This window comes from Shimia fortis (assembly GCF_040225985.1).
Lineage (GTDB): Bacteria > Pseudomonadota > Alphaproteobacteria > Rhodobacterales > Rhodobacteraceae > Shimia.
Genome location: NZ_JBBPEU010000002.1, coordinates 167959 through 614537, shown reverse-complemented (window position 1 = coordinate 614537; position 446579 = coordinate 167959). Strand labels below are relative to the sequence as shown.

Below are 446579 nucleotides of genomic sequence, written 5' to 3'. Positions count from 1 at the left end.
TTCTGGACCCGCGTGTTCAGAAACACCTGACCGAGACCTATTACCCCGTGCAGCTTGACCTGCATGGCGCAAACGAGATGGTCGACACCGATGGCGAGGCCATGGAAGAGCGCGCGGCGGCCCGCAAATGGGGGGTGATGTTCACCCCGACCATGATCTTCATGCCGCCCGAGGTCGATTTCGACACCCCGGCCATCCGTCAGGCTGTGGGGGTGATGCCGGGTGCGTTCATGCCGGGCACGACCTATGACCTGATGACGTGGATCGCGGAAGAACGGTATCTTGACCAGTCTGAAGAAGACTTTCAGCGTTATCACGCCCGCATGATTCGCGAGCGGTCGGACGGAAAAACCGATTAAGTGATTCGAGTAAGGCGGCTTGAACAATTGTTGCGCAGGGCTTTTCCTTTGGAAAATAAGTGAAAAGCCCTGCGGCCTGCGGCAAAACATACTCAATCATTCATGTTAATGAATTTGATGTTGCGTTCTGCCCCTGCGGTAGCCTACGGTATACCGAGCTTACCCAGGAAGAGATGGTAGCCAAGGGAGGAAACATGAAGCTTTCGACACTGACACTGGCGGCAACACTGGCTGCCGGCGCTGCAATCGCCGGGCCCGTCGCGCCTGCGGACGTGGTATATACCGAAGATGGCGCCGTTGAGGCGTCGCTGTCCGGTGCACCGGGGGACGCGGCCAACGGCGCCAAGGTCATGACGACCAAATCGCTTGGCAACTGCGTCGCCTGTCACCAGATCACTGCCCTCAGCGAAGCCCCGTTCCACGGCAATGTCGGCCCGTCGCTTGACGGCGTCGCGGATCGCTGGAACGAAGCCGAGCTGCGTGGTATCCTGTCCAACGCCAAGGCCACTTACGAGGGCACCGTCATGCCGGCCTATTATGTCGTGGACGGGTTCACCCGCCCGGGCAACGCCTATACCGGCAAAGCCGCAGAAGGTCCGTTGGATCCGCTTCTGAGCGCACAACAAATCGAAGACGTGGTCGCTTTCCTGTCTACTCTGAAAGAAGAGTAACAGGGGCGCGCAAGTAAATTATCAAGGAGAACAGAGATGGACTTCACGAGACGTGAAACTCTGGCACTCGGGGCAGGGGCAGCGGCGCTGACCGTACTTCCCTTCCGCGTGCTGGCTGCCGCCGACGAGGCGATCGCAGCATTTACCGGTGGTGCCGACATGGCCGAGGGCGGCATCGAGCTGACCGCACCGGAAATCGCCGAAAACGGCAACACCGTTCCGATTGGTGTCTCGGCACCCGGCGCCGTGTCGATCCTGCTGCTGGCAGCGGGTAACCCGACCCCCGGTGTGGCACAGTTCAACTTTGGTGAACTGGCCGCCACCCAAGCCGCATCGACCCGTATCCGCCTGGCTGGTACGCAAGATGTCGTTGCCATCGCCAAAATGGCAGATGGTTCCTTCGCAAAAGCATCGTCGACCGTCAAAGTGACCATCGGCGGCTGCGGCGGCTAATCAGAGGAGAACAGAAACATGGCATCTGGTGTAAAACCCCGCGTCAAGGTCCCGAAAACAGCTGCTGCTGGTGAGGCCATCGTCATCAAGACCCTGATTTCGCACAAAATGGAATCCGGTCAGCGCAAGGACAAAGAGGGCAACCTCATCCCGCGTTCGATCATCAACCGCTTCACTTGTGAATTCAACGGCGCCTCTGTTGTTGACGTCACCCTGGAGCCGGCGATCTCGACCAACCCCTATATCGAATTCGAGGCCACCGTGCCCGAAGCCGGTGAGTTCAAGTTCACCTGGTACGATGACGACGGGTCGGTCTACGACACTGCCAAGAAAGTCGCAATCGGCTGATAGGCCGGTGCACCCACCAAAAAATCTGCCTTGTCCCTGTCGCGGGGGCAAGGTGGTTACAAGGGAGGAAACGCGATGAAATTCAAGGCAATGACTGCGATTGCCGCACTGGCGATCTCGGCCCCGATGTTCGCAATGGCCGATGCGGATGACGATGTTCTGATCGTTAACGGCGAGATCGAAATGGTCACCAAAGCACCGGCACCCGAGCATCTTTCTGATGCGCTCGACGAAGTCATCTCGGGCTGGCACATGCGTTCGGACGAAACCCAGATCATGCAGGCCGACGATTTCGACAACCCGGCCATGATCTTTGTAGAACAGGCCATGGACGACTGGACCACCGAGATGGGCACCAAGGGCAAATCCTGCCAGAGCTGCCACGGCGATGTCGAGGAAAGCATGGTTGGTGTGCGCGCTGTCTATCCCAAGTGGAACGACAGCAAGGAAAAAGTCTATACCATGGAAATGCAGATCAACGACTGCCTGACCGATGGCATGGGCGCCGAGCCGTGGAAGAAATCCGGTGCGCAAATGGCGCGCATGGAAGCTCTGATCTCGGTTCCTTCGCGCGGTATGCCGGTCAACGTGGCCATTGATGGCCCTGCACAAGCGACCTGGGAACTGGGTAAAGAGCTTTACTATACCCGCACCGGTCAGCTGGATCTGAGCTGTGCGTCCTGCCACGAAGAAAACTATGGCAACAACATCCGGTCGGACCATCTTAGCCAAGGCCACATCAATGGCTTCCCGGTCTACCGACTGAAAAACGCCAAGCTGACGACCGCGCATGGTCGCTTCAAAGGCTGTGTGCGTGACACTCGCGCCGAAACCTACAAACCGGGTTCGGACGAGTTCATCGCGCTGGAACTTTATGTCGCTTCGCGCGGCAACGGTCTGTCGGTCGAAGCACCGTCCGTCCGCAACTAACCTGACAAGGCCCGCTTCGGTTTACCGGGGCGGGCTTTTATATGATTAAATAAATTCACACATGCGAATATAAAGTGTGTGTGAAAAACATGTTAGAAAGGCGTCTCGTCTATGATCTCTCGTCGCGATTTCCTCCAGGTCTCCATGGCTGCATCGGCCATGGTTGGCGCTTCGGGTTTCGGCAACTGGGCCCGTCTGGCCGCTCAGCAATCGCTGACCCAGGATGACCTGCTGCAATTCGACACCTACGGCAATGTCTCGTTGATCCACATCACCGACATTCACGCGCAGCTCAAGCCGATCTATTTCCGCGAGCCTGAGATCAACCTGGGCGTAGGCGACGCCTATGGCCAAGTGCCCCACATCACCGGCGCCGATTTCCGCAAGCTGTACGGCATCGCCGATGGCAGCCCGTCTGCCTATGCGCTGACCTATAACGACTTTACGTCGCTGGCCAAAACCTATGGCCGCGTCGGGGGGATGGACCGTGTCGCCACAGTGATCGACGCAATCCGCGCCGACCGCCCGGATGCGCTGCTGCTGGATGGCGGCGACACCTGGCACGGCTCTTACACCTGCTATCACACAGAAGGGCAGGACGTGGTCAACGTCATGAACGCGCTGAAACCCGACGCCATGACCTTTCACTGGGAATTCACGCTGGGCACCGACCGCATCAACGAGTTGGTCGAGAACCTGCCGTTTGCGGCGCTGGGCCAGAACATCTTTGACGCCGAGTGGGACGAACCCGCCGAGCTGTTCAAGCCGTACAAATTCTTCGAGCGTGGTGGCGTGAACGTCGCCGTGATCGGGCAGGCCTTCCCCTATATGCCGATTGCGAACCCGCGCTGGATGTTCCCCGAGTACTCCTTCGGCATCCGTGACGAGAACATGCAGGCCATGGTCGATGAAGTCCGCAGCATGGGGGCGGAATGCGTTGTCGTGTTGTCGCATAACGGCTTCGACGTGGACAAGAAAATGGCCGGCCGCGTCAGGGGCATCGACGTGATCCTGTCGGGTCACACCCATGACGCGCTGCCCGAGCCGGTTCTGGTGGGTGAAACCATCGTGGTCGCCTCGGGCTCGAACGGCAAGTTCGTCAGCCGCGTCGATCTGGACATCCGCGACGGCAAGATGATGGGCTTCCGTCACAAGCTTATCCCGATCTTCTCGGACGTGATTGCGCCCAAGGCGGAAATCACCCAACTGATCGACGAGCAGCGCGCGCCTTATAAGGACAAGCTGGAAGAAGTGATCGGCCAGACCGACAGCCTGCTCTATCGTCGCGGCAACTTTAACGGCACTTGGGACGACCTGATCTGTCAGGCCCTGATCGAAGAGCGCGAAGCCGACATTTCGATGTCGCCGGGCGTGCGTTGGGGTCCGTCGATCCTGCCGGGTCAGAACATCACTCGCGAGGATATCTGGAACGTGACGTCGATGACCTATGGTCAGGCGTACCGCACTGAAATGACGGGTGAATTCATCCATGTCATCCTCGAAGACGTGGGCGATAACCTGTTCAACACCGACCCCTATTACCAGCAGGGCGGCGACATGGTCCGCATTGGCGGCATGGGCTATCGCATCGACGTTTCGAAGCCGCAGGGCGAACGCATCAGCGACATGACCCTGCTCAAAACGGGCGAAGCCATCGACCCGGCCAAAACCTACATGGTCGCGGGCTGGGCGTCGGTCAACGAAGGCACCGAAGGGCCGCAGATCTGGGATGTGGTCGAAGACTATATCCGCCGCAAGGGTACGGTTTCGGTGGAACCCCATGAGAATGTGAAAGTCGACGGCGCATAAGCCAGAGGCCTGAAGTTAAACGGAATTCCGGCTGGCGGGCGCCAGCCGGGCAAGAGGATCAAGAGGAGGCATAGCCAGATGACAATGAGCTTCAACGGCAAACCCTCGCGCCGCGCGTTCCTGAAGGGCGCAGTTGCGGCCGGAGGCACGGTTGCCGGCGCCAGCGTAGCCAAAGCAGCGGGAGACCCGCTGATCACCGAAGTCCAGGAATGGGCGTCTGCAACCGGAGAGGGCGTTGATGCGACCCCCTATGGTCTGCCGATCGAATTTGAATCGGATGTGGTGCGTCGCAACGTGGAATGGCTGACCGCCGACACGATTTCGTCGATCAACTTTACGCCGATCCACGCGCTGGATGGTACGATCACCCCGCAGGGCTGTGCGTTTGAACGCCATCACTCGGGCGCGATCGAACTGCGCAAGGAAGACTATCGCCTGATGATCAATGGTCTGGTCGACACCCCGCTGGTGTTCACCTACGAAGATCTCGAGCGGTTCCCGCGTGAAAACCACGTGTATTTCTGCGAATGCGCGGCGAACACGGGTATGGAATGGGCCGGTGCGCAGCTGAACGGCGCCCAGTTCACCCATGGCATGATCCACAACATGGAATACTCGGGCGTCAGCCTGCGCACCCTGCTGGAAGAGGCAGGTCTGGACGCGGCGGGCGACCTCAAGGACAAGTGGGTCTATGTCGAAGGCGCGGATGCGTCCTCGAACGGCCGTTCGATCCCGATGGAAAAGGCGCTGGACGATGTTCTGGTGGCGTTCAAGGCCAACGGCGAAGCTCTGCGCAAAGAGCACGGCTATCCTGTGCGCCTTGTGGTTCCGGGTTGGGAAGGCAACATGTGGGTCAAGTGGCTGCGTCGCATCGAAGTGACCAACCAAGCCATTGAATCGCGTGAGGAAACCTCGAAGTACACTGACACGCTGGAAGATGGCACATCGCGCAAGTGGACGTGGGTCATGGACGCCAAATCGGTCGTCACCTCGCCCAGCCCGCAGTCGCCGATCAAGCACGGCCCCGGCCCGCTGGTCGTGACTGGTCTGGCATGGTCCGGTCGGGGGTCGATCACCGGTGTCGACGTGTCGCTGGATGGCGGGATCACCTGGCAAGAGGCCCGTCTGGGCGCGCCGGGCACGGACAAGGCGCTGACGCGCTTCTACCTGGACATCAACTGGAACGGTGAAGAGATGTTCCTGCAGTCACGTGCGCGCGACTCGAGCGGATATGTCCAGCCGACCAAGGCGGAACTGCGTGAAGTGCGCGGTCTGAATTCGATCTATCACAACAACTGCATCCAGACCTGGTGGGTCAAGGCAAACGGGGAGGCAGAAAATGTCGAAGTTTCTTAATCTTATCGCGGGCACCGCGCTGGCTTCGACCCTGATCGCAGCCCCAGCCCTGGCCGAAAAATACGGTCTCGGCCGTCCGGCCACCCCCGACGAGGTCGCGGCCTGGGATTTGGACGTGGCGCCGGATGGCACGGGTCTGCCCGTGGGGTCGGGTGACGTGTTTACCGGCGAAGAAGTCTTTGCCGAACACTGTGCCATCTGCCACGGCGACTTTGCCGAAGGTGTCGACAACTGGCCGAAACTGGCCGGTGGCATGGACACGCTGGACCACGAAGACCCGCTCAAGACCGTGGGCTCTTACTGGCCTTACCTGTCGACCACTTGGGACTATGTGAACCGCTCGATGCCGTTTGGCGCGGCTCAAACCCTGTCGCCGGATGATGTCTATGCAATCGTAGCGTATATCCTGTACTCGAACGATCTTGTGGATGACGAATTCGTCTTGTCGAACGAGAACTTTCTAGAAGTGGAACTGCCGAACGCGGGCGGGTTCATCATTGATGACCGCGACACCGCCGAAGCGCATTTCTGGAAGGCCGAGCCCTGCATGTCCAACTGTAAGGACAAGGTGGAAATCACCATGCGCGCCGCGGTTCTGGATGTGACACCGGAAGAGGAAGGGGCCGAGGAAGCCGCCGCGCCTGCAGAAGAAGCAGCCGCACCGGTTGAAGAGGCAGCCGCCCCCGCCGAGGAAGCGCCGGTTGAAGAAACCGTCGTCGCCATGGTCATCGACGAAGAGCTGGCCAAGAAAGGCGAAAAGGTCTTTAAGAAGTGCAAGGCCTGCCACCAGGTAGGTGATGGCGCCCAGAACAAGACCGGTCCGGTCCTCAATGGGATCGTCGGCGCATCGGTGGGTGCCGTCGAAGGTTTCAAATATTCCAAGGCCATGAAAGAGCTGGGTGAAACCGGCGCAACCTGGACACCGGAAGAAATGGCAGCCTTCCTGACCAAGCCCAAGGCATATTTGAAGAAAACCAAGATGTCCTTTGCCGGTCTGAAAAAGGAAAAAGACATCGCCGCCGTCACCGAATACCTGAAAACCTTTCAGAATTAAGTGACCGTGGTCGCGAAGAAATAATTGCCGGAGGCGGCCCTGAAAAGGGTCGCCTTTTGTGCAAACTATCATAGGATTGCATTGTCGCGCAGCGGGGGGGAGTTTTGCTGTGCGCACTCGGGAGGAGTGATATGTCGAAACCCAATAGCCTTGTCATGCCCCTCGTGGGTGCGGTGGGTCTGGTCTTGGGCGTGACTTATGGCTGGACAGCACGGGACTATCGCGATGGCGAATTCGAAGCCCTGACCGCCAAGGTGGCCCAGCTACAGGAAAACAGTGACCTTGCCGAAGCGCAGGTTGACGAGATCCGCACGCTTGGCGAGGAAAAGACCGCCGAGATTGCCGCCTTGCAGGACAAGATTGCCGCGTTAGAGGCGGAACTGGCAGCGAAACCCGAGGTCGAGGTCGCCGCAGCGGCACCTGAAACTGCACCCGCACCCGAAAATGCTGGTGGGGCCTTGATTGCCTCGAACGAGGCGTTTGGCGATGCCAAGAAGGGTGCGCAAGTGTTCAAGAAATGTCAGGCCTGTCACCAGGTCGGACAGGGCGCCGAAGACCGTGTAGGCCCGCATCTGAACGGGATTTTCGGGCGGCGCGCGGGTCTGCATGACGGGTTCCGCTATTCGCAAGACATGGCCATGATGGGCAATGACGGCCTGACATGGACGCTGGAAACGCTGAACGCCTATCTGGAAAACCCCAAGGCGCTGGTGTCGCGCACACGAATGAACTTTGCCGGTCTGAAAGACCCGCAGGACCGCGCGGACATTCTGGCCTATTTGCGGATCTTCTCGGACAACCCGCAGAACATCCCCGAAGCCGCGCCCACGGCGACCCCGGAAGTGGTGTTGTCGCAGGCCGTGTTGAATATCGAGGGCGATCCCGATTACGGCGAATACCTGTCTTCGGAATGTACCACCTGTCACCAGACCGACGGTGGCGACGATGGCATTCCGTCCATCACGTCATGGCCGCAAGAGGATTTTGTGATCGCCATGCATGCCTATAAATCGAAACTGCGTCCCCATCCGGTGATGCAGATGATGGCGGGCCGCCTCTCGGATGAGGAGATCGCGGCACTTGCAGCATATTTTGAAGGATTGGAGTGAGGGCTCTTATCTTGGATCAAGGGAGGAAGATCTATGAAATTGAATAGACGAGGCTTTATCGGGGCAGGGGCCGCAGTCGCGGCATCGCTGTCGGCACCGATGGTCATGGGCGCGGGCAAACCGCGTGTGGTCGTCATCGGTGGCGGGGCCGGCGGGGCCACCGCTGCGCGCTATATCGCCAACGGGTCGAAAGGCGCAATTGATGTGACCTTGGTCGAGCCGAGCCGCACCTATTATACCTGTTTCTTCTCGAACCTTTACATCGGTGGCTTCCGCGACATCCAGAGCCTCGCGCACAGCTATGGCGGGTTGGCGACGCAGGGTGTGAACGTGGTGCATGACTGGGCCATCGGGATTGATCGCGACGCCAAGACCGTATCGCTGGCAGGCGGCGCAACGCTGCCCTATGACAAGCTGGTCCTGTCGCCAGGTATTGATTTCGTGGATGGTGCCGTGTCCGGCTGGGATGTCAGCGCACAGAACAAGATGCCCCACGCCTATAAGGCGGGCTCGCAGACCGAACTGCTTAAGGCGCAGATCGAATCCATGCCCGAAGGCGGCACCTTTGCCATGGTTGCCCCACCGAACCCCTATCGCTGCCCTCCCGGACCCTATGAGCGTGTCTCGATGGTGGCGCACCTGCTCAAGGAAAAGAACCCGACGGCCAAGATCATCGTGGCAGATCCCAAGCCGAAATTCTCTAAGATGGCGCTGTTCCAGGAAGGCTGGGCCACCCATTATGACGGCATGATCGACTGGATCGGCCCGGAATTCGGGGGCGGCAATGTCGAGGTGAATGCCGACGAGATGACCGTGACCATCGACGGCGAAGTCACCAAGGTCGACGCCTGTAACGTGATCCCCGCCATGAAAGCGGGCAAGATCTGTGAAATGGCAGGCATCACCGAAGGTAACTGGGCGCCGGTTTCGGGCCACACCATGGAGTCGCGGATCGATCCGGACATCCACGTGCTGGGCGACGCCACCAACCAGGGCGATATGCCCAAGTCGGGCTTCTCGGCGAACAGTCAGGCCAAGGTTGCCGCCATGGCGATCCGTGGCGCGCTGACCGGATCCAAAGTGTTCCCGGCCAAGTTCTCGAACACCTGCTGGTCGCTGATCGACACCAATGACGGCATCAAGGTGGGCGCGACCTATCAGGCCACGGACGAGAAGATCGCCAAGGTGGATGGGTTCATCTCGCAAACCGGGGAAGGCGCGGACCTGCGCAAAGCGACTTATGAAGAGTCGATCGGTTGGTATGCGGGCATCACCAGCGACATGTTCGGCTGAACCCGTCCGGGATTGACACCCAGCCCCTGAGTTTGGGGCCGCCTTTCGGGGCGGCCCTTTTTTGTCGGTGAAGTCGGAGCAACGCCCGGCCCCTGCAGAATTGGGGGCGCTGCCCCCAAACCCCCGAGGTACTTTTCCCAAGAAAAAGACAGGGCGTGTGGTCGCTGGCGGGCGCTGGTCACCCGAAATTTACCGCCTGCCCTTGCAGCCCCCACGGGGCGGCACTAAGACTCTTGATGTGGGCCGTGGACCCGCACCGACGCGAACAACAGGCAGGCGGATATGAAAGACCCTTTCGAGACATATATGAACACTCTGGTTCCCATGGTGGTCGAACAGACCAGCCGAGGCGAACGCGCATACGACATTTTCTCGCGCCTTCTGAAAGAGCGCATCATTTTCCTGAACGGCCCGGTACATGACGGCATGTCGAGCCTGATCGTGGCGCAGCTTCTGCACCTCGAGGCCGAGAACCCGTCGAAAGAAATTTCGATGTATATCAACAGCCCCGGCGGGGTGGTGACCTCGGGTCTGTCGATCTATGACACGATGCAATATATCCGGCCCAAGGTATCGACCCTTGTGATCGGTCAGGCGGCGTCGATGGGATCGTTGTTGCTGACCGCGGGCGAGGCCGGGATGCGGTTCTCGCTGCCCAACAGCCGCGTCATGGTGCACCAGCCTTCGGGTGGGTATCAGGGGCAGGCGACGGATATAATGATCCACGCCGAAGAGACCCTGAAGCTCAAAAAGCGGTTGAACGAGATTTATGTCAAGCACACCGGCCGGACCTATGAAGAGGTCGAGAGCGGTCTTGAACGCGACAATTTCATGTCGCCGGAAGAGGCCAAGGACTGGGGCCTGATCGACGAGATCGTGGAAGCCCGCAGCAAGCCGGACGCGGACGAGAGCTAAGACATGAGGCGCTCCGGGGCATCCGCAACGGGGCGTTTTTCGACATTGTACTCGGATTGTGGCTGGCCTAAGCTGAGTCGCGAACGGGGCTTTGACGGACATTTTTCCCCCGAAAACGCATTCGGGGCCTGAAAGGTAGGATATGGCGAGCAATTCTGGCGACAGCAAAAACACCCTTTACTGCAGCTTCTGTGGCAAAAGCCAGCACGAGGTGCGGAAACTGATTGCTGGCCCGACCGTGTTCATTTGCGACGAATGTGTCGAACTGTGCATGGATATCATCCGGGAAGAGACCAAGGCATCGGGGCTGAAAGCTTCGGAAGGGGTGCCGACGCCGCAGGAAATCTGCAACGTGCTGGACGATTACGTGATCGGACAGGCTGTGGCTAAGCGCGTGCTGTCGGTGGCGGTGCACAACCACTACAAACGCCTGAACCATGCCCAGAAAGCCGGCGATATCGAGTTGGCGAAATCCAACATCCTGCTGATCGGGCCGACCGGCTGTGGCAAGACCCTGCTGGCGCAGACGCTGGCGCGCATCCTGGATGTGCCCTTTACCATGGCCGATGCCACCACGCTGACCGAGGCGGGGTATGTGGGCGAAGATGTTGAGAACATCATTCTCAAGCTGTTGCAGGCGTCGGAATACAATGTCGAACGCGCGCAGCGTGGCATCGTCTATATCGACGAGGTCGACAAGATCACCCGCAAGTCCGAGAATCCCTCGATCACCCGCGACGTGTCGGGCGAGGGCGTGCAGCAGGCGTTGCTGAAACTTATGGAAGGCACCGTGGCATCGGTGCCGCCGCAGGGCGGGCGGAAGCATCCCCAGCAGGAATTCCTGCAGGTGGACACCACGAATATCCTGTTCATTTGTGGCGGGGCCTTTGCCGGTCTGGATCGCATCATCGCGCAACGTGGCAAGGGCTCGGCAATGGGCTTTGGCGCGGATGTACGCGACAATGATGACCGTGGTGTCGGCGAGATCTTCAAGGATCTGGAGCCTGAAGACCTGTTGAAGTTCGGGCTGATCCCGGAATTCGTGGGTCGACTGCCGGTTCTGGCGACGCTCGAGGATCTGGACGAGGACGCGCTGGTGACGATCCTGACCCAGCCGAAGAACGCTTTGGTCAAGCAATACCAGCGTCTGTTCGAACTGGAGGACACCAAGCTGACCTTCACCGACGATGCGCTGAGTGCCATTGCGAAACGCGCTATCGAACGCAAGACCGGTGCGCGTGGCTTGCGCTCGATCTTGGAAGACATTTTGCTGGACACGATGTTCGAGTTGCCGGGGCTGGACAGTGTCACCGAAGTTGTCGTGAACGAAGAGGCCGTGACATCGGAAGCGAACCCGCTGATGATCCACGGCGAAGCCGAGGCCGAGCCGGCCAATGTCGGCTAGGGGCATCCCTGTTTCGTGATTTTGGCAAGCCTGCGGCCCCGGTCGCAGGTTTTCTTTTTGGGGCGCGTCGGCAGGAAATGCTCCTGCGCGCGGATGCCGCCATTGCGCCACTGGACCTTTGTCACAGGGTAGGGCATATAATTCGCAGCAATTGCGGAGGCACCCATGGGTATTCTGAGCGGAATCAACAGCTTTTTCACCTGGTGGAATGGCGCCACCCTGAACACGCGGCTCTATACCCGCCGCAAGGGCATCAAGGTGGGCGAGGATGAACAGGGCAACGTCTATTACCACAACAAGGACGACAGCAAACGCTGGGTCATGTTCAATGGTGAGGCCGAGGCCAGTCGGATTTCTGCAGACTGGCACGGGTGGCTGCACCGCACCTTTGACGAGATTCCTTCGCAGAAGCCCTTGGTCCACAAAGATTGGGAAAAACCCCATCAGGAGAACCTGACCGGCACGGTCATGGCCTATGCCCCCTCGGGATCGTTGCGCAAGGGCGATGTTAAAGAACGCCAGGATTATGAAGCCTGGGTGCCCGAATAAACGCGGAGTTGCATCATGTCGGCGGTTAAGACCGAAGTTGCCGTTGGCGCGGGCGTGGTTGCCGTCGCCATTGGGTTTCTTGTTTATGCAGGGCAGGTCGCGGGCCTGTCGAGCGGGTCGGATGGCTATCCGCTGACCGCGTCTTTCCGGTCGCTTGAAGGGGTTTCGGTGGGCACGGATGTGCGCCTTGCCGGGGTCAAGATCGGAACGGTCACGGATATTTCGCTGAACCCCCAGACCTTTCGCGCAGACACCGAGTTTTCGGTGCTGAACGGGATTGAACTGCCCGATGACAGCGCCGTGGTGATCTCGTCCGAGGGGCTGTTGGGGGGTAATTTTGTCGAAATCCTGCCCGGTGGATCGCCGTTCAACCTTGAGGCGGGGGCCGAGATCGAAGACACGCAAAGCTCGGTCAGTCTGGTCGGTCTGCTGATGAAATTCGTCACCAGCGGGGGTGAGGAATAATGTTTCGCGCCGCTTGTCTGGTGGGGATGTTGGCCGCGCCAGCGGCGGCGCAGACCATCACGGTTGAAACGTTGGATCCCGAGTCGGATCCACAGATCGTGATTGTTCCCCCCGATCAGGAGATCGAACTCTTTTCGTTGCAGCAGGAGCTGGGCACGGTTCAGTCCGAAGTCTATGAACCGGCGGTGACCGGGACGGGCGCGCAACTGCGCGGTCTGGACAAGCTGACCGGCGATGTCGTCGATTTCGAACTGGATAACGGTTATAGCATCATGTTCGGGTCGTTGCGGGTTGATCTCGGGCAGTGCCGCCACCCCGAGGACAACGCCACCGGTGAGGCCTATGCCTTTCTGACCATTCAGGAGGGCCGTGAGAGCACGCTGGACCCTGTGTTCCAAGGGTGGATGGTCGCCTCGTCACCCGCGCTGAACGCGCTGGACCATGCGCGCTATGATATTTGGGTGCTGCGCTGCAAGGCGGCGTCTTCTGCCGAAGGCAACTGACAGGCGCTGAAATCCGCATTCTTCCGGGTCGCATCCGCCAAGAGCGTGTGATAGGCCGCGCGGCTGATTTCCTGCGCCCCCAGCGATGCCAGATGCGGCGTGATGAATTGCGTGTCGAACAGGGTAAATCCGCAGTTGCGCAGATGCGTAATGAGATAGGCCAGCGCGATCTTTGACGCGTTGGTGCGACGCGAAAACATGCTTTCCCCGAAAAATGCCGCGCCCAGCGTCACGCCATAGACCCCGCCGACCAGTCTATCCTGATCCCAGAGTTCGATGGCATGGGCGTGGCCCAGTTCGTGAAGCCGTTGATAAAGGTCACGAATTTCCGCATTGATCCAGGTTTCGTCGCGGTCGGCACAGCCCGCGACCACATCGGCAAACGCGGTGTTCAGCGTGATCCGGAACGGTTGCCTGCGGATGGCCTTGGCAAGGGATCGCGATACGTGAAAGCGATCAAGCGGGAAGATGCCCCGCCGATGCGGGTCGACCCAGAAAATTTCCGGGTCGTCGCGATGTTCGGACATTGGGAAAACCCCAACGGAATAGGCGTGCATCAGAAGGGCGGGGGTCAGCGCCCCCGTTTCAGATGACATGCCCTGCGGCATCAGCCATTGGCCATGTTGGTTTCCAACCAGTGTTCCAGCCAGTGGATGTTGTAATCCCCTGTATGGATGTCTTCCTCGCCCAGAAGCGCATGGAACAGAGGTACGGTGGTGTCGATACCATCCACGATCAGCTCCCCCAGTGCGCGTTGCAGACGGGACAGAGCCTCGGGGCGGTCACGGCCGTGTACGATCAGCTTGCCAATCAGCGAGTCGTAGAAAGGCGGGATCGAATACCCCTGATACAGCGCCGAATCCATCCGCACACCCAGACCACCGGGCGCGTGATAGGCCGTGATCTTGCCCGGGCAGGGCGAGAAGTTGGGCAGGCGCTCGGCGTTGATGCGCACTTCAATGGCGTGGCCGTTGATCTGTAGGTCGTCCTGCGTGAAGGACAGGGGCTGACCTGCTGCGACGCGGATCTGTTCGCGCACGAGGTCGACGCCAAAGATCGATTCGGTCACCGGATGTTCCACCTGAAGACGGGTGTTCATCTCGATGAAATAGAACTCGCCGTTTTCATAAAGGAACTCGATCGTGCCCGCGCCGATATAGTTGATATCGGCCATGGCATCGGCACAGATCTTGCCGATCCGGGCGCGTTCTTCGGGGGTGATCGAGGGGCCGGGGGCCTCTTCGAACACTTTCTGGTGGCGACGTTGCAGCGAACAATCACGTTCGCCCAGATGCACCGCGTTGCCCTTGCCGTCGCCAAAGACCTGGATCTCGATATGGCGCGGCGTGGTCAGGTATTTCTCGATATAGACCTCGTCGTTGCCGAAGTTGGCCTTGCCTTCGGCCCGCGCGGTCATGAACGCTTTTTCCATGTCGGCTGCGGTTTCGGCCACTTTCATGCCTTTGCCGCCGCCACCCGCCGTGGCCTTGATTATGACGGGATAGCCCATCTCATCGCCAAGTTTCTTGGCGGTCTCAAGGTCTGGCACACCCCCGTCCGAACCGGGCACGCACGGCACGCCCAGTTTGATCATCGTGTCCTTTGCGGTGATCTTGTCGCCCATGATGCGGATATGTTCGGCAGTCGGGCCGATGAAGGTCAGGCCGTGGTCTTCGATGATCTGCACGAAGTTGGCATTTTCTGACAGGAACCCATAGCCGGGGTGGATGGCCTGTGCGCCAGTGATTTCACAGGCCGCAATAATCGCAGCCATGTTGAGATAGCTGTCCGTGCCGGGGGGCGGGCCGATGCAGACCGCCTCGTCCGCCATGCGCACATGCATGGCGTCGGCGTCTGCGGTCGAGTGCACCGCGACCGATGGAATGCCCATCTCGCGGCACGCACGGATCACGCGCAGGGCGATTTCTCCGCGGTTGGCGATGAGGATTTTATCAAACATGTCAGCGCCTTATTCGATGATGACCAAGGGTGCACCAAACTCGACAGTATCGCCGTCGCCCACCAGAATACGCTTTACGGTGCCGGGCTTGGGCGCGGGGATGTGGTTCATTGTTTTCATCGCTTCCACGATCAAGAGCGTGTCGCCTTCCGAAACGGTGGCCCCGACCGACACAAAGGACGGCGCGCCGGGTTCGGCTTGCAGATAAACGGTGCCGACCATGGGCGATGTCACCGCGCCCGGATGGCTCGCGGGATCGTCGGTGGCAGCGGGTGCGGCGGCCGGTGCGGCGGCAGCAGGGGCCGCGGCGGGCGCAGCGGCAACCGGCTCTGCGGCGGGGGCCACGACCGTGGTGGCGACCTGCATCTGGCGGCTCACGCGGACGTTCAGACTGTTGTCCTTGGCAAATTCCCGGCTGACCTCAAGCTCGGTCAGGTCGTTTTCACGCAGAAGTTCTGCCAATGCCTTGATGAAGGCAACGTTGTTGTCGTGGTCATTGTGGCTCATGTTTTTACCCTCTGCGGCGCGAGTGTCGCGCGGTTTGAGTCTTTATTGGTTTCCCCTGCGTCGCCTTATAGGTCAAACAATCTGCGGTGAAAAGCGCAGGGATGACAGGGAATTTGGGTATTGTTAGCGCAAAATGCGCGGGGAAAAAACGGGCTTTGCCCGCCTTTTTTGTCACAACGGCATACCGGACAGTTTCGCAACAAGTTCAGCCAGCTTGCGTGCCCCGAATTTGCGCAACAGACGGGCGCGGTATTCTTCGACGGTGCGATAGGATAGCGAGAGTTCCAGCCCGATTTCCTTGCTGGTCAGCCCCCGGCAGGTCAGGATGGCCACCTCGCGTTCGCGCTGGGTCAGTTCCACGATCGGGCGTTCGTCGGACAGGTCCGCAAAGGACCAGATCCCGCGTTGGAACGGGTTTTCGGGCGTCAAGGACTGGCCCCGCACACGACACCAGAACAGCGATCCGTCACGGCGTTTCATGACGCGTTCGTCGTTGTAGCGTCCTGTTTCCCGCATCGCGGCAAGGCCGCGTTCTCCGATGGAATGAAAATCCTCTTCCGAGGCATAAAACTCCCCAAGCGATACTCCGGCGCATTTCAGGGGGTCTTCGTGAAACATTTCGCCAAAGGCGTTGTTGCAACGGCGGATGATCCGGTTTTCCAACACGGCCAATCCGATTGGCGCATGTTCAAAGGCGATAGCGTCAAGTTCCATGCGCCCAACATGCACCGCGCCGCGCCAAAGGCCAAGACCCCCGAGTATTTCTACGAATTGTCAAATTGCAGGACGGAGGATTACTTCGAGGCCAGCAAAGACATGAGGGGGGACGCCATGAATCTGGCATTGTGGTTAGAGCGGGTGGCTGCTGTGACACCGGAACGGGACGCGATTTTTCTGGGCAAGGAACGCACCGCCACTTATGGCGCGTTCCATGAACGGGCTTTGCGCGTGGCTGCTTGGCTCGTCGGGCAGGGGATCGGCCCCGGCGACCGGGTCGGGCTGTTCATGAAAAACGTGCCGGAATATCTTGTGGCGCAATACGGGGTCTGGGCCGCGGGCGGCGTGGTTGTGCCGATCAACGCCAAACTGCACGGGCGCGAGGCCGCATGGATTCTCGACAACGCCGGCGCCAGCTTGTGTTTTACCTCAAAAGGGCTGCATGAGGGGCTGTCCGCCGTCAGTGAGGTGCCGTGTCTGGATGTGACCTCTGAGGGGTGGCAGGGGATATTGGCGACCCCGCCTGCGCACGGGATTGTCCCACGCAGCGCCGATGACCTCAGTTGGCTGTTCTACACCTCGGGCACGACTGGACGGCCCAAAGGGGTCATGATCACCAACCGGATGCTGCACGCCATGGCGCTCAGCTATTTTGCGGATGTGGACGAGGTCACGCCGGACGATACCGCGCTTTATGCCGCCCCGATGAGTCACGGGGCCGGAATCTATAACCTGATGCATGTTTTGAAGGGCGCGCGCCACGTCCTGCCCGCGTCGGGTGGGTTTGACGAGGCCGAGATCTTTGACCTCGCCCGCCATCACGGGCGCGTGCATATGTTCTGTGCACCGACCATGGTCAAACGTATGACCGAGGTGGCCAAGCAGACCGGACAGGACGGCGCCGGACTGCGCACCATCGTTTATGGCGGTGGTCCGATGTATGTGGCCGATATCACCGAGGCGGTCGCGCATTTCGGACCCATTTTCGTGCAAATCTACGGGCAGGGCGAATGCCCGATGTGCATCACCGCGTTGTCGCGCGGGGATGTGGCGGATCGAAACCATCCCGACTGGCAGGCGCGGCTGGCTTCGGTCGGGCGGGCGCAGTCGGTGGTCGAACTGGCCATCGGCGACGAAAACGGCGTTCCGCAACCGGCGGGAACCGTGGGCGAGATTATGGCGCGCGGCGATGCCGTGATGCCGGGCTACTGGAACAACCCCGAGGCCAGCGCCAAGACGATCCGCGATGGCTGGCTGATGACGGGCGACATGGGCACACTGAGCGCGGACGGATACCTGACCCTCAAGGACCGCTCGAAAGACCTGATTATTTCCGGCGGAACCAATATCTATCCCCGCGAGGTGGAAGAGGCGCTGTTGCTACATCCGGACGTTGTCGAGGTGTCGGTCGTGGGCCGCCCGCATCTGGAATGGGGCGAGGATGTGGTCGCCTTTGTCGTCTGTCGCGGCACTTTGGATCCGGCGGCTCTGGATGCCCATTGCCTTGACCATATTGCCCGCTTCAAGCGGCCCAAGGCCTATTTCGCCCTGCACGAACTGCCCAAGAACAACTATGGCAAGGTTCTGAAAACCGAGCTGCGTAAGACACTGGAGGAGATGTAAATGACGGACTTGACAGGAAAAACCGCCCTTGTCACGGGATCGGTGCAGGGGATTGGCCTCGCCATCGCCAAAGAGCTGGCCAAGGCCGGGGCACGTATCGCAGTGCATGGCCTTGCCACCGAAGAGGAAGCCGCCGCGACCTGCCGGCATCTGGAAGAGGTCGGGGCCCCCGAGGCGCGGTTCTTTGCCGGAGATCTGCGCGATCCGGTGGCGATTGACACGATGATGTCCGAAATCGAGGGTTGGGGCGGCGCGGATATCCTTGTCAACAATGCGGGCATCCAGCACACGGCATCCTTGGCCGAGATGCCGGCTGAGAAATGGGACGCGATCCTTGCGATCAACCTGTCGGCGGCGTTTCACACCATGCAGAAATCCATGCCCGCCATGGCCGAGCGGGGCTATGGCCGCGTCATAAATATCGCCTCGGTGCACGGGCTTGTCGCGTCCAAGGAAAAGGCCCCCTATTGCGCGGCCAAGTTCGGGCTTGTGGGCCTCAGCCGCGTCGCCGCGTTGGAATACGCCAACAAGGGCAGCAAATCTGCGGGCGGTGTCACCGTCAACTGTATCTGCCCCGGCTGGACGGAAACCGCGATCATCGAACCCCAGATCGAAGCCCGCGCTGCCGCACACGGTGGCGATCGCGATGCAGGCATTGCCGAACTTCTGTCTGAGAAACAGCCCTCGCAACGTACCTCGGACCCGTCCGAGATTGGCGCGCTGGCGCTGTGGCTGTGCAATCCCGTGGCCCACAACATCACAGGCACGTCGATCCCCGTCGACGGGGGCTGGACGGCGCAGTAAATCCCGCCGCGTAGCAAGGTAAGAAGCGGGCCAGACCGGCCGGATTTGTCGGATTGGCCCGAACATGCGAGACTTCCCCTGCACATGCAGGAGGGATTGGGCATGAAGGACGCTTTCGGACTGGACCTGAGCACAACATCTGATTCGGCCAAAGAGGCTTATGTTCAGGCGGTGAATGCGTTTCTGGCCTATGACGGCGGGGTAACTGAGGCGTTTCAGACGGTGACTGAACTGGATGATGGGTTGGCTCTCGGGCATGTGGGGCTGGCGCGATACCATCAGGTGTGCGGCAACAAGGACGGGGCTGTCGCGGCGCTGGCGCAGGCTCGCGACCGGGTCGCCCACCATTCGGCGCGTGAACGCAGCCAAGTGCATTTCTTTGACCTGATGTTGTCCGGCAAAGGGGCTGCGGCCCTTGAAGCCGCCCGCGCGCATCTGCGCCAATGGCCAAGGGATGCCATGGTGGCGCAATCCTGTTGTGGCGTCTTTGGCCTGATCGGGTTCAGCGGGGCCCCCGGTCGCGAGGCCGAACAACTGGCCTTTACCACCGGGCTTTTGCCCTATTGCGCCGATGACTGGTGGTTCCAGACCCAGCACGGGTTTGCGCAACTGGAAGTCGGGCAATTGGGCCCTGCGGAACAGAGCCTTGAAAAGGCGCGCGCAGGCAATCCGCGTAGCGCGAATACGTCCCATATTCTGGCACATCTTTATTACGAGAACGGGGAAACCGGCGCGGGTCGCGCCTATCTGGATGAGTGGATGAAGACCTATCCCGAGGACGGTCTGATGTATTGCCACAACTCCTGGCATCAGGCGCTATGGGCACTGGAGGCAGGTGATCTGGGGGCCATGTGGGCGCAGGTCGACAACAATATCGCCTCGGGCACCAAGGGTCCGCCCTTGAACGTGATGACAGATACGGCGGCGATCCTGTTCCGCGCAGAACTGGCCGGGGTCGAGGTTTCGGCAGAGCGCTGGCACGCGGTCAGCCGCTATGCGCTGGAGTATTTTCCGGCGCCGGGGCTGGGCTTTGCCGATGCACACGCGGCGCTGGCCCATGCCATGGCGGGCGATACCGCAGCATTGCACCGGATTGCCGAGGCCGCCGCTGGACCGGCGGGCGACATTGTGCAGGATCTTGCCCTGGCCTTTGGCGATCTGGCGAACCGCCGCTGGGCCGAGGCGGAAAACAGGTTGGTGTCGGTGATGCAGGACCATGCCCGCCTCGGCGGCAGCAAGGCGCAGCGGGATCTCGTGGAACTGGCACTGGCCGCCGCGATGATCCGGCAGGGCAAGGGGCAGACGGCGCGCAGCCTGCTCAGGATGCACCGGCCGCAACTGCACCCAGATACGGCCTTGGCAGGCGTCATGTGAGCCGCAACGCGCCAAGCAAAAGGGCGCGAAGAAATCTCCGCGCCCTCTGCCATGTTCTTCGCAAAACTGGCTTAGACCAAGGTCGCCTCGGTTGCGGCGCGGAACTCTTCCTCGGTCACGCCATCGGCCAGTTCGACCAATTTCAGGCCACCTTCAACCACGTCCATCACACCAAGGTTGGTGATGATGCGATCGACAACGCCCTTGCCGGTCAACGGCAGGGTGCATTCCTTGAGCACCTTCGAGTCGCCGTGCTTGTTGGTGTGATCCATGACGACCACCACGCGGCCCACACCGGCGACAAGATCCATCGCGCCGCCCATGCCCTTGACCAGCTTGCCCGGGATCATCCAGTTGGCAAGGTCGCCGTTCTCGGCCACTTCCATCGCACCCAGAATCGCCATGGCGATTTTGCCACCGCGGATCATTGCGAAGGATTGCGCGCTGTCGAAATAGGCGGTCTGGGGCAGTTCGGTGATGGTCTGCTTGCCCGCGTTGATCAGGTCGGCATCTTCTTCGCCCTCATAAGGGAAGGGGCCCATGCCCAGCATGCCGTTTTCCGATTGCAGGGTCACTTCGACGCCCTCGGGGATATAGTTCGACACAAGGGTCGGAATCCCGATCCCGAGGTTCACATACCAGCCGTCCTGAAGTTCCTGTGCCGCGCGTGCGGCCATTTGGTTACGATCCCAAGGCATTATGCTTCCTCCTTCTTGCGGACGGTGCGCTGTTCGATGCGCTTTTCGTGGTCGCCCTGGATGATGCGGTGCACATAGATGCCCGGCAGGTGGATCGAGTCGGGGTCCAGCGACCCGGTCGGCACGATCTCTTCGACTTCGGCCACGCAGATCTTGCCACAGGTTGCGGCAGGTGCATTGAAGTTGCGCGCGGTCTTGCGGAACACGAGGTTACCGGTCGCGTCGGCCTTCCAGGCCTTGACGATGGCGAGGTCGGCAAAGATGCCTTCCTCCATGATATAGTCTTCCATGGCGCCGTCCGGGCCGGTGGGGAACTGCTTTTCCATCTTGCCTTCGGCAATCACGGTGCCCACGCCAGTCTTGGTGAAGAAACCGGGGATACCTGCACCGCCGGCGCGCATACGCTCGGCCAGAGTGCCCTGGGGGTTGAATTCCAGTTCCAGCTCACCCGACAGGTACTGGCGCATGAATTCCGCGTTTTCGCCCACATAGGACGAAATCATCTTCTTCACCTGCTTGGTTTGCAGCAGGATACCGATGCCGAAATCGTCAACGCCCGCGTTGTTCGAGGCAAAGGTCAGATCCTTTACACCCGATTGCTTGATCGCTTCGAGAAGCAACTCGGGGATGCCGCACAGACCGAAACCGCCCGAGGCGATGAACAATCCATCCTTCAGCAGCCCGTCGAGTGCCTCGGTGGCATTCGCATAGACTTTGTTCATGGAACTCTCCCTAGAATCCAAATTCGGACCTGTTTTGACGGTGCGTCACCAAGGAGTCAATGAACACGGGCCCGGGCCGTAGTTCTACGGGAGACCATACGTAGCCACGGTCCCCCGGCCGGTCAGATCAAGCGCACCTGCGTTCCGATCGGGGTGATCTCGTACAGTTCGGCAATCGCTTCGTTATAAAGCCCGATACAGCCATCCGAACTGCGTCGTCCGATCTTGCGCGTGTCATGGGTGCCGTGGATCAGGTAGGCGGGCCAACTCAGATACATGGCATGGGTGCCCAGCGGGTTGTCGGGGCCGGGGGGCATGTATTTCAGGTCGGGATTGCGTTCGATCATGCTGGGGGTCGGCGTCCAGTCCGGGCCAACGCGCTTGCGCACGATCTTGGTATAGCCGCGCTTGGTCAGGTCTTCGGAGATCGGCACGGAACTCGGGAAAATCCGGTAATCGCTGCCGTCGCCGCTCCAGAAATGCAGCGCGCGCGAGGTGGTGTCGGCCACGATGGTAGCAAGGCCCAGATCATCGAAATGGTCGCGCCAGTCCTGCGCCCGGAACGAAGACAGGTTGCGCGGCGCGGTTTCGCGGTCTTCGGCTGGGGGGGCCGTTTCCGCCGCTACGGTCAGCGGTGACAGCGCGAGGGCGGGCATGGCCAGCAAGATATTGCGTCGATGAAGCTTTTTGAGGGTCATTTTTTGCTCCTGTTCTGCTCGTTCGGCCGGACCATGATCTGTCTTGCGGCGGGCTTCAAATCACGACTGCTTGATGAGGTGTGTCCCAGCAAAAAAGCGCCGGGCTTTCGTCCGGCGCTTCTAGTAATTGGCGGTGATCGGCGACCTACTTCTTGGCGGCAGGCTTTTTCTTGGCCGCCGGTTTCTTCTTGGCTGGCGCCTTGCGTTTGGGGCTTTTCTTGGCGGCCTTTTCGGCTATCCATTCCACCGCCTGTTCCATGGTCACATCTTCGGCCTTGATGTCCTTGGGGATGGTGGCGTTCACCTTTTCCCATTTGACATAAGGGCCATAGCGCCCGTCCATCACGTTGATCGCGCCACCGCTTTCGGGATGCTCTCCCAGTTCCTTGAGTGGCTTTGCCGCCGCACGACCACCCCGGCGCCCCGGATTGTTGCGCTTTTCCGTCAGTAGTTCGACCGCGTGGTTCATGCCGATTTCGAACACGTCGTTGGGGTCTTTGAGGTTGGCATAGACGGGCTTTGCCTCGTCGGGCAGTTGGTGCATCACATAAGGTCCAAAGCGCCCGAAATTCGAGGAAATCATGCCGCCTTCGGGGTGTTCGCCGATCTCGCGCGGCAGGCTGAGCAGGGTCAGGGCCTTATCAAGGTCCATGTCATCCTTGTTCCAGCCGCGCGGCAGCGACGCGCGAGGCGGTTTCTTGTTCTCGGGCGTGGGTTCACCACGCTGAACATAAGGTCCAAACCGGCCCGCCTTGAGCCAGATTTCGTCGCCCTGATCCTCGCCCAGCACACGTTCGTCGCCATCGGCGCCTTCACCCGCGATGGGACGGGTATAGGTGCATTCGGGATAATTGCCGCAGCCGACAAAGCCACCGGTGCGCGAGGTTTTCAGATGCAACTGCCCGGTGCCGCATTTCGGGCAGACGCGCGGATCGCTGCCGTCGTCGCGCGGGGGGTACAGCTGTGGGGCAAGGGCTTCGTCCAGTACATCCAGTACCTCGGTGATGCGCAGCTCCGAGGTCTCCGAGATGGCCTTGGAAAAGTCCTTCCAGAACCGTGCCAGCACGTTCTTGTAATCGCGGTTGCCTGCCGACACGTCGTCAAGCTCTTCCTCAAGATTGGCGGTGAACTCATAGCCGACATACTGGCGGAAGAAATTCAGCAGGAAGATCGTGACGATCCGGCCCTTGTCCTCGGGGAACAGGCGGTTTTTCTCTTTCCGCACATATTCGCGGTCCTGGATGGTAGTGATCACGCTGGCATAGGTCGAGGGCCGCCCGATGCCCAGTTCTTCCATCTTCTTGACCAACGTTGCTTCGGTATACCGCGGCGGGGGCTGGGTGAAGTGCTGCTCGGGTGTGATCGTGCGCTTGTCTGCCTTTTCGCCTTCCATGATCTGGGGCAGGCGCTTGTCATCGTCGTCCACGACATCGTCGCGGCCTTCCTCGTAGACTCGCATAAACCCGTCAAACAGAACGACCTGGCCGGTGGCGCGCAGCCCGACCTGTCCGTCATCACTGCTGATGTCAACGGTGGTGCGCTCCATCCGGGCGCCTTCCATCTGACAGGCTAGCGTACGTTTCCAGATCAGGTCATAAAGCTTGCGCTGATCGGATTCGGTGACTTTCAGATCTTCAGCCGCCAGCTTCATATCGGTCGGGCGGATACATTCGTGCGCTTCCTGAGCGTTCTTTGCCTTGTTCTTGTAAATACGGGGTTTTTCGGGAACGTATTCCGCGCCGTATCGGTCAGCGATCGCGTCGCGCGCAGCCGCCACAGCCTCGGGGGCCATGTCGATCCCGTCGGTCCGCATATAGGTGATGTAGCCCGCCTCATACAGGCGCTGTGCCGTGCTCATGCACTGGCGTGCGCCCATGCCGAATTTGCGGCTGGCCTCCTGTTGCAGTGTCGAGGTCATGAAGGGCGCGGCGGGGTTGCGGCTGGCCGGCTTGGCCTCGACCTTGGCGATCTTGAGGTCGCGCGAGGTGATGGCTTGCACGGCCAATTCTGCGGCGGTGCTGTTGGCAAGATCGTACTTGTCGAGTTTTTGCCCGCCCAGCACCGTCAGGCGCGCCTCGTATTCCTGACCACGCGGGGTCGCCAAGAGCGCTTTGACGCTCCAGTATTCGCGGGCGTTAAACGCCTCGATTTCCATCTCGCGTTCGACGATCAGGCGCAGGCAGACCGATTGAACCCGTCCGGCCGAGCGTGCACCGGGCAGTTTGCGCCACAGCACCGGCGACAGGTTGAAGCCCACCAGATAGTCCAGCGCCCGGCGCGCCAGATAGGCGTCGACCAGCGGCTGGTCGATATCGCGCGGGTTCTGCATCGCCTCGGTCACGGCGGATTTGGTGATCGCATTGAACACGACACGCGACACGGGCGTGTCTTTCTTGATCGCGCGGCGTTTGCGCAGCGCCTCTTCAAGGTGCCAGCTGATCGCCTCGCCTTCGCGGTCGGGGTCGGTTGCGAGGATCAGGTTGTTGTCTTCTTTCAGCGCGTCGGCAATCGCTTTGACATGTTTGCGCGAGTCCGTGCCGACCTCCCATTTCATTTCGAAATCCTGGTCGGTGTCGACGCTGCCATCCTTGGGGGGCAGGTCGCGCACATGTCCGTAAGAAGCCAGAACGGTATAGTCCGATCCCAGGTATTTATTGATTGTTTTTGCTTTGGCTGGGGACTCGACAACGACTACTGGCATCCATTTTCCTCTCGACTCGCAGGCCCGTATATGGCGGCGAAAGATGTGGTTTGAAAGAGGTCAATGTCAATGCGTGCCCATTGGTCACGCGAATACCACGGTTGTCGCGGGCGTTTGCGTTGGAGCGAATGCGGGCGTTTATGGGAAAAATCTAGTGAGTGCGCTTTATAGATCCGGGCCAGGAAAAACAGGGCACGTGTCACGACGGATTACTCGGCGCGGCTATAGCAGAATGTCCCCGATTGGGCGCGCGGATCAGATTTTTGACAAAAGGCCGCCAGCCTGCCGCTGGATCCGGCCTTCAAGCTCAAGATCAACCAAAACAGGTGTCACACGATTCGCAGGGGCAGACAGATCTCGGATCAACTGATCCTCTGCCAGAGGGGCCGGACCAAGCCGGTTCAGGATCTGCATGTGTAGGTCCGAAGTTTCGCGCAATGTCCGCTGCGGTTGGTGTGGTTCCTGCGCGGGCAGGGGCATTTCAACCTGTTCCGTGACCGGCGGGTCCTGCACCACCAGAGCCTCGGCTGCGCCCATCACTTCGATCACGTCTTCGGCACCACGCACCAGCGTGGCGCCATCGCGGATCAGCATGTTGCAACCCGAAGCGCGGGCATCGAACGGGTGGCCAGGCACGGCCAGAACCTCGCGTCCCTGGTCCAGCGCGTCGCGCGCGGTGATCAGGCTGCCGGACCGCGCCGCGGCCTCGACCACGATCACGGCGCGTGACAAGCCGGAAATGATGCGATTACGGGCGGGGAAGTGCCGGGCTTGCGGCACGGTGCCAATGGGCTGTTCCGAGAGGATCACGCCGGTTTCCGCAATCTTGCAGGCGAGCGTTGTGTTTTCGGCTGGATAGGTGACGTCAACCCCTCCGCCGAACACGGCAATCGTGCCCGTTTTCATTGCCGCGCCATGGGCGGCGGTGTCCACGCCACGGGCAAGGCCGGAGACGACGACGAACCCTGCTTCACCAAGGTCGCGCGCCAGACCACGCGCCATGCGGGTACCCAGCGAAGACGCATTTCGTGCGCCCACCATGGCCAGCGCGGGCCGCGCGAACAGGTCGGGATTGCCCAAAGCCCAAATCAGGGGCGGGGCGTCTGCAATATCTTTGAGCGCTTTGGGATAGTCGGGATCAGACATGGCGATCAACTGTGCGCCTTGCGCGCGCCCGGCCTTGAGTTCGGCAGCAACAACGCCTTCGGGACATACAGTATAGTTGTCAACTCCGGCGGCCTTGGCGATCTCTGGCAGAGCCTCGAGCGCGCGTTCAGCGCAGCCGTGTTCGCCCATCAACCTGAAAAAGGTCGAAACCCCGACCCGACGAGAGCGCAAAAGACGGAGCCACGAAACCCGTTGTTCTTCCGTGGTGGGTGGGAGTTGGGGGTGAGTGGAAGAAATGTTGACTTCGGTCATCCGTGGCTCCGCCTGCTTGCAGGACAAGCTTTACCCGTCAAAGCGTTAACAAGCGGTGAACTTGCTCAAATCATTTTCAATAGTTCTTAAAATGCGAAAGACGCCCGGATGTCCCGCGCGCCCCTCCGCTCTAATACCATGCAAGCTGACTTAAGTGGCCGATCCGCCCACGGTCAGCCCGTCCATAAGAACATGAGGCTGGCCCACGCCAACGGGCACCCACTGGCCCGCCTTGCCGCAATTGCCCATGCCGGGATCCAACGCCATGTCATTGCCCAATCCCCGGATCTGCTTCATCGCCGTGGCGCCGTCGCCGATCAGGGTTGCGCCTTTGACCGGCGCGCCGATCTTCCCGTTCTGGACGCGGTAAGCCTCGGTGCAGGAAAAGACGAATTTGCCGTTGGTGATGTCGACCTGCCCACCGCCGAAACCCACCGCATAGATTCCGTCCTTGAGCGAGGAGATCAGGTCTTCGGGGGTGGCGTCGCCACCTTCCATGTAGGTGTTGGTCATGCGGGGCATCGGCGGGTGGGCATAACTCTCGCGGCGCCCGTTACCAGTGGGGGCCACGCCCATCAGGCGGGCATTCTGCCGGTCCTGCATGTATCCCACCAATATCCCGTCTTCGATCAGCACATTGCGCCCTGATGGCGTGCCTTCATCATCCACGGTGATCGAGCCGCGCCGGTCGGGGATTGTGCCATCATCCACCACGGTGACGCCCCTTGAGGCGACTTGCTGCCCGATATGGCCCGAGAATTTGGAACTGCCCTTGCGGTTGAAGTCCCCTTCCAGCCCGTGGCCCACGGCCTCGTGCAGTAGAATACCGGGCCAGCCGGGGCCAAGCACGACCTCCATGGCGCCCGCCGGGGCGGGGACAGCGTCGAGGTTGACAAGGGCAATGCGCAGCGCCTCGCGGGTTTTGGCCTGCCAGTCGGCAGAATCAAGCAGCCCGCCAAGGCCGATCCGCCCGCCGCCACCCGCGCTACCGGATTCGCGGCGGCCATTCTGTTCAACGATGACCGACACATTAACCCGCGTCATAGGCCGGGTGTCCGCGACCTGAACGCCGTCGGGCCGCAGAATCACCACCTCTTGATGCGAGGCTGCCAGCGTGGCCGAGACCTGCACGACCCGTGAGTCGAGATCGCGCGCGAAATTGTCGATCTGGCGCAACGTATCGATCTTGACGGGAAAAGCGGCACCGGCAATCGGGTCGGCATCTGTATAAAGACGCCGGTTCGTGGGAGTGGGGGGCGCGGCCAGGGTGCCGCCGCCGTCGCCCACGGCCAGACGCGTTGTTTCCATGGCGCGGCGCAGGGCCGCTTCGGAAATCTCGGTGGCATGGGCATAGCCCGACACCTCGCCGCGCACGGCCCGCAGCCCGAACCCTTCCGACGCATCATAAGAGGCGGTTTTGAGTCGCCCGTCATCATAAACCAACGCTTCGGACCGGCGCCTTTCGAGGAAAAGTTCCCCGTCATCAGCCCCGTCCGTCGCCTCGCGCAACAGGGACAGCGCCTTTTCGGGGTCAAGTGACGTCTCGAAAGGCGAGAATTTGATATGAGTCATATGGATTTTCCCTTCCGAATTTGATCTAAGTCAAAAAAAGCGTCCGTTTGACGCGGGCTGACTTCTTTATTTGGCAGATAGAATATGCATTCTAGCTGTAGCACAACAGCGGGATTCCGGTGCTATGCCGGTTTTTCGCATGAAACGAGACACAAAACGCAACCTATCAGGGTGAACTATGAGAATTCTTTCGAAAGTCCTGGCGCTCATGGCCACATTCACAGCCCTTCCGGCGCTGGCCCAAGATGTCGAGACCGTGGGCAAGCCGGTCGACGGCTTGATGGGCTTCCAGCCGCCCGCAACCGAGCTGGCCCGCCAGCTTCAGAACCTGGATCAGATGATTCTGATCATCATCACCGCCATCGTTCTGTTCGTAATGGCCCTGATGGCGATCATCATCGTGCGCTATAACCGTCGCGCGAACCCGGAACCCGCTACCTTTACCCATAACACACCGATCGAGATCGCATGGACCGTTGTCCCGATCATCATCCTGGTGTTCATCGGTGCATTCTCGCTGCCGGTTCTGTTCAACCAGCAGGAAATCCCCGAGGGCGACATCCACATCAAGGTCACCGGCTATCAGTGGTACTGGGGTTATGAATATTCGGATCACGAATTCGAGTTCGAGAGCTTCATGCTCGCCAAGGACGAACTGGCCGACTACGGCTATGCCAGCGATGAATACCTGTTGGCAACCGATACGCAGGTTGTCGTGCCGGTGGGCAAGACCGTTGTCATGAACGTCACCGCCGCCGACGTGATCCATTCTTGGACCATTCCGGCCTTTGGCGTGAAACAGGACGCCGTGCCCGGCCGTATCGCACAACTGTGGTTCAACGCCGAGCGTGAAGGTATTTACTTCGGCCAGTGTTCCGAGCTTTGCGGCAAGGACCACGCCTACATGCCGATCACCGTCAAGGTTGTCTCGCAAGAGGCCTATGACGAATGGCTGAAGGGCGCGATCGAAGAGTACGCAGGCGATCCTTCGACCCTGCCGGCGCATTTGCAACTGGCTTCGGCCGAATAAGAACTGACGGGCAGGGGCGTTCTGCGGGGCGCCCCCGACCAAGGGGAAAAGCATGAGCGACGCAAGCATCAATACGCAGTTCAAGACGCAGGAAGCCGGCTTCGGTGACTATTTCGCGCTGCTGAAACCGCGCGTCATGTCGCTGGTTGTGTTCACGGCCATGGTCGGCCTTCTGGCCGCGCCCGTAGACGTGCACCCGATGGTGGCATTTGCGTCGATCCTGTTCATTGCCGTGGGCGGTGGTGCCTCTGGCGCGCTGAACATGTGGTACGACGCGGATATCGACGCGGTTATGAAACGGACGCAAGCGCGCCCGATCCCCGCTGGCAAGGTCACGCGGGACGAGGCCTTTGCGGTCGGTATTACGCTTTCGGTCTTCTCCTGTGTCATGCTGGCGCTGGCCGCGAATATCTTTGCGGGGCTGCTGCTGGCGTTCACCATTTTCTTCTACGTGGTGATCTACACGATGTGGCTGAAACGCTGGACCCCGCAGAACATCGTGATCGGTGGCGCAGCGGGCGCGTTTCCTCCGATGATCGGCTGGGCCGTCGCCACGGGCGGTGTGTCGATTGAATCGATCCTGATGTTCACGCTGACGTTCATGTGGACACCCCCGCATTTCTGGGCGCTGTGCCTGTTCATGAAGTCGGATTACAAGGACGCGGGCGTGCCGATGCTGCACGTGACCAACGGGCGTCGTTCGACCCGCAATCACATTCTTGTTTACACGCTTCTTCTGGCGGCCGTGGCGATTGGCATGGCTTTCACGGGTGTCGGCGGACCGATCTATCTGACCGTGGCGCTGATCCTGAACGCCCTGTTCGTAGCTGGGGCCATCTCGATCTGGCGCCGCGATGAAGAGGTATCCGAGGCAGATGGTTACAAGCGCGAGAAATCCTTCTTTGCGCTCTCGCTTATGTATCTGTTCCTGCACTATGGCGCGATCCTGGCCGAGGCCACGCTGGCCCGCTATGGCCTAGGAGGGTGGTAAGATGAGCTTTCGCGAAGATCACGAACTTCATGGACGCCGGTTCGGCCGCAATCTGGGCGTGGCGCTGACGCTGGTTGTCTTTATCGGTATCGTGTTTGGCCTGACGGTGGTCAAGGTCACGCGCGGTGATTACGAACCTGAAAATGCGAGGATTCAGAACTGATGGCGATGGACCCTAAGACCAAGACCGTAGCACAAACCGTGGGCGTCGTCCTCATGATGGGCGCTCTGGCTTGGGCATCGGTTCCTTTCTATGACTGGTTCTGCCGGGTGACCGGTTTCAGCGGAATCACCAACGTGGCAGAAGAAAGCTCGGACGTGATCCTGGATCAGACGATCAAGGTCCGCTTTGACGCCAGCAAAGAACGTGATTTCCCGTGGCAGTTCAAACCGATGCAGCGTGAGATGGAGTTGCGCATCGGCGAAACCGGCCTTGCCTTTTATGAAGCCTATAACCCGACCGACCGCCCCGTGGCCGGTTCGGCCAGCTATAACGTAGCCCCCTACGAGGCGGGCGGCTTCTTCTCCAAGATCGACTGTTTCTGCTTTGAAGAGCAGATCCTGCAACCCGGTGAGCGGGTCACGATGCCCGTGACCTTCTTTGTCGACCCCGAAATCGTGTCGGACCGTGACGCCAAGTTCGTCAAGGTGATCACCCTGTCTTACACGTTCCATGAAATCGACCTGCCCGAGGAAACGGCCTCATTGGTGCAGGAAACAGAAACCGAAGTGAACTAAGTAGCGTTCCAACGAGGGATAAAGAACAAAATGGCGCACGCTAAAAACCACGATTACCACATTCTGCCGCCCTCTCTGTGGCCCTTTCTGGGTTCGGTCGGCGCATTCATCATGCTGTTCGGCGCCGTGCTCTGGATGCACGACAGCGGCCCATGGATGTTCCTGATTGGCCTTGTGCTGGTCCTGTATGTCATGTTCGGCTGGTGGGCCGACGTCGTTGCCGAAGGCAACAATGGCGTGGATCACACCCCCGTGGTGCAGATCGGCCTGCGCTATGGCTTTATCCTGTTCATCATGTCCGAGGTCATGTTCTTCGCGGCCTGGTTCTGGAGCTTCTTCAAGCACGCCATGTACCCGATGGGCCCCGAAAGCCCGATGGTGGACGGTGTCTGGCCGCCCGCTGGTATCGAGACTTTTGACCCGTGGCACCTGCCGCTGATCAACACGCTGATCCTGCTGTGTTCGGGGATGGCAGCCACCTGGGCGCACCACGCCCTTGTGCACGAAAACAACCGCGAAGACATGAAATGGGGCCTGATCATCGCGATTGCCCTTGGCGTGATCTTCACCGGTTTCCAAGCCTATGAATACTCCCACGCCTCGTTCGGCTTCTCGGGCAACATCTACGGCGCCAACTTCTTCATGGCGACCGGTTTCCACGGCTTCCATGTGATTGTCGGCACCATCTTCCTGCTGGTCTGCCTGATCCGCCTGCAACGCGGTCATTTCACACAGCAGAACCATGTCGGTTTTGAAGCGGCAGCTTGGTACTGGCACTTTGTGGACGTTGTCTGGCTGTTCCTGTTTGCAGCCGTCTATATCTGGGGCGCCTAGATCTTTCGCGGTTGAACAGCGGCAACGCTGATGCGTAAAACATGTCGCGGGGGATTTCCCCCGCGATTTTCTTTTGAGAGGATCTGACCCTTGTCGCGTTACATTTTGCCTTTGGTGTTCGGGATTGTCGGCACGGCGATCCTCGTGTCTCTGGGCAATTGGCAGGTGCGTCGTCTGGCCGAGAAAGAAGCCTATCTCGCGGCCATCGACGCCCGCATCTCGGATGCCCCCGTGGCATTGCCCGCCGATCCGGACCCGGTGGCAGACAGGTTCCTGCCGGTCGAGGTGAGCGGCACCCTTACCTCAGACGAGGTGCATCTGCTGGTCTCTGTCAAAAAGGTAGGCGCGGGCTATCGCATCGTGTCGGCCTTCGACACCGACGAAGGACGCCGCATCATGGTTGATCGCGGGTTTGTCCCGATCCCGGACAAGGACGCGGTGCGTTATGTCGGCCCGGTCACGATCACGGGCAACCTGCACTGGCCCGATGAGGTCGACAGCTATACTCCGGAAAATGATGTGGACGGAAATATCTGGTTCGCCCGCGACGTGCCGACCATGGCAGCGGCGCTCGGGTCCGAACCTGTTCTGGTGATCCTGCGCGAGATGTCAGAAAACGACACCAGTGTGACGCCCTTGCCCGTCGACTCATCGGGGATTCCGAACGACCATCTTGAATATATCGTCACATGGTACGGTCTGGCGATTGTCTGGGTGGCGATGACGCTCTATTACCTGCGCCGACTGCGCAAAACCAAAAAGGCCTGAGACCTGTGAAATACATCTCGACCCGCGGCAACGCTCCGGAACTCATCTTTGAAGAGGCCATGCTGACCGGCCTTGCCCGCGATGGCGGCCTCTACGTCCCTGAAACGATCCCGACCATGTCACAGGACGAGATTGCCGCACTGGCGGGCCTGTCCTACGAAGAGGCGGCGTTCCGCGTGATGAAGCCTTTTGTCGGCGAAGCGTTCACGGACGAGGAATTCAAAGGCATCATCGCACGCGCCTATGCGGGGTTCCGCCATGATGCGCGCGCGCCGCTGGTGCAGCTTGGGCCGAACCATTTCCTGATGGAGCTTTTCCACGGGCCGACGCTGGCCTTCAAGGATTTTGCGATGCAGCTGATCGGGCAGCTGTTCCAGTTCTCGCTGGCCCGCCGCGGAGACCGCGTCACCATCGTTGGCGCCACTTCGGGTGACACCGGGTCCGCCGCGATCGAGGCGTTTCGTGGACTTGATAATGTGGACGTGTTCATCCTGTTCCCCGATGGCCGCGTGTCGGACATCCAACGCAAACAGATGACCACGCCGGCGGATGCCAATGTGCACGCTTTGGCGCTGGACGGCGACTTTGACGATTGCCAGGCCAAGCTCAAGGACATGTTCAACGATTTCGACTTCCGTGATGGAGTGAAACTCGCGGGCGTGAACTCGATCAACTGGGCGCGGGTCTTGGCGCAGGTTGTATATTATTTCACGACCGCGGTCAGCCTTGGCGCGCCGACGCGCAAGATCAGCTTCACCGTGCCCACCGGCAACTTTGGCGACATCTTCGCGGGCTATATCGCCAAGAAGATGGGCCTGCCGATCGACCGTCTGGTGATTGCAACCAACCAAAACGATATCCTGCACCGCACGATGGAAACCGCCGCCTACACCAAGGAAGGCGTGACGCCGTCAATAAGCCCGTCGATGGACATCCAAGTGTCGTCGAACTTTGAGCGCGCGCTGTTCGATGCCTATGGCCGTGACGGCAATGCCGTGGCACAGCTCATGGACGAGTTGAAAGATGGGTCCTTCGCAATCAGTCAGGGCGCCATGGAAAGCCTGAGAGAACACTTCGACTCGGGCCGCACTTCTGAGGACGAAACCGTTGCCACGATCCAGTGGGGCTTTGCCCATACCGGAGAAGTCCTTTGCCCTCATTCCGCTTGTGGGGTAAAGGTGGCCAACGAAAATCTGAACGAAACCCCCATGATCACTCTGGCCACGGCCCATCCGGCAAAATTCCCCGACGCAGTAGAGGCCGCCATCGGCCAGCGTCCGGGCCTGCCGCCGCATATGCAGGACATGATGGACAAACCAGAGCGCGTCACCAAGGTGCCCAATGACCTTGAGCACCTGAAAGCACTGATCAAAGACCGGATTGCCGCACGTTGACAACAAAACAGCACACGCTCTCCAATGGCTTCCGCATCGTGACCGAGCATATGCCCGGTCTCGAGTCGGCAGCCCTTGGTATCTGGGTTGATGCAGGGGGGCGCCATGAACGCCCCGCGCAGAACGGCATCGCCCATTTTCTGGAACACATGGCCTTCAAGGGTACGACCCGTCGCAGCGCGTTGCAGATCGCCGAGGCGATTGAAGATGTGGGCGGTTATATCAACGCCTATACCAGCCGCGAAGTCACCGCGTTCTATGCGCGTGTGCTTAAAGGCGACGTGTCCCTTGCGATGGATGTGATTGCCGATATCGTGCTGAATCCTGTCTTTGACCCTGCCGAGATCGAGGTCGAACGCGGCGTGATCCTTCAGGAAATCGGTCAGGCGCTGGACACACCCGATGACGTGATCTTTGACTGGTTGCAGGAACGCGCTTATCCCGATCAGCCGATCGGGCGCACAATCCTTGGGGCCGAAGACCGCGTGCGCGGGTTCAGCCGTGAAGATCTGGCAGGGTTCGTAGCCGAACACTATCGTCCGGAGCAGATGATCCTGTCGGCTGCCGGCGGCATCGACCACGACGAGATCATTCGCCTTGCCGAAGACCTGTTTGGCCATATGGCCGGCGGGCAGGACATTGCCTATGAGCCGGCGCGGTTCCAGGGTGGTGAATACCGGACGGTGAAGACCCTTGAGCAGGCGCATTTTGCGCTGGGGTTCGAAAGCCCGTCCTATGCAGACCCCGAGATTTATACCGCGCAGATCTACACTTCCGCCTTGGGTGGGGGTATGTCCTCGCGCCTGTTTCAGGAGGTGCGCGAAAAACGCGGCCTGTGCTATACGATCTATGCCCAGACCGGTGCCTATGCCGACACCGGCATGACCACGATTTATGCCGGTACGTCCGGCAGCCAGATCGGCGAATTGGCCGCGATCACGATTGACGAGTTGAAACGCGCCGCCGAAGACATGACCGCCGAGGAAATCGCACGGGCCCGTATGCAGATGAAGGCCGGATTGCTGATGGGGCTGGAAAGCCCGTCGAACCGTGCCGAACGTCAGGCGCGCATGTTGTCGATCTGGGGCCGCATCCCCGATCTTGGCGAAACGGTTGAACGCATTGACGCAGTCACCGATGCAGATGTGCGCAAGTTTGCCGAACACATGGCCGCCACGGCGCGCTCGGCGCTCGCGCTTTATGGGCCGGTGCAGGAGGCGCCCACGCTTGAGGCGCTGCAAGAGCGGCGCGCCGCCTGATGCTGCTGACGCGGCGCAAGGTCCGGATTGAAACCGAACGTCTGACACTCAGGCCGCCGGTTCATTCGGATTTCAACGAATGGTCTTATCTGCGCAGCGCCAGTGCCGATTTTCTGGTGCCTTGGGAACCTGCATGGTCCAAGGATCACCTGACCCGCAAAAGCTTTACCAACCGGGTCTACTGGGCGCAGAGGTCGATTGCAGGCGGCACCGCCATGCCCCTGTTCATGATCCGGCGCGCCGACAACGTACTGTTGGGGGCAATCACGCTGGACAATATCCGGCGCGGCCCGTCACAGTCGGGTACGCTGGGCTATTGGGTCGGGAAGGCGTTCACCCGCCAGGGCTATATGCGCGAAACCATCGAAGCGGTTGTGCATCACGCCTTTGCCAAGATGGACCTCAGCCGGATCGAGGCGGCCTGCCTGCCCGAAAACGCCGCCTCGCGGGGCGTGCTCGAAAAATCGGGCTTCAAATACGAAGGCGTTGCCCAAAGCTATCTTCAGATCAACGGGCGCTGGCGCACGCATGTTCTTTATGCTGCCCTGCGCAATGACCGGCGCGGGCGCACCCTGGCAGGGCAAGCTTAAAATCTCTGCACGGCCCCCCGGTTCGCAGCAAAGTGATGAGGGGCAGACCGACGCACCACACGGCACGCTTGGTGGGCTTGGGGGGTAACGCTATACTTTCTTGGTATTGAGGGAGGTGCACATGCTGAGATGGTTGTTCGTTCTGGTCCTTGCTGCTGGGCCGCTCTGGGCGCAGGACCGTCGCCCAAGCCATTGTATCGCGCTGGCTCAGGCGCCCGGGATGCAATACTTGCACCAGGCATCGTTCCGCGATCCGATCGAGAAACACCATGTGCGCATCCATTATATCGCGCATGCGTCCTTCCTGATCCAGAGTCATGACGGGCTGTCCGCCGTGACCGATTTCACGGGGTTTGTCGGCAATGTGGATTTCGTGCCCGATGTCGTAACCATGAACCACGCCCATGCCACCCACTGGACCGAGTTTCCCGATCCCGCCATCCCCCACGTTCTGCGCGGGTGGGATGAGTTTGGCGGGGCCGCAGACCACCATCTTGATCTGGGCAGCATGCTTGTGCGCAACGTGCCCACGGATATCCGCCGGTTCGGCGGTGTCGAGGAAAACGGAAACTCGATCTTTGTGTTCGAGGTGGCTGGCCTTTGCATTGCCCATCTGGGCCATCTGCACCACGAACCCAACCCTGCGCAATATGCCGCCCTCGGGCGCATGGACGTGGTCATGGCAGCAGTGGACGGGGGTATGACACTGGACCTGCCGACCATGATGCGCATCCTGCGCAAGGTTGAGGCGAGGATCGTGATCCCGATGCACTGGTTTGAAGGCTGGACCCTGCAGGCCTTCGTAAACGGCATGTCCGATGTGTATGAGGTCGTGAACAACGGCAACAGCGACATGATCGTGTCACTGCGCACCTTGCCCGACCGGCCCACGATCCATGTCCTTGCCCCGCGTTTCCTGCGTGACCCGCAATAGCGGCGCTGGACAGACCCGGCGGGCATGATAGGACTGTGACCATGACTTTGAACAGTGCTTCACCTGCCTTCCTCGCCGATCTTCAAGCCCGCTTGCCAGAGGGGCGTTTGCGCCCGTCAGAGCCTCGTTATCTGGAAGAACCGCGCGGACGCTTTCAAGGTTCTGCCGCGGCGCATGTGGCCATGCCGCGCGCCACGTCCGAGGTGTCCACCATCCTGCGCGCCTGCCACGCGGCCCGCGTCGGCGTGGTGCCGTTTGGCGGCGGCACCGGCCTTGTTGGCGGGCAAGTGATGCCGGACGGGCCGACACCGCTGATCCTGTCCTTGGAAAAGATGAATCATGTGCGGGCCGTCTACCCGTTGGAAAACGTGATCGAGGTCGAGGCTGGTACCATTCTGGCCGATGTGCAGGCCGCCGCAGAAGAGGTCGGCCGGCTGTTTCCACTGTCGCTGGCCTCGGAAGGGTCGGCCCAGATCGGCGGAAACCTGGCCAGCAATGCAGGCGGCGTGAACGTGCTGCGATATGGAAATACGCGCAACCTGTGTCTCGGGCTGGAAGCGGTATTGCCCAATGGCGAGGTCTGGAATGGCCTGACCCGCCTGCACAAGGACAATACCGGTTATGACCTGCGGGGGCTGATGATTGGCGCCGAGGGCACTTTGGGCATCATCACGGCTGCGGCACTCAAACTGTCGCCGCGTCCGGCCTCTCTCGGGACGGCGTTGATAGTCGTCGACAGCCCCGAGGCGGCGTTGCGCCTGCTTGCACTGGCGCGCGCGCAGGTCGGCGAGGCGGTCAGCGTCTTTGAACTGATCCATCGGCAGGGGCTTGATTTCGTCGCCGAGACCTTGCCCGATATCCGCCAACCCTTTGCCCAGCACCCCGAATGGATGGTTCTGATCGAACTGGGCATGTCCCGCAACGCGGAAGAGGCACTGGAAGCGATCTTCGCCAGCGCATTGGAAGACGGGCTGGTCAGCGATGGCCTGATTGCCCAAAGCGCCCAGCAGCGCGCCGATTTCTGGGCCCTGCGCGAACACATCCCCGTGGCGAACAAGCGGATCGGCTCGGTCAGCAGCCACGATATCGCGCTGCCCCTGCAATCCGTGCCCGAGTTTATCCGACAGGCGGGGCGCGCGATTGCCGCCCTTGGCGATTACCGCATCAACTGTTTCGGACATCTCGGGGATGGCAACCTGCATTATAATGTTTTTCCGGCACAGGGGCGTGACCGGTCAGAGTATGACAACCAGCGCGACGCGGTGAAACGCGCCGTGCATGACCTCGTAGCGGAATATGACGGGTCGTTCAGCGCCGAGCACGGGGTGGGGCGTCTGAAAACCGGCGATCTGGCACGCTATGGCGATCCGGGCAAGCTGACCGCGATGCGCGCGATCAAGGCAGCGCTGGATCCGCACGGGATCATGAATCCGGGCGTCCTGTTTCCGGTGTCGTGACCACTACACACCGACAGACATGAAACCGCCCCGTCCGGCGGGCGGACAGGGCGGTGATCCTGTGGATCATGCAAGCAGCGCCGGTCCCAAACGGCAGTGTCTGGATGCCATGCCAAGGTTACCAACCGGTTTACGCGTGAGGAAAAATTTACAGACCCTCGAATTCACACAGAACCGAGACGTTCATGCCCATTTCTTCCAGCTTCTTGCGGCCACCCAGTTCCGGCAGGTCCACGATAAACGAACAGGCAATAATCTCACCACCCAGACGTTCGATCAGCTTGATCCCTGCTTCGGCGGTGCCACCGGTCGCCAGCAGATCGTCGACGACAAGAATTTTCTCGCCCGGCTGAATCGCGTCATCGTGGATTTCCACGATCGCCTCGCCATATTCCAGCTTGTAGTCTTGTGAAATCGTGGTGCCGGGCAGCTTGCCCTTCTTGCGGATAGGCACAAACCCCAGCGACAGCTGGTGTGCAATCGCGCCCCCAAGGATAAAGCCGCGCGCCTCGAGACCGACCACCTTGTCGATCTGTTCGCCGGCAAAGGGATGCAGCATCTGGTCTATCGCCATACGAAACCCGCGCGGGTCGGCAAACAGTGTTGTCACATCCCGAAACAGAATCCCTTCGTGAGGGAAGTCCACGATGGTGCGGATGTAATCCTTGACGTCCTTGCGCTTGATCATGACGGGATCCTTTCGAAAAACACGGATCCCGTTTGACGAAATTTCCGCCCCGGCGCAAGCCCTCGCGCAGGGGCCTGATCATCGTGGGTTATTGGCTGCGACGGCGGCGGAAACGGTACATTGCGGCCGACATCCAGTTCAGATGCGGCTTGTGCCAATCCATCCGGTCACGCACAAGCATTGTTTTTGCGGTCAGCAGATTCATTTTCTCATTCCTTTCCCTGTATGCCTCGTTTATGGTTGTGTATCTTTTGTATATGTCATGTATATACATTAGCTGCACAAAAAATCAACCACTCACGTCTAGACGGAACAGAATGAACAAGAAGGACAAGAAAAAGTCCGCAAAGAAAGACAGCCAACTGGTGCTGCGGCTGGACAAGGCCGAACGCGATGCGTTCGTCGATTTATGCAAGGATATGGACACCAGCGCGGCCCGGGAAATCCGACGCTTTATCCGCGACTTCATGAAAGAAAACGGCACCGATTAGGTGCCGTTTTTTTGTGTCAGGTCGCCCGCCGCAGGGTTGCCGTGAAAACCCCCATGCCAATCAGGGTCAGGCCTCCGGCCCGTGTCATTGCCCGCAGGACCGCAGGACGGGAAATCTGCGCCCGCAGCCTGTCTGCCGCCAGCGCGTAGATCAGCACATTCAGGGTCGCCAGCCCGACGAAGGTCGCAATCATGACCGCGAATTGCGGCAGCACGGCGCGGGCGGGATCGACGAACTGGGGCACGAAGGCGATGAAAAAGCCGATGCTTTTGGGGTTGAGTGCCGTCACCGCCGCGGCATGGCCAAACACGCCGCGCGCGGGCAGGGCGCGGGCCTCAAGCAGATCGGGAGTGTCGCACTGGGCTGCGCTGCGAAACATCCGGACCCCGAGCCAGACCAGATAGACTGCACCCGCCCATTTGAGCACGCTGAAGGCGGTGGCAGAGGCCAGCACCAAGGCCCCCAGCCCAAGCAGCGAGGCCGTCATGGCTACGAAATCCCCCAAAGCCACGCCCGCCGCCGTGGCCAGCGCCACGGACCGGCCCTGTGTCAGGGCATAGGACAGCACCAAAAGGATCGTTGGTCCGGGGATCATCAAAAGAACGGTCGAGGCCGCGATAAAAGCGAGCCAGAGATCAAGGCTCATCCCAGCACGCGACCGGCGATGCCCGACAGTTTTTCCACCATCTCGGGCGCACGTTTGTCAGGGGCTGTCAGGATGGCGTGCTCCAAGGCCCGGTCACAGCCAAAGGGGCAGGGGGCACGGTCCGATCCCAGAAGGGCCGGCAACCGGCGTACCAGGTCGCGGCCCTTTTCGGCATTGCCCATCAGCACCTTGATGATTTCGGCCACATCCACCTCGCCGTGGTCGGGGTGCCAGCTGTCATAATCGGTGACCATCGCAACCGAGGCGTAACACAGCTCGGCCTCGCGGGCGAGCTTGGCCTCGGGCATGTTGGTCATGCCGATCACGTCGCAGCCCCAGCTGTCGCGATACATCTTGGATTCCGCGAGGGTCGAGAATTGCGGTCCTTCCATAGCCAGATAGGTGCCGCCCCGGTGGAATGTGATCCCTGCATCCGTGGCCGCCTTTGCAACGGCGTCGGACAGCCGCTCGCAGGTCGGATGCGCGACGCTGACATGGGCGACGAGGCCTGGGCCGAAAAAGGATTTCTCTCGTGCAAATGTGCGGTCAATGAACTGGTCCACGATGACGAAATCCCCCGGCGCCATTTCTTCGCGGAAGGAACCCGTCGCAGACACTGAGATCACGTCGGTCACCCCGATCTGTTTCAGCGCTGCGATATTGGCCTGATAGGGTACGGTGGTCGGGGTGTGCACGTGTCCGCGCCCGTGGCGGGGCAGGAAGGCCATCTTCACGCCGTCCAAAGCCCCTGTGAGGATCTGGTCCGACGGGGTGCCCCACGGGGTGTCAACATCGATCCAGCGGGCGTCTTCCAACCCGTCAATCTCGTAAATGCCAGAGCCGCCAATCACGGCAATCATGGTTTCGGTCATGTCAGTCTCCGTCTGTGGTTGCCCGCACTAAGCCACAGCGATACCGCACCTTCAATGTGTGAATGGCCCTATGCGCGGGACAGGGCGCGTGCCCGTGGCTGTCCGCCGCCGGACCGCAACACTGTTGTTGCAGTGCAGCAATATTGGGCAACACCCGGCGCCAATCCCCGCAGATCCGTCCGGGGGCATTGTGTCATAGGGCCATATCCGGTAGGGGCGGGGACAAGAAATGACACCTCCAAACACAGGTTGACTTCATGAGACGCGCAGCTTTGGCCCTGCTGGCCAAGAATATTTCCCCGCCCAACCTGTCCGTGATGCAGGACGAAGGCTTTACGGCGGGACGTATCAAAACCGAAATCCTGTCCGGTCTGACCGTGGCGCTGGCCCTTGTGCCCGAGGCGGTGGCCTTTGCCTTTGTCGCGGGTGTGCACCCGCTGGTCGGGCTTTACGCGGCGTTTCTGGTCGGGCTTATCACTGCCCTGATCGGGGGACGTCCCGGCATGATCTCGGGCGCGACCGGCGCGCTGGCCGTGGTCATGGTGGCGCTGGTGGCAGAACACGGGGTTGAATACCTGTTTGCCACGGTGATCCTGATGGGGATTTTGCAGATTTTTGCCGGGGTCATGCATTGGGGCAAATTCATACGTCTTGTGCCGCACCCTGTGATGCTGGGCTTTGTGAACGGTCTGGCGATCGTGATCTTCCTGGCGCAGCTCACCCAGTTCAAGGATCCCGCCAATCCCGAGGCCTGGCTGGCCGGAACCCAGCTTGCCATGATGCTGGGTCTTGTGGGGCTGACCATGCTGGTGATCTGGGGCCTGCCCAAACTGACCAACATCGTACCAGCGCCGTTGGCGGGCATTGCGATCACCGCTTTTGTGGTGATCGGGTTTGGCATCAATGTGCCGACTGTGGGCGACATGGCCTCGATCAAGGGTGGTCTGCCGTCCTTCCATATCCCGTTCGGTGAAGGCGAAGGCATCTATCCGCCTGCATTGCTCGCACCGTTCAACCTTGAGACGCTGTATATCATTCTGCCCTATGCGGTCATTCTGGCGGCCATTGGTCTGATTGAATCGCTGCTGACCCTCAACCTTGTCAGCGAAATGACCGGCAAACGGGGCGGGGCCTCGCAGGAATGTATCGCGCAAGGCACGGCCAATGTGGTCACCGGTTTCTTCGGGGGCATGGGCGGCTGTGCCATGATCGGCCAGTCGATGATCAACGTGAAATCGGGCGGGCGCACGCGGATCGCTGGGATTGCCGCCGCGCTGTTTTTGCTGATCTTTATCGTCGCCGCGTCGCCCCTGATTGAACAGATCCCGCTGGCCGCGCTGGTGGGCGTGATGTTCATGGTGGTGATCGGCACTTTCGCGTGGAACTCGTTCAAAATCATGCGCAAGGTTCCGCGACTGGACGCGTTTGTGATTGTGCTGGTGACCGTGGTCACGGTGCTGGAAGACCTGGCGGTCGCGGTGGTCGTGGGTGTGATTGTCTCGGCGCTGGCCTATGCGTGGCAGAACGCCCGCCGGATCCACGCCATCACCCGAGATTCGGCCAGCGATCCCGGTGCCAAGGTGTACGAGATCGAGGGGCCATTGTTCTTTGGCTCTGCCGAAGGCTTCACCGAACTGTTCGACGTCGCCAATGATCCCGATCACGTGATCGTGGACTTCCAGCGCAGCCGCGTCGCCGACCAGTCTGCCCTGCAGGCGATCGAGGCCGTGGCCGCGAAATACGAGGCTGCGGGCAAGACATTGATCCTGCGCCACCTCAGCCGGGATTGTCACCAGTTGCTGAGCCGCGCCGGACACCTGATGGTCGACAGTGATGATGATCCCGAATACGAGATCGCGGTCGACTATTCGGTCCGTACCGGCATCCTTGGCGGACACTGATAAAGGAAAAGGGCCCTCCAAACGGAAGGCCCTTTTTCATTCTGGGGGTCTGCGGCGGGGTCTAGGCTTTCATCCGCATCTTGAGGTCGGCAACAAGAGCCGAGTGGTCCTCGCCACTGTCGATCGAGAGTTTCCTTAGTCCGAAATGCACATGGGACATTTCGCGGTAATAGCTGACATAGGCATAGTTGATGGCGGCCCCAGCCACGGCGCCGAACACCGGTACTGATTGCGCGGCCAGCTTCTTGCCCAGCACCACCGACAGTTTGGGAACGATCTTGGCGATCAGGGCCTGCATGGACCCGCTGGCAAGCGCCATGCGCGCACCAACAAAGGACATGTCCGTGCCATCATCGCGGGCTAGCGGCCCAGCAGAGCCAAAGACCTGAATACAGTCGAACTGCACGTTTTCAGAGGCGGGATCGAACCCAAGGCGCACGGCCTCGCTCTGGATTTCGCGCAAAAGGATCATGGTCGTTACCGGCAATTCGGCCAGTGCGGTCGGGATGCCGCCCAGACCGCCCGCAGCACCCAGCGCGCCCGCCATGGCGCTGTTCAGCCAACCGACGCGGTCGCCGATGACGGACTGCGATTCATGGGCGGCTTTCATCGCCTGACGCAGGGATTGATCCGTCACGCGATCGATATGCATCCGTGTCTGTTGGGGCAGCCTCTCGAACAGATTCTCCGCTTGGTTGCCAAGCAGGCCCAGCAGTTCGATGCCTACGCCCCCCGCCGCGCGATATCGGGCTGCAAGCCGCGCCAGTTCGGTGTCGGTATCGTGGGGCAGGTGGTCGTCGGACCAGATCAGTTCGGCATGTGTCATGCCCTAAGAGATTGGGATTGGGACGCGCCGGATCAAGACCCGGCGCAGGAAACCACGTCGCCGCTCACGCCCGTCCATGCGCCTTCGATCAAATCCTGGCCTAACACCCGATCCGGGTTGGTCGGCGGGGGCATGTGCACATCTTCCAGCTTTTCAAACCCGAAACGGGCATAATAGGGCGCGTCGCCGACAAGCAAGACCCGCTCCCATCCAAGGGTCCGGGCCACCTCAAGGCTTTCGCGGATCAGATACCCGCCCAGCCCTTCACCCTGGCGGGTGGGGTGCACGGCGACAGGCCCCAGCAACAGCGCATCCTGTCCGCCCACCTTGACCGGCCAATAGCGGATGGCCCCGGCCAGAATACCCGCGCCGTCCCGGGCGACCAGCGACAGCCCTTCCACCGGCGGCACACCTTCGCGCAGGCGATAGGACGACAAGGCCTCGCGGCCCGGCGCAAAGCACAGGTCATAGAGCGCCTCGACCTCCCACCAATCCGCGTCCGTTTCCACAGTCAGCTGGAACACCCGCCTGCCTCATCCGTCTTTTTTTCGTGGAAACCGCCCTAGCACGGCGTTACCTCTGGGGCAAACCTATAGGAGAGCAGGATGTTCTATCGCCCCGAAGACGGCCACGGGTTGCCGCATAACCCGTTCAATGCGCTGATCACGCCGCGCCCGATTGCGTGGGTGTCGACGAGGGATCGCAAGGGGGTGGCGAATCTTGCGCCCTATTCGTTTTTCAATGGCACGGCCTATGTCCCGCCGCAGGTGATGTTCGCCTCGACCGGCGTGAAACCTGATCAGGACGGCACCAAGGACAGTGTCGCCAATATTCGCGAGTCGGGGGTGTTCTGCATCAACGTGGTGGAAGAGGCCGCCAAGGATGCCATGAACGTCTCGACCACTGGTTTTGACAAGGACGTGGATGAATTTGAACGTGCGGGCCTGACAAAGGCCGAGTGCGAGGTCATTGACTGCCCCCGTGTCGCGGGCGCACCGGCCAGCATGGAATGCAAGGTCACGCAAATCCTTCAGATCGAGGGCGAGGCCAATTTCGTGGTGCATGGTCAGGTGGTCGGCATCCATATGCGCGACGACTGTATCCGGGACGGTATTTTTGATGTCACCACTTTCCGGCCTCTGGCACGGCTGGGGTATCGTGACTACTCGGTGGTCGACAACATCTTCTCGCTGGCCCGCCCGGATGACTGAATGCGCATCGGTTTGCCCTTTCCGGCGGGATGCGTAAGGTGACAGCAGAACTTAAGAGGGCCAACTGATGCCGGTTTACGTGATTGACCACGCGTTTCTGCTTTTCTCGCATATTCCGAAATGCGGCGGCACCAGCGTGGAAAAAACACTGCGGCGGCACGGGCAGGAGTTCCTGTTTGACCGTGGTTTTCATGGCGACCCGCTTGGGTTCACGCGCTGTTCGGTACAGCATTTGCACCGGTCGGCCATAGACAGGATCTTTCCGGCAGACATGTTCCGCTATGAATTCGCCATTGTCCGCGATCCGTTCCGACGGATCGAGAGTGAGTTCAAATTCCGCATGGGGCTCAAGGAACGCTCGCGTCGCAACACGCGCCCGCCGGAACTGGACAGCGAACCATCGGTATTCGCCGACTGGCTGCGCTTTGCCTTTGACCACTATGCCGCGCATCCGTTCCTGTTCGACAACCACCTGCGGCCCCAACAGGAGTTCATCGGTGAAAAGACCCAAGTCTTCCGCCTCGAGGACGGTCTGGGGTCAGTCTTTGCACGCCTCTCCGAGGTGACGGGTCGTAAAATTGCCGAACCGGCGCTGCGTTTCCAGAAATCAAAAGATCTTGTGGTTGCATGGACGGATCAGGACCGCGCCCTCGTGCGGGATTTCTATGCGGGTGACTTTGAACAGTTCGGCTACTCCGGCTGATTTACCACGCCTTGCCATCGCGTGCCTTGCGCAGCGCGCGCAGCCAGTCGCGGCGTTCCTGACGGTTCAGCAGTTTTTCACCCGGTTCAAGCCCAGCTTCCATCGACTGTTTCTCGTCTTCGAAACTGGGCAGGTGCCAGGGCGTGTCGGTGTCGATGAACCCTTCCGCAGCAAGCTGGTCGCGTAGTTTGCGAAAATCCAAGAGGGAAATCGACAAATGGTCGCTGCGCAGCGGCGGCCAGAAAATCCGGCGCAGTGTATGCAGTTCCGTGACCGGCGTGCCCGGACGGTCGTTCATCTGGGTCTGGATCAGCACCGGCAATTCCTCTCGGCGCTTGATGACAGCCGCTTTCTGGTCGGGGCGGCGCACCATGCTGTAAAGGTGCAGAGCCGAGCTTTCAGAGAACACAAGCTGTTCCGCGTCCTGATAGAGCGAAATCTGGTCGCGAAGCCCCAAGGACTCTGGCGCAACGATCTCATAGCCTTGCGCAGCCAGCAGGGTTTGGAGATGGGCTTCGCAGGCAAAGCGACCGGCCTTGTCGCCCAATCCCGTGCGAGTAAGATAGACCTTGCGCCCCTCTGTGACGGGACCAGTGGGGGGCAGGCGTTGATCAAGCCAGTCGAAATAGGCAGGCGCGCCGCGCCCCAGATAGCGTTCTCCGAACAGGTCGCTGGCGGTGTATACCTCGGTAAGGCGTATCGGCCCCTTTGTGATGACGAATTTGTTTGGAATGCCCAGCATATCCAGCACCATCCGTAAAAACGGGTAATTGCGCGGGGCCGGACGGCGTTTTGGCACAAAAACCAGCGTGACATCTTCGGGCAGACGGTCCACCGCCCAAAGTCGTCCAAGAGAATTCATCAGGACATGCCCGAACTGCTCCAGAACCAGACCTGCAAACAAGGTTGGCCCCTCGATCGTATGGATGTCCGATGGCAGGTCCGGGTTTTCGGCGGGAAAGGTGCTTAGCTCCTGACCGCCGATATCGCTGTCGGGCAGGGCGCTGCCGGTGGCATCGTAAATGCCGAATTCGCGTAGAAAGCGGGTTTTGTTCTCGCCTGTCATCAGGACACCGTCAAACGGCCCCTGCACACGCGGCTCAGCAAAAGAAGGGGAGGTGTCGCTCATTTCGGGTAAACGGACTCTTGTTATCGTACTGCCTGCCCGCATTGTGCGGCCAACCAGCGGCGATTACCAGAGCCAAGCAGCCTACTGGTCCTGCGTGCGCAAGAATTCCATGACGGCCGGGCGCACCGATTGATCGCCACGTTCGCGGGCCTCAACGATCACCTGTCGCAGGGCGGTCAGGTTGGTGCGCCGGATCAGGCTTTTGACCGGCCCGATCGACGCCGGGCGCATCGACAAGCTGCGCAACCCCATCGCCGCCAGACAGATCGCCTCGATCGGGCGGCCCGCGTCTTCGCCGCAGAAACTCAGCGGTGTTCTGGTGCTGTTACAGCGGTTCACAATGCCTTCAAGGAAGGTCAGGAAGCTGATATTCAAGGTGTCATACCGGCGGCGCACGCGTTCATTTTCGCGATCTGCGGCAAAGAAGAACTGCTTGAGGTCATTGCCGCCAATCGACAGGAACCCGACCTCTTCAAAGAATTTCTGCGGTGCAAACCCAAGCGAGGGCGTTTCCAGCATCGCGCCCAACTCCAGCGTTTCGGGCAAGGGATGGCCCAGAACGCGTTCGCGTTCCTTGGCTTTCTCCATTTCCGCCACGGCGCGGGTGTATTCTTCGTATTGCGCGACAAAGGGGAACATGACCGACAGGGGGCGCCCGTTGGCCCCACGCAGCAGCGCCTGCAACTGCATCCGCATCACGCCAGGCTTGTCCAGCCCGACCCGTATCGCCCGCCAACCAAGCGCCGGGTTCGGTTCGTCCTCGGGCGTCATGTAAGGCAGCACTTTGTCCGATCCGATATCCAGCGTGCGGAACACGACCCGCTTGCCTTTGGCCGCGTCCATGACCCGCGCATAAAGCGCCGACAGTTCAGACCGTTTGGGCATCTGATTGCGCACGAGAAACTGCAACTCGGTCCGGAACAGTCCGACCCCTTCCGCGCCAGAATTTTCAAGGCTGGGCAAGTCGGCCATCAGGCCCGCATTCATGTGCAGCGAAATGGTGATCCCGTCGCGCGAAGTCGCGCTCTTGTCGCGGATCGAGGCATAGCGTTCCTGCGCCTGTGCCTGCATGGCGATCTTGTCGCGGAAGGCTGTCACGACCGTTTCATCCGGGCGCAGGTGGACAATCCCCTGATCCCCGTCAACCATGATATGATCGCCGTTCAGGGCCTCGGTGGTGATCCGGTCGGCATGGATCACCAGAGGAATAGCCAGCGCCCGCGCCACGATTGCGGCGTGCGATCCGACCGAACCTTCTTCGAGAATGATCCCCTTGAGGCCCCGCCCGTATTCCAGCAGTTCGGCCGGTCCGATATTGCGGGCGATCAGGATCGGGTCCGTCGGCATTTCCGCACCGGTTTCGTGGCCTTGTCCGGTCAGGATGCGCAGCAGACGATTGGACAGGTCGTCCAGATCATGCAGCCGTTCCCGCAGGTAGGCATCAGTTACCTGTTCCATACGGGCGCGTGCGGTGCTTTGTTCCTTTTCCACGGCAGCTTCCGCAGACAGGCCCTGTGCGATGTCCTGTTCCATGCGCCGCATCCAGCCTTTGGAATTGGCAAACATCCGGTAGGCCTCGAGGACCTTCAGCTGTTCCTTGTCGCCGCCCGCGGCCCCGTCCAGCATCTTGTCTACGCCGACACGCAATTGATCCACAGCCTCGGTCAGGCGTTTCAGTTCGACATCCGGATCATCGGCCACAAGGTTGGTCACCACCACGCGGGGTTCATGCAGCCAGACGTGGCCCTCGGCGGCGCCTTCCTGCGCGCTGGACCCTCGGAACAGTACCGACTGGTGATGCCGCGCCTGCATGGCCGCGTTGTCACCGACAAAGGCGCCAAGTTCGGTCATTTCGGCCAGCACCATTGCCACCACTTCGAGGGCATAGGTCTCGTCTGCCGAGAAATTCCGCGCCTCTTTCGACTGGACAACCAGAACCCCCAGCTTTTCGCCGAGACGCTGGATCGGGATGCCACAGAACGAAGAATAAATCTCTTCGCCCGTTTCCGGCATATAGCGGAACCCGCGTTCCGACGGAGCATCGGCGGTGTTCACGATCTGCGAGGTGCGGGCGACCCGCCCCACGAGACCTTCGCCAATGCGCAGGCGTGTCTGGTGGACCGACGCGGCCTTGAGACCCTCGGTCGCACAAAGTTCAAGCGTGTCCTCATCGCGGAACAGGTAGATCGAACAGACCTCGGTCCCCATCGACGATGCGATCAGATGGGTGATGCGGTCCAGCCGCGCCTGACCGGCCGAGTCATCGGCCAGCGTGTCGCGCAGGCGACCGAGCAGTTTGCGGCTTTCGAATTGCGTGTCCTGCACCATGTTTCGGGGCATCCTCAAAATTCTTCGGACTTGGAATAGACCACAGTCCGGTCAAAATCAAAACTGTATTGTTGCACACCTCTGGATTGAGTCGCGAAAAGTCTCTCAAAAATAACGCGAGTGGTGCTGAATATACGACATTTTGTGTCGCAAAGGCGACGTTGCGCCTGCGCCGCGTCGATTATCCGGACAGGTCAACACGAAGCTTCATGTCTCTCCAGACGCTGGCGTAGGGAAGGGGAGTAAGAAAGGTCCGGTGTCCGCAAAAAAAGTGCCCGAAATATGGGCATCGGTCACGCCATCCCCGGTGATGATGGCAGGGCGGCCTGTGTCCGCCGCCCCCGCCGGCAACATATCAGGCGGATTTTTCCAGTTCGAACGCGTCGTGGAGGGCCTGCACCGCCAGTTCCATGTATTTACGGTCGATCAGGACCGAGATCTTGATCTCGGAGGTGGTGATCACCTTGATGTTGATGCCTTCGTCTGACAGTACCTTGAACATCTTGGCAGCCACACCTGACTGCGAGCGCATGCCGATGCCAACCACCGACACCTTGGCGACTTCCATCTCGGTGTCGAGCTCGGCAAAGTTCAACCCGCCCGAAGTTTTCAACTCGTCCAGCGCTTTCTCGGCGCGGCCCACCTGATCGGTCGGCAGCGAGAAGGTCATGTCGGTGCGCCCCTCTTCCGAGATGTTCTGCACGATCATGTCGACATTTACGCCCGCATCCGACAGGCATCCAAAGATGATTGAGGCAATGCCCGGACGGTCAGCGACCGAAATGAGGGTCATCTTGGCTTCGTCGCGGCTGAAGGCGACACCGGCAACAACATTGGATTCCATGATTTCCTCCTCATCGCAAACGAGCGTGCCTGCCTCGTCGGATTGTTCTTCGAAAGAGCTGAGCACCCGAAGGCGCACCTTGTAGCGCATCGCCAGTTCGACCGAGCGCGTTTGCAGAACCTTGGCCCCGAGAGAGGCCAGTTCCAGCATCTCTTCAAAGGCGATCTTGTCCAGTTTGCGCGCCTTTTCCGAGACGCGCGGGTCGGTGGTATAGACGCCGTCCACATCTGTGTAGATGTCACAGCGTTCCGCGCCAAAGGCGGCTGCAAAGGCCACGGCGGTGGTGTCCGACCCCCCCCGGCCAAGCGTGGTGATACGGCCTTCGGGGCTGATCCCCTGAAACCCGGCCACCACGGCAACGCGCATGCCTTCGCCGAATTTCTCCATGATATTGTCGGTCGGGATCTCTTCGATCCGCGCCGAAGCATGGGACGAGGTCGTCTTGACCGGAACCTGCCAGCCCTGCCAGCTGCGCGCCGGCACGTCCATTTCTTGCAATGTCAGTGCCATCAGACCGGCGGTGACATTCTCGCCTGACGAAACCACTGCGTCGTATTCGCGGGCATCGAACAGCGGCGAGGTTTCATTTACCCAGCCGACCAACTCATTGGTCTTGCCCGACATGGCAGACACAATGACGATCACGTCATAGCCCTTGGCCACTTCGACGCCAATCCGTTTGGCAGCGCGCTTGATCCGGTCCAGGTTGGCGACCGATGTGCCGCCGAATTTCATCACGAGAACGGGCATGGATTTTCCCTTGGCCTTTGATTGACAGGCGGTTTACGCGGATGCGGCGCGACTGGCAAGCGGGCTTGGCGCGAAAGCAGCCTCGGGGACACGAAATGTCGCGGTTGTCCCACCTGCTGCAAAAGCGGGTCCTGCATGGCGGGGCCTGGCGCCTGGCCCCTGACTTTTTCTTGCTGCAATTCCCTATGCCCCGCGCTGCGCGGCCCGGCCCGAAAGGGGGCGTGGGCGTCAGGCTGCGCTGCCGGGCGGGAGGGCTAGAACGGGTGCGTGCGCCCGTCCCAGGTTTTGAAACATCCGGTCGAGGCCATATCCAGTTCTGCAAACCGCGCGACCAATCCGTCGGCGCTGGAGTCGACGGTGATTTCGGCGGCGTCCGTGCCCATGTCGGTCTGCACCCAGCCGGGATGATAGATGCCGACCGCGATGCCGATATGGGCTAGATCCGTGGCGAGGTTGCGCCCCAGATTAAGCACGGCCGCCTTGGAAGCGCGATAGATGTAAGACCCGCCCGGCGCCCGTTCCTGTGACGCCATTTGCGACGAGATAATCGCGATCTTCGGGGCTTTGGCCATTTGCAGGTTTGGCAACAGCGCCTGGATCGTCATGAAAACACCAGTCACATTGGTGGCCATCGTCTCAGCCCACATCTCGGCCGGATACCCGTCCGCAAGGCTCTGGTGTTTGTCAAGATAGACGCCGGCATTGCAAATCAAAAGATCCACGGCGCGGCTGTCCAGCGCATGGGCCAGTGCGGTGTGGTCTTCGGGGCGGGTCACATCCAGCGCCAAGAACTCTCCGCCCGCACGGGCGGTGCCAGTGACCTCATGCCCCGCACTGCGATAGCGGGCATCCAGCGCCTGTCCGATGCCACGGTTTGCACCTGTAATGACCACATGCATGGGACTTGTCCATATTTCGGGGGATCAGTTCGATTTGCGTCCGGGGCGGAAGGGCAGGGGCGAGACGGGAATGCCATCGTCGATCAAGGCCTTGGCCTCGTCGAGTTTCGCCTCGCCATAGATCGCGCGCTCCGGGGCGTCGCCGACATGCATGGCGCGCGCCTCGCGGGCAAAGTTTTCGCCCACATAATCGGAATGTGCTTCAACCTGTTTCCTGAGTTCGGCGACGGCCTTCTCCAACTCGGAATTCGGCGCGCTCAGCGCTGCCGGAACAGGTTGATCGGTCTGGGGTGCAGGCATTTTGGCGGCGCTGCGGGCTGGGCGCACGCGCGGCGCCATGATTGCCTTTTCCACATGCGTATCACCGCAAACCGAACAGACAATCATGCCTGCGGCTTTCAACTTGTCATAGGCTTCGCCGGACTGGAACCAGCTGTCAAAGCGGTGGTCATTGGCGCATTTCAACGTGTACTGAATCATGTGGCTATGAACATCAGAAGGTTTCGGGTCAGTCCACCAAAGATAGGTCTGTCGCCCCTTCCGATCAAGCGTGATCGCCTATCGCAGGTGGCGGGCGTCGAAATTGCGCAGCAGATAGGCAAGTTCCGGTTCTCGCACTTTCAGCGCCGCTTTCTTGGGGCTGAACCATTTGCGACGGCGCTGCCCTTCCTCGGGGAATTTGGCCGACAACTTCCGCGCCTGCACGGGGTAGACGATAGTCATCACAGGCATCGGCATGACGCCGCCGCGGGTTTTGATCTTCTTGCTGTAAGAAAAAGAGCCGATCGCGATGTCATGGGTGATACCTTTGACGCCGGCTTCCTCCCAGGCCTCGCGCGCGGCGGCCTGTGCAGGGGTCAGCCCAGACATCGGCCAGCCTTTCGGGATGATCCAGCGGCGGGTCTTGCGGCTTGTGATCAGCAGGATCTGGGTCTTGCCGTTCTGGATGCGATAAACCAGCGCCCCGAATTGCGTGCGCAAATCGGTCTTGCGTGCGCTCTGCATCATGATGGGGCGTGGTTTCATGATGTGCAAGGTCATCCGCCTCTCCGGCCTGCTTTGGGCTGTCGTGATTGCCCGCTGCCCCAGACCATAGGCAAGCGCGCCGCCAGCGCAAATGGATTCTGCCCAGAACCCCCAAAATGTGGTGTATCGTAACGCAGAGACCGCAGGATGAGCGGGCAATGGCGCGTTATTTCAGCTCGACCTCGACAAAGGCCATCGGTGCGGTGCCCGCATTGATGACATTGTGCTCGGTGCCCTTGACCCGTTGATAGGCCGTGCCGGCTGGCACCAGCGTGTCACTGACCGTGCCATCCGGCAATTCGATGCGTAGGTGGCACTCGGTCACCGTGGTGATGACGTAATCAAAGGGATGCACATGCCATCCGGTGTCTTCGCCCGGCTGGAAATCAAACCGCGTGACACGGACGCGGTCATCCTCAAGCAGCTGCGTCGCCTGACAGTTACACATGGCGCATCTCCCTTTCGGTTCTGAACCCGTCCAGACTGTCGAAATTTGGCAGAAGCGCAAGGGCCAGCGCGCCGAATTTCGCAGGCGCGGCACCAAAACGTTTGTGCGGCCCGCATGGGAAACGTGATCTGTGCTTGACGCAGGCCAGCGATCCTGTTTGCCATCGTGTTTGAACGGTTCAACACACGAGGCGCCTTATGAAAGCTGCGGTTCTGACATCCTATGACACCCCCCTGAGCGTCGAAGAGGTGCCCGCGCCGGAGTGTCCGCAAGATGGCGTAGTGGTGGCGGTGCGCGCCTGTGGGGTCTGTCGGTCGGATCACCACGCCTGGAAAGGGGCCGATCCGGATGTCGTGTTGCCGCATGTCATGGGGCACGAGTTTGCCGGTGAGGTGATTGAGGTTGGCCCCGAGTGTCGTGGTTTCAAGGTGGGGGACAGGGTGACGGCGCCCTTTATCCTTGGTTGCGGACATTGCCCTGATTGCCGGGCCGGCGAGGCCACGATCTGCAACAGCCAGCAGGTGATCGGGTTTACGTTCTGGGGCGCCTTTGCCGAGGCCGTCGCCATTCCACATGCTGATTTCAACCTTGTCGCACTGCCCGAGCCTCTGAGCTTTGAAGAGGCCGCGGGCATGGGGTGTCGCGTCACGACAGCGTGGCGCGCGCTGACCGATCGCGCGGCGCTGCGCCCCGGAGAATGGGTCGTGGTGCATGGGGCAGGGGGTGTGGGTCTCTCGGCCGTGATGATCGCGGCCGCGCTGGGCGCGCGGGTGCTGGCCGTGGATATCAGCGATGCTGCCCTTGTGCAGGCCCGCGCGATGGGTGCCAACGCCACGCTGAACGCATCCGGTCTGGACCATGTGGGCGACGCGGTGCGCGACATCACCGGCGGCGGCGCGCATGTGTCGGTGGATGCGCTGGGCATTACGGCCACCTTCGGGAACTCGCTGCGGTCTTTGCGCAAGCTCGGGCGGCACGTACAGGTGGGGATGCCTGTCGGGACTCATGCTATGGTCGACCTTCCACTGCTCGACCTTGTCTATGGGCGCCAGTTGACCGTTTTGGGAATGCGCGGGCTGGGGGCGACCGGATTTCCGGCGTTGTTCGACATGATCTCGGCCGGGCGGCTTGACCTGAGCACGCTGGTGACCCGCACCATCCCTCTCTCGCAGGCGGGCGCGGCCTTGCGTGAAATGGACGGGGCGCAGCCCGCCGGTGTCACCGTTATCAACCGGATGGAAGCCTGATGCCGGAATATACACTGTATTACTGGCCGATCCCGTTCAGAGGGCATCTGGTACGCTATGTGTTGGCCTATGTCGGGGCGACATGGCAGGAGCCGCCGATCGAGGACCTTGTGGACCTAAAGGTTGCGCCGCTGTCGGAACAGCCCGTGCCGTTCATGGCGCCTCCGATCCTGCACGACCACGGGGCAGATCTCTGGGTGGCGCAGGCCCCTGCGGTGCTGGCCTATCTGGGCCAGAAATACGCCCTGATCCCGCAAGACCCGCAAAAGGCGGCCCTGACGCTAAAACTGCTGGGCGATAGTATCGACGTGCTTGAGGGGATCACCCGCGCCTGTGGTGCGCAAATGTGGGACAAACCCAGCTGGGCGGATTTCGCGGCGCATCGCCTGCCGCGCTGGATGGCGATCTACGAGGAAACCGCCCGGCGTTATCAGGCGAAGGGCACGGATACCCTGCTCGGCACCGAAGCGCCGGGGCTGGCCGATCTGGTGTCTGCAGCGTTATGGTTCACGATGACGGACAAACTGCCCCAACTGGCCCCGCTTTTGAAACTCCACGCCCCTCGGGTCGCCGAACAGGCCGACCTGATCGCGCACTCTTCGCAGATTGCCGCCATGCGCGCCGCGTTCGAGCGGGACGACATGGGCACCTATTGCAGTGGCCAGATCGAAGCCTCTTTGAAAGAGGTTCTGGCCGACTGGACCCCGGACAAAGCATAACCAACGGAGACCCGAGACATGAGCCTATTTGACGAAGACCTGTTCCTGAAGGGGTTGGAACAGCGAAAGGGAACCCTCGGCGCGGAATACGTGGAAAAGAACCTCGCCGCGGCGGATGAGCTCACCCGCCCGTTTCAAGAGGCCATGACCGCCTGGTGCTGGGGGTTCGGCTGGGGCGATGACGTGATCGACGCCAAGACCCGATCGATGATGAACCTCGCCATGATCGGCGCGCTGGGCAAGATGCACGAATGGGAAATCCACTGCAAAGGGGCGTTGAACAACGGTGTCACCAAGGAAGAGATCCGCGCCATAATCCATGTGGTTGGCATTTATTGTGGCGTTCCGCAGTCGCTGGAATGCTTCCGCGTGGCCCGCAAGGTTCTGGAAGAGCGCGGGATGCTCTGACCTTACACCGAGACGTCGTTTCCAAGGGGCCGCTTCCGCAGCGGCCTTTTTTGTGCGGGCGGGGTTGGGATTTGATGGGTCTGATGGGAAATCATGGGCTCGCTGGGAATTTATGGGACGTTTTGTGCGGAAAGGCGCCGAATCACGGGGGAGAGAGGGAGACTCCCCTTGAAATCCGACCAGAACTCCCAGGTTGATGACCGGATTGTCGCAAAAAATCACTCTTCAGGTGCCACCTCTGGGATTTCGGGGGAATTTTTTTGGCGCGCCAATGGCTACTATATGTCGGTGCGATGTCGGTTTGAATTCCAACATGTTGGGTATTGATCCCGCTATTTACCCACTTTATCTTGTTTTTCAGAAGGTGATTAAACAACATATTGTTGGATTTCCCAAAAAATTCTGTTGCTTCCCATGAATTCCCATGTCATTCCTAATTCACACGATGAGGACGGGAAAGACTAAAGGGGCAACAAAGACCCCACAGAAAATCCCAAGTCAGGTTTCATACAGGCCCCGCTTTCATCGAACCAAGAGATCCGGCGCGCGGGCGAGCAGACATCCCCCCAGGTGGCGCGCGCAGCTGGACACCCCGCACAGTCGGGACGAGGGCGGCGGTTTGATCAGTGGCAGCAGATCAAACCGCCGTTTCCCGTCTGAGGGGATCTGAAACAGACAAGGGGACAGGTAAGAAGGACCGGGCTGGCAGTGGCACGCAGGTTCAGAGGCGAAAGCGACCACAAGGTCGATACGAAGGGCAGGGTGTCCATCCCCGCCTCCTTTCGTCGTGTGATCCAGGACTGCGACCCCGAGTGGACCGAGGGTTTGCCGCCACGTCTGATCCTTGTTTATGGCGGGGCGACCCGCGATTATATCGAAGGCTTTACCATCGAAGCGATGGACGAGGTTGACGAGAAAATTTCCAAATTCCCCCGCGGTTCGGCCAAGCGTAAAGCGATGGAACGCCTCTATTCGGCGCAATCGGTCGAAATCGTCGTGGATGACACGGGCCGGATCGTTCTACCGGCCAAGCTTCGTGAAAAGATCGGCCTGGACGGTATGGCGCGCTTTGTCGCCTCGGGCGACACGTTCGAGATCTGGCAACCCGAAGCCTATGACGCCTCGATTGAGGCGCTTGACGAAGACGGGTTCGACCCGGACGCCGACCCCTCGATCTATCTAGACGGGGATCTGGATTAAGATGGCCGCAGATCAGCCTCATATCCCGGTGCTGATTGATGCCATCCTGAAAACCTGCGCACCAATCAAGGGCACATGGCTGGACGGCACTTTCGGGGCGGGCGGCTATACCCGTGCGCTGCTGGATGCAGGTGCGGACGAGGTGATTGGCGTCGACCGTGATCCGCTGGCCTTCAAAATGGCCGAAGGCTGGGTCGGAGAGTATGGCAACCGCATCCGCATGGTGCAAGGCGTGTTTTCCCGCATGGACGAATTCGCCGAGGATCTGGACGGGGTGGTTCTGGATCTCGGGGTCAGTTCGATGCAGTTGGACCTTGCCGAGCGCGGGTTCTCTTTCCTCCGCGACGGGCCGCTGGACATGCGCATGTCGCAGGACGGGATGAGCGCGGCCGACATCGTCAACACCGCGACCGAAGCCGAGATTGCCGATATCCTGTTTCATTATGGCGAGGAACGCGCCAGCCGCCGTATCGCCAAGGCCATCCTGCGCAAGCGCAGCGAGGCCCCGATTACGACCACGCTGGAACTGGCAGGCCTGATAGAGGATTGTCTGCCGCGCCCCAAACCAGGCCAATCACATCCGGCGACCCGCAGCTTTCAGGCGTTGCGGATTGCGGTGAATGATGAATATGGCGAACTATTCCGGGGTTTGCAGGCGGCGGAACGTGCCTTGAAGCCGGGCGGCCTTTTGGCCGTGGTCACGTTTCATTCGATCGAGGACCGCATGGTCAAGCGGTTCATGCAGGCCCGCGCGGGCAAGACGGGCAACGTCAACCGCTATGCACCCGAGATCGCACAGGAAAAACCCGCATTCGAACTGATCACCCGCAAGGCGGTCGGACCGGAAGAGGACGAACTGGCGCTTAATCCGCGCTCCCGATCAGCCAAGCTGCGTGTCGCGCGGCGCACCGATGCGCCTGCGGGGGAAATTGAAGGGAAACAATTGGGTATGCCGATGGCCGGGGGGCGGCGCTGATGCGTAGTATTGTTCTGTTGATGACGGCGATTGTTGTGATCGGGCTGGCGGTCTGGGCTTACCGCGAAAACTATCGGACCCAGAACATGATTTCGGAAACGGCCGATTTGCAGCGCCAGATCGGAGCCGCGCATGAACGTCTGTCGGTGCTGCGTGCCGAATGGGCCTATCTGAACCGGCCCGACCGTCTGCGCGATCTGGCCGAGCTGAATTTCGATCGGTTGCAACTTTTGCCGCTGCGCCCCGACCAGTTTGGCAAGGTCGACCAGGTGGCTTTTCCGCCGCGCCAGACCGAGTTTGACCTGAACGAGATTGTCGACGTGGCCAATACGGAGGCGCGCCCATGATCCGCACGCCCCTGCGTCCCTTGGCCCGCATCCTGCCCGCCCGCGACTCGGGACAGAATCCCGACGTGATCGAGCGCGAGAATATTCGCCGCCGGCACGAAGAAATGCGGGATAAGGCCCGCGCCCGCGCCGAAAGCCGCTTGTTTTTCATGGCGGTGGTGTTCCTTGGCCTGTTCGTAACTGTAGGCGCGCGCATGGCGTTGTTGGCGGTGTCTGAACCCATGGAACCCCGCGCCGCAACCAGCGGATCGTCGATTACGGCCCAGCGTGCCGACATCGTGGACCGTCGTGGCCGGATCCTTGCCACCAACCTTGAAACCCATTCCCTTTATGCGCAGCCGCCGCTGATGATCGACAAGGAACGCGTCGCCAAGGAACTGGCCACGATTTTCCCCGATCTGGACGAGGAACGTCTGGTCAAGGATTTCACGGGCAAGCGCAAGTTCCTGTGGGTCAAGAAGAAAATCAGCCCCGAGCAGCGTCAGGCCGTGCATGATATCGGCGATCCGGGCTTGTTGTTCGGCCCGCGCGATATGCGGCTTTATCCCAATGGCCGCCTTGCCGCGCATGTTCTGGGTGGAGCAAGTTTTGGCAAGGAAGATGTACATGCGGCCGAGCTGATCGGGGTGGCCGGGGTCGAAAAGTATTTCGACGACGTGCTGCGCGATCCGGCCAATGGCGGCAAGGCACTGACCCTGTCGCTGGACCTGACCGTTCAGGATGCCACGGAGCGCGTGCTTTATGGCGGCATGAAGCTGCTCAACGCCAAGGGCGCTGCGGCTGTTCTAATGGATGTGCACACCGGCGAAATCCTCGCCCTTGCCAGCCTGCCGGATTTCGATCCGAACGACCGTCCGCGCCCGCCGACCAAGGGCAATCCGTCGGACAGCCCGTTGTTCAATCGCGCGGTGCAGGGGGTTTACGAGCTGGGCTCGACCTTCAAGATTTTCACGGCGGCACAGGCGATGGATCTTGGCCTGGCCAACCCGTCCACGCTGATCAAGACCGCCGGGCCGCTGCGCTGGGGCAAGTTCAAGATCCGCGATTTTCGCAACTATGGCGCGCAGCTGACCCTGACCAAGGTGATCGTGAAGTCCTCGAATATCGGGACGGCGCGCCTTGCCCAGATCATCGGTGCGAAACGCCAGCAGGATTTCCTGCGCGATCTCGGTTTCTTCGATCCCACACCGGTGGAAATCGTCGAGGCCAAGGGCGGCACGCCGTTGTTGCCCAAGAACTGGTCCGAACTGTCGACCATGACCGTGTCCTATGGCCATGGCTTGTCAAGCAGCCCGATGCATCTGGCCGCCGGCTATGCCGCGATTGCCAATGGCGGCACGCGCGTTGTGCCGACCCTGTTGAAACGTGACACGCCCCAGAAAGGCGCCCGCGTCATGTCGGAAGAGGCAGCCCGCGAGTCGCGCTACATGCTGCGGCAGGTGGTGACGGATGGCACGGCCAGTTTTGGCGAAGTGCCCGGATATGCCGTCGGCGGCAAAACCGGAACGGCAGACAAGCCCAAGGAGCGCGGTGGCGGGTATTACGAGGACAAGGTGATTGCTACCTTCGCCTCGATGTTCCCGGCGCATGATCCGAAATATGTGCTGATTGTCACCCTGGACGAACCTGTCGAGACTTCGGGTGAAAAGCCGCGCCGCACGGCGGGCTGGACGGCGGTGCCTGTTGCGGCGGAAATGATCGAACGGATCGCCCCGCTTCTGGGCCTGCGGCCAGACGTTGAACCCGGACGCCTTGCTGATATAACGCTGACCTCGAACTAACGCCAGAAAAGGGCAGGGCAGATGGCAGCACCGAACCGACCGCTTCATGAATTGGGACTGACCGCTGCCGGAGGCAAGGACCCCGAGATCACGGGTCTTGCGGTAGACAGTCGCGAGGTCAAGGACGGGTTCCTGTTCGCGGCTCTGCCGGGCACGCGGGTGCATGGCGGCGAATTCATCCAATACGCCCTGCGCATGGGGGCCGCCGCCATCCTGACCGATGCCGAAGGGGCCGAGATCGCCAAGGCCGAACTGGCCGCGTCCGACGCGGCCCTAATCATCGCAGAAGACCCGCGGCAGGCGTTGGCCTATACCGCTGCACTTTGGTTCGGCGAACAACCGGGGCTGGTGGCGGCGGTGACAGGCACCAATGGCAAAACCTCGGTCTCGACCTTTCTGCGCATGATCTGGCAGGAACTGGGGCTGAAGGCCGTGAACCTTGGCACCACCGGTGTCGAGGGTGATTTCACCGCCCCTCTGAACCACACCACGCCCGAACCCATCACACTGCACCGCACGCTGGCCGCCGCCGCCGGGGCGGGGATCGAATGCGCCGCGATGGAGGCCTCGTCCCATGGGTTGGCACAGCGGCGTCTCGACGGCGTCCAACTGCGCGCGGCGGGGTTTACGAACTTCACGCAGGACCATTTGGACTACCACGAAAGCTTTGAAGATTATTTCGATGCGAAGGCGGGGTTGTTTGCCCGCGTCTTGCCCGAGGACGGAACAGCTGTCATCAACATCGACGATGCCCGTGGCGTGGACATGATGGCGATTGCCCGCGCGCGTGGCCAAGAGGTTCTGAGTGTCGGACGCACCGGCGCCGATCTCCTGCTCGAGGCCCAGAGGTTCGACGCGACCGGTCAGGACATCCGGTTCGCGTTTCGGGGCAAGACCTACATGGCGCGCCTGAATCTCATCGGGGGCTTTCAGGCCGAAAACGTGTTGCTGGCCGCCGGCATGGCGATTGCCTGTGGCGCGGAACCCGAACGCGTGTTCGAGGTGCTGCGGGAACTCAAAACGGTGCGGGGGCGGATGCAACTGGCCGCGACCCGCGCCAACGGGGCCGCCGTCTTCGTCGATTACGCGCACACGCCGGATGCCGTCAAAACCGCGCTTCAGGCGATGCGTCCGCATGTGATGGGCCGCCTGATCGCCATTGTCGGTGCGGGGGGCGACCGTGACGCGGGCAAGCGCCCCCTGATGGGGCAAGCCGCCGCCGAGAATGCCGATGTGGTCTTCGTGACCGATGACAACCCGCGCAGCGAAGATCCGGCCTCGATCCGGGCGGCCGTCATGGACGGAGCGCCCGACGCGACCGAGGTTGGCGACCGCGCCGAGGCGATCCTGCGCGCCGTGGATGCGCTGCAACCGGGCGATGCGCTGCTGATCGCGGGCAAAGGGCACGAAACCGGACAGATCGTCGGCGATGACGTTCTGCCCTTTGATGACTGCGAACAGGCCAGCGTGGCCGTGGCCGCTCTGGACGGAGGAATGGCATGACGCTTTGGACCGCGAGTGAAGCCGCTGCCGCTACCGGCGGGCGCGCCACGAGGGATTGGCAGGTGACCGGCGTCAGCATCGACACCCGCACGCTGGAAACGGGTGATCTGTTTGTCGCCCTGTCCGCCGCTCGGGATGGGCACGATTTCGTGGCGCAGGCGCTGGAAAAAGGGGCTGGGGCCGCGCTTGTGTCCCACATCCCCGACGGCGTGCCCGAGGATGCGCCGCTGTTGCTGGTCGATGACGTGCTGCCTGCACTGGAAAAGCTGGGTATGGCCGCGCGCGCCCGCACGCGGGCGCGTGTGGTGGCCGTGACCGGATCGGTGGGCAAGACTTCGACCAAGGAAATGCTGCGCGCGATGCTGGGCGGGCAGGGCAAGACCCATGCCAGCGTCGCCAGCTATAACAATCACTGGGGCGTACCCTTGACGCTGGCGCGGATGCCCTCAGACACCGAATTTGCCGTGATCGAGATCGGCATGAACCATCCCGGCGAAATTGCCCCGCTCGCGCGGATGGCGCGGCCGCATGTGGCCATGATCACCACAGTGGCCGCCGTGCACCTCGAAGCTTTCGAGAACGTGGCAGGGATCGCGGTCGAGAAAGCCTCGATCCTTGAAGGGCTGGAACCGGGCGGCGTCGCCGTGCTGCCTGCCGATGTCGAAACCGCCGATATCCTGCGGGCCAAGGCCGCCGAGACAGCCGCCGAGACCATCACCTTTGGCACAAGTGCACCGAACTGGACCCTCGGGCAGGTCACTCTGACTGGCAATACCACGGTGGCCCGTGCCACGGTGGATGCAGAGCCCCTCGTGTTCAAGATCAACAGTGCTGGACGCCACTTTGCAATGAACGCCCTCGGGGCGCTGGCCGCGGTGCAGGCGCTGGGTGCGGATCTGGCCATTGCCACAGGCGATCTGGGGCGCTGGGTGCCCTTTACCGGGCGCGGCGCGCGCGAGACCATTTACCTTGACCCGGTCGAAGTCGAGATGACGCTCGACCTCATTGACGACGCTTACAATGCCAACCCGACCTCGCTGTGGGCGGCACTCGAAGTGCTGGCCGCCGCGCGTCCCGTAGACGGGATCGGGCGGCACGGGCGGGGGCGACGCATCGCCTTTGTCGGGGACATGAAGGAACTCGGGGCCCAAGAAGCCGAGATGCACGCGGCCCTTGCCACGCATCCCGCGCTCGACGCGATCGACACGGTGCATTGTATCGGCCCGCTCATGCAGAGCCTTTATGCGGCGCTGCCACCGGAAAAACGCGGACGATGGGTGAAGACCAGTGATGAAATCGCGTCAAACGTGCATGGATTGGTCGATGCCGGCGATTGTGTGCTTGCCAAGGGCAGTTTGTCGATGGGTTTAGCAAAGGTTGTTGACGCCATCCGCAAACTGGGCCATCCCGCCCCGCAATCAAAAGACGAGGACGCATAAATGCTCTATTGGCTGACCGAGCTGTCGGATGGCGGGGACTTTTTCAACCTGTTTCGCTATATCACGTTCCGCGCCGGAGGGGCCTTTCTGACCGCGCTGGTGTTCGGCTTCCTGTTCGGCCGCCCACTGATCGACGTGCTGCGCCGCCGTCAGGGCAAAGGCCAACCGATCCGTGAAGATGGCCCCGAGGGCCATTTCGTCAAGGCCGGCACCCCGACCATGGGCGGGTTGCTCATCGTGGGGGCGTTGCTGACCTCGACCCTGCTCTGGGCGCGGCTGGACAATGGGTTTGTGTGGCTGGTGTTGTTCGTGACCATGACCTACGGGGTGATCGGGTTCGCGGATGATTATGCCAAGGTGTCGAAACAGAATACCGCCGGGGTATCAAGCAAGATGCGCCTGCTTCTGGGCTTTATCATTGCTGGTATCGCCGCGTGGTGGGCCAGTTACCTTCAGCCCGAGTCCATGCAGATGCAACTTGCGCTGCCGTTCTTCAAGGATGTGCTGCTGAACCTCGGATTCTTCTATGTTCCCTTTGCCATGATCGTGATTGTGGGCGCAGCTAATGCGGTCAACCTGACCGACGGGCTGGACGGGCTGGCGATCATGCCAGTGATGATCGCGGCCGGAACGCTTGGCATCATCGCCTATGCTGTGGGGCGAGTCGACTTTACCGATTACCTTGACCTGCATTATGTGCCGGGCACCGGTGAAATCCTTGTTTTCATAGCCGGAATCGCGGGTGGGGGTCTTGGGTTCCTGTGGTACAACGCACCGCCCGCCGCCGTGTTCATGGGCGATACCGGGTCGCTTGCTCTGGGTGGCGCGCTGGGGGCGATCGCGGTCTCGACCAAGCACGAACTGGTGCTGGGCATCGTGGGTGGGCTGTTCGTGGTCGAAGCCCTGTCGGTGATCATCCAGGTGCTGTATTTCAAGCGGACGGGTAAACGCGTGTTCCTGATGGCACCGATCCATCACCACTATGAAAAGAAGGGCTGGTCCGAACCGCAGATCGTGATCCGGTTCTGGATCATCTCGCTGATCCTCGCGATGATCGGACTGGCGACACTGAAAGTCCGTTAATCCCGCATTCACCTTTGCGACAGGGCCGTGCCGGAAGGTGCGGCTTTGTCTGTTTTGTACAAGATTTTTCGGGGCATTGTATGCTTTGTGCGGGCGTATGCGCGGCGCTTTCCAATCCCGCATTAATCCTTTAGCCATAATCTCAGCGTAACAAGGGGGCAGGCGGATGATCCCGGTCAGAGGATTTGACAAACACAAGGTGGCGGTATTGGGGCTGGGGCGCTCGGGGCTGGCCACGGCGCGGGCACTGCGTGCAGGCGGGGCCGAGGCCATCTGCTGGGACGACAATCCGGCGGCGCGCGCAAAAGCTGAGACCGAAGGGTTTACCTGTGCCGATCTGACCCGGCAGAGGGCGTTTGACGGCATAGCGACCCTGATCGTCAGCCCTGGCATTCCGCATCTGTACCCGGTGCCCAACCTCGTGGTGGCGGCGGCGTTAGAGGCGGGTGTGCCGATCGACAACGACATCGGGCTGTTCTTCCGGTCGTTTTCGACCCGCGATTGGGACAACTTCGAAACCCTGCCCAAGGTCGTGGCGGTCACCGGATCGAACGGGAAATCCACGACCTCGGCTCTGATCCATCACGTGCTGGATCAGGCGGGGCGGCGCACGCAACTTGCAGGCAATATCGGCCGCGGGGTGTTGGACCTTGATCCGGCCGAGGACGGGGATGTCGTGGTGCTTGAACTGTCGAGCTATCAGACCGAGCTTGCCCGCAGCCTGACGCCGGATATCGCGGTGTTCACCAACCTGTCGCCCGACCATCTGGACCGGCACGGTGGCATGGGGGGCTATTTCGCGGCCAAGCGCCGGTTGTTTTCCGAAGGCGGGCCTGACCGGGCCGTGATCGGCATTGACGAGGTGGAGGGCGCGTTTCTGGCCAACCAACTGTCGATGGGCCCGGCGGATGATCGGGTGATGCATATTTCCGTGGCGCGCAAACTGACCGGACCGGGCTGGAACGTGTTCGCGAAGAAAGGGTTTCTTGCGGAATACCGCAAGGGGCGGCAGGCGGGGTCAATTGACCTGCGCGCGATCAAGGGGCTGCCGGGTGCGCACAACCACCAGAACGCCTGTGCCGCTTATGCGGTGTGCCGCGCGCTGGGGCTGGCGCCGCGGGTGATCGAACAGGGGTTCCAGAGTTTCGCAGGTCTGCCGCACCGCTCGCAAATCATCGCTGAATCCGACGGCGTGACCTTTGTGAATGACAGCAAGGCCACCAACGTGGACGCGGCACAAAAGGCCCTGTCGGCGTTCAAGCGTATCCGCTGGATCTGTGGTGGGCTGGAAAAAGAGGGCGGGCTGGGCGACCTTGCGGCCAATGCGGGCGACGTCATCAAAGCCTATGTCATCGGGCGCGAGGCGGCCAATTTCGCGATGCAGCTGAAAGGGGTCGAAGCCGAGGTGTGCACCACGATGGCCGAGGCCGTGGCCAAAGCCGCCGCCGAGGCAGCGGAAGGCGAGACTGTCCTTCTGGCCCCCGCCGCGGCGAGCTTTGACCAGTATGACAGCTTTGAACGGCGCGGCGAGGATTTTGCCGCACAGGTCATGGCGGTGCTGGGCCAGTAGGGGCGGCTGGCCTGTGTGGCGCAGATTTTCGACGGGCGCGGCGGGTTGCATCTGATCCGCCGTGTGCCCGCGTTGTCACGCATCTGTGTTTCAATTTCAGAAGGTTTCTCGTGTCACGCCTCTCGGAAACGGGGCGCGATGTGCTAGGCTATTGAGAACCCCGAGAGAGGGGAGTGCCATCATCGCAAGGGAGATCTGACATGTCTAAGCTTTCTCTGACCCGCCGTCACCTGATCCTGTCGGGTGCCTCAGTGGCAGCCGTCGGCCTGTCGGGATTGCCGGTGCCTGCCCGCGCCAAGGGCGTTGCGCCGACGCGCTCGATGCGTGGGGGATCGAACAACTATCTGCCCGATGCGCCGATTGTCGACCGGATTGGCAGGGGTGGGTTCTGGATGACCGGCACGGTCCGGCGCGCAGGAGATGGTCAGCCGCTGTCGGGCCAGCGCATCCAGATCTGGGCCCATACTACAGAGGGCCATGAACGCGACCCGCACAGCCACGGCGCGACCCTGACCGATGCCAACGGGCAATTCCGGCTGGAAATGCCGCAGATCGTGCCCGCCTTTGGCCAACCCCACGGGCATCTGGCCTATGACAGCGGCACGTTCAAAACCGTGTTCCTGCGCCCCGTGATGGCCAGCGCGCAGGACAAGACGCTTGAGGCGCATTTCGTCCTAGAACCGGCCTGAGCGGTTTGTCGGCGGTGGCATTCCGCAAGTTTTTGATGTCGGCGGCTGTCTTCGTGACGGCGGGCGTGGCACTGTGGTTTGCCTTGCAAAGTCCGCTGCTGGCTTGGCGCAGGCCGGTCTATATCCTTGCCGGTGTGGCGGGGGTGGTGGCGTTGGTGCTGCTTGTGGTGCAGCCTCTGCTGATCGGGGGCCATCTTTCCGGCATTGGCAGGGTGCGCGGGCGCAATCTGCATCGCTGGCTGGGGCTTGGGCTGGTTGGTGCGGTGCTGGTGCACGTGATTGCGCTCTGGATCACCAGCCCGCCTGATGTGGTGGATGCGCTGTTGTTCCGGTCGCCAACGCCATTCTCGGTCTGGGGCGTGTTGGCAATGTGGGCGTTGTTTGCAGCGGCGGCCGTGGCCCTGTTGCAGCGGCGCGGATCGGGTTCCCCGCGCGGGTGGCGGCGCTGGCATGGCGGGTTGGTCACGGTGGTAGTGGCGGGCAGCGTGCTGCATGCCCTGCAGATCGAGGGCACGATGGAGCCTGTCTCCAAGGCCCTTCTGTGTGGTCTGGCAGTGCTGGCCCTTGTCCGGGTGATGGTTGACCTGCGCCACTGGCGGCTTTGGTGCCGGTCTTAGAGCCCGGCGGCGATGGCGGTGCCTGCGGCCCAGCCCGAACTCCACGCCCATTGGAAATTGTACCCGCCCAGCCAGCCGGTGACGTCGACCGCTTCGCCGATAGCATAAAGGCCGGGCACGGTTTTCGCCTCCATCGTTTTCGACGACAGGCCATCGGTGTCAATCCCGCCCAGCGTGACCTCGGCGGTGCGATAGCCTTCGGTCCCTGCGGGCGTCATCTGCCATGCGGTGAGGCGCGCGGCAAGGTCTTGCAGCGCCTTGTCGGACTGGTCGGCCAGGTTGCCGGAAAGGGCCCAGTCTGCGGTCAGGAAATCGGCCAGCCGCGACGGCAGAAGCTGACCCAGAACCGTGCCGATCTGGCGGCGGCCATCGGTCTTGCGCTTGGCCTTGAGCGTGTCGAACGGATTGCTGTCGGGCAGGAGATTGACCGAAATGGGCTGGCTTTCTTCCCAGTAAGAACTGATCTGCAGCATGGCGGGGCCAGAAAGGCCGCGATGGGTGAAAAGCAGCGCCTCGTCAAAATGGGTGTCACCGGTGCTGGCGCGGACGGGCAGGGCGGTGCCCGCAAGCGGTTTGAACCGGCCCTCGGGAAAGGTGAAGGGCACAAGGCCCGCGCGTGTTGGCAGAATGGCAAGGCCGAACTGTCGGGCGATGTCATAGGACAGCCCGGTCGCGCCCATCTTGGGGATGGATTTGCCGCCGGTGGCCAGAACGAGGTTTTGCGCGGTGACCGTGCGGCGCTTGCCGTGGGATTCGGTTTCGACGCTGAAGGCGTGGCCGTTATGGGAGACGTGCAGGATCGCGGTCTCAAGCCGAAGCTCGGCGCCTGCGCGCGTCATCTCGGCGCGCAACAGGGCGATGATGTCCCGAGCCGAGTGGTCGCAGAACAACTGTCCCAGCGTTTTCTCGTGATAGGCGATGCCGTGGCGCGCAACGAGGTCGATGAAATCCCACTGGGTATAGCGTTTGAGCGCCGATTTGCAGAAATGGGGGTTCTGCGACAGGAAGTTTTCAGGCGCCGCATAGAGGTTGGTGAAATTGCAACGCCCGCCGCCGGAAATGCGGATTTTCTCGCCCGGTGCCTTGGCATGGTCGAGCACGAGGGTGCGCCCGCCAGAATGGGCGGCGCACATCATGCCGGCGGCCCCGGCGCCAAGGATGATCGTGTCATAGCGCATGGGGGCGGGGTGCCCCATGTCGGGCGTCGGGTCAAGGGGCGAGGGCGCGTGCGGGGCGCTGCCCCTCTTGGCCTGCGGCCAATTCACCCCGGAGGTATTTTTGGCAAGATGAAGGGCAGGGGCGGATTGTTGCCACCGCGCATGTCATGCTTTGCAAGAGTCGGGCTTCGTGTTAGTGTTTCTTCCAGACCCGGAAAACGGGCGTATTGAGGCAGAGATCGGCGGTTTCCGATGACAGAGATGGTGTATGGCTCGGTCCCCGTGCGGGACGGCGAGCCGGTTCTTCCAAAGTGGTGGCGGACGCTGGACAAGTGGTCGATGGCCGCTGTCCTGAGCCTGTTCGGGGTGGGCATTTTGCTTGGGCTTGCGGCCTCGCCGCCACTGGCCGAGAAAAACGGGTTTCCCGCCTTTCACTACGTGCAGCGCCAGGCGGTGTTCGGCGGCATGGCGCTGGTGGCGATGCTGATCACTTCGATGATGAGCCCCCAAACGGTGCGCCGCCTTGCGGTGCTGGCCTTTGTGGCCGCATTCGTCGCACTGATCGGCTTGCCGGTGCTGGGTACGGACTTCGGCAAGGGGGCAACGCGCTGGTACTCGCTGGGCTTTGCCTCGGTCCAGCCGTCAGAGTTTCTCAAACCGGTGTTTATCGTGACGGCGGCCTGGCTGATGGCGGCCAATGAAGAGATCAACGGCCCGCCGGGGCGGATGTGGTCCTTCCTTTTGATGATCACCATCGTGTTCATTCTGGCGATGCAGCCCGATTTCGGACAGGCCAGCCTGATCCTGTTTGCCTGGTGCGTGATGTATTTCGTGTCGGGCGCGCCGATGATGCTGATCGGGGGGATTTTCCTGTCGATCATTCCCATCGCCAAGTTTGCCTATGCCAATTCCGAACACTTCGCCCGCCGCATCGACGGGTTTCTGGACCGATCCATCGACCCGACCACGCAGCTTGGCTATGCCACCAACGCGATCCAGAGCGGCGGTCTGTATGGTGTCGGGGTCGGCGAGGGGCAGGTCAAATGGTCTTTGCCGGATGCGCATACCGATTTCATCATCGCGGTCGCGGCCGAGGAATACGGTCTGATTCTCGTGCTGGTCGTGATCGCGCTTTATGCCACCGTGGTGCTGCGGTCTTTCTTCCGGCTGATGCGGGAACGTGATCCGTTCATCCGGCTGGCCGGCACCGGTCTTGCCGCGATTTTCGGCGTTCAGGCGATCATCAATATGGGCGTGGCCGTGCGTCTGTTGCCTGCCAAGGGCATGACCCTGCCATTTGTCAGCTATGGCGGGTCGTCTTTGATCGCAGGTGGTATTGCAGTCGGCATGCTTTTGGCGTTTACCCGCACCCGGCCCCAGGGCGATATCCGGGACATTCTGCGGGGACACGTGAGATGACATACAAACCATTGCTGGTGATTGCGGCAGGTGGCACCGGGGGACACATGTTTCCGGCGCAGGCGCTGGCCGAGGCGATGTTGCGTAAGGGGTGGCGGGTCAAGCTGACCACTGATGCGCGCGGCGCGCGCTATACCGGCGGGTTTCCCCATACGGTCGAGATCGAACAGGTCAGCAGTGCGACCTTTGCGCGGGGCGGGGCCCTGGCCAAGATGGGTGTGCCGTTCAAGATTCTGGGCGGTGTTCTGGCCACGATGCGCGGATTTCGCAAGGACCGTCCCGAGGTGGTGGTCGGCTTTGGCGGTTATCCCAGCATTCCGGCGGTGGGCGCGGCGTGGCTGATGAAGCTGCCGCGCATGATCCATGAACAGAACGGTATTCTGGGTCGCGTGAACGAGAGATTCGCAAGCCGCGTCGATGTTGTGGCCTGCGGTACATGGCCGACCACCCTGCCCGAGGGGATCGAGGGCGTGCATACGGGCAACCCGGTGCGCGGCGCGGTTCTGGAACGGGCCGCGTCAGGCTATATCGCGCCGGGGGATTACCCGATGTCGATCCTCGTGATCGGTGGCTCGCAAGGGGCGCGCATCCTGTCGGACACGGTGCCGGGCGCGATTGCCGCGCTGCCGCCCGAGATCCTGCGCAATGTGCGTGTCAGCCATCAGGCGCGCGACGAGGATTTCGACCGCGTCACGGCGTTTTATGCCGAGCACGGGATCAACGCCGATGTGCAGCCTTTTTTCCATGATGTGCCTGCCCGGATGAGCGAGGCGCAGCTGGTGATTTCGCGGTCGGGGGCGTCTTCGGTCGCCGATATCAGCGTGATTGGGCGCCCGTCGATCCTGATCCCCTATGCGGCGGCCACGGGCGATCACCAGACAGCCAATGCGCGCGTTCTTGTCGATGCGGGCGCGGCAATCCTGATCCCGGAACGCAAACTGACCGTCGAGACCCTGTCAGAGCAGATCGCGATGGTGATACAAAACCCAGATGGCGCGAGCCAGATGGTTCAGGCCGCGCTGTCCGTGGCCAAGCCGGACGCCACGGAAGAGCTGGTTGGGCTGGTCGAATGGCTGGCCAGCAAGGAAGAATAAGGAACAAGACCCATGAGTGCAGCAACCAAACTTCCCGGTGACGTGGGGCCCATCCATTTTGTCGGCATCGGCGGGATCGGCATGTCGGGGATTGCCGAGGTGCTGCTGAACCATGGGTATGTGGTGCAGGGGTCGGATCTCAAGGAATCCAAGATCACCGAACGGCTGGTGGCGCAGGGCGCGACCCTGTTCGTCGGGCAGAAGGCCGAGAACCTTGCCGATGCCGAGGTTGTCGTGATCTCGTCCGCGATCAAGCCCGGCAATCCCGAGCTGGACGAGGCGCGGCGGAGGGGCCTGCCGGTGGTGCGGCGCGCCGAGATGCTGGCCGAACTGATGCGGCTTAAGTCGAACATCGCGGTCGCGGGTACGCATGGTAAGACGACCACGACCACGATGGTCGCGGCGCTGCTGGATCACGGGCGCTTTGATCCGACCGTTGTGAATGGCGGGATCATCCATGCATACGGGTCGAACGCGCGCGTGGGCGGGGGCGAATGGATGGTGGTTGAGGCCGATGAAAGCGACGGCACCTTCAACCGTCTGCCCGCCACCATTGCGATTGTGACCAATATCGACCCCGAGCATATGGAACATTGGGGCACCGAGGAAAACCTGCATCGCGGGTTTCTGGATTTCGTGTCGAACATCCCGTTTTACGGGCTGGCCGTGTGCTGTACCGATGATCCTGACGTGCAGACCCTTGTCGGCCGGATCACCGACCGGCGCGTCGTGACCTTTGGCTTCAACACGCAGGCCGATGTGCGTGCGGTCAACCTCAGCTACAAGGCAGGGATCGCGCATTTCGACATCCTGTTGCAGAACGAAGGCACGCGGATCGACGGTTGTACCCTGCCAATGCCGGGGGACCATAACGTCTCGAATGCGCTGTCGGCGGTGGCCGTGGCGCGGCATCTGGGGATGAAGCGCTCCGAAATCCGCGAGGCGCTGGCCGCCTTTGGCGGGGTGAACCGGCGCTTTACCAAGGTCGGCGAATGGCAGGGCGTGCCGGTCATCGACGATTACGGGCACCATCCGGTCGAGATCGCCGCGGTGCTGAAGGCGGCGCGGCAGGCCTGTGACGGGCGCGTGATTGCCGTGCACCAGCCGCACCGCTATACCCGTCTCTCGTCGCTGTTCGAGGATTTCTGTTCCTGCTTCAACGAGGCCGATGTCGTGGGCATTGCCGAGGTGTTTGCCGCCGGTGAGGCCCCTATTCCGGGCGCGTCGCGGGATGATCTGGTCGCGGGTCTTGTCGCGCACGGGCACCGGCGCGCCGTGGCCGTGGATACCGAGGATGACGTTGTCGCGCTTGTCCGCGCCGAGGCGCAACCGGGCGATATCGTGGTCTGTCTGGGGGCGGGCACCATCAGCACGTGGGCCAATAATCTGCCGAAACGCTTGCAGTAGGCGTAGAATTTTCTAGAAAATTCTACATGGGGAAAATTCTTCCAGAAAAATTTAGGTGCGGGTCCAGATGGCGGAACACCTGAAACGGCGGATCGGCTTGGGTCTTTTGACGGCCTATGGCGTCGGCGTGATGGTTGGGGCCGGGATCTATGTGCTGGTCGGGGCCGTCGCCGGAGAGGCCGGTATCTGGGCGCCGGTGGCCTTTCTGCTGGCCGGCCTGGTCGCCGCGCCCACGGCGCTGAGCTATTCCGAATTTGCCACCCGCATTCCCGAAGCTGCGGGCGAGGCGGCTTATGTGGGCACCGCGCTGCGCAGGCAGGCGCTGGCCGTTCTGGTTGGGTTGGCCATCGTGGCGGCGGGCACGGTGTCGGCGGCAGCGGTGCTGCGTGGCGGGGTTGGATACCTGACCGTGGTGCTGGACGTGCCGGCTATCTGGGCCATAATCGGCATTGGTGCGATACTGACCGGTGTGGCGGTGTTCGGCGTCATGGAAAGCCTCGCGTTGGCGGCGGTCTTTACCGTGATTGAATTGCTGGGGCTTGCGCTGGTGATCTGGGCCGGCACGCGGGCACCCGTGTCTGTGGACTGGACCGCGATGGCGCCACCGCTCTGGGCGGGGATCGGGGCCGGGGCGACGCTGGCATTCTTTGCCTTTATCGGGTTCGAGGACATCGTAAACATGGCCGAAGAGGTGTCCGAGCCGGAACGCACCTTGCCGCGCGCGATCCTGATTTCGCTGGTGATCACCACGCTGATCTATGCGCTGGTGACATGGGCCACCGTGCGCGCCGTGCCCCTTTCGGCGCTGGCCCAGAGCGAAAAGCCGCTGGCACTGGTTTGGCAGGCGGGCATGGGCGGGCAGGGCCGGTTCCTATCAACCATCGCCGTCTTTGCCGCGCTGAACGGGGTTCTGGCGCAGATCGTCATGGCGAGCCGGGTTCTTTATGGTCTGGGCAAACGCAGCCCCGCTTTGCAGGTGTTTCACCATGCCCATCCCCGCACAGGTACGCCGGTTCTGGCCACTTTGCTGGTCGGCGGAGCCGTGGTGGCGGGGGCGTTGTTGCTGAATGTCGGTCTCTTGGCCGGGGTGACCTCGACCATTCTGCTGGGCGTGTTCGTGATCGTGAACCTGTCGCTGATCGTGTTGAAACGCCGTGAGCCTGACGCCCCGTTCCGCGTGCCCATGGTGGTGCCGGTCTTGGGTCTGTGCCTGGCACTGATGGCGCTGGCCTTGAACATCGGGGTGCATCCATGAGCCTGTCCCTGATCCTTGGTTGTCTCTGGGTGCTGGCCTCGGCCATTGTGGCGATGCTGCCGATGCGGCACCAATATGTGCCGGGTATTGCCCTGTTGCTGGCTGCGCCCTGCCTGATCGGGGTGATCTGGTGGGAACACGGTGTGTGGTACGGGGCGGCTGCGCTGTTCGCTTTCTTGTCGATGTTCCGCAACCCCCTGCGCTATTTCTACAAGCGCGCCCGTGGCGAAAAACCGGAGATCCCGAAATGAGCCTTTCGGTCACGCTGGCATTGATCTGGCTGGTGGCGGTGAACCTGCGCGGCATGTTTCCGTCCAAGGACAACCACTGGCGCTTTGCCTATGTCATGATCGCGCTCGGCGTGCCCTTGATCGGGGTGATCTGGTACGAACACGGGGTCTGGCTGGCACTGGTGTTTCTGTTGATGGCAATGTGGGTGATGCGTTGGCCGGTGATCTACCTTTGGCGCTGGGTGCGCCGCACACTGGGCCGCCGCGCCGATTAGAGCCTGCTTGTGTTTCGGGGCGGCTTTGCGCAAAAGGGGCCAAAGACCACCAGCCGAGCGGACAAGACCGATGAATGACATGCCCCAAGTGCGCGGAAAACTGACCCCGAACCGGGATCTTTCGGGCCTGACCTGGTTGCGCGTCGGGGGGGCGGCGGACTGGCTGTTCCAGCCGGCGGATGTAGAAGACCTTGCCGATTTCCTGCGTGATCTGGATCCGGGGATGACCGTGTTTCCGATGGGGGTGGGCAGCAACCTGATCGTGCGCGATGGCGGGCTGCGGGCGGTGGTGATCCGCATGGGACGCGGCTTCAACGGAATAGAGGTGGACGGCAGTCGTGTTACGGCAGGGGTTGCGGCGCTGGATGCCCATGTCGCGCGCAAGGCCGCCGAGGCCGGTGTCGACCTGACTTTTCTGCGCACAATTCCGGGTGCGATTGGCGGTGCGGTGCGGATGAATGCCGGCTGCTACGGGTCTTATGTGGCGGATGTGTTCGTCAGCGCCAAGGCGGTGACCCGCACAGGCGAGATTGTCGATATCACGGCAGAGGATCTGAATTTCCGGTATCGCCAGACCGATTTGCCCGAGGGCTGGGTGATTGTCGAGGCTACGTTCGAGGGGCCATCGGGTGATCCCGCGATGTTGATGCGGCGCATGGAAGACCAACTGGCCAAACGTGACGCGACCCAACCGACCAAGGACCGCACCGCAGGCAGCACCTTCCGCAATCCAGCCGGGTTTTCAAGCACCGGACAGGCGGATGACGTGCATGATCTCAAGGCGTGGAAGCTGATTGATGACGCGGGGATGCGTGGCGCACGCGTTGGCGGCGCGCAGATGAGCGAGAAGCACTCGAATTTCATGATCAACACGGGTGATGCCACTGCGGCCGATCTGGAAAATCTGGGTGAAGAAGTCAGAAAAAGGGTTTTCCAAAACAGCGGAATAACGCTAGAATGGGAAATCATGCGCGTCGGAGAACCGACGGCAGACTGACTTCTGGCTTGCAGGCACATATCACGGGCCGGAAAACCTAATAAAAACAGGACCAAAACGGTCCGGGACATTGAGGCACAAAGGGTATGTCGAGCAGGGCAAACCCCAAAGTGGCGGTATTGATGGGCGGGGCCTCGGCAGAGCGCGAGGTGTCTCTGACGTCGGGGCGTGAATGCGCTGCCGCGCTGCGGGAAGCAGGGTATGACGTGGTCGAGGTCGATGCAGGGCCTGACCTTGTTGCGCGCCTGAACGAAATCAAACCAGATGTGTGTTTTAACGCCTTGCATGGTCGCTGGGGTGAAGATGGCTGTGTGCAGGGCATTCTGGAATGGCTGGGCCTGCCCTATACCCATTCCGGTGTGCTGGCCTCGGCGCTGGCCATGGACAAGCAGCGGTCGAAGGAAGTGTACAGGGCTGCGGGGCTGCCCGTGGTCGAGAGTGTCATCCGCTGCAAGGCCGAGGTGATGGGCCGGCACGTGATGGCGCCGCCCTATGTTGTCAAACCCAACAATGAAGGTTCGTCCGTCGGTATCTATATCGTGCAAGAGGTTGCCAACGGCCCGCCGCAACTGTCGGACGACATGCCCGAACAAGTCATGGTCGAGACCTATGCGCCGGGGCGCGAGCTGACGACCACGGTGATGGGGGACCGGGCGCTGAACGTGACCGATATCCTGACCGATGGCTGGTATGACTACGATGCCAAGTACAAGGAAGGTGGATCACGCCACGTGATCCCCGCAGAGGTTCCGCAAGAGATCACCGAGGCCTGCCTCGACTATGCGCTGCGTGCGCATCAGGCGCTGGGGTGCCGCGGTGTGAGTCGGACCGATTTCCGCTGGGATGACACTCGCGGACTGGATGGTCTGATCCTCTTGGAAACCAACACCCAGCCCGGCATGACGCCGACGTCGCTGGCACCGGAGCAGGCAGCCCATGCGGGGCTGTCCTTTCCTGAGTTCTGTGCATGGATGGTGGAGGACGCCTCGTGCAACAGGTAGACGGCAAATGCGATCCGGCCCCGTCGAAATGGGCCTATCGGTTCGAGCGCCTGATGTTGACGCCGTTGTTCCGGCTGATGCTGCGGGTGTTCCTGCCCTTTGCGATTGTCCTTGCTATCGCGGGGATCTGGTTTTCCGACCAAGACCGACGCGATCAGGTCTCTGCCGCCTATAACGACTTGAAATCGAGTATCCAGACGCGCCCGGAGTTCATGGTCAACGTCATGGCCATTGACGGGGCCAGCGCGGGTATCGCCGAAGATATCCGCGAAATCGTGCCGATTGATTTCCCGATCAGCTCTTTTGACCTTGATCTGAACCTCATCCGCGAGCGGGTGGTCGAATTGCCCGCTGTGGCCGGTGCTACGGTGCGCATCCGCCCTGGTGGCATCATGCAGATCGCCGTGACCGAGCGCGATCCGGTGGTGCTGTGGCGCACGCGCGAGGGGCTGATGCTGGTCGACCGAGAAGGCTTTGTGGTGGCCACGGCGCAGACGCGCCAGTTGCATGCGGAATTGCCGCTGATTGCAGGGCAGGGCGCAGAAGAGCGCGTGGACGAGGCGCTGGCGCTTTATGCGGCGGCTGGGCCGCTTTTGCCGCGCATCCGTGGGCTTGTACGTATGGGCGAACGCCGGTGGGACGTGGTGCTGAACCGCGACCAGCGCATCCTGCTGCCCGAGACAGGCGCGGTGCAGGCGCTTGAGCGGGTGATCGCCCTGAACCAGGCGCAAGAGATGTTGGCGCGGGATCTGGCGGTGGTGGATATGCGGCTCGACAGCCGCCCGACCATCCGCATTGCAGAACGCGCAGTAGAAGAGTGGTGGCGTATCCGACAGCTGCCTTACGGAGAGACGAGGGACTGATGATCGAGCTTTACGAGTCACAGCGTGCCATGCGCAACATGCGCAAAGCCGCCATGCAGCGGGGTGTTGTTGCGGTCCTTGATGTGGGGACGTTCAAGATTTCCTGCCTCGTGCTGCGCTTTGACGGCAGCGAGGCGCAGATCGACATGGAGGGTGTCGGCTCTATGGCGGGGCAGACCGGGTTCCGTGTCATCGGGGCGGCCACCACACGGTCGCGCGGTGTGCGCTTTGGCGAGATCGAAGCCATGCAGGAAACAGAACGCGCGATCCGTACCGCAATTCAGGCGGCGCAGAAGATGGCGAAAATCCGTGTCGATCACGTGATTGCCTGTTTCTCGGGGGCGGCGCCGCGCTCTTATGGGTTGGACGGCAAGATCGAACTGGAAGGCCACGTTGTCACCGAAAACGACGTGGCCCGGGTGCTGGCGGAATGCGAGGTGCCCGACTATGGCATGGGGCGCGAAGTCCTGCATGCCCAGCCGGTGAACTTTGCGCTGGACCATCGTTCCGGCCTCAGCGATCCGCGCGGCCAGATGGGGCAGGAACTGTCGACAGATATGCATATGCTGACCGTGGATGCGACCGCGGTACAGAACCTGGCCTATTGCGTGAAACGCTGTGACCTCGAACTGGCAGGGATTGCCTCGTCCGCCTATGTGTCGGGGATGGCGTCTCTGGTCGAGGATGAACAGGAACTGGGTGCGGCCTGTATCGACATCGGGGGTGGGGCCACTGGCATTTCGATCTTCATGAAGAAACACATGATCTATGCCGACACGGTGCGCATGGGGGGCGATCACGTCACCAGCGACATTTCCATGGGCCTGCAGGTGCCGGCCGCAGTGGCGGAACGGATCAAGACACGCAATGGCGGGGTCGTGGCCACGGGCATGGATGACCGCGACATGATCGAGCTTGAGGGCGAGACCGGCGACTGGGAACACGATCGCCGCACGGTCAGCCGGGCCGAACTGATCGGGATCATGCGCCCACGCGTCGAAGAAATTCTGGAAGAGGTGCGCGCCCGTCTGGACGCGGCAGGGTTTGACAGCCTGCCCAGCCAGCAAATTGTCCTGACCGGCGGCAGCAGCCAGATTCCCGGGCTGGATGGACTGGCGTCAAAGATTCTGGGCCAGCAGGTCCGGCTGGGCCGCCCGATGCGGGTGCATGGCCTGCCGCAGGCCGCCACCGGCCCCGGTTTTTCCAGCGCGGTCGGCATGTGTCTTTACGCCACCCATCCGCAAGACGAATGGTGGGACTTTGACTTGCCGGTCGAGCGGTCCTCGGTCCGGTCGATCAAGCGCGCGGTGCGCTGGTTGCGGGACAACTGGTAAGGCACGCGCAGACGCATTTTGAGGGGTGACGCCGGAATGGGGATGCTTTAAACTTATCCACAAGGACCTGTGGAAAGGTCTGCGGACAGGCCGGGCAGTGGTCTTCCGAGGAAAACAATACCGGCGCTTTCGGGCTTTGGCTTTCGGGGGCGCTTTTCGTGCGTTTGTGGCACGCACTGCCAAATCCGCAATATCTGCGCAAATCGGCAAAATCTCGCGGGTTTTACCCAATCAAATCGCCATATTTCGTGGTGATTTGTGCTTTTTGTGGTGACGGTTGCCCTTGCTTTCGGTAAGAATAGAGGGGAATAAGCAGAAAAAGCGCCCGTAATAGCGGGGAAAAGACAGGCGGATCTTATGACTTTGAATCTTACTATGCCCGATCAATCGGACCTGAAACCCAGCATCACCGTTTTCGGTGTCGGCGGCGCCGGTGGCAACGCGGTCAACAACATGATTGCCAAGGCCCTTGAGGGGGTCGAGTTCGTTGTGGCCAATACGGATGCCCAGGCCCTGCAGCAAAGCGATGCGAAACAACGTATCCAGCTTGGTGTGAAAGTCACCGAAGGTCTGGGTGCCGGGGCACGGGCCAGCGTGGGCGCGGCGGCTGCCGAGGAAAGCATTGAACAGATCGTCGATCAACTGGCGGGATCGCACATGTGCTTTATCACCGCCGGAATGGGCGGAGGCACCGGCACGGGCGCAGCCCCGATCATCGCGCAGGCCGCCCGGGAGCTGGGGGTTCTCACCGTGGGTGTTGTCACCAAGCCGTTCCAGTTCGAAGGCGCCAAGCGGATGCGCCAGGCAGAAGATGGCGTTGAAGCCCTGCAAAAGGTTGTGGACACGCTGATCATCATTCCGAACCAGAACCTGTTCCGTCTGGCCAACGAGAAGACGACCTTCACCGAGGCGTTCTCGATGGCGGATGACGTGCTGTATCAAGGTGTGAAGGGCGTGACCGATCTGATGGTCCGGCCAGGCCTGATCAACCTCGACTTTGCCGATGTGCGCGCCGTGATGGACGAGATGGGCAAGGCGATGATGGGCACCGGTGAATCCGAGGGCGAAGATCGCGCCACGCAGGCCGCCGAGAAGGCGATTGCCAACCCGCTGCTGGACGAGATTTCGCTGCGCGGCGCCAAGGGCGTTCTGATCAACATCACTGGCGGGCATGACCTGACCCTGTTCGAACTGGACGAAGCCGCCAACCGCATCCGCGAAGAGGTGGATCCGGACGCGAATATCATCGTAGGCTCGACCCTGGACGAAAGCCTGCAAGGCGCGATGCGCGTGTCTGTCGTGGCCACTGGCATCGACGCACTGGCCGTGGACAACGAAATTCCGATCCCGCGCCGCCCGATGGCGCGTCCACTGGCACCGACGGTCGAAGCCGATCCGGTCGACGAGGACATGATGGAAACACCGGTCGAAATGCCGGCCGTTGCTGCCGAAACTTCGCCCGAGCCGTCCCTGTTTGGGGCACTGGACGCGGAACGCGCCGCGGCCTCGGAGCAGATGGAAGACATCTTCGAGGAAGAAGTGGCCGAGGATGACCTGCCCGCGCCGGTCTATCAGGCGCCGGTTCAAGAGTTCGCCCCGCAGCAGATCGACGAGGAGGACGAGGTCGAGGCGTTTGTCGCACCCAAGGCACCTGCACCGGGCACCCCGTCGCAAGAAGCCTTGGGCCGTCTGCAAGCCGCGGTGGCCAAAGCACCGGCCGCGCCGCCGCAGCGCCCCGCCGCAGCAGCTCCGGCGCAGGCTCCTGCAGCCCAGCCGCAGGCCCATGGCGAGGAACGCGGGGGGCGTTTCGGTCTGAATTCGCTGATCGGGCGCATGACCGGCGGCCATGGCACCGAGCAACCGGCCGCTCGTCCGGCTGCTGCGCCGCAACAGGCGCGCCAGCAGCCCAGCATGCAGGCTGTCCAGCCGGAACCGGAAATGGACGAAGATCAGGAACGGATCGAGATTCCTGCATTCCTGCGCCGCCAAGCCAATTAAATTTGTCATAATCCGTCACTTGAAAGGCCGCTTTAATAGCGGCCTTTTCTTTTGTTTTCAGGCGCTTGTACGATTCTAAGCGGTATTTTGCCAAACCGTTACATAGATGTTTCATACCGTTACAATGTTTGAATTGTGATGCGCGACCGAAGCGTCTACCTCATGCTTGCGGAAACCTAAGAGGGCCGCGCCATTTGGGGACCATCGTGCAAAATACTCTGCGTACATCCGTTCGTTTCTTGGGACAGGGCCTGCATTCGGGCAAACCTGTTCGCATGACCATTCACCCCGCGTCGGCGGATTACGGTATCTGGTTCAAGCGTACGGACATCCTTCTTGGAGACCGCATGGTGCCGGCGCGTTGGGACGTGGTGGAACAAACCGCGCTGTGCACGCGAATCGTGAACGGGGCGGGGGTGTCAGTATCGACCATCGAGCACGTGATGGCGGCACTTGCGGGCACCGGGGTGCACAATGCCCTGATCGAGATCGACGGCCCCGAAGTGCCGATTCTCGATGGTAGCTCGGCCGAGTTCGTGCGCGGTATCCTGCGGGCGGGTCTGGTGAAACAGCATGCCCCTGTGCGCGCCATAGAAATTCTGAAACCAGTGACTGTCACGCGCGGCGAAGCCAGCGCGACATTGTTGCCGTCGGCGCATATGCAGATTGATTTCCATATCGATTTTGCCGATCGCGCGATCGGCGTGCAGGACAAATCTCTAGTGATGTCCAACGGCAGCTTCGTGCGCGAACTGTGCGACAGCCGTACCTTCTGCCGTCAGGCCGATGTAGATGCGATGCATGCACAGGGTCTGGCCCTTGGCGGCACGCTGGAAAACGCGGTTGTCGTAGACGGAGACAAGGTGCTGAGCCCCGGTGGCCTGCGCCACAAGGACGAAGCCGTGCGTCACAAGATGCTGGATGCGCTTGGCGATTTGTATCTTGCAGGGGGGCCGATCTTGGGCCGCTATGTCGGTGCGCGGGCAGGTCATTCGCTGACCAATGAACTTCTGCGGCAGGTTTTTGCCACGCCGGGTGCCTTCCGCGTGGTGGAATGCAACGCGGAAACCGCCGCGATCCTGCCCGGTGCAGGCGTGCATTGGGCGGAAATCCCCGAAGTCGCATGAAACCTTTTCCCGAAAATGCCTAAAGGCGTTTTGCACGGGAAATTTCTGTGCTAACAGCTTGTGATAAGAAAGGGCATGTCCCTGAAAAGTCGAACAAGAGGTTATGCAGCATGACGGGCAGCGGATCGCGATTCAAGCTGATCGGTGCAGTGGTTTTGGTTGCATTGCTCGGGGGATGCGCGTCGAGCACGGCTGACAAGGCGCGTCGTGGCGATATCGCCATGGAACAGTTCACCGCAAAGCAGATCTTCGAGCGTGGCGAATATGAACTGTCTCGCAACAAGGGCGAAGACGCGGCCTATTACTTTGGCGAGATTGAACGCCTGTATCCCTATTCGGAGTGGGCGCAGCGCGCGCTGATCATGCAGGCTTATGCCTTCCACTCGGACGAGATGTATCCCGAAAGCCGTGCCGCAGCGCAACGCTATATCGACTTCTATCCGGCGGATGATGATGCGGCTTATGCCCAATACCTTCTGGCGCTGAGTTATTACGACCAGATCGACGAGGTTGGCCGCGACCAAGGGCTGACCTTCCAGGCGCTGCAATCGCTGCGCGGGGTGATCGAGAACTATCCCGACAGTGAATATGCCAACGCGGCGATGCTGAAATTCGATCTGGCTTTTGACCATCTGGCAGGCAAAGAGATGGAAGTCGGTCGGTACTACCTGCGCCGTGACCACTATGCAGCCGCGATCAGCCGCTTCCGCGTCGTGGTTGAGGATTTCCAGACCACGACCCATACGCCCGAGGCGCTGCACCGTCTGGTCGAGGCCTACCTGTCGCTGGGTCTGACCGCTGAGGCGCAGACTGCCGGCGCGATTCTGGGGTATAACTATCAGTCGACCGAATGGTACGAGGACAGCTACAAGCTGTTGACCGGACGGGGGCTTGAACTTGAAGCGGCCAGCGACGGCTGGCTGAAACAGGTTTATCGTCAAACCGTACAGGGCAAGTGGCTGTAAGGGCCCCGGTGGTGGTGTTCTTCGCTTCAGTCTCCGACCATGCTGCGCAGTCTTGATATCCGCGACATGCTGATCATTGACCGGTTGGAACTTGGGTTCCAGCCGGGTTTGAACGTACTGACCGGGGAAACCGGCGCTGGCAAGTCGATCCTTCTGGATTCGCTGGGCTTTGTGCTGGGGTGGCGGGGCCGCGCCGAACTGGTGCGCAGCGGTGCCGATCAGGGCGAAGTGGTCGCCGTGTTCGATCTGCCTGACGGGCATCCTGCCCATGCCATCCTTGAAGAGGCGGGTTTGCCTGGCGGCGAGGAGTTGTTCCTGCGTCGGGTCAACGGGCGCGATGGGCGCAAGACGGCCTGGGTCAATGACCGGCGTTGCTCGGGCGAGGTGCTGCGCCGACTGTCCGAAACATTGGTGGAACTGCACGGACAACATGACGATCGGGGTCTGCTGAACCCCAAGGGGCACCGCGATCTTCTGGATGCGTTTGGGGCGCTATCGGACAGGCGGGCCAAGGTGCGAGGCGCCTGGCAGGCGCTGGCCGCGCGCCGCAAGGACCTGACCGCCGCCGAGGCGGCCCTGGCCGAGGTGCAGGCCGAAGAAGACTTCCTGCGCCATGCGGTCGGCGAACTGGACAAGCTGGACCCGCAATCGGGCGAAGAGGCCGAATTGGACCAGCGCCGCCGCCTGATGCAGAACGCCGAGAAGGTGCGCAGCGATATCGCGCGGGCCCATGCTGCCCTTGGGCTGGACGGGGCCGAGGGCGCGATGGGGGATGCGCTGCGCTGGCTGGAAGGCGCACTTGACGGCACCGAAGGGCGGCTGGAAGAGCCGATGGCCGCGCTTGAACGGGCGATGAATGATCTGGCCGAGGCGGCAGACGGGGTGGAACGCTGTCTGGCCGACCTCGATTTCAATCCGCATGACCTCGAAATGGTGGAAGAGCGCCTGTTTGCCATTCGTGGCCTTGCCCGCAAACACGGTGTGGCGCCGGACGATCTTGGGCCCTTTGCCGATGACCTGCGCGAAAAACTGGCTGCGCTGGATGCGGGCGCAGGCCACATTTCCGAACTTCAGGCCGCGCTCAAACAGGCCGAGTCTGATTATGCGGCGGCGGCTGACACCTTGACCACGGACCGGCGCGCGGCGGCAGAGCGTCTGGACGCGCAGGTCTCGGCCGAGCTTGCCCCGCTCAAGATGGAGCGCGCAGTGTTTGCTACGCGCATCAGCGAAACCGACCCCGGACCTGACGGGCAGGACATCGTGGAATTTACCGTGGCCACCAACCCCGGCGCACCGGCCGGGCCCTTGGGCAAGATCGCCTCGGGCGGTGAACTCAGCCGGTTCCTGCTGGCGCTCAAGGTTTGCCTGACGGCGGATGTCAGCGGGCTGACCATGATCTTTGACGAAATCGACCGGGGTGTCGGCGGTGCCACGGCGGATGCGGTGGGGCGGCGACTGGCCGCGCTGGCTGCCGAGGGGCAGGTTCTTGTGGTGACCCATTCCCCGCAGGTCGCGGCCCTTGGCGCGCATCACTGGCGCGTTGCAAAGCAGGTTGTGCAGGAACAAACCCTGTCAACGGTCACGCCACTGGATGCCGAAGACCGCGTGGATGAAATTGCGCGCATGCTGTCGGGCGATACCATCACCGATGCCGCCCGCGCCGCCGCCAAGGCGCTTTTGGATAGTTAGCCGCCCGATTTCCGCACCGAACGGTGAAAATGTCGATTTCCTGATGCAGTCTGCGGTCAATTCGGTCTAAGTCTGGAAGCAGAGCAATCTGGCGACCCCGTACTAATGAACAATTCGTTCCGCACCTTTATTGCCGACAGCCTGCGACAGGCGGTCTATACCTGCAAGGGCGGCTGGAAGGTGCTGGTCGAAAAGGGGCCAAGCCAGTTCCAGTTCTGGCTGATCAGTCTTGTGATCGGCATCGCGGCGGGCTTTGCCGCGCTGTTTTTCCGCAAAGGTATCATGTGGCTGCAATCCACGCTCTATGGCACCGATGACCTGTCAACGCTGCACAGCTTTGCCGGAACGCTGCCTTGGTACATGCTTTTAGTGATCCCGATCGTAGGCGGGCTGGTCGTGGGTCTGATCCTGCACAAGTTTACGCCGGATGGCCGCGTCCGCTCGGTCGCGGACGTGATCGAGGGGGCGGCGCTGTATGAAGGCCGGGTCGAGAAACGCGCCGGTGTGGCATCGGCCTTTGCCTCGCTGATTACGCTTAGTTCCGGGGGGTCGTCGGGGCGCGAGGGGCCGGTGGTACACATGGCCGCCGTGATTTCGAGCTGGGTCAGCAACCGGATCAAGGCCGATGGCATCACGGGGCGCGACCTGTTGGGATGCGCGGTCGCGGCGGCGGTGTCGGCCTCGTTCAATGCGCCCATTGCAGGGGCGCTGTTCGCGCTCGAGGTGGTGTTGCGGCATTTCGCGGTACATGCCTTTGCGCCCATCACCATTGCCAGCGTGGCGGGTACGGTCATCAACCGGTTGGAATTCGGGGATGTGACCGAGTTCCACCTGCCCACGTCAGGCGCCCTGCAATTCTATCAGGAACTTCCCGCTTTCCTGATGCTGGGCGGCGTCTGCGGCTTTGTTGCGGTGGCCCTGATGTGGACGATCTTCTGGGCCGAAGACATGGCCAATGTCATCCACGCGCGTTCCCGCATGCCGCGGTGGTTGCGGCCGGCGATTTCGGGCGCGATGCTCGGGGGGCTGGCGATTTGGTTCCCGCATATCATCGGGGTGGGATACGAAACCACCTCGGCGGCGCTGACAGGACAACTGGTCCTGCACGAGGCGATTGTCTTTGCCGTGCTCAAGGTCATTGCCGTGTCAATCACCATGGCAGGACGCATGGGTGGCGGCGTGTTTTCACCCGCGCTGATGGTCGGGGCGCTGACCGGTCTGGCTTTTGGCCTGATCGCGACCAGCGTCTTCCCCGAAGTGTCGGGAACCATCACGCTGTATGCCTTGGCCGGGATGGGCGCAGTGGCGGCGGCGGTGCTGGGCGCGCCGATTTCCACAACGCTGATCGTGTTCGAACTGACCGGCGACTGGCAGACGGGGCTTGCGGTGATGGTCAGCGTGTCGATCTCGACTGCGCTGGGATCGCGGCTGGTGGACCGGTCCTTCTTCCTGACCCAGCTTGAACGGCGCAACGTGCACCTTGCAGCGGGGCCGCAGGCCTATCTGCTGTCGATGTTCAACGTAGGCGCGGTGATGCGGGCCAAAGACCACAAACGCGCGGCATCGGAAGAAAAATGCTGGGAAATGATCAGTGACGGCATCTATGTCGATGGCAACGCGACTCTGGAAGCAGCGATGCCGATCTTTGACAAGGCCGGGGTCCAGTTCATCCCCGTGGTAACGCTGGCGGGCGAGGGGCAACCGCCGGAACTTTGGGGGGCGCTGTTCCATGTGGATGCGCTCAAGGCCTATAACAAGGCGCTTGCCGCCACAGCGGCCGAGGAACATTCCTGAAAAAAAGGGCGCGCCATCGGCACGCCCTGTTGACTGTTTCGTTTGGGACCGGTCGCTCAGACCCGTTCGACTGCCACTTCGTCACTGACATAGAACGCAATGTGATCCTTGATGCGCGCCACGTCTTCGATCGGCGCTTCATAGCTCCAGCCGGCGTTCTCGATGGTTTTCGATTTGGTCACGATCGAGAAATAGCTGGCATCGCCCTTGTGCGGGCAATGGGTACGGTGATCGCTTTCATCGAGAAAGGCCATGGCGATGTCTTCACGAGGAAAATAGATCACGGGCGGCAGATCGCCTTCGCTCAGTTCCAGTGCATTCGCGCTTTCACCCAAAGTCGCGCCGCCTGCGCGCACAACCCAATTGCCGTCCGCCTTGCGGATGGTGATCTTGCTGGTCATCGTCTAATCCCCCAATTTCAGGTCCGGCGTATCATATCTTGGATACATGTGACAGAGTCATGTCACAACTGCACCTGTTTGTAACATTACAATGGTGCCGTTGCGCGATCCAACCAGATTGCGACGTCTTTTTCCACCCTTGGTGCCAGAAGATGACGACACGTCGCATGGTAGGCGTCGATCCAGTCGCGCTCGGCCTGTGTCAGAAGCGCCGTGTCGATCAGGCGCCGATCAATCGGCACCCAGGTCAGCGTGCGGAACTGCAACATCACGCGGTGCGCATCTCCAGCGGGCAGAGCAGGAGCTTCTTCCACCAGCACAAGGTTTTCCAGACGGATCCCGAATGCGCCCGGCCGGTAATAGCCGGGTTCGTTGGAGAGGATCATGCCGGGCCGCAGCGGCACATCCGACAGGCGGCTCAGCCGTTGCGGGCCCTCATGTACACAAAGGTAAACCCCGACTCCGTGTCCCAGCCCGTGATCGAAATCCTGCCCGGCCGACCAAAGTGGCACACGCCCGATCGCCTCAAGGTGTTGTCCGGCGAGGCCCTGTGGCCACCGCAGTTGCGAGACCGCGATCATGCCCTGCAACACGCGGGTAAAGGCGGCCTTTTCCTCGGTCCCGACCGCGCCCACGGGCAGGGTGCGGGTGATGTCGGTGGTGCCGTCCCGGTACTGTCCGCCGCTGTCCAACACCAACAGATCGCCTGTGGCCAGTGTGCGGTTGGTGTCGTGGGTCACGCGGTAATGGATCACCGCGCCATGCGGTCCTGTGCCCGCGATTGTGTCAAAGCTGATATCCTGCAACTGGCCCGTCTCCCGGCGGCAGGTTTCCAGCTGCGTCACCACGTCGATCTCGGTGATCCCGCTCTCGGCGTTCTGGTCAAACCATGCAAGGAAGGTACACATTGCCGCGCCGTCGCGCAGATGTGCCTCGGTCGTGCCGGCAATTTCAGCGGCGTTCTTGCATGCCTTGGGCAGGGCGCAGGGGTCCGCGCCCTTGCGGATGTCCACGCTCGCGCCTTGAAGCGCCTCTGCGACGGCCACTGGCGCGCTGCCTGCATCGACCAGAACCGGGCCGGACAAACCCTGCAGGGTGGTCAGGAACAGATCCGGCACGTGTTCGCGGATCGCGGGGCCGAAATGATCCTCTTCCAGCGTTTCGAATTTCACCGGATCCATGAAAAGGTCCAGCGTGGCGTCAGCGTGCAGAATGGCAAAGCCATGTGTCACCGGATTGCGCGGAATGTCGGTGCCCCGGATGTTCAGCAGCCATGCCAGACTATCGGGCAGGGTGATCACGGCGGCGCTGTCCCCGGCGTCGCGAAGCCCCTTGGCCAAACGCGCCAGCTTGTCGGCATGAGGCTCGCCGGCAAGCGCAACGGGTTGCGCCGTGACCGGCGCGCGCGGCGGGTCGGGCTGGTCCTCCCAGATGCGGTCCACCTGGTTCGCGACCGGCACCAGCGCAATATCCTTGCCCTGCAGGGCGTGTGTCAGGCGATCGATCTCGTCAATCGTGTGCAGCCACGGGTCGAACCCAACCCGTGCCCCTGCCGCTGCATGATCCGCCAGCCACGCAGCCAGCGTGTTTTCAGGCCAGTCCACGGGGGTAAACACATCTGCGACCTGCAGTTTCACCTGCTCGCGATAGCGCCCGTCCACGAAGACACCGGCCACATCCGCCAGCACCGCGCAAAAACCGGCCGATCCGGTGAACCCCGTCAGCCATGCCAGCCGTTCGTCGCGGGGCGCCACATATTCGCCCTGATGGGCATCGGCGCGCGGCACGAGGAAACCGTCCAGCCCTGCGTGCGCCAGTTCCGCCCGCAAGGCGGCAAGGCGGGCAGGCCCCTGTTCCGGTTGCGACGCGGCGTTGAATTGCTGGAACATGGACTGCCTCCTACCTGCCTGATTGTCTTCACCTTGGGAAAAATACTCCGGGGGTTTGGGGGCAGCGCCCCCAATCGGCCCTAGCCAACCTTGCGCATGCCCAGAACCCTTGCCCGCTTGCGGGGATCGGCGTCAAACAGGCTGGCCAGTTGTTCTGTCATTGCCCCCGCCAGTTGTTCCACATCCGTGATCGTGACCGCTCGTTCGTAATAGCGCGTCACGTCGTGCCCGATCCCGATGGCCAGCAACTCGACCAGCTTGCGTTTTTCGACCATGGCGATCACGTCGCGCAAGTGCTTTTCAAGGTAATTGGCCGGGTTGACCGACAGGGTAGAGTCATCCACCGGCGCGCCGTCCGAAATTACCATCAGGATCTTGCGCTGTTCACGCCGCGCCAGCATCCGGCGGTGGGCCCATTCCAGCGCCTCACCGTCGATGTTTTCTTTCAACAGGCCCTCTTTCATCATCAGACCAAGGTTGAGATGGCTGCGTCGCCAAGGGGCATCGGCGGATTTATAGATGATGTGACGCAGGTCGTTCAGGCGTCCTGGTTGTTGTGGGCGGCCCTCGTTCAGCCAGTCTTCGCGGCTCAGCCCGCCTTTCCATGCGCGCGTGGTGAAGCCAAGGATCTCGACCTTGACGTTGCAGCGTTCCAACGTGCGCGCCAGAACATCGGCACAGATCGCGGCAATGGAGATCGGACGCCCCCGCATCGAGCCTGAATTGTCCAACAAAAGCGTGACCACCGTGTCGCGGAATTCGGTATCCTGTTCGACCTTGAACGACAGGGGCGTGGTCGGGTTGGCCACAACACGGGCCAGACGCCCGGCATCAAGAATGCCCTCTTCCTGGTCGAACGACCAGCTGCGGTTCTGTTGGGCCTGAAGGCGGCGCTGCAACTTGTTGGCAAGACGGCTGACGGCGCCTTTCAGCGGCTCAAGCTGTTGATCCAGATAGGCGCGCAACCGTTCCAGCTCGACAGGTTCGGCCAGATCTTCGGCGGCGATTTCTTCGTCATGGGCGGTGTTGAACGCCTTGTAGTCAGGATCAGCATCCGAGATCGGCTGGGGCGCGGGCGGCTCGAGAGGGGCCTCGCCCTCGGGCATCTCAACGTCTTCGCCCATTTCGTCTTCGGCCATCTCGTCCATCGAGACCTGCGCCTCGGACATGTCCTGCTGTTCGTCCTGCGACTGTTCTGGGCTGGCCTCGGACTCGTCATCCTGGCTGTCCTCGTTGCCGGATGAATCCGGATCGGGCTGTTCCTCGGCGTCGTCTTCGGCGTCATCCTCCTGATCGTCGTCCTGATCGGGATCGTCGCCCAGTTGGTCGCCATAGCCCAGATCCTCGATGATCTGGCGGGCAAACTTGGCAAAGCCCTGTTGGTCGGCCAAAAGGTCGTTCAGGTCGCCCAGCGTGTCACCGGCCTGCTGTTCGATATAGCCCTGCCAGAGTTCCATCACGTTGCGTGCGGCCGGGGGCAGGTCACGCCCCGTCGCCAGATGTCGGATCAGGTAACCGGCGGCGACGGCCAGCGGGGCCTCTGACGAACTGGTCAGACTGTCATAGCCGCGCCCGCGTGCCTCGTGTTCGATCTTGGCGTCGATGTTTCCGGCTGTGCCGGGCATGTCGCGCGCGCCCATCGCCTCGCAACGGGCGGTTTCCATCGCTTCATAAAGATCACGCGCCATGCCCTGCGGCGGCGCGTATTTTGCGTGGGTCGCGTTGTCGTGATATTTCAGGTTCAAGGCCAGCGCATCCGCCGTACCCCGCGCCAGCAGCACTTCGTCCCGCGTCATGCGTCGGCTGACCTGCGGCAGGCGCACCTGTTCCCCCGACACGCCCGCTGGATCGACCGTGTAAGTGACCGACAATTCCGGATTGTCGGCCATCACCTTGGTCGCTTCGGCCAATGCCTTTTTGAACGGATCGGCGGGGTTGTCGGATGGTTTTTTCATAGTGTCACCCTCTGCTACCCTCAGCGTTGCGTGTTCCGCCGGGAAAGTCCAGTGGCGGCCCCGTCAGAGCCGCCGCCTTATTGTGTGTCCTGCTCTTTCAGAAAAGAACGGCCCTGCTTACAGCAACGCCGCGCTCGCCGCGCTTTCCGGCAGTTCCTCGTCGAACAGGCGCTGATAGAACTCGGCCACGGTCTGGCGTTCCAGCTCGTCACATTTGTTGAGGAAGGTCAGGCGGAAGGCATAGCCCACGTTGCGGAAGATTTCCGCGTTTTCGGCCCAGGAAATCACGGTCCGCGGCGACATCACGGTCGACAGATCCCCGTTCATAAAGGCGGTGCGGGTCAGGTCGGCGACAGTGACCATCTGCTTGACGGTCTTGCGGCCTGCCTCGGTGTTGAAATGCGGGTTCTTGGCCAGAACGATGTTGGTTTCGGCGTCGATCGACAGGTAGTTCAGCGTCGCGACCAGCGACCAGCGGTCCATCTGCGCCTGGTTGATCTGCTGGGTGCCGTGATAGAGGCCCGTGGTATCGCCCAGACCAACCGTGTTGGCGGTGGCGAACAGGCGGAAATACTTGTGCGGGGTGATGATCTCGTTCTGGTCCAGAAGGGTCAGCTTGCCGTCGGTTTCCAGAACGCGCTGGATCACGAACATCACGTCAGCGCGGCCCGCGTCATATTCGTCGAACACGATTGCAACCGGGTTGCGCAGCGCCCAAGGCAGGATGCCTTCGTGGAATTCTGTGACCTGCTTGCCGTCTTTCAGCTTGATCGCGTCCTTGCCGATCAGGTCGATCCGGCTGATGTGGCTGTCGAGGTTCACGCGCACGGCGGGCCAGTTCAGGCGCGCGGCGACCTGTTCGATATGGGTCGATTTGCCCGTGCCGTGATAGCCCTGCACCATCACGCGGCGGTTGCGGGCAAAGCCAGCCAGAATGGCCAGCGTGGTGTCAGGGTCGAACTTGTAGGTGTGGTCGATCTCGGGCACGCGATCGCTGCGGTCGGCAAAGCCTTTGACCGTCATGTCCGTATCAATGCCGAACACTTCGCGTACCGAAATGTCCTCGGTCGGTTTTGCATTGATGTCTACCAGCCCGTCCGCCATTTTCTCGATCCTTCTTGCCGCCGGTCTTTGACCGGTGAATAAACTTTCGCAAACTCCTGCACCATATCGCCACCATCCACAAGGGAAAGAGCAAAAGACGTTGCGATGTCACAAACCTCGCGATGTCGTGCAGAGGGTTGAGTTGATGCGGTCGCCGGAAATGTCCAGTTTTTGACCAAGGATAAGGAGAAATATGATGCAACGACGTGTCTTTCTGACCGGGGCCACCGCTTTGATCGGGGGCGCTCTGTTGTCGGCGCGCCCGTCCGGGGCCACGCAAAAGGCGTTTGAAGTGACCCGCACCGAGGCGGAATGGCGCGCAATGCTGACCCCGTTGGAATACAAGGTGATGCGTAAGGAAGGGACCGAGCGCGCGGGATCTTCGCCGCTGGACAAGGTCTATGATCCCGGCATGTATCACTGCCGCGGTTGTGATCTTCCGCTCTATTCCAGCAAACACAAATACGACAGCGGCACCGGCTGGCCCAGCTTTTGGAAGGCACAGAAAAATGCCATCGGTACCAAGCCCGACCGTACGATCTGGGGCGTCCACACCGAATGCCATTGCCGCCGCTGCGGTAGCCATCTGGGCCATATCTTTGACGATGGGCCGAAACCGACCGGCAAACGCCATTGCATCAACGGCGTGTCCTTGGTGTTTCGGGCAGCATAACACGGCTGCGGGCCAAGGCGTCAGACCGTCAGAAAGATGTTCAGCGTGTCGACACCATCGCCCAAGGTGTCGACACCGTCGCCAAGGTTGTAAAACAACTGGTTCAAACCCGCCCCATCGACCAGCACAAAGGCATCGCGGATATCGCCAAGGTTTGTGCGAACGGAGATGACCAATTCATCGGTATTGGCGTCACCGGCCCCCAGATCCTGTAAATCAAAGAGTACGTCTCTCACGGCGCCCGAACGGAAGACCAGAACATCGCCTTCCATGTCGCTGTAGTCGGCGATCCAGTCGGTACCGTGGGACCAGTCGGAGCTGTCGCGCATCCGGGCCGCATGATAAAACTGGTCGGCCCCGTCGCCGCCATAGAGGATATCCGGCGCATAGCCGCCGTTTAGAAAATCGTCGCCGGCTCCACCGACCAACGTGTCGTTTCCATGCCCTCCGACCAGATTGTCATCACCTGCATGGCCAGCCAGAAGGTCATTGCCCCTGTCGCCGTTCAGGCGGTCATGGCCAAGCCCCCCGAAAAGCCCGTCATCGCCCTGACCGCCAAACAAAAGGTCTTCACCGCGTCCGGCAAACAGGCTGTCATTGCCATCGCCCCCCAGAAGCGTGTCATTGTTGGCCAGCGCGCTGAGCGTGTCATTGCCGTCGGTTCCGACCAGCGCCTCGCGCCCGTCGGTGCCTGCGTCACGCAGTTGGGCGACATGCAGGGTATAGAAATTCGCGGCATTTCCGGCCCGGTCGCTGACTTCGAGGATGAACGGGTCTGCCTCGGACACGACGGTCGCCGCGATGCCCCCGTAAGATTGTCCGTCCAGATCAAGCCGGCCCCCCCCGATGCGCAATTCCGGCTTGGCGCCGTGGGCGCGGTTGTATTCCACCATTATCAGGCTGTCGCCCTCCGGGGTCACCGAGAACCAGTCTTCGTCCTGATGGAACAGGTGGCTTCTGCGTTCGGTGTTGAGCGGCATCTCGGCGGCGGTCGCGACGCTCTGGCCGATATCGGTCACGGGATCAATGCGCAGGGTATAGGTCCCGCCCTGCCGGTCGAGCGACTGGATGCCCGCGAAGAAGTTGCCACCTTCGCCCGAAGCAAAGTAGATTGGACGAGCAGGTTCCCCCATTGAGGCGATCAACGGTTGTCCCGAAGCGTCGTTCAGCGACAGCCGCGTTTCCCGTGACTCGGACCTGCTATAGCTGAGCCGGTATGACGTGTCGGCGGCCAGCGACATGCCGAACCAGTCGGTATCGTTCGGAAACAGCTCTTCCGTCAGGGGGGTGCCAATGGTCAGCTGTTCTTCGGTCTGGGTATTGCCAGGAATGTCCGCGCCGAAACTGGCCGTGAGGGTAAAGGCGCCTTCAATCGGTCCGAAGTTCGAATTGGCAAATCCATAGCGCGCCTGGGGGGCGATATAGTAGGTGCCGTCGCTGTTCACGGATGTGGTCAGGCTGGTGTCACCACGTACCATAAGTTCCCCGTCTGGCCCCAGCAGATGCAACAACATCCCGAAATCTGAAATCAATTCAAAGTCATAGGGGACCCCGGCCAGCAGGTCTATCGCATAGGCATCAGTATCACTGGCACCGTCGAACCATCCCGTCTGGCTGTTCCCCACCGTGATGCTGGCAGAGGTGTCAGGGCCGCCGGACAGGTCGTCGCTCTCTCTTGAGGTCAGGGTGTAGGCGCCGGGGCTGCTGCCGCCCTGTAGCCGCAGAAAATACTCCCCGTCTTCGGGGGGCGTGACCAGCAACATGCGGTCGTGCGCGGTTTGAAAAGGTGTCTCGCCGACGATCCATTCCAGACCCGCGCCATCTCCAGACTCCCGGAAAAGCCGTATTTCGTTAAAAACCGAAACCCCGACCTCAGTCGCCTGGAATTCGTACCTTTGACCGCCCACGAGGGTGACGGCAAACATTTCCTCGTCAAAGTAAAAGTCGTTGCGCAGATTCAGGGTTTGTCCGATGGCAAGGGGCTGTGCATTGGTGGCAAAGGGGGATGGATCGCCCTGCACCTCTTGAATGGTGACGGTGTAGGGATGATCGCCGTTGCCGAGACCGTAGGATTCGACATTTACAAAGACGGTTCCGGTGCTGTCAGACGTGGCGTAGAGAACCTGATCTGCTTCCGGACCAAAAGGATTCTGCCGATCAATCAGACCGTCTCTGTCCCAGTTTTCGCGGAACAACGGATTGCGGCTTTGATCAAACGTGCCTGCATTGACGCGCAAGCGATAGGTCACACCGGCCTCGGCCTCGAACCCGATGGCATCACTGTCGATGGCGCCACTGCGGACCTCAAAGGTTCCACTGTAGGGCGTTCCAATGGCTACGCGGGCGGGGCTGGTAAAGTCGCGGGGCAGGTCCGGCATTAAAATATCCTTTTAAAAACATCTTTAATGCTAGAAGTGCCTGCAACGTCTGACAAGAAAAAAAGGGTGTCTTCGACTTCCCGCATGTCCGGGCACAAAGACCTGCCAAGAAAAAGGCCCCCGCGCGGGGGCCTTTCACATCACTTGAAGTTGCGGCTTTCCTTGATCTGGTCCCAGGCCCAGACAACCTCTTGCAGCTGTTCTTCCTGGCTGCGGTCGCCACCGTTCATGTCGGGGTGCAGCACCTTGATCAACTTTTTGTAGGCCTTGCGCACTTCGGCCTTGGTCCAGCTGTCCTTGGCCTCAAGGATTTCGATCGCGCGGCGCTCGGTCGGGGGCAGGCGTTTGGATGCGCCGCCGTTCTTGCCGGGGTTCTGCGTGGCGTTCGCGCCCAGAACCTGATGCGGGTCCTCGATGCCCAAGCGCGCCCAAGCACGGGCTTCGGGATCGGTGAAGGTCTTGGTTTCGCGCTCCCAGACCTTGTCCTTGGAATTCTGAGCGTTCATCTCCGCCTCGGTCTTGCCGTCGAAGAAGTTCCACTTCAGGTTATATTCCCGCACGTGGTCTTTGCAGAACCACTTGTATTCATCCAGAACGTCGGGTGCGCGGGGCGCGCGGTACTGGCCCGGTTCGTTGCAACCTTCATGTTCGCACACGCGGGTCGAGGTCTCGCTGGCCCCGGACATGCCCCGCCGGCCACGCGGATTTTTCTTCTTGGCCGACGACACGGACATATCAAAACCGAAGGGATCTGTTTTGCTCATGGTCTCACCTTTTCGAGTCGAGGCGCAGAGTTTAATCTAACCGTCAGCAGATTGAAGAGGCAGGAGCCAAAAAAATGTCAGTGACACAAGAAATTCATGATCGCCTGAGTGCGGCCTTCGCCCCAAGAGAGCTGAATGTCGAGGATGACAGTGAAAAACATCGCGGTCATGCCGGCTATCAGGAAGGGGGCGAAAGCCATTTCAATGTGCGGATTCGTGCCGATGCCTTTGCCGGGATGAACCGGATCGCCCGCCACCGCGCCGTGCACAAGGCGCTGGGGGCCGATCTGGTCGGGCGCATTCACGCGCTGGCGCTTGATATCGACGCCTGAGCCAGAGTTTCGCGCGTGGTCAGGGCGCGGGTTTGTCGCTCTGATCCCCGTCTGGCGTGGTTGCGTCATCCGGATCAGAAGGCCTTCCAACCTTCTGTGCCCGTTCCCTTAGGGCAAATGGCAAGGCGCTGGCCGGGCCGTGGTCGGTTTTATCTTCCGGGACGGCGCCATCCCCGGTCGGGGCTTTGGAGGTCAGCACCAAAGGGGCGGCCTCGTCTTCGGACTCTTTCGCGTTTGGGGTGGCGTCCTCAAAAGCCGCATCGACCTTATCCGGTGTGGGGGCATCCTGCTCTGGTTCAGATTCAGATGGGCTGTCCGCGGCAACAACAGGGTCCTCTGCCGATGCGTTTGCCGCGATCTGGTCCGGCGCTTCCAGTAGGCGCGGTTCAAAGGCACTGATGTCTTCCAGATTTGGGCGGCGGAAGACAAGCACCGTGCGGAAACTGGTCTGGCTGCCAGTCAGGCCGACCCGTTCCTCATTCGGCAGGGTTTCTGCGCGCAAGTATTCCCAACCTTCGGCTGCCATGTCGTTCATGGCCACTTCCAGCGCATGGGCAAATCGGCCCTCGGGACCCTTTACGCCGCGAGCCTTCTTGCCCTTCGACGGGGCCGGGATCACCTTGTAATCGTATCGCGTTGTCACGTTTTCCAAAACCTGTGTGTTTTCAAACTATTTGCCCCGCAATCTTTTGGGCAGCGCGCGCAGGCTGTCGGGGTATTCCGGCAGGTCCGCGCTTTCCTTGAACAGCGCCCATGAGGGGAACTTGTCCTGCGGATCGCGTTTTTTGGACAGGGCGGTGCGCATCACGGGCTGGCCCAGCGCGTCGGCAAAGGTATCCACTGAAATCTGCACCAGTGGCCATTTGCTGTGGTAATCATGCCCGGCAATCATGCCACCAGTTTTGACTTTGGCATACCAGTCATACATGGTTTTGCCCCGCTCTTCGCCGGTATGGGCGTAGCCGTCGATATAGACATAGTCGAAATACTCATCGGGAAAGGCATCCAGCGCGTCTTCAAAGCTCATCCGCAAGAGCCAGTAATTGGCGCCCATGCCGATATTCTTGAGCGCGCTGATATATTCCTTGGTGTCGTGGTGATCGCCGTAAAGGTCCACGCCGTAAAGCTCCGAGAACAGGCCGGTTTCCCGCAGGCGTTTGGAATACCAGCCACCCGCGACCCCCAGTTCAATGCCGATCAGGCCGTCCCTTTCCAGAAAGAGCGGAAGCTCTTTGCGTTCCTGAAGAATATCCACAATCTCGGTCATGGGGGCACGTTCTCATGGCCGGTGCGTCCGGTCCAGTGCCGACACGCCCCGACCCACCGCTTTTTCGCAACCGTGTCGGGCGCGCATCGACCGGCGCGGTCAGGTCTTGTGGCGAATGGCCATCTGGCGCCCAATGCGCGCGGGGCGGGGCAGGGTGCGATGCGACGCGAACAACGCCTCGACCCGTGCCATGATGTCGTCGGGCATGGCGGCGACGCGCGGGCCGGACATGTCGATATGCAGCCCCAGACCTTCGCCCGTGGCCGAGACCCATCCGTCCTCGTGAATCAGTTCCTGATAGAAATGAAAGCTGCGGTCGTTGTGGTCCAGCAACTGGAACGACGCACGCACCTTGGCACCCATATGCAGCTCGCGCAGATAACAGACATGGAATTCCGCCGAAAAGGTGGTGTGATTGGTGCGTGTCTTGTATCCGGGGCCAAATCCCAGCTGTTCCCAGATCTGGTCCACACCCCGATCAAACAGCACGTTGTAATAGGCCATGTTCAGGTGGCCGTTATAGTCCAGCCATTGTTCCTCAAGGTCCATGGGCGCAGACATGAATGGGGCGTCGAATTGCATTTAAAAATCCTGTCACAGCGTTGTTGTCTGTTTATGCACAGGCTCTTTGCGCGGGATCAAGGCACGCGGCGGCGTTTGCGATATCCAGAACGCAAAGAAAGGAGGACGACATGCGTATTCTGATCGTTCAGGGTCACCCTGATGCATCTGCCCCCCACCTTTGCCATGGGCTGGCCGAGGCTTATGCCAAGGGCGCGATCGGGGCCGGGCACGAGCTGCGCCGGATCGACGTGGCGACCTTGCCCATCACCTTTCTGCGGTCGCAGGCGGTTTGGGCGTCAGATGACGTGCCCGACTATGCACGCGCCGCGCAAGAGGCCGTTTTGTGGGCCGATCATATCGTGGTTCTGTTCCCGCTCTGGATGGGCGGAATGCCATCCCTGTTGCGGGCGTGGTTCGAACAAAGCTTTCGCGAAAATTTCGCCTTCGAGATGTCCGATCAGGGCATGGTTCGGCACCTCAAGGGGAAATCCGCGCGGCTGGTCGTGACCATGGGCATGCCGAGCGTGTTTTACCGGTGGTATTTCGGCCAACCGGGCACCAAGCTGTTGCGCCGGTCGATCCTTGGTTTTGCGGGCATCTCGCCGATCCGGCAAACACTGGTGGGGATGGTCGAAAAAGTGCCCGCCGAAAGGGCGGGCAAATTGTTTTCCGAGATGGAGGCGTTGGGCCGCGCGGGCCGTTAGCTGCCCAGTTTTTGCGCGACCAGTTGGTTCACCGCCTTGGGGTTGGCCTTGCCACCGGTGGCTTTCATCACCTGACCCACGAACCAGCCTGCCAGCTTCGGGTTCACCTTGGCCTTTTCGACCTGTGCCGGGTTGGCGGCGATGATCTCGTCCAGCGCGGCCTCGATCGCGCCGGTGTCAGTCACCTGCTTCATCCCGCGTTCTTCGACGATGGCTTCGGGATCGCCACCTTCGGTATAGACGATTTCGAACAGGTCCTTGGCAATCTTGCCAGAGATCGCATCCGACTTGATCAGTTTGATGATGCCTGCCAGCTGTTCAGGCGACACCGGCGTTTCGGTGATATCGTGGTCTTCCTTTTTCAGGCGACCGAACAATTCGTTGATGACCCAGTTCGCGGCCAATTTGCCGTCGCCTGCGTCACCGGCGACCGCCTCGAAATAGGCGGCACTTTCGGAATCCGCGGTCAGGACCGACGCGTCATAATCCGACAGGCCAAAGCTCTCGATAAAACGGGCCTTCTTGGCGTCGGGCAGTTCCGGCAGGTTGGCGGCGATATCGTCGACCCAGTCCTGTTCGATTTCCAGAGGCAGAAGATCGGGATCGGGGAAATAACGATAGTCATGCGCCTCTTCTTTGGAGCGCATCGAACGGGTTTCGTTCTTGTCTGGATCGTAGAGGCGCGTTTCCTGCTCGACCTCGCCGCCACCTTCGACGATGCGGATCTGGCGTTCGGCCTCGATCATGATCGACTGCTGGATAAAGCGCATCGAGTTCATGTTCTTGATCTCGCAGCGGGTGCCCAGATGGCCGAAATCACCGGTCTCGCGGTATTTCTCGTACGCGCCGGGGGTGCAGATCGACACGTTCACGTCAGCCCGCAGGTTGCCGTTCTGCATGTTGCCATCACAGGTGCCCAGATAGCGCATGATCTGGCGCAGCTTGGCGATATAGGCGGCCGCCTCTTCGGGGCCGCGAATGTCGGGGCGGCTGACGATCTCCATCAGCGCCACGCCGGTGCGGTTCAGGTCGACAAAGGACATATGCGGGTCCATATCATGGATCGACTTGCCCGCGTCCTGTTCCAAGTGGATGCGTTCGATCCGCACCATACGCGCAGTGCCGTCACCCATCTCTACCAGCACTTCGCCTTCGCCCACGATGGGGTGATAAAGCTGCGAAATCTGATAGCCCTGCGGCAGGTCGGGGTAGAAATAGTTCTTGCGGTCAAAGGCGCTGAACAGGTTGATTTCTGCCTTCAGGCCCAGACCCGTGCGCACCGCCTGTGCGACGCATTCTTCGTTGATGACGGGCAACATGCCGGGCATGCCCGCATCCACGAAGGCCACGTTCGAGTTCGGCTCGGCGCCGAATGTGGTCGAGGCCCCCGAGAACAGCTTGGCATTGGTGCTGACCTGGGCGTGCACCTCCATACCGATGACCAGTTCCCAGTCCTGTTTCGCGCCCGCGACGACTTTGGGCTTGGGGGCTTCATATGTCAGGTCGAGCATCTGCCGGTCTCCAATCTTACCGAGGTTGGATCGGGTTCTAGGACAGGCAGGGTGCAGGGGCAAGAGGGCAGGGCGTCAGGAATTGCTCTGGGTGATGCCTTCTGGGCCAAAAGAGACGGTCTGCCCCTGTTGCAAGCTGGTCAGGAAAGGCATCGCCACCGCGGCCAGGGCGGTTTCCTTGCCCTTTTCGGCCAGACGCTCGGTCGAGATGATCCGCGCGGTGTTCTCGAATCCGATTTCGGCGTGGCCCCAGATCAGCGGATGCACTTCACGCAGATGGTTAAAGACCAGTTCCTCGAACCCGCGGCGCAGGGCCGGGGGCAGGTCGGGGCGGGTGCCGTGGCTGTGATAGCGTTCGCGGGCCAGTTGCCAGCTTTGATAAAGATGCGCGGCGATGAGGTTGATCACGTGTTGGTCCTGACACCGGTTCAGGATATCGCGGATGCCATCCATGAAGTAATCCATTTCCAGCGCGTCAAACCCGTTCGGATCTACAAGGAGAGCGTCGAACCAGACCCAGCTATAGGCCCCAGCGCCCCACAAATCATAGGTGCGGGCGGCCGTGCGGCGAGCTTCGAGATCCAGCGCCTGATGGGTGCCATACCAGCGCGGCAACAGATAATTGCCCAGAGACCGCATATGGCGGGCATTGTGGGGATCAAGGTCGATCAGGGCCTCGAATTCGCGCACCAGATGCGCCGCCGGATTGGGGCGCCCGGGCAACAGGGCACAGCGCGCCGCCGACAGGGCGGGCGAGTGCAGTTCATGCGGATCGAATTCGGCAAGGATATCGCTGGCACGGTCGAAGTGGGCCTCGAACGCGTCGCGGTTCACGTCCTTGATCGCCTCGCTCGCGCGGGCCCCGCGCCAGGCCCAGCCGATGTCGATATGCATATGCGCCACGATCAGGGCGAGGGCATAATTTTTGGGGTCATCCATCAGCACCATCTCAAGCGCCTCGATCCCCGAGAAGAAATCGGCCCCCTTGGCCGGACGCCCATATAGCAGCCCGTGTTCCGCCGCGCGCACCACGTCCGAGCGCGCCCCAAAGGCCAGAAGATCGGCAAGCGGCATCCCCGAGCATGTCGTGTCGCGCGCTTGATCGTGGGCAATGATCATTTCCGAAAGCTCGTCCCAGCGTTCCTGCCGGGCAAGATACACGCCCTTTTCGCGGGCGGCGTCGCTTTCCACTTGGTCTGGGGTGGAAAGATTAACCGGAATATCAATGCGTTGGGTCAAATCGCGATAAGTAATGTTGCCGTCGATCTCTTCGATCGGTAAAGGGTCAGGTGCCTGTTCGCCGCGGGGAGGTTTCCGCGCGAAACGCTGCAACGAGGACGGCAATAGCCCTGCGAGTTGCTGTTTATGATTTAAAAAACGGCTCATTCGTACTTGTGCTCCTGTGAACAGTTGCACATTGCCCGCCCAATCGGGCCGAATGATGGCACCTTGTTGAAATCATCCAGACGAATTCAAGCCGAGACCGGTCCGCTCAGACCACCCGGAAATGGTGGCGTTCGGTCTTGATTTCACGCTCTTTTAAGGCGTTTTCCAGCGCCTGATGCGGCGGCATCGTGTCTTGTGGAATGCGCATCTTGCTCTGGTCGACAAGGGTCAGCGTCACCCGCACCGAGAAATCCCAGCGTGTATCAAACCGTGCGCCCTGCACCTGATGGAGGGGTACGCGGGCGTGCTGGGTGTTGCTTTTCCATTCGATATGAGTGTCGTCCAGCGTGAATGTCGCCCGCGGGTTGCGCAGCACGTCAAAGGCCGCGGGCACGGCGAACAGCCCCAACACCACCAGAACCCATGTCACTGTCCCGATGGAATAGAGAAAGGCCAGCACGGCCAGGGCCGCCCCCAGCGCAAGGAATGTGCGCGGGTTGCGGCCCTGTGTCTCGTGAGTGAGCGGGGCGGCCATCTGCGATCAGGTCCCGCGAATCCGGGTGATCATTTCATGGGTGTCGCGGCTGAGGTCCGGCTTGGCCGCAATCCGGTCAAGCTGGGCTGCGATCAGTGCCTGACGGTCCGGATCATACCGTTTCCATGTCTGGAAGGCGTTGCACATGCGCGCGGTGGTCTGCGGGTTGAGCGAATCCAGCTTGATTAGCCAGTCCGCCAACAACCTATAGGCCGCACCATCGGCGTGGTGGAAGCCGGCATGATGCATCGACAGGGCCCCCATGACAGCGCGGAAACGGTTCGGGTTCTTCATGTCGAAATCCGGATGTTCCGTCAGGCGCGTGGTGGTCGCGGCCACGTCTTCGGGTTTGGCCTGAATGATCTGCAGGCTGAACCATTTGTCCATCACCAACCGGTCATGTGTCCACTGAGCCTCGAACGCTGCCAGTTGATCCTGACCTGCACCCGCATCCAGAAGGCAGGACAGCGCGGCCAGTTGCAGGGTCATGTTGTCGGCCTTGTCATATTGCGCGGCTGCGAGCGCCCCACCGTCGGTGCGGCTGATCAGGGCCAGCGCGGCATTGGCCAGCGCGCGGTTTCCGGCCCCTTCTGCATCGGGGGCATAGGGGACTTCGACCTGATGATCGGCATAAAGCGCGGGCAGAAGATCGGCAAAGGCTGCGGCCTTTGCATCGCGAAGGGCCTCGCTGGCGCTATGGATCGCGTCGGGGTCGGGGGTGATACCCGCCTCGTGCAGCAGACCGGCCAGTTCAGATTGCGTCGGCTGGCCCAACATGAGCGCGCGGTAGGCTGGATCAAGGCTGTTGTCCCGCAACACCGCGCCCAGCCCTTCCAGATAGGCCGCGTCGGGGGCGGCGCCCGTCGTGATGGTCGCCATCAGGGAATCGCGGGCCAGCATACGCCCTGCTTCCCAGCGGTTGAACGGATCGGTGTCATGGGCCAGTAGGAAGGCGCGGCGGCTGTTGTCGATGTCCTGTTCCAGAATGACCGGTGCCGAGAAGTTGCGCAGGATCGACGGGATCGGGCGCGTGGCGTGGCCTTCAAATGTAAAGCTTTGTTCCGCCTCGGTCAGTTCAAGAATACGGGTCTCCATCACCTCGTCGCCATTGGGATTCAAAAGCCCGACGGCCACGGGGATGACCTGTGGCAGCTTCTCGTCCTGCCCCGGTGTGGGCGCGGTGGTTTGCGACAGGTGCAGGGTGAACCTGTCTCCGTCATAGTCTTCGCGCACGGTGACGCGCGGTGTGCCGGACTGGGAATACCAGCGTTTGAACTGCGTCAGGTCGCGCCCGGTGGCATCCTCGAACACCTGCAACCAGTCTTCGATCGTGGCGGCATCGCCGTCGTGACGTTCGAAATACAGGTCCAGCGCCTTGGCATAGGCCGCGTCCCCAACAAGGGTTTTCAGCATCCCGATCACTTCGGCGCCCTTTTCATAGACGGTCGCAGTGTAGAAGTTGTTGATCTCCTGAAAGCTCTCGGGGCGGACAGGGTGCGACAGCGGCCCCTGATCCTCGGGGAACTGGCGCCCCCGCAGGGCCAGCACGGTGGAAATCCGCGCCACCGGGGCCGAGCGCATGTCAGCCGTGAACTGTTGGTCGCGATAGACGGTCAGCCCCTCTTTGAGGCACAGCTGGAACCAGTCACGACAGGTGATCCGGTTGCCGGTCCAGTTGTGAAAATATTCATGGGCAATGATCGCCTCGATCCGTTCGAAATTGGCATCCGTGCTGGTTTCAGGGCTGGCCAGCACGCAGGACGAGTTGAAGATGTTCAGCCCCTTGTTCTCCATCGCGCCCATGTTGAAGTCATCCACCGCCACGATATTGAACAGGTCAAGGTCGTATTCGCGACCATAGACGTCCTCATCCCATTTCATCGAATCCTTGAGCGCCTGCATCCCGAAGGCGCATTTGTCCTCGTCACCGGGGCGGACCCAGATATTCAGGTCAACCTTGCGGCCCGACCGGGTGGTGAATGTGCCGGGATGATTGACAAGGTCTCCGGCCACCAGTGCAAAGAGATAGGCCGGTTTTGGCCAGGGGTCTTGCCATTTTGCAAAGCCTTCCCTCTGATCCACAGGGTTTCCGTTGGACAGCATCACCTTTTCCGGCCCTTCGATCGTGACGTCAAAGGTGGCCATCACATCGGGGCGGTCGGGGTAATAGGTGATCTTGCGGAACCCTTCGGCCTCGCACTGGGTGCAATACATTCCGTTGGACATATAAAGCCCCTCAAGGGCCGTGTTGGCCTGTGGGTCGATTTCAACTTCGGCCTCCCAGATAAAGGGTGCGTCGGGGGCGTCAGCCTCGATCCCGCCGTCCACATCGCGCACGTCTACATCCACACCGTCAATGCGGGTGGCGATCCGGGTCAGGTTTTCACCGTGCAGAAAAAACCGCCGGTCAGTGGCATCGGGATTGGGGCGGAAGCGGATGCGGCTGTGAACACGCGTTGTCGAGGGGGCAAGCCGGAATGTCAGTTCGACTCCGTCGATGACATAGCCAAAGGGCGTGTAATTCGAGAGGTAGATCGTCGTCGGGGCCGCGTCGCGCATCGTATTCTCCTGCAAAAGTCCGTCCAAGAAGATGTAGCTGATCCTGATTTGGTCGCAAGGAGGCTTTTCAATCGACGGGGCGCCGCTATCTCGGGCTGTATGACGGACACGGTGCTTCTCTGGTTCAAACGCGATCTGCGTATCTCTGACCATCCCGCGCTTGCGTGGGCGGCGCGGCTGGGGCGTGTCGTGCCGGTCTTCATTGTCGAGCCGGGTTATTGGCAATTGCCCGACAGCGCCGGACGCCAGTTCGAATTCGTACGGGAAAGCGTGGCAGATCTGGAACAGGCGCTGGCAGGGATCGGCTTGCCTATGTGTCTGAGGGTGGGCGCGGCGGTGCAGGTGCTTGAGGACCTGCGCGTCGAAACCGGCGCGACGCATCTGGTCAGTCACGAGGAGATCGGCAACGACTGGACTTTTCAGCGGGATCGCGCGGTTGCGGATTGGGCGCACGGGGCAGGGGTACGCTGGCACGAGCTGCCCCAAAGCGGCGTGGTCCGGCGCCTTTCGAATCGGGATGACTGGGCGAGACATCGCAACCGGTACATGGCGGCGAAGCCCATCCCTGTGCCGCGGGGGGATCACGGCCCGCAACTGCGGTCCGATGCATGGCCCAATCTTAGCCTGCATGATTACTGTCCGGATCGCCAGGCGGGCGGGCGGACCGCAGGTCTTGCGACGCTCGACAGTTTCCTGCACGTCCGTGGCCGCACTTATCGCAAGGCCATGTCCTCGCCCTTGGACGGGGCCGTGGCCTGTTCCCGTCTCAGCCCGCATCTGGCCTTTGGCACGCTTTCGGTGCGCGAGGTGGCCCAACGCACCAGTGTGCGCCAAAAAGCGGTACGCGCCGAAGGGCGCCGGGACGGGTGGAGCGGATCATTCAAATCCTTTCAATCCCGCCTCGCATGGCGGGACCATTTCATGCAGAAACTCGAAGACCAGCCCGCACTGGAATGGCAATGTCTGCATTCGGCCTATGAAGGGATGCGCCCCGAAATTCCCGACGCCGAGAGGCTGGATCGCTGGTGCGAAGGTGCGACCGGTGTGCCATTTGTCGATGCCTGTATGCGCAGCCTGCGGGCGACCGGATGGCTCAATTTCCGGATGCGCTCGATGCTTATGGCCTTTGCCTCGTATCATCTGTGGCTGGACTGGTGCCCGACCGGGCGGCATCTGGCCCGACAGTTCACCGATTATGAACCGGGCATCCACTGGCCACAGGTGCAGATGCAGTCGGGCACCACCGGCATGAACACGATCCGCATCTACAACCCCGTCAAGCAGGGGCAGGATCAGGACCCGACCGGTGTGTTCACGCGCCGCTGGGTGCCGGAACTTGAGGCCGTGCCAGACATGTTCCTGCAAACACCGTGGCTATGGCCGGGGTTTGATAAACTGCGCTATCCTGCACCAGTTGTCGATCTTGAGCAGGCGGCCCGCAAAGCGCGCGAAACCGTCTGGGCCAGACGTCGCGGCGCGGGCTTTCGCGAAGAGGCACAGGGCATCGTCAAGCGCCATGCCAGTCGCAAGACCCGCCTCCCGCGCAAGCGCCGCCGCAAGGACGACGCGGCGCAACTGGATTTTGGCTTCTGATGGCGCGTCACCGCAAGAAGGGCGACCTGCCCACTCGGATTTGCGCGACCTGTGGCCGCCCGTTCACGTGGCGGCGCAAATGGAAGGACTGTTGGGATCAGGTGCGCTATTGTTCCGACCGCTGTCGCCGCCATCGGTCGGAGAAGGCCCCAGAAGGCCGCGCAAAATCATTTACTTGATTTTCTGATATGTGATTTTGGTAAATCGAAATAACCAATTTAGTTGCCTATAGGAAACTTTTGTTCTAACTCGTTCCGGTATGCCGTTGTGTACTTGAGAGGGTGGAAAGCATGTCGGAACGTATCGAGAAATTCGGGTTGCAGGTCGACCCTGCGTTGGTTGCATTCATCGAGGACCAGGCGCTGCCGGGCACCGGTGTGAGTGTCGAGACCTACTGGCAGGGCCTGAGCCTTCTGGCGCACGAGTTGGGGCCGGAAAACCGCCGTCTTCTTGCCGTGCGTGAAGAGATGCAACAAAAGCTGGACGCATGGCACAGCGCCCGCAAGGGCCAGGCCCATGATTCAGCCGCCTATCGCGCCTATCTGCAAGAGATCGGCTATCTTCTGCCCGAGGGCGGGGATTTCGAGATCGAAACCGCCAATGTCGATCCCGAGATCGCGATGGTGCCGGGGCCCCAGTTGGTTGTACCGATCACCAATGCCCGCTTTGCCCTGAATGCGGCCAATGCCCGCTGGGGGTCACTGTATGACGCGCTTTATGGGACCGATGCCATGGGAGACCTGCCCACCGGCGGCGGATACGATGCCGCCCGTGGGGCCCGCGTGATTGCCTGGGGCCGCGATTTTCTGGATCGCAGCGTGCCGCTGGCGAACGGCTCATGGGCCGATATTTCGGGGCTGGCCGTGGAAAATGGCGCTTTGGTGCCCGCTCTGAAAGACCCTGCCCAGTTTGCCGGCCATGTCGGGGCGGCCGGCACGCCGTCGCGTGTTCTGCTGAAAAACAACGGCTTACATGTCATTCTCGAGATTGACCCGAACGGCAACATTGGCGCGACGGACGCGGCGGGGATCAACGATATCACGCTTGAATCCGCACTCTCGACCATCATGGATTGCGAGGACTCGGTTGCCTGTGTCGATGCCGAGGACAAAGTTCTGGCTTATGGCAATTGGCTGGGTCTGATGAAGGGCGATCTTGCCGAAGAGGTCAGCAAGGGTGGCAAAACCTTTACCCGTGTCCTGAACGAAGACGTGGCCTATACCGACGCAAGCGGCGCGGCTGCCACTCTGAAAGGGCGCTCGATGCTACTCGTGCGCAATGTCGGCCACCTGATGACCAACCCCGCCGCGCTGGACCGCGAGGGGCAAGAGATCGGCGAGGGTCTGATGGATGCGCTGACCACCGTGATGATCGCGATGCACGACCTGCAACGCGACAGCGGCAATTCGGTGCATGGCTCGGTCTATGTGGTGAAACCCAAGATGCATGGCCCCGAGGAAGTGGCCTTTACCGACCGGATTTTCGACACGGTCGAAGACATCCTTGGTCTGCCGCGTCACACCGTCAAGATCGGCATTATGGACGAGGAACGCCGCACCAGTGTCAACCTCAAGGAATGTATCCGTGCTGCGAAACACCGCGTCGCCTTTATCAATACCGGCTTCCTTGACCGCACCGGCGACGAGATCCACAGCTCGATGGAGGCGGGTGCCTTCCTGCGCAAGGGCGAGATGAAAACGACGCCATGGATCCTGTCCTACGAGGATCGCAACGTCGATATCGGGCTGGCCTGCGGATTGCAGGGCAAGGCCCAGATCGGCAAGGGCATGTGGGCCATGCCCGACCTGATGGGCGCGATGCTGGAGCAGAAGATCGGCCATCCGAAATCGGGCGCGAACTGTGCCTGGGTGCCGTCGCCGACCGCGGCGACCCTGCATGCCACGCATTATCATGCCGTCGACGTTCTGGCCCGCCAGAACGAGATCAAATCCGGCGGTGCGCGTGGCACGCTGGACGATCTGCTGACCATTCCGGTAATGAGCGGCGAGAACCTGTCAGAGGACGATATCCAGCAGGAAATCGAAAACAATGCGCAAGGCATTCTGGGTTATGTGGTGCGCTGGGTCGATCAGGGTGTGGGGTGTTCCAAGGTGCCGGACATTCATGACGTGGCCCTGATGGAAGACCGCGCCACGTGCCGCATTTCCTCGCAGGCGCTGGCCAACTGGCTGCATCACGGGGTGGTCAGCGAAGCGCAGGTCATGAGCGCAATGCAAAAGATGGCCGCCGTGGTCGACCGGCAGAACGCGGACGATCCGGCCTATCGCCCGATGGCGCCCGGTTTTGACGGGATCGCCTTTCAGGCGGCCTGTGATCTGGTGTTCAACGGGCGGATCCAGCCTTCGGGTTATACCGAACCCGTGCTGCATGCGCGGCGTCTGGAACTGAAGGCGTCATTGTGATCTGCCAGGGTGGGGCACTGAAGGGGCTGGTTGCCCCTTCAGGCTTCCCCGCGAGTATTTTGGAAAAGAAGAAAGGCTGGGTATGACGATTTCTCTGAGAAAAGCGCGCACGATCATTCGCAAGTCCCTTGAAAAGGGCCGCGAGATGGAACTCAAACCGCTGTCTGTCGTGGTGCTGGATGCGGGCGGCCACGTGCAGGCGTTCGAACGTGAAGACGGCGCGGCACCGGGGCGGTTTGCGATTGCACATGGCAAAGCCTACGGCGCGGTGATGCTGGGCATGGCGGGCAAGGCGCAGATGGCGCGTGCCGAACAGCAGGCCTATTTCATGGCGGCAGTGAATGGCGTTTACGGTGGTCAGGTGATCCCGGTGCCGGGCGGTGTGTTGCTGCGCGACAAGAAGGGCGCGGTGATCGGCGCGGTCGGGGTGACGGGGGACACGTCGGACAATGACGCCATTGCCGCGCTGGCCGGGATCGAGGCGGCAGGGCTGATCGGCGAATCCTGATCGTCCGTCCAGAATCAAAAGAAGCCCCGCACGGGTGAGCGCGCGGGGCTTCTGTATTGGATAAGCGGGTCTTTACGACTCGGGCAGCAGCACCTTGTCGATTACGTGGATCACGCCGTTCGAGGCGGTGATGTCCACGGCAGTGACCTTGGCGTCGTTCAGCATGACCTTGTCGCCTTTGACGGTGACGTCCACATCAGCGCCGTTCACGGTTTCGGCCATGTCGATGGTGACCACATCAGACGACATCACCTTGCCCGGCACCACGTGATACGTCAGCACGGCGATCAGTTGATCTTTGTTTTCCGGTTTGAGCAAGTTCTCCACGGTGCCCTCGGGCAGGGCGGCAAAGGCTGCGTCGGTCGGGGCAAACACGGTGAACGGGCCTTCGCCCTGCAGGGTCTCGACCAGGCCAGCGGCGGTCAGCGCGGCGGCGAGGGTTTCGAAGTTGCCAGCCGACACTGCGGTGTCAACGATGTTGGCCGAGCCCGCATAGGCGGTCGAAGCTGCGGTCAGGCCAAAGGCAAGGGCGAGCGGTTTCAGGAAAGTCGATTTCATGGGTCGTATCCTTTTGCTTGTCTGGGCGGCGCTGGCTGCGCGGCGTGGTGAACAAACTAGGGCGGGGATGGCCAACTCAACGCACATTGCTGTGAGTAACTTGTGTGTTGTCATTGCGAAAATCCGCCCCATATCGTCCTCCTGCTGTCCGTTTCCGCCCTCTCGGGTACAGGACAGGAGCTTGGGGTGTTTCCAATGGCGGCTTGGCGGTTTATCTAGAAGGAAACCAGAAGAGGAACGCGCATGGCCCGCCCTGTTGTTGGAATTATCGGCAACTCGTATCTGCTGAATGATCAGTATCCTGCCCATGCGGGCGGCACGATGAACTCCGAGGCGATCTCGGGCGTGTCAGGCTGTATGCCGCTGCTGGTGCCCGCAGATCCGCGGTTTCTTTCGGTCGAGGAACTCTTGACCCACTGTGACGGGTTTCTTCTGACCGGTGGGCGCCCGAACGTGCATCCCGAGCATTATGGTGAAGATGCCACCGACGCGCATGGCGATTTTGACCGGGCGCGCGATGCGATCACCCTGCCACTTGTGCGGGCCTGCGTGGAAAGCGGCCAGCCCTTTCTGGGGATCTGCCGCGGCTTTCAGGAAGTGAACGTTGCGATGGGGGGATCGCTCTATCCCGAAATCCGGGATCTGCCGGGGCGTGAAAACCACAGGATGCCGCCCGATGGCACGTTGGAAGAGAAGTTCGCCCTGCGCCATGTGGTTACTTTTGAAGAGGGCGGCGTTTTCCATGATCTTATGGGGTCGCAAAAGGTGATGACCAACACGCTGCATGGGCAGGGGATCAAGGCCGCCGGTGCGCGGGTGGTGATCGACGGGCATGCGCCCGATGGGACGCCCGAGGCGCTTTATATCAAGGATGCGCCGGGCTTTACCCTGTCGGTGCAGTGGCACCCCGAATGGGACGCGGCAAATGATCCGGTCTCACGCCCCCTGTTCAAGGCCTTTGGCGCGGCTGTACGGGCCTGGGCGGACGGGCGTCGGGCACTGCCAGTGCGCAAATCCGCCTGACACCCTGCGTGGCTCAGGCGCACATCGCCTGACGGGGAGAGATGTTGGCATTGATCGGCGCTTGGCGCAGCAACGCGACTTCGTGCTTGCGCAGGCAGCGGCGCGCCGTGTCGCCATAGGCGGCAAGATTGCCGCGCAGCTCGGGGAAGGCGCGGAACATCGCCTCGCGCGCCAAGGGCGACAGGGCCGAGACGCCCAGATCGCCTGCATGAAAGCTCTCGGTGGCGGCGCCTTCGGCATAAACAACCTGATGGCGGTCGAACATCATGTGGATATAGGTCACGCGTGCGCAGGGCATCCGGCGCACGAGATGTCCGTCCTCGAGATGGGTGGCCGCTGCAAAGACCTCGCGGTCATCGAACAGCAGTTCATTGTACCAGTCATCCATAACAAAACGGTGTTGAGGGGACACCAACAGGTCCTTGCGGGCCCCGGTCAGGACCTCTTTCGAGACCAGCACCGGCGCGAAGGTATCGGTCCCGTCGACCTCGCTTGATCCGATCCAGCGGATCGGTTGCAACCCGTCATCCTTGGTCAGGACAAGATCTCCTGCGCGCAAGGTTTCGATCGGGCGTTCGCCATTTTGGGTCAGGATCATCGTGCCGGGGGTAAAACAGGGTGGCAACAGGGTGTTTCCGTCTTCGTCAAAGACGTCTTCGATTTCGGTGAAATTGACCACCGTGCCGTCGAACAGCTGAAACGTGCCGCTGAAGCCGCCGTTATCGTCGTCAGTGTTGGTGAACACGAGCGTGGACGGGTCACCCACATCTTCCAGAAATAGGACATCGCCATCGGTTTCGTCACCTTCGCCACCAACGATATTGATCGTCCCGGTGTCAATTTCGCCAAGGTCTACCATGATAAAGACGTCGTCGCCGTCGCCGCCTTCGGCGGAATCGCCTTGGGCAACACGGAACGTGTCATTGCCGGCGCCGCCCACAAGGCTGTCGGCATCTTCGCCGCCATCAAGTGTGTCGTTGCCGTCGCTGCCGAACAGAGTATCCAGACCCTGTTGCCCATAAAGCAGGTCATCGCCGTCTTCGCCGTCGATGAAATCGTCGCCGCCCTGCACAAAACGCGCATCGAAATGCACGTTCGACACCCAGATCCCCTGCGTGCCACCAAGATCGTTGGCATAGTCGATTTCGATCCGTACCACCGGGCCGGCAATCGAGATCAGGGCCGAGCCGCCCGCGTCAGAAGCATCTTCGGCCACGTCACCGGCGGTGATCGTGTTCCCTGTGACCGAGTCGTTGGCCCCCGGAGTGATGTCGACGGCCACGGCGTTGCCATCTGCGTCGAAGGCATTGACCGTGACCACGTCGCGGTGGTTGCCGGACCCCCAGTCGATATCCGAAATACGGAAGGTGACATTTTCGACCGCATCCCCGGCATCGCTGTCGGTTGTCGCCGCAAACTCGATCGTGGTGCGGGACGTGTCGGCATCGCCATCGCCGAACAACAACAACGATGAGCTGTCGGAAAACGGATCAGCGGCGGTGCGGTGGATCGTGTCGGTCGTTTCAACCGTATATTCGGGACTGTTGTTGCCTAACGAGGTGAAGGAGACGGTGACGTCCATTTCACCCGTATTCTGGGTGAAGCCGCCCGTTAGATCGCCGCCGTCCGGCCCTTCCGCGCTCCAATCCAGAAACTCCGAGGTAGTGGCTTCCTGCCTGTCACCATAAAGTTCGTCGTTCCCGGTGCCGCCCAGAAGGCTGTCGTTGCCCTGATCTCCATAGACCAGATCATCGCCCAGCCCCGACAGCACGGTGTCGTCACCGGGTTCGGCAAGAACTGTATCATTGTTCCCATCCGGACCGCCGCCAAAGCCGTCGTCAATCGCATCGCCCTGGTTGTCGATATAGTTTTCGTCGATCAGTTCATCCTGGCCTGTGCCTCGGATGATTCCGTCGCGTGACGTGAAAGACGGTGCCCCCGTGACCGTGGCCGAGGTCAGCGTCGTGACCGCACCATAGTCCGGCACGAAATAGACCGCGCCATCGGTCGACAGGTAATACACCCCCGGTTCGGCTTCATTGGTGTAGGTGGTGCCGCGATAGGTGCCGCTCCATTCCCAAGTGCCATTGCCCAGCACTGTATCGGTCGTGAAAAAGGTATATCCGCCGCTGATCGCGTCGCTGTTGTCGAGCACGAAATCGCCCAGACTGACCAGATATCCCCTTGGCATCGCCGTTTCCCGTGTACGTCGGACACGTTCATGCAAACGGTCCGAAAGTGAAGGCGGACTCCCGCCGGATCAGCACAATGTGCAGGGCAGGTGGGGCTGTTTCAGGGTCGGATTGTGATCAATTGGGGATAAATTGCGGCGATTGTTTCGGGTTTGGGATCAGCGCCTTCAGCGGCAGTTTTGGTGAGTGTCCGGGTTAATATTTTATTAAAATCAGGGGCATAAAGAGTCTTGTACGATCCAAGTCGCGCTGCGCCGCGACGGCATGGCGTGATCCAATTGTGGCAAAGCTGGCACCTTATGGCGCCTAAATGCGGGTTTTGTTCCTGTTTTCGGAACAATGCGGCCCGCGTCCCCAGTTTCAGGAAGCAGCGTATCATCTGCCCCCTGAAACCAGGTGTGAATTCGGGTGGCCTTACATTTCCCCGCCGGAAATCTGGATGGTCTGCCCGTTCATGCTGCCCGAATTGGGGGCGCAGAGGAACATCGCGGCTTCAGCGACCTCTTCCGAAGTGATCAGGCGGCCATGTGGGTTGACGCCGACCATCATCTTGCGGGCTTCCGCCTCGCTCACGCCGGCGCGTTTCGAAATGCTGTCGACGTTGCGGGCGATAATGTCGGTGTCGACATAGGCGGGGCACAGCGAATTGAAGGTAAAGGGCGTGCCCGCATAATCGGCGGACAGCGCCTTGATCATGCCGTTCAATGCATGTTTCGACGCTGAATAACACGGCGCGCCTTTCAAACCCCGAAGCCCCGCAATCGAGGACACCCCGATTACGCGGCCCCAATCGGTCTTGACCATGCTGCGCAGGGATTCCCGGATGGTCAGGAAGGCCCCGTCGACATTGATACCCATCATGTGGCGCCATTCCTCGAGCGAGGATTTGTGCAACGCCCGCCCCTCGGCGACGCCCGCATTGGCGACGCAGATCTGGACCGGCCCCCGTGCCGCGACTGCAGCAGCGGTGCCGTCAACCACCGACGCTTCGTCGCTCACGTCCATTTGCAGCGCGTGCAACCCATTCCCGGCCACGCTTTCCAAAACCTCGGCGCGGCGTCCCGTGATGGTGACCTCGGCACCCGCGTCGGCCAATGCGCGCGCAATGGCCAGACCGATTCCGGTGCCACCACCGGTCACAAGTGCATGTTTTCCTTTAAGGTGCATGGTATCCTCCCTGTTTGGATACCACCCTACATACCGACGGGTATGTTTCAAGGTGCGCCGTTCCGTCACTTTATTACCCATTCACAATTGCGAATTTGTTGATTATTGCTTTTCCCAACACCTGTGAGGAGGACCTTTGATGACTCGATTTGCAACACTCGCGGCCGCTGCATTTCTCGCCGCAACCGGCATTGCACAAGCCAGTGAAGATATCGCGGACCAGTATCCGCAATCCGAACTTTACTCCAAACCGGTCGAGGTGATCCCGCATGTCTGGTCTGCGATCGGCGCCACCGCGCCGCCGACCTATGAAAACTCGGGCCACAATAACAACCTGTCCTTCATCGTCACCGACGAAGGTGTTGTCGTCATTAATGGCGGGGCGTCGGCCCGGCTGGCCAAGGCGCTGCATGACGAGATCAAGACTGTCACCGATCAACCCGTCGTGCTGGTGATCAACGAGAACGGGCAGGGGCATGCCATGCTCGGCAACTCCTATTGGGTCGATCAGGGGGTGGATATCCTGGCCCATGTCGATGCCATCGCCGCTTTTACCGAAGATGCGGATTTCATTTTCCAGGGGATGCAGCGCTATAACCGCGACAAGGCTGAGGGCACCCGTGTCGTGACCCCGAACCTGTCGTTTGAGGACGAATACAAGCTCACCCTCGGCGGCGTGGACATTCACGTGATGTATATGGGTCCCTCGCATGACCCGGGCGACGCACAGGTCTGGCTGCCGCAATGGGACATGCTGATTGCCGGGGACATCGCCTTTCACGAACGTATGCTGCCGATTTTCGAAGGCATCTGCACAAGCTGCTGGATCGAAACGTGGGAAGAAAAGATGGAACCCCTCAACCCGACCTATGTGATCCCGGGTCACGGGCATCCGACCAACCTCGCGCAGGTGCGCCGCTATACGGTGGACTACCTCAGAGACCTGCGAGAAAAGATCGGCGCGCATATCGACGAAGGCGGTGATCTGGCCGGGGCTTACTATGTCGATCAGGAACGCTGGCGCAATCTTGACACTTTTGAAGAGCTGGCCACCAAGAACGCGGGCCGCGTTTTTGAAGAGATGGAATGGGAATAACGTCGAAACACCGTTCCTGATTGTGGGATAGGGTAGACACTCTGTCCCTTTTTCCCCTCGTGGCAAAATGCGACGTTGCAGGATTTGAAAACGTCGCTAAAGGAGATTGCATGAAACGTCTCGTGCCTGTTCTGTTGGCTGCCTGTCTTGCGTCCCCCGTGGTCGCAGAGGAAGACGCCGTGGCAGATGCCATTGTCGGCTACATGGATTTTGCCACCGAGGCCGAGGGCATCATCCTGCCGCAACAGCTGACTGAAGACGTGTTCAACGATGTTTTCTTCGTGGACGTACGCAGCCCCGATAGCCATGCGACGGCCACCATCAAGGGCGCGGTCAATATCGACTGGCGCGAGGTGCCGGGGCGCCTTGCCGAGCTTCCCGAGGCCGGCATGGTGGTGCTGTTCTGTGACACCGGTGTGCGGTCCTCGCAGGCGGCCTTTGCGGCCCGCGTGATGGGGCGGACCAACGTTTTGGTGATGCAGTCCGGTTTTCAGGGTTGGCTGGTGGACGGGGCGTATCGACCGGAATGAAGAACGTGATTGATCTCCCCCCTGTATGGCTTGTCGCCGCGCTTGTAATTGCGCGGTTGCAGGTCACGTATTATCCGATGGGGCTGTCCTTTGGTCCTGTCTGGGCCGATCTGCTGGGGGGGCTTCTGGTCGGTGGTGGTCTCGTTCTGATGGCGCTGGCTGTCTACGAGATGCGCCGGATGAAAACCACCATCATGCCGCATCAGGAGGCCGACCATCTGGTGACCACCGGCATTTACACCCGCAGCCGGAACCCGATCTATGTCGGGGACGTGATGGTGCTGGCGGGGTTGATCCTGTTCTGGGATGCGGTGCTGGCTTTGCCGCTGGTGCCGATCTTTGTCTGGATCCTGGAAAAACGCTTTATCATTCCCGAGGAAAACCGGCTGCGGATCAAGTTTCGTGCCGATTTTGCTCGCTATTGCCAGAAAACACGGCGGTGGGTGTGATGACGTTGCGGCGTAGAACTACGGACGTTCTGTCCTTTTGCTTGTGCAGCATTAAGGACGGCGTTAAAACTTTTCGCAAGTGCAGCATGGCTTGCGTGAAATAATATTGCTCTTAGAACTAGGGGGATAGGAAAGGTGAAAATCGGAACGCCAAAAGAGGTGTTTGACGGCGAGAACCGGGTCGCGATGACTCCGGACTCGGCCAAACAACTTCAGAAACTGGGCTACGAATGTGCAATCGAGGCCGGCGCAGGCGCCAAGGCCGGGTTTGCAGACGCGGATTACGAAGCCGCCGGTGTCGAGGTCGTCAAGACCGCCGCTGCGCTGTGGAAAACCGCGGATATCATTGCCAAGGTGCGTCAGCCCAATGACGCGGAACTGAAGCGGCTTGCCAAAGGCAAGACCCTGATTTCGTTCTTCAATCCTGCAGGCAACGACGCCGGGATGGAGACTGCCAAGGCCAAGGGCGCGAACGTGATCGCCATGGAAATGGTGCCGCGTATTTCCCGTGCTCAGAAGATGGACGCGCTGTCTTCGATGGCAAACATCGCGGGTTATCGTGCCGTGATCGAGGCAGGCAACAACTTTGGCCGCTTCTTCACCGGTCAGATCACCGCGGCAGGTAAAGTACCCCCGGCGAAAGTTCTGGTTGTAGGTGCCGGTGTGGCCGGTCTGGCTGCGATCGGGACATCGACCTCGCTGGGTGCGATCACCTATGCGTTCGACGTGCGTCCCGAGGTGGCCGAACAGGTCGAATCGATGGGCGCCGAGTTCGTGTACCTCGATTTCGAAGAAGAACAGCAGGATGGTGCGGCGACCGGCGGTTATGCCTCGGTGCAGTCGGAAGAGTTCCGCAATGCACAGCTGGCCAAGTTCCGCGAACTGGCACCGGAAGTGGACATCGTGATCACCACTGCGCTGATCCCGAACCGTGAAGCGCCCGAGCTTTGGACCAAGGACATGGTCGAAGCGATGAAACCGGGCTCGGTCATCGTGGACCTCGCAGCCGAAAAGGGCGGCAACTGTAAGCTGACCGTGGCCGACGAGAAGATCGTGACCGAAAACGGCGTGACCATTATCGGTTATACAGACTTCCCGAGCCGCATGGCGGCACAGTCGTCGTCGCTCTATGCCACCAACATCCGTCACATGATGACCGACCTGACCCCTGAAAAGGACGGTCAGATCAATCACGACATGGAAGACGACGTCATCCGTGGCGCAACCGTGACGTTTGAAGGCGAGATCACCTTCCCGCCGCCGCCGCCGAAAGTGCAGGCCATCGCGGCGCAGAAGAAACCCGAGGTCAAGGAACTGACCCCGGAAGAGAAGAAGGCCCAAGAGGCCGCAGCGTTCAAGGCGCAGACCAAACAGCAGGTCACCCTGCTGGCCGTGGGCGGCGCGTTGTTGCTGGGGGTCGGGCTTGTCGCGCCTGCCAGCTTCATGCAGCACTTCATCGTGTTCGTTCTGGCGGTCTTTGTCGGCTTCCAGGTCATCTGGAACGTGTCGCACTCGCTGCACACCCCGCTGATGGCCGTGACCAACGCGATCTCGTCGATCATCATTCTGGGCGCGCTGATGCAGATCGGCTCGGGGTCGTTCCTTGTGATCCTCCTGGCCGCGCTTTCGGTCTTCATGGCTGGGATCAACATCTTTGGCGGCTTCCTCGTGACGCGGCGCATGCTCGCCATGTTCCAGAAATCTTAAGGAGTTAGGGGATTATGGAATACGGATTTACCACTGCCGCTTACGTTGTTGCGGCTGTCCTCTTCATCCTGTCGCTCGGCGGTCTGTCGGGTCAGGAAAGCGCGAAACGCGCTGTTTGGTATGGCATCGTCGGCATGGCGATTGCGGTTTTTGCAACCCTGATTGGCCCTGGTGCCGGTCTGTGGTGGCTGTCGATCCCGCTGATCCTTGCGGGTGGCGTAATCGGCTATCAGCTGGCTTCCAAGGTCGAAATGACCCAGATGCCGGAACTGGTTGCAGGGATGCACGCGCTGGTCGGTCTGGCGGCTGTGTTCGTAGGCTTCAATGCGCATTTCGAAATCGGCAACGCGGCAGCTGCCGTGGCGGCCGGTAGCGACGCCGTTAAGGAACTGGGCTCGTTTGGTCAACTGATTGCCAAGAAATCGGCGGTCGAGATCAATATCCTGTTGGTGGAACTGAGCTTGGGCGTTTGGATCGGGGCCGTGACCTTCACCGGGTCGGTCATCGCCTATGGCAAACTGTCGGGCAAAGTGACCTCGGCTGCGGAAAAGCTGCCGGGCGGTCACATGCTGAATGCCGGTGCGGCGGGCATCTCGCTGCTTTGCCTGATCTGGTACCTGAACACCGGTGGCTTCCTGCCGCTGCTGATCCTGACCATCGCTGCGCTGTTCATCGGCTATCACCTGATCATGGGCATCGGCGGCGCCGACATGCCGGTGGTTGTGTCGATGCTGAACTCGTATTCGGGTTGGGCCGCGGCCGCGATCGGCTTCTCGCTGGGCAACGATCTGCTGATCGTGGTTGGTGCGCTTGTGGGTTCGTCGGGTGCGATCCTGTCCTACATCATGTGTAAGGCGATGAACCGGTCGTTCATCAGTGTGATCCTGGGCGGCTTTGGCGGCACCACCGGTCCTGCCATGGAAGTTGAAGGCGAACAGATCGCCATCGACGCCGAGGGGGTGGCGACTGCGCTGGACGAAGCAGACAGCGTTATCATCATCCCGGGTTACGGTATGGCGGTTGCGCAGGCACAGCAGAACGTGGCCGAACTGACCCGCCGCCTGCGGGCCAAGGGCAAGAACGTGCGCTTTGCGATCCACCCCGTTGCGGGGCGTCTGCCGGGCCACATGAACGTGCTTCTGGCCGAAGCCAAGGTACCCTATGACATCGTGATGGAGATGGACGAGATCAATGACGACTTCCCGGAGACGGACGTCGCCATCGTGATCGGCTCGAACGACATCGTGAACCCGGCCGCACAGGAAGACCCCAACAGCCCCATCGCCGGAATGCCGGTTCTGGAGTGCTGGAAAGCCAAGCAGGTCTTCGTGTCGAAGCGTGGTCAGGGCACCGGGTATTCGGGCATCGAGAACCCGCTGTTCTTCAAGGACAACACGCGCATGTTCTATGGCGATGCGAAGCAATCGCTGGATACCCTGCTGACCATGGTTGACTGATCGTCGGTCAGAGCTGAAAAAACGAAAAGCCCCGCGTATCTGCGGGGCTTTTTGGATTCCGGTACACTGCCCTGTCGGCTGCTCCAGATCAGACAAACGTAAAGTCGGTGATGTCGAGCCTGTCGATCCCATGCAGCCGTGCAAGATGCTGCACGTCGACAACTCCGTTGGCAAAGGCGCCCGCGTCGGCATAGCTGACATGGAACAGGTTGCCCCTGTAAAAGGCAAAAGCCGCATCGGTTTCAGACGTCAGGCCCAGATCGGCCACGGAATTTGTGTTTTGCAGCGCCCCCAGGTAATCCAGCGCGAAGACCAGTGTGTCGCTGCCCCTTTGGAAGTCCATGATCAGGTCGCGGTCCAGGGTGATGTAGCTGGTCAGCGCGAGGTTTTCCGCGCCCTGCTGGGTCGTGTTTTCCGCGCGGGGGACAAAGACGAAACTGTCCGCACCATCCCCGCCGCGCAGCGTATCGGCCCCGGCCCCGCCTGCAAGGGTGTCATCGCCGTCATGCCCCGCCAACCTGTTCCCGAGCCGGTCGCCCGTCAAGCTGTCGTCAAAGGCTGATCCCGTGACGTTCTCGATCCAGCTGAGCGTGTCGCCTTCGGCGTGACCGCCACTGTTGCCACCGATCTGCATGTTGATCGTGACGCCCGCGTCCGATGTGATGTAAAGCGCGGTATCGTTGCCGTCGCCGCCGTGCAGGAAGTCACGTCCGGCCCCGCCGATCAGGGTGTCGTTGCCGTTGCCGGTGTCGATGAAATCATCCCCGTCCAGCCCGTGCACGCGATTGTCCTCGGACCCAAGAACAAAGCTGTCCGCGACATTTGTGCCGACAAAGTACTCGACCGAGGTAAAGCGATCGCCCTCGGCCACGCCGCTGGCGGTGCCGCTGCGCGTGTCGACGATGGCGCCAAAACGAAAAATGGTGGCCGAGCGATAGGTGACAAGGTCGATACCATTGCCCCCGTCCATGCTGTCGGCGCCCTGACCGCCGATAAAGGTATCATTGCCATCGCCCCCGACCAGCGTGTCATCCCCGTCTGCCCCGCTCAGGAAATTTGCCAGACCGTCGCCGCTCAGATGGTCGTCAAACTGCGACCCGCGCAGGTTCTCGAACTCTGAAATCACGTCCCCTGCGGCGTGACCGCCGGATGTGGCACCGGTGCCAAGATGCACTGTCACCGCGGCATCAGAAGTGGCATAGGTCAGCCAGTCGATGCCGACGCCCCCCGTCAGGGTGTCGGCCCCTTCGGCCCCGAACATCCGATTGTCGCCGGAGTCTCCGGTCAGGCGGTCATCGTGCTGCGAGCCACGCAGGTTCTCGAAATTGAGAAAGACATCGCCCTCGGCATCGCCGCCCGATGCCTGTCCGGTGGCAAGGTTGATGGTAACTCCGGCATTCGAGGCGTAATAGCTCAGCCAGTCGGGGCCAAGGCCGCCATCAAGGCTGTCCCTACCGCCACCACCGTCCAGCTTGTCGCGTCCATCCCGGCCCTGCAATGTGTCGTCACCCGCGCCGCCGATCAATTGGTTCTCGGCATTGTCGCCTAAAAGCATGTCATCAAAGTCACTGCCTCTGACCCGCTCGATCGAGATGACGCTGTCGCCTTCGGCGCTGCCCCCAAACAGACTGTTGTCCCGCAGGTCGATCTGCACGGGCGCGGTCGAAAAGGCGTAGCGGATCAGGTCGATCCCGTCACCTCCATCCAGAAGATCCTCCCCCATGCCACCTTGCAAAGTGTCATTGCCCGCCAGTCCTTCAATCGTGTCTGCGCGGTCTGTTCCTAAAATCCGGTCATCCGCGGATGACCCTGTAATGCGTGGCATGAGCACGCTCCTGTCTGAAATGCCAAACTCAATATGTCCGCTATTAGCATGAATTTGCCTGAAAAGGGAGAAAGTGGTGTTCCCATGTTCGTGATGTATACCGTTGTATTCACGTAACTTGCTGAAAAATAACATTTTCTTTACATACAAGCGGAAATGCGTACTCTGCGGGGAATGCAGGAGACCGCCCATGCCCCCGATCAGTGACCATCCGCTGCGCTATCAGCTGACCAATGAACTTCACGCGCGCCCTTTCCCGTCGCTCGAGGCGCCTTGCACGGCGGTGTTTCTTGCAGTGAAACAACCGGCAAATGCCGTCGCGCGGGATCGTGCGCAGGATCTGGCGCATCTGTGCGACCTTCTTGATCGGCATGGGGTCGCCCATCCCCAACCGGGCGCGACCCATTATTCGGGGCAGATCGGGCGGCACAGCCTGAAATGGGAACAGCACACCGAATTCGTGACCTATACTGTTTTCACGCCGGGGCTGAGCGCGCGCCCCTTTGATCCGGCCGAGTTCGAGGTTTTCCCCGAGGACTGGCTCGCGGCGTTGCCGGGGGTGCGTGTGACCTCGGCCCTGATCCGGATCGAGCCGCGCCCGGATGCGGCGCAACTGACCAGCAACCTGCGCGACTGGTTCGTCCCCGAAAGCCTGGCCGTGTCCGAGGTGTTGGATGGCTCGGCGGTGATCGGCACGGATTTCCGCATCAACCCGGCGGGTCATATGCGCATGGCGGCCTTTGTTACGCCGGGCACGGGCGCGCGCCGGATCGGGCGCATTGTCCAGCGCATGTGCGAGATCGAGACCTACAAGGCGATGTCCATGCTGGGCCTGAGCCGGGTCAAGGCCATGTCCGGCCCGCTGGGCGATCTGGAACGCGACCTGACCTCGCTGATGGGGCAGATCAGCCGCGGCGACGCGCCGCCCGAGGTGACGCTGGACCGCCTTTTGCAGATATCGGCCGAGTTGGAGAACATGATCGCGGAAACCGCGTTTCGTTTTGGGGCGACAGGGGCTTACGAGGCGATTGTGCACCAGCGCATCGAGGTCATGCGGGAAGAGCGGTTTGACGGGCGACAGACATTTTCCGAGTTCATGATGCGCCGCTATGATCCGGCGATGCGCACCGTAACCTCGACCCAGACCCGCCTGCGGGACCTGTCGCAAAGGGCCACCCGCGCGGGCGAGTTGTTGCGCACCAAGGTGGATGTGGCGCGCTCGGCCCAGAACCAGGCGTTGCTGGAAAGCATGGACCGCCGCGCCGATCTGGCGCTGCGGTTGCAGGAAACGGTCGAGGGGCTGTCGGTAGTCGCGATCAGCTATTACGCGGTGTCGCTGGTGGCCTATGCCGGATACCCGCTTGCCAAGGCGGCGGGCCTTGGCAAGGGCGAGTTGACGGCGTTGGTCACTCTGCCGGTTGTAGCGCTTGTGTGGTGGATGGTGCGGCGGATCCGGTCGCGGATGCATTAAGCAGGCGTTTGGTAGCCAGCGCCCCGCCTGCAATGGCGGCTACGGCCAGAATGGCCGAGATAGACAGGGTCGGCAGACCCGACAGGCCCGCACCCACGGTGCAGCCTCCGGCCAGCACGCCGCCAAATCCCATCAGGGCGGCCCCGGCAAGGTAACGGCCTGTCTGGGCCGGGCTTTCAAAGCTCTGCCAGCGGAAGCTGCGGAACAGAAGCGACGCCACCAGGCTGCCCGCCAGAACACCGCCGATCAGACCCACGCCGAAATTCGCGGTGACAGCGGTCGAGGCGGCAGTGAAGAACAGGGTGTCTGCGGCAGGCGCGGTGAAGGCGAGGCTTTCAAATGCCACCGGATCAAAGTCGTCATACAGCACGAAACCCGTGCCCACCCATGCCAGCGGCACCAGCGCACCGATCACGGCTGCGCCGAGCAGGCGGGCAGGGCGGTTGCCCGAGCGCAGCGCAAATACAAGTGCTGCCATCACGATCAAAGCGGTCCAAATGAGGGCCGACCCCGGCAAAGCGCCTTGGTCGAGCGATACCGTAAAGCCACCCAAAGCCCCCCGCAGCGGCGCCAGAACACCTTTCATCGCGGCATGGGCCACAAGGGCAAACACCACCATGACCAGCAGGGCGCGTAGATTTCCAGTGCCGCTGAGCACGGTCAGGCGCGAAGCACAGCCGCGTGTCAGCACCATTCCTGCGCCGAACAATGCGCCGCCGGTCAGGATCGCCAGAACCGGCAGGTCACTGGCCATGAAGCGATGGTCGTCAAACGAAATCAGCCCGGCCAGCACCGCACCCTGTGTTCCAAGCACGGCCACGGCCAGCGCCGTCAGCCACACGCCTGCGGCTGCACGCCGGTCTTCGCCCACGATGGCGCGGCGGAAACAAAACTGAGTACGTTCCGCGAAAAAGCCGAACACCACGCCAATGGCGAGCGCGAAGAACACCGTCACTTGCGGGGCGGTCAGATTTTCAAAGCCGAGCGTTTCAAACATGGGATTGTCCGGTTCAGAGGAATTTTTTCCCAAATGAATACAAATTCGGATTCTTTCAAGTGTGTGAAGCCAAGCCAGAAAGGGTTGGTGCAGAACGCTTGTTCCGGTTTGACGACAGAACGCGGTCGTTCATCCCAAACCCGACCCTTTCGCCGGAAAAGGTCGGCCCGGTTGCGTGCCCGCCTGCATGATTGTTCCTTTTTTCAGAAGAAGGGCCCGCGCAGGCAGGCCCTCTTTGCAGGTCGTTATCGGAGAGGCTAGTACGAGATCCCCACTGCCGCGCGCAGGTAGCGGGTGTCTTGCAACTGGCGCGCCAGAAATCCGGCCACATCCGCGCGGGGGATCTTAAGGCGCAGCTTACGCTCCTGCGAGGCAAAGCCTTCGCGGAAGGGGCCGCCCACGGGCGCGTCGGTAAAGGCGCTGGGGCGGACAAGGGTCCAGTCCAGCCCGCTGGCCCGCACGATTTGTTCCTGCAGCTCGTGGTCCTTGAACACGGGGCGCAGCAGCAGGCCGAACATGATGCGCTTCCAGAAAAAGTTTAGGTTGCCCCAGCTTTCATGTGCGCCCAACGTGGACTGGCAGATCAAACGGCGCACGCCGTGATCCTGCATGGCGCGGATGATGTTCATGGTCCCTTGCGATCGGATCCGGCTTTTTCGGGACGCCCCCGCGCCGAGCGCCACGACCACTGCATCCTGCCCGCGAATGGCCCGCGAGACATCCTCGAACTGAAGGGCGTCGCCCGCGTGCAAGTGCAGGCCGTCTTGGTCTTGGGGCAGCTTTTCGGGGTTGCGGGCAAAGGCGGTGACCTCGTGGCCCTGGTCCAGAAGGGTTTGAACGGTGATGCGCCCCACAGACCCGGTGGCGCCGAATATGATGACTTTCATGGCTGGTCTCCTATTGGCTGACTTGACATTGTGTAAAGTTGACATGATGTCAAATAGGTGTAGATTGACATCATGTCAAGTGAAGCTCTTTCGACCCGCACCCGAATTCTGAAATCCGCCTGGGACCTGCTCGAGTCCGGCGCGGGTAAAACCCGCATGTCCGATATCGCCAAGGCGGCCGGGATCAGCCGACAGGCGGTCTATCTGCATTTCCCCAATCGCGCCGAGCTGCTGATCGCGACCACGCGGTACATTGATGAGGTCAAGGATGTGGACGCGCGCCTTGCTGCCAGCCGGTCCGCGCCCTCGGGCGAGGCGCGGCTGGAGGCATTCATCGCAGCATGGGGCAATTATATTCCTGAGATTTATGGCGTGGCTTGCGCACTTATGGCGCTGGAGGACAGCGACCCCGAGGCGCGCCTGGCTTGGGACGGGCGCATGACGGCTGTGCGCGAGGGCTGCGCCGCGGCGGTGACGGCGTTGCAACGGGATGGGATGCTGCAAGAGGGGTTGTCCCCCGAAGAGGCCACCGATCTTTTGTGGGTGCAGCTATCCGTGCCGGTTTGGGAACAGCTGGTCAAAACATGTGGCTGGTCTCAGGCGCGTTATATCGAGCTCACAACGCAAACCGCCCGCCGGGCATTGTTGCCGGGCGGGCGGTAAGATGACGGCAGGGTAGGGGCCTTAGCGGCCGCGAATACGCGGGTCCAGCGCGTCGCGCAGGCCGTCGCCGAGGTAGTTCACACTCAGCACGGTCAGCGAAATCGCCATACCGGGCAGCACCACACGCTCAGGATACTGGTCCATACGCGGCACCGCGTCCGCCAGCATCTTGCCCCAGGTGGGGAAGTCCGGCGGGAAGCCGACGCCAAGGAAGGACAGCGCGCTTTCAGTGATGATCGCTGTGGCAAGACCCAGCGTTGCCGACACCATGATCGGAGAGATCACGTTGGGCAGCAGGTGGCGGCGGATGATCGAGCCGGGCGTGGTGCCGATGGATCGGGCGGCGAGGATGAATTCACGTTCCTTGAGCGCCAGAACCTCGGACCGCACGATCCGCGCGGTCTGCATCCAGCTTGTCACGCCGACGACCCCCACGATCAGGATAAACATCCCCGTTTCCGGCCCGAAACTGGACCGTAGCTGTTCGCGGAACAGGGTCACCGCCACCAAGAGCAGCGGCAGGATCGGCAGCGATAGCACCAGATCAGTGAACCGCATCAGCGGACCGTCCAGCTTGCGGAAATAACCGGCAAGTACGCCGATGGTGGTGCCGATGGACAGGGCGATGATCATCGCGACCCAGCCTACCGCCATCGAGGTGCGTCCGCCCACGATCATGTTGGCCAGAGCGTCGCGCCCCAGATTGTCGGTGCCCAGCGGGTGTGCCCACTGGACCTTGGCGTCGCTGTCCCAGATCACGGTATAGATCGGGCGAAGGTCCTTGTTGCGGATATCCAGCTTCTGCGGGTCGATCGTCCAGAGGTATTCGCCGAACAGCACGCCCAGCGTAATCAGCAACAGGAAGGTGCCGCCCATCAGGGCGCCTTTGTGTTTGCGGAACTGGTCCCAGACATCGCGCCACTGGCTGTGCGGGGGATCCTGCGGAACCGTATCTTGCAGGGCTTCGATCTTTTGCACGGGCTCAGTCATAGCGAATCCTCGGATCCAGAACGCCGTAAAGGACATCGGCGATCAGGTTGAAGGTCACGATCAGCACGGCGATCATGAAGGTCAGGGTCTGCACACTGGGCAGGTCATTGGCGAACAGGGCGTTCAGCAACTGGTCACCGATGCCGTTTACCTTGAACACCACCTCGGTGATGATCGCACCGCCAAAAATGCCGGGAATGCCAAGAGCAATCGCTGTCACCACGGGGATCATCGAATTGCGCAGCACGTGCACCATGACCACCATCTTTTCCGGCAAGCCCTTGGCGCGGGCGGTGCGGACGTAATCCTGATTGAGGTTATCCAGCATCGAGGCGCGCATGAAGCGGCTGATCTGGGCGGTGGTTTGCAGGGCCAGCACCATCACCGGCATGATCATCTGGCGCAGCTGCACCATGAAGCTGTCCCAGTCGTTGACCACATGTGTGGTGTCATAGACCGACGGGAACCAACCCAGTTGCACCGCGAAGATCATGATCAGCAGGGGGCCAGTGAAAAACGGCGGGATCGAAAAACCGATCATGGTCACGAAAGTACCGGCCTGATCAAAGATCGAATACTGGCGATAGGCCGAATAGATACCGATGGGCAGGGCGATCAAAACACCCACCACATAGGACATGCCCACCACCCACAGGGTTTGCGGCAGACGCTGGGCCACCATGTCCATCACCGGCGAGCGGGTCTGCCAGCTGAGGATGCGTTGTTTCCCCTCGGCAAAAGTTGTGCCGAAGATGTTGTCGATCATCACCTGCGGTTCGACCCAGAAGAACTGGACCAGCCATTTCCAATAACGGATGTGCAGGGGCTCACCCAGCCCCAGCGCCTCGCGCATTTTCTCTTTCACTTCCGGCGGCACGGTCAGCGGCACTTGGGCCATCGGGTCTCCGGGGGCCAGTTCCAGAAGCAGGAAAATCACAAGGCTGATGAACAAAAGCGTCGGGATCGCGAGGATCAGCCGTCGTATCGTAAATGTCAGCATGGAGAACGCCCTTGTTGATCAGTCTTTTTGATGAGGCGGGAAGGGGCCGCAATTTGCAAGCGGCGGCGTGCTTATAGCGGAAGGCGCCCCGATGCAATGCACGGGGGCGCCTCCTTTTGCGTCAAGTTACTTGATGCGATGCCAGTCGGCTGCGTTCCACAGTTCCGAATCCCAGGTGTTCAGAACCACACCGCCGAGGGTGTTGGAGTGCGCCGAGACACGACCACGGTCGACCAGCGGAAGGATGGTATAGCTTTCCTTGGTCAGCATGTCGTTCATCTTCTTGGCCAGCTCATAGCGCTTCTCGAGGTCAGAGGTGCGTGACAACTCGTCGATCAGGGCGTCATAGGCCGGATCACAGAAGCGGTTGATGTTCTCGCCCTGCCATTGCGAAGACGGCTTCGGCTCATTGCCGCAGCGGTACATCGACAGATAGGCCTGCGGATCGGTGCCATCAAAGTTGTTGGCATACATTTCCACGTCGGCATAGAACTTCTGGAAAGTGTCGGGCGAGCCGGGATCGCCACCGAAGAACACCGAAGCGTTCAGGTTGCGCAGTTCGGTTTCTACACCGATTTCGCTCCACCACTGCTTGATCAGGGCCTGAAAGTCCTGACGTACGGCGTTGGTCGAGGTCTGGTAGAGGATCGACAGGCGCACGCCGTCTTTCTCACGTACCCCATCCGAGCCACGGGCCCAGCCCGCTTCGTCCAGCAGTGCGTTGGCCCCTGCGATGTCTTGGGTCAGACAGTCGGTGTTGTCCGACGCATACACCGCCGGTCCGGGCACGAGGTTACAGGTCGGGCGACCGGCCTGACCATAGCCTACTTCAACCAGTAGGTTGCGGTCGATGGCCATCGACAGCGCCTTGCGCACGTTGATGTCCGACAGGAACGGGTGCGGATGCGCCACGGTCGACCGCTCGCCTTCCGGCAGGTCGGGCGACGGGTTGGTCATGTTCATTTCAAGACGCTCGACCAGCGAACCGAACGCTGCGATCGGCTTGCCCTTGCCGCCTTCGGCCATCTTGGCCAGCACGTCGGGCGCGAGTTGCAGGTTCCACGCATAGTCGAACTCACCGGTTTCCAGAACCGCGCGACCCGCTGCGGTGGCATCGCCGCCGCCCTTGAAGGTCAGGCTGGCAAAGGCCGGCTTGGCCGGATCACGGTAGTTCGGGTTGGCCGACATCGAGATCACGTCGTTCGGCTTGAACTCGTCCACGACAAACGGGCCAGTGCCGATGGGCGCAAAGTTCGCGTCGGTACATTCGGGGGCCTTGGCACCCATGCAATCCTTGAACTGTGCCATCTGGATGATCGGCGACTGGCCACCCATGAACGGGCCATAGGGGTTCGGCTTGGGTTCCGAGAAGTTCACCTTCACGGTCAGATCGTCGATGATCTCGACATTGTCGACACCGTCAAACTTGGCCAGCTGCGCACAGCCGCCCTCGGGATGCATACAGTAATCGGCGGTAAACTTGACGTCGGCCGAGGTCACGTCGCTGCCATCCGACCATTTCAGGCCCGACTTCAGCTTCCAGGTGATCGATTTCAGGTCTTCCGCTACGCCGCCGTTAGCGACGGTCGGTATTTCTTCGGCCAGATAGGGAACGAGGTTGCCGTTCGGGTCATAGCGGCCCAGCGGTTCGATCACCAGCGAGGCCGATTCGATGTCCTTGGTGCCGCCCGACAGGAACGGGTTCAGGATCGACGGCGCTTGCCAGTAGATGATGTTCACGTGGCCATCCGAGCCGCGTTCCGCCATGGCCGCCGGGGCCATCACGAACGCCGCTGCGGCGCCGAGCATGAGGGATTTCGCCTTCATTTTTCACTCCTTGTTGGGCACTTGCGTGCTAAATGCGGTGGCTTGCACGCCACTCGCGATTGATGTGCTTCAAGAGAACCAAACGACCTGCGGGCGCATGAAAACCATGCCTCCGGCCCGAACATCCCCTCTCAACTGATGCCATCACAGACCAAGGTTCAAAAAAAAGCAACCCTTCGTGACAGGGTGACCCGACGCCACGTCATGCGCAACGTCTCACCTGTTTGACAGTTGGGCGAACCTGTCGTTAGCGTCTTGGATGAGCGAACAGTTTAACAACGGGGTGTCATTGGCATGTTGGATAACGCGATTGCGTCCATCGAAAACCTGCGGGTCGAATTTGAAACCAAGAACGGCACCGTGGTCGGGGTCGAGGATGTTTCGTTCAAGGTCAACTCGGGTGAAACCGTTTGTATCGTTGGAGAATCCGGTTCGGGTAAATCGGTTTCGAGCCTCTCTTTGATGCGTCTGGTCGAATTCGGCGGCGGCAAGATCGCCGACGGGCGACTGATTTTTGATCGCAAGGGCGGAGAGGATCTCGACCTTGCCGGAACCGATCAGGATCTCATGCGCACGATTCGCGGCAACGAGATCGGCATGATCTTTCAAGAGCCGATGACCGCCCTCAATCCGGTGTTCACAGTCGGGCGCCAGTTGACCGAGGGACTGCGTTTGCACAAAAAAATGTCAAAGGACGACGCCGAGGCCCGCGCGCTGGAACTTTTGAAACAGGTCCGCATCCCCGAGCCTGAACGCCGCCTGAAACAATATCCCCATGAATTGTCCGGCGGGATGCGGCAGCGCGTGGTGATCGCCATGGCGATGGCCTGCGAACCGCGCCTGCTGATTGCCGATGAACCGACCACCGCGCTGGATGTGACGATCCAGGCGGAAATTCTGGCCCTGATGGACCGGCTGAAACGCGAAACCGGCACTGCGGTCATGTTCATCACCCATGACATGGCCGTGGTCGCGCAGATGGCCGACCGCGTTGTCGTAATGTTCCGCGGCAACAAGGTGGAAGAGGGCACTGTCGAAGACATTTTCGAGAACCCGCAGCACAACTATACCAAGGCGCTGCTCGCCGCCGTGCCGAAACTGGGAGAGATGACGGGCACCGATCTGCCCAGCCCGATGAAACTGTTCGGGCACGAGAACCAGAAGATCAAGCCCATTCCGGGCACGGATGAACCCATTCTGACCGTCAAGAACCTGACCACGCGCTTTCCGGTGCAGGGTGGGTTGTTGCGGCGCACCGTGGCCAATGTGCATGCGGTCGAGGACGTGTCCTTTACCGTGAACAAAGGGCAGACCCTTTCGCTGGTCGGGGAATCGGGTTGTGGCAAATCCACGGCGGGCCGGTCGATCCTGCGGCTTGTGGAGCCGCAGTCGGGGCATGTGGAATTTGACGGTTGTGATGTGTTGGGCTTGAACCAGAAAGACCTTCACAAGATCCGGCAGGACATGCAGATGATCTTTCAGGATCCCTTTGCATCGCTCAATCCCCAGATGGTTCTGATGGATCAGGTGTCGGAACCGATGCGCAACTATGGCACTCACAAGGGCAGCGAATTGCAGGACCGCGTGGCGATGCTGTTTGACCGCGTGGAACTGCCGCGCAGTTTCATGAAACGCTATCCGCATGAACTCTCGGGTGGGCAACGCCAGCGGATCGCGATTGCCCGCGCGCTTGCGCTGAACCCAAAGCTGATCGTCGCGGACGAGGCCGTCTCGGCGCTGGACGTATCGGTGCAGGCGCAGGTCCTGAACCTGATGATGGAGCTGCAGGCCGAGCTGGACCTGTCTTACCTGTTCATCAGCCATGACATGGCCGTGGTCGAACGTGTCAGCCACCATGTCGGGGTGATGTATCTGGGGCGGATCGTGGAAATCGGCCCCCGCCGCGAGGTGTTCGAGAACCCTCAGCACCCCTATACGCAAGCCCTGATGAAGGCCGTGCCCATCGCGGATCCGCGCCAGCGCAAATCCGAGAAGGATCTCAACTTCAAACCGATCCCGTCGCCGATCCATCCCATTGGCTATGAACCAGCCCCCAGCGAATACCGCGAAGTGTCGCCCGGGCACCGGATTCTCACCACCGACAGCGGATACTGACATGCCCGAAAAACTGAGCCCGAGGGCGATCCTCGACAAACTGGTGTCCTTTCCGACGGTCAGCCGGGACAGCAACCTGCCTCTGATCGACTGGGTCGAGTCCTATTTGAACGAGCACGGCATCACCGCGCACCGGCATTATGACGAAACCAACGACAAGGCAGCTCTGTTTGCCCATGTCGGACCGTGGGAAGAGGGCGGAGTGGTTCTGTCTGGGCACACCGATGTGGTGCCTGTCGACGGACAGCCCTGGGGTAGCGATCCTTTCGAAGTGGTTGAAAAGGATGGCAAACTCTACGGGCGCGGCACCTGTGACATGAAAGGATTCGACGCGCTGGCGATTTGGGCTCTGGTTCAGGGACAGTACAGCGACCTGAAACGCCCGCTGCAACTCGCGCTGAGCTATGACGAGGAAATCGGCTGTCTTGGCGCGCCACCCATGATCCGGGCGATGCAGCCTGTTCTGCCCAAGGCGTCGGCCGTGATCGTCGGCGAACCCTCGATGATGCAGGCGGTCAGCGGCCATAAGGGCGGCTTTGGATATCACCTGCACGTGCAGGGTTTCGAGGTGCATTCCTCGATCCTGCACACGGGCGTGAACGCCATTCTATACGGCGCCAAGATCATCGACTGGGTCAACCAGATGAACGCTGAAAGCATGGCCAAGACACCGGGCGAAGTGGCGGCCAAGTTCGATCCGCCTTTCACCACGGTGCATGTCGGCACAATCAAGGGCGGCACGGCCCATAACATCACCGCCAAGGATTGCTGGTTCGGGGTGGATTTCCGGGTCGTGCCCGGTGACGATCCCGAGGACTGGCGCGCGCGCTTCCTGACCAAGGTGGCCGAGGTCGAGGCCGAGATGCAGGCCGTGGTGCCGGAAACCAGGATTGCGCTGGAACAACGGTTCCAATTGCCCGGACTGGTCCCCGAGGAAAACGGCGAAGCAGAATCGATTGTGCGGCGCCTGACGGGTGACAATGGCAGCCATGTCGTGTCCTACGGCACCGAAGGTGGCCAGTTTCAGGAGGCAGGATATTCCGCCGTGATCTGTGGCCCAGGGGACATCGCGCAGGCCCACCAACCCAACGAATACCTTACGGTTCAGCAATTCGCTGCGGGCAAGTCGTTCATGGACCGATTGCTGACCATGTTGCAGGGATAGGACAAATGACGGCCTTTCCGATCACCATGGCCAACAGGCCCGAACACGCGGGGCCACTGCCCGACAGCGCGGACGTGGTGATCATCGGCGGGGGCGTGATCGGGGTGTTTGCGGCCTATTTCCTTGCCAAGAAAGGGCTTCGGCCGGTTGTGCTGGAAAAGGGGCGTATCGCGGGCGAACAGTCTTCGCGCAACTGGGGCTGGATCCGCCAGATGGGGCGCGATCTGGATGAGCTGCCGATCATGATCGAGGCGAACCGCCTCTGGCAGGAGATCGCCCCTGCGCTCGACCGGGATATCGGGCTGCAACGCTGCGGCCTGACCTATTTCGCCGAGACTGAAAGCGACACCCAACGCTATGAAGACTGGTTGGCCGAGGCGCGCCCGCATGGGGTGGACAGCGTGATCCTGTCCGCGCAAGAGGTAGCCGACAAGTTTCCCGGCATTTCGCGCCAGTACCGCGCCGCGCTGCACACGCCGTCGGACATGCGCGCCGAACCGTGGGTCACGGTGCCTGCTCTGGCACGGGCGGTGGTCGCCCTTGGGGGCGTAATCGTGGAAGACTGCGCCGCCCGTGTGCTCGACCGCAGCGGCGGCAAGGTCAGCGGGGTTGTCACGGCCAGGGGCGTGATCCGTACATCCGAGGTTATCGTCGCGGGGGGCGCATGGTCCTCTCTGTTCTTGCGCAACGAAGGCGTCTCGATCCCCCAGCTGTCGGTGCGCGCCACTGTGGTCGCAACCAACGCCTTGCCCGACATCCATCAGGGGGGCGCGACCGGATCGGACCTTGCCTTTCGCCGCAGACAGGATGGTGGGTACACGCTGGCCGCCTCCGGGTTTCACGAGACCTTCATCGGCCCCGACAGTTTTCGGCATTTCATGACCTATCTGCCGCAACTCGTCAGTCAGCCTTTTTCGCGTAATTACAAACCTTTCGCGCCCAAAGGTTATCCGGATGCATGGGGCACGCGCCGTCGCTGGCAGGGGGGGGACGTGACCCCGTTTGACCGGATGCCGATGCTGGACCCCGCGCCGAACCGGCGCAAGGTCGACCAGATCCGCGCCGCCTTTGAGGCGCTGTTTCCGGCCCTTGGCCGGGTCGAAGTGGCCGCCGCATGGGCCGGTATGATAGACGCGATGCCCGACGTGGTGCCGGTCGTGGACCGCGCCCCGCTTGCGGGCCTGTCGATTTGCACTGGCATGTGTGGGCACGGGTTCGGTATTGGCCCTGCCTTCGGGCGGATCATGGCCGATATGGTGACAGGGGGCGAGATCGGGCACGACCTGTCGCGTTTCCGCCTGTCGCGATTTACGGACGGGTCCAAACTGGTCATGGGACCGGATCTATAGAAACGCGAGGAGTAGGGGAAAGACATGCCGATCAAGAACAGCTTTGCCGAAATGCACGCCGAAATCACCGGCTGGCGCCGCCATTTGCACGCCAACCCCGAACTGATGTTCGACGTCGAACAGACAGCGGCTTTCGTGCAGGAACGCCTTGCGGAATTTGGCGTGGACGAGATCACGCCGGGCATCGGGCGCACGGGGGTCGTGGCGGTCATCAAGGGGCGCAGCAACCGCTCGGGCCGCGTCATCGGCTTGCGCGCCGATATGGATGCCCTGCCGATCACCGAGGCGACCGGTCTGGACTATGCCTCGACCGTGCCGGGCAAGATGCATGCCTGCGGCCATGACGGGCACACGTCGATGCTGCTTGGGGCGGCGAAATACCTTGCCGAAACCCGCAATTTCGATGGCACGGTCGTGTTGATCTTCCAGCCTGCCGAAGAAGGCGGCGGAGGTGGTCGCGAAATGTGCCGCGACGGGATGATGGACCGTTGGGGCATTCAGGAGGTTTATGGCCTGCATAACACGCCCGGCCTGCCGGTGGGGGAATTCGCCATTCGCCCCGGGCCTCTCATGGCGTCGGCGGACGAGTTCGAAATCGTCGTGACCGGGCGCGGGGGCCATGCCGCGGCCCCGCACGAGGCGGTTGATACAACCCTTGTTGCCGCTCAGATCGTGGTCTCCTTGCAAAGCATCGTGTCGCGCACCGTGAATCCGGTGAAACGGGTTGTCGTGACCGTGGGCACGTTCGAAACCGACAGCAACGCCTCGAATGTCATTGCCCACACGGTGCGGATGCGCGGTACGGTCCGTGTGCTTGACCCGGATTACCGTGCTGTCGCGGAAGAGCGCATTCGTGCGATTGCAGAACACACCGCGCTGGCCTTTGGAGCCCGCGCCGAGGTTACATGGGAAGAAGGCTATCCTGTAACAGTCAATTCCGAAGATCACACAGGGTACGCCGCCGACGCCGCGCGGGCCGTGGCCGGCACCGACAAGGTGATCGACGACACCGACCCGATCATGCCCGCCGAGGACTTTTCTTTCATGCTTGAAGAGCGTCCCGGTGCCTATATCTTCCTTGGGAATGGTGACACCGAGATGTGTCACCATCCCGCCTATCAGTTTGACGATAACGCGATTCCGGCCGGGTGTAGCTGGTTCGCGGAACTGGTCGAGCGGCGGATGCCGCTGGACTGACCCCCAACCAGAGAAGGAGCGAACCCCATGCCCGTCAAGAACCGCTTTGCAGAATTGCAGGCAGAAATCACCGAATGGCGCCGTGACATTCACGAAAACCCCGAAATTCTATTTGAAACCCACCGGACCTCGGCGCTGGTGGCGGAAAAGCTGCAGGCATTCGGCTGTGACGAGGTCGTGACCGGCATTGGACGCACCGGTGTTGTTGGTGTCATCAAGGGCAAGAGCGATACAAGCGGCAAAGTGATCGGTCTGCGCGCCGACATGGATGCGCTGCCGATTCTCGAGGCGACAGGGCTGGATTATGCCTCGAAGACGCCGGGCGCGATGCATGCCTGCGGCCATGACGGGCACACCGCCATGTTGCTGGGTGCTGCGAAATACCTTGCCGAAACCCGCAATTTCGACGGCACGGTCGTGGTGATCTTCCAGCCTGCCGAAGAAGGCGGCGGCGGCGGCAAGGAAATGTGCGATGACGGCATGATGGACCGCTGGAACATCCAGGAGGTTTACGGCATGCACAACTGGCCGGGCAAACCGGTGGGGTCTTTCGCGATCCGTCCGGGCGCATTCTTTGCCGCGACCGACACCTTCGACATCACGTTCGAGGGCAAGGGCGGCCACGCCGCCAAGCCGCAGGAAACCATCGACACCACCGTTATGACGGCGCAGGCGGTTCTGGCCCTACAGACCATTGCCAGCCGCAATGCCGACCCGGTGGACCAGGTCGTGGTGTCTGTCACGTCCTTCGAGACCTCGTCGCACGCCTTCAACGTGATCCCGCAGACCGTCGCGCTGAAAGGCACCGTGCGTACCATGAGCGCCGAAATGCGTGACCTTGCCGAGACACGCATCAAGGAAATCTGCGCTGGTGTGGCGGCGACCTATGGCGGCAGCGTAAACGTAGACTATCACCGCGGTTATCCTGTGATGGTGAATTCCGAGGAGCAGACCGCCTTTGCCGCGGATGTGGCACGCTCGGTTAGCGGCACCTGTGACGATGCTCCGCTGGTCATGGGCGGCGAGGATTTCGCCTTCATGCTGGAAGAGCGCCCCGGCGCCTATATCCTTGTCGGAAATGGCGATACGGCGATGGTGCACCATCCCGAATATAACTTTAACGATGAGGCCATTCCCGCCGGATGCAGCTGGTGGGCCGAGATCGTTGAACAGCGCATGCCTGCGGCGTGACCCGAGGGTGGGAGGAGGGGCGCTGCCCCTCTTGGCCCTGGCGGGCCAATTCACCCCGAGGTATTTGACCCAAGAAAAAGACCGGGGTGCGGCTGTGCCCCAGTCAGTTTTTGAGGGAAAGCAGCGTGTCCAGAATGCCCGCCCGGATATCGGTGGCGGCTTCGACAAAGCGTCTGGCTTTTTCCTGCAAGACCGGCAGTCGCGCGCTGTCGAACAGACCCGCCACCGTCAGGCCCAGGGCGGTGGCATCCTCGACCTCGATCGCAGCGTGCCGCGCGGCCATCGCGCCATAGGCCATGGCAAAATTGGCATAAAGCGGCCCATGCAGCACGGCACAGCCGAAATGGGCGGGCTCGTAAGGGTTGTGGCCGCCAACGGGTGTGAACGACCCGGCCACGCAGGCCATTGGCGCGAGATGATACCAGAGGCCCAGTTCGCCCAGAGTGTCCGCGAGGTAGATCTGGGTCGCGGGTGTGATCGGGGTACCTTGGCTGCGCCGCGCGACTGACCAGCCTTGACCCTGCAATAAGGTTTCCACTTCGTTACCGCGTTCAGGATGGCGTGGTACGAGGATCATCAGAGCGTCAGGGTGCTGGGCGGTGATGATCCCATGCGCCATGCTGGCGACCTCTTCTTCGCCGGGGTGGGTCGATGACATGACCCAGAGCGGGCGAGATCCCAGATTTTTTGTGAACAACGCCGCCTCTGCCGCATCAAACGCAAGCGGCGGGGCGGCGGCCTTCATATCCCCCGTGGTCGAGCAATGCGCGGGCGGGGCACCCAGTGGAATCAGTGCTGTGCGGGTGGTGTCGCTCTGGCACATGATCCGGTCAAAGCGTGTAAACAGCGCCATGGCCGTGCGTACCCGTTTGCCCCAGTTCTTCAAAGACTTTTCAGACAGGCGTGCATTCAATAGCACACGCGGAATGCCCCGCGTTTCGCAGGCGAGGATCTGGTTCGGCCAGATTTCGCTTTCGATAAAGACCGCCAGATCCGGCCGCCAATGATCCAGAAATCGTGCCGTAGCCTGCGGCGTATCGATGGGTGCGAATTGATGCAAGGCACCTTCAGGCAGGCGTTTCGCGGCCAGTTGCGCCGCTGTCGCGGTGGTGGTGGTCAACAGAACCGATTGTCCGGCGCGGACCATATCTTCGATCAGCCCCATCACCGACAGGGATTCCCCAACACTGACCGCATGCACCCAGATCAGGGGGCCGTCCGGACGGGGCTGCGCCGTGCGGCCCGCCCGTTCCGGCAAGCGCGCCATCGGCCCGCCTGTCGCCTCGAACCGCCGTCGCGCGGCGCGCAGGGCCAAGGGCGCGCCCACGGTTGTGAGCGCCTGATACAGGCGAATTGTCCACGTTAGGGGGGCAGGCGCCATCTCAGCCGCCGGTGTGGCTCATATGGCGGCTCATCTGGCCATCGACAGTCTGGCGGGAATAGTCGAAATCATGGCCCTTGGGTTTCAGGCGGATTGCGGCGCGGATTGCGTCTTCCAGCGCCCCGTCATCCTCGGACGCGCGCAGCGGCGCGCGCAGATCGGCCATGTCCTCTTGCCCAAGGCACATGAACAGTTGGCCGGTACAGGTCAGGCGCACGCGGTTGCAGCTTTCGCAGAAATTATGGGTAAGCGGCGTGATAAAGCCGATCTTCTGGCCCGTCTCTTCGAGGCGCACATAGCGCGCGGGGCCGCCTGTCCGCTCGGCCAGATCGGTCAGCGTATAATGCTCGCCAAGCCGCGCGCGCAGATCACTCAGCGCCCAATACTGGTCCAGACGGTCTTCGTTGCCCAGATCGCCCATCGGCATGACCTCGATCCAGGTCAGGTCCATGTCGCGGCTGGCGCACCACTGGGTCAGCGGAATGAGCTCGTCTTCGTTGAACCCTTTGAGCGCGACCGCGTTGATCTTGACCCGAAGCCCCGCTTTCTGAGCCGCGTCGATCCCCTTGAGCACCTGCGGCAGACGCCCCCAGCGGGTGATTTCGGCAAACTTGGCTTCGTCGATCGTGTCGAGCGAGATATTCACACGCCGCACACCCGCCGCGTAAAGCTGATCGGCGTATTTCTCAAGCTGCGAGCCATTGGTGGTGAGTGTCAGTTCCCTGAGTCGCCCGCTTTCAAGATGGCGGCTCATCGCGTTGAAAAAGGTCATGATCTCGCGGCGCACCAAGGGTTCCCCGCCGGTGATGCGCAGTTTTTGCACACCAAGATCGATGAACTTGGAACAGAGCCGATCCAGTTCTTCGAGCGTCAGAAGCTCTTTCTTGGGCAGAAAGGTCATGTTTTCCGCCATGCAATAAACACAGCGGAAATCGCAACGGTCGGTTACCGAGACGCGCAGGTAATTGACAGCGCGCTGGAAGGGGTCGATCAAGGGTGCAGTCATAAATGTATAGGTAGCCCCGGAAGGGCATGCGAGCAAGGGAGATTTGAAAATGAGCATTTCGAAAGCATGTTTTGGGCTGTCCCTTGCCTTGTGTCTCGCGGGCTGTGGGGCAGTGCCCAAGCTTGGCTCGGGCGCTGCGACCCCTGATACCACGGGTGCGAAGCCCTTGCCCGAAGGCACGGTCCGTCCTGTGGCACGCCCCGCCGAGGGTGACGCGGTGACGCCCGTCGCGGTTTCGGTGCCCAAAGGCGCCCTTGGGGTGACGGTGGCCTCTCTTGGCAATCCATCCGAAACGGGTCTCTGGCTGAAAACGCCCCTCGTGCCGGCAAAGACACGCGGGCGCCTGACCTATGGTGGACGCAGTCAGGAGGTGACGCTGATCCCGATCGAGGGCGAACGGTCCGCCGGATCCCGAATTTCGCTGGGGGCCATGCAGGCGCTGGGCATTCCGCTGACCGAACTTGCAGAAGTCGGCGTCGAGGCCCTGTAACGCGTCCCTTTCCTTCTTTCTTGGGAAAAATACCTCGGGGGAGTCGCGCAAATCCATTCGGATTTGGGCGGCGGGGGCAGCGCCCCCAAACACCTCATGCCTATCCGAGAAACTTTGACGACTCTTTGCGTGCAAACGGTTTCATCTTGGGGGCGTAGTCCTTGAGAAAGGCCTCGACCCGCGCCGGATCATGCTTGGAAAGGTCGCGCAGCCACCAGGCCACCGATTTCTGGATAAACCATTCAGGGTCCTCGACATAGCGCGCGGCCCAATCGAGCACGCGTTCACGCACGGCCAGTTCCTCGGGCTTGGGAAAGTTCTGCTTGGTCCAGGGCAGGGTGATGACCATGGCCGCGCGCCGGGTCCAGTGGCTGTCCGACCGGGTCCATGTCTCGACCTCGTCAATGCGCGACGGGTCGGCCACCAGCCGTTTTTGTCCTGCCATGCAGGCGTGATCGGCAATGGCCCAGCTATCAAAATCCGGCACCCAGGACACGATCAAATCCCAGGCGGCCTCGTCCGGGCGGATGCGTGCCTGCGTCAACAGCTTGGCGGCCGCGACCCGACCTTCGAAAATGTCTGTCTGCCACAGCTGCTCCGCCAGCGCGACGCGTTCGTCCACCGTCAGGGACTGCCGCCAGCCCTTGGTGATGTCGTTCAACGCGGGGTTCGGAATGCCAAGATAGCGGCGCGGCACCTTGTGATAGTCGAGCATGCCTTCTGCACGACCGGGTTCAATGAGGGCGTTCAGAGCCTCAAGCGCTTCATCAAGTGTCATCCGGGTCTCCGAGAATATCCGTGGGCAAGCCGTCAATCGTCCGCTGGTTCCGGTCCTGCCAATAGGTTGTGATGCCCTCGGTGCCGCGATCTTCGGTCCATTTGGCAAGGGTGTCGCGTTCCCCGACATGCTCGTAAAAGGGCACGGCATAGCCGCAAGAAGTCTGCACCATCTCGACGTGCACGTCATAGATCTGACGCGCACCGATGCTCTCGGGGAAAAGCCCATTCAGACCCTCAAACTCTGTATCGCGTGGATGCAGGGTGCGGGCGGTGCCATAGGCGCGCAGGATCATCGGGCGCTTTTCGAACCCGCACCACATCAGAGTGATCCGGTTGATCTGCTTCAGATGCCCTGCGGTCTCATTCCCGCTGCCGGTCAGGTTGCGCCAGACAATGCGGTTTGTGTCCAGCACCCTCAGGCTGTCCATGCCCTTGGGTGAGATATTGACCCGCCCGGATGATGCCGCAGTGCCCACGAAAAAGAGATGCTGGGCCTCGATGAAATCTCGATGCGCGTCCTCGATCCTGTCAAACTGTTTGGCCATTATTCCACAGTCACTGATTTGGCGAGGTTGCGCGGCTGGTCTACATCCGTGCCCTTGGCGACAGCGGTGTGATAGGCCAGAAGTTGTGCGGGGATCGCATAGAGGATGGGGGCAAGCACATCATCCACGGCGGGTAGGGTAACCACATCCCAGACGCCCTGCGCTCCCTCCGAAGCTCCGTCAGAATCCGTGATCAACAGCACCTTGCCATTGCGCGCCATGACCTCTTGCATATTGCTGACCGTCTTGTCGAACAGCCCGTCCTTGGGGGCCATCACCACCACGGGCACATGTTTGTCGATCAGGGCAATGGGACCGTGCTTCAGTTCGCCTGATGCATAAGCTTCGGCGTGTATATAGCTGATTTCTTTCAGTTTAAGGGCGCCTTCAAGAGCAAGTGGGTACATCAATCCGCGCCCTAGGAACAGGATGTCCCGCGCCTCGGCCAGTTTGCGGGCGGAAGCGCGCAACGCGCCTTCGCGTTCCAGTGCGGCGTTCAGAATACCCGGCAGCGTCTGCAATTCGCCCAGCGTCGCCGCGATCTCGCCTTCGGACATTTCCCCACGATCCGAGGCGGCCTTGAGCGCCAGCATCAACAGCACAGTCAGCTGGCAGGTAAATGCCTTGGTCGACGCGACGCCGATCTCGGTGCCCGCCAGGATGGGCAGGGCAAGGTCGCTTTCGCGTGCGATCGAGCTTTCGGGGACATTGACCACAGACACGATCTTGTCGGCCTTGCCTTCGCAATAGCGCAGCGCGGCCAGCGTGTCTGCAGTTTCGCCCGACTGGCTGACGAACAGAGCCAGCGTGCGCACCGGGATCGGCGGTTCGCGATAGCGGAACTCGGACGCGATGTCGATTTCAACCGGAATGCGGGCCAGTTGCTCGAACCAGTATTTCGCAGTCATGCAGGCGTAATAGGCGGTGCCGCAGGCCACCATGACAAGGCGGTCAATCCCCGCAAAGTCGATATCCGCGCCGGGCAGGGCTACCGATTTGCCGTCATTGGACAGATAATGCCGCACCGCTTCGCCGATCACGGTGGGCTGTTCCGCGATTTCCTTGGCCATGAAATGCTTGTGCCCGCCTTTGTCGATCTGGGCCTGGTCCATGTGGATTTGGCGCTTTTCGCGGTTGGCGATTTCTCCGGCCTCGTTGCGGATTTCCAGCGAATTGCGGGCCAGAACGGCGCTGTCGCCTTCCTCGAGATAGGTGATCTGATCGGTCATCTGGGCCAGCGCAATCGCATCAGACCCGACGAACATCTCGCCCTCGCCGTGGCCAATGGCCAGCGGTGATCCCTTGCGGGCGGCAAAGATCAGGTCTTCTTCGCCTTCGAACAGAAAGGCCAGTGCAAAGGCCCCTTCCAGACGCGACAGGGTTTTGCGTGCGGCGTCGACGGGGGCGAGCCCCTCGGACATATAGCGTTGCGTCATCAGCGCGACGGTTTCGGTGTCTGTCTCGGTCACAAAGCGGATGCCGGCCTCGGCCAGTTCGCTGCGCAGGTCGCGGAAGTTTTCGATGATGCCGTTATGGACCACGGCGACGGGGCCGGCCTGATGCGGGTGGGCGTTGTCGACCGACGGAGCGCCATGTGTGGCCCAGCGGGTATGGCCGATGCCGGATTTCCCCAGCAGCGGGTCATGCACCAGAAGGTCGGACAGGTTCACCAGCTTGCCGACGGCGCGGCGCCGGTCGAGGGTGCCGTTGTTGATCGTGGCGATCCCGGCGCTGTCATAGCCGCGATATTCCAGCCGTTTCAGTGCCTCGACAAGGATGGGTGCCGCTTCGTGGTTGCCAAGAACCCCTACAATTCCGCACATTATTCGACCCCCTTATCCCGTTTTTTCTTTTTAAGCTTTAACAATTCGAACATTTTGCTGGCCAGGCCCGGTTTGTTGACCTGTTTGGCCCGCGCTAGGGCCAGGGCATCGTCGGGTACGTTTGTCGTGATCACCGACCCGCTTGCCGTCATGGCCTTGTCACCGATGGTGACCGGTGCAACCAGCATGGTGTTCGACCCGATAAAGGCGTTCCGGCCAATCGTGGTTTTATGCTTCATCACGCCGTCATAGTTGCAGGTGATCGTACCCGCCCCGATATTGGTCTCTGCGCCGATGCTGGCGTCGCCGATATAGGTCAGGTGATTGACCTTGGCGCCTTCGTCCAGCACCGCGTTCTTGATTTCCACAAAGTTGCCGATGCGTACATCCTCGGCCAGTTCGGTGCCGGGGCGCAGGCGGGCATAGGGGCCGACCACGCCACCGCGCGACACATGGCATCCTTCAAGATGACTAAAAGCGCGAATGTGCGCGCCGCTTTCAACAGTCACACCGGGGCCGAAATAGACATTGGGTTCGATCACCGTGTCGCGTCCGATGACGGTATCGAAGCTGAGCATCACGGTTTCAGGCTGTTGTAAGGTGACGCCCATTTCCATCAGTTCGATGCGGGCGCGGGTCTGGAACACTGCCTCGGCCTGCGCGAGATGCAGGCGCGAATTGATGCCAAGGGTTTCGGCCTCGTCACAGGCGACCGCACTGACCGACAGACCCCGCGCACGGGCGATCCCGACAATGTCGGTGAGATAGTATTCGTCCTGTGCGTTGTTGGCCTCGATTTCGTCGATCAGCGCGTAAAGCGTTTTGCAATCCGCGAGCATTACGCCGCTATTACAGAAGGTTATGGTGCGCTGTTCATCTGTCGCATCGGCGTATTCCACGATCGATTCAAGCTGGTCTCCGTGCATGACAAGGCGGCCGTATTTGCCCGGGTCTGTCGCGTCAAAGCCCAGCACAACCACTGCGTTTTCACCGCGCGCGGCAACCATGCGTTCCAGCGTTTCGGGCTGCACGAAGGGCGTGTCGCCAAACAACACGATCACGTCCCCGTCGAAATCGGCCAGCGCGGCGCGTGCGGCATCCACCGCATGGGCGGTGCCCTTTTGTTCTGCCTGCAACACGACGGACGCATCGGGGTCATGGGCTTCGACTGCGGCCTTCACGTCGTCAAACCCGTGGCCTGCGACAATCACCGTGCGTGCAGGTGACAGCGGGGCGCCCGATTGCATCGCGTGGATCAGCATCGGTGCGTTGGCGATCTGATGCAGAACCTTGGGCATTTCCGAGTTCATCCGCGTGCCTTTGCCTGCGGCAAGGATGACGAGTGCAGTGCTCATGCGTGTTTTCTCTTTGTATTTGTTGTTGGCCCGTTTTATCCGTTCACGGCACCGGCGCAAGTCCGGGCCCCATCAAAAGGCGTTACGCAGTGTAACAGCGATGGGCGAATTTGTGCCATATCGGGCAGGAGGACAGCATGCGCACGGTCGTATTTGATCTGGACGGAACCCTCGCGGATACCAGCGGCGATCTTCTGGCGGCGGCCAATACCTGTTTTCGGGCAATGGGGCACGGGGATGTTTTGTCGGTCGCAACTGATGCAGGCACGGCACTGCGTGGGGGCAAGGCGATGCTGACGCTGGGGCTGACCCGGCTCGGGCGGATGGATGCCGCGGTGGTCGAGGCCTACTACCCGATGCTGCTTGAGGCCTATGGCGCGGCGCTGGATCATCACACGGTGCTGTATCCCGGCGCGATGGATGCAGTCGGGGCGCTGCGCGATCTTGGTTATGGGGTCGGCATTTGCACCAACAAGCCCGAGGCACTGGCGGAAAAGTTGATGGTATCGCTGGGCGCGCGCACGGCCTTTGGCGCGCTGGTGGGCGCGGACACCCTGCCTGTGCGCAAGCCTGATCCCGAACCCCTGTTCGAGACCGCGCGCCGCCTGGGGGGGGATCCTGCCAAGACCGTGCTGATCGGGGACAGCGACACCGACCGCAACACGGCACGCGCGGCGGGTGTGCCCTCGGTTCTGGTTACCTTCGGCCCCAGCGGCGAGGACATGGCGGCGCTGAAGCCTGAAGCCCTGCTGCATGATTATGCCGACCTGCCGGACATTGTTCAGGGTTTGATCGGCCGCAACAGCTGATCGGTGAGCGTGGAGAGGGGGGTTTGATCCAGTCCCCGCAGGCTATTTTCAAGCGCGGTGGCGCGGGTAATGCCCAGAACCGGATCGGCCAGCCCGTGAAACTTGGCCCGCAAGTCCCCTTCGCTTGGCGGGGCGGTGGCATCCCATCTTGGTTCACACCAGTCGCCTTCAAGGCGGGATCCGTCCTGCAAGGTCAGCGTGACGCGCGCATAGCGACGGGTCGGGAATGCGTCGTTGGCATGGGCATCCTCGACCATCTTGATGGCCTCCGAGAGGCGCAGCACCTCTGGATCTTCTAACGCCGCACCGGTCAGGTGCTCGGGGCGCACGTCGCCATGCACCAGCGCAACGGCCACAGGGAAAGAGGTCGAATATTGCGCCGCATCGCCCGCATCCGGGCGCCGGGTGGCAAGGCGGATGGATTCGTGGAAGGTGTGGATGTCGATCCCGGTAATGGCCGAGTGCGGCACGCTATGGGCCCGTTGCAGCGCCAGCGCGCCTTCGATCGGGGCCTGTGCCCAACGGCAGACCGGGTAGGGTTTGTAGTATTGTTCAAGAATATACCAGCGCGCGCCCAGATCGGCCCAGTGCTCGGGCGCCTGTTCCACGGTCAGGGCGGGCGCGCCGGTAAAGCCCCGCGCGGCAAGACGGGCTGCCGAAAGGCCGGTCATCGCGCCCCAACCCGCCCCGTCCTTGAGCATGGTGGGAAAGTCGATGCAGCGCATCATCTGGCTGCGGGGGCCGTGATACTCGGCGATCCCCAGTGCGTGGCGGGTGGTGTGGCGATCCAGTCCCATCAGGCGCGCCGACGCGGCCGCGGCGGCAACCGCGCCCCAACTGCCCGAGGTGTGATAGTCGGGGCAGGTGGCGTGCTGGGCCATGGCGGTACGCGCGCCGATCTCGTAACCGACGACGACTGCTTCGAGAAAGGCGCGCCCGCTTGCTCCGCCGTCGAGGGCTGCCATCAGCGCGGCGGGCACCATCGGGGCCGCGATATGGCCCTTGGCGGGATTGAACCCGTCATGCCCGTCCAGCGAGTCGATGACCATGCCTGCGGCCAGCGCGCCGCCAAGGGCGCTGGCGGGGCGTCCGTCAAACAAGAGCGGGATCGTGCCACCATAGTCGGCGTGGGCGTGGTCGCGGATGATCTGGGAGGTCGGGCTCCCGAACCCGCCTGCCGCGACGCCAAAAAGGTCCAGAAGGTTCAGCCCGGCCTGATGCCTGACTTCTGATGGCAGGCTGTCCCAGTTCAGCGCGTGCACGAAATCCAGTGCGTCTGTCATGTGTTTGTCCTCCGGCTGGGGGCAAGCCTAGCAGCAGGGCAGAGGGAATAAGGTCTGTTTGCGACATGATCCGCGCGCAGGACAGGGCGTTTTTGCGCCTGAAGCGTCGCCGGGGGCGTTGACCTGCCCGGGCGAAGCGGCCAAACCTTCCCTCATGACAGAGAGATTCACCGGCAGTTTCACACAGCAGGAACCCATCCCGGAAGAGGGCATCGAAGCCGCGCTGCGCGTGCTGCAAAGCGGGCGCCTACATCGCTATAACGTCGAGGCGGGCGAAGAGGGCGAGGTTGCGCTTCTGGAGCAGGAATTCGCAGCCCATGTGGGTGCGAAATACTGTCTGGCCGTTGCGTCAGGCGGCTATGCGCTGGCCACGGCACTGCGGGCGCTTGGGGTCGCGCCGGGGGACAGGGTGCTGACCAATGCTTTCACGCTGGCACCGGTGCCGGGCGCGATTTCCAGTGTTGGGGCGGTGCCGGTCTTCGTCGGTGTGACCGAAGGCCTTGTCATTGATCTTGAGGATCTTGAGGCCAAGCTGGACCAGTCGAATGTGCTGATGTTGTCGCATATGCGGGGGCATTTGTGTGACATGGACCGGCTGATGGAGATGTGCGACGCCCATGACGTGCATGTGATCGAGGATTGCGCCCATACGATGGGGGCGAAATGGGGCGACACCCCGTCGGGGCGGCACGGGGTTATGGCCTGTTATTCGACCCAGACCTATAAACATGTCAATTCGGGCGAGGGTGGGTTGCTGATCTCGGATGATGACGCGCTGATGGCGCGGGCGATCATGTTGTCGGGGTCCTATATGCTGTATGAACGCCACCTGGCGCGGCCGCCGGCCGAAGCATTCGAGGCGGTTAAATACCAGACGCCGAATATTTCAGGGCGGATGGATCATCTGCGCGCCGCGATCCTGCGCCCGCAATTGCGTGATCTTGACCGGCAGGTTGAGCGCTGGAATGACCGTTACCGGATTGTTGAAGAGGCTCTTCGCGGCACGCCCGGGTTGACGCTGGTCGAGCGGCCCGAACAGGAAACCTATGTGGGCTCGTCCATCCAGTTTTTGTTGCTGGATTGGGACCCTGCGCAGATCGGCGCGGTTCTGGAACGGTGCGCGGCGCGGGGGGTCGAGTTGAAATGGTTCGGCGGGCCCGAGCCGGTGGCCTTTACCTCGCGCTATGATTCCTGGCGCTATGCCCCCTCTGTGCCGATGCCCGCCACCGACCGCGTGCTGGCCGGGATCATCGACATGCGCCTGCCTTTGACCTTTTCGCTTGAGGATTGCGTCCTGATTGCACGGATTATCCGCACCGAGGTGGGGGCGGTCTGGCAAGGGGGGTAAGGGGCGCTGCCCCTCTTGACGCCTGTGGCGCCAATTCACCCCGAGGTATTTGACCCAAGAAAAAGCCGGGGCGGGGTTATGGCTTTTCAAGGCGGGTGTAGATCCATGCGCCGAGCGCCAGCAGGGCGTAAAGCAACAGGACAAAGCCCAGTTGTAGTGGAGCGTGATGGGCCTCGAACCAGAGGATCAGGGCCGCGCCGGTGGCGAGCCCTGCAATGGCGAGCAGGGTCATGGCCGGGTGGGCCTCGGTCTTGTGGCGATGTACATGGTTGGCCCAGGCCATCAGGATCGACACCAGCAGGAAGGTAATCGAGCCGAATTCGAGGATCAGGCGCAGGTCGCCGATCAGGATCAGCAGGCAGGCAAATCCGGCCATCGAGAGGACGGCTGCGCGCGGAATGCCGCGCGGGCGGGGCGCCATCCAGCGCGGGAAGAACCCGTCGCGGGCAATCACCGACATCAGGCGGGACGCGCCGAACAGGGTGCCGGAAATCGCGCTCATCGTGGCCAGCAGCGCGCCTGCGATCACCAGCTGGGTGCCGATGGGACCGAGGATGTTGCCCGCGCCTGCCGCAAGCGCGTGTTCCTGGTTGGCGATGATGTCTTCGAACGGGATTGCCAGCACCGCGCCGATGGCGATCACCACATAGACCAGCGTGGCCAGACCGACCGACGTATAAATCGCGCGCGGGATGTTGTGTTCGGGGCGGGCCATGTCGTCCATGGCGTGGATCACCAGCTGGAAGCCTTCGTAGGCGACAAAGGTCACTGCCGAGATTGTGAGGATACCCATCAGGGGCAGGCTGCCGCCCTCGGGCAAAAGGTCGGGCAGGCCGGACGAGGCGCTGCCCCAGAGCACGCCGGCCACGATCAGGAGAATCACGATCTTGCTATAGACCAGCAGATCCTCGATCCGGCCCATGCCCTTGGTGGACCAGATGTTGATCAGCGCAAAGGCCGCGATGATGCCCCAGGCCACCAGTTTGCGCAGCCAGGGGTCGTCTGAAAAGGGCGCGATGGCATAGGAGGCAAAGGTGAAGGCATAAAGGGCGATGGTTGAGATGTAGCCGAACACCACCCACCAGCCGATCAGGGCCGCCGAGAAGTCGTGGCCCGGGAAGCTGCGCTTGTAAAAGGCATAAGTGGCGCCTTCGTCACGGTAGAAAAGCGCAAGCTTTACATAGGAGTAGGCGGCCAAAGCCGCAATGCCACCGCCGAGTGCGATGGCCAGTGGAGTCCAGACGCCGATGGTGGCCACGCTGAGGCCGAGCACGGTAAAGATCCCGCCGCCCACCATCCCGCCAAGCGCGATGGCGATCAGTTCGGCAAGGCCGAGAGGCGGGGCATTGGCGGGGCGGTCAGGGCGCATCAGGGGGCCGTAGTTCTACGTGGGGCGGAATAAGTCTTGATCGGATTTGTGACATGACGTAGTTTAATGAACAAGCGTTCAATAATGGGAGTGTTTGAGCGATGTTCATGCACACGATGAATTTTGATCTTGGTGAAGACGTCAACGCAATGCGCGAAATGGTGCACCGTTTCGCACAGGAGCGAATCAAGCCTATGGCGGCTGAGGTCGACGAGAAAAACGAGTTTCCGAACGAGCTTTGGAAAGAGTTCGGCGATCTGGGGCTGCTGGGCATCACCACGCCCGAAGAATATGGCGGGGCGGGTATGTCCTATCTGGCGCATGTGATTGCGGTCGAGGAAATCGCCCGCGCATCGGCGTCGATCTCGCTGTCTTATGGCGCGCATTCGAACCTTTGCGTCAACCAGATCAAGCTTAACGGCAACGAAGAGCAAAAGCAGAAATACCTGCCCGGCCTGATTTCGGGCGAACATGTGGGTGCACTGGCCATGTCGGAACCCTCTGCCGGGTCGGACGTCGTGTCGATGAAACTGCGTGCCGAGAAGAAAAACGACCGGTTCATCCTGAACGGCAACAAGTACTGGATCACCAACGGTCCGGATGCCGACACTCTGGTGGTCTATGCCAAGACCGATCCCGATGCGGGCCCGCGTGGCATCACGGCGTTCATCATCGAGAAATCCATGGCCGGGTTCTCGACCAGCCCGCATTTCGACAAGCTGGGGATGCGCGGGTCGAACACGGCCGAACTGATCTTTGAAAATGTCGAGGTGCCCTACGAGAACATCCTTGGCGAAGAGGGCAAAGGCGTTGCGGTCCTGATGTCGGGTCTGGATTACGAGCGCGTCGTTCTGGCAGGGATCGGGACAGGTATCATGGCGGCCTGTCTGGATGAGGTCATGCCCTACATGGTCGAGCGCGAACAGTTCGGCAAACCGATCGGGTCGTTCCAGCTGATGCAGGGCAAGATCGCCGACATGTATACCAAGATGAACTCGGCCCGCGCCTATGTGTATGAGGCGGCCAAGGCCTGTGACCGGGGCGAGATCACCCGTCAGGACGCGGCGGCCTGCTGTCTATACGCGTCGGAGGAAGCGATGGTCGTGGCGCACCAGGCTGTGCAGGCCTTTGGTGGGGCCGGATACCTGAGCGACAACCCCGTGGGCCGGATCTTCCGCGATGCCAAGTTGATGGAAATCGGGGCGGGCACGTCGGAAATTCGCCGGATGTTGATCGGCCGCGAAATGATGGCCAAGCAGTCAGGCTAAACGAAAAGCCCGTGTGTCCGAGGGGCACACGGGCTTGCGCATGAATTCGGTCGGGCCATGTCGGCCCAACCGCAGGATCACGGGATCAGAAGCGGTGCACGTAGGATACGCCAACAACGATGGGATCAATGTCGGCTTTGCCGATATAGGCGCCGTTCAGGTAGGCTTTAGATTCGATGTCCATCCAGCGCAGGTCAAAGCGCAGCGATCCGTTGTCCGAAACCGCATAGTCGATACCGGCATGGGCCGCGATGCCCCAGCTGTCGTCAAGTTTCAGCGTCCCCAGTGGGCTGCTTTCCTCGAAGAAGGTGGTGTAGTTGATACCGAGGCCAACAAAAGGCTTCCACGCGGTTTTGGTTGCGAAGTGGTAGTTCACCGAAACCGTGGGCGGCAGGTGTTTGGTTTTGCCGGCATAGGCGCCACCAAGATACAGGTCGTGCGAGAACGGGGTCGCGGCCAGGATCTCGATGCCGATGTTGTCGCGGATGAAGTATTCGAAGGTCAGCGAAAGCTGGGTGTCGTCGCTGATGGTCAGCGGAGCACCAGCAAGGGTGCCGTTGTCCGATTTCGGCTCAACATAGGCCAGACCCAGACCAAAGGTCATATCGCCTTGGGATTGCGCGGCAAGAGGGCCGGCAAGGGCGATCAGGGCGGTGGTCAGGGCCAGTGCGGAGGTGGTACGTTTCATTGTTCTACCTATTTCAGAAGTTACCCGCAGACCCTGTGCCGAGTCGCGATACGGAAACCTGATCTGGATCAATTCCCTGCAACTGCTGCGGATTGTGTTGCGTTGAAACATCAAGAAAAATTGGGGGTCTGCGCATGAGGCATATCGGGTTTGCAAATATCGCATGGCTTGCATGTCTGGCGCTGGGCAGCGCGGCCCAGGCGCAGAATCTCGTATTTTCGCCGACCGAAACCGAAGCTTGTTTCGTGACCCTTTCGGATGATGCGGATCCCGCAACCTGTATCGGGGCCTCAGCCAATGCCTGCATGGCGGCCACATCCGATGGTGGCACGACCGTCGGTATGGGCGGCTGTCTCGAGCAAGAGCGCGCCTATTGGGATGCCCGCCTGAACACTGCCTATGGCACGGTGCGGTCTGCGGCCATGGCTTTGGATGCCGAAATGCAGGAGATCGGGTCTTCTGCGCCGTCACAGGCCGAAGCCCTGAAACAGATGCAGCGGGCGTGGATCACCTATCGCGACGCAACCTGTGACTACGAGCGGTCGCTGTGGGGCGGGGGCACCGGCGGTGGGCCGGCCACAGTGGCTTGTCACATGACCCTGACTGCAACGCAGGCGCTGTATCTTGAAGCGCAGGCGCGTGAGGACGCGCAATGATGACTCGCAGTCCTGAAGATTTGAAACGCAGACCGGGTGGCTTTGACGCTGCTCTGGACAGAAGCGCGCCGGTCGCGGCGCTGGATGACGATTGTCCTGGACGGCGGCGGGTCTTGTCCCCGCTCCCGGTCAAGGCACCAACTGGAATGGAGAACCGGCAATGAAACTGGACTCGAAATTTGTACCTACCAGCGAAGAGGCCCGCCAGAACCGCGCGGCGCACCTCGAGGCGCTGGGCGTTGTCGCCGAGGCGGCAGCCATGGCTGCACAGGGGGGCGGCGAACGCGCCCGTGACCGCCATGTTAGCCGGGGCAAGATGCTGCCGCGCGAACGGGTTGCGAACCTGCTGGACCCGGGCTCGCCTTTCCTCGAGGTAGGGGCGACGGCGGCGCATGACATGTATGACAACGCCGCCCCTGCGGCTGGTGTGATCGCCGGGATTGGCCGCGTGTCGGGGCAAGAGGTCATGGTGGTCTGCAATGACGCCACCGTGAAGGGCGGCACATATTTCCCGATGACCGTGAAAAAGCACCTGCGCGCGCAGGAAATCGCGGAACAATGCCATCTGCCCTGTATCTATCTGGTCGACTCGGGCGGGGCCAACCTGCCGCAACAGGACGAGGTGTTCCCGGATCGCGATCACTTTGGCCGTATCTTCTATAATCAGGCCAATATGTCGGCCAAGGGCATTCCGCAGATCGCCGTGGTCATGGGCTCCTGTACCGCGGGCGGTGCCTATGTGCCCGCCATGTCGGACGTGACCATCATCGTCAAAGAACAGGGCACGATCTTCCTGGCCGGACCGCCGCTGGTCAAGGCCGCTACGGGCGAAGTGGTCAGCGCCGAAGACCTCGGCGGTGGCGACGTGCACACCCGCCTGTCCGGGGTGGCAGACTATCTGGCCGAAGATGATGCCCACGCTCTGGCGCTGGCCCGTCGTGCGGTTGAACATCTCAACCGGGGCAAGCCGTCCACAGTGCAGTGGCAATCACCCGAAGAACCGGCCTATGACCCCGAGGAAATCCTTGGCGTGGTGCCCGCCGGCTTGCGCACGCCCTATGATATCCGCGAAGTGATTGCGCGCACCGTCGATGGCAGCCGCTTTGACGAGTTCAAGCCGCGCTTTGGCGAAACGCTGGTAACCGGCTTTGCACATGTCAAAGGCTGCCCGGTCGGGATCGTGGCCAACAATGGTGTGCTTTATTCGGAAAGCGCCGTAAAAGGTGCCCATTTCATCGAGCTTTGCGCCCAACGCGGCATACCGCTGGTGTTCCTGCAGAACATCACCGGCTTTATGGTGGGCCGCAAATATGAAAGCGAAGGTATCGCGCGCCACGGTGCCAAGATGGTGACTGCCGTCGCCACTGCCAAAGTTCCGAAGATCACCATGCTGGTCGGCGGCTCGTTTGGCGCGGGCAACTATGGCATGGCGGGCCGCGCCTATTCCCCGCGCTTCCTGTGGACCTGGCCCAACAGCAGGATCTCGGTCATGGGCGGCGAACAGGCGGCGGGCGTTCTGGCCACGGTCAAACGCGACGCCATCGAACGGCAGGGCGGGGAGTGGTCGACCGAGGAGGAAGCCGCCTTCAAACAGCCCACGCTGGACATGTTCGAGCACCAAAGCCATCCGCTCTATGCCTCGGCGCGTCTCTGGGATGACGGCGTCATCGACCCACGCAAAACCCGCGACGTGCTGGCCCTTTCACTCTCGGCGTCGCTCTGTGCGCCGATTGAAGAAACCAAGTTCGGCGTCTTCCGGATGTAAGGCGATGCAGGCCAGCCCCCACACGTCGAAATACGTGGGGGCCAGCCCCCACACCCCCGGAGTATTTCGGGCAAGATGAAGACCGGCATCTGGAGAATGACATGGAAAGCGAAAAGGCAGGCGCGCTATTAGAAGGGGCCGAGTGCTATCGTCCCGGCGACTGTGCGGAGATGAATGCCGAAATCCTGTCGCTGATGCGGTCAGGGGCCAAGACCATGACCTGCGAGGCATGGTCGGTCTACGAAGACGGGCTCGAGGCGCTGCCGGTTGTCGGGCGCGTGGATATTGCGCTGGATTGGCAGGGGCGTGCGGCGCTGGCGGTGCGGACCTTGCAGGTTGAAAAGCTGCGCTATGATGAGATGACCGCAGATCGCGTCGCCGCGCAGGGCGAGTTCCGCGATCTCGAGGACTGGAAACGGGGATACAAGGCCGTGCTGACCCGCGCCGGGCGGTTCGCGCCGGATGTGCCGCTGATGGTGGAAACCTTCGAAGTGGTGCAGGATTTAGGAGACCACACAGATGTTCAATAGGATCTTGATTGCAAACCGCGGTGAAATAGCCTGCCGTGTGATGGAAACCGCCCGTGACATGGGCGTGAAAACCGTGGCCGTCTATTCGGACGCGGATGCATTGTCGAAACATGTCGCCATGGCGGACGAGGCCGTGTATATCGGCGGATCGGCCCCGGCGGAAAGCTATCTCAAGGGGGATGTGATCATTGCCGCCGCGCAGCAAACCGGCGCGCAGGCGATCCATCCCGGCTATGGCTTCCTGTCGGAAAACCCCGACTTTGTGGAAGCGGTGGAAAAGGCCGGTCTGGTGTTTATCGGCCCTTCGGCAGACGCGATCCGCAAGATGGGTCTGAAAGATGCGGCCAAGGCATTGATGGAAGAGGCGGGCGTGCCCGTTGTGCCCGGCTATCACGGGGCCAATCAGGACGCCGATTTCCTTGCCGCCGAGGCGGAAAAGATCGGTTATCCGGTGCTGATCAAGGCGGTCGCCGGTGGCGGCGGCAAAGGCATGCGTCTGGTCGAGGATCCCAAGCATTTTGCCGACGCTCTGGCCAGCGCGCAGGGCGAAGCGACCACGGCCTTTGGCAACCCCGATGTGTTGATCGAGAAATACATCCAGCAGCCGCGCCACATTGAGGTGCAGGTCTTTGGCGACGGCACCCATGCGGTGCATCTGTTTGAACGGGATTGTTCGCTGCAACGTCGCCACCAGAAGGTGATCGAGGAAGCCCCAGCCCCGGGCATGACCGCCGATGTGCGCGAAGCGATGGGTATGGCGGGCGTGCGTGCGGCCGAGGCGATTGGCTATAAAGGCGCGGGTACGGTGGAATTCATTGTGGACGGCTCGGACGGGCTGCGTACCGACGGGTTCTGGTTCATGGAGATGAACACCCGCCTGCAGGTGGAACACCCCGTCACCGAAGCCATCACCGGCGTGGACCTTGTGGAGTGGCAATTGCGCGTCGCCGCGGGCGAAAGCCTGCCCGCGCGGCAGGACGACCTGACCATTTCGGGCCACAGTTTCGAGGTGCGCCTTTATGCCGAGGACGTGCCCAAGGGCTTCCTGCCTGCAACCGGCACCCTGTCGCATCTGCAATTCCCGCATTTCGCGCGCTCGGACAGCGGCGTGCGGGCAGGGGACACGATCAGCCCGTTCTACGATCCTATGATTGCCAAGATCATCACCTACGGTCCGACCCGCGCGGTGGCGCTTGCCAAGATGCGCACGGCGCTGGCCGAAACCGAGGTGGGCGGCACGGTGACCAACCTTGCCTTCCTCGGCGCGCTGTGCGCCCATGACGGGTTCTCGGCGGGTGAGGTCGATACAGGCCTGATCGCGCGGGATCTTGACATGCTGGTGCAGGACATCACGCCAACGCCTGCGCAGGTGGCCTGGGCCGGGATGGCGGCGCTGGGCCTTGATGGCGCGGCGGCGGGCGAAGTGGGTTTCAACCTCTGGGGGCCGCTGGCGCGCGCCGTGACCCTGCATCACGAGGATGAGTTGCACGAGGTCAAAGTGCTGATGGATGGCCCCAACGCGGCGACCGTCATGGTCGGCACAACCGAGGTCAAGGCCACGCGGATTGCAGGCGGCTGGCATTTCGACGGCAAACGCGCGGCACCGGTCGCCGTGGGGGCCGGCAAGGTCAGCGTCTTTGACAGCTACGGGCTTGAATTTGACATCAACGATCCGCTGATGGTGGCGGGCGACGCCGCAGCGGGGGGCAATGTGATCTCTGCTCCGATGCCCGGTCTGGTCAAGGCGATCTTCGCCGAGGCAGGCCAAGAGGTGAAAGAAGGGGATCGTCTGGCCATTCTCGAAGCCATGAAGATGGAACATTCGCTGCTCGCGGCCCGCGACGGCATTGTCGCCGAGGTTCTCGCGCAGGCTGGCGACCAGGTGCAGGAGGGTGCCGCCCTGATCCAGCTGGTCGAGGAAGAGGTAGAGGACGCAGCATGATCCGTCTGCACCACGTTCCGTTCTCGCGGTCTTTCCGTATTCTCTGGCTGCTGGAGGAGATGGGGCTGAGCGCCGACCTGACGCTGTACTCCATCACCGACGGCTCACTGCGGGCGGGTGAGTTCAAGGCGATCTCGCCTGCGGGCCGCGTGCCTGCGCTCGAGATTGACGGGATCACCATTTACGAAAGCGCGGCGATCGTCGAATACCTGACCGAAACGCGCCCGGAACACGGGCTGGGCCGGTTGCCCGGCGACCCCGAGCGGGTTCAGTTCCTCGAATGGCTTGGCTTTGCGGAAACGCAGGCGGCGGCGCTGCAATCGCTTAACATGCACCACCTTTTCATGGGGGATCCGACGCCGGCCTCACCGGTGACATTGAAACTTGAAGCTGCACGACTGGGCGCGACGCTGAAGGCGCTGGAAGGCAAGCTGGACCGGCAGGAATGGCTGTTGTCCTCGGGGTTTTCGGCGGCGGACACGATGCTGGGTTTCAACCTGTTTGCCGCACCTTATTATGTGCATCTGGACAGGTTCCCGAACGTACAGGCCTATATGAAACGGATCGAGGCCCGTCCGGCCTATCAGCGGGCGCGCGCGCTGGATGGCGAACAGGAATTCTACAAGAAAGACTTCTACGAGGTGCCCAATGGCTGAATTCGTCGAGATTTTCGAGATGGGGCCACGCGATGGCTTGCAGAACGAAAAACGCCTGATCCCTACCGCCGAAAAAATCGCGCTGGTCGATTGTCTGAGCCGGGCAGGGTTCAAACGCATTGAGGTGGCCAGTTTCGTCAGCCCCAAATGGGTGCCGCAGATGGCGGATTCAGGCGAGGTTCTGGCGGGTATCAGGCGCGCAGCGGGCGTGTCCTATGCGGCCCTGACCCCCAACATGAAAGGGTTTGAAGGCGCCGTCGCGGCCAAGGCCGACGAGATCGCCATTTTCGGCGCCGCCTCGGAAGGGTTCTCGAAGGCCAATATCAACGCCTCCATCGCCGAGTCGCTGGAACGCTTTGCGCCCGTGGCCGAGGCGGGTAAGGCGGCGGGCATTCCGGTGCGGGGGTACGTGTCTTGCGTGACAGATTGCCCCTATGACGGGCCAACGCCCCCGGCACAGGTCGCCAAGGTGGCCAAGGCCCTTTTGGATATGGGCTGTTACGAGATTTCTCTGGGCGACACGATCGGGCAGGGCACGCCCGAGACGATCTCGGCCATGCTGGATGCCGTGCTTCAAGAGGTGCCCGCCAACAAGGTGGCCGGGCATTATCATGACACGGCAGGGCGCGCGCTGCTGAATATCGAGGCGTCGCTGGCCAAGGGCGTGCGCGTGTTTGATGCGGCTGTGGGTGGTCTTGGCGGATGTCCCTATGCGCCCGGCGCGGCAGGCAATGTCGCCACCGAGGCCGTCAATGCCCGCCTTGTGGCGCTGGGCTATGAAACGGGGCTGGATGACACGGTTCTGGCCGAAGCCGCCGCAATGGCACGGGCCATGCGCAACGGGGATTGAAAAGTCTTCTAGAAGATTTTCAGGGCACAGATTTTCTTGAACATCTGGCCGCAAGAGGGAAGAGACATGTTTGAAACAGTGACCATTCAGAAAGACGACCGGGGTGTGGCGACGCTAACCCTCAACCGGCCTGAAAAGCACAACGCCATGTCGGGCGAGATGCTGACCGAGATCAAGACCGCTGCCGAGCAGCTGGCCGCGGATGAAACGGTGCGGGTGGTGATCCTGACCGGCGCGGGGAAATCCTTTTGTGCGGGCGGTGATCTGGGCTGGATGCAGAAACAGCGCGACATGGATCCGGTGACGCGCGGCAAGGAAGCCCGCAAGCTGGCCGAGATGCTGCAGGCGTTGAACACCCTGCCCAAGCCGCTGATCGGGCGCGTACAGGGCAATGCCTTTGGCGGCGGCGTCGGTATGGCCAGCGTCTGTGATGTGACCATCGGCGCCGACAGCGTACTGATGGGGCTGACCGAGACCAAGCTGGGCTTGATCCCCGCAACCATCGGCCCCTATGTCGTGTCACGCATGGGCGAAGCGATGGCGCGGCGCGTGTTCATGTCGGCGCGTCTGTTCAAGGCGGACGAGGCGGTTACGCTGGGCCTTCTGGCGCGGGCGGTGCCTGCGGAAGAGCTGGACGCCGCGGTCGAGGCCGAGGTCGCGCCCTATCTGAACTGTGCCCCCGGCGCGGTGGCTCGGGCCAAGGCGCTAACGCGTACTTTGGGGATGCCCATCGACGACGCGGTGATCGATCACACGATCGACCAGTTGCTGGCCTGCTGGGAAAGTCCGGAGAGCGAAGAGGGCATCTCGGCCTTCTTTGAAAAGCGCAAGGCCAATTGGGTGTCCTGACCCACCGGAAAAAAATTCGGAAAAATGGCGCAGGATGGCGCGCCTCGGGCAGAAGCGCATTCCGCGATCGAGGACGTCACCCCCGCGCCATCTTGCACCTATCTGGGGTGATTGAGGAGACAGGGAAAGGCCTGTGCTCCTTATGCGAAATGCGCCCCGAGCCGGTCAGGGATTTAATCATCAGTTTAAGAATTTTGGGTGTTCTGAGGTCAAAGACGGCGTCCCAACACCCCGGGTGCGGCTTTTTCGCGGAATCGGGCGGGGTGAAAGCCGCGCGATGTGGGTCGTTTTGTCCCTCACTTCAAGAAGCGGGCGAAAATAAACTTGCTGACTTATTGCCGCAGACGAACTGCCGATCCGCACATACCTTTGCCAGCAAAGGAAAAAGTGAATAAATTCACAAAGATGAATGTGGTGTGTCCGAGTTGACCCCCGCATGGGGCAAAGGTACATAAAGCCCGTACATCCAGCTATTTGACTGCCGGTATCGACCGCGCATGAAAGGAGCCACCCCGTGGAAGAGATGCTGAGAGAATACCTTCCCATCGTGATCTTTCTGGCCATCGCCATCGCTCTTGGCCTTGTCCTCATCCTTGCTGCCGTTGTTCTTGCTGTTCGAAATCCCGACCCTGAAAAGGTGAGCGCCTATGAATGCGGGTTCAACGCCTTTGATGACGCGCGGATGAAATTCGACGTGCGGTTCTATCTGGTCTCGATCCTGTTCATCATTTTCGACCTCGAAATTGCCTTCCTGTTCCCGTGGGCGGTGGCGTTCCAGGACCTGTCGATGGTGGGGTTCTGGTCGATGATGGTATTCCTGGCCGTTCTGACCGTCGGCTTTGCCTATGAATGGAAGAAGGGGGCCCTGGAATGGGAGTGATGACCGGAGCCAACACCGCTGGTGCGGACCGCGAAGTCGCAACACAGGCGCTCAATGCCGAGTTGCAGGACAAGGGGTTCATCCTGACCACGACCGAGGACATGATCAACTGGGCCCGCACGGGCTCGTTGCACTGGATGACCTTTGGTCTGGCCTGTTGCGCCGTGGAAATGATGCAGACCTCGATGCCGCGCTATGACCTTGAACGGTTTGGCACCGCGCCCCGCGCCTCTCCGCGCCAGTCGGACGTGATGATCGTTGCTGGTACGCTGACCAACAAAATGGCGCCTGCGCTGCGCAAGGTGTATGACCAGATGCCCGAGCCGCGTTATGTGATCTCGATGGGGTCCTGCGCCAATGGCGGCGGCTATTACCACTATTCCTATAGCGTTGTGCGTGGCTGTGACCGGATCGTTCCGGTCGATGTCTATGTGCCAGGTTGCCCTCCAACCGCCGAGGCGCTGCTTTATGGCATCCTGCAGTTGCAACGTAAAATCCGCCGGACCGGGACGATCGAACGATGAGCGACGACACCCTCAAGGAACTGGGCCTTCATATCGAATTGAAGCGGCCCGATTGCGTGCTGGCCTGGGATGTGACCCATGGCGAGTTGAACATTGACGTGGCGCCCGCCAATATCATGGGCTTCGTCGAGTTCCTGAAAACCGACCCGAACTGCAAGTTCACCCAGATGCTGGATATCACCGGCGTGGATTACCCCGAACGCCCCAAGCGGTTCGACGTGGTTTATCACATGCTGTCGATGACCCAGAACCAGCGCATCCGCCTGCGGGTCAGCCTGCGCGAGGACGAAACCGTGCCCTCTGTGGTCAGCGTCTTCCCGAGCGCCAACTGGTACGAGCGCGAAACCTTCGACATGTTCGGCATCATCTTTGCCGACCACCCCGACCTGCGCCGCCTGCTGACGGATTACGGGTTCCGCGGCCATCCGCTGCGCAAGGATTTCCCGACCACCGGATACACCGAAGTGCGCTATGACGAGGCCGAGAAACGCGTGGTTTACGAACCCGTGTCGCTGACCCAGGAATATCGCCAGTTCGACTTCATGAGCCCGTGGGAAGGGGCGGAATACATCCTTCCGGGCGACGAGAAAGAGGGGGCGAAATGATGGACGGCTCCAAGTTCGACGACGGCAGCCTCGACGCCCAGAGCGGCGAGCAGAAGATTCGTAACTTCAACATCAACTTCGGCCCGCAGCACCCTGCGGCGCACGGCGTACTGCGGCTGGTTCTGGAGCTGGACGGCGAGATCGTGGAACGCTGCGACCCGCATATTGGCCTGCTGCACCGTGGCACCGAAAAGCTGATGGAAAGCCGGACCTACCTGCAGAATCTGCCCTATTTCGACCGGTTGGATTACGTGGCCCCGATGAACCAGGAGCATTCCTGGTGTCTGGCCATCGAAAAGCTGACCGGCACCGAAGTGCCGCGCCGTGCCCAGTTGATCCGGGTGCTGTTCTCGGAAATCGGCCGTATCCTCAGCCACCTTCTGAACGTAACGACACAGGCCATGGATGTTGGCGCATTGACGCCGCCGCTGTGGGGCTTTGAAGAGCGTGAAAAGCTGATGGTGTTCTATGAACGCGCCTGTGGCGCGCGGATGCACGCCGCCTATTTCCGCCCGGGTGGCGTTCATCAGGACCTGCCCGACCAGTTGATCGACGATATCGAGGAATGGGCCATCGAATTCCCGGCCATGCTGGATGATATCGACGGGCTTCTGACCGAGAACCGTATCTTCAAGCAGCGCAACGTGGATATCGGTGTCGTTGATGTCGACACCGTGCTGCAATGGGGCTTTACCGGCGTCATGGCGCGTTCGGCGGGGCTGGCATGGGATTTGCGCCGCGCGCAGCCCTATGAATGCTATAACGAGTTTGAGTTCCAGATTCCTGTGGGCAAGAACGGCGACTGTTACGACCGCTACCTGATGCGCATGGAAGAGATGCGCCAATCGACCAGCATCATCCGTCAGGCCATCGTGAAACTGCGCGAGGCCACCGGTGACGTGCTGTCGCGTGGCAAGATCACCCCGCCAAAGCGCGGCGAGATGAAAACCTCGATGGAAAGCCTGATCCACCACTTCAAGCTTTACACCGAAGGGTTCCACGTGCCCGCGGGCGAGGTCTATGCCGCCGTCGAGGCCCCCAAAGGCGAATTCGGCGTTTACCTTGTTGCGGATGGCACCAACAAACCCTACCGCGCCAAGATCAGCTGCGCCGGCTATCGTCACCTGCAGGCGATGGATCACATCGCCACCGGGCACCAGCTGGCCGACGTCGCCGCCATCATCGGCACCATGGACATCGTATTCGGGGATATTGACCGCTAATGCTTCGCCGTCTTCACACCGAACAGCCCGAAAGCTTTGCTTTCACCCCGGCCAACCTGGCCTGGGCCGAGGCACAAGTCACCAAGTATCCCGAAGGCCGTCAGGCATCTGCGGTCATTCCGCTGTTGTGGCGGGCGCAGGAACAGGAAGGCTGGCTGTCCAAACCCGCGATCGAAGCCGTGGCCGACATGCTGGGCATGGCCTATATCCGCGTGCTGGAAGTCGCGTCGTTCTACTTCATGTTCCAGCTGCAGCCGGTCGGGTCCGTCGCGCATATCCAGATCTGCGGCACCACATCCTGCATGATCTGTGGCGCCGAAGACCTGATCGCGGTTTGTAAGGAAAAGATCGCGAACAAGCCGCATACTCTGTCGGCGGATGGCAAGTTCTCGTGGGAAGAGGTCGAATGCCTTGGCGCCTGCACCAACGCGCCCATGGCCCAGATCGGCAAGGATTATTACGAGGACATGACCGCAGAGGGCTTTGCCCAGTTGCTGGATGACCTCGCCGCCGGCAAGGTGCCGGCCCCCGGTCCGATGAACGGACGGTTTGCGTCGGAACCCAAGTCGGGCCTGACCACGCTGACCGAGTTCGACAGCGGCCACGCGAAATACAACGCCTCGGCGCAGTTGGCGACCGACATTGGCGACACGGTCAAACGGATTGACGGCACCGAAGTGCCTCTGGTGACTCCGTGGCTGGGGGAAGATGGCGCCGTAGCAGGTCGCGAGGCCGCCGAGCCGACCCCGAAAGCGCCTGCCGCTGCCAAACCTGCCGCGAAACAGGCGGAAGAGGCGAAAAAGGAAAAGGCGCCCGAGAAGTCCGCCGAAACGCCCGCCGAACAACCTAAAGCCGATGCCGAGCCCGGTGTGGTGCCCGTGTCTGACGCAGCTGACGCGTCACAGGACGCGGGGCCGGATGACCTCAAACGTCTGAAGGGCGTTGGTCCGAAGCTGGAAGAAAAGCTGAACGCCGCAGGCGTAACCACATTCGCCCAGATCGCGGCGTGGGGTGCCAAAGACATTGCCGAGATGGACGACAAGCTGTCCTTCAAGGGCCGGATCGAACGTGACGGATGGGTCGAACAGGCCAAGCTACTGGCGTCGGGCGGAGACACGGAATTCTCGAAACGCGTCGCCAAGGGTGACGTCTACGAGGACTAGAACATGACGGGTGGGCCGACAGAACAGCAACTGGCACGCAGGGGGCGAATCGTGGCCCTCGTGATTGCCGGGGCCATGCTGCTCTGGATTGCGGCCCAGATGATCGGCAAATCGGTCGGTCTGCCCGGACGCTACGCGCTGCTGTTTGATTTTGCCGCCATCGCGGCACTTGTCTGGGCGCTGGTGAACATAATTCAGATCTGGCGTGCGCGCCGGGAAACGCAAGGGTGAGAAGATGCTGAAAGATCAGGACCGTATCTTTACCAATCTTTATGGCATGCACGAACGCACACTCGCCGGTGCGCGGTCGCGTGGTCATTGGGACGGCACGGCAAAGATCATCCAGAACGGACGTGACTGGATCATCGACCAGATGAAGGCGTCCGGCCTGCGGGGGCGGGGCGGGGCGGGCTTTCCCACCGGTCTCAAATGGTCGTTCATGCCCAAGGAAAGCGACGGGCGTCCGGCCTATCTGGTTGTCAACGCGGATGAATCCGAACCCGGCACCTGTAAAGACCGCGAAATCATGCGCCATGATCCGCACACGCTGATCGAAGGCTGCCTGATCGCGTCTTTCGCGATGAACGCGCATACCTGCTATATCTACATCCGCGGCGAATATATCCGCGAGCGCGAGGCGCTGCAGGCCGCGATTGACGAAGCTTATGACGCGGGCCTTCTGGGCAAAAACGCCGCCGGCTCGGGTTGGGATTTCGACCTGTTTCTGCATCACGGGGCAGGGGCCTATATCTGCGGCGAGGAAACCGCGCTGTTGGAGAGCCTTGAGGGCAAGAAAGGCATGCCGCGCATGAAGCCGCCCTTCCCGGCTGGGGCGGGTCTTTATGGCTGCCCGACCACGGTGAACAACGTGGAATCGATTGCGGTTGTGCCGACCATCCTGCGGCGCGGGCCGGAGTGGTTCTCGTCCTTCGGGCGTCCGAACAACGCGGGCACCAAGATTTTCGGCATCTCGGGCCATGTGAACAACCCTTGTGTTGTGGAAGAGGCCATGTCGATCTCGTTCGAGGAACTGATCGAGAAACACTGCGGCGGCATCCGTGGCGGCTGGGACAATTTGCTGGCCGTGATTCCCGGTGGTTCGTCGGTGCCCTGTGTGCGTGGCGAAAACATGAAAGACGCGATCATGGATTTCGACGCTCTGCGCGAAGTCGGCTCGTCTCTTGGGACCGCCGCCGTGATCGTCATGGACAAGCAGACCGACATCATCAAGGCAATCTGGCGTCTGTCCAAATTCTACAAACACGAAAGCTGTGGCCAGTGTACGCCGTGTCGCGAAGGGACCGGCTGGATGATGCGCGTCATGGACCGCCTTGTGAAGGGCGAGGCCGAGTTGGAAGAGATCGACATGCTTTTCGATGTCACCAAACAGGTTGAGGGTCATACGATCTGCGCCCTTGGCGACGCGGCCGCGTGGCCAATCCAGGGCCTGATCCGCAACTTCCGCGAAGAGATCGAGGACCGTATCAAGGCCAACAAGACCGGCCGTATGGGGGCCATGGCGGCTGAGTGACGGCGATGCTGATGAACGGATCTCATAAAGGTTTTGCGGGCGTAGCCCGGCGTTCGGTCCTGTTCGTGGCCGCGCTTGGCGTGGTTGTGACCGTGGGGGCTTGTGAAAACCGGCGCAAGAAAAACGACATCGCCTTTGACGGGGTCTTTTTTACCACGAAGGCGTCTTACGTGACCAAGGAAAAGCGCCAGCATTTCACGGTTGAAGTCAACAAACCGTCGAAGTCGCTCGAAGGGGCGAAAGAGGCGGGGCGCTATCAGGGTACGCAATATTGCATCGAGAATTTCGGCACGTCCAAGATCGACTGGATCGCGGGCCCCGATGCCGAGCCACAGACCCTGCGGTTTGACAATGACCGGCTGGTTTTCGAGGGCATCTGCAAGACATGACGGGTTGTTATTGCATAACACAGGGCACAAGCCCCCTTGTTGCAGGGTCTGCGCGGGATGAGTCCGCGCATCCTGTAAGGAGTGCTGTTATGAATAAATCCCTGTTTGCCGCTGCCGTGGTGCTGGCCGGTCCGGTTCTGGCCGATGACAAACCGCCCATGAGCGATGTGCCCCAGATCGAAAACGTGCTCTATGCCGCAGCCGTGGCCTATGAGATCAGCGAGATCTGCGACAGCATCTCGGCCCGCCGCATGAAAGCCATCGGCGATGCGTGGCGGTTGCGGTCCGTGGCCAATGATCTTGGCTACACGGATGGCGAGATCAAAGCTTATGTCGAGTCCGACGCCCAAAAGGCGCGGATGCGCGCCAAGGGAGAGGCTTATCTCAAATCCAAGGGCGCCATCTATGGGCAACCTGAAACCTTCTGCGCGGTTGGCCGCGCGGAAATTGCAAAGAACAGCGCGATCGGCGCGCTTCTGAGGGCTAAGTAGACCATGTCTGACCTGCGCAAGATCATCATTGACGACACCGAAGTCGAGGTTGAGGGTGCGATGACGCTCATCCAGGCCTGTGAAGAGGCGGGCGTCGAGATTCCGCGTTTCTGCTATCACGAACGCCTGTCGATCGCCGGTAACTGCCGGATGTGTCTGGTTGAGGTCGTAGGCGGCCCACCCAAGCCCGCAGCCTCCTGCGCGATGCAGGTTCGCGACTTGCGCCCCGGACCCGAAGGTCAGCCACCGGTGGTGAAAACCAATTCGCCTATGGTCAAGAAGGCCCGCGAAGGCGTGATGGAGTTCATGCTCATCAACCACCCGTTGGACTGCCCGATCTGTGACCAGGGCGGCGAATGCGACCTTCAGGATCAGGCCATGGCCTATGGCATGGCAGGCACCCGCTTCAAGGAAGCCAAGCGCGCGGTCGACGATCTGGACCTTGGCCCCCTTGTTGCGACCACGATGACCCGCTGCATTTCCTGCACGCGCTGTGTGCGTTTCACGACCGAGATCGCGGGCATTGCCCAGATGGGCCAGACAGGGCGCGGCGAAGACGCCGAGATCACCAGCTACCTGAACCAGACGCTGGATTCGAACCTGCAGGGCAATATCATCGACCTGTGCCCGGTGGGTGCACTGACCTCGAAACCCTATGCCTTTACCGCCCGCCCGTGGGAGTTGACCAAGACCGAAACCATCGACGTGATGGACGCGCTGGGGTCGAACATCCGCGTGGATACCAAGGGCCGTGAAGTGATGCGCATCCTGCCGCGCAACCATGACGGCGTGAACGAGGAATGGATTTCCGACAAGACCCGCTTTGTCTGGGACGGGCTGCGCCGCCAGCGTCTGGACCGCCCCTATGTGCGGGTGGATGGCAAACTGAAACCCGCCAGCTGGCCCGAGGCCCTGTCGGCCGCGGCCAATGCCATGAAGGGCAAAAAGGTCTCCGCGCTGGTCGGTGACCTGGCCCCGACCGAGGCGGTGTTCGCGCTGAAGCAGATCGTGGATGGTCTCGAAGGCACCATCGAATGCCGCACCAACGGCGCGGTTCTGCCGGCCGGAAACCGGTCGGCCTATGTGGGTAACGCTTCGATCGAAGACATTGATAGCGCGAAGAAAATCATTCTCGTGGGCACCAACCCGCGCGACGAGGCACCGGTTCTGAACGCACGCATCCGCAAAGCCTGGGCCAAAGGGGCCGAGGTGGTGGTGTTCGGCCCGGCGGATATCGACCTGACCTATGACTATACGGTCGCGGGGCCGGGGCGTATCCCTCTCAACAACCATGCCGGACGCGCCACGCCCGAAGAAAACGTGGTCGTGATCGTGGGGCAGGGTGCCATCAGCGAAGGCGACGGTATTGCTGTGCTGGCCCGCTGCATGGAACTTGCCGCGCGCCATGAAGGCAAGATGATGGTGCTGCACACCGCCGCCAGCCGTGTCGGCGCGATGGATGTGGGTGCCGTGACCGAGGGCGGCATGGATGTCGCTCTGGAAGGCGCAGAGGTGGTGTTCAACCTTGGAGCGGACGAGATCGAAATCGCCGATGGTCCCTGCGTGATCTATCAGGGCAGCCATGGCGACCGTGGGGCACACCGCGCCGACGTGATCCTGCCGGCGGCGGCCTACACCGAGGAAAACGGGTTGTTCGTGAACACTGAGGGACGCCCGCAACTGGCGATGCGCGCCGGGTTTGCGCCGGGCGAGGCCAAGGAAAACTGGGCGATCCTGCGCGCGCTGAGCGCCGAGCTGGGCACGCCGCTGGCCTATGACTCGCTGGCGCAGCTGCGTCAGGCTCTGGTCAAGGAGGTACCGCACCTCGCCAAGATCGACCAGGTGATCGACAACGGCTGGGAGGCGCTGCCGGTGACCAAGCTGCAAAAGGGTCGCTTCCTGCCGGTGATTAGGGATTTCTACCTGACAAACCCGATCGCCCGCGCGAGCGAGCTGATGGCGGATCTCAGCGCACAGGCCAAGGCGCGTGCGAACGAAAAGATCGCGGCGGAATGAAACGAATGCTGACCCAAGCCCTCATACCCACAATGCTCCCGGCGACGATGCTGGGGCTGTCGGCCTGCGCGCCCGACTGTGGTGAGGGCATGGATTGCAGCAAGGAAGCCGAGGCCCCCGTCTATCTGGGGGTCGATACCAAGCTTCTGGAAGGGGATCTGGTGAATTTCCACGTGGCCATGCAGGCCGCACCGGACAATGCCGCCGCCCCCGAACAGGTGACACGCTATGCCGAATGTGCGGCGGCGCAATATGCGCTGATCCGCGGGTTTGGCTTTGCCCGCCACCTGCGTACCCATGTCGATTACGTCGACAATGCGTGGCGCGGGGATGCGGTTTACACGATCTCTTCGGCATTGCCGCGGGGGCTTAAGACCATTGATGCCGAGGTGATTGTCTCGGATTGCAAAGAAAACGGGATACCGACGGTGTGAGGACGCATGATTGAATTCTTTACCACCACCAATCTGGGAATCTTCCTGCTGATCGTAGGGCAGATTCTGCTGGTTGTCGTACCGCTGCTGGTTGCGCTTGCGTTCCTCATGTATGCGGACCGCAAAATCTGGGCGGCTGTGCAGATGCGCCGGGGGCCCAACGTCGTGGGCACGTTCGGCCTGCTGCAAAGTTTTGCGGACTTTTTGAAATATATTGTCAAGGAAGTGGTGTATCCTGCGGGCGCCGACAAGGTCGTGTTCCTGCTGGCCCCGATGATCAGCCTTGTGATGGCGCTGATTGCCTGGGCCGTGATCCCCTTCAATGACGGCTGGGTCCTGTCGGATATCAACGTCGCGATCCTCTATGTCTTCGCCATTTCCTCGCTCGAGGTCTATGGCGTGATCATGGGCGGCTGGGCGTCGAACTCGAAATACCCGTTCCTTGGCTCGCTCCGTTCTGCCGCGCAGATGATCTCTTACGAGGTGTCGATCGGCCTGATCATCATCGGTGTGATTATCTCGACCGGCTCGATGAACTTTGGCGATATCGTACGCGCACAAGAGGGCGCAGGCATCCTGAGCTGGTACTTCATCCCGCACTTCCCGATGCTGTTCCTGTTCTTCATCTCTGCGTTGGCCGAAACCAACCGCCCGCCGTTCGACCTTCCCGAAGCGGAATCCGAACTGGTGGCCGGGTATCAGGTGGAATACTCGTCGACCCCGTTCCTGTTGTTCATGATCGGTGAACTGGTGGCCGTGGTTCTGATGTGTGCGCTGGTCTCGCTGTTGTTCTTTGGCGGCTGGCTGTCCCCGATCCCGGGTCTGCCGGACGGGATCTTCTGGATGATCCTCAAGATGCTGCTGGCCTTCTTCGTCTTCTCGATGATCAAGGCGATCACGCCGCGCTACCGCTATGACCAGCTGATGCGGATCGGTTGGAAAGTGTTCCTGCCGATGTCGCTGGCCTGGGTCGTGATCGTGGCATTCCTTGCCAAATTCGAAGTGTTGGGCGGCTTCTGGGCCCGCTGGGCGATTGGAGGGTAATCATGGCCAATATCGACTATAAACGTGCGGCTGGCTATTTCCTGCTGACCGACTTTATCGCGGGCTTCAAACTGGGCATGAAGTACTTCTTCAAACCCAAGGCGACGCTGAACTATCCGCACGAAAAGGGGCCGCTGTCGCCCCGCTTCCGTGGCGAACACGCGCTGCGCCGCTATCCCAACGGGGAAGAGCGCTGCATCGCCTGTAAACTATGCGAGGCGATCTGCCCGGCACAGGCCATCGTGATTGACGCGGAACCGCGCGACGACGGCAGCCGCCGCACCACGCGCTATGACATCGACATGACCAAGTGCATCTATTGCGGCTTCTGCCAAGAAGCCTGCCCGGTGGACGCGATTGTCGAGGGGCCGAATTTTGAGTTCTCGACCGAAACCCGTGAAGAATTGTTCTATGACAAGGCAAAACTTCTGGAAAACGGCGAGCGTTGGGAAGCCGAGATCGCCCGCAACCTTGAACTGGACGCGCCGTACCGATGACTGACAAGACGAACCCTTTTGAGGCCATGATCGCGCAGTATCAGGAAATGGCAAAAGCCATGAACCCTGCGCTCGAGTCGTTCACCCCCAAGGGGTTCGAGGCGCTTTGGCCGACCATGCCCAAGGAAGTGATGGAGATGTGGTTCGGCAACACGCTTAACAAGGACGGGCTGGATGCCAAGACCCGCCTGTTGCTGGCGCTGGCCGCGTTGACCGTTCTGGGCGCGCAGGCCGATGCACAGATCCGCATGACCGTGCGCCACCTGATGGAAGCGGGCGCCACGAAACAAGAAATTATCGAGACCATCGGCCAGATGTCGATGTTCGCCGGAATTCCCGCCATGACCCGCGCGATGGAACTCGCGCAGGATGTCATGGCCGATAGTGAGGAAAGTGACACATGAGCGTTGCAGCACTGGCCTTTTACCTGTTTGGCGCCTGCGTGATCGTGGGCGGGCTGTTCACCGTGATCAGCCGCAACCCCGTGCACTCGGTGCTGTGGCTGATCCTGGCCTTCCTGTCGTCGGCGGGCCTGTTCGTGCTTCTGGGTGCGGAATTCGTCGCGATGCTGTTGATCATCGTCTACGTGGGGGCGGTCGCCGTGCTGTTCCTGTTCGTGGTGATGATGCTGGACATCGACTTTGCCGAGCTGAAGGCCGAAATGGCTAAATACATGCCATTGGCCCTGTTGATCGGTCTGGTTCTGCTGATGCAGATCGGTCTGGCCGCCGGCGCATGGCAGGCATCCGAGGTGGCCGAGGCCAATCGCGCTGCCGTGACACCCGACGGGGTCGAGAATACCGCGGCATTGGGCCTGCTGATCTATGACCAGTATTTCCTGCTGTTCCAACTGGCGGGCCTGATCCTGCTGGTTGCGATGATCGGTGCAATCGTGCTGACCCTGCGCCACCGCAAGGACATCAAGCGCCAGAACGTTTTGGAACAGATGTGGCGTGATCCGGCGGATGCGATGGAATTGAAAGATGTGAAACCCGGACAGGGTCTGTGACCCCGCACCGGCCAAAAGATAAGGCTGAAGTTTCAAAAAGAAACACGGCCAACGAAAGAACGATGGGACAGAAAACACATGATCGGACTTGAACATTATCTCACGCTGGCCTCGGCGCTGTTCGTGATCGGCATCTTTGGCCTGTTCCTGAACCGCAAGAACGTCATCATCCTGTTGATGTCGATCGAATTGATGCTGCTCTCGGTCAACATCAATCTCGTGGCGTTCTCGAGCTTCATGAATGACATGGTCGGGCAGGTCTTTACCCTGCTGGTCCTGACCGTCGCCGCCGCCGAGGCCGCGATTGGTCTGGCGATCCTTGTCTCGTTCTTCCGCAACCGCGGCACCATCGCGGTGGAAGATGTCAACGTGATGAAAGGCTGACGTTCGATGGAAAAGATCATCCTCTTTGCCCCGCTGGTCGGCAGCCTGATTGCCGGCTTCGGGTGGCGCCTCATTGGCGAGAAGGGCGCGCAGTACGTGACGACGGGGCTGCTGTTCCTGTCCTGTCTGCTGTCTTGGGTCGTGTTCCTGGGCCATGACGGCCAGACACAGTACATCCATATTCTCGACTATATCCAGTCCGGCACGCTCGACACGGCCTGGGCCATCCGCATGGATCGCCTGACGGCGATCATGCTGATCGTGGTCACGTCGGTGTCGGCCTTGGTGCACCTTTATTCGATGGGCTACATGGCCCATGACGACAACTGGGGCGAGGGCGAGAACTACAAGGCGCGCTTCTTTGCTTACCTGTCGTTCTTTACCTTTTCGATGCTGATGCTGGTGACCTCTGACAACCTTGTCCAGATGTTCTTTGGCTGGGAAGGCGTGGGCGTCGCCTCTTACCTGCTGATCGGGTTCTACTACAAGAAACCCTCGGCCAATGCCGCCGCGATCAAGGCCTTTGTGGTCAACCGTGTGGGCGACTTTGGCTTTGCGCTGGGGATCGCGGGCCTGTTCCTGCTGACCGACAGCATCAAGTTTGACGATATTTTCGCTGCCGCGCCTGCGCTGGCGGAAACGCAGATCACTTTCCTTTGGACGGAATGGAACGCGGCCAACACGCTGGCCTTCCTGCTGTTCGTCGGAGCGATGGGGAAATCGGCGCAGCTGTTTTTGCACACCTGGTTGCCCGACGCGATGGAAGGCCCGACGCCCGTGTCGGCGCTGATCCACGCCGCGACCATGGTGACCGCGGGTGTCTTCCTTGTCTGCCGCATGTCGCCCCTGATGGAATTCGCGCCCGAGGCGATGGCCTTTGTCACCTTCCTTGGGGCCACCACCGCCTTTGTGGCGGCCACGATTGGCCTTGTGCAGAACGACATCAAGCGTGTGATCGCCTATTCGACCATGTCGCAGCTGGGCTACATGTTCGTGGCGGCAGGCGTTGGGGTTTACTCGGTCGCGATGTTCCATCTGTTCACCCACGCCTTCTTCAAGGCGATGCTGTTCCTTGGCGCGGGTTCCGTGATCCACGGAATGCACCATGAACAGGACATGCGGAACTATGGCGGTCTGCGCAAGAAGCTGCCCTATACCTTCTGGGCGATGATGATCGGTACACTGGCCATCACCGGCGTCGGTATCCCGTTGACCGGCTGGATCGGCTTTGCCGGGTTCGCCTCGAAAGACGCCGTGATCGAAAGCGCTTATGCCGCGACCCACGGGGGCTATGCCTTCTGGATGCTGGTCATCGCGGCGCTGTTTACCTCGTTCTACTCGTGGCGCCTGATGTTCCTTACCTTCTATGGCGAGGCGCGCGGCAACAAGCACACCCACGACCACGCGCATGAAAGCCCGATGGTTATGCTGGTGCCCCTTGGGGTTCTGGCTCTTGGGGCGATCTTTGCCGGTGCGATCTGGTATTCCAGCTTCTTTGGCAAGACCAACGAAGTGGCCAAGTTCTTTGGCGTGCCCTATGCCGAGGCCAGCGCGGAAGAGGCCAAGGCCTTTGCCGAAGAGCATCCCGAGGCGTCCAAGCTGAAGTATGTCTTTGACGGGGCACCGGGCGAGGGTGCGATCTATACCGGAGCGGACAACCACGTGCTGCACACAGCGCATTACGTGCCGACCTGGTCCAAGTTGTCGCCCTTCATCGCAATGGTGATCGGCTTCCTCGTGGCGTTCTGGTTCTATATCGTGAACCCGGCCCTGCCGCGCAAAGTGGCCGAGACTAACTGGCCTCTGTACAACTTCCTGCTCAACAAATGGTATTTTGACGAGCTTTATGACGCGATCTTCGTGAAACCCGCGATGGCGATCGGCCGCTTCCTGTGGAAGAAGGGCGATGGCAACGTGATCGACGGGTTCCTGAACGGTGTGGCAATGGGCATCGTGCCCTTCTTCACCCGCCTCGCTGGTCGCGCCCAATCCGGCTACATCTTTACTTATGCCTTTGCCATGGTGATCGGTATCGTCGTGCTGATCACGTGGGTGACGCTCAACGGAGGAGCGCACTGATGAACGACAGCTTGCTCTCCATTGTCACTTTCATCCCGGCTTTGGCCGCGCTGATCCTGGCAATTTTCCTGCGCGGGGAAGAACCTGCCGCGCAGCGCAACGCCAAATGGGTCGCGATGATTTCGACCGTGATCACCTTCCTGGTGTCGCTGGCCATTCTCGTGGAATTCGACCCGTCGAATACGGGCTTCCAGTTCGTCGAGGAATATGACTGGCTTCTGGGTCTCAAATTCAAGCTGGGCGTGGACGGGATTTCGGTTCTGTTCGTAATGCTGACCACCTTCATGATGCCGCTGGTGATCGCGGCGTCGTGGAACGTCACGCACCGCGTCAAGGAATACATGATCGCCTTCCTTCTGCTGGAAACGCTTATGCTTGGCGTGTTCATGGCGCTGGACCTGGTACTGTTCTACCTGTTCTTCGAGGCAGGCCTGATCCCGATGTTCCTGATCATCGGCATCTGGGGCGGCGCGAACCGGATTTATGCCGCGTTCAAATTCTTCCTCTATACCTTCCTCGGCTCGGTCCTGATGCTGGTCGCGATGGTGGCGATGTTCGCGGATGCGGGCACCACCGATATCCCGATGCTGATGAATCACCAGTTCGGCACCGAGACCTTCTCGGTTCTGGGGATCCAGATCATCGGAGGGATGCAGACGCTGTTGTTTCTTGCGTTCTTTGCCTCGTTCGCGGTGAAGATGCCGATGTGGCCGGTCCACACCTGGTTGCCCGATGCGCACGTTCAGGCCCCGACAGCGGGTTCGGTCGTACTGGCCGCGATCCTGTTGAAGATGGGTGGCTATGGCTTCCTGCGGTTCAGCCTGCCGATGTTCCCTGTGGGCTCGGCGGTGATGACCGATCTGGTGCTGTGGATGTCGGCGATCGCGATTGTTTATACTTCGCTGGTTGCGCTGGTGCAGGAAGACATGAAAAAGCTGATCGCCTATTCGTCGGTCGCCCATATGGGTTATGTGACGATGGGGATCTTCGCCGCCAACCAGCAGGGTGTGGACGGCGCGATCTTCCAGATGCTGTCGCACGGGTTTATCTCGGGGGCGCTGTTCCTCTGCGTTGGCGTGATCTATGACCGGATGCACACCCGCGAGATCGACGCCTATGGCGGTCTGGTCAACCGGATGCCGGCCTATGCGCTGATCTTCATGTTCTTCACGATGGCCAATGTCGGCTTGCCGGGCACCTCGGGGTTTGTCGGGGAATTTCTGACCATCCTCGGCGTGTTCCAGGTCAACACATGGATCGCCCTGTTCGCCGCATCCGGCGTGATCTTCTCGGCCTCTTATGCGCTGTGGCTCTATCGCCGTGTCGTGTTCGGCCAGTTGATCAAGGAAAGCCTCAAGACCATCAGCGACATGACCGTGCGCGAACGCTGGATTTTCGCACCGCTCGTGGCGATGACCCTGATCCTTGGTGTCTATCCGCCGCTGATCACCGATATCATCGGCCCCTCGGTCGAGGCCCTGCTGAACGATTACCACACCGCCATTGCCGCGGTCGCCGAGGCGGCCACGGACACGGCATCGCACTAAGGAGAGCTTGAGAAAATGATCCAGGCTGATCTGAACATTATCCTGCCGGAAATCCTTCTGGCGCTCTATGCGATGCTGGCGCTTCTGGGCGCGGTATACACGGGCAAGGACCGGCTCGCGCCGCTGCTCACATGGGTGACAGCCGGGGTGCTGGTGATTGTGGCCGCGTGGATCGGTCTGGCCCGTGGTGGTGCCGAGGCCGTGGCCTTTAACGGGTTGTTCATCGATGATGGGTTTGCCCGCTTTGCCAAGGTAGCCATCCTGCTTGCAGCAGGGGCGGTACTGGCGATGGGGCAGGACTACATGTCGCGCAAGGGCATGTTGCGCTTTGAGTACCCGATCCTGATCGTTCTGTCGGTGATCGGCATGATGGTCATGGTGTCTTCGGGCGACCTCATGACCCTTTACATGGGCCTCGAATTGCAATCGCTCTCGCTCTATGTGGTGGCCTCGATGCGCCGCGACAGCCTCAAATCTTCGGAAGCGGGCCTGAAGTACTTTGTGCTGGGCGCGCTCAGCTCGGGCCTTCTGTTGTTCGGCTCGTCGCTGGTCTACGGGTTTGCGGGCACGACAACCTTCTCGGGCATTGTCGAGGCCGTGGGCGACGGTCATACGCCGCTTGGTCTGTTGTTCGGCCTGACCTTCGTGGCCTCGGGTCTGGCGTTCAAGATTTCCGCAGTCCCCTTCCACATGTGGACGCCCGACGTTTACGAAGGCGCACCAACCCCGATCACGGCTTTCTTTGCGACCGCGCCGAAGATGGCTGCCATGGGCCTGTTCGCCCGCGTTCTGCACGACGCCTTTGGCGGGGTGGTCGCGGACTGGCAGCAGATCATCGCGCTGCTCAGCGTGCTGTCCATGTTCCTTGGTGCCGTGGCCGCCATCGGGCAGACCAACATCAAACGCCTGATGGCCTATTCGTCGATCGCCCATATGGGCTATGCGATGATGGGTCTGGCCGCCGGCACCGCCTTTGGCGTGCAGGCCCTGCTGATCTACATGGCGATCTACGTGACTATGAATATCGGCACCTTCGCCTTCATCATGAGCCTGGAACGTGACGGCCAGCCCGTCGTGGATATCCGTGCGCTGAACATGTATTCCGCGCGTGAGCCGGGCAAGGCGCTTGCGGTTCTGCTGCTGATGTTCTCGCTGGCCGGTGTACCGCCGCTCGTTGGATTTTTCGGCAAGCTGTACGTGCTGCGCGCCGCTTATGAGGCCGGGCTTGTCTGGCTGGCGGTTCTGGGCGTGGTCGCCTCGGTGATCGGTGCCTTCTATTACCTGCGGATCGTCTACTACATGTACTTTGGCGACGAATCCGATGCGCTGGACAAGAACCGCTCGCCCGTTTTGTGGGTGGCCCTGATGGTGCCCGCCATCGCGATGCTGGTCGGGGTTGTGAACCTGTTCGGGATCGAAGGCGTGGCCCAGGCAGCCGCCGCGACACTGGTTCAGTAAACCCGACCGGGACCAAGTTGGAACGCGCCCTTTCGGGCGCGTTTCTTTTTTTGTATGTGCCTTCGGTAAGAGTATTTGACACAAAGAAGAAAAGGGCTGTCTCAGATGACCTGGCCGCAAGGATATGGCAAGCGGGTGCTTGCCGAGGTGGACAGCACCAATGCCGAGGCCGGGCGCATTGCCGCGACCCTGACAGGCCCGGAGTGGATCCTCGGCCTGCGACAGACGGCGGGGCGAGGACGGCGCGGGCGCCCTTGGGCCGACCCCGAAGGGAACTTTGCCGGCACGCTGGTACTGCGGCCGCAGGAAACGCCGGACCGGATTGCGCTGCGGTCTTTCGTGGCCTCGCTGGCGCTTTACGATGCCTTTGTGGCTGCCACGGGCAAACCGGATCTGTTTTCGCTGAAATGGCCGAATGACGTGTTGCTGAACGGGGCCAAGGTGGCAGGTATCCTTCTGGAAAGCGCTGGATTTGCGGGGGGCATGCCCAGCCACATTGCCATCGGCATCGGGGTGAACCTGAAACACGCGCCGGACGCAGCCCAACTCGAGGCGCGCGCGGTCGTGCCGGTATCGCTTTGGGCCGAAACAGGGATCGAAATCGCGCCCGAGGATTTTCTGGACCTCCTTGCCGCCGCCTATGCCCGGTGGGAGCACCAGTTTGTGACCTACGGGTTCGACCCCATCCGCATCGCGTGGCTGTCGCGGGCCGCCCGTCTGGGCGAGATCATCACCGCCCGCACCGCCCGCGAGGAAACCACGGGCATCTTCGAAACGGTGGACAGCGCGGGCAATCTGGTGTTGAACACCCCCGAGGGGCCTGTTGCCATCCCGGCGGCGGACATTTTCTTTTGACAGTTCAAGGGCGACGCCATGCTTCTGGCCATTGATTGCGGCAATACGAATACGGTTTTCTCGATCTGGGACGGCGAGAAGTTCCTGTGCACCCTGCGTACCTCGACCCACCATGCCCGCACGGCGGATGCCTATTTCACGTGGTTTTCGACGCTGATCAAACACTATGAAATCGACCTCGACATCACCGATGTCATCATCTCGTCGACCGTGCCGCGTGTCGTGTTCAACCTGCGTGTTTTCTCTGACCGGTTCTTCAACTGCCGCCCGATTGTTGTCGGCAAGCCCGAGTGCCTGTTGCCCGCCGAGTCGCGGGTGGACGAGGGCACTATCGTGGGGCCGGATCGGCTCGTGAATACGGCAGGGGCGTTTGACCGGCACGGCGGTGACCTGATCGTCGTGGATTTCGGCACGGCCACCACATTTGACGTGGTTGCCAAGGACGGGGCCTATATCGGGGGCGTGATCGCGCCGGGCGTGAACCTCAGCCTTGAGGCGCTGCATAATGCCGCCGCCGCGCTGCCGCATGTCGACATCGCCAAGCCGCAGAAAGTGATTGGCACCAATACCGTGGCCTGTATCCAGTCCGGCGTGTTCTGGGGCTATGTCGGGATGGTGCGCGAGGTCTGTGACCGGATCAAGGCCGAGCGGGACCGCCCCATGAAAATTATCGCAACCGGCGGGCTGGCGCCGTTGTTCCAGCAGTCTGTCGATCTATTTGACAACTTTGAAGAAGACCTGACCATGCACGGCCTGACCGTGATCCACAATTACAACAAGGAACACGGCAATTGAGCAGTGACCGTCTGATCTATCTGCCGCTTGGCGGCGCCGGTGAAATCGGCATGAATGCCTATGTCTATGGGTATGGTCCCGAGAACGAGGAACGCCTGATCCTCGTCGATCTGGGGGTGACCTTCTCGGATATGGACACCAGCCCGGGGGTCGACCTGATCTTTCCCGATCTCACCTGGCTGATCGAAAACAAGGATCGGCTTGAGGCTGTGTTCATCACGCATGGCCACGAAGACCATGTCGGCGCTGTTGGGCATTTCTGGGAAAAACTTGGGGTGCCGGTCTATGCGCGGGCTTTCACTGCCGCGCTGGCGCGCCACAAGATGACGGATCGTGGCCTGTCCGAACAGGATGTACACACGGTGTCGGCCTGGCCCGAGACGACCAAGGCCGGGCCATTTAATGTGGGGTTCCTTCCTGTCAGCCACTCAATCCCCGAAAGCGCCGCTTTGGTGATTGATACGCCCGAGGGGCGGGTGATCCATTCGGGCGACTTCAAGCTGGATGAAAACCCGGTGGTCGGCGAACCGTTCGACCCTGATCTCTGGGCCGAGGTCAGCAAGGACGGCGTCAAGGCATTGATCTGTGACTCGACCAACGTATTCTCGATGACCCCCGGCCGATCCGAGTCGAGCGTTGGGCCAGAGATCGAAAAGCTGATCGTTGATGCGCCGTACATGGTTGCGGCCACGACCTTTGCCTCGAACGTGGCCCGCGTGAAAACGCTGGCCGAGGCGGGCGAACGGGCAGGGCGGTCGATCTGCCTGATGGGGCGCGCCATGCGCCGCATGATCGAGGCCGCGATCCAGACCGGTGTTCTGAACAGCTTTCCCAAGGTGGTCAGTCCCGAAGACGCCCGCGCCATTCCGCGCGAAAATTTGATGCTGATCGTCACCGGATCGCAAGGCGAACGGCGCGCGGCCACGGCCCAGTTGGCCCGCGGGAAATACAACGGGATCACGATGAAAGAGGGCGACACCTTCCTGTTTTCGTCGAAAACCATTCCGGGCAACGAACGTGGCGTGATCCGCATCATGAACCAGTTTTCCGAGATGGGCGTGGATATCGTCGATGATGCGGGCGGACTTTATCACGTGTCGGGCCATGCCAACCGTCCAGATCTTGAAACCCTGCAGGACATCGTCAAGCCGCAGATGGTGATCCCCAACCACGGCGAACACCGACACCTGCGCGCCCATGCCAAGCTCTCGCAAGAGCGGGGGCGGGCGTCTATTGTCGCCGTGAACGGCACGATGGTCGACCTGAGCGGGGATGACCCTGTGGTCTGCGGGTTTGTGGAAACGGGCCGGACCTATCTGGACGGCGCAGTCAAGATCGGGGCGCTGGACGGCATCGTGCGTGACCGTATCCGCATGGCGCTGAACGGGCATCTGGTGGTGACCGTGATCCTGGACGAAGACGACGAACCGTTGGGCGAGGCGTGGTGCGAGATCAAGGGGCTACCGGAGCAGGGCCGAAGCTTCGCGCCGCTTCTGGATGTGCTGGAAGAAGACCTGACCCAGTTCCTGGGCCGCGCGTCGGAAAAAACACTGTCCAACGACGACAAACTGGAAGAGGAATTGCGCCGGATTGCCCGCAATACCTGCAATGACGAGATCGGCAAGAAACCCGAGGTGACGGTGATTGTGTCCCGGATGAGTTGATCGTCAACCTGACGTCTGAAATGCAAACAGCCGCGCCCGATCAAGGCGCGGCTGTTTTGTCATTTGCGGTCCTCTGCCGGATTATCCGGCGCGGCGTTCGTCAAAGCTGAGCGCGATAAAGCTGGGCAGGTGGTCGCCCATGCCCACAACCTTTTCGTCACGGTCGTTGCGGCCACGGCCACCCCGGTTGCGCTGGGATTTGCCCTGCTTGTCATCTTTCTGACGCTGGGGCTTTTCGGCCTGGCGCTGAGGCTTTTCGGACTTGGGCTCGGGGACGTCCTGCGCGGCTTCGACCTGCATGTCCTCGTCCCTTGATTTTTTCGACGATTTGCGCGGGGCCGGTTTGGACGGGTTTTCGACGCGGGGAATCTCTTTCTGGATCAGCGCTTCCACGGCGGCGAACGCCTTTTCATCGCGGGGTGTGCAGATGGTAAACGCCTTGCCCTCGCGTCCGGCGCGGCCGGTGCGCCCGATCCGGTGGACGTAATCCTCGGCATGGCCGGGCACGTCAAAATTGAACACATGGCTGACGCTGGGCACATCCAGACCACGCGCCGCCACATCCGAGGCCACAAGGATGCGCAATTCGCCGTTGCGGAAGGCATCAAGCGTGCGCGTGCGCTGTGACTGGTCCAGATCACCGTGGATCGGGGCCGCGTCATAGCCGTATTTCTTGAGCGACTTGGCACAGATATCCACGTCGGTCTTGCGGTTGCAGAAGATGATCGCGTTGGTGCACTTGTCGCCTTCACCATCAATCAGCGCGCGCAGCACGCGGCGCTTTTCGCTCCCTTCGCGGTCACGGCGCGAGGCCTTGAACATCACCACGCCCTGTTCAATCGTTTCCGAGGCGGTGGCCTGACGGGCCACTTCGACACGGGCCGGGGCCGATAGGAAGGTGTTGGTGATCCGCTCGATCTCGGGTGCCATGGTGGCCGAGAAGAACAGCGTCTGGCGGGTAAAGGGTGTCAGGCTGAAAATCCGCTCGATGTCGGGGATAAAACCCATGTCCAGCATCCGGTCGGCTTCGTCCACGACCATGATCTGTACGCCGGTCAGCAACAGCTTGCCGCGCTCGAAATGGTCCAGCAGACGGCCCGGCGTCGCAATCAGAACGTCGACGCCCCGGTCAATCAGCGCATCCTGTTCCTTGAATGAGACGCCGCCAATCAACAGCGCTTTGGTAAGCTTGAGATGTTTGGAATAAGTGTCAAAGTTCTCGGCCACCTGCGCGGCGAGTTCGCGCGTGGGGCACAGCACGAGGCTGCGCGGCATTCGTGCGCGGGCGCGTCCGCGGGCCAGCAGCGACAGCATCGGCAGGGTAAAGCTGGCGGTTTTGCCTGTGCCCGTTTGTGCAATGCCCAGCACGTCCTTGCCTTCCAGTGCCGAGGGAATCGCCCCTGCCTGAATGGGGGTGGGGGTTTCGTACCCGGCTTCGCTGATCGCTTTCAGCACCTTCGGGTTGAGGTTGAGATCGGAAAATTTCGTCATGTGTATCCGTGGTTTACGGACACTTGTTGCCCGTAGCAGCTTATGGGGTCAGGCCCGTTTGGCCCGGCGCTTGGTCGCCTGATCAACCCTCGCGCGGGTTTTAGCCCAATAGGGGCCTCGGGTCAATGAAGCGGTGGGCAGGCGCGATTTGCGGGGGTGTCAGCCATAGTCCGGGAAGTGTCGCGCGCGCTTTTCCTCAAGGTCCAAGGCGTAGGACCGCAACAGGCCGCGCGCCTCCAGCGCCTGCAACAGATCGGGCCGCGCGACGCAGACCTCGTCAAAAAAGGCGCGCAGCCCGTTTTTGCCGTTCTCTGCTTCCAGCATGGCGAAAAGCTGGTGCAGGGTCAGCCCGCCGTGATCTGTGGCAATCGCGGGTTTCAGCTCGGACCGGTAAGACCCCCGATTGTGCCGATACCGGTAATGTGCCTGCCAACTGTCCCAGTCCCTGACGTGCAGGTGACACAGGTCGACGCCAGAAAATTCAACTGTTTCAGACAGTTCAATCCCATTTTTGAACGCGTTGTGGATGCGTATTTCGATGTCTGACATCCCGGTTCGCACGAACACCTTGCCCTGCACGTGGCTGAGGAACCCGCCTTTGACATAGTTGCCGAAGGTTGGGAAAAGCGCCTGCGAAATTTCCTGACGTTTCCCGTGGGCGGGCACAAAGCCCTTGAAATGGGTCACGCCGCCTGCCGACGGTCCGTCGGGCGGGCTGAGCGCCTCAATCGGGCGCACGCGCGCGGCCTCGGCCTTGGCTGGAAGGGCTGCCAGCAGGTCAGAGAGAGGACGTTCAGCCCAAAGGAATTCGTCCACATCCATATGCATCAGCCAGTCGAGGTTTGTGGTGGTGGCCTGCGTATAGGCATGGGTGGCATTGCGGGTCTGGCGCGCCTGATGTTTGGCGGGGCGGTGTTTGCCGCCCGCCTTCCAGTAGGGCGTGTCGGTGCGTGTGACCGAGACTTGCGGATGTGCGTCCAGTGCCGCCTGGGCCTCTGGATTGTCGTCATCCAGATAAATGAACAAGTGATCGGCCCCGATCTCAAGGTGATGCGCGACGAAATTCAATACGTCGGCCACGGGCGCCTTGATGGTCGCCACAACGCCCCAACGCATCAGGCTTTCCCCTTGAGGCGGGCATAGACCTCTTTCATGCGGTTGAGGCGCCGGAACAGGGTGGCGGGGTCATGGTTCAGCATCTCGAAAAGGTGGTTTGCCAGCGGCGCAATGCCCGGATCGGTCATTGCCAGATTCCAGACCGGCGCGAGGATGTTCACATCGAGCCCGCCATGCAGCAGGGAATAGCTGTCCATCTCCATCGGCAGGGCGGCCTTGCTGCGCTTGGCAAAACCGAAGGGCACAGTCGGGTCAAAACCGCTGTACTGGCGTTCGAATTCGTAAAGTTTCATCAATCCGAACAACATGCGCATGGCCTGTCCGACCTGGCGTTGCACATCGGTGCCACCGTGGTCGGCAAATGTCATGATCGACGATACCTGCCAGCGCAGGTCAAGCTGTGAAATCAGGTGGTCGGGCTGTTCCTCCCAAAGCCGGAGGAACAGGGGGGCGGCGGCGTCAGGGGCGCTTGTCTTGCGCAGGTTGGAAATCAGCAGCCCGTTCAGAAAGGCCAGTTCCGATTTGCCGATGAACTCTTCCGCCATGGCGCGACGTTTGCGGGAAAACGATGAGGCACGGCGCGGCTCGCCCGGTTGTTTGCGGGTGGCATCCTCGGTTACAAAACGCTGGGTCAGCGGCGCGAGATCGATATCGGCGGGAGGCAGGGAATCGTGATCGAAAACAAAGGGTTCCCGCCGGACATTATAGCGTTGCATGAGGGCGTCACGCCCGCCGGGAAAGGTCTGGATCTTATCAGTCATGCCGCATGATTGCACGGGGGCATGCCCCGCGCAATCGCGCGATGGCCTAGACCATCATTTCCTTGGTCGCGGTCAGCGTGATGTCAGGATAGTCGCGTTCGACCCGGTCAATGTCCCATTGCAGACGGGTCAGGTACACCACATCGCCGTCATGGTCATAGCTGATGTGCTGCTTGTTCGCGTCGGCGAATTTCTCGACGGCCGCACGTTCACCATTGACCCAGCGGGCCGAGGTGAATTGCGACTGTTCAAAGCGTACGGGCAGGCCGTATTCCATTTCGATCCGGCTGGCCAGAACCTCGAATTGCAGCGCGCCGACGACGCCGACGATAAAGCCCGATCCGATCATCGGTTTGAAAACCTTCGCAGCGCCTTCCTCGGCAAACTGCATCAGCGCCTTTTCAAGGTGCTTGGCCTTCAAAGGATCACCAGCCCGGATGCCTTGCAGCAATTCCGGCGCAAAAGAAGGGATGCCGCTCACGCGCAGGGCCTCGCCTTCGGTCAGGGTGTCCCCGATGCGCAGCTGTCCGTGGTTGGGAATGCCGATGATGTCGCCTGCCCACGCCTCTTCGGCCAGTTCACGGTCCGAGGCAAGAAACAGCACGGGGTTCGAGATCGCCATGGGTTTCTTGGTGCGCACGTGTGTCAGTTTCATGCCGCGCTTGAAGTGCCCCGAGGCCAGCCGCACAAAGGCGACGCGGTCGCGGTGCTTGGGGTCCATGTTGGCCTGCACCTTGAACACGAAACCAGAAACCTTTTTCTCGTCTGGGGCAATCTGGCGGGGTTGTGCGGATTGTACCTGCGGTTCGGGGCCATAATTGGCAATGCCGTCCATCAGTTCCTTGACGCCGAAAGAGTTGATCGCCGAGCCGAACCAAATCGGTGTCATATGCCCTTCGAGCACGGCCTGCGGGTCCAGCGTGGGCAGAAGCTCGCGTGCCATTTCGACCTCTTCCTGCAGTTGTTCAAGCAGGTGAGCCGGGATGTGGTCGGCCAGTTTTGGGTCATCCAGCCCCTGAATCTGCACGGTTTCGGCAACGACGTTGCGGTCGGCGCGGTCCATCAGTTCAAGCCGGTCGTTCAGCAGGTCATAACAGCCCAGAAATTCCCGCCCCATGCCAATCGGCCAACTGGCAGGTGTCACGTCAATGGCAAGGTTTTCCTGAATCTCGTCGATGATATCGAACGTGTCGCGGCTCTCGCGGTCCATCTTGTTACAGAAGGTCAGGATCGGCAGGTCACGCAGGCGGCAGACCTCGAACAGTTTCTGGGTCTGGCTTTCGACCCCCTTGGCCCCGTCGATCACCATCACGGCGGCGTCCACGGCGGTCAAGGTGCGATAGGTATCCTCGGAAAAGTCCGAGTGGCCGGGCGTGTCGACCAGGTTGAAGCGGTATTTGCCGAAATCGAAGGACATGGCCGAGGCCGAAACCGAGATGCCGCGATCCTGTTCCATCTTCATGAAGTCCGACCGTGTGCGGCGGGCCTCGCCCTTGGCGCGCACCTGTCCGGCCATCTGGATGGCGCCCCCATAGAGAAGGAATTTCTCGGTCAGGGTCGTCTTGCCCGCATCCGGGTGCGAAATGATCGCAAAGGTGCGGCGGCGGCCGATTTCAGGCGGCAGATCGGGGCGGTTAGAAGATACATCCAGCATGGGCAGGCATATAGAAGGGGAACGGGGGCGGCGCAACTGTGCTGTTATGCCAAACGCGGCACGGCGTGATCCGCCGGGCGGACTATTGCGGGATGGGGCAGTTTATTTGCTTGATGCGCGGCGCAACAGGTCGACGGCGTCGGGACGATCCAGCAGGGTTTCATGCACCTCATATGCAATCTGCGGGCCGATGCCCCGGTTGGAGGTCGCGCGTTTCAGGCGCTGGGTCACGTCCTTGGGCAGGATCGGGCTGGTGCGTTGGTCGGCCTGCATGGTTTCAGCCGAGATGCCTTCGGCAAAGATAATCTGGTGGGTGTCGAACAACAGTTGGAAATAGTCGACAAAACCGCCTTCCTGAACGGTGACGGTCTCGCCGTTGACAAGGTGCCGTGCGCGAACCAGAAGTTCGGACCGGCCTGCGCCAATACGGTCGCGGCGCTGGTAGATGAACAGGCGGTGATCCGGGCTGACCTTGAGGTCGGCAGCATTGTTCAGCGTGCCCTTGGTGATGACGATCGGGGCAAATTCGCCCTGCGCGCGCACGGTCAGGTGCCCAATCCAGCGAATTTCCTGCGGGCCATCATCGCGGGTCAGGACACGATCCCCGATTGACAGGTCTTCGACACGGCGCTGTTCGCCGGTGGCCATGGTGATGTGCGTGCCGCGGGTAAAGCTGACACAGGCCATCTGTGCGGTGCGCAGGCGCGCGCTTTCGCGGTCGATCCCGACCAGCGTATAGGGCACCTTGAATTCCAGTGGTGACAGTGGGGCCGCATAGATCTGCGTAATGTGGCCCTCGGGGTCGACCTCGACCAGCACGAGGATTTCGATGGTTGCGCCGGTGGGGGGCATCACCGTGACAATGCAATCGGGATGCAGCGCCGCGCCGGGGCAGCCAAGGGCGCTGTCGGGGGCGATCTGGAACCGGTTGCCGTCGTTCACAAGGAAAGACAGGCTTTCGACGCTGTTGCCAAACCCCAGTTCATAAATGTCGTCAGGCACCAGTTCATCCGCATAAGACAAACCGTCCCCCAGATTGGCCCCATCGGTCACGCGAAGCTTTTCCGCGCGATACACCGGAAGGCTCTGGGCAGGAAAGACGGTTTTCGGGTCGCTGTGCGGCATGGAACTAGGATTGCTTTTTAATGGTTGTCACGCAAGTCATGCCCGGAAAATATGGCCGTTTCAGGTCTGGCGATCGGCAATTTGCTGGCACTCCTGTGAAAATGTGCATTAACTGGGGCGATTGCAAGCAAAGGGGAGAGTCTCATGGATTTGGGAATCAAAGGTAAACGCGCATTGGTGTGTGCATCGTCCAAGGGGTTGGGGCTGGGATGCGCCGAAGCCTTGGCCGGGGCCGGTGTCGATCTGGTCATGAACGCACGTGGGGCCGAGGCGCTGGAGACAGCCGCCGCCGACATCCGCGCGCGCTTTGGCGTGGATGTGGTCACGGTTGCCGCCGATGTTACGACGCCCGAAGGGCAGGCCGAGGTTCTGAAGGCTGCCGAAGGGGTGGATATTCTGGTGACGAATGCCGGAGGTCCGCCGCCGGGCCTGTGGTCCGACTGGGACCGCGAGGATTTCATCAAGGCACTGGACGCCAATATGCTGACGCCGATTGCGCTCATGAAGGCGCTTTTGCCTGGCATGATGGAAAAGGGCTGGGGCCGGGTGGTCAATATCACCTCGCAATCGGTCAAGGCACCGATTCCGGTTCTGGGCCTGTCGAATTCGGCACGTGCGGGCCTGACGGGCTATGTCGCGGGCACTTCGCGGCAGGTGGCGGGCAGCGGCGTCACGATCAACAACCTGCAACCGGGTATTCACGCCACCGACCGCGCCGTGTCGCTGGATACGGGCGTGGCTGATGCGCAGGGCATTTCCCTTGACGAAGCCAAGGCAAACCGCTGTGCGACCATTCCGGCGGGCCGATACGGCACCCGCGAAGAGTTTGGCGCGACCTGCGCCTTCCTGTGTTCGCAACATGCGGGGTTCATCGTCGGGCAGAACATCCTGCTGGATGGCGGGGCGACCAATTCGACCATGTGATCCATGGCCGAGCGGTTTTCTCTCAAAGACGCCTTGTTCAACGCCGACACACTGGGCGATCTGGCGGCAGAGTATTCTGCCGCCTTGCCTTTTTTCGACGGGCCCGGATTTCATGCCGAGGTCGTTGCAGGGTTGGACGGGCGCGAGCTGATGCAGCGCCTCGACTGGATCGCGGATTGCGTCGAACGCCGGCTGGCGCCGGACTTTCCGACCATGGCGGACCAGTTGCAGTCTGCCATGCCCGAACCGCTGGACCCCACGCGCAAGGACGACGATTTCGGCCGGTTCATCCATGCGGTGCCGGGCATTCTGGCAGTGCGGCACGGGTTGGAAACGCATCGCGACCGGGCGCTGGACCTGCTCTATGAGGCGACGCAGCGGTTTTCGATGGAGTTCTACATCCGCCCCTTCCTGAACCGCTGGCCGGCTGAGACGCTGGCGCGTTTGCACCTTTGGGCAGAGGACGGGAATTATCACGTCCGCAGGCTGGTCAGCGAAGGCACGCGCCCGAAACTGCCCTGGGCGCGGAAGATCGACCTTGATCCGAAGGACGTGCTGCCGCTTCTTGATCGGGTTCATGCCGACCCGACCCGATACGTGACAAGATCGATCGCCAACCATCTGAACGACATTGCCAAGATCGACGCAGGTCTGGTACGCGACAGGCTTGCGCGCTGGCACGCAGCGCAGGCGCAAGAGGCGGGCGAACTGGCCTGGATGACGCGCCATGCCCTGCGCACCTTGATCAAGCAGGGCGACAGGGGGGCGATGGAAATGCTGGGCTATGTGCCCGAGGCCCCGCTGCATGTCGCGGATTTTGATCTGGTCGACCCAAGCCCGCGTATCGGCGACCGTCTGTGCTTGTCTGTCCGGCTGGAAACCCAGTCAAAACAGGACGTTCCGGTTCTTGTCGACTATGTAATCCGGTTTCATCGGCCCGACGGCAAAGCGGGGCGCAAGGTGTTCAAGCTCAAACAGGCCACAGTGCCCGCAGAGGGGCATCTGACCCTTGCCAAAAAGCACCCCCTCAAGGGCAACGCGACCACCTTCACGCTGCATCCGGGGCCGCATGTGGTCGAGTTGCAGGTCAACGGAGTCAAACGCACCGAGATCGGCTTTGACCTTTTGCCCGAGGCGTGATGCGTCGCGCGGGCAGGCTTGCGAGGGGCGGTTGCGGCTGATAAGGGTCGGGAAATCTGAATCTTTTCGTCGGATAAACAGCTTGAGGCCCGCGTGACCCAATCCCCCCCCAGACTCGAGATCCGCAACATGTACCGCCGCTTTGGCGACCGCGATGTGGTCAAGGGGGTGTCGCTGAGCATCCAGCCGGGCAACGTGATGTGCCTCTTGGGGCCGTCAGGTTGTGGCAAGTCCACGACCCTGCGCATGATCGCCGGGGTGGAGATGCAGGATGCGGGCGAGATTTATGTCGATGGCAAACTGATCTGTGACACCGTGTTCCGCATCCCGCCGGAACGCCGCCAGATCGGGATGATGTTTCAGGACTTTGCCCTGTTCCCGCATATGTCGGTCGGGCATAACGTCGCCTTTGGCCTGAAAGGCAGCCGCGACGAGAAACGCGCCCGCGTCGAGGAATTGTTGACCAAGGTCGGGCTGCTGTGGGCGATTGACGATTTCCCGCATGTCCTGTCGGGCGGCGAACAGCAAAGGATCGCGCTGGCCCGTGCATTGGCGCCGCGCCCGCGCATCATGCTCATGGACGAGCCGTTCTCGGGGCTGGACAACCGTCTGCGCGATGGCATCCGCGACGAAACGCTGGCCGTGCTCAAGGAAGAGGACACGGCGGTACTTTTGGTGACGCATGAACCCGAGGAAGCCATGCGTATGGCCGATGAAATCGCGCTGATGCGGGACGGGGTGATCGTGCAGCAGGGTGCGCCCTATAACGTCTACAATTCGCCCCACGACAAGGAAGCCGTGGCTTTTTTCAGTGATATCAACGTGATCCGCGCCAAAAGCGAAGGCGCGCTTGCCCAGACACCGTTCGGGCCGTTCCTGACGCCGGGATTCGAGGATGGCGCTGATGTCGAGATCATCGTGCGCCCCCAGCACATCAAGCTGGATTTCGACCGGAACGGGCAGGGGCCCAGCCCGACCCCCAGCCGGGGCGAGGCCGCGCGCGGCTTTGTCACCCGCGCCCGTTTCATGGGCAACGAGAGCCTTGTCGAATTCCGCATGGAGCACGATGACACCACGCTCAAGACCACGGTGCCCAACGTTTTCCTGCCCGCCGAAGGCACGCCCTTCTGGCTGACCATTCGGCGCGACCGCTGTTTTGTCTTCAAGGCCTGAGCCCTAGCCGCCGGTCAGTGCCAGCTGGTAATCTTCAAGCCGCTTGCCCGGCTCGTCCACGAACAGACCCGGCAGGATAGCCAGCGTTTCGATCTGGTCCGCGCGCAGGGTTTCGAACTGGTCAGTGGTTTCATTCCAGACCAGGCAGGTCCAGACCCGCCCCCAATAGTCAAGCTTCAATGGGCGCACATCGCAGGCTGACCCGTCCTGCATCCCCAGCCGCAGTTTCTGGCGGTTGCGGATTGCCGCCCTGATCGGCGCGAGATAGCGAAACCCCTGCGCCGCATCGGCAAACGGATAGACTGCAAAGCCAAAGGACTTTGGCGCGCCGTGGCGGTCTTCGGGCAGCACGGCGTCGATCTTGGCCGAAAGGCTTTCGGCAGCGGCGCGCATGTCGCCGTCCACCGCGTTGCCCACGGCGGCAAGGCCCAGATGCAGCGCCTCCAACTCGTTCTCGGTCAGGTTCAGCGGGGGCAGGGTGATCGCCGCCCGCGCCGAATAGCCGACACCGCGCTCGCCCTCGACCGGTACGCCCGAGGCGGCCAGCGTGTCCATGTCGCGGTAAATCGTGCGGATCGACACGCCCAGATCCCGCGCCATGTCCTCGGCGCGGTGCAGCCGGCCGTCTTTCAGAATCTGGATCAGGGCATACAGCCGGTCAGACCGTTTCATCAGGTGATTCTCCTGTCGCTTTTCACGTATTACTGACAAAAACCTGACAACTGACAACCTGTTGACAAAACTCCCGCGGTTTTCCGCGCAAAAAGCCCCTGAACGGGCGGTTTTGGCGCTTTTCGTTCGCCGTTTCAGGATTTATCAAAGGCAGGTCATTTTCCGCGGGCCCGACCGGCCCGCCCCGTTCTAAGGAGACATCTCATGGGTATTGGAAATATCGGACTTCCCGGCCTGCTGCTGATCGCTGTTGTTGTGTTGGTTCTGTTTGGCCGTGGCAAGATCTCGGGCCTGATGGGCGAAGTGGGCAAGGGCATCACCTCGTTCAAGAAGGGCATCAAGGAAGGCGAAGACCAGCTTGAGCAGGACGCGGCCGAAACGGCCAAGGACGTCACCCCCGAAGACGAAAAAGACAAAGTCTGATCCGGGGCTGACACGTCATGTTTGATCTCGGTATGGCCGAGCTCCTGGTGATCGGCATCGTCGCGCTGATCGTTGTGGGGCCAAAAGATTTGCCGGTCCTGTTCCGGCGGGTGGGGCAGTTCGTGGGCAAGGCCAAGGGCATGGCCCGCGAGTTTTCCAGCGCCATGAACCAGGCGGCAGACCAGGCCGGTATCAAGGACGTGACGGATTCGCTCAAAAATGCCAGCGATGGTCTGAACACGGTCAGCAACCCGATGAAGGCGGCGACCGAGACTTTCAAGACCACCACAAAGAGCATGGTCGACATCGACCCCGACAGCGAGACCGGCAAGCTGGCGGCCAAACGGGCCGAGGACAGCAAGAAGGTCAAAGAGGCGATGACCAAGAAGGCGCAGGATCGGCTCGAGGCCGAGGCCAAGGCGGCTGAAGAGGCCGCCGCTGCGGCCCGCGCCCGCGCCGAGGCGGCCAAGGCAGCCACGCCCGAGACGCCCGAAAAGGACAAAGCATGAGCGGCACCGAAGACATAGACGACAGCTCCGCCCCGCTGATCGAGCATCTCGCCGAACTCAGAACCCGGCTGATCCGGTCTGTTCTAGCGCTGGTTGCCGGGATCACGATCTGTTTTATCCCGATCGGCGGTGATTTCATCGCGGTTCACATCCTGAACTTCCTGCTGGCCCCGATCGAGGCGTCGCTGCGCGCCTTGGGGGATCCGTCGCCGACGCTGCAATATACCTCGCCGCAGGAATACCTGTTCACGCTGTTCCGGATCTCGATGGTGTTTGGCTTTGCCATGGCTTTTCCGGTGATCGCGTTCCAGATGTGGCGTTTCGTGGCGCCTGGCCTGTACAAGAACGAAAAGGGTGCTTTCCTGCCCTTTCTCGTCGCATCGCCCTTCATGTTCTTCCTCGGGGCGACGTTTGCGCATTTCGTCGTGACCCCGCTTGCAATGTCATTCTTCCTTGGCTTTGCCGATGTCAGCTCGATCTTCGCCAACCTTCTGTCCGGTGCCGCGCCGGAGTTGCCCGCCGATGCCGCCGTGGTGCCCGAAACCCAGGAAGGCATCAAGGTCACGTTTTTTGGTAAGGTCAATGAAAGCCTTGATATCACACTGAAATTCATCCTCGCCTTTGGCCTTTGCTTTCAACTGCCCGTGCTGCTGACCCTGATGGGCAAGGCCGGTCTGGTCAGCGCGGATGGTCTGGGCAGCGTGCGCAAATACGCGATGGTGGGCATTCTGGTGCTTGCCGCGCTGGTGACACCGCCGGATGTGGTGACCCAGCTGATCCTGTTCACCGTGGTTTATGGCCTGTACGAGGTGTCCATTTTCCTCGTGCGCCGGGTCGAAACCAAACGTGAGGCCGAGTTGCGCGCGGATGGCTATTATGACGATGACGAGGAAGAGTTCGACGATCCTCTGATGAAAGAATTCGACGAGGACGAAGACGACGAGAAAGCTGCCAAGTAACGGTTTGCTACTTTCCCGAATATAGAAACGCGCCCCCTGTCAGGGCGCGTTTTTCATTTGCGATATCGGTCGTGACAGGCTTTGCAGGTGGTGCCCAGCCTTGCAAGGGCCGGCCCCAGATCCGACGCCGTCGTGATCGTGTCCGCCGTGTTTTGTGCAGCCTGCGTCAGCGCGCGCGCCTTTGACGAGAAATCCGCGAAATCGGTCCAGATCGCCGGCAAGGCTTCGGATTTCGGGTCGGTCTCGGGCGCCGTGAACAGCGGCACCGAACGCCGTGATTCAGCGGCGATGCGCTGAACGGCCGCGTCGGCCGTTTCTGCATCAAACGCGGTTTGGCCTTTGGCCATCTGGCTCAGGATCTTCATCTCGTCCCCGAGACGGCTCATGTTGTTCATCCGGTCCATCACGGCGGGGTTGGTCACCCCGTCATGTGCCAGCACGGCCGTGGCCAATACGGCGGGCAGAAGAAGGGCAGGGATCAGTTTGGGCATGGGACCTCCTGGTTTGCTGCGTTGCTCGCCCATCCTAGGTCATTCCGCGCCCGGAAGGTCAAGCGGTTATCCTGTCTCTTGCCGAGGCGCGGGAAAACTGGTTTGAAGCGGAACGGAAATGAATGGAGCCCCCGATGGACAAAGACGCCCTGATCCGCATCGCCGATGCTCTTGAACGCATGTCTCCGGCGCCCTGTGCCGCGCCAGATTTCGCGCAGGCCGACGCCTTTGTCTGGCATGTGACGCCCGACCGGCTTGAACCGGTCATCCGCGTCAACCGCGTGGATCTGTCCCTGCTGGTCGGGGTGAACCGCTCGCGGGATACGCTGCTTGAAAACACGCTCCAGTTCGCCCGTGGTCTGCCCGCCAATAACGCGCTGCTTTGGGGCGCGCGCGGCATGGGCAAGTCGTCTCTGGTCAAGGCCGTGCATGCCGAAGTCCTGCGTCAGGGCCTGGGCCTCAAGATCGTCGAACTGCAACGTGAAGACCTGCCCAGCGTCGCACGACTTCTGAACCTGTTGCGGGGTCGCAAGGAACGTTTCCTGCTGTTCTGTGATGACCTGTCCTTCAGCCATGATGACCAGCATTATAAGTCGCTCAAGGCAGTTCTGGATGGCGGTATCGAGGGGCGGCCAGACAATGTGGTCTTTTATGCCACATCGAACCGGCGCCACCTGATGCCGCGCGACATGATCGAGAACGAACGTTCCAGCGCCATCAACCCCTCCGAGGCAGTCGAGGAAAAGGTCTCGCTTTCCGATCGGTTCGGGCTTTGGCTGGGCTTCCACCCCTGTTCGCAGGATGAATATCTCGAAATGATCCGCGGCTATTGTGCGGCCTACGGGGTCGAGATCGCAGACGAAACCCTTTATGCCGAGGCCATCGAATGGCAGGCCACACGCGGGGCGCGCTCGGGACGCGTAGCGTGGCAGTTCTTCACCGATCTGGCGGGGCGCAAGGGTATCCCACTGGTCTGAGCCAGATCCCGACACCGCTCTTTTTCTTGGGAAAAATACCTCGGGGGGTACGGGGGGCTGGCCCCCCGTTTTCGTTTATTTGAGGTAAGGCGTCGGGTCGACGGAATCGAACCCCTTGCGCACTTCGAAATGCACAAAGCTTTCCTTGGCCGGCACCTCTGCGATGCCCTGGCCGCGCTTGACGCTGGCCCCCTTGGCCACCTTTACGCCATCGACATTGTAATAGACCGTCATCAGGTTGTCGGCATGGCGCAGCACGAGGATCTGGATGTTGTCCGCATCCGTGGTGATCGCGGCGACCTTGCCATCGGCGGCGGCCTTGACGGCGGTGCCGGCTGGGGCCGCGATGTCGATGCCGTTATTCTTGCCCTTGGAATAGGGACGGATGATCTTGCCATCTACGGGATAGCCCATCTTGCCGCCCGCCTTGGTCTGGGTCGCACCCAGGTCGGGGGCAGGCGGCGGTGTGACGGGTTTGTCGTCGATCTTGGGCATGGGTTTGGTCGAACTGGGCGGTGTGGGCGTTGCACTCCCCTGTCCGGGTTTGGTCACCACGGCAGCGGTCGCCCCCGCAGCTGCGGCCGTCGCCGCACCCGTCCCGCTGGCCGAGGCGGATTGACCCGCGCTTGGCGCTGCCTTTGGCGGGATCAGCAGGATCTGGTTTTCGCGGATGGTAAAGCTGCTGTCGAGTCCGTTCCATTCGGCCAGCGACCGCACGGATACGTCATAGAGACGCGAGATGGTAAAGGCGGTTTCGCCGCGCTGGACCTTGTGGCGGATCGGTTCGAGACCGGTTTCCCCCTTGGGTGCATCCTTGGGCGCGGGTTGCAGCGGTTCGGTCTGGACCTGCTGGGCCCCGGCATTGTTGATGGCGCTGTTGGCCAGCGACTCGATATCCACGTTGGACGGGGCCGTCACGACGCCCGCACCACCGGTAGCCGCCGAGGGTTCCGCCACGCGATAGGGCAGGGCGATGATCTCGCCCTGGCGCAAGGTGTCGTCCGGTTTCAAACCGTTATACTTGGCCAGATCGCCCACCGGCATGCCGATCCGCGTGGCCACATCGTTCAGGCTGTCACCCCGGCGTGCCACGGCGACCTGATAGTTGGGATAGGAAATGATTCCGCGCTGATCGGGGCGGGGGCGTTCTGCCGTGGCCGCCTGGGCCGCGGCGGTGGTGTCAAGCCCGGCGCCGAAGGTGCCACGCATATCCATGTCCAGACCGTCTTCGCAGGCCGCCACAAGGCCAAGGGTCAGGCCAGCCATGGCCATGCGAAGGGGAAAACGCGGGGATGTGTCCATCTCGATGTCCTCAATACGCGGTGCGATCCGAAAACGCGGTGCGCTGTGTTTACTCTTTAACCAGGGTATCGGGCCTTTGGGCCTCTTTTTGGTGTTCTACCGGTTCAACTGTCCGGCGCAAGCCCTTCGACCAGCGGAACAAACCGCACGGGGCGCAACTCGTCATAATCGAACCCCTGTTCCGTGCGCCGCACGCGGATCATGCTTTGCACCGTGTCGGACTGGCCAACAGGTACCACCATGATACCGCCGATCTTGAGTTGCGCCAAGAGGGGCCCCGGCGGGTCTTCGGCGGCGGCGGTCACGATGATGCGATCAAACGGCGCCTGTTCCGGCAGGCCGAAACTGCCATCGGCGGTGAACGCGGTGATATTGGCAAGGTCTAGCGCCTCGAACACCTGACGTGCTTCGCGCACCAGCCGCTTGTGGCGGTCCACCGTATAGACCCGGCGCGCCAGCAGGCTGAGGATGGCGGCCTGATAGCCGCTGCCGGTGCCCACTTCGAGCACCTTGTCACGCGGCTGGATGTCCAGCGCCTGTGTCATCAACCCCACCACTGACGGCTGGGAAATGGTCTGCCCGCAGGCGATGGGCAGGGGGGTGTCCTCATAAGCGCGCTCGGCGAACAGGCCACGCACGAACAGGCCCCGGTCGATCTTTTCCATGGCCGTCAGCACACGCATATCCGTCACGCCCTTGCTGCGCAGGGCGAATAGGAATTGCATCTTGCGTTCGGCAATGGAGTCTTCGGTCATTCGATCGCTTTCAGATGGTCCAGCGCGTCATGGGCGGTCAGGTCGGCGCGCATTGGCGTGACCGAGATATAGCCGTCCAGATTGGCCGCCGCGTCGGTGCCCGGCGCGGTCTGCACCTGCTGGTCGCCGCCCTTGATCCACAGGAACCGGCGCCCCGAGGGCGAACTGTGCGGCTCGACGCTGAAACAGGTGCCGGGGCGGAAGCCTTGCGTGGTGACACGCACGCCTTTGACATTCGCGGCCAGCTTGGGCGGGAAGTTGATATTGTAGAACAACCTGTAATCCGCTTGCTGGGCCGGTGCGGCGGCCAGAACCTTGCGGATTACGTCCGCGCCGTGTTGGGCGGCTGCCTCGAACGGGTTTTCGATCGTATAGTTTTCCGGCCCAAGATATTGCGACAAGGCAATAGCCGGCACCCCCTGCAACGCGGCCTCCATCGCGCCGCCCAGCGTGCCCGAATAGAGCGCGTTCTCGGCCGAGTTGTTGCCCCGGTTGACGCCCGAAAGAACCAGATCGGGCGGGGTGTCTTTCATCACGTCATGCAGACCCGCCAGCACGCAATCGGCCGGGCTGCCTTCGGCGGCATAGCGGCGCTCGCCCATCTTGGCGATCATGGTCGGGTGGGTATAGCTGATGCAATGCGCGACACCGGACTGTTCAAAGGCAGGGGCCACTGTCCAGACCTCGCCGTCGGGGCCCGCGATCTCGGTCGCGATATCTTGCAGCACCGCAAGGCCCGGTGCGTTGATGCCGTCGTCATTGGTGATGAGAATGCGCATGCCTGCCCCCTGATGCTCGTTCGTTTCTGTCTAAGCGAGCGAAGGGCGCGGGGCAAGCACTGGCATGGTGCGGATCTGCGTCATGCGGCCATTCGGGGCGGCATCTGCGGTTTTTTGGGGCCTAGAGGTTCAGTTCGGCCAGAAGGCGGGCGGCCTCGTCGCGCGGGTGCGCCAGTGGGGCGCGGTCCTCGCCCGGGAAAAAGCGCGCGCGGGTGCCGGTCGGCATGCCTTTGGGGGCAAGGATCGAAACGCGGGGGCCAGTGTTTTCGGTTTCGGCCTGCCAACTGCGTGCCAGCGCAGTTTGCGCGGCCTTGGTGGCACCGTACGAGCCAAAGAATTTCTGGCCGGTCTTGTCATCATCGGCAAAGAACACTGCGTGGCCCTCTTCACCCAGAAGCGGGGTGAGAAAGGGGATCAACTGGCCAGTGGCCGTGACATTGATCGAGACCGACTTGTCCCAGTCTTTCTGATCGATATGGCCTGCCGGTGTCAGAGGCGCGCCATGAATGGCTGCATGGACCCAAAGGTCGATCTTGCCCCAGCGATCATGAATCGACCGGCACAGTTGCGCCATGGCATCCACATTGGTGATGTCCATCGGGGCCAGCGTCGCGCTGCCGCCCCGCGCCTGGATGCGGTCGTCGAGTTCTTCCAGCGCACCGGTGGTGCGGGCCACGGCGACAACGTGGTAGTCGTTTGAGATGGCCTCGGCGATGGCGGCACCAAGACCGCGCGAGGCTCCGGTAACAAGAGCGATTTTCTGGGTCATGCTGCCCATGTGCGGCGTAACGCGGCGAAGGTCAAGACCCGAGACGGTTTGCGCCGGGATTTCCGGGGGCGGCGGTTAGCCCGGCATCTTCAGCGTAGTGGTCTGCCCCCCACGTTTGAGAACCACCGTATCCTCGCTGATGCCGACCACGGTGCCGACCGAACTGCGTTTGCCAAGCTCGGCGGTGACAACGCGTCCGGTCTGCGTCAGGATCAGGGCGCGCGGCGCGGTAGTGCTGCCAGCGATGCCGATCAGGGTCAGCGTGCCTTTCTTCAGCACGCCGGATTGCGTGGCCTGCGCAGCGACGCGGGCTGGGGTCTTGTTGGTCATGTTTTCAGGGTCCGTGAGTGGTGTTGCCCTGCATATGGGGCCGGATGCGGCAGCTAACAGGGGGGCTGGGGATTGAAAAGGCCCTGCCGTACGGGGCTCGGCAGAAAATTGCCGCAGCGCGGCAAAGGTTGGCTCATGCCGTCAGTCGGTGGTCAGATGCGGGCGGATATCCGTGCCAGAGGCCGCGTAGATATCAAGCAGGTGATCAAAAGAAATGCCGTCCTTCTGGGCGTCGGCCAACGGGCCGGATCGAACCGACAAGACCGGGCGCGCGCCAGCGTCGCCGGAGGACAGGGTGGCGGCAATGGGATCATCGCTTTCGAACAGGGGCAGGTCATTCATGATCCATGCCTCGGCCCCGTCAAAAGATGCACCGGTGCCATTGATCGCATCCAGATAGGCAAAGAAGACACCATCCCCGACCCGCGCCCAGACGCCGAAAAAGAACACCTCGTCGCTGCCACGGATGGGCAGGGGCAGAACACAGCGGATGAAACGGTCGCCGTCGATGCGGCATAGATCGGCAGTCAGGCGGTCCTCGCCCACACTCAGGTCATCCGTGCCGGTTTCGGCAAGGGGCGGGTGCGGCCAACTGTCGGGTTCGTCAAAGCCGATATCGAAGATGCCGGAAAAGGTCCGCCCGCAACAGGGGCAGGCGCGGTCCGGATCGTTGAAGCGTCGCCAACGGGCGTCGAGATCAAGAAGGTTCATCCCGCCGCCTCGCAGATGATCCTGGATGTCTGCTCAGGCCGCATTCCACGAGGCACCGGGGACAGGCATGTCCTTGATCTTTTCGCTGACCCGGTTCGAGTTTTCGAGCGCATCCAGATAATCCTCGCTCACCGAGCCGGTGACATAGTTGCCGTCGAAGCAGGAACAATCGAATTTCTGGATGTCTGGGTTGCCTTCCTGTGCGGCCCAGATCAGGTCGTCGAGGTCCTGGTAGAACAGCGCGTCCGCGCCAAGTTCCTCGCGGATTTCCTCGATCGTGCGGCCGCTGGCGATCAGCTCGTGTTTGGTCGGCATGTCGATGCCGTAAACGTTGGGATATTTCACAGGCGGTGACGCGCTGGCGATATAGACCTTATTGGCGCCGGCCTCGCGACACATCTCGACGATCTTCTTGATCGTATTGCCACGCACGATCGAATCGTCGATCAGCAGCACGTTCAGCCCGTCGAATTCCAGCGGAATGGCATTCAGCTTGCGGCGCACCGATTTCTTGCGCTCGGACTGACCCGGCATGATGAAAGTCCGACCCACATAGCGGTTCTTGACCAGCCCCTCGCGATAGGAGATGCCCGTGGCCTTGGCCACCTCAAGGGCGACGGGACGGGCACTGTCGGGGACCGGAATGATCCGGTCGATTTCGAGGCCAGAGTCCTCGATCTGTTTAGCCAGCGCCGTGCCCATGCGCATCTGGGTCTTGTAGACGGAAATGCCGTCCAGCATCGAATCCGGACGGGCCAGATAGACATATTCAAAGATACATGGGGTCAGTTCGCCCTCGACCGCCTGGAATTCATGCTTGTTGCCGTCAAGGTCGATAAGGATTGCCTCACCGGGGTTCAGGTCGCGGATTTTCTTGAACCCGTTGATGGCAAAGGCCACGTCTTCCGAGGCAAAGGCATAGTCGTCGCCCGCGCCGTCGGAGTCGCGCACGGCGACGGACAACGGGCGGATGCCATGCGGATCGCGGAAGGCCAGCATACCCACACCAGCAATCAGGCAGATCACGGAATAGGCACCCTGCACCCGTTCCATGGTCATCTTGACCCCGGCAAAGATATTGCGGATCGGTTCGGCGTTGCCGTTGACCTTGATCGCGTCCGACACCTTGTCGGCCAGCACGTTCAGCAGGATTTCCGAATCCGAGGTTGTGCGCAGGTGGCGCGAGTATTTCGCGGTGACTTTCTGGCGCTGTTCCTCGGTGTTGGTGATGTTGCCGTTATGGACCAGATAAATGCCATAGGGTGCGTTTACGAAAAACGGCTGCGCCTCCGAGGCGCTGAGCGATCCGGCTGTCGGATACCGGACGTGGCCCATACCCATGTTCCCGCGCAGGGTTTCTGCGTCGCTGGCTTGGAACACGTCCTTGACCAGGCCGTTTTCCTTGCGTTCGCGGAAGACTTCGCCGGTATATGTGACGATGCCCGACGCGTCCTGACCGCGGTGCTGAAGCATCAGCAACCCGTCATAAATCTCCGCAAAAACCTCTTCGTTCCGGTTTGCGATCCCCAAGATGCCGCACATAGAATGGCTCCAATTCCACGTTAGCGTTGCTGAATGTCTGTCGAAGGTCGGGGCGCGAGAAGGACCCTGTGTAGGGCGTTCAGTCGCTGGTCACACGCGGTGGAGATGGAATTGGCCTGCTTGACAACAACCGCCCCGAAAGCATCGGGTCCCTGGTCCTGTCTGGGCAGATGGCTGGTCAAAGCGGGTGGCTCCGAATCCGTGTGGCGTGTCTTTGGCCCCTCTTACGGGGTCTGGCACAGTATGTCACGAAAGGATCACAAATCGAAGAGGCCGCAGGTCGCATCCGTACAGTTTTTCCGGGCAGGGGCCACAAGAAATGGCTCTCACGTCGCTGAAGGCCCGTTTGCGCCGCTCGTTGTGTCCTTGAGGCGCGCTTGTAACTCCTTGATCCGCTTGTCGATCAGCTCGATATGCAACCGCGCGTCAAAGGCAATCTGGCGATAGGCAGGCGGCAGTTTCAACTGGGCGATCTTGTCGTCGATTTCATCCAGATTCGCGGCAAAACGTTCTAGCGCCTGCCAGTCCGTCTCGCTATTCACCTCTTCCTCGATCTGGCGGATTTGCGGGTAATGCTGCCAGACCTGCCAACCGCGGAAATAGGCATAAAGCGCGGGCACCGACCGCAACAGCGGCACGACCAGCAGAAGGATCGGCAGGATCAGCAGCAGGGCGCGGTTGACCTGCGCCGCCATCCAATAGGGCAAAAGGTTGTGCCACGCCGAGGGGCCGTTCTGGATCAGGTTGCGGGCGACGTTGTTGACGGCCATGCCCGCGCCCTCGACATTCGGGAAAAAGTCGCGGTTGGTGATGATGTCGCGCGCGGCGTGCAACTCCTTGGCCGCCATGGTCAGGCGGTTGATCAAGGCCGGATGCAGGTCCGGACGGATCACAAGCCGCCCCTGCAATGCAAGCGCGCTTTGCGCACGGAAGGGGCGCACGGGCGACAGGGAAATGGCCCCGCTTGGGATGGTGACCACATCGGCATATTCCAGATGGCGCGAAATGGTCTCGACATAGCTGAGATCGACAAAGGCGATCTTTTCAGAGGTATAAGCGCGCGCCAGATAGGGCGCATCGACGGTGGTGACAAAGACGCCAAGGTCGATGTCGCCCGCCTCGAGCGCGGAAATCGCGTCGGCATAAGAAAGGGGCACATGGGTGTTCAACGTCGGGTCCAGCCCGATCGCCTGTTGAAAGTCGCGGAAGGCCACGGCCGTGCCCGATCCGGGCAGGCCACTGGCAATGCGCAGGTCGCGCCACAACACGGCATTGTTGGGCACCGAGTTCGGATTGGGTGCCAGGAACAGCATAGGTTCAAAGAATACGGCACCAATCGCCTCGGCCACATCGGCGTTCAGCGGCAGCCCCGCCTGCATCAGCGCCACGTCGACCGCCCCTTCGGTGATAAGGTCGGCGTTTTCGGCGGATCCATCGGTATGCACGATCTCGACGGTGATGCCGTCGCGCGCAAGGATGCGGGCATAGTCCTTGGCGACCTTGGCATAGGCTCCGCTTTCCGGCCCGGCAGCGAAGACCAGCGTCTTGGGCGGCAACAACAGGGTCAGCACCAGCGCAAAGAACAGGGCAAAAAACAGACCCGTCAGGGCAATCCAGGCGCGCATCGGCAGGGTTCCATCAGAAAGGCGAGTGTCCCCCAAACGATGCAACGCCCCGCCTGTTCAGGCAAGCCTTATGGCCAAGCCTGCGCTGATTTGCGTGGCGGCCTGACACAAAAAGAAAACGCGCGGCCCGACGCAAAAAGACCGCGCGTGTCCCGATTGCAGCCCCCTTAGTCCAGATTCATGCAGCTCGCATAGTAGGTCACGGTCGCGGGCCAGTCCGAGAAAATGCCCTCGATCCCCACCTCGGTGTGCAGAGCATGCAGCATCGAGTAGTAATCCGCATCCGTGTCGATGGTGTCCTTGACCGACTGGAAGTACCAGCCGCCGCCGGTGGTCAGCGGCCCCGAACGTTCCAGCGTCCAGGTCACGATTTTCAGACCGGCCTCTTTGGCGGCCTTTGCATAGGGCGACGCGACGATCTTGTCTCTGTCGGTCGTGACCAGCATCCACATCGGCGGTGCGATATAGTTCACGCCCTTGTCGGCCAGTTCCTGCATCGAAGGCGCGAAGGTTTCAGGGTTCATATAGTCAAACCCTTCGACATCGTAGCGCCCGTCAAGATAGACCGCCTGTTTGCCGAACTCGGGTTCATTCTCGATCCAGTAAAGCACGTCTTCCAGATTGAAGGACTGCGGGAAGACGTCCTTGGCAGGAATGCCAGCGGCCTTGTATTCGTCGATCAGCTTCTGGGCGTACATCGCCTGTGTAAAGCCCTCGAACGGCATTTCAACCGATGGCGATTTCAGTTCGGGTGTGAACTTGGCGCCAAGTTTTTTGAACAGGGCGATCGACTCGGCATGGGTCATCAGCGTGCCGTCCTCGACCGAGTAGAGATCGGTGCGCCAGCCTGCGGTGCCGTCCATATAGCCCGCGACAGTGGTGGCCGATTTGTCTGCAGCGTCCATCTTGCCGCGCAGGGTTCTGAACTCGGCCAGCGTGATTTCCGAAGTGCGGCATTCGGCCTTGGCGCCCTTGTCGCCCGACGCCGGGGTGAAGGGGGTCACGCAGGTCTTGGCCAGATCGGTGGTCAGGATGTTGGTGGTGGTGTGCAGGTCATTTTGCGCGTGACGGCAGACCAGTTCCTTATCCTTGGTGAAGGTCACGTCGCATTCAAGGATTCCGGCGCCCATGCGCGCGGCGGCACGGTTCGATTCCACCGTGTGCTCGGGGAATTGCAGTGGCGCGCCACGGTGCCCGATCGAAAATTCCGTGCGCTTGAACGGGCCGTTCTCGCAGGCGGCCAGTTGCGCCTTGAGCGGGCCTTCTGGCATCCGGTCGATCAGATAGGCCGGGCGCGGGCCGACCTGGATGGTTTCGGCCATGGCGGTGGTGGCGGTGGTGGCCAGCAGGGCGCAGGCCATCAGGGAATAGGTGCGTTTCATCTCGCTCTCCGTTGTTGGATGCAGAACGCTTGGCGTGGAAATGAAACGGCTTGGTGACAGGTCGGTTAAGGCCATGCAAAACCTTTATGTCCCAAAAATAACGGGCCGATCGACACCGGCCCGCATCAGGGTTCAACGCGAGGATCACCCCTCGGGTGTGTACCAGATGGGCGAAGTATAGGCCCGCTCTTGTCCGGTCAGGACCGCATCCTCGGGCAGTTCCGCGCCAAGGCGCACCTTGTCATAGACCACCCAGCGCGGTGTCGGGATCTCGATCACGCGGGCATAGTAGAATGCTTGCTGGGCCGAGTCGAAATCGGGGTCGGTCCAGACCGTTGCCAGTTCCGCCGCGCCGATCGTGTTGGTCCAGCTGGCCGCTTCGAGGTCAACCGTGTTGCCGACAGGGGGCAGTTTACCATTGGCATCCGGTGTGCGGTTGTCGGACCAGCTCACGTCATAGACCTTTTCATTCAGCGCCCCGTCCGCGTCCCGCCAGCCCTTGATGATCTGGATCCGGTCAAGATTGGCCCCGATGGGATCGCGCAGGGCATAGACCATGAAGCTGGGTGCAGTCGCACCGTCAGGGGCCTTTTGCAGATCGCCGCCCATGGGCACGCCTTTTTCATAACCGGGGAAGGCGGGGTTGCGGGTGCGCAGGTCGGTCTCGGTATAGTCCCACCCGCCGAAGAACCGCACCATCATGCGCGGCCCCGTGGTGGCATAGACCTCTTTGCGGGCCATCGCATCCCAGATGGCATCGCGGGTGTTCTCGGTGGCCCAGACACCGGTATAGCCTGATGCGCTCAGCGACCAGCCCGGGAAGATGCCGTTCTCGGTTTCAGTGAACGGATGGAAGACACGCGTCAGGGACGGTTCTGCCGAAGTGGCCTTGCCGAAATAGTTGTCCTCGTCCCCAGTGGATAGCGAGGTGTGGCTGTCGGTCGACCCGACCATGCCGAACTTGTAAGGGTTGGTGCCCAGTTTCGCCTCAAGCAAGAGCCCCTGTTTCAGCGCCTCGCGAGCATATTCTCCGCTCAGCATGTCCTCGGTTTTGGCCGCGGACAAGTCAAGGTTGCCGGCATCCCAGGTTTCGTAATCGGCAAATTCATCTTCCGGGCTGAGATAGGGGTGGGTTTCGCCATCGCCCTTGATCTGGGTGACCTCGTAAAGTGGTTCCCACTTGTTGCGCGCCAGAACATAGGTTTCGTCGATTTCCTTGCCGGTATATTGCGCATCCACCGGGAACATCAGGCCGTTCGACAGGTTACCGTTATGCGCGATGGCAAGGGCATGGCCGCCGGTGCGGGCCTCGTAGTCTTCAAGCCATTTGTACAGGTCCAGCGGATCGGTCGATCCTACGGGCGGCTGTGTCACCATCGGCAGAACCTGTTCGGCCTTGGCGGCGTCGTCGCGCAAGATCACGTTGCGGTGCAGGTTGTTGCCCTTGACCAGCGACGTCCATTCATAGGCGATGAAGGCGGTGAAGTGACCTGGCTCGTTGTATTTTTCGGCGGCGTCGATGACCTGTTGCCACACACTGTTATAGGCGGGCGAGCCGGGAGAGTAGGCCTTGACCAGTTCGGGGTCCAGCGTCCCTTGGGCAAAGTTGGTGATCAGGTCCAGTGCGGCATTGGCAGATGCTTCACCGCCTTTCTGCATTTCTTCGTACCAGCCGCGTCCCTGATCGCTGGCCAGGATGGCAGGGGCCCCGTCAAACATGTCGGTGGCAAAGCCCATCATGTCCGAGTGATCGGTCAGCGCCATGAAGTCCAGCGGCCGGGCCAGCTTGACCGGCAGGCCGGTGGAGGACACGACCTCTTCGCCACGGGCAAAGCGCCACGCCTCGTCCAGTCCCAGCGTATTGCCGAACAACCCCGCATCGGGCGACAGCGCGGTATGAAGGTGGGTTTCGCCCCAGTAAACGCGGCTAGGGAACCCGCGCTGGGCATAGGGCGAATAGGTTTTGCCGGGATAAACTCCGGCTAGGGATTCCTTGGATGGCACAATCTGGGCCAGTGCCGGTAGGGCCGTCGCACCGGCCAAAGCCACGGCCAAAATGTGTTTGAGCATGTTACTTCTCCGCTGAAAATCGCTTGATTGGGAAAAGGGTAGCGCCAAAGGGCCTTTTCACAAAGTAAACTTTGCAACGCAAAACGCCCGCTATGGGGCGGGCGCTGTGCAGTCAATGATACAGGCTTACTGTTCGCAGACGCCGACCAGCTCTTCGTATTGCTGGGTGATCCAGCCAAGCGCCTGTTCCGGATCCCGCTCTTCGATGCGGTTGGTCATGCGGCTGAATACGGCAGCCGAACGGCTCTCATCCACCATGGTGATGGTCTGCGAGGTCACAACGGTTTCGTAAACAAAGAATGCGATCGCCACCAACAGGATGCCGCGCAGCACGCCGAACAGGAACCCGAGCCCCTGATCCACACCCCCAAGGGCAGAGCGTTGCACCAGCGACGAAAACAGCGGCGTGAACAGCGACACCACCACAAGGGCCAGAGCAAAGACGGCGGCAAAGGCGGCAATGATCGACAATTCGCAACTGTCGGCGAGGTATTCGCCCAGAACCGGCACTTCCTTGACCAGCGGCTCGACCTGCGGCGCAAAGATGAACGCCAGAACGGCGGCGGCTACCCATCCGGCAATCGCCATGACTTCGCGCACGACGCCGCGGCTATAGGCCAGCAGGGCCGAAATAATGATGACGCCCGCGACGACGCCGTCGATAATGGTGAAACCTTCCATGCGCTTTCCGTTCCCTCTGCCGCCGGTTTTGGCGGTTATCCTGCTCCGAAGACATCCCCGACAAAACCGGTCAGATCCCCGATCCGGTTCAGCGCGATGCCGTCCACCGTAAGGGATTTCCCGCCTTTCGGAGCGATTGCCGTTGTGAAACCAAGTTTTTGGGCTTCTTTCAACCTGTTTTCTGTCTGACCTACCGCCCGAAGGGCACCCGAGAGGCTGATTTCCCCGAAAACCACCGTATCGGCGGGCAGGGCGGCGTCTTCCCGCGCCGAGAGCAGCGCCGCCGCCACGGCAAGGTCGGCGGCCGGTTCATTGATCTTCATGCCGCCCGCGACATTGAGATAGACATCCAGACCCGTGAAGGGGATGCCGCAGCGCGCCTCGAGCACGGCAAGGATCATGGCCAGCCGCCCGCCATCCCATCCGACCACCGTGCGGCGGGGTTGTGAATGGGGCGAGGGGGCCACGAGCGCCTGCAATTCGATGAGAACGGGGCGGGTGCCCTCTATCCCGGCGAAAACCACGCTGCCCGGGCTGGGTTCACCCCGATCCGACAGGAACAGCGCCGAAGGGTTGATGACCTCGCTGAGGCCGGATCCGGTCATCTCGAACACGCCGATTTCGTCGGCGGGGCCGAAACGGTTCTTGACCGCGCGCAGGATGCGGAACTGGTGTCCGCGCTCGCCCTCGAAATAAAGCACGGTATCGACCATGTGTTCGACCACGCGCGGACCGGCGATCTGGCCTTCCTTGGTGACATGGCCGACGAGGATCACCGCCATGCCCTTGCGCTTGGCAAAGCTGGTCAGTTCATGCGCGGCGGCGCGCACCTGGCTAACGCTGCCGGGGGCGCTGCCGACGGTGTCGGACCACATGGTCTGGATCGAGTCGATGATGGCCAGTTGCGGTTTTTCCTGTTCCAGCGTGGTCAGAATGTCACGCAGATTGGTCTCGGCGGCGAGTTGCACCGGCGCGTCCGTCAGGTTCAGCCGCTGGGCCCGCATCCGCACCTGCGCGCTGGCCTCTTCGCCACTGACGTAGATGGTTTTCATGCCCTGCCGCGCAAACTGGGCCGCCGCCTGCAGCAACAGGGTGGATTTGCCGATACCCGGATCGCCGCCCACAAGGATCGCGCTGGCAGGCACAAGGCCACCGCCCAGCACGCGGTCCAGTTCGGCCATGCCGCTATGGGTGCGCGGCGGGGGCGTTTCCTCGGTACGCAGGTCGGTCAGGGGTACGCTGCGCCCCTTGGACGTGCCAAGGGTCGCCGAGGATGGACCGGTCGACAGGGGCGCGTCCTCGACAATTGTGTTCCATTCGCCGCATGCTTCGCAACGGCCCGACCATTTGGTGGTGATATTGCCGCATTCGGTGCAGGAAAACTGGGTTTTGCTTTTTGCCATGCCGGCGTTTTTGAACGCTTAACGGCGGCGGGTCAAATGGCTTATTGCGAGCGACGCCAAAACGCAGCCGGTAAACAGGTATAGCCCCCAGCCGGTTTCGACCGTGACATATCCCGCGCCTTTCACGATCACCACATAAAGCGCGATCAGGAACACATCCGCCATCGCCAGTTTGCCGAGGATTTCCAGAACCGGCAGCACCTTGCGCCGCATCAGTCCGAACTGGATGAGCGAAAGCCCGATGGTTTTCATGTAGGGGGCGAAAATCGCCAGAAACGTGACCAGCAGCGCGAGCGCCGGGTCCGTGCCCCAAAGGGATTGCAGCCCGGTGATGATCGAAATCTCGCTGAGACCGAATATCGGCAAAAGCCCCGCGTGCAAAAGAGGAGCAAACCACGCGATAGGGAACAGCAGGAACAGGGACAAGTTGGCAAGACGCAGGATCATGTGGCCTGACCTAGGGGCTGGAACGCAAGGCTGCAAGGGACGAGTTTTCCGGCAAAACTCGCGGCTAGCGCACCGCCTCGATCGGCCCCTCGGCGCTGCCCGAGATGAACTGGGTCAGGTAGGGGTCGCCCGAATTGTCCATCTCGCCCACAGGGCCGGTCCACTGGATTACGCCGTCATGCAGCATGGCAACCTTGTCGGCGATGGCGCGGACCGAAGTCATGTCGTGGGTGATCGTCATGGCCGTGGCGCCCATTTCCACGACGATCTCGCGGATCAGGTCATTGATGACACCAGCCATGATCGGGTCCAGACCGGTGGTCGGTTCGTCGAAGAAGATGATCTCGGGTTCGGCGGCGATGGCCCGGGCCAGGCCGACCCGTTTCTGCATCCCGCCGGAAAGTTCCGAGGGAAAGAGATCTGCCACATCCGGAGTCAGGCCAACCCGGCGCAGTTTCTCGATGGCGATGTCGCGCGCTTCCTGTTTGGGACGCTTGAGCGACCCGCGCAACAGCCGGAACGCCACGTTCTGCCAGACGGTGAGCGAGTCAAAAAGCGCGCCGCCCTGAAACAGCATCCCGAACCGGGCGAGGAACGCATCCCTGTCGCCCTTGGTCGCGTCCTTGCCATCCACCGTGATCGTGCCCTGATCCGGCGTGATCAGACCCAGCACGCATTTGAGCGTGACCGACTTGCCCGTGCCCGAGCCACCGATGATGACCATCGATTCCCCCTTGGGCACATGCAGGTTCACGCCCCGCAAAACATGCTTTGAGCCAAAGGTCTTATGAACGTTCTCGAATGTGATCATGACGTGAAAAACAACGATGTCAGCAGGAAGTTGGCAGCAAGGATCAGCACGGCGGCCGCCTGCACGCTGGCTTTGGTGGCGCGTCCCACGCCCTGGGCGCCACGACCCGAATTCATGCCGTAGTAACAGCCCATGATCGCGGCAATGCCACCAAACACCGATCCCTTGATCAGAGAGGACACGATATCGCTGCGTTCGAGGAAATCGACCGTGTTCTGGACATAGGTGGCCGGGTTAAAGCCCAGTTGCTGCGTACCGACGACAAAACCGCCATAGATGCCGATGATGTCCCCGATCCCCACCAGCACCGGCACCACGAGCAGCGCCGCCAGCAGGCGCGGCGCGGTCAGGTATTTCATCGGATGGGTCGACAGGGTGGTCAGCGCGTCGATCTGCTCGGTGACTTTCATGGTGGCGATTTCCGCCGCGATCGACGAGGTCACCCGTGCGGCCACCATCAGACCGACCAGCACTGGCCCCAGTTCCCGCACCATGCCGATGGCGACGATCTGGGGCACCACGGCCTCGGCGGAAAAGCGGCTGCCGCCGTCATAGATCTGCAAGGCTAGCGCGCCGCCGGTGAAGATCGCGGTCAGGCCCACTACCGGCAGCGACAGCCAGCCGATGTTGAACAGCGCCATCAGGAATTCGCGGCCATAGAAAGGCGGACGGAAGATATGGCTGACCGCCGACAGGGCAAACAGCGTGACCTGTCCGATCAGGGCGAAAAACGCCAGGGTCGCGCGGCCGATTGCCGCCAGGGGCGCGGTCAGGATCATCCCTTGTACCGGCGCCCATAGCGCGCGCCCATCGACGTCAGGATTTCATAGCCTATGGTGCCCGCAGCATCGGCCAGCGTATCGACAGACTGATGCCGTCCCAGAAGGTCCAGATGATCCGGCTCTTCCCCGAGATCGGTGATGTCGACGCCAATCAGATCCATCGAGATCCGCCCGATGATCTTGCAGGGCGTGTCCCCGGCATGGACCCAGGCCTCCGCGCCCATGGCCCGGATGATCCCGTCGGCATAGCCCGCCGCGATGGTGGCCACGCGGCTGGGTCTTTCGGCCATCCACGTATTCGAATAGCCCACGGTTTCGCCCTCTTCCACGTCGCGCACCTGGAGCACGGGGATCGACAGGGCGGCGACCGGGGTGGCGTCGACAAAGGGCATCCCGCCATAAAGACCGATACCGGGGCGGGTCAGTTCAAAATGATAGTCCTCTCCCAGAAGAATCCCGCCCGTTGCTGCCAGTGATCGGGGGGCGTCAAATCCGGCGGTCATCTCGTGAAACACGCGCAGCTGGGTGGGGTTCATAGGGTGTTCAGGATCATCGGCACAGGCCAGATGCGACATCACCAGCGTGGGGTTCTGGCTGGCCGCAATTTCGCGCACGGCGCCCCATTCGGCAGCCTCCATACCCAGACGGTTCATGCCGGTGTCCAGCTGAATGCCAAACGGCGCGCCGGGCAGGGCCTCGACATGACGCAGCATCTGGTCAATCGAGTTCAGCATCGGCACCAGCTGCATGTCTGAAATCATGTCGGTATCCCCCGACATGTGTCCCGAAAAGACATTGATCTCGGGGCCAGGCCCCAACGCCTGACGCAGGGCGACGCCTTCTTCTGCCACGGCCACGAAGAACTTGCGCGCACCGGCCCGCGCCAGGGCCCGCGCGACGCGATCCGCACCCAGCCCGTAACCATCCGCCTTGACAACCGCAGCGGTCTCGCAAGCGGTCATGGAATCCAGCGCCTTCCAATTCGAGATCAGCGCATCAAGGTCGATTGTCAGTTTACCGGTAGCCATGCGGTGTTTGTTGACGGCTCTCACGCCAAGGTCAAGAGGGAAAGGCGTAAACTGAGGATCAGAACGAAAGAACGCGCAAACCCCGCTTGCGGTTTGCGCGTCCCCTGTCTTCATCTTGCCAAAAATACTCGCGCCGCAGGCATCCTGCTGCAGCAGGGTTCAGAAACCCCCGTCATCCTGTTGCTGCCACGGTTTCACAAGGTTGCCAAACCGCGTGAACTGCGCCTCGAAGGACAGCTCGACGGTGCCAATCGGGCCGTGACGTTGTTTGCCCACGATCACCTCGGCCTTGCCGTGCAGTCGCTCCATCGCCTCTTTCCATTCTTCCAGCTTTTCCAGCTCGTGATCGCCCGGCTTTTCGCGTTCTTTGTAGTATTCTTCGCGGAACACGAACATCACCACGTCGGCGTCCTGCTCGATCGAGCCTGATTCCCGCAGGTCCGACAGTTGCGGCCGTTTGTCGTCGCGGCTTTCCACCTGACGCGACAGCTGCGACAGCGCAATCACGGGGATGTTCAACTCCTTTGCAATCGCCTTCATCCCCATCGAGATTTCCGCGATTTCGTTCACGCGGTTGTCCGACATGCCGCGACAGAGTTGCAGATAGTCGATGATCAGCACGTCCAGACCATGCGTCCGCTTCAACCGCCGTGCCCGCGCTGCCAGTTGGGAAATCGGCAGGGCAGGGGTGTCGTCAATGAACAGCGGGCAGGCTTCAAGCTCTTTCGCGGCATCCACAAAACGGCGGAATTCGGCTTCGGTCAGGTCGCCCTGACGGATCTTGTGCGAGGAAATCTCGGACGCCTCGGCCAGAATACGCCCTGCCAACTGTTCGGCGCTCATCTCGAGTGAGAAGAACCCGACCACGCCGCCATCAATCGCGCCTTCGGTGCCATCGCTGCGCTTGCCTTTCTTGTACGCCTTGGCGACGTTGAAGGCGATGTTGGTCGCAAGCGAGGTTTTCCCCATTGAGGGACGTCCGGCAAGGATCAGAAGGTCCGAGGGGTGCAGGCCCCCCAGTTGTTTGTCGAGATCCACAAGGCCGGTCGACACACCCGCCATGCCGCCGCCACGCTCATAGGCCTGGTTGGTCACGTTGACGGCCTCGGTCACCGCTTTCAGGAACGAGACAAAGCCGCTTTCGGTCTGTCCTTGCTCGGACAGCTGATAAAGCGCCTGTTCGGCCTCGACGATCTGTTCCTTCGGTTCCGAGGCAACATCGACCTTCTGGGCCTTGGTGGCGATATTGTTGCCAAGACCGATCAATTCGCGGCGGATCGCCATATCATAGATCATCTGCGCATAGTCACGCGCCGCAAACGCCGAGATCGCCGCCCCTGCGAGACGGGCCAGATAGGCCGGACCGCCCAGTTCCTTAAGGCCCTCGTCGTCTTCCAAAAACGCCTTGAGCGTTACGGGCGTCGCGAGGTTGTTTTTGGCAATACGGGCTGCTGCAACCTCGTAAATGCGGGCATGGACCGGATCATAAAAATGGCTCGAATTGATAATCGAGGCCACGCGGTCATAGATATCATTGTTTGTCAGGATCGCACCCAGAAGCTGCTGTTCAGCTTCGATGGAATGCGGCATCGGATCGGCGTCAGTGGTTTCGCCGGTCGGATTGATCGTTGCGATTTCGTTCATTTTTGCCTGTCTCCCCAGTAGGAGCGGTTCTAGAGGAAGCGCGGGCGCAATACCATCTGGGAAAACCTGTGGATAAGCCCCCGCAAAACCTGTGAGTCTTTTTCTGCCTTGCGCATGGATAGCACAAATTGTGCTATATATCGATGTCGATCGGGCAGCCGACTACAAGGGGTGGGGCTGCGGGCGTGATTCTGGCGACACTTATCCCCAGACTATCCCCAGCCGGATTTTACAGGCTGTGACGAAAAAACCACCGCGCGGGCGGTGGTTTCCATGACTTCAAGCACTTAGGCGGGAAAGCTCACGCTTTCTTGTTGGCTTCCTGCCATTCACGCGGAGATTTGAGGAACTTTTCAACCTCGGCCAGTGTCTCTTCGCTGAACGCCTGCTGGGCGCGGGCTTCGGCCAGAACGTCCCACCACGTGCAAAGGTAATGCAGGTCGACCCCGTGATCGCCCAGCGTCTTGGTCGTTTCCGGGAAAATGTCATAATAGAAGATCACCGCCGTGTGGCCGCAGGTTGCGCCAGTGTCGCGGATTGCATCGACAAAGGACAGTTTCGAGCCGCCATCGGTGGTCAGGTCCTCGACCAGCAACACGCGCTCGCCTTCGCTCATTGCGCCCTCGATGCGGGCGTTGCGGCCATAGCCCTTGGGTTTCTTGCGCACATAGGTCATGGGCAGCGCCATGCGTTCGGCCACCAGCGCGGCAAAGGGAATGCCCGCCGTTTCGCCGCCCGCGATATTGTCGAACGCTTCGAAGCCCGCGTTTCGCATCACGGTGACGGTCAGGAAATCCATCAGGGTCGCGCGGATGCGCGGAAACGAGATCAGCTTGCGGCAGTCGATATAGCTGGGCGACGGCAGGCCCGAGGCCAGTGTATAGGGTTCATCCGTGTTGAAGTTCACCGCGCCGATTTCCAGCAACATGCGGGCTGTTAGGCGGGCCATTTCCTCTTGCGAGGGATAGGAGGTGGGGATCATGGGATCATCCTCTGGTGTTGTCGGCGGTGGCGATGTCGGGGCGCCTCCGGTGGAAGTGTTTTGGCAAAGAAGAAGTTCAGGCGACGCGCCAATAAAGCGGGAAGCCGGGATCAAACACGGTGACGGTGTGATCGCCTGCGGGCAAGGTTTCGGGGAAAGCCACTTCCGCATCGCCCTTGGTCAAGGTGATCGTGTCGGTGTTGACGGGCAGTCCGTAAAACGCAGGGCCGTGCAGCGAAGTAAAGCCTTCCAGCTTGTCCAGCGCGCCGCCTTCCTCGAACGTTTGGGCGAGGATCGACAGGGCATTGGGGGCGGTGAAACACCCCGCCGCACAGCACTCGGCCTCTTTGGCGTGGGTCGGGTGCGGGGCGCTGTCGGTGCCTAGGAAGAACCGCTTGTCCCCTGAAAAGGCAGCAGCGCGCAGCGCCTCGCGATGTTCCCGGCGCTTCAGGATCGGCAGGCAGTAGTAATGCGGACGCATCCCGCCGACGAGCATGTCATTGCGGTCAAAGATCAGGTGCTGCACGGTGATTGTCGCGCCAAGATCCTTGTCGTTGGCGAGAACATAGTCGGCGCCGTTCTTGGTGGTGATATGCTCCATCACCACCCGCAGACCAGGGATCGAGCGGCGGATCGGGTCCAGCACGCGGTCGATGAACACCGCCTCGCGATCAAAGATATCGATGTCGCGATCTGTGACCTCGCCATGTACGCAGAGGGGGCAGCCGATTTCGGCCATTTTCTCAAGCACCGGGCGGACCTTGTCAAAGTCGCGCACACCGCTGGAGGAATTGGTCGTCGCCCCTGCAGGATAAAGCTTGACCGAGGTGATCAGACCGCTGGCATGGGCGGCGGCCACGTCTTCGGGATCGGTGTCTTCGGTCAGGTAAAGCGTCATCAGCGGCTCGAACGTCAAGTCGGCGGGCAGGGCGGCCATGATGCGCGTGCGATAGGCGGCGGCGTCCGCGCTGTTCACAACCGGCGGCACGAGGTTCGGCATGATGATCGCGCGGGCGAAATGGCGGGCGGTCTCTGGCAGCACGGTCTGCAACATCGCGCCGTCGCGCAGATGCAGGTGCCAGTCATCGGGGCGGGTGATCGTCAGGCTTTGGGTCATGCCTGCCGCTTACACAAAACCGTGCGCCCGCGCCAGTGGGGCGCGGCAGAAAATCGCGTCAACCGGCTTCGAGATCACCAAGCGCCTCGCGTTCCAGTGCTTCTAGGCGGTGCAGGAACTTGTGCGATTTCATCCGGCAGACCACGTTGGCGCAAAGTACCGCCTCAAGCACGGTGCGGTCGGCAAATTGAAGCGCTGTTGCCAGCCGTTCCAGATAGGGTGGATAGCTGCGTCGCGCGCGGGCCATGGCATAGAAGGCCGCCTCGTTAAAGGTCCCGCTGGCGACCTTGGCCAGAATGCGGAACAGAAGCTGCATTTCAAGCAGGTCATTTTCGATATTCGCGCCCATGAAAGGCATCCGCAGCGTAGTTACATTGGATCGCGTGAACATGCCGGCATGGATCGCGTCCAGCCGCTCATAGGGGTCGTGGATCACAAAGGCCTCGGCCGCCGCGTCCAGCATGTCGGGCGCATAGCCATAGCGGTCGGTGAAAGAGGTCCGGCGCATGTGCATGTGCCGGGTTTCCCACCCAGTGATGCGTGGATCGAGCGTCGCCTGCGGCTGGATCGCCACGACACGCGCGCCCGGAGCCGCGACCGAGAACGCCGCCGCTGCATAGGCACAGCCCGGTCCGGCGCCGTAAAAGACCACCTCTTTGAAATCCTCGAAAAACCCGTCATCCACCAGCCGGTCGAAATAGGCATAGACCGCCGGATCGCGGAACCATGTGTCACCATCGGACAAAAGACAGAGGTGTGACCATCCCAGCGCCTGCACCAGCTCGAACCCCAATGGTTGACCGGTGTCGCCCCGCGCCTGAATGCCCTGATATGTTTCGAACGTGACCAAAAGCGTCGGCTTGTCCTCGACAAAAGCGGCAACATGCCGTTGTCCAAGGGGTTGAAGATACCCGTCTTCGTCGACGATTTCCTCAAGCTTTTCAAGCCACTCGCCGATCTTTAAACCCAGCATCGGCACGTCAAAGCCGTTCACTGCATCCTGCATTGCCTGTTTATCCTTCTTGCCTGCCCTTGCCCCTTGGCGGCGGGGATTTTTTGTCGGGATACAGGCCAATCAAGGCAAAAATGTGGAAATTCGCCACGATCGGCGCAGGTTTCCTTGACGCGGGCCGCACGGCTCGTGCAGCTTCGGGTTGAAACGGGAGGGGCTTCATGAACATTTCATCAATTGACCAGGTGCAGGAGATGCTTGCAGACGAAGGCTATGTGTGCGGACGTGCGCTGGCCACGGTCGTTTTCCTCTCGTTGCGTCTGGGGCGCCCCCTGTTCCTGGAAGGCGAGGCCGGGGTCGGCAAAACCGAAATCGCCAAGGCCATTGCCGCCGCACTGGGCCGTCGCCTGATCCGGCTGCAATGTTACGAAGGGCTGGATGCCTCCAGCGCGGTGTATGAATGGAATTTTGCGGCGCAAATGGTCGCCATCCGCACCGCCGAGGCTTCGGGTACTGCGGATCGCGCGGCGCTCAACACGGAACTGTTCGGCCCAGATTACCTTGTCGAACGGCCCTTGTTGCAGGCGATGCGCGAGCACCCCGCAGGCCCGCCGGTGCTGCTGATTGACGAACTGGACCGCACGGATGAACCGTTCGAGGCCTTCCTGCTTGAGGCGCTCAGCGATTTTCAGGTCACGATCCCCGAGATCGGCACCATAAAGGCCCCCGAGCCGCCCATCGTGATCGTCACCTCGAACCGTACCCGCGAAGTACATGACGCCCTGAAACGCCGCTGCCTCTATCACTGGGTTGATTATCCCGATTTCGACCGCGAGATGGCAATTCTGCAATCCCGCGCGCCCGAGGCCGCCGAGGCGCTCAGCCGCGAAATCGTCGCCTTTGTCCAGAAACTGCGCACCGAGGATCTGTTCAAGAAACCGGGCGTGGCCGAAACCATCGACTGGGCGAAATGCCTGCTGGCGCTGGATGTGCTGACACTCAGCCCCGAGGTCATTGCCGACACGGTCGGTGCGATCCTGAAATATCAGGACGACATTGCCAAACTGCAAGGCTCTGAGGCCAAGCGCATTCTCGACGATGCCCGCAGCCAGATCGAAGCGTTGTGATGGCCGTGCGGATCTGCATCACGGCGCGTGGGGGGACATATGGCTGAACTCGCGCCGCTTGAGATCCCTGACAACCCAAGGCTCACGCAGAACCTGACCTATTTCGCGCGCGCCCTGCGCAAGGCGGGTTTGCCAATTGGACCGGGGCGGGTGATTGACGCGATCCGCGCGGTCGAGGCCGCGGGCTTTACCGACAAGCGTGATTTCTACTGGACCCTGCACGCCTGTTTCGTGTCGCGCCCCGAACACCGCGCCGTGTTTGCGCAGGTCTTTCGGCTTTACTGGCGTGATCCGCGCTATCTGGAACATATGATGGCGATGATGTTGCCGGCCATTCGGGGCGCGCAAGAGGACCGCACGGCGCAGGCAGCCGAAAAGCGCGCCGCCGAGGCGCTGCTGGACGGGGTCGACCGCGACCTGCCCGAGATCGAGCGCGAGGATGAAGGGAGCGAGATCGAAATCGACGCTTCGCTGACCATGTCCTCTGAGGAACGCCTGCGGTCGCTGGATTTCGAACAGATGAGCACCGCCGAAATTGCCCAGGCAAAGCGGATGCTGGCGCGGCTGGAACTGCCGGTGAAACCGATCCCGTCGCGACGGGGACGCGCGGATATCCATGGCGCGCGGGCCGACTGGAAACGAACCCTGCGCAGCGCGATGCGTCAGGGTGGCGATATCCGCACGCTGGCCCGCCAGAGCCCGCGCCCCCGCTGGCCAAACCTCGTGGTGATTTGCGATATTTCCGGTTCCATGAGCCAGTACAGCCGGATGGTTTTGCATTTTCTCCATGCCGTGGCGAATGAAAAGGGCGCAGGCTGGGCCAAGGTGCATGGCTTCACCTTTGGCACGCGCCTGACCAATATCACCCGCCATCTGGCCACGCGTGACGTCGATGCGGCGCTGGCCGCTGCCGGGGCCGAGGCGCAGGATTGGGAAGGTGGCACGCGGATCGGTGAGTGCCTGCACGCTTTCAACCGCGACTGGTCGCGCCGGGTGATGGGGCAGGGGGCTGTTGTCCTGCTGATCACCGACGGGTTGGATCGGGGAGATCCGCAGGCTCTGGCCCACGAGATGCAGCGCCTGCACCTCTCCGCACGGCGCCTGATCTGGCTCAACCCCCTGATGCGGTGGCAAGGGTTCGCCCCCAAAGCGCAGGGCATCCGAACCATGCTGCCCCATGTCGACAGTTTCAGGGCCGGCCACTCCATCGCATCGCTTGAAGAGCTGGCCGATGCCCTGTCGCGCCCCGACGATGTGGGCGAAAAGGCGCGCCTGATGGCCACGCTGACCTGATTTTTTCTTGGGTCAAATACCTCGGGGTGAATTGACGCCAGTGGCGTCAAGAGGGGCAGCGCCCCTTGACTTGATCCAGATCAATCAAATTCCACAAATTAAATATTATAAAAACAGAATGTTTAATTCTGGAGGAAACACATGCCATTGAATTGGAAAACCGGCGGGGTGCTTCTGGGCTTCGTCTTCTTTCTGGCGGTTCTGCTGGTCAAACCCATCGGCGTCTCGACCCAGTTCGTCATTCTGGATGCTATTGTCGCAGACACGGTGAACCCCGGTCTGATCACCCAGACCGATGATGGTGCTTACACATCGACCAATGCCTATCTGGCCAAATCCAACGGTAAATACGCCAAGAACGCGTCCAACCCGCTGAATTACAGCTTTGTCTTCGTGATCGCGATGATGATCGGGGCGTTTCTGTCCGCCAAGGCGCGCGGGGGTATCGGCGCGGATGAACGGAAACTGCCCGCCGTATGGTATGCCAATTTCGGCGATAGCCCGATGAAACGCTATGCCGTGGCCTTCCTTGGCGGGTTTGTCGTGCTTTATGGCGCGCGCCTGGCCGGGGGCTGCACCTCGGGGCACATGATGTCGGGCATGATGCAGACCTCGCTGTCGGGGTATATCTTTGCCGCCGGGGCTTTCGCCGCCGCCGTGCCCGTTGCCATGATTATGTATAAAAAGGAGGCCTGATCCATGAATATCGTTCTCGCCCTCGTAATCGGCGCCGCCTTTGGCGCAACCCTTGACCGGATCGGGGCCACCAACCCGAACTGGATCATCCGCATGCTGTCGCTGCGCAACCTGCACCTGATGAAAACCATTCTTCTGGCCATTGGCACCGGGTCGATCCTGATGTTCGGTGGTCAGATGCTGGGGCTTGTCGATGTCATGCACATGTCGGTGAAAACCGCCTATGTGGGTGTGTTCATCGGCGGGCTTCTTCTGGGTGGTGGTTGGGCCGCGTCGGGCTATTGCCCCGGCACAGGTGTCTGTGCCGCCGCATCGGGCCGCAAGGATGCGTGGTTCTTCATCGCCGGCGGTCTTCTTGGGGCTGCAGCCTATATGGTGACCTATCCCAACTGGAAATCGTCTGGCATGCTGGACAAGCTGGCGGGCGGCAAGGTGACACTCGGTACCGTGCCCGGTGCCAAGTATGACGGGCTGATGGCTATGTCGGGTGATGTGCTTGGCATCGTTCTGGGGCTGGTCTTTGTTCTGGTGGCCTTCGTACTGCCCGAACGCCTGGTCGGGGATGGACCCGCGCCCGTCGCGGCCGAATAAGGCGCAAATCCGTAAATGCACCCAGGCGGCCCCCTTTGCGGGGCCGTTTTTGGATGAGACCCCCCGCAACAAAAAAGAAACACCCCGGCGGGGATGCCGGGGTGTCTCGGGCCAAGTCGGCGACCATCGAAACCTGTACCACTCACTACATTAACGGTTGGAAATGGTCGCGCGGTCTGGCTGTAAAAAAGAAACAGGTACTCAAATAATCCCGCGAACAAACTCCGCAGACTTGCCCAGCATGCCGTTTTCGGGTCACAAAAGGCACTGTCACCCTGTGACCAGCAACTGCTGAGTAGCGGAGTACGAGTTTCTTTAATGCGCGATTACCTGCCTTCGAAAACGTCCAAGATCAGCACCTCCGTGCGGCCACGCGGGGATGTTCTCAGGCGTTTGCGGCTGGCTGCGGGACTGACGCAGGAAGCGTTGCTGGAAACCTGCCGCGCCCAGAACAGTTTTTTCAGCATCCAGAGCCTGCGCCGCGCCGAACACGGGGACCGCGTCGCGCGCACCACGGTCGAAGGCATTGCGCTGGCGCTTGAGGTGGAGGTCGGTGATCTGATCGCACTGGAAGCGGACGCCCTGCAGAACGATATTTGGGAATTCGCGGGTGACTGGCGTGCTCTTTCGATCGAGGATGACCGCCTGACCCGCGCCTACATTCTGGAAGAAGACATGCGCATCACGCGCAATGCAGCGGGCACCTATCATGTCGAATGCAATTCGCTGATGTTTCCCCGCACCGAGACCACGCAGAACGTGGTGCATATCGAGGATATGCTGATGGGCCAGTCCTTTATCGAGGGTTGGGTGCCCCCGAACGGGGTGGGGTCCTTCCAGTTGCAGATCCTCCGCGAGAATACCTATCTTGAGGGCTACGTGTCCTTCTATGATGCCGACAGCAAGCGGATTGAAATGTCGCGGCTGCTGGCCGTGCGCAAGAACATCCACGATTTCGAACGTTGCCTCGACTCGGCGCGTGAAAAGATGCGGCAAGAGTTGGCGCGCTATGCCGACCGGCCCTGAACGGCCCTGAACGGCCCTGACCGGCGCTTGCCAAGCCAACCCTCACGCGCCATCTTGGGGTGCGAGGGAGATACAACATGACATCACAGGCACTTGAAGGTGCGCCGGAACTGGCGCTTGCATGGCATCGCGCAGGGCGCGGGGCGGCGCTGGCGACGGTGGTTCAGACCTGGGGCTCGGCCCCGCGACGCGTCGGGGCGCAGATGGTGGTGTCCGGCGATGGCCAGATCGAGGGGTCAGTGTCCGGTGGCTGTGTCGAGGGCGCCGTGATGGTCGAGGCGCTTGAGGCGCTTGAGGATGGCACGGCCCGGTTGCTGGAATTCGGGGTCAGTGACGGGGATGCCTTTGCCGTAGGTCTGGCCTGTGGCGGCACGATCAAGGTCATGGTTGAACCCGTGGGCCGCGTTCTGTGCGAAGACACGCTGGCCGATCTGGTCGCGGCGCGCGCCGAACGCAGGCCCGTCGCTTATGTCTGCGATCCTGAACAGGGCGGTGGTGTTCTGGTTTTTGATGGTTTCGAGGACCGGTTCCGCATGGACCGTTCGGGGCAGGATGAGGACGGTCGTTTTGTTGCTGTCCACAATCCGCCTCTGCGGGTGGTGATTGTCGGGGCGGTGCATATTGCGCAGGCCTTTGTGCCCATGGCGCGGATTGCGGGATTCGATCCGATCCTTGTCGATCCGCGCAGCGCCTTCGGGTCCGAGGCGCGGTTCCCCGGTGAAACCATTCTGGATGACTGGCCGGACGACGCCCTTGCCGCGATTGGCATGGATGCGCGCACAGCGCTGGTTCTGTTGACACATGACCCCAAACTGGACGATCCGGCGCTGCATCTCGCGCTGGGCTCGGACACCTTTTATATCGGCGCGCTCGGGTCCAAGCGTACCCACGCGTCGCGGGTGGCGCGGCTGCAAGACGCCGGTTTCACGGCAGAGCAGATCGCCCGCATTCACGGCCCTGTAGGGCTGGATATCGGGGCGGCAAACCCGGCCGAGATCGCGGTTTCCATTCTGTCGGAAATGGTGCAGGTGCTGAGGCAGGGCGCATGAAGTTCGGCCCGGTACCTGTTGCCGAGGCGGAAGGCGGTATTCTGGCCCATTCGGTCAAGGCGGGTAATGTGCGCCTGCGCAAAGGCCAGACCCTTGGTCCCGATCATATCCACTCTCTGCAGGGGGCAGGGCTGTCCGAGGTCGTGATTGCCCGGCTTGGCCCTGAAGACCTGCACGAGGATGCTGCCGCATCGCAACTGGCACAGGCGCTTGTGCCCGATCCCGATGCGGCCAACCTGCGGTTGACCGATGCCTTCACGGGGCGGGTGAATATCACGGCGGCCTGTCCGGGGGTGGTCGAAATGGATGTGGCCGCGCTTGATGCCTTGAATGCAGTGCATCCGATGGTGACGCTGGCCACGGTGCCCCCGTGGCAGCAGATGGGCACGGGCAACATGGTCGGGACGGTCAAGATGATTTCCTATGGCGTCCCGGCGGCGGATGTGATGCGCGGGTGTGACTTGGCGCGCTGCGCGCTGCGGCTGCGGCCTGTCGTGTACAAAACGGTGTCGCTGATCATCACCGAGATCCCGGGCGGGGTCGGGGACAAGGGCAAGGATGCGGTCGAAGGGCGAGTCAGGGCGTTGGGTATGACACTCGCAGAAGTGCTGCGCGTGCCCCACCGCGAGGCGGAGTTGGCCGAGGCTATTGCTGGCGCGCACGGCGATCTCGTGTTGATCCTGACCGGCTCGGCCACTTCAGACGTGCAGGATGTGGCGCCGACCGCGCTCCGCGCCGCAGGCGGGCAGGTCACCCGCTTTGGGATGCCGGTCGATCCGGGCAACCTTTTGTTCTTGGGTGATAAAGGTGATGTACCCGTGATTGGTTTGCCTGGCTGTGCGCGCTCTCCTGCGCTGAACGGGGCGGATTGGGTACTCAGCCGTGTGGCCTGCGGGGTGTCCGTGACCTCGGCCGATATTGCCGTCATGGGCGTGGGCGGGCTGTTGAAGGAAATTCCCACACGCCCCATGCCACGGGAACGCCGACGTTAGGGCAAGGTTGGACAATCTGTCCTTGCTCCTCTTCGCGCGGGACATTCTGGCGAAAAACCGACCATACGGAAAAAAACGGTTCTCACAGTGGAAAACCCGTGTTTAAGTCTACCCTATAAAAAACACAAAACGACCAACACAACTCTGGGAGGAGCCAATGTCACAGGTCACCATGACCGTGAATGGCAAGACCGCGTCCGGCACTGTCGAAGGACGCACCTTGCTTAGCCAATTCTTGCGAGAAAACCTTAACCTGACGGGCACCCATGTCGGCTGTGACACCAGCCAATGCGGGGCCTGCGTGGTGCATGTGGACGGCAAGGCCGTGAAATCCTGCACGATGCTGGCGTCCGAGGCCGACGGGGCCAGCGTGGACACCATCGAGGGCCAGGCCAATGCCGACGGATCGCTGAACACGATCCAGCAGGCGTTTCAGGACCATCACGGCCTGCAATGCGGATTCTGTACGCCGGGCATGGTGATGTCGGCGGCAGCCCTTCTCAAGGATAACCCCAAGCCCTCCGAGGCCGAGATTCGGGACTATCTTGAAGGCAATATCTGCCGCTGCACCGGCTACCACAACATCGTCAAGGCAATCATGGCCGCATCCGGACAGGATGTGGAAGCAATTGCTGCGGAATAAGCCTGTCACGTGATGCCCGGTTTGCCGGTGCGGGTTTCGGGAGGAGACCTGCCCTTGGGCAGAACGGGATATCCAGACGGGGATTCAGGGAGGATTTGAGATGCCGAAAGATCATGGCATTGGCGCCAGCCCCAAGCGGCGCGAAGACGTCCGGTTTTTGACCGGAGAAGGCAACTATACTGACGACATGAACATCCATGGACAGGCCTATGTCCATTTCCTGCGCTCGGATGTGGCACATGCGACCATCACAGGGATCGACACCAGCGCCGCCGAGGCGATGCCGGGGGTGGTGCGGATATTCACCGGTGCCGATTTCGAAGGTGTCGGCGGTCTGCCCTGCGGCTGGCAGGTGACGGACAAGCATGGAGAGCCGATGCAGGAGCCGGCCCACCCGGTTCTTGCACAGGGCAAAGTACGCCATGTGGGCGACCCGATTGCGGCCGTGGTGGCCGACAGTCTTGAACAGGCGCGCGACGCCGCCGAGGCGATTGAGGTCGATCTTGAAGAACTACCCGCCGTAGTCGACATGAAGGCCGCTCTGGAAGAGGGCGCGACCAAGGTCCATGACGATCTGACGTCGAACCTGTGCTACGACTGGGGCTTCGTGGAAGAGGCCAAGCCCGAGGTGGACGCCGCGTTCGAACGCGCGGCGCATGTCACCACGCTGGAACTTGTGAACCAGCGTATGGTCGCCAACCCGATGGAACCGCGCGTTGCCATCGGCGACTATAACCGCGCCACGGACGAGCACACGCTGTATACCACCAGCCAGAACCCGCACGTGATCCGCCTGTTGATGGGGGCCTTCGTGCTGGGCATCCCCGAGCACAAGCTGCGCGTGGTCGCGCCGGATGTGGGCGGTGGTTTTGGCACCAAGATCTTCCACTATGCCGAAGAGGCGTTTTGCACCTTCGCGGCCAAGGCCTGTAACCGTCCGGTAAAGTGGACGTCCAGCCGGTCGGAAGCCTTCATGTCGGATGCGCATGGCCGTGACCACGTGACCAAGATCGAACTGGCGCTGGATGCGGATAACAACTTTATCGCGCTGCGCACGGACACGCTGGCCAATATGGGCGCCTACCTGTCAACCTTCGCGCCCAGCGTGCCGACATGGCTGCATGGCACCCTGATGGCGGGCAACTACAAGACCCCGCTGATCCATGTGAACGTGCGGGCCGTCTTCACCAACACGGTGCCGGTCGATGCCTATCGCGGGGCAGGGCGCCCCGAGGCGACGTTCCAGCTTGAGCGGGTGATCGACAAGGCCGCGCGCGAACTGGGCGTGGATCCCATCGCGCTGCGCCGCCAGAACTTTATCACCGAGTTCCCCTATGCCACGCCGGTGGCCGTCGAATATGACACCGGGGATTATCACGGGACCATGGATGCGCTTGAGCGGCTGATGGACCGTGACGGTTTTGCCGCCCGCCGTGCCGAGAGCGAGGCCCGCGGCAAACTGCGGGGTCTGGGCGTGAACTGCTATATCGAGGCTTGCGGCATCGCGCCGTCGAACCTTGTCGGGCAATTGGGCGCGCGGGCCGGTCTTTATGATGCGGCCACGGTGCGCGTGAACGCGACTGGCTCGATCAGCGTGATGGTCGGGGCCCACAGCCACGGGCAGGGGCACGAGACCTCGTTCCCGCAGGTGGTGGCCGACATGATCGGCATCGACGAAAGCCAGATCGACATCGTACATGGCGACAGCTCGAAAATCCCGTTCGGCATGGGCACCTATGGATCGCGCTCCATCGCGGTCTGCGGGTCGGCCATGGTGCGCGCTACCGAGAAGATCATCTCAAAGGCCAAGAAGATCGCGGCCCATCTTCTCGAAGCGTCCGACGCCGATATCGAGTTGAAGGACGGTCAGTTCACTGTGGCAGGGACGGACAAATCCGTGGCCTGGGGCGACGTGACACTGGCGGCCTATGTGCCACATAACTATCCGCTCGAAGACATCGAACCGGGCCTTGAAGAGACCGCGTTCTACGATCCGGCCAACTTTACCTATCCCTCGGGCGCCTATGCCTGCGAGGTTGAAGTGGATCCGGACACCGGCAAGGTCACGATCGAACGTTTTGCCGCAGCGGACGATTTCGGCAATATCATCAACCCGATGATTGTCGATGGTCAGGTGCATGGTGGCATCGGTCAGGGGATTGGTCAGGCGCTACTGGAAAACTGTGTCTATGACAGCGACGGTCAGCTCATGACCGGGTCGTACATGGACTATGCCATGCCGCGCGCCGATGATGTGCCGTTCTATGCAGTGGACCATTCGAGCCAGACGCCCTGTACCCACAACCCGCTGGGTGTAAAGGGCTGTGGCGAGGCCGGTGCCATTGGATCGCCGCCGTCGGTCATCAACGCGGTGGTAGATGCACTGCAATCCGGTGGCCACAACGTCACCCATATCGACATGCCTGCGTCGCCTGCGCGCGTCTGGGCCGCGATGAACCAGTAAGGAGGGTTTGACCCATGTATAATTTCGACTTCGTAAAGCCCTCGTCGATTGCGGATGCGGTCGCGGCGTTGGGGGAAGAGGACGCGCAGGCGCTGGGCGGGGGACAGACCCTGATCCCGACGCTGAAGCAACGTCTTGCCTCTCCCACCACACTGGTCAGCCTGTCGGGTATCCCCGAGATGAAAGGGTGTTGCCTTGACGGCAACACGCTCAGCATCGGTGGGGCGACCATTCACGCAGATGTGGCGGCGGATGGCACCATTCCGGCGCTGTCCGATCTGGCCGCCAATATCGGCGATCCGGCGGTGCGCAACCGTGGCACGATTGGCGGGTCGCTGGCCAACAATGACCCCTCGGCCTGCTATCCGGCAGCCGCGCTGGGTCTGGGGGCCACGATCGTCACCAACGCGCGCGAGATCGCGGCGGACGACTATTTCCAGGGCATGTTCACCACGGCGCTGGATGAAGGCGAGATCATCGTCAACGTCAAGTTCGACAAGCCCGAAGCGGCGAACTATCAGAAGTTCGAGCAACCCGCATCGCGTTTCGCGCTGGTCGGCGTGTTCGTGGCGAAGACGGCGGATGGTGTCCGTGTGGCGGTGACTGGCGCGTCAGAGGACGGGGTGTTCCGCTGGAGCGCCGCGGAAGACGCGCTCAACGGGAACTTCTCGGCAGATGCGCTGAACGGGATGGCCCCGGATGCGGATGGCATGATTTCGGACCTGCACGGCACGTCCGAGTATCGGGCCCATCTGGTCGGCGTGATGACCCGCCGCGCCGTTGCGGCCTGCGGCTGATCCCACGTTTAAGAAACATGGAAGGCCGCCCCGAAGGGCGGCCTTTTGCTATTGTTGGGTCTGCATGTTCCGGCCCAGGAACTCCAGTGTGCGCTGGCGGGCCAGATCGGCATAGGCCGCATCATAGGGGCCCGTGTCACCCGACAGGAACGCGGCTTGCCGGGTCGGATACTGATAGACCTTTGTATCAGGCTGGGGCGTTTCCGACGCTGCGCTGAACAGGCCAACCGGTTGCGCCGTGTCCTCCTTGCTGCTGATATGGGCCAGCACGGGCACACCGCTTTGGTCCAGCGAGGTGATCCCCGCCTTCTCAAGCAGTTCGGGCGACGGGTCATATGCCACCACCGCATCAAATCCGAGGCCTTCCTGACCGGCCTTCAGGGCCACCGCCGCGCCATAGTCATAGCCGACCAGCGCGATATTGCCCGCGTCCACACCGGGGCGCACCGACAGATATGTTAGCGCATCCGACAGGACACGGCTGAGCCGCAGGCGTTTCGCGTCCAGCCCTTCGTGCATGATCATGGCTTGCGCCGCGGCCGGGGTGGCGGGGCGCTTGCCTTCGAACAGGTCCGGCACCAGCACCACATAGCCGCGATCGGCAAAGCCTTGCGCCTCTTCCAGCATCGGGGCGGTCGGTCCGCGCCAGTCATGCAACAGCACGACAGCCGGCGCCCGTCCCGGCATTTCAGGCAACAGCATGTACCCGTTGTCGCCGTGCCCGAAGCGCACTTCGGTCGGCCCTGCCATTGCGGATACACCCGTCATGAGCAGCACGACGGCTGCCATCAAAACCTTTGTCATCGGTCTCACACTTTCGTTTCGGAATTGCTCTGCAGATATGCATCCAACGGCGGACATCAAGCACGCCGTCGTCACAGTTTTGTGCATCCGTGCAGCAAGACCTGTGCGAAAATGGATCAGGCCGGTTTGCGGGCGACGAAATCAATCAGGGCAGAGCGGCCGGAATGGCCCTTGCCCTCTTCAAGCTCGCGTTCATAGGCGCGGCATTCGAGGATTTCCCAGTCGGCAAAGGCGTCGCGCAGCATGTCTTCGGTATAAAGGTTTTCGACAAAGGGCGGACCACCCGTGCCGTATTCAAGCTGTTTGGGCGTGTAGCCATGCAAAAGTACCACGCCGCCGGGGGCGGTGGCCTGCTTTATCTGGGCGAACTGGTGGGCGCGGCCTTCGGGGCCCACAAACTGGATAAAGATACCGGCCACCACGTCAAATGTCGTTTCGGGCCACGGGTCGTTCAGGATATCGCATTGCAGGAACTGCACCTCGACGCCGTGTTCGGTGGCCAGCGCCCGGGCGCGTTCGATCGCGGTCGGGGCAAATTCCAGCGCGGTGACGGACATGCCCTGTGCCGCCATGAAGACCGAGTTGCGGCCTTCCCCGTCGGCCACGGCCAACGCGCTCGCCCCAGTCGAGAAATAGGGCAGGTGGGTTTCCATGAACTGTGCGGGAGCCGTTCCAAAGACATACTCCGTCGAGGCGGCAAAGCGTTCTTCCCACATAAGCGGCTCCTTCTGTGCAACACTTCTTAAAAAAGAACCCCCCGCCTGGGTGTCAAGCGGGGGGCATGAAATCTTCTGCGATCTGCGCTTACTTGGGAAGCGGGCCAATCATCATGATCATCTGGCGGCCTTCCATCTTGGGCATGCTTTCGACCTTGCCCAGGTCCTTGGTGTCTTCGGCGACCCGTTCAAGCAGCTCGCGGCCCAGGTTCTGGTGGGCCATTTCGCGACCGCGGAAGCGCAGCGTGACTTTGACCTTGTCGCCCTTTTCAAGGAATTTCACAACATTCCGCATTTTCACGTCATAGTCATGCGTATCCGTGTTGGGGCGGAACTTGACCTCTTTAACTTGAATCGTGGTCTGCTTTTTGCGGGCCTCGGATTCACGCTTCTGCTGTTCGTATTTGAACTTACCATAGTCCATGATCTTGCAGACGGGCGGGTTCGCGTTCGGCGAGATCTCGACAAGATCAAGCCCGGCGTCCTGCGCCATGCCAAGCGCCTCGTTCGGGTGAACGACACCAACGTTTTCGCCATCTGCGCCGATCAGCCGGATTTCGGGGGCGCGGATACGTTCGTTCACTCGGGGGCCGGTGTCGCGCTGCGGAGGCGCGTTGTGGGGTCTGCGTGCTATGGTATTGTTCCTTCAATAGCGAATATTACGTGGCGGGTAATCTAGTTTGGCGCGCCTGTTGTTACAAGCGGTTAATCGGCGCTCATGCAGCGAATTTCCCAAGTTTCCCCCTTGTTGTTGCGCTGCAGCATTGTCATTTGTCGACACGGGCAGCGCCCCCGTGCCGGGAGCGCAAGATAATGGAGACTGAGATGAAGAATTTGATTTGGGTGGTCATTCTGGCCGGCGTTGCAGCTGCGGGATATTTTTTCATGGCCAACCGCGCAGAAGAGCCGGTTGCCGAGACCGCACCTGCCGAGACGCAATCGCCGGCGGAAAGCGCCGTTGAGGCCCTTGAAGAGGCCGCAGACGACGCCGCCGCCACCGTGACCGAACAGGTCGAGGAAGCCGCTGCAGCCGCCGAAGAGGCCGTGGACGCGGCAGTGACCGCCGTGACCGAGCAAGCCGGTGAAGTCGCTGAAGCCGTAGAGAATGCCACTGAGGAAGCCATGGACGCCGCGAATGCAGCCGCGGAAGGTGCGGCAACGGCTGTCGAGGAAGGTCTCGAGCAGGCCGGTGAAGCGGCTGCCGCGGCAGAAGAGGCTGCCTCGGACGCGGTCACGTCGATGACCGAACAGGCCAGCGACGCCGCAAATGAGGTGCAGGAATCCGTTGAAGGCGCCATGGCGCCGGCCAGCGAAGAGGCCACCAGCGAAGCCGCCGCCGCGACCGGCGAAGCCGCGCCTGCCCCTGCGATGGCCGATCTCTTCACCGTGGACGGGTTCGACTATGGTAAGGCGGCCGAGATGATCGACGCGTCGGATCTGGACCCTCTGAAGAAAACCACGCTGAAATCTGCGCTGGAACAGGCCCAGAACAACCCCGAGATGCTCAAGCAAGCTCTGGAGACCGCCAAGTCTGCACTTGGAATGTAAAGTCTTGAAACCATTTGAAAAGGGCGGCTCGGACCGGGCCGCCCTTTTTTCGTGGCTCAGGTCAGGACACAACGGTATTTCTGTTCCAGAACCGGTTTGCCCCATTGGGTGCCTGCCTGCTCTTCCACGAGGTCAAACCCGTGCGCCAGATACAAGGCACGGGCGGTGTCCAGCCCTTTGAACGTCCACAGGTCCACCGTGTCAAATCCGTGAGCGCGGCAGTGGTCCATCGCGGCCCCGATCAGCGCCTTGCCCAGCCCGTGGCCCCGCAAGGACTCGTCCACATAGAACCATCGCAGATGCGCGGTGTTGTTGCCCAGATCCTCACCGTCAATACTGATCCCACCAAGGATTGCGCCGTTCTTGTTGACCCACCAGGTCTGGTTTACCGGTGCATCAAGACGGGGCAGGAAGTCGGCCATGCCGCTTGCAACCGCGCTTTCGAAGGTGCAGCCAAAGCCCACCAGTTTGCTATAGTACTGGGCGTGAAGTCCCGTGATCGCGGCAAGAAGACCGGGCGTATAGCCGGTTTCCACATGTGCCGGGGCAGGGGACGCGCCATGGCGAGCCTCTCGCAGCGCATCGGCATAAAGCCTTAACCCGTCCCGGATCGTCGTTGCGCCCTCTGCTGTGGTCTGCCCCAAGGCAGTACTTACCTGAGCAATGGCAAAGTGTTCGATTTCTGCCAGTTGTCTGCACCCTTCTGCTGTCAGAGACAGTTGCTTGGTGCGTGCATCGTCAGGGTCGCGGCTTTCTTGCAGCAGCCCTCGTTTCAACAAAGTTTGCACCAACCGTGAAACTGTTGATTTCTCGAGCAAAAGCTTCTCTTTCAGATCCTTGGCGGTCAGGGTCCGGGCAAGCCCCAGTTCGATCAGGGTATGCACGGCCGAGGACGATAAATCGGATCCGGCGACCGTGCGGCCCATGAACCCCAATTCCCGCACCAGATGGCGTGCATGGTGCCGGATATCGTTGACTAGAACGGGGTCGGGGCCTGTGTGTGTAACAGGTTGCATTATACAACTATAATGAACCTGTCTCGATTGGGAAAGACGGTTTCGTGATGTGCGATCGCGGTAGGGACTCCATGCAAAGCCACAACCACACTTGCAAGTAGCAATGTTATAACATATCAAATATTAGATCGCCGATAGCTGCGACGCTTCGGGGCGAAAGGCCCCTGTGCATTTTGAAACAGACACAACTTTTAGGAACATTCTCGATGCGCGACACCCAACTGCCCGTTACGGTTCTGTCCGGTTTTCTCGGGGCCGGAAAAACAACCCTGTTGAACCGTGTGCTGAACAATCGCGACGGCCGCCGTGTTGCGGTCATCGTCAATGACATGTCCGAGGTCAACATTGACGCCGATCTTGTGCGCGCGGATACCGAGCTGTCGCGCACCGATGAAACGCTGGTGGAGATGTCCAACGGCTGTATCTGCTGTACGTTGCGCGATGATCTTCTTGCCGAGGTGCGACGGCTGGCGGCGGAAGGGCGCTTTGATTACCTGCTGATCGAGTCGACAGGCATTTCCGAGCCCTTGCCCGTCGCCGCAACCTTTGAATTCCGCGACGAGGCAGGGGACAGCCTGTCGGACGTCGCCCGTCTGGACACCATGGTCACGGTTGTGGATGCCGTGAACCTGCTAAAGGATTATTCCAGCCACGATTTCCTGAGTGACCGGGGCGAAACGCTGGGCGAAGGGGACGAGCGTACCCTGGTGCACCTGCTGACTGATCAGATTGAGTTCGCCGACGTGGTAATCCTGAACAAGGTGAGCGATGCGGGCCCCGAGCGTACTGATGCTGCCTGCAAGATCATCCGCAGCCTGAATGCCGATGCCCGCATAATTGAAACCGATCACAGCGATGTGGCCGCAGACGAGGTCCTTGATACCGGCCTGTTTGATTTCGACAAGGCCCATGAACACCCGATGTGGGCCAAGGAGCTTTATGGGTTTGCCGATCACGTGCCGGAAACCGAAGAATACGGCGTGTCCAGCTTTGTCTACCGAGCCCGCCAACCCTTTATCCCCGAGAGAATTCTGTCGATCCTGAACGGAGACTTACCGGGCGTGATCCGGGCCAAGGGGCATTTCTGGATCGCGACGCGGCCCGATTGGGTAGCGGAATTTTCGCTGGCCGGGGCGTTGTCTTCGGTCAAGCCGCTGGGCACATGGTGGGCGTCGGTGCCACAGGAACGTTGGCCGGACCACGACAGCGCAGGTCAATACATGGCGGCCCACTGGCAGGAACCGTGGGGGGACCGGCGGCAGGAAATCGTCTTTATCGGCAGCGGCATTGACTGGCCCGCGCTCAAGGCGCGGCTGGACGCGGCGCTGGTGCCGGTGATGGTGGCCAGCGGCCCTGATCGTCTGCCCGATCTGCCCGACCCGTTCCCGGTCTGGCGCCGCCAGATGGAGGCGGCCGAGTGATGCTGGACCGCGACAATGTACAGGAACAGGACACCTGCGTGCGGGTGTCCACATCGCCGCATGTATTGGGCCAGATCGCTGAACCGGACTGCGCGGCCGCGGTTTGGCAACGCGACCTGATGCCCGCGTTTCAGGCGTGGATCGACAACCTGCCGCCCGAACACCTGCCCAAGGCCCGGGTGATCCTGCGCCCTGACGCGGTCGAAAGCGCCATGCAGCAGTCGTGCGAAATTGCCGGCACGCCCGAGGGGGAGGAACGGGATCAACTGGTGAATGACATGTCCCATCTGGCCCAGCATTTCGCAAAGGTCATCAAAGCCGGATGGTTGCGCCTGCGGCTGGATGTGGTGGACACCAACGCCTGCCGCAAATTCCACATGGACATGATCCGGGCGCGGCTGGTTTGTACCTATCGCGGCACGGGCACGCAGTATGGTGTAGTGCAGGGCGACGGCGATCCGACGCGGATCACAACCATCGGCGCCGGTTCACCGATGGTGATGCGCGGTACATTGTGGCCGACCGAACCGGATTCGGGCTTGCGGCACCGTTCGCCTCCGATCGAGGGGACGGGAGAGGTGCGGTTGTTGTTGGTTCTGGATCCGGTGGAGGGGCCGGACGCGGCATAGGGGAATTGCCGGTCGAACCTCTGTGTCCGACTGCCGGAAGTTCAGGTGAGTGCCTTAAAGTCGGTAGCAGGCCCCGTGCACAAGCTGCGGGTGCCGCGTTGATGTCTCTCGTGAAAGAAAATGACCCCGCCTGTCATGACGGGATCATACGGGCGACGCCCGAACCGAAAGGCTTATTATTCCGCCGGTTGCGCGTACTGCGCTGCTCTTGAAGGCTGATCTTTTAAGTCCTTGCCGACACCATACATCAGGACAACGAAGACAAACAAAGCCATTGTCAAAACAGCCAGCACCGAACCGATCTTGGCAGGAACCTCTGTCTGGCCGGTCATGGCAAGCACGATACCCGGTGTCAGAACCAGAACCGTCGCCAAGTTGAATGTGTAGTGGATGCCGGCAATCCGGCTGCGTCCGGCAACAGGTGTAAGGGCATAGTAGGTACCAAAGACAGACATCATGACAAACCCAATCAAGTTGAGATGTCCATGGGCCGGAGACAGCGTGTGATCTTGGGTAGCGGACATTTGGATGCCCCAGATCATACCGCAAAGTGCGAACAACGCAGCTGTGGTAAAGAATGTTTTAGGTGCGTTTCTCATTGATTTTCCTCCTCTGTCCCCGCGCCGAGCGGGGGGGTAAATATCAGGTGGTGATTTGCCCGACGTGCTCCATGTCTGCCGGAATACGAAACTGTCCTGCTACCATTTCAGCAAAGAAATGTTCGAACCCACCCGGCGTAAGGATGCTGAGGTGACGGGATGCGACATCGCGGATCACCCGGAATCTGTGTTCCTTGCCGCGCGGCACAAAAACTGTCTGGTCGAGTCCGCGCGCAAAGCGATCGCCCTTCAGCCAGAACACTGTATTGTCGGTCAACAGCACAAAGGTTTCGTCAGCATCGTGGTGGATATGAAGTGGGGGGCCTGAATTCGGTGGCGAAACCGTGTCGGTGATCGACATGGCCCCGCCGGACTCAGCGGTAGACAATATCGTTCGATAATGAACCCCGGGCCATTCACTTGCTCCGGGTCCCAAGAGAGCATCTTTCATCGATTCCTCCACAATTAGTTGGGAAACGAAGGCGCCTTCGATGTTCAGTTCCTAGCATAACGAATTTCATGTCAAAAATCGATTGATTGTATTACACCTATTTGCATGGCAAATTTGAAAACCTTCGACCTGAATCTGCTGCGTGTGCTTGATGCCCTGCTAAAGGAAAATTCCACTGTGCGGGCGGGGCAACATCTTGGCCTGTCCCAGCCAGCGGTATCCGCCGCGCTCGGGCGTCTGAGAGGCGCTCTTGGGGATGATCTGTTCTTTCGTCGTGGCAAAGGGTTGGAACCCACTGAATATGCGCTGACGCTGAAAGACGATCTGGCATTCCTACTTGAACGCATAGAAGGTCTCATACAGGGGCCCAATGCGTTTGAACCGGCGATTTCAGACGCGAGTTTTCGTATCTCGGGGAGTGACTTTTTCGCCGAGTTGCTGATGCCAAGACTTGCAGAGCGGCTTCAGGCGTTTGCGCCAAACTTGCGTGTACACCTCGTGGATCTTGTGCCTGACAGTTATGTGGAAACACTGGATCGCTACGACGTCGACCTTGCCATTATTCCGAACATGTCTCTGCCGGATTGGGTAGAAAGCCAGCCCGTCTTCAGGTCGAGCTTTTCGGTGATCGCGCGCAAGGATCACCCGCGCTTGCAACGTGAGGGTTTGCAAAGTGGGGATGCCATCCCGATCGACCTTTTCTGCGACATCGGTCACGTCCTTTTTTCCCCAGAGGGCAATAGCGCGGCCTTGGGCGACACGGCTCTTGCCAAGGTGGGCAGGGAAAGGCGGGTCATTATGACCATGCCGATCTTTTCAGGTGTTTATCGGGCTGTCGCGGGGTCGGACCTGATCGCGTTGCTCCCGACGGCATTGGCCCGTCATGTTGCGGAGACGGCAGGGCTTTGCGTATACCGTGCGCCAATGCATATGCCGACAGCGGAGTTATGCATGATCTGGCACCGGCGTTATTCCGCCAATGCCGCGCATATCTGGCTGCGCGGTCAGATTGCCGATTTGCTAGAACCTCTTGATGAGGGCGATTGACGGGCCCACGCATTTATCCTGTGTGGATAGCGAAACCCTAGAGTGACACGGACAAGGCATCCGGCAGTTCGCAACAAATGCAGGCTTGTGAGAAAATCAGAGATCCGCGCGCTGCTCAAAAGGAAAAGCCCAGACAAATAAGCCGAGGCTTTCCGCTTTTTTGGATGTGAGAAGCGATCAGTCCAAGAACGCCTTTTCCACCACGTACTGTGCGGGCTTGGAATTTGCGCCTTCCTCAAGACCTGCCGCTTCCAGCATGTCCTTGAGTTCGAGGTTGAACGCAAGGTTGCCGCAGATCATGGCGCGGTCGTTTTGCGGGCAGAGGGGGTCGACACCGAGATCCTTGTACGCTTCACCCGAGTTGATGAGGTCGGTGATCCGGCCCATCTTGGCGCTCTCTTCGCGGGTGGTGGTCGGGTAATACTTGATCTTCTTCCAGAAGCCTTCGCCGATCACCTCGTTCAGCAGCTCGTCCTCTTTCAGCGACTCGATGATGTTGCGGCCATAAGTCAACTCACCGGCCTCGCGGCAGGTGTGGGTGATGATCACTTCGTCGTAATCCTCGTAAGTCTGCGGTTCCCGCAGCAGCGAGGCAAAGGGCGCAAAACCGGTGCCTGTGGCAAAGAACCATATGCGTTTGCCGGGGATGAGCGCGTCATGCACCAAAGTGCCAACGGGTTTGGGGCGCAGGATAATCTGGTCGCCCGGCTTGATGTGCTGAAGTTTCGAAGTCAGCGGACCATCTTGTACCTTGATCGAATAGAATTCCAACTCTTCGTCCCACGATGGCGACGCGATGGAATAGGCCCTCAGCAGCGGCTTTTGCTTGCCGGTTTTGGGGTCGGGGTCGCCCATCAGGCCGATCATCACGAATTCGCCCGACCGGAAGCGCAGCGACGCGGGACGCGTGCATTTGAAGGAAAACAGCCGGTCGGTGTAATGCTGCACCTCGGTCACTGTCTGGGCGTCGGGCAGGGTGGGTACTTTGGGTACGGCGGTGGCTTGGGCGTCTGTCACGGGTTTTTGCTCGGTCATAGGGGTTCAGGCGGAAAACTCCGCCCCTCACTAACATTTCGTTGGGGTTTTTAAAGATGTATCTGGCTTGCTGCTTTGATCTGGCGCAAGTCACGTCACGTTATGAACCGGCGCGCGCCCGCATCCGCGACTGATAGTCATGCGCCCGCCAGTCGGCGCGGAAGACCCAGTCCTTCTCGGGTTGGCGTGCGGCCAGATCGTCGTCGATCTCGACCTCGTCAAAGCCACAGCGGCGCGCCATCGCGTATTGGTCCGAGATCACGTGCCCCTTGGCCCGCAGACGTCCCTTGTATCCAGCCAGCCGCAGCTGGCGCGCAATGGTAAAGCCGCGCCCGTCCGCAAAGGACGGAAAGTCCACGCGCACCATTTCCACGCCCGCAAGACGAGGGATCAGGTCGGCGGGATCCGTGTCGGATGCCACATCCAGCGAAACCGTATTGGCGGCGGCCTCTTCCAGCGCGACAAAGCCTTTATCCCAGCTGTCCGGCCTAAACCCGGCGTCGGTCACGAGTACAGTCATGTCTTTTCTCCTATCCGCACCATTTTGCCATCAACAAAATGGATGCCGCATTCTTCCTTGTTCTGGTCGCGCCAGCGTCCGGCGCGGGGGTCTTCGCCCTGTTTGACAGGGCTGGTGCAGGGCGCGCAGCCAATCGAGGGATATCCCTTGGCCACAAGCGGGTGGCGGGGCAGGCGGTTTTCCACCATGTAGGCCTGCACGTCCTCGGGGTGCCAATGCGCCAGCGGATTCACCTTGATCCGGCCCGTGCCGTCCTCGACCTCGAAAAAGTCGAGCGTGGCGCGGGTGCCGGACTGGAACCGCTTGCGACCCGTGATCCAGCCATCAAACCCACGCAGCGCACGTTGCAACGGGATCGTTTTGCGCAGGGTGCAGCAGGCATCGGTGTCGCGCAGGCGCAGGGCCCCCATTGGGTCGTCTCGCTTGATATCCTCGGCATCGGCGCGGATCACCTGCACATTGCGCAGGCCCAGCCGCTCTGCGACCTCGGCCTGATAGACCAGCGTCTCGGGAAACAGCATCTGCGTGTCTACGAACACAACCGGCGTGTCTTGATCGACCACCGCCGCCATGTGCAACAACACGACCGATTCCGCGCCGAAACTCGACACGAGCGCGATCTCGCCCCCATCCTGCAACGCCCCGCGAAACACGTCGGTGGCGCTGTGATGGCGATAGCGCGCATTCAGTTCGGCAACCTTTTCACTGAGGGCGCGGCGATCGGCCCCCAGCTCGGTCTGGATTTCGTCAAGCGGCATGGGCCTGTGCCTCGGGATAGAGCCACGCCTTGAAGGGGGCGAGGCCGACGCGACGATAGGTTTCGAGGAAGGTTTCCTCGGGGCTGTCGCGCATCTCGAGATAGCCTTCGATCAGACGCTCGATGGCGGGCACGATCTCGTCATAAGCAAAGCCGGGGCCTGCGCGTTCGCCGATGGCGGCGCTGTCGGTGGCATCCCCGCCCAGCGTGATCTGATAGTTTTCCACGCCAGCCCGGTCGAGACCCAGAATGCCGATATGGCCGACATGGTGGTGCCCGCAGGCGTTGATGCAGCCCGAGATCTTGATCTGCAGGTGCCCGATATCATGCTCCAGTTTCAACGCGTCAAAGCGGGTCGCGATCTGTTGCGCAACGGGGATCGAGCGGGCCGTGGCGAGCGCGCAATAGTCCATGCCCGGGCAGGCGATGATGTCCGAGATCAGGCCGATATTAGCGGTGTGCAGATCGGCCTCGCGCAGGGCGGCATAGATCGCGGGCAGGTCCGATTTGTGGACATGCGGCAGGATCACATTCTGTTCGTGGCTGATGCGCAGTTCGTCATGGCCGTATTGGCGGGCCAGGTCGGCCAGGGTGCGCATCTGCTCTGCGGTGGCATCGCCCGGCGTGGCGCCGTGTTTCTTGATCGAAACGGTCACGATGGCATAGCCCGGCGCGCGGTGTTCAGTCAGGTTGGTGTCGGCCCAGCTGCGGAACAGCGGGTCGGTGTCATAGGCCGCCTCGAACGGGGCCGTCGACGCGGTGCGGAAGGCGGGCGGGGCGAAATGGCCCTTGATCTCTTCGAACAGCTGTTGATCGAACCCTTCAAAGGTAGGACGGATCTGCGCGAACCGTGCGTCCACGCGGGCCCGGATGTCCTCAATGCCGTGCTCGTGCACAGTGATCTTGATGCGTGCCTTGTACTTGTTGTCGCGGCGGCCGATCTGGTTCCAGACCGACACGGTGGCCTCGATAAAGGGCAACAGGTCTTCGCGCGGCAGAAAGTCGTGCAACACCTTGCCGATCATCGGCGTGCGGCCCAGACCGCCGCCGACAAGGATCTGATATCCCACGTTGCCTGCCTCGTTTCGCACAACGCGCACGGCAAGGTCATGCGCCTTCAACACGGCGCGGTCCTTGGCACCGGCGGCCACAGCGATCTTGAACTTGCGGCCCATGAACTGGAATTCCGGATGGTCGGTCGACCACTGGCGGATCAACTCGGCAATCGGGCGCGGGTCTTCGATTTCATCCGCAGCGGCACCTGCGAAATGGTCCGCGGTCACATTGCGGATCGTGTTCCCCGAGGTCTGGATGGCGTGCATGTTCACGGTGGCCAGCGCGTCCAGCATATCGGGAATGTCCGACAGTTTCGGCCAGTTATACTGGATGTTCTGACGTGTGGTGAAATGGCCATAGCCCTTGTCCCACTTCTCGGCCAGCAGGGCGAGCGTGTCCATCTGGGCGCTGCTCAGGGTGCCATAGGGGATTGCCACGCGCAGCATATAGGCGTGCAGTTGCAGATACACCCCGTTCATCAGCCGCAGCGGCTTGAATTCATCCTCGGTCAGGGCGCCCGAGATGCGGCGCTCGACCTGTGCGCGGAACTGGCGGTTGCGTTCGGCAAGGAAGGCGCTGTCAAAGTCGTTATACTGATACATCTGTCTTGGACCTTTCTGGCAGGGCGGCGTTACAGCCCGGCTTGTTTGCCGTGGAAATAGTTGGAAGGCCCGGTGCGGCGGAATTCTTCGCGAAAATGGGTCGGCTCCGGGCCGGTTTCGCCTTCCTTGGCATCGGCCAGATAGACGCCGACAACTTCGGCCACACGGGCTTGTGCTTCGACAAGGCGCAGCTGGGCGTGCGCTTCATCGGTCAGCAATTCCGCCTCGGACAGGTCGCGCGACCACGTGTCCTGCGGGGTGAGATAAATCACGTCGCCCTCGATCAGGGCATTTGCGGTGATCACTTTGGGGGTAAAGGCGCGGGGCATCAAGCAAGCTCCTGTTCAAGCAATGAGGGAAGGGCGGCAGAGGCGGCGCGCGGGGACAGGCCCAGCAGCATCAGTGCGGGTCCGTCAAAGGCGGCCGCCGCCAGATCAGCGGGCAGGGAATGTAGCGGGGCGTTCAACACCCGCTGGTTCGCACGAGAGGCGTTTTCGATCACGGTTACCGGCGTGTCCGGCGCTGCGCCATGCATCAGCAACCGTCCCTGGATAAAACGCACGGCCCGTTTGCCCATGTAGATCGCTGCGACTTCGTTCCGGCGGGCCAGTTGGCGCCAGTCATGATCGGCAAAGCCCTTCATGTCGTGGCCGGTCAGAAACCGAACCGCGCCGTTGCGGTCGCGTTTGGTCAGGCTCTGGCCAATGGCTGCGACCGAGGCCGAGGCCGCGGTGATGCCGGGCACGATATGCCATGTGACCCCCGCCGCGTCGCAGGCGTCGATTTCTTCATCAAGACGTCCAAAGACCGTGGCGTCACCGGATTTCAGGCGCACCACCTGCGCGCCCTGACGGGCATGTTCCACGATCAGCGCATTGATATCGCCCTGCGGGGTGGAAGGGCCATACGCTTCTTTGCCGACGTCAATCATCGTGGCCTCGCGGCGGGCCAGTTCAAGAATTTCCGGCGTAATCAGGCGGTCATAAATCACCACATCCGCCGTATCCAGCGCCTTGCGCGCCTTGAGCGTCAGAAGCTCGGGGTCGCCGGGGCCCGCGCCGACAAATGCAACGTGACCGTCGCGAGTGTCCGCCTTGAGGTGTTTGTCCAGAAGCGTTTCAAGGGCTGCCTGTGCACCGTTTTCGTCGGCAATACGCGGGCCGGCCCCAAAATAGTAGTCCGACCAGAAGTCACGCCGCCGCCGCCCCATGGGCAGGGCATCCGCCGCCGCGCGAAAGGCTTTTCCAACGCGGGCCAGCAGGCCCAGACGCGGGGACAGGCGCTCTTCCAGGTCGGCCTTGATGGCGCGGGCCAGAACGGGTGCGGCGCCTTCGGTGCCGATGGCAATGGTGACAGGGTCGCGATCGACAATGGCCGGCGTGATAAAAGCGCTGTCTGCCAGATTGTCGACGATATTGGCCAGAACACCCGCTGCCTGCGCCTGTTGCGCGGTGTGCGCATCTTTGGCGTCATCTTCTTCGGCGGCATACACCAGAAGTGCGCCGCGAAAATCCGACGTCTCGGGCGTACGCAGGTGCAGACGCAGCTTGCCGTTCTCGGCCCAGTCGTGGATTTCAGGCGCCGCTTCGACGCTGAACACGTCGAGGGTGGCCTCGGTCTTGAGCAACAGGCGCAGCTTGGCCAGTGCGGCGTCTCCGCCGCCCACCAGCACGATACGTTGTCCAGTCATGGACAGATATACGGGAAAATGTTTCATGGTCTGTGCCAAATCCGCTGTGATTTCGGTTGCAATATAGGAAATTGTTCCGTAATTCGGCTAGGTGCTTAGAAAAATAGGAACGCTTGTTCTGCGCTGTTGGTGCTTCAAGAGGTTTGTTCCGCAATCAAGGAGAATACGGAATGGCTTTTCGGATCGACGAGATGGATCGGAAAATTCTTGAAGAGCTGCAAAGGGACTCCTCACAGTCTCTTGATGAAATTGCCAAGCGCGTGGGGTCGTCCAAGACGCCGGTATGGAATCGCATCCGCAAACTGCGCGAGGCGGGAATCATCAAGCAGCAGACCGTTCTTCTTGATGCCGAGGCGCTGGGGTTCGAGGCGTGTTTCTTTGTTCTGATCCGCACCAGCGAACATGACGCCGAGTGGCAGGCGGCGTTCCTCAAGGCGTTGCGGGATCGTCCCGAAGTGCAGGAAGCGCACCGCCTAGCGGGGGATATCGACTATATCCTCAAGGTGCGGGTCACCAATGCGCGGGCCTATGACGTGTTCTATCAGGCACTGATTTCCGAGGTAAAAGTGCACAACGTGACCGCGCTGTTGTCGATGGAAGAAATCAAATCCACCAGCCGCCTGCCTCTGGTCGACACGGCCTGATCAGCGGCGCACCATCAGGGTCTCCAGCCCGTGGAAATGGTAGAGATTTGCGTAATGAGGGGTCTTTGCAAGTGCCATGTCCGGACAGCGGTCAAACAGGATGGGCAGGGCAATGCGCAGTTCCAGCCGCGCGAGGGGCGCGCCAACGCAGAAATGCAAGCCCCCGCCAAAGGCCGTGTTTGTCAGGATTGGGCGGGTAGGATCAAACCTGTCTGGCGCGGCCCAGACCGCAGGATCACGGTTCGCCGCCCCCAAAAGCAACGCCACCTGATCCCCACGCCGAAACCTGTGGCCCGCAATCTCGGCCTCTTCATAGGCATAGCGCGTGAACATGTGTAGCGGCGGATCATAGCGCAGGATTTCCTCGACGGTGCGGTCTATGGCGCCGGGGTCATAGGCCGTATGGGGCGTGTTTTGTCCCAGCAGGGTTTTGACCCCGTTGCCCAGCGAATGCACCGTCGCCTCGTGCCCTGCGTTCAAAAGCAGAATACAGGTGGTGACCAACTCCTCGGTCGACAGTTTCTCGCCATCCTCTTCAGCGGCGATCAACTGGGTCAGAAGGTCGTCGCCTGCGTGTGTGCGGCGCCGGTCGATATAGCCCGTCACAAAGTGTGAAAACTCTGACGCCGCCTGTGCGGCGCGTTCCTCGATCTCGTGGGTGCGGCGGGCCTGGTACATGGCGACCATATCGTTGGACCAGCGCAAGAGCTCTGGACCCATTTCTTCGGGGAACCCCAGCAGGCGGCAGATCACAGTCACGGGCAGGGGCGCGGCATAAGAGGGGATAAGGTCGAAAGGCCCCTCGGGGAAACGATCGATCAGGTCATGACACAAGCGGGCGATGTCCTGTTCCATCGCCTGAATCCGGCGGCTGGTAAAGGCGCGCAACACCAGAGACCGCAGCCGTGTATGGCGGGGCGGTTCCAGTTCCAGCATGGAATGCGCCTCGATCCGGTAGAAAGGGTCAAGATGCGACGGATGGGGCTGTGCCATTTCGGCGGGCACCTCGCGCCCGAAGCGACGATCCTTGAAAAGGGCCATCACCAGGTCATGCGAGAGCGCGGCAGGCATCCCGTAATCCTCCCACCAGACCAGCGGCCCTGAGGCGCGGGCCTGTTCGTAGAACGAATAGGGGTTCTGGACAAACGCGGGGTCGGTCGGGGACTGGGCAAGGTGTTTCATGCCCGCCATTTTTCGCAAGCCGCTGGTCAAGGCAAGGGGGGGATTGATAGTCTGGCGGGCATGAGAACATGGATACGCCACAGGGGCGCGATTCTTCTGTTGTTTTTCCTGTCGCTTGCGGTGGTGACCGGAAGTGTCTGGCGCGTGGGCTACGGCCAGGCGCTGGACCAACTGGCCGAACGCGGCGAATCCGATCTGGCACTGGCGGCGGACCGGCTGACGGCGCAACTGCAAAGGTATCAGGAGCTTGCCGTTCTGATGTCCTCGCACCCGACCCTTGCCGGGGTACTGACAGGCGAAGCTTCCCGGTCCGAGGCCCGTGCCCTGTTGCAGGATGCCGCTGACAAGACGACGGCGGCAAACATGATCTATACCGACAGCAATGGCGCCATTCTGGCCACGGCCTTTCCAGTGGCGTCCGCAACATTGCGCGGTGCCCCCTATTTTGAACGCGCGCTTCATGGTGCGCTGGGCACCCATCACGGGCTGGACGCAGCAGGCAACCGGCTGTTCTATTTTGCCTCACCCAGTTTTGGCGCGGATGGGCGTGTCACCGGGGTTCTGACGGTCAGCGTTGATATCGCCTCGGTCGAGGAGAACTGGCGCGGTGACGGACCGGCGGTGTTCTTCGTGGATGAGGCCGGGCTTGTGTTCATTGCCAACCGGTCCGAGTTGATGTTCTGGCGTCGGGCTACGGCAGGGCGTGGGCTGGTGCCGCCACAGGGGGACGCGCCGCCGTTCCGGTCCTATGAAGAGGCGGGGCACGAGATCTGGCGTCTGGATTGGGGGCCCTATCTGCCCGAGCGCGGATTGCATCTGGTCAAGCCGCTACCGGTGATCTCAATGACTGCCGAGGCGGTCATTAACGCGGGGCCGGCCCGACGGTTGGCCGGATTGCAGGCCGCCGTTGTGGCGGTTCTGATATTTGCTTTCGGGCTTTTCCTGTATCAGGCGATGCAGCGTCGCCGTGTGCTGGCCGAGGCCAACGCCGTGCTTGAGGAACGGGTCGCGCTGCGTACCCGTGCCTTGTCGGAAACAAACGTGCAATTGCGTCGCGAGATTGCCGAACGACAAGAGGCAGAGGCCGCGCTGAAACAGGCGCAGGCCGATCTTGTGCAGGCGGGTAAGCTGAGCGCGCTGGGCCAGATGTCTGCCGGTATTAGCCACGAGTTGAACCAGCCCTTGATGGCTATTCAACAGTTTTCCGAAAATGGTGAACTGTTTCTGGAACGCGGGCGCACGGACGTGGCCGCCGACAACCTGTCGAAAATCTCAGCCCTGTCCAAACGTATGGCGCGGATCATACGAAACCTGCGTGCCTTTGCCCGCAACGAGAGTGAGCCTATGGGGCGGGTCGATATCGTTGCGGTGATCGAAACCGCATTGGAACTGACCGAGGCCCGACTGCGGCAGGACCGGATCACACTGGACTGGCAGGCCCCTGCGGGGCCGATCTGGGTGCGCGGCGGCGAGGTGCGTCTGGGACAGGTTCTGGTCAACCTCATCACCAATGCCGCCGACGCCATGGCCGAAAGCGACCCGCGGGTGATCCGACTCGAGGTTGCGCGCGGCAACCGCGTCACGATTTCGGTTACGGACAGCGGGCCGGGCATTCGCGAACCCGAAAAGATATTTGATCCCTTTTTCACGACCAAGGCGGTCGGCAGTTCCGAAGGCATGGGGCTGGGGCTTTCCATTTCTTACGGTCTGGTCCAAAGCTTTGGAGGCGAAATTCGCGGGGCCAACGCCCCCGGGGGCGGGGCGGTCTTTACCGTGGAGCTGGATGACTGGAGCGAGGAACAGGCGGCATGACGCGCAGGGTCTTGTTGGTAGATGATGACATCGCGGTGCGCGAGGCGCTGGGCCAGACGCTGGAACTGGCCGACCTCGAGGCGATCACGGCGGGATCTTTTGTCGAGGCCAAGGACCGTATCACGCCCGATTTTGACGGCATCATCGTGTCGGATATCCGGATGCCGGGGCGCGACGGGTTCCACCTGTTGACCTATACCCGCGCCATGGATGCCGATCTTCCGGTAATCCTGCTGACCGGCGAAGGGGATATCCCGATGGCGGTATCTGCTATGGGGCAGGGGGCGTTTGATTTCCTTGAAAAACCCTGTGCGCCCAAGGATCTGATCGCGGTGATCGAACGGGCGCTGAATACCCGCCGGTTGGTGCTTGAGAACCGGCGTCTGAAACTGCAATTGGAAACGGGTGACCCGGCGGCGCGGATGTTGTTCGGCACCTCGGATCTGGCGGAAGGTTTACGCGCGCGCGTGCGCAGCGTGGCTCGCACCCGCGCCGAGGTTCTGGTCACAGGTGCGCCCGGTGTCGGGATTTCCAAGGTGGCCGAGGTGGTGCATCTCTGCTCGCCGCTCAGCAAGGGGCCGTTCGGCAAACATGCGGCGGTTGGGATGGATGTGGCCCGTTTTGAGCAAGCCGTCGCACAGGCCAAGGGTGGCAGTCTGTTTCTTGACGAAATCACGGCGATGCCGATGGAAACCCAGTTCGCCTTGCTGGCCCTGATGGAACAGGGCGACCATCCGCGCCTGATTTTCGGCAGCACGGCCAATCTTTCCGATGCGGTGCAGAAGGGCGCGCTTCATGCCGATCTGTTCTATCGCCTTGACGCGATGCAGGTGCGTATTCCGTCCCTGTCCGAACGCCCAGAGGATATTCCGGTCCTGTTCCGCCACTATGTTGCCCAGGCGGCGGAACAGTCGGGGCTGACCGCACCAGAAATCGGCTCTGATCTTATGGCAGATCTGATGGCGCGGGACTGGCCCGGCAATGCACGCGCCCTGATGAGCGTGGCCATGCGGTTTGTTCTGGGCTTGCAGGACACCGACCATGACACGGTGGCGCCACTCGGGCTGGCTGAACAGATGGCACAGGTCGAACGGTCCCTGTTGCAAGAGGCGCTGCGCCGCGCCGGTGGCCGTGCCTCGGCCGCTGCCGAGGCGCTCAAACTGCCGCGCAAGACCTTTTACGACAAGCTGGCCAAGCACGGGTTGAAGCCCGAGGATTTCCGCTAGGGTCTTTGGCCGCGCAGCTTTTTACGCGTCCGCAATTTGTTGGCCGCAAAGTGGGCAAATTGGGGTATGATGGCAAAAAAGGATGCGCGAGCAGGAAAGGTCATCCGATGTTGTCGAAATTGTCCCGCCTCAGTGTCTTTGCCCTGATGTCTGCTGTGGTCATGGCCTTTCATCCGGCCAAGGCTGCCACGCAGACCCCGGCGGTTCCGGCATGGCTGGAGAAACACATCGGCACGGGAGAAGGGCAGATTGCGCCCGTGGTGTTGGAGAGGGCCCGCGCGCTTTATTACGAGAAACGGCGCAACGGGGATATCAAAAACGCCTGTTACCTCGCGATGGATGCCACGCGCCCCAGCACGCGGTCAAACGGGGCACCGTCGGGGCGGTTCTATTACATTTGTGAATCCAGCCGAGTGTTCCGGGCGGTGTCCTCCGGCTATGGCAACGGACGCAAGCTGCAAAAGGCGAAATTTTCAAACGGGCGGCAATGCGCACAACACTTTAGCAATGCCGAAGGGTCCAAGCTGACCATGGGCGGGGCTTATCTCACGGCTGAGTCCCGCACCTCGTTCAAAGGGTACTATACCGAGGCGGGCCGCAAGACACCGTTCTATCGCACGTTTCTACTGTTTGACGGGGAAGGGGAAACCAATAATGCCCGCGAACGCGCGATTGGCGGGCATGAAGCGGTTTTTCTGAGGTGGCAGTGCCGTATGAAGAAACCCGAAAGCCCCCACGCCGACAAAGAGGGGTTTGTCCCGTACGGGCGGCTGGTGAACTATACCGGTGGGCGCAGCAACGGCTGCACCACGTGGTCGCCAGAAGAATCGCGCGCGGTGCTGGCCCTGGTCGAGGGAAATCCGACATCGCTCTATATTTATCCCGAAGGGCGTGACATCAAGGCCGTGGCCAAATCCGCCCGCGGCGGGCGCTTGCCATCCAGTTCGGGTCTCTACTGGAACGCGTCGTGCCTGCAAGAGATCGGCGCCCCCAAGTTCTGGCCCAAGCGCAAACTCCAGCCGATCATCAATGAATGGCGGCGCTCTTTGCCCAAACAGCCGCCCATTGAACTGCCGATCTGCGACTGAGGGGCAGGATTACCTGGCCCATCCCTTTTCGCGCCCTTCGCAATGGGCACTTTGGTCATGTTCATGCAGTTTCAGGTCCCGGCTGGCGGTAAAGTCGCGCCGCACGTGATCCCACCAGCAGCCAAAATAGGATTTCTCGGCCTCTGCATGAAAAACCTCGGGCGCGCCGGTGTGCAGGGCGGACAGGCGGGTCCAGGGGACGTTGGGAAAGCTGTGATGCTCGTTGTGATAGCCGGTGTTGAACAACAGCCAGTTGATAGGTCCATAGGTTGACCTTGTGGGGTTGATGTCATCCGTGCCGGGGTGTTCGCTGAGTGACTGGCCAAGATTGGAGATGCCCATCTTGCCCAGAAAGAAAGACAGCGACCAGATGTGATACAAAAGCGCCCAAGGGCCCAGCAGCAGGAACAGGGTCAGGTTCGACAGGGCCGAAACAAGGATAAAGGGCGCCATGTCCGAGAGGCTTGGCGCGGTGCCGCCGAACCGTGGCACGGGGTCCTGCACGGGTCGGCCCGACGCCAATGCATAAAGGCGCGGCAGGATGTAATCGCCCAGCATGAACCCCAGCGGCAGGGAATGCAGGATCAGGGTCAGGATCGTCAGACCTCGTTGCAGCGCCGGATGGGTGCGCCGCACGTACTGGCGGGCCTGAAGGGCGCAGATGTCTTCGTGTTCGTAGTCACGCTCGTAATCGCCGACATAGGGGTGGTGGCTGGTCACGTGCTGGTGCTGATAGATCAGCTGTTTGCCATAGGATGTCAGGATGACCTCAAGCCCGAGGTCGAAGGCCAGCTTGGCCCTGTCGCCGCGAAACACCAGTTTGTGACAGGTTTCGTGTATCAGAGAGGCAGCCGAATGATAGACCAGTTGTCCGATCAGGAATGCGGTCAGCCCGACCACAAGGACTCCGCCATCGGAAACCAACCACGCCATGCCCCATTGCAAGGCCAGAAGCACCGGCAGCGCCAGCGCCGTGCGCGGCTCGGTGCCCGCGAGGGCGTGCAACTCTGGATGCGCGCGCAGGGCCTCTTTGCGCATTTCGTTGTGGCGCCGGGATTGTACCGAAATACCCTGTTTCGCCGATTTGGTCGGTTCCATGCTCATGCTGTGCCTCGCCAGTGAAGCCTGAACGGCAACTTAGCAGAGACCCGCGCCCTTTCCCAACAGGTTTGCGCAAAACGAGTCACGCTGCGTCACTTTGAAAATTTGTGCGAAAAACCGCACAGATGCAAAACCTGTTGTGTGAAAATCCGCACGTTACCTTTGGAGGGTCACGCAGGCGTGATGAGAAATGCCATCCAAAGCCATGAAAATAAACAGCTTTGCCTATTGCTGTGCAAAATTGAAACAAAAGCTTGAGCGGGTTTGCGCCGATTGTCACTGTTTTGTGGCACCGCCCGATCCGGGCGCAACCGACATAATTTTGGAATGAAAACCGGGAGGAGACCCAATGAAATTCCTGACCACCGCAGCCACCGCGCTGGCCCTGGCCGTCACCGCAGGCACCGCCGCACAGGCCGCCTGTGACGATGGCGAAATCGTTATCAAATTCAGCCATGTCACCAACACCGACAAGCACCCCAAAGGGATCGCCGCATCGCTTCTGGAACAGCGCGTGAATGACGAGATGAACGGCAAGGCTTGCATGGAAGTCTTCCCGAACTCGACCCTCTACAACGACAACAAAGTGCTTGAGGCGATGCTGCAAGGCGACGTTCAACTGGCCGCACCTTCGCTGTCGAAGTTCGAAAAATTTACCAAACAGTTCCGCATTTTCGACCTGCCTTTCATGTTCAAGGACGTGAACGCAGTCGATGCGTTCCAGGCATCAGACAACGGTCAGGCGCTTCTGGACTCGATGCAGCGCCGCGGCCTGCAGGGCCTGGCCTACTGGCACAACGGCATGAAGCAGATGTCGGCCAACAAACCGCTGGTTGATCCGTCGGATGCGAACGGTTTGAAATTCCGCGTACAATCGTCGGACGTTCTGGTCGCGCAAATGGAAGCCATCGGTGGCTCGCCCCAGAAAATGGCCTTCTCGGAAGTGTACGGCGCGCTGCAACAGGGCGTTGTGGACGGTCAGGAAAACACCTGGTCGAACATCTACGGCAAGAAGTTCTTCGAGGTGCAGGACGGCATCACCGAAACCAACCACGGCATCATCGACTATCTGGTCGTGACCTCGGTCGACTGGCTGGACAGCCTCGACGCGGACGTGCGTGACCAGTTCCTGACCATCCTGGCCGAGGTGACCGAGCTGCGCAACGCCGAGTCGACCGCGGTTAACAACGCCGCAAAACAGTCGATCGTGGACGCGGGCGGCACCATCCGCACCCTGACCGCAGAACAGCGCCAGAAATGGGTCGATACGATGAAGCCCGTCTGGGACAAGTTCGCCGATGACGTCGGACAGGAAAACATCGACGCGGCACAGGCCATCAACGCGTCCATGTAATCGCGCAGATGTGCCGGGGTCCGGCACATCTCACCTTTGGGCGGGCCAGCACATTTGGTCCGCCTTTTTTCAAGGTTCCGATGCGCGCGGGGGCAACATCCGCACATTGGAACATCCACAATAAAATGGGTTTCAGGCGCTTTTTGCTGTCGCTCCGGGTCGGAGGGCGGGGGAGGCGCATCTAGAAAACCCGGGGACGTGGGGACATGCAACAACCGCATAGCTTCGTCGACCGGATCGAGGAAACGCTGATTGCGATCCTCTTGGGCCTAATGACAGTGATCACTTTCGCCAATGTCATCGCCCGGTTCGGTTTCAATTCTAACATTCTCTGGGCGCTGGAACTGACCGTGTTCCTGTTCGGCTGGCTGGTGCTGCTGGGGGCGTCTTACGCCGTCAAGAAACACAGCCATCTTGGCGTGGATGCCGTGCTCAACATGGTGTCGAAACCAGTGGCGCGGGCCATGGGGCTTATTGCAGTCAGCGCCTGCATCCTGTTCTCGATCTTCATGGTCAAGGGCGCCTATGACTATTGGGCCGTGTTTGCCGACCTGCCGCCCACCTCTGGCCGCTGGTTCCCGACCGGCTTTGTCGACAAGTTCCGTTCGCAGTCTTTCTACGAAGTCCAGGACGTGCCGATGGTTGCGATCTTCGGCTTCCTCGAAGATCTGATCAACTACGGCGACAGTTACGAAAAACTGCCCAAGGTGGTGCCGTATCTGGTGTTGCCGGTGTCGATGCTGCTGTTGCTGTTCCGCTTTCTGCAAGCGGCCCTGCAGATCTGGCGCGGCGAAACCGACCGTCTGGTGGCGAGCCACGAGGTCGAAGATGAAATCGAAGAAGCCAAGGCGCTTCAAGGGGAGCATGACTGATGGAAGTAGCCCTTCTCTTTGCAATGGTGATCGGCCTTCTGCTGATCGGTGTTCCGATTGCCGTATCACTGGGTCTGTCGTCGATCCTGTTCCTGTTGTTCTTCTCGGACGCCACGCTGGCCTCGGTTGCGGGCACTTTGTTCGAGGCGTTCGAGGGCCACTATACCCTTCTGGCGATCCCGTTCTTCATCTTGGCGTCGTCCTTTATGACAACCGGGGGCGTGGCGCGCCGCATCATCCGGTTCTCGATTGCCTGTGTTGGCCACCTGCCGGGCGGTCTGGCGATTGCGGGCGTGTTTGCCTGTATGATGTTTGCGGCCCTGTCCGGGTCGTCGCCGGCCACCGTGGTGGCGATCGGATCGATCGTAATCGCAGGGATGCGCCAGGTAGGCTATTCCAAGGAATTCGCCGCCGGTGTGATCTGTAACGCGGGCACGCTGGGCATCCTGATCCCGCCCTCTATCGTGATGGTGGTCTATGCCGCCGCGGTTGAGGTATCGGTGGGCCGGATGTTCCTGGCCGGGGTGATCCCGGGCCTGATGGCAGGTCTGATGCTGATGGTCACGATCTATGTCATGGCCAAGGTCAAGAACCTGCCCAAGGGCGACTGGAAGGGCTGGGGCGAGGTCTTTGCCGCGGGCCGCGAGGCGGGCTGGGGCCTGTTCCTGATCGTCATCATCCTTGGCGGGATTTATGGCGGGATCTTTACCCCGACCGAAGCCGCCGCTGTGGCTGCCGTCTATTCCTTCCTGATCGCGTCCTTCATCTACAAGGATATGGGGCCGCTGGCCGGCGCTGCAGCCGGTGTTTCGGCGGGCAATCTCGAAGCGTCGACCGGTGAAAAGATCAGCCTGTTCAAGAAACCGCAGGCACTGATCACCGCGTTCTTCCACCCCGACACCAAGCACACGCTGTTCGAGGCGGGCAAGCTGACCGTGACCTTGCTGTTTGTGATCGCCAACGCACTGATCCTGAAGCATGTGCTGACCGAACAGCAGGTGCCGCAGCACATCGCCGGCGCGATGCTGTCGGCAGGCTTTGGTCCGGTGATGTTCCTGATCGTGGTGAACATCATCCTGCTCATCGGTGGTCAGTTCATGGAGCCCTCGGGCCTTCTGGTGATCGTCGCGCCGCTGGTGTTCCCGATCGCGATCGAGCTTGGCATCGACCCGATCCATCTGGGCATCATCATGGTGGTGAACATGGAAATCGGGATGATCACGCCACCGGTGGGGCTGAACCTGTTCGTGACCTCGGGCGTGGCCGGCATGCCGATGATGAGCGTCGTACGCGCCGCGCTGCCCTTCCTGGCTGTGCTGTTCGTCTTCCTGATCATGGTGACGTATATTCCCGCGATCTCGACCTTCCTGCCCAACACCTTCATGGGGCCGGAGATCATAACGAAGTAGCGGGTGTTACAGGCTGAAACTGGCGGCGCTCCGGAAAACCGGGGCGCCGTTTTCCTTTAGGAGGTTGTGACATGGTGCGCCCTGCGGGCGCGCAGGTTTAGCCGGCCCTATCGGGCCGGCGGGTTGCCTCCGGCGGGAGTATTTTTGCGAAGGTGAAGATCAGGCCGCGTCGAGCGCGTCGATGATGGCCTGAAAATCTGCGGCCTTGAGGCTTGCGCCACCGACAAGGGCGCCGTCCACGTTCGAGGTGGCGAAGATATCTGCGGCATTGTCGGGCTTGACCGAACCACCATATAGCAGACGCATGGCTTTGCCTTCGGTGGCGCCGAAGCGGGCGACAAGCTGGGCGCGCATGGCGTCGTGGACTTCGGCGATCTGGTCAAGGCTGGGCACGAGGCCGGTGCCGATGGCCCAGATCGGTTCATAGGCAATCACGGTGTTGGTACCCGTGGCACCGTCCGGGGTTGAAGCTTCAAGCTGCGCGGCGATCACGCTCAGGGTCTCTTCGGCTTCTCGCTGCGCGAGGCTTTCGCCCAGGCAGATGACAGCGGTCAGGCCCGCGGCCCATGCGGCCTCAGCCTTGGCGCGGATATCGGCGTCGGTTTCGTGATGGTCTGCACGGCGTTCCGAGTGGCCGACGATCACGGCCGTCGCCCCGGCATCGGCCAGCATCGCAGCCGAGACATCGCCGGTATGGGCGCCACTGGGCTGCGGGTGGCAATCCTGGCCTCCGATGGTGATCTCTCCGGCCACGTTCACCGCGCGGGCCAGCAGCGTGGCGGGCGGGCAGATCATGCGGTCCGTCTGGTGCGGGGCAGGGGCCTGTGCCAAGGTCTCAAGCTCGGCCAGAGAGGCCGCCAGCCCGTTCATTTTCCAGTTTCCTGCTGCCAGCTTGCGACGCATGGTCCACCCCTTGTTGATTGATCTGCGGCCCGTTTTGTGGCCAAAGCAAAGGCAGGTCAAGTGTGCCTTGCGTCGCGGCGCAAAGCTTGCCAGAAAGGCGCGCCCTGAAAGGAGACAGGTTCCATGGTCCCAAGACTGGATGCCCGAAAAATCGCCGCGCGTGATCCCGACACCATGGCGCGGCTGCGCCGTGGCGTGGAAGAGGCGGGGTTCCTGACCGTGGAGAACACGGCGCTGTCTCGCGCAGAGATCCTTGGGGTGATCGACGCCTATCGCAGGTTTTTTCGCCTGCCCGAGGACCGCAAGCAGGCGGTGAACATGGCCCGTACCGGTGCCAACCGTGGCTGGGGGGCGTCGGGGTCGGAACAGGTCGATCCGGATGCGAACCCCGATTACAAGCAGGTGTTTGATTGCGGCTTTGAACTGGCCGCCAATGATCCGCTGCGCGCACTGTCCCTGTCGGTCTATGCTGACAATCAATGGCCTGCGGACATGCCCGCCTTTCGCGACACGGTGCAGGCCTATTACGGGCAGGCCTGCACGGTGGCCATGACCGTGCTGCGCGGCATCGCCGCCGCCATTGGCCAGCCCGAGGACTATTTCGATGCGGCCTTTACCCGACCGATGGCGCTGTTGCGGGGGAATTATTATCCGCAGCGGCCTGATTGGGCCACGGATAAGGATTTCGGGATTGGGGCGCATACCGATTACGGCTGTGTGACCCTGCTGGCGACGGACGGAGTGCCGGGGCTTGAGGCGCAGGCGCGGGACGGCACATGGGTGTCGGTGCAGGCCGATCCGGGCGTATTCGTCATCAATTTCGGCGAGATGCTTGAAATGTGGACTGACGGTGCGGTGCGCGCCACCCCGCATCGCGTGAAAGGATCGTCGCAGGAACGGATTTCTGTGCCGCTGTTCTTCAACCCCAACCACGACACCAATGTGGGCCCGATCGGATCGGGTCGAGTCATTCTGGCCGGGGATCATCTGAAAAAGCGGTTCGACGAGACCTATCTGCACCTGAAGGCGGGATAGGGTCACGTTCGGCGAGGTCAGCTCAGTTTGGGCGGGCCATCGGCGGCCTGTTCGGCGCTCAGTTCCTCGACATCCTTGAACTTGATCGATTCCCCGCAGCCACAGGCATCCACCACGTTGGGGTTGTTGAACTTGAAACCGCTTTCCAGAAGCGACACTTCATAATCGATCTCGGTGCCGAAGAGGAACATCTGCGCCATTGGCGCGATCAGGATACGCGCGCCGTCCTGTTCCACAACCTCGTCATGGGGGTCAGCCTCGGTTACGTAATCCATCGTATATTCCATGCCTGCACAGCCGCCTTTCTTGACGCCGATGCGCAGGCCCGCGTGGCCATCTTTGGCCATCAGCTTGGCGATCTGCGCCGCAGCGGCGGGCGTCATTGTCAGTGCCTGTTTTCCTGGAATACCGAACATCTGTTATCTCCTGATCCGGTCAGTGGATCACAAAGGTCGTGTTACATGAAGCCCAATTCAAGGCGTGCTTCATCCGACATCATCTCCATGCCCCAAGGCGGCGACCACACCAGGGCCACCTCGACGTTGCGCACGCCGCCCACGCCCGAGACGGCCTCTTGCACCCAACCCGGCATTTCGCCGGCAACGGGACAGCCCGGCGCGGTCAGGGTCATGGTGATCATGACGTCATTCTCATCCGTGATCTCGATCGTGTAAATCAGGCCAAGATCATAGATATTCACGGGAATTTCCGGGTCGAACACGCTGCGGCAAGCCTCGACAATCGGTTCGTGCAGTGCGTGGTCGGTGCTCGACGGGGCGATCAGCGGTTCGCCCTCAACGGGATCTGGCGTGTGGGTCATGGTCGTTTCCTGCGTCATTGTCGAGAGATTATATAAGGATTGGTTCTGCCGAGGTCCAGTGGGGGAAGGCCCTCGGCTTTCACGGCCTTGTGAACAGGTCTTGTGGCTGTGTGACCTCAGCCTTCGGTCCGGGTGAGCTTGGTCTTGCGCACGGGTGCGGGGCGAATCCGTGTTTCGATCTGGTCATAAAGCGCACTGACAAGGTTCTTGCCCATCGCCTTTTCGATGCCTTCGAAGCCGGGGGACGAGTTCACCTCAAGGACTTTCGGGCCGGACTCAGAACGCAGCATGTCCACGCCAGCCATATGCAGCCCGAAGGCGCGTGTGGCGCGAATGGCGGTGTCGCGTTCTTCCTTGGTGATTTTCACCCTTTTGGCGGATCCGCCCAGATGCAGATTCGAACGGAAATCGCCATCCGCCCCGGTGCGCTTGATCGCACCCACAACTTTGCCGCCGATCACCATGCATCGGATATCTTCGCCCGCGGCCTCTTTGACGAAATGCTGTACGAGGAAGTTGGCCTTCAAGCCGCGAAAGGCGGTGATGACGGATTCGGCGGCCTTGCGGGTTTCGGCCAGAACCACGCCTTTGCCTTGCGTGCTTTCCAGCAGTTTCACGATCATCGGGGCGCCGCCCACGATGTCGATCAGGTTGGCGGTGTCCTTTGGCGACGCCGCAAAAGCGGTGGTCGGCATTCCGATCTTGTGTTGGGCCAAAATCTGGTGCGCGTGCAGCTTGTCTCGGCTGGCCGAAATGCCAGAGCTGCCATTGACGCAATAGGTGCCCAAAGTTTCGAACTGGCGCAACAGGGCGGTGCCATAGGGCGTGATCGACGCGCCGATCCGCGGGATCACGGCATCATAACGTGGCAGGCGCTTGCCGTCATAGTAGATATCCGGGGCCAGCGTATTGATCGACATATAGCAGCGCGTGGTGTCGATGACCTCGACGGTGTGGCCACGGCTTTCGCCTTCATCAACAAGGCGACGGGTCGAATAATTATCCTCGCGCGACAGAACAGCGATGCGAAGGGCGCGTTTGGGCGCGGCCTTGCGGATATGGGGCGAGGAATAGACCGAATAATCCAGTTCGGGCTGGCAGAACCGTTCGGCCGGAACCACGGCGACATCTTCGCCCAGGGCCTGACGCCCCAGCAGCATGTGCAGGGCCATGCCGCGCCGGTCGGTCAGGGTCAGCTCAACAGGCCAGCTTTTGCCGCCGATCGACAGAAGGCTTTCGATGACAAAGCGCATTTCGCTTTCGCCATTGGACGAGGTGATCTCGCGGCGGTCCTTGATCTCAGCCGAGCACGGGATGACCAGATCGTCATTGCCGGGGATCGGGTGCACAGTAAACCGCACGCGCGGTTTCCGCGCAGACCCGAAGGGTTCGATATCCGTGGCATGAAGGGAAGAGGTGCGCGCGCCCGTGTCGACCTTGGCCCGCATGGCCGGAAGGCCCAGATCGGGCAGGCTGATCCATTCTTCCCACCCGAGTTTGAGCGGCGATGAATTGGCGGACTGGGACATGGGCAGGGTTCCTTGACGGCTGCGACTCGCCCGCGTGCGGCGGGCGGTTCCCCCAACAATACCAAACCGCGCCCCAGTTCAATTGCGAAGATGGATTTTGGGGCCTTGGAGAAGGATCAGTCGTTGATGTCGTGGTCAAAGGTCTTTGGGGTGCTGCCGGGCAGAGTGAACACCCGTCGCAGTGCCAGCCACGCGATCAGGGACAGCGCCGCAAAGATCAGCATCAGCAGCGCAGGCGACAGCATGGCGGCGGGCCCCAGCAACATCAGGCCCATCGCCGCCGCCCCGATGGCAAAGCCAAGAAAAACAAAGCCTGGCACCAGAACCTCGAGAATGGCCAGCAGCAGGGCCGCCGCCAGCCAGACCCACCAGATTGCGATCAGCGCACTCATTTCGTGCCGCCCTTGAGCATCTTGAACGCATCCCCGAACGCCTCAAGCGCCTGCGCGGGCAGGACGATGGTCTGTTTGCCATCACCCGCCCCCAGCGCGTTCAGCGCCTCGACCTGTTTCAGGGCCACCTGGTATTGTGCGGCCTCAAGGCCGTTGTCCTTGATCGCCTGGGCCACGACGCCGGTGGCATAGGCTTCGGCGTCGGCCTGGATACGCCGCGCCTTGGCGGTTTGTTCTGCGGCGTAAAGCTCGGCATCGGCGGCCAGTTCCACCGCGCGTTTGGTGCCTTCGGCTTCGGTCACTTGGGCGCGGCGGGCGCGTTCGGCGTTGAGCTGTTGCAGCATGGCCTCGCGGGTCGCGGCATCAAGGTTCACGTCCAGGATCTCCGAGCGCGTGACCTCAATCCCCCAGGCATCGACCGCGTCTTCGACAGAGGCCTTGATCGCGGCGGTCAGCTGCGCGCGGTTCGATTGCACTTCGTCCAGTTCCATCTTGCCAATTTCGGCGCGCACGATCCCGGCCACGGTGGTGGCAATCGCGGCGTCCACGTCGCGGATGCGATAGACCGTCTTTTCTGGTTCGGTGATGCGATAGAACACCGAGGTGTCGACCTGCACCAGCACGTTGTCCGAGGTGATGGCGTCCTGACTCATGGTCGGCAGTTGGCGTTCAAGGATCGAGATTCGGTGGCGCACGATGTCCAGAAACGGCACGATGAAATTGATCCCCGGACCCAGCACCGAATGCAGGCGGCCGAACCGTTCCACCACGTATTTTTCGGATTGGGGCACGATCTTGATGCCCTTGAGAATGACGACGATCAGGAAGATCGCGGCCAGAATGAAAACGATATTGGTGCTCAGAAGGTCCAGAACCTGTTCTTCCATAAAGAGATTTCCCGTGTTGAATGCTTATCTTTGCAAGTGGGCTTTGATCACCTGTTTTACAAGGCGGCACATTTGTGGTTGGAGAAGAGAAAACCCGAGAAAGGTACAAGATGACAAGCCGGTTTTCATTCGAATTGCAGACCACCGACGGCTTGGCGCGCAAGGGGGTCATCAAGACTCCGCGCGGCGAGGTGAGGACGCCGGCCTTTATGCCGGTGGGAACGGCGGCCACCGTCAAGGCCATGATGCCCGAAAGTGTGCGCGCGACCGGGGCCGATATCCTGCTGGGTAATACCTATCACCTGATGCTGCGCCCCACGGCGGAGCGGATCGACCGGCTGGGTGGGCTGCACAAGTTCATGAACTGGGACCGTCCCATCTTGACGGACTCGGGCGGGTTTCAGGTGATGTCGCTTGCGGGGCTGCGCAAGCTGACGGAAAAGGGTGTGACCTTCAAATCGCATATCGACGGGTCCAAACACGAATTGACGCCGGAACGGTCGATGGAAATCCAGCGCCTGTTGGGGTCGGATATCGTGATGTGTTTCGATGAATGCCCCGCGCTGCCCGCAGATCGCGACCGCATTGCCGAGTCCATGCGCCTGTCGATGCGGTGGGCTGAACGGTCTCGCGCAGCCTTTGGAGACCGGCCCGGACATGCCCTGTTCGGCATCATGCAGGGCGGTCTGGAACAGGACCTGCGTGAAGAAAGCGCCGAGGCACTCAAGGCGATCGGCTTTGAGGGCTATGCCGTCGGCGGGCTGGCCGTGGGCGAGGGGCAGGAGGCGATGTTCGGCTGCCTTGACTATGCGCCGGGCCTTCTGCCCGAAGACAAGCCGCGCTATCTGATGGGCGTGGGCAAACCCGACGATATCGTCGGAGCCGTGAAGCGCGGCATCGACATGATGGATTGTGTTCTGCCATCGCGATCGGGGCGGACGGGGCAGGTGTTCACACGCCACGGGGTTGTGAACATCAAGAACGCCCGACATGCCGATGATCCGCGACCCCTTGATGAAAACTGCACCTGCCCGGCCTGTTCAAACTACAGCCGCGCCTATCTGCACCATGTTTTCCGATCGAACGAGATGATCTCGGGGATGCTGCTGACCTGGCATAACCTGCATTATTTTCAAGAAATCATGCAAGGCATGCGCGATGCCATTGATGCCGGCACCTTTGCGGCGTGGGAGGCCGAGTTCCATGCGCAGCGCGCCCAAGGGGACATCGAGCCGCTTTAACCCGACACACTGAAGGGTGCTTTTTCTTGAAAGCCACACCGCGTTGCGCCGCTTTCCATTTTCTTGTGGTGAAATCAGGATTGTAGGGTATCGTCAGGCTATCCGGATCCTAAGGCGGTGCGCGCCGCGATCCAAGACCCGAGCCAAGCGCGGAGACCTGACATGAAACACTTTTCCCTTCTGGCGGCATTGGCCGTGGGGCTTCTTGGCCAGCCCATGCAGGCGGCAGAGATCGAGGGGTGTGGCCTGAGCGAGGCTGATTTCACACTGGCCCTGAAAGAGCAACTGGAAGGGCGCTGGACGCTGCAAGCCGGACCCGGCGAACGGGTCTCCAAGATCGGCACGTCCCATCTGTCCTTGCCGCTGCCCGAAGGGGGCAGTGAAATCGTGCCTATTCTGGTCGAGGATGGCCGACTGGTCGCGCATTTCAGCTTGCTGGGCAATCAGGAGCTTGTGCCCTTGGGCGAAGATATCCGCCTGGAAGGTGTGCGCGGAGAACTGGCGCGGCGCCCCGATATTGCGGCGGACGCGCGCGTGATGCTGGATCATGCAGGATTGGGGCAGGTGCCTTCCTGCGATCCGGGCGACATGCTGCGTATCGGATTTCAACGCACGCTCAAATCTGTCAGTACAGGGTCGGATAACCAGTTCACTTATGAGATCTATATCCTGAACGAAAACCTGATGGGCGGGATGCTCAAGGTGGATGAAGGCGACGGGATCTATGCGCTGCGTCTTGTGACGTTCAAGAAAGAGTGATTTCGCAGGAAGCCAAGCGAAACACACAGGCGGGCGCAAGAAATGCGTCCGTTTTTTGTTCAATCCTGCGGAAAAGGCGCTTGTCCCCCGGCAAGGGCACAGGCATTGTGTCCGACACAAACACGCTCTGGAAACTTGAAACAGGCGGGGTGCTGCCCCAAATTTAGGTTCCAGGAAACGGAAATGGCCGATGGGTTGCCGCAGTTCGGGACCCGAGCCGTTTTGCCAAGAACAAGGACCGAGTATGCAAGAGCCTCTCAACACTTCCTATCCCGTCCTGCCGCTGCGCGACATCGTGGTTTTCCCCCATATGATCGTGCCGCTTTTTGTGGGTCGCGAGAAATCCGTGCGCGCCTTGGAAGAGGTGATGCAGGATGACAAACAAATTCTGCTCAGCAGCCAGATCGATCCGGCGGATGACGACCCGACCGCCGACGGCATCTATCGTGCCGGTGTGCTGGCAAATGTGCTACAACTGCTGAAACTGCCCGATGGCACCGTCAAGGTGCTGGTCGAAGGTGTCGCGCGCGTCGAGATTACTGAGTTCATCGAGAACGAGGATTTCTTTGAAGCAACAGCTGAGTACCTGACCGAAATTCCGGGCGACACTGCCACGATCGAGGCCCTGCTGCGCACTGTCACCGACGAGTTCGAGCGCTATGCCAAGGTCAAGAAAAACATCCCCGAAGAGGCGCTCTCTGCCGTTTCCGAAGCGGTCGAACCCGCCAAGCTGGCCGATCTTGTGGCCGGTCATCTGGGCATCGAGGTGAACCAGAAGCAAGAGCTTCTGGAAACGCTGTCGGTCAGCGAACGTCTTGAGAAGGTTTATGGCCTGATGCAGGGCGAGATGTCGGTTCTTCAAGTCGAGAAAAAGATCAAGACCCGAGTCAAGTCGCAGATGGAGAAAACCCAGCGCGAATACTATCTGAATGAGCAGATGAAGGCCATTCAGAAGGAACTTGGCGATGGCGAAGACGGCTCGAATGAAGTGGCCGAGCTTGAACAGAAGATCGCCGAGACCAAGCTGTCGAAAGAGGCCAAGGAAAAGGCTGATGCCGAGCTGAAAAAGCTCAAGAACATGTCGCCCATGTCAGCCGAAGCGACCGTTGTGCGTAACTATCTTGACTGGATGTTGGCGATCCCGTGGGGCAAGAAATCCCGCGTGAAAAAGGATCTGAACCGCGCGCAGGACATTCTTGATACCGACCACTATGGCCTTGAAAAGGTCAAGGAACGCATCGTCGAGTATCTGGCCGTGCAACAGCGTTCGGCCAAGCTCAAGGGCCCGATCCTGTGCCTTGTCGGCCCTCCGGGCGTGGGTAAAACCAGCCTTGGTAAATCCGTTGCCAAGGCCACGGGGCGTGAATTCATCCGCATCAGCCTTGGTGGTGTGCGTGACGAATCCGAGATCCGCGGTCACCGCCGGACCTATATCGGCTCGATGCCGGGCAAAATCATCCAGGCGCTGAAAAAGGCGAAAACCACCAACCCGCTCATCCTGCTCGATGAAATCGACAAGATGGGACAGGATTTCCGGGGCGATCCCGCATCGGCCATGCTGGAAGTGCTGGATCCGGAACAGAACGGCACCTTTGTGGACCACTACCTTGAGGTGGAATATGACCTGTCGAACGTGATGTTCCTGACTACCGCGAACAGCTACAACATGCCGGGCCCGCTTCTGGACCGGATGGAGATCATTTCGCTGGCTGGTTACACCGAGGACGAGAAGCGCGAGATCGCGAAACAGCACCTGATCGACAAGCAGATCAAGAACCACGGCCTGAAAAAGGGCGAGTTCGAGATCACCGACGAGGCGCTGACCGAGGTGATCCAGCGCTACACCCGCGAGGCGGGCGTGCGGAACCTTGAACGCGAGATTGCGAAACTGGCGCGTAAGGCCGTGACCAGCATCGTCAAGAAAGATGCCGATAAGATCACGGTCACGGCGGACAATGTCGATGATTACCTCGGCGTGAAGAAGTTCCGCTATGGTCTGGCCGAACAAGAAGATCAGGTGGGTGTCGTCACCGGTCTGGCCTATACGTCGGTTGGCGGGGACCTTCTGCATATCGAAGCGTTGAAACTGCCGGGCAAGGGTCGGATGAAGACCACCGGCAAGCTGGGTGACGTGATGAAGGAATCGATTGATGCCGCGTCAAGCTATGTGCGCTCGATCAGTCCGCAGATCGGGGTGAAACCGCCCGAGTTCGAGAAGTTCGACATTCACGTGCACGTGCCCGATGGCGCCACGCCCAAGGACGGCCCTTCTGCCGGTCTGGCAATGGTAACATCGATCGTGTCGGTGCTGACCGGAATTCCGGTGCGCAAGGACATCGCCATGACCGGCGAGGTTTCCCTGCGAGGCAATGCGATGCCCATCGGTGGTCTGAAGGAAAAACTGCTGGCGGCGCTGCGCGGTGGGATCAAGACCGTTCTCATTCCGGAGGAGAACGAAAAGGATCTGGCCGACATCCCCGACAACGTGAAAGAGGGGCTGGACATCATTCCGGTCACCCACGTGTCCGAAGTGCTCAAGCTGGCACTCACTGCCGAACCCGAGGCCGTGGAATGGGACGAGGCCGCCGAGGTGGCCGCCGCCCTTGCGCGCGAAAGTTCAGCGAGTGCGACCGCACATTGATCATTTGATCGCGAAGCAACAGGAAAAGGGCACCAATTGGTGCCCTTTTTTACGTGTTGCCGCATCGTAGGGCAGCTTCCCGATCTTCATAAAGATTTCAAAACAGCGTTTTGCCACCCCCCTAGTTTCAGAGGCCATGACCTGCTAGGTTGTTTCCATAACAGGAACAATAGGACCAAAAGGTTATGGCAAAAAGCACAGCCCGCAGCCGGGCAAAAACCACACCGAGCAAATCCACCGCGGTCGCAGCCAAGAAAGCGCCACCCGTCGTGGTGAAAGAAACCGCTCCGGTTGTCAGTGCGCCAGAAATGAAAAAAGTCGAGTTGATCGACCTCGTGGTTGAACGCTCGGGGATCAAGAAAAAATTCGCCAAGCCCGCAATCGAGGCGGCGCTGGCCATTCTGGGGGAAACCCTGGCTGAAGGTCGCGATCTCAACATGCGCCCGCTGGGCAAGGTCAAGGTGCAGCGCAGCAAGGAAGTCGCCAATGCGACGGTCCACACCGTTAGAATCCGGCGCCCGAACGCAGTTGTTGAAAAACCTGCCGAAGCTTCAGACGAGCAGGGGGTTGCAGACGCCGCCGAGTGAGGTTACATCGCCCGTCACAGGGTGATTAGCTCAGTGGTAGAGCGCTTCGTTCACATCGAAGATGTCAGGAGTTCGAATCTCTTATCACCCACCAGAATTCCATGGGCGCCAGCAAAGCTTGGCGCCCGTTTTCTTTTGCGGGTCAGCCGATAGCGTAACAGGCCGGTCCCATCCGCACCGTGCGCAGCGCAATATCTCTGTCATTGTAGGGTGTTATGTCCTTGCTTCCTGCGAGACCGCAGAAAAAACAGCATGCTGCAATGCCCGACAGGCCTTTTGCAAAAAGATGAAAAAAACCTATTGAACCCCTCCGCGCCACTCGCTAGAAGAGCGTCCATCGGGTCGTTAGCTCAGTTGGTAGAGCGCTTCGTTTACACCGAAGATGTCGGGAGTTCGAGCCTCTCACGACCCACCATTCCCCACTTGTATTATATTCTGCCGCGTACAGTGAGAGTATATTGGCACGGGCAGTTCAATCTGCCAGGCCAGGTTTTGTTTTGGGGGGTGTCTCTTGATGGTGGGCCATCAAGAGACCGTTCTTAGGAAAGGCGTGGAATCACCCTTCAACCGGCGCACAGACGGTGGCGCCAGCTTCGGTCATGGCGACCATCGTGCCATCCGGGCACATCGCATTGCCGGCTTTGTCGAAGGACGGTTGGATATAGACCGGCTCGGGTTCGGGCTGCGCACAGGCGGCGAGGGCGAGGGCAAGCCCCCCGAGGGCAAGCAACTTGAACTTCATGACTTCATTCCTTTCTGTTAATAAAATTTGCAGCGCCATTAGAGCACAAGACGGCTGAATCCCTAAGCCTGTTTTTGGGAAACACTGACTTGCGTTGGCTGCAGCCAAAAAAACTGCCACGGGCGGGCTTTTATCCGCTTGACGTGCCTGACCGGGCGGCATAAACCACGCCTCACGCTACGGGGCGACGCTCCATAGCAGGTAGTGAGCGGTTGTAGCTCAGTTGGTTAGAGTACCGGCCTGTCACGCCGGGGGTCGCGGGTTCGAGCCCCGTCAACCGCGCCACCACTACCCGCCCTGATCCGGGCGCCTTTGGGAACAGGATCGCGTCGAAAGACAAAATGCGCGGTTGTAGCTCAGTTGGTTAGAGTACCGGCCTGTCACGCCGGGGGTCGCGGGTTCGAGCCCCGTCAACCGCGCCACTTTCCCCCGAAAGGTTCCTGGATGAATGCCCTCGACAAAGTTTCGTGGACCCTTGTTCTGACGCTGATTCTGCTACTGGGATTCGCGCCTTTCGTGCCCGAGCCCCATGTCTGGGAAAAACTCAAGATGCTGGCTGCCGGCACATTGGTGCGTCCGATCGACTGGCTTGATCTTGTCTTTCACGGCGCGCCGTTTGTCCTATTGGTGTTGAAGGTGGCGCGCGAGTGGCGGAAAAACGCAGAGTAGGGGCAGGCGCCCTGGACCAGCAAGCCGCAACTCTCCGGTAGCTGTTTGCACACAAGTGCAACGGGTGAGCCCGATACCCACGCACCGCTTCTCAGGACAGCCCGTTCATTTTGGGCGGTCACTTCTGGAAATGACGAAACACCTGCCGGTCGACACTGGCCGCAGCGAGCAACCCGCCCCAAAGCGCGCCAGGGATGCCCGGGCTCGCCACGTCCTGACCGGCAAGGTAAAGCCCGGGGATTGGTGTCTCGGCACGAAGAGCGTCGCACATCACCCGTTCGGGTGTCACGTCCAGCCCGTAAAAGGCGCCTTTGCGATGTCCGGTAAAGCTGACGGTGGAGAGCGGGGTCGAGAGTTCCTTGTAGACAACCATTTTGGCAAGTTCAGGGAAGCAGGACGCGAAATGCGCCATAAGATTGTCCTCTGCACGTTGCTTGAATGCGGCGTAGTCCTCTCCCCGCTGGCCGGGTGTTGTGTCGGCCCATTTTTCGACCGTGGACCAGTCGGCCCAGAAAATGGCCTGCCCCATATGTTTCTGGCGCCGCCCCGGATCATGGGCCGTATTCTTGAGCGAGCCAAATGATACTGCCATGTGCGGCGGTGGTCCGTCCGGTGCATCCGTCCAGACAACATCGGTCTTTCCGGTTGGATAGAACCAGTGATTTGCCCGCGTGGCCCCGGCAGCCGCGATATCGCCTTCAAACCCGAGAAACAGGTTGAAATGGGCAATGCTCGGCGGCAGGGCGCGAATATCCGCGATCCAGTCTACGGGGCCGGACTCGTCTGGCAGAAAGGTGTCAATCGTTTCGCGGGCCCCGATGTCCGAAATCACGGCTTTTGCGCGAATCTCGGCGCCATCCTGTGTTCGAACGCCGACAACGGTGTCATCCTCGAACACGAGGCTTTCGACCCGCACGCCTGCGCGGGCTTCGCCGCCTTGTTTTGTGATGGTGGGCAGGATGTGTTTGGCATAAGCGCCCGCGCCGCCGACCGGATACCAGGCCCCGCTGGGCAGGTAGGCACCCGCGATCAGGGCATGCATTGCAAAGCTGGCCTTGCTGGGGCGTCCGCCATGGTCACCCCATTGTGCCGACATGACTGCGGCCAGCTCCGGATTGTCGGTGATGTCGTCTATCACCTCTTGTGTCGTCCGCGCGCACCATTTGGAAATGATGCTGCGGTTCCACCAATCGAGCATGTCACCCACGAATTCGGGCATCGCGCGTGTTGGAAAGATCTTGTACATCGCATCGTGACCCGCGCGCATGGCCTCTGTCCACGCTTCGATTGCTTTAGTCTCGTCCGGGAACCGGTCCTTGAGATCCCTTTCCTGCGCTTCATAAGGCCTCGAGAGCGCCAGAGGAGCGGCGGAACCGATGTGCAACATGTCATAGATCGACCCCATCGGCACAAATTCCATTGGCGTGTCGCAAAGCCAATCCAAAAGGGCGCGGGCGCGGTCTCCGGGCGCCATCTCGCTCAGGTAATGGACACCCACGTCCCAGGTGAACCCGTTGCGGGAAAAGCTGTGCGTCAACCCACCTAGGGTCTGGTGCTGTTCAAGTAGCAGCACCTTGTGCCCGACATGGCTCAGGGCCGCAGCGGCGGCCATGCCGCCCATGCCCGACCCGATTACTATGGCATCCCAGATACCGGTCTCAGTCTCTTGCATTATGAACCTCCGTCGGTTGTCCGGGCACAATGTCCCATACTTCTGTGATACGGCCCGCGACGATGCGCCAGACCACCACCACGTCCACGGTCACGTTACGCGCATCAAGGGTCAGCGTGTTGCGGGCTTGGACAACCACGAGTTCCGCGCCCACCGGAGTGACCGAGATCGGTTCGATCCGGAAAGTGCCGTGCGTTTTCCTAGCGAGCGTGGCAAAGAAAGCCCCGATACCAGCGCCCCCTACATAATCGCCCTCCAGCTCTGGCAGATTGGGGTTAGAATAGTGCCAAACGGCATCCTCGGTAAAAAGATGTGCCGAGGCTTCAATGTCACTTGGGTCGAATTGGCCAAGCACTGTGATGGCGGGATGTGTTTCGGACATGCCTACTCTCCCAGCAAACACGCGGCAAACTTGAATCCGCGCTTCCGCGTTTTATTCAGATATTCATTCGAAAAACTGGGGAAAGACTGGGGGCAGGGGCGGCGGGCCGCCATGACACAGATCAAGACCGCAGGCTTGAGGGCCCTTGTTCGGCAGGGGAACTGCAGTGCAACTGGCGGTCTGTCGACCTTGGTGGCATCTGTGAAAGCCCTGCTGCGCGGGAATCTTGCCAACAGGTGTAAAAAAGGCCGCGCGTGTCATGGCGCGGCCTTACGGGTTGTTCTTAACCAAGGATTGACCTTCTATTTGGTCAGTTCATCCAGAATGCGCGCCCAGCTGCGCATGCCCTTGTGAAAGCTCTTCACGTCGTATTTCTCGTTCGGGGAATGGATCGCGTCGTCATCGTTGGCAAAGCCGACCAGCATCGAATCCATGCCCAGAACCGTGTTGAAATACCCCACCACCGGAATCGACCCGCCCATACCGGCAAACACCGCTTCGCGGTCCCATTCGGCAGAAAGGGCGGCTTTCGCGGCCTCGAATTCAGGGCGGGTGATGTTCATCACCGACGCGGGCGATCCTTCAAGATCATTGTCCCACACGACCTTGGCATCGGGCGACAGGCGGTCTTCGACATGTTTGCGGATCTTGTCGCGCAGCGCATCGGGGTCCATGTCGCCCACAAGACGGCAGGTGATCTTGCAGTGGGCCTCGGACGGGATCACGGTTTTGGATCCGGCCCCGTTATACCCGCCCCAAAGGCCGTTCACCTCAAGCGTCGGGCGCGCCCATTGCTGTTCGAGAGTGGTGTACCCTTTTTCACCATGCGCCTGCGTATAGCCGACCGAGCCGAGGTAATCCGCCTCGTCAAATCCGCAGCCCTGCCACTGGCGTAACTGTTCTTCCGGTACCTCGTGCACGCCTTCATAAAAGCCTTCAACCGCGACCTTGCCGGTTTCGTCGTCATAGAACGAGGCGACGATTTTCGAAAGTTCGCGCAGCGGGTTCAGGCCCGGGCCGCCATAATGCCCCGAATGCAGGTCGATGCGCGGGCCGATGATCGTGAATTCGTCCTTCAACATGCCGCGCAATTGCGACGATATCGACGGCACGCCACGCGACACCATCGACGTGTCACAAACCAGCGCGAGGTCGGCTTTCAACTCGTCCTTGTGGGCCTCAAGGAAGGGCACAAGCGAGGGCGAGCCTGATTCTTCCTCACCTTCGAAGAAAAAGGTGATGCGGCAGGGCAGGGTGCCATGCACCGCTTTCCACGCGCGGCAGGCTTCGACAAAGGTCATCAGCTGGCCCTTGTCGTCCGAGGATCCGCGCCCGCGGATCACGGGGCCATGCGGTGTGTCTTCGATGGCAGGGTCGAACGGGTCGCGTGTCCACAGGTTCAGTGGATCGACCGGCTGCACGTCATAATGGCCATAGAACAGCACGTGCGGCACGTCCGGACCCAGTTCTTCGCCTACATGTCCGACCACCATCGGATGGCCCGGCGTGATACGCTTTTCCGCCTTGATTCCGATGCTTTTCAGATCTTCGACCAGCCAGTCCGCCGCGCGGTCCACATCGGCCTTGAAGGCCGGATCGGTCGAGATGGACGGGATGCGCAAAAACGTCATCAGCCGGTCCATCGCGGTGTCGAGATCCGAATCTATACGATCCAGTACGGTGTCGAGAGACATGGTCTCACTCCTGTTGTTTTGGTGTTGTGTTCGCGGTTGCTGGGGCGGACCCTAACAGGCCCATTCGTGCTGTCCAGTTTCCGATCGGAACCCTTGATTCAGGTCAAAGTGAAAAAAGCGGCAAAATGTATCCTGTTTTTCGGAAACGTCGCATATTACACCTTCCCAGAAGTTTGTATTCTTCATATGCAAACCGTGATACGTGTACGCGGATGACATGAGTAGCAACCCGTCCAGGAGGGCAGCCAGTGAACTATAGTGCAAAGCTCGATGAAGCGATTCAACGCCTGCATGATGAGGGACGGTACCGGACCTTTATCGATATCGAGCGGGAAAAAGGGAACTTCCCTCACGCCATGTGGAATCGGCCCGACGGCACCCAACAGCCGATCTCGGTCTGGTGTGGTAACGACTATCTTGGCATGGGTCAGCACCCTGTTGTTCTGGAAGCCATGCACGAGGCGCTGGACGCCACCGGGGCAGGTTCGGGCGGAACACGCAATATTTCCGGCACAACCGTATATCACAAGCGTCTTGAGGCCGAATTGGCCGACCTGCATGGCAAGGAAGCCGCGCTGTTGTTCACCAGCGCGTATATTGCCAATGACGCGACGCTCTCGACCCTGCCGAAACTGTTCCCGGGCCTGATCATCTATTCAGACGAACTGAACCACGCCTCTATGATCGAAGGTGTGCGCCGCAACGGCGGTGCCAAGCGCGTCTTCCGTCACAATGACGTGGCCCACCTGCGTGAGTTGCTGGCGGCGGATGATCCTGCGGCGCCCAAGCTGATCGCCTTCGAATCGGTCTATTCGATGGATGGCGATTTCGGCCCGATCGAGGAAATCTGCGACATTGCGGATGAATTCGGTGCGCTGACCTATATCGACGAAGTGCACGCCGTGGGCATGTATGGCCCGCGCGGGGGCGGGGTGACGGAACGTGACCGCCTGGCCCATCGCATCGACATCATCAACGGCACGCTGGCCAAGGCCTATGGCGTAATGGGCGGCTATATCGCCGCCTCGGCCAAGATGTGTGACGCGATCCGTTCCTACGCACCCGGTTTCATCTTCACCACGTCGCTGCCGCCTGCTGTGGCTGCGGGGGCTGCTGCATCGGTACGTCACCTGAAAACCGACCAAGCCCGTCGCGACAAGCATCAGGAACAGGCAAAAATCCTGAAACTGCGCCTCAAGGGCATGGGCCTGCCAATCATCGACCATGGGTCGCATATCGTGCCGGTAATCGTTGGCGATCCGGTCCACACCAAACAGCTTTCGGACATGTTGCTCGAAGACTTCGGGATTTACGTCCAGCCGATCAATTTCCCCACCGTGCCCCGCGGCACCGAGCGCCTGCGCTTTACGCCGTCGCCGGTGCACGGTCCCGAGGAAATGGACAAGCTGGTGCGCGCGATGGATCAGCTCTGGTCGCACTGTGCGCTGAATCGTGCCGAAATGGCGGGCTAGCCCACGGCCAAGGTGCAAATTCTGTTGCACTATGGTACCTTTGCCGAAACAAAAGGCACGAGCTCGAATCGGGGGATTGACGGGTTCGTCACAGGCAACGGGGCAGCAACACGATGATCAGGCGCAAAAATCAGCGCGAGGATACCGCAGAAGTCGAGGAACGCCCGAAGGGCTTTGACGACTATGATCTGCGTCTGGGCGACCAGATGCGGGGCGAGCGCGCGACGATGGGGAAATCCCTGCTCGACGTGCAGCGCGAATTGCGTATCCGTGCCGCTTATATTGCTGCCATCGAAAATTCCGACCCCTCGGTCTTTGAAACCCCCGGCTTCATCGCCGGGTATGTGCGGTCTTATGCCCGGTATCTGGGGATGGATCCGGATCAGGCCTTTGCCACCTTCTGTCAGGAAAGCGGGTTCTCGACCGCGCATGGCATGTCGGCTCAGGCTTCGACCATCCAGAAACCCGGCAAACGCCCCGAAACGACCGAGCGCGACAGCGCGAATGCGGCCCTGTCCATGCCGTTTACCCCCGCGCGGGAATCGATCCTGTCCCGGATCGAGCCGCAGGCACTGGGGTCGTCGCTTGTTCTGGTGACATTGATCGCGGCGCTTGGTTATGGCGGATGGTCGGTCCTGAACGAAATTCAACGGGTCAAGCTGGCCCCGGTGGATCAGACGCCGGTTGTGTTGTCTGACCTTGATCCGGTCAGCGCGGCGCCGACCCGCGCCGCGCCTGGCGTAACCCCGGAGACCGACCCGCAGGACACGGTGGCAAGTGTGTTCACCCCGCCCAGCGACACGCTGGACCGGCTGTACCGTCCGCAGGCGCTGGACGTGCCTGTGATGGTCGCGCGCGATGCTCCGATCTCGACCCTTGATCCGGCTTCGATCGGGGTGTTCACGCCCGAGGCACCGGTCCTGTCTTCGGCTGAACTGGCGCCTGAACAGCGTGTCGTGCCTCAGGTGGTCGAGGAAGACGCCCCCGAAGTGGTGCTGATGGCTGTGCGTCCGGCATGGGTGCGCGTGCGCGCCGCCGATGAAACGGTCGTCTTCGAAAAGATTCTTGATGCGGGTGAAGAATACGTTGTGCCCCAGACTGAAATCGCCCCGACGCTGCGCGCCGGCATGGGCGGGTCGGTCTATGTCAAGGTGAACGGCGTGCTGCATGGCCCGCTGGGCGAAGGAACCGGCACGATCCGCAACGTGGAACTTTCCGTGGCGTCGCTGGCCGAGGGCTATGCCCCTGCCGATCTTGAGGCCGACCCTGCGCTGAAAGAGGTGATCGCGGTCGCCGAGGCCCGCACCAACGCCGCCGCGACCGACGAATAGTGCCTGTCGCGCGGCCTCGTGCATTGCCCCTTTGATCTGAACGACATACATAGGCCCTGACCCCCGATGCGGGCAAAGGAGGCTTTTCATGTCGATGAATCACATCCGTCCCTGGCGCAATATCGAGCGGCGCAAATCCCGCCAGATACGCGTGGGCAATGTGCTGGTCGGGGGAGATGCCCCGATTGCCGTGCAGACCATGACCAATACCGACACATCCGACGTGGCGGCCACGGTGGGGCAGGTGTTGGCCGCGGCCGAGGCGGGCGCCGATATCGTGCGGGTGTCTACGCCGGATGCCGCGTCGACTGCGGCGCTGAAAGACATCGTGCGCGAAAGCCCGGTGCCGATCGTTGCCGATATCCATTTTCACTATAAGCGCGCGATTGAAGCCGCCGAGGCGGGAGCGGCCTGTCTGCGCATCAACCCCGGCAATATCGGAGATGAAAAGCGCGTCAAAGAGGTGATTCAGGCCGCCAAGGATCACGGCTGTTCGATCCGGATCGGCGTGAATGCTGGATCGCTGGAAAAGCATCTTCTCGACAAATATGGCGAACCCTGTCCCGACGCGATGGTCGAAAGCGGCCTCGAACATATCCGCATTCTCGAAGACAACGATTTTCACGAATACAAAATCAGCGTGAAGGCGTCTGACGTGTTCATGACCGCAGCCGCCTATCAGCAACTGGCCGAGGCCACCGATGCACCCATCCACCTTGGTGTGACCGAGGCGGGCGGATTTGTCAGCGGCACGATCAAATCCGCCATCGGACTGGGCCAGCTGCTGTGGATGGGGATCGGCGACACCCTGCGCGTCAGCCTGAGTGCCGATCCGGTGGAAGAGGTGAAGGTCGGGTTCGAGATCCTGAAATCCCTTGGTCTGCGCCATCGCGGCGTGAACATCATTTCCTGCCCGTCCTGCGCCCGTCAGGGGTTTGACGTGATAAAGACGGTGGAAGAACTGGAAAACCGGCTGGCCCATATCCACACCCCGATGAGCCTGTCTATCATCGGCTGTGTCGTGAATGGCCCGGGCGAGGCGCTGATGACCGATGTCGGGTTTACTGGCGGCGGTGCCGGATCGGGCATGGTCTATCTTGCGGGCAAGCAAAGCCACAAGATGAGCAATGACCAGATGATCGAAGAGATTGTCGCACAGGTCGAGAAAAAAGCGGCCGAGATCGAGGCCGCCGCTTCGGAAGACTGAGCCAAGTCAAGGGAGGGGCGTTGCCCCTCTTGGCCCCGGACGAGGTCCGGAGCCAATTCACCCCAAGGTATTTATCCCAAGAAAAAGAGTTGGGGGCGCGTCAGTTGCTGCGTTTCTCGTCGACCAGCGCCTTCATGTTGCGATAGGGCAGATAGCCGCGCAGCAACTGGTCCTGCATCACGAAGGTGGGCGTGCCCGAGATATTCAGTGCATTGGCCAATTGGCGGGTCTGGGTGATTTCCTCGGCCACGGCGGGTGTGTTCATATGCGCCAGAAGCGCGCCCGCGTCATAGCCCAGCGACTCGGCGAGGCGGGTCAGGGTGGTTTCGTTGATATCGCCCTTGAAGGTGATTAGGGCATCATGCACCTGTTTGTAGGCGTCGCTGCCGTTGAGTTGTTTGACGGCAATGGCGAATTGCGAAGACAGGGTCGACTGGTCGCCAAGGATTGGGAATTCTTTCATGATCAGGCGGATATTGCCGTCCTTTTCGACCAGTTGGGCCACTTCGTCATGGGCCCGGCGGCAATAGCCACAGCGGTAATCGACGAATTCGACCAGCGTGATGTCGCCTTCCGGATTGCCGCCCACCCAAGAGAACCCGTCGTTGAAGATCGGCTCGGCGTATTTCTCGACCAGCGAAAAATCATGCGCGGCTTCGGCCTCGGCCTGACGTTGTTCAAGGATTTGGACCGCTTCCATGATCACTTCGGGATTGTCCAGAAGGTAGGCGCGGACTTCTTCGCGAAAGGCGTTGCGCTCGGCATCGCTCATCTTGTCGAGATCCAACGCCATCGCGGGAAGGGCGACAAGACCGACTGCGGCGGCCGTGGCGAGTTTTCTGATCATCTGTGTCTCCATTATCTTTTATCTTTTGTGCGCCCGTTTGGCGGCAGTCACAATATCTTCTGCACGACGCCACGCGCCTGATCCAGTCGGCAACAGCGCGCTGGCCCGTTTGGCGTGGATTTCGGCATCTTTCAGCCGGCCTTGTAAGGCATAGCGTTCGGCGGTGGCCAGCGAGGCCATGCCATTCTGGCCATCCTTGGCATAGGCCGCCCCGAGATCGCGCAGCAAGCGCAGGTTGCGAAAATCGCGCGAGCGTGCCGACTCCAGAACCGGCAGGGCCTTTTTGTACTGCCCCGCGGTCAGCAGGGCGTGCCCGTATCCGGCAAGGATCAGGGCGTTGTTCGGGGCCAGTTCGGCCGCCCTTTCATAGGCGGGCACGGCCTGTTGGAACCTGCGGCTTTCTGACAGGATCTGGCCTTTCAGCTCGTAGAAATAGGGGTCATCGGGGCGCAGTTCGAGCGCCGCATTGATCTTGGCAAGCGCCTTGTCGCGGTCGGGCAGGCGGTGATAGGCTGCGGCTTCGGCCATCAGGCGCACGTCCTCATAGGGGATCGACTGGGATTTGCGCAGCGTCCAATTCGGGGCGCGGGTAAAAGCGCGCGCTTTCGAGCGCGCCCGCGTGAACCAGTAGTCGGCCTCGGGCTGCGGGCTGATCTTGCCCTTGTAGGATTTGGCATAGGCCTCCATCGCGCGAATCCGGTCGCGGGTCAATGGGTGTGACCGCATATAGGGATCCTGCCGGGTGATGTTCAGCAGTTCCTGCCCTTCGAACAGTTCGTGCACCCGGACCGCATAGAGGGGATCGATCTGGGCGCTGGTCATGAAGCGCACGCCGGACTTGTCGGCCGAGGTTTCTTCAGCGCGGGTATGTGCTAGAAACTGGCGTTGGGCCGAGGTTTGCGCGCCAAGCGCGATGCCAGCGGCGGCGGCATTGCCGGTGGCGGCGGCGACGGCAATGGCCAGCGCCGTGCCAAGACCCGCGGCACTCTGAGCGTTGCCGAGATTGGTGATGCGGCGGGCGATATGGCCATTACGGATATGCGCAGCCTCATGCGCGATCACGGCTTGCAACATGCCAGCTTCTTCCATCCGCATCAGCATCCCGAGGTGGATATAGATGTGGTGATGGTCGAGGACAAAGGCGTTCAGGCTGTCGTCATTGACAACAAGAATGCGCACCGTCCCCCCCAGGCCCGCGGCTGACAGGACCGGCTGGGCGACCTGCGCCAGCGCATATTCGATATCGGGATCGCGCACCAAGGATACGGCCCGGGCCGGTAAGGCCGTTAGGACCAGCATCACAGACATAGCGGCGGCCAGAAAAAGGCGAGGCAGATGCATTGACGGCGGTGCTGTTTCGCGGTGAAAGATCATGGCGACACTAGGGACGAAAAAAATGCGGAACTCAAGACGCGGGATGGTTGATCCCTTCATTGTGATGGATGTCATGGAAGCGGCACGTCAGGCCGAGGTGGATGGCCGCCATATCATCCACATGGAAGTGGGCCAACCCGGCACGCCCGCTCCGGAAGGCGCGCGGCAGGCACTGGCCAATGCGATGGCGCAAGACGCGATGGGATACACCGTGGCACTGGGGTTGCCCGCGCTGCGAGAGCGGATTTCGCGGCTCTATGGCGCGTGGTACAATGTCGATCTGGACCCTGCACGGGTGATTGTCACGCCGGGGTCATCCGGTGCGTTTCTTCTGGCGTTCACGGCGCTGTTTGATGCGGGCGACCGTGTGGCGATCGGGGCGCCGGGCTATCCGTCTTACCGGCAGATTCTCAAGGCGCTTTCGCTGACACCGGTGGATTTGCAAACGTCCGAGGCCAATCGCCTGCAACCCGTACCAGCAGATTTTGCAGATATGGATGTGCAGGGGCTTATGGTGGCGTCACCGGCGAATCCCACCGGCACGATGCTCGACAAGGGGTCGATGTCTGCGCTTGTCGAGGCCTGCGCGGCCAAGGGGGCGGCGTTTATCAGTGACGAGATTTATCATGGCATCGAATACGAGGCCAAGGCCGTGACCGCGCTGGAGATCGCCGATGACTGCTATGTCATCAATTCCTTCTCCAAATATTTTTCGATGACCGGCTGGCGGGTGGGCTGGATGGTCGTTCCCGAGGATCACGTGCGCACGGTCGAACGACTGGCGCAGAACATGTTCATCTGCGCGCCCCATGCCAGCCAGGTGGCGGCGCTGGCCGCGATGGATTGCCATGAAGAACTTGAAGCAAACATGCAGGTCTATCGCGCCAACCGGCAGATGATGATCGACGGGCTGCCCAAGGCCGGGTTCACAAGTTTTGCGCCGCCCGACGGGGCGTTCTACGTCTATGTCGATGTGAGTCAGTTCACCGAGGACAGCCGCGCCTTTGCCCGCGAAATCCTTGACGAGGCCGGGGTCGCTGTCACGCCGGGGCTGGATTTCGATCCGGTTCGGGGCGCAGGCACACTGCGGTTTTCCTATGCCCGTTCAACTGCGGATATCGCCGAGGGGCTGGCGCGTCTGAAACGGTTCATGGCCGCGCGCGGGTTTGTCTGACGGCGGCACTCTGCCGGTCCCTCGGTGTAACTGATAAAAAAGGCAACGCAGGGACGGTGGTTCTGCAGCGCGCTCTGCCTTAAGATACCGCCAAAAGAGGTAAGGGTATGGGCAGGATTCTTTTCCTTCTGGCAATGGTCTTCTGGGCCGGGCTTGCGACTGCGCAGGACTTTACCGGCCTCGCGCGGGTGGACAGCGCGGACAGCGCCCTGCGCGAGGAACGGCGCGGTGCGGTGGCCTTGAATCTTGGTCTGTCGCAAGGTGTGCCGTGGCGGGTGTTCCAGCTGGATGATCCGCGTCGTCTTGTACTGGATTTCCGCGAAATCGACTGGACCGGCTTCGAGGCCGAAAGCCTTGGGCAGGTGGACGGGGTGCAGGATGTGCGCTTTGGCCAGTTCCGGCCGGGCTGGAGCCGTATGGTGGTGCTTCTTGACGCGCCGCTGCGCGTTGACAAGGCCGGCATGACCCTTGACGCCGAAAGCGGGGCTGCGCGCCTCTCCGTGCTGATGCGCCCCGTCGCGCCCGAGGTGTTTGCCGAAGGCACGGGCGTGCCGCATGACCCGCGCTGGGACTTACCCGATCCGGCCCTGCCCGAGGGACAGGCGCGCGCGGAACGCCCGGCCTGGGCGCCGGTGGTTGTGGTGCTGGATCCGGGGCATGGCGGGATCGACCCCGGGGCACAGCGCGGCAACGCCGTGGAAAAAGAACTGATGCTGACCTTTGCCCGTGAAATCCGCGATACCCTGCGGCGGTCGGGCAATTTCGAGGTGATCCTGACCCGCGATGAAGACGTGTTCGTCTCGCTTGAGCGGCGGGTGTCCATCGCTCATGAAGTCGGGGCTGATCTGTTCATCTCGCTGCATGCCGATGCCTTGCAGCAGGGCGGCGCGTCGGGGGCTACGGTCTATACGCTTGCCAAGGACGCCAGCGACAAGGCCTCGGCCATTCTGGCGCAACGGCACGACCGGGCCGATATTCTTGCCGGGATCGACCTCACCGGGGCCGAGGACGAGGTGGCCGATGTGCTGCTTGACCTCGCGCGCCTGGAAACCGCGCCCCGCTCGCGGCTTCTGGCCTCATCTCTGGTTGATGCGATGGAGGCCGCGGCGGGCCCCTTGAACCGCAAACCCTTGCGGCAGGCGGGATTTTCCGTGCTCAAGGCGGCTGATGTGCCCTCGGTTCTGATCGAGGTGGGGTTCCTGTCGTCGAATCGCGATATGACCCGCTTGCAGGATCCGAACTGGCGGGCGGCCATGGCGGGCGGCCTGCGCGATGGCGTGCTGAAATGGGTGGCCGAAGACAAAGTCCTGCGAGATCTTGTGCGCCAGTAAAGACAGGCTCTGACGGCGAAAAGATGCCCATCGCGCGCGCGGTTGTGTTTTGACCCCTCGGACGCCTGACTGTATAGAGGCACAACACCCGATGACCCTAGTGCGATTGTGAGACCCCGGTGCTGAGAGCCATTCTTTCCTTTTTCGGAACCATCTTCACGTTTCTGACGATGGGTGCCGCCGTGATCGCCCTGTCGATCGGGGCGGTGTTTTGGATCTATGGGCGCGAGTTGCCAAGCCACGAAAGCCTTGCACAATACAAGCCCCCCACGATCAGCCGGATCTATTCGGGCGAGGGGCAGATCATCGACGAATTCGCCAAGGAACGTCGCCTGTTCGTGCCGGCTGACGAAATCCCCGACATGGTGAAAGAGGCGTTCATCTCGGCGGAAGACAAGAATTTCTACCACCATTCCGGCTATGACGCGCGCGGGATCGCTGCCGCCGCGGTCGAAGCGGTACAGTCGCGCGGGCGCGACGTGCGCGGGGCCTCGACCATCACCCAGCAGGTGATGAAGAACTTTCTTCTGAGTGGGGACCGCAAGATCGAACGTAAGATCAAGGAAATCATCCTTGCCACGCGGGTCGAGGAAACCCTGAGCAAGGACCAAATCCTTGAACTCTATCTGAACGAGATTTTCCTGGGGCAGAACTCTTACGGTGTGGCCGCTGCAGCGCAGACCTATTTCAACAAGTCCCTGACGGATCTTGAACCACACGAGGCCGCCACGCTCGCCGCGATGCCAAAGGCGCCGGGTCGCTTCCATCCGGTGCGCAACAAGGAACGGGTGCTGGAACGGCGCAACTACGTGCTGCGCGAGATGGCGGAAAACGGCTACATCACCACCGCCACCTATGAATCCGAAAGGGCCAAGCCGCTGCGCTCGGTCCAGAATGGCGATTTTGACAGCTTCAAATCGACCCTGCCGCCGCGTGACTATTTCACCGACGAAATCCGTCGGCAGGCCAGCGGCTATTTCGGCGAGGATGAATTTTTCTCGGGCGGTATGACAGTGCGTGCCACCGTGGACCCGGAAATGCAGAAAATCGCGGCCCACGCCCTGCAGCGCGCGCTTGAGAAATACGACCGCAGCCAAGGCCTGTGGCGTGGTACCGGCGCACGTTTGCCAGAAGATGTGCTGGGCGACGAGACCGCGTGGCGTGCGGCACTGGCCGAACTGGAAGTGCCCCGCGACATCGACCTTGAAGGGCAATGGCACCCCGCCGTGGTACTTGAGGTGGGCCGGAACGATGCGCGCATCGGGATCGAGGGCGTCGAGGACGATGCGGACGGCCATTTCATCCCCGCCAAGGATGTCCAGTGGGCCCGCAAGGTGAACGCAGATGGATCGCGTGGCAAGAAGGCAACCGTGGCCGGTGATCTTCTCGAACAGGGCGACGTCGTGCTGGTGCGGGCCATGACCAAGGATGATGACGGCAGCTTTGTGCGCTGGACCCTTCGGCAGGTGCCAGAGGTGCAGGGCGGGTTCATGGCGATGGACGTCAAGAACGGCCGTGTTCTGGCGATGCAGGGCGGTTTCAGCTATCAGGATTCGGTTTTCAACCGCGCCACACAGGCCAAACGCCAGCCCGGTTCTTCGTTCAAACCTTTTGTCTATGCCTCGGCGCTGGACAGTGGCTATAGCCCTGCGACCATCGTCATCGACGCCCCGATCGAAATCAACACACCGCAGGGTGTCTGGCGGCCTCGCAACTCGTCCAACAAGTTCTATGGGCCGACGCCGCTGCGCACCGGGATCGAATTTTCGCGGAACCTGATGACCATTCGTCTGGCTCAGGAAGTGGGGATGGATGTGGTCGCAGATTATGCCGAACGGTTCGGTGTCTATGACGACATGGGCAAGTTCCTGGCCAACTCCCTCGGGTCCGAGGAAACCACGCTTTACAAGATGGTCGCGGCTTATGCGATGTTTGCCAATGGCGGCGAACGGGTTGAGCCGACCCTGATCGACCGCGTGCAGGACCGTTATGGCAAGACGATCTATCGCCACGATCAGCGCGACTGTACCGATTGTGACAACCCTGCGATTGCCGAGGACCGCAGCCCGCGGATTGTCTCGAACCGCGAACGGGTCATGAACGCCATCACCGCCTATCAGCTCACCTCGATGATGCAGGGTGTGGTCAGCCGGGGCACCGCCTCGAGCGCGATCAACCTGCCGGTGCCGACCGCCGGTAAGACCGGCACGACCAACGATGCCAAGGATGTGTGGTTTGTCGGCTTCACCAACTCAATCGTGGCGGGGTGCTATATCGGCTATGACCGCCCGCGTCCGCTGGGTCGGGGCACATATGGGGGCAACACCTGTGGCCCTGTGTTCCAGGAATTCATGAAAGAGGCTGTCGAGAAATACGGCTCGGGCAAGTTCCGCGTGCCGCCGGGCGGGCATTTCATCAAGATCGACCGCTACACCGGCGCGCGTCTGGCGGATGACGCCAGTGGGCCGAATGTGGTGGCCGAGTATTTCCGTGACGGCGAAGAGCCTGTGTTCGGCATCACCTATGATGGCGGCTTTGCGATGGGGGCCAACCTGCCTTTGGTGAAAGAGGTGGAGTCCTATGGCGGGCGCGAGGTCACGACCTCAAGCGGACGCAAGGCTGTGGTCGGACCCAAGGCCGATTTTGGCACGCTCAGTTCGGGCGGGTTGTACTGATCCGTCATATCCGGCGCGGTCCTGTGCCAAGTCTGTAAAGTGCCCCGGATTCATGAGGTTCCCGCCGCGCATTGCCTTGCCCGTGCCCAAGAGGTGCGGTATCACCCTGATCTGACATCACAGAAACGGATCCCCCGATGCGCGCTGAAACCCAGAATATCGTTGCGGAAATCAGGAAATCGCTTGAGCTTTTGCGCCAGCGCATGGATTGGGAAACCGCCAAGTACCGGCTTGAGGAATTCAACGCGCGCGTCGAAGATCCCGACCTCTGGAACGACCCCGAAGGCGCGCAGAAACTGATGCGCGAACGCCAGAGCCTTGTCGATGCCTTCGACACGGTCAATGCGATCGAGACCGATCTGAACGACAATATCGAGCTTATTGAACTGGGCGAGATGGAAGAGGATGACGAGGTCGTCGCCGATGCCGAGGCCGCGCTCAAGGCGCTGGCCGAGAAGGCCGCCGAGAAAGAGCTTGAGGCGCTTCTGGATGGTGAGGCCGACAGCAACGACACCTTCCTCGAGATCAACTCGGGCGCGGGCGGCACCGAAAGCTGCGACTGGGCGTCGATGCTGGCGCGGATGTATGTCCGCTGGGCCGAGAAAAAGGGCTACAAGGTCGAGTTGCAGTCCGAGACTCCGGGCGAAGAGGCGGGCATCAAATCCGCTGCTTACAAAATTTCGGGGCACAACGCCTATGGCTGGCTTAAATCCGAATCCGGCGTGCACCGTCTGGTGCGGATTTCGCCCTATGACTCGGCCGCCAAGCGGCACACCTCGTTTTCCTCTGTCTGGGTCTATCCGGTGGTGGATGACAATATCGAGATCGAGGTCAACCCGGCCGACATCCGTATCGACACCTACCGGTCGTCCGGTGCGGGCGGGCAGCACGTGAACACGACGGACTCGGCTGTGCGGATCACCCACATTCCGACCGGGATCGTGACCACCAGTTCCGAGAAATCCCAGCACCAGAACCGTGATATCGCCATGAAGGCGCTGAAATCGCGCCTGTACCAGATGGAACTGGACCGCCGCAACGCCGCCATCAACGAGGCCCACGAGGCCAAGGGCGATGCCGGATGGGGCAACCAGATCCGGTCTTACGTGCTGCAGCCTTACCAGATGGTGAAGGACCTGCGCACCAACCATGAAACCTCGGACACAAAGGGTGTGCTGGACGGGGATCTGGACGGGTTCATGGCGGCCACGCTGGCGATGGACGTGGCGGGCAAGAGCCGCGCAGACGCGCAGGCCGAAGACTAGGGACCCTGGATGAGGGCAGGGGCGTTGCCCCTCTTGCCGCCTGCGGCGCCAATTCACCCCAAGGTATTTTTGACCAAGAAAAAGATGGGGCCTTGCAAGTCTTTGCAGGGCCTTTCATGTTTTGAGCAAAAGGGAGGGTGTGATGGATATTCTGGACAAGGACGCGGTGGATTTGCTGGCCGATCTGCGAGAAGGCCGGACCACCTGCGCGGCGGTCATGGCAGCGACGCTGGAGCGGATCGAGGCCGTAAACGGCGCCGTGAACGCAATCGTGGCTTTGCGCGACAGCGATACCCTGATGGCCGAGGCGCGGGCGGCAGATGCACGTGGTGCGCAGGGGGCGCTTTGGGGGCTGCCATTTGCGGTCAAGGATCTTGAGCCACTCGCCGGCGTGGTGCAAACCGACGGATCACCACTGTTCGCTGATCGCGTGGCAGAGGTCGACAGCCCCATGGTCGCGCATCTGCGCGCCGAGGGTGCGATTTTTGTCGGGAAGACCAATGTGCCGGAATTCGGGTTGGGATCACACAGCATCAACCCAGTTTATGGCGTGACAAGAAACCCCTACGACAGCAATCGCACGGCTGGCGGATCGTCTGGCGGTGCGGCGGCGGCCCTTGCGACGCGCATGGTGGCGCTGGCCGACGGGTCCGACATGATGGGCTCGCTGCGCAACCCGGCGGCCTTTTGTAATGTCTACGGGTTCCGGCCTGGCTGGGGCGTGGTGCCGCGGGCGCCAGGTGGCGAGACGTTCTTGCAGCAGCTTTCAACCAATGGGCCGATGGCGCGTAGCCCCCGTGATCTGGCGTTGCTGATGTCGGTGATGGCGCGCCCCAACCTTGCCGTTCCGCACAACGCGGCGGTGCAGGACTGGACCCTGAACGCACCTGAAAAGTTGGACGGCGTGCGGATCGGCTGGCTGGGCGACTGGGGCGGCGCCTATTCGATGGAAGAGGGTGTGCTGGCGCAATGTGAACAGGGCCTGTCAGTGTTCGAAGGGATCGGGGCCGAGCTTGAAACGGTTGCGCCTCCTTTCGCCGCAGAAGATCTGTGGCACAGTTGGACCGTGCTGCGGCATTGGGCCGTGGCCTCGGATCTGGCACCGCTTTACAGCGATCCGGCGACGCGCGCGCAGTTGAAACCGGCGGCGGTGTGGGAGATCGAGAACGGTCTGACCCTGACCGGTCAGCAGATTGCCAAGGCCGCAGCGTTGCGGTCGCGCTGGTTCACCCTGCTGGCAGGGTTGTTCGACACCTATGATTTTCTTGCCCTGCCATCGGCGCAGGTCTGGCCGTTCCCGGCCAAATGGGATTGGCCACAGAAGATTGCGGGTGCGCAGATGGACACCTATCATCGCTGGATGGAGGTGGTGGTTCCGGTCAGCCTGGCCGGGGTGCCTTGCATCTCGTTGCCATGTGGCTTTTCGGATCAGGGTCTGCCGATGGGGGTGCAGCTGTTCGCCAGAAAGGGCGCGGATCTGTCGTTGCTGAACGTGGCCCAGACCTATCACGAGGCCACCCTTTGGCCGCAAAAATCCCCACCTCATATTCATGACGGTTGATTTGTGCACGTTCTGCGGGTCTTATCGTAAGAACGACAGACATTTTGGGAGGGATGGATGCCGGAAACACCGAAACTGGGCGTGCCCGACCTGGGGGATGTGACCCCGGCCATGTTGAAAGAAGCCGTGGCGCGCGGGTGGCGGGATTTCCTGGCCAAGCCGGGTTTTGGCCTGATCTTTGCAAGCTTTTACATGATCGTGGGCTGGATTCTGGCGTGGATCACCATGAAGACGGGCCACAGCTATTGGCTGGTGTTTGCGGCGATCGGGTTTCCTCTGATCGGGCCGTTCGCGGCCGTGGGGTTATACGAGGTGTCGCGAAGGTTGGAACAGAAAAAGGCGATGGACGTCTACGCCATTTTCGGGGTGATCGGTCGGCAGACCAAACGGCAGATGCCGTCGATCTGTGCCGTGATCGTCATCGTGTTCCTGTTCTGGTTCTTTCTGGCGCATATGATTTTTGCGCTGTTCCTCGGGTTGTCGACCATGACGAATGTGTCGTCATCCTTCGAGGTGTACCTTACCGGAAACGGGCTGATGATGCTGGGGGTCGGCACGGTGGTGGGCGCGTTGTTTGCCCTGCTGCTTTATATGATCACGGTGCTCTCGCTGCCACTTCTGCTGGACCGCGAGGTGGATTTCGTCACGGCCATGATCACAAGCTTCCAATATGTGCAAAGTCATTTCGTGATCATGATTTTCTGGGCTGTGTTCATTTCTGTGACAACATTCGTCGCAATGGTGCCGGCTTTCCTGGGGCTGTTGATCGCATTGCCCGTGCTTGGGCATGCCACCTGGCATCTTTATGCGTTGATCAAGGCCGCAGGCAAGCAAGAGGCCGCCGAAGAGGTATTGCAGGTGGCCGAAGCCTGACCCTGACCCTTCGCAGGTTCAGGCAAAAGGCTGATCGAGGTTCAGCAATTTCCTGTGATAGGGCAAGAGGTTTTCGGCGTTGTAAAACCCGACCGAGCGTGCCGCAGACAGGACGGCGTGGGTGTCCTTGCCAAGATGTTCATAGACCAGCCGGGCCGCACGGCGCCCATCAACCGTTTCGCGTACGGTGCGCGTAGCATAGCCGATCCAGAAATGGTTCTGGAACGAGGACACACGGCTGAGATAGTTGAACGACGTGGCCATGGTCTGTTTGTGCGAGACAAGCGCGGCGACCCCGTCTTCCTGCGGAATGAAGACGCCACGAAACTCGCGGGTTTCCGGGTCGGTGGGCAGGCCGTGCTGGCGCATGGCGTCCTTGGCCTCGTAGCCGCGAATGAAGGTATGGCGGTCCTTTCGGAACACATAAACCAGGCCGACGACAATCAGGTCGGTTTCTGTGAAACTGCGCCGTGAAAAGCGATAGAATCCGTCTGGAAACACATCCTGCGGAATGTCGGTCATTCCGGTGCCGACATAGTCGGCGATCAGCGGGTGGTTCAAAACCGAACGCCCCTCGGACAGTTTGTCGATCGGCTCGAGCAGGATACGGGCATCCATGTCAAAGAAGGTGCAGATCCGGTGCAGCACATCGGGGCGGGGAAAGCTTTCGCCTGACAGGTAGCGATTGAACTGGGTGCGGTTGATTCCCAGCTCGCGACAAAGTTGGGACACGGACGGAAAGCTGTCCGCCAGAATACGGAGATTCGCGCCGAACATATTGCGCAGCTCAGCAGGGGAAACCTGTGTGTTTTGAGGGTTTTTCTTGACCGTCACGTCAATCTCCGCGGGCCTTTGGCGCCGAATACGTATCGTTGCGCGCATCTGATGCGCAGTCGTGGAATGTATTGATGCGGTATCGCATCAGCTTGATGCAGTTTTGCATCAAGTTTGGTCAATGTCGACACAATTCCGATGCAAGCGACGCGCAATTTTTCATGTCTTAGCGTCAAAACATTTGTGACACTCTGGAAAGAGGCAGAAAGGGGAATGATCTCAAATGCTTGGCGTGGTTCTTTGGAGTAACAATCAAGACAACAAAGCGGTCATCTGGTGCGAAGACCAGGGCGATCTGGCCTATTTCAACGGGGGGGACGAGGTGCCGTTGGAAATGTTGGATCTGGATGCCGGTGATCTCGTGCAGTTCGAGCTGCAGCAGGAACGGCATTTGCGATACGCCAAGAACCCGCGCCGGATCGAGCAGGGGGCTTATGCGGGCTTGCCTGATGATCTTCATGCAGCGGCCTCGGCGCCGAAAGCTGTCGAACCGGTCGCGCCCGCGCGGCGAAAGCGCACCGCCTGCGACGTCATTCCTTTCATGCGTCCGAAGCGGTCATCGCGGACATCAGATCTTGTCGTCGCGTGATTGCATTGTCATAGCAAATGGTGAGGGGCGCCCGGTTGGACGCCCCTTTAGTTTTGTACCGCAAGTATTGCTGCAGGGTTATTGCGCACCGCGCGACAGGGCCGCGACACCGGTGCGGGCTACTTCGACGAGGCCCAGCGGGCGCATCAATTCGGCAAAGGCGTCAATCTTTTCGGGCGCGCCGGTGATCTCGAACACAAAACTCTCAAGCGTTGAATCCACCACGTTGGCGCGGAATATTTCGGCCAGGCGCAGCGCCTCGATCCGTTTGTCGCCCACGCCCGAGACCTTGAACAGCCCCAGTTCGCGCTCGACCGCCGCGCCTTCCACTGTCAGGTCGTGCACCTCGTGCACCGGCACGATCCGGCCCAGCTGGGCCTTGATCTGTTCGATCACCTGTGGGGTGCCTTTGGTTACGATGGTGATCCGCGACATGTGTCCCAGATGGTCCACCTCGGCCACAGTCAGGCTTTCGATGTTATAGCCACGCCCCGAGAACAGCCCGATCACGCGGGCCAGAACGCCCGGTTCGTTGTCGACCAGCACGGCCAGAGTATGGGTTTCCTGCACGTCCGAGAAGTTCGGGCGCAGGTTATAGGCCGAATGCTTGGTCGAGCCTTTCTTGATTTTTAGAGCAGCCATCTTTTTTCTCCTTACACCAGAACCGCGCCGCCGGCCTCGATCGCGCCTTGCGTGCTGGCTTCGCCCAGAAGCATTTCGTTATGCGGCTTGCCCGACGGGATCATCGGGAAACAGTTCTCGTGTTTCTCCACCAGACAGTCAAAGATCACCGGGCCGTCATAGTTGATCATCTCCATGATCGCGTCGTCCAGATCGTCGGGGTTGTCGCAATAGATACCCTTCGCACCAAACGCCTCGGCGAGTTTCACGAAGTCTGGCAGCGCCTCGGACCAGGAATGCGAATAACGTTCGCCATGCAAGAGTTCCTGCCACTGGCGCACCATGCCCAGACGTTCGTTGTTCAGGATGAATTGCTTTACAGGCAGGCGGAACTGCACAGCGGTGCCCATTTCCTGCATGTTCATCAACCAAGATGCCTCGCCCGCGACATTAATGACCAGCGAGTCCTTATGCGCCATCTGCACCCCGATCGAGGCCGGCACGCCATAGCCCATGGTGCCCAAACCGCCCGATGTCATCCAGCGGTTCGGATCCTCGAACCCCAGATATTGCGCGGCCCACATCTGGTGCTGGCCCACCTCGGTGGTGATGTAACGGTCCATGTCCTTGGTCAGCGCCTCAAGGCGTTGCAGCGCGTATTGCGGCTTGATGATCTTGCCTTCCTGCTTGAAGCTCAGGCAGTCGACCTTCTTCCATTGCGTGATCTGGGCATGCCACTTGGCCAGACCTTCCTTGTTGGTCTTGCGGCCGCGGGCCTTCCAGACCTTCAGGATATCCTCAAGCACATGGCCCACATCGCCAACAATCGGAATGTCGGTCTTGATAACCTTGTTGATTGACGAGGGGTCGATGTCGATATGGGCTTTCTTGGATTTCGGCGAAAAGGCCGAGATCAGGCCGGTGATCCGGTCGTCGAACCGCGCGCCGACATTGATCATCAGGTCACAATCGTGCATCGCCATGTTGGCCTCGTAAAGACCATGCATCCCCAGCATACCCAGCCACTGCGCACCGCTGGCGGGATAGGCGCCCAGCCCCATCAGGGTCGAGGTGATTGGAATACCCGTAGCCTCTACCAATTCCCGCAGAAGCTGCGAGGCCGCGGGCCCCGAGTTGATGACGCCGCCCCCGGTATAGAACACGGGGCGCTCGGCTTTCTCGATGGCCTCGACCAGTTCGGTGATGGCTTCGATATCGCCTTTCATCTGCGGCTGGTAATGCGCGGTCTTGGCCGCCTGGGGCGGGGTGTAGTCCGCGCTGGCGAATTGCACATCTTTGGGGATGTCCACCAGGACCGGACCGGGACGACCCGAGCGTGCCACATGGAACGCCTGATGGATGGTCTCGGACAGGGTCTCGGTGTCCTTGGCCAGCCAGTTATGTTTGGTACAGGGTCGTGTGATGCCCACGGTGTCGGCTTCCTGGAACGCGTCCGAGCCGATCATGAAGGTCGGTACCTGACCCGAAAGCACGATGATAGGGATCGAGTCCAGCAAAGCGTCTGTCAGGCCGGTCACGGCATTGGTCGCGCCGGGCCCCGAGGTCACAAGCGCCACGCCCACCTTGCCGGTCGACCGGGCATAGCCTTCGGCGGCATGCACTGCACCCTGTTCGTGCCGCACGAGGACGTGGCGGATATCGTTCTGCTGAAAGATCTCGTCATAAATCGGTAGGACAGCCCCGCCGGGGTATCCGAATACCGTGTCCACGCCCTGGTCCTTGAGGGCTTGAACGACCATTCTTGCTCCGGTCATCTGACGTGTCATCTGTCTCTCCGTTTACAACGCCACAAAATCTTACGCATAAAAAAGCCCCCGATCGTCTGACGGGGGCGCATGGGGTTCCGTTATGGTGTCCGTTACCGGCCCATGCGCCTGTGTACCACGATGACGACTAGCGGTTGCACGTTGGGTGCTCCTTGGTTTGCGTGGGCGGACATTATGAGCCTGCTGCAGGGGCGTCAACCGCGAAATCCTTTCGCAACTGCAAAAAGATCGCAAAAAATGTCCTTGGGCCGTAAAAAACTTTGCGAAAGTTGCGCAAATCCACCGGCTTTCGGACATTTGCGGCAAAGGCCCGTGCGGATATGTCCCGATTGATTGGGATTCGGGCGCGTCTCCTCCCATCAATAAGGCTTCATCTTGCCCAAAATACTCCGGGGGTGCGGGGGCTGGCCCCCGTCCGGCACGCCGATGCGGCCAACATGATGACTCAGAGCCCGTTCACACCCGTGCCCTGCAAGACCCCATGTTCCATCGCATAGCGGGTCAGACCGGCGGTCGAACTGATCCCCAGCTTGCGCTTGATGTTCTTGCGATGGGTTTCGACCGTGCGCACCGAGATGTTCAGGGCCAGTGCCACTTCCTTGTTCGATTTTCCGGCGGCCAGTTGCAACAGCACTGTCTGTTCGCGGCTGGTCAACGGTTCGCGGTCATCGCTGCCCTGCGGTTCAAGCGATCCCTTGGCTCCGGTGCAGAGATACCGGCGGCCCTCCATCACCGCATCAATCGCGGTCTTGATTTCCTCGGTCGGCACGTCCTTGAGCACATAGCCCATCGCGCCATGGGACAGCGCGGTCGAGATATATTCGGGGCTGTCATGCATCGACAGGATCAGGATCCGGGTGTCCGGCTTGGCTTCAAGCAGCATTTCGGTTGCGGTCAACCCGCCGATCTCGGGCATGTTGAGGTCCATCAGCACCACGTCCGGGTTCAACGCTTGCATCCGGTCCACGGCCTCGCGTCCGTTTGACAATGTGGCAATCACCGCAATGTCGTCATAACTTTCGAGGATCGACTGGATGCCTTCGGCGACCATCGGGTGGTCATCGACGATCACGACACGGACGGGTTCAGCATTCATGCACTGGCCTTTCGGTTGCCCGGGGACTGTTCTTCGGGTTGCAACATGTGCGACAGCGGGACTTCGGCCACAATAATGGTTCCTGTCCGGCTGGAAAAGATGCGCAATGTCCCGTCCAGCTGTTCGACACGTTCCTGCATGTTGCGCAGGCCCAAACCGGCCCCACCGCTGCGGCGCGAACTGGTCTGGGGCATGCCCGTGCCGTTGTCGGCGATGCGCAGGGTCGCGCCTTTCTTGTGGCCACGGATGTCGATCGACACATGGGTCGCATTGGCGTGGCGTTCGATATTGGTCATGGCCTCTTGCGCAATCCGGTAGAGGGCGTTCTTGGCATCCTTGTCCAGCCGGTTTCGGAAGACGACCGTGTGGAAATCGGTCTCGATACCGGTGCGCTCGGCAAAGTCATCGGTCAGTGCCTTGAGGGCAGGGCCAAGACCGAGGTCGTCCAACACACCGGGGCGCAGGTCGCGGCTGATCCGGCGGACCTCCTGAATGGCGCCGGACAGGTGGTCGATCCCGCTCTCTAGCGTTTCAAGAGCGCGGTCGTCGCCCGACTTGAATCGGCGCAGCGCGCTGTCCAGCGCATAGCGCACCCCGACCAGAAGCTGGCTGATGCCGTCATGCAATTCGCGCGCCACGCGCCCGCGTTCTTCCTCCTGCGCGTCGAACACGCGCTGGGTCAGTTCCTTGAGCTTGGCATCGGCCAGTCTGCGTTCGCGGATATTGATAACAAGCCCCGACAGGAACACGACGAACAGGGCGGCCACTGTGATGACCACGATATAGATCGACGTCTGGCGCACGCGGTGTTCCACCTCGGCCCGCGCCGCCGCGACGGTCTCCAGCACGTCGTCAATGAAAATGCCGGTGCCGATCGCCCAACGCCAGTCCTGAAGGCCCACCACATAGGTCACCATACGCGCGGTTTCGCGGCTCGACGGTTTGGGCCAGTCATAAGAATGGTAGCCGCCGCCCTGGCGGGCTATGCGGATCAACTCGTCAGTGATGGCGGTGCCGTTCAGGTCCTCAAGCCCGGTCCAGTTCTTGCCGATCAGATAGGTTTGGCGCGGGCTGACAAGGTTGTTGCCCGCGTAGTCGAACACAAAGAAATATCCGTCCTGCCCGTAGATCATCGATGACAGGATCTGGGTCACGGCCAGCATAGCCTCTTCATCGTCCGGCGCCGCGCGGCCATAGATGTTCACAAATGCCGTGCGCGCAATCGAGATATAATTCTTCAGCTCGGCCTTCTTCGCTTCGATCAACTGGGTTTCCAGCGCCTTGATCTCGCGGTCGGCCAACTGCCGCGACTGGTTCGCCACGATGATCGAAATCGCGGCCACCGCGAGAATCAGCGGCACTGTGGCCAACAGGCCCAGCTTTTGCCCGTAGGACAGGCGCATATGCGAAAAAATCCGGCGCATGGTTGATTCGTAGCTTGGTTCGGGGGGCGAATCCTAGTGTTGATTCGCGGGAAATGGCCAGTGCGGCAGCGTTTCTGCGTAGTTTTACGGAGGCATTTGTTCAGAAAATTTACCACGCTGCCCCGTTTCTACGCAGTAATAGGTATTCCAACTTGCAGGCACCAAAGCTAGGCTCGCCCCACTTGCAACGATCCGTTCCCATGCCGGAAGAGCGTGGGGATGTACTAATTCTGGGAGGAAGAACTCTATGGATCGTCGTTCTTTTCTGAAAACTTCGGCACTTGGCGGCGCAGCTGCAGCCACCACTCTGGCGGCACCGGCGTATGCCCAAGGCAAGCGCACCCTGACCATGGTCACCACTTGGGGCCGCGGTCTGGCAGGCGTTTTTGACGCTGCACAGCGTACCGCCGACAGCATCACCGCGATGTCTGATGGTCAGCTGACCGTCGACGTAAAAGCCGCCGGTGAACTGGTTGGCGCTTTCGAAGTGTTCGACGCCGTGACCGCCGGTCAGGCCGACATGTATCACGCTGCCGACTACTACTTCGTGGGTCAGCACCCGGGCTATGCCTTCTTCACCGCTGTGCCCTTCGGTATGACCGCGCAGGAACTGGCCAACTGGTATTACCATGGCGACGGTATGGCGCTGCATGACGAGCTGGGCGAAATCTTCGGCCTGAAATCCTTCCTGGCCGGTAACACAGGTGCACAGGCGGGTGGCTGGTTCGCCAAGGAAATCAATGGTCCCGAAGACTTTAACGGTCTGAAGTTCCGTATGCCGGGTCTGGGCGGCAAAGCTCTGGGTAAACTGGGCGCATCGGTTCAGAACCTGCCGGGTTCGGAAGTGTACCAGGCACTGGCATCGGGCGCGATCGACGGCACCGAGTGGATCGGCCCCTGGGCGGACGAAAAAGCCGGCTTCCAGGAAATCACCAAGTTCTACTACACTGCGGGCTTCCACGAGCCGGGTGCGGGTCTGTCGGTTGCGACCAACCGCGAAGTCTTTGACTCGCTGTCGTCTGCACACCAGAAGATCATCGAGATCGCCTGTGCGGAAACCCACCAGTGGAACCTGGCGCAATTCCTGAACAACAACGGTGCGGCGCTGCAGCGTCTGCAGTCGGCCGGTGTGAAAACTCTGGAATTCCCCGACAGCGTCTGGGATGCCTTCGGCAAAGCGTCGATGGAAGTACACCAGGAGAACATGGGCGACGAGATCTACAAGAAGATCTACGACAGCTTCGCCGCGTCGATGTCCGCCTCGTCGGGCTGGATCCAGAAGTCGGAAAGCGCCTACCGCGCACAACGCGACCGCGTACTGGGTTAAGTACAGCCTTAGCCAAAAGAGAGGCCTCCCGAACTGTTTCGGGGGGCCTTTTCCAAAAAGTCGCACAGCGCACCTCATGAAAACAATAAGGGGATGAGGGGATATGCTGGACGCAATTGTCTGGTTTTTCACCAATATCGGCCAAGCCTTTGTCAACTTCGGATACGCGATCACGCATCCGGGGTCGTGGCTGGCCTGGATCGGCGGCCTTGAGACCGTAGAAGACAAGCAATCGCTGATGCGGTTCATCTACTATGGTGGTTCGGTCGAATTCTTTTTCGTGATCTTCACGACCTTCCTGATCTTCACAGCCATCGGATTGTGGCGCAACGGCTTCATGTGGGGCTGTGTGCGTGTGCTCGAAGGCTTTGCCAACACGGTCGGACGGTTCTTTGCCTGGGCGGGTCTGCTCATGGTGTTGCAACAGATCGTCATCGTGTTCATGCAGCGGATCTTTACCGTTGCCGAGATTTCGCTGATCTGGAATGTCGACTTCCTGACCCACGACGTCAGCTGGTGGGCGGAAGAACTGAAGCTCTATAATGCCATGATCGTCTGTCTTTGCGCGACCTATACCTTCGTGCAGGGCGGCCACGTGCGGGTGGACCTTGTTTATTCCGTGGTGTCTTACCGCGTGAAAAAGATCATCGACATGTTCGGGTCCATGGTCTTCATGATGCCCGCTGCGGTCCTGACATGGATGTATGGCTGGTACTTCATGTGGCGCCACCTGATCACGCCCAAGGTTTCGGCCAGTGACAAGGTCGAGCTGCTGATGAAGAAATCCCGCATCGTGAAATGGAATGTCGAGACCATCGGCTTCTCGCCCAACGGCTTCAACGCGTATTTCCTGTTCAAGGTACTTCTTGTGGCCTTTGCCGCAATGGTGTTCCTGCAGGCCATCGCCTTCTTCTACCGCTCGTATCTCGAGCTGAAGGAAGGCAAAGCCAGCGAAGGCAAATACCTCGACCGGGATAGTCTCGGCGAAGGCGAAGAAGCCTACGAAGGCACACACTGATCTAAGGGGCAGAACCAATGCTATTCGGACTTGATGGGGTCGAAATCGGCCTGATTGTCGTCTTTCTCTGCCTCTTCGGAGGCATCTTGTCGGGCTTCCCGGTGGCGTTCGCCATCGGCGGGGCAGGGGTGATCTCGTTCGCGATCATCGCTGCGCTGGACAGCGCCGGCATCCTTATCCACCAGGCCATCGACACGTCGTCGGCCATGTACGGGGACCTGATCTCGCAGGGGATCAAACCCGATGCCATCTCTATATTCCGCTACCCGGAACTTCCGCGCATAGAAGAAGCGGTGTTTCCCGGCGGTTGGGAACAGGCGATGGACCGCAACCTGTCGTTCATCGTGAACCGCATGAACGAACGCGTGATCGCGGGGGCCTCGATCGAGACCCTGCTGGCAGTGTTGATGTTCGTTCTGATGGGCATCACGCTGGAACGCTCGAAGATCGCAAACGAACTGCTGACCACCATGGCGCGCGTCTTTGGCCCGCTACCCGGCGGTCTGGCCGTGTCGGTTGTGGTTGTGGGCGCGTTCCTGGCGGCATCGACCGGCATCGTGGGCGCGACCGTTGTGACCATGGGGCTGCTGTCGCTACCAACCATGTTGCGCAACGGTTATTCGCCACAACTGGCCACGGGTGTGATCGCCGCATCGGGCACGCTGGGGCAGATCATCCCGCCCTCGATCGTGATCGTTCTCTTGGGCACGCTTGCAGGTGACCTCTATTCGACCGCACAGGAAGAACGCGCGCAGCTTGCCGGATGTTCGGATGCGCTGACCTTCCTCGGAGAACCGGCGGTGGTCTCGGTCGGGACGCTGTTCCAGGCGGCCCTGATCCCGGGCATCATGCTGGCGGTGTTGTATGCGCTTTATGCCTTTGGCTTTGCACTTCTGAACCCGAAAAAGGCTCCTGCGGTCGAACTGGGCGCAGCCAACAGCGAACCGATTGGCCGTAACCACGGTATCGTCTGGTTCCTTGGGGTTCCGGCGCTTCTGGTGGCGGGCCTGATCGGTCTGACCAATGTCGGCCTGATCGGGGATCAGGATGTCACGATCGAGAGCTTCTCGGACGCTGGGCAGACGGCAAGCCTGCGCACCAAGGTGGGCGAGCAGTGTCAGGCCTCGATGATCGAGCTGCACGGACAGGAAGCCTGGGATGCGGCGGTGGCCGAGCAGGCTGCAATCGACGCTGCGGGCGGTGTTCAGGAAGCGCGTGCGCTGACGGATGAAGAACGCGCCGCCGCCTATGTCGAGAAACTGGCCTCGGCTGCGCCGATCGGATCGGGCATTGCGATTGGTTTCCTGCTGCTGGCCTTTGTCCTGACCACGGCACGCGGGGTGGCGCCGTCTCGTGACACCACGCCATTGCTGATTGGTGGCGCGGGCATCGTGCTAGGTCTGGCGGTGGATGCGATTGTCATCACCCCGGAAACCACGCCGGGCTGGACGCTGATCTATCTGGCGATCCCGATCCTGATGACGCTTTATGGCTGTCGCTATGCGACCCGCCTGCTGGGCCAGAACGAACTGCTGCGCGTGGTCTTCCCGCCGCTGGTTCTGATCGTGGCTGTGCTCGGCTCTATCCTTGGCGGGATCACCAACCCGACGCCCGCTGCGGCGCTGGGGGCCGGTGGTGCGCTGTTGCTCGCGGCCTATCGCAAGCTGCACGACCAGGAGAAATCCGGCGCGATCATCATCTGGGCGACCTTCGCGATCATCATCATGATCCTGGTCGGCGTGAACTTTGACCTGCGTGTCAACGTGGATGATGTCAGCACCGAAAGCTGGATCGCCTTCGTCGTCGCCAAATGCGCCTATCTGTTCGCAATGTTCGGGATCCTGTATTCCTGCTGGGTTCTGTTCCGCGGCAAGGTACTGACGCCCATCGTGCGGGAAACGGCCAAGGTCACGTCGATGGTGTTCACCATCCTGATCGGCTCGCAGCTGTTGAACCTCGTGGTGATCTCGTTCGGTGGGGAACACTATATCCAGCAGTTCCTGAAGTCGTTCGACAATCCTGCCACGGCCTTCCTGATCGTGATGCTGGTGCTGTTCATCCTGGGCTTCGTGCTCGACTTCCTCGAGATCATTTACATCGTGATCCCGATTGTTGGGCCGGTGATCTATGGCTCTTATTTCGATCCGAAATGGGTGACCATCATGATCGCGGTGAACCTGCAGACCTCGTTCCTGACACCACCCTTCGGCTTTGCCCTGTTCTATCTCAGGGGCGTGGCGCCGAAAGAGGTTACGACGGGCCATATCTATCGCGGGATCATTCCCTTCGTCCTGATCCAGGTCGCGGGTCTGGCGATCCTGTGGTACTTCCCGTCGATCGTGACGATCCTGCCGGATCTGATCCCGAACTGATCTGACAGGAACAATTTAAAGACAGGGCCGCCCAGAAATTGGGCGGCCCTTTTTTTGTCGGACATCATTGATGGTCAGTCGGCCAGATTTTCAACCGTGAACGCCTCGGCATATGTCCGGACAAGAGCAAAACGTGACATCGTGCAAATGTTGAAAAATGGCCCAGAGCACGTAACTTGATATCATGTCCAAGATTGTGTCGCAGAAAACGGTTTTGCCTGCAGGTGGGGGAACGTTCGAGTTGCCCACTCTTTCGGTCGGGATCTTTTTGAATGACCAACCCTCGCACCGCTTTTCCCTTGGTGCATCGCGCACAACCGCCAAGCCGCTGGTCAGGCACCAGGGTTGGATGTTGCCCGCGGGCAGCAATGGGGTTTGCGAGTATGATGATGACCTCGACTTTGTCATGGTCTCGCTTGATCAGGCGCTGCTCGAAGAATTCGGGATTGACCGGTCCTTTGAGTTCGACGCCATCGTCGGCGACATAGACCCGCTTATCCTGAACCTGAGCCTGACGGCCAGCACGGCACTGGGGGGCGGGCGTCTATACCGCGAGACCCTGCAGCGGGCGTTGACGGCGCAGATCGTCGAAACCCTGAGCCCGACCCCGCAATGGCGTGTCGGGATCGAAGATGTTCGTCTGCGGCGCGTGCTGGATTACATCCACGACAATCTGGCCAACGACCTTTCGATTGAAACGATGGCCGGGATTGCAGCGATGAGCGGTACACATTTCTCCAAAGCGTTTAAGAAAGAAACTGGCCGCACGCCCCTGCAATACGTGATTTCAGAGCGGCTGGATATGGCGGCAACCCTGTTGAAAACCGGAACATTGACAGTGGCTGAGATCGCCAGTCGGGTGGGCTATGGTGACCTGAGCCGCTTCGGCCAGCACTTCAAGCGCAAGTTCGGAGTATCGCCTGCGGCCTATCGCAAGGATTGACCACAGGCGCAGCCGTTAATCCGCAGCAGCGCGCGCGCCCGCTATCGTGACAAGTGACCTGTCACCGGTCTCCCACAACGCAGTCATAGTCAATGACGTGATCGCCCAGTCAGCGCCCGTTTTCTCGAACCCATAGGAATAGCGGCCGCCGAGCACCCAGATTTCCGTGCCGATGCGATGCGTGGCGGTGAAATCCGCCTCGGCTGTGGCGGTATTGCCTTCTTTTGCGGTGATTGTGTGATTGGTCACCATGTGATGTGTGATGTCGAAACCCGGAAGAAAACCGGCCCATGCTGCGACAAGATCCTCGGCGGATTGTGTCAAAGGCATGCCGCCCCACAAGCTACTGTAGTCCACGGTGACGGTCTCGCCAAAGGCAGAACGAACCCTGGACCATTCGTGGCGGTCCGCCCCGGCGGCGATGTCCGTGATCAGGCGAGAAATGTCTGCGTGATCGGAAATGTCCTCCGCAGTGGCTGGTATAGCCAAGGCGGTGGCGGAGACGGTTGAGAAGAAGAGTTTGCGAAACATGAGAAATCCCCTGAATAGGGGCACCGCACGTGGCGGTCCCCCTACAAGGATCAGTTGTTCTTGAAATGTGCGGCGACGCTGTCGGCGGCGCGTGTCACGTCCTCGGGATTGTCGTAGAAGTCAAACTGGGTCACATCTTCCAGCCATTGTGTCGTCACGCTACCTCCGAAATCGCCTAAGAATTTCTGGAGTCCCTGCGGGATCGCTGCACTTTCCGAGTGCACGACGGCTAGCGGTTTGTCCAGCCGTTGCGGGTTGTCGGCAGGGTGATAGGTCAACCAGCTTTCCCAGCTCGCATTGTTCCATTTGTTGTCGTATTCGGGGATCCCGCCCCGATCGGCCTCGTAGTAATAGCCGCCGATTGGCATAAGGACGCCTTCGGCGCCCTCGGGGCCTGCTGCGGGGATGATCTGACCGCCGGACTCCTCTGCGCTGCGCGAAACCGAGATCAGGCCCGCGACCCCCTCTTTGCCGCCATAGACAGCTTCCACGATTGTTTCGTCCTGCAACCAAGGCGCGACGAGCCCGAGTTTCTGTACCAATGGGTTCCCGGACACCGCGTCGACCATGTAACCGGCAGAGGCGCAGATCCCGAGGCCGTTGATGCGGCTGGCATCCACTTCGGGCAGGGTGGCAACGGTTAACAGAGCAGCGCGAATATCAGAGGTTTTTGCTTCGGGGCTTTCCTTGAAGCGTACGCCATCGGGCAGGTCGCCCGATTTGCCCCAGCCGCGAAAGTCAAAGGTAAAGGCGGCAAAGCCCCGTGCCACCATTTCACGGGCATATGTAGCTGGCATCTGCTCTTCTACCGAAGTCCAAGCACCGGTGATCACAACCGCTGGCAGCGGCGTGCCATCGTGGTCTTTCGGAAAATAAAGCGTGCCTTGCAAGAGCGCGCCTTCGTTTTCAAAAGTCACGGCGCGGGTCTGGATATCAGCCAATGCGGTCGAGGCCATAAGAAGCGCAGAAGCGGTGACAGTTGGCAGTTTCATGGTGTTCTCCATCATGTTGGCATGTGCGTTGCGATGGAGAAAATATGCGTGTGTGAACGACGCTTGAGAGGCGCGAATCCTGTCAAGTATTATGCGATTTTTGTGTTTCCAACTTAGCCCTTGTGGGGAATGGCGTCGGGCAGCGTGATATTGGCCACCTGTTCCGCAATCGGTTCGCTTGCGAGCGGATGGTGAGTCACATCGAATTGCGACGGGTCGTTCATGGCTTGCCATTGACCGCCGCTATAGACCTCAAGCCCCGAGAAGCGCGCCTTGTAGCCCATCTTGGGGCTGCCGGGCACCCAATAGCCCAGATAGACATAGGGTAGGCCCGCCTCTTGGGCGACGGCGATATGGTCAAGGATCAGATAGGTGCCAAGGCTCTGGCGGGGCAGCGTCGGGTCGTAAAAAGAGTAGACCATGCTTAGCCCGTCTTCGAGCACATCAGTCAGCGATACCCCGATCAGATCCTGAGTCTCGGCATCTGAATATTCGATGATACGGCTGCGGATCGGGGTTTCCTCGACCATCGCGGCAAACTCGAACACGTCCATATCGGCCATGCCGCCGTCGGCATGGCGCGTATCCAGATAGCGGCGGAACAGGTCGTATTGTTCATCCGTGGCCCAGGGCGAAGACACCCGCCGGTGCAAATGGCTGTTGCGCTTGAGGATACGTTTCTGGGTTTTCGAAGGCTTGAACTTTGCCACGTCGATGCGGGCCGACAGGCAGGCGTTGCACTCGGCACAGGCCGGTCGATACAGCACGTTCTGGGATCGGCGGAACCCCTGATGCGACAGGGTGTCGTTCAGCGCGGTGGCATGGTCCCCTTGCAGCGCGGTGAACAGCTTGCGCTCCATCCGCCCCTCAAGATAGGGGCAGGGCTGCGGGGCCGTCACATAGAACTGGGGCGCAAGGGGCAGGGTGTGGCGCATGGGTTTCCGTTTGGTCTGTTCGCACGTGACGATAACAACGCTTCTCCAGCGCGCCAACCCCCCTTTGCCGGTTGCGGATCGGTCAGAACCGCGCAGCGCGGTTGATCGCCACCGACCCCATGAAATGGTCGGTCAGACCCTGTTTGCGCGACGAGGTCAGCATCAGGATGATCGAAACGATCTGCAACGGAAAGACCGAGATTGACACGTGATAGCCCAGCGTGTGCAGGAAGGCGCTGCCGAAGTCAAAGGCGCGGCCGGTGCGGTCGCGGAACTCGATCGAGAACAGGCGCATCCCCCAAGTGGCCGATTTCGTGGTCAGCGTGATGGTCCGATAGACGAACCCGACCACCAGCAACAGCGCCGGAAAGAACCACAGGGCGGTAAACGCAGTGAAGGGCACGATCAGCGCCGAGAACAGGGCGATCACCACAAAGTCTACCAGCCACGCCAAAAGCCGCTTTGTCGGCACATCGGCATAGAATTCGGACTGCATGTCAGGATCGGGCAGGGCGGAGGCGTCGGAATACATCAGGGTGTCCAGGTGTTGTGGGGTACTTGTCAAAGATGCGCAGGTTGGCGCGCCGGAAAGGGCCCCGCGCAGTGCGAGGCCCGGAGGTAAGGGAGGAAAAACAGGGATCAGGCGTCGATCGGCTCGTCGCGATCCTGCGAGGCCTTGCGGGCACGTTCGTCCATGAACTGGTCGAACTCGGCCTTGTCCTTGGCTTCGCGCAGACGCTCGAGAAAGTCTTCGAAAGACCGCTGTTCCTCTTCAAGGCGGCGCAGCGTGTCTTCGCGATAGGCGTCAAACGCGCTGTTGCCGGTCGGGGTCATGCCATGCATACGGGCCCGCGATGTGCGGCGGCTACAGGATTTGTTGAACATCTTGTTGCTCCAGCGGTTGGTGTAAGTGATGTAGAAAACAAGGGCCAGTCCGACCGGCCAGAAGAAGATAAAGCCAAGGACCATGGCAGCTATCCAGGCGCCTTTGCCTTTGCTGTCCAGCCAGGCTTCGCCGCGCGAAAACCACCCGGTCGGGCCGGTTGTGGCGGGGGCGGTGGCAGTAGGTGTCATCATCAGTCTCCGTGTGTTGGAATGTAAATCGCTTTCACATATCCTAGATTGGGCTTTGTGGGCGGCTTTGCAAGCGTTGATGTGAATCTTTTTTACATTTTCATATATCACGTTGATTTTGTGAACTTATTTATTTCACGTTTCATTCGGTTTTCGATGTATCCTACGCACGACCCCCCTGAAAAAAAGGAGCGCGACATGGGATATACACTCGACCGCTTGATGCCAGATGCCGATTTCGAAGCGGTGGATGCCCGCGTGCGCGCGGCGCTCAAGGCCGAAGGGTTCGGCGTGCTGACCGAGATTGACGTTCAGGCTACCATGAAGGCCAAGATCAACGCGGACATGGACAGCTATCGCATTCTCGGGGCCTGCAATCCGCACATGGCGTTTCAGGCCATCGGGATGGAGCCGCGCGTGGGCGCGATGCTGCCCTGCAACGTGATCCTGCGGAAGGTGCCGGGCGGGGTCGAGGTCAGCGCAGTGGATCCCGTGGCCTCGATGTCAGGCATCGACAATCCTGAATTGCACGCCGTCGCAGGCGAGGTCCGAGGGTTGCTACAAAAGGTGGTCGCGGCGATCTGACGGGGTCAGGCGGTGAACTCTGCCTGCTGCGCGCCGGTCAGGTCCACAAGCACGTCAGGAGCCACCGCGAAGACATGGTTCGGCGTCCCGGCGGCGGCCCATATCACGTCGAATGCCATCAGGCGCGGGTCGATAAAGGCGCGGATCGGCGACAAGTGCCCGACAGGCGACACACCCCCGATGGCAAAGCCCGTCTGCGCCCGCACCAGCGCCGCATCCGCCTTGCCAAGCGGTTCCCCGGCCAACGCACTGGCCTTGTCGGCGTCAACCTGATTGCCGCCTGCGGTCAGGAACAGGATCGCCTCTCCGCTGGTTTCGCCGCGAAAGATGATCGACTTGGCGATCTGGTCGACGGCGCAGCTCACCGCATCGGCTGCCATCTGCGCCGTGCGTGCGCCATGGGTTTCATGGATGTCGATCGGCACCCCTGCCGCATCCAGTGCTGCGCGCACCCGTTTCAGGCTCTTGCTCATGATCCGTTCCCTGCATCTTTGGTGCGCACTAGGGCACGGGGGCCGGAAAAGGTAAAGCCGCGATTGACCAGAAGGGCCGCACGGGCAATCCTGATCCCATGACCGAAATCCCTACACTCGACACCATCCTTGCTTTGGAAGAAACCGTCTGGAAGGCGCTTGTCGCAGGCGACCCGCAGGCAGACGGGGCCTTGCTCACCCCCGATTTTCTGGGCGTCTATCCCAGCGGGTTTTCGGACCGGGCCGGGCATATGGCCGAATTGGAGCATGGCCCCACCATGCAGGACTACCGGATCGAGCAGGCCCGCCTTGTGCCACTGGCGGCGGGTCTGGTGCTCTTGGCTTATCGCGCCAAGTATCTGTCCGTCGGAAATGCGGACTGGCAGAGCATGTATATTTCCTCGATCTGGCGGCAGACGCCCGATGGCTGGCGCAACAGCTTTTCTCAGGATACACCCGCCGCATGAGGCGCGGCGATTTGCTTGCGCCAGATCATTGACGATCAGCGCAGGGATTCGCATTTTCACGCCATGGATTTTCAAAGCCGCATCACCCGCCTTCCCACAGCCTTTGACCCTGAACGCGGGGACGACGCGCTGTCCGAACTGCCTTCTCTGACCGGGGATCTTGGCAAGCTGATACATGGCACCGCAGGGTGCAGCCCATACCTCAAATCTCTGATCGGAAAAGAGAAAGACTGGTTGCCCGGTGCCTTCGACGCACCCGAGGCGGCGCTTGAGATACTATTTGAGGATCTGAAAGAGGTGGCGCCGGACAAACTGGCCGATGCGCTGCGGCAGGGCAAACGGCGCGTGGCGCTGTTGACCGCGCTGGCCGACATCGCCGGCGTTTGGCAGCTGGAGCAGGTGACGGGTGCCCTGACCGATTATGCCGATCTGGCCAGCGATCTGGCCCTGAAGGCGGCGATTGCGAACGAAATCCGCCGCAAGAAACTGCCCGGCCAGACCGAAGACGACGTTGCCACCGCAGGAGGCATGGTCAGCATCGCGATGGGCAAGATGGGCGCGCACGAGTTGAACTATAGCTCGGATATCGACCTGATCTGCCTGTTTGACGAAACCCGTTTCGACCCCGATGATTTCCACGATGCCCGCGCGTCTTTCGTACGCGCAACCCGCAAGATGGCGGCGATGCTGAACGACCTGACGGGCGAGGGCTATGTATTTCGCACCGACCTGCGCCTGCGGCCTGATCCGTCGGTCACGCCGGTCTGTATGGCGATGGAAGCCGCCGAACGTTATTACGAAAGCCTGGGCCGCACATGGGAGCGCGCCGCCTATATCAAGGCGCGGCCCTCGGCGGGTGACCTTGACGCCGGCGCGCGGTTCCTCAAAACACTGACGCCCTTTGTCTGGCGCAAGCATCTGGATTTTGCCGCCATTCAGGATGCCCATGACATGCGCCTGCGCATCCGCGAACACAAAGGTCTCGGCGGCGAGATCGCCCTTGAGGGGCACAACATGAAACTGGGGCGCGGGGGGATCCGCGAGATCGAGTTCTTTACCCAGACCCGACAGTTGATCGCGGGCGGACGGGATCCCTATCTGCGTGACAACCGCACCGTGCCCGCATTGGGCAAGCTGGCCGAAAAGGGCTGGGTGCCCGAAGACGTGGCTGACACGCTGGCCCGGCACTATCGCGCCCACCGCGAGGTCGAACACCGCATCCAGATGATCAATGACGCCCAAACCCATAACCTACCCAAATCCGAGGACGGGTTGCAGCGGATCGCCTGCCTGATGGGGCAGGACCTGAACGCCCTGCGCGCAGAGATCACCGGGCGTCTGACCGAAGTGCATGAACTGACCGAAGGCTTTTTTGCCCCGGATGCCGCCAAGGCCGAAACCGATCACGCCTTTGACGAAGAGATCATCAACCGCTGGCAGACCTATCCGGCCCTGCGCAGCGAACGCGCGGTGGCGATTTTCAAAAGGCTGAAACCAGACCTCCTGCAGCGGCTGAACAAGACCGCGCATCCCGATCAGGCGCTGGTCGCGCTCGACGGTTTTCTGGCCGGTCTTCCGGCAGGGGTACAGCTGTTTTCGCTGTTCGAGGCCAATCCGCAACTGGTGGATCTGCTGGTCGATATCGTGGGCACCGCGCCCGCGCTGGCGCGCCATTTGTCGCGCAATTCCAGCGTGTTCGACGCGGTGATCGGCGGATCGTTCTTTACGCCCTGGCCCGATGCGGACGGTCTGCAACAGGAACTGTCCGCGATTCTTGCACGTGAAGGTGATGACTATGAACGCAAGCTCGATGCCTCACGCCGCTGGGCAAAGGAATGGCATTTCCGCGTAGGTGTGCACCATCTGCGCGGGCTGATTTCGGCGGCCGAGGCCGGGGCGCACTACGCCGATATTGCCGAGGCCAGCCTTGCTGCGCTCTGGCCCGAGGTGGTCGCCAAGTTCGCCGAGAAACATGGGCCCCCACCGGGTCGCGGTGCCGCCGTGCTGGGCATGGGATCACTTGGGGCAGGGCGGCTGAATGCCAATTCCGACCTTGACCTGATCGTGATCTATGACGCTGCGGGTGTGGATTATTCGGAGGGGCGCCGCCCGCTGGCCTCGCGCGCCTATTACGCGCGGCTGACGCAAGCCATGGTCACGGCGATGACCGCGCCGATGGCGCAGGGACGCCTTTACGAGGTCGACATGCGCCTGCGGCCGTCGGGCACGCAGGGTCCGGTGGCGACCTCGTTGGCGTCATTCATGGATTATCAGAAGACGCAGGCCTGGACGTGGGAACATCTGGCGCTCACCCGCGCCCGCCCCGTGGCCGGTGATGTTGCGGTCAAGGACGACATCGAAACCTTCCGGCGGGATTTGCTGGCCGAGCCGGGGGACGAGGCCAAGATCCGTACCGATGTGCAGGAGATGCGCGACCGCATCGCCGCCGCCAAACCCCCAAGCGGCATCTGGGACGCCAAGATCGGCAAGGGTCGCCTGCAGGATATCGAGCTTCTGTCACAGACCGGTGCCTTGTTGGCAGGCAGTCCGAAACGGTCCGTAGTGGACGGATTGCGCGACGGTGTCGCGATTGACTGGTTTGATGCCGCAGACTGTGCTGTGCTGGAACAGGCTTATGCGCTTTTCTGGCAGGTGCAGGTGGTGTCGAAATTGCTGAACGAACAGGACTTGTCCGAGAGTGTGATCGGTGTCGGCGGGGCGGCCTTTCTGTTGCGGGAAACCGGGATGGAGCGGCTGGACGATCTGGAACAGGCGCTGACCCGTCAAGGCGCGCAGGCCGCCGCAATCATCGACGCCGCATTGACGCGGGCACCGGGAAAAGGGGCGTGACATGGCTGTGGAAGAGGTCGATCCCAAGGGGCTGATCCGCGAAAGCTATCGGATCGAGGGGATCACGGCGGGCGAATGCAGGTCTATTTTCCTGGATTGGGCACTCTCGATCCCCGTGGACCACGACAACAAGTCCGCGATCGAAGCCCTTCTGGAACACTACGCGCCCGACCACGCAGACCACCCCATGACCGAGGTTTTGCGGCAGGGTCTGGTCACGCTGACCACGCCCCGGCGGCGTGGCGGATGGCGGTCACGCCCGCGCTGATCCGGCCTGATTTTCCTTGAAACACCGGGAAATTAGCCACATTTCCACTGAATCGAACCGCATTTGACGCAATCTTGCCTCAATTCAGGATCAAATTGTCTCTCGTGCTTAACGGACCTGGGGGTCCAAGGAGACCTGAGATGAAACGTGTTGGAATGATTTCGCTGATGACCGCTCTGGGGCTGAGCGTTGCTGCATGTGGTACCGTTGATACCGCAACCCGAAATGCGCCCCTTGAGAATATCCCGACCGAGATGGCGGTTCCGGCCCCGTCTTTCAAACTGGTCGCGATGGATGTGAACGTGCCCACCACGCTGAAAGTGTCCGAAGCCAACAGCTATTATCCGCTGGGCGATATTGTCTGGCGCGGCGATGCCTATGGCAACCGCTATGACCAGGTTGGCGCGATCTTTGAAAGCGCGATCCAGCTGGGGTCGGCCGATCTTGACGGCGCAATGCCCGTTGCGGTCGAGATCGAGGTCAAGCGTTTCCATTCATTGACCGAGAAAACCCGCTATAGCGTTGGCGGTGTGCATTCGATCGAATTCGTGATGACCATCCGCGACCCGAAAACCGGAGCCGTGATCCGTGGCCCGCGTGAGATCAAGGCCGATCTCGAAGGCTATGGCGGCTCGAAGGCGCTGCAGGCCGAGGCCCGTGGTCTAACCCAGAAATACCGCATCACCCAGCATCTGGCCCGCGTTATCCATGACGAGATGAGCCTGCCGCATGGTTGGATGGCGCCCAAGGGTGGCGTGACCGCGCGCATTACGCCGCTGTCTCCGGTCAAACCGATCTGACCTTTTCAGGCGCCCCGAAACACTTTAGGAGGACGGCATGATGCCGTCCTCTTTGCCTGTTGTCCGCCTGAAACCCAAAGCCAATGCCCGCGCCATCCGGCACGGCTTTCCCTGGGTCTATGATAATGAACTTGTGATCGACCGCCGTACGCGCAAGATCGACGCGGGCGCGCTTGCGCTGCTGGAAGATGGCGAGCGCCGCCCGATGGGCATTGTCGCGGTCAACCCGAATTCCAAGATTTTCTGCCGGATGCTGGACCGCAACCCCGAAGCCGTGATCGACGAGGCGTGGCTTTTTGCGAAATTTGCGCGGGCCGTCGAGATGCGCGACCGGCTGTTTCCGGCCCCGTTCTATCGCCTGATCCATGCCGAGGCCGATGGGTTGCCGGGCGTTGTGGTAGACCGGTTCGGCGACACTGCCGTGATCCAGCCCAACGCCGCCTGGGCCGAGGCCCTGATCGGCCCAATGGCGGATGCCTTGCAGCGCGCGACCGGCGTGACCACCGTGCTCAAGAACGGATCGGGCCGCGCCCGCACCCTTGAAGGGCTGGATGAGGAAAACGCCACTCTGATCGGCACCGCGCCCGACGCGCCCCTGCCGGTCGTGATGAATGGCGCGACCTATATGGCCGACCTGACCGGCGGGCAGAAGACCGGCCTTTTCTATGATCAACGTCCTAACCACGCATTTGCCGCCCGGCTTTGCAAAGATGCAAAGGTTCTGGACGTGTTCAGCCATGTGGGCGGCTTTGCACTGGCGTCGCTGGCCGGTGGCGCGGCCTCGGCCCTCTCGGTGGACGGGTCCGCAGCAGCGCTTGACCTGGCCGAGGCGGGGGCGCAGGCTTCGGGGTTTGCCGATCGGTTCGAGACCCGCAAGGGCGATGCGTTTGACGTGCTGGCCGCGCTTGGCGAAGAGGGCGCACAGTTCGATGTTGTGATCTGTGATCCGCCCGCTTTTGCACCATCGAAACCCGCAATGGAAAAAGGGCTGCGCGCTTATGAACGTGTGGCACGCCTTGCGGCGCCGCTGGTGGCCGAGGGTGGCTATCTGGTGCTCTGCTCCTGTTCCCACGCGGCAGACCTGACACGGTTCCGTGGGGCCTCGGTGCGCGGCATCGGGCGTGCGGGGCGCAATGCGCAACTGATCCACACGGGCTTTGCCGGACCGGACCATCCCCTGATGCCGCAACTGGCCGAGAGCGGTTATCTCAAGTCATTGTTCTTCCGCCTGTGAAACGCTACCTGCTCGACACTTGCGTGATCTATCCGACGGTTATGCGTGAAATGCTGCTGGGCGTGGCGGGGGCAGGGGCGTTCCAGCCGCTCTGGTCTGCGCGTATCCTTGAAGAATGGGCGCGGGCGGCGCGCAAGATCGGCCCGCAGGGCGAGGCGCAGGCGCGTGGAGAGATTGCCCTGACCCGTGCGGCCTGGCCCAAGGCCGAAGTAAGCTGGCCCTCGTCGCTGGAAAACCGGCTTTATTTGCCCGATGCGTCCGACACACATGTCCTGGCGGCGGCGATTGCCGGGTCTGCAGATGCGATTGTCACTGTGAACGCCAAGGATTTTCCCAAACACATCCTGTTCGAGGAAGGGCTGGACCGGATTGCGCCGGATGAACTGCTGTTTGGCATTTGGCAGGCCCAGCCCGATCTGGTGCAGGGCGTGGCCGAGGCGGTCCGGGGCGAGGCAGAGCGCCTGTCGGGCGAGGCGTGGGACATGCGGCGTTTGTTGAAGAAGGCGCGCCTGCCACGGCTGGCCAAGGCAGTCAGCGGGCAGGGTGGCAGATAGGGAGGGGCGTTGCCCCTCTTGACGCCGGTGGCGTCAATTCACCCCAAGGTATTTTACCCAAGAAAAAGTCAGGGCGCGATCGTGCCCCATTTGCGTTCAAGGTCCTCGATTGCCTTGATCCGCTGCGCTGTCTTGGGGTGGCTCAAGAGCCAGGCGGGAGTGGTGCCGCCCTTGGTCTTGGTTAGGTCTTCCAGCTTGTGGAACAGGGATTTTTGCGGAGCGGTGCCGATGCCGGATTTGGTCAGCAGGGCTGCGGCATAGGCGTCGGCCTCGTATTCGTCGCCGCGCGACAGGCGGGCCGCCAGGAGGGTGGTGGCAAAACCCGCAAGCAGCGGGCCGATCCCCGGAAGGAACCGGTTGAGCACCATCGCCATGGCCGTGCGCAGGGCATTCTGGCCGGAAAAGTCGATCATGCGGCGGCGCGAATGCCCCAGCGCCACATGGCCCAGTTCATGTGCGATCACGCTGGAGAGTTCTTCGGCGCTGACTTCGCCGGCGCGGTACCGGTTGTAGAACCCGCGCGTGATAAAGATGCGCCCGTCCGGCGCGGCCAGCCCGTTCACGGGGTCGATTTCGTAGATATGCACCCGAATGCGCGGCAGATCGAGCGCCTGCGCCATCTTGCGGATCAGGGGCACAAGGGTCGGATCGGCCAGTTCCGTGGACCGTTCGTCCAGTTCGCGCGCGGTGCGCCAGGCCGACATGCGGAACATCAGCCAGCCATACATCAGGGCCAGAAGGATCGGAGTAAATCGCAACATGGCCTAGATATGGGGCAGAGAGGGGCGCTCAGCAAGCAACATCACCAAAAGCTTTCGATTTGTTGACAGGATGCGTTCTCATATGCCTTCTGCGCATATATGATTGAATTGATTGGTGGAGTAATCCTGATGAATTTTGCGCTCTTTCTGGCAGCTGCGCTTGCGGGGCTTTGGGCCGCGGTCCATGCCGTAATGGGCGGGCGCGAATGCGCAAAACCCTTGTCCACGGACGAGCATGTTCTGCCAATCGTGCGCGAAACCATGCTGTTGTGCTGGCATCTGGTCACGGGGTTCCTGGTGCTGACCAGCCTGTTCCTGTTCTTCGGAGCACTTGGCAATGAAGGTCTGGGCGCCGCAGGCACGGCCATGGCGGGCTGTGTGGCCGTGATCGGGTTGCTCATCGTGCCGATCCGCAAGAATTCCTATGCGAAACTGCCGCAGGGCTGGCTGTTCGTGCCAGTGGCGTTCTTGGGACTTTGGGGGTTGATGGGTTAGCGGGTGAGTTCTTTCATGCCCGCTTCGATACCTTGCAAGGTCATCGGGACCATGCGGTCCTCAAAAATTTCGCGGATCATCTGGATCGAATGGGTGTGGCCCCAGTATTTCTCGGGGACAGGATTGATCCAGAGGTGAGACGCCCATTGGTCGCGGGCCCGTTCCAGCCAGACCTGCCCGGCCTCCTGATTCCAGTGTTCGTTGGCACCGCCGGGATAGGCGATCTCGTAAGGGGACATTGAGGCGTCGCCCACGAAAATACATTTGTAATCCGGCCCGTAGGTACGCAGAACCTCCCATGTCGGGGTCTGCTGGTCCCAGCGGCGGCGGTTGTCTTTCCACACGCCTTCATAGAGGCAGTTGTGGAAGTAGAAATGCTCCATGTGCTTGAATTCCGATCGCGCCGCCGAGAACAGTTCTTCGACCACGCGGATATGCGGATCCATCGAGCCGCCGATATCAAGGAACAGAAGCACCTTGACCGCGTTACGCCGCTCGGGGCGGGTTTTCACATCAAGATAGCCATGTTCGGCGGTGGCCCGGATGGTGCCGTCAAGGTCCAGCTCGTCATGGGCGCCGTCACGGGCCCAGCGGCGCAGGCGTTTCAGCGCCACCTTGATGTTGCGGGTGCCAAGCTCGATATTGTCGTCAAGGTTGCGGAATTCGCGCTTGTCCCAGACCTTGACCGCGCGCTGGTGGCGGCTTTCTTTCTGGCCGATGCGCACGCCTTCGGGGTTGTAGCCATAGGCGCCGAAGGGTGATGTGCCGGCAGTGCCGATCCATTTGTTGCCGCCCTGGTGACGGCCTTCCTGTTCCTTGAGCCGCTCTTTCAGCGTCTCCATCAGCTTGTCGAAACCGCCAAGCGATTCAATCTCGGCCATTTCCTCGGGCGACAGGTGCTTTTCGGCCATCTTCTCGAGCCAGTCGCCGGGGATGTCGACAGCGTTCAGAACGTCCTGCATGCTGATCTGTTCAAGCCCTTTGAAGGTCGCGGCAAAGGCGCGGTCGAACTTGTCGAGATTGCGTTCATCCTTGACCATGATCGTGCGCGCCAGAAAATAGAACGCCTCGATATCATAGGTCGCCAGCCCCGATTTCACCCCTTCCAGAAAACTCAGGTATTCGCGCAGGGATACCGGCACGCCACCGTTTCTGAGGTTTTCGAAGAAGGGCAGGAACATGGGATCAGACCGCCAGGCGATGTACGAAAATGGTCAAAAACAGACCGAGGATGGCAAAAGCAATCGCGTAGGCGGCTGCATATTGCAAGATATCAAGGCGTTTTCCCTTGCGTCGCTTCGCGATCAGGGTGCCCAGTAGCGCCCCGAATATGGTCGAAAAGATCACGATCATCTGGCTCAGTATCTCCCTTTGAGCGGGCTGAGCGCCGCGATTTCGCGCAGTTTGGCGCGCACCGCCCAGTCCGGGCCAAACCCGTATCTTGCCCAGCCCAGACTGTCCAGACGTACGGTTTCGGCTTCTTGAGCGCGGTTACTTAGCTCAAGCGACTCGGCCTGCAAGAGCATCAGCGTTGACAAAAGGGCCGCGTTTTCCGACCGGGCCGCTACGTCAAGCTGCGGCGTGATGATCGACAGGGCTTCGTTGCCGCGTCCGGCCGAGATTTTGTAGGCCGACAGCTGGGTTGCGACAAAGGCGCGGTGCAGCTCGGCATGCGGCGCGCGGCGCAGGGCCTGATCGGCATAAAGGAAATGCGTATGCGCCCGGTCTGCATCAACCGATTGCAACAGGCGGGCCAGCGCATAATGGCTGAACCCGAGGCGATGGTCGGACCAGCCTTCGCGGCGGGCGATGTTCAGGGCGTGCTGGGCGGCGGCGCGCCGTTCGGCGGCACCGGTGCCGGGTCCAAGGGCGCGCTGGATCGCGTTGATCCAGTCGCGCGGCGTTTCCTTGAGATAGACCGGCGACCGCCCCTGTCCGCGCGGGTTGATCCGCGCAAGGATCGTAGGCAGACGTGCCGCGACCTGTTCGCGGGTCATGCCATTGGCGAGCGACGGATCGTAATAAGCGCGCAGCACCAGCATATCGAACCCGGTCAGCACGGCATGCACGTTATCGTCATTGAAGACGCTGTCAGACAGACGATAGAGGTCGTTCAGGGGGCCAAGCGCCTGTGCCAGTTCCTCGTGCAGGCAATCGCGCACCTCTTGCGGGCTGGCATCGTTGGGCAGGAAAATCGCCAGCTTGCTGCGCCCTTGCAGCAGCGACCAGTTGGTTTTGGTCGAATTGCGGGCGCTGCGGTACTGCGTAATGGTCGAAACATTCGGGGCCACGAAACAGGCGGCATGCGGCAGACTGCGCTTGATCTGCTGGCGCGAGATCGCCTCGATCGTGATATTGGCGTCCTTGGCATTGCTGACGTTGATGTCGATCCGCGCCTCGTTGCGCAGCCGATAGATGAGGCGCGTCAGATCGGGTTGCAGGCTTGCAGGCGGGCGGCCGGTGACGCGCACGGTAATCGGGCCTTCGAACCGGGTGAGGATGGGCAGGGTGCGCCCGCTCTCCATCTTGAAGGACAGGTCCAGAAAATCGCGCGCGATGTCGCGGTTTGACCGCAGGGGCGGGGCCGGCTGAGGGCTTGCAAAGATCTTCATCGGCGGCAGGGTTGTGTCCGCCACCGCGGCCCGTGTGGGCGGCTCGCTCTGCGGGGCTGACATACAGGCACCCAGTAGCAGGCAAAGGGGAAGCGCGAAACGTTTCATAACGGCCGCTGGTACCGGATGAAGGGTGTCAGTTTGCCGATACGGTCATAGAGTTTGCGCGCGGTTTCGTTGAAATCCTGTGTCAGCCAATAGACCGAGGGGCTGCCCTGCGCATCGGCGGCGGCATAGACGGCCTCGATCAGGGCACGGCCAACGCCGGTGCCGCGCGCCTCGGGGGCGGCGTAAAGGTCTTGCAGGTAACAGGTGTTCTCGACCTTCCACGCATGGCGATGAAACAGGTAATGGGTCAGCCCGACAAGGGTGCCATCCCTTTCCGCGACAAAGCAGGAAAAGTCCTGCGGGTCGTCGCCGATCAGCCGCGCAAAAGTGCTTTCATAAACCTCTTCCGGCACGGTCGTGTTGTAAAAGTCGAGATATGCCGTCCAGAGACCACGCCACTGCGCTTGATCTTCGGCGCGTAACGCACGGATCACAATGGTGTTTTTCCCGTTCTGATCTGTCGGCATTCCGTTCTCCCGGCGCGGGCGATCCGCAGGTGGCATGCCCCATGGCTAGGGGGCTAGTTAGGCGACAATAGGGCGTGAACCAGAAATAATCACGCCCTTTCGCCCAGAATTATCCACGTTGTGATCGCGCCATGAAAGCCAGGCGTTCGAACAGGTGCACATCCTGTTCATTCTTGAGCAACGCGCCGTGCAATTTCGGCAGGGCATTGGCCCCGTCACGCTGCAGGTCTTCTGCATCAAGATCCTCGGCCAGAAGCAGTTTCAGCCAGTCCAGCACTTCCGAGGTCGACGGTTTTTTCTTGAGACCCGGCGTCTCGCGGATTTCATAGAACCGCGTCAGGGCCGTGGTCAGCAGCGACTCCTTGATTCCCGGGTGATGGACCTCGACGATCTGTTTCATCGTGTCATGCTCGGGGAAGCGGATATAATGGAAGAAACAGCGGCGCAGGAAGGCGTCGGGCAGTTCCTTTTCATTGTTCGAGGTGATGATGATGATCGGGCGCTGTCGCGCCTTGATGGTTTCGCCGGTCTCGTAGACGTGGAACTCCATCTTGTCGAGCTCCTGCAAAAGGTCGTTCGGAAACTCGATATCGGCCTTGTCGATCTCGTCGATCAGCAGCACAACCTTTTCATCCGCCTCGAAGGCTTCCCAAAGCTTGCCTTTCTTGATGTAGTTTTTCACATCATGCACGCGTTCTTCGCCAAGCTGGGAATCCCGCAGGCGGCTGACGGCGTCGTATTCATAAAGCCCCTGTTGTGCCTTGGTCGTGGATTTCACGTTCCATTCGATCATGCGCAGGCCAAGCCCGTTGGCCACCTGTTTGGCCAGCTCGGTCTTGCCGGTGCCCGGTTCACCCTTGACCAGCAGTGGGCGTTCCAGCGCCACCGCTGCGTTCACGGCCACGGTCAGGTCATCTGTCGCCACATAGCTGGCTGTCCCTTCAAAACGGTGCGTCATGTTCATCCCTTCCTGCAAGTCTTGCAAGCGCGCGTCAGTCCTTGATTTGTCAGACAACGAGGTAAAGGGGGCAGGGCGCTTTGGCAAGGCGGGCCGTGGCGTCGCGGCAGGGTGGATTCGTTGGAGGTGCGGAAAAGTGATGCAGGTTTCTCTGTGCCTGCCGCCTGCCGGAGGCCCGCTGACGTGGTACTGGCTTGTTTCCTATACGGAAACGGTGGATTGCTTTCTTTTGCATCGCATTTACGTGAAACCGGGCAAAACAGTGCTTTGACTAGTGACAATCCCTTGGGAACCCGCTATTGCCGTGCCCAGAGTTAAGGGGGGTCTGATGTCTGAGGAAGTCACGATGACGGACGTTAGCCACGACGAGGGAACTAGCATGAAAGCAGAAACTTTCCTGCCTGACGATTATCGTCCGGCAGAGGACGAACCGTTCATGAACGATCGTCAGATCGAGTATTTTCGCCGCAAGCTGATCGCGTGGCGGGATGAGCTTCTTGAAGACAGCCGCGACACCATCGAAGGGTTGCAGGAAAGCACGCGCAACATTCCGGACGTGGCCGATCGTGCCTCCGAGGAAACCGACCGCGCGCTTGAATTGCGCACCCGCGACCGCCAGCGCAAGCTGGTTGCCAAGATCGACTCGGCACTGCGCCGGATCGACGAAGGCGAATACGGCTATTGCGAAGTGACGGGTGAACCGATTTCGCTCAAGCGTCTGGATGCGCGTCCGATCGCCACCATGAGCCTTGAAGCGCAAGAGCGTCACGAACGCCGCGAGCGCGTGCACCGCGACGATTAAACCGTCGTGATTGCGAAAAATTTCGGGCGCCGGGGCTTTTGCCCCGGCGTTTTTCGTTTCAAAAGGAACGCATGAGTCTCGCAGGTCTTAAAATCAAGATTGTCGGCGCCGGTATCGGCGGCCTGACGGCGGCGCTTGCCCTGCGGGCGCGCGGTGCCGAGGTCACGGTTCTGGAACAGGCCGAGGCCATCACCGAGGTCGGCGCGGGACTTCAGGTCAGCCCGAACGGTTTTGTCGTGCTGCGCGCGTTGGGTCTGGAAGACGCCTTGCGTGCCCGCGCCGTGCAGGGGCAGGCGGTGGAACTGCGTGATTACAAAGCGGGCAGGCTGGTGTCGCGGCTGGACCTTGGTTTGCTGCCGGCCGATCAACCCTATTTCTTCCTGCACCGCGCCGACCTGATCGACCTTCTGGCAGAGGCCGTACGGGCGCAGGGGATCAAGATCCGCCTGTTGCAAAGGGTCGCGCGGATCGAGGCGACCGACACCCCCGTGATCCATCTGGCCAACGGGGCCGAGACGCGCGCCGATCTTGTAGTCGGGGCGGACGGGTTGCATTCGAAACTGCGCCCCGAGTTGAACGGCGTGACCGCGCCATTCTTTACACGGCAGGTGGCATGGCGGGCGACCGTGCCCAATACCATGAACCATCCGAACGTGGCCCGCGTGCACATGGGCCCGCACCGGCATGTGGTCAGCTATCCCCTGCGGGGCGGCGAAATCGTTAATATCGTGGCCGTGCAGGAACGGATGGGCTGGGCCGAAGAGGGCTGGACCCATCGCGACGATCCCGACAACCTGCGTAAGGCGTTTGGCGATTTCGGCGGCGACACTGCCCGGTTGCTTGGCGCGGTCGAGAACGTAGGCGTCTGGGGCCTGTTCCGGCATCCGGTGGCGCGCAGCTGGCACAAGGGGCATACCGCGATCCTGGGCGACGCGGCCCATCCGACGTTGCCCTTCATGGCGCAGGGGGCGGTCATGGCCATGGAGGACGCCTGGGTTCTGGCCGACGCGCTGGACAAGGCCGATAACCTTCCCGAGGGGCTGGCCGCTTATCAGGCGCGTCGTCATGCCCGCGCGTCCAAGGTGGTTGAAACCGCCAATGGCAACGCATGGAAATACCACCTGTCGCTACCACCGCTGCGTTTCGGGGCCCATCTTGGGTTGCGTGTGGCCTCGAGTCTGGCGCCCAAGAAACTGTTGCAGCAGTTCGACTGGATTTATCGCTACGACGTCACAGCGGAAGGCTAGGGCAGGGGGGGCTGCCGGTCCCCCCGACAGATTTCTCCTTTGCCCGCCTCGCGCGCGTGCTATCCTTTTCTCAACCGAACCTGAACGGGACTTTACCCATGCGCCACGTGATCCTTGCCGCTGTTGCGGCTGGCTTTCTTCCTCTGTCCCTGTCTGCCGAAAACCTATGGGAAAAGGTCAAAGAAGGCGCGAGCGAGGCCGGCGCGGCGGTCGGCAACACCGCCCAGGATGTGGGCAAGGTGGTCGACAAGGCCGCCACTGCCGTGGGCGACAGCCTCGATTCGGCGGTCGAAATGGCCTCGAACGAGGACACCCCCGAAGCCACCCGCACCCGCATGGACGCGGTGGCGGATGACACCCTTGCACAACTTCTGGCCGAAGACCCCGAGGCCGCCGCGCTTTTCCAGAAAAGTTATGGCTATGCTGCGTTTGACGCGCGGCAGATCACGCTGGCCGGGGCCGCGGCAGGCTATGGGCGGGGGGTCGCCGTCGCGCGCGAAAGTGGCGCGCGCACCTATATGAAAATGGGCACCGGCGGTGTCGGGATCGCCTTCGGCATTGGCGGCTTTGAACGCAAGCTGGTGATCCTGTTCGAAGAGGCCGCACTGTTTCAGGATTTTGTCGAAAACGGCTATGACGCCACCGCGCGCGCCAGCGCCATGTCGGGCGAGGATGCGCAGCGGCAAGAGGCCCAGTTCGTGGACGGGCGCAGGGTGTTTTATCTCTCGAAAAAGGGCTGGCGGGTTGCGACCTCGGCCACCGGCACGAAGTACTGGAAAGATCCCGACCTGAACTGACCTGCCTCTGCCCCTGACAGGTCAGGCCGCCAGATCGACCCAGACGGGCACGTGATCCGACGGTTTTTCGCGTCCGCGTACGTCCTTGTCGATCTGGCAATCCAGCAGCAAGTCCGCACATTGCGGGCTCAACAGGAAATGGTCGATCCGGATGCCGTCATCGCGGTTCCAGGCCCCTGCCTGGTAATCCCAGAAACTGTAATGGCCGCCGCCTTGGGTGGTGGCGCGAAACGCCTCTGTCAGGCCAAGATTCACGATCCGGCGAAAGGCGGCGCGGCTTTCAGGGCGAGCCAGTGCATCTTCCTGCCAGGCTTCGGGGCGGCGTGCGTCCTCGTCTTGCGGGATGATGTTGTAATCCCCGGCCATAAGGAACGGTTCCTCCAGCGCCAGCAACTCTTGCGCCCGTGCATATAGCCGTTCCATCCAGGCGAGCTTATAGGCATATTTGCCCCCTGCCACCGGCACGCCGTTTTCGATCTCGACGGGGTTGCCATTGGGCAAGTACAGGCCGCAGACACGGATTGGCACCTCTCCCATCACTGTGGCTTCGATCCAGCGCGCCTGTTCGTCGGCGTCATCACCGGGCAATCCGCGGGTGACATCCTCTAGGGGCAGTCGCGACAAGATCGCGACTCCGTTGAAACTCTTCTGGCCGTGGGTTTCCACCTGATAGCCGCGATCTTCAAAAATCTCGCGGGGGAAAGCCTCGTCCACGGATTTGATTTCCTGAAGCACCACCACATCCGCGTCGGCCTCGTCCAGCCATTGCGGCAGAGCCAGAATACGCGCCTTGATGCCGTTGATATTGAAGGTTGCGACTTTCATGGCGGCTCTCCCGTTGTCCTGCCTCTTTTGTATCCCGCAGGGGGGCGGGGCATGCAAGGGGGGATTCGCCCCTGCAAGTCATGGAGAGAGCACAGGCGTTCCCCCGAGGAATCACCCCTGCCGATTCTGCGAATTTTTCCGGTCGAACCGGTGCGAGAAACGCGTTTGGATCATGCCGTTTGGCCGAATGTGGCGCAAATGTGGCATAAATGCGGCATAAAAATGGCAAATAATTACACCGCAAAAAGTCACTATATTTCAGGTGTTTGGGGGTGATTTTTGATGTGTTTGGAGGGATAATAAACACCAAAAAGGGGAAAAATAGTTTTGCAAAACCCGTTTAACGTGCAAGCGTGAAGAGGCTCAAAACTTCAACACGAAACTACCACTGGAGGGTTTCCAAAATGCTCGCTCAAAAGTCTGCCCAAATGGTTAACGAAGTCTTTGCGAACCGTGCGCTGCACCGTTCAGGGACCAGTATGCATGATGGTCTCGAGACTGAAATGTTCACGTCCGGCCTGTCGCCCGACATGGCGCCTGATGCCCTGACCGGGGGCGGTGCCGAAATGTTCACCTCGGGCCTTGTCCAGATGTTTACCAGCGGCCTTGCTCCAACCGGGGCGGCGACCACGGCCTCTGGGGAAGGGCTCGAGATGTATACCTCGGGTCTGTCGGCCAGCGGCACCTCGTCCGGGACAGGCGAGGCGACCGAAATGTTCACCAGCGGTCTGGTACAGATGTTCACCTCGGGTCTGGCCCCCAAGGCGACGGCCAACGCCACCGCAGGTGAAGGCACCGAGATGTTCACCAGCGGTCTGTCGGCCAGCGGCACGTCGACCGATGCCGGAGACGCAACCGAGATGTTCACTTCGGGGCTGGTGCAGATGTTTACCAGCGGTCTGGCCCCCAAGGCCGATGCCACGGCCGAGGCGGGCGAAGGCGCCGAACTGTTCACCTCGGGTCTCTGATCCGACCTGCCAGCGGGAACGGGGCGCAGGGTTGCGCCCCTTCACACAGAAGAGGGAGATTTGACATGACCAATATCGTGCACCTTGACGTCCCGTCCCGTCGGTTGCCCCGTGCCGAGCGCGCCGCTGCCCTGATGCAAAGCTTTGCACGCCATCGCCGGTTCGGGGATGACGTGTTCTGGCTCAAGGAAAATGCCGAGCTTCTGAATATTCTGGAATGCACGGGCGCGCCCGTGTCCGAACAGGGGCTGGCCGCCTATCAGGGGTTTTACGACAAGGTGGAAAAACGACTTCAGTTTTTCCCGCAATATTACCGCTTCCTGCTGTCGATCTGTCTTGATCTCGAAGACCTTGGCATGTCGGGACAAAAGGGGCCCGCTTTGGCCGACTGGGTGGCCAGGCAGGGCTTTGCCCGCGCCGAACTATCCGATCTGCAACGCATGGAGGCCCGTCGCCTGATGACCCGCCGGGGGGTGGATCCGCTGGCCGAAGATGCAGGCCTCGAAGACCGGATGCGCGCCTTTATCGCGCGTTCCGCCACCTTTGCGATGCCCAACAAAAAAGCCGCCTACGAGCTGACCCACGCGGTGTTCTACCTGTCGGAATACGGGCGCAAAGACCCAATGCTTGATGCCGAAACCGGCACCTCGCTGGAATTCACAGGCCTTTTGGCGTTTCTGGAACAGAATGCCGACCTTCTGGCCGAGGTCTGTATTGCCATGCGCTATGGCGGGTTCGACGTGCCCGAGGTCTGGGCGCGCTGGCTGGATCGCCACACCCACCTGTTTGAGGTCGAGACCGGCGCGCCGGGCCTGCCGCAGGATGATTATCACGAATTTCTGGTCTGCAACTGGCGGTTGGCCGACACTGGCGACACCGCCTTTGCCAAGCCCGTCAGCGCCGAACGCATGGCCTTTTTCCGTCCCGAAGGCGGGCCGGGGCCCTTGCGCGAGTTGTCTGAATGCATGTTCCGCATGGATGACCGCAGCGACGACTGGGGCAAGATGCGCGCGACCGTTCTGGACAACCTGTCCGAAGATGCACAGGCCGTTGTCTCTTGGGCCGAAACCTCTTGTGACCGGTTTGGTGCCTTTTTCCAGGGGTTCGCGCGTGCGGATGCCGCCGTGGTCGGATTGTGAGGGCAGGGGTATGCACAAGGCAGCCCTGACCGGAACGGCGCTGGTGGTGATCTACACGCTGATGATTTCATCCGCGGATGCGATCACCAAATTCCTGTCCCATGGCTATGCCGCCCCGCAGCTCTTTGCGGTTTCGGGCCTGTTGGTGGCCGCGCTTTCGGTGCTGTCGGCCCGGTTCGGGCACCAACGGCAGACCCTGCGTACCACCTGTCCGCGCGCCATGGCGCTTCGGGCGGGGGTGACGATTGCGGGATCGGTCGCCTTTTTCCACGCCTTCCGCCTGCTGCCCTTTGCCGAGGTCTTTGTTTTCATCGGTATGATGCCTTTGTTCGCAGGGCTGTTTTCCGGCCTGTTCCTTGGCGAACATGTCCGCCCGCTGGCCTGGGGGGCGCTTGGGGCCGGGTTCATCGGTGTGTTGCGCCTGTTTCCGCAAGGGCTGGCGTCGGTTTCCACGGGGCACCTGATCGCTCTGGCGGCGTGCCTCTGTGGCACCCTGTCGATGGTGCTGGCGCGCTATATCGGCCGGTTTGAAACCAATGCGCTGGCGCAGGTGTTCTATCCGAACCTCGCGCTAGGTGCGGTTATGGCGGCGGCCCTGCCTTTTGTATATAAATCCATGCCACTCACAGACATGGTCTGGGTCGCCGCCTATGGGGGCGTGCTGTTCGTTGCGCGCTGGCTGTTGGTGGTGTCGCTGCGGATGTTGGCCGCTTATGCAGTGACCCCACTGATGAACCTGCAATTCGTCTGGATGGTGATCCTCGGGGCATGGGTTTTCGATTAAATCCCGGGCCCGCATATTTATCTGGGCGTCGCAATTGTCATCGGGTCGGGCATCTTCCTGATCTATGACCAGATGCAACCGCACAACGCTCCAGGCCCGCTGGCCCCGCGCCTGAAAACCCGCCTTTCAGGGTTTCATCTCAAGCTGAAGAAAGCCTGACAAAATTTTGTTTTACATAGAGAAACTGGTGCCGCACCCGCAGGACGACGTGGCATTCGGGTTCTCGATCACGAAACGCGCGCCGATCAGTTCTTCGGTAAAGTCGATCACGGCATTTGCCAGAAACGGCAGCGACACGGAATCCACGAGAACCTTTTCGCCGCCCCCTTCCAGAACAAGATCGTCGTCGGCCGGCGCGTCAAGCTTGATTTCATACTGAAACCCCGAACACCCGCCGCCTTCTACGGCCACGCGCAGGCCCTGGCCCTGCGACGCGGCACCGATTTCGGCCAAACGTTCAAAGGCCCGTTCCGTCACTTTCGGTGGCAGCTGCATTTTGTCACTCCTGACAGGTGCTTGTTAAGAAGGTCACGCCAATTTCGCCGGTTCATTTCCCGGTCATATGTGCAATATAGAAACCATAAGCACAGGCCACAAGGACCAGCAGACATGCGCGCGCCTTATGCATCCGATCCAAGCACCGCCCGGGGACGGCGCGTGCCGGAAGAGGAAAGCTCGTTTCGCACCTGTTTTCAACGGGATCGCGATCGCATCATCCATGCCAGCGCCTTTCGGCGGCTGAAACACAAGACCCAAGTGTTCGTCGAACATGAGGGCGATTATTTCCGCACCCGCCTGACCCATTCAATTGAGGTGGCGCAGGTGGCGCGGACGATTTCCGGTGCGCTGGGGTTGGATTATTCCCTGACCGAGGCAGTCGCGCTGGCTCATGACCTTGGCCATCCGCCCTTTGGCCATACGGGAGAAGATGCGCTGGATGAGTTGATGCAGCCCTACGGTGGCTTTGACCATAATGCGCAGGCGGTGAAAATTGTCACCTCGCTTGAACGGCATTATGCCGATTTCGACGGGTTGAACCTGACATGGGAGTGTCTGGAAGGCATTGCCAAACATAACGGGCCGGTGACCGGCACGCTGCCTTTCGCACTGGCGGATTATAACGCCAAACACGACCTTGAACTGCATACCTACGCCAGCGCCGAGGCGCAGGTGGCCGCTCTGGCCGATGACATTGCCTATAACAACCATGATCTGCTGGACGGGCTGCGGGCCGGGTTGTTCACCGAGGACGAGGTCGCGGAACTGCCGATCCTGTCAGAGGCTTACGCCGCCGTGGACCGCAAATACCCCGGCCTTGCGCGGGTGCGCCGCCGCCACGAGGCGCTGCGCCGGGTCTTTGGCGTGATGGTGGGCGATGTCATCGACACCTCACAGCATCTCATCAAGGAAAGCGGCGCCAGCTCTGTGGCGGATATCCGGGCAAACGGTGCGCCTGTGGTGCAGTTCTCGCCGACGCTCTGGGCCGATCTGAAACAGATCCGCGCCTTCCTGTTCACGCGCATGTACCGCGCGCCCACGGTCATGGTGAAACGGGCCGAGGTCACGCAGGTGCTGAAAAATCTGTTTCCCGCCTATATGGCCGACCGGTCGCTGCTGCCCGAGAACTGGCGCAGCGAGATCGACAGCGCCTGTGATGAAACCGCGCTGGCCCGGATCGTGGCCGACTATATCGCGGGCATGACAGACCGCTACGCGCTGCAGGAGCACGAGCGGTTGTTCGGCACCTACAAGGGGCGGACGGTGTGATCGGTTGACCTGACCGCCAGTGGTGGTAAACCCCGTCCAAACCTATCAAGGACGGCTCAGATGAACCTTTTCACCGAAATGCGCGGGCTGGTGATTGCCGCGCTGGAACAGATGCAAACCGAGGGCGCGTTGCCCGAGGGCCTGGATTTCGCCAATGTCGCGGTCGAGCCACCGCGCGATGCTGCGCATGGAGATATGGCCACCAACGCCGCGATGGTGCTGGCCAAACCCGCCAAGATGAAACCCCGCGACATCGCCGATGTGCTGGCAGGCAAGCTGGCCGAAGATGACCGCGTGACCAGCGCCGAAGTGGCTGGTCCGGGTTTTCTCAACCTGCGTCTGGCGCCGGTACTGTGGCAGGCACTGATCAAGGCGACACTGGACACCGGCGCCGGATTTGGCCGTTCGACCATGGGACTGGGCAAAAAGGTCAATGTTGAATACGTGTCGGCCAACCCCACCGGCCCGCTGCATGTGGGCCACACGCGCGGGGCCGTGTTTGGCGACGCGCTGGCCAGCCTGCTGGATTTCGTTGGCTATGACGTGACCCGCGAATATTACATCAATGACGGCGGGGCGCAGGTCGATGTGCTCGCGCGGTCGGTGTACTTGCGTTATCTTGAGGCACATGGTCAGGACGTCGCCTTCGAAGACGGCACCTATCCCGGCGACTATCTGATCCCGGTGGGTGAGGCGCTCAAGGACAAGGTGGGCGATGCCTATGTCAACCAGCCCGAGGATGTCTGGCTTGTCGAGGTGCGCGAGTTCGCAACCGAGGCGATGATGGATCTGATCCGCGCTGACCTCAAGGCGCTTGGCGTCGAGATGGACGAATTCTTCTCGGAAAAGTCGCTCTATGGCACGGGCCGGATCGAGGCTGCGCTCAATGCGCTGGACGAAAAGGGCCTGATCTATGAAGGCGTGCTCGAGCCGCCCAAGGGCAAGAAACCCGAAGATTGGGAACCGCGCGAACAGACCCTGTTCCGTTCGACCGACCATGGCGATGACGTGGATCGCCCGGTCAAGAAATCAGATGGGGCGTGGACCTATTTCGCGCCGGACATCGCCTATCATTATGATAAGGTTTCCAGAGGCTTCGACGAGCTTATTGATGTATTTGGCGCGGACCACGGAGGGTACGTCAAACGCATGAAAGCTGCCGTGTCGGCCCTGTCGGACGGCACCGTACCGCTGGACATCAAGCTGACCCAGCTGGTCAAGCTGTGGAAGAATGGCGAGCCGTTCAAGATGTCCAAACGGGCCGGCAATTTTGTCACCCTGCGCGACGTGGTCGATCAGGTCGGGTCGGACGTGACCCGTTTCGTGATGCTGACCCGCAAGAACGACGCGCCGCTGGATTTTGACTTTGACAAGGTGCTGGAACAGTCCAAGGACAACCCGGTTTTCTATGTGCAATACGCCCATGCGCGGGTGTGTTCGGTGCTGCGCAAGGCGGGCGAGGCGGGCATCGCCGCCGACGACGCCACGCTGGCGGCATCCGACCTGTCGAAACTGTCCCATCCGGCCGAGATCGCGGTGGCCAAAAAGATCGCCGAGTGGCCGCGCCTTGTGGAAATCGCGGGCCGCACCCACGAACCGCACCGCGTCGCCTTCTATCTCTATGAACTGGCCAGCGAATTGCACGCGTTCTGGAACAAGGGCAACGACGACGCGTCGCTGCGCTTTATCCAAGACGGCGATGTTGTGACGTCGCAGGCGAAAATCGCCCTCGCGCGCGCCGTAGCCGTTGTTATTTCTGCTGGTCTTGGTATTCTTGGGGTCAAGCCCGCGCAAGAGATGCGATAAAACTGCACGTCGCGCGGGGTTGAGGTTTAGGCAAGACAACCCCGGCGACACGGCTTCGCCGGTGGAGCGAGGCGAGCATGACAGATTTTCCAGCGGAATACGCAGCGGCAGAACAGGGGGAGTCTCCCCGGTCGGCCCGCTCGATGGGGATATTGGTCAACTGGGCCGGTGCGGCGGTTTCATTGGCGCTTGTGGCGGGCACCTGTGTCTGGGGCTACAAGTTGCTTGTGCGTGACGTGAGTGGCGTGCCGGTGGTGCGCGCGGTCGAAGGACCGATGCGCACCCGCCCCGAAGACCCCGGCGGACAACAGGCCGCGCATCAGGGCCTTGCCGTCAACGCGATTGCTGCCGATGGCGAAGCGGCCGGTCCGACGGATCGGGTGATCCTTGCGCCGCCCCCAATCAATCTGGGGCAGGACGACCTGACAGCGACGCCGGTCAAGGTGCCTGCAACTGAGGCCACCGTGACCGCCGACGCCCCACCCGCGACCGAGACAATTGACATCGAGGCCCCGGCACCGCTGGACCTGACCCAGCTTGAATCGATCGAAGCTTTGGCCGACAAGCTGGCCAGCAACGTGACCCCGCTGGCCCCGGCTACCGAGGCCGAAGAAACCCCTGTCAAGGTCTCGCTGAGCGATGTGGCGGTGGCGCCCGAAGACGAGGCGCCCACAGCAGCCCCAGAGGAAAAGCCCGAGATCATTGGCGGTCTGAAGCGGTCCCTGCGTCCGCAGGTCCGGCCTGCGGGTCTGGCTGCGGCGCCGGTTCAGGTGGCCTCGACCGATCCGATTGCCGCCGCCCCGACCGTGACCGACCCCGAGACCATTCCCGCGGGCACCCACATGGTACAGCTTGGCGCCTTTGCCAGCACCGAGATCGCCGCGGCGGAATGGAACAAGATGAACACTCGATACGAGGATTACCTTGGCGACAAGACCCGCGTGATCCAGAAGGCGCGCAGCGGCGGGCGTGATTTTTATCGCCTGCGCGCGATGGGCTTTGCTGATCTCAGCGATGCCCGCCGCCTGTGTTCCGCGCTCAAGGCCGAAGGGGCTGACTGTATTCCGGTGACCACACGGTGACGCGGTTCGGAGCGACCATTCTGGGCTGCGAAGGGCTGCGCCTGACGGCAGACGAAAAGGCGTTTTTTCGCGATGTGCGCCCGTTCGGGTTCATCCTGTTTGCACGCAATATCGACACCGCCGACCAGATCCGCGCCCTGTGTGACGAGTTGCGTGATTGCGTGGCCCACGATGCGCCGATCCTGATTGATCAGGAAGGTGGGCGGGTTCAACGGCTGCGCCAGCCGCTGGCCACCGAATGGACGCCGCCGCTTGAGTTTGTGGCGGCTGCGGGTGATGCCGCTGAACGTGCCATGTACCTGCGTTATTGCATCACGGCGCATGAACTGCGCGCGCTTGGGATTGATGCCAATTGTGCACCGCTGGTCGATGTGGCCTGCGCGGAAACGCACCCGTTCCTGAAAAACCGCTGTTATGGCATGTCGTCAGACTTGGTCGCATCCCTTGGCCGGGCCGTGGCCGAGGGCATGGCCGCCGGCGGCGTCTATTCCGTGTTGAAACACATTCCCGGTCACGGCCGCGCACAGGCCGACAGTCATCTGGACCTGCCACGCGTGTCGGCAGACCGCGCCGCGCTGGACCGCGACTTTGCCCCGTTCAAGGCGCTGAATGATCTGCCGATGGGCATGACCGCGCACCTGGTTTACGAGGCGCTGGACGAAGCCCCCGCAACGACCTCTCAGGTGATGATGGGCCTGATCCGGGACGAGATCGGGTTTGACGGGTTGATTATGACCGACGACATCTCGATGCAGGCCCTGTCAGGGCCACTTGCCACCCGGTCGCGCGACTCGATTGCCGCCGGATGTGACGTGGTGCTGCACTGCAACGGTGATTTTGCCGAGATGCAGGAGGTCGCCGCGGCAAGCGGCGAGATGACCGAGGCGGCGCAAACCCGTGCGCAGGCCGTGCTTGACCGCCGCCCACAACCCGAAACAGTTGACATTCCGGCCTTCACTGCCGAACTTGAAGCCCTCTTAGCAGGGTAGGCGTATGTCCGAAGAGACAGGTCAGGAAAACCTTCAGCTGTCCGTCGCCGACCGGCTCGCGGCAGAGGCGCTGATCGTGGATGTGGACGGGTTCGAGGGCCCGCTCGACCTGTTGCTGACCCTGTCCCGCACCCAGAAAGTGGACCTTCGGAAGATTTCCATCCTGCAATTGTCGCGTCAGTACCTGGCCTTTGTCGAGAAGGCCAAGCAGCTTCGGCTGGAACTGGCGGCGGATTATCTTGTAATGGCGGCATGGCTGGCCTTTCTCAAATCCCGCTTGCTTTTGCCGCCCGACCCGACAGAAGAGGGGCCTTCGGGCGAGGAGCTGGCCGCGCATCTCGCGTTTCAGCTGGAACGCTTGCAGGCCATGCGCGACGCTGCCGCCAAGCTGATGGCCCGCGACCGTCTGGGGCGCGATTTTTTTGCGCGCGGCGTGCCCGAGGACGTGACCCGCGTGCGGCGCGTGACCTATACGGCGACCCTGCTGGACCTCATGCAGGGCTATGCTCGCATCCGAACCCGCGACGACTTCCGCCCCTTCGTGCTTGACCGGGACTCGGTCTATACAATGGAAGAGGCGCTGGACCGGATGCGCGGGATGATCGGGTTTTCCGGCCAGTGGACCGATATCCTGAGCTATCTGCCCGTGGGGTGGGAAAACGACCCCAAGAAACGCCGGTCGGCCACGGCGGCGACCTTTGCGGCCTCGCTGGAACTGGTGAAGGAAGGCAAGGCCGAGATCCGCCAAACCGAGGTTTTCGCGCCGATCCAGCTACGGAAAAAAGATCAAGACCATGTCTGAAGAGATTGAAGAAAAAGAAGAAAGCCTGTTCGAGGCACCGCCCATCGCCGAGCAGGAACGTATGTGCGAGGCCATCCTGTTCGCCAGCGCCGAGCCGGTCACGGTCAAGGAACTAAACAGCCGGATGCCGCATGGGTGCGACGCCGCCGAGGCGCTGGTTCATCTGCGCAAACGCTATGAGGGGCGGGGCGTGCGGGTTGTGCGGGTGGGGGATGCCTGGGCCATGCGCACCGCGCCCGACCTTGGTTTTCTGATGCAGAAGGAAATGGTCGAGACCCGCAAACTGTCGCGGGCGGCCATCGAAACGCTGGCCATCATCGCCTATCACCAGCCAGTGACCCGCGCCGAGATCGAGGAAATCCGCGGTGTCAGCGTCAGCCGGGGCACGATCGACCAGTTGCTTGAAATGGAATGGATCCGCTTTGGCCGTCGCAAGATGACTCCGGGGCGGCCCGTGACCTTTGTCGTGACGGCTGAATTCCTTGACCATTTCGGGTTGGAAAACGCCCGCGACCTGCCCGGGCTGAAAGAGCTGCGCTCGGCTGGTCTGTTGGAAAACCGCCCGCCGCCGGGGACGATGCCCAAACTGGGCGGCGAGGACAGCGAAGAAGACGACACCGATGCCGAGGGCCAGTCGGAAATGTTCGAGGAATAGAAACAATCCCTTGAAATAACGAGGAGTTGATCGAAAACGCCCGCCTGTGCCTTAATCTCGGCACATTTGCTGCCTATCTGTCATGATGAGGCAGTAAATAAAGAGTTTAGGAGAGCGTGATGAACGCGAACCAGATTATCAACATGGTCATGCGCCAGTTGGTGCGCCGTTTTGTAAATTTCGGCGTGAATGCCGGTGTGGACGCGATGTCCAAAACCAAGGACAGCGCAGGCCGGGCCGAGCCACAGCAGAACCGCCAGCAGCGCAACGTGCCCCATAACGGCCAGCAGACTGCCAAGCAGGCCAAACAGGCCATGCGGATGGCGCGCCGGATGGGCCGTTTCTGACGACGCCATCAGGCCAGCCCATCTTCCCGGGTCCGGATCAGGCGGGCCCAAAGGGCCTCTGACGCCCCGAGTGCAGCCAATGTCGCCGACACCCAGAGGCAAAAGGTGATCCCCATTGTTTCAAAACCGGGACGGTAGAGCACCGTTGCGGCAAAAACACTTGCGTACATGGTGGTGGAGTTCAGCCCCATCACAGCCCCGCGTTGGCGCGGGTCAAGGCGACTGAGGCGGCTGACGGTCAGGTTCAGGCCCAGATGCTGCAAGACACCCCAGCCGAACATCAGCCCGACAATCATGGCGAAGGATCCCATCCAAGGGGTCATGGCCACGTAATATGCCGCAAGCCCCGCGAACACCGCCAGCAGACCCCGCCGCGGACCGACACGGTCCAGCCACGGATCGAACAGCATCGCCGCGCCAAAGCCCAGACCATAGGACAGCGTCAGCCAACCCGCCTCGCGTACGTCGCGCTGCAACGTGTCAGTCAGGTGCGCGCCGAGGTAATTGTAGATTCCGTAAAACCCCGTGCCCAACATCAGCACCGAGAACAGGGCAGGCAAGATGCCCGGCACGCGCAGCGCGCTCAGCGGTGACGTGACCTCTTTGGCCGGAATGTGGGGCGGAAAGGCGCGGCGACGCAGGATGACAAGGGCGATTACGATCCCCAACGCCAACACCGCAAAAACCGCGCGCCAATGCACAAGGTCGGCGATATAGGCTGACAGGGTCACGCCGCCCACCATAGAGAGCGTCCAGCCGGTCAGGACCATGCCCATCGTGCGCGATTCCTGCCCCTCGGGCGCAAGAATCGCGGCAAGGGAATAGATCGCGGGCAGGGACATGCCGACCCCCACGCCCGCAATCCCCTGGCCAAGGCTGAGCAGGGGCAGAGAGGGGGTCGCAGCACTCAGGGTCAGCCCCGCCACAACCAGCATTAACCCGGTCTGCATGGCGACATGCGGCCCCACCCGGTCGGCGCGCGGTGCGAGGAACAGTGCCGACAACGCCACCCCGACGCCATAGATGGCGGCGGCGGTCATCACGTCCGACGTGCGCGCGACACCCAATCCCGTGGCCACTTCTGCGGCGATGGGGGACAGCACCAGAGAATTGGCCCCGATGAGACCGACACAGATCATCAGCAAAAGAATCATAGGCCATCCCCTTGATGACATGAATAAGGTTCGGCTAGGCAGTATTCGACAAAACCATGTTCAGGGAAGTTCTAATGGCCAAGCGCGATGCAGAAACAGATAATCTTCAGTCATCCCGGCCACGGGCCAAGCCGCTGGATGGTCTGGATCGAAAAATATTAGGCGCCCTGACCGAGGATGCCACGCGATCTTATGCCGATCTCGGGCGCGAAGTGGGGCTGTCCGCACCTGCCGTGCATGAGCGGGTCAAACGTTTGCGGGCCAGTGGCGTGATCAAGCGCACCAGTGCTGATCTGCACGGGCCGTCTCTGGGCAAGGATTTCCTGGCTTTCGTGCATGTCGAGGCAGCAGGTTGGGGCAAGACCGAGGGCGTCATGCAAATGGCTGAACTGCCCGAAGTCGAAGAGGTGCACGCAGTCACCGGAGACACCGGCCTGATCCTCAAGGTGCGCATGGATTGCCCCGAGGCGATGGAGGGGTTTCTGTGGCGCATCTACGACATGCCGGGGGTGCGTTCGACGCGGACTTACGTGGTGTTGTCCACCCACCTTGAACGCGGGGTGCAAGCCGGAATCACGCCGGAACTTTCGCAGGGTGATCACCTGAAATAGAGGTTATACCGCCTTGAAATGCTTGGACAGTTTCAGACCCTGTCCCTGATAATTCGAGGCGATGCCCGCGCCGTAAAGCTGTTCGGGGACATCTGCCATACGTTCATAGACCAGACGCCCCACGACCTGCCCGTGTTCCAGCACAAAAGGTGCCTCGTGGCAGCGCACCTCGAGCACGCCGCGTGATCCGGACCCGCCAGCTGCGTCATGGCCAAATCCGGGATCGAAAAAGCCCGCATAATGCACCCGGAATTCACCGACCATGGCCAGATAGGGCGCCATTTCGGCGGCATAGGCGGGCGGGATATGCACCGCCTCGCGGCTGACCAGAATATAGAAGGCGCCCGGATCAAGGATGATCTTGCCATCGGTGGTGCGCACTTCTTCCCAGTATTCGGCGGGGTCGTAATGCCCGATATTGTCCAGATCAATCACCCCGGTATGGGGTTTTGCGCGATAGCCGACCAGATCGCCCGCGGCAGGTTTGAGATCGACAGAAAACCCGAGCCCGTCATCAATCACCGCCTCGCCATCCACAAGCGGGCTGCGTTCATGCAGGACGCCGAGATCGGCATCGGTAAGAATGCTCTGTCCCTTGCGGAACCGAATCTGGTTCAGGCGCATACCGGGCCGGACCAGTACCGAGAATGAGCGCGGGCAGATTTCGGCATAAAGCGGGCCGGAATAGCCTTGCGGGATGCGGTCGAACTCGGTCCCGCCATCGGTGATGGTGCGGGTCAAAAGGTCAAGCCGCCCTGTCGAGCTTTTGGCGTTTGCCACGGCCTGCACATCTTCCGGCAGGTCCAGAGATTCCATCAGGGGCACGACATAGACGCAGCCCTTTTCCAGAACCGCGCCATCGTTGAGATCAATCCGGTGCATTTCAAATTCGTCCAGCCGCTGCATCACGCTGCGGCCCTGACCGGCCAGGAATGAGGCGCGCACGCGATAGGCCACGGTGCCAAGGCGCAGATCAAGACTGGCGGGCTGGACTTGGCCTTCAACAGGGGCAGGGGAGGCCAGGATTTCGCCATCCCGCAGCATCGCTTCGATGGTCTGGCTGGGCAATACGCCGGTCATGAAATCCTCCCAAACTGTCGTGCCGGATACAAAAAACGCCCGGACCACGAAGGCCACGGGCGGTTTTGTATGGTCGGGCTAGCAGGACTCGAACCTGCGACCTTCCGTCCCCCAGACGGACGCGCTACCAGGCTGCGCCATAGCCCGACGATGGGGCGTTCATAACGTATTTGCGGACGGGGGCAAGTCAAAAAACGCAAACTTTGTTCAGGCATTTTCCTTTTCGGCCACCTGTGCCTGCCAGTCCCTGATCTTCTGCAAAAGGGCGGCGACATCCTCGCGGTGTTCGGGGCGAATGGCGCGCGCGCGGGCAAGGATCGGCAGGTAACTGACCGACAGGTCCATCTCGGTGGAGTCGCGCTCGGGCGCAGGGGGCGCCTCTGGTGCAGAGTCTGCAGCTTCCTCCATGGCGGCCGGGGCCACGTCTTCTTCGACACGGGCCTCTGGCTGCGGTTCTTCGGTGGGGGCCGCTGTTATGTCGGGCATCTCCGGGATGTCTTCCACCTCGGGTGTGTCGTCTTCTGCATCTGCCTCGGCCAGCGTTTGCGCAACGAGCGCCTCGGTGGGGTCAGCGTCGTTTTCCTCGGAAGTGGCCTCTTCCACGGGGGGCGTGGTGTCTTGTGCCACTGTTACAGGGGCGGGCTCGGAGGTAGTAGGGTCTGCCGCAGGCTCGACTGGTGTGTCCTGCTTGGCGGCAATGGCAAAGAGATCGCCCACCACTTCGTCCAGATCTTCGGGTGTGGTGTCGTCGTCAGCGGGCGCCGGTGCGGCGGGCTGCTGAAAGCTCAGGATCGTGCCCGCCTCTTCCGGCGGCTGTTCTTCAGCAATCGCGGGGGTGGCAGTTGCCGAGATGACCTCTTCATCTTCGTCATCAATCGGTTGCGACAGGCCCGAGACGTATTTGATGCCTTTGTCGCGTAGCAGTTTCTGCACGCCTTTGATGGTCATGCCGTCGTCATGCAGCAGTTTCTTGATCCCTCCCAAAAGGCGCATATCGGCCGGGCGGTAGTAACGGCGCCCGCCGGCGCGTTTGACAGGTTTGACCTGTGAAAACTTGCTTTCCCAGAAGCGCAGGACATGGGCCTGCGTGTCCAACCAATCCGCAACTTCGCTGATGGTGCGAAAGGCGTTGGGGGATTTGCTGCCCATTGCGACGGCCCTGCCTTATTTCTTGTTTCCGCTGGCGACCCGTTCCTTCATGAGATGGGACGGCCGGAAGGTCAGCACGCGGCGGGGGTTGATCGGAACCTCTTCGCCGGTCTTGGGGTTGCGGCCTACACGGGCGGCCTTGTCCCGTACGCTGAAGGTGCCAAAGGACGAGATCTTGACCTGTTCTCCATCCACCAGCGCGTCGGACATATGAGCCAGAACACTTTCGACAAGCTGCGCGGAATCATTGCGGGAGAGACCGACCTCTCGGAAGACGGCTTCGCTCAGATCCATACGCGTCAGTGTTTTCTCGCTCATTGCATTTCCCCCTCGTTGTCTGGACCAACTTTAGGGGGAAGGAATTTTCCGAGTCAATATCAACGACTTGGAAAGAGCAGTTTAGACGGAATAGTTCGGGGTTTCCGGCGTGAAAGGGCTAGTTACCAGCGCAGAACCACCGATCCCCATGCCAGACCGCCGCCGATTGCCTCGGTCACGAGCAGATCACCCTGCTTGATCTGGCCACGTTCCACCCCCACCGACAGCGCCAGCGGGATCGACGCGGCAGAGGTGTTGCCGTGGTCCTGAACGGTGACAATCACGCGATCCATCGGGACGCCCATTTTCTTGGCGGTGCCCTGGATGATGCGGATATTGGCCTGGTGCGGGACGATCCAGTCGACCGAGTCGTCGGTCAGCCCGATCTTTTCCAGCGCGGTATGTGCCGTCGAGGTCAGCTTTTCCACGGCCTGACGGAACAGGGCATTGCCCTGCATGCGCAGCTTGCCCGACGTGCCGGTGGTCGACACGCCGCCGTCTACGAACAGCATGTCACGGTATTGCCCGTCGGAGTTTAGGTCCGCGGACAGGATGCCGCGATCCTCGGTATTGCCATTGCCAACCTCGGCCTGCAGCACCAGAGCCCCGGCGCCATCGCCGAACAGCACACAGGTGGCCCGGTCTTCCCAATCCATGATGCGGCTGAAGGTTTCGGCCCCCACGACCAGCACGGTTTTGCACTGGCCCGACAGAATCAGCGCATTGGCATTGGTCAGGGCATAGATGAAGCCCGCACAGACCGCCTGAACGTCAAAGCCGAAGCCGCGCGTCATGCCCAGTTTTTGTTGCAGCATGGTTGCCACGGACGGGAAGGTCAGGTCGGGGGTCGAGGTGGCGACCACGATGCCGTCGATGTCGTCGGCCTGCATGCCAGCGTTTTCCAGCGCGTGACGGGCCGCCTCGAATGCAAGATCCGAAGTGGTTTGATCTTCGGCAGCAAAATGACGGCGTTCAATGCCCGAGCGCGAGCGAATCCATTCGTCTGATGTGTCGAGAGATTTTTCAAATTCCGAATTCGGAACAACCCGATCAGGAAGATAGTGCCCAACGCCTTTGACCACGGCGCGTAGTGTCATGATGTTGTTCCGTTATTGTCCGCTGACGTCGCGGCATCTTGGGGCAGGCTCACGGCGGATGCAACCCGTGCCGCGAGTTTTTCCGAGAAGCCGGACTGTGACAATTTGAACGCCAGTTTGACGGCGGCAGAGACCCCGGTGGCATCGGCGCCGCCGTGGGATTTCACGACCGTGCCGTTCAGGCCCAGAAAAACGCCGCCATTCACGCGGCGCGGGTCGATTCGCTTGTTCAGGCGGTTAAGCGAGGTATAGGCCAGCACCGCCGCCAGTCGCGACAGGGGCGAGAACTTGAACGCTTCGCGCAGCAGGCTGCCGATCAGGCTGGCCGTGCCTTCGCCGGTTTTGAGCGCCACGTTGCCGGTAAACCCGTCGGTCACGATTACGTCGGCCACATCGCCGGGGATGTCGCTGCCTTCAACGAATCCCACGAAATCGAAATGTGCGGCCTCGGCGTTCTGGGCGATCATTTCATGGGCGAGTTTCAGTTCAGCCCGGCCTTTGTGTTCCTCGGTGCCGACATTGAGCAGACCGACTCGAGGTCGGCTCAGCTCCATGCCGTTGCGGGCATAGGAGGCACCCATCAGAGCATATTGCAGAAGGTCTTGTTCATCCGCGCGGATATCGGCGCCGACATCCAGCATGATGTTGAACCCGTGTGCATTGCGCGAGGGCCACAGCACTGCGATGGCGGGGCGGTTGACACCCGGCAGCTTGCGCAGACGCACCACCGACAAAAGCATCAGCGCGCCGGTATTGCCACAGGACACGCAGACATCGGCCTCGCCATTGCGGACCGAGTCGAGCGCCGAGCGCATCGAGGTATCCTGACGCCGCATGACCTGGCTGGGCTTGTCATCCATCGACACGACGCCCAAGGCATCGCGAATCTCGACCCGCCCGGCCAAGGGCTTTTTCTTGGCCACAAGCGGTTCCAGCTGGTCTTTGGGACCATGCAGGATGAACCGGATATCTGGATTTTTCTTGGCCGAATGCGAAATGCCGGCAACAACTGCTGCCGGCCCGCGATCGCCACCCATGGCGTCTACCGAGATTGTGGTGCGCCCGGCACCCGACTTAGCGTTTTCGCTGAAAGCGGTCATGCAGGCGCAATCCCAGAGTGGTTATGCTGCGTCTTCGTCCAGATCGACGTCTTCAACCATGGCGACGACTTCGCGGTCGTCATAGTGGCCACAGGACGCACACACGTGGTGGGGACGCTTCAGTTCACCACAGTTGGGGCATTCATTCGGGTTTGCAGCAACCAGAGCGTCGTGGGCACGACGGTTGTTGCGGCGGGATTTCGAAACTTTGTTCTGCTGGACAGCCATGTCGCAACCTTCGATGTTCTAGGGGGCCAAAGACGACGCTGTGGGCCCGATTTCCTGAGTGTCCCGAGCCATTACGCGTAATGAACGCCCGAGTCCAACTCTAAATTCCAATGAGCGCGCGAAAATACTGCGATTTTCCCAAATCGCAAGGGCTATTTTTCGTCCTCATCCGCAAGTTTATCACGCAACCCCGCCAGACCGGCAAAAGGCCGCGCGTCTTCGTCCGTCATGGCCTTTTTTCCCGGTTCGGTAAAGACCTTTTCCGCAATCTCGGCCCCGTCGGCGCGCGGATATAGTGGCAGGTTCAGTGCCAGTGCTTCGGAAAGGATGGCGGAAATGTCTATTTCCGCGCCCAGCCGTTCGGCGTTTTCATCCTCGGGCATTTCGATTTCCTCGGCGTCTTCATCGACATATGGCAAATCCGCAAGGAAGCGGCGTTCGACCTCGGCCTCGATCCGCGTGGTGACGGGATCGAGGGACACGACGCAGGGCTGCACCACCGTAGCGCCCAGATGGGCGATCAGTTGCCAGTCGGATTTGCCATATGCGCTGATTTGCCCGATCAGCGCCACTTTGCGCAATCCGAGCAAGTCCAGACCGGCTGCCAGTTTATCGAGTTCCGCCTTGCCCGGACGCAGTTCGAAGGGCGTCTTTTGATTCTGCGGCAGGTCCGCCACGCGGAATTTGAGCGGTTTTTCGGGGGTCTCGACCATCGGCAGGGGTGCTTCCATTCTTGAACCAGAGGGATTCATTATGTAAGCGGGATAGAAGGCGACACAAGCCAAGACAAGAGGGCAGTCATGACAGCACGCAGCAATCGCACGAAACTCGCGTTTCTGGGCCTCGCGCTTTCTGTCTCGGTGGCCTGCACCACCCAGTACCGTAATCACGGATATGTCCCCCCGGCAGAAGATCTGTCGAATATCACCGTGGGCGTCGACACACGCGACTCGGTGGCCGAGTCGGTTGGCACGCCCACGGCGTCAGGTGTGACCAATGACGGGGGCTATTATTACGTCCGCACGCGGGTGCGTCATTACGGGGCGCGCGAGCCGCAAGTGGTCGAACGCCGGATGGTCGCGATCACCTTTGATACGCGCGGTGTGGTCAACAACATCTCGGAATACGCACTGGAAGACGGGCAGGCCGTACCGCTTGCACGCCGCGTGACCGACAACGGTGTCGAGGACCAATCGGTCCTGTCGCAGGTTCTCGCAAATATCGGCAACTTCGCTCCGGGCGCGCTCGGCTCCAACTGATCGCTGTAAGCCGGACGTGACAAGAGACTTGGCGCGGCGCGCCGGGGCTGTCATTCTGGTGTCACCTCTGGTGTCTTATACAGGCGGCGGATCAACCGGCGGGGCTTGGGATGGTAGCTTTGGTCAAAGGGCGCTATGTCGCCCGCGAAGCAGAAAACGCAGATGACGTTGCAGCGGCGCAGAAGCTGCGCCAAGTGGCGTTTCATGGCGACGACGGCGACCTTGATCAGGATTCGTTTGATCCGATCTGCACGCATATCCTTGTCGAAGACCGCTCGACGGGCACGCTTGTCTGCTGTTTCCGCTTTCTGCCGCTTGCAGGCGGCAGCGAGATCGATCGCAGCTACTCCGCACAGTTTTACGAACTCAGCGCGCTGCAGGCGTTTGAGGGCGCCATGGTCGAGATGGGGCGGTTCTGCGTGCATCCTGACTATTCGGATCCGGATATCCTGCGGGTGGCATGGGGGGCGATGACCACCTATGTGGACGAGAACGGGGTCGAACTGCTGTTCGGCTGTTCGTCTTTTTCCGGCACCGAGGCGGACGAGTATCTGGACGCTTTCGCGATGCTGCGCGACCGGCACCTTGCGCCGAAACGCTGGTTGCCCAAGGTCAAGGCCCCGAATGTGTTCCGGTTTGCTGCGCGGCTGCGGCGCAAGCCCGACCTGAAACAGGCCCAGTTGCGGATGCCGCCCCTCTTGCGCACCTATCTCTTGATGGGGGGATGGGTCAGCGACCATGCCGTCGTCGACCGCCAGATGAACACGCTGCATGTCTTCACGGGGCTGGAAATCGCCGCCATCCCGCCCGCGCGCAAACGTCTGTTGCGGGCCATCGGGGCCTGAGACTGGCCGGATAATCACCTGCGATCAAACGCGGCCTGTTGACGGCTCCTTGCGGGCGGTTTAGCCCCTCTGGCATGGCACGTATTCCTTTGTTGCAGATGAACGGCATTTCCCTGACCTTTGGCGGGGATCCGGTATTCGACGGGCTGGACCTTGTGGTGCAGCCGGGCGATCGCGTGGCGCTTGTGGGGCGCAACGGGTCGGGTAAATCCACGCTGATGAAGGTCATGGCCGGTCTGGTCGAACCCGATCACGGCGACATCGTGGTGCCGCCGGGGGTGACGGTTGGCTATATGGAGCAGGAACCGGACATGGCGGGGTTTGCCACGTTGGGCGATTTCGCCTCGGCAGCGCTGGACCCCGGCGAGCTTTACAAGGTCGAACGCGCGGGCGAGGGCCTGAAGTTCGATCCCGCCCGCTCGGTTCAAACCGCCTCGGGCGGCGAACGTCGCCGCGCTGCGCTGGCCCGGCTGATGGCCGAGGCGCCGGAACTGATGCTGTTGGACGAACCGACCAACCACCTTGATATCGAGGCGATCGGCTGGCTTGAATCCGAACTGTCTTCGACACGCGCGGCCTATGTGCTGATCTCGCACGACCGCGCCTTTCTACGTGCACTGACGCGTGCAACCCTCTGGATTGACAGGGGAATGGTGCGTCGGCAAGAAAAGGGGTTCGAGGCGTTCGAAGGCTGGCGCGACAAGGTCTGGGAAGAAGAGGACGTGGCCCGTCACAAGCTGGACCGCAAGATCAAGTCCGAGGCGCGCTGGGCCGTCGAAGGCATCAGCGCCCGGCGCAAACGTAATATGGGCCGCGTGCGCGCCCTTGGGGATTTACGGGCCGAACGTGCCGCACAGATCAAACGACAGGGCACCGCCGCCTTTGAGCTGGCTGCCGGTCCGAAGTCGGGCAAAAAGGTCATCGAGGCCAAGGATCTGGCCAAAGCGTTCGGTGACAAAGATATCGTGCGCAATTTCTCGTTGACGATCCAGCGGGGCGACCGCGTGGCCTTTGTCGGCCCGAACGGGGTGGGCAAGACCACGGTCATCAAGATGCTGATGGGGCAGGAATCGCCGGATGCGGGGCAGGTGACGCTGGGCACAAATCTGGTGCCGGCCATTTTTGACCAATCCCGTGCACAACTGGACCCGGAGATGAGCCTTTGGGACAGCCTGACCGGGGATCCCGACATGCGGGTGTCAGGCAAGGCCGATCAGGTCATGGTGCGGGGCAATCCGAAACACGTGGTGGGGTATCTCAAGGATTTCCTGTTTGATGAACGTCAGGCCCGCGCGCCGGTGCGGTCGCTCTCGGGCGGGGAAAAGGCGCGGCTCTTGCTGGCCAAGCTGATGGCGCGCGAAAGCAACCTGTTGGTGCTGGACGAACCGACCAACGATCTGGACGTGGAAACGCTCGACCTGTTGCAAGAGTTGCTGGATACCTATGACGGCACCGTGCTGCTGGTCAGCCACGACCGCGATTTCCTTGACCGTGTTGCCACCACGACCATCGCCATGGAGGGCAATGGCCGCGCGACCGTCTATGCCGGCGGCTGGAGTGATTATCAGGCCCAGAAGGGCGACGATGCCGCAGAAAAGAGCGCGAAATCAAAGCCCAAGGCGGAAAAGGTCAAGCAGGAGAAAACGCCGAAAGAGGGTTTGAGTTTTACCGAGAAACACCGGCTCGAGGCGCTGCCCGGCGTGATGGAACGGCTAGAGGCCGAGATCGCCAAGCTGGAAGAGTTCCTGATGGATCCGGACCTGTTTACCAAGGAACCAGTCAAATTCCAGAAAGCCACAGATGCGCTGGTCGAACGTCAAACCGCCCTGGCGGAGGCCGAGGAAGAATGGCTGATGCTCGAGGAGAAAGCCGAGAGCGGGTAAAGGGTTTTCTGGGAAAATTTGTGGGTTGGAAAGTCTTTAAGAGATTTTCACGTCTGGGCGATAGCCGTTTTTCAAAGCCGTCAGCGTGGGTTCCGGCGTGATAACGGTCACAATCCCGTTTTGGATGTTCTGCGCCGGACCATAGCCGCCGGGGACAAACGGGTGCAGCGCCCCTTGCCAGAGCAGGGCGGGGCAGGTGTCGGTCAGGATAAAGGCGCCGTCGGGCAGGGTGCCTGCCTCGGCGTGATGGCGACGCTGCCTGAACACACGCGGTACGGCGCGGGCAGTGTGCAAGGCCGTGTCAAAATTTTTGATCGGGCCGGAATGCCCCGCTGCGGCCAGAAAGGCGCGATAGTCGGCGCGGCGACACTCACCGCAGGGGCGGTGCCCCGCGGCCAGCGCCACGGCCTCGTCATGGAAAAACAACTCGGTATAGCGGTTGGGCGCCATCAGCCTGCGCTTGCGGCTTTTGAAGTCGGTCAGGCAACAGACCCACGCCTTGTGCCGCCAACGCGCCTTGGTCAGGCGTTGGCGTTCGTCATGCAAGATCCCGCGATTGCCCATGAAGCTGCCACGGGCGGGATGGGCAAGGATCTCTCCGGTGGGTTGGACGCGGTTTCGCAGGGGCATGGGGACATGCTTGCAGGGGATTGCCGTGCCGTGCAAGACCGCTTTGCGCAATCCCCAAACAGACCGGGCGTTATCCTGATCTGTTCTGCCCTCGCCAAGGGGCGGACCCAAAAAGAAACCCCCAGCACGAGCCGGGGGCAACTTTGTACGTAAGAGCAGACCTGTTTACTGCATCCGCAATGCGCCGTCGATGCGGATGACCTCGCCGTTGAGATAGCCGCTTTCGACGATGAATTTTGCCAGTTGCGCGTATTCTTCGGGGCGGCCGAGGCGTTTTGGACAGGTCACGTCCTGCGCCAGCTGGTCCTGCACCTCTTGTGGCAGGCCCATCAGCATCGGCGTGAGAAAAATGCCCGGCGCAATCGCCATGACGCGGATGCCCGCCTTGGCAAGATCGCGGGCCATGGGCAGCGACAGACCGACGATGCCGCCCTTGGAAGCCGCATAGGCCGCCTGTCCGCGCTGGCCGTCCATGGCGGCGATCGAGGCGGTATTGATGATGACACCGCGCGCGCCGTCTTCTTCGGGCTCGTTTTGCGAGATCACCTCGGCGGCCAGACGGGCGACGTTGAAGCTGCCCACCAGATTGATGTCGATGGTCTTCTGGAACATGTCCAAGGGGTGCGGGCCCTTTTTGCCGATGGTGGTCGCGGCAGGTGCGATCCCGGCACAGTTCACGGCGGCGGTGATGGTACCCATGGCGTCGCGCGCGGCGTTGATGCTGGCCTGAACCGACGCTTCGTCTGTCACGTCGGTCGTGTGGAACGTGCCGCCGATCTCGGCGGCAACGGCGTTGCCGCGCTCTTCGTTCAAGTCGAACAGAGCGACCTTGGCCCCGTTGGCGGCGAAATGGCGGGCGGTGGCCTCGCCCAGACCGGACGCGCCGCCGGTGATGACAGCACAGGTGTTTTCGATTTTCATGGGGGCTCTCCTCCGCACCTTATGAAATGAACATGTGTTCAAATAACAGGGGCGAGGCGTACGTGTCCAGTGTTTTGCATGTGGGGGCCAGCCCCCACGCCCCCGGAGTATTTTCGGCAAGATGAAGAAAAGGGCCCGCGAAGGGCCCTGAACTTGGATATATCTGTGTGAGGAGATTACCCCAGCTGCACCAATGCGTGCCGTTTTTTGCCGGCGCTGAGCTTGATCGGTGAGGCCAACGCGGCGGCGTCGATCATCAGGCCCGCGTCGGTCAGTGGCGCGTCGTCCAGTTTGGCGCCATTTTCCGAGATCAGGCGCTTGGCCTCTTTGCCGGATTTGGCGAGGCCGGATTTGACGATCAACTGCACGATCGAGGTGGGCAACTCGTCTGCGGACAGCGTCAGCGTGGGCAGGTCGTCGCCCACGCCGCCCTTTTCAAACACTTCGCGTGCGGTGGCTTCGGCGGCTGCAGCGGCGTCGGCACCGTGGCACAGGGTGGTCACCGCGTTGGCGAGGATGATCTTGGCGTCGTTGATCTCGGATCCCGCCAGCGCGCCGAGGCGATCGCATTCATCGAGCGGCATCTCGGTATAGAGCTTGAGGAAACGGCCCACATCCGCATCGGTGGTGTTGCGCCAGAACTGCCAGAACTCGTAAGGGCTGCGCATGTCGGCGTTCAGCCAGACCGCACCATCGGCGGATTTGCCCATCTTCTTGCCGTCCGAGGTGGTCAGCAGGGGCGAGGTCAGGCCAAAGATCTGCTGGTCGATAACGCGGCGCGTCAGGTCGATGCCGTTGACGATATTGCCCCACTGGTCGGAGCCGCCGAACTGCACCAGACAGCCATAGCGGCGGTTCAGTTCAAGGAAGTCATAGGCCTGCAGGATCATGTAGTTGAACTCGAGAAACGAGAGCGACTGTTCGCGGTCCAGACGCGATTTCACCGACTCGAACGACAGCATCCGGTTGACGGAGAAATGACGGCCAATGTCGCGCAGGAAGTCGAGATAGTTCAGCTCGTCCAGCCATTCGGCGTTGTTCAGCATCAGGGCTCCGGTTGGGCCATCATCGTAAGAGATGTACTTGGCGAACACCCGTTTGATGCCGTCGATATTGGCGTCGATCTGCTCCGGGGTCAGCAGGGGACGTTCATCGGCGCGGAACGAGGGGTCACCCACCTTGGTGGTGCCGCCGCCCATCAGGGTGATCGGCTTGTGTCCGGTCTTTTGCAGCCAGCGCAGCATCATGATCTGGATGAGCGAGCCCACATGCAGGGACTTGGCCGTCGCATCAAAGCCGATATAGCCCGGCACCACGCCCTTCACCAGCGCCTCGTCGAGGCCCTGGTAATCGGTGCAGTCCGCAAGGAAGCCGCGTTCGATCATGACCGACATGAAGTCGGATTTGGGGTGGTAGGTCATGGTGTTGGTCCCGTATTATGTGACGGGCCGTGTATAGGCGGCGACGGGGCAAAGGAAAAGCCATGTTTCGGGGCAAATCGGGCAAAGATCGGGTTACGGCGCTTGGGGCCATGTCGGGGACCTCGCTGGACGGGGTGGATGCGGCACTGGTCACGACGGACGGGCACGAGATTTTCGAGTTTGGGGAAACCGCCTACCGGACCTATGGGGCCGAAGAGCGGGCGGTATTGAAGGCCGCACTGGGCCAATGGGCGGGGTCGCAGGCCGAGGCGGCGGCGCAGGTGGTCGAGGCGGCGCATCTGGCGTTGTTGGGCGGGTTTGAAGGCGCGGATCTGGTCGGGTTTCATGGCCAGACGCTGGCGCATGAGCCCAAGGGGCGCGGCACCTGCCAGGTGGGCAACGGGCAGTGGCTGGCCGGTGAACTGGGGCTGCCGGTGGTCTGGGATTTCCGGTCTGCCGATGTGCAGCTTGGCGGTGAAGGCGCGCCGCTGGCGCCGTTTTTCCACTTTGCCTGTGCCCGCTGGATCGGCGCGGATAAGCCGTTATGCTTTCTCAACCTCGGCGGGGTGGGCAATCTGACATGGGTGGACCCCCGGAAACCCGCACCCGAGAGCGACGGGGCGCTTCTGGCCTTTGATACCGGGCCGGCCAATGCGCCGATCAATGATCTGATGTTCGAACGGTTGGGCCAGAGCCATGATGCGGATGGCGCGCTGGCGCGGCGCGGCACGGTGGAGACCGGCGCGCTCGAACTGTTTCTGGCCGAGCCCTATTTTGCAAAAATTCCGCCGAAATCATTGGATCGCAACGATTTCGCCGAGATGGTCGCGCTGGTGAAAGAATTGTCGGATGCGGATGCGGCGGCGACGCTGACGGCGATGTGTGCGGCCGGGGTGGCCTCGGGGATGCAGCATTGTCCAGTGCCGCCGGAGCGGGTGCTGGTCACGGGGGGCGGGCGGAACAACCCCGTGTTGATGGAGATGCTGGGCGTATCGCTGGATTGTCCGGTAGCGCCGGTGGAAGAGGTAGGGCTGGACGGCGACATGCTCGAGGCGCAGGCTTTTGCCTATCTCGCGGTGCGCGTGGCCAAGGGATTGCCGACCTCTTGTCCGGGCACGACCGGGGTGTCGGCCCTTGTCGGGGGCGGCACGGTAAGCTGGCCGGAGTAGGGCAGGGGCGTTACGGGTATTTTGCCCGGGAAAAAGCCTAGGGGATGTCGAAGTCGGGGGCGGCGAGGGTAAAACCCTCGAACCGGAAGGCGGGCGACACGGTACAGCCTACCAGGGTCCAGTCGCCGGTGCTGCGGGCGGATTGCCAGTGGTGTTCAGGCACGGTGATCTGCGGGGACTGACCGCCCATCAGGTCGGGGCCGAGGGTGTGGTCCTGTTTCGGACCCTGATCGGTGGCGCTTAGGGACAGGATCAGCGGCGCACCTGCGTAATAGTGCCAGATTTCGGTAGCATCGACCTTGTGCCAGTGGCTTTGTTCGCCTGCCTGAAGCAGGAAGAAGATCGCGGTCCCGGCCGGGCGGGCGCCATCGCCGCCTCCTATCCATGTCTGGCGGTAATGCCCGCCTTCGGGATGGGGGGAGAGGTTCAGATGGGCGATGATCTCGGTGGCGGTCATTGGAGTCTCACAGAATATATTGGTCAGGGAAGATCGTGACTTGGTCCTGTTTATGCCCTGTTCGTCGATAGGGGGCCATATGTCTGCGTGACCGGGTTCAGTTTGTTCCGAGAAGGTGTTGCCTGACGTTCAACTGGTCATCCTTCGCCACGGTCTTTTGCAACTTGCGAAGAAGGTTTAAGGAAACAGCTTTTTGAGCAAGGAACGGGGTTTTGTACAGATGCTTGCGTACCGGGGCTTCTGGGCCATTATAAATCAATTCAGCGCGCCGGTCCGCATAGTTCAGGAAGAGAACGATCAAATAGTCAGCGGTGACGCCTGAGGGGCGAAAATGGGCAGACCCTTTCGGTTTGCCTGTGGCTTTGATCTGCACGGATTTGCCTTGGGATGTTCTGGCATCCACGCCCGTGGCATTTCCACCGATCAGTTCAAGATCAAAGGCCTGGGCCGCGACCGCTTCACCAATGTCTCCGACCAGTTTGCCGTCCAGCGTGAATTGCAGATTGGTTCCGGCATATTGCCTTCGAAGTTGTGATTGTGCTTCGATCAGCGCTGCGACTGCGGGAGGTAATTCAAGATATACGGGCAATTTCGACTTCGAAAATAAGGGGAACCGGCTTTCACCGGTTCCCCTATCGGGGATTTAGTGGTCCTGACCTATTTCAGGATTGAGCGGCCTGCATATTCGGCTGTCTCGCCCAGCAGTTCCTCGATGCGGATCAGCTGATTGTACTTGGCGAGCCGGTCCGAACGCGCCAGCGAGCCGGTTTTGATCTGGCCGCAGTTGGTTGCGACGGCGAGGTCGGCGATGGTGGCGTCCTCGGTTTCGCCCGAGCGGTGCGACATCACGTTGGTGTAGCGCGCGCGGTGGGCCATATCGACGGCCTTCAGCGTTTCAGTCAGCGAGCCGATCTGGTTCACCTTGACAAGCATCGAGTTGGCGACGCCTTGCGCAATGCCATCGGCCAGACGGGTGGGGTTGGTCACGAACAGGTCGTCACCGACCAGCTGCACCTTGTCGCCGATCTTGTCGGTCAACAGTTTCCAGCCTTCCCAGTCGTCCTCGTCCATGCCGTCTTCGATCGAGATGATCGGGTAGTCGGCGCAGAGATCGGCGAGGTATTGGGCGTTTTCTTCCGAAGTCAGCGATTTGCCTTCGCCTTTCAGCTCGTATTTGCCGTCCTTGTAGTATTCCGAGGAGGCACAATCGAGGGCGAGGTAGATGTCTTCACCCAGCTTGTAGCCGGCTTTTTCCACCGAGGTTTTGATGAAGTCGAGCGCGTCGCGGGTCGAGCCGATATTGGGGGCAAAGCCGCCTTCGTCACCGATGCCGGTCGAGAGGCCCGCGGCGGAGAGTTCTTTTTTCAGGGTGTGGAACACCTCGGCGCCCATGCGGACGGCCTCTTTGATGTTGGCGGCCGACACAGGCATGATCATGAATTCCTGGATGTCGATCGGGTTGTCGGCATGTTCGCCGCCATTGATGATGTTCATCATCGGCACGGGCAGAACGCGGGCCGAGGTGCCGCCGACATAGCGGAACAGGGGCTGTGCGGTGAAATCTGCAGCGGCCTTGGCGCAGGCCAGCGACACGCCGAGGATGGCGTTGGCGCCAAGGCGGCCTTTGTTGGGGGTGCCGTCAAGTTCGATCATGGCAGCGTCGAGGGCGACCTGCTCGGTCACGTCCATGCCCACCAGTGCCTCGGCGATTTCGCCGTTCACGGCGGCGCAGGCTTCCAGCACGCCCTTGCCAAAGTAGCGGTCCTTGTTGCCGTCGCGTTTTTCCACGGCTTCATGTGCGCCGGTCGAGGCACCCGAAGGCACGGCGGCACGGCCCAGCGTGCCGTCTTCGAGGATCACGTCGACTTCGACGGTGGGGTTGCCGCGGCTGTCGAGAATCTCGCGGGCGTGGATGTCGATAATGGTGCTCATGAGGCGTGGTTCCTTCGGAAATATGGGCATTTGCCGCGTTCATAGCAGGGGCGCGGCGAATGTAAACACGGCGCGGGGCGCAAGGCGGAAAGGTTAGGGCTAACAGCGACAGGATCACGCAACGGGCTGCTCGCCATGGGCCGTTCAGGCGGCGGCAGGTTCCGCTAGCCTGCGTTCGCGCAGGAAGGTGTAAAGGCCAGATCCGATGATCAGCGCCGCCCCGGTCAGTGTCAGAAGGTCGGGACGTTCGCCAAAGACCAGCATCCCCGCAAGGATCGAGAAGATCAGGCGCGTATAGCGATAGGGTGCAACCACGGCGGGCTGGCCGACCCGCATGGCGGTGACGATGCCAAAATAGCCGATCGCCCCGAACAGGATGGCGCCTGCGAACATCAGGGGTTCGTTTCCCTGTGGTAGGACAAGAGCCTGTCCCGAGAACGGCAGCAGCAGCGCGCCACCCACCACCATAGATCCAAAGCCCTGGAACGATACGATGCTGGACGAAACCGAACTGTCGATGAAGCGGGTGACAAGGTCGCGCATGGCCACGGCCACAACGGTGACCAGAACCAGAAGGCTGGCCGGTTCGAACCCGTCAAGACCGGGCCGAATGATCAGCAGGACGCCGAAAAAGCCCAGCCCGATCGCGCTCCAGCGGCGCCAGCCCACCTGATCGCCCAGAAACAGCGCTGCGCCCATCGCGATGGCAAGCGGTGTCGCCTGGAACACGGCGGCCACGGTCGAGATATCCACACGTGCCAGCGCCGACATAAAAAAGATCGTGGCAACAGCCTCGGATGCGGCGCGCAGCAACAGAAGGGGGCGCCATGCGGCAGGGGCAAACAGGTTTTCACCATTGCGCAGCGCCAGACCCGCAAACAACAAAGCGCAGCCCAGCCCGATGCCGATCATGATCTGCCCCGTGGGCAAGGTGGCCGACAGGGACTTGATGAACATGTCCTCGATCGTGAACCCCGCCATGGCGAGGATGATCATCAAAATGCCCCGAAGATTGTTCACGTCCCGCCTCCTGTGCGCGCTTTCGAGAACATCAAAAGCGGCTTTCTCGCGACAGGATCAAGCAGGTTCGCGACAATTAACAAGTGAATTTTGTGGGGCGGGGCATCACGGGATGTGATGCGCCGCCGTCAAAGAGGACGAATCTTGAGCACGGTGATCCGGTTGGCCTCGCGTTCCATGACCTCGAAGCGGAAGCCGTGGAAAGAGAACACCTGCCCTACAGTGGGGATCATCTGGGCCTCGTGAATGACAAGCCCGGCCACGGTGTTCGCCTCGTCATCGGGCAGGGACCAGTCGGTGGCGCGGTTCAGGTCGCGGATGGTCATGGCCCCGTCGATCAGGAACTGGCCATCTTCGGCACGGGCGATTTCGGGCTGGTCGTCGATGTCGAACTCGTCAGTGATCTCGCCCACGATTTCCTCGAGAATATCCTCAAGCGTGATCAGCCCCTGAAGCGAGCCATATTCGTCCACCACCAGCGCAAAATGCGAATGGCGGCGCAGGAATTCGCGCATCTGGTCATCCAGCGACGTGGTTTCCGGTACGAAATAGGGTTCCTTGGCCACCTCTGCGATGGCAAAATCGGTCAGCCCTTCCAGAGGTCCGGTCGCGTTGGAGACCCTTTTATACAGCGCCCGGAACAGGTCTTTGGCGTGCACCACGCCGACGATGTTTTCGGGATCATCCTTGAAGACGGGCAGGCGGGTATAGTTGCTCTCAAGGCATTGGTTCAGGATGTCGGCCGGGGCGCTGTCGGCGTCGATCATCTCGATGCCCGAGCGGTGCAGCATGATTTCCTCGACCGCGCGTTCCGACAGGTCCAGCGCGCCTAGAATCCGGTCGCGGTCTTCTTTTTCAACGATGCCTTCCGAGTGGCCAAGCTGGATCGCGCCCGCGATTTCTTCGCGCACGGCAAGGATATGGCTGTCGGGGTCGGTCTGAACGCCGAAAATGCGCAGCACCAGCCGCACCAGCATCCGCACGGCGGACACGACCGGTGCAAAGACCGTGACCACGATACTGATCGGGCGCGCCACAAGAGAGGCCGCCGATTCCGGCGCGGTGATCGCATAGGTTTTGGGCAGGACCTCGGCAAAGATCAGCACCAACAGGGTCATGACCAGTGTGGCCAGCGCCACGCCGGATTCGCCAAACGCCTGCGTGAACAGGGCGGTGGCCAGCGACGCGGCAAGGATGTTCACGAGGTTGTTGCCCAGCAGAACAGATCCGATCAGACGTTCACTGTCTTCGGTGATGTCCAGTGCGCGTTGCGCGCCGCGGTTGCCCTTGTCGGCCTGCGTGCGCAGTTTCCCGCGCGAGGCCGCGGTTAGCGCGGTTTCGGAGCCCGAGAAAAACCCGGACAGGACCAGCAGGCCCAGAATGGCCCCCGCTGTCATCCAGAAGGCGGAATCGAAAGGGGTGGACGCGGCAAGGGTGACGGTATCGGTGACGGTTGTGCTCATGCAATGGGTTATGGGCATCCCATGGCGTGCAATCAAGCGGGCGCGCTGCTATTTTCCCGATTTTGCCAATGGATGATGCGTCTCGACCAGTTCGCGCAGGCGTTCGTCAAGAACATGGGTGTAAATTTCGGTTGTGGCCACGTCCGCATGGCCCAGCAATGTCTGGATCGTGCGCAGGTCGGCGCCGTTCGCCAGAAGATGCGTGGCAAAGGCATGGCGCAACGTGTGGGGCGTGACCTTGGCGGGCGACACCCCTGCCTGAACCGCGATGTCCTTGATCAACAGGTAGAACCGGTTGCGGGTCAGATGCCCCAGTTTGCCGCGCGAAGGAAACAGGAACCGCGAGGCGGGCTTGCCCTTTTCAAGGCGGGCCTTGTCCTCGGCTGTATCGCGCTGGGTCAGCCACGCGGCCAGCGCGTCGCGCGCGGGCGGGGACAGGGGCACCATGCGTTCCTTGTTGCCCTTGCCCCGGATCAGCAACATGCGCGGATCGCCACGCGTGGCCGAAACAGGCAGCGAGACAAGCTCGGTCACCCGCATACCCGTGGCGTAAAGCAGTTCCAGCAGACAGGTATTGCGCAGCCGGTCGGCTTCGTTCCGGCCGAACTGGCGGGCGGCCTGCAAGAGCGCGTCGACCTCGACCATGTCAAGCGTCTTGGGCAGGCGCTGATCGCGGCCCGGGCCCTTGATCTGGATGGCAGGGTTGTCCGCGCGCCAGCCTTCCTCAAACGCAAAGCGGTACAGCTGCTTGATCGCCGACAGACGCCGTGCCCGTGTCGATTTGGCCAGACCCTGTGCCTCGCAATGCACAAGGTAGGCTTCGATATCGGCGCGGGTCAGCGTGGCCAGTTCCCTGCCTTCGCGCGCGGTCCACTCGAACACATCGCGCAGGTCGCGGGCATAAGCCTCTTGCGTGTTGCGGGCCGCGCCATGTTCGGCGGCCTGGGCGTCCAGAAAGGTCGAAATCCAGCGCAGGTCACTCATGCTCAGCCCCGCGTGTCGATGATGGCCGCCTGCAGGGCTGCCTGCCGCGCCGTATCCTCAAGCCCCACGGCCCGGAAAATGGCCAGCGCATCGGTCAGCGAGGTCAGGTCGCCATTGGCACCGTCCTGCATCAGGGTCATCGCGTGCAGGATCGCTTCTCCCAACTGGCCGCGGGCCAGCATGGAGGATACCTCAATCGGCACCCGCGCGCCGTGGAACCCGTCGGAGATCGCACGATAAAGCGGGGTTTGCGGTTTCAGTGGCGGATTACCAAGCGCCAGCCCCGCAAGGAAATCGCGGGGGCCTTTGCGGGCCGCAGCCTCGTAGGCAGGCGACAAAAGGGCAATGTCGCGGGCCAGCTTGCCGACCACGCCGGTCAGGTTCAGGTTCAGAAGGTCTTCGCCGAACAGGCGGGCAAATGGCACCTCAAGATGCACGGATTGCACCGCCGACCATGCCTTGGGCAGGGTCTCGGCGACGGCGCGCGCATCCCCAGCGGCCAGTGCCGCGTCAAAGGCCTGAAGCGCGCCGACCCGATCCCAGATCATGCCCGAAGCCGACGGTTTGCCTTCGCTGTAGATGCCGATCAGCCGGTTTTCCGGCAGGGCCCCGGTACGGGCCAGCCGTTCGGCCGCTTCAAGGCGGGGCTTCCAGCCTGCCGTGCTGCGCAGGTCGGCATTGGCATAGGCCCGCGACAGCGCGGTGGTGGGCTGGGGTTCGCCAATTGCCTCATACAGGCGGAAAGTCAGCGGCGTCAGGTCGCGCGGCGTGAAGAACATCGCCTCGCCCTCGAACAGCTCGGGGTCAAGAAACCGCAGCAACAACGCGTCTTCTTCCTCGGTCAGCAAGTGCAGCGCATTGGCGGTATCCAGAGTGAGCGCGGCGGCGCTCCAGTCTCCGGCGCGCGCGGTACAGAAGATGCGCGCGGCATAGCCCGGCGCAAGATGCGGCGCGGCGGTCAGGGCCTCGCAGGCGGCGGCCTCTTGCCCCATCAAAAGCGAAATATCGAACCAGCGTGCGAACAGGGCAGGGGTCTCGGGACCGGCGCGCGCCACAAGGGCCGCAGCCTGTTCCAGCGCGCCCATTTCCATCAGCTTGTCGATCCGCGCCAGCAGGAAAATGTCGCCTTGCCCAGTGTCGCGGGGCGGGTTCGCCTCGGCCAGAAGCAGCGTATAAAGCAGCGCCTGCATGGCCGGCATCAACTCGGGGCGTTGCCGCGCGATCAGGTCGGCCAGACGCTCGGAGGAACTCGACTGCCAGAGCGTGTCCGGCAGGCCCGTGACCGAGGATGGCAGTAACCCGACCGCATCGCGTCCGGGGGCATCCAGCTGATCAACCGTGATCGGCGGCGAAACCGGGCCGGTTGAAACCGCGGGCGCGTCGTCGGGGGCGCCCATGTCGATGGTGACCGTAGGGGTCTGGTTCAGCCAGTCGATCGCCGACAGGGGCGCCGTGTCCGACAGCACCGCCGAGGCGAGACATACAAAACCAGAGGTCAGAAGAGGCCTAGCTGCCATCGCCGCCCTGCAGGATTACGGGCACGCGGATTTCTTCCTGCGGGGCCGAGAAATCTGCCCCGAGAATCGGGCCGAGATAGGCATATCCTACGAAAGCGATAGCCCCCAATACGATCAGCACAACAAGAAGGCGGATCAGTCTGCCCATGGTTTACCCCGATTATTCTCTGCCTGTTTTTTCCAGTTTATAACTGGCCTTTTCCGCAATATCACGTCATTCAGTGAGGAAAGATGAAATTTGGGCAAAGCTTGGCCGATTGCGGACGGTGACATGGGATTGAAGCTGAAAAAGACGGTGGTTCTGGTGGGCATGATGGGCGCCGGAAAAACCGCCGTGGGGCGTGCCCTTGCGGCCCGTCTTGGCGTTCCTTTCCTTGATTCGGACGCCGAGATCGAAAAAGCCGCCAACATGACCATTGCCGAGATTTTTGCCCGTGACGGCGAGCCGTTTTTCCGCCGCAAGGAAACGCAGGTGATCGAGCGCCTTCTCGACGAAGAGCGCGGCATTCTTTCGACCGGAGGCGGAGCTTACCTCAGTGATGAAAACCGCGCGATGATTTCCCAGAAAGGGGCGGCGGTATGGCTGGATGCCGACCTTGACCTTCTGTGGAACCGGGTCCGTCACAAGGACACGCGGCCCCTGTTGCGCACGCCCGATCCCAAGGCGACCCTGACCGAGATTTTCGAGGCCCGCGTGCCCGTTTACAAACAGGCGGAATTGTCGGTCAAAGCCGACCCGGCCTATACGATTGACGAGATGGCAGAGCGTGTCGCGGATGTGCTTCTGAGCCGTCCTGACGTTCTGGAGAAGACTTCCTGATGGAAACTGTACATGTCGGACTGGGCGAGCGCGCCTATGACATTCACATCGGTCCGGGCCTTCTGGCCCGCGCGGGCGCCCTGATTGCACCGCTGCTGAAGCGCAAGAAGCTGTGCGTGGTCACCGATGAAAACGTCGCTGCCCTGCATATCGAGACATTGCGCACGGGGCTGGCCGCCGAGGGCATCTCGATCGAGGTGCTTGTGCTGCCCGCGGGGGAAAGCACCAAGAGCTGGCCCCATTTCACCCGCACGGTTGAATGGCTGCTGGAGCAAAAGGTCGAGCGGCGCGATCTGGTCGTGGCTTTCGGCGGCGGCGTCATTGGCGACCTGACCGGGTTCGCGGCGGCCGTGCTGCGTCGGGGTGTGGGTTTTGTGCAGATCCCGACCTCGCTTCTGGCGCAGGTTGACAGTTCGGTAGGCGGCAAGACCGGCATCAACTCGGCGCAGGGCAAGAACCTGATTGGCGCGTTCCACCAGCCCGCGCTGGTGCTCGCCGATACCGAGGTTCTTGGCACGCTGACGCCGCGCGATTTTCTGGCCGGCTATGGCGAGGTCGTGAAATACGGGCTGCTGGGCGATGCGGCGTTTTTCGAATGGCTCGAAGGGCGGGGGCCAGCGTTGGCGTCTGGCGACATGGCCGCGCGGATCGCGGCGGTGAAACGGTCTTGCGAGATGAAAGCCGAGATCGTTGCCCGCGATGAGACCGAGCAGGGCGACCGTGCGCTGTTGAACCTTGGCCACACTTTCTGTCACGCGCTTGAGGCGGCGACGGGCTATGGGGACCGCCTGTTGCACGGCGAAGGCGTGGCGATCGGATGTGCATTGGCGTTCGAGCTGAGTTCCCGACTGGGGCTTTGCGCTCAGGAAGACCCGAGCCGCGTGCGCGCTCACCTGGCCGACATGGGCATGAAGGTGGACCTGCGCGACATTGACGGTGATCTGCCGGATGCTGACGGGCTGCTGGATCTGATGGCGCAGGACAAGAAGGTCGTGGATGGCCAGTTGCGGTTCATTCTCGCGCGTGGGATCGGTCAGGCCTTTGTGACGGCGGATGTGCCCCGCGACGTGGTGCATCAACTGCTGGTGGATGAACTGGCGCGGCGCTGACGCCGGCCTTTCCCCTGTCAGCAGCGACGCGCGGGGCGCAACGCGTTACCGCGTCAAAGTGACATCTCACTTTAGCGTAACAATTGGGCAATCGTCCGCTTCACGAAAAGTTGAAGGGAAACCGCATGTCCTCTTACCTGAAATCCCACCCCACCCGTGATGGCTTTTTCGGCGATTACGGTGGGGCGGAATTGCCCCCTGTTCTGGAACCGCATTTCAAAGAAATTGCAAAGGCTTACGACACGATTTCAAAGTCGGCCAAATTCATCCGCGACCTGCGGTATATCCGCAAGCATTTCCAGGGGCGCCCGACGCCCGTGTCGCATCTGAAAAACCTCAGCGTCAAATGCGGCGGGGCCCAGATCTACGCCAAGCGCGAGGACCTGAATCACACCGGCGCGCATAAGCTGAACCATTGCATGGCCGAGGCGTTGCTGGCCAAGCACATGGGCAAGACCAAGCTGATGGCCGAAACCGGCGCCGGGCAGCACGGCGTGGCACTGGCCACGGCGGCGGCCTATTTCGGCATGGAGTGTGAGATCCACATGGGCGAGATCGACATAGCCAAGGAAGCCCCCAACGTGACCCGCATGAAGTTGCTCGGGGCCGAGGTGGTGCCGGTGGGGTTTGGTGGGCGGTCCCTGAAAGAGGCCGTGGACAGCGCGTTCCAATCCTATGTGCCGCAGGCCGACACCGCGCTTTTTGCCATCGGCTCGGTCGTGGGGCCGCATCCGTTCCCGATGATGGTGCGGGATTTCCAGCACGTCGTGGGGATTGAATCGCGCGAACAGTTCCTTGAAATGACAGGCGACCTGCCGGATATGGTGGCGGCCTGTGTCGGCGGCGGATCAAACGCGATGGGCCTTTTTGCGGGCTTTATCGACGACGAGGACGTAGCGCTTTTTGGCGTGGAGCCGATGGGCACCTCGTCCAATCTCGGCGACCACGCCGCGACCATCACTTTTGGCGAGGATGGCGACATTCACGGCTTCCGCACGATGGTGCTCAAGGACGAGGCAGGCGAACCCGCACCGGTGCATACGGTAGCGTCGGGGCTGGATTATCCCGGGGTGGGGCCGGAACATGCCTATCTCTATCGTTCAGGACGCGCGAATTACACGGCGGCCAATGACAAAGAGGCGCTGCAGGCCTTCTATGATCTGTCGCGTCACGAAGGCATCATCCCGGCATTGGAAAGCGCCCATGCCGTGGCTTTTGCCATGCGCGAGGCTCCCAAAAATCCAGGCAAGTCGATCCTGATCAATCTGTCCGGGCGCGGGGACAAGGATATCGATTATGTGACCGAGACTTACGGGTTCAGCGTCGAGCGGTGAAAGAGCCCGCTTGAATAGAAGTGGCCCCGCCAAGGCGGGGCCGTTTTTTTGAGTATTTTTGGCAAGATGAAGACGGATGTCCGGGTTTAGCGGGCAGCGTTCTGCACCAGTTGCAGGCAGATGCGCGTGGCCAGCGCCATGTCCTGGACACTGATCCATTCCAGCGGTCCGTGGATTTCCTGCATGCCGGTGAACAGGTTCGGGCACGGCACGCCCAGCTCGGTCAGGCGTGAGCCGTCCGTGCCGCCGCGGATCGGGATCGACAGCGGCTCAAGCCCTTCGGCGCGATAGGCCGCGCGCGCCAGATCGACAGGGGTCATGTCGTTTTCCAGCCAATAGCGCATGTTGCGGTATTGCTTGGTGATCTCGCATGCCACCCGTGCCCCCGGAAAGGTGGCCTCGGCGTCGGCACAGACCCGTTGCAGGCGGGCGTGGTGCGCCTCGAGACCGTCCAGCTCAAAATCCCGCAGGATAAACTTGATCGTGGCCTCGGAGGAGCCGCCTTCCAGCCCATACACATGGATAAAGCCATCGCGCCCGTCCGTGGTTTCGGGGGTTTGGCCGTCCTGATCCAGATCGGCGACGATTTTTGCGGCCACATGCAAGGCATTGACCAGCTTGTCTTTGGCCCAGCCGGGATGCGCCGACACTCCGGTGATCGTCACCGTGGCGCCATCTGCCGAAAAGCTTTCAAACTCGATGCTGCCAGCCCGGCTGCCATCCAGCGTATAGGCAAAGTCTGCGCCGAAATCGGCGGGCAGGCGGGGGTCGACCCCGCGTCCGATTTCCTCGTCCGGGGTAAAGGCCAAACGGATCTTGCCATGGTTCAGGCCGGGCGTGGACAGCAGGTGTTCTGCCATTGTCATGATGATGGCAACGCCTGATTTGTCATCCGCGCCCAGAAGCGTGGCCCCCGAAGCGGTGATGATATCCTCGCCGACCTTGCCGGCCAGATAGTCGGACATGTCCGCCCCGAGGCGCAGTGCGGGCGCGTCGGGGAAGGCGATATCGCGGCCATCCCAAGCCCGGTGCACACGGGGTTTCACGCCGCTCGCATTGTATTGCGGGGCCGTATCGACATGGGCGCAGAACCCGATGGTCGGGGCGTTTTTGACCGTGGCGGGCACCGTGGCCAGCACCGCGCCATAGTCGGTCAGAGACACATCCGACGCGCCGATCCGGTCCAGCTCGGCCAGAAGATGGCGCTGCATGTCCAGCTGGATTGCCGTGCTGGGCTGGGTGGGCGAGGTTTCGTCGCTCTGGCTGTCGATGGCGCAATAGGTGACGAGGCGCGTTTCAAGCGCGCGATCGAAATCGGGAAGTGTCATCACAGCCTCACGAAAATCAGAACGGGATTTCGTCATCCAGATCTCGGGCCGGGGCACTGCCGCCGCCCGACGGACCGCCGGACGGGCCGCTGTCGTAACCGCCGCCATAGCCGCCCTGATCGCCATAGCCGCCGCCATAGCCTCCACCCTGACCGCCGCCGTAGTCACCGCCGCCGCCACCGCCGCTGCGGCCGTCCAGCATGATCAGCGTGCCGTCGAAGCCTTGAAGAACGACTTCGGTCGAATAACGATCCTGACCTGACTGGTCCTGCCATTTACGGGTCTGGAGTTTGCCCTCGATATACACTTTGGATCCCTTGCGCAGGTATTGTTCGCACACCCGCACGAGGCCTTCGGAAAAGATCGCGACCGTATGCCATTCGGTGCGTTCGCGGCGTTCGCCGGTGTTGCGGTCTTTCCAGGTTTCAGAGGTGGCAATGCGCAGGTTACAGACCTTGCCGCCGTTCTGGAAGGTGCGCACCTCTGGATCGCGCCCCAGATTGCCCACGATGATTACCTTGTTCACAGAACCGGCCATACGCCTTACTCCCCTCAGAATCTTGTTTGGTCCGCGCCAGCATAGATCATTCCAACAGGGTGAATAAAACCCTAATTCGTGTGAAATCCGCTTTGGTCCCCGGTTTGCCGCGTGGCAAAATCCGGCCACTTCCGGTGCGTCACAGAAGAAACTGGTGTTTGCATCGCAAAATCGTGTATCTTGCGCGCGATTGACCTTCGTGAGGCAGGTTACAGCAGATGTTGCGCAGCTTGATTGTTGCCGGAATATTGACCGGCTTGAGCGTCGCGCCCCTGGCGGCGGCGGATTACACATCGTCCAAATCCAGCAAGCGCCTGTTCAAGGCGCAGACCAAGGTGCTCGATACGCGGGCCAAACAGCAATACAAGAACTCGGTCCGTCTGAAACCGGCCCCGATCTACACGCCCAGCAAATGGGGCAATGGCAGTTTCAAGGGCAAATATAACGGGCCTTATCTGGCTATGGCCCGAGAGGCCGCGTTGCGGCACGGGATTCCCGTGGACCTGTTCCTGAAACTGGTGCAACAGGAATCGGGCTGGAACGCCAAGGCCAAGTCGCACAAGGGCGCGCTGGGGCTGGCACAGTTGATGCCGCAGACCGCGCAGATGCTGGGGGTGGATCCGCATGACCCCTATCAGAACCTGGATGGCGGCGCGCGCTACCTGTCGCGCCAGTACAAGGATTTCGGGTCGTGGCGTCTTGCGTTGGCGGCCTATAACGCCGGTCCCGAGGCCGTGCGTAAACATGGCGGGGTGCCGCCCTACAAAGAAACGCGCAATTACGTGCGGATCATCTGGGGTGGGTAAAAATACCCTAGTGTTTTGATCTGAATTAAGGTCTATGTCCCGCAGAGCCCCTATCAAGGGCACATTGACCTGCTCGGAGTTCCTCAGATGCGCCCTGTCCTGACTGCCTTTGCGGGTGGCCTGATCGCGATTTCAGCAAGCGGGGTCGCCATGGCCGAGCCTGCTTACCCAAGCATCGAAGCCCTTGGTGAAGCGCTGTTTTTTGACGTGAATCTGTCGCGCAATCGGACCCAGTCCTGCGCGACCTGTCATGATCCCGAGTATGGCTTTGCCGACCCGCGCGAGACCGAGGCAGGGCGCGCGGTCAGCCTTGGCGATGATGGCGAGTCGCTTGGCGATCGTTCGGCACCGACGGCGTCTTATGCGGCCTTTTCCCCGCGGTTTCATGTCGACAAGGATGGCCGGTATGTGGGGGGCATGTTCTGGGACGGACGCGAAGCCGATCTTGAGGGGCAGGCGGGTGGGCCACCGTTGAACCCGATCGAGATGGGCATGCCCGACAAGGCGAGCGTCGTCGCCCGTTTGCAGGAAAATCCCGACTATATCCAGTCGATGCAAGCCCTGTTCGGCGCCGATCTGTTCGCAGATGTCGAGGCCTCTTACGGGGCCATGACCCGCGCCATTGCCGCGTTCGAGCGCACGGACCTGTTCGCGCCGTTTGATTCAAAATACGACCGCTTCCTGCGCGGCGAGGTGGAATTGACGCGCGAGGAAGAACTGGGCCGTCTTTTGTTCTTTTCGCAGCAATTCACCAACTGCAACCTATGCCACCAGTTGAAGCGCAGCGCGATCGACCCCGAGGAAACCTTTACGAATTACGAATATCACAATATCGGCACGCCGGTGAATGCCCGCGTGCGTGGCCTGAACGGGATCGGGGCGGATTTCGTGGATGCCGGTTTGCTGGCCAACCGGGTGGTGACGGACAAGGCGCATGAGGGCAAGTTCAAGGTGCCGACCCTGCGCAACGTCGCCGTGACCGGCCCCTATATGCACAACGGCGTGTTCGAGGATCTGCGCACGGTGGTGTTGTTTTACAACCGCTATAACACCCGTGCGGCCGCGCGGCAGATCAACCCCGAAACCGGCCAGCCCTGGGCCCCGCCCGAGGTGGCACATTCGCTGTCTTTCGCGGAACTGACCGAAGGGCCCGCGCTGGACGACGCCCGGATTAATGCGCTCGTGGCTTTCATGAAAACCCTGACCGATGCCCGTTACGAGCATCTGCTAGAGGACTGACGCCGCCCTAGCGCCCTTCGGGCCCGTCATAGGCCCGTTCCACCCTGGCCACCCGCAGCGTGTAGTGCTGATACCAGCGTGTTTTGCCCAGCTTCTGCGCCAGCAGGTGTTGCGCCACCTCTTTCCACGCTTTGAGGCTGTCCTCATCCGCCCAGTAACTGACAGTGATGCCAAGGCCGCCTGCGTCGCGGGTGCTCTCGGCACCGATATAGCCGGGCTGATCCTCGGCCAGTGTCACCATCTGTGCGGCCATGGCGTCATAGCCGTGATCGCCTTCGGTGCGTTGCGCGGTGAAGATGACGGCATAATAGGGCGGATCGGGCAGGGGGGCAAAGCGGGACATACGGGCAGGATAGGTCGTGGCACGGGGTTTGAACAGGGGCGTTGCCCCTCTTGACGCCTGCGGCGTCAATTCACCCCAAGGTATTTTTCCCAAGAAAAAGCCGGCGCAGCACGAAGCCGCGCCGGAGGGTTGTCGTGAGTGGGGTTATTGCGAGAAACCGCCCTCGGACGAGGTCTGTTCCTGCACGTGGTCCTGGTTCTTGACCGCGGCCCCGCGGGGCGGGAAGGCGGCGAAGGTTTTCAGATGCGCCTGCACCAGACGGGCGGCGGGACCAAAGGCCCACATTTTGTTACCCATCCAGCGGGTATACATACCGGATTCTTCGGCGGCCTTTTCGTAGGGGTCACGTCGGAGATTGAACAGGAGGGGCGCATTCAGTTCCTCCTTGGGACCGGCCCAGCCCTTTTCCTGGATGACGAAATGCGCTTTCCAGTCCCGATAGCGTACGGCTTGCAGGTTGGTACCTTCGTAATAGATGATTTCGTCCCGGTTCGACCCTGTTTCACCGGTCAGGAAGGACATCTGGTTATAGCCATCCAGATGCACCTGGTATCCCTCGTAGCCTTCCTTCAAACGTGCCGGCAGATCCTCGGGGCCCCCGGCGGCGGCAACAAGGGTGGGCATCCAGTCCAACCCGTCGAAGACTCCGTTTGCGACGGTGCCTGCCGGAACGTGACCCGGCCAGCGGATGATCGCGGGTACACGGAAGCCGCCCTCCCAGGTGGTGCCCTTTTCACCGTGAAACGGCGTGGTGCCGCCATCGGGCCAGGTCATGGTTTCAGGGCCATTGTCCGAGGTGAAGACAACGATGGTGTTGTCAGAGATCCCCAACGTGTCCAAGTGCCCAAGCACCTTGCCGACATTATCGTCAAGTTCCTGCATCACCACATCCTGCAAGCCGCGTCCGTTGCCCAGCATGGCTTCGTATTTCGGGCTCAGATGAGTCCAGACATGAGCGCGTGCCGGGGCCATCCAGACAAAGAACGGCGTGTTGCTCTCCACCGCGCGGTCAATAAAGTCGAGCGTCTTGGCCGTGACTTCATCTTCGAGCGTTTTCTGGCGTTCCGGTGGGGCGGGGCCATCATCCACGATACGTTGCTTGCCCACCTTTCCCCAGCGCGGATCGACGGTTTCATCCTCTTCCTCGGTTGCCCAGGCATGGATGATATTGCGCGGTCCGAATTGATCGGAGAAAGCCGGATCGTCCGGCCAATCCGGGTCGGACGTGTATTCCATGGCATTCAGGTGATAGAGCCAGCCCCAGTATTCATCGAACCCCTTAACGGTGGGCAAAAACCGGTTCTGGTCGCCCAGATGGTTTTTGCCGAACTGGCCGGTGGTGTAGCCCATCAGTTTCAACATGTTGGCAAGGGTGGGGTCCTCTGGTGCCAGACCCACGGGATCGCCCGGCAACCCGACCGTGTGCATGCCTGTACGCACCGGGAACTGGCCGGTGATAAAGGCCGAACGTCCGGCGGTGCAAGAGGGCTGTGCGTAGTAATCGGTCAGGCGCAGACCTTCCGAGGCCAGTTGGTCAAGGTTCGGGGTCTGGATGCTTTTGACGCCCTGATGATAGCTGCCAAGGCTGGCCCAGCCGACGTCATCGGCCATGATGACAAGAATATTGGGTTTGGCGGTCTCGGCCGTAACCCCGAAGGCCGTGGCAAGCGCCAGCCCGACGCCTGCGATCACGGCGCGAGGCAGGTGGGAAAAAGTACTTTCGAACACTGATCTGGATTCCTGATGTTACCGGTCAATAAAGGAAAACCGCTACGAGCGGTTGGTCGGGGCAGGCTACATAGGGGATCCCGTGTCGAACAATTTAACTTTGAGTTGGTTTCAAAATGCGGAATAGTGAAAGAAAATTGTGAAATCAAAGAGTGCCAATGATCGACGAAACCCCACTCAGGGCCATTGTGAGCCTGTCCAAAACCAGCAGCTTTCAGGAAAGCGCCAAAGAACTGGCAGTGTCCAACGCGACCCTGACGCGCATTATCCAGCGCGCCGAAGAGCAATTGGGCATGGTCCTGTTCGAGCGCGGGCGCACCGGATCCGCCCTGACATCCGAGGGGCGCGCTTTCCTGCCGCTGGCCGAGCGCCTGTTGGGTGATCTGGCACGGTTTCACAAGACCAGCGCGGCTATCCGGTTCGGGGGAGAAACGACGCTTTCGGTTGGCTGCGGGCCGCTGACCACGCGCACGCTGGTGGCGCCGGTCTTGCAAGCCATGCTGGCCGAGACCCCGACCTTGCGGTGCCGGATCGATGTCAGCGCCGCGAATGAACCGATTGCCATGCTCGAACGCGGCGAGATCGACGTGTTCGTGGGCGACCTGACCCACACGCCACGCAGTGAACAGATAGAGATCCAGATACTGGAGCGGCGGCAGGTGATTTTCGTGATCCGACGGGGCCATCCGCTTCAATCGGGTGGCCCCCATCACCTGCGCGACGTACTGGACCGGTTCCCGATGGGATCGCCCTTTTTGCACAAACACTGGCAGGCCGCGCTGGCCATGGCCCTTGGCGGGGACGAGGCCGCAGCCGACCTCGCCGCGCAACTGCCTGCGATGCAATGTGATGACTATGCCCTGCTGGCCGATCTGTGTTGCAACAGCGACCTCGTGGTCGGGGGAATGCCCGAAACCTTTGCAGAGTTCTTGGTAAGCGGAGCGCTGCGACGCCTGCCCCTGACAGAAGAACTGCGCTGGAACATCTGCATCGCGCGGCGCCTCGGACGTCCCGCCCCGATGCAAGAGCGGTTCTGGAACGGGATCCTGGCCCAAAAGCAGGCCGCGCCGCCCGCCTCGCGGGGCTGACGGCGCGCACCAGTGGTCTATTCGGCGGCGATCTTGATGACCGGGGTCATGCGGGCCAGCACGTCTTCGGCGAGGTGGCATTTGACCTGATGGCCCTCGGCCAGGTGGCGCACCGGCGGCACCTCTTGTTCGCACAATCCGCCCGGCACCTCTGATTTCCAGCGACAGCGCGTCTGGAACGGACAGCCCGGCGGCGGGTTCATGGCCGAGGGAATATCGCCTTCCAGCACGATATGTTCCTTCTCGACCGAGGTGTCCGCAATCGGCACCGCCGAGAGCAGCGCCTCGGTATAGGGGTGATAGGGCGGGGCAAAGACCTGATCCGTGGTGCCCAGTTCGACGACATGGCCCAGATACATCACCATCACGCGGTCGCTGAGATAGCGTACGATCGACAGGTCGTGGCTGATGAATAACAGCGTGGTCTTATGCTCGCGCTGGATCTCCATCAACAGGTCGGTTACGGCCGCTTGCACCGATACGTCCAGCGCCGAAACAGGTTCGTCCGCCACCACGATACGGGCGTCGCCCGCAAAGGCACGGGCGATGCCAACGCGCTGTTTCTGCCCGCCCGACAACTGGCGCGGCATCCGGTCGGCAAAGGCCCGTGGCAGTTTCACCAGATCCAGCAGTTCCAGCATCCGTTTGCGCCGGTCTGCCTCGGTCTCGCCCACGCCAAAGATTTCCAGCGCGCGCATGATCTGGCGGCCCACGGTCATTGACGGGTTCAGCGTGTCAAACGGGTTCTGGAACACCATCTGCACATCGGCCACGGTCTGGGTGTTGCGCTTCTCGATCGGGATCTGTTCGATATTGCCCCCATCCAAAAGGATCTGGCCGTCAGTCGCCGTTTCCAACCCCATCAGCACCTTGGCAAAGGTGGATTTGCCGCAACCGGATTCACCCACGATGGCCAGCGTCTCGGATTCGCGCGCCTCGAAAGACAGGGTCTCGTTCGCCTTGACCACCTTCTTTTCGCCGCCGCCGAACAGGGCGTTGGCCGCGACCTCATAGTATTTCTTGAGGTTGTCCATCTTGAGGACAACATTGCCGACCTCGCCTTTTTCCTTTTGTTCGCCCACCTCGATCGGCGCGTTCCAGTCGATTTCCTCGAATTTCACGCAGCGCGTGCTGTGACGTTCATAACCCTGCACGTTGAACATCGGGATGTCCTGAGCGTCACAGCGCCCAGCCTCGAAATAGTCGCAGCGCGGGCCAAAGTTACAACCCGGCGGGCGTTCATGGGGCAGGGGAAAGTTGCCTGGGATCGCCACCAAGGGCCGCGCGTTCTTGTCGGCGCCGGGCAACGGGATCGAGCGGAACAGCGCTTGGGTGTAAGGGTGCTGCATGTGGTCGAACACGTCTTCAATGCTGCCGCGTTCCACGGCCTCGCCCGAATACATCACGCAAAGCCGGTCACAGGTTTCCAGCACAAGGCCAAGGTTGTGCGAGATGAACAGCATCGAGGTGCCGTATTTCTTGCCCAGATCCTTGACCAGTTCGACCACGGCCGCCTCGACCGTCACGTCCAGCGCGGTGGTCGGCTCATCCAGGATCAGAAGCGCCGGTTTCGACATCAGCGCCATCGCGATCACGATCCGCTGCTGCTGGCCGCCGGACAATTGGTGCGGGAAAGAGTTCAGCATCCGCTCGGGGTCGGGCAGGCGTACATCGGTCACCACCTCAAGCGCACGTTGATAGGCCTCTTTCTCGCCGATGCCTTCGTGGATCATCGGCACTTCCATCAACTGTTTGCCGATCTTCATGGCCGGGTTCAGCGATGCCATTGGCTCCTGATAAATCATGGCGATCTCGTTGCCGCGGATATCGCGCAGCTCTTCATCGCTCATCTCGGCAAGGTCACGGCCCTTGAACTTGATCGTGCCGCCGACAATGCGCCCGTTCTTGCCCAGGTCCTGCATGACCCCCAGTGCCACGGTGGATTTGCCACAGCCGGATTCCCCGACAAGGCCAACGGCTTCTCCGGGTTGCACCCTGACCGAAAAATCCATTACCGCGGGAATTTCACGCAGGCGGGTGAAAAAGGAAATCGACAGCTTGTCGATCTCGAGGATCGGGCCGTCATAGTCTTCCAGTTTACTCATATGTCAGTCTCCCTGTCTGGAGATGTGGGGCAGGGCCCCTGTTGTTCTTCATCTTGCCCAAAATACTCCGGGGGGACCGGGGGGCTGGCCCCCCGGCCTCCGGCCTTATCAGTCACGCAGGCTTTCTTCGCGCAGGCCATCGGCCAGCAGGTTCAGACCCAGGACAAGGCTCAGCAGCGAGAAGGCCGGCACCAGCGCGGGGTGCGGATAAAGTGCCAGCAACCTGCGCCCGTCGTTGATCGTGGTGCCCCAGTCCGGGCTTTCGGGCGGCAGGCCAAGGCCAAAGAAGCCCAAGGTCCCCAAGAGGATGGTCGTGTACCCGATGCGCAGACAGAAATCGACGATCAGCGGGCCGCGTGCGTTGGGCAGGATCTCCCACAGCATGATGTACCATGGGCCTTCACCGCGGGTTTGCGCCGCTGCCACGTAGTCGCGGGTCTGGATGTCCAGCGCGAGGCCACGCACGATGCGGAACACCGTGGGCGAGTTCACGAACACCACCGACACGAACACCACGAGGATGCCACCGGGGATGTTGAACAGGTCCAGCGATCCGGGCAGGACGTGGATCTTGGTGCCGGGCGCCGAGATCAGCGACAGGTACAGCCACCCCATGACCAGCAGAACCGCACTCAACAGCGGGGTGCGCAGGCGTGGGCGTGTGTAAAAGCGCGAGTTCAGCAACACGCCGACAAAGACCAGCGGGAAGATGAACAGCACTGTCGCCATATAGTTCGGAATGCCCGTCGCCACTATTTCCGGCGTGACCAGCAGGTAGAACAGCAGGATCACCGGGAAGGCGAGGATCAGGTTGGCGAGGAAGGACAGGAAGGTGTCCAGCTTGCCGCCGAAATACCCTGCTGGCAGGCCCAGCGTGATGCCGACCATGAAAGCGAACAGCGTCGCCAGCGGCGCGATCTGTACGACGATCCAGCTGCCATGTACCATGCGGCTGAAGACGTCACGCGCAAGGTTGTCGCCGCCCAGAAGATACCAGCAGGCATGACCGCAGGTTTCGGGATCGGCGCCGCGCACCGGTGTGCCGGGCAGTTTGTTTTTCATGCCGGCAACCTGCGTCAGCGGGTCATGGGTCGAAATCAGGTCAAACACGCCGGCAAACACCGCCATGTAGACCCAGAACATCACCAAGCCAAAGCCGATCATGCCGATCGTGCTGTCAAACAGCTTGCCATAAAGGCCAAGACGGCGCTTGTAGACAAAGGACAACACGAAGGTCACGAACAACGCGATCCATACCGGTGCCAGCCGCGCCGACACCGCGCCGATGATGCCAGCCTTGCCAAAGGGCATGAACAGCCCTGCGGCCAGATAGATCACCACCAGCACGATCAGGGCGAAGAACAGGTACTTCGCCAGCATGTCAGCGTATTCCTTGGGGCCGTTGGTGACGCCGCCGCTCATCACCGCGCCGACAGGGGCCGGACGGAACACGAAAGAGGCGACAATCTGCAAGGCGACCGCAATCACGAAGGCAATCCCGGCCCATGTAAAGATGGGGTTCAGAACGGGGCCAAGAGCGCCAGTCCAGGTCAATGGTTCCATAGGTCTGGCTCCTTCTTAAGAAATGCGGATACGCGGGTTGAGATAGACATAGCCGATATCCGAGATCAGCTGTGTCACGAGGACAACGACGACCGAGACGACCGATACGGCCAGCAACATCTCGATATCGTTGTTGCCCGCAGCGTTCACCAGTTGCCAGCCAAAGCCGTTATACGAGAATAGCGTCTCGACAATCACCACGCCGTTCAACAGCCACGGGAACTGCAGCATGATCACCGTAAAGGGCGCGATCAGCGCGTTGCGCAGCGCGTGTTTCATGACGATGTTGCGGAAGCTGACCCCTTTGAGGCGCGCTGTGCGGATATATTGCGCGGTCATGACTTCGGCCATCGACGCGCGTGTCATCCGCGCGATATAGCCCATGCCATACAGGGCCACGGTCAGAACGGGCAGGGTGAAGTTCTCGAAGGTGATATTGTCCATCGCCGTTCTGGCAGTGCCCTTGAACAGGGCCTTGCCTTCGATGATCCCCATTTCGTTCAGCCAAGGCCCAAGCCCGTGCCGGGTCGAAGCCAGCATGGCGATGAAGATCACGCCAGATACATATTCCGGCGTCGCCGTGGACAGGATCGACACGGTCGACAGCGACCGGTCGGTGCGACTGCCTTCGTTCATCCCGGCCAAAACCCCGATGATCAGCGCCGAGGGCACCATCACCATCATCACCCAGAACATCAGCTTGCCCGTATTGGCCAGCCGCGACCCCAGCACATCGGCGACGGGTGCCTTGGACACGGTGGAAAAGCCCCAATCGCCCTGCAGGATACCGCAATAGCGCGGCGTTTCCTCGGGCGACACACCGGGGCGCACGCATTTGCCAACGATGGTGCCGTCTTCTTTTTCGGACACAAAGCCGGGCATCAGGCCCAGCCACTGCGCGTATTTGATCGGCGTGGGTTGCAGATAGCCCCGTTCCCCGAGAAAGGTCTCGACGGCTTCGTCGCTCATGCGGAAGTTGCCTTGCGATTTGGCGAGCTTTTCAAGGTTGGGATAAAGGTTGGTCATGAAAAACACGATGAAAGTCAGGCAAAGCGCCGTGAAAATCATCATGCCGACCCGTCTGAGTATAAACAGTCCCATGTGGTCCCCTGTTGGTCTGTTCTTGTTGTGTCCGGTGGGCAAGGGCGGCTTTTGATGCCCAGGCCCAGACAAAAAAGCCGCCCATCATATGCCGGGCGGCCTGAAACGCATTACTCCTGGGGGGTGGTCTTGACCCGCACGGCGCGCGGTTGCGGCGTCGCTTGTGTGGCAAGCATCAGCATCAAGGCTGTCACAAGAATGGCGGCGCTGGCAATGGCTGGCGTCATGGTGTTCCCCTGGATGGTCCGGCACCCCGGCGGACCTTGATTTTGTTATTTTGGGTCCGGCGTGATCCGGTGGATCGCGCCGCAAGGGTGGCATGGACCCCATTCGGCACGAGAAACCGACGCAGGTCAATGTTCCGTATCGTCATTTGAAGGAATAAAAACGACATCGGGATCGTCATTTTCCGACATTTTCGAAGTTGGGCGTCGAATTACCCGCGGTTTGGCAGGGTGGCGGGCCCTTTGCGAATCTGGCTGGGGGTGGCCCCGAAATGTTGCTGGCTAAAGCGTGAAAAATAGGCGGCACTGCCAAATCCAAGCTCGCTGGCGATCTCGTTAATGGGCATGTCGCTCTGGCGCAAAAGGCAGCGCGCCTCGTGCTGGACCATCTGCGACAGCATATCCGCCGCCGTCATGCCGGCACATTGGCGGCAGACGCGCGTGAGATGGGTCGGGGTGATCTCCAACTCCTCGGCATAGGACGCCATGGCGCGGCCGGTGTGGAACGATTCGGCAAGAAGATCGCTATAGCGGCGCACCAGCCGTTCCGCAGCACTGGCGCGCGGGGCGGGGCCGTGCAACTGGATCTGGCGCCGTAGCCAGATCGACATCAAAGACGCCTGCGCCACCAGCGCCTCGGCCAGGAAGGGACGGTTTTCATGAATTTCGCGGCGCATGTCGTCAAACAGCCCGGTCAGTTCCGCCTGTGCCAGCCCGTCCTGCAAGCGCAGTTGCTGGGTCCGGTCGGGCAGTTGCACCCGCCCGTCCGCAGGCACGACAAGGGCCTGCCCCTGAATGTGCCGCCCTGTATCCATCGCAAACAGCTTGCCCGCAGGAATGTAAATCGCATTGTGTGCGCCGAATCCGCGCCGCAGCCCGTGCAGCAGCAGCCGTCCCTGTCCGCGCGTGATCCAAATCAGCAGGTGGTGGTCGCGCACATGCAACTGTTCCAGCTGCCACGCCCCGTCACGCGTCATCTGGGCCAGCGTCATGACCCGGATTGCAGTTGGGTCAGCGGGCGTTGCGGCTGGTTCGGAAGGGGTTACACGGTGGATTCCCTGCGTGCCCGCCGATTGCGGCGGTTTCGTCAGAAATGATGGAATTTGTACAGTTCTGTCGGCCATTGGGCCGTATTCGTGACAGAAACGTTCGATACGGGCAAGCGGGGAATCCTTTTAAACGGCGGAATCCGGCCGGTATTTGAACCAGGTTTTCATTTTCGACCGGAACCATGTCCGCTGTCGCTTGGCAAATTGCCGTGTGGCGATGGTGGCCCGTGTGCGGGCCTCGTCCAGTGGGATGTCGCCTTGCAAATGTGCGATCAATTCGGGCGCGCCGATGGCCTTGGAGGACAGCAGGGCCGGATCCCAGCGGTCCAGATTGGCGCGCGCCTCGTCCAGCGCACCCATGGCCAGCATCTGGTCAAAGCGATGGGCGATACGCGTGTTGAGCCAATCCTTGTCCACGTCGAACAGGATCGGCACGCAATCCGTTTCCGGCAAAAGCGGGGCCGGGGTGTCGTCCTGCCAAGCGGCCAGCGGGCGCCCCGTGGCGAGCAGCACCTCCCATGCGCGTTGCACCCGCATCGGGTTCTGCCGGTCGATTCGCGCCGCCGTGTCGGCGTCCAGCTCGGCCAGCAACGCCTGAAACCCGTCCCGCGCCACCCGTTCATCGGCCTCGGCGCGAATCTCTGGCGGGGTTGGCGGGATCTTGGCCAAGCCTTGTGTCAGTGCCGTGAAATAAAGGCCGGTGCCCCCCGTGATAATCGGGCGCGCGCCATCGGTCAGCAGCGGCTGCACCTCGCGCAGCCAGTGCCCCACCGAATAGTTGGCATCAAACGCCACATGACCATACAGCGCATGTGGCGCGCGGGCCTCGTCCTCGGGCGAAGGGCGGGCCGTCAGGATGCGCCAGTTCTCGTACACCTGAATCGCATCGGCATTCACGACCACGCCGCCCTGTGATTCTGCGATCTCAAGCGCCAGCGCGCTTTTGCCGCTGGCGGTGGGCCCTGCGATCAAAACGGGGCGGTCTGCGGGGATCAGGGGCAGGGAAGTCATAAGCGCCTTGGTGTTTTTTCGGTCCGTTTTCCGCAGACGGGGTATCTCGCCATTGAACCCGGACGTGTTTTCCGACATTTTGCGCGCGATCCTAAATCTTTGCGCAGATGGAGTGCAACATGGCCGAGGCAACCCCCGAACCCGAAACCACCTTCAAGCGCGTGATGCTCAAGATTTCGGGGGAGGCGTTGATGGGCGATCAGGGGTTTGGCCTGCATCCGCCCACGGTGCAGCGCATCGCCGAAGAGGTCAAACGCGTTCACGATCTGGGTGTGGAAATCTGCATGGTGATTGGCGGTGGCAACATTTTCCGCGGCCTGTCCGGCTCGGCACAGGGCATGGAACGCACCACCGCCGACTATATGGGCATGCTGGCCACCGTGATGAACGCGCTGGCGATGCAGTCGGCACTGGAAGGGCTGGGCGTATTCACCCGCGTGATCTCGGCGATCCGAATGGACGAGGTGGCCGAGCCTTACATCCGTCGCCGCGCCGTGCGCCACCTTGAAAAGAAACGCGTCTGCATCTTTGCCGCCGGCACCGGCAACCCCTATTTCACCACCGACACCGCCGCGACCCTGCGCGCCAATGAAATGGCCTGCGAGGCGATCTTCATGGGCAAGAACGGCGTCGATGGGGTCTATGACAAAGATCCCGCCGAGCATGACGACGCCGTGCGCTATGACCATGTCAGCTATGACGACGTGCTGGCCAAGCGCCTCAAGGTGATGGATGCAAGCGCGATCGCGCTTGCCCGCGACAACAACCTGCCCCTGATCGTGTTCTCGCTGGATGAACCCGGCGGGTTCCGCGGGATTCTGGCAGGACAGGGCACCTATACAAAGGTCGGCTGATCCCGTTAGAGTGAAACCTGAAACCGGCCCCGCGCAAAAGGGCCGGGCCACACAGAAAACAACAAGAGCAAAACAATGTCAGAAGATTTTGAACTCGACACCGACGATCTGACCCGCCGCATGGAAGGGGCAATGGGCGCCCTCAAGACCGAATTTGCCTCTCTGCGCACGGGCCGCGCCTCGGCCAATATGCTGGAACCCGTCATGGTCGAGGCATATGGCCAGAAAACGCCGGTCAACCAGGTTGGCACCGTGAACGTGCCTGAGCCGCGCATGGTCACGATCAATGTCTGGGACAAGTCTCTGGTCAGCGCCGTGGAAAAGGCGATCATGAACTCTGGTCTGGGCATCAACCCGCAAACCAACGGGACCATCGTGATGCTGCCGATCCCCGAACTGAACGAGGAACGCCGCGCCGAACTGGCCCGCGTGGCCGCGCAATATGCAGAACATGCCCGTGTCGCCATCCGCAACGTGCGGCGCGACGGGATGGACCAGATCAAGAAGGGCAAAAACGAAGGGCACATGTCCGAGGACGACCAGAAGCTTTGGGAGTCTGAGGTTCAGGATCTGACCGACCAGTATATCAAGAACGTGGACTCGGCGCTTGAGACCAAGCAGGCCGAGATCATGCAGGTCTGATTGGTCAGGACCCGAGAGGTGAGTTCCGACCCGACCCCCGCCGATGGACCGCGCCACGTCGCGATCATCATGGATGGCAATGGCCGCTGGGCGCAGGCGCGCGGGCGGCCACGTCTGTTCGGGCACCATGCCGGGGCACGCCGCGTGCGCGAAATCGTCGAGGCCTGCCCTGAGAACGGGGTCAAATACCTGACGATCTTTGCCTTTTCGACCGAGAACTGGAAACGCACCCAGATCGAGGTGGCCGGGCTGATGAGCCTGTTTCGCCGCTATATTCTCAAGGAAATGCAGGATTTCGTGAAAAAGAACGTGCGCGTGCGCTTTATCGGCGACCGCCCGCGTCTGGATGAAAAACTGCGCGGCCTGATGGACGAGGCCGAAGCCCTGACCGCACATTGCACCGGAACCAATCTGACCATCGCGCTGAACTATGGCGGCCGCGACGAGGTGGCCCGCGCCACCAAGCGTCTGGCGCAGGATGTGGCGGATGGCAAGCTGGATCCGGCGGATGTAGATGAAGAAACCCTGCCAAAGTATTTGGATACTTGTGTTTTGCCTGATCCGGACCTCGTGATCCGGACCAGCGGTGAAGCGCGGATTTCGAATTTCCTGCTGTGGCAATCGGCCTATGCGGAATACGAATTCATCGATACGCTCTGGCCGGATTTCAGCGCCGAGGAATTCCATCGCCTCGTGTCGTCCTATGGGGGACGCGACCGACGCTTTGGCGCGGTGCCTGCATGAGCGAGGCATCCGGCAAACCCGCAGGCAAGTGGGGGGATCTGCCCAAGCGGATCGTCTCGGCCCTTGTGCTGGCGGCGATCGGCATTGTCGAGGTCTGGCTAGGTGGCATGTGGTTCCACGGCTTCGTGGCGGTGATTGCCGGTCTGATGACCTGGGAACTGACCCGGATGCTGGGGCCGGACAAACCGGCGATGCCCGTGCCGATGGGCGTGCTGGCCTGTGCCGCGCTGTTTGTGGGGTCTTCCTTCCTGCCACCCCAGGCCATTCTGCCGGTGCTGCTTGCACCGGCGCTGGTCGGGGCAACGCAGCTGAGCAAAGACCGTTTGATTTTCGGGGCTTACATGGCGGCGTTGATGCTGGCCTGTTACGGCCTGATCGTGCTGCGTGACCTGCGCGGGATCGAATGGATCCTGTGGTTGGTGCTGGTGGTGATCGCCACTGATGTGGCAGGCTACTTTGTCGGGCGTCTGGTGGGGGGGGCGAAATTCTGGCCCAAGGTTTCGCCCAAGAAAACTTGGTCGGGCACCATGGGCGGCTGGATTGCCGCCGCCTGTGTCGGGGCCGCGTTCGGGGGCTGGCCGCTGGTGGTGATCAGCGTGCTGACCTCGTTCTTTTCCCAGATGGGCGACGCCGCCGAAAGCGCGATCAAACGTCATACCGGCGTCAAGGACAGTTCGAACCTGATCCCCGGCCATGGCGGGTTTCTTGACCGGTTCGATGCAATGATGGGGGCGGCCCTGTTCGTGTTGCTGGTCGGCACGTTTGTGGGCCTGCCTGCGGGACGCTGATGAGAAAAGTTTCCATTTTCGGGGCTACCGGGTCGATCGGGCAGAATACGATTGACCTGATTGCCCGCGACCCCGGCGCATATGACGTGGTGGCGCTGACCGGGGGGCAGAACATCGCGCAACTTGCAGAGGATGCCCGCCGCCTCAAGGCGGATGTGGCGGTCACGGCCAATCCCGCCCTGCTGGACGATCTGCGCGCTGCTCTGCAAGGCTCGGGCGTCGAGGCGGCCGCCGGACCGGAGGCTATTGACGAGGCCGCGTCGCGCCCCTCTGATTGGGTGATGAGCGCGATTGTCGGGGCTGCCGGGCTGAAGCCCGGCCTGCGGGCGCTGGAACAGGGCGCGACCCTTGCGCTGGCCAACAAGGAATCTCTGGTTACGGCGGGGCCGCTGATCATGGGGACGGCCAAAAAACATGAGGCCCGCATCCTGCCAGTGGACAGCGAACATTCCGCCGTATTCCAGGGATTGATCGGCGAAGACATGGGCGCGGTGGAACGCATCATCATCACCGCCAGCGGTGGCGCGTTCCGGGACTGGTCGCTTGAGGACATGGCCAAGGCCACCCCCGCGCAGGCGTCGTCGCACCCCAACTGGAATATGGGGCAACGGATCACCATCGACAGTGCCAGCATGTTCAATAAGGCGTTGGAAGTTATTGAAACAAAAGAGTTCTTTGGTTGTCCGCACGACATGATCGAGGTGCTGGTGCATCCCGAATCCATGATCCATGCCCTTGTCGGGTTCAACGACGGCGCGCTGATGGCCCATGTCGGCCCACCGGACATGCGCCATGCCATCGGCTTTGCGCTGCACTGGCCCGAACGGCGCACTTTGCCGGTCGAGCGGCTGGACCTGGCGCGGATCGGCACCTTCCATTTCCGCGATCCCGATCTGGTGCGCTATCCGGCGCTGCGTCTGGCGCATGAGGTGCTGGAAACTGGTGGTCTGAGCGGCGCCATTTTCAACGCCGCCAAGGAACGCGCGCTGGACGGGTTCATCTCGGGGCGGATCGGTTTTCTGCAAATGGCGGACACCGTGGAAGAGGTTTTAACGCGATTGTCAGTGGACACTTGCCTTATTAATGCCGAAATGACCCTTGATAGGGTCTCGCAAACCGACCATCTGGCACGCAAGACGGCTGACGAGGTCATGGCAGAGTGGCAAGCATAGGATAACACGTGGATATTTTTGGTCTGATCTCGGGGTTCGGAAACACGTTCTGGGTCATCATCGCATTTGTGATCGCCCTTTCGGTGATCGTCGCGATCCATGAATACGGGCATTACATCGTGGGGCGCTGGTCGGGGATCGGCGCGGATGTGTTCTCGGTCGGGTTCGGGCCGGTGCTGTGGTCGCGGTTCGACAAGCGTGGCACCAAGTGGCAGATCGCGGCGCTGCCGCTGGGCGGGTATGTCAAGTTCAAGGGCGATGCCAACGCCGCCAGCGGCAAGGACGCCGAGGCCATGAGTACGCTCAGCGACGAGGAACGCCGCCACACCATGCATGGCGCGCCGCTCTGGGCGCGGACCGCCACCGTGGCCGCCGGACCGGTGTTCAACTTTATCCTGTCGACCTTCATTTTCGCCGCCGTGTTCCTGAACCAGGGGCAGGTGGGCGAGCGCCTGATCGTGGGCGAACAGCGCGATCTGCCCGTGGTCAGCAACCTGATGGTCGGGGACGAGATCGTCGCCGTGGCCGGACAGCGGTTGAACCCCGAGGATGAGGCATCGACCCTGCGCGCCCTGTGGGACAGCCTGCCGGTGGAAAACCCGATGCGTTATGGCGTGATCCGTGACGGGCGCGACATCGAGGTGACGGGGCCTTATTTGTATCCGCCGCTGGTGGCACGGGTCGTGCCGCGCTCTGCGGCCTTTGACATCGGGCTGGAAGAGGGCGACGTCATCACCGCGATCAACGAAACCCCGATCGTGGCCTTCTCGGAATTGAAAGAGGCGGTCGAGACCGGCAATGGCGTGCCGCTGCGTCTGAATGTGTGGCGCGCTGGCGAAGAGCTTGAATTCGTGCTGGTGCCGCGCCGCGTTGACGAACCCCAACCCGATGGCGGGTTCAAGACCCATTGGCGCATCGGCATTGCCGGGGGCGAGGCATTTGTACCCGCCACCGAAAAGGTGCCGTTCTTTGATGCGGTCTGGGGCGGCATTGCCCAGACATGGGAAATTATTAAGGGGTCGGTTTCGGGACTCTATCATATCGTGACCGGTCAAATCTCGACCTGTAACCTTTCGGGTCCGGTGGGGATTGCCGAAACTTCGGGCGCAATGGCCAGCCAGGGCCTTGTGGAGTTCATCTATTTCATCGGCGTGCTTTCGGCGGCGATTGGCATGTTGAACCTGTTTCCGATCCCGATGCTGGATGGCGGGCACCTGATGTTCTACGCGTTCGAGGCCGTCGCCGGCCGTCCACCACGCGACAAGACCATGCAGCTGTTGATGACCATTGGTCTGTTCCTCGTGTTGTCGATGATGCTGTTTGGTCTGTTTAATGACACGATCGGCTGCCCGTAATCGGGTCAAGAGGGCAGGGGGGTCGCAGAGAGAGCACAAACCTGCCCAATTTCTGCCCGAATCCCGGATTAGCGTTCTGACAAGGACAAACGCAATCTGGGATTGGAACCATGCACACCATCGAACAAGGCTACCGCGCACTGGGACTGTTGATTGACATCAACTGGGACCGTCTGCTGTTTCCGATGGCCATTCTGGCTGGCCTGATGGGCGCGGCTTATCTGGGGTCGCTGGGTCTGTTCTGACCGCCAGCCTTGTCCGGGAACGGACAGTGTGAAACCACCCCCGCCGGGCTTGTGCCGTGCGGGGGTGTTGCATTTTGTGGATAAGCCTGTGGATAACTTTCACCCAACCGCGACCGCGTGTGATTTTGACAAGTGGCCGCTTTCCCGCTAGTGACGTCCCATCTGGGATGTCTTGCAGGATTTTGGGGTATGAAAACTCTTCCACGAGCAGAGACACAGACCAAGGTCGTAGAAAACTCTTGGCTGCGTCAGCACCTACTCGGCTTTTTGCTATTACTATCAACTGTTTTGTTGCTTCTGCCTGCCACTGCCATGGCACAGAACTACACGTTCAACGCGATCACGGTCGAGGGCAACCAACGGATCGAATCTAGTGCGATCGAGACGTACGCGGGAATCGCCCGCGGGCAGTCCGTGAACGCCGGTCAGTTGAATTCGGCCTATCAGCGCGTCTTGGGCAGCGGTCTTTTCGAAAGCGTCGAAATGACGCCTCGGGGCAATACGCTGGTCATCAAGGTGGTCGAATACCCCACCATCAACCTTGTGCGCTTTGAAGGGAACGAGCGACTGAAGGATGACGCGCTGTTCTCGATCGTGCAGTCCCAGCCGCGCCGCGTGTTGAACCCCACGGTGGCTGAACGTGACGCCGCCAACATCGCCGAAGCTTATTCCCAGTCGGGCCGGATGGCTGCCCGCGTGACACCGCGTGTCATCCGCCGCAGTGACAACCGTGCCGATCTTGTCTTCGAGATTTTCGAAGGTGGCGTTGTCGAGGTGGAACGCGTCAGCTTTGTCGGAAACGAAGAATTTTCGGACCGCCGCCTGCGCCGTGTGCTCGGCACTAAGCAGGCCGGTCTGCTGCGCCGCCTGATCCAGTCAGATACGTTCGTTGCCGACCGGATCGACTTTGACCAGCAGGTGCTGCGTGATTTCTACCTGTCGCGCGGATATGTCGATTTCCGCACCCTCGGGGTCAGCGCCGAGTTGGCCCGCGAGCGTGACGGCTATTTCATCACCTTCAATGTGCAGGAAGGTCAGCAATTCGCGTTTGGCAACATCACCACCACCAGCGAGATCGCCGAAGCCGATCCGGCCGAATATCTGGACGCGCTCAAGATCAAACCCGGTGTGATTTATTCACCGTCGCTGGTCGAAAACTCGATCGCACGGATGGAGAACCTTGCTCTGAAACAGGGGCTTGATTTCGTTCGTGTTGATCCGCGCATCACCCGCAACGAACGCGACCTGACGCTGGATGTGGAATTTGCCATTGTGCGCGGCCCCCGCATCTTCATCGAACGCATCGACATCGAGGGCAACACCGCCACGCTGGACCGTGTAATCCGTCACCAGTTCCGCGCCGTGGAAGGCGACCCGTTCAACCCGCGTGAAATCCGCGAAAGCGCCGAGCGTATCCGCGCGCTGGGGTTCTTTGAAACCGCCGAAGTGAATGCGCGCGAAGGGTCATCGCCCGATCAGGTCGTGGTCGATGTGGACGTCGTGGAACAGCCGACAGGGTCGCTGTCCTTCGGTGGTACCTATTCGACCAATGACGGTCTCGGGATCGTCGTGCGGTTCTCGGAATCCAACTTCCTTGGCCGTGGCCAGGCGCTGAGCCTGTCTTTTGCGACCGCGTCTGAAATCGCTGATTATGTGTTCAGCTTCACCGAGCCGGCATTCCTTGGGCGCAACCTCGCGGCCGGGTTCAACCTGAGCTATCAGGAAGCGGAACCCGATCAGGTGCGTTTTGCCAACACCGTGGGCGAATTCCGCCCGAGCCTGGCCTTCCCGGTCAGCGAGTTTGGCAATCTTGGCCTGCGCTATACCCTGCAGAATGTCGAGATGGTGGTCGATCCGGCCCAGACCATTCCCGGTTCGATCATCGACACCGAGGCTGCGCGCTCTGACATCTGGAAAAGCTCGATCGGCTATACCTACACCTACGACACGCGCCGCCGGGGGCTTGACCCGAACCGCGGCGTGCTTCTGGAACTGTCGCAGGATTTCGGTGGTCTTGGCGGGGATTATGACTTCATCCGCACCACCGCGAAAGCCATTGCCGAAACCAAGGTCTTCCACGAGGAGGTCACGCTGCGGGCCACATTCGAGGGCGGGGCGCTGTACTCTCCGAACAAGGACGGCCGCATCAACGATCGCTTCAACATCCGTCCGTCGCGGATGCGCGGTTTTGAACCCTTCGGGATCGGCCCGCGCGAGATTGGTGTGACCGCGACGCAGGACGACGCGCTCGGCGGCAACTACTTTGCCGTGGCCCGTTTCGAGGCTGAATTCCCGCTGGGTCTGCCCGAGGAATACGGCGTGGACGGCGGTGTCTTTTATGATGTGGGCTCGGTCTGGGGGCTTGATTCCTCGGCCACGACGGGCACCATCCTTTATGAGGGCTTCAGCCTGCGCCATGTGATCGGCTTCTCGGTCTTCTGGGAAACGCCGGTGGGTCCGATGCGCTTTAACTTCTCGAAGGCGCTCAAGAAAGAAGCCTTCGACAAGGAGCAGAATTTCGACTTCACCATCGAAGCGCGGTTCTGATCCGACATGAAACTGGCATATACTTATGTCCTGGCGGTTCTGGTCCTCGTGATCGGGACCGCTTTTGCATCTGCACAGCAGCCACAGAACGGCGTGCGGGTGATTACCCCGATCCTGACCATTGATTCCGAGCGTCTTTATGCCGAGTCGCAGTTTGGCAGCCGCGTTGCGAACGAGATCGAGGCAGAGCAATCCGTGCTGCTGGCCGAAAACCGCAAGATCGAGGCCGAGCTGGCCTCGGAAGAAAAGACCCTGACCGAAAAGCGCAAGGATATGACCTCCGAGAATTTCCGGGCCGTGGCCGATGCTTTTGACCAGCGCGTTCAAGAAATCCGCCGAATTCAGGATGCCAAGGCGCTTGCGATCAACGAACGCAGCGACCGCGAACAGTCGGTTTTCATCCAGGCGGCGCGCCCCATCCTTGTCGAACTGATGCGCGAGGCCGGGGCGTCGGTGATCCTCGAGCGGCGGTCGATCCTTGCCTCGAACGATGCCATCGACATTACGGATCAGGCGATTGCCCGCCTGAACGAGTCGATTGGCGACGGCGCCGAGTTGCGCCGCGACCCCTGATCCGCTTGCCCTGAAGGGCGGGTATTGCTAGGGCTATCGCCAAAGAACAAAAGCAAATTCCAGGAGGTCACCATGACCGAGTCCCTCAAGACAGCCGATATCGATCTGATCCAGCGGATCATCCCCCACCGCTATCCCTTCCTGCTGGTGGACAAGGTGGTGGATATCGACGGCTACCACTCGGCCACGGGCATCAAGAACGTCACCATGAACGAGCCCCATTTTCAGGGCCATTTCCCGGGCAAGCCGATCATGCCCGGCGTGACCATTGCCGAAGCCATGGCCCAGACCGCCGCCGTTATGGTGGGCGTGGCGCTGGACATGGCGGACAAGGAACTGCTGGTTTATTTCATGTCGATCGACAAATGCAAATTCCGTCGCATGGTGGTGCCGGGCGACCGTCTGGAAATGAAACTGACCACCGTGCGCGGCAAACCCGGCGGCAAGGTCTGGAAATTCCAGGGCGTGGCCACGGTGGATGGCGAAATGGCCTGTGAAACCGAATTCACCGCCATGATGGACCTGCCCAAGGAGTAAGCGCCAATGGCCATTTCCGAACAGGCGCAGGTGCATGCCTCAGCGGTGATCGAGGACGGCGCCACAATCGCCGCCGGTGCCATCGTCGGGCCGTTCTGCCATATCGGCCCCGAGGTGACCCTGCACGAGGGCGTCGAACTGAAATCCCACGTTGTCGTCAAGGGCAATACCGAGATCGGCGCCGACACGGTGGTGTTCTCGTTCGCAGTGATCGGCGAGATCCCGCAGGATCTGAAATTCAAGGGCGAAGCCTCGCGGCTTGTTATCGGCAAGCGCAACCGCATCCGTGAGCATGTGACCATGAACACCGGCACCGAGGGTGGTGGCGGCGTCACCAAGATCGGGGATGACGGGTTGTTCATGGCAGGCTGTCACATCGCCCATGACGCGATTATCGGCGACCGCGTGATCGTGGTGAATTCCTCGGCCGTGGCAGGGCACTGCATTATCGAGGATGACGTGATTATCGGCGGCCTTTCGGGCATTCATCAATGGGTGCGGATCGGGCGCGGGGCCATCATCGGCGCGGTGTCGATGGTGACCAATGACGTGATCCCCTATGGCCTTGTGCAGGGGCCGCGCGGCAAGCTGGACGGGCTGAACCTTGTCGGGCTGAAACGCCGGGGTGTGTCCCGGGCCGACATCACCGCGCTGCGGGCTGCGTTCCAGATGATGGCTCAAGGCGAAGGCGCGTTTCAGGATCGGGCCAAGCGTATGGGCACCGAGTTTGACAGCCCCTACGTGGACGAAATCGTGCAATTCATCACGGGCGACACGGACCGGTCGTTCCTGACGCCGGGCTGAGCCGATGAGCGATCTTGCGATCCTGTCCGGGGCGGGGGCTTTGCCCGTCATGCTGGCTGAGGCCGAACCTCAGGCCGTGCGGGTCGTGTTCAACGGGGTGGACCATGCCATGTCCGCGCCTTTGACGGAACATCGTTTTGAAAAACTGGGCAGCCTGTTCGAAGATCTGAAAGCACGCGGCGTGACGCGGGTTGTGCTGGCCGGGGCGATGGCGCGCCCGGCACTGGACCCGGCGCAGCTGGACCCTTTCATGATGCAACTGGCGCCGCGCCTGATGGCGGCGATGCAGGGCGGCGATGATGCCATCCTGCGCCTGATCATTGCCGTGTTCGAGGAACAGGGTTTTACCGTGATCGGCGCGCACGAGGTGCTGCCCCAGATCACCGCCGAGGAAGGCGTGATCGCGGGCCCACCCCCCAGTGACGCGCAACTGGCTGATGCCAGCCGCGCCACCGATATCCTGTTGGCGTTGTCGCCGCTGGATGTGGGGCAGGGCGCGGTTGTGGCAGGTGGGCTGTGTCTTGGGATCGAGACCTTGCAGGGTACGGATGCCCTTTTGCGGTTTGTGGGCGAGACGCCCGCGCATCTGCGGCGCGGCAAGGGCGGCGTTCTGGTCAAGGCCCCGAAACGGGGGCAGGACCTGCGCGTCGACATGCCGGCGATTGGCCCTAACACAGTGCAGAACGCGGCTGCGGCCGGGCTTGAGGGGATCGTGGTGTCCGCAGGCAAGGTTCTGGTGCTGAACCGCGCGGCGACCCTTGCTGCGCTGGAAGAGACCGGCCTGTTCCTGATGGCGCGGGTCCTGTGATGAAAGTCTTTCTTGTTGCCGGAGAACCGTCTGGCGACAGGCTGGGCGGGGCCCTCATGGCAGGGCTGAAAGAGCTGGTGCCGGATGTGACCTTTTCCGGCGTAGGTGGCCCCCTGATGCAGGCGCATGGCATGGACAGCCTGTTCCCCATGGAAGAACTCAGCGTTATGGGTATTGCCGAGGTGCTGCCCAAATACCGGCATCTGAAACGTCGGATGCACCAGACGGCCCAAGCCGTTCTAGCTGCTTGCCCGGATGTGCTCATCACCATCGACAGCCCTGATTTCTGCTTGCGTGTCGCGAAAGAGGTTAAAGCCAAAAGCGCCATTCGCACCGTGCATTACGTGGCCCCTTCGGTTTGGGCGTGGCGTCCGAAACGGGCGGCCAAGATGGCGCGGATGATTGATCAGGTGCTGGCGCTGCTGCCGTTCGAGCCGCCCTATATGGAAGCCGAGGGCATGCGCTGTGATTTTGTCGGGCATCCGGTCGTGTCCGAGCCTGTCGCAACCGAGGACGACGTGGCGCGGTTTCGGGCCAGCCATGGCATCGGTGATGCGCCGGTCCTTCTGGCCCTGCCGGGATCTCGGCGCAGCGAGGTGACGCGATTGACACCGGCCTTTGGCGACGTGGTCACACATATGGTGGCCGAACGCCCCGATCTGCGGGTTGTCCTGCCTGCGGCGGCCCCCGTGGCGGGGCTTGTGCGCGAGCTGGTGCAGGACTGGGACCAAGCACCCATCGTGCTGGACCCCAACGAAATGCCGGACGACGTGGCGCCGGCCACCAAGCGCGCGGCGTTTCGCGCGGCGGATGTGGCGCTGGCGGCCTCGGGCACGGTGTCGCTAGAACTGGCGGCCAGTGGCACGCCGATGGTGATTGCCTATGACATGAGCTGGCTCAGCTGGCAGATCATGAGCCGCGCCGCCCTGATTGATACGGTGACCTTGGTGAACCTTGTGTCCGAGACACGGGTCGTGCCGGAATTCCTTGGTCCGGCCTTCAAGCCGGTCGATATCGCGCCTGCGCTGCTTGACGTGCTGGATCACCCTTCGGTGCAGGCCGAGGCCATGGAGGTCACGATGCGGCGTCTGGGGCGCGGGGAAGATCCGCCCGGTTTGCGCGCGGCGCGCGCGGTGCTGGACGGTCTGGAGGGCTGATCATGCTGGCCCATCTGGGAATGGCACTGTCGGCGGCGCTGGCGCTTGTGGCGACCAATCTCGACAATCTGGCAGTCATGGTCGCGCTGTTGCTGACCACGCCGCGCCTGCGGGTCGTGGGCGGCTATGCAACGGCGCAGGCGTTGGTGCTCGGGCTTGCCCTGCTGGTGGCGGAAGGGGCAGACACCGCGATGCCCGGATGGACCGGATACCTTGGGGTGATCCCTCTGTCGCTGGGCTTGTGGGGCGTCTGGGGACAGTGGCGAGATAACGGGCCCGAGGACAAGCCCCGGACGACACGCGGCACGTTCCTGGCTTGTGTGGTTCTGTTTGCCAGTCTTTCGACCGACAGTTTCGCAGCCTTTGCGCCGCTTCTGGCCGACAGTGCCCCAGCCTTTCGTGTGTCGGCCCTGATCGGGGCCGCGTTGGCCGCGCTGGGGCTGGCGGCGGTGGGGCTGGCCCTGTCCGAGGGGGCGCGACAGGGTGGCGGCTGGGTGCGCCGGTTAGAACAGCTTGGCCCCTATGCCATGATCGCCGTTGGTCTTTACGTGCTGGCCAACAGCGGCACTGATATGGTTTGACGCCCGCGCCCTAACTTGGCAGTCTTTCCGACGCAGCATGAGAGGAGGGCGCAATGAAGCAGTTCTGGCTGATTGGGGCGGGGGCTTGCGCATCCCTGATCTCTCACGGTGCCGAGGCCAGTGTCGCCTGCACTGTTCTGAACAACTCCGTGACCGAAACCACCGTGACGCTTTACGCCGCCCCCGATGCCGCTGCCGCACCACTCCGGCAGGTGCCCTCAGGCGATCTGGTGCTCTATCCGCAAGCGGACCTTGCCCCCAAACAGGCCGCGGGCTGGGCGTGGGTGCGCCATGACAAGACCCAGCGGGACATTTGGCAAAGCGGCCTTTACGGCTGGATGCCGTTGGAAAACCTGACCGATTGCGGCTAGCGGCGCGCTAGTAGCCGCGCCAGATCCAGCCCCCGCCAAAGATGCGGCTGCCTTCGCTGGCGTAGAACACACAGGCCTGCCCCGGTGAGACACCTTCCTCGGGGGTCAGCAGTTCCACCTCGGCCGTGGTCGGGCCGGTGGGGCGGATGATGGCGTCGCGCGGCGGACGGGTCGAGCGGACCTTGACCTTGAGATGCCATTCGGGGCGGCTGCCAAAGGGCTCATCCCCAAGCCAGTTGATCTCGCGCACGGGGATCACCCGAGTGGCCAGCATTTCTTTCGGGCCGACCACCACCTGTTTCTTGTCCACGTCCAGTTTGACCACGTATAGGGGCTCGCTCAGGCCGCCGATGCCAAGGCCGCGCCTTTGTCCGATCGTGTAGTGGATCACGCCGTCATGCTGGCCCAGAACCTTGCCTTCTGGGTCGACGATCTCGCCCGGTTCGGCCGCGCCGGGGCGCAGCTTTTCGATCACCGACGCATAGTTGCCGTCGGGCACAAAACAGATGTCCTGGCTGTCGGGCTTGTCGGCCACGGCAAGGCCATATTCCGCCGCAAGGGCGCGGGTCGCATCCTTGTTGGGCAGGTGGCCCAGCGGGAAACGCAGGTAATCCAGCTGTTCCGGCGTGGTCGAGAACAAGAAATAGCTCTGATCGCGGCGCGCATCCTCGGCCGAGTGCAGTTCCGGCCCGTTCGGTCCCATCTTGCGCTGGATGTAATGCCCCGTCGCCATGCAGTCAGCCTCAAGATCCTTGGCCGTTTCCAGCAGATCCTTGAACTTTACCCGCTCGTTGCAGCGAATGCAGGGCACGGGCGTCGCCCCCGCGAGATAGCTTTCTGCGAACTCATCAATCACGGCGTCCTGAAAGATATTCTCGTAATCCAGCACGTAATGGGGAAAGCCCTTTTCCTCGGCCACGCGGCGTGCGTCGTGAATGTCGATCCCTGCACAGCACGCGCCTTTCTTGGCCAGCGCCGCGCCATGGTCATAGAGTTGCAGCGTCACGCCGACCACGTCATAGCCTTCGTCCGCCAGACGCGCAGCCACGACCGAACTGTCCACGCCGCCCGACATGGCCACCACGACACGGGTTTCCGACGGGGGTTTGGCAAAGCCAAGGGAATTCAGGTTTGTATCGCTGTCCAGCGCCATGTGAGTCGCTCCTGTAGGAAGTCGTCAAGAATATAGGAAAATCCTAACTACTCTCAAGAGGCAGTTTCACCGCTCGTTAAGCCGGATTGGGCAGCATCTTGGCGATGTTTCATGGGAATGGGTAAAGAGGGACCGGGTGATGTATCTCAAGAAAGTGGATGGGCCGCGCACAGTGACGACCAAAGGCGGTGAGGTGATGAGCCTTGCAGACCTGCCACCGGCCAACACGCGGCGCTGGGTGGCGTCCCGCAAGGCGGCGGTGGTGCGCGGGGTGGCCTATGGGTTGATTTCCAAGGAAGACGCCCTGCGCCGCTACAGTCTGAGCGAAGAAGAATTCCAGGAATGGGTCAGCGCGGTCAGCAACCATGGCGTTGATGCTCTCAAGGCCACGAATACGCAAAGGTATAGACAACTTTAGGTTGTTTTGATAATTCTGACCTAAAGTAACCGTGAATTAACTATTTTTGATCAGGGTTGATCGCAATCTGGACCTTTGAGCAAGGAGCTTTCCATGCGCGTATTGTTGGTAGAGGACGATCCGGCAACCTCGAAAAGCATTGAGATGATGCTGACCCATGCGAACCTGAACGTCTATGCGACCGATCTTGGGGAGGAAGGGATCGATCTGGCCAAGCTGTACGATTACGATCTGATCCTGCTTGATTTGGGTCTGCCCGATATGAATGGCCACGAGGTGCTGCGCCAGTTGCGCCTAGCGCGGATCGACACGCCAATCCTGATCCTGTCAGGGGATGACAATACTGACAGCAAAATCAAGGGGTTCGGGTTCGGAGCCGATGATTACCTGACCAAACCTTTCCACCGCGAAGAACTTGTGGCACGGATTCACGCGATCATCCGGCGCTCCAAGGGACATTCCCAGTCTGTCATTCACACCGGCAAGATTTCGGTCAACCTTGATGCCAAGACCGTGGATGTGGACGGCAAGCCCGTGCATCTGACCGGCAAGGAGTACCAGATGCTGGAACTTCTGTCTCTGCGCAAGGGGACAACCCTGACCAAGGAAATGTTCCTGAACCATCTTTATGGCGGTATGGATGAACCCGAACTTAAAATCATCGATGTGTTCATCTGCAAGTTGCGCAAGAAACTGTCCGAGGCGACAGGCGGTGACAACCATATCGAAACGGTGTGGGGGCGTGGATACGTGCTGCGCGATCCCCAACCTGTGATCCACGAGGATGAAGAACGGCTTGCCCTGAGGGCGTAATCCGCCCGCTTGTCGCTGGACCTTGGAGGCCTGCGCGCCTATCACTTGAGGAAAGCGACAGGAGGGGCCGGGCGTGAGCGGCGACAACGACATTTCCAAACTGACCAAGGCCGAGGCGCAACAGGAACTGGAGCGGCTCGCGCAGATCTTGGACGAGGCCAACACCGCCTATCATACGGCCGATGCGCCGGTCATGTCGGATGCCGAATTTGATGCGCTGAAACGGCGCAATGCGGCGATAGAGGCTGCCTTTCCTGACCTGAAACGCGCCGACAGCCCCTCGGATCAGGTGGGTGCCGCCCCGTCTGAGGGCTTTGGCAAGATCACCCATGCGATCCCGATGCTGTCGCTTGGCAATGCCTTTGCCGACGAGGACGTCACGGATTTTGACGACCGGATTCGCAAGTATCTTGGCTTCGGGCGGGACGATGACCTGACCTATACCGCCGAGCCCAAGATCGACGGGCTGAGCCTGTCGCTGCGCTATGAGAAGGGCGTTCTGAAATACGCGGCAACACGCGGAGACGGGACCACCGGCGAAAACGTCACCGAAAATGCCCGCACCATCGGGGACATCCCGCAAGAGATCGCGGATGCGCCAGAGATTCTCGAGGTGCGCGGCGAGGTCTATATGAGCCATGCCGATTTCGAGGCGCTGAACGACCGAATTGCACGGGAAAACGAAGCGCGGGAACAGGCGGGCAAACGCACCCTGTCGAAATTTGCCAACCCGCGCAATGCCGCGGCGGGCAGCCTGCGCCAGCTGGATCCCGCGATCACGCGGGACCGGCCCTTGCGCTTTTTCGCTTATGCCTGGGGCGCGCTCAGCGCGCCTTTGGCCGACACCCAATGGGACGCGATCCAGCGTCTGGCCAGTTTCGGGTTCGTGGTGAATGACCTCACGCGCGCCTGCGAAGGACCCGAGGCCCTGATCGCCCATTATCGTAGCATTGAATCCCAACGCGCGACCTTGGGCTATGACATCGACGGGGTGGTTTACAAGGTGAACCGGCTGGATCTTCAGGCGCGTCTGGGGTTCCGGGCCACAACGCCCCGCTGGGCCGTAGCGCATAAGTTCCCGGCGGAACTGGCCTGGACCCGGCTTGAAGGGATCGACATCCAAGTCGGACGCACCGGCGCGCTGAGCCCTGTGGCGCGGCTGACACCGGTGACGGTGGGTGGCGTGGTCGTGTCGAACGCGACCTTGCACAACGAAGATTACATCGAGGGGCGCGACAGCAAGGGGGCGTCGATCCGCGGGGGCAAGGACATCCGCGTGGGCGACTGGGTGCAGGTCTATCGGGCGGGCGACGTGATCCCGAAAGTGGCCGATGTGGACCTTTCCAAGCGCCCCGGTGATGCGGTGCCTTATGCTTTTCCGACCGTGTGTCCGGAATGCGGATCCGACGCGGTGCGCGAAGAGGGCGACGCGGTGCGCCGCTGTACCGGTGGTATGATTTGCCCCGCGCAGGCCATTGAAAAGTTGAAACATTTCGTGTCGCGCAAGGCATTTGACATTGAAGGCTTGGGCGCGAAACAGGTCGAACAGTTCTATGGCGACGGATGGATTCGCCAGCCCGCCGATATCTTCGATCTCGAGGACAGGTACGGTTCGGGATTGCAACAGTTGAAGAACCGCGAGGGCTGGGGGGAAACCTCGGCCAACAACCTGTTCCGCGCCATCGCGGACAAGCGTGAAATCGCTTTGGCGCGGCTCATCTTCGGGTTGGGCATCCGCCATGTGGGGGAGGTCGGCGCGCGGGATCTGGCGCTACATTTCCAGACATGGGAGGCCATGGCGACCTCGGTCGATGAGGCCCGTCCGGCGGCACTGGCCCATCGCGCGGCCGATATGGCCGAGGACGCGGAACGCCAGAAGGCGGCGGAGGAAGGCCGCCGTGCGCGCATTGCCGAAACCCGCGCCGCAGCGATGGCCGAGTGTGACGTCTCTGACGCGGCGATGGCGGCGTGGCAGGATCTCATCGGGGTGGACGGGATCGGCGCGACACTTGGCCTGTCGCTCTCGGACGCCTTTGCCAATGAAGATGAGCGCGCAGCCTTTGACCGGCTGGTGGAAAAACTGACGATCATCCCGCCCGAAGCCCCCGCTGCCGAAAGCCCCGTGGCTGGAAAAACGGTGGTCTTTACCGGTACGCTGGAAAAGATGACACGGGCCGAGGCCAAGGCGCGGGCGGAATCGCTCGGGGCCAAGGTTTCAGGGTCGGTGTCTGGCAAGACCGATCTACTGGTGGCGGGGCCGGGGGCGGGCTCGAAGGCCAAGAAGGCGGCGGAACTGGGAGTGGAAACCATTGACGAGGACGCCTGGCTGGCGTTGATCGAGGGGCTATGACCGGGCGGCCGGAACTCCTGTTTCCGCTTTTTGCCGACATCACCACGCTGGCGGGGGTGGGCCCGAAAGTGGCACAAAATCTTGCCCAGATTGACATTCAAAGGCCGCGTGACCTATTGTTTTCGCTGCCATATTCCGGCGTCGACCGACAAAGGCGTAGTTCGGTTCTGGATGCGGAACTGCCCAATACCGTGACGGTCGAAGTGTTGATCGGCGCGCACCGGCCTGCACGCAATCGTGGCGGTGCCTATCGCGTCACGGTCGAGGATTCACGCACGGCGTTTCAGTTGGTATTCTTCCATGCGCGGGGCGATTACCTCAAGAAAGTGCTGCCCGAAGGCGAACGCCGGATCGTGTCGGGCAAGGTCGAACTGTTCGACGGTGTGCCCCAGATGGTGCATCCCGACCACATCGTGACCGAGGCCGAAGCTGCCGAGATCCCGGCGTTTGAACCGGTCTATCCGCTGACGGCGGGGGTGACGCTGAAGACGATGCACAAGGCCACGCGCGCGGCGCTTGAAAAACTGCCCGTGCTTGAGGAATGGATTGACCCGAGCCAGAAATCGCAGGCCAAATGGCCCGACTGGCACGCCGCCATGGCCAAGGCGCACACCCCGACGCAGTTGGCTGATCTGGCGGCGACGGCCCCGGCGCGCGAACGGCTGGCCTATGACGAATTTTTTGCCCATCAGGTCACGCTTGCGCTGGCGCGGTCAAAACTGCAGCGGGCCAAGGGCATCATCAGCGAGGCCACCGGTGCGTTGCAGCGCAAGGTGTTGTCGGCGCTGCCTTATACCCCGACTGATGCGCAGGGGCGCGCGATTGCCGATGTGACGCGCGACATGGCCAAACCGCTGCGGATGAACAGGTTGTTGCAGGGCGATGTGGGCGCGGGCAAAACGCTGGTCGCGTTCATGTCGCTGCTGGTCGCGGTCGAGGCTGGCGGGCAGGGGGTGATGATGGCCCCGACCGAGATCTTGGCCCGTCAACATCTTGCCGGGTTGCGCCCCTTGGCCGAAAGCGCCGGTGTGGTGCTGGAACTGCTGACCGGGCGTGACAAGGGGAAAGAGCGCAAGGCCAAGCTTGATGCGCTGGCGCGGGGCGATATCCACATTCTTGTGGGTACCCATGCCGTGTTTCAGCCCGATGTGCATTTTGCCGATCTGCGGTTGGCAATCATTGACGAACAGCACCGGTTCGGCGTGCGCCAAAGGCTGGAGCTGGGCAAGAAAGGCGCGGGGGTCGATGTGCTGGTGATGACGGCGACGCCGATCCCGCGCTCGCTGGCGCTGGCGCAGTATGGGGATATGGATGTCTCGATCCTTGACGAGAAACCGCCGGGGCGCCAACCGATCAAGACCGCGCTGATTTCGACCGCCCGTATGCAAGAGGTGGTCGAGCACCTGCGCAAGGCCGTGTCCGAGGGCAAACAGGCCTATTGGGTCTGTCCGCTTGTGGATGAAAGCGAAAGCGTCGACCTGACCGCCGCGGAAGAGCGGTTCAAACACCTGCGCGCGGCCCTTGGCGAAGGGGTGGTGGGATTGGTGCATGGCCAGATGCCGCCGGCCGAAAAAGACGCGGCAATGGCGGCGTTCCAGCGCGGTGACACCAGTGTTTTGGTCGCGACCACGGTGATCGAGGTCGGTGTGGACGTGCCCAATGCCACGATCATGGTGATCGAACGGGCCGAGATTTTTGGTCTGGCCCAGCTGCACCAGCTGCGCGGCCGGGTGGGGCGGGGCGATCAGGCGTCGACCTGTCTGTTGATGTATCAGGCCCCGCTGAGCGAGAACGGCGAAAAACGCCTGACCACCCTGCGCGAAACCGAGGACGGGTTCCGCATTGCCGAGACCGATCTGGAAATGCGGGGCACGGGTGACCTGATCGGCACGGCCCAATCCGGTGTGCCGCGTTTCCGGATTGCAGACCTCGAATCGCAGACGGCGCTGATGGCGGTGGCCCAGAGCGACGCCAGAAAACTGCTCAATGACGACCCGTCGTTGGAAACCGCACGGGGACGGGCGGCGCGTGTTCTGTTGTGGCTGATGGAGCAGGACCAAGCCATTCGTTTGATATCAGTGGGTTAACAGCCTGCGTTCCACTTTGTTCGCAAATGTTCTCATAAAGTTCTTTACAGACCGTTAAAGATATGAGAACAAAGTAGCAACAAAGACGTTTCGAGCAGGAGACACCTGATGGTACAGCAAATCAAATCCGTTCTTCGCAATTCCCGCGACACACTGGTTCAGGATGCGATTGGCGCTGTGTCTCTGATCGTGATGATGGTGGTTGTCCTGCATCTGCCTGTCTTTGCCTGAGTTTCTGCCCGCATGATGGTGCCGGCGCTTTTCACGCATCCTGTCCCCAATTTGATGCTACGCGACTGACACTGCCTGTCTTACGGTCTTGGAAGGGACTGCCTCATCCCCCTTCGAAGAAACGCCTCCGGGTCCCACATCATCATGCACACCTTGCCCGCCGCCTGCCTGCCAGCAGTGCGGCGGTTTTTTTGTGTGATGCTCAAAAACGAGGGGGGTCAGGCGCAGTCGGCCTGTTCCGCCTGTTCCAGCGCCTCGACCGTTGCGTCGAGCGCCAGCATGATAGATGCATGCCGGTTCTTGTAGTCGCGGGCAGGGCGCAAAACTTCCAGTTCCTCAAACGGGGCGGGCGGTGTCGGGCCATCCTGCTTCAACATGGCCTTCAGCGCATCGCGCGCGGCCTCTAACTCGGCGCGGGTGCGCCCGATCACATGGCCCCCCACAACCGAGGCCGCCGCCTGCCCAAGAGCGCAGGCTTTGACGTCCTGTCCGAAATCCACGATTCGTCCGTCTTTCACATCGACGTCCACGGTCACAGTCGATCCGCACAGAGGCGAGCGTTTCTTGACCGTGGCATCCGGATCCGACAGGCGCGTGGTGTGCGGAATCTCTGCGGCCAGCGCCAGAATACGCCCTGAATACAGCTTGATAAGATCGTTTTCGGACATCCGATATTTCCTTTGCCACGTCTTTCCTAGATAGAGGGCACAGCCCAAGATGCAAAGGAATTCTGACATGTCATTTGACCCGGCGACCCTCACCTATAACGATGCGGGCCTGATCCCGGCCATTGCGCAGGATGCCGAAACCGGCGAGATCCTGATGATGGCCTGGATGAACGCCGAGGCCGTGCAACGCACGCTGGACACCGGCAAGGTAACCTACTGGTCGCGCTCGCGCCAGTCGTTCTGGGTCAAGGGGGAAAGCTCGGGGCATGTGCAGGCGCTGGTGGATTTCCGCGTGGATTGTGACCGCGACTGCATTCTCGTGACCGTGAACCAGACCGGTCCGGCCTGTCACACCAACCGGCGCAGCTGTTTCTATACTGCCGTGCGGAATGGTGAAGAAGTCGAACTGATGACGCCGATGGTCTGAGACCCAACAGGTCAGGGCGGGGGTCAGCCCGCCTTGATCTTGCTGTCTTTCATCAGGCGGTCCGCCTTTTTGCGCACCAGAACCGAACGCAGGTCATGCATGGCCAGCAGCAGCGCGTCGGTGACCTCTTCAAGCTGTTCCTCGGTCGCGCGGGATTGCGCCCATTGCGCGGTCAGATTCATGTGGTCGACCGCGCGCAGGATGTCGTCAATATCGCGATAGGCCAGCAATTCCTGCCGTTCCGTCATCCACTCGCGGATCACGTCCAGATCCTTGTCCGACAGGATGCGGTCGCCATGGGGTTTGATCTCGCCGTTGCGAATGTTCACAACGGCGATCTGGTCCATGTCGATGCGGCGCTGGCGGTTTTCTGTATCCACGCGATAGACCAGCGCCCCGTTTTCGCGGACACGGAAATAATACTCGGGCAGATCGGTCGACATGCAGTCCCCTTACGTCAGCGCAGCGCAGAAATCCTGAATCCGGCCACAGGCCGTTTTCAGCGCCTCGTCCGAGGTAGCGTAGCTGACGCGGAAGTTTGGCGAAAGCCCGAATGCCGCGCCGAACACCACCGCGACGTCCGCTTCTTCCAGAAGGGCGGTGGCAAAGGCCTCGTCACTGTCGATCACGGTGCCCGCCGGGGTGGTCTTGCCGATCAGGCCCGCGATGGAGGGATAGACGTAGAACGCCCCTTCCGGCACCGGGCAGGTGATGCCGTCGATCGCGGACAGCATCGACACGACAAGGTCGCGGCGGCGCTGGAAGATCACGTTGTTCTCGGGCAGGTAGTCCTGCGGTCCGTTCAGCGCCTCGACCGCCGCCCATTGCGACACCGAGCAGGGGTTCGAGGTCGATTGTGACTGAATCTTGCGCATGGCGGCAATCAGTTCAACCGGTCCCGCCGCATATCCAATACGCCAGCCGGTCATGGCATAGGCCTTGCTGACGCCGTTGCAGGTCAGGGTGCGTTCGTAAAGGGCGGGTTCAACCTCGGCCGGGGTGCAGAAGGTGAAATCGTCATAGGCCAGGTGTTCATACATGTCGTCGGTCATGACCCAGACATGGGGATGCCGCATCAGAACATCGGTCAGCGCCTTCAACTCGTCCCGGCTATAGCCTGCGCCGGTCGGGTTCGACGGAGAGTTGAAGATCAGCCACTTGGTTTTCGCCGTAATCGCCGCCTCAAGCTGGTCGGGCGTCAATTTGAAATTGTTCTCAAGCGTGGCGGGCGCGATCACCGGTTCCCCCCCGGCCAAAAGCACCATATCGGGGTAGCTGACCCAATAAGGGGCAGGGATCACCACCTCGTCGCCGGGGTTCAGGGTGGCCATCAGGGCGTTATACAGGATCTGCTTGCCGCCGGTGCCGACGCTGATCTGGTTCGGCGCATAGTCCAGACCGTTGTCACGTTTCAGTTTGGCGCAAATCGCCTGTTTCAGCTCTGGGATACCGTCTACAGGAGTGTATTTGGTCTTGCCCGCCGTGATGGCGGCGACGGCCGCGTCCTTGATGTTCTGGGGCGTGTCGAAATCGGGTTCGCCCGCGCCGAGGCCGATCACGTCGCGCCCTGCCGCCTTCAGCTCGGCCGCTTTGGTGGTCACGGCGATGGTGGGCGAAGGTTTGACGCGGGAAAGTGTCGCGGACAGGAAAGTCATGGCGGGCCTCGTTTGAATTTAATGCCGTCATGTCTTAGGTTGCCCGCAACGCCCATTCAAGCGCGAAGGCAGGAAAGGACACCGCATGGCCCAGGATTTCGACGCCGAAGACACGCAAGAGAATTGGTACGGCGAAGATGTCGCCACCTTTGGCGACCGGCTGGCCGCCGCGCGCCAGAAGGCAGGCATGACCAAGCGCCAGTTTGCCAAACGTCTTGGGGTGAAACTGTCCACCGTGCGCAGCTGGGAAGATGATTTCAGCGAACCCCGTGCCAACAAGCTGCAGATGATGGCCGGCCTTTTGAACGTGTCGGTGGTGTGGCTGCTCATGGGCGAGGGCGAAGGGCTGAACACAGATCCCGATCAGACCACCGAAGACGACGCCGACCTGTCTGGACTTCTGCGGGAAATCCGCGGTATCCGCATCCAGATGAAAAGCAACCTGGACCATCTGGCACGGCTGGAAAAACGTCTGCGCCAGAAAGTGAATGAAGGCACCCCGCATGAGTGAAACCCGCGAAAACCGTCTCAAGCGTATCTGGATGCGGTCGAAATATCGCGGCATTCGCGAAATGGACCTGATCCTGCAACAGTTTTGTCAGGACAATCTGGAACAGATGGACGAGGCGACGCTCGATCTCTATGACGCGCTGCTTTATGAAAACGATCAGGATCTTTACCAATGGGTGACCGGACAGGTGGAAACCCCCGAGAAATTCCGCGCATTGGTGCATGACATTTCGCTGACCTTCAACCGCGCGTAATTACTCGCATTTTAGACACCTGCGACCCACTTAACCGATTCTTGGGTTTTTCCCGTCAGTTTCCGATCAAAGCAAAGAGTGTCGGAGACGAATATGAGTATGCACGCGCCAGTTGGGGCGACCTCGGACAAGGGGTTCATGACCGGGTATCTGGATTCGCTGGCGTTGGTCGAACGCTTGCATCGTCTTTTGCTGGACGTCATCAAGGACGAATTCGAACGGGTCGGTATTCTGGACATCAACGCGGTGCAGGCGCTGCTCTTGTTCAATATCGGCGATAACGAGGTAACGGCGGGCGAGTTGAAATCGCGCGGTTACTATCAAGGCAGCAATGTCAGCTACAATCTGAAAAAGCTGGTCGAAATGGGCTATATGCACCACCAGCGGTGCGAGATTGACCGCCGGTCGGTGCGGGTGCGCCTGACACAGCGCGGGCGCGAGATTCGCGATATCGTGAACGCCTTGTTCGAACGCCACGCCGAAGGGTTGCAGAGCAAGGGCGTGCTGAGCTGTGAAGGCATCGACACGATCACCTTTGCCCTGAAACGGGTCGAACGGTATTGGACGGATCAGATCCGCTACATCTATTAGGGCGCGGCGGGCACCCGGGTCACGGCGCCCGGTTCAGGTTCACAAGTGTGGGTGCCCGTTTCTGAAAAACTGTGACAGGTTCAGACCCTGCAGTTCCCGCAACAGCTTGCGCCGCATCGCACGCTCATAATCCTTGAACCCGTCAGCGGCCTCGACAAAGGCGTCCACCCCATGCAGCACGTTGGCAGTGTAATAGGCGGTCAGTTCCGCCGCGTCGGGGGTCTGGCCCTGGTCTCTGGGGACCACCACAAGCCCGTTGATGGTGATCCAGTCGGGCAGGGGAATGTCCCTGGGACGCGGTCCGGTGTTCGACTTGCCATCACCCGAAATATCCAGCGTGCGTTTCGGGCACTCACTTTGCTGCTCCAGCAGGGACAGGCCAAAAGCCATCGCTGCCCCAAGTGCGGTCGAGGGATCAGCCGGGCGCCTTTGGGTATCGCGCAGCCGCGTCGTCACGTGGGAAAGGTCGGTTTCGGTGTGGATGTCCTGCCAGTCGACCAAAAGCCGGCGATTGAAATTGCGTGGGCCGCTCCATTCATAAACAGCAATGCGCACGGGCCAGTCCGGCGCCCCGAGAAGGATCTCGCGCACCTCGGGCGACTCCAGAGCATTGGCCAGCCCGTCAAGCTGCAGCCGGTATTCGCCCGCATCAACCGACCCCGACACATCCAGCCCAAGGGCCAGTGCCTGCCGGCAGGCGGCTTCGGCTTCTGTCACGGCGGCTGTCGCGATCATGGCCGCAACGGCCGCGCGCCACATCACCAGTGCCCGGTGTTTTCCATGCTGGCCCAAGGTTCGGCCGGGGCCAGCGCCTCGCCCTGTTGCAAAAGCTCGATCGAGATATTGTCGGGCGACCGCACAAAAGCCATGCGCCCGTCGCGGGGCGGGCGGTTGATCGTGACCCCGTTGTCCATCAGGTGCTGGCAGACCTCGTAGATATTGCCGACCTCGTAGGCGAGATGCCCGAAATGGCGGGAATCGCTGGGCAACCCTTCGTCCCCGTCCCAGTTATAGGTCAACTCGACCGGGCATTCTTCCTGTCCTTCGGGCGCCATGAAGATCAGCGAGAACCGACCCTGTTCATTGTCCCAGCGGCGTGTTTCCTTGAGGCCCAGCAGTTCATAAAACGCCATGGATTTTTCAAGATCGGCCACACGCACCATGGTGTGCAGATATTTCAGATGCATCGTTTTTCCCTTCGACACGCGATTTGCTGACAGATTAGAGGGCTGGCCGGAATTGTCGAGCGCCGCGCGCCTCAAAAAGCCGAACGGATGCCGAAAGTCAGGGACAGCTGTTCCGTATCAAAGCGGCTGACATTCGACTCGGTGCGCAGCGCGCGGAAGGTCATGGTCGGCGCGAAGCCCGCGTAATGCATCTTGTGGAACATCAGTTCGACCTCACCGGCCACCGAGGTATCCTTGCGCCCGCCGGGCACGCTGATAAAGCCGACACGGTAATCGGGATAGTCACTGACCCCCATCTTGAGCGAGGTGCTCAGACGGACCGGCCCGAAGGCATCCTTGAAGCTATAGCCGATCTGCGCAATCGCCCCGCGTGAGGAAAACACCGGGTTGGCATCATCGGTCTGGTTCAGGGTAAACGCGGTCGAGATCCGATTGCCGCTGGCCAGCGTGTGCGCATAGCTGGCGCCGATGCTGGTAAAGATATCCTGCCCACTGCCATTATCGGGGCGGCGCCATTCGTTCACAGCCTTGAAGGACAGGCGGTTGCCTGGCTGCGGGCTCCAGCCCCAGCCGCCTTCCAGCCGCATCTGGTCGTAAAGCGGATCGCCCCCGTACCACGTGCGCCCCGCGATCCCGCCCAGCGACCAGACAGGCCCCTTGGGTTTCAAGCGAAAGGCATGGCGCACCCCCCCTTCAAGCACGGTAAACGCGTAATCCGACCCTTTCGCCGTGGGCGCGATGCTCTTGGCTTCGCTCGACAGGGTGACCTGCCGGGTGAACAGGCGCGCCACTGCGCGGGTTTCGCTGGCTTCAGTCTGGGACAGGCGATAGCTGATCGCGGCGTTCAGCATCGCCTCGATCCCCGAAAGCGCCAGCGCGTCGCCGACATTCACCCCCACCACCGGTACGCCGTCGATGATCATGAAGCGCGACAAGGAACCGTTATTGACGTTAGATGACGGGCTGATTGACCCGGACAGGTTGAATTTCAGAGGGTTGCGCGCCCGTACCTGCTTGAACGCCTTTGCCATTGCTTCTTGCTGGTCCTGTGTCGCGGCGTTGGTATAGGCGCGGCGCAGCCAGTATTGCGCTTGCGTATAGCGCTCATCGCGCATGGCCAGGCTGGCGCTCAGATTGGCGGCGGAATAGCTTTGCAGATCACTGCGGGCATAGCGGAAGGCCGCGCGCGAGGCCTTGCGGGCCGCCTCGGGGTCGCCCATGCCGGCAAACACCATGGCCAGCCCGTAATGCGCCGCCGGATCGGTTGGATCATGTTGCAACAGCCCCATGGCCAGTTGGTAGGCGGCGTTGGCTTTGTTGTGGGTCAGCGCATAGGACAGCGCCTGATGCGCCTGTGCCTGTGTCAGCCCGGTCAGCCGCGTCTCGGTCTGGGGCTGCGCCGATGCGACACCGGCACACAGCCCGAGTGCACAGCCAAGAAACTTACGGCGCAGCATTGTCGCAAAGCGCGGCGTCACCTGCGAGGCCACATTGCGTCAGCACGAAGAAGCCGTATTCCTGTTCGTTGTCGAGGTTTTCCTCGTGGTTTTCCGCAAAGAGCGCGCCCGCGACCGCGGCCGAATCCGTCCCGCCGAAGACGCCGCCATAATCGCCGCGATCCTGTTCCACTTCGCCGTGGGTTTCGACGTCGCCGACAAAGCTGCCATCGGCCTCGATATCGGTCACGATCAGCGACAGGTCTTGCAGGGCAAAGGGCGTGTTCAGCACGATCTGTCGGTTGTAAATGCCGCCATTCACCGCCATGTCGGCAAAGTTGGCATTGATCAGGATTTGCCCGCTGACCAGCAGGGGTTCGCCGGGCAGGATCGAGTCATCCACCGCAGGTGCGCCTGCCGGTGTCGTGCCGCCGTTCAGGATGCCCGCGTAATCCCCGGCATAGGACACCTGACCGGCTGCGGGGCCGGTGCCGATGGGCGGGGCATCGAAATTGCCATTACGCTGATAGAAGGCACCTTGCAGCACGCGGTTGAACTGTCCGCCATCCCCGGCAAGTCCGGCCTGAACGGAACCGTCCTGGCTTTCGCCGACGACGGCAACAAAGAACCGGTCAAGGCTGTCTTCCTGCACGCTATAGGCTTCGTAATCGCCGATATCCTTGGCGGCGTTGCGCTGATAGACGACTTCTACCGGGGTAGAGTCCAGCGCCCAGATTTGCGCGGTCACCGTCTGCGCCGAGGCGTCATAGCTCAGGGATTTGAGGTTGCCCGCGATGGCCTCGGGGACTGTGCCCGTGCCATCGTCTTCCGGGGTTTCGGCAAACGGATTGCTGCCGCCACAAGCGGTCAGGCTGGCCATTGCGGCCATGCACAGGAAAGCGCGGATCATACTAATGCCTCAATACTGCTGTGCCCGGTTCTCCGGGTCATTTGACACAGAATCGACCAGCCCCGCCCAAAAGTCAACGCGTTCCGTGGGCGTGTGCCGGATCAGGCACGCAGGTGTTGCGACAAGAACGCCAAATTCATGTGTTCCATTGCAGACGGATCACAAGATATAGTGCGGCAAAAGTCAGAAGAAATCCGAAGGAATCGCCTCTATGTCGCTGACACCGGAACAACAGGCCGAAATCGACGAACTCCGCGCCGCGCCCAACCAGACCCTGCGCGTGGTCAGTGAAGGGATGGAGAAACATCTCTACAAGGCGATCCCGGTGCTGGACCACGGCTTTGTGCGCGTAATCGACTATATGGGTGACGATGCCGCGATCTGTCAGGCGGCGCGGGTGTCGTATGGCAAGGGCACGAAATCAGTCCAGAATGACGAAGGCCTGATCCGTTACCTGATGCGCCATTGGCATTCGACCCCGTTCGAGATGTGCGAAATCAAGCTGCACGTGAAACTGCCGGTCTTCGTGGCGCGCCAGTGGATCCGCCACCGTACCGCCAACGTGAATGAATATTCCGCCCGCTACTCGATCCTTGATCGCGAATTCTATATCCCTGCGCCCGAACACATCAACGCGCAGTCGGTCGTGAACAACCAGGGACGGGGTGAGCTGCTGAGCGCAGACGACACAGCGCGGGTGCTGGAACTGCTCAAGGCGGATTCGGCGCGGTGTTACGAGAATTACCAGGCGATGATCGACGAAGACGGCATCGGCCTTGCGCGTGAACTGGCCCGCATGAACCTGCCCGCGAATATCTATACCCAATGGTACTGGAAGGTGGATCTGCACAACCTGCTGCACTTCCTGCGCCTGCGCGCCGATGCGCATGCCCAATACGAAATCCGCGTCTATGCCGATGCGATCTGTCAGGTCGTGGCGGATTGGGTGCCTGCGGCCTACAAGGCGTTCGAGGATTACCGGATGGGCGCCGTCACCCTGTCGGCGCAAATGGTCGAGGCGCTGCGCCTGATGCTGAAAGGCGAAGAGGTCACCGCCGCGTCCAGCGGGATGAGTGCGCGCGAATGGCGCGAGTTCCAGGAGATGATTGCCTGATCGTTTCCGAACCGGAAACAATGCGTCCGCAGTGTGGAAATTGACAGCTACGGGACAAAGCACGTAGTTTCAGGACATTACCAATGGTTTTTGTCCTGAAAATGGGAAGGATTCCCAATGTCCAAATTTCTGAAACTTTGCGCCGTGCTCTCTCTCTCGGCGGCGCCGGCGATGGCCCAGACCTGGAGCAGTAACGCCCCCAAGATCGGCCCCGTTAACCAGCCCGAGGGGGTCGTTTTCCAGGCCTATCCGGCTGCGGCAAACTATTGCCCACAAGGTTTGCAGCCCATCACGCTTGGCGGCGTAATCTGCTGCGGCACACCAAATGCGAGCTACAGCAACCCCGCAGGCCATAGCAAAGCAGCGCCGTCGTGTCCGGCAGGTGTCAAGGGGTGTAGCTGAGTGGGGAAGGGGCGCGAACCGCGCCCCGCCTGCCTTACAGGGCTTTGAGGTCGGTGGCCATCTGGCGCCCGTCCCGTCCTTCGGACAATTCAAACTCGATTTTCTGGTTGTCGGCCAAGCCGGTCATGCCAGAGCGTTCGACGGCCGAAATGTGGACAAATACGTCCTTGCCGCCGTCATCAGGTGCGATAAAGCCGTAGCCTTTGGTGGTGTTGAACCATTTTACGGTGCCGCTGGGCATCCCGTGTCTCCTTCCTATGTCTTACTTCCCGTGATGCGGAACTGCACGTCACGGCGCACCTGATCCGGTGCGCCGCGCGTGTATGGCGGCCCTGGGAAACAAATGCTGGATGAAAGGGTTGCACGGTTTATGTAAAAAGCAAGCAAAAGCCATGCGAAAAATCGCGAATCCCGATCACATTCGCGAAAAGGAAGAAGTGACAAGATGAAACTTTACGGTCTAAAGAACTGCGATACGTGCCGCAAGGCATTGAAAGCGCTTGAAAATATTGAACTTGTCGATGTGCGCGCCGACGGGGTGCCGGCCGAAATTCTGCAAAAGGCATATGATGAATTTGGCGCCGCATTGGTGAATACGCGGTCCACCACATGGCGTGGTTTGGACGAGGCGGAACGTGCCCGCCCTGCGCTTGATCTGCTGGCGGAACACCCGACGCTAATGAAGCGACCGCTGATCGAGCGTGACGGGGAATTATTCCTCGGTTGGACCCGCGACGTACAGTCAGCCCTTGGATAAGCGGGAGCGACTGCATATGTCGCCTTCACGCTAAAAAAAGGAGCCGTCATGCGTAACGCTGCACTTGTTCTTGGGATCATCGCCGGATTGGTGGGGATGTTGGTCGGCTTTTTCAGCTGGGGCTATACCGAGGTGATCGCCCGCTATGACGAGGTGGGTCAGGTCTTTGGCCAGGTTGAAAATGTCGAACTCGTGCGGGCCGGGGCGTTGCTCGCGCCGATGCTGGCAATTGCCGGGGGCGCGATGGCGCGGGCACGGGCGCTGTGGGGCGGGATCCTGTTGCTGGTGTCGGCTGCGGGCATGTACGCAGCCTTTAATTTCAACGTGTTCACCATGTTCCCGATCAGCTTTGCCGCGCTCGGCGGGATTCTCGCGATTGCCGCCGGCAAACCAGACGAACCCAAGGCGCATTTCTAGGCTCAGGTCAGGCGGAACAGCCGGTCGAGTGACAGGGGGCCAGCCCCTTTGAGCGCGATCACAGCGAACAGGAACACCCAGAGCAACCGTTCGTCGAGCAGGGTCACCGCATTGTCAAACAGCCCGCCAAGCTTGACCCCGTGACCGGCCACGTCCACCACCGTCTGCACGACAACAAAGCCAATCATCGCCAACGCGGACAGCCGAGTCAGCAGTCCGATCAGGATCAGGAAGGGCAGCACGAATTCCGCCACCGTGCCTGCAAAGACCACGAGGCGTTGCAGGATGTTCATCTGCGATACGTCATAAAGTACGGCCTCGGCGGCTTTGGGAAAAATCTGTCCGAAGGCCCCGGCAGAGGGCGTGAAAATCGACCCGTCAATCTTGAGCGTGGCCGAATTCCAGTAATAGACCAGAAACACCGCCACAAACACCAGCCGGGCAAGGCTTGGCAATAGCCATTCGGCCTTGTCCGTGCGTGCGAATGCGGAATTGTGAAGGGAAATCAAGGCAGTCATGGCAGTTCCTAAAGTGTTGCGCTGGTCAGCGCCTGGGTGGACAGCAGTAAGGCAAGACAGGGTCCGAGATCGAAATCCCCGGTCTTTTCCGTGGCCTGTGCGGCGGCTTGGCCGAGGGGCAAGCCGGCCTTCAGGGCCAACAGGAAAGCAGCGCCGCCCGCGGGCAGAAGATGGGGTGCGGGGTCGAAATCTTCCCGTGTGATCAGGATATCCTGCGCCTCGGGGCGCGGTTTGGGTGCCCCTTCGATCATGTTGAACGCCCAGATGTCATAGATCGGCCAGGAAGAGCGCAGCACTTCGGTGCTGGGCGCGAGGGTCAGTTTGACATGTTCCAGCTGATCCTCGGCAAAGCTGCCAAGGGCCTCGGGGGCCAGCGGTGTGCTGTCGGCAGCGTGGTAGGACCGGCGCAGGGCCTGTTCGACCTCGGCCACATCGCCCAGATAGGCAAGATGGGACAGCGGGGCAAAATCCCGCAGAAAGGCGGGAAAGCGGGCGCCGTAATGCATCATCATCGGATTTTCCGGCGGGTGCTGGCGGAGGAAAATGGCGGCAATCCCCTTGAAATTCTCATCGCCCAGAAGTTTGGCAATCACTGGAAAGGCGGTTTCCAGTGCTTCGCCCAGCGACACCGCAACATTATTGCGATAGACGTCAAACCGTTTGCCCGCCGCGTGTCCCGTGGCATCGGTCAGCCCATCAGGGGCCGGTTGCGCCGCATCCAGAAGAGCCTTGCGGAATACGCTTTGCGTGACAGTCATGCCGGTACCTTTGCAAGGGCGGCGGCGGCACGCGCGGCCTCGGCGTTCAGTTCGGGCCAACCCGGCACATCATTGTCCCATTCAATCAGGATAGGGCGCGGGCCGGAAAGCGCCAGCGTGTGATCCAGTAGCGCCCAGACCGGATCAACCACAGCTTTGCCATGGCTGTCGATCAAAAGCGGCGCGCCGTGTTCGTCCTCGTCCTCGTCATGCCCGCCGAGGTGGATTTCTCCTACCTTCTCAAGCGGGTAGGCGGCGATGTAGTCGCGCGGATCATAGTTCAGATTGGTGGCCGACACGAACACGTTGTTCACGTCCAGCAGCAGACCACAGCCGGTGCGGTTTGCGACTTCGCGCAGGAAGTCCGGCTCGAACCATGTGCTTTCGGAAAAGGCGAGATAGCTGGACGGATTTTCCAGCATCATCTGCCGCCCGATCGTGTTCTGCAACTGGTCAATATGGCTGGCGACGCGGGTCAGGGTGTCGGCGGTATAGGGTAGCGGCAACAGATCGTTCAAAAAGGCGCTATCGTGGCTGGACCACGCAAGATGTTCCGAAAATACAGTGGGTTGAAGCCAGTCGCACAGGTGTTTCAGGCGGGCAAGATGTTCGGGGTCCAGAGGGCCTTCGCCACCGATGGACAGACCCACGCCATGCACCGAGATGGCGAAGCGCTCGGCCAAAAGGCGCATCTGCGCGTGGGGTCGTCCACCCGCGCCCATATAGTTCTCGGCATGGATTTCCAGCCATTGCACGGACCCGGCATCGTCCATGATGTTCTGGAAATGCTGCGGTTTGTAGCCAACCCCGGGCGCATTCGGGAGGTCAGGAAAGCGGGGATTTGCATCAAACATGGGCGCGGGCTTTCGTCAGGTATCGGGGGCGCAGGGTCAGGAGGGCAGATCGCGGTCGAGCGCTTCCAGAGACGGTTTGCGCGGGGTGCCATCGGCCGTTTCGGGCAGCTCGATCTCAAGGCAGGTGCCCTTGTCGACCAGTGTCCAGGCGTTGCCCTGATAATCGACACTGGACGATCCGGCGCAGGTGGTGCCGGGACCGGCGGCGCAGTGGTTTTCTCCGGCCTTGGCAATGCCATAGCATTTTTCCTGCTGGGCGGCCTTGGCTGGGGTGGGCTGCGAGGCAACGGCGGCCAGAACGGCGCCGGCGATGGTGAGGGTCTTTACGGGGTGTGACATAAGAGATCCTTTTTGCTGAATGGTCCGGGGCATGGCGCCGACGGTGGTCGGGCTTGGTCCAAGTCTAGCACATCGCGTTGAAACTTTGGGAATTTCCGCCCCGCGCCGAAAGGCGGGGACGGAAAGCTGTGATGGGATTATGCGGGCAGGTCACGCTCGAGCGCTTCCAGCGACCCCTTGCGCGCGGTGCCGTCGGCCTGTGCGGGCAGTTCGATGTCCATGCAGGTGCCCTTGTCGACGAGCGTCCATGCATTACCTTGGTAGTCCACGGTAGACGAGCCCGCGCAGGTGGTGCCGGGGCCGGCGGCGCAATCATTCTTGCCGGCCATCGACACGCCATAGCATTTTTCTTTCTCTGCGGCGTGGGCAGCGGTGTGAGTGGTGGCGGTCAGGGCTGCGGCAACGGCACTGGCAACGGCGAGGGTTTTTACGGTTTTCGACATGGTTTTCTCTTCCCTTAGGTCGGTTTGTGAATTTCGGGCCACCGTTTCGGGCGGCTTGCTTCAACCGTAAATCCGCCGGGGCGTCACTGACCAATCACGGGGGCGTGTATCACGCCGCCGTCAGTCCACGTGACGGTTTCGTGAAGATTCCAGTGCTGGAACCCCTGAAATATTTCCAAAATGAACCGGGCGCGCCCGGTTTCCCGTGGCGCGCCCGCTGGATTGTTGCAAAGAAAGTTACGCAAGGTCAGGTGGCGTTGCTTCCTTCGCGAGTTGGCTCACGATTTCGTCCAAGCTCTGTACTTTGCTTTGCTTTTCGCCCAGACGCCGAGTCGACACCGTGCGCTCTTCGACTTCTTTCTTGCCGATGGCCAGGATGACCGGCACCTTGCCGACCGAGTGTTCGCGCACCTTGTAGTTGATCTTTTCGTTGCGAACGTCGGCTTCGGCGCGGACCCCGGCCGCTTGCAGTGCTTTGACAACCTCATAGACATAGTCGTCGGCCTCGGACACGATCGACGCAACCACGACCTGACGCGGCGCCAGCCAGAACGGCAGCTTCCCCGAATGCTCTTCTATCAGGATGCCGATAAAGCGCTCGAACGACCCCAGGCAGGCCCGGTGCAGCATGACGGGGCGGTGTTTCTCGCCGTCGGCGCCGATGTAAGTGGCGTCCAGACGTTCGGGCAGCACGAAATCCACCTGGAACGTGCCGCATTGCCAGACGCGGCCAATCGCGTCGGTCAGGCTGAATTCAAGCTTGGGACCATAGAACGCCCCTTCGCCCGGGTTCATCTCGGGTTCGACACCGGCGGCGCGGGTGGCTTCGAGAAGGGCGCTTTCGGCCTTGTCCCAGACCTCGTCACTGCCCGAGCGTTTTTCGGGGCGGTCCGAGAACAGGACGCGGAACTCTTCAAAGCCGAGATCCTTGTAGACCGCCGACAGGAAGCGGATGAACTCGGCGCATTCTTCACCGATCTGTTCTTCGGTCGAGAAGATATGCGCGTCATCCTGCACAAAACCACGGACCCGCATGATGCCATGCAGTGCACCCGACGGTTCATACCGCGCACATGACCCGAACTCGGCCATGCGCAAGGGCAGGTCACGATAGGATTTCAGGCCCTGTTTGAAGATTTCCACGTGGCAGGGGCAGTTCATCGGCTTCAGCGCATTGATCGATTTCTCGCGCGCGTGCTCTTCGTCAACTTCGACGATGAACATGTTTTCCTGGTATTTGTCCCAGTGACCCGAGGCTTCCCACAGTTTGCGATCCACCACCTGCGGGGTGTTCACCTCGACATAGCCGCCGCGTTTCTGGGCGCGGCGCATGTAATCCTGCAGCATCGTGTAGATGGTCCAGCCGTTCGGGTGCCAGAAGATCTGGCCCGGCGCTTCGGGTTGCAGGTGATACAGGTCCATCTCGCGGCCCAGTTTTCGGTGGTCGCGTTTTTCGGCCTCTTCCAGCATATGCAGGTGGGCCTTGAGGTCTTCCTTGTTCTTGAAGGCGACGCCGTAGATCCGTTGCAGCATCGCGCGGTCGCTGTCGCCGCGCCAATAGGCGCCCGCCACATGCATCAGTTTGAACGCATCCGCAGGCACCTGTCCGGTGTGTTGCAGGTGCGGGCCGCGGCAGAGATCCTGCCAGTGGCCGTGCCAGTACATGCGCAGCGGCTCGTCGCCGGGGATGGCGTCGATCAGCTCGACTTTATAGGGTTCGTTGTTGGCCTCGTAGAACTTGATCGCACGGTCGCGCTCCCACACCTCGGTGGTGACGGGGTCGCGACGGTTGATGATTTCCTTCATCTTCTTTTCGATCGCGCCCAGATCTTCGGGGGTGAAGGGCTCTTCGCGGTCAAAGTCGTAATACCAGCCGTGCTCGATCACCGGGCCGATGGTCACTTTGACGTCGGGCCAGATTTCCTGCACCGCGCGCGCCATGATGTGCGCGCAATCGTGCCGGATCAGTTCCAGCGCCTCGGCGTCATTGTCCTTGAGCGTGTTGATGGCAATCGAGGAATCCGTCTCGATCGGCCATTGCAGGTCCCAGTGCTGCCCGTTCACGGTTGCAGAGATCGCCTTCTTGCCAAGCGAGGTTGAGATGGAAGAGGCTACTTCGGCAGGGGTGATACCTGCCGCATAGTTGCGTGCATTGCCATCGGGAAAAGTCAGGGAAATATCGGCCATCAGCCTCAAGCTCCTCGTCAGTTTGGCGCCCACGGAACGCCCGGTTGCGGGTATATGGTTCGCGGCGGTTTTGCGCCTTTGACGGGAACAAGTCAAGCGGCCTTTCCAGCGCGCGACGGCGGCGCTAGTGTCGAAACAAAGACAGATGAGGACGACATGAGCATCACCCAGTTTTTCGACAGCCCCCAAGGCCGCCGCATCGCCTATCATAAAAGTGGCACTGCCCAACCCACTGTCGTGTTCCTTGGCGGGCTAAAATCCGACATGGAAGGCACCAAGGCCATCCACCTAGAGCAATGGGCCAAGGCGCGGGGGCAGGCGTTCCTGCGGTTCGATTATTCCGGCCATGGCGAAAGCTCGGGCCAGTTCGAAGAGGGTTGTATCGGCGACTGGCATCAGGACACGCTGGCCGCGGTCGAGGCGCTGACCGCGGGGCCGCTGATTGTTGTCGGGTCGTCCATGGGTGGCTGGCAGGCGTTGCTTCTGGCGCGTGCCATCCCCGAGCGGATTGCAGGCATGGTAACGATTGCCGCCGCACCCGATTTCACCGAGGACGGCTATTGGGCGTCTTTCACGGATGCCCAGAAACAGGCGCTGGAAGATGTCGGCCACGTGGAACTGCCCAGCGATTACATGGAACCCTACATCATCACCAAGCGCATGATCGAGGACGGGCGCCAGCATCTGGTGCTGCGCGCGCCCCTGCACATGCCGTTTCCGGTGCGGTTCCTGCAGGGCACCGAGGACACGGCGGTCACCACCGAGACCGCGATCCGCCTGCTGGACCATGCCGAGGGGCCGGATATGCGCCTGACGCTGGTCAAAGGGGCGGATCACAGGTTCTCGGATGACGAATGCCTGACCCTGATCGAGAAGTCGCTCGAAAAAGTGCTGGCACGGGGCTAGGGGCGCGGGATGCGGAGTTTTGGCAGGTTTCTCGGGCGGTTGCTTCTGCTGTTGTGCGGTGTGATCGGGGCAATGTGGATTTTCGGGCCGTATGAAACAATCTCGGTGATCCCCGATTTCGATCCTGCGGTGATCGGGGATGATCCCGCGGGGTATCTGGCAACGCAGGAAGCGCGGTTTGACGACATCACGCCCGGCACCGAAAAACGCATCATCTGGGCCGGTGACGAAGGCGCGCGCACCGACAAGGTGATTGTCTATGTGCACGGTTTTTCCGCCACGTCCGAGGAAATCCGCCCCGTGCCCGATCTGGTGGCGGCGGAGATTGGCGCCAACCTTGTCTATACACGCCTTGCGGGCCATGGACGGGGCGGCGCGGCCATGGTCGAGGGCAGCGCGAAAGCCTGGATGACCGACCTGGCCGAGGCGCTGGCCGTGGCGCGATTGATCGGCGACGAGGTCGTGATCATGGCCACCTCGACCGGGGCCACCGTTGCAGCCGAGGCGGCGTTGCAACCACAGCTTATGCAGGATGTGGCGGGGCTGATCCTGATCTCGCCGAATTTCGCACTGGGAGATCCGGCGTCGGCGGTGCTGACCCTGCCGGCGGCGCGACACTGGGTGCCGATGGTGGCCGGCACAACCCGCAGTTGGACACCGCAGAACGACCTGCACGGCACATATTGGACGACCAGCTATCCAACCGAGGCCCTGTTCCAGATGGCGGCTCTTGTGAAACATGCTGCCGCTTTGCCATACCAGCAGGCCACGGTGCCGGCGCTGTTTTGGTATGCGCCGACCGACCAAGTTGTAGATCACAGCGCAACCGACCGAATCGCCAACGTCTGGGGCGGTCCGGCGGTGATCAAAGAGGTCACAGTGGCGGCGGGGGATGATCCATATGACCACGTGATTGCGGGGGATGTTCTGTCGCCGTCGGCTAATGTCGAAACGGTTTCTGCATTCGTAAACTGGATCAATGGCTTAGAGTAAGAGGTTCATGTGAAATGGAGCAGCGGATCAGCCTGATTACCCTTGGCGTGACCGACATGGAACGGTCCGCCCGTTTCTACGAGACCCTTGGATGGACACGGGTCGACAGCCCCGATGGGGTGATTGCCTTTGACCTGATCGGCCAGACACTGGGCCTTTATCCAAGGACGGCACTGGCCGAGGATCTGGGCGTGCCTGTCGAGTCGATCGGCGGGTTCTCGGGGATCACGCTGGCCCACAACCTGCGCAGCCCTGACGAGGTGGCCCCGCTTCTGGCGGGGGCCGAGGCGGCGGGTGGGCGTATTCTGAAGCCTGCGCAAGAGGTGTTCTGGGGCGGGTTCCACGGTTATTTCGCCGATCCTGACGGGCATGTCTGGGAAATCGCGCATAATCCGTTTTCGCCCCTTTCCGAGGCAGGCGCGTTTCGTTGGCTGGGATATGGCGAATAATGGCCAGCCGGGGCACGGGCGGTGTTGACCTTGGCCCGCTCTGTGCGAGAGTGCGCAAAACGAAATGGTTTTGACGGGGCAAGAGAGTAATGCGCGAACCTTTGGTTCTGCTGCCGGGCATGATGTGCGATGCGCGGCTTTATGGTCCTCAGATTGCGGAATTATCCGCGGAATTTGCCGTGACAGTCGCCCCGATTACCAAAGGGGAACGGATCGAGGAAATCGCTTCGGGTCTGCTGGACCTGCTGCCGCATAAATTCGCGCTGGCGGGGCTGAGCATGGGCGGGATCGTGGCCATGGAAATTCTGCGTCGCGCGCCCGACCGGGTCACGCGGATCGCCCTGATGGACACCAACCCCTTGGCAGAAACCCCCCAGTCTGCCGCGGCTTATGAGCCGATGATCGTCGGTGCGCGCGCGGGGCGACTGGGCGATGTACTGGCGGATTTCATGAAGCCCGACTATCTCGCGCCGACCGAGTACCGCGCCGAGATCCTTGCGTTGGTGCAGGATATGGGCCTGTTCCTCGGGCCCGAGGTGTTCGTGCGCCAGGCCCGCGCCCTGCAAAAACGGGGCGACCAACAGGGCACGTTGCGCAAATGCAAGGTGCCTGCGCTGGTGCTGTGTGGCGAACATGACGGGCTGACCCCAGTCAAGCGGCACAATTTCATGGCCGAACTGATTCCCTATGCGCAGTTGCGGATCATCGAGGGGGCAGGGCATCTGCCAACCCTCGAACAGCCCGCCGCGACCACCGCCGCGCTGCGTGACTGGATGACGCAACCCTACGTTCTGAAATGACCGAGCAGCCCCGCAAAACCCTGCGCCCGCCGGACGGTTGGCGCGGTGTTGTCGCGCGCTGGCTTGTCCGGATCCGCAAACGCATCCCGCCGGGCTGGCGCTGGCCGGTAGGGCTGGTGATCATGCTGTTCGGATTTGTCGGGTTTCTGCCCGTGGTGGGGTTCTGGATGATTCCGCTGGGCATTGCGGTGATGGCGCTGGACCTGTCGCCGCGTTGGCGCAACCGCAAAAGGAAATGAAAAACGGGGCCAGACCGGCCCCGTTTTCCTGAAAATATGCGGATGCAGCTTAAGCCGCAGTATTCTTGTTCGCAGGCGCCGGTTTGGCGGCTTTGGCCGGTTTCTTGGCAGCCTCGGCGTTTGCCGTGTCGATGAAGTCCAGAACCAGGGGGCGGATGTTGTTGCGCCAGCTTTTACCCGCGAAGATACCATAGTGACCTGCGCCGGGTTCGACATGGCTGGCTTTCTTTTCGTCGGGCAGGCCGGTGCACAGCTCCAGCGCATAGATACACTGACCGGGGGCGGTGATGTCGTCTTTGTCGCCTTCGACGGTCTTGACCGCCACGGTGGTGATCTTGCCCATGTCGACCTTGCGGCCATTGACCACAAATTCGTTCTTGGCGATTTCACAGTTCTTGAAGATACGCTCGACCGTGGACAGGTAGAACTCTGCCGGCATGTCCATCACGGCCAGGTATTCATCGTAGAACCGGTTATGGGCATCGTGATCCGACGCTTCGCCACGGACAACGCGCATGATCTGGTCCGAAAACGCTTTGGAGTGGCGGTCCGCATTCATAGACATGAACGAGGTCAGCTGCAAAAGGCCCGGATAGACCATGCGGCCCACGCCGGGATATTTGAAGCCGACGCGCTGGATCATCATTTCCTCAAGCTGGCCCATGGTGACGCGGTTGCCGAAATCGGTCACGTCGGTGGCGTTTGCATCGGGGTTGATCGGACCACCGATCAGGGTCAGCGAACGGGGCTGGGCGGCTGGATCTTCCTCGGCCAGATAGGCGGTGGCGGCCAGCGTCAGCGGGGCAGGTTGGCACACGGCGATCACGTGCGTGTCGGGGCCAAGCTCTTTCAGGAAGTCGACAAGGTACAGGGTGTAATCTTCAATGTCGAATTTGCCCTCGGAGACGGGAATGTCACGCGCGTTATGCCAATCCGTGATGTAGACTTCACAATTCACGATCAGGCTTTTGACGGTAGAGCGCAGCAGGGTGGCATAGTGGCCGGACATCGGAGCAACCAGCAAAACCTTGCGTTTCTGGGTTTCGCGGCCCGCGACGTTAAAGTGGATCAGATCGCCAAACGGGCGTTCGACCACGGTCTCGATATTGACAAGATGGTCCTTGCCGTCTTCGCAGGTGAAGGTGCGAATGCCCCAGTCGGGCTTGACGACAATGCGCTGGAAGGTGCGCTCGGTGACTTCGCCCCAGGCGCGCACCCATTGCAGCATCGGGTTCGGCGCCATCGCAAAAACAGGGTAGGATGCCATGGCAAGGGCCGAGGCACCCAACCATTGGTTCGTGTTCCGCATGGTCTCCATGAGGTCGTACGTGGCCATGTACCGCATCGGCGTCTCCTTTACTGCCCGGGCATACCGGGGTTATCCTGCCCAGGTCCGAACGGGCAAAATTTCATGCTGCGTGGCAGCGAGGATACGGTGGAATATTGAATATGACAACAAACGAGAATGCCGCAGGCGAAAATTTAGAGCGGCTAAACGAGAATTTAGCGCAGGTTGAGCGTCTTTCTCAGCGTTTGATCGAGGTGATGGCGCGCCGCAAACCCCTGCGCAAAGACCTGAATGCCCCGAATCACGAAGTATTCACCAACGCCGCGACCGCCTATTGGACCGAGATGATGAATAATCCCGGAAAGGTTCTGGAACAGCAGCTGGATTTCTGGGCAAAATCGGTAAAGCATTTCGTCGACGCGCAACATCTTATTGCGCAGGGCAAGCTGGAAGCGCCCGAAGACCCCACGCCCAAGGATCGCCGGTTCTCGAACCCGATGTGGCAGTCCAACCCTTATTTCAATTTCATCAAGCAGCAATACCTGCTCAACGCCAAGGCGATCGAGGATGCGGTCGACGGGCTGGAAGGGCTCGAGCCGCTTGAAAAACACCGGATCGAATATTTCTCGCAACAGATCATCGACATGATGTCGCCGACCAACTTTCTCAGCACCAATCCGGACGCTCTGGAAAAGGCGGTCGAGACCGATGGCAAGTCGCTGATCAAGGGGCTCGAGAACCTGATCGCGGATCTTGAAGCCAACAACGGCGAACTGATGGTCACGCTGGCCGATGAAAACGCCTTCGAGATCGGGCGCAATATCGCAACGACACCGGGCAAAGTGGTGTTCCGCAACCACATGTTCGAACTGCTGCAATATTCGCCGACGACCGAAACCGTCTATGAAACGCCGCTGGTCATTTTCCCGCCCTGGATCAACAAGTACTATATTCTGGATCTCAAGGAACAGAACAGCATGATCAAGTGGGCGGTCGAACAGGGCTACACCGTGTTCATCGTCAGCTGGATCAATCCGGACCGGTCCTATTCGGATATCGGCATGGCCGACTATATCGAAGACGGGTTCCTCAAGGCGATTGAAGAGACCAAGAAGCTGACCAAGCAGAAACAGGTCAACGCTGTGGGGTATTGTATTGCCGGCACAACGCTGCACCTGACGCTGTCGCTGATGAAAAAGCGCAAGGACAAGTCGGTCAAATCCGCGACCTTCTTTACCTGCCTGACCGATTTTGCCGATCAGGGCGAATTCACCCCCTTCCTGCAGAACGATTTTATCGACGGCATCGACGAGGAAATCGGGGAAGAGGGGATCCTGCGGTCCTTTATCATGCAGCGCACCTTCAGCTTCCTGCGGTCGAACGACCTGATCTATGGTCCCGCGATCAAGAGCTATATGATGGGCGAGGCACCCCCGGCCTTTGACCTTCTGTATTGGAACGGGGATGGTTCGGGCCTGCCGGGCAAGATGGCGCACGAATACCTGCGCCGCCTGTGTCAGGAGAACAAGTTCGTGACCGACGGGGTCGAGTTCTGCGGCGAGACGCTGCATATTTCCGATGTCGATATCCCGCTGATGTCGGTCACCTGTGAGACCGACCATATCGCCCGCTGGAAAGACTGTTATCGCGGCTTCCAGCAGACCTCGAGCAAGAACAAGACCTTTGTCGTGTCCGAGTCCGGCCATATCGCGGGCATCGTAAATCCGCCGTCCAAGAAGAAGTACGGCCATTACACCAACAAGGACCTTAGCACCGACAGCGAAACCTGGATGGAGAACGCGACCTATAGTGAAGGATCGTGGTGGCCGGTCTGGGACAAGTGGCTTTCCACACGCTCGGGCAAGCAGGTCGCGGCCCGCGAACCCGGTGATTCGGAGCATCCAGCCCTGTGCGATGCTCCGGGTACCTATGTTTTGGCAAAGGCAACCCGTTGATAATGCTTGTTAATTGAAAATATTCTGCAGTGCAGCAAAAAATATCTTGAAATGCTGCACTGCAGAAAGCATATTATTCCCAGACGCAGACAGCGGGACACCCCGCAAACATCGCTAAAGGGAACTACAAAATGACTAAGAACCAAGACATGACCGCTATGCTGAAAGACATGATGGGCGCATTCCCCGTTGACACTTCGGCAATGGAAGACGCATTCAAAAACACCGCCACTCTGAACGAGAAACTGGCTGGTGTTGCTCTGGACGCCGCCGAGAAATCGTCGGAGATCTCGTCCAAGTGGACCAAAGACACCCTGGCCAAACTGGCAGAGATGTCGAAAGCCAAAGCCGAGCCGGCCGACTATGCCAAAGCCATGACCGACTTCGCTTCGGCACAGGCTGAAGTTGCTGCCGAGAACATGGCGGCCTTCGCAGAAGTTGCCAAGAAAGTTCAGATGGAAACCGTCGAACTGATGATGGCCGCAGGCAAAGACGCTTCGGAAGAAGCTCAAGCCGCAGTCAAAAAAGCCACCGAAGAGGTGACTGCAGCTGCCAAGAAAGCAACTGCTAAGTAAGAACGCGAAACTACCTGGCACCCATCTCCTCCCTATCAGGTGCCAATCGCGTGGGCGAGCCTCTGGCTCGCCCTTTCTTTTTGTTTCCTTTTCTGCTGCAGTCGCATAAGGTTTTCTGCAGCGCGCATAAGGAATGAGGGAGATACCCGTGGGTGAAGAAAAAAAGCCGCTCCTGATCAAGCGGTATGCCAGCCGCCGGCTCTATAACACCGAAACAAGCGATTACGTGACACTCGACGATATTGCGGGTTTCATTCGCGATGGGCGCGAGGTGCAGATCGTTGATCTCAAGACCGGCGACGACCTGACCCGTCAATACCTGCTTCAGATCATTGCCGAACACGAAAGCCGTGGCGAAAACATGCTGCCGGTGAATGTTTTGAACGATCTTGTGCGCAGTTATACTACCCAGGCCGGCAGTGTCGTGCCGCAATTTCTGCAAGCCTCGTTCGAGATGTTCCGCGAGGGGCAGGAAAAGATGATGGAAAGCATGGGCGGCGGCATGAAGATGCCCGGGCTCGAGGCGATGCAGGCCCAGCAAGAGGCGTTCATGAAAGCCATGACCGGCGGCATGAATCCCTGGACCGCAGGATCGACTTCGCCCCAATCCTCGGATGACTCGGACGAAGAGAGCGAAGACCTTGATGATATCAAGAAACAACTCGCCGAATTGCAAAGCAAGCTGAACAAGATGAAATGAAAAAAGCCCCGGACCTGATCCGGGGCTTTGGTTTTTCGGGCTGTCGGTTTTTAGGGGGCGTCCCTTACGTCCCGTAGGCGCGCAGCGGCCCCATGACATCTTCGGCGGCTCCGGTCAGGGCGTCGGCGATCACGTCCAGCTCGTCCTGTTTCAACCGCGCCGGCAGACGCACGTCACACGCCGCCATCAGCATCTCACGGGTGCGGGGCAGTTCCGGCAGATCCTCGATGAATTGCCAGTTCCAAAAGGCCCGCGCGTTGTCGGTGGATTGGCCGAAGACCTGAACCTTCACGCCACGCGCATTTGCCGCCGCCTGAAAGGCCAGGATCTGGTCATTGTCCATGCCGTCCAGGTTGAACTGGATCGAGTCCGGCGCACGGTCTTCCGGGCCCAGTTTCTCGGGCACGTGCAGCCAGGGCGACCGGTTCAGCAATCCGGCGACATAGTCATGGTTGGCCCGGCCATCGCGTACACGGCGCGGTACCTCGGCCAGTTGCGGGCGGATGATCGCCGCCGACAAGTTGTTGAGACGCAGGTTATAGAGCGGCAACTTGTTCTGCCAGCGGGCAAAGGCGGCCGCCAGATCGCCGGTATTGTCGCCGGCGGGCGCTTTGTGTTTCTGCCAGTTATGCTCGTAGGCACCCGACATGATGACGGCGCGCGCCACAAGGTCGGCGTCATCGGTGATCAGGATGCCGCCTTCGCCCGCATTGACCAGCTTGTAAGACTGGAACGAGAAACAGCCCACACGGCCAATCGTCCCGATCTTCTTGCCATGCCATGTTGTGCCAAGGCTGTGCGCGGCGTCTTCGACCACGGGGATATTGCGCGCGTCGCACAGGGCCATGATCGCATCCATGTCGCTTGTATGGCCGCGCATGTGGCTGATGATCACGGCCTGCACGCTGTCGAGCTTGGCCTCGAAATCGGAGATGTCGATGCGATAGTTTTCGCCCACCTCACACAGGACCGGCACGCAATCGGCATGCACGACCGAGGACGGCACCGCGGCAAAGGTGAAGCCGGGGATCAGAACGCGTGCATCGCGGGGCAGACCCAGCGCCTTGAGCGACAGGAACAGCGCCGCTGAACAGGACGACACGGCCAGCGCGTATTTCGTGCCCATCATCTCGGCGAATTCGGATTCAAGAAGCGACACCGGCGCATCTTCGGGGGCGGTGTAACGGAACAGATCACCCGAGTTCAGCAGGCGGTCCACCTCGGCGCGGGCGCTTTCGGGGATCGGCTCGGCATCATAGACATTCGGCGGCAAGGTCATAGTTTTCACTTTTCTTAATCCATACTGCAGGATATATAAATCAATGTCGTATAGCTTTCCACCCCTTCGCGCCCCTGTGATGTGAATATTCCATGAAAAAAGACCCGCGCGCGACGGGGCGGCGGGTCTGGGTCAGTCAGGGTTTCAGCGGGGCTCAGAAGCCCAGACGGTCCCGCATGGCGAACCATGTCATCGCCAGCACCAAAAGCGGAGAGCGCAATGCGCTGCCCCCCGGGAAAGACGGTGTCGGGACGCGCGCCATCGTGTCGAAACCTTCGCTTTGCCCCGCAATGGCCATGGCTACCAATTGCCCGGCATGGGTCGCAGTGCCAACGCCGTGGCCGGAATAACCCGAGGCGCTGATGATGTTCGGGGCAAGGCGCGCAAAGAAAGGCATCCGTTTCATGGTGATGCCCAGCGTGCCGCCCCAAGTATACTCAAACTCGATGTCCTTCAGCTGCGGATAAATCTCGGCCATGGGTTTGCGCACGGTGGCGTCAATGTCCTTGGGGAACTTGTAGCCATAGCTTTCGCCGCCGCCGAACAGCAGCCGCTTGTCATGGCTGAGCCGGAAATAGTTTATCACGAACTTGGTGTCGGCAATCGCCACGTCCCGACGCAATACCCCGTGCAGTTCCTCATCGCTCAGGGGACGGGTGGCGGCGATGAAATTGTTGATCGGCATCACCCGCGCAGCGACCTTGCGATCCAACCCGCCCAGATAGCCGTTGCAGGCCAGGACCACGTGGTCCGCCACGACCCGGCCACGATCGGTCTGCACCACGGGGCGGGCGCCTTTCTTCATGTTATGCACATGGGTGTTCTCGTAAATCCGCACACCTGCCGCCGCAGCCGCCCGTGCCAACCCCAGCGCATAGGCCAGAGGGTGCAGATGCGCGGCACTCATATCCAGCGATCCGCCGACATATTTCTCCGACGGGCAGATCGCGTGAAACTGGTCGCAGTCCAGCTTTTCAAGATGGGAATAGCCGTATTCGGACCGCAGGTAGTCCGCATAGGCATGCTCTTCGCGCACTTCGCGCTCGGTGAAACAGGCATGCGCGATGCCAGGCTTCAAATGGCAGGGGATCTCGTGTTTTTCGATCAGCCCTTTGGTGACCTGCTTGGCCTCTTCGGCCAAGAGCCACAGCTTGTGGGCATCCTCCTTGCCGACCAGCTTTTCCAGCCCGTCTTGTTCCATCCGCTGGCCCGATCCCAACTGCCCGCCATTGCGTCCCGACGCGCCGAAACCGACGCGATGCGCCTCAAGCAGCACCACGTCATAACCGCGCTCGGCCAGGTGCAGCGCGGTCGAAAGCCCGGTATACCCCGCTCCGATGACGCAGACATCCGCCCTGACCTCGCCCTTCAGGGCAGGGAAGGGCGCCAGCGGCTCGGCTGTGGCCGCATACCAACTGTCGGGATACTGCCCCTTGCGGTCATTCGCATAGAGAAGATCCATCCTGATCCCCCTGTCTTCATCTTGCCAAAAATACTCCCGCCGGAGGCTTCGGGCGCGGCCCCGCGCCCGAATTCCTGCAGGACAGTCCGGTCACACGTTCAGCAGAAGGTGTTCGCGTTCCCAGGGGCTGATCACGCCAAGGAATTCCTCGTATTCCGTGCGTTTCACGATGGAATAGACCCGCGCAAACTCCGGCCCCAGCACCTCGTGCAGTTTCTCGGCCTCGTCAAACAGGTCGAGCGCGCCGCCCAGGATGCGGGGAATGTCTTCGTCACCTTCATAGGCATCGCCCTTGAACTGCGCATCGGGGCGTTCTTTTTCCAAGAGCCCCAGATACCCGCAGGCCAGAGAGGCCGCGATGCCGAGATAGGGGTTGCAATCCATGCCCGCCAGCCGGTTTTCGACGCGCCGGGCCTTGGGCGAGGAAATCGGGATGCGAATACCCGTAGTACGGTTGTCGCGCGCCCATTCCAGATTGATCGGAGCTGCATGGTCGCGCACATACCGGCGATAGCTGTTCACATAGGGCGCCAGCACCGCGATGGCCGAGGGCAGGTGGTTCTGCAGCCCGGCGATAAAGTGGAAGAACGCGTCCGTATCTCCGCCCTGCGGACCCGAGAAAATGTTCTCGCCGGTTTCGATATCAAGGATCGAGTGGTGGATATGCATCGCGCTGCCCGGCTCATCCCCGATCGGTTTTGCCATGAAGGTGGCATAGCAATCGTGGCGCATGGCGGCCTCGCGGATCAGGCGTTTGAAATAGAACACCTGGTCGGCCAGCGTGACCGGATCGCCATGCAGCAGGTTGATCTCAAGTTGCCCGGCGCCGCCTTCCTGCGTGATGCCGTCGATCTCGAACCCCTGCGCCTCGGCAAAGTCATAGATGTCGTCGATCACCGGGCCAAATTCGTCCACGGCGGTCATGGAATAGGCCTGACGTGCGGCGGCGGGGCGGCCCGAGCGACCCATCATCGGCTCGATCGCCTTGGCCGGGTCGATATTGCGCGCCACCAGATAGAATTCCATCTCGGGGGCTACGACAGGTTCCCACCCCTTGGCGCGATAAAGGTCGACCACACGTTTCAACACGTTGCGCGGGCTATAGGGGATCGGCGCGCCGTCGGTGTCATAGGCGTCGTGGATCACCTGAAGCGTCCAGTCGCCCGTCCAGGGCGCGGCGGTGGCGGTGGCCCAGTCGGGTTTCAGCACCATGTCCTTTTCGATGAACCCGTCATCGCCCGCCGCTTCGCCCCAGCCGCCGGTGATGGTCTGATAGAAGATCGAGTCCGGCAGGTGGAAATAGCTTTGTCGCGCGAATTTCTTGGCGGGCACGGCCTTGCCCCGGGCGATGCCCGGCAGGTCGCCGATGATACATTCCACTTCGTCCAACCGTTTGCCGTCGATATATTCCTGCGCGGCCTCCGGCGTGTTGTTCAGCCATTCGGCCTGGGTGTTCGGGTTTCCCATTATGCACGCTCCCGACGGAAGAAATCCGCCATCTGATCTGCAAAAGTTTCGTTGGCCGTATCTTCGGTCAGGGTTTTGGTGGCGGCCTGCAACAGGTCGTCCGGCACCACGCCCTTGCCACGTGTGTTTATCAGCCCGTCAATCATGGGCGCGTCGAATTCGGGGTGGGGCTGGATCGTCAGCACCCGGTCGCCATAAAGCAGCACCGCGTTTTCGCAAAAATCGTTCGAGGCCAGCACGACTGCGCCCTCGGGGCGTTCGACCACCTGATCCTGGTGCCACGCGTTAAAGGCCATCTCGACCCCGCCGAAATCATAGACCTGACGGCCGACGGCCCAGCCGCCGCTGAATTTCTCGACCTTGCCGCCCAGGGCCTGCGCGATGATCTGGTGGCCGAAGCAGACGCCGATCAGGGGCCGCCCCGAGTCCGCAATGGCGCGGATCAGGTCTTCGAGCGGAGGAATCCAGTCATGATCCTCGTAGGCGCCGTGTTTCGAGCCCGTGATAAGCCAGCCCTCTGCGTCATCGACGTCTTGGGGGAATTCATTGTCCACCACGTTATAGACGACGTAGTCGAACCCTTGCCCGTGCAAGAGATCCTTGAACATGTCCGCGTAGTCCCCGAGAAGCGGTTGCAGCTCGTCAGGGGCATGTCCGGTTTGAAGAATACCGATTTTCATGTGTCACCGATTTTTTGATCAAATTAAGCCTAGCGCAGCTTTTCCGGCCCGGCAAGGGGGCCGTTTTGCGGCAGCGGGTTCAAGCGACCTTCCGCGTGTGGCCCTGTCGGGCCGGTCGTCACGCGGAAGGGCTCAGACTCTTTCGAGGTAAAGCTTCCAGTGATCTTCTCGGGCAAGGTCGGCCAGCTTGGCCTGTTCCTGCCGCTTGGTCATGACAAGGTTGCGGATCAGTTCGGCGGGCAGGCAGCGGGCAATGAACGGATCGCTTTCGAACAGGTCGATCGCCGCGCCCCAGTCCGGGGCAAGCTGCGGCAGGTCAAGATCATAGGCGTTGCCGTCAATCGGGGCAGGGGGGGCAAGCTGTTCTTCGATCCCCTCGATCGCCGCGCCAAGGACACAGGCCAGCACGAGATAGGGATTGTTGTCCCCCCCGGCGACGCGGTGTTCGATCCGGCGTGCGACGGGCGGACCGCCCGGAATCCGGATCGCCGCGGTGCGGTTCTCGTAGGCCCAGCAGGCCCCAGTCGGCGCGTGGGCACCGGGCACAAGCCGGTCATAACTGGGCCCGTGCGGGGCGAAGATCAGGGTTGAGGCAGGCATCGCCTGCACGCATCCGGCCACCGCCTGCATCAGGATCTCGGTGCCCTCGGGGCCGCCATTGTCGAACACGTTGTTGCCGCCCCGGTCGAGCACCGAGAAATGCACATGCATCCCGTTGCCTGCGTCTTCGAGATAGGGTTTCGCCATGAATGTGGCGGCCATGCCGTGGCGGCGGGCGATTCCGCGCGCCAGCATCTTGAACAAAACCGCATCATCCGCTGCCCTCAGCGCGGATTGGTGGCGCAGGGTGACTTCGAACTGGCCAAGCCCCGCTTCGTTGATGATGGTCTGCGTAGGCAGCCCCATCGCGACACAGCCTTTGTGCAGCTCGGTAAAGAAATCGTCAAAGGCGTCCAGCTCATCCAGCGACAGGATGTCGGGGCCGAACAACCGGCGTTTCGAGCGCGGGTCGCGGGGCGGGCGCAGATGCTTGCTGCTGTCATCAACCAGTGAGAATTCCATCTCGGTCGCGGCCATCACCGACCAGCCGCGCGCGGCATAGCGTTCCAGCACATTGGCCAGCGCCTGACGCGGGTCGCCAAGGAAAGGCGCGCCGTCTTCGTGCGACATGCTCATTGGGACCAGCGCAGAGGGTGTTTCCAGCCACGGCATCGGCACGGGGCCGCGATCGGTCGGAAACAGGATGCCGTCAGCATCGCCCGTTTCAAACACCAGCGGAGAGTTCTCGATATCCGCGCCCCATATGTCAACGTTCAGAACCGAAAGAGGCATCCGCACCGCCCCTTTGCCCAGCTTGCCGGAATAGGACGCGGGCACGCGTTTGCCGCGCATTTGTCCATTCAGGTCGGCGGCTGCGACACGCAGGGTCGGGAATTGCGACAGTTTCATCTTCGGCTCCAGGTGTTATGCAGGCGGGCAGTCTTGGGTGGCTCAGCGCGCGCCTGCGATGGTCTGAAATCTTTCTAGCGCAGGAGGCAGGGGGATGTCATCAAAATTTGATCAAAAAATTTCCCGAAGCCCAGAATCGGGCATGTGAGCCGTCCTGCCGGACTTCAAGGATGACGTTTTGCACACGTTTTTTTGACTTGCCTGTGCCGATGGCGCGACGCACCGTCGTTGCAACGGTAGTTTTGAGAGAGGACCGTATAAATGACCAAACTGACCAGACGAGTATTCCTCGGCAGCGCCGCCACCGCGGCAGTGCTGCCTGCAGCGGCCTTTGCAGCTTCGGTGCCCGCGCCCGCTTCGGGAATGGGGCTGATTGTGTTCTACCGAGGTGGTGCCGGGGCCGGCATCAACGCGCGCTTCGACATCGCGGATGCGAATGGTAAGATCGTCGCACACATGCAGCAGGGCGCGGTGCAACCGGTTTCGGTGACGCCGGGTACGCATGAATTTTCGGTGCCCGATGCCAATGATACGTCGGGCGAGATCACGGTTGCTGCTGGGCAGACAGTGTTCGTCGAGTGCTATCTCGACGCTGCCACCAACTCGGGCAAGCTGCAATTCCGCATTCAGCCCGAAGCCACGGCCATGAAGCGCATCTCGAAGATGTAAGACACCCGGTCCCGCCTCAACGGATGATGTTGGGGCGGAACCGAACCTTGGTGCGACGTTCGGCGGGCAGATGCCTGTTCAGTCGTTTGTTCACCAACCCGAAAATCCCCACGATAATCAGCGTCAGTACGATGAAATACCCAGCAAGGATCGGGTAGGGGATGAACGGGTTGAACGTCTTGTCCGCAAAATAGCTGGCATAATAGAGCGCGTCGCCCTTTTGCTTCCATGCCGGGAAGCCTGAAAAGAACACCAGCGTCGTGGCATGGAACAGGAAAATCGCCTCATTCGTATAGGCTGGCCAGGCAAGGCGCATCATGGTCGGAAAGACGATCCGGCGAAAGCGGCTCCAGCCGGTCATGCCATAGGCGTCGGCAGCCTCGATATCGCCCTTGGGAATGGACTGAAGCGCGCCATAGAAGATTTCACCGGAATAGGCAGCGGTGTTGAAAAACAGCACCACCAGCGCGCCCAGCCATGCCGCCGTGAAGGGCGAAAAGACGGGCGCAACCTGTTTCAGTGACAGGAACAGGAAGTAGGCAAAGAAAAACTGAATGAACAACGGCGAGCCGCGGAACAGGAAGATGAACCATTCCGCCGGTTTGCGGAAAAACGGGTTCTTCGCGGCCTTGCCCACGGCCAGCGCCGTGGCAAGGAAAAAGCCCGAGATCAATGCCAGCGTGCCGAAATAAATGTTCCACAACATCCCTGACCCGATCAGCGTGAACTGCTGGCAGAGCGTGAAATCCTCTTTCGGCAAAAGGCGCGCACCAATCCCGATAGAGCGCAGGCCGTAATCCGCAATGGTGTCCCAACAGCTCATGCGTTCGCCCTCCGCTGGGCTTCACCGGCGGCGGTGGCCTGTCCGTGGGTCAGGCGTTTCATCAACCGGTCCAGAACCACTTCAGAGACCTTGGTGAAGGCAAGGTAGAACACGAGCAGCGCAAAGAAGTACCACATCCGCCAGTCGCCATGGGGATAGGCCGTGAAGCGCGCGGTTTTCGATCCGCCCAGTTCGCGCGCCCAGTAAACGATGTCCTCGACCCCGAGCAGAAACAGCAGCGGCGTGGCCTTGATCAGCACCATCCACAGGTTCGACAGGCCGGGCAGGGCATAGACCCACATCTGCGGCACCATGATGCGCCAGAACGCCTGCCGGTGGGTCATGCCATAGGCTTCGGCGGTTTCCATCTGGGCGTAGGGCACGGCGCGCATTGCCCCGAACAGCACATTGGCGGCAAACGCGCCGAACACGATCGAAAAGGTGATGACCGCAAGACTGAAGCCATAGACTTCGTGCACCCATTGCGCCGCGGTCGACAGCGGCATCTTGGCATCGGGACAGACAAGGAAATCGTTGCCCTGCCGGATCGGATCGGTCCATTCCGGACACAGCGCCTGATGGCGCAGCCATTCGATGCCCTGGTCCAGCGCAATCACAAAGAACAGGAAAAAAGCGATATCGGGCACACCGCGCACGATGGCGATATACCCTTTGCCGAACCACGCCACCGGCGCGAACCGCGCCCGCGCGGCCATGGCCCCGCCAAACCCGAACAAAAGCGCGGTCGGCGCGGTGATGGCAAGCAACAACAGGACGGTGCCGAAAGAGACATAGAACATCATGTGCTTGCCCGTGGTCAGGTAGCACGAGAGCCATGTCAGCCCTTCAAGTGTCGATGGATCGGAACAGTATGAAAACATGTGCAAAAATGCGGGGCCGGCATGGGGCCGGCCCCGCGTATATCAGGCCGTGCGGCTTAGAAGCCCGGGCCGATTTCCCATTTCATGATCAGCTTGTTGAGCGTGCCGTCTGCCTTCATCGAGGCAATTGCCGCGTCGAACTTGCCGCGCAGTTCATCGTCGCTTTCACGCAGGCCCATGCCAACGCCGCCGCCGAGAAGCTCGGTTTTCTTGAGCATCATCAGGTCGTCGTTTTCCTCGGCGATCGGGCGCAGGTAGGCGTCATCGGCCAGAACCGCGTCAGCTTCGCCACTGCGGACGGCCGCGATGGTTTCGTCGGGGGTTGCGAACTCAACCAGGGTGGCGCCCGATGCCGCGATGAACGCAGCCTGGATGGTGCCGGTCTGGGCCGCGATCACACCGCCTTTGAGATCGGGGTCCGAGCCTTCCAGCGCGATGTAACCCGACGGATCGGGCTGGGTGTAGTTCTGGGTAAAGTCGATGACTTCGTCACGTTCCTTGGTGATCGACATGCCCGCGATGATGGTGTCATAGTTGCCCGACACCAGGTTCGGGATGATCGAGTCCCATTCGTTGGTGACCCACTCGCAGGTCAGACGCGCGCGTTTGCACAGCTCGTCGCCCAGTTCACGCTCGAAACCGTCGATTTCACCAGCGTCATTGATGAAGTTGTACGGAGGGTAGGCGCCTTCGGTGCCCATGCGCACGGTTTTGCCGTGGTCATCGGCCAGAGCAAGGCCCGCGGTCAGCGCGGCGATGGCGGTGCCAAGGATCAGTTTTTTCATGGAGTCACTCCCGTTTGGTTGGATTTAATGCGCTGCGGTGGCGGACAGAAAGCCCCGCAAACGTTCGGTTTTGGGTGCGCCGAACAATGTCGCCGGATCACCTTCTTCTTCGATTTTGCCCTGATGCAGGAACACGACATGATCCGACACGTCATGTGCCATTTTCATGTCATGGGTCACGATCAGCATGGTACGGCCCTCTTCGGCGAGTGCCTTGATGACGCGCACGACTTCCTGTTCCAGCTCGGGGTCAAGCGCCGAGGTCGGTTCGTCGAACAACAGTGCCTCGGGCTCCATGCACAGCGCACGCGCGATGGCGGCGCGTTGCTGCTGGCCACCTGAAAGCTGCGCCGGATAAACGTCGCACTTATCGCCGATCCCCACCTTGTCGAGATATTTGCGGGCTGACTCCTCGACCTCGTGGCGGTCGCGGCCCAGAACGGTGAGGGGCGCTTCCATCACGTTTTGCAGGATCGTCATATGGGACCACAGATTGAACTGCTGGAACACCATCGACAGGTTCGTGCGGATGCGCATCACCTGTTTGGGATCGCCCGGACGACGGTTGTGGCCTTCGCCCTTCCAATGCACGGGTTCGCCCTTGAACAGGATCTCGCCCTGCTGACTGTCTTCCAGAAGGTTGGCGCAGCGCAGGATCGTGGACTTGCCAGACCCCGACGATCCGATCAGCGACACCACGTCGCCACGATGAGCGGTGATGTCGACACCTTTGATGACCTCAAGCGCGCCATAAGCCTTGTGGAGGTTGCGGATTTCGAGAACGGGTGTTGTGTCGGACAAGGGCAGCAGTCACGTTATTGTTGGCGTTATCAGGGGTCTAATAGGGCCGAAAAAATGAGTGAATGCAACTTGCAAAACGGCAGTATGGGCGGGAATTGTGCCGTTTTGTCGGTTCAAATGATCAAATGGTGCGCGAAGCAGCAGGGCTGACGCAAGGGAACGCAACACTTATTGCGGCGGGGGCGGGGTGGGCACCGCAAGATAGGCGCTGGCCGGAATCTGCACCAGTCGTTGCAAACCCAGCGTGGCGCGGTCGCTGGCCGACAGACCTTCGATGGCGCGGCCGAGGGCCTCGCGGATCTCGGCCAGGTTCTGCGTGGGACCTGTGATGTAGGGCAGGGTCGGCGTCGGCGCGGTGCGCGCGACCACCTGAAGCGTCTTGGCAAAGCCGTCATAGCGCCGGATCAACTCCCATGTCAGCGCGTCCAGCGCCGCGAAATCCGCCTGTTTTTCCGCCACAGCGCGGGCCGACAGGTAATGCGCCCCGGTCTGGAGCCGCTTGAGCGGTGCCAGCCCGATTTGAGCCAGATGGGTAATGGGCGCGGCCCAGCCTGATTGCGACAGCGGTTCGTTATAGGCAAAGGTGCCGGTCTTACAAAGCTCGGACAGGGCGGGTTGGGGCACATCGACATGGGCGACAAAGACGCTGAAATAATGCCCTGCCGGACAGTCGGGCAGGCCATAATCGGGCGTACCGATCAGTTGCACCTGTGATTTCAGGCGGGTGCGGTAGGGCATACCGCAGGTTTGGGCAAACAGAAGGTTGGGGGCCTGCCAGATCTCCCAGAAGTCGCGATCACGGGTCAGGTGGGGCGGGCCATAGCCCAGATGCCCCCGAATCGCAGTCCAGAGCCGGTCGTTCGCCGCTGCCGTTTCCGGGCGGTCATACATGCCGAGCATCGCAATCATGGGTGCGTCGCGACCCGTTGCCGTGCCAACGCGCTGTCGCGGTCGTTGATGCCCAAAAGGTTCGAAGCAAGTCGCACGATGGAATCCTCTTCCGCGTCGCGCGTGCCGTCTGCCAGCACCACTTCCCACAGCGCCTCGATCACGCCAATCCGATCCTCATGCGGCACCGCGTCCTTGATGGCGCGGGTAAAGCGCACGGTGTCGGGGGCCGAGGCTTCAATCTCTTCGCCCTCGCGCCGCAGCGCCGTGGCTTCGAACGGGGACAGGCCATAGCGCCCCATCAATACCTTGTCGATCTGCGTGGCCTCGGCAGCGTCGTAGTGGTCGTCGGCCCGCGCGATCCGCACCAGGAGGGCACAAAGCGCCAGCCGCGCGTCTTCGCCTTGCAGGCTGTCCTTGGGAGCTTCGTGCAGTCGTTTAAAAAAGTTTCCGATCATGCGTGTGCGATCTAGGGCAACTGGCCTGAAGCGCAAGCCGCATGCCCGTCTCCTTGATGCTGTCAGACGTCGAGCCAGTCGGCCTTGTCGATCCCCAGCATGGTTTCAATTTCCTTGAGAACGGTGGATTCCGCCTCGGCATGGGCGCCGTCGGCGTCGATCACACGGCCCAAAGCCTGCAACATTTCAAGACGGTGCGGATAGTCCACGGTCTGTCGGATCAACAGCGCGAAATCCGGTGTGCCCGGCGCTTGTGCCTCGAGCTTTTCGCAGGTGGCCCGCATCTTGGCAGCCTCAATCGGCTTCAGCCCATAGGTTTCAGACAGGATGCGGTCGATCTCGCCGATCTCTCCGGCGTCATAATGGGCGTCGGATTTGGCCACCCGCACCAGAAGTGCCCCGAGCGCCAACCGTTCGTCCGGTTCAGGCAGTTTGGCAGGGCCGGGAGTCTTGCCGCGCAGGCGGTTGATGAGGGATTCGAACATCAGCCGTCATATCCTTCGATGATGACCATGTTGTTGACGCTGACGGCTTCGCGGATGGCCTTGGCCGCCTGATAAGCGTCGCTTTCATAACAGGCGACCGCGGCCTCGTAGCTTGGAAACTCGATCACGACGTTGCGCGACCGCGCGGTGCCCTCGGGGTTGATGAACTGCCCGCCCCGGATCAGGAATTTCGCGCCGTACTCGGCAAGGGGCGCGGCGTTGGCCTCGATATATTTCTTGTAGGTCTCAAGGTCGTCGACCTCGACGCTTCCGATCCAGTACCCTTTTGGCATGGCCTGCTCCCTCCCGTTAAAACAGCATGAGATCAATCTGGAAGAGGATATCGTCAATGGCAATCCCCCCCGGGTCGGTATTCGTGATGAGAAGCCCCGCGATGCGCCTGGATTGATCTGCCACTTCAAACCCGTACTCGGTGATACCCTGACCGGGATACAGGGTTTGGACGTCCAGAACATGCCCCATACGGGTCATGAAATACAGGCGGATCTCGCCGCGCGGGGCACTCTGGCCAAGGGGGGCGGCGTAGTCTGTGTGCACGCGGAACCCGACCGCGCGCTGGTCACTGTCGAAAACCACGGCCAAAGACCCTTCGCCACGACCCGACAGCCGGTCGAATCCGTCCTGCCCCAGCGGCAGCACCGCGTTCGATCCGAAACCCCTGTGATAGGCGACCGACAGATTCCGGCGTGGGGCGCCGGGCCGCACGGTCAGGGGGCGGTGGCCGTTTTCCTGCCCCAGCGCATCATGGGGCGCGCCGTTCGGGCCGGGGCGCGCCACGATGGACTGGCCCGCGAACCGTTCCCCGATCCATGCCCCCGTTGTGCGCAAGGGATGGTCAAGGTTGAACCCCGGTTCGGCGCGCTGTGGCAGGGTCTCGAAACTGATCCTGTGACCCAGGGTGTCACGCAAGCCCAGATAGGGCACCGCAACGATCTCGGCGCGCAGGGGCGGGGCCAGCAAGACCAGAAGACAGAACATCAGTCGCATGAGATCAGGCTAACAGTGCCCCGGTCTATTGCAACAGGCCCAGCACCGCGATGCGGTCAAACCTGAGATTGTCGAGCGCGATGCCTTCGGGGTCACGGTTGGTGATCACCAGCCCTGCGATGTCGCGCTGACCGCCGGCGCGCAGGAACCCATAGCTGGCCTCGCCCAAGGGGCCGATCCTGTGGCTGTCCAGCGGGGTGCCGTCGCGGGCCAGAAAAGTCAGCGTGGCAAAGCCCATTTCACCGCCCCGGATATCCAGCGCCACGGCGCCCTGTTCATGGTCGAAAGCCACGGCAATCGCGCCTTCGCCCACCGCATCGGCGCGCGGGTATTGCGTGGGGCCGTGCCCCTGCAGAACCGAAGTGCGCATCAGGCGCAGGATGCCCAGCGTCTCGTTCGGGGCTCCCGCCAGCAGGGTCAGGGGGGCGCGGGCGGGACCGGATACATCGTCAAACCCGTCCATGTTGACGAACACCTGCCCGAGGAACCGTTCGCCAAAACGCACGCCCTCTTGTTCAAGAATGCCCTCGATCTGGCGGCCAATCCCGAACGAGCTTGGCATGTCGTCAAAGGTGATAACGCGCGCAAGGTCCAGATCTTCGGGGGGCACGGCACACACGGGCCGTTGGCAAGCCACCGCGGCGGGGGCCAGTAACAGGATCAGACCAAAAGCAAACAGGCTGCGCATGTCCCGAGGATACCGCAGCCTGCGCAGTTTTCAAAATCAGGGCTTAGGATCACACCAGACGCGAGTTCTCGACGGCTGCGCGGACGAAATCCTTGAACAGCGGATGCGGATCAAAGGGTTTCGATTTCAGTTCCGGGTGGAACTGCACGCCGATGAACCACGGGTGGTCTTTCCACTCTACGATCTCGGGCAGGCGTCCGTCGGGGGACATGCCCGAGAAGGTCAGGCCGCATTTTTCAAGCTGGTCGCGATAGGTGGTGTCCACCTCGTAGCGGTGGCGGTGGCGTTCCTCGATCGCGGTGGCGCCATAGACCTCGGCCACCTTTGATCCGTCACTGAGTACGGCGTCATAGGCGCCCAGACGCATGGTGCCGCCCTTGTCGTCGTCGTGTTTGCGCTGGACCTTGGCGTTGCCCTGCACCCATTCCTTGAGGTGATAGACCACCGGCTCGAACCGTTTTGCGCCGGCCTCGTGGTCGAATTCTTCGGAGCCTGCGGTCTTGATCCCGGCCACGTTGCGCGCGGCCTCGATCACGGCCATCTGCATGCCCAGACAGATCCCGAGATAGGGCACGCCCCGTTCGCGGGCGAACTGGGCCGCCTTGATCTTGCCCTCGGTGCCGCGTTCTCCGAACCCGCCGGGCACGAGGATCGCGTCATAGCCTTCCAGATGCGGTGCGGCATCACCCTTGTCGAACACCTCGGCATCGACCCAGTTCACGTTGACCTTGACGCGGTTGTGCATGCCGCCATGCACCAGCGCCTCTTTGATCGACTTGTAGGCATCTTCCAGCTGCGTGTATTTGCCGACGATGGCGATGTTGACCTCGCCGTCGGTGTTGTGCAGCCGGTCGTTCACGTCCTCCCAGACCGAAAGGTCGGGCTTCGGGGCGGGAGCGATGTCAAAGGCATCGAGCACGGCCTGGTCAAGACCCTGGATGTGATAGGCCAGCGGCGCCTCGTAGATCGACTTGAGGTCATAAGCGGCGACCACATGTTCCTTGCGCACGTTACAGAACAGCGCGATCTTTTCGCGTTCCTTCTCGGGGATCGGTTGTTCCGAGCGGCAGACAAGGATATCCGGCGCGATGCCGATGGATTGCAATTCCTTGACCGAGTGCTGGGTCGGCTTGGTCTTGAGTTCCCCCGACGCGGCCAACCAAGGCAGCAGGGTCAGGTGCATGAAGATACACTGGCCGCGCGGCTTGTCGTGGCTGAACTGGCGGATGGCTTCAAAAAAGGGCAGGCCCTCGATATCGCCGACGGTGCCGCCAATTTCACAGAGCATGAAATCAACTTCGTCATCGCCGATATTGATGAAATCCTTGATCTCGTTGGTGACGTGGGGAACCACCTGAATGGTTTTGCCAAGGTAATCGCCGCGACGCTCTTTTTCCAGAACGTTGGAATAGATGCGACCGGACGAGACCGAGTCGGTCATGCGGGCGGGGACCCCGGTGAACCGTTCGTAATGGCCAAGGTCAAGGTCGGTTTCCGCGCCATCGTCGGTCACGAATACCTCGCCATGTTCAAACGGCGACATGGTACCGGGATCGACGTTGAGATAGGGGTCCAGCTTGCGCAGACGTACCGTATAGCCGCGTGCCTGCAAAAGCGCACCAAGGGCCGCAGACGCAAGACCTTTGCCCAGCGACGACACAACCCCACCTGTAATGAAAATATACCGTGCCATGTGTTTGGCGACCCCCGTGAATTCAGTCATTTTCTGGCGCCCGAACAGACAGAATCTGCCGCAGCATCACGGGACTTAAGTTTAACAGGATTCGCACCAACATTGCAACCGGACCGCAAGATGCTGTTGCGGCCTGCCGGGCGATCTCAAATTGTGGTGTGTTTCGGGGCAGCAGCACCGCCCCGGAAAACCGGTTGTCCGGTGATTAGTCGGCGCGCGGCACCAGCGGCGCGGTGTCATCAGACGACGGCGGCAGCAGGTCCGATCCGGCCGGTGCGTCGGTTTCCACCTCGGAGGCCGGGGCTTCGCCCAAGCGGTCCAGCACCGAGCTGGACGAGGATTTGCGTGCCGCCAGGATCGTCAGGGCGATCGAGGTGCAGATGAACGCGATGGCCAGGATCCACGTGATCTTGCCCAGGGCCGTGGCCGCAGCCCGACCCGAGACGGCACCGCCGCCTCCGCCGCCCATACCCAATCCGCCCCCTTCCGAGCGTTGCAGCAACACGACAGCGATCAGCGCCAGCGCGAGAAGAAGGTGAATGATGAGGACAACGTTTTCCATGAGGACCTGTCAAAGCGTTCGGTTGGTTCAGCGCGCTGTTTATGGAGTTTTGCCGCGCGGGGCAAGCAGCTTTCGGCACGCGGTGTCCGCTTTGATCCAAGAAGCCGGCGGCAGCCCTGTTTTTATGAGGGGAATCTGCCATTGCGGACCGCGCTCAGGCCTTTGGTGACGTGTCCAGATATTCCTTTTGGGTCGGCAGGGCCTTGAGTGGCGGGTCATAGGCAGCATCACGGTATTGCTGTTCCGAGACAGGCAGTTCCCCGTTCTCGAACAGCACGATGACCCAGTTTTCGTCAGTGCGGTACAGTCCTCTGATCATGGCAGGCCCCCTTTTGGCGGTCGATCGGGCAGATGCCTGAGTTTATCACATTTCCGGTCCCGGCGCAGGAATAGGTTTTCAGCGGCACTGGACAGCGGCTTTGGTTCTCTGCCACAGTCCGCCCATGCCACATGATCATCACGACCACGACCATCCACATGCCTTGTTGCCGCCGGAGCCTGCGCTGCGGGTCAAGGCGCTTGAAACCATACTGACGGACAAGGGGCTGGTAGATCCCGCTGCGCTGGACGAGATCATCGACACCTACCAGAACAAGATCGGCCCGCAGAACGGCGCCAAGGTGGTGGCCAGGATGTGGAGCGATCCGGCCTTCCGCGAGGCGATGCTGACCGATCCGATGCCCCTGTTGGAAGAACTGGGGTTCTACGGTCGGCAGGGCGAACATATCGTCATCGTCGAGAACACGGACGACGTGCATAACGTTGTCGTCTGCACCTTGTGCAGCTGTTACCCGTGGCCGCTGCTGGGCATTCCGCCCGGCTGGTACAAATCCGACGCCTATCGCGCCCGCGTCGTGCGCGAGCCGCGCAAGGTTCTGGCAGAATTCGGCCTGGATATCCCCGAGGACACTTCTGTGCGCGTCTGGGATTCCACGGCTGAGGTCCGTTACCTCGTGGTGCCACAGCGCCCTGCAGGCACCGACGGTATGGATGAAGAGGCGCTGGCCAAACTGGTGACGCGCGATTCCATGGTGGGCACCGGCATTGTACAGGCCCCCACGCAGGACTCCGCATCATGACCCGCGTGCATGACATGGGCGGGCGCTATGGGGATGGGGCGGTGAACCCTGCGGATGATGCGGTCTTTGCCCGCGACTGGCACGCTCGCGCGCTGGCCGTGACGTTGGCCGCAGGGGCGCTGGGGCAATGGAACATCGACATGTCGCGCCATGCCCGCGAGGCGCTGTCGCCCAAGGATTACAGCCGGTTCACCTATTACGAAAAATGGATGTCGGCGCTGGCCGATATGCTGGTCGCGCGGGACATCGTGACCGAGGACGAATTGCGGGCCGGTCGAGGACAGGGGGTGTCTGATCTGGCCGAACGCCGGCTGACCGCCGACAAGGTCGCCGCGACGCTTGCCAAGGGCAGTCCTTATCTGCGCCAGGATGCCCCCGCCGCGTTGTTTCACGCCGGAGACCGCGTGCGCACCCGTTTGCCCGCTCATAATGCCATGGTGCCCGGTGGCCATACGCGCCTGCCTTCCTATGCTGCAGGAAGGATCGGCACCATTCGTCGCCTGCACGGCGCCCATGTCTTTCCTGACGCCAATGCGCACGGTCTGGGTGAACAACCCGAACCGCTTTATGCGGTGGCGATCCCGGCGCAGGTCTTGTGGGGGGCTGAGGCCTCGGCGCGGGACGAAGTGGTGCTGGACCTCTGGCAAAGCTATCTGGAGCCCGCATGATGCGACCTGATCCCGTTTTCGACGCCCCCTGGCACGCGCAGGTTTTTGCGCTGACGGTTCATCTGAATGAACAGGGGCTGTTTGACTGGCCGGACTGGGCCGCGTTGTTCGGGGCGACCTTGAAACAGCACGGGCTGGCGCGCGAGTTGAATGGAGGCGATGATTATTTCATGGCGTGGCTGGCCGCGCTGGAAACCCTGCTTCAGGACCGCGCCCTGACCTCGCCCGAACAGACCGAGACGATCCGCGCCGCGTGGGAGCACGCCTACCTGTCCACACCCCACGGCGCGCCGGTGCATCTGAACCGGGACTGACCCGGGCGCTTTGGTCCGGCAGGATAATCGCGGCCCTTGCAATTCAAAAATATGAATGTCAGCATGTTCGCCAACATCGAGGGAGATTTGCGGATGACACTGACACGAAGAAAGCTGCTGCAGGGCGCTGCGGCCACCACCGCGATGGCGGGGCTGGGCGGGCGCATGGCGCTGGCCTCGGACATGGCGACATTGGGGTCGATGAAGATCACGACCCTGTCGGATGGCAACCTGACCCTGCCTGCGGATTTCATCTTTGCGCCCATGCCCAAGGATCAGCTGGCCCCGATCTTTGCCGAATACGGTGTCGGCAGCGGCCCTCTGACCCCGGAATGCAACGTGACCCTGTTGCAAGATGGCGAGCGCACGGTGCTGTTCGATGTGGGCTCGGGCACCACTTTCCAGGAAAGCGCAGGGCTTCTGATCGACTCGCTGGACGAGGCCGGTGTCGCGGTCGAGGACGTCACGCATGTGGTCTTTACCCATTGCCATCCCGATCACCTCTGGGGGGTGCTGGACGATTTCGACGAGCCGCTTTTCCCCGAGGCGCAATATATGATGGGGCAGGCCGAATGGGATTACTGGTGGGACCCCGAGACCGTGAACACCATTGAATCGGCGCGCACGACCATGGCGGTCGGGGCCAAACGCCGGATGGAGGCGATCGAGGACAACATCACCTTCTTCAAGGATGGCGAGGAAATCCTGCCCGGCGTGGCGGCACGGGCCACCTATGGCCACACGCCCGGTCACATGGGGTTTGAACTGCGTTCGGGCAGCGAAAGCGTGATGGTCGTCGGCGACTCTATCGGCAACCACCATGTGGCCTTTGCCGCGCCGCAACTGTTGTCGGGGTCGGATCAGGACCGCGAAACCGCCTCGGCCACGCGGCAGGGGCTGCTGGACCAGATGGCCTCGGAAAAGATCCGCCTGATCGGCTATCACCTGCCGGGCGGGGGCATGGGCCACGTCGAACGCGCGGGCGACGCCTATCGCTTTGTGCCCGAGGGCGCATAGGCGGCGACACCACCTTGCCCCACAGGCAAAATGACGGCATGACAGGGCTGTTCTGAAAGGGAGGCCCGTCATGCCCGTTGTCATCTTCGATCTGGACGGCACGCTGATCGACAGCGCGCCCGACATTCAGGCCGCCGTCAACCAGATGCTGGCCGAAGAAGGGCAGGGGCCGCTGGATCTGCCCACCGTCACGGGCTTTATCGGCAACGGGTTGCCAAAGCTGGTTGAGCGTGTGATCGACCATCTGGGGCTGGACATGGCCCAGCACGCCCGTCTGACCGCCGACACGCTGGCCATCTACAACAGCGCCAGCGCCGCGCAGACCCGACTTTACCCGCAGGTGCGCGAGACCCTCGATACGCTCAGGGCTGAGGGGCATCGCCTTGGCATCTGCACCAACAAACCCCACGGGCCCGCGCTGCATGTGTTGCTGCAGCTTGACCTTGCCGACCTGTTCGACGTGGTGGTGGGCGGCGACAGCACCGAGCGCAAGAAACCCGACCCCTTGCCCCTGCAACGCGTGATGGACGAGATGAAGACCGGGCAGGTGCTTTATGTCGGGGACAGCGAGATCGACGCCGAAACGGCGGTGCGCGCAGGGGTGCCCTTTGCCCTTTTTACCGAGGGCTATCGCAAGCAGCCGGTCAGCGACATGCCCCACGATCATGCCTTCGACGATTTCGCCGATCTCCCCCGCATCGCCCGGGCCGTCTTTGGCCCCTCTGGCAGTTAACTATTGTGTCAGGGCCTTTGCGTTCCTAAGTTGAATACAAGGGAATTCCGGCCCGGGGGCGTCCGGGCGTGTTAAGGGGGAATGTTTCATGAAGAAGCTGATTGTGGCAGCCGTAGCTGCGCTGGGCATGATGGTCGGGACGGTGGCCAGTGCCGGCGTGATCGAACTTACACCCGCCAACCCGCAGCCAAGCGGTGTCAAACAGGGACTGAAAGCGCAGTTTTCGCTGGGCCATCGCCCGCGCAGCCTTGGGCAGGCGAAGGGCTATCTTTCCGAGAATCCCAACGCGGCCAAGCCGATCCGCAAACTGCAATGGCCGGACAAGGGCAAGGGCGCGCTGATGTTCGGCACCAAGAAATACGAACACATCATCGCCAACTTTACCGGCTATATCAAATTCGATGCGCCCGGTGTCTATGATCTCGAATTCTATGCCAATGACGGGCTTCAGGTCTGGATCAGCGGCAAAACCGTGGCCAAGCTCGACGGGATCAACCCGTGCTCCAGCGCCGGTCGCCCCAAGGTGAACGTACCCAAGGCGGGCTGGTATGACTTCAAGGCGTTCTACTATCAGAAAGAGGGCACCGCCTGCTATGAATCCGAATGGAAGAAACCCGGCGGCAGCTATACGCTGATCCCGGACTCGGCCTTCGGCTACAAGTAAACCCGCCAGACAGGCGTTCGAGACAGGCCCCCGCGCGGGGCCTTTTTCATTGGGGGAACCCTAGCGGCAGATCCCGTCAAGCTGCACCCCGTCCCAGGGCAGGGAGATCGCGTCAGGGCGGGGCAGGGTGTCAAGCGGGAAGACCTCTTTCAGCAGGCCCTCCATCCGCTTGGTGCGGGGCGCGTCGGGGTCCAGCATGCTGCAACAAAGATATTCCTCGACGATGCTGGCCTGTTGTTCATAGGCGAAATCAAGGAATCTGGTGTCGGTCGAGACATCGAACAGATAGGGATCGGCCCCGCCGCCATGTTCGCGCGCGGCCTTGACGGGGGAATATCCGGTCAGGTCGCGGTTCTGCCATTGCCAGACATGGGTGATCTCATGCGCGAACAGCATCGCCGAGACAAGGTCCATCTTCTCGGGGTAGTCTTTCATGTAATCGGGGCTGTACCAGTTTTCCGAAAACAGCATCCGGTTCCACAGCACCACCGCCGCGGGCGATACGGTCACGGTCTGGCCCTGCGGTTCGGGTACGATGCGTTCGCGGCAGGTCAGGCGCGGGCGTTTTTCCAGCGTGAAGGTCGCCACCCCCAGCGGCACATCGCGCGTCATGCGCACCGGCGCGGGGTTCAGCGTGTCGCCCTGCAGATCGGCGGCAAAGGCGATCTCGCCCTCGGTCATGGGGCGGGTGCAGGACATCATCAGAAAGACGGGAACAAGCCAGAGCGCGCGCATGGAATCAGCGTATCAGCGTCGCGCGCCCGCGCAAGTCACATCAGGGCCAGGGATAGGTCAACCGTTTGTGAGAAATGCATTCCTGATAGTAGAAATCATACAGCTTCCGGTCCCAGCCGCTGCCCACCGCTGCACCTGCCGCCCCGCCCAGCAGGATGCCGCGCCGCGCCGATTTCGAGCCCCCCTTGACGGCCCCCGCCGCCCCGCCCGCATAATTCCCCGCCATCGCGCCGCGCTGCGTACCGCCTGTGCCGGCGGCATTGCGGGCATATTGGTCACAAAAGAGCGGCGACCGCTCGATCTCATTCGCCTGCGCAGGCAGGGCGAGGGCAAGAGCGGTCAGGAAAGCGGTGATCCGGATCATGGGAGGAGTGTGGCACGGATGGGCGACAAAGGGTAGGGCGAGAGGGTGCCTCACTCATGTCATTTAGGCCAAAGCCCAAATGACCGCGCCCGACCCGCCCCCGTCGCACCAAAGGTGCGCCGCCTATGATCGGCTTGCCTCCGGCAAGACGGCGGGCGCGTTCCGCACCCACCCCGGGTCGGGCGCGAGGTGCGATTTCGGAATACTAGCTTGTTACAACCTGTAGATCAAAAACTTCGCCATTTTGTTTTTGGCAAACACCGATGGCCGTCATGGACATTGTATTGTATCGAAACTCACACCTCATAGAATTGCCTTTGTTCGAACTCAAAATGGCAGTTCCGAAGCCGCTGTCTGATACTGAGTAACTGGAGAAGTTACCGTAGGCTGACGTTCCGCCACCATAAGCATTCAAAAGCCCGAAGTTATATGAACCCGGGTTCGGAACGGCGACCCACTGTCCGGAATAGCTTTCGTTTTTAAAGCTAATGGTCAAGGGACCGGAGTTCCCCATTGTGGCGTTCTCGACTGTTCCTTTACCGACCGCTCCGGTAGTACGGCTTATCAGCGTCGCTGATGGCGTGCAGGCGCAGATCAGCACAAGTGCGAGTACGGATATCTGAGTGCGAATCATTTTTCCGAGTTTCCCCTCTTGATTGTGAAGAGAGCTTAAACATCCAATTCTTCGACAAATCTAGCGTTCTCCTGAATGTACTGGAACCGCATCTCGGGCTTTTTGCCCATCAGCCGTTCCACCAGATCGCCGGTTTCACCGGGTTCGTCCTCGTCAATGGTGACGCGGATCAGGGTGCGGGACGCGGGGTCCATCGTGGTTTCTTTCAGGTCTTTCGCGTCCATCTCGCCCAGACCCTTGAAGCGGCTGACGTCGATCTTGCCCTTGCCGCCCAGACCCTTTTCCAGCCAGACGTCGCGCTCGGCCTCGTCGATGCAATAGACCCGCTTGGCGCCCTGCGTCAGGCGGAACAGGGGCGGGCAGGCCAGATAGAGGTGGCCCGCGTCGATCATGGGCCGCATCTGGGTAAAGAAGAACGTCATCAGAAGCGAGGCGATATGCGCACCGTCGACGTCGGCATCGGTCATGATGATGATCTTGTCATAGCGCAGGTCATCAACGTTGAATTTCGTCCCCAACCCAACCCCCAGCGCCTGTGTCAGGTCGTTGATCTCGGCGTTTGAGCCGAGCTTGGACGACGCCGCGCCCAGCACGTTCAGGATTTTCCCGCGCAGGGGCAACAGGGCCTGGGTCTTGCGGTTGCGGGCCATCTTGGCCGATCCGCCCGCCGAGTCACCCTCGACGATGAACAATTCCGTGCCGTCGCGGTTGTTTTGCGAACAATCCACCAGCTTGCCGGGCAGGCGCAGGCGCTTGGTCGCGGATTTGCGCTGGGTTTCCTTTTCCTGACGGCGGCGCAGACGTTCTTCGGCGCGCAGCACAAGGAAATCAAGGATCGCGCCCGCGGATTTGGTATCAGCGGCCAGCCAGTTGTCGAAATGGTCGCGCACGGCGTTTTCCACCAGACGCTGCGCCTCGACCGTGGCAAGGCGGTCCTTGGTCTGGCCGACGAATTCCGGCTCGCGGATGAAACACGACACCAGCGCACAGCCGCCGGTGATCAGATCTTCGCGGGTGATTTCCTTGGCCTTGCGGTTGTTCACCAGCTCGCCATAGGCCTTGATCCCTTTGAGGATCGCGGCCCAGAACCCCGCGACATGGGTGCCGCCCTCGGGCGTGGGCACGGTGTTACAGTAGGACTGGATGAAGCCATCGCGCGACGGTGTCCAGTTGATCGCCCATTCGACCTTGCCGGGGGTGTTGAAACGTTCCTGGAAATCCACCGTGCCGGCAAAGGGCTGATCGGCATAGGTGGACGAGCCGTTCATCGATTCCTTGAGGTAATCCGAAAGACCGCCGGGAAAGTGGAACGTGGCCTCGGTCGGGGTCTCGCCATCCTCAATGGCCGATTTCCAGCGGATTTCCACGCCCGAGAACAGATAAGCCTTGGAGCGGATGGATTTGAACAGGCGGGCGGGTTTGAAACGGTGCTTGCCGAAAATCTGCTCGTCTGCGTGGAAGGTCACCGTGGTGCCGCGCCGGTTGGGTGCCGCGCCAACCTTTTCCACGGGCCCAAGGGGCAAACCGCGCGAAAAGCGCTGTTCATAGACTTCCTTGTTGCGGGCCACCTGTACGACCATCGAATCCGACAGCGCGTTCACAACCGACGCCCCAACCCCGTGCAGACCACCCGAGGTCTGATACGCCTTGCCCGAGAACTTGCCGCCCGCATGCAGGGTACAGAGGATCACCTCAAGCGCCGACTTGTCGGGGAACTTGGGGTGGGGGTCCACCGGGATGCCGCGCCCGTTGTCACGGATGGTGACCGCGTAATCAGCGTGCAGTTCGACCTCGATCCGGTTGGCAAAGCCCGCGACCGCCTCGTCCATCGAGTTGTCCAGAACCTCGGCCACCATATGGTGCAGCGCGCGTTCATCCGTGCCACCGATATACATGCCGGGGCGTTTGCGGACAGGTTCCAGCCCCTCGAGCACCTCGATAGACGAGGCATCATAATCGGTGGGTTGGGTCTCGGTCAGGAGATCATTGGCCATGCTTGGGCTGCTCATTCTTGGTTTTGGTTGGCCGGTATTATGGCAGGGGATGCAGGCAGGGGAAAGAGGGCTGATGAACTGTCCCGCCGGAGATCGGTTCGGGGGGGCGCCTTGGTTTCCCGGGTGACCGGTTCCGTACCGACGAGATGACCTGTCGTATAATCTCGACTTTGCCTCCCATGGGTGTAGCTGGCTGCGAGACTGTCCGTATTGAAGGTGATGTTAGGTCAAGTCTGTGATCTGTGATAAACTGTGGCCGTGTTTGGTAGCGCAGTCATTTCTATTTTCAAAAAAATCACAAGATATTAGGAGGTTAAAATGCCACGTAATAAAGGTAAGCCAACAGACGACATTCTGGATATCCCAGGAGGTGAGTCCCAGATGGACGGATTGCCCGGCAATGATCTCATTACCGACAATGGTGAGGGCGGCAATACCGTCAAAGGGGGCGCAGGAGATGACGAGGTCGTCTATGTCCATAACGGCGGCGGGGCAGACCGGACTTATATGGGCGGATCTGGCGTTGATACGCTGACACTGTCCTTCACCAGTGCGGAATGGCTTGACCTGGCGCCGACGCTACAGGCCGAGATTGACAGTTTCCTCGATTTTCTCTCGACCGCCATTAACCCAACGGGGCAGGCAACCGGCCAGTGGCAGAATTTTGACAGCATCGGCTTGCGCGTGAAGCAATTCGAAAACATCCGTATCATGGTTGATGGGAGCGAGATTTCGCCCGAGGACGACCCTGTGGATGCGGTCGACGATGCGCATGAAACTGATGACAACGTGGTGCTGGTCGCGGGGACAGTGCTTGTGAATGACAGCGTGCCCGATCTTGTCTCGTCGGTGGATCTGGTGGCGGGCCCGTCCAAGGGTGTCCTGACATTTAATCCGGACGGGACGTTTTCCTATGATCCCAACGGAGAGTTTGACGATCTTCTTAAGGACGAAACGGAAGATGTGATCTTTACCTACCGTGTGACCGACGCGAATGGTGACGATGATGTGGCCACGGTTACGATTACGGTCGTGGGCACGAATACGCCGCCCGAAGCGGTTGATGATCTTTTCGGAGCGTTGGAAACGGGCACCACTATTCTGGATGTTCTGGGGAACGATTTTGACGCGGACGGGGATGCCATCACGATCACCGGACTGACGCAACCTGTCGAAGGGACCGTGTCACTCGTTGGCGGTGCGGTGCAGTTTGATGCAGGCACTGAATTTGTCGGCCTGTCCCTGGGGCAAACGGCGACCGTGTCCTTCGAATACACGATCAGCGACGGTCAGGAGAGCGATACGGCCACAGCCACGATCACGGTGATCGGGGCGGGCACCTTTGATCCCGGAACAGCGAGCAACTCTGACAGCGGCACCGGCGCGAATGGTCAGGTCGTGACCGCCAGCCTCACCAGCGGGGCCTTTACCAATGACGGAACTGCGGATGTCAGTATCGAAATCAACTTTGGTGCCGTGATCCAGCCGCGTATCAATGTGGTTTACATCGTGGATGTTTCTGGCAGTACCGGTCAGATTGTATCTGGTGCAACTGTTGGCGATGTAAACAGAGATGGTCGTGCCAACACCATTCTTGATGTCGAAATCGCCTCGCTGATGGCACTGACCGACGATATTCAGGCGCTTGGGTATCCGCCGGAAAATGTTACGCTCACTATCGTTCCCTTTGCTTCAGATGCGGGTCCAGTCGAGACCTTCTTTTTTGATATACCGGGCACCGACACGCTCATTGACGATGCTCTGACAGGGTTGCGGTATGGCGGATATACGAATTACGTCGAGGCGCTGCTGGACACTGCCACACGGGTGGGGCAATTGGAAACGGCATTCGGAGATGCCTCTAATCTTGTGTATTTCCTATCTGACGGTCGCCCGGTGCCGTCCACTGGGCAGTCTCTTTCACAGGTGGATGCGGCGGCTGCGCAGATCGAAGCGCATGGCGCGCAGATTTCGGCCTTTGGGATCGGTAACAATGTGCCTCAAAACTATCTGGATGTTGTCGACAATACGGGGGGGTCCGAGCTCGTTACCAACCCCAATGACCTAACGGCGGCTCTGCTGGGGTCGCCGATCCCGGAATCCGCGGTGGTTGATGCGGATGTGTTTGTGTTCAACAGTGATGGGGTCCAGACCGGTGCCTATGATCTTGATCCGGGCGACTTTACCGCTGGTCCGCTGGGGCTGAGTGCTGATCTAAGTGACGTGATGCTGCTGGATGCCTTTGACGGGGATGTGAACCAGATCCAGCTGGTTGTGCAAATCGACAGTGACGACAATGGCACTGCGGATGTCACGCTGGACACCTTCGTTAATGTTGAAGGGGTGCTGCCGGAAAGCATCGACATCGCCTGATACAGGTTGAAACGATTGAAAAACGGCGTCTTTCGCAGGCGCCGTTTTTTGCTTTTGTGGAGGGATGTTTCACGGGGGGATTTTACAGAACATTTACATTTGTTGACGTGCATCAAGGCAGCGTCAACGGCAGTGGGGTAAGGTTCGGCCACGTTCAGAAAACAAGGAGTCTCTCTATGACCGCAAACACTGCGACCCCTCCCGCTGCCGTCAAAAAAGCCGCTGAAGAGGCAGCCAACCCGCAGGCCAATGGCGCAGCCCCTGCCGCTGCCGTGGCTGCTGCCCCCGCGCGCAAACGTCCGCCCACGCCTGAAGAGGTGCGACTCGCTTTTGAGAGCGGCGAATACCCTTATGACACCAAGCTGTCGCGCCGCGCCTACGAGAGCCAGAAGGCCAAGCTGCAGGCCGAACTGCTGAAGGTGCAGCTTTGGGCGCAGGAGACCGGTCAGAAATTCGTGATGCTGTTTGAAGGCCGTGACGCTGCCGGTAAGGGGGGCACAATCAAACGCTTTACCGAGCACCTCAATCCGCGCTCGGCCCGTGTGGTCGCGCTGAACAAGCCCACCGACGAAGAACGCGGCCAGTGGTATTTCCAACGCTATATCGACCACCTGCCGACCGCCGGTGAAATGGTGCTCTACGACCGCTCGTGGTATAACCGCGCCGGTGTGGAACGCGTGATGGGATTCTGCGAGCCGGGCGAATACCTCGAATTCATGCGGCAGACCCCCGATCTGGAACGGATGCTGGTGCGGTCGGGAATCCGTCTTTACAAATACTGGTTCTCGGTCACGCAGGACGAACAGAAGCGCCGCTTTGACAGCCGCGAAACCGATCCCCTCAAGCAATGGAAGCTGTCGCCGATCGACAAGGCGTCGCTCAGCAAGTGGGATGACTATACTGAAGCCAAGGAAGCGATGTTCTTCTACACCGACACGGCCGATGCGCCCTGGACCGTGGTCAAGTCGAACGACAAGAAGCGCGCGCGTCTGAACTGTATGCTGCACTTCCTGAACTCGCTCGACTATCCGGGCAAGGATCTCAAGATCGCCCATGCGCCCGACCCGCTGATCGTGAATACGGCCAGCCACGTGATCCATCGGTCGGAGCACATCCTGGGCGCGTCGATGCATCCGGAAACCCGCAAAGGGTAAGCCATAGGGCTTCTGCAGTGCTGTGCCATAGGAGGGGGTGCAGCACGCTCTGAACGGGCAGAAGTTCCGGGAGGGCGGCCATGACCGAAGGGGTCGGGCCGCCTTTCTTGTGTTCCGGGGGCGGATAGGCCCCGTCAACTCTGCCCGATTTTTCATCAGACCATTGAAATTCTGTCGCGATCCTGTAGGCAGGAAGATGCAAGACGGACTCGGTTCGTGTGTTGCTGGTTGATCTCATCCCTACGGCCCCGCATGGCGGCCACATTTGTCGGGGCGGGATCCCATGACCTAGAAACAAATGACGCCCCGAGGATTGCCCGTGACCGCACCCGTTTCCTATCGTGACCACAGCCGCGCCGTTTTACGGCTGGGGTTGCCCCTGATCGGGGGGCACGTGGCCCAGTTTGCCGTTGGCCTGACCGACACCATCATGCTGGGCTGGTATTCGGTTGACGCGCTGGCGGCCGTGGTGCTGGGCGGCACCTATTTCTTCGTGATCTTCATCCTTGGCTCGGGCTTTGCCATCGCGGTGATGCCCCTGGTGGCCGAGGCCGATGCCGAAGGGGACGAAGTGTCCGTGCGGCGCACCACGCGCATGGGGATGTGGCTGTCTCTGTTTTTTGCGGTGCTGGCGCTGCCGCTGTTCTGGTTTTCAGGCGCGATCCTCAAGGCGGCGGGGCAGACGGTCGAGGTGTCAGAGACCGCGCAGCTGTATCTGCGCTGGGCGGGGCTGGGGCTGATCCCCGCGCTGCAGGTGATGGTGTTGAAATCCTACCTTGCGGCGCTGGAACACACGCGCGTGGTGTTCTGGGTCACGGTCCTCAGCGCGGTGTGCAACGCGCTGGTGAATTATGCCCTGATCTTTGGGAACTGGGGCGCTCCGGAACTGGGCGTGGTGGGTGCGGCGATTGCCTCTCTCTCGGTGCAGGTCGTGTCGATCCTCGGGATCATGATCTATGCCCGCCGCGCCTTGCCCCAGCATACGCTGTTCAGCCGCATCTGGCGCCCCGACTGGGAGGCGTTCGCCCATGTCTTTCGTCTCGGGGCGCCGATTGGCATCACCAACCTGGCCGAGGTGGGCCTGTTTGCTGCCTCCAGCATCATGATGGGGTGGCTGGGTACACTGCAACTGGCGGCGCACGGGATTGCGCTGCAACTGGCCAGCGTAACCTTCATGGTGCATCTGGGCCTGTCCAATGCGGCCACCGTGCGTGCGGGCAATGCGCTGGGCCGCAAGGACACGCTCAATATGGCGCGGGGCGCGCGGGTGGCGCTGTTCATGTCGCTGGGGGTGGCGCTTCTGGCGGTGGTGATCTTCCTAAGCTTCCCCGAAGCCCTGCTCAGCCTGTTCCTAAGCCCGACCGAACCCGACCGCGACGCGATCCTTACCGTGGGGGTCAGCCTGCTGTTCATGGCTGCCCTGTTCCAGGTGGTGGACGGCGCACAGGTGATGGCGCTGGGCCTGTTGCGCGGGGTGAAGGACACGCGCGCGCCCATGATCATCGCCACGATCAGTTACTGGGTCATCGGCGTGCCCTGCGGCTATGTGCTGGGGTTCAAGCTGGGCTGGGAAGGTGTCGGCGTCTGGCTGGGTCTTGTGGTGGGGCTGACCGCAGCGTCGGTGCTGTTGCTGTGGCGGTTCTGGGGGCCGAAAATGACCAAGCTGCGCCGCCAGTTCGCCACCTAACGACTGCCCTCAAAGCCCCACCATGGCGCGAATGTCAGCGGGGCTGGCCCCGTCGGCACGATAGGTTGCAATGGCGCGGGCATCGTCCCGCTTGGCCAGCCGTTTACCTGCCTCGTCGCGGATCAGCCGGTGATGGTGGTATTCGGGCGTGGGCAGATCCAACAGCGATTGCAGCAACACATGGATGCGGGTGGCCTCGAACAGGTCTTCGCCGCGCACCACATGGGTCACGCCCGTGGCCGCATCGTCCAGCACCACCGACAAATGATAAGACCCCGCCATCTGGCGGCGGGACAGCACGACATCCCCCACGGTGGTGGTCAGATCCTCGGCGGTCAGGTTGTGCAGACCAGCATGGGCGGGGCCGGTTTCCGTAAACTGTGCAGGCAGGCCCGCCGCGCAGGCGCGGGCCATATCCAGGCGGGTGCTCGTGGCCTCGGTGTCGGGCAGGGCGAGATCGCGACAGGTGCCGGGATAGATGCGCCCGTCGGGACCGAAGGCGGGCACGCCTTCCTGCGGGGCGCTGGCTGCGGTCTCGATATCGCGGCGGCTGCACCGGCAGGAAAAGGTCAGTCCGCGCGCGGTCAACCCGTCCAAAGCCGCGGCATAGTCGGCAAAATGCTCGGACTGCCGCCGCACGGGGCCATCCCACGTGATCCCGAGCCAGCTCAGGTCGTCGTAAATCTGTTCTTCCCAAGCCACCCGCGCTCGCGACTGGTCAAGATCGTCGATTCGCAGCAGGAACCTGCCCCCGACCGCGCGGGCCCTGTCATGCGCCAGAAGCGCCGAATAGGCATGGCCCAGATGCAGGGGGCCCGTCGGCGAGGGGGCAAAGCGGGTGATCATGCCTGCGCGTCAAGCCACGCCTGCCAGTCCGCCTTGGCGCGGTCGGTATAGGCCTTGTAGCGGTCCTTGCGGCCGCGCCGCCCGCCCTTGAGCCCCTCGACCGGCTGGAACAGGCCGAAATTCACGTTCATCGGCTGGAAAGTCTTGGCATCCGCGCCACCGGTGATGTGGTGCACCAAGGCACCCATCGCGGTATTGAGAGGCGCGGTCTCAAGCGGTTTGCCAAGGATTTCAGCCGCCGCCAGACGCCCCGCCAAAAGTCCCATCGCCGCGCTTTCGACATAGCCCTCGACGCCGGTGACCTGACCGGCAAAGCGCAGGTTCGGGCGGGATTTCAGGCGCATCTGGTCATCCAGAAGCGTGGGCGAATTGATAAAGGTGTTGCGATGGATGCCGCCCAGACGCGCAAAGGACGCGTCCTCAAGACCGGGGATCATTTTGAACACCTCGGTTTGTGCGCCGTATTTCATCTTGGTTTGGAAGCCGACGATATTATAGAGCGTTCCCAAGGCATTATCACGGCGAAGTTGAACCACTGCATAGGGCTTGTCATCCGGTTTGTGCGGGTTGGTCAGCCCGACCGGTTTCATGGGTCCGAAGCGCAGGGTCTCGCGGCCGCGCTCGGCCATGACCTCGATCGGCAGGCAGCCGTCGAAATAGCCGGCGGTCTCGCCCTCGTGAAACTCGGTCTTGTCGGCGGCCAGCAGGGCGTCGATGAACGCCTCGTACTGGTCACGGGTCATCGGGCAGTTGAGATAGGCCTTCTGCTCTGCCTCGGTTTCGCCCTTGTCGTAACGCGATTGCAGCCAGGCCACGTCCATATTGACCGAGTCGGCATAGACGATCGGGGCGATGGCATCGAAAAAGGCCAGCCGTTCGGCGCCGGTTTCGGCCTGAATGGCCGCGCCCAGACCGGCCGATGTCAGCGGTCCGGTGGCAATGATCCAGTGCCCGTTTTCGGGCAGGCTGCTGATCTCGCCATATTCGACCCGCACATTCGGCAGGGCGGTCAGGGCGGCGGTCACGCTTTCGGCAAAGGGGTCGCGGTCCACGGCCAGCGCGCCACCGGCGGGTAGGCGGTGCTTGTCTGCCATCGCCATGATCAACCCGTTCGCGGCCCGCATTTCCCAATGCAAAAGGCCCACGGCATTCTGTTCGTCATCATCCGAGCGGAAGGAATTGGAACAGACCATCTCGGCCAGGTGGCCAGTGCGATGGGCAAAGGTTTCGACCTCGGGGCGCATTTCGTGGATCACCACGTCCACGCCCATTTGCGCGGCTTGCCACGCGGCCTCGGATCCGGCCATGCCGCCGCCAATGATATGCAATGTCTCTGTCATGGCGCGGACATAAGGCGGAAACACCGCTTTGGAAAGGGGAGAGAAGAAAAGAACCTGGGTCGCCGGGCGGGCATGGTGCGGCCGTGAGAGACGGCCCGGAGGGACCTTCCGCGCGGCGGCGACCCAGTGTTGTAAGTGCCGTGCAGTGACGACATGCCCGTTATGTCACGGGTGCAGCGTTTGGCCCAGAGGGAAACCGCCACATTTCTGCCGCGATCCGGAAACAGTGTTTTTCCGTTTCCTTTCGCGCGGCCCCGCGGGGCCTTGGGTTCAGAGGGGGGCGATCAAGCGACGGGCGAGGTAAGCAGGGTGCCCGCGCGGTTCATCGCCCCCTTCTACGACCACAATGCGGTGGCCGCACAGCGAACTTGCGAGATGGCCTGACTTGGTGGGGGCGACCATCCGTGGGTGTCGGGGCGGAATTCTGTTCTCCGTCAGCAGGCGGATGCCCCGACTCCGGCGCACAGGGCGCGCGCCGGGCTGTTCTTCCAATGTGCCCGATTTAGGTGTCGTGTTTAACAAAAAACGTGGAAAAACACCGTTGCAGGTCTGGAAACGCTTACTGTTCCCAGTTGGGATCACGCTTTTCAAGAAAGGCGCTGATGCCTTCTTCGGTGTCGCGGTACAGCATGTTTTCCACCATCACGTCGCCGGTATAGCCATAGGCGTCGGGCGTGGTCATGGTGATCTGGTTGTAGAAGGCTTCCTTGCCGATCCGCACCGCCGCGCCCAGCTTGCCCGCCACGCTCTCGGCCAGATCGGTGGCCGCGCTGTCCAGCTGGTCGACGGGCACGACTCGGTTCACAAGCCCCACCTCGCGTGCCTCGTCTGCATTCAGAAACCGGCCCGTGGTCAGCATCTCGAACGCCTGTTTGCGGTGGATATTGCGGGTCAGCGCCACCATGGGCGTCGAGCAGAACAGGCCGATATTCACCCCGTTCACGCCGAACTTCGTGCCTTCTGCGGCCACGGCCATGTCACAGGTCGCCACAAGCTGGCACCCGGCGGCGGTGGCAATCCCGTGCACGCGCGCGATGACGGGTTGGGGCAGGGACTGGACCGTCATCATCATCTTGGCACAACGATCAAACAGATCCTTGAAATAGGCCTTGCCGCCATCTTCGGACTGGCGCCCGGCGGTCATCTGTTTCAGGTCATGCCCGGCGCAGAACGCCTTGCCCGATCCCGACAGCACCACGGCGCGCACCGTGCGGTCCTCTTTCAGCGAATAGAACTGGTCCTGTAGCGCGGCCAGCATCTCGTCCGACAGGGCGTTCAGCCGTTCGGGCGCGTTCATGTTCAGGTATGCGACGGCGTTGGTGTCGCGACGTTCCAGAATTTCCATCTTGTCCTCCCAAGGGTATGGGGCAAACCTAGCGGCAGACAGCGACGGAGAAAAGCATGCAAGCGGTGATGACGGCAGATGAAATGATGGCCTTCCTTGAAGAGGTCTTTCCGCAAGTCAAAAGCGATTTCGCCATTGAAGAGATGGACGGTACGAAAACGGTGATGCGGTTGCTGACGGCAGACCGCCATTTACGCCCTGGCGGCACGGTTTCTGGCCCATCGATGTTCGCGCTTGCCGATGTGAGCGCCTATGTCGCCACGATGGCCCGGATCGGCAAACAGGCGCTGGCGGTCACCACGGGCTGTTCGATGGATTTCATGCGCAAACCCGAGGCGGGCAGGGATCTGATTGCCGTAGCGACCTTGCTCAAACTGGGGCGCACCCTTTCGGTGACGGATATCCTGATCTATTCCGAGGGCAAGGACGACCCTGTCGCGCGGGCCTCAATGACTTATTCCATCCCGCCCGCACCGAAACCCTAGAGCGGGGGTGATTCAGGGCATGGCCATCGCATTCCGAGTTTGATATGTGAGGCTGCGGCCCCGAGTCCCCGCCGTGTTCCGAAGCAGGAGAATTCCATGTCCGATGCCACGCCCAGCCAGATTGCCGCCCCCGAGCCGCGACTGAAACACTTTCCGGTGCCGTTCTTTGCGGTGGTCATGGGGCTGATGGGGTTGACGCTGGCCTTGCACGCAGGCGCGGCAGTCTATCCGGTGTTGGCGGCGCTTTCGACCGTATTTTTGTGGTTGGGTGTTTTAGCTTTCATTGTAATATCAGTATTTTACATCGCGAAGGTGATGCGGTATCGCGCCGCCGTTCAGGCCGAGTGGAACCATCCCGTGCGCCTTGCCTTCTTTCCCGCGATTTCAATTTCCATCTTGCTGATTGCCACCGCGCTGTTCCCCAGCTTTCCAGAAGCGGCGCGCGGGCTTTGGATCATTGGCGCGGTACTTCAGGCCATCCTGACGTTGGCGGTGATCTCGGGCTGGATCAGCCACCGTGCGTTCGAGGTGGGGCAGCTGACCCCGGCCTGGTTCATCCCGGCGGTGGGCAATGTCGTGGCACCGGTCGCGGGGGCGCCGATGGGCTTTGTCGAACTGTCCTGGCTGTTCTTCTCGACAGGCCTCGTGTTCTGGGTGGTCCTGCTGACGCTGGTGTTCAACCGCCTGATCTTTCACAACCCCATTCCGGGCAAGCTGTACCCGACGCTGGTAATCCTGATTGCCCCGCCCGCCGTGGCGTTTCTGGCCTATATCAACCTGACAGGCGGCGTGGATTCCTTTGCGCGCATCCTGCTGAACAGTGGCTATGTCTTTGCCGCCCTGATGGTGGTGCAGATCCCGAATTTCGCGAAACTGCCCTTTGCCCTGCCTTGGTGGGCGCTCAGCTTCCCAGTCGCGGCGCTGACCATCGCCTCGTTTCGCTTTGCCGCTTTGACCGGATCGCAGACGCATGTGGTGATCGGGACGGGAATTCTGCTGGTGCTGTGCGCCATTATGGTCGGTCTGATCTATCGCACATTGGTTGCCATCCTGCGTAACGAGATATGCGTGCCCGAGTAAGGCCGCAGAATCCGGCAAAAACAGCGAAAAAATGTGGGGTATAATGATACCTAATTTGCAAGTCACTGTTTTTAAATGGATAATTTGAAGATGCTGCGCTTGACTGTGTCATTCACACCTTTATAACCCGCCCATCGAATTTAGGTGCGTCGCGCATTGGCGTATCTGTCAACCAAAACTCAGGTAGACCAACCATGAAAACCTTTTCTGCTACTCCGGCAGACATCGACAAGAAATGGATCCTGATCGACGCCGAGGGCGTTGTTCTGGGCCGTCTGGCGTCGATCGTCGCCATGCGCCTGCGCGGCAAGCACAAGGCGTCCTTCACCCCGCACATGGACATGGGTGACAATGTCATCGTGATCAACGCGGACAAGATCCAGCTGACCGGCAACAAGCGTCAGGAAAACTTCTACTGGCACACCGGTCATCCGGGCGGCATCAAGTCGCGCACCAAAGAACAGATCCTTGAAGGCGCACACCCTGAGCGTGTTGTCATGAAAGCTGTTCAGCGCATGCTGCCGGGCAACCGCCTGTCGCGCAAGCAGATGACCAACCTGCGCGTTTACGCCGGTGCCGAACATCCCCACGAGGCGCAGTCGCCGGAAGTGCTGGATGTGAAATCCATGAACAAGAAAAACACCCGGAGCTAACCAATGGCTGATCAAATCAACTCGCTTGAAGAGCTGAACGCCGTGGCCGGTGAAGAAGCTGTTGTAGAAGTCGCGGCTCCGCGCGAACCCGTTCGTGACGAACTGGGCCGTTCCTATGCCACCGGCAAACGTAAAGATGCGGTTGCCCGCGTCTGGATCAAGCCCGGCTCGGGCAAGGTCGTCGTCAACGGCAAGGACCAGGACAAGTACTTCGCACGTCCCGTTCTGCAGCTGATCCTGCGCCAGCCCTTCCAGGTTGCCGGCGTTGAAGGTGAATTCGACGTTTACGCCACCGTCAAAGGCGGCGGTCTGACGGGCCAGGCTGGCGCAGTCAAGCACGGCATCTCGAAAGCTCTGCAGCTTTACGAACCCAGCTTGCGTGCCCCGCTGAAAGCGGCAGGCTTCCTGACCCGCGACAGCCGCGTTGTGGAACGTAAGAAATACGGTAAGCGCAAAGCACGTCGTTCGTTCCAGTTCTCGAAGCGTTAATCTTCGCTGGAATATGCATTCAAAGGGTCGCCTTCGGGCGGCCCTTTTCTTTGGGCGGGGCCTGTGGTTCAGTAAGGTTCGTGTTCTGAGTTCCGGTGAAACCATGCCTGTCCCCCCGTTCGATGATCCGTGGAAAGTGACTGATTTCAATCGGAAATCCCTGTTGGGCGGTCCGGATGCCCTGTTCTTTCACGCGCGTGGCGCGATGGCGCGGACCCTGATTGCGGGCAAGTTTCCCCTGATGCGCGCACTGGCCGAATTTGCCGCGCAGCAGGGCGTGCGGGTCGACGTGGTCACCACGTCCGAGGCGTCGCGCAGCCTTTTGGAGGACCCCCGCCACCTTCATGTATTCCTTGAGGATGTCCCGATCTATGGCGCAGGGTGTTTCCACGCGGTGCCCAGTTATCTGCGCGGCTATTGGTATTTTGACGAGATCGGCACCCGCAACAACGCGACCCAGCGCCTGCGCCCCTTTGATCCGCGCCCGATGAGCGGCCACTACGCGCGCAAGGTCTTTGCCCGCCTGCACGAGCGTTTTGTCGAGAGCAACCGGTCCAAATTCGACCAGCCGCCGGTGGACAGCGTGCCGGTCGCCAAGGGGGGCTTGTGCTTTTTTGCTCAGACTTTCGAGGCACCGCGCTATCACAAGCATTACATGACCGTGCCCGACATGATCGGCGCAGCCATCGCGGCCCGGGGCGTGCGACCACTTTATATCAAACCGCACCCTCTCCAGACCGAGGACGAACAGGCCTTTCTGAAGGGCCTGCATGATCCTGATGCTGGGGTGATTGTAACCGACGCCTCGATCCATGCTTTGCTGGCGGCCTGTGACGCAAGCATTTCGCTCAGTTCCGCGGCCTGTTTCGAGGGCTTCCTGCACAAGACTCCTGCGGTTCTGGGCGGGCAGACCGATTTTGCGGCCAATGCCGTGACCCTGACCGATCCGGTACGGATGCAAGCGGCGTTGCAGGAAACCCTGTCGCGCGACTGGCCCCATGAAAAGTTCCTGACTTGGTTTCTCAAGAAAAACTGTGTCGAGGATCGTGCAGGCCAGTTGCCCGAGGTGCTGGGTCGGATCTATCGCAAGGGATATCTCTGGGCGGATGCTGACGGGGTCGGGTTCTATTGACCCTTTGTGCGCCGTTTCAGGGCGCGCCGCATCAACCGGAACCGCCGGAACACCGTGCCCTTGTCGCGGTTCACGGCGGTCAGCAGGTGACAGGCCAGCGGGCGCAGCACCGGGTCTTCCTCGGCAGACAGCCAAAGATGCCCCAGCATATTGCGGTCCAGGTCGCCGCCTTTCAGAGAATAGGCGCTCAGCCGCAAGGGCAGGCGCCCCGCTGCGCGATGATCCAGTCCGAACGGGTCAGGCGCGCGGTGTCCTGAGAAAAGACGCTCGCTTTCATAAAGTTTCATCATGTTGAAAAACACAGTCAACTCGGCGGCGGTCCGACGTTGCGCTTCGGATGTGCCGAAATCGCGAAAGGTTTGCAGCGCCGACAGTTTCCAGCGGATATCCAGCTCGGCCAGCAGAAACAGCGCGTGATGTTGCCACAGTGTCTGGAACATGTCTTCTGCGATGGCGGGCGGGGTGGCGCGACGCGCGGCGGCAATCACCAGACCATGCACCGCCAGAAGCGCCGGACGCCCTGCAAACTCGGCACTCAGTTGCGCGTATTTCTCGGCCGCTGTGACGGGGGATTTTGGCGGTTCGGGCGGATCGGCGGGCAGGTGGCGGTCTTGCAGTTGCGCCAGTCCGATCGCGTTCAGCCCGTCCAGAAACTCTGCCATGCCGTCATAGGGTTGGCGGTGTTCGGGCGTGTCCTGGACCAGCTTGCTGAATCCGCCGGGATAGGTGAACTCACCGCGAAACAGGGCGTCGAACTCCTCGGCCATCTCAGGTATCCGGCGTGATCAGGCCCAGACCCCGCAGGTAAACACCAATCCCGCTTTCCAGCAGGTCTTCGGGGGGAAAGGGGCTTTGGCTGCCGGGGGAATTGCGGGCAAACAGTTCCACGACCCCGTGGCTCATCGCCCAGATATGGGCGCTGAACATGCTGGCGGGGGGGCGTTTTTCGGGGGGGATATGCTGGCTCAGGTCATGGGCGGCCTGTTCCATCACCCCGCGCGCCCGTGTCGCCACGGCGGCCAGTTCCGGCGTGCGGTTGACCGAGATGCCGCTTTCGAACATCGCGATATAATGGCCGGGATATTTGCGCGCAAAGGCCAGATAGGCGCGCCCTGTCGCCTCGAACGAGGCCAGCGCAGACGGCTGACCCTTGTCATAGGCGTATTGCATGAGGTCGGCAAAAATCTCGTACCCCTGCCGCGCGGCCTCGGCGATCAGGTCTTCGCGCCCCTCGAAATGGCGATAGACCGCCGCAGGCGTCACGCCCGCCTGCTTGGCCGCCTCGGAGAGCGTGAAGCCGGTCGGGCCCTTGCTCTCGATCAGCTGGAGCGCGGCATCCACAAGCGCCTGGCGCAGGTTGCCGTGATGATAGCCGCGTTTAGGCATTCCAGATATCCGGGCCGCCACAGATTTTGGGGTCGATCGTGCCAATCGCATCCGCGTTCTTGCGGTCATAGGGCAGGGCGTGCAGCACGGAACGCAGCGCCATCAGCCGCGCGCGTCGCTTGTCATCCGAGCGGACAATGGTCCAGGGCGCGGCGTCGCTGTGGCTGCGCTCCAGCGTTTCACCAATCGCCTGCGTGTAGGCATCCCAGCGTTTCAGCCCCTCGACATCGATCCAGCTCAGCTTCCATTGTTTCAGGGGGTCGCGTTCGCGGGCCAGAAAGCGGCGCAACTGTTCGGCGCGGCCCACGTTCAGCCAGAACTTGAACAGGTGAATCCCGTCATTGACCAGCGCCTGTTCAAACCCGGGAGCCTGCCGGAAAAACCGTTCGCGTTGGTCATCGTCACAAAAGCCAAAGACCTTTTCGACCACGCCGCGATTGTACCAGCTGCGGTCATAGAACACCATTTCCCCGCCCGATGGCAGGTGGTCGATATAGCGCTGGAAATACCATTGGGTCTGTTCGGCCTCGGTGGGCTTGGCAAGGGCCACGACCCGTGCGCCACGAGGGTTAAGATTTTCGCGGAACCGCTTGATTGTACCGCCTTTTCCGGCGGCATCACGACCTTCGAACACCATGGCCACCCGCGCGCCGCTGTCCTTGATCCAGCGTTGCAGCTTGACCAGTTCGCATTGCAGGGCCTCCATCTCGCGCTCGTAATCCTTGCGGTCCATGCGGTCGGAATAGGGAAAACCGGCGTCCAGAATATCGTCCTTGTCGCCATCACGAATGGCCGTGCGCACGGGGTCGGGGGCGTCTGTCTCGAAATAGGCGCTGATTGCACCGTCGAAGGGCAGCTCCATGAAACCTCTCCGTTTTCTTTTTAATATGGACGGCTTAGGCGTTCAGTTCAATGCAGCAGCGCAGGTTCGCCCGCGCTGAGGCATTTCTGTCAGGTGCCGATCAGAGAGATATCGTAAGGGGTGGTCTCGTAGATCTCGGTGACCCAGTTGCCATAAAGCAGATGCGCGTGGCTGCGCCAGCGGTTCATCGGCGGGCGCGACGGATCATCCTCTGGGTAATAATTGGTCGGCACGTTGATCGGCGTGCCCTCGGCCACGTCGCGATCATATTCCTGCTTGAGCGTGTCGCTGTCATACTCAAAGTGATTGAAGATATAGAGCGCGCGATGCTTGGGGTCCTCGACCAGGCAGGGGCCCACCTCGTCGCTGCTCAGCAACGTGTGCAGGTCGGGCACGGCGTCGATCTCGGCTTGCTTCATTTCGGTCCAGCGGCTGACGGGGATCACACAATCATCCGAAAACCCGCGCAGATAATGCGAGGCCGGGTCCATGTTCTTGTGGCGGAAACAGCCGAACGCCTTGGCGTCGAGGATGTGTTTTTTTACCCCGTGGAAATAGTTGATCATCGCCATACCGCCCCAGCAGACCCCAAAGGTTGAATGCACATGGGTCTGGGTCCAGTCAAAGACCTCGCGCAGCTCGTCCCAATAGGTCACGTCCTCGAAAGGCAGATGTTCGATTGGCGCACCGGTGATGATGAGACCATCGAATTTCTCACCCGACTCCTTGATCTCCGAGAAGGGGCGATAGAATTCGGCCATGTGTTCGGCGGCAGTGTTGCGGGTCTTGTGTTCGCTCATCCGGATCAACGAGAGTTCGATCTGCAGGGCGGTGGCCCCGATCAGGCGGGCGAACTGGTTCTCGGTCTGGATTTTCTTGGGCATCAGGTTCAAGAGCCCGATGCGCAGCGGGCGGATGTCCTGCCGGGCTGCCTGTCTCTCGGACATGACCATCACGCCTTCGCGCGAAAGCACGTCAAAGGCGGGCAGGTCGGAAGGCAGTTTGATCGGCATGGGTCAGGGTCTCTTTCCTGTTATGGGGTGGGATCTTAATCTAGGACGGGGCTCAGCGGCGCTCAAGGGCGGTGGCGATCAGGTCTTCGAAATCGGCGGCGGTGGCGACCTCGGACACCTCTTCGGCGCAGACGGTCACCCCCCATTTGGCCATGGCGGCATAGCGTGGCTGGCGATGCGCCAGCGCCTTGGCATAGGTCCAGCGGATGAAATGGTCGGGATCGACGGCATTTTCCGCGCAATCGAACTCGGCCAGGTAGGCCGCCCAGACCTTGGCCAGGAAGGCCGGTTGATAAGCCATCGGTTTGGGGGCGGCATCAAAGCGGCGCACCAGTTTTTCGGTATGGGCGTCCGAGCCTTCGATCCAGATCATCAGGGTCTGTTGGGCAAGGTCGGTCAGGATCGGATCATCGGGGTTGCCGGCATCCACCCATTCGCAGATCGAACCGCCCGTGTCGCAGACAAAATGGTCATAGCCATAAACCTCGCGGGCGCGGGCGATGAAATGCGCCGTGTCGGCCAGCGCCGATTCCTCGGCCTCCTGAAACTGGGTCTGGCGGCGGCGGTATTCAGCCATGGGCAGCCCGCCCCTCGCCGGATCGCCCGGTTTGCTGAGATATGTCGAGACCGCAGTCAGGTCATGGGTGTGCACGTTCGGCGCGATATAGATCGCGTCGGCCATCAGCATTTCGCGCAGATAGGGGTGGTCCATCGCCGCGCGGATGCAGGAATCGGTGATATGTTCGCCCATGTAGCGCGTGCCGATGCGGTAGTCGATCGAGTAGTGGAACCAGTTGCCGGTCTTGCGCAAGATGTCCGAGACATGGGTTTTGCCCAGCCCCGACATGCCGAAAAGAAGCACTTTTTTCTGCGCTGCGCTGCGCCAGTCCTCTGCGGAGGCATAGATCATGGAGCATTCCCTCGTGTCTTTGGGGTTTGGTAACGGCGGGGACGGGGCAGGTCAAACGGAATACGCCTGTGGCGGGGGGAGGCAGGGGCGCTGCCCCTCTTGGCGCCGGGGGCGCCAATTCACCCCGAGGTATTTTTCCCAAGAAAAAGAGGGTGGAAGCGCTAGCGTTTGCAAAGCCGTGTGATCAGGCGCCCGTCCAGAATGACAAGGCCGAGGGCGAGCAGGGCAAAGCCGGCAAAGGCGTTGGGGGGCAGGGATTCCTTCAGGACGACCGCGCCCAGCACGATGGCGAAGGGGGGGATCAGAAGCGTCACCAGCATCAGGTTGCCGCTGCCCGCCATCGCCAGCACGCGATAATAGAGCAGATAGGCCCCGGCGGTGGCAATCACCGCCATATAGGCCAGCGCGCCCCATGTGGTGGCCGAAAGGTTAATCTGAAGGGGGCCGTCGACGATCCAGGCGGCGGGCAGGGCCATCAGTGCCGACATGGTCAGCATCCCTGCCGCCGCCACGGGTGGGGCCAGCCCGCCCAGCCGTTTGCGGGCCCAGACCCCGGCCAGCGCATAGGACAGCGTCGCCGCGATCGCGGCCAGTTGCGCGAGGCTGGTCAGGTCAAAGCTGCGCAACGCATCAAGGCCGATGGCCGTGGCCACCCCGAAAAAGCCAAGCCCGACGCCGATCAGTTTGCGCAGGCTGAGCTTCTCATCGGCAAAGAACAGCGCCGCCACCAGCACGCCGAAGATGGCCGTGGTGGCGTTGAAGATCGAGGTCAGGCCGCTTTCGATGTGAAGCTGGCTCCAGTTCAGCAGGGTGAAGGGCAGAACGTTGTTCAAAAGCCCCATGCCGAAAAAGCCGACCCAGATCGCGGGGTCGCGTGGCACCGGAAAGCGCGCGATCAGCACCACGCCCCAAAGTACCAGCGCGGCCCAGAAGGTGCGGTGGGCCACGGCTGTCAAAACGCCGACCTCGTCCAGGGCAAGGCGGGCGGCGAGGAAGACCGCGCCCCAGATCAGGGCAAGCAGGAACAGTTCGCCCCAGGCGCGGGGAGTGAGGGTGGTTTGTTGTGTTTGGCGCATGATGCAGGTCTAGCCGGGGGCCGCGAGGCGGTGCAGCCCGTTTCTTGCGCAATCAGCGCTGCGGGCGGGTTTCGTTCAGGATATTCAGGTAGTTGCCGGCAAAGATGACGATGGCCCCGATCAGCACAAAGATGTCCAGAGGTTCATTGTAGACCACGAGACCGACAATCGCGATGGCGGGCAGACGGATGAAATCAAAGGGCACGACCACGGTGGCCGGCGCGATGCTCAGCGCCGTGGTCAGGCAGAAATGCGCCAGAAGCCCTGCACAGCCGATCAGGATCAGCCACGGCACGCTGGCGGCAGAGGGGAGGGCGATGTCGAAATCCCAGCCTGCGAACAGTATGCCCAGCACCGCCTGCATGGTGGTGAGGTAGAACAGGATGCAGGTGATCGTCTCCGTCCGCGTCAGCCGCTTGGTCAGCATGATCGAAAAGGCAAACCCGATGGCCGAAAGCGCGGCGGTGACCAGCCCGATATTGAACGTGCCAAAGCCCGGGCGCGCCACGATCAGGATGCCGACAAAGCCCATGACGGCTGCAAGCAGACGCATCGGGGTCAGCCGTTCGCCCAGCACCAGCGGCGACAGGACCAGCACCCAGAGCGGCGAGGTGAATTCGAGCGCAAAGACCTGCGCCAGCGGAATCAGGGTCAGGGAATAGAACCAGAGGTTCTGGCCCGCGAAATGGGCCATGTTACGTGCGGCATGGATACCGAGCGAGCGCCGGGTGACCTGATTCAGCGTGCCCGCCAATGAGGCAACGATCAGCACGATGATCACACCGACAAAGCTGCGATACATCATGATTTCGAACGTATCGAGTTCAAACGAGACCGCGCGCCCGGCCACGGCCATCGAGGAAAAGGACAGGATTGCGCCGCTCATCCAGAGGGCGGCTTTCACGACGTCGTTCATTCTGCCACCGTGCAACAGCCGGTCAGCAGGATCGGCGTGGTGCCGCGCTGGGTCAGGACATGGGCGGTGATCGGCCATTGCGCACCGCTTACGGTGCAGCGGGCTTCGTTCAGGATGATGATGGCCGTGTCGAACTCACTGACCAGCGTATAGGCGCGGGGCCAGTCGCGGCCCTCGGCGCGGGTGGATTGGGGAATCTCGAAATCGGTATTGCGCAGATAGCGCAACTGGGCCATGGGCCCTGCAAGGGTCAGGTGCCAGTCCGGGTCAGCCCCGTCGCAAGTGAACGGTGGTTCGGCCTGCGCTGCGGTGGCCGCCAGCAACAGGGCGGCAGATAGGCGTTTCAACATCACTTTCCCCTCGTGTCCCGCCCCTTGTCGCGGACAGACGCAGAATTTTCTAGAAAATTCTGCATTGGAGAATTTCTTGTAAAAGAATTTTGCTCCCGCAACAAAAACGCCGCCCAATTTAGGCGGCGTTCTCTCGTGTTCGATCATCTGCGACTTATTCCCACTCGATGGTGCCCGGAGGTTTCGAGGTCACGTCATAGGTGACGCGGTTGATGCCTTTGACCTCGTTAATGATGCGCGTGGCCGTTTCGCCAAGGAACTCGTGGCTGAACGGGTAGTAATCCGCCGTCATGCCATCGACCGAGGTCACGGCGCGCAGCGCGCAGGCGTAATCATAGGTGCGTCCGTCGCCCATCACGCCGACGGTGCGGACGGGCAGGATCGCCACGAAGGCCTGCCAGATTTCGTCGTAAAGCCCGTGTTTGCGGATCTGGTCGATGTAAACCGCGTCCGCCTCGCGCAGGATGTCGAGTTTTTCGCGGGTGATTTCGCCGGGGCAACGGATGGCCAGGCCCGGCCCCGGGAAGGGGTGACGCCCGATGAAGCTCTGCGGCAGGCCGAGTTCACGGCCAAGGGCGCGAACCTCGTCCTTGAACAGCTCGCGCAGGGGTTCCACCAGTTTCAGGCCCATTTTCTCGGGCAAACC

449 protein-coding genes and 5 tRNA genes (2 of these 454 only partly in view) are annotated in these 446579 nt (G+C 61.1%); 249 read left to right on the top strand and 205 right to left on the bottom strand.

The annotated features are described in order from the left end of the window. From WNE31_RS06285 to WNE31_RS06215, 15 genes are all read left to right on the top strand, one after another. Positions 1–359, top strand: partial view of a thioredoxin family protein gene (locus WNE31_RS06285; protein WP_349978848.1) — the 3' portion only. The gene continues 220 nt to the left of window position 1, outside the view; the window shows 359 of its 579 coding nt (coding positions 221–579); the start codon falls outside the window, past its left edge; its stop codon occupies positions 357–359. Positions 360–553: 194 nt separating this feature from the next. Beyond that, the gene (gene soxX / locus WNE31_RS06280) at positions 554–1030 is read left to right on the top strand and encodes a sulfur oxidation c-type cytochrome SoxX (RefSeq protein ID WP_349978847.1); all 477 of its coding nucleotides are present in this window, start codon (positions 554–556) and stop codon (positions 1028–1030) included. Positions 1031–1066: 36 nt separating this feature from the next. Beyond that, positions 1067–1483: a thiosulfate oxidation carrier protein SoxY gene (gene soxY, locus WNE31_RS06275; RefSeq protein WP_349978846.1), complete on the top strand. Its 417-nt coding sequence runs from the start codon at positions 1067–1069 to the stop codon at positions 1481–1483. A gap of 18 nt (positions 1484–1501) precedes the next feature. Then, on the top strand, positions 1502–1831 hold the full coding sequence (gene soxZ, locus WNE31_RS06270) for a thiosulfate oxidation carrier complex protein SoxZ (protein ID WP_349978845.1): 330 nt from the start codon (positions 1502–1504) through the stop codon (positions 1829–1831). 75 nt (positions 1832–1906) lie between these two features. Then, a complete protein-coding gene (gene soxA / locus WNE31_RS06265; RefSeq protein ID WP_349978844.1) occupies positions 1907–2761 on the top strand; it encodes a sulfur oxidation c-type cytochrome SoxA in 855 nt (284 codons plus the stop codon). Positions 2762–2872: 111 nt separating this feature from the next. After that, on the top strand, positions 2873–4570 hold the full coding sequence (gene soxB / locus WNE31_RS06260) for a thiosulfohydrolase SoxB (RefSeq protein WP_349978843.1): 1698 nt from the start codon (positions 2873–2875) through the stop codon (positions 4568–4570). Positions 4571–4648: 78 nt separating this feature from the next. After that, positions 4649–5926 carry a sulfite dehydrogenase gene (gene soxC / locus WNE31_RS06255; protein WP_349978842.1) on the top strand — a complete coding sequence of 426 codons (1278 nt, stop codon included), beginning with the start codon at positions 4649–4651 and terminating at the stop codon, positions 5924–5926. Further along, positions 5910–6980 (top strand): c-type cytochrome, encoded by a 1071-nt coding sequence (locus WNE31_RS06250; protein WP_349978841.1) that lies wholly within the window; start codon positions 5910–5912, stop codon positions 6978–6980. Before soxC ends, WNE31_RS06250 begins: the two co-directional genes overlap by 17 nt. A gap of 458 nt (positions 6981–7438) precedes the next feature. Continuing rightward, positions 7439–8089 carry a c-type cytochrome gene (locus WNE31_RS06245; protein ID WP_349978916.1) on the top strand — a complete coding sequence of 217 codons (651 nt, stop codon included), beginning with the start codon at positions 7439–7441 and terminating at the stop codon, positions 8087–8089. Between the two features lie 33 nt (positions 8090–8122). Then, positions 8123–9382: an NAD(P)/FAD-dependent oxidoreductase gene (locus WNE31_RS06240; protein WP_349978840.1), complete on the top strand. Its 1260-nt coding sequence runs from the start codon at positions 8123–8125 to the stop codon at positions 9380–9382. A gap of 282 nt (positions 9383–9664) precedes the next feature. After that, a complete protein-coding gene (locus tag WNE31_RS06235; protein WP_349978839.1) occupies positions 9665–10297 on the top strand; it encodes an ATP-dependent Clp protease proteolytic subunit in 633 nt (210 codons plus the stop codon). A gap of 142 nt (positions 10298–10439) precedes the next feature. Then, complete coding sequence (gene clpX / locus WNE31_RS06230) at positions 10440–11702, top strand: ATP-dependent Clp protease ATP-binding subunit ClpX (protein WP_349978838.1); 1263 nt, start codon at positions 10440–10442, stop codon at positions 11700–11702. A gap of 165 nt (positions 11703–11867) precedes the next feature. After that, complete coding sequence (locus WNE31_RS06225) at positions 11868–12251, top strand: NADH:ubiquinone oxidoreductase subunit NDUFA12 (RefSeq protein WP_349978837.1); 384 nt, start codon at positions 11868–11870, stop codon at positions 12249–12251. A gap of 15 nt (positions 12252–12266) precedes the next feature. Beyond that, a complete protein-coding gene (mlaD, locus tag WNE31_RS06220) occupies positions 12267–12716 on the top strand; it encodes an outer membrane lipid asymmetry maintenance protein MlaD (protein ID WP_349978836.1) in 450 nt (149 codons plus the stop codon). Further along, a complete protein-coding gene (locus tag WNE31_RS06215) occupies positions 12716–13219 on the top strand; it encodes a DUF2155 domain-containing protein (protein WP_349978835.1) in 504 nt (167 codons plus the stop codon). The genes mlaD and WNE31_RS06215 overlap by 1 nt, the downstream gene beginning before the upstream one ends. On the opposite strand, the gene aat is transcribed toward WNE31_RS06215, so the two are convergent. The 4 genes from aat to WNE31_RS06195 all read right to left on the bottom strand — a co-directional run bounded on the left by aat (position 13165) and on the right by WNE31_RS06195 (position 16400). Further along, the gene (aat, locus tag WNE31_RS06210; protein ID WP_349978834.1) at positions 13165–13815 is read right to left on the bottom strand and encodes a leucyl/phenylalanyl-tRNA--protein transferase; all 651 of its coding nucleotides are present in this window, start codon (positions 13813–13815) and stop codon (positions 13165–13167) included. The genes WNE31_RS06215 and aat overlap by 55 nt on opposite strands. 11 nt (positions 13816–13826) lie before the next feature. Continuing rightward, complete coding sequence (gene accC / locus WNE31_RS06205; protein WP_349978833.1) at positions 13827–15179, bottom strand: acetyl-CoA carboxylase biotin carboxylase subunit; 1353 nt, start codon at positions 15177–15179, stop codon at positions 13827–13829. A 9-nt stretch (positions 15180–15188) separates the two neighbouring features. Next, on the bottom strand, positions 15189–15686 hold the full coding sequence (gene accB / locus WNE31_RS06200) for an acetyl-CoA carboxylase biotin carboxyl carrier protein (RefSeq protein ID WP_349978832.1): 498 nt from the start codon (positions 15684–15686) through the stop codon (positions 15189–15191). Between the two features lie 171 nt (positions 15687–15857). Beyond that, positions 15858–16400, bottom strand: a complete 543-nt coding sequence (locus tag WNE31_RS06195) for a LuxR C-terminal-related transcriptional regulator (RefSeq protein ID WP_349978831.1) — start codon at positions 16398–16400, stop codon at positions 15858–15860. 117 nt (positions 16401–16517) lie between these two features. Between WNE31_RS06195 and WNE31_RS06190 the strand changes: the two genes are divergently transcribed. From WNE31_RS06190 to WNE31_RS06180, 3 genes are all read left to right on the top strand, one after another. Further along, positions 16518–18026, top strand: coding sequence for a class I adenylate-forming enzyme family protein (locus WNE31_RS06190; RefSeq protein WP_349978830.1), 1509 nt, complete (start codon positions 16518–16520; stop codon positions 18024–18026). Further along, the gene (locus tag WNE31_RS06185) at positions 18027–18830 is read left to right on the top strand and encodes a 3-hydroxybutyrate dehydrogenase (protein ID WP_349978829.1); all 804 of its coding nucleotides are present in this window, start codon (positions 18027–18029) and stop codon (positions 18828–18830) included. Between the two features lie 102 nt (positions 18831–18932). Then, entirely contained in the window at positions 18933–20204 is a 1272-nt protein-coding gene (locus WNE31_RS06180; protein ID WP_349978828.1) for a tetratricopeptide repeat protein, read from the top strand. A 71-nt stretch (positions 20205–20275) separates the two neighbouring features. Here WNE31_RS06180 and WNE31_RS06175 read toward each other — a convergent pair whose 3' ends face one another. From WNE31_RS06175 to tldD, 6 genes are all read right to left on the bottom strand, one after another. Beyond that, on the bottom strand, positions 20276–20902 hold the full coding sequence (locus WNE31_RS06175; RefSeq protein ID WP_349978827.1) for a CoA transferase subunit B: 627 nt from the start codon (positions 20900–20902) through the stop codon (positions 20276–20278). After that, positions 20902–21624 carry a CoA transferase subunit A gene (locus WNE31_RS06170; protein WP_349978826.1) on the bottom strand — a complete coding sequence of 241 codons (723 nt, stop codon included), beginning with the start codon at positions 21622–21624 and terminating at the stop codon, positions 20902–20904. Before WNE31_RS06170 ends, WNE31_RS06175 begins: the two co-directional genes overlap by 1 nt. Before the next feature lie 122 nt (positions 21625–21746). Beyond that, entirely contained in the window at positions 21747–22322 is a 576-nt protein-coding gene (locus tag WNE31_RS06165; protein ID WP_349978825.1) for a L,D-transpeptidase, read from the bottom strand. 145 nt (positions 22323–22467) lie between these two features. Then, positions 22468–25023 carry a type I DNA topoisomerase gene (gene topA / locus WNE31_RS06160; RefSeq protein ID WP_349978824.1) on the bottom strand — a complete coding sequence of 852 codons (2556 nt, stop codon included), beginning with the start codon at positions 25021–25023 and terminating at the stop codon, positions 22468–22470. A gap of 255 nt (positions 25024–25278) precedes the next feature. Beyond that, positions 25279–26442 carry a DNA-processing protein DprA gene (dprA, locus tag WNE31_RS06155; RefSeq protein ID WP_349978823.1) on the bottom strand — a complete coding sequence of 388 codons (1164 nt, stop codon included), beginning with the start codon at positions 26440–26442 and terminating at the stop codon, positions 25279–25281. A 150-nt stretch (positions 26443–26592) separates the two neighbouring features. After that, positions 26593–28014 carry a metalloprotease TldD gene (gene tldD, locus WNE31_RS06150; protein ID WP_349978822.1) on the bottom strand — a complete coding sequence of 474 codons (1422 nt, stop codon included), beginning with the start codon at positions 28012–28014 and terminating at the stop codon, positions 26593–26595. A 178-nt stretch (positions 28015–28192) separates the two neighbouring features. Here tldD and coxB point away from each other — a divergent pair, with 178 nt between their 5' ends. The 11 genes from coxB to WNE31_RS06095 all read left to right on the top strand — a co-directional run bounded on the left by coxB (position 28193) and on the right by WNE31_RS06095 (position 38009). Then, on the top strand, positions 28193–29044 hold the full coding sequence (gene coxB, locus WNE31_RS06145) for a cytochrome c oxidase subunit II (RefSeq protein WP_349978821.1): 852 nt from the start codon (positions 28193–28195) through the stop codon (positions 29042–29044). 52 nt (positions 29045–29096) lie between these two features. Continuing rightward, a complete protein-coding gene (gene cyoE / locus WNE31_RS06140) occupies positions 29097–30035 on the top strand; it encodes a heme o synthase (RefSeq protein ID WP_349978820.1) in 939 nt (312 codons plus the stop codon). Between the two features lies 1 nt (position 30036). Beyond that, a complete protein-coding gene (locus tag WNE31_RS06135; protein ID WP_349978819.1) occupies positions 30037–30198 on the top strand; it encodes a hypothetical protein in 162 nt (53 codons plus the stop codon). Beyond that, positions 30198–30773 carry a cytochrome c oxidase assembly protein gene (locus WNE31_RS06130; protein ID WP_349978818.1) on the top strand — a complete coding sequence of 192 codons (576 nt, stop codon included), beginning with the start codon at positions 30198–30200 and terminating at the stop codon, positions 30771–30773. The genes WNE31_RS06135 and WNE31_RS06130 overlap by 1 nt, the downstream gene beginning before the upstream one ends. Before the next feature lie 30 nt (positions 30774–30803). Continuing rightward, on the top strand, positions 30804–31607 hold the full coding sequence (locus WNE31_RS06125) for a cytochrome c oxidase subunit 3 (RefSeq protein ID WP_349978817.1): 804 nt from the start codon (positions 30804–30806) through the stop codon (positions 31605–31607). Positions 31608–31697: 90 nt separating this feature from the next. Continuing rightward, positions 31698–32375: an SURF1 family protein gene (locus WNE31_RS06120; protein WP_349978816.1), complete on the top strand. Its 678-nt coding sequence runs from the start codon at positions 31698–31700 to the stop codon at positions 32373–32375. Between the two features lie 5 nt (positions 32376–32380). After that, entirely contained in the window at positions 32381–33769 is a 1389-nt protein-coding gene (gene thrC / locus WNE31_RS06115) for a threonine synthase (protein ID WP_349978815.1), read from the top strand. Continuing rightward, complete coding sequence (locus WNE31_RS06110) at positions 33766–35028, top strand: M16 family metallopeptidase (protein ID WP_349978814.1); 1263 nt, start codon at positions 33766–33768, stop codon at positions 35026–35028. Before thrC ends, WNE31_RS06110 begins: the two co-directional genes overlap by 4 nt. Further along, positions 35028–35618: a GNAT family N-acetyltransferase gene (locus tag WNE31_RS06105; protein WP_349978813.1), complete on the top strand. Its 591-nt coding sequence runs from the start codon at positions 35028–35030 to the stop codon at positions 35616–35618. The genes WNE31_RS06110 and WNE31_RS06105 overlap by 1 nt, the downstream gene beginning before the upstream one ends. Before the next feature lie 121 nt (positions 35619–35739). After that, positions 35740–36552: an MBL fold metallo-hydrolase gene (locus tag WNE31_RS06100; RefSeq protein WP_349978812.1), complete on the top strand. Its 813-nt coding sequence runs from the start codon at positions 35740–35742 to the stop codon at positions 36550–36552. 41 nt (positions 36553–36593) lie between these two features. Further along, positions 36594–38009: an FAD-binding oxidoreductase gene (locus WNE31_RS06095; protein WP_349978811.1), complete on the top strand. Its 1416-nt coding sequence runs from the start codon at positions 36594–36596 to the stop codon at positions 38007–38009. A 148-nt stretch (positions 38010–38157) separates the two neighbouring features. Here the strand turns inward: WNE31_RS06095 and WNE31_RS06090 are convergent, their stop codons facing one another. Continuing rightward, a complete protein-coding gene (locus WNE31_RS06090) occupies positions 38158–38697 on the bottom strand; it encodes an adenine phosphoribosyltransferase (protein ID WP_349978810.1) in 540 nt (179 codons plus the stop codon). 317 nt (positions 38698–39014) lie between these two features. Here WNE31_RS06090 and WNE31_RS06085 point away from each other — a divergent pair, with 317 nt between their 5' ends. Then, positions 39015–39188: a hypothetical protein gene (locus WNE31_RS06085; protein WP_349978809.1), complete on the top strand. Its 174-nt coding sequence runs from the start codon at positions 39015–39017 to the stop codon at positions 39186–39188. A 16-nt stretch (positions 39189–39204) separates the two neighbouring features. On the opposite strand, the gene WNE31_RS06080 is transcribed toward WNE31_RS06085, so the two are convergent. Beyond that, positions 39205–39834, bottom strand: a complete 630-nt coding sequence (locus tag WNE31_RS06080; RefSeq protein ID WP_349978808.1) for a LysE family translocator — start codon at positions 39832–39834, stop codon at positions 39205–39207. Then, positions 39831–40706 carry an S-methyl-5'-thioadenosine phosphorylase gene (locus tag WNE31_RS06075; protein WP_349978807.1) on the bottom strand — a complete coding sequence of 292 codons (876 nt, stop codon included), beginning with the start codon at positions 40704–40706 and terminating at the stop codon, positions 39831–39833. The genes WNE31_RS06080 and WNE31_RS06075 overlap by 4 nt, the downstream gene beginning before the upstream one ends. 257 nt (positions 40707–40963) lie before the next feature. Between WNE31_RS06075 and WNE31_RS06070 the strand changes: the two genes are divergently transcribed. Next, positions 40964–42607 carry a SulP family inorganic anion transporter gene (locus WNE31_RS06070; protein WP_349978806.1) on the top strand — a complete coding sequence of 548 codons (1644 nt, stop codon included), beginning with the start codon at positions 40964–40966 and terminating at the stop codon, positions 42605–42607. A gap of 61 nt (positions 42608–42668) precedes the next feature. On the opposite strand, the gene WNE31_RS06065 is transcribed toward WNE31_RS06070, so the two are convergent. Beyond that, complete coding sequence (locus WNE31_RS06065; RefSeq protein WP_349978805.1) at positions 42669–43433, bottom strand: EcsC family protein; 765 nt, start codon at positions 43431–43433, stop codon at positions 42669–42671. Between the two features lie 32 nt (positions 43434–43465). After that, positions 43466–43957: a GNAT family N-acetyltransferase gene (locus tag WNE31_RS06060; RefSeq protein ID WP_349978804.1), complete on the bottom strand. Its 492-nt coding sequence runs from the start codon at positions 43955–43957 to the stop codon at positions 43466–43468. Positions 43958–44038: 81 nt separating this feature from the next. Between WNE31_RS06060 and WNE31_RS06055 the strand changes: the two genes are divergently transcribed. Beyond that, positions 44039–44644, top strand: coding sequence for a flavin reductase family protein (locus WNE31_RS06055; protein ID WP_349978803.1), 606 nt, complete (start codon positions 44039–44041; stop codon positions 44642–44644). Positions 44645–44711: 67 nt separating this feature from the next. Then, positions 44712–45347 (top strand): sulfotransferase family 2 domain-containing protein, encoded by a 636-nt coding sequence (locus WNE31_RS06050; RefSeq protein WP_349978802.1) that lies wholly within the window; start codon positions 44712–44714, stop codon positions 45345–45347. 1 nt (position 45348) lies between these two features. Here the strand turns inward: WNE31_RS06050 and WNE31_RS06045 are convergent, their stop codons facing one another. From WNE31_RS06045 to WNE31_RS06015, 7 genes are all read right to left on the bottom strand, one after another. Beyond that, positions 45349–46476: a glycosyltransferase family 61 protein gene (locus WNE31_RS06045; RefSeq protein ID WP_349978801.1), complete on the bottom strand. Its 1128-nt coding sequence runs from the start codon at positions 46474–46476 to the stop codon at positions 45349–45351. An 81-nt stretch (positions 46477–46557) separates the two neighbouring features. After that, positions 46558–48804: a phosphoenolpyruvate--protein phosphotransferase gene (gene ptsP / locus WNE31_RS06040; RefSeq protein ID WP_349978915.1), complete on the bottom strand. Its 2247-nt coding sequence runs from the start codon at positions 48802–48804 to the stop codon at positions 46558–46560. A gap of 355 nt (positions 48805–49159) precedes the next feature. After that, positions 49160–50398 (bottom strand): aspartate kinase, encoded by a 1239-nt coding sequence (locus WNE31_RS06035; RefSeq protein ID WP_349978800.1) that lies wholly within the window; start codon positions 50396–50398, stop codon positions 49160–49162. A gap of 254 nt (positions 50399–50652) precedes the next feature. Further along, positions 50653–51297, bottom strand: a complete 645-nt coding sequence (locus WNE31_RS06030) for an SDR family NAD(P)-dependent oxidoreductase (protein ID WP_349978799.1) — start codon at positions 51295–51297, stop codon at positions 50653–50655. 24 nt (positions 51298–51321) lie between these two features. Then, on the bottom strand, positions 51322–51777 hold the full coding sequence (locus WNE31_RS06025) for a DUF1178 family protein (protein WP_349978798.1): 456 nt from the start codon (positions 51775–51777) through the stop codon (positions 51322–51324). 78 nt (positions 51778–51855) lie between these two features. Then, positions 51856–52338 (bottom strand): NUDIX hydrolase, encoded by a 483-nt coding sequence (locus WNE31_RS06020; RefSeq protein WP_349978797.1) that lies wholly within the window; start codon positions 52336–52338, stop codon positions 51856–51858. 151 nt (positions 52339–52489) lie between these two features. Then, on the bottom strand, positions 52490–52771 hold the full coding sequence (locus WNE31_RS06015; protein ID WP_349978796.1) for a cupin domain-containing protein: 282 nt from the start codon (positions 52769–52771) through the stop codon (positions 52490–52492). A 197-nt stretch (positions 52772–52968) separates the two neighbouring features. Between WNE31_RS06015 and WNE31_RS06010 the strand changes: the two genes are divergently transcribed. The 13 genes from WNE31_RS06010 to WNE31_RS05950 all read left to right on the top strand — a co-directional run bounded on the left by WNE31_RS06010 (position 52969) and on the right by WNE31_RS05950 (position 66350). Beyond that, complete coding sequence (locus WNE31_RS06010) at positions 52969–54018, top strand: zinc-dependent alcohol dehydrogenase family protein (protein WP_349978795.1); 1050 nt, start codon at positions 52969–52971, stop codon at positions 54016–54018. Then, a complete protein-coding gene (locus WNE31_RS06005) occupies positions 54018–54737 on the top strand; it encodes a glutathione S-transferase (protein ID WP_349978794.1) in 720 nt (239 codons plus the stop codon). The genes WNE31_RS06010 and WNE31_RS06005 overlap by 1 nt, the downstream gene beginning before the upstream one ends. A gap of 18 nt (positions 54738–54755) precedes the next feature. After that, on the top strand, positions 54756–55145 hold the full coding sequence (locus WNE31_RS06000) for a carboxymuconolactone decarboxylase family protein (RefSeq protein ID WP_349978793.1): 390 nt from the start codon (positions 54756–54758) through the stop codon (positions 55143–55145). Between the two features lie 708 nt (positions 55146–55853). Continuing rightward, complete coding sequence (mraZ, locus tag WNE31_RS05995; RefSeq protein WP_349978792.1) at positions 55854–56345, top strand: division/cell wall cluster transcriptional repressor MraZ; 492 nt, start codon at positions 55854–55856, stop codon at positions 56343–56345. Between the two features lies 1 nt (position 56346). Beyond that, the gene (rsmH, locus tag WNE31_RS05990) at positions 56347–57321 is read left to right on the top strand and encodes a 16S rRNA (cytosine(1402)-N(4))-methyltransferase RsmH (protein WP_349978791.1); all 975 of its coding nucleotides are present in this window, start codon (positions 56347–56349) and stop codon (positions 57319–57321) included. Further along, entirely contained in the window at positions 57321–57668 is a 348-nt protein-coding gene (gene ftsL / locus WNE31_RS05985; RefSeq protein WP_349978790.1) for a cell division protein FtsL, read from the top strand. Before rsmH ends, ftsL begins: the two co-directional genes overlap by 1 nt. Beyond that, positions 57665–59449, top strand: a complete 1785-nt coding sequence (locus WNE31_RS05980; RefSeq protein WP_349978789.1) for a peptidoglycan D,D-transpeptidase FtsI family protein — start codon at positions 57665–57667, stop codon at positions 59447–59449. Before ftsL ends, WNE31_RS05980 begins: the two co-directional genes overlap by 4 nt. A gap of 21 nt (positions 59450–59470) precedes the next feature. Then, positions 59471–60952, top strand: coding sequence for a UDP-N-acetylmuramoyl-L-alanyl-D-glutamate--2,6-diaminopimelate ligase (locus WNE31_RS05975; RefSeq protein ID WP_349978788.1), 1482 nt, complete (start codon positions 59471–59473; stop codon positions 60950–60952). After that, positions 60949–62391, top strand: coding sequence for a UDP-N-acetylmuramoyl-tripeptide--D-alanyl-D-alanine ligase (locus WNE31_RS05970; protein WP_349978787.1), 1443 nt, complete (start codon positions 60949–60951; stop codon positions 62389–62391). Before WNE31_RS05975 ends, WNE31_RS05970 begins: the two co-directional genes overlap by 4 nt. Beyond that, on the top strand, positions 62392–63474 hold the full coding sequence (gene mraY / locus WNE31_RS05965; protein ID WP_349978786.1) for a phospho-N-acetylmuramoyl-pentapeptide-transferase: 1083 nt from the start codon (positions 62392–62394) through the stop codon (positions 63472–63474). A gap of 166 nt (positions 63475–63640) precedes the next feature. After that, complete coding sequence (murD, locus tag WNE31_RS05960) at positions 63641–65044, top strand: UDP-N-acetylmuramoyl-L-alanine--D-glutamate ligase (RefSeq protein WP_349978785.1); 1404 nt, start codon at positions 63641–63643, stop codon at positions 65042–65044. A gap of 200 nt (positions 65045–65244) precedes the next feature. Then, positions 65245–65733 carry a peptidase associated/transthyretin-like domain-containing protein gene (locus WNE31_RS05955; RefSeq protein ID WP_349978784.1) on the top strand — a complete coding sequence of 163 codons (489 nt, stop codon included), beginning with the start codon at positions 65245–65247 and terminating at the stop codon, positions 65731–65733. A 35-nt stretch (positions 65734–65768) separates the two neighbouring features. Then, on the top strand, positions 65769–66350 hold the full coding sequence (locus WNE31_RS05950; protein WP_349978783.1) for a ferric reductase-like transmembrane domain-containing protein: 582 nt from the start codon (positions 65769–65771) through the stop codon (positions 66348–66350). Here the strand turns inward: WNE31_RS05950 and WNE31_RS05945 are convergent. After that, positions 66347–67528: a BaiN/RdsA family NAD(P)/FAD-dependent oxidoreductase gene (locus WNE31_RS05945; RefSeq protein WP_349978914.1), complete on the bottom strand. Its 1182-nt coding sequence runs from the start codon at positions 67526–67528 to the stop codon at positions 66347–66349. The two genes, WNE31_RS05950 and WNE31_RS05945, sit on opposite strands and share 4 nt — an antisense overlap. Before the next feature lie 231 nt (positions 67529–67759). Between WNE31_RS05945 and ftsW the strand changes: the two genes are divergently transcribed. The 15 genes from ftsW to WNE31_RS05870 all read left to right on the top strand — a co-directional run bounded on the left by ftsW (position 67760) and on the right by WNE31_RS05870 (position 84955). Then, entirely contained in the window at positions 67760–68926 is a 1167-nt protein-coding gene (gene ftsW, locus WNE31_RS05940; protein ID WP_349978782.1) for a putative lipid II flippase FtsW, read from the top strand. Beyond that, entirely contained in the window at positions 68923–70020 is a 1098-nt protein-coding gene (murG, locus tag WNE31_RS05935; RefSeq protein ID WP_349978781.1) for an undecaprenyldiphospho-muramoylpentapeptide beta-N-acetylglucosaminyltransferase, read from the top strand. The genes ftsW and murG overlap by 4 nt, the downstream gene beginning before the upstream one ends. 12 nt (positions 70021–70032) lie before the next feature. Next, on the top strand, positions 70033–71427 hold the full coding sequence (murC, locus tag WNE31_RS05930) for a UDP-N-acetylmuramate--L-alanine ligase (RefSeq protein WP_349978780.1): 1395 nt from the start codon (positions 70033–70035) through the stop codon (positions 71425–71427). Positions 71428–71494: 67 nt separating this feature from the next. Continuing rightward, positions 71495–72682, top strand: a complete 1188-nt coding sequence (locus WNE31_RS05925) for an APC family permease (RefSeq protein ID WP_349978779.1) — start codon at positions 71495–71497, stop codon at positions 72680–72682. Next, positions 72679–72933: a DUF2484 family protein gene (locus WNE31_RS05920; protein ID WP_349978778.1), complete on the top strand. Its 255-nt coding sequence runs from the start codon at positions 72679–72681 to the stop codon at positions 72931–72933. Before WNE31_RS05925 ends, WNE31_RS05920 begins: the two co-directional genes overlap by 4 nt. Continuing rightward, entirely contained in the window at positions 72930–73187 is a 258-nt protein-coding gene (locus tag WNE31_RS05915; RefSeq protein WP_349978777.1) for a DUF2484 family protein, read from the top strand. Before WNE31_RS05920 ends, WNE31_RS05915 begins: the two co-directional genes overlap by 4 nt. A 70-nt stretch (positions 73188–73257) precedes the next feature. Then, positions 73258–74184 (top strand): UDP-N-acetylmuramate dehydrogenase, encoded by a 927-nt coding sequence (murB, locus tag WNE31_RS05910; protein WP_349978776.1) that lies wholly within the window; start codon positions 73258–73260, stop codon positions 74182–74184. 86 nt (positions 74185–74270) lie between these two features. Further along, the gene (locus WNE31_RS05905) at positions 74271–75185 is read left to right on the top strand and encodes a D-alanine--D-alanine ligase (protein ID WP_349978775.1); all 915 of its coding nucleotides are present in this window, start codon (positions 74271–74273) and stop codon (positions 75183–75185) included. Continuing rightward, positions 75152–76048 carry a cell division protein FtsQ/DivIB gene (locus WNE31_RS05900; protein ID WP_349978774.1) on the top strand — a complete coding sequence of 299 codons (897 nt, stop codon included), beginning with the start codon at positions 75152–75154 and terminating at the stop codon, positions 76046–76048. The genes WNE31_RS05905 and WNE31_RS05900 overlap by 34 nt, the downstream gene beginning before the upstream one ends. Beyond that, positions 76048–77382 carry a cell division protein FtsA gene (gene ftsA / locus WNE31_RS05895; protein ID WP_349978773.1) on the top strand — a complete coding sequence of 445 codons (1335 nt, stop codon included), beginning with the start codon at positions 76048–76050 and terminating at the stop codon, positions 77380–77382. Before WNE31_RS05900 ends, ftsA begins: the two co-directional genes overlap by 1 nt. A 357-nt stretch (positions 77383–77739) precedes the next feature. Beyond that, the gene (gene ftsZ, locus WNE31_RS05890; RefSeq protein WP_349978772.1) at positions 77740–79380 is read left to right on the top strand and encodes a cell division protein FtsZ; all 1641 of its coding nucleotides are present in this window, start codon (positions 77740–77742) and stop codon (positions 79378–79380) included. A gap of 206 nt (positions 79381–79586) precedes the next feature. Beyond that, positions 79587–80507, top strand: coding sequence for a UDP-3-O-acyl-N-acetylglucosamine deacetylase (gene lpxC, locus WNE31_RS05885; RefSeq protein WP_349978771.1), 921 nt, complete (start codon positions 79587–79589; stop codon positions 80505–80507). Positions 80508–80617: 110 nt separating this feature from the next. Next, positions 80618–81472 (top strand): outer membrane protein assembly factor BamD, encoded by an 855-nt coding sequence (locus WNE31_RS05880; RefSeq protein WP_349978770.1) that lies wholly within the window; start codon positions 80618–80620, stop codon positions 81470–81472. A 39-nt stretch (positions 81473–81511) separates the two neighbouring features. After that, the gene (gene recN, locus WNE31_RS05875) at positions 81512–83161 is read left to right on the top strand and encodes a DNA repair protein RecN (protein ID WP_349978769.1); all 1650 of its coding nucleotides are present in this window, start codon (positions 81512–81514) and stop codon (positions 83159–83161) included. A gap of 105 nt (positions 83162–83266) precedes the next feature. Then, the gene (locus WNE31_RS05870; protein ID WP_349978768.1) at positions 83267–84955 is read left to right on the top strand and encodes a chloride channel protein; all 1689 of its coding nucleotides are present in this window, start codon (positions 83267–83269) and stop codon (positions 84953–84955) included. Between the two features lie 56 nt (positions 84956–85011). Here the strand turns inward: WNE31_RS05870 and WNE31_RS05865 are convergent, their stop codons facing one another. The 4 genes from WNE31_RS05865 to cobS all read right to left on the bottom strand — a co-directional run bounded on the left by WNE31_RS05865 (position 85012) and on the right by cobS (position 90304). Beyond that, a complete protein-coding gene (locus WNE31_RS05865) occupies positions 85012–85356 on the bottom strand; it encodes a DUF427 domain-containing protein (protein WP_349978767.1) in 345 nt (114 codons plus the stop codon). 86 nt (positions 85357–85442) lie between these two features. Beyond that, a complete protein-coding gene (locus tag WNE31_RS05860; protein ID WP_349978766.1) occupies positions 85443–87245 on the bottom strand; it encodes an aminopeptidase P family protein in 1803 nt (600 codons plus the stop codon). Positions 87246–87325: 80 nt separating this feature from the next. Next, positions 87326–89200, bottom strand: a complete 1875-nt coding sequence (gene cobT / locus WNE31_RS05855; RefSeq protein WP_349978765.1) for a cobaltochelatase subunit CobT — start codon at positions 89198–89200, stop codon at positions 87326–87328. 117 nt (positions 89201–89317) lie between these two features. After that, entirely contained in the window at positions 89318–90304 is a 987-nt protein-coding gene (gene cobS / locus WNE31_RS05850) for a cobaltochelatase subunit CobS (RefSeq protein WP_349978764.1), read from the bottom strand. Positions 90305–90500: 196 nt separating this feature from the next. On the opposite strand from cobS, the gene msrB reads away from it, so the two are divergent. Continuing rightward, entirely contained in the window at positions 90501–90977 is a 477-nt protein-coding gene (msrB, locus tag WNE31_RS05845) for a peptide-methionine (R)-S-oxide reductase MsrB (RefSeq protein WP_349978763.1), read from the top strand. A 20-nt stretch (positions 90978–90997) separates the two neighbouring features. Here msrB and WNE31_RS05840 read toward each other — a convergent pair whose 3' ends face one another. After that, positions 90998–93355 carry a calcium-binding protein gene (locus WNE31_RS05840; protein ID WP_349978762.1) on the bottom strand — a complete coding sequence of 786 codons (2358 nt, stop codon included), beginning with the start codon at positions 93353–93355 and terminating at the stop codon, positions 90998–91000. 140 nt (positions 93356–93495) lie between these two features. Next, positions 93496–94119 (bottom strand): DnaJ domain-containing protein, encoded by a 624-nt coding sequence (locus tag WNE31_RS05835; protein ID WP_349978761.1) that lies wholly within the window; start codon positions 94117–94119, stop codon positions 93496–93498. 74 nt (positions 94120–94193) lie between these two features. Between WNE31_RS05835 and WNE31_RS05830 the strand changes: the two genes are divergently transcribed. Then, a complete protein-coding gene (locus WNE31_RS05830) occupies positions 94194–94451 on the top strand; it encodes a BolA family protein (protein ID WP_349978760.1) in 258 nt (85 codons plus the stop codon). Positions 94452–94470: 19 nt separating this feature from the next. Here the strand turns inward: WNE31_RS05830 and WNE31_RS05825 are convergent, their stop codons facing one another. From WNE31_RS05825 to WNE31_RS05815, 3 genes are all read right to left on the bottom strand, one after another. After that, on the bottom strand, positions 94471–95094 hold the full coding sequence (locus tag WNE31_RS05825) for a DUF4177 domain-containing protein (RefSeq protein WP_349978759.1): 624 nt from the start codon (positions 95092–95094) through the stop codon (positions 94471–94473). Positions 95095–95121: 27 nt separating this feature from the next. Next, on the bottom strand, positions 95122–95718 hold the full coding sequence (locus WNE31_RS05820) for a class I SAM-dependent methyltransferase (RefSeq protein WP_349978758.1): 597 nt from the start codon (positions 95716–95718) through the stop codon (positions 95122–95124). A 99-nt stretch (positions 95719–95817) separates the two neighbouring features. Beyond that, positions 95818–96300: a thioesterase family protein gene (locus WNE31_RS05815; protein WP_349978757.1), complete on the bottom strand. Its 483-nt coding sequence runs from the start codon at positions 96298–96300 to the stop codon at positions 95818–95820. Positions 96301–96410: 110 nt separating this feature from the next. On the opposite strand from WNE31_RS05815, the gene WNE31_RS05810 reads away from it, so the two are divergent. Then, positions 96411–96986, top strand: a complete 576-nt coding sequence (locus WNE31_RS05810) for an NAD(P)H-dependent oxidoreductase (RefSeq protein WP_349978756.1) — start codon at positions 96411–96413, stop codon at positions 96984–96986. On the opposite strand, the gene gatB is transcribed toward WNE31_RS05810, so the two are convergent. From gatB to pepN, 4 genes are all read right to left on the bottom strand, one after another. After that, entirely contained in the window at positions 96983–98497 is a 1515-nt protein-coding gene (gene gatB / locus WNE31_RS05805) for an Asp-tRNA(Asn)/Glu-tRNA(Gln) amidotransferase subunit GatB (RefSeq protein ID WP_349978755.1), read from the bottom strand. The genes WNE31_RS05810 and gatB overlap by 4 nt on opposite strands. Before the next feature lie 75 nt (positions 98498–98572). Continuing rightward, positions 98573–99883, bottom strand: coding sequence for a hypothetical protein (locus WNE31_RS05800; protein ID WP_349978754.1), 1311 nt, complete (start codon positions 99881–99883; stop codon positions 98573–98575). Positions 99884–99989: 106 nt separating this feature from the next. Continuing rightward, the gene (locus WNE31_RS05795) at positions 99990–100418 is read right to left on the bottom strand and encodes a hypothetical protein (protein ID WP_349978753.1); all 429 of its coding nucleotides are present in this window, start codon (positions 100416–100418) and stop codon (positions 99990–99992) included. Between the two features lie 6 nt (positions 100419–100424). Further along, complete coding sequence (gene pepN / locus WNE31_RS05790; RefSeq protein WP_349978752.1) at positions 100425–102977, bottom strand: aminopeptidase N; 2553 nt, start codon at positions 102975–102977, stop codon at positions 100425–100427. 99 nt (positions 102978–103076) lie between these two features. Between pepN and WNE31_RS05785 the strand changes: the two genes are divergently transcribed. From WNE31_RS05785 to WNE31_RS05770, 4 genes are all read left to right on the top strand, one after another. Beyond that, the gene (locus WNE31_RS05785) at positions 103077–104570 is read left to right on the top strand and encodes an FAD-binding domain-containing protein (RefSeq protein ID WP_349978751.1); all 1494 of its coding nucleotides are present in this window, start codon (positions 103077–103079) and stop codon (positions 104568–104570) included. Next, positions 104570–104749, top strand: a complete 180-nt coding sequence (locus WNE31_RS05780; protein ID WP_349978750.1) for a DUF2256 domain-containing protein — start codon at positions 104570–104572, stop codon at positions 104747–104749. The genes WNE31_RS05785 and WNE31_RS05780 overlap by 1 nt, the downstream gene beginning before the upstream one ends. Before the next feature lie 111 nt (positions 104750–104860). Continuing rightward, entirely contained in the window at positions 104861–106993 is a 2133-nt protein-coding gene (locus tag WNE31_RS05775) for a malate synthase G (RefSeq protein WP_349978749.1), read from the top strand. A gap of 82 nt (positions 106994–107075) precedes the next feature. Next, positions 107076–107501, top strand: a complete 426-nt coding sequence (locus WNE31_RS05770) for a GlcG/HbpS family heme-binding protein (RefSeq protein WP_349978748.1) — start codon at positions 107076–107078, stop codon at positions 107499–107501. A 72-nt stretch (positions 107502–107573) separates the two neighbouring features. On the opposite strand, the gene WNE31_RS05765 is transcribed toward WNE31_RS05770, so the two are convergent. After that, on the bottom strand, positions 107574–108059 hold the full coding sequence (locus tag WNE31_RS05765) for a fasciclin domain-containing protein (RefSeq protein WP_349978747.1): 486 nt from the start codon (positions 108057–108059) through the stop codon (positions 107574–107576). A 243-nt stretch (positions 108060–108302) separates the two neighbouring features. Here WNE31_RS05765 and WNE31_RS05760 point away from each other — a divergent pair, with 243 nt between their 5' ends. Then, the gene (locus tag WNE31_RS05760) at positions 108303–109082 is read left to right on the top strand and encodes a gamma-glutamyl-gamma-aminobutyrate hydrolase family protein (protein WP_349978746.1); all 780 of its coding nucleotides are present in this window, start codon (positions 108303–108305) and stop codon (positions 109080–109082) included. A 13-nt stretch (positions 109083–109095) separates the two neighbouring features. On the opposite strand, the gene WNE31_RS05755 is transcribed toward WNE31_RS05760, so the two are convergent. Both WNE31_RS05755 and WNE31_RS05750 read right to left on the bottom strand, forming a co-directional pair. Next, the gene (locus tag WNE31_RS05755; protein WP_349978745.1) at positions 109096–111273 is read right to left on the bottom strand and encodes a Hint domain-containing protein; all 2178 of its coding nucleotides are present in this window, start codon (positions 111271–111273) and stop codon (positions 109096–109098) included. 415 nt (positions 111274–111688) lie between these two features. Continuing rightward, on the bottom strand, positions 111689–112441 hold the full coding sequence (locus tag WNE31_RS05750; RefSeq protein ID WP_349978744.1) for an SDR family NAD(P)-dependent oxidoreductase: 753 nt from the start codon (positions 112439–112441) through the stop codon (positions 111689–111691). Between the two features lie 139 nt (positions 112442–112580). Here WNE31_RS05750 and WNE31_RS05745 point away from each other — a divergent pair, with 139 nt between their 5' ends. The 5 genes from WNE31_RS05745 (at position 112581) to WNE31_RS05725 (ending at position 117680) form a co-directional block, all read left to right on the top strand. After that, complete coding sequence (locus WNE31_RS05745; RefSeq protein ID WP_349978743.1) at positions 112581–113537, top strand: MBL fold metallo-hydrolase; 957 nt, start codon at positions 112581–112583, stop codon at positions 113535–113537. A gap of 110 nt (positions 113538–113647) precedes the next feature. After that, positions 113648–114067 (top strand): rhodanese-like domain-containing protein, encoded by a 420-nt coding sequence (locus tag WNE31_RS05740; RefSeq protein ID WP_349978742.1) that lies wholly within the window; start codon positions 113648–113650, stop codon positions 114065–114067. Next, positions 114064–114516, top strand: a complete 453-nt coding sequence (locus WNE31_RS05735; protein ID WP_349978741.1) for a methyltransferase family protein — start codon at positions 114064–114066, stop codon at positions 114514–114516. Before WNE31_RS05740 ends, WNE31_RS05735 begins: the two co-directional genes overlap by 4 nt. Positions 114517–114651: 135 nt before the next feature. Further along, positions 114652–116223, top strand: a complete 1572-nt coding sequence (locus WNE31_RS05730; RefSeq protein WP_349978740.1) for a Re/Si-specific NAD(P)(+) transhydrogenase subunit alpha — start codon at positions 114652–114654, stop codon at positions 116221–116223. A gap of 14 nt (positions 116224–116237) precedes the next feature. Further along, positions 116238–117680: an NAD(P)(+) transhydrogenase (Re/Si-specific) subunit beta gene (locus WNE31_RS05725; RefSeq protein ID WP_349978739.1), complete on the top strand. Its 1443-nt coding sequence runs from the start codon at positions 116238–116240 to the stop codon at positions 117678–117680. An 88-nt stretch (positions 117681–117768) separates the two neighbouring features. Here the strand turns inward: WNE31_RS05725 and WNE31_RS05720 are convergent, their stop codons facing one another. Next, a complete protein-coding gene (locus WNE31_RS05720; RefSeq protein WP_349978738.1) occupies positions 117769–119505 on the bottom strand; it encodes a calcium-binding protein in 1737 nt (578 codons plus the stop codon). 190 nt (positions 119506–119695) lie between these two features. Between WNE31_RS05720 and WNE31_RS05715 the strand changes: the two genes are divergently transcribed. Continuing rightward, positions 119696–120976, top strand: a complete 1281-nt coding sequence (locus tag WNE31_RS05715) for a DUF3422 family protein (RefSeq protein WP_349978737.1) — start codon at positions 119696–119698, stop codon at positions 120974–120976. Here WNE31_RS05715 and WNE31_RS05710 read toward each other — a convergent pair. After that, positions 120912–121973, bottom strand: coding sequence for a YeeE/YedE family protein (locus WNE31_RS05710; RefSeq protein WP_349978736.1), 1062 nt, complete (start codon positions 121971–121973; stop codon positions 120912–120914). The two genes, WNE31_RS05715 and WNE31_RS05710, sit on opposite strands and share 65 nt — an antisense overlap. Positions 121974–122230: 257 nt before the next feature. Continuing rightward, complete coding sequence (locus tag WNE31_RS05705) at positions 122231–122860, bottom strand: NAD(P)-dependent oxidoreductase (RefSeq protein ID WP_349978735.1); 630 nt, start codon at positions 122858–122860, stop codon at positions 122231–122233. A gap of 72 nt (positions 122861–122932) precedes the next feature. On the opposite strand from WNE31_RS05705, the gene WNE31_RS05700 reads away from it, so the two are divergent. Continuing rightward, positions 122933–123523: a TetR/AcrR family transcriptional regulator gene (locus WNE31_RS05700; RefSeq protein ID WP_349978734.1), complete on the top strand. Its 591-nt coding sequence runs from the start codon at positions 122933–122935 to the stop codon at positions 123521–123523. Between the two features lie 21 nt (positions 123524–123544). On the opposite strand, the gene WNE31_RS05695 is transcribed toward WNE31_RS05700, so the two are convergent. The 3 genes from WNE31_RS05695 to WNE31_RS05685 form a co-directional block, all read right to left on the bottom strand. Then, positions 123545–124513 carry an ABC transporter permease gene (locus WNE31_RS05695; protein WP_349978733.1) on the bottom strand — a complete coding sequence of 323 codons (969 nt, stop codon included), beginning with the start codon at positions 124511–124513 and terminating at the stop codon, positions 123545–123547. Further along, the gene (locus WNE31_RS05690; protein ID WP_349978732.1) at positions 124506–125513 is read right to left on the bottom strand and encodes an ABC transporter permease; all 1008 of its coding nucleotides are present in this window, start codon (positions 125511–125513) and stop codon (positions 124506–124508) included. Before WNE31_RS05690 ends, WNE31_RS05695 begins: the two co-directional genes overlap by 8 nt. Positions 125514–125639: 126 nt before the next feature. Further along, complete coding sequence (locus WNE31_RS05685; protein WP_349978731.1) at positions 125640–127340, bottom strand: peptide ABC transporter substrate-binding protein; 1701 nt, start codon at positions 127338–127340, stop codon at positions 125640–125642. A gap of 294 nt (positions 127341–127634) precedes the next feature. Here WNE31_RS05685 and WNE31_RS05680 point away from each other — a divergent pair, with 294 nt between their 5' ends. Genes WNE31_RS05680 through WNE31_RS05660 form a run of 5 tightly spaced genes read left to right on the top strand, consistent with a single transcriptional unit; the run spans position 127635 to position 134357 of the window. Continuing rightward, entirely contained in the window at positions 127635–129455 is a 1821-nt protein-coding gene (locus WNE31_RS05680) for an ABC transporter ATP-binding protein (protein WP_349978730.1), read from the top strand. 1 nt (position 129456) lies between these two features. Next, positions 129457–130620, top strand: a complete 1164-nt coding sequence (gene argE, locus WNE31_RS05675) for an acetylornithine deacetylase (protein ID WP_349978729.1) — start codon at positions 129457–129459, stop codon at positions 130618–130620. A 5-nt stretch (positions 130621–130625) separates the two neighbouring features. Next, positions 130626–131969, top strand: coding sequence for an NAD(P)/FAD-dependent oxidoreductase (locus WNE31_RS05670; RefSeq protein ID WP_349978728.1), 1344 nt, complete (start codon positions 130626–130628; stop codon positions 131967–131969). 24 nt (positions 131970–131993) lie between these two features. After that, the gene (locus tag WNE31_RS05665; protein WP_349978727.1) at positions 131994–133166 is read left to right on the top strand and encodes a M20 aminoacylase family protein; all 1173 of its coding nucleotides are present in this window, start codon (positions 131994–131996) and stop codon (positions 133164–133166) included. 27 nt (positions 133167–133193) lie between these two features. Continuing rightward, entirely contained in the window at positions 133194–134357 is a 1164-nt protein-coding gene (locus WNE31_RS05660) for a M20 aminoacylase family protein (protein WP_349978726.1), read from the top strand. Positions 134358–134460: 103 nt separating this feature from the next. On the opposite strand, the gene WNE31_RS05655 is transcribed toward WNE31_RS05660, so the two are convergent. Both WNE31_RS05655 and moaA read right to left on the bottom strand, forming a co-directional pair. Continuing rightward, a complete protein-coding gene (locus tag WNE31_RS05655; RefSeq protein ID WP_349978725.1) occupies positions 134461–135738 on the bottom strand; it encodes a 3-deoxy-D-manno-octulosonic acid transferase in 1278 nt (425 codons plus the stop codon). A gap of 1 nt (position 135739) precedes the next feature. Further along, a complete protein-coding gene (moaA, locus tag WNE31_RS05650) occupies positions 135740–136744 on the bottom strand; it encodes a GTP 3',8-cyclase MoaA (RefSeq protein ID WP_349978724.1) in 1005 nt (334 codons plus the stop codon). 49 nt (positions 136745–136793) lie between these two features. Between moaA and WNE31_RS05645 the strand changes: the two genes are divergently transcribed. Beyond that, positions 136794–137234 (top strand): hypothetical protein, encoded by a 441-nt coding sequence (locus tag WNE31_RS05645; protein WP_349978723.1) that lies wholly within the window; start codon positions 136794–136796, stop codon positions 137232–137234. Between the two features lie 100 nt (positions 137235–137334). On the opposite strand, the gene WNE31_RS05640 is transcribed toward WNE31_RS05645, so the two are convergent. Genes WNE31_RS05640 through glmU form a run of 4 tightly spaced genes read right to left on the bottom strand, consistent with a single transcriptional unit; the run spans position 137335 to position 141737 of the window. Further along, positions 137335–138012 carry a DNA alkylation repair protein gene (locus WNE31_RS05640; protein WP_349978722.1) on the bottom strand — a complete coding sequence of 226 codons (678 nt, stop codon included), beginning with the start codon at positions 138010–138012 and terminating at the stop codon, positions 137335–137337. Further along, positions 138002–138559, bottom strand: a complete 558-nt coding sequence (locus WNE31_RS05635) for a pyridoxamine 5'-phosphate oxidase family protein (protein WP_349978721.1) — start codon at positions 138557–138559, stop codon at positions 138002–138004. The genes WNE31_RS05640 and WNE31_RS05635 overlap by 11 nt, the downstream gene beginning before the upstream one ends. Next, positions 138559–140382, bottom strand: a complete 1824-nt coding sequence (gene glmS, locus WNE31_RS05630) for a glutamine--fructose-6-phosphate transaminase (isomerizing) (RefSeq protein ID WP_349978720.1) — start codon at positions 140380–140382, stop codon at positions 138559–138561. The genes WNE31_RS05635 and glmS overlap by 1 nt, the downstream gene beginning before the upstream one ends. After that, positions 140382–141737 (bottom strand): bifunctional UDP-N-acetylglucosamine diphosphorylase/glucosamine-1-phosphate N-acetyltransferase GlmU, encoded by a 1356-nt coding sequence (glmU, locus tag WNE31_RS05625; RefSeq protein WP_349978719.1) that lies wholly within the window; start codon positions 141735–141737, stop codon positions 140382–140384. The genes glmS and glmU overlap by 1 nt, the downstream gene beginning before the upstream one ends. Positions 141738–141874: 137 nt before the next feature. On the opposite strand from glmU, the gene WNE31_RS05620 reads away from it, so the two are divergent. Continuing rightward, positions 141875–142546: an HAD-IA family hydrolase gene (locus tag WNE31_RS05620; protein ID WP_349978718.1), complete on the top strand. Its 672-nt coding sequence runs from the start codon at positions 141875–141877 to the stop codon at positions 142544–142546. Here WNE31_RS05620 and WNE31_RS05615 read toward each other — a convergent pair. Next, positions 142519–143829, bottom strand: a complete 1311-nt coding sequence (locus WNE31_RS05615) for an MmgE/PrpD family protein (RefSeq protein WP_349978717.1) — start codon at positions 143827–143829, stop codon at positions 142519–142521. The two genes, WNE31_RS05620 and WNE31_RS05615, sit on opposite strands and share 28 nt — an antisense overlap. A gap of 154 nt (positions 143830–143983) precedes the next feature. Between WNE31_RS05615 and WNE31_RS05610 the strand changes: the two genes are divergently transcribed. Continuing rightward, on the top strand, positions 143984–145177 hold the full coding sequence (locus WNE31_RS05610) for a DegT/DnrJ/EryC1/StrS family aminotransferase (protein WP_349978716.1): 1194 nt from the start codon (positions 143984–143986) through the stop codon (positions 145175–145177). A gap of 76 nt (positions 145178–145253) precedes the next feature. Here WNE31_RS05610 and WNE31_RS05605 read toward each other — a convergent pair whose 3' ends face one another. Next, positions 145254–146546, bottom strand: coding sequence for an APC family permease (locus tag WNE31_RS05605; RefSeq protein ID WP_349978715.1), 1293 nt, complete (start codon positions 146544–146546; stop codon positions 145254–145256). A 101-nt stretch (positions 146547–146647) separates the two neighbouring features. Here WNE31_RS05605 and WNE31_RS05600 point away from each other — a divergent pair, with 101 nt between their 5' ends. Next, complete coding sequence (locus WNE31_RS05600) at positions 146648–147814, top strand: isovaleryl-CoA dehydrogenase (protein WP_349978714.1); 1167 nt, start codon at positions 146648–146650, stop codon at positions 147812–147814. A gap of 85 nt (positions 147815–147899) precedes the next feature. On the opposite strand, the gene WNE31_RS05595 is transcribed toward WNE31_RS05600, so the two are convergent. Further along, positions 147900–148502 carry an OmpW/AlkL family protein gene (locus WNE31_RS05595; protein WP_349978713.1) on the bottom strand — a complete coding sequence of 201 codons (603 nt, stop codon included), beginning with the start codon at positions 148500–148502 and terminating at the stop codon, positions 147900–147902. 134 nt (positions 148503–148636) lie between these two features. On the opposite strand from WNE31_RS05595, the gene WNE31_RS05590 reads away from it, so the two are divergent. From WNE31_RS05590 to WNE31_RS05450, 29 genes are all read left to right on the top strand, one after another. Beyond that, the gene (locus tag WNE31_RS05590; RefSeq protein ID WP_349978712.1) at positions 148637–149158 is read left to right on the top strand and encodes a lysozyme inhibitor LprI family protein; all 522 of its coding nucleotides are present in this window, start codon (positions 148637–148639) and stop codon (positions 149156–149158) included. Between the two features lie 160 nt (positions 149159–149318). Then, complete coding sequence (locus WNE31_RS05585; protein WP_349978711.1) at positions 149319–150923, top strand: carboxyl transferase domain-containing protein; 1605 nt, start codon at positions 149319–149321, stop codon at positions 150921–150923. Between the two features lie 101 nt (positions 150924–151024). After that, positions 151025–151453, top strand: coding sequence for an ASCH domain-containing protein (locus WNE31_RS05580; protein ID WP_349978710.1), 429 nt, complete (start codon positions 151025–151027; stop codon positions 151451–151453). Beyond that, complete coding sequence (locus WNE31_RS05575; RefSeq protein ID WP_349978709.1) at positions 151443–153395, top strand: acetyl/propionyl/methylcrotonyl-CoA carboxylase subunit alpha; 1953 nt, start codon at positions 151443–151445, stop codon at positions 153393–153395. The genes WNE31_RS05580 and WNE31_RS05575 overlap by 11 nt, the downstream gene beginning before the upstream one ends. Continuing rightward, positions 153392–154051, top strand: coding sequence for a glutathione S-transferase family protein (locus WNE31_RS05570; RefSeq protein WP_349978708.1), 660 nt, complete (start codon positions 153392–153394; stop codon positions 154049–154051). Before WNE31_RS05575 ends, WNE31_RS05570 begins: the two co-directional genes overlap by 4 nt. Then, positions 154044–154901 (top strand): hydroxymethylglutaryl-CoA lyase, encoded by an 858-nt coding sequence (locus tag WNE31_RS05565; RefSeq protein ID WP_349978707.1) that lies wholly within the window; start codon positions 154044–154046, stop codon positions 154899–154901. Before WNE31_RS05570 ends, WNE31_RS05565 begins: the two co-directional genes overlap by 8 nt. 66 nt (positions 154902–154967) lie before the next feature. After that, positions 154968–155750 (top strand): crotonase/enoyl-CoA hydratase family protein, encoded by a 783-nt coding sequence (locus WNE31_RS05560; RefSeq protein ID WP_349978706.1) that lies wholly within the window; start codon positions 154968–154970, stop codon positions 155748–155750. Between the two features lie 514 nt (positions 155751–156264). Next, positions 156265–156630, top strand: coding sequence for an NADH-quinone oxidoreductase subunit A (locus WNE31_RS05555; protein WP_349978705.1), 366 nt, complete (start codon positions 156265–156267; stop codon positions 156628–156630). Next, on the top strand, positions 156630–157154 hold the full coding sequence (locus WNE31_RS05550; RefSeq protein ID WP_349978704.1) for a NuoB/complex I 20 kDa subunit family protein: 525 nt from the start codon (positions 156630–156632) through the stop codon (positions 157152–157154). Before WNE31_RS05555 ends, WNE31_RS05550 begins: the two co-directional genes overlap by 1 nt. Then, positions 157151–157759: an NADH-quinone oxidoreductase subunit C gene (locus WNE31_RS05545; protein ID WP_349978703.1), complete on the top strand. Its 609-nt coding sequence runs from the start codon at positions 157151–157153 to the stop codon at positions 157757–157759. The genes WNE31_RS05550 and WNE31_RS05545 overlap by 4 nt, the downstream gene beginning before the upstream one ends. Further along, the gene (locus WNE31_RS05540) at positions 157759–158982 is read left to right on the top strand and encodes an NADH-quinone oxidoreductase subunit D (protein WP_349978913.1); all 1224 of its coding nucleotides are present in this window, start codon (positions 157759–157761) and stop codon (positions 158980–158982) included. The genes WNE31_RS05545 and WNE31_RS05540 overlap by 1 nt, the downstream gene beginning before the upstream one ends. After that, on the top strand, positions 158982–160145 hold the full coding sequence (locus tag WNE31_RS05535; protein WP_349978702.1) for an NADH-quinone oxidoreductase subunit E: 1164 nt from the start codon (positions 158982–158984) through the stop codon (positions 160143–160145). Before WNE31_RS05540 ends, WNE31_RS05535 begins: the two co-directional genes overlap by 1 nt. Positions 160146–160148: 3 nt before the next feature. Beyond that, on the top strand, positions 160149–160376 hold the full coding sequence (locus tag WNE31_RS05530) for a DUF5337 domain-containing protein (protein ID WP_349978701.1): 228 nt from the start codon (positions 160149–160151) through the stop codon (positions 160374–160376). A 4-nt stretch (positions 160377–160380) separates the two neighbouring features. Beyond that, positions 160381–161676 carry an NADH-quinone oxidoreductase subunit NuoF gene (gene nuoF, locus WNE31_RS05525; RefSeq protein WP_349978700.1) on the top strand — a complete coding sequence of 432 codons (1296 nt, stop codon included), beginning with the start codon at positions 160381–160383 and terminating at the stop codon, positions 161674–161676. An 11-nt stretch (positions 161677–161687) separates the two neighbouring features. Further along, on the top strand, positions 161688–162065 hold the full coding sequence (locus WNE31_RS05520; protein WP_349978699.1) for a hypothetical protein: 378 nt from the start codon (positions 161688–161690) through the stop codon (positions 162063–162065). Positions 162066–162154: 89 nt separating this feature from the next. Then, positions 162155–162556: a DUF5333 domain-containing protein gene (locus WNE31_RS05515; protein ID WP_349978698.1), complete on the top strand. Its 402-nt coding sequence runs from the start codon at positions 162155–162157 to the stop codon at positions 162554–162556. A gap of 3 nt (positions 162557–162559) precedes the next feature. Beyond that, a complete protein-coding gene (nuoG, locus tag WNE31_RS05510) occupies positions 162560–164572 on the top strand; it encodes an NADH-quinone oxidoreductase subunit NuoG (RefSeq protein WP_349978697.1) in 2013 nt (670 codons plus the stop codon). Between the two features lie 5 nt (positions 164573–164577). Further along, entirely contained in the window at positions 164578–165006 is a 429-nt protein-coding gene (locus tag WNE31_RS05505; protein WP_463407419.1) for a hypothetical protein, read from the top strand. Between the two features lie 6 nt (positions 165007–165012). Then, entirely contained in the window at positions 165013–166050 is a 1038-nt protein-coding gene (gene nuoH, locus WNE31_RS05500; protein WP_349978696.1) for an NADH-quinone oxidoreductase subunit NuoH, read from the top strand. A 2-nt stretch (positions 166051–166052) separates the two neighbouring features. Continuing rightward, positions 166053–166547, top strand: a complete 495-nt coding sequence (gene nuoI, locus WNE31_RS05495) for an NADH-quinone oxidoreductase subunit NuoI (RefSeq protein WP_349978695.1) — start codon at positions 166053–166055, stop codon at positions 166545–166547. Further along, positions 166544–166951, top strand: a complete 408-nt coding sequence (locus WNE31_RS05490) for a carboxymuconolactone decarboxylase family protein (protein ID WP_349978694.1) — start codon at positions 166544–166546, stop codon at positions 166949–166951. The genes nuoI and WNE31_RS05490 overlap by 4 nt, the downstream gene beginning before the upstream one ends. After that, the gene (locus WNE31_RS05485) at positions 166948–167556 is read left to right on the top strand and encodes an NADH-quinone oxidoreductase subunit J (RefSeq protein WP_349978693.1); all 609 of its coding nucleotides are present in this window, start codon (positions 166948–166950) and stop codon (positions 167554–167556) included. Before WNE31_RS05490 ends, WNE31_RS05485 begins: the two co-directional genes overlap by 4 nt. A gap of 78 nt (positions 167557–167634) precedes the next feature. Next, positions 167635–167940, top strand: coding sequence for an NADH-quinone oxidoreductase subunit NuoK (nuoK, locus tag WNE31_RS05480; protein ID WP_349978692.1), 306 nt, complete (start codon positions 167635–167637; stop codon positions 167938–167940). A 6-nt stretch (positions 167941–167946) separates the two neighbouring features. After that, entirely contained in the window at positions 167947–170019 is a 2073-nt protein-coding gene (nuoL, locus tag WNE31_RS05475; protein WP_349978691.1) for an NADH-quinone oxidoreductase subunit L, read from the top strand. Continuing rightward, entirely contained in the window at positions 170019–171566 is a 1548-nt protein-coding gene (locus WNE31_RS05470; RefSeq protein ID WP_349978690.1) for an NADH-quinone oxidoreductase subunit M, read from the top strand. Before nuoL ends, WNE31_RS05470 begins: the two co-directional genes overlap by 1 nt. Positions 171567–171581: 15 nt before the next feature. Continuing rightward, positions 171582–173024, top strand: a complete 1443-nt coding sequence (gene nuoN, locus WNE31_RS05465) for an NADH-quinone oxidoreductase subunit NuoN (protein WP_349978689.1) — start codon at positions 171582–171584, stop codon at positions 173022–173024. Positions 173025–173129: 105 nt separating this feature from the next. Beyond that, positions 173130–173879 carry a biotin--[acetyl-CoA-carboxylase] ligase gene (locus WNE31_RS05460; protein ID WP_349978688.1) on the top strand — a complete coding sequence of 250 codons (750 nt, stop codon included), beginning with the start codon at positions 173130–173132 and terminating at the stop codon, positions 173877–173879. An 18-nt stretch (positions 173880–173897) separates the two neighbouring features. Continuing rightward, positions 173898–174674, top strand: coding sequence for a type III pantothenate kinase (locus tag WNE31_RS05455; protein ID WP_349978687.1), 777 nt, complete (start codon positions 173898–173900; stop codon positions 174672–174674). Further along, complete coding sequence (locus WNE31_RS05450) at positions 174671–176338, top strand: ribonuclease J (protein WP_349978686.1); 1668 nt, start codon at positions 174671–174673, stop codon at positions 176336–176338. Before WNE31_RS05455 ends, WNE31_RS05450 begins: the two co-directional genes overlap by 4 nt. A gap of 81 nt (positions 176339–176419) precedes the next feature. Here the strand turns inward: WNE31_RS05450 and WNE31_RS05445 are convergent, their stop codons facing one another. The 5 genes from WNE31_RS05445 to WNE31_RS05425 all read right to left on the bottom strand — a co-directional run bounded on the left by WNE31_RS05445 (position 176420) and on the right by WNE31_RS05425 (position 182485). Continuing rightward, entirely contained in the window at positions 176420–177829 is a 1410-nt protein-coding gene (locus WNE31_RS05445; RefSeq protein WP_349978685.1) for a DEAD/DEAH box helicase, read from the bottom strand. 159 nt (positions 177830–177988) lie between these two features. Continuing rightward, a complete protein-coding gene (locus WNE31_RS05440; protein WP_349978684.1) occupies positions 177989–178945 on the bottom strand; it encodes a glycosyltransferase family 2 protein in 957 nt (318 codons plus the stop codon). Beyond that, positions 178945–179706 (bottom strand): hypothetical protein, encoded by a 762-nt coding sequence (locus WNE31_RS05435; protein ID WP_349978683.1) that lies wholly within the window; start codon positions 179704–179706, stop codon positions 178945–178947. Before WNE31_RS05435 ends, WNE31_RS05440 begins: the two co-directional genes overlap by 1 nt. 46 nt (positions 179707–179752) lie before the next feature. Continuing rightward, positions 179753–181360 (bottom strand): peptide chain release factor 3, encoded by a 1608-nt coding sequence (locus tag WNE31_RS05430; RefSeq protein ID WP_349978682.1) that lies wholly within the window; start codon positions 181358–181360, stop codon positions 179753–179755. 102 nt (positions 181361–181462) lie between these two features. After that, the gene (locus WNE31_RS05425; protein ID WP_349978681.1) at positions 181463–182485 is read right to left on the bottom strand and encodes a Hint domain-containing protein; all 1023 of its coding nucleotides are present in this window, start codon (positions 182483–182485) and stop codon (positions 181463–181465) included. Between the two features lie 144 nt (positions 182486–182629). On the opposite strand from WNE31_RS05425, the gene WNE31_RS05420 reads away from it, so the two are divergent. The 3 genes from WNE31_RS05420 (at position 182630) to WNE31_RS05410 (ending at position 185722) form a co-directional block, all read left to right on the top strand. Continuing rightward, complete coding sequence (locus tag WNE31_RS05420) at positions 182630–183409, top strand: SDR family oxidoreductase (protein WP_349978680.1); 780 nt, start codon at positions 182630–182632, stop codon at positions 183407–183409. A 3-nt stretch (positions 183410–183412) separates the two neighbouring features. Continuing rightward, positions 183413–184549 (top strand): hypothetical protein, encoded by a 1137-nt coding sequence (locus WNE31_RS05415; RefSeq protein WP_349978679.1) that lies wholly within the window; start codon positions 183413–183415, stop codon positions 184547–184549. Between the two features lie 129 nt (positions 184550–184678). Next, positions 184679–185722 carry an ABC transporter ATP-binding protein gene (locus WNE31_RS05410; RefSeq protein WP_349978911.1) on the top strand — a complete coding sequence of 348 codons (1044 nt, stop codon included), beginning with the start codon at positions 184679–184681 and terminating at the stop codon, positions 185720–185722. Between the two features lie 3 nt (positions 185723–185725). Here WNE31_RS05410 and WNE31_RS05405 read toward each other — a convergent pair whose 3' ends face one another. Then, positions 185726–186394 carry a helix-turn-helix transcriptional regulator gene (locus tag WNE31_RS05405; protein WP_349978678.1) on the bottom strand — a complete coding sequence of 223 codons (669 nt, stop codon included), beginning with the start codon at positions 186392–186394 and terminating at the stop codon, positions 185726–185728. A gap of 204 nt (positions 186395–186598) precedes the next feature. Here WNE31_RS05405 and WNE31_RS05400 point away from each other — a divergent pair, with 204 nt between their 5' ends. The 3 genes from WNE31_RS05400 to tatC are packed head-to-tail and all read left to right on the top strand — an operon-like array spanning position 186599 to position 188285. After that, positions 186599–186817 (top strand): twin-arginine translocase TatA/TatE family subunit, encoded by a 219-nt coding sequence (locus WNE31_RS05400; RefSeq protein WP_349978677.1) that lies wholly within the window; start codon positions 186599–186601, stop codon positions 186815–186817. A gap of 32 nt (positions 186818–186849) precedes the next feature. Further along, positions 186850–187326 (top strand): Sec-independent protein translocase protein TatB, encoded by a 477-nt coding sequence (tatB, locus tag WNE31_RS05395; protein ID WP_349978676.1) that lies wholly within the window; start codon positions 186850–186852, stop codon positions 187324–187326. Further along, complete coding sequence (gene tatC, locus WNE31_RS05390; protein WP_349978675.1) at positions 187323–188285, top strand: twin-arginine translocase subunit TatC; 963 nt, start codon at positions 187323–187325, stop codon at positions 188283–188285. The genes tatB and tatC overlap by 4 nt, the downstream gene beginning before the upstream one ends. 53 nt (positions 188286–188338) lie before the next feature. Here tatC and WNE31_RS05385 read toward each other — a convergent pair whose 3' ends face one another. After that, on the bottom strand, positions 188339–188776 hold the full coding sequence (locus WNE31_RS05385; protein WP_349978674.1) for a c-type cytochrome: 438 nt from the start codon (positions 188774–188776) through the stop codon (positions 188339–188341). A 134-nt stretch (positions 188777–188910) separates the two neighbouring features. On the opposite strand from WNE31_RS05385, the gene WNE31_RS05380 reads away from it, so the two are divergent. Then, a complete protein-coding gene (locus tag WNE31_RS05380; protein WP_349978673.1) occupies positions 188911–189753 on the top strand; it encodes an ATP-binding protein in 843 nt (280 codons plus the stop codon). 75 nt (positions 189754–189828) lie between these two features. On the opposite strand, the gene WNE31_RS05375 is transcribed toward WNE31_RS05380, so the two are convergent. The 20 genes from WNE31_RS05375 to WNE31_RS05280 form a co-directional block, all read right to left on the bottom strand. After that, on the bottom strand, positions 189829–191055 hold the full coding sequence (locus WNE31_RS05375) for a LysM peptidoglycan-binding domain-containing M23 family metallopeptidase (protein WP_349978672.1): 1227 nt from the start codon (positions 191053–191055) through the stop codon (positions 189829–189831). A 104-nt stretch (positions 191056–191159) separates the two neighbouring features. After that, the gene (locus WNE31_RS05370) at positions 191160–191810 is read right to left on the bottom strand and encodes a protein-L-isoaspartate(D-aspartate) O-methyltransferase (RefSeq protein WP_349978671.1); all 651 of its coding nucleotides are present in this window, start codon (positions 191808–191810) and stop codon (positions 191160–191162) included. After that, a complete protein-coding gene (gene surE, locus WNE31_RS05365) occupies positions 191807–192589 on the bottom strand; it encodes a 5'/3'-nucleotidase SurE (protein WP_349978670.1) in 783 nt (260 codons plus the stop codon). Before surE ends, WNE31_RS05370 begins: the two co-directional genes overlap by 4 nt. A gap of 121 nt (positions 192590–192710) precedes the next feature. Continuing rightward, complete coding sequence (locus WNE31_RS05360) at positions 192711–193358, bottom strand: SDR family NAD(P)-dependent oxidoreductase (RefSeq protein ID WP_349978669.1); 648 nt, start codon at positions 193356–193358, stop codon at positions 192711–192713. A gap of 75 nt (positions 193359–193433) precedes the next feature. Beyond that, positions 193434–193688, bottom strand: coding sequence for a pilus assembly protein PilZ (locus tag WNE31_RS05355; RefSeq protein WP_349978668.1), 255 nt, complete (start codon positions 193686–193688; stop codon positions 193434–193436). 141 nt (positions 193689–193829) lie between these two features. Beyond that, positions 193830–194399: a DUF2199 domain-containing protein gene (locus WNE31_RS05350; protein WP_349978667.1), complete on the bottom strand. Its 570-nt coding sequence runs from the start codon at positions 194397–194399 to the stop codon at positions 193830–193832. Positions 194400–194432: 33 nt separating this feature from the next. Further along, a complete protein-coding gene (gene purF / locus WNE31_RS05345) occupies positions 194433–195941 on the bottom strand; it encodes an amidophosphoribosyltransferase (protein WP_349978666.1) in 1509 nt (502 codons plus the stop codon). A gap of 326 nt (positions 195942–196267) precedes the next feature. After that, entirely contained in the window at positions 196268–197566 is a 1299-nt protein-coding gene (locus WNE31_RS05340) for a TAXI family TRAP transporter solute-binding subunit (protein ID WP_349978665.1), read from the bottom strand. 167 nt (positions 197567–197733) lie between these two features. Beyond that, the gene (locus WNE31_RS05335; protein ID WP_349978664.1) at positions 197734–198948 is read right to left on the bottom strand and encodes a glycerophosphodiester phosphodiesterase family protein; all 1215 of its coding nucleotides are present in this window, start codon (positions 198946–198948) and stop codon (positions 197734–197736) included. A 144-nt stretch (positions 198949–199092) separates the two neighbouring features. Next, complete coding sequence (locus tag WNE31_RS05330) at positions 199093–201018, bottom strand: DUF3604 domain-containing protein (protein ID WP_349978663.1); 1926 nt, start codon at positions 201016–201018, stop codon at positions 199093–199095. A gap of 126 nt (positions 201019–201144) precedes the next feature. After that, on the bottom strand, positions 201145–201699 hold the full coding sequence (locus tag WNE31_RS05325; RefSeq protein ID WP_349978662.1) for a CvpA family protein: 555 nt from the start codon (positions 201697–201699) through the stop codon (positions 201145–201147). 35 nt (positions 201700–201734) lie between these two features. Then, complete coding sequence (radA, locus tag WNE31_RS05320) at positions 201735–203102, bottom strand: DNA repair protein RadA (protein ID WP_349978661.1); 1368 nt, start codon at positions 203100–203102, stop codon at positions 201735–201737. An 18-nt stretch (positions 203103–203120) separates the two neighbouring features. Continuing rightward, entirely contained in the window at positions 203121–203549 is a 429-nt protein-coding gene (locus WNE31_RS05315) for a paraquat-inducible protein A (RefSeq protein ID WP_349978660.1), read from the bottom strand. A gap of 64 nt (positions 203550–203613) precedes the next feature. After that, positions 203614–204360 carry an ABC transporter ATP-binding protein gene (locus WNE31_RS05310; RefSeq protein ID WP_349978659.1) on the bottom strand — a complete coding sequence of 249 codons (747 nt, stop codon included), beginning with the start codon at positions 204358–204360 and terminating at the stop codon, positions 203614–203616. Continuing rightward, the gene (locus WNE31_RS05305; RefSeq protein WP_349978658.1) at positions 204357–205139 is read right to left on the bottom strand and encodes an MlaE family ABC transporter permease; all 783 of its coding nucleotides are present in this window, start codon (positions 205137–205139) and stop codon (positions 204357–204359) included. Before WNE31_RS05305 ends, WNE31_RS05310 begins: the two co-directional genes overlap by 4 nt. Beyond that, positions 205136–206170, bottom strand: coding sequence for an alanine racemase (gene alr, locus WNE31_RS05300; RefSeq protein ID WP_349978657.1), 1035 nt, complete (start codon positions 206168–206170; stop codon positions 205136–205138). Before alr ends, WNE31_RS05305 begins: the two co-directional genes overlap by 4 nt. A gap of 159 nt (positions 206171–206329) precedes the next feature. Beyond that, positions 206330–207814: a replicative DNA helicase gene (locus WNE31_RS05295; RefSeq protein WP_349978656.1), complete on the bottom strand. Its 1485-nt coding sequence runs from the start codon at positions 207812–207814 to the stop codon at positions 206330–206332. 301 nt (positions 207815–208115) lie between these two features. Continuing rightward, complete coding sequence (locus tag WNE31_RS05290; protein ID WP_349978655.1) at positions 208116–208796, bottom strand: orotate phosphoribosyltransferase; 681 nt, start codon at positions 208794–208796, stop codon at positions 208116–208118. Positions 208797–208872: 76 nt separating this feature from the next. Beyond that, the gene (gene pyrC, locus WNE31_RS05285; protein ID WP_349978654.1) at positions 208873–209913 is read right to left on the bottom strand and encodes a dihydroorotase; all 1041 of its coding nucleotides are present in this window, start codon (positions 209911–209913) and stop codon (positions 208873–208875) included. Positions 209914–209971: 58 nt separating this feature from the next. Further along, positions 209972–210919, bottom strand: a complete 948-nt coding sequence (locus WNE31_RS05280; RefSeq protein ID WP_349978653.1) for a phosphoadenosine phosphosulfate reductase — start codon at positions 210917–210919, stop codon at positions 209972–209974. 167 nt (positions 210920–211086) lie between these two features. Between WNE31_RS05280 and WNE31_RS05275 the strand changes: the two genes are divergently transcribed. From WNE31_RS05275 to WNE31_RS05230, 10 genes are all read left to right on the top strand, one after another. After that, on the top strand, positions 211087–211992 hold the full coding sequence (locus WNE31_RS05275) for an AAA family ATPase (protein ID WP_349978652.1): 906 nt from the start codon (positions 211087–211089) through the stop codon (positions 211990–211992). A 39-nt stretch (positions 211993–212031) separates the two neighbouring features. Continuing rightward, positions 212032–213285, top strand: coding sequence for a vWA domain-containing protein (locus tag WNE31_RS05270; protein WP_349978651.1), 1254 nt, complete (start codon positions 212032–212034; stop codon positions 213283–213285). 141 nt (positions 213286–213426) lie between these two features. Further along, positions 213427–213981 (top strand): YeeE/YedE thiosulfate transporter family protein, encoded by a 555-nt coding sequence (locus WNE31_RS05265; protein WP_349978650.1) that lies wholly within the window; start codon positions 213427–213429, stop codon positions 213979–213981. A 3-nt stretch (positions 213982–213984) separates the two neighbouring features. Further along, positions 213985–214572 (top strand): DUF6691 family protein, encoded by a 588-nt coding sequence (locus WNE31_RS05260; RefSeq protein ID WP_349978649.1) that lies wholly within the window; start codon positions 213985–213987, stop codon positions 214570–214572. Positions 214573–214890: 318 nt separating this feature from the next. After that, positions 214891–215598, top strand: a complete 708-nt coding sequence (locus WNE31_RS05255; protein ID WP_349978648.1) for a helix-turn-helix domain-containing protein — start codon at positions 214891–214893, stop codon at positions 215596–215598. 77 nt (positions 215599–215675) lie between these two features. Further along, positions 215676–216647: an XdhC family protein gene (locus WNE31_RS05250; protein WP_349978647.1), complete on the top strand. Its 972-nt coding sequence runs from the start codon at positions 215676–215678 to the stop codon at positions 216645–216647. Next, on the top strand, positions 216644–217639 hold the full coding sequence (locus WNE31_RS05245; RefSeq protein WP_349978646.1) for a molybdopterin-binding protein: 996 nt from the start codon (positions 216644–216646) through the stop codon (positions 217637–217639). The genes WNE31_RS05250 and WNE31_RS05245 overlap by 4 nt, the downstream gene beginning before the upstream one ends. Positions 217640–217796: 157 nt before the next feature. Continuing rightward, complete coding sequence (locus tag WNE31_RS05240; protein ID WP_349978645.1) at positions 217797–218282, top strand: (2Fe-2S)-binding protein; 486 nt, start codon at positions 217797–217799, stop codon at positions 218280–218282. Positions 218283–218382: 100 nt separating this feature from the next. Then, on the top strand, positions 218383–220746 hold the full coding sequence (locus tag WNE31_RS05235; RefSeq protein WP_349978644.1) for a xanthine dehydrogenase family protein molybdopterin-binding subunit: 2364 nt from the start codon (positions 218383–218385) through the stop codon (positions 220744–220746). Positions 220747–220760: 14 nt separating this feature from the next. Then, a complete protein-coding gene (locus tag WNE31_RS05230; RefSeq protein WP_349978643.1) occupies positions 220761–221543 on the top strand; it encodes an FAD binding domain-containing protein in 783 nt (260 codons plus the stop codon). A 48-nt stretch (positions 221544–221591) separates the two neighbouring features. Here WNE31_RS05230 and WNE31_RS05225 read toward each other — a convergent pair whose 3' ends face one another. The 3 genes from WNE31_RS05225 to infC all read right to left on the bottom strand — a co-directional run bounded on the left by WNE31_RS05225 (position 221592) and on the right by infC (position 223646). Further along, positions 221592–222347 carry a dienelactone hydrolase family protein gene (locus tag WNE31_RS05225; RefSeq protein ID WP_349978642.1) on the bottom strand — a complete coding sequence of 252 codons (756 nt, stop codon included), beginning with the start codon at positions 222345–222347 and terminating at the stop codon, positions 221592–221594. Between the two features lie 116 nt (positions 222348–222463). Next, the gene (locus tag WNE31_RS05220) at positions 222464–223063 is read right to left on the bottom strand and encodes an SAM-dependent methyltransferase (protein WP_349978641.1); all 600 of its coding nucleotides are present in this window, start codon (positions 223061–223063) and stop codon (positions 222464–222466) included. 88 nt (positions 223064–223151) lie between these two features. Further along, positions 223152–223646, bottom strand: a complete 495-nt coding sequence (infC, locus tag WNE31_RS05215; RefSeq protein WP_463407418.1) for a translation initiation factor IF-3 — start codon at positions 223644–223646, stop codon at positions 223152–223154. A gap of 242 nt (positions 223647–223888) precedes the next feature. Here infC and WNE31_RS05210 point away from each other — a divergent pair, with 242 nt between their 5' ends. Continuing rightward, a complete protein-coding gene (locus tag WNE31_RS05210) occupies positions 223889–224611 on the top strand; it encodes a hypothetical protein (protein ID WP_349978640.1) in 723 nt (240 codons plus the stop codon). Between the two features lie 56 nt (positions 224612–224667). Here WNE31_RS05210 and WNE31_RS05205 read toward each other — a convergent pair whose 3' ends face one another. Further along, positions 224668–225627, bottom strand: a complete 960-nt coding sequence (locus WNE31_RS05205) for a bifunctional helix-turn-helix transcriptional regulator/GNAT family N-acetyltransferase (protein WP_349978639.1) — start codon at positions 225625–225627, stop codon at positions 224668–224670. A gap of 206 nt (positions 225628–225833) precedes the next feature. On the opposite strand from WNE31_RS05205, the gene WNE31_RS05200 reads away from it, so the two are divergent. Further along, the gene (locus tag WNE31_RS05200; protein WP_349978638.1) at positions 225834–227048 is read left to right on the top strand and encodes a GTP-binding protein; all 1215 of its coding nucleotides are present in this window, start codon (positions 225834–225836) and stop codon (positions 227046–227048) included. Further along, positions 227048–227677: a DUF1826 domain-containing protein gene (locus tag WNE31_RS05195; protein ID WP_349978637.1), complete on the top strand. Its 630-nt coding sequence runs from the start codon at positions 227048–227050 to the stop codon at positions 227675–227677. The genes WNE31_RS05200 and WNE31_RS05195 overlap by 1 nt, the downstream gene beginning before the upstream one ends. A gap of 176 nt (positions 227678–227853) precedes the next feature. Here the strand turns inward: WNE31_RS05195 and WNE31_RS05190 are convergent, their stop codons facing one another. Together WNE31_RS05190 and WNE31_RS05185 are read right to left on the bottom strand one after the other, a co-directional pair. Further along, on the bottom strand, positions 227854–228276 hold the full coding sequence (locus tag WNE31_RS05190; RefSeq protein WP_349978636.1) for a hypothetical protein: 423 nt from the start codon (positions 228274–228276) through the stop codon (positions 227854–227856). Between the two features lie 43 nt (positions 228277–228319). Then, positions 228320–228637, bottom strand: a complete 318-nt coding sequence (locus WNE31_RS05185) for a cupin domain-containing protein (protein WP_349978635.1) — start codon at positions 228635–228637, stop codon at positions 228320–228322. A gap of 195 nt (positions 228638–228832) precedes the next feature. Between WNE31_RS05185 and WNE31_RS05180 the strand changes: the two genes are divergently transcribed. Beyond that, positions 228833–229774, top strand: a complete 942-nt coding sequence (locus WNE31_RS05180) for a LysR family transcriptional regulator (protein WP_349978634.1) — start codon at positions 228833–228835, stop codon at positions 229772–229774. A gap of 177 nt (positions 229775–229951) precedes the next feature. Here WNE31_RS05180 and WNE31_RS05175 read toward each other — a convergent pair whose 3' ends face one another. The 6 genes from WNE31_RS05175 to cysG form a co-directional block, all read right to left on the bottom strand. After that, a complete protein-coding gene (locus WNE31_RS05175) occupies positions 229952–230809 on the bottom strand; it encodes a ferredoxin--NADP reductase (protein WP_349978633.1) in 858 nt (285 codons plus the stop codon). A 100-nt stretch (positions 230810–230909) separates the two neighbouring features. Continuing rightward, positions 230910–231329: a DUF934 domain-containing protein gene (locus WNE31_RS05170; protein ID WP_349978632.1), complete on the bottom strand. Its 420-nt coding sequence runs from the start codon at positions 231327–231329 to the stop codon at positions 230910–230912. After that, on the bottom strand, positions 231326–232087 hold the full coding sequence (locus tag WNE31_RS05165; RefSeq protein WP_349978631.1) for a phosphoadenylyl-sulfate reductase: 762 nt from the start codon (positions 232085–232087) through the stop codon (positions 231326–231328). Before WNE31_RS05165 ends, WNE31_RS05170 begins: the two co-directional genes overlap by 4 nt. Further along, on the bottom strand, positions 232077–233744 hold the full coding sequence (locus tag WNE31_RS05160; RefSeq protein ID WP_349978630.1) for a nitrite/sulfite reductase: 1668 nt from the start codon (positions 233742–233744) through the stop codon (positions 232077–232079). Before WNE31_RS05160 ends, WNE31_RS05165 begins: the two co-directional genes overlap by 11 nt. 29 nt (positions 233745–233773) lie before the next feature. Further along, positions 233774–234073: a DUF2849 domain-containing protein gene (locus WNE31_RS05155; protein WP_349978629.1), complete on the bottom strand. Its 300-nt coding sequence runs from the start codon at positions 234071–234073 to the stop codon at positions 233774–233776. Further along, the gene (gene cysG / locus WNE31_RS05150; protein ID WP_349978628.1) at positions 234073–235461 is read right to left on the bottom strand and encodes a siroheme synthase CysG; all 1389 of its coding nucleotides are present in this window, start codon (positions 235459–235461) and stop codon (positions 234073–234075) included. The genes WNE31_RS05155 and cysG overlap by 1 nt, the downstream gene beginning before the upstream one ends. Positions 235462–235604: 143 nt before the next feature. Here cysG and WNE31_RS05145 point away from each other — a divergent pair, with 143 nt between their 5' ends. Next, positions 235605–236078, top strand: a complete 474-nt coding sequence (locus WNE31_RS05145) for an Lrp/AsnC family transcriptional regulator (protein ID WP_349978627.1) — start codon at positions 235605–235607, stop codon at positions 236076–236078. Here WNE31_RS05145 and WNE31_RS05140 read toward each other — a convergent pair whose 3' ends face one another. Continuing rightward, complete coding sequence (locus WNE31_RS05140; RefSeq protein ID WP_349978626.1) at positions 236079–237260, bottom strand: cytochrome P450; 1182 nt, start codon at positions 237258–237260, stop codon at positions 236079–236081. A gap of 60 nt (positions 237261–237320) precedes the next feature. On the opposite strand from WNE31_RS05140, the gene WNE31_RS05135 reads away from it, so the two are divergent. The 3 genes from WNE31_RS05135 (at position 237321) to WNE31_RS05125 (ending at position 241386) form a co-directional block, all read left to right on the top strand. Continuing rightward, on the top strand, positions 237321–239072 hold the full coding sequence (locus WNE31_RS05135) for a sensor histidine kinase (protein ID WP_349978625.1): 1752 nt from the start codon (positions 237321–237323) through the stop codon (positions 239070–239072). Beyond that, positions 239069–240298, top strand: a complete 1230-nt coding sequence (locus WNE31_RS05130; RefSeq protein WP_349978624.1) for a sigma-54-dependent transcriptional regulator — start codon at positions 239069–239071, stop codon at positions 240296–240298. The genes WNE31_RS05135 and WNE31_RS05130 overlap by 4 nt, the downstream gene beginning before the upstream one ends. Before the next feature lie 107 nt (positions 240299–240405). Further along, entirely contained in the window at positions 240406–241386 is a 981-nt protein-coding gene (locus tag WNE31_RS05125) for a hypothetical protein (RefSeq protein WP_349978623.1), read from the top strand. 9 nt (positions 241387–241395) lie between these two features. Here the strand turns inward: WNE31_RS05125 and WNE31_RS05120 are convergent, their stop codons facing one another. Then, a complete protein-coding gene (locus WNE31_RS05120; RefSeq protein WP_349978622.1) occupies positions 241396–242490 on the bottom strand; it encodes a fatty acid desaturase in 1095 nt (364 codons plus the stop codon). A gap of 346 nt (positions 242491–242836) precedes the next feature. Here WNE31_RS05120 and WNE31_RS05115 point away from each other — a divergent pair, with 346 nt between their 5' ends. The 3 genes from WNE31_RS05115 to WNE31_RS05105 all read left to right on the top strand — a co-directional run bounded on the left by WNE31_RS05115 (position 242837) and on the right by WNE31_RS05105 (position 246122). Then, positions 242837–243841 (top strand): DctP family TRAP transporter solute-binding subunit, encoded by a 1005-nt coding sequence (locus WNE31_RS05115; protein WP_349978621.1) that lies wholly within the window; start codon positions 242837–242839, stop codon positions 243839–243841. Positions 243842–244047: 206 nt separating this feature from the next. Continuing rightward, positions 244048–244713 carry a TRAP transporter small permease gene (locus WNE31_RS05110; protein WP_349978620.1) on the top strand — a complete coding sequence of 222 codons (666 nt, stop codon included), beginning with the start codon at positions 244048–244050 and terminating at the stop codon, positions 244711–244713. After that, a complete protein-coding gene (locus tag WNE31_RS05105) occupies positions 244713–246122 on the top strand; it encodes a TRAP transporter large permease (protein WP_349978619.1) in 1410 nt (469 codons plus the stop codon). The genes WNE31_RS05110 and WNE31_RS05105 overlap by 1 nt, the downstream gene beginning before the upstream one ends. Positions 246123–246281: 159 nt before the next feature. Here the strand turns inward: WNE31_RS05105 and tpiA are convergent, their stop codons facing one another. Further along, on the bottom strand, positions 246282–247025 hold the full coding sequence (gene tpiA / locus WNE31_RS05100) for a triose-phosphate isomerase (protein WP_349978618.1): 744 nt from the start codon (positions 247023–247025) through the stop codon (positions 246282–246284). 123 nt (positions 247026–247148) lie between these two features. Here tpiA and WNE31_RS05095 point away from each other — a divergent pair, with 123 nt between their 5' ends. After that, entirely contained in the window at positions 247149–248060 is a 912-nt protein-coding gene (locus tag WNE31_RS05095) for an isopenicillin N synthase family dioxygenase (protein WP_349978617.1), read from the top strand. Positions 248061–248077: 17 nt separating this feature from the next. Here the strand turns inward: WNE31_RS05095 and WNE31_RS05090 are convergent, their stop codons facing one another. From WNE31_RS05090 to WNE31_RS05070, 5 genes are all read right to left on the bottom strand, one after another. Then, positions 248078–248476 (bottom strand): HesB/IscA family protein, encoded by a 399-nt coding sequence (locus WNE31_RS05090; RefSeq protein WP_349978616.1) that lies wholly within the window; start codon positions 248474–248476, stop codon positions 248078–248080. 41 nt (positions 248477–248517) lie between these two features. Further along, complete coding sequence (locus WNE31_RS05085; protein WP_349978615.1) at positions 248518–248880, bottom strand: SUF system Fe-S cluster assembly protein; 363 nt, start codon at positions 248878–248880, stop codon at positions 248518–248520. A gap of 116 nt (positions 248881–248996) precedes the next feature. Beyond that, the gene (rimK, locus tag WNE31_RS05080; protein ID WP_349978614.1) at positions 248997–250409 is read right to left on the bottom strand and encodes a 30S ribosomal protein S6--L-glutamate ligase; all 1413 of its coding nucleotides are present in this window, start codon (positions 250407–250409) and stop codon (positions 248997–248999) included. Positions 250410–250525: 116 nt separating this feature from the next. After that, the gene (locus WNE31_RS05075; protein WP_349978613.1) at positions 250526–250801 is read right to left on the bottom strand and encodes an NfeD family protein; all 276 of its coding nucleotides are present in this window, start codon (positions 250799–250801) and stop codon (positions 250526–250528) included. Further along, positions 250798–251688 (bottom strand): SPFH domain-containing protein, encoded by an 891-nt coding sequence (locus tag WNE31_RS05070; RefSeq protein WP_349978612.1) that lies wholly within the window; start codon positions 251686–251688, stop codon positions 250798–250800. The genes WNE31_RS05075 and WNE31_RS05070 overlap by 4 nt, the downstream gene beginning before the upstream one ends. Before the next feature lie 110 nt (positions 251689–251798). Between WNE31_RS05070 and tgt the strand changes: the two genes are divergently transcribed. From tgt to WNE31_RS05040, 6 genes are all read left to right on the top strand, one after another. Then, positions 251799–252929 (top strand): tRNA guanosine(34) transglycosylase Tgt, encoded by a 1131-nt coding sequence (gene tgt / locus WNE31_RS05065; protein WP_349978611.1) that lies wholly within the window; start codon positions 251799–251801, stop codon positions 252927–252929. Between the two features lie 162 nt (positions 252930–253091). Beyond that, positions 253092–253688 carry a hypothetical protein gene (locus WNE31_RS05060; RefSeq protein ID WP_349978610.1) on the top strand — a complete coding sequence of 199 codons (597 nt, stop codon included), beginning with the start codon at positions 253092–253094 and terminating at the stop codon, positions 253686–253688. 244 nt (positions 253689–253932) lie between these two features. Next, entirely contained in the window at positions 253933–256329 is a 2397-nt protein-coding gene (gene lon, locus WNE31_RS05055; RefSeq protein ID WP_349978609.1) for an endopeptidase La, read from the top strand. A 185-nt stretch (positions 256330–256514) separates the two neighbouring features. Beyond that, entirely contained in the window at positions 256515–256916 is a 402-nt protein-coding gene (locus WNE31_RS05050; RefSeq protein ID WP_349978608.1) for an HU family DNA-binding protein, read from the top strand. A 19-nt stretch (positions 256917–256935) separates the two neighbouring features. Next, positions 256936–257010, top strand: a tRNA-Val gene (locus tag WNE31_RS05045). A gap of 245 nt (positions 257011–257255) precedes the next feature. Then, positions 257256–257331, top strand: a tRNA-Val gene (locus WNE31_RS05040). Positions 257332–257472: 141 nt separating this feature from the next. On the opposite strand, the gene WNE31_RS05035 is transcribed toward WNE31_RS05040, so the two are convergent. Then, positions 257473–257658, bottom strand: a complete 186-nt coding sequence (locus tag WNE31_RS05035; RefSeq protein ID WP_349978607.1) for a hypothetical protein — start codon at positions 257656–257658, stop codon at positions 257473–257475. 208 nt (positions 257659–257866) lie between these two features. Between WNE31_RS05035 and WNE31_RS05030 the strand changes: the two genes are divergently transcribed. The 3 genes from WNE31_RS05030 to WNE31_RS05020 all read left to right on the top strand — a co-directional run bounded on the left by WNE31_RS05030 (position 257867) and on the right by WNE31_RS05020 (position 258327). Then, a tRNA-Asp gene (locus WNE31_RS05030) sits at positions 257867–257943 on the top strand. Positions 257944–258003: 60 nt separating this feature from the next. After that, positions 258004–258080: transfer RNA gene (locus WNE31_RS05025), tRNA-Asp, on the top strand. A 22-nt stretch (positions 258081–258102) separates the two neighbouring features. Next, the gene (locus WNE31_RS05020; RefSeq protein WP_349978606.1) at positions 258103–258327 is read left to right on the top strand and encodes an RND transporter; all 225 of its coding nucleotides are present in this window, start codon (positions 258103–258105) and stop codon (positions 258325–258327) included. A 118-nt stretch (positions 258328–258445) separates the two neighbouring features. On the opposite strand, the gene WNE31_RS05015 is transcribed toward WNE31_RS05020, so the two are convergent. From WNE31_RS05015 to WNE31_RS05005, 3 genes are all read right to left on the bottom strand, one after another. Continuing rightward, positions 258446–259999 carry a phytoene desaturase family protein gene (locus tag WNE31_RS05015; protein WP_349978605.1) on the bottom strand — a complete coding sequence of 518 codons (1554 nt, stop codon included), beginning with the start codon at positions 259997–259999 and terminating at the stop codon, positions 258446–258448. Beyond that, on the bottom strand, positions 259986–260381 hold the full coding sequence (locus WNE31_RS05010; protein WP_349978604.1) for a nuclear transport factor 2 family protein: 396 nt from the start codon (positions 260379–260381) through the stop codon (positions 259986–259988). The genes WNE31_RS05015 and WNE31_RS05010 overlap by 14 nt, the downstream gene beginning before the upstream one ends. A gap of 302 nt (positions 260382–260683) precedes the next feature. Further along, on the bottom strand, positions 260684–262075 hold the full coding sequence (locus tag WNE31_RS05005; RefSeq protein WP_349978603.1) for a dipeptidase: 1392 nt from the start codon (positions 262073–262075) through the stop codon (positions 260684–260686). Between the two features lie 248 nt (positions 262076–262323). Here WNE31_RS05005 and hemA point away from each other — a divergent pair, with 248 nt between their 5' ends. The 3 genes from hemA (at position 262324) to ispG (ending at position 266085) form a co-directional block, all read left to right on the top strand. Continuing rightward, a complete protein-coding gene (gene hemA / locus WNE31_RS05000; RefSeq protein WP_349978602.1) occupies positions 262324–263547 on the top strand; it encodes a 5-aminolevulinate synthase in 1224 nt (407 codons plus the stop codon). A 113-nt stretch (positions 263548–263660) separates the two neighbouring features. Then, positions 263661–264878 carry a helix-turn-helix domain-containing protein gene (locus WNE31_RS04995; protein ID WP_349978601.1) on the top strand — a complete coding sequence of 406 codons (1218 nt, stop codon included), beginning with the start codon at positions 263661–263663 and terminating at the stop codon, positions 264876–264878. Between the two features lie 88 nt (positions 264879–264966). Further along, a complete protein-coding gene (ispG, locus tag WNE31_RS04990; RefSeq protein ID WP_349978600.1) occupies positions 264967–266085 on the top strand; it encodes a flavodoxin-dependent (E)-4-hydroxy-3-methylbut-2-enyl-diphosphate synthase in 1119 nt (372 codons plus the stop codon). A 100-nt stretch (positions 266086–266185) separates the two neighbouring features. On the opposite strand, the gene WNE31_RS04985 is transcribed toward ispG, so the two are convergent. Both WNE31_RS04985 and WNE31_RS04980 read right to left on the bottom strand, forming a co-directional pair. Continuing rightward, positions 266186–266932, bottom strand: a complete 747-nt coding sequence (locus tag WNE31_RS04985) for a DsbA family protein (RefSeq protein WP_349978599.1) — start codon at positions 266930–266932, stop codon at positions 266186–266188. 18 nt (positions 266933–266950) lie between these two features. Further along, positions 266951–268273 carry a M48 family metalloprotease gene (locus WNE31_RS04980; protein WP_349978598.1) on the bottom strand — a complete coding sequence of 441 codons (1323 nt, stop codon included), beginning with the start codon at positions 268271–268273 and terminating at the stop codon, positions 266951–266953. Positions 268274–268328: 55 nt separating this feature from the next. Here WNE31_RS04980 and WNE31_RS04975 point away from each other — a divergent pair, with 55 nt between their 5' ends. From WNE31_RS04975 to WNE31_RS04950, 6 genes are all read left to right on the top strand, one after another. After that, entirely contained in the window at positions 268329–269480 is a 1152-nt protein-coding gene (locus WNE31_RS04975; RefSeq protein ID WP_349978597.1) for a pyridoxal phosphate-dependent aminotransferase, read from the top strand. A 107-nt stretch (positions 269481–269587) separates the two neighbouring features. After that, positions 269588–270811, top strand: a complete 1224-nt coding sequence (locus tag WNE31_RS04970; RefSeq protein WP_349978596.1) for an N-acetylmuramoyl-L-alanine amidase — start codon at positions 269588–269590, stop codon at positions 270809–270811. 119 nt (positions 270812–270930) lie between these two features. Then, complete coding sequence (locus WNE31_RS04965; protein WP_349978595.1) at positions 270931–273486, top strand: penicillin-binding protein 1A; 2556 nt, start codon at positions 270931–270933, stop codon at positions 273484–273486. A gap of 137 nt (positions 273487–273623) precedes the next feature. Next, positions 273624–274751, top strand: a complete 1128-nt coding sequence (prfB, locus tag WNE31_RS04960; protein ID WP_349978594.1) for a peptide chain release factor 2 — start codon at positions 273624–273626, stop codon at positions 274749–274751. A gap of 142 nt (positions 274752–274893) precedes the next feature. Beyond that, positions 274894–276312: an amidase gene (locus WNE31_RS04955; RefSeq protein ID WP_349978593.1), complete on the top strand. Its 1419-nt coding sequence runs from the start codon at positions 274894–274896 to the stop codon at positions 276310–276312. 57 nt (positions 276313–276369) lie between these two features. Beyond that, complete coding sequence (locus WNE31_RS04950; RefSeq protein ID WP_349978592.1) at positions 276370–277185, top strand: DUF2189 domain-containing protein; 816 nt, start codon at positions 276370–276372, stop codon at positions 277183–277185. Positions 277186–277203: 18 nt separating this feature from the next. On the opposite strand, the gene WNE31_RS04945 is transcribed toward WNE31_RS04950, so the two are convergent. Further along, positions 277204–278019, bottom strand: a complete 816-nt coding sequence (locus tag WNE31_RS04945; RefSeq protein ID WP_349978591.1) for a helix-turn-helix domain-containing protein — start codon at positions 278017–278019, stop codon at positions 277204–277206. 223 nt (positions 278020–278242) lie between these two features. Here WNE31_RS04945 and WNE31_RS04940 point away from each other — a divergent pair, with 223 nt between their 5' ends. Further along, positions 278243–278608, top strand: coding sequence for a hypothetical protein (locus WNE31_RS04940; RefSeq protein ID WP_349978590.1), 366 nt, complete (start codon positions 278243–278245; stop codon positions 278606–278608). 78 nt (positions 278609–278686) lie between these two features. Here WNE31_RS04940 and ilvN read toward each other — a convergent pair whose 3' ends face one another. The 4 genes from ilvN to WNE31_RS04920 all read right to left on the bottom strand — a co-directional run bounded on the left by ilvN (position 278687) and on the right by WNE31_RS04920 (position 283536). Beyond that, positions 278687–279250, bottom strand: a complete 564-nt coding sequence (ilvN, locus tag WNE31_RS04935) for an acetolactate synthase small subunit (protein ID WP_349978589.1) — start codon at positions 279248–279250, stop codon at positions 278687–278689. Positions 279251–279261: 11 nt separating this feature from the next. Then, positions 279262–281016, bottom strand: coding sequence for an acetolactate synthase 3 large subunit (locus WNE31_RS04930; protein WP_349978588.1), 1755 nt, complete (start codon positions 281014–281016; stop codon positions 279262–279264). Positions 281017–281461: 445 nt separating this feature from the next. Continuing rightward, entirely contained in the window at positions 281462–282112 is a 651-nt protein-coding gene (locus WNE31_RS04925; protein ID WP_349978587.1) for a response regulator transcription factor, read from the bottom strand. Beyond that, a complete protein-coding gene (locus tag WNE31_RS04920; RefSeq protein WP_349978586.1) occupies positions 282109–283536 on the bottom strand; it encodes a cache domain-containing protein in 1428 nt (475 codons plus the stop codon). Before WNE31_RS04920 ends, WNE31_RS04925 begins: the two co-directional genes overlap by 4 nt. Positions 283537–283783: 247 nt before the next feature. On the opposite strand from WNE31_RS04920, the gene WNE31_RS04915 reads away from it, so the two are divergent. The 4 genes from WNE31_RS04915 (at position 283784) to WNE31_RS04900 (ending at position 289196) form a co-directional block, all read left to right on the top strand. After that, on the top strand, positions 283784–284863 hold the full coding sequence (locus tag WNE31_RS04915) for a TRAP transporter substrate-binding protein (protein WP_349978585.1): 1080 nt from the start codon (positions 283784–283786) through the stop codon (positions 284861–284863). Positions 284864–284966: 103 nt separating this feature from the next. Then, on the top strand, positions 284967–285881 hold the full coding sequence (locus WNE31_RS04910) for a TRAP transporter small permease subunit (RefSeq protein ID WP_349978584.1): 915 nt from the start codon (positions 284967–284969) through the stop codon (positions 285879–285881). 17 nt (positions 285882–285898) lie between these two features. Continuing rightward, positions 285899–288253, top strand: coding sequence for a TRAP transporter large permease (locus tag WNE31_RS04905; protein ID WP_349978583.1), 2355 nt, complete (start codon positions 285899–285901; stop codon positions 288251–288253). A gap of 184 nt (positions 288254–288437) precedes the next feature. Then, a complete protein-coding gene (locus WNE31_RS04900; RefSeq protein ID WP_349978582.1) occupies positions 288438–289196 on the top strand; it encodes an AraC family transcriptional regulator in 759 nt (252 codons plus the stop codon). Positions 289197–289211: 15 nt separating this feature from the next. On the opposite strand, the gene WNE31_RS04895 is transcribed toward WNE31_RS04900, so the two are convergent. The 5 genes from WNE31_RS04895 to WNE31_RS04875 form a co-directional block, all read right to left on the bottom strand. Then, positions 289212–289727, bottom strand: coding sequence for a nuclear transport factor 2 family protein (locus tag WNE31_RS04895; RefSeq protein WP_349978581.1), 516 nt, complete (start codon positions 289725–289727; stop codon positions 289212–289214). A 50-nt stretch (positions 289728–289777) separates the two neighbouring features. Then, positions 289778–290719, bottom strand: a complete 942-nt coding sequence (locus tag WNE31_RS04890; protein ID WP_349978580.1) for an alpha/beta hydrolase — start codon at positions 290717–290719, stop codon at positions 289778–289780. A gap of 113 nt (positions 290720–290832) precedes the next feature. Further along, the gene (locus WNE31_RS04885; protein ID WP_349978579.1) at positions 290833–291654 is read right to left on the bottom strand and encodes an arginyltransferase; all 822 of its coding nucleotides are present in this window, start codon (positions 291652–291654) and stop codon (positions 290833–290835) included. Between the two features lie 82 nt (positions 291655–291736). Further along, positions 291737–292186: an RDD family protein gene (locus WNE31_RS04880; RefSeq protein WP_349978578.1), complete on the bottom strand. Its 450-nt coding sequence runs from the start codon at positions 292184–292186 to the stop codon at positions 291737–291739. A 107-nt stretch (positions 292187–292293) separates the two neighbouring features. Further along, entirely contained in the window at positions 292294–292731 is a 438-nt protein-coding gene (locus WNE31_RS04875) for a DUF2852 domain-containing protein (protein WP_349978577.1), read from the bottom strand. A 195-nt stretch (positions 292732–292926) separates the two neighbouring features. On the opposite strand from WNE31_RS04875, the gene WNE31_RS04870 reads away from it, so the two are divergent. Continuing rightward, a complete protein-coding gene (locus WNE31_RS04870; RefSeq protein ID WP_349978576.1) occupies positions 292927–293313 on the top strand; it encodes a DUF302 domain-containing protein in 387 nt (128 codons plus the stop codon). 5 nt (positions 293314–293318) lie between these two features. Here WNE31_RS04870 and WNE31_RS04865 read toward each other — a convergent pair whose 3' ends face one another. Beyond that, positions 293319–293786, bottom strand: a complete 468-nt coding sequence (locus tag WNE31_RS04865; protein WP_349978575.1) for a YbaK/EbsC family protein — start codon at positions 293784–293786, stop codon at positions 293319–293321. Between the two features lie 98 nt (positions 293787–293884). Here WNE31_RS04865 and WNE31_RS04860 point away from each other — a divergent pair, with 98 nt between their 5' ends. The 6 genes from WNE31_RS04860 (at position 293885) to WNE31_RS04835 (ending at position 299959) form a co-directional block, all read left to right on the top strand. Further along, on the top strand, positions 293885–294253 hold the full coding sequence (locus WNE31_RS04860) for a nuclear transport factor 2 family protein (protein ID WP_349978574.1): 369 nt from the start codon (positions 293885–293887) through the stop codon (positions 294251–294253). Positions 294254–294316: 63 nt separating this feature from the next. Continuing rightward, positions 294317–297103: a [protein-PII] uridylyltransferase family protein gene (locus tag WNE31_RS04855; protein ID WP_349978909.1), complete on the top strand. Its 2787-nt coding sequence runs from the start codon at positions 294317–294319 to the stop codon at positions 297101–297103. Position 297104: 1 nt separating this feature from the next. Then, on the top strand, positions 297105–297371 hold the full coding sequence (locus WNE31_RS04850) for a hypothetical protein (protein ID WP_349978573.1): 267 nt from the start codon (positions 297105–297107) through the stop codon (positions 297369–297371). A 140-nt stretch (positions 297372–297511) separates the two neighbouring features. Beyond that, entirely contained in the window at positions 297512–298171 is a 660-nt protein-coding gene (locus WNE31_RS04845; protein WP_349978572.1) for a DUF6778 family protein, read from the top strand. A 37-nt stretch (positions 298172–298208) separates the two neighbouring features. Further along, entirely contained in the window at positions 298209–299405 is a 1197-nt protein-coding gene (locus WNE31_RS04840) for an RSP_2647 family RNA methyltransferase (RefSeq protein WP_349978571.1), read from the top strand. Then, the gene (locus WNE31_RS04835; RefSeq protein WP_349978570.1) at positions 299402–299959 is read left to right on the top strand and encodes an RSP_2648 family PIN domain-containing protein; all 558 of its coding nucleotides are present in this window, start codon (positions 299402–299404) and stop codon (positions 299957–299959) included. The genes WNE31_RS04840 and WNE31_RS04835 overlap by 4 nt, the downstream gene beginning before the upstream one ends. Before the next feature lie 68 nt (positions 299960–300027). On the opposite strand, the gene WNE31_RS04830 is transcribed toward WNE31_RS04835, so the two are convergent. Then, complete coding sequence (locus WNE31_RS04830; protein ID WP_349978569.1) at positions 300028–300720, bottom strand: M48 family metalloprotease; 693 nt, start codon at positions 300718–300720, stop codon at positions 300028–300030. 129 nt (positions 300721–300849) lie between these two features. On the opposite strand from WNE31_RS04830, the gene WNE31_RS04825 reads away from it, so the two are divergent. Further along, complete coding sequence (locus WNE31_RS04825; RefSeq protein ID WP_349978568.1) at positions 300850–301215, top strand: hypothetical protein; 366 nt, start codon at positions 300850–300852, stop codon at positions 301213–301215. Here the strand turns inward: WNE31_RS04825 and WNE31_RS04820 are convergent. The 5 genes from WNE31_RS04820 to WNE31_RS04800 form a co-directional block, all read right to left on the bottom strand. After that, positions 301212–302396 carry a vWA domain-containing protein gene (locus tag WNE31_RS04820; protein WP_349978567.1) on the bottom strand — a complete coding sequence of 395 codons (1185 nt, stop codon included), beginning with the start codon at positions 302394–302396 and terminating at the stop codon, positions 301212–301214. The two genes, WNE31_RS04825 and WNE31_RS04820, sit on opposite strands and share 4 nt — an antisense overlap. Before the next feature lie 4 nt (positions 302397–302400). After that, positions 302401–302568: an apolipoprotein acyltransferase gene (locus WNE31_RS04815; RefSeq protein ID WP_349978566.1), complete on the bottom strand. Its 168-nt coding sequence runs from the start codon at positions 302566–302568 to the stop codon at positions 302401–302403. A gap of 5 nt (positions 302569–302573) precedes the next feature. Further along, the gene (locus WNE31_RS04810; protein ID WP_349978565.1) at positions 302574–303935 is read right to left on the bottom strand and encodes a DUF2927 domain-containing protein; all 1362 of its coding nucleotides are present in this window, start codon (positions 303933–303935) and stop codon (positions 302574–302576) included. Next, the gene (locus WNE31_RS04805; protein WP_349978564.1) at positions 303932–304402 is read right to left on the bottom strand and encodes a GNAT family N-acetyltransferase; all 471 of its coding nucleotides are present in this window, start codon (positions 304400–304402) and stop codon (positions 303932–303934) included. The genes WNE31_RS04810 and WNE31_RS04805 overlap by 4 nt, the downstream gene beginning before the upstream one ends. Positions 304403–304511: 109 nt before the next feature. Continuing rightward, on the bottom strand, positions 304512–305360 hold the full coding sequence (locus WNE31_RS04800; RefSeq protein ID WP_349978563.1) for an AAA family ATPase: 849 nt from the start codon (positions 305358–305360) through the stop codon (positions 304512–304514). A 346-nt stretch (positions 305361–305706) separates the two neighbouring features. On the opposite strand from WNE31_RS04800, the gene dksA reads away from it, so the two are divergent. The 3 genes from dksA (at position 305707) to WNE31_RS04785 (ending at position 308206) form a co-directional block, all read left to right on the top strand. Beyond that, the gene (gene dksA, locus WNE31_RS04795) at positions 305707–306162 is read left to right on the top strand and encodes an RNA polymerase-binding protein DksA (protein WP_349978908.1); all 456 of its coding nucleotides are present in this window, start codon (positions 305707–305709) and stop codon (positions 306160–306162) included. A 71-nt stretch (positions 306163–306233) separates the two neighbouring features. Beyond that, complete coding sequence (locus WNE31_RS04790; protein WP_349978562.1) at positions 306234–307409, top strand: FAD-dependent monooxygenase; 1176 nt, start codon at positions 306234–306236, stop codon at positions 307407–307409. Positions 307410–307507: 98 nt separating this feature from the next. Then, positions 307508–308206 carry a lipid-binding SYLF domain-containing protein gene (locus WNE31_RS04785; RefSeq protein WP_349978561.1) on the top strand — a complete coding sequence of 233 codons (699 nt, stop codon included), beginning with the start codon at positions 307508–307510 and terminating at the stop codon, positions 308204–308206. A 21-nt stretch (positions 308207–308227) separates the two neighbouring features. Here the strand turns inward: WNE31_RS04785 and xth are convergent, their stop codons facing one another. Beyond that, entirely contained in the window at positions 308228–309031 is an 804-nt protein-coding gene (gene xth, locus WNE31_RS04780) for an exodeoxyribonuclease III (protein WP_349978560.1), read from the bottom strand. 479 nt (positions 309032–309510) lie between these two features. On the opposite strand from xth, the gene WNE31_RS04775 reads away from it, so the two are divergent. The 3 genes from WNE31_RS04775 to WNE31_RS04765 all read left to right on the top strand — a co-directional run bounded on the left by WNE31_RS04775 (position 309511) and on the right by WNE31_RS04765 (position 311922). Further along, the gene (locus WNE31_RS04775; protein WP_349978559.1) at positions 309511–309999 is read left to right on the top strand and encodes a hypothetical protein; all 489 of its coding nucleotides are present in this window, start codon (positions 309511–309513) and stop codon (positions 309997–309999) included. A gap of 65 nt (positions 310000–310064) precedes the next feature. Next, on the top strand, positions 310065–311138 hold the full coding sequence (locus WNE31_RS04770; protein ID WP_349978558.1) for a DUF6902 family protein: 1074 nt from the start codon (positions 310065–310067) through the stop codon (positions 311136–311138). A gap of 10 nt (positions 311139–311148) precedes the next feature. Further along, positions 311149–311922 carry a DMT family transporter gene (locus WNE31_RS04765; RefSeq protein ID WP_349978557.1) on the top strand — a complete coding sequence of 258 codons (774 nt, stop codon included), beginning with the start codon at positions 311149–311151 and terminating at the stop codon, positions 311920–311922. A gap of 171 nt (positions 311923–312093) precedes the next feature. Here the strand turns inward: WNE31_RS04765 and WNE31_RS04760 are convergent, their stop codons facing one another. Beyond that, the gene (locus WNE31_RS04760; RefSeq protein ID WP_349978556.1) at positions 312094–312417 is read right to left on the bottom strand and encodes a HesB/IscA family protein; all 324 of its coding nucleotides are present in this window, start codon (positions 312415–312417) and stop codon (positions 312094–312096) included. A 114-nt stretch (positions 312418–312531) separates the two neighbouring features. Between WNE31_RS04760 and WNE31_RS04755 the strand changes: the two genes are divergently transcribed. From WNE31_RS04755 to WNE31_RS04725, 7 genes are all read left to right on the top strand, one after another. Beyond that, positions 312532–313689, top strand: coding sequence for a deoxyguanosinetriphosphate triphosphohydrolase (locus WNE31_RS04755; RefSeq protein WP_349978555.1), 1158 nt, complete (start codon positions 312532–312534; stop codon positions 313687–313689). A 60-nt stretch (positions 313690–313749) separates the two neighbouring features. After that, positions 313750–315495, top strand: coding sequence for an arginine--tRNA ligase (gene argS, locus WNE31_RS04750; RefSeq protein WP_349978554.1), 1746 nt, complete (start codon positions 313750–313752; stop codon positions 315493–315495). Between the two features lie 77 nt (positions 315496–315572). Next, positions 315573–316577 (top strand): SPOR domain-containing protein, encoded by a 1005-nt coding sequence (locus WNE31_RS04745; RefSeq protein ID WP_349978553.1) that lies wholly within the window; start codon positions 315573–315575, stop codon positions 316575–316577. After that, positions 316574–317566 (top strand): beta-N-acetylhexosaminidase, encoded by a 993-nt coding sequence (gene nagZ, locus WNE31_RS04740; protein WP_349978552.1) that lies wholly within the window; start codon positions 316574–316576, stop codon positions 317564–317566. The genes WNE31_RS04745 and nagZ overlap by 4 nt, the downstream gene beginning before the upstream one ends. Before the next feature lie 4 nt (positions 317567–317570). Further along, positions 317571–318368, top strand: coding sequence for a segregation and condensation protein A (locus tag WNE31_RS04735; RefSeq protein WP_349978551.1), 798 nt, complete (start codon positions 317571–317573; stop codon positions 318366–318368). Further along, entirely contained in the window at positions 318361–319023 is a 663-nt protein-coding gene (scpB, locus tag WNE31_RS04730) for an SMC-Scp complex subunit ScpB (RefSeq protein ID WP_349978550.1), read from the top strand. The genes WNE31_RS04735 and scpB overlap by 8 nt, the downstream gene beginning before the upstream one ends. Before the next feature lie 119 nt (positions 319024–319142). Further along, the gene (locus WNE31_RS04725; RefSeq protein ID WP_349978549.1) at positions 319143–319370 is read left to right on the top strand and encodes a hypothetical protein; all 228 of its coding nucleotides are present in this window, start codon (positions 319143–319145) and stop codon (positions 319368–319370) included. A gap of 8 nt (positions 319371–319378) precedes the next feature. Here the strand turns inward: WNE31_RS04725 and WNE31_RS04720 are convergent, their stop codons facing one another. After that, a complete protein-coding gene (locus WNE31_RS04720) occupies positions 319379–320524 on the bottom strand; it encodes an MFS transporter (RefSeq protein WP_349978548.1) in 1146 nt (381 codons plus the stop codon). A gap of 74 nt (positions 320525–320598) precedes the next feature. On the opposite strand from WNE31_RS04720, the gene WNE31_RS04715 reads away from it, so the two are divergent. Beyond that, positions 320599–321135 (top strand): Lrp/AsnC family transcriptional regulator, encoded by a 537-nt coding sequence (locus WNE31_RS04715; RefSeq protein ID WP_349978547.1) that lies wholly within the window; start codon positions 320599–320601, stop codon positions 321133–321135. A gap of 3 nt (positions 321136–321138) precedes the next feature. On the opposite strand, the gene WNE31_RS04710 is transcribed toward WNE31_RS04715, so the two are convergent. From WNE31_RS04710 to WNE31_RS04675, 8 genes are all read right to left on the bottom strand, one after another. Continuing rightward, positions 321139–322215 (bottom strand): 2'-deoxycytidine 5'-triphosphate deaminase, encoded by a 1077-nt coding sequence (locus tag WNE31_RS04710; protein ID WP_349978546.1) that lies wholly within the window; start codon positions 322213–322215, stop codon positions 321139–321141. A gap of 70 nt (positions 322216–322285) precedes the next feature. Further along, positions 322286–322362: transfer RNA gene (locus WNE31_RS04705), tRNA-Pro, on the bottom strand. Positions 322363–322422: 60 nt separating this feature from the next. Beyond that, positions 322423–323364 carry a MerR family transcriptional regulator gene (locus WNE31_RS04700; RefSeq protein ID WP_349978545.1) on the bottom strand — a complete coding sequence of 314 codons (942 nt, stop codon included), beginning with the start codon at positions 323362–323364 and terminating at the stop codon, positions 322423–322425. 15 nt (positions 323365–323379) lie between these two features. Continuing rightward, positions 323380–323682: an integration host factor subunit alpha gene (gene ihfA, locus WNE31_RS04695; RefSeq protein ID WP_349978544.1), complete on the bottom strand. Its 303-nt coding sequence runs from the start codon at positions 323680–323682 to the stop codon at positions 323380–323382. 122 nt (positions 323683–323804) lie between these two features. Further along, complete coding sequence (locus tag WNE31_RS04690; protein WP_349978543.1) at positions 323805–324779, bottom strand: beta-ketoacyl-ACP synthase III; 975 nt, start codon at positions 324777–324779, stop codon at positions 323805–323807. Next, positions 324776–325879, bottom strand: a complete 1104-nt coding sequence (plsX, locus tag WNE31_RS04685) for a phosphate acyltransferase PlsX (protein ID WP_349978542.1) — start codon at positions 325877–325879, stop codon at positions 324776–324778. The genes WNE31_RS04690 and plsX overlap by 4 nt, the downstream gene beginning before the upstream one ends. Positions 325880–325900: 21 nt before the next feature. Further along, a complete protein-coding gene (gene rpmF / locus WNE31_RS04680; RefSeq protein WP_058311355.1) occupies positions 325901–326107 on the bottom strand; it encodes a 50S ribosomal protein L32 in 207 nt (68 codons plus the stop codon). A gap of 152 nt (positions 326108–326259) precedes the next feature. Next, a complete protein-coding gene (locus WNE31_RS04675) occupies positions 326260–326838 on the bottom strand; it encodes a YceD family protein (protein ID WP_349978541.1) in 579 nt (192 codons plus the stop codon). 69 nt (positions 326839–326907) lie between these two features. On the opposite strand from WNE31_RS04675, the gene WNE31_RS04670 reads away from it, so the two are divergent. The 3 genes from WNE31_RS04670 to WNE31_RS04660 all read left to right on the top strand — a co-directional run bounded on the left by WNE31_RS04670 (position 326908) and on the right by WNE31_RS04660 (position 330094). Further along, on the top strand, positions 326908–327366 hold the full coding sequence (locus WNE31_RS04670; protein ID WP_349978540.1) for an outer membrane protein assembly factor BamE: 459 nt from the start codon (positions 326908–326910) through the stop codon (positions 327364–327366). 110 nt (positions 327367–327476) lie between these two features. Then, a complete protein-coding gene (locus WNE31_RS04665; RefSeq protein WP_349978539.1) occupies positions 327477–328211 on the top strand; it encodes a GNAT family N-acetyltransferase in 735 nt (244 codons plus the stop codon). A 74-nt stretch (positions 328212–328285) separates the two neighbouring features. Continuing rightward, positions 328286–330094, top strand: a complete 1809-nt coding sequence (locus WNE31_RS04660; protein ID WP_349978538.1) for an ABC-F family ATP-binding cassette domain-containing protein — start codon at positions 328286–328288, stop codon at positions 330092–330094. 36 nt (positions 330095–330130) lie between these two features. Here the strand turns inward: WNE31_RS04660 and WNE31_RS04655 are convergent, their stop codons facing one another. From WNE31_RS04655 to tyrS, 3 genes are all read right to left on the bottom strand, one after another. Then, a complete protein-coding gene (locus WNE31_RS04655) occupies positions 330131–330724 on the bottom strand; it encodes a hypothetical protein (protein ID WP_349978537.1) in 594 nt (197 codons plus the stop codon). 165 nt (positions 330725–330889) lie between these two features. Next, positions 330890–331645 (bottom strand): SDR family oxidoreductase, encoded by a 756-nt coding sequence (locus tag WNE31_RS04650; RefSeq protein WP_349978536.1) that lies wholly within the window; start codon positions 331643–331645, stop codon positions 330890–330892. 176 nt (positions 331646–331821) lie between these two features. Continuing rightward, positions 331822–333066, bottom strand: a complete 1245-nt coding sequence (gene tyrS / locus WNE31_RS04645; RefSeq protein WP_349978535.1) for a tyrosine--tRNA ligase — start codon at positions 333064–333066, stop codon at positions 331822–331824. Between the two features lie 62 nt (positions 333067–333128). On the opposite strand from tyrS, the gene WNE31_RS04640 reads away from it, so the two are divergent. After that, positions 333129–334235 carry an anhydro-N-acetylmuramic acid kinase gene (locus WNE31_RS04640; protein ID WP_349978534.1) on the top strand — a complete coding sequence of 369 codons (1107 nt, stop codon included), beginning with the start codon at positions 333129–333131 and terminating at the stop codon, positions 334233–334235. Positions 334236–334272: 37 nt separating this feature from the next. Here the strand turns inward: WNE31_RS04640 and WNE31_RS04635 are convergent, their stop codons facing one another. From WNE31_RS04635 to WNE31_RS04600, 8 genes are all read right to left on the bottom strand, one after another. After that, positions 334273–334692, bottom strand: coding sequence for a cupin domain-containing protein (locus WNE31_RS04635; RefSeq protein WP_349978533.1), 420 nt, complete (start codon positions 334690–334692; stop codon positions 334273–334275). Between the two features lie 97 nt (positions 334693–334789). Next, entirely contained in the window at positions 334790–335281 is a 492-nt protein-coding gene (locus WNE31_RS04630) for a DUF6998 domain-containing protein (protein ID WP_349978532.1), read from the bottom strand. A gap of 68 nt (positions 335282–335349) precedes the next feature. Continuing rightward, positions 335350–336624, bottom strand: coding sequence for a phosphopyruvate hydratase (eno, locus tag WNE31_RS04625; RefSeq protein WP_349978531.1), 1275 nt, complete (start codon positions 336622–336624; stop codon positions 335350–335352). Between the two features lie 144 nt (positions 336625–336768). Further along, complete coding sequence (locus WNE31_RS04620) at positions 336769–337644, bottom strand: DMT family transporter (protein ID WP_349978530.1); 876 nt, start codon at positions 337642–337644, stop codon at positions 336769–336771. Between the two features lie 128 nt (positions 337645–337772). Further along, positions 337773–339107 carry an HlyC/CorC family transporter gene (locus tag WNE31_RS04615; protein WP_349978529.1) on the bottom strand — a complete coding sequence of 445 codons (1335 nt, stop codon included), beginning with the start codon at positions 339105–339107 and terminating at the stop codon, positions 337773–337775. 48 nt (positions 339108–339155) lie between these two features. Further along, complete coding sequence (locus WNE31_RS04610; RefSeq protein WP_349978527.1) at positions 339156–340091, bottom strand: site-specific tyrosine recombinase XerD; 936 nt, start codon at positions 340089–340091, stop codon at positions 339156–339158. 2 nt (positions 340092–340093) lie between these two features. Next, a complete protein-coding gene (locus tag WNE31_RS04605) occupies positions 340094–341608 on the bottom strand; it encodes a hypothetical protein (RefSeq protein WP_349978526.1) in 1515 nt (504 codons plus the stop codon). Then, complete coding sequence (locus WNE31_RS04600; protein ID WP_349978525.1) at positions 341598–341756, bottom strand: hypothetical protein; 159 nt, start codon at positions 341754–341756, stop codon at positions 341598–341600. The genes WNE31_RS04605 and WNE31_RS04600 overlap by 11 nt, the downstream gene beginning before the upstream one ends. Positions 341757–341879: 123 nt before the next feature. Between WNE31_RS04600 and WNE31_RS04595 the strand changes: the two genes are divergently transcribed. The 3 genes from WNE31_RS04595 (at position 341880) to trpB (ending at position 344871) form a co-directional block, all read left to right on the top strand. Continuing rightward, the gene (locus tag WNE31_RS04595) at positions 341880–342428 is read left to right on the top strand and encodes a shikimate kinase (RefSeq protein WP_349978907.1); all 549 of its coding nucleotides are present in this window, start codon (positions 341880–341882) and stop codon (positions 342426–342428) included. Next, the gene (aroB, locus tag WNE31_RS04590; protein WP_349978906.1) at positions 342425–343537 is read left to right on the top strand and encodes a 3-dehydroquinate synthase; all 1113 of its coding nucleotides are present in this window, start codon (positions 342425–342427) and stop codon (positions 343535–343537) included. The genes WNE31_RS04595 and aroB overlap by 4 nt, the downstream gene beginning before the upstream one ends. A gap of 125 nt (positions 343538–343662) precedes the next feature. After that, complete coding sequence (gene trpB, locus WNE31_RS04585; RefSeq protein ID WP_349978524.1) at positions 343663–344871, top strand: tryptophan synthase subunit beta; 1209 nt, start codon at positions 343663–343665, stop codon at positions 344869–344871. An 86-nt stretch (positions 344872–344957) separates the two neighbouring features. On the opposite strand, the gene pepT is transcribed toward trpB, so the two are convergent. Together pepT and ssb are read right to left on the bottom strand one after the other, a co-directional pair. Beyond that, positions 344958–346199: a peptidase T gene (gene pepT, locus WNE31_RS04580; protein ID WP_349978523.1), complete on the bottom strand. Its 1242-nt coding sequence runs from the start codon at positions 346197–346199 to the stop codon at positions 344958–344960. 16 nt (positions 346200–346215) lie between these two features. Next, the gene (gene ssb / locus WNE31_RS04575; protein ID WP_349978522.1) at positions 346216–346737 is read right to left on the bottom strand and encodes a single-stranded DNA-binding protein; all 522 of its coding nucleotides are present in this window, start codon (positions 346735–346737) and stop codon (positions 346216–346218) included. Between the two features lie 218 nt (positions 346738–346955). Between ssb and WNE31_RS04570 the strand changes: the two genes are divergently transcribed. Both WNE31_RS04570 and WNE31_RS04565 read left to right on the top strand, forming a co-directional pair. After that, positions 346956–347543 carry a lytic transglycosylase domain-containing protein gene (locus tag WNE31_RS04570; RefSeq protein ID WP_349978521.1) on the top strand — a complete coding sequence of 196 codons (588 nt, stop codon included), beginning with the start codon at positions 346956–346958 and terminating at the stop codon, positions 347541–347543. An 87-nt stretch (positions 347544–347630) separates the two neighbouring features. Beyond that, positions 347631–348782, top strand: a complete 1152-nt coding sequence (locus WNE31_RS04565; protein WP_463407417.1) for a cytochrome-c peroxidase — start codon at positions 347631–347633, stop codon at positions 348780–348782. 7 nt (positions 348783–348789) lie between these two features. On the opposite strand, the gene WNE31_RS04560 is transcribed toward WNE31_RS04565, so the two are convergent. Together WNE31_RS04560 and WNE31_RS04555 are read right to left on the bottom strand one after the other, a co-directional pair. Beyond that, positions 348790–349125 (bottom strand): antibiotic biosynthesis monooxygenase family protein, encoded by a 336-nt coding sequence (locus tag WNE31_RS04560; RefSeq protein ID WP_349978520.1) that lies wholly within the window; start codon positions 349123–349125, stop codon positions 348790–348792. A 144-nt stretch (positions 349126–349269) separates the two neighbouring features. Beyond that, positions 349270–350853: an arylsulfatase gene (locus tag WNE31_RS04555; RefSeq protein ID WP_349978519.1), complete on the bottom strand. Its 1584-nt coding sequence runs from the start codon at positions 350851–350853 to the stop codon at positions 349270–349272. 158 nt (positions 350854–351011) lie between these two features. Here WNE31_RS04555 and WNE31_RS04550 point away from each other — a divergent pair, with 158 nt between their 5' ends. Continuing rightward, positions 351012–351941, top strand: a complete 930-nt coding sequence (locus tag WNE31_RS04550; protein ID WP_349978518.1) for a LysR family transcriptional regulator — start codon at positions 351012–351014, stop codon at positions 351939–351941. A gap of 17 nt (positions 351942–351958) precedes the next feature. Here the strand turns inward: WNE31_RS04550 and WNE31_RS04545 are convergent, their stop codons facing one another. The 5 genes from WNE31_RS04545 to miaA all read right to left on the bottom strand — a co-directional run bounded on the left by WNE31_RS04545 (position 351959) and on the right by miaA (position 358994). Beyond that, complete coding sequence (locus WNE31_RS04545) at positions 351959–354046, bottom strand: ABC transporter ATP-binding protein (protein ID WP_349978517.1); 2088 nt, start codon at positions 354044–354046, stop codon at positions 351959–351961. 108 nt (positions 354047–354154) lie between these two features. Beyond that, on the bottom strand, positions 354155–355609 hold the full coding sequence (locus tag WNE31_RS04540) for an ABC transporter permease (protein ID WP_349978516.1): 1455 nt from the start codon (positions 355607–355609) through the stop codon (positions 354155–354157). Positions 355610–355624: 15 nt separating this feature from the next. Then, a complete protein-coding gene (locus WNE31_RS04535; RefSeq protein ID WP_349978515.1) occupies positions 355625–356710 on the bottom strand; it encodes an ABC transporter permease in 1086 nt (361 codons plus the stop codon). A 436-nt stretch (positions 356711–357146) separates the two neighbouring features. Then, on the bottom strand, positions 357147–357926 hold the full coding sequence (locus WNE31_RS04530; RefSeq protein ID WP_349978514.1) for an AraC family transcriptional regulator: 780 nt from the start codon (positions 357924–357926) through the stop codon (positions 357147–357149). A gap of 183 nt (positions 357927–358109) precedes the next feature. After that, entirely contained in the window at positions 358110–358994 is an 885-nt protein-coding gene (miaA, locus tag WNE31_RS04525) for a tRNA (adenosine(37)-N6)-dimethylallyltransferase MiaA (RefSeq protein WP_349978904.1), read from the bottom strand. A gap of 119 nt (positions 358995–359113) precedes the next feature. Between miaA and pyrH the strand changes: the two genes are divergently transcribed. The 15 genes from pyrH (at position 359114) to WNE31_RS04450 (ending at position 372172) form a co-directional block, all read left to right on the top strand. Next, positions 359114–359848, top strand: a complete 735-nt coding sequence (gene pyrH, locus WNE31_RS04520; protein WP_463407416.1) for a UMP kinase — start codon at positions 359114–359116, stop codon at positions 359846–359848. Positions 359849–359923: 75 nt separating this feature from the next. Continuing rightward, positions 359924–360490, top strand: coding sequence for a ribosome recycling factor (gene frr / locus WNE31_RS04515; RefSeq protein ID WP_349978512.1), 567 nt, complete (start codon positions 359924–359926; stop codon positions 360488–360490). Between the two features lie 18 nt (positions 360491–360508). Beyond that, entirely contained in the window at positions 360509–361234 is a 726-nt protein-coding gene (locus WNE31_RS04510; RefSeq protein ID WP_349978511.1) for an isoprenyl transferase, read from the top strand. Further along, positions 361231–362022 (top strand): phosphatidate cytidylyltransferase, encoded by a 792-nt coding sequence (locus WNE31_RS04505; RefSeq protein WP_349978510.1) that lies wholly within the window; start codon positions 361231–361233, stop codon positions 362020–362022. Before WNE31_RS04510 ends, WNE31_RS04505 begins: the two co-directional genes overlap by 4 nt. Continuing rightward, on the top strand, positions 362022–363194 hold the full coding sequence (gene dxr, locus WNE31_RS04500) for a 1-deoxy-D-xylulose-5-phosphate reductoisomerase (protein ID WP_349978509.1): 1173 nt from the start codon (positions 362022–362024) through the stop codon (positions 363192–363194). The genes WNE31_RS04505 and dxr overlap by 1 nt, the downstream gene beginning before the upstream one ends. 8 nt (positions 363195–363202) lie before the next feature. After that, the gene (gene rseP / locus WNE31_RS04495; protein WP_349978508.1) at positions 363203–364549 is read left to right on the top strand and encodes an RIP metalloprotease RseP; all 1347 of its coding nucleotides are present in this window, start codon (positions 363203–363205) and stop codon (positions 364547–364549) included. A 110-nt stretch (positions 364550–364659) separates the two neighbouring features. Continuing rightward, positions 364660–364794, top strand: coding sequence for a hypothetical protein (locus tag WNE31_RS04490; protein ID WP_349978507.1), 135 nt, complete (start codon positions 364660–364662; stop codon positions 364792–364794). 312 nt (positions 364795–365106) lie between these two features. Continuing rightward, positions 365107–367341 carry an outer membrane protein assembly factor BamA gene (bamA, locus tag WNE31_RS04485; RefSeq protein ID WP_349978506.1) on the top strand — a complete coding sequence of 745 codons (2235 nt, stop codon included), beginning with the start codon at positions 365107–365109 and terminating at the stop codon, positions 367339–367341. 6 nt (positions 367342–367347) lie between these two features. Further along, on the top strand, positions 367348–367914 hold the full coding sequence (locus tag WNE31_RS04480) for an OmpH/Skp family outer membrane protein (RefSeq protein WP_349978505.1): 567 nt from the start codon (positions 367348–367350) through the stop codon (positions 367912–367914). A gap of 72 nt (positions 367915–367986) precedes the next feature. Beyond that, a complete protein-coding gene (gene fabZ / locus WNE31_RS04475; protein WP_349978504.1) occupies positions 367987–368451 on the top strand; it encodes a 3-hydroxyacyl-ACP dehydratase FabZ in 465 nt (154 codons plus the stop codon). A gap of 6 nt (positions 368452–368457) precedes the next feature. Further along, entirely contained in the window at positions 368458–369255 is a 798-nt protein-coding gene (gene lpxA / locus WNE31_RS04470) for an acyl-ACP--UDP-N-acetylglucosamine O-acyltransferase (RefSeq protein WP_349978503.1), read from the top strand. A 4-nt stretch (positions 369256–369259) separates the two neighbouring features. Continuing rightward, positions 369260–370063, top strand: a complete 804-nt coding sequence (locus WNE31_RS04465; RefSeq protein WP_349978502.1) for an LpxI family protein — start codon at positions 369260–369262, stop codon at positions 370061–370063. Then, entirely contained in the window at positions 370063–371220 is a 1158-nt protein-coding gene (gene lpxB, locus WNE31_RS04460) for a lipid-A-disaccharide synthase (RefSeq protein WP_349978501.1), read from the top strand. The genes WNE31_RS04465 and lpxB overlap by 1 nt, the downstream gene beginning before the upstream one ends. Before the next feature lie 2 nt (positions 371221–371222). Further along, positions 371223–371801 (top strand): hypothetical protein, encoded by a 579-nt coding sequence (locus WNE31_RS04455; RefSeq protein ID WP_349978500.1) that lies wholly within the window; start codon positions 371223–371225, stop codon positions 371799–371801. A gap of 53 nt (positions 371802–371854) precedes the next feature. Further along, entirely contained in the window at positions 371855–372172 is a 318-nt protein-coding gene (locus tag WNE31_RS04450) for a hypothetical protein (protein ID WP_349978499.1), read from the top strand. A gap of 7 nt (positions 372173–372179) precedes the next feature. Here the strand turns inward: WNE31_RS04450 and mnmA are convergent, their stop codons facing one another. After that, positions 372180–373325, bottom strand: a complete 1146-nt coding sequence (gene mnmA, locus WNE31_RS04445) for a tRNA 2-thiouridine(34) synthase MnmA (RefSeq protein WP_349978498.1) — start codon at positions 373323–373325, stop codon at positions 372180–372182. Between the two features lie 139 nt (positions 373326–373464). On the opposite strand from mnmA, the gene sciP reads away from it, so the two are divergent. From sciP to WNE31_RS04420, 5 genes are all read left to right on the top strand, one after another. Next, positions 373465–373743 (top strand): CtrA inhibitor SciP, encoded by a 279-nt coding sequence (gene sciP, locus WNE31_RS04440; RefSeq protein WP_349978497.1) that lies wholly within the window; start codon positions 373465–373467, stop codon positions 373741–373743. A gap of 93 nt (positions 373744–373836) precedes the next feature. Continuing rightward, a complete protein-coding gene (gene ctrA, locus WNE31_RS04435) occupies positions 373837–374556 on the top strand; it encodes a response regulator transcription factor CtrA (RefSeq protein WP_349978496.1) in 720 nt (239 codons plus the stop codon). Positions 374557–374656: 100 nt separating this feature from the next. Continuing rightward, a complete protein-coding gene (gene ligA / locus WNE31_RS04430) occupies positions 374657–376906 on the top strand; it encodes an NAD-dependent DNA ligase LigA (protein WP_349978903.1) in 2250 nt (749 codons plus the stop codon). Further along, on the top strand, positions 376903–378993 hold the full coding sequence (gene recG / locus WNE31_RS04425) for an ATP-dependent DNA helicase RecG (protein ID WP_349978495.1): 2091 nt from the start codon (positions 376903–376905) through the stop codon (positions 378991–378993). The genes ligA and recG overlap by 4 nt, the downstream gene beginning before the upstream one ends. Positions 378994–379101: 108 nt before the next feature. After that, positions 379102–379224: a hypothetical protein gene (locus tag WNE31_RS04420; protein ID WP_349978494.1), complete on the top strand. Its 123-nt coding sequence runs from the start codon at positions 379102–379104 to the stop codon at positions 379222–379224. A 218-nt stretch (positions 379225–379442) separates the two neighbouring features. Here WNE31_RS04420 and WNE31_RS04415 read toward each other — a convergent pair whose 3' ends face one another. Then, positions 379443–379892 (bottom strand): iron-sulfur cluster assembly scaffold protein, encoded by a 450-nt coding sequence (locus WNE31_RS04415; RefSeq protein WP_349978493.1) that lies wholly within the window; start codon positions 379890–379892, stop codon positions 379443–379445. A 67-nt stretch (positions 379893–379959) separates the two neighbouring features. Between WNE31_RS04415 and hisI the strand changes: the two genes are divergently transcribed. Beyond that, entirely contained in the window at positions 379960–380319 is a 360-nt protein-coding gene (gene hisI, locus WNE31_RS04410; protein WP_349978492.1) for a phosphoribosyl-AMP cyclohydrolase, read from the top strand. Between the two features lie 23 nt (positions 380320–380342). Here hisI and WNE31_RS04405 read toward each other — a convergent pair whose 3' ends face one another. Both WNE31_RS04405 and WNE31_RS04400 read right to left on the bottom strand, forming a co-directional pair. Next, positions 380343–380762: a hypothetical protein gene (locus WNE31_RS04405; protein WP_349978491.1), complete on the bottom strand. Its 420-nt coding sequence runs from the start codon at positions 380760–380762 to the stop codon at positions 380343–380345. Positions 380763–380771: 9 nt separating this feature from the next. After that, on the bottom strand, positions 380772–381974 hold the full coding sequence (locus WNE31_RS04400) for a pyridoxal phosphate-dependent aminotransferase (protein ID WP_349978490.1): 1203 nt from the start codon (positions 381972–381974) through the stop codon (positions 380772–380774). 85 nt (positions 381975–382059) lie between these two features. On the opposite strand from WNE31_RS04400, the gene WNE31_RS04395 reads away from it, so the two are divergent. The 3 genes from WNE31_RS04395 to WNE31_RS04385 all read left to right on the top strand — a co-directional run bounded on the left by WNE31_RS04395 (position 382060) and on the right by WNE31_RS04385 (position 383329). Further along, a complete protein-coding gene (locus WNE31_RS04395) occupies positions 382060–382485 on the top strand; it encodes a helix-turn-helix domain-containing protein (RefSeq protein WP_349978489.1) in 426 nt (141 codons plus the stop codon). After that, a complete protein-coding gene (locus WNE31_RS04390) occupies positions 382478–382738 on the top strand; it encodes a succinate dehydrogenase assembly factor 2 (RefSeq protein ID WP_349978488.1) in 261 nt (86 codons plus the stop codon). Before WNE31_RS04395 ends, WNE31_RS04390 begins: the two co-directional genes overlap by 8 nt. Positions 382739–382831: 93 nt before the next feature. Continuing rightward, positions 382832–383329 (top strand): MarR family winged helix-turn-helix transcriptional regulator, encoded by a 498-nt coding sequence (locus WNE31_RS04385; RefSeq protein ID WP_349978487.1) that lies wholly within the window; start codon positions 382832–382834, stop codon positions 383327–383329. 39 nt (positions 383330–383368) lie between these two features. Here WNE31_RS04385 and WNE31_RS04380 read toward each other — a convergent pair whose 3' ends face one another. The 4 genes from WNE31_RS04380 to WNE31_RS04365 form a co-directional block, all read right to left on the bottom strand. Beyond that, complete coding sequence (locus tag WNE31_RS04380; RefSeq protein WP_349978486.1) at positions 383369–384088, bottom strand: DUF1194 domain-containing protein; 720 nt, start codon at positions 384086–384088, stop codon at positions 383369–383371. After that, a complete protein-coding gene (locus WNE31_RS04375; protein WP_349978485.1) occupies positions 384088–384516 on the bottom strand; it encodes a VOC family protein in 429 nt (142 codons plus the stop codon). The genes WNE31_RS04380 and WNE31_RS04375 overlap by 1 nt, the downstream gene beginning before the upstream one ends. Positions 384517–384587: 71 nt before the next feature. Next, on the bottom strand, positions 384588–385994 hold the full coding sequence (locus tag WNE31_RS04370) for a hypothetical protein (RefSeq protein WP_349978484.1): 1407 nt from the start codon (positions 385992–385994) through the stop codon (positions 384588–384590). Beyond that, a complete protein-coding gene (locus tag WNE31_RS04365; RefSeq protein ID WP_349978483.1) occupies positions 385960–386862 on the bottom strand; it encodes a thymidylate synthase in 903 nt (300 codons plus the stop codon). The genes WNE31_RS04370 and WNE31_RS04365 overlap by 35 nt, the downstream gene beginning before the upstream one ends. Positions 386863–387073: 211 nt before the next feature. Between WNE31_RS04365 and thyX the strand changes: the two genes are divergently transcribed. Continuing rightward, positions 387074–387976 (top strand): FAD-dependent thymidylate synthase, encoded by a 903-nt coding sequence (thyX, locus tag WNE31_RS04360; protein ID WP_349978482.1) that lies wholly within the window; start codon positions 387074–387076, stop codon positions 387974–387976. A 117-nt stretch (positions 387977–388093) separates the two neighbouring features. Then, the gene (locus WNE31_RS04355; protein ID WP_349978481.1) at positions 388094–388378 is read left to right on the top strand and encodes a hypothetical protein; all 285 of its coding nucleotides are present in this window, start codon (positions 388094–388096) and stop codon (positions 388376–388378) included. A 34-nt stretch (positions 388379–388412) separates the two neighbouring features. Here WNE31_RS04355 and WNE31_RS04350 read toward each other — a convergent pair whose 3' ends face one another. After that, the gene (locus WNE31_RS04350) at positions 388413–388619 is read right to left on the bottom strand and encodes a cold-shock protein (RefSeq protein ID WP_349978480.1); all 207 of its coding nucleotides are present in this window, start codon (positions 388617–388619) and stop codon (positions 388413–388415) included. A gap of 204 nt (positions 388620–388823) precedes the next feature. On the opposite strand from WNE31_RS04350, the gene WNE31_RS04345 reads away from it, so the two are divergent. Both WNE31_RS04345 and WNE31_RS04340 read left to right on the top strand, forming a co-directional pair. Next, positions 388824–389135: an ArsC/Spx/MgsR family protein gene (locus WNE31_RS04345; protein ID WP_349978479.1), complete on the top strand. Its 312-nt coding sequence runs from the start codon at positions 388824–388826 to the stop codon at positions 389133–389135. Positions 389136–389183: 48 nt separating this feature from the next. Then, positions 389184–389552, top strand: coding sequence for a hypothetical protein (locus WNE31_RS04340; protein ID WP_349978478.1), 369 nt, complete (start codon positions 389184–389186; stop codon positions 389550–389552). Between the two features lie 2 nt (positions 389553–389554). Here the strand turns inward: WNE31_RS04340 and WNE31_RS04335 are convergent, their stop codons facing one another. The 6 genes from WNE31_RS04335 to thrS all read right to left on the bottom strand — a co-directional run bounded on the left by WNE31_RS04335 (position 389555) and on the right by thrS (position 394651). Then, positions 389555–390070 carry a DoxX family protein gene (locus WNE31_RS04335; protein WP_349978477.1) on the bottom strand — a complete coding sequence of 172 codons (516 nt, stop codon included), beginning with the start codon at positions 390068–390070 and terminating at the stop codon, positions 389555–389557. Between the two features lie 8 nt (positions 390071–390078). Then, positions 390079–390828 carry a DNA-binding domain-containing protein gene (locus WNE31_RS04330; RefSeq protein WP_349978476.1) on the bottom strand — a complete coding sequence of 250 codons (750 nt, stop codon included), beginning with the start codon at positions 390826–390828 and terminating at the stop codon, positions 390079–390081. Continuing rightward, positions 390825–391682: an MNIO family bufferin maturase gene (gene bufB / locus WNE31_RS04325; RefSeq protein WP_349978475.1), complete on the bottom strand. Its 858-nt coding sequence runs from the start codon at positions 391680–391682 to the stop codon at positions 390825–390827. The genes WNE31_RS04330 and bufB overlap by 4 nt, the downstream gene beginning before the upstream one ends. A gap of 36 nt (positions 391683–391718) precedes the next feature. Further along, positions 391719–392021 carry a BufA1 family periplasmic bufferin-type metallophore gene (locus tag WNE31_RS04320; protein ID WP_349978474.1) on the bottom strand — a complete coding sequence of 101 codons (303 nt, stop codon included), beginning with the start codon at positions 392019–392021 and terminating at the stop codon, positions 391719–391721. Positions 392022–392158: 137 nt separating this feature from the next. Further along, a complete protein-coding gene (locus WNE31_RS04315) occupies positions 392159–392464 on the bottom strand; it encodes a BufA1 family periplasmic bufferin-type metallophore (RefSeq protein WP_349978473.1) in 306 nt (101 codons plus the stop codon). Positions 392465–392701: 237 nt separating this feature from the next. Then, complete coding sequence (gene thrS / locus WNE31_RS04310; RefSeq protein WP_349978472.1) at positions 392702–394651, bottom strand: threonine--tRNA ligase; 1950 nt, start codon at positions 394649–394651, stop codon at positions 392702–392704. 156 nt (positions 394652–394807) lie between these two features. Here thrS and WNE31_RS04305 point away from each other — a divergent pair, with 156 nt between their 5' ends. The 5 genes from WNE31_RS04305 to WNE31_RS04285 all read left to right on the top strand — a co-directional run bounded on the left by WNE31_RS04305 (position 394808) and on the right by WNE31_RS04285 (position 398038). Continuing rightward, the gene (locus tag WNE31_RS04305; RefSeq protein ID WP_349978471.1) at positions 394808–395557 is read left to right on the top strand and encodes an alpha/beta fold hydrolase; all 750 of its coding nucleotides are present in this window, start codon (positions 394808–394810) and stop codon (positions 395555–395557) included. Positions 395558–395566: 9 nt separating this feature from the next. Next, the gene (locus WNE31_RS04300; protein WP_349978470.1) at positions 395567–396550 is read left to right on the top strand and encodes an alpha/beta hydrolase; all 984 of its coding nucleotides are present in this window, start codon (positions 395567–395569) and stop codon (positions 396548–396550) included. A gap of 14 nt (positions 396551–396564) precedes the next feature. Beyond that, complete coding sequence (locus WNE31_RS04295; protein WP_349978469.1) at positions 396565–396999, top strand: VOC family protein; 435 nt, start codon at positions 396565–396567, stop codon at positions 396997–396999. A gap of 89 nt (positions 397000–397088) precedes the next feature. Next, complete coding sequence (locus WNE31_RS04290; protein WP_349978468.1) at positions 397089–397799, top strand: alpha/beta hydrolase family protein; 711 nt, start codon at positions 397089–397091, stop codon at positions 397797–397799. Further along, positions 397796–398038 (top strand): hypothetical protein, encoded by a 243-nt coding sequence (locus WNE31_RS04285; protein WP_349978467.1) that lies wholly within the window; start codon positions 397796–397798, stop codon positions 398036–398038. Before WNE31_RS04290 ends, WNE31_RS04285 begins: the two co-directional genes overlap by 4 nt. Positions 398039–398087: 49 nt before the next feature. Here the strand turns inward: WNE31_RS04285 and phaZ are convergent, their stop codons facing one another. After that, entirely contained in the window at positions 398088–399383 is a 1296-nt protein-coding gene (phaZ, locus tag WNE31_RS04280) for a polyhydroxyalkanoate depolymerase (protein ID WP_349978466.1), read from the bottom strand. A 104-nt stretch (positions 399384–399487) separates the two neighbouring features. On the opposite strand from phaZ, the gene phaC reads away from it, so the two are divergent. The 3 genes from phaC to phaR all read left to right on the top strand — a co-directional run bounded on the left by phaC (position 399488) and on the right by phaR (position 402556). Beyond that, entirely contained in the window at positions 399488–401281 is a 1794-nt protein-coding gene (gene phaC / locus WNE31_RS04275; RefSeq protein ID WP_349978465.1) for a class I poly(R)-hydroxyalkanoic acid synthase, read from the top strand. A gap of 131 nt (positions 401282–401412) precedes the next feature. After that, entirely contained in the window at positions 401413–401856 is a 444-nt protein-coding gene (locus tag WNE31_RS04270) for a phasin family protein (RefSeq protein ID WP_349978464.1), read from the top strand. Positions 401857–402004: 148 nt separating this feature from the next. Next, the gene (gene phaR / locus WNE31_RS04265) at positions 402005–402556 is read left to right on the top strand and encodes a polyhydroxyalkanoate synthesis repressor PhaR (protein ID WP_349978463.1); all 552 of its coding nucleotides are present in this window, start codon (positions 402005–402007) and stop codon (positions 402554–402556) included. A 64-nt stretch (positions 402557–402620) separates the two neighbouring features. Here the strand turns inward: phaR and WNE31_RS04260 are convergent, their stop codons facing one another. The 5 genes from WNE31_RS04260 to WNE31_RS04240 form a co-directional block, all read right to left on the bottom strand. Then, the gene (locus WNE31_RS04260; protein WP_349978462.1) at positions 402621–403835 is read right to left on the bottom strand and encodes a DegT/DnrJ/EryC1/StrS family aminotransferase; all 1215 of its coding nucleotides are present in this window, start codon (positions 403833–403835) and stop codon (positions 402621–402623) included. A 154-nt stretch (positions 403836–403989) separates the two neighbouring features. After that, complete coding sequence (locus tag WNE31_RS04255; protein ID WP_349978461.1) at positions 403990–405297, bottom strand: NAD(P)/FAD-dependent oxidoreductase; 1308 nt, start codon at positions 405295–405297, stop codon at positions 403990–403992. A gap of 90 nt (positions 405298–405387) precedes the next feature. After that, the gene (locus WNE31_RS04250; protein WP_349978460.1) at positions 405388–406764 is read right to left on the bottom strand and encodes a glutamine synthetase family protein; all 1377 of its coding nucleotides are present in this window, start codon (positions 406762–406764) and stop codon (positions 405388–405390) included. Further along, a complete protein-coding gene (locus WNE31_RS04245; protein WP_349978459.1) occupies positions 406764–407444 on the bottom strand; it encodes a type 1 glutamine amidotransferase in 681 nt (226 codons plus the stop codon). Before WNE31_RS04245 ends, WNE31_RS04250 begins: the two co-directional genes overlap by 1 nt. A gap of 132 nt (positions 407445–407576) precedes the next feature. Further along, the gene (locus WNE31_RS04240; protein WP_349978458.1) at positions 407577–408893 is read right to left on the bottom strand and encodes a glutamine synthetase family protein; all 1317 of its coding nucleotides are present in this window, start codon (positions 408891–408893) and stop codon (positions 407577–407579) included. A gap of 261 nt (positions 408894–409154) precedes the next feature. Here WNE31_RS04240 and WNE31_RS04235 point away from each other — a divergent pair, with 261 nt between their 5' ends. Continuing rightward, a complete protein-coding gene (locus WNE31_RS04235) occupies positions 409155–409562 on the top strand; it encodes a hypothetical protein (protein WP_349978457.1) in 408 nt (135 codons plus the stop codon). Positions 409563–409578: 16 nt separating this feature from the next. On the opposite strand, the gene WNE31_RS04230 is transcribed toward WNE31_RS04235, so the two are convergent. The 13 genes from WNE31_RS04230 to WNE31_RS04170 all read right to left on the bottom strand — a co-directional run bounded on the left by WNE31_RS04230 (position 409579) and on the right by WNE31_RS04170 (position 418953). Further along, positions 409579–410385 carry an ABC transporter permease gene (locus tag WNE31_RS04230; RefSeq protein WP_349978456.1) on the bottom strand — a complete coding sequence of 269 codons (807 nt, stop codon included), beginning with the start codon at positions 410383–410385 and terminating at the stop codon, positions 409579–409581. Then, positions 410382–411266, bottom strand: coding sequence for an ABC transporter permease (locus tag WNE31_RS04225; protein ID WP_349978455.1), 885 nt, complete (start codon positions 411264–411266; stop codon positions 410382–410384). Before WNE31_RS04225 ends, WNE31_RS04230 begins: the two co-directional genes overlap by 4 nt. Positions 411267–411322: 56 nt before the next feature. Continuing rightward, the gene (locus WNE31_RS04220; RefSeq protein WP_349978454.1) at positions 411323–412051 is read right to left on the bottom strand and encodes a transporter substrate-binding domain-containing protein; all 729 of its coding nucleotides are present in this window, start codon (positions 412049–412051) and stop codon (positions 411323–411325) included. A gap of 24 nt (positions 412052–412075) precedes the next feature. After that, positions 412076–412852, bottom strand: coding sequence for an ABC transporter ATP-binding protein (locus WNE31_RS04215; protein WP_349978453.1), 777 nt, complete (start codon positions 412850–412852; stop codon positions 412076–412078). A 168-nt stretch (positions 412853–413020) separates the two neighbouring features. Next, positions 413021–413761: a phosphate/phosphite/phosphonate ABC transporter substrate-binding protein gene (locus tag WNE31_RS04210; protein WP_349978452.1), complete on the bottom strand. Its 741-nt coding sequence runs from the start codon at positions 413759–413761 to the stop codon at positions 413021–413023. Beyond that, the gene (locus WNE31_RS04205) at positions 413758–414198 is read right to left on the bottom strand and encodes a tellurite resistance TerB family protein (protein ID WP_349978451.1); all 441 of its coding nucleotides are present in this window, start codon (positions 414196–414198) and stop codon (positions 413758–413760) included. Before WNE31_RS04205 ends, WNE31_RS04210 begins: the two co-directional genes overlap by 4 nt. A 62-nt stretch (positions 414199–414260) precedes the next feature. Continuing rightward, on the bottom strand, positions 414261–414683 hold the full coding sequence (locus WNE31_RS04200; protein ID WP_349978450.1) for a tellurite resistance TerB family protein: 423 nt from the start codon (positions 414681–414683) through the stop codon (positions 414261–414263). Further along, on the bottom strand, positions 414683–414976 hold the full coding sequence (locus WNE31_RS04195) for a DUF1330 domain-containing protein (protein ID WP_349978449.1): 294 nt from the start codon (positions 414974–414976) through the stop codon (positions 414683–414685). The genes WNE31_RS04200 and WNE31_RS04195 overlap by 1 nt, the downstream gene beginning before the upstream one ends. A 16-nt stretch (positions 414977–414992) precedes the next feature. After that, positions 414993–415691: a hypothetical protein gene (locus WNE31_RS04190; RefSeq protein ID WP_349978448.1), complete on the bottom strand. Its 699-nt coding sequence runs from the start codon at positions 415689–415691 to the stop codon at positions 414993–414995. 25 nt (positions 415692–415716) lie between these two features. Next, positions 415717–416379, bottom strand: a complete 663-nt coding sequence (locus WNE31_RS04185; RefSeq protein WP_349978447.1) for a hypothetical protein — start codon at positions 416377–416379, stop codon at positions 415717–415719. A gap of 49 nt (positions 416380–416428) precedes the next feature. Further along, positions 416429–418072: a CTP synthase gene (locus tag WNE31_RS04180; protein WP_349978902.1), complete on the bottom strand. Its 1644-nt coding sequence runs from the start codon at positions 418070–418072 to the stop codon at positions 416429–416431. Between the two features lie 205 nt (positions 418073–418277). After that, positions 418278–418634 carry a preprotein translocase subunit SecG gene (gene secG / locus WNE31_RS04175; RefSeq protein ID WP_349978446.1) on the bottom strand — a complete coding sequence of 119 codons (357 nt, stop codon included), beginning with the start codon at positions 418632–418634 and terminating at the stop codon, positions 418278–418280. Between the two features lie 154 nt (positions 418635–418788). Next, the gene (locus WNE31_RS04170) at positions 418789–418953 is read right to left on the bottom strand and encodes a hypothetical protein (RefSeq protein ID WP_349978445.1); all 165 of its coding nucleotides are present in this window, start codon (positions 418951–418953) and stop codon (positions 418789–418791) included. Positions 418954–419077: 124 nt separating this feature from the next. On the opposite strand from WNE31_RS04170, the gene nthA reads away from it, so the two are divergent. From nthA to WNE31_RS04140, 6 genes are all read left to right on the top strand, one after another. Then, positions 419078–419713 carry a nitrile hydratase subunit alpha gene (nthA, locus tag WNE31_RS04165; RefSeq protein WP_349978444.1) on the top strand — a complete coding sequence of 212 codons (636 nt, stop codon included), beginning with the start codon at positions 419078–419080 and terminating at the stop codon, positions 419711–419713. Further along, positions 419710–420381, top strand: coding sequence for a nitrile hydratase subunit beta (gene nthB / locus WNE31_RS04160; RefSeq protein ID WP_349978443.1), 672 nt, complete (start codon positions 419710–419712; stop codon positions 420379–420381). Before nthA ends, nthB begins: the two co-directional genes overlap by 4 nt. After that, positions 420378–420695 carry a nitrile hydratase accessory protein gene (locus WNE31_RS04155; RefSeq protein ID WP_349978442.1) on the top strand — a complete coding sequence of 106 codons (318 nt, stop codon included), beginning with the start codon at positions 420378–420380 and terminating at the stop codon, positions 420693–420695. The genes nthB and WNE31_RS04155 overlap by 4 nt, the downstream gene beginning before the upstream one ends. 93 nt (positions 420696–420788) lie before the next feature. After that, the gene (locus tag WNE31_RS04150) at positions 420789–421712 is read left to right on the top strand and encodes an MBL fold metallo-hydrolase (protein WP_349978441.1); all 924 of its coding nucleotides are present in this window, start codon (positions 420789–420791) and stop codon (positions 421710–421712) included. A 70-nt stretch (positions 421713–421782) separates the two neighbouring features. Beyond that, positions 421783–422445: a phosphoglycolate phosphatase gene (gene gph / locus WNE31_RS04145; protein WP_349978440.1), complete on the top strand. Its 663-nt coding sequence runs from the start codon at positions 421783–421785 to the stop codon at positions 422443–422445. A gap of 88 nt (positions 422446–422533) precedes the next feature. Beyond that, on the top strand, positions 422534–423109 hold the full coding sequence (locus WNE31_RS04140; RefSeq protein WP_349978439.1) for a PA14 domain-containing protein: 576 nt from the start codon (positions 422534–422536) through the stop codon (positions 423107–423109). A gap of 60 nt (positions 423110–423169) precedes the next feature. On the opposite strand, the gene WNE31_RS04135 is transcribed toward WNE31_RS04140, so the two are convergent. From WNE31_RS04135 to parE, 4 genes are all read right to left on the bottom strand, one after another. After that, positions 423170–423844 (bottom strand): hypothetical protein, encoded by a 675-nt coding sequence (locus tag WNE31_RS04135; RefSeq protein WP_349978438.1) that lies wholly within the window; start codon positions 423842–423844, stop codon positions 423170–423172. A gap of 40 nt (positions 423845–423884) precedes the next feature. Beyond that, complete coding sequence (locus tag WNE31_RS04130) at positions 423885–424208, bottom strand: hypothetical protein (RefSeq protein ID WP_349978437.1); 324 nt, start codon at positions 424206–424208, stop codon at positions 423885–423887. Between the two features lie 205 nt (positions 424209–424413). Then, a complete protein-coding gene (locus WNE31_RS04125; RefSeq protein ID WP_349978436.1) occupies positions 424414–424842 on the bottom strand; it encodes a hypothetical protein in 429 nt (142 codons plus the stop codon). Positions 424843–424877: 35 nt separating this feature from the next. Further along, positions 424878–426836, bottom strand: coding sequence for a DNA topoisomerase IV subunit B (parE, locus tag WNE31_RS04120; protein WP_349978435.1), 1959 nt, complete (start codon positions 426834–426836; stop codon positions 424878–424880). A gap of 318 nt (positions 426837–427154) precedes the next feature. On the opposite strand from parE, the gene WNE31_RS04115 reads away from it, so the two are divergent. From WNE31_RS04115 to WNE31_RS04105, 3 genes are all read left to right on the top strand, one after another. Further along, on the top strand, positions 427155–429209 hold the full coding sequence (locus tag WNE31_RS04115; protein WP_349978434.1) for an Ig-like domain-containing protein: 2055 nt from the start codon (positions 427155–427157) through the stop codon (positions 429207–429209). 176 nt (positions 429210–429385) lie between these two features. Beyond that, complete coding sequence (gene ppk2, locus WNE31_RS04110; protein ID WP_349978433.1) at positions 429386–430363, top strand: polyphosphate kinase 2; 978 nt, start codon at positions 429386–429388, stop codon at positions 430361–430363. Positions 430364–430682: 319 nt separating this feature from the next. After that, positions 430683–432050 carry an MATE family efflux transporter gene (locus WNE31_RS04105; RefSeq protein WP_463407415.1) on the top strand — a complete coding sequence of 456 codons (1368 nt, stop codon included), beginning with the start codon at positions 430683–430685 and terminating at the stop codon, positions 432048–432050. Between the two features lie 9 nt (positions 432051–432059). Here the strand turns inward: WNE31_RS04105 and gluQRS are convergent, their stop codons facing one another. From gluQRS to WNE31_RS04090, 3 genes are all read right to left on the bottom strand, one after another. Further along, entirely contained in the window at positions 432060–432896 is an 837-nt protein-coding gene (gluQRS, locus tag WNE31_RS04100; RefSeq protein WP_349978431.1) for a tRNA glutamyl-Q(34) synthetase GluQRS, read from the bottom strand. Beyond that, positions 432893–434236: a methylenetetrahydrofolate--tRNA-(uracil(54)-C(5))-methyltransferase (FADH(2)-oxidizing) TrmFO gene (trmFO, locus tag WNE31_RS04095; protein WP_349978430.1), complete on the bottom strand. Its 1344-nt coding sequence runs from the start codon at positions 434234–434236 to the stop codon at positions 432893–432895. Before trmFO ends, gluQRS begins: the two co-directional genes overlap by 4 nt. Before the next feature lie 559 nt (positions 434237–434795). Next, complete coding sequence (locus WNE31_RS04090) at positions 434796–435581, bottom strand: enoyl-CoA hydratase (RefSeq protein WP_349978429.1); 786 nt, start codon at positions 435579–435581, stop codon at positions 434796–434798. A 56-nt stretch (positions 435582–435637) separates the two neighbouring features. Here WNE31_RS04090 and WNE31_RS04085 point away from each other — a divergent pair, with 56 nt between their 5' ends. From WNE31_RS04085 to WNE31_RS04065, 5 genes are all read left to right on the top strand, one after another. Continuing rightward, complete coding sequence (locus tag WNE31_RS04085) at positions 435638–436066, top strand: PaaI family thioesterase (protein WP_349978428.1); 429 nt, start codon at positions 435638–435640, stop codon at positions 436064–436066. A 96-nt stretch (positions 436067–436162) separates the two neighbouring features. Then, positions 436163–437146 (top strand): SLAC1 anion channel family protein, encoded by a 984-nt coding sequence (locus WNE31_RS04080; protein ID WP_349978427.1) that lies wholly within the window; start codon positions 436163–436165, stop codon positions 437144–437146. A gap of 194 nt (positions 437147–437340) precedes the next feature. Then, a complete protein-coding gene (gene rplM, locus WNE31_RS04075) occupies positions 437341–437799 on the top strand; it encodes a 50S ribosomal protein L13 (RefSeq protein ID WP_349978426.1) in 459 nt (152 codons plus the stop codon). Positions 437800–437802: 3 nt separating this feature from the next. After that, positions 437803–438288: a 30S ribosomal protein S9 gene (rpsI, locus tag WNE31_RS04070; RefSeq protein ID WP_349978425.1), complete on the top strand. Its 486-nt coding sequence runs from the start codon at positions 437803–437805 to the stop codon at positions 438286–438288. A gap of 103 nt (positions 438289–438391) precedes the next feature. After that, positions 438392–439420 (top strand): hypothetical protein, encoded by a 1029-nt coding sequence (locus WNE31_RS04065; protein WP_349978424.1) that lies wholly within the window; start codon positions 438392–438394, stop codon positions 439418–439420. On the opposite strand, the gene WNE31_RS04060 is transcribed toward WNE31_RS04065, so the two are convergent. The 9 genes from WNE31_RS04060 to guaA form a co-directional block, all read right to left on the bottom strand. Continuing rightward, positions 439414–440187 carry a hypothetical protein gene (locus tag WNE31_RS04060; RefSeq protein WP_349978423.1) on the bottom strand — a complete coding sequence of 258 codons (774 nt, stop codon included), beginning with the start codon at positions 440185–440187 and terminating at the stop codon, positions 439414–439416. The two genes, WNE31_RS04065 and WNE31_RS04060, sit on opposite strands and share 7 nt — an antisense overlap. Before the next feature lies 1 nt (position 440188). Further along, the gene (locus WNE31_RS04055; RefSeq protein ID WP_349978422.1) at positions 440189–440806 is read right to left on the bottom strand and encodes a TetR/AcrR family transcriptional regulator; all 618 of its coding nucleotides are present in this window, start codon (positions 440804–440806) and stop codon (positions 440189–440191) included. Continuing rightward, entirely contained in the window at positions 440799–441668 is an 870-nt protein-coding gene (gene ppk2 / locus WNE31_RS04050; protein ID WP_349978421.1) for a polyphosphate kinase 2, read from the bottom strand. Before ppk2 (WNE31_RS04050) ends, WNE31_RS04055 begins: the two co-directional genes overlap by 8 nt. Positions 441669–441757: 89 nt before the next feature. Next, a complete protein-coding gene (gene metA, locus WNE31_RS04045; RefSeq protein ID WP_349978420.1) occupies positions 441758–442681 on the bottom strand; it encodes a homoserine O-acetyltransferase MetA in 924 nt (307 codons plus the stop codon). Positions 442682–442733: 52 nt separating this feature from the next. Further along, complete coding sequence (locus WNE31_RS04040; protein ID WP_349978419.1) at positions 442734–443591, bottom strand: ATPase; 858 nt, start codon at positions 443589–443591, stop codon at positions 442734–442736. Positions 443592–443752: 161 nt separating this feature from the next. Then, the gene (locus WNE31_RS04035) at positions 443753–444667 is read right to left on the bottom strand and encodes a DMT family transporter (RefSeq protein ID WP_349978418.1); all 915 of its coding nucleotides are present in this window, start codon (positions 444665–444667) and stop codon (positions 443753–443755) included. A 52-nt stretch (positions 444668–444719) separates the two neighbouring features. Then, complete coding sequence (locus WNE31_RS04030; RefSeq protein ID WP_349978417.1) at positions 444720–445583, bottom strand: DMT family transporter; 864 nt, start codon at positions 445581–445583, stop codon at positions 444720–444722. After that, positions 445580–445933: a hypothetical protein gene (locus WNE31_RS04025; RefSeq protein WP_349978416.1), complete on the bottom strand. Its 354-nt coding sequence runs from the start codon at positions 445931–445933 to the stop codon at positions 445580–445582. Before WNE31_RS04025 ends, WNE31_RS04030 begins: the two co-directional genes overlap by 4 nt. A gap of 154 nt (positions 445934–446087) precedes the next feature. After that, positions 446088–446579: the end of a glutamine-hydrolyzing GMP synthase gene (guaA, locus tag WNE31_RS04020; RefSeq protein ID WP_349978415.1), read on the bottom strand. Its footprint extends 1068 nt past the window's final position; 492 of the gene's 1560 nt are visible here — the last part of the coding sequence; its start codon lies beyond the right edge, outside the window — the gene reads right to left on this strand; it ends in the stop codon at positions 446088–446090.

Coding starts and splice junctions, on each gene's coding strand:
- WNE31_RS05275 (WP_349978652.1), top strand. CDS start 211,087: ATGAACATTTCATCAATTGACCAGGTGCAGGAGATGCTTGCAGACGAA.
- WNE31_RS04380 (WP_349978486.1), bottom strand. CDS start 384,088: ATGTGGCGCGCGGCCGTTGCGGCCATGATCGCGACAGCCGCCGTGACA.
- WNE31_RS04035 (WP_349978418.1), bottom strand. CDS start 444,667: ATGCGCCAAACACAACAAACCACCCTCACTCCCCGCGCCTGGGGCGAA.
- WNE31_RS05035 (WP_349978607.1), bottom strand. CDS start 257,658: ATGAAGTTCAAGTTGCTTGCCCTCGGGGGGCTTGCCCTCGCCCTCGCC.
- WNE31_RS04920 (WP_349978586.1), bottom strand. CDS start 283,536: ATGCGCCGGATTTTTTCGCATATGCGCCTGTCCTACGGGCAAAAGCTG.
- WNE31_RS06050 (WP_349978802.1), top strand. CDS start 44,712: ATGCCGGTTTACGTGATTGACCACGCGTTTCTGCTTTTCTCGCATATT.
- soxB (WP_349978843.1), top strand. CDS start 2,873: ATGATCTCTCGTCGCGATTTCCTCCAGGTCTCCATGGCTGCATCGGCC.
- ilvN (WP_349978589.1), bottom strand. CDS start 279,250: ATGGCTGCTCTAAAAATCAAGAAAGGCTCGACCAAGCATTCGGCCTAT.
- WNE31_RS05490 (WP_349978694.1), top strand. CDS start 166,544: ATGACTGACAAGACGAACCCTTTTGAGGCCATGATCGCGCAGTATCAG.
- WNE31_RS04205 (WP_349978451.1), bottom strand. CDS start 414,198: ATGATCGGAAACTTTTTTAAACGACTGCACGAAGCTCCCAAGGACAGC.
- WNE31_RS05195 (WP_349978637.1), top strand. CDS start 227,048: ATGCTGGACCGCGACAATGTACAGGAACAGGACACCTGCGTGCGGGTG.
- WNE31_RS05695 (WP_349978733.1), bottom strand. CDS start 124,513: ATGACTGAGCCCGTGCAAAAGATCGAAGCCCTGCAAGATACGGTTCCG.
- WNE31_RS05360 (WP_349978669.1), bottom strand. CDS start 193,358: ATGACCCAGAAAATCGCTCTTGTTACCGGAGCCTCGCGCGGTCTTGGT.
- WNE31_RS06080 (WP_349978808.1), bottom strand. CDS start 39,834: ATGAGCCTTGATCTCTGGCTCGCTTTTATCGCGGCCTCGACCGTTCTT.
- WNE31_RS04030 (WP_349978417.1), bottom strand. CDS start 445,583: ATGAACGACGTCGTGAAAGCCGCCCTCTGGATGAGCGGCGCAATCCTG.
- WNE31_RS05835 (WP_349978761.1), bottom strand. CDS start 94,119: ATGAGCAAAACAGATCCCTTCGGTTTTGATATGTCCGTGTCGTCGGCC.
- WNE31_RS05140 (WP_349978626.1), bottom strand. CDS start 237,260: ATGAAACACCTTGCCCAGTCCCCGACCGACCCCGCGTTTGTCCAGAAC.
- WNE31_RS05370 (WP_349978671.1), bottom strand. CDS start 191,810: ATGACCGAAGACTCCATTGCCGAACGCAAGATGCAATTCCTATTCGCC.
- WNE31_RS05185 (WP_349978635.1), bottom strand. CDS start 228,637: ATGTCGATCACCGACACGGTTTCGCCACCGAATTCAGGCCCCCCACTT.
- WNE31_RS05870 (WP_349978768.1), top strand. CDS start 83,267: ATGAACAATTCGTTCCGCACCTTTATTGCCGACAGCCTGCGACAGGCG.
- WNE31_RS05880 (WP_349978770.1), top strand. CDS start 80,618: ATGACGGGCAGCGGATCGCGATTCAAGCTGATCGGTGCAGTGGTTTTG.
- phaC (WP_349978465.1), top strand. CDS start 399,488: ATGACAACAAACGAGAATGCCGCAGGCGAAAATTTAGAGCGGCTAAAC.
- WNE31_RS04670 (WP_349978540.1), top strand. CDS start 326,908: ATGACAGCACGCAGCAATCGCACGAAACTCGCGTTTCTGGGCCTCGCG.
- WNE31_RS05785 (WP_349978751.1), top strand. CDS start 103,077: ATGACGGACACGGTGCTTCTCTGGTTCAAACGCGATCTGCGTATCTCT.
- WNE31_RS05270 (WP_349978651.1), top strand. CDS start 212,032: ATGGCTGAACTCGCGCCGCTTGAGATCCCTGACAACCCAAGGCTCACG.
- tldD (WP_349978822.1), bottom strand. CDS start 28,014: ATGACTCATATCAAATTCTCGCCTTTCGAGACGTCACTTGACCCCGAA.
- WNE31_RS05530 (WP_349978701.1), top strand. CDS start 160,149: ATGACGGGTGGGCCGACAGAACAGCAACTGGCACGCAGGGGGCGAATC.
- WNE31_RS05440 (WP_349978684.1), bottom strand. CDS start 178,945: ATGCGTTGGGGCGTTGTGGCGACCATCAAGGCGCCCGTGGCCGACGTA.
- WNE31_RS04860 (WP_349978574.1), top strand. CDS start 293,885: ATGACCGAAATCCCTACACTCGACACCATCCTTGCTTTGGAAGAAACC.
- tatB (WP_349978676.1), top strand. CDS start 186,850: ATGGCCGAGCTCCTGGTGATCGGCATCGTCGCGCTGATCGTTGTGGGG.
- WNE31_RS05760 (WP_349978746.1), top strand. CDS start 108,303: ATGGCCCGCCCTGTTGTTGGAATTATCGGCAACTCGTATCTGCTGAAT.
- WNE31_RS05560 (WP_349978706.1), top strand. CDS start 154,968: ATGTTTGAAACAGTGACCATTCAGAAAGACGACCGGGGTGTGGCGACG.
- argE (WP_349978729.1), top strand. CDS start 129,457: ATGCCCGAAAAACTGAGCCCGAGGGCGATCCTCGACAAACTGGTGTCC.
- WNE31_RS05290 (WP_349978655.1), bottom strand. CDS start 208,796: ATGATCCCCACCTCCTATCCCTCGCAAGAGGAAATGGCCCGCCTAACA.
- WNE31_RS05460 (WP_349978688.1), top strand. CDS start 173,130: ATGACCTGGCCGCAAGGATATGGCAAGCGGGTGCTTGCCGAGGTGGAC.
- soxC (WP_349978842.1), top strand. CDS start 4,649: ATGACAATGAGCTTCAACGGCAAACCCTCGCGCCGCGCGTTCCTGAAG.
- WNE31_RS04660 (WP_349978538.1), top strand. CDS start 328,286: ATGGCACGTATTCCTTTGTTGCAGATGAACGGCATTTCCCTGACCTTT.
- WNE31_RS04415 (WP_349978493.1), bottom strand. CDS start 379,892: ATGTCCGAAAACGATCTTATCAAGCTGTATTCAGGGCGTATTCTGGCG.
- WNE31_RS05925 (WP_349978779.1), top strand. CDS start 71,495: ATGGCGGAACACCTGAAACGGCGGATCGGCTTGGGTCTTTTGACGGCC.
- WNE31_RS06215 (WP_349978835.1), top strand. CDS start 12,716: ATGTTTCGCGCCGCTTGTCTGGTGGGGATGTTGGCCGCGCCAGCGGCG.
- fabZ (WP_349978504.1), top strand. CDS start 367,987: ATGACCGAGTCCCTCAAGACAGCCGATATCGATCTGATCCAGCGGATC.
- WNE31_RS06165 (WP_349978825.1), bottom strand. CDS start 22,322: ATGACCCTCAAAAAGCTTCATCGACGCAATATCTTGCTGGCCATGCCC.
- WNE31_RS05720 (WP_349978738.1), bottom strand. CDS start 119,505: ATGCCACGCATTACAGGGTCATCCGCGGATGACCGGATTTTAGGAACA.
- pyrH (WP_463407416.1), top strand. CDS start 359,114: ATGGCCGAGGCAACCCCCGAACCCGAAACCACCTTCAAGCGCGTGATG.
- WNE31_RS05715 (WP_349978737.1), top strand. CDS start 119,696: ATGCCCCCGATCAGTGACCATCCGCTGCGCTATCAGCTGACCAATGAA.
- WNE31_RS04210 (WP_349978452.1), bottom strand. CDS start 413,761: ATGATTGCGATGCTCGGCATGTATGACCGCCCGGAAACGGCAGCGGCG.
- ppk2 (WP_349978433.1), top strand. CDS start 429,386: ATGACCGCAAACACTGCGACCCCTCCCGCTGCCGTCAAAAAAGCCGCT.
- WNE31_RS06005 (WP_349978794.1), top strand. CDS start 54,018: ATGCCGGAATATACACTGTATTACTGGCCGATCCCGTTCAGAGGGCAT.
- WNE31_RS04770 (WP_349978558.1), top strand. CDS start 310,065: ATGACCAATATCGTGCACCTTGACGTCCCGTCCCGTCGGTTGCCCCGT.
- WNE31_RS04200 (WP_349978450.1), bottom strand. CDS start 414,683: ATGTTCGAATCCCTCATCAACCGCCTGCGCGGCAAGACTCCCGGCCCT.
- WNE31_RS04490 (WP_349978507.1), top strand. CDS start 364,660: ATGCACACCATCGAACAAGGCTACCGCGCACTGGGACTGTTGATTGAC.
- dksA (WP_349978908.1), top strand. CDS start 305,707: ATGACGGACGTTAGCCACGACGAGGGAACTAGCATGAAAGCAGAAACT.
- WNE31_RS05670 (WP_349978728.1), top strand. CDS start 130,626: ATGACGGCCTTTCCGATCACCATGGCCAACAGGCCCGAACACGCGGGG.
- soxA (WP_349978844.1), top strand. CDS start 1,907: ATGAAATTCAAGGCAATGACTGCGATTGCCGCACTGGCGATCTCGGCC.
- phaZ (WP_349978466.1), bottom strand. CDS start 399,383: ATGCGGTACATGGCCACGTACGACCTCATGGAGACCATGCGGAACACG.
- WNE31_RS04385 (WP_349978487.1), top strand. CDS start 382,832: ATGAGTATGCACGCGCCAGTTGGGGCGACCTCGGACAAGGGGTTCATG.
- WNE31_RS05190 (WP_349978636.1), bottom strand. CDS start 228,276: ATGAGAAACGCACCTAAAACATTCTTTACCACAGCTGCGTTGTTCGCA.
- xth (WP_349978560.1), bottom strand. CDS start 309,031: ATGAAAGTCGCAACCTTCAATATCAACGGCATCAAGGCGCGTATTCTG.
- WNE31_RS05700 (WP_349978734.1), top strand. CDS start 122,933: ATGTCAAGTGAAGCTCTTTCGACCCGCACCCGAATTCTGAAATCCGCC.
- WNE31_RS04975 (WP_349978597.1), top strand. CDS start 268,329: ATGCGGAACTCAAGACGCGGGATGGTTGATCCCTTCATTGTGATGGAT.
- WNE31_RS04345 (WP_349978479.1), top strand. CDS start 388,824: ATGAAACTTTACGGTCTAAAGAACTGCGATACGTGCCGCAAGGCATTG.
- WNE31_RS06030 (WP_349978799.1), bottom strand. CDS start 51,297: ATGCATGTGGTCATTACAGGTGCAAACCGTGGCATCGGACAGGCGCTG.
- rpmF (WP_058311355.1), bottom strand. CDS start 326,107: ATGGCTGTCCAGCAGAACAAAGTTTCGAAATCCCGCCGCAACAACCGT.
- lpxA (WP_349978503.1), top strand. CDS start 368,458: ATGGCCATTTCCGAACAGGCGCAGGTGCATGCCTCAGCGGTGATCGAG.
- WNE31_RS04055 (WP_349978422.1), bottom strand. CDS start 440,806: ATGCCTAAACGCGGCTATCATCACGGCAACCTGCGCCAGGCGCTTGTG.
- WNE31_RS04800 (WP_349978563.1), bottom strand. CDS start 305,360: ATGACGCACCGTTTTGAAGGGACAGCCAGCTATGTGGCGACAGATGAC.
- WNE31_RS04715 (WP_349978547.1), top strand. CDS start 320,599: ATGGCCAAGCGCGATGCAGAAACAGATAATCTTCAGTCATCCCGGCCA.
- WNE31_RS04560 (WP_349978520.1), bottom strand. CDS start 349,125: ATGTCCCGCTTTGCCCCCCTGCCCGATCCGCCCTATTATGCCGTCATC.
- WNE31_RS04355 (WP_349978481.1), top strand. CDS start 388,094: ATGTCCAAATTTCTGAAACTTTGCGCCGTGCTCTCTCTCTCGGCGGCG.
- ftsW (WP_349978782.1), top strand. CDS start 67,760: ATGACAGAGATGGTGTATGGCTCGGTCCCCGTGCGGGACGGCGAGCCG.
- WNE31_RS04455 (WP_349978500.1), top strand. CDS start 371,223: ATGCTGGCCCATCTGGGAATGGCACTGTCGGCGGCGCTGGCGCTTGTG.
- WNE31_RS04190 (WP_349978448.1), bottom strand. CDS start 415,691: ATGCGACTGATGTTCTGTCTTCTGGTCTTGCTGGCCCCGCCCCTGCGC.
- WNE31_RS04025 (WP_349978416.1), bottom strand. CDS start 445,933: ATGTTGAAACGCCTATCTGCCGCCCTGTTGCTGGCGGCCACCGCAGCG.
- WNE31_RS04150 (WP_349978441.1), top strand. CDS start 420,789: ATGACACTGACACGAAGAAAGCTGCTGCAGGGCGCTGCGGCCACCACC.
- WNE31_RS04285 (WP_349978467.1), top strand. CDS start 397,796: ATGACCGAGCAGCCCCGCAAAACCCTGCGCCCGCCGGACGGTTGGCGC.
- WNE31_RS05820 (WP_349978758.1), bottom strand. CDS start 95,718: ATGACCGAGATTGTGGATATTCTTCAGGAACGCAAAGAGCTTCCGCTC.
- cyoE (WP_349978820.1), top strand. CDS start 29,097: ATGAGCGACGCAAGCATCAATACGCAGTTCAAGACGCAGGAAGCCGGC.
- WNE31_RS04880 (WP_349978578.1), bottom strand. CDS start 292,186: ATGTATTCCGACGCCTCCGCCCTGCCCGATCCTGACATGCAGTCCGAA.
- soxX (WP_349978847.1), top strand. CDS start 554: ATGAAGCTTTCGACACTGACACTGGCGGCAACACTGGCTGCCGGCGCT.
- scpB (WP_349978550.1), top strand. CDS start 318,361: ATGTCTGAAGAGATTGAAGAAAAAGAAGAAAGCCTGTTCGAGGCACCG.
- WNE31_RS06100 (WP_349978812.1), top strand. CDS start 35,740: ATGCTGAGATGGTTGTTCGTTCTGGTCCTTGCTGCTGGGCCGCTCTGG.
- WNE31_RS04915 (WP_349978585.1), top strand. CDS start 283,784: ATGGATCGTCGTTCTTTTCTGAAAACTTCGGCACTTGGCGGCGCAGCT.
- WNE31_RS05865 (WP_349978767.1), bottom strand. CDS start 85,356: ATGACCAGCAAGATCACCATCCGCAAGGCGGACGGCAATTGGGTTGTG.
- WNE31_RS05235 (WP_349978644.1), top strand. CDS start 218,383: ATGCCGAAAGATCATGGCATTGGCGCCAGCCCCAAGCGGCGCGAAGAC.
- WNE31_RS04805 (WP_349978564.1), bottom strand. CDS start 304,402: ATGCCGACAGATCAGAACGGGAAAAACACCATTGTGATCCGTGCGTTA.
- WNE31_RS05420 (WP_349978680.1), top strand. CDS start 182,630: ATGGATTTGGGAATCAAAGGTAAACGCGCATTGGTGTGTGCATCGTCC.
- moaA (WP_349978724.1), bottom strand. CDS start 136,744: ATGACTGCACCCTTGATCGACCCCTTCCAGCGCGCTGTCAATTACCTG.
- glmU (WP_349978719.1), bottom strand. CDS start 141,737: ATGAGCACTGCACTCGTCATCCTTGCCGCAGGCAAAGGCACGCGGATG.
- WNE31_RS05505 (WP_463407419.1), top strand. CDS start 164,578: ATGCTGACCCAAGCCCTCATACCCACAATGCTCCCGGCGACGATGCTG.
- cobS (WP_349978764.1), bottom strand. CDS start 90,304: ATGGCGGACGGGCTGGTAGACATCAATGCAAAACCGACCGAGGACATT.
- WNE31_RS04235 (WP_349978457.1), top strand. CDS start 409,155: ATGACCAAACTGACCAGACGAGTATTCCTCGGCAGCGCCGCCACCGCG.
- WNE31_RS06130 (WP_349978818.1), top strand. CDS start 30,198: ATGGCGATGGACCCTAAGACCAAGACCGTAGCACAAACCGTGGGCGTC.
- WNE31_RS04925 (WP_349978587.1), bottom strand. CDS start 282,112: ATGAATGCTGAACCCGTCCGTGTCGTGATCGTCGATGACCACCCGATG.
- purF (WP_349978666.1), bottom strand. CDS start 195,941: ATGTGCGGCATCTTGGGGATCGCAAACCGGAACGAAGAGGTTTTTGCG.
- WNE31_RS05690 (WP_349978732.1), bottom strand. CDS start 125,513: ATGCTGACATTTACGATACGACGGCTGATCCTCGCGATCCCGACGCTT.
- WNE31_RS04260 (WP_349978462.1), bottom strand. CDS start 403,835: ATGACCTTGCCGCCGAATGTCTATGATGCCGAGCCGATCCCCGAAAGC.
- WNE31_RS04605 (WP_349978526.1), bottom strand. CDS start 341,608: ATGGCAGCTAGGCCTCTTCTGACCTCTGGTTTTGTATGTCTCGCCTCG.
- WNE31_RS04950 (WP_349978592.1), top strand. CDS start 276,370: ATGCCGGAAACACCGAAACTGGGCGTGCCCGACCTGGGGGATGTGACC.
- pepT (WP_349978523.1), bottom strand. CDS start 346,199: ATGACACTTCCCGATTTCGATCGCGCGCTTGAAACGCGCCTCGTCACC.
- WNE31_RS04270 (WP_349978464.1), top strand. CDS start 401,413: ATGACTAAGAACCAAGACATGACCGCTATGCTGAAAGACATGATGGGC.
- WNE31_RS04180 (WP_349978902.1), bottom strand. CDS start 418,072: ATGGCACGGTATATTTTCATTACAGGTGGGGTTGTGTCGTCGCTGGGC.
- WNE31_RS05485 (WP_349978693.1), top strand. CDS start 166,948: ATGAGCGTTGCAGCACTGGCCTTTTACCTGTTTGGCGCCTGCGTGATC.
- WNE31_RS04395 (WP_349978489.1), top strand. CDS start 382,060: ATGGCCCAGGATTTCGACGCCGAAGACACGCAAGAGAATTGGTACGGC.
- thrS (WP_349978472.1), bottom strand. CDS start 394,651: ATGGCCGATATTTCCCTGACTTTTCCCGATGGCAATGCACGCAACTAT.
- WNE31_RS05405 (WP_349978678.1), bottom strand. CDS start 186,394: ATGAAACGGTCTGACCGGCTGTATGCCCTGATCCAGATTCTGAAAGAC.
- WNE31_RS05295 (WP_349978656.1), bottom strand. CDS start 207,814: ATGAACGAAATCGCAACGATCAATCCGACCGGCGAAACCACTGACGCC.
- WNE31_RS05145 (WP_349978627.1), top strand. CDS start 235,605: ATGGCTTTTCGGATCGACGAGATGGATCGGAAAATTCTTGAAGAGCTG.
- WNE31_RS04690 (WP_349978543.1), bottom strand. CDS start 324,779: ATGACACTACGCGCCGTGGTCAAAGGCGTTGGGCACTATCTTCCTGAT.
- argS (WP_349978554.1), top strand. CDS start 313,750: ATGAACCTTTTCACCGAAATGCGCGGGCTGGTGATTGCCGCGCTGGAA.
- recN (WP_349978769.1), top strand. CDS start 81,512: ATGCTGCGCAGTCTTGATATCCGCGACATGCTGATCATTGACCGGTTG.
- WNE31_RS05230 (WP_349978643.1), top strand. CDS start 220,761: ATGTATAATTTCGACTTCGTAAAGCCCTCGTCGATTGCGGATGCGGTC.
- WNE31_RS04710 (WP_349978546.1), bottom strand. CDS start 322,215: ATGACCGGCGTATTGCCCAGCCAGACCATCGAAGCGATGCTGCGGGAT.
- WNE31_RS05130 (WP_349978624.1), top strand. CDS start 239,069: ATGACGCGCAGGGTCTTGTTGGTAGATGATGACATCGCGGTGCGCGAG.
- nthA (WP_349978444.1), top strand. CDS start 419,078: ATGCCACATGATCATCACGACCACGACCATCCACATGCCTTGTTGCCG.
- WNE31_RS05605 (WP_349978715.1), bottom strand. CDS start 146,546: ATGCGCCCTGACCGCCCCGCCAATGCCCCGCCTCTCGGCCTTGCCGAA.
- coxB (WP_349978821.1), top strand. CDS start 28,193: ATGAGAATTCTTTCGAAAGTCCTGGCGCTCATGGCCACATTCACAGCC.
- WNE31_RS05775 (WP_349978749.1), top strand. CDS start 104,861: ATGTCGGAACGTATCGAGAAATTCGGGTTGCAGGTCGACCCTGCGTTG.
- WNE31_RS05355 (WP_349978668.1), bottom strand. CDS start 193,688: ATGACCAACAAGACCCCAGCCCGCGTCGCTGCGCAGGCCACGCAATCC.
- cobT (WP_349978765.1), bottom strand. CDS start 89,200: ATGAAAAAACCATCCGACAACCCCGCCGATCCGTTCAAAAAGGCATTG.
- ftsA (WP_349978773.1), top strand. CDS start 76,048: ATGATCGAGCTTTACGAGTCACAGCGTGCCATGCGCAACATGCGCAAA.
- WNE31_RS04540 (WP_349978516.1), bottom strand. CDS start 355,609: ATGGAACCATTGACCTGGACTGGCGCTCTTGGCCCCGTTCTGAACCCC.
- rsmH (WP_349978791.1), top strand. CDS start 56,347: ATGGCCGCAGATCAGCCTCATATCCCGGTGCTGATTGATGCCATCCTG.
- WNE31_RS05765 (WP_349978747.1), bottom strand. CDS start 108,059: ATGAAATCGACTTTCCTGAAACCGCTCGCCCTTGCCTTTGGCCTGACC.
- WNE31_RS06010 (WP_349978795.1), top strand. CDS start 52,969: ATGAAAGCTGCGGTTCTGACATCCTATGACACCCCCCTGAGCGTCGAA.
- WNE31_RS05570 (WP_349978708.1), top strand. CDS start 153,392: ATGATCCGTCTGCACCACGTTCCGTTCTCGCGGTCTTTCCGTATTCTC.
- WNE31_RS04400 (WP_349978490.1), bottom strand. CDS start 381,974: ATGACTTTCCTGTCCGCGACACTTTCCCGCGTCAAACCTTCGCCCACC.
- WNE31_RS04785 (WP_349978561.1), top strand. CDS start 307,508: ATGCGCCACGTGATCCTTGCCGCTGTTGCGGCTGGCTTTCTTCCTCTG.
- tyrS (WP_349978535.1), bottom strand. CDS start 333,066: ATGACCTACCACCCCAAATCCGACTTCATGTCGGTCATGATCGAACGC.
- WNE31_RS05105 (WP_349978619.1), top strand. CDS start 244,713: ATGGAAGTAGCCCTTCTCTTTGCAATGGTGATCGGCCTTCTGCTGATC.
- WNE31_RS05970 (WP_349978787.1), top strand. CDS start 60,949: ATGACGCTTTGGACCGCGAGTGAAGCCGCTGCCGCTACCGGCGGGCGC.
- WNE31_RS05220 (WP_349978641.1), bottom strand. CDS start 223,063: ATGTGGGAAGAACGCTTTGCCGCCTCGACGGAGTATGTCTTTGGAACG.
- WNE31_RS04610 (WP_349978527.1), bottom strand. CDS start 340,091: ATGAGTGACCTGCGCTGGATTTCGACCTTTCTGGACGCCCAGGCCGCC.
- aat (WP_349978834.1), bottom strand. CDS start 13,815: ATGTCATCTGAAACGGGGGCGCTGACCCCCGCCCTTCTGATGCACGCC.
- WNE31_RS05240 (WP_349978645.1), top strand. CDS start 217,797: ATGTCACAGGTCACCATGACCGTGAATGGCAAGACCGCGTCCGGCACT.
- WNE31_RS05745 (WP_349978743.1), top strand. CDS start 112,581: ATGACTCGATTTGCAACACTCGCGGCCGCTGCATTTCTCGCCGCAACC.
- WNE31_RS05945 (WP_349978914.1), bottom strand. CDS start 67,528: ATGCGCTATGACACGATCATCCTTGGCGCCGGGGCCGCCGGCATGATG.
- WNE31_RS05325 (WP_349978662.1), bottom strand. CDS start 201,699: ATGGAAGGTTTCACCATTATCGACGGCGTCGTCGCGGGCGTCATCATT.
- WNE31_RS05590 (WP_349978712.1), top strand. CDS start 148,637: ATGAGGCATATCGGGTTTGCAAATATCGCATGGCTTGCATGTCTGGCG.
- cysG (WP_349978628.1), bottom strand. CDS start 235,461: ATGAAACATTTTCCCGTATATCTGTCCATGACTGGACAACGTATCGTG.
- WNE31_RS05830 (WP_349978760.1), top strand. CDS start 94,194: ATGTCAGTGACACAAGAAATTCATGATCGCCTGAGTGCGGCCTTCGCC.
- ssb (WP_349978522.1), bottom strand. CDS start 346,737: ATGGCCGGTTCTGTGAACAAGGTAATCATCGTGGGCAATCTGGGGCGC.
- WNE31_RS06105 (WP_349978813.1), top strand. CDS start 35,028: ATGCTGCTGACGCGGCGCAAGGTCCGGATTGAAACCGAACGTCTGACA.
- WNE31_RS05310 (WP_349978659.1), bottom strand. CDS start 204,360: ATGATCACATTCGAGAACGTTCATAAGACCTTTGGCTCAAAGCATGTT.
- WNE31_RS05380 (WP_349978673.1), top strand. CDS start 188,911: ATGGACAAAGACGCCCTGATCCGCATCGCCGATGCTCTTGAACGCATG.
- ftsZ (WP_349978772.1), top strand. CDS start 77,740: ATGACTTTGAATCTTACTATGCCCGATCAATCGGACCTGAAACCCAGC.
- WNE31_RS04255 (WP_349978461.1), bottom strand. CDS start 405,297: ATGGATCTTCTCTATGCGAATGACCGCAAGGGGCAGTATCCCGACAGT.
- WNE31_RS05725 (WP_349978739.1), top strand. CDS start 116,238: ATGGAATACGGATTTACCACTGCCGCTTACGTTGTTGCGGCTGTCCTC.
- WNE31_RS04830 (WP_349978569.1), bottom strand. CDS start 300,720: ATGTTGCGATTTACTCCGATCCTTCTGGCCCTGATGTATGGCTGGCTG.
- WNE31_RS05975 (WP_349978788.1), top strand. CDS start 59,471: ATGGCAGCACCGAACCGACCGCTTCATGAATTGGGACTGACCGCTGCC.
- WNE31_RS05015 (WP_349978605.1), bottom strand. CDS start 259,999: ATGCAAGAGACTGAGACCGGTATCTGGGATGCCATAGTAATCGGGTCG.
- WNE31_RS05085 (WP_349978615.1), bottom strand. CDS start 248,880: ATGACCCACACGCCAGATCCCGTTGAGGGCGAACCGCTGATCGCCCCG.
- bufB (WP_349978475.1), bottom strand. CDS start 391,682: ATGTTTGATGCAAATCCCCGCTTTCCTGACCTCCCGAATGCGCCCGGG.
- WNE31_RS05535 (WP_349978702.1), top strand. CDS start 158,982: ATGCTTCGCCGTCTTCACACCGAACAGCCCGAAAGCTTTGCTTTCACC.
- WNE31_RS04405 (WP_349978491.1), bottom strand. CDS start 380,762: ATGTCGACCGATCTGCCCGAGTATTATTTCCGTGTCCGCGAAAACGGG.
- WNE31_RS05645 (WP_349978723.1), top strand. CDS start 136,794: ATGAGCATTTCGAAAGCATGTTTTGGGCTGTCCCTTGCCTTGTGTCTC.
- WNE31_RS05735 (WP_349978741.1), top strand. CDS start 114,064: ATGAAGAACGTGATTGATCTCCCCCCTGTATGGCTTGTCGCCGCGCTT.
- WNE31_RS04875 (WP_349978577.1), bottom strand. CDS start 292,731: ATGATGACACCTACTGCCACCGCCCCCGCCACAACCGGCCCGACCGGG.
- WNE31_RS05165 (WP_349978631.1), bottom strand. CDS start 232,087: ATGCCGCTTGACGAAATCCAGACCGAGCTGGGGGCCGATCGCCGCGCC.
- WNE31_RS05900 (WP_349978774.1), top strand. CDS start 75,152: ATGGATGGTGGAGGACGCCTCGTGCAACAGGTAGACGGCAAATGCGAT.
- WNE31_RS04955 (WP_349978593.1), top strand. CDS start 274,894: ATGGATATTCTGGACAAGGACGCGGTGGATTTGCTGGCCGATCTGCGA.
- WNE31_RS04995 (WP_349978601.1), top strand. CDS start 263,661: ATGATCAGGCGCAAAAATCAGCGCGAGGATACCGCAGAAGTCGAGGAA.
- WNE31_RS05755 (WP_349978745.1), bottom strand. CDS start 111,273: ATGCCAAGGGGATATCTGGTCAGTCTGGGCGATTTCGTGCTCGACAAC.
- clpX (WP_349978838.1), top strand. CDS start 10,440: ATGGCGAGCAATTCTGGCGACAGCAAAAACACCCTTTACTGCAGCTTC.
- WNE31_RS05010 (WP_349978604.1), bottom strand. CDS start 260,381: ATGTCCGAAACACATCCCGCCATCACAGTGCTTGGCCAATTCGACCCA.
- WNE31_RS05665 (WP_349978727.1), top strand. CDS start 131,994: ATGCCGATCAAGAACAGCTTTGCCGAAATGCACGCCGAAATCACCGGC.
- WNE31_RS04735 (WP_349978551.1), top strand. CDS start 317,571: ATGTCCGAAGAGACAGGTCAGGAAAACCTTCAGCTGTCCGTCGCCGAC.
- alr (WP_349978657.1), bottom strand. CDS start 206,170: ATGGCTACCGGTAAACTGACAATCGACCTTGATGCGCTGATCTCGAAT.
- WNE31_RS05545 (WP_349978703.1), top strand. CDS start 157,151: ATGAGCGACGACACCCTCAAGGAACTGGGCCTTCATATCGAATTGAAG.
- WNE31_RS06025 (WP_349978798.1), bottom strand. CDS start 51,777: ATGATTCAGTACACGTTGAAATGCGCCAATGACCACCGCTTTGACAGC.
- WNE31_RS05905 (WP_349978775.1), top strand. CDS start 74,271: ATGTCGAGCAGGGCAAACCCCAAAGTGGCGGTATTGATGGGCGGGGCC.
- WNE31_RS05335 (WP_349978664.1), bottom strand. CDS start 198,948: ATGAAACGCACCTATTCCCTGATGGCCTGCGCCCTGCTGGCCACCACC.
- WNE31_RS04970 (WP_349978596.1), top strand. CDS start 269,588: ATGGGCAGGATTCTTTTCCTTCTGGCAATGGTCTTCTGGGCCGGGCTT.
- topA (WP_349978824.1), bottom strand. CDS start 25,023: ATGCCAGTAGTCGTTGTCGAGTCCCCAGCCAAAGCAAAAACAATCAAT.
- WNE31_RS04650 (WP_349978536.1), bottom strand. CDS start 331,645: ATGAAAATCGAAAACACCTGTGCTGTCATCACCGGCGGCGCGTCCGGT.
- bamA (WP_349978506.1), top strand. CDS start 365,107: ATGGCACAGAACTACACGTTCAACGCGATCACGGTCGAGGGCAACCAA.
- WNE31_RS05110 (WP_349978620.1), top strand. CDS start 244,048: ATGCAACAACCGCATAGCTTCGTCGACCGGATCGAGGAAACGCTGATT.
- WNE31_RS04230 (WP_349978456.1), bottom strand. CDS start 410,385: ATGAGCTGTTGGGACACCATTGCGGATTACGGCCTGCGCTCTATCGGG.
- WNE31_RS04865 (WP_349978575.1), bottom strand. CDS start 293,786: ATGAGCAAGAGCCTGAAACGGGTGCGCGCAGCACTGGATGCGGCAGGG.
- WNE31_RS05020 (WP_349978606.1), top strand. CDS start 258,103: ATGAATGCCCTCGACAAAGTTTCGTGGACCCTTGTTCTGACGCTGATT.
- WNE31_RS05680 (WP_349978730.1), top strand. CDS start 127,635: ATGTTGGATAACGCGATTGCGTCCATCGAAAACCTGCGGGTCGAATTT.
- WNE31_RS04900 (WP_349978582.1), top strand. CDS start 288,438: ATGTCCAAGATTGTGTCGCAGAAAACGGTTTTGCCTGCAGGTGGGGGA.
- tgt (WP_349978611.1), top strand. CDS start 251,799: ATGACAAGCCGGTTTTCATTCGAATTGCAGACCACCGACGGCTTGGCG.
- WNE31_RS05205 (WP_349978639.1), bottom strand. CDS start 225,627: ATGCAACCTGTTACACACACAGGCCCCGACCCCGTTCTAGTCAACGAT.
- ispG (WP_349978600.1), top strand. CDS start 264,967: ATGTCGATGAATCACATCCGTCCCTGGCGCAATATCGAGCGGCGCAAA.
- WNE31_RS04655 (WP_349978537.1), bottom strand. CDS start 330,724: ATGCCCCTGCGAAACCGCGTCCAACCCACCGGAGAGATCCTTGCCCAT.
- surE (WP_349978670.1), bottom strand. CDS start 192,589: ATGCGCATTCTCATCACCAATGACGACGGCATCAACGCACCGGGCCTT.
- recG (WP_349978495.1), top strand. CDS start 376,903: ATGACCGGGCGGCCGGAACTCCTGTTTCCGCTTTTTGCCGACATCACC.
- WNE31_RS05660 (WP_349978726.1), top strand. CDS start 133,194: ATGCCCGTCAAGAACCGCTTTGCAGAATTGCAGGCAGAAATCACCGAA.
- WNE31_RS05780 (WP_349978750.1), top strand. CDS start 104,570: ATGGCGCGTCACCGCAAGAAGGGCGACCTGCCCACTCGGATTTGCGCG.
- WNE31_RS06075 (WP_349978807.1), bottom strand. CDS start 40,706: ATGACCGAAACCATGATTGCCGTGATTGGCGGCTCTGGCATTTACGAG.
- WNE31_RS04115 (WP_349978434.1), top strand. CDS start 427,155: ATGCCACGTAATAAAGGTAAGCCAACAGACGACATTCTGGATATCCCA.
- WNE31_RS05175 (WP_349978633.1), bottom strand. CDS start 230,809: ATGACCGAGCAAAAACCCGTGACAGACGCCCAAGCCACCGCCGTACCC.
- WNE31_RS06225 (WP_349978837.1), top strand. CDS start 11,868: ATGGGTATTCTGAGCGGAATCAACAGCTTTTTCACCTGGTGGAATGGC.
- WNE31_RS05225 (WP_349978642.1), bottom strand. CDS start 222,347: ATGACAAAGGTTTTGATGGCAGCCGTCGTGCTGCTCATGACGGGTGTA.
- WNE31_RS05815 (WP_349978757.1), bottom strand. CDS start 96,300: ATGCAATTCGACGCCCCATTCATGTCTGCGCCCATGGACCTTGAGGAA.
- WNE31_RS04505 (WP_349978510.1), top strand. CDS start 361,231: ATGAGCGAGGCATCCGGCAAACCCGCAGGCAAGTGGGGGGATCTGCCC.
- WNE31_RS04040 (WP_349978419.1), bottom strand. CDS start 443,591: ATGATCTATGCCTCCGCAGAGGACTGGCGCAGCGCAGCGCAGAAAAAA.
- WNE31_RS05920 (WP_349978778.1), top strand. CDS start 72,679: ATGAGCCTGTCCCTGATCCTTGGTTGTCTCTGGGTGCTGGCCTCGGCC.
- WNE31_RS04340 (WP_349978478.1), top strand. CDS start 389,184: ATGCGTAACGCTGCACTTGTTCTTGGGATCATCGCCGGATTGGTGGGG.
- WNE31_RS05580 (WP_349978710.1), top strand. CDS start 151,025: ATGGAAAGCGAAAAGGCAGGCGCGCTATTAGAAGGGGCCGAGTGCTAT.
- WNE31_RS05350 (WP_349978667.1), bottom strand. CDS start 194,399: ATGAACCTTCTTGATCTCGACGCCCGTTGGCGACGCTTCAACGATCCG.
- WNE31_RS05795 (WP_349978753.1), bottom strand. CDS start 100,418: ATGGCCGCCCCGCTCACTCACGAGACACAGGGCCGCAACCCGCGCACA.
- WNE31_RS04065 (WP_349978424.1), top strand. CDS start 438,392: ATGCCTGTCCCCCCGTTCGATGATCCGTGGAAAGTGACTGATTTCAAT.
- WNE31_RS04820 (WP_349978567.1), bottom strand. CDS start 302,396: ATGTTCCTGCCCTTCTTCGAAAACCTCAGAAACGGTGGCGTGCCGGTA.
- thyX (WP_349978482.1), top strand. CDS start 387,074: ATGTCGCTGACACCGGAACAACAGGCCGAAATCGACGAACTCCGCGCC.
- soxZ (WP_349978845.1), top strand. CDS start 1,502: ATGGCATCTGGTGTAAAACCCCGCGTCAAGGTCCCGAAAACAGCTGCT.
- WNE31_RS06015 (WP_349978796.1), bottom strand. CDS start 52,771: ATGTGTAACTGTCAGGCGACGCAGCTGCTTGAGGATGACCGCGTCCGT.
- WNE31_RS05595 (WP_349978713.1), bottom strand. CDS start 148,502: ATGAAACGTACCACCTCCGCACTGGCCCTGACCACCGCCCTGATCGCC.
- eno (WP_349978531.1), bottom strand. CDS start 336,624: ATGAGCACCATTATCGACATCCACGCCCGCGAGATTCTCGACAGCCGC.
- WNE31_RS06065 (WP_349978805.1), bottom strand. CDS start 43,433: ATGACACATGCCGAACTGATCTGGTCCGACGACCACCTGCCCCACGAT.
- WNE31_RS05415 (WP_349978679.1), top strand. CDS start 183,413: ATGGCCGAGCGGTTTTCTCTCAAAGACGCCTTGTTCAACGCCGACACA.
- WNE31_RS06170 (WP_349978826.1), bottom strand. CDS start 21,624: ATGAACAAAGTCTATGCGAATGCCACCGAGGCACTCGACGGGCTGCTG.
- WNE31_RS04130 (WP_349978437.1), bottom strand. CDS start 424,208: ATGATCCGGATCACCGCTTTCCTGACCGCTCTTGCCCTCGCCCTGCCT.
- WNE31_RS04845 (WP_349978572.1), top strand. CDS start 297,512: ATGAAACGTGTTGGAATGATTTCGCTGATGACCGCTCTGGGGCTGAGC.
- WNE31_RS05260 (WP_349978649.1), top strand. CDS start 213,985: ATGAATATCGTTCTCGCCCTCGTAATCGGCGCCGCCTTTGGCGCAACC.
- WNE31_RS04840 (WP_349978571.1), top strand. CDS start 298,209: ATGATGCCGTCCTCTTTGCCTGTTGTCCGCCTGAAACCCAAAGCCAAT.
- WNE31_RS05635 (WP_349978721.1), bottom strand. CDS start 138,559: ATGGCCAAACAGTTTGACAGGATCGAGGACGCGCATCGAGATTTCATC.
- WNE31_RS04870 (WP_349978576.1), top strand. CDS start 292,927: ATGGGATATACACTCGACCGCTTGATGCCAGATGCCGATTTCGAAGCG.
- murB (WP_349978776.1), top strand. CDS start 73,258: ATGAATGACATGCCCCAAGTGCGCGGAAAACTGACCCCGAACCGGGAT.
- WNE31_RS04910 (WP_349978584.1), top strand. CDS start 284,967: ATGCTGGACGCAATTGTCTGGTTTTTCACCAATATCGGCCAAGCCTTT.
- gatB (WP_349978755.1), bottom strand. CDS start 98,497: ATGCTCGACCTGACATATGAAGCCCCCAAGCCCAAAGTCGTCGCGGGC.
- WNE31_RS05950 (WP_349978783.1), top strand. CDS start 65,769: ATGTCGGCGGCTGTCTTCGTGACGGCGGGCGTGGCACTGTGGTTTGCC.
- WNE31_RS05305 (WP_349978658.1), bottom strand. CDS start 205,139: ATGATCCTGACCGCGCCCCTGGCGGCAATCGGCCGCGCGACCCTGGCG.
- rimK (WP_349978614.1), bottom strand. CDS start 250,409: ATGTCCCAGTCCGCCAATTCATCGCCGCTCAAACTCGGGTGGGAAGAA.
- miaA (WP_349978904.1), bottom strand. CDS start 358,994: ATGACTTCCCTGCCCCTGATCCCCGCAGACCGCCCCGTTTTGATCGCA.
- WNE31_RS04640 (WP_349978534.1), top strand. CDS start 333,129: ATGTTTCGGGGCAAATCGGGCAAAGATCGGGTTACGGCGCTTGGGGCC.
- WNE31_RS05410 (WP_349978911.1), top strand. CDS start 184,679: ATGTACCGCCGCTTTGGCGACCGCGATGTGGTCAAGGGGGTGTCGCTG.
- WNE31_RS06090 (WP_349978810.1), bottom strand. CDS start 38,697: ATGATCAAGCGCAAGGACGTCAAGGATTACATCCGCACCATCGTGGAC.
- WNE31_RS05340 (WP_349978665.1), bottom strand. CDS start 197,566: ATGCGCGCCTGGATTGCCCTGACGGGTCTGTTTTTTGCCCTGTTCTTT.
- frr (WP_349978512.1), top strand. CDS start 359,924: ATGTCAGAAGATTTTGAACTCGACACCGACGATCTGACCCGCCGCATG.
- WNE31_RS04600 (WP_349978525.1), bottom strand. CDS start 341,756: ATGGGCAGACTGATCCGCCTTCTTGTTGTGCTGATCGTATTGGGGGCT.
- WNE31_RS05280 (WP_349978653.1), bottom strand. CDS start 210,919: ATGCAGGATGCAGTGAACGGCTTTGACGTGCCGATGCTGGGTTTAAAG.
- WNE31_RS04195 (WP_349978449.1), bottom strand. CDS start 414,976: ATGCCAAAAGGGTACTGGATCGGAAGCGTCGAGGTCGACGACCTTGAG.
- WNE31_RS05600 (WP_349978714.1), top strand. CDS start 146,648: ATGTTCATGCACACGATGAATTTTGATCTTGGTGAAGACGTCAACGCA.
- WNE31_RS04615 (WP_349978529.1), bottom strand. CDS start 339,107: ATGAGCACAACCGTCACCGATACCGTCACCCTTGCCGCGTCCACCCCT.
- WNE31_RS04080 (WP_349978427.1), top strand. CDS start 436,163: ATGTCCGATGCCACGCCCAGCCAGATTGCCGCCCCCGAGCCGCGACTG.
- soxY (WP_349978846.1), top strand. CDS start 1,067: ATGGACTTCACGAGACGTGAAACTCTGGCACTCGGGGCAGGGGCAGCG.
- WNE31_RS04700 (WP_349978545.1), bottom strand. CDS start 323,364: ATGGGCAGCAAATCCCCCAACGCCTTTCGCACCATCAGCGAAGTTGCG.
- WNE31_RS05265 (WP_349978650.1), top strand. CDS start 213,427: ATGCCATTGAATTGGAAAACCGGCGGGGTGCTTCTGGGCTTCGTCTTC.
- WNE31_RS04790 (WP_349978562.1), top strand. CDS start 306,234: ATGAGTCTCGCAGGTCTTAAAATCAAGATTGTCGGCGCCGGTATCGGC.
- WNE31_RS04595 (WP_349978907.1), top strand. CDS start 341,880: ATGGGATTGAAGCTGAAAAAGACGGTGGTTCTGGTGGGCATGATGGGC.
- WNE31_RS06125 (WP_349978817.1), top strand. CDS start 30,804: ATGGCGCACGCTAAAAACCACGATTACCACATTCTGCCGCCCTCTCTG.
- mnmA (WP_349978498.1), bottom strand. CDS start 373,325: ATGGCGCTGGACAGCGATACAAACCTGAATTCCCTTGGCTTTGCCAAA.
- nuoG (WP_349978697.1), top strand. CDS start 162,560: ATGTCTGACCTGCGCAAGATCATCATTGACGACACCGAAGTCGAGGTT.
- WNE31_RS05135 (WP_349978625.1), top strand. CDS start 237,321: ATGAGAACATGGATACGCCACAGGGGCGCGATTCTTCTGTTGTTTTTC.
- WNE31_RS04635 (WP_349978533.1), bottom strand. CDS start 334,692: ATGACCGCCACCGAGATCATCGCCCATCTGAACCTCTCCCCCCATCCC.
- WNE31_RS05200 (WP_349978638.1), top strand. CDS start 225,834: ATGCGCGACACCCAACTGCCCGTTACGGTTCTGTCCGGTTTTCTCGGG.
- mraY (WP_349978786.1), top strand. CDS start 62,392: ATGCTCTATTGGCTGACCGAGCTGTCGGATGGCGGGGACTTTTTCAAC.
- WNE31_RS05400 (WP_349978677.1), top strand. CDS start 186,599: ATGGGTATTGGAAATATCGGACTTCCCGGCCTGCTGCTGATCGCTGTT.
- gph (WP_349978440.1), top strand. CDS start 421,783: ATGCCCGTTGTCATCTTCGATCTGGACGGCACGCTGATCGACAGCGCG.
- WNE31_RS04220 (WP_349978454.1), bottom strand. CDS start 412,051: ATGAAAAAACTGATCCTTGGCACCGCCATCGCCGCGCTGACCGCGGGC.
- WNE31_RS05550 (WP_349978704.1), top strand. CDS start 156,630: ATGACCGGAGCCAACACCGCTGGTGCGGACCGCGAAGTCGCAACACAG.
- plsX (WP_349978542.1), bottom strand. CDS start 325,879: ATGACCGCTTTCAGCGAAAACGCTAAGTCGGGTGCCGGGCGCACCACA.
- dprA (WP_349978823.1), bottom strand. CDS start 26,442: ATGACCGAAGTCAACATTTCTTCCACTCACCCCCAACTCCCACCCACC.
- WNE31_RS04245 (WP_349978459.1), bottom strand. CDS start 407,444: ATGAAAATCGGTATTCTTCAAACCGGACATGCCCCTGACGAGCTGCAA.
- WNE31_RS05385 (WP_349978674.1), bottom strand. CDS start 188,776: ATGCCCAAACTGATCCCTGCCCTTCTTCTGCCCGCCGTATTGGCCACG.
- WNE31_RS04335 (WP_349978477.1), bottom strand. CDS start 390,070: ATGACTGCCTTGATTTCCCTTCACAATTCCGCATTCGCACGCACGGAC.
- WNE31_RS06000 (WP_349978793.1), top strand. CDS start 54,756: ATGAGCCTATTTGACGAAGACCTGTTCCTGAAGGGGTTGGAACAGCGA.
- WNE31_RS04135 (WP_349978438.1), bottom strand. CDS start 423,844: ATGCGCGCGCTCTGGCTTGTTCCCGTCTTTCTGATGATGTCCTGCACC.
- sciP (WP_349978497.1), top strand. CDS start 373,465: ATGTATCTCAAGAAAGTGGATGGGCCGCGCACAGTGACGACCAAAGGC.
- prfB (WP_349978594.1), top strand. CDS start 273,624: ATGCGCGCTGAAACCCAGAATATCGTTGCGGAAATCAGGAAATCGCTT.
- WNE31_RS05565 (WP_349978707.1), top strand. CDS start 154,044: ATGGCTGAATTCGTCGAGATTTTCGAGATGGGGCCACGCGATGGCTTG.
- WNE31_RS04320 (WP_349978474.1), bottom strand. CDS start 392,021: ATGTCACACCCCGTAAAGACCCTCACCATCGCCGGCGCCGTTCTGGCC.
- WNE31_RS05840 (WP_349978762.1), bottom strand. CDS start 93,355: ATGCCGGACCTGCCCCGCGACTTTACCAGCCCCGCCCGCGTAGCCATT.
- WNE31_RS05005 (WP_349978603.1), bottom strand. CDS start 262,075: ATGTCTCTCGACACCGTACTGGATCGTATAGATTCGGATCTCGACACC.
- ftsL (WP_349978790.1), top strand. CDS start 57,321: ATGCGTAGTATTGTTCTGTTGATGACGGCGATTGTTGTGATCGGGCTG.
- WNE31_RS05125 (WP_349978623.1), top strand. CDS start 240,406: ATGTTGTCGAAATTGTCCCGCCTCAGTGTCTTTGCCCTGATGTCTGCT.
- WNE31_RS04825 (WP_349978568.1), top strand. CDS start 300,850: ATGAATTTTGCGCTCTTTCTGGCAGCTGCGCTTGCGGGGCTTTGGGCC.
- WNE31_RS04550 (WP_349978518.1), top strand. CDS start 351,012: ATGATCGACGAAACCCCACTCAGGGCCATTGTGAGCCTGTCCAAAACC.
- WNE31_RS05860 (WP_349978766.1), bottom strand. CDS start 87,245: ATGTTCCAGCAATTCAACGCCGCGTCGCAACCGGAACAGGGGCCTGCC.
- mlaD (WP_349978836.1), top strand. CDS start 12,267: ATGTCGGCGGTTAAGACCGAAGTTGCCGTTGGCGCGGGCGTGGTTGCC.
- WNE31_RS05705 (WP_349978735.1), bottom strand. CDS start 122,860: ATGAAAGTCATCATATTCGGCGCCACCGGGTCTGTGGGGCGCATCACC.
- WNE31_RS04665 (WP_349978539.1), top strand. CDS start 327,477: ATGGTAGCTTTGGTCAAAGGGCGCTATGTCGCCCGCGAAGCAGAAAAC.
- WNE31_RS05980 (WP_349978789.1), top strand. CDS start 57,665: ATGATCCGCACGCCCCTGCGTCCCTTGGCCCGCATCCTGCCCGCCCGC.
- ihfA (WP_349978544.1), bottom strand. CDS start 323,682: ATGAGCGAGAAAACACTGACGCGTATGGATCTGAGCGAAGCCGTCTTC.
- WNE31_RS06180 (WP_349978828.1), top strand. CDS start 18,933: ATGAAGGACGCTTTCGGACTGGACCTGAGCACAACATCTGATTCGGCC.
- tpiA (WP_349978618.1), bottom strand. CDS start 247,025: ATGCGTCGCAAGCTGGCAGCAGGAAACTGGAAAATGAACGGGCTGGCG.
- WNE31_RS04465 (WP_349978502.1), top strand. CDS start 369,260: ATGAGCGATCTTGCGATCCTGTCCGGGGCGGGGGCTTTGCCCGTCATG.
- WNE31_RS04420 (WP_349978494.1), top strand. CDS start 379,102: ATGGTACAGCAAATCAAATCCGTTCTTCGCAATTCCCGCGACACACTG.
- WNE31_RS04855 (WP_349978909.1), top strand. CDS start 294,317: ATGGATTTTCAAAGCCGCATCACCCGCCTTCCCACAGCCTTTGACCCT.
- WNE31_RS04155 (WP_349978442.1), top strand. CDS start 420,378: ATGATGCGACCTGATCCCGTTTTCGACGCCCCCTGGCACGCGCAGGTT.
- pyrC (WP_349978654.1), bottom strand. CDS start 209,913: ATGACCCAAAGCCTGACGATCACCCGCCCCGATGACTGGCACCTGCAT.
- WNE31_RS04185 (WP_349978447.1), bottom strand. CDS start 416,379: ATGCGCAGCCTGTTTGCTTTTGGTCTGATCCTGTTACTGGCCCCCGCC.
- WNE31_RS04895 (WP_349978581.1), bottom strand. CDS start 289,727: ATGTTTCGCAAACTCTTCTTCTCAACCGTCTCCGCCACCGCCTTGGCT.
- WNE31_RS05155 (WP_349978629.1), bottom strand. CDS start 234,073: ATGCCCCGCGCCTTTACCCCCAAAGTGATCACCGCAAATGCCCTGATC.
- rplM (WP_349978426.1), top strand. CDS start 437,341: ATGAAAACCTTTTCTGCTACTCCGGCAGACATCGACAAGAAATGGATC.
- WNE31_RS05435 (WP_349978683.1), bottom strand. CDS start 179,706: ATGACTGATAAGATCCAGACCTTTCCCGGCGGGCGTGACGCCCTCATG.
- WNE31_RS04535 (WP_349978515.1), bottom strand. CDS start 356,710: ATGGGACTGTTTATACTCAGACGGGTCGGCATGATGATTTTCACGGCG.
- murD (WP_349978785.1), top strand. CDS start 63,641: ATGATCCCGGTCAGAGGATTTGACAAACACAAGGTGGCGGTATTGGGG.
- WNE31_RS05575 (WP_349978709.1), top strand. CDS start 151,443: ATGTTCAATAGGATCTTGATTGCAAACCGCGGTGAAATAGCCTGCCGT.
- murG (WP_349978781.1), top strand. CDS start 68,923: ATGACATACAAACCATTGCTGGTGATTGCGGCAGGTGGCACCGGGGGA.
- WNE31_RS04980 (WP_349978598.1), bottom strand. CDS start 268,273: ATGCATCTGCCTCGCCTTTTTCTGGCCGCCGCTATGTCTGTGATGCTG.
- WNE31_RS05810 (WP_349978756.1), top strand. CDS start 96,411: ATGCGTATTCTGATCGTTCAGGGTCACCCTGATGCATCTGCCCCCCAC.
- WNE31_RS05060 (WP_349978610.1), top strand. CDS start 253,092: ATGAAACACTTTTCCCTTCTGGCGGCATTGGCCGTGGGGCTTCTTGGC.
- WNE31_RS04725 (WP_349978549.1), top strand. CDS start 319,143: ATGAACGCGAACCAGATTATCAACATGGTCATGCGCCAGTTGGTGCGC.
- WNE31_RS04810 (WP_349978565.1), bottom strand. CDS start 303,935: ATGAAACGTTTCGCGCTTCCCCTTTGCCTGCTACTGGGTGCCTGTATG.
- WNE31_RS04745 (WP_349978553.1), top strand. CDS start 315,573: ATGACAGATTTTCCAGCGGAATACGCAGCGGCAGAACAGGGGGAGTCT.
- lon (WP_349978609.1), top strand. CDS start 253,933: ATGCAAGAGCCTCTCAACACTTCCTATCCCGTCCTGCCGCTGCGCGAC.
- WNE31_RS05740 (WP_349978742.1), top strand. CDS start 113,648: ATGAAACGTCTCGTGCCTGTTCTGTTGGCTGCCTGTCTTGCGTCCCCC.
- WNE31_RS05520 (WP_349978699.1), top strand. CDS start 161,688: ATGAACGGATCTCATAAAGGTTTTGCGGGCGTAGCCCGGCGTTCGGTC.
- WNE31_RS04850 (WP_349978573.1), top strand. CDS start 297,105: ATGGCTGTGGAAGAGGTCGATCCCAAGGGGCTGATCCGCGAAAGCTAT.
- WNE31_RS06070 (WP_349978806.1), top strand. CDS start 40,964: ATGAGACGCGCAGCTTTGGCCCTGCTGGCCAAGAATATTTCCCCGCCC.
- ptsP (WP_349978915.1), bottom strand. CDS start 48,804: ATGGTGCAGGACACGCAATTCGAAAGCCGCAAACTGCTCGGTCGCCTG.
- tatC (WP_349978675.1), top strand. CDS start 187,323: ATGAGCGGCACCGAAGACATAGACGACAGCTCCGCCCCGCTGATCGAG.
- WNE31_RS05540 (WP_349978913.1), top strand. CDS start 157,759: ATGGACGGCTCCAAGTTCGACGACGGCAGCCTCGACGCCCAGAGCGGC.
- WNE31_RS04530 (WP_349978514.1), bottom strand. CDS start 357,926: ATGACGCTGGCCCAGATGACGCGTGACGGGGCGTGGCAGCTGGAACAG.
- WNE31_RS05620 (WP_349978718.1), top strand. CDS start 141,875: ATGCGCACGGTCGTATTTGATCTGGACGGAACCCTCGCGGATACCAGC.
- pepN (WP_349978752.1), bottom strand. CDS start 102,977: ATGCGCGACGCGGCCCCGACGACGATCTACCTCTCGAATTACACGCCC.
- WNE31_RS05750 (WP_349978744.1), bottom strand. CDS start 112,441: ATGCACCTTAAAGGAAAACATGCACTTGTGACCGGTGGTGGCACCGGA.
- WNE31_RS05585 (WP_349978711.1), top strand. CDS start 149,319: ATGAAACTGGACTCGAAATTTGTACCTACCAGCGAAGAGGCCCGCCAG.
- accB (WP_349978832.1), bottom strand. CDS start 15,686: ATGAGCCACAATGACCACGACAACAACGTTGCCTTCATCAAGGCATTG.
- WNE31_RS04250 (WP_349978460.1), bottom strand. CDS start 406,764: ATGGGAAACCCGAACACCCAGGCCGAATGGCTGAACAACACGCCGGAG.
- WNE31_RS06240 (WP_349978840.1), top strand. CDS start 8,123: ATGAAATTGAATAGACGAGGCTTTATCGGGGCAGGGGCCGCAGTCGCG.
- WNE31_RS06135 (WP_349978819.1), top strand. CDS start 30,037: ATGAGCTTTCGCGAAGATCACGAACTTCATGGACGCCGGTTCGGCCGC.
- radA (WP_349978661.1), bottom strand. CDS start 203,102: ATGGCAAAAAGCAAAACCCAGTTTTCCTGCACCGAATGCGGCAATATC.
- WNE31_RS05710 (WP_349978736.1), bottom strand. CDS start 121,973: ATGTTTGAAACGCTCGGCTTTGAAAATCTGACCGCCCCGCAAGTGACG.
- WNE31_RS04480 (WP_349978505.1), top strand. CDS start 367,348: ATGAAACTGGCATATACTTATGTCCTGGCGGTTCTGGTCCTCGTGATC.
- WNE31_RS04720 (WP_349978548.1), bottom strand. CDS start 320,524: ATGATTCTTTTGCTGATGATCTGTGTCGGTCTCATCGGGGCCAATTCT.
- WNE31_RS05095 (WP_349978617.1), top strand. CDS start 247,149: ATGGTCCCAAGACTGGATGCCCGAAAAATCGCCGCGCGTGATCCCGAC.
- WNE31_RS05455 (WP_349978687.1), top strand. CDS start 173,898: ATGCTTCTGGCCATTGATTGCGGCAATACGAATACGGTTTTCTCGATC.
- lpxB (WP_349978501.1), top strand. CDS start 370,063: ATGAAAGTCTTTCTTGTTGCCGGAGAACCGTCTGGCGACAGGCTGGGC.
- WNE31_RS04775 (WP_349978559.1), top strand. CDS start 309,511: ATGCATGATGGTCTCGAGACTGAAATGTTCACGTCCGGCCTGTCGCCC.
- WNE31_RS04760 (WP_349978556.1), bottom strand. CDS start 312,417: ATGCAGCTGCCACCGAAAGTGACGGAACGGGCCTTTGAACGTTTGGCC.
- rpsI (WP_349978425.1), top strand. CDS start 437,803: ATGGCTGATCAAATCAACTCGCTTGAAGAGCTGAACGCCGTGGCCGGT.
- WNE31_RS05915 (WP_349978777.1), top strand. CDS start 72,930: ATGAGCCTTTCGGTCACGCTGGCATTGATCTGGCTGGTGGCGGTGAAC.
- WNE31_RS05330 (WP_349978663.1), bottom strand. CDS start 201,018: ATGCTCAAACACATTTTGGCCGTGGCTTTGGCCGGTGCGACGGCCCTA.
- dxr (WP_349978509.1), top strand. CDS start 362,022: ATGAGAAAAGTTTCCATTTTCGGGGCTACCGGGTCGATCGGGCAGAAT.
- WNE31_RS04330 (WP_349978476.1), bottom strand. CDS start 390,828: ATGACTGTCACGCAAAGCGTATTCCGCAAGGCTCTTCTGGATGCGGCG.
- WNE31_RS05120 (WP_349978622.1), bottom strand. CDS start 242,490: ATGAGCATGGAACCGACCAAATCGGCGAAACAGGGTATTTCGGTACAA.
- WNE31_RS04765 (WP_349978557.1), top strand. CDS start 311,149: ATGCACAAGGCAGCCCTGACCGGAACGGCGCTGGTGGTGATCTACACG.
- WNE31_RS05685 (WP_349978731.1), bottom strand. CDS start 127,340: ATGAAGGCGAAATCCCTCATGCTCGGCGCCGCAGCGGCGTTCGTGATG.
- WNE31_RS05515 (WP_349978698.1), top strand. CDS start 162,155: ATGAATAAATCCCTGTTTGCCGCTGCCGTGGTGCTGGCCGGTCCGGTT.
- WNE31_RS05640 (WP_349978722.1), bottom strand. CDS start 138,012: ATGACACTTGATGAAGCGCTTGAGGCTCTGAACGCCCTCATTGAACCC.
- WNE31_RS06175 (WP_349978827.1), bottom strand. CDS start 20,902: ATGCCTTGGGATCGTAACCAAATGGCCGCACGCGCGGCACAGGAACTT.
- WNE31_RS06250 (WP_349978841.1), top strand. CDS start 5,910: ATGTCGAAGTTTCTTAATCTTATCGCGGGCACCGCGCTGGCTTCGACC.
- WNE31_RS04450 (WP_349978499.1), top strand. CDS start 371,855: ATGAAGCAGTTCTGGCTGATTGGGGCGGGGGCTTGCGCATCCCTGATC.
- WNE31_RS04905 (WP_349978583.1), top strand. CDS start 285,899: ATGCTATTCGGACTTGATGGGGTCGAAATCGGCCTGATTGTCGTCTTT.
- WNE31_RS05070 (WP_349978612.1), bottom strand. CDS start 251,688: ATGGAAGAACAGGTTCTGGACCTTCTGAGCACCAATATCGTTTTCATT.
- WNE31_RS04375 (WP_349978485.1), bottom strand. CDS start 384,516: ATGCATCTGAAATATCTGCACACCATGGTGCGTGTGGCCGATCTTGAA.
- WNE31_RS05470 (WP_349978690.1), top strand. CDS start 170,019: ATGAACGACAGCTTGCTCTCCATTGTCACTTTCATCCCGGCTTTGGCC.
- WNE31_RS04675 (WP_349978541.1), bottom strand. CDS start 326,838: ATGGAAGCACCCCTGCCGATGGTCGAGACCCCCGAAAAACCGCTCAAA.
- WNE31_RS04225 (WP_349978455.1), bottom strand. CDS start 411,266: ATGTTTTCATACTGTTCCGATCCATCGACACTTGAAGGGCTGACATGG.
- WNE31_RS04240 (WP_349978458.1), bottom strand. CDS start 408,893: ATGAAACTGTCGCAATTCCCGACCCTGCGTGTCGCAGCCGCCGACCTG.
- WNE31_RS04815 (WP_349978566.1), bottom strand. CDS start 302,568: ATGATCGTGATCTTTTCGACCATATTCGGGGCGCTACTGGGCACCCTG.
- WNE31_RS05160 (WP_349978630.1), bottom strand. CDS start 233,744: ATGTATCAGTATAACGACTTTGACAGCGCCTTCCTTGCCGAACGCAAC.
- WNE31_RS04315 (WP_349978473.1), bottom strand. CDS start 392,464: ATGTCGAAAACCGTAAAAACCCTCGCCGTTGCCAGTGCCGTTGCCGCA.
- WNE31_RS05180 (WP_349978634.1), top strand. CDS start 228,833: ATGGCAAATTTGAAAACCTTCGACCTGAATCTGCTGCGTGTGCTTGAT.
- WNE31_RS04885 (WP_349978579.1), bottom strand. CDS start 291,654: ATGCGCCACACCCTGCCCCTTGCGCCCCAGTTCTATGTGACGGCCCCG.
- WNE31_RS04930 (WP_349978588.1), bottom strand. CDS start 281,016: ATGACACGTCAGATGACCGGAGCAAGAATGGTCGTTCAAGCCCTCAAG.
- WNE31_RS05800 (WP_349978754.1), bottom strand. CDS start 99,883: ATGAGCCGTTTTTTAAATCATAAACAGCAACTCGCAGGGCTATTGCCG.
- WNE31_RS05170 (WP_349978632.1), bottom strand. CDS start 231,329: ATGACTGTACTCGTGACCGACGCCGGGTTTAGGCCGGACAGCTGGGAT.
- WNE31_RS05655 (WP_349978725.1), bottom strand. CDS start 135,738: ATGGCGCCTGCCCCCCTAACGTGGACAATTCGCCTGTATCAGGCGCTC.
- WNE31_RS04755 (WP_349978555.1), top strand. CDS start 312,532: ATGCGCGCGCCTTATGCATCCGATCCAAGCACCGCCCGGGGACGGCGC.
- glmS (WP_349978720.1), bottom strand. CDS start 140,382: ATGTGCGGAATTGTAGGGGTTCTTGGCAACCACGAAGCGGCACCCATC.
- WNE31_RS06020 (WP_349978797.1), bottom strand. CDS start 52,338: ATGACCTTGCACATCATGAAACCACGCCCCATCATGATGCAGAGCGCA.
- WNE31_RS04085 (WP_349978428.1), top strand. CDS start 435,638: ATGCAAGCGGTGATGACGGCAGATGAAATGATGGCCTTCCTTGAAGAG.
- nuoH (WP_349978696.1), top strand. CDS start 165,013: ATGATTGAATTCTTTACCACCACCAATCTGGGAATCTTCCTGCTGATC.
- WNE31_RS04570 (WP_349978521.1), top strand. CDS start 346,956: ATGTTGCGCAGCTTGATTGTTGCCGGAATATTGACCGGCTTGAGCGTC.
- msrB (WP_349978763.1), top strand. CDS start 90,501: ATGCAACGACGTGTCTTTCTGACCGGGGCCACCGCTTTGATCGGGGGC.
- WNE31_RS05610 (WP_349978716.1), top strand. CDS start 143,984: ATGACAGAGAGATTCACCGGCAGTTTCACACAGCAGGAACCCATCCCG.
- WNE31_RS04140 (WP_349978439.1), top strand. CDS start 422,534: ATGAAGAAGCTGATTGTGGCAGCCGTAGCTGCGCTGGGCATGATGGTC.
- WNE31_RS05430 (WP_349978682.1), bottom strand. CDS start 181,360: ATGCTGGATGTATCTTCTAACCGCCCCGATCTGCCGCCTGAAATCGGC.
- WNE31_RS04090 (WP_349978429.1), bottom strand. CDS start 435,581: ATGGAAATTCTGGAACGTCGCGACACCAACGCCGTCGCATACCTGAAC.
- WNE31_RS05615 (WP_349978717.1), bottom strand. CDS start 143,829: ATGACAGACGCACTGGATTTCGTGCACGCGCTGAACTGGGACAGCCTG.
- WNE31_RS04545 (WP_349978517.1), bottom strand. CDS start 354,046: ATGAGTAAACTGGAAGACTATGACGGCCCGATCCTCGAGATCGACAAG.
- WNE31_RS05770 (WP_349978748.1), top strand. CDS start 107,076: ATGACGATTTCTCTGAGAAAAGCGCGCACGATCATTCGCAAGTCCCTT.
- WNE31_RS05255 (WP_349978648.1), top strand. CDS start 214,891: ATGCGCGATTACCTGCCTTCGAAAACGTCCAAGATCAGCACCTCCGTG.
- trmFO (WP_349978430.1), bottom strand. CDS start 434,236: ATGACAGAGACATTGCATATCATTGGCGGCGGCATGGCCGGATCCGAG.
- WNE31_RS04125 (WP_349978436.1), bottom strand. CDS start 424,842: ATGATTCGCACTCAGATATCCGTACTCGCACTTGTGCTGATCTGCGCC.
- metA (WP_349978420.1), bottom strand. CDS start 442,681: ATGCCGATCAAACTGCCTTCCGACCTGCCCGCCTTTGACGTGCTTTCG.
- nuoL (WP_349978691.1), top strand. CDS start 167,947: ATGGAAAAGATCATCCTCTTTGCCCCGCTGGTCGGCAGCCTGATTGCC.
- WNE31_RS04985 (WP_349978599.1), bottom strand. CDS start 266,932: ATGATCAGAAAACTCGCCACGGCCGCCGCAGTCGGTCTTGTCGCCCTT.
- WNE31_RS05315 (WP_349978660.1), bottom strand. CDS start 203,549: ATGATCCTGCGTCTTGCCAACTTGTCCCTGTTCCTGCTGTTCCCTATC.
- ctrA (WP_349978496.1), top strand. CDS start 373,837: ATGCGCGTATTGTTGGTAGAGGACGATCCGGCAACCTCGAAAAGCATT.
- nuoK (WP_349978692.1), top strand. CDS start 167,635: ATGATCGGACTTGAACATTATCTCACGCTGGCCTCGGCGCTGTTCGTG.
- WNE31_RS05210 (WP_349978640.1), top strand. CDS start 223,889: ATGAAGAATTTGATTTGGGTGGTCATTCTGGCCGGCGTTGCAGCTGCG.
- secG (WP_349978446.1), bottom strand. CDS start 418,634: ATGGAAAACGTTGTCCTCATCATTCACCTTCTTCTCGCGCTGGCGCTG.
- nuoN (WP_349978689.1), top strand. CDS start 171,582: ATGATCCAGGCTGATCTGAACATTATCCTGCCGGAAATCCTTCTGGCG.
- nuoI (WP_349978695.1), top strand. CDS start 166,053: ATGGCCAATATCGACTATAAACGTGCGGCTGGCTATTTCCTGCTGACC.
- WNE31_RS06035 (WP_349978800.1), bottom strand. CDS start 50,398: ATGCCCGTTCTCGTGATGAAATTCGGCGGCACATCGGTCGCCAACCTG.
- WNE31_RS04890 (WP_349978580.1), bottom strand. CDS start 290,719: ATGAAACTGCCAACTGTCACCGCTTCTGCGCTTCTTATGGCCTCGACC.
- WNE31_RS05425 (WP_349978681.1), bottom strand. CDS start 182,485: ATGCCGCACAGCGACCCGAAAACCGTCTTTCCTGCCCAGAGCCTTCCG.
- WNE31_RS05445 (WP_349978685.1), bottom strand. CDS start 177,829: ATGACGAAATTTTCCGATCTCAACCTCAACCCGAAGGTGCTGAAAGCG.
- parE (WP_349978435.1), bottom strand. CDS start 426,836: ATGGCCAATGATCTCCTGACCGAGACCCAACCCACCGATTATGATGCC.
- WNE31_RS04170 (WP_349978445.1), bottom strand. CDS start 418,953: ATGATCAGAGGACTGTACCGCACTGACGAAAACTGGGTCATCGTGCTG.
- nthB (WP_349978443.1), top strand. CDS start 419,710: ATGACCCGCGTGCATGACATGGGCGGGCGCTATGGGGATGGGGCGGTG.
- WNE31_RS04365 (WP_349978483.1), bottom strand. CDS start 386,862: ATGATCCGCGCTTTCCTGTGCATGGCCGCAATGGCCAGCCTGACCGCT.
- hisI (WP_349978492.1), top strand. CDS start 379,960: ATGTCATTTGACCCGGCGACCCTCACCTATAACGATGCGGGCCTGATC.
- WNE31_RS06055 (WP_349978803.1), top strand. CDS start 44,039: ATGTTCTATCGCCCCGAAGACGGCCACGGGTTGCCGCATAACCCGTTC.
- WNE31_RS05250 (WP_349978647.1), top strand. CDS start 215,676: ATGACATCACAGGCACTTGAAGGTGCGCCGGAACTGGCGCTTGCATGG.
- WNE31_RS05955 (WP_349978784.1), top strand. CDS start 65,245: ATGTCTAAGCTTTCTCTGACCCGCCGTCACCTGATCCTGTCGGGTGCC.
- WNE31_RS04290 (WP_349978468.1), top strand. CDS start 397,089: ATGCGCGAACCTTTGGTTCTGCTGCCGGGCATGATGTGCGATGCGCGG.
- WNE31_RS05090 (WP_349978616.1), bottom strand. CDS start 248,476: ATGTTCGGTATTCCAGGAAAACAGGCACTGACAATGACGCCCGCCGCT.
- WNE31_RS05245 (WP_349978646.1), top strand. CDS start 216,644: ATGAAGTTCGGCCCGGTACCTGTTGCCGAGGCGGAAGGCGGTATTCTG.
- WNE31_RS06235 (WP_349978839.1), top strand. CDS start 9,665: ATGAAAGACCCTTTCGAGACATATATGAACACTCTGGTTCCCATGGTG.
- accC (WP_349978833.1), bottom strand. CDS start 15,179: ATGTTTGATAAAATCCTCATCGCCAACCGCGGAGAAATCGCCCTGCGC.
- WNE31_RS04060 (WP_349978423.1), bottom strand. CDS start 440,187: ATGGCCGAGGAGTTCGACGCCCTGTTTCGCGGTGAGTTCACCTATCCC.
- WNE31_RS06085 (WP_349978809.1), top strand. CDS start 39,015: ATGAACAAGAAGGACAAGAAAAAGTCCGCAAAGAAAGACAGCCAACTG.
- WNE31_RS05375 (WP_349978672.1), bottom strand. CDS start 191,055: ATGGACACATCCCCGCGTTTTCCCCTTCGCATGGCCATGGCTGGCCTG.
- trpB (WP_349978524.1), top strand. CDS start 343,663: ATGTCCTCTTACCTGAAATCCCACCCCACCCGTGATGGCTTTTTCGGC.
- WNE31_RS06045 (WP_349978801.1), bottom strand. CDS start 46,476: ATGAGCGACACCTCCCCTTCTTTTGCTGAGCCGCGTGTGCAGGGGCCG.
- WNE31_RS04940 (WP_349978590.1), top strand. CDS start 278,243: ATGCTTGGCGTGGTTCTTTGGAGTAACAATCAAGACAACAAAGCGGTC.
- WNE31_RS05075 (WP_349978613.1), bottom strand. CDS start 250,801: ATGAGTGCGCTGATCGCAATCTGGTGGGTCTGGCTGGCGGCGGCCCTG.
- WNE31_RS04565 (WP_463407417.1), top strand. CDS start 347,631: ATGCGCCCTGTCCTGACTGCCTTTGCGGGTGGCCTGATCGCGATTTCA.
- WNE31_RS05115 (WP_349978621.1), top strand. CDS start 242,837: ATGAAATTCCTGACCACCGCAGCCACCGCGCTGGCCCTGGCCGTCACC.
- murC (WP_349978780.1), top strand. CDS start 70,033: ATGAGTGCAGCAACCAAACTTCCCGGTGACGTGGGGCCCATCCATTTT.
- WNE31_RS06095 (WP_349978811.1), top strand. CDS start 36,594: ATGACTTTGAACAGTGCTTCACCTGCCTTCCTCGCCGATCTTCAAGCC.
- WNE31_RS05050 (WP_349978608.1), top strand. CDS start 256,515: ATGGCAAAAAGCACAGCCCGCAGCCGGGCAAAAACCACACCGAGCAAA.
- WNE31_RS04305 (WP_349978471.1), top strand. CDS start 394,808: ATGAGCATCACCCAGTTTTTCGACAGCCCCCAAGGCCGCCGCATCGCC.
- nuoF (WP_349978700.1), top strand. CDS start 160,381: ATGCTGAAAGATCAGGACCGTATCTTTACCAATCTTTATGGCATGCAC.
- WNE31_RS04350 (WP_349978480.1), bottom strand. CDS start 388,619: ATGCCCAGCGGCACCGTAAAATGGTTCAACACCACCAAAGGCTACGGC.
- WNE31_RS06190 (WP_349978830.1), top strand. CDS start 16,518: ATGAATCTGGCATTGTGGTTAGAGCGGGTGGCTGCTGTGACACCGGAA.
- WNE31_RS04295 (WP_349978469.1), top strand. CDS start 396,565: ATGGAGCAGCGGATCAGCCTGATTACCCTTGGCGTGACCGACATGGAA.
- WNE31_RS04390 (WP_349978488.1), top strand. CDS start 382,478: ATGAGTGAAACCCGCGAAAACCGTCTCAAGCGTATCTGGATGCGGTCG.
- WNE31_RS06185 (WP_349978829.1), top strand. CDS start 18,027: ATGACGGACTTGACAGGAAAAACCGCCCTTGTCACGGGATCGGTGCAG.
- WNE31_RS06195 (WP_349978831.1), bottom strand. CDS start 16,400: ATGGAACTTGACGCTATCGCCTTTGAACATGCGCCAATCGGATTGGCC.
- ppk2 (WP_349978421.1), bottom strand. CDS start 441,668: ATGGAGCTGCCCTTCGACGGTGCAATCAGCGCCTATTTCGAGACAGAC.
- gluQRS (WP_349978431.1), bottom strand. CDS start 432,896: ATGATCACCCGCTTTGCCCCCTCGCCGACGGGCCCCCTGCATCTGGGC.
- WNE31_RS04300 (WP_349978470.1), top strand. CDS start 395,567: ATGCGGAGTTTTGGCAGGTTTCTCGGGCGGTTGCTTCTGCTGTTGTGC.